Consider the following 461,373-nt stretch of genomic DNA (forward strand, 5'->3'; position numbering starts at 1 on the left):
CGTCACGCTGGAACTCAACTCCGGTGGCCCCGACATCCCGGCGTCGGCGGTTGCGGTGGTGGCCTCCCGGTCGGCGATCGGTGAGCAGTTCGTCGATCTGCAGCCCACGTCGACGGGTGCGCCGTACCTCGCGGACGGCTCGCGGATCACCAAGTCACAGTTGCCGCCGCCGCTGCAGGATGTGGTTGCCTCGGCGATCGACTTCACCTCGTCGATCCCCGTCGACGACCTGCACACCGTGATCACCGAACTCGGCAAGGCCTTCAACGGGCAGGGCGAGAACCTGACCCGGCTGGTCGACTCGCTGGGCAAACTGTCCCGGGCCGGGGTGGACAACATCGGCGCCACCGTGGATCTGATCGACAACTCGAACGTGGTCCTGCAGACGCAGGCCGAGCAGTCCGACGAGATCCTGGCGTGGTCGCGCAGCATCAACCTGATCACCGCGACCCTGCAGTCCTCCGATCCGGACCTGCGCCGGTTGCTGACCACCGGCACGCTCTCGGCGACGCAGATCTCCAACCTGATCCAGCGCAACGGCGGGGACCTGTCCAAGGTGGTGAAGGATCTCGGTGAGGTCGCACGCACCGTCCAGCCGGCGGGCTATGCGACGTCGACGACGTTCGCGATGCTGTCGGCGCTGTCGGCGGGCAGCCACACCCCGGCTCCCGGCGACGGGCAGATCCACTTCGGCGTGGTGCTCGAGACCAACAATCCCGCGGCCTGTACACGCGGCTACGAGTCGACCCAGGCGATGATCGACCGGATGAAGCGCCAAGACCCTACCTTCGACATCCGCTACGACGAGTTCCCGTTCAACACGGATGCAAAATGTACTGTGCCGCTTGGTAATCCGACGGGTGTGCGCGGTGCGGCCCGGGCGCCGTACGCCAATCCGGCATACCCGCAGCCGTGGGATTCCACCCCGAAGAAGGATCCGGACAAGCTCAATCTGAACCCGCTGGCGACCCAGCTGGCAGCGCTGATGGGAGTACACGCGAAGTAGCGTCGCGCCTCGTCGTCCGTATCAATGCGGATTGGCGGGTTCTCAGGTGCGATCGTTACAGTGACGGCCGATGACGACTGACAAGACTCCACCCAAGGGTGCCAACCGGGCCCGCGGCGGCACGAAGACCAAGCCCGTCGCGCGGTCGGCGGCACCGACGCAAACCCCGGCAAGTGCGGGCAACGGGCGCGCCCTCAACATCGTCGGCGTCATCGCGGTGATCGCGGTGGTGATCGCCACGGCCGCCGCGATCTTCTTCGGGTACCGGGCCTATGAGGCACGGTTCGTCGACCGTCCGGTTGCCGAGGCCCGCGACGACGCGGTGGTGGCCGCGGAGCAGGCGATGATCAACGTCACCACCATCGACCCCCAGGATCTCGATGGCTGGCAGAGCAACCTGCGGGCATCGTTCGCGGGGGAGGCGCTCAAACAGGTCGAGGACCAGTTCAAGACCGCGCTCGTCGAACCACTCCAGCGTGCGGGCGATCGCGCCCGCCGCACCACCGGAACGCTCTCGCGCAGTGCGCCCAGCGAGGTCAACGCCGACGACGGGACCGCCAAGGTCCTCGTCTACGTCCGCGTCATCGGCGAGGGCGGCGGTCAGCAGACCCAGCCGGCGACGATGGGTTTCCTGCTGGGTATGAAGAAGCAGGGCGACGGGGTGTGGAAGGCCGAGACCGTCGCGCCGCTGGACGGCATGGCACTCGAGGACACGGGCGGTCAGCAGCAGACTCCGAGTGGTGGTAACTGATGGCACGCACACCCAAACGCAAACCGGGCTACCGGCCGCGCGTCGCCGGTACCACGCGACGCCCGAACACCGAGCAGTGGAAACCTGCGTCGTCGGTGCCGACGCCGGAGGTGGCGCCCGAGCCGGACGTGGAAGCGACATCCTCGTCGCCAGAGGTGGCCGACACCACCGAGGGTGACGCCGCCGCGATCGACCCCGGCACGGCCGACACAGCCAAGACGGACACAGCCGAGACAGACACAGTCGAGACGGACGCCGCCGAGACGGACACCGCCGCGTCCGAGACCGTCGTGATCGACACCGGCAAGACGGACATCGGCAAGGCAGACACCGGCAAGGCAGACACAGCCACGACGGACACAGCCAAGACCGCTGCCGGTTCGAGCGACACGACCGTCAGCCTGACCAAACCGACAACCGATCGCGACGCAACCTCCGAGCGCCCCCGCGGCAAGTCACGTCCGGTGGCGCGGGTCTCGACGATCCGCCCGAGTGACACCCCGACCACACCGCGGTCGCCAAGCCGTGAGAAGGCCGGTCCCGGCCGCCGGCGCCCGACGGCGGCGACCGCCCGCAGATCGGTCACCGCGCGCGGCTGGTTCACCAGGTCGACCGTCACCGTGCTGGGCGCGGTCACCGTCGTGCTCGCCGTCGTCGCACTCCTCCTGGCCTGGTACGCCCACCACGCCGAGAGCGACAACCGCGCCTTCGTGGACGAGTCGGCCACCGCGGAACTGCTCTCGCAGACCTCGACGAAGATCTGCGTGACGAACGCCGCGAACGGCCTGAAGTTCGACGAGTGGTCCAAGAACGCCCTGGCGAATCTCACCGGTGAGGCCCGCTCGGATTTCGAGAAGGTGCTGGCCGGGCAGCGTAAGACGCTGATCGAGACCCAGTCGGTCACCGACTGTCACGTCGACGCCGTCGGGGTCCGCGACCTCACCGGCAACGGTGACGGCGCCAGCGCCACGGTGGTGGTGAACATGACGATCAGCGGCACCCGGATGGGTGTGATGACGCAGAGTCTGTCGCCGCGCTATCAGGTGACGATGACCAAGCACGGCGAGCAGTGGCTCATCGCCAAGGTCGACGACATCGACCCCGCCGCCTGAGGGCCGAGGGCCGCCGACCACCGTCGTCGGCACTCGGTGCAGGTGAGAACCGACTTTTCTTCGTAAAAATTGCGCGTAGCGCTTGACGTGGGGGCGATGTCGGTCCACGCTGTGACCAGCGATTGACCGCAGGCAGCCACCAGCGCAAGATCGCTTCTCAGACGGGCTTGACAAAGTGCGTCTATTTTCTGCTACAGTTGGACGTTGCGCTGGCTGCCTCCTGTCCATCTATCGATTCTTCTTCCGGCCACTACGGGTTCTTCCACGAGCCGAGTTGTGTGTGCTGGGCGTGATCGCCGATCCAGGTGCCACCAGCGAACGGCCCATCAAGCCACTCACCACATAGCTAGGTAGTGAAACGTCGTGTTGGAAGGACGCATCTTGGCAGTCAACCGCCAGTCCACCTCAACAATCCCAGGCGCGCCGCATCGCGCGTCTTTTGCAAAGATCAGTGAGCCGCTGGAGGTGCCTGACCTCCTCGACCTCCAACTCGATTCCTTCGAATGGCTCGTCGGTTCCCCGGAATGGCGCGCCAAGGCCATCGCGCGCGGCGAGGAGAATCCGACCGGAGGCCTCGAAGACATCCTGCATGAGCTGTCCCCGATCGAGGACTTCTCCGGTTCGATGTCGCTGTCCTTCTCCGATCCGCACTTCGACGAGGTCAAGGCCTCCGTCGAGGAGTGCAAGGACAAGGACATGACCTACGCGGCGCCGTTGTTCGTCACCGCGGAGTTCATCAACAACAACACCGGTGAGATCAAGTCGCAGACCGTGTTCATGGGCGACTTCCCGATCATGACCGACAAGGGCAGCTTCATCATCAACGGCACCGAGCGTGTCGTGGTGAGCCAGCTGGTGCGCAGCCCGGGCGTCTACTTCGACGCCGCGATCGACAAGGCCACCGAGAAGACCCTGCACACCGTCAAGGTCATCCCGGGCCGTGGCGCGTGGCTCGAGTTCGACGTCGACAAGCGCGACACCGTCGGCGTGCGCATCGACCGCAAGCGCCGTCAGCCGGTCACCGTGCTGCTCAAGGCGCTGGGTCTGACCACCGAGGAGATCACCGAGCGATTCGGTTTCTCCGAGATCATGATGTCCACCCTGGAGAAGGACAACACCGCCAACCAGGACGAGGCGCTGCTCGAGGTCTACCGCAAGCTGCGTCCGGGTGAGCCGCCGACCAAGGAGTCCGCGGAGAACCTGCTGGAGAATCTGTTCTTCAAGGACAAGCGCTACGACCTCGCCCGCGTCGGCCGCTACAAGGTCAACAAGAAGCTCGGTCTGACCGACAACCCGATGGTCGGTGAGTCCACGCTGACCCGCGAGGACATCGTCGCAACCGTCGAGTACCTGGTGCGTCTGCACGAGGCCGATCCGCACACCACCACCTACATGACCGTCCCCGGCGGCGTGGAGGTCCCGGTGGAGGTCGACGACATCGACCACTTCGGCAACCGTCGCCTGCGTACCGTCGGCGAGCTGATCCAGAACCAGATCCGCGTGGGCCTCTCGCGTATGGAGCGTGTCGTGCGTGAGCGCATGACCACCCAGGACGTCGAGGCGATCACCCCGCAGACCCTGATCAACATCCGTCCCGTCGTGGCGGCGATCAAGGAGTTCTTCGGCACCAGCCAGCTGTCGCAGTTCATGGACCAGAACAACCCGCTGTCGGGTCTGACCCACAAGCGTCGCCTGTCGGCGCTGGGCCCGGGCGGTCTGAGCCGTGAGCGTGCCGGCCTCGAGGTGCGCGACGTGCACCCCAGCCACTACGGCCGCATGTGCCCGATCGAGACCCCGGAGGGACCGAACATCGGTCTCATCGGTTCGCTGTCGGTCTACGCGCGGGTCAATCCGTTCGGCTTCATCGAGACCCCGTACCGCAAGGTTGTCGACGGTGTGGTCACCGACCAGATCGAGTACATGACCGCCGACGAGGAAGATCGTTACCTCATCGGTCAGGCCAACACGACCTATGACACCGACGGCAACATCACCGACGAGCGCGTCCTGGTCCGCAAGAAGGGCTCCGAGGTGGAGTTCGTCGACGCGGCACAGGTCGAGTACCTCGACGTCAGCCCGCGCCAGATGGTGTCGGTCGCGACCGCGATGATCCCGTTCCTCGAGCACGACGACGCGAACCGCGCGCTGATGGGCGCCAACATGCAGCGTCAGGCCGTGCCGCTGGTGCGCAACGAGTCGCCGCTGGTCGGTACCGGCATGGAACTGCGTGCCGCCGTCGACGCCGGTGACGTGGTGGTCTCGGACAAGACCGGTGTGGTCGAGGAGGTCTCCGCCGACTACATCACCGTGATGGCCGACGACGGCACCCGCGACACCTACCGGATGCGCAAGTTCGCGCGTTCCAACCACGGCACCTGCGCCAACCAGCGTCCCATCGTGGACGAGGGTCAGCGGGTGGAGTCCGGCCAGGTCCTCGCCGACGGCCCCTGCACCGAGAACGGTGAGATGGCGCTCGGCAAGAACCTGCTCGTGGCGATCATGCCGTGGGACGGTCACAACTACGAGGACGCCATCATCCTGAGCCAGCGGCTCGTGGAGGAGGACGTGCTCACCTCGATCCACATCGAGGAGCACGAGATCGACGCCCGCGACACCAAGCTCGGTGCCGAGGAGATCACCCGGGACATCCCGAACGTCTCCGACGAGGTCCTCGCCGACCTCGACGAGCGCGGCATCGTGCGCATCGGTGCGGAGGTCCGCGACGGCGACATCCTGGTCGGCAAGGTCACCCCGAAGGGCGAGACCGAGCTGACCCCGGAAGAGCGTCTGCTGCGTGCCATCTTCGGTGAGAAGGCCCGCGAGGTGCGCGACACCTCGCTCAAGGTCCCGCACGGTGAGACCGGCAAGGTCATCGGCGTCCGCGTCTTCAGCCGCGACGACGACGACGATCTCGCGCCCGGCGTCAACGAGCTCGTGCGCGTGTACGTCGCTCAGAAGCGCAAGATCCAGGACGGCGACAAGCTCGCCGGCCGCCACGGCAACAAGGGCGTCATCGGCAAGATCCTGCCCGCCGAGGACATGCCGTTCCTGCCGGACGGCACCCCGGTCGACATCATCCTCAACACCCACGGTGTGCCGCGTCGTATGAACATCGGCCAGATCCTGGAGACCCACCTCGGTTGGGTCGCCAAGGCCGGCTGGAACATCAACGTGGCAAATGGTGTGCCGGATTGGGCGTCGAAGCTGCCCGAGGACATGTACTCGGCCGAGCCCGACACCAACACCGCCACCCCGGTGTTCGACGGTGCGCGTGAGGAGGAGCTGACCGGACTGCTGTCCTCGACGCTGCCCAACCGCGACGGCGAGGTGATGGTCAACGGCGACGGCAAGGCAACACTGTTCGACGGACGTTCCGGCGAGCCGTTCCCGTACCCGGTGTCGGTGGGCTACATGTACATCATCAAGCTTCACCACCTGGTGGACGACAAGATCCACGCGCGTTCCACCGGTCCGTACTCGATGATCACCCAGCAGCCGCTCGGTGGTAAGGCGCAGTTCGGTGGTCAGCGTTTCGGTGAGATGGAGTGCTGGGCCATGCAGGCCTACGGCGCCGCCTACACCCTGCAGGAGCTGCTGACCATCAAGTCGGACGACGTGGTCGGCCGCGTGAAGGTGTACGAGGCGATCGTCAAGGGCGAGAACATCCCGGAACCGGGTATCCCCGAGTCGTTCAAGGTGCTCCTCAAGGAACTGCAGTCGCTGTGCTTGAACGTCGAGGTGCTCAGCTCTGACGGTGCGGCCATCCAGATGCACGACACCGACGACGAAGACCTGGAGCGTGCTGCGGCCAACCTCGGAATCAACTTGTCGCGCAACGAATCCGCCACGGTCGACGATCTCGCCAACTGATTCTCACCGGACACCCCGACGAATAAGAGCTCTGGAAAGGTAACAATTGCTCGACGTCAACTTTTTCGACGAACTGAAAATCGGCCTCGCCACGGCCGACGACATCCACAACTGGTCATACGGTGAGGTCAAGAAGCCCGAGACCATCAACTACCGCACGCTCAAGCCCGAGAAGGACGGCCTGTTCTGCGAGAAGATCTTCGGACCGACTCGCGACTGGGAGTGCTACTGCGGCAAGTACAAGCGCGTGCGCTTCAAGGGCATCATCTGCGAACGCTGCGGCGTGGAGGTGACCAAGGCCAAGGTGCGCCGTGAGCGCATGGGTCACATCGAGCTGGCCGCACCGGTCACCCACATCTGGTACTTCAAGGGTGTGCCGAGCCGGTTGGGCTACCTGCTCGACCTGGCGCCGAAGGATCTCGAGAAGATCATCTACTTCGCCGCCTACGTGATCACCGCGGTCGACGACGAGCTCCGGCACAACGAGCTCTCCACTCTCGAGGCCGAGATGGAGGTCGAGAAGAAGGCCGTCGCCGATCAGCGCGACGTCGATCTCAACGAGCGTCAGCAGAAGCTCGAGCAGGATCTCGCCGAGCTCGAGGCCGAGGGTGCCAAGGCCGACGTCCGCCGCAAGGTCAAGGACGGCGCCGAGCGCGAGATGCGCCGGATGCGCGACTCCGCCCAGCGTGAGCTGGACGCGCTCGACGAGCTGTGGGACAAGTTCACCAAGCTCGCCCCGCGCGACCTGATCATCGACGAGAAGCTGTATCACCAGCTCGTCGAGCGGTACGGGGAGTACTTCACCGGGTCGATGGGTGCCGAGGCCATCAAGAAGCTCCTCGAGACCTTCGACATCGATGCCGAGGCCGATTCGCTGCGCGACACCATCCGCAACGGCAAGGGCCAGAAGAAGCTGCGTGCGCTCAAGCGACTCAAGGTCGTGGCCGCGTTCCAGCAGTCCGGCAATTCGCCGCTGGGCATGGTGCTCGACGCCGTGCCGGTGATTCCGCCGGAGCTTCGTCCGATGGTGCAGCTCGACGGTGGCCGCTTCGCGACCTCCGACCTCAACGACTTGTACCGCCGCGTCATCAACCGCAACAACCGCCTCAAGCGACTGATCGATCTCGGTGCTCCCGAGATCATCGTGAACAACGAGAAGCGGATGCTGCAGGAGTCGGTGGATGCCCTGTTCGACAACGGTCGTCGCGGCCGTCCGGTCACCGGACCGGGTAACCGCCCGCTGAAGTCGCTGAGCGATCTGCTCAAGGGCAAGCAGGGTCGTTTCCGTCAGAACCTGCTCGGCAAGCGCGTCGACTACTCGGGCCGTTCGGTCATCGTCGTCGGCCCGCAGCTCAAGCTGCACCAGTGCGGTCTGCCGAAGCTGATGGCGCTCGAGCTGTTCAAGCCGTTCGTGATGAAGCGTCTCGTCGATCTCAACCAGGCGCAGAACATCAAGTCCGCCAAGCGGATGGTGGAGCGTCAGCGTCCGGCCGTGTGGGACGTCCTCGAAGAGGTCATCGCCGAGCACCCGGTGCTGCTGAACCGTGCTCCTACCCTGCACCGTCTGGGCATCCAGGCCTTCGAACCGCAGCTGGTGGAGGGCAAGGCCATTCAGCTGCACCCGCTGGTGTGTGAGGCGTTCAACGCCGACTTCGACGGTGACCAGATGGCCGTGCACCTCCCGCTGAGTGCGGAGGCGCAGGCCGAGGCGCGCATCCTGATGCTGTCGAGCAACAACATCCTGTCGCCGGCGTCGGGCCGTCCGCTGGCCATGCCGCGTCTGGACATGGTGACCGGCCTGTACTACCTGACCACCCTCACCGAGGGTGCCGTCGGCGAGTACACCCCGGCCACCGCCGACGACGTCGAGCGCGGTGTGTACTCGAGCCCGGCCGAGGCCATCATGGCCGTCGATCGTGGTGCGCTCACCGTGCAGTCGCGCATCAAGGTGCGGCTGACCGATCAGCGTCCGCCGGCCGAGATCGAGGCCGAGCTCTTCCCGGAAGGCTGGTCCTTCGGGCAGCCGTGGGACGCCGACACCACGCTGGGTCGCGTGCTCTTCAACGAGCTGCTGCCGGTGGAGTACCCGTACGTCAACGAGCAGATGCCGAAGAAGCGTCAGGCCGTGATCATCAACGATCTGGCCGAGCGGTACCCGATGATCGTGGTGGCGCAGACCGTCGACAAGCTCAAGGACGTCGGTTTCTACTGGGCGACCCGCTCGGGTGTGACCGTCTCGATGGCCGACGTGCTGGTGCCGCCGCAGAAGGCGGAGATCCTCGACAAGTACGAGGAGCGGGCCGACGGCCTGGAGCGCAAGTTCCAGCGTGGTGCCCTCACCCCGGACGAGCGTCGCGACGCTCTGGTGGAGATCTGGAAGCAGGCCACCGAAGAGGTGGGCGCGGCCATGGAGGCGCACTACCCGGATGACAACCCGATCCCGATGATCGTGAAGTCGGGTGCGGCGGGCAACATGACCCAGATCCGCTCGCTGGCGGGCATGAAGGGTCTGGTGACCAACCCGAAGGGTGAGTTCATCCCGCGTCCCATCAAGTCCTCGTTCCGCGAGGGCCTGACCGTGGCGGAGTACTTCATCAACACGCACGGCGCCCGCAAGGGTCTGGCCGACACCGCGCTGCGTACCGCCGACTCGGGTTACCTGACCCGTCGTCTGGTGGACGTCAGCCAGGACGTCATCGTGCGTGAGGTGGATTGCGGCACCGAGCGTGGCATCACCACGACCATCGCCGAGCGCCAGCCGGACGGCACGCTCATCCGCGATGCGCATGTGGAGACCTCCACCTACGCGCGGACCCTGGCGACCGACGCCCTCGACGCCGACGGCAACGTCATCGTCGAGCGCGGTCACGATCTCGGCGACCCCGCGATAGAGGCGCTGCTGGCCGCCGGCATCACCCAGGTCAAGGTCCGCTCGGTGCTCACCTGTGCCACCGGCACCGGTGTGTGCGCGCATTGCTACGGCCGTTCGATGGCCACCGGCAAGCTCGTCGACATCGGCGAGGCCGTCGGTATCATCGCGGCCCAGTCGATCGGTGAGCCCGGTACCCAGCTGACGATGCGTACGTTCCACCAGGGTGGCGTCGGTGACGACATCACCGGTGGTCTGCCGCGTGTCCAGGAGCTCTTCGAGGCTCGCGTGCCCAAGGGTGTCGCGCCGATCGCGGAGGTCTCCGGCCGGGTGCGCCTGGAGGACGACGACCGCTTCTACAAGATCACCATCGTCCCCGACGACGGTTCCGAAGAAGTGGTCATCGACAAGATCTCCAAGCGTCAGCGTCTGCGTGTCTTCAAGCACGACGACGGCTCGGAGCGTCTGCTCTCCGACGGCGACCACGTGGAGGTCGGTCAGCAGCTCATGGAGGGCTCGGCCAACCCGCACGAGGTGCTGCGCGTGATGGGTCCCCGTCAGGTGCAGGTCCACCTGGTCAACGAGGTCCAGGAGGTCTACCGCAGCCAGGGTGTGTCGATCCACGACAAGCACATCGAGACCATCGTGCGGCAGATGCTGCGTCGCGTGACGATCATCGATCACGGTTCGACGGAGTTCCTGCCCGGTTCGCTGGTCGAGCGTGCCGAGTTCGAGGCGGCCAACCGTCAGGTCGTCGCCGAGGGCGGCGAGCCGGCAGCCGGACGTCCGGTGCTGATGGGTATCACCAAGGCATCGCTGGCGACCGAGTCGTGGCTGAGTGCGGCGTCGTTCCAGGAGACCACGCGTGTCCTGACCGACGCGGCCATCAACAGCCGCAGCGACAAGCTGATCGGTCTGAAGGAGAACGTGATCATCGGTAAGTTGATCCCGGCCGGTACCGGCATCAACCGGTACCGCAACATCCAGGTCCAGCCGACCGAGGAGGCGCGTGCCGCGGCGTACGCGGTGCCGTCCTACGACGACACCTACTACAGCCCGGACGGCACCTTCGGTGCTCCGGCAGGGGCTGCGGTGCCGCTGGACGACTACGGTTTCTCCAACGACTACCGGTAGGCACCCGAGTCATCACTGACATCGACCCCCGCACCTCATGGGTGCGGGGGTCGAGTCGTATCGCTGGGTGCCCCTCAGCGATGGTGTTCGAGGAGCCGGGTGAGTAGGGCCGTCAGGTCGCGTCGTTCTTGTTTCGACAGGGGTTCGAGGAGCGTGTCCTGGGCGGCGTCGAGCTCACGGTCAAGGCGGCTCAGCTGACGGATACCCGCGCGGGTGATGCTGACGAGATTGCGCCGGCGGTCATCGGGATCGGGGGAGCGCTCGATGAAACCGTGGTCGGCGAGTTCGTTGAGTGCGGCCACCACGTCGCTGCGATCCATGTCGGTCCGGCGGCCGATGTCGGCTTGACTGGCCTGCCCGAACTCGTCGAGCGCGGCCAGGATTCGAAAGTGATAGCCACGAGCGCCCGCCTGCGCGAACGCGTCGGTGGACAACCGGTGCGCGTGCGTGGACAGCCGGGTGATCAACCAGCTCGGCTTGCCGGTCAGACGGGACGGGATGTTCTCCACGCCGTCAGCCTACATCGTTGGCCGAGCCAACGAGTTGTGGTTATAGTTGGTTCAACCAACGTTGGCACTACCAATCAAAATCAATCGGGAGTCCACCATGATCACCCCTTTTCGCATCGACATCCCGCAGGCCGACCTCGACGACCTCGGCGACCGCCTCTCCCGGACGCGATGGCCCGATGAACTCCCCGGCGTCGGCTGGGACTACGGATTCCCGCGCAAGCGGCTCCAAGAACTCGCCGAGCGCTGGCGCGACTCGTATGACTGGCGTGCATACGAGGACCGGCTCAACGAGTTCGACCATTTCACCACCGAGATCGATGGCCAGACAATCCATTTCATGCATGTCCGGTCGTCGAATCCGGATGCGTTGCCGCTCATTCTCACCCACGGCTGGCCTGGCTCGTTCCTGGAGTTCCTCGATGTCATCGAACCGCTGTCGCGCGAACACCACCTGGTCATCCCGTCGATCCCGGGCTACGGATTCTCCGGTCCCACCACCGAACCCGGCTGGGGCACGACGCGGATCGCACGCGCCTGGGCCGAGTTGATGGACCGTCTCGGTTATCGGCGCTACGGGGCGCAGGGCGGGGACTTCGGGGCGGGAATCTCACTGGCGCTCGGCGCGGTCGCGGCCGAGTCGGTGGTCGGCGTCCACGTCAACTACCTGCCGACGCGGCCCGACCCAGACGCCGACGTCGCGCTCACCGAGTCCGACGAGGCACGCCTGGTCACCGTGCGCCACATGATGGCCAACCGTCCGCCCTATCAAGCGCTGCAGGCCGCCACCCCGCAGACCATCGGCTATGCACTCACCGACTCGCCGGTCGCCCAACTCGCCTGGATCGCGGAGCGTTTCGCACACTGGACCGATCCGGCCACACCCGTCGACGACGACCGCATCCTCACCGACGTGTCGCTGTATTGGCTGACCGCCACCGCGGCCTCGTCGGCGCGACTGCACCACGACACCGAACGCGGCTCGGTGCGGTGTCCGGTCCCCGTGGGGGTGGCCGTATTCGGCCACGACATCACGCTGTCGATCCGTCCACTGGCGCAACGACTCTACGACATCCGGCACTGGTCGGAATTCGACCGCGGCGGGCACTTCGCCGCGATGGAGGTCCCGGACCTGTTCGCCGCGGACGTGGGCGAGTTCTTCGGATCGCTGGGCGCCGATCGTTGCCTTGCCGGATGACGACCCACCGCTAAGCGCTCCAGACCTCAACCCACGCACGGTCCGCCGGCACCAGCGATTCACGCAACCCGGCATCGAATGTCGCCAGCTTCCGGCCATTGCGCGCAGCCAGATTCACCAGGTGAAGGTCGGTCACCTGACGTCGTCCCATGAGGACGCGCAGGTCGATCACCGAGTCTGCGAGCGATGCATCGTCGTGGAGGAAACCCCATCCAGTGACGGTACGCAGCGCTGCGAGCTGACCGAGCGCCTCGGCCCCGGTGACCACTCGGCCGACGGCCGACTCGGTCATGAGAACCCGCACCAGGCCCGCCTCCGTGACCGGACAGGTACTCCATTCGGTCAGCTGAGCGAATCGCTCGTGCGCGACGCCGTGATGGACGTGCTGATCCCAGGACAGCGCCACCAGAACATTGATGTCAAGAAGCATCGGTGACGTCATCATCGCGATACTCGGCGACCGCATCATCGGTCACCGGATGCCCCGGGACGCCGGTCAGCACAGGAAAGCCGGATGGGGCCGAAGTGGCTGCCGCGGATCGCGGTGCGCTGAGGCCGGCGCGGGCCAACTCCGAGACCGCCTTGCCCAACGAAATGCCGTCTGCCTTGGCCTTCGCCCTGGCAGCACTCAAGACCACGGGGTCGAGGTCAAGGGTGGTTCGCACCTGCGCATCATAGCATCACAGCATCACGACATGACTATCGTTCAACGGAGAACCGCACCGCCGCTCGTGCCTGGGCGGCGACCGCGGCACCGGCGCCGAGCGGCCAGCGATGCATGATGTAGTCGGCGGCCTGGTCGACGGAGAGTTGGCGGCTGGAATTGCCGGTGCGCACCCAGAACTCGGGCGGGCTGTTCTTGCCGGGCCGCAGGTACACGGGCTGGGGTGAGGGGACGCACCGGACGCGGCACACCGGCTTCGCACCGTCGTCGGTGGCACGTCCTCGATGCTGACCCCGACCGCGACCGCCGAGTTCTGGCCGAGTGCCGTGGTGAACAGATCCCGCAGCCACAGCTCGAATCTGTCGGCGTCGGGAACCTTGAGGGTGGCGTAGTCGGCGTCGAGGCCCAGTGGGGTGCCGTCGTCGTCGACGCCGATGAGCAGGGTGCCGCCGTCGGCGTTGACGAAGGCCGACACCGTCTTGACGATGACGTGCTCCATCCGCGGATCCTTTTGTTCCGTACGCAGATTGATGCGGGCGGTCGATTTGAACTCGACGTGGTCTGACTCCCCGCCGGCGATCAGCTCGGTGATCGGAATGTGGTGTTGGCGCTGAAAGTGGGTGGCCACCGCGCCGTACAGCGCGACCGCGACGATCGAACAGGCGAGCCCCAGCAGAATGGTGATCGGACTCCACAGCCGAAGGTGGGGCAGCACAGCGCCGGCGATCAGCAGTCCGATCGCGGTCCCGAGCATCGACAGGACGATCGACGTCGTCAGATCAAGGTGGGCGCGGCGCCGCAGCACGAAGCGCGGGACGCTACCGAAGACGAGTGCCACCGCCAGGACCACGAGGATGCCGATCGCCGTGGTCCATACCGGCTCGGCGATCTCGACGACGGCCAGATCACTCGTGATTCGTCAGACGCGCGTACACCTCGTCAGTATGTCGAACGCGCCCGACCGACCGCCTCGCGGGCTGTCACGCGCAGACTTCTCGGCCCCCGCTCATTTCTGAGCGGGGGCCGAGAAGTGTTGTCGGTCAGAGGGCTTCGAAGTCGCCGTCGCCGTCGGTGTCGGTGACCTGGGTGTCGTACTCGCCGTCACCGTTGGTGTCGAAGGTGCCGATGTCGGCCACGCCGTCGCCGTCGGTGTCGAAGGCGATGCCGTCGTCGAACTCGCCGTCACCGTCGAGGTCGTAGGAGACCTCCGCGAGTCCGTCGCCGTCCACGTCGGTGACCAGACCGTCGATGGTGCCGTCGCCGTCGTAGTCCTCGCCGATGGCGTCGATGGTGCCGTTGCCGTCGATGTCGATCTGTGTTCCGGCCATGATGTTCTCTCCTTGTTTCGGGGGTTTTGTGGTGATCGGCTGTGTTGCCGTTCTGTGGATAGGAGAGCGCTGGAGGCCGGATAGTTCCCGGCGCGGCCGAAGTCGTTCGATTGATCGACGGTGGCGGCCTCAACCCGGCTGGGAATCACGCCAGCGGGGAATCAGCTCTGATAGCGATACGGCAGGTACTGCACGTTCCAGTGATTGCCGTCGGGGTCGTCGAAGTAGACGAAGTGACCCCAGGCCTGTTCGTCCACCTCACTGACGTCCACGCCGGCGTCGACGAGCTGCTTGCGGGCCTGGTGAATGTCGGAGACGCAGACCATGAGGGTGCCGACGCTGGGCGGTGCGCCGTCGACGATGCCCTTGCCGAAGGCGATCGAGCATGCGGAGCCGGGCGGCGTCATCTGCACGAAGCGGATGTCGTCGGTGGGGGACTGATCGTGGTCGGGATGGAACCCGATGCGGGTGTAGAAGTCCTTGGCGCGGTCGACGTCGGTCACCGGGAGAAATGCGACTTCGAGTGTCCAGTCCATGATGTTCGCCCTTCGCTGTGGTTGTGTTGACCTCTTCACGATGACGGACATCGCGGACAGTTTCGGTCCTCGATGGCAAACGCGCCCGCCGGCGTGTCACACCGGAGATTCCGGTGGCGACACGCCCGCGGGCGCGTACGGGTCGAGCGGACTGGTCTCCTCAGACGTCCACGCTCGGGTCGGACACCTCGAGGTCGGCGACACCGTCCCCGTCCCCGTCGACGTCGACGACGAACTCGTCGAAGGTCCCGTCGTGATCGATGTCGGTGGCGAGTGCGTCGACGTCCGTGTCACCGTCGAGGTCGAGTCCGATCTGATCGATCTCGTCGTCGCAGTCGGTGGCACTGTCGGCGTAATACTCCACCAGTCCGTCGCCGTTGACGTCGGCGATCAGGACGTTGTTGCCCTCGGCGTCGGTCGTGCTGATCGCGTCGTCGACACCGTCACCGTCGAGGTCGACGGCGGTGCCGTCGGCGACGCCGTCGCCGGTGAGGTCCACCGACTGTCCGCTCATGTCCTACTACCTTTCGTTGTCGAAGAATCGGAAACGCTAGACATCCACATCGGTGTCGACGTCGGTGTCGGTGTTCTCGATCTCGTTGCCTTCGCTGTCGATCGCGGTGTCGAAGACGCCGTCGCCGTCGGTGTCGACCGCGTAGACGTCGGCCACGGCGTCGCCGTCGGTGTCGAACCCGACGGCGTCGATCACGCCGTCCTCGTCGGTGTCGAGGGAGACCTCCACCAGGCCGTCGCCGTCCACGTCGGTGACGACGGCATCGTTCACGCCGTTGCCGTCGGTATCGACGACGTAGGCATCTGTTGTTCCGTCGCCGTCATAGTCCACAGGGGACCTCGGGCGCGTCGGCGCAGAACACGATTCTGGTGCTCTCGCAGGCCGATCTGATCGCGTCCGAGGCGCCCATGCTCAAGGCACAGGAGATCGCGCGACGCATCTGGCGCCGCTTCGCTGCGACGGCGGGCGCGGTGGTCGCCGTCTCCGGACTCATGGCCGAGGCCGGGGTCTGCGGGATCACCGAACGCGAGACCGCGCAGATCGCCCGCCGTGGACAGCTCGAGACGTGGGAGTTGCTGTCGATTCTCGATGGGAGCGCACCGCCACCACCGGGGATCTCGGTCGACGAACTGGGGCATGTGGAGGAACTCGTCGGCGGGTATGCGATGGACGCCGGCGCCGAGGTCGCCACCTCGGGTGCGCAGGCCTACTGTGACTGGCTGCATCACGCCTCGGGTATCGCCGACCTGCGTCAGGCGATCGGCCGGCGGTTCGTCGCCGTGGGTGATGTCCTCAAGGCGCGCACCACGATCGCCGAGCTCAAGACCGCTGCCTACCGCAGTCCCAACCGGGCCGCGATCCTCGGGGCCATCGAGGACACCGAGAGCACCCCGGAGGCCCACCGGCTTCGGGAAGTGGCCGCGGTGGAGTCGCTCGCGCGCTGGCAGCCGGACAGCGATCTCATCGGCGAACTGACCTACGTGACCGCGATGCGCAGTGTGCATCAATTACTCTCGCTGCCGCCGGGCGCGCCGCCCGCTGCGATCGAGGATGCGGCCCGGCGCCGCGCCGCCGACGCCCGGAGCCGTCGCTCGCTGGCGGCGTCGTCGGCCGAGCGGGAGGCACTGCTCGTGCTCGAACAGACCTACCAGCTCGTCCGGCGCGGGCTGTGGGCCGGATAGGACGGGGAACACGTTGGCAGAGAAGGTGAATGCGGTCAAACCCGCGGTGACCGCCGACGGGGTGCTGCAGGCCGCCGTCGATCGCCTGCGCAAGCACGGCGAGGGCGAGATCGCCGACCGCGCACTCCGGGTCCGCGAACGCCCCGCACCCGAGGGCAGCGTGGTGGTGGTGGGAGAGGTGAGCCGCGGCAAGAGCTCACTCGTGAACGCCCTTGGCGGAGCGCCAGGTCTGGCGCCGGTCGACACCGAGATCACCACGTCGGTCTATGTGCGCTTCACCCCGGCCACCGCCGAGCTCCCGCTCGGAACCGCGCTCATCGAATTCCCGGGTACCACACGGCGTATCGACGCCACCGAGGTGCGCGACTGGGTCACCGTCGACGGACGTCATGCCGACGGCACCGCTCCGGCCACCACCGACGACCCCGACGACGGGCCGGTCGGGCTCCCGGTGACCGGCGCCCGGGTGGCAATCGCGTCGACCCTGTTGCCCGACGTCGTCATCGTCGACACCCCCGGCGTGGGATCGCTTGTCGCCGAACACGTGCAGGCCGCGGTGAGTGCCGCACGCGGTGCGGGTGTGCTGCTGATGGTGTGTGACGCGACCGCGCCGATCAGTGCGCCAGAACTGGCCTTCCTGGGCAGCATCAGCGAGGAGATCTCCTCGGTGGTCCTCGCGGTCACCAAGATCGACCTGGTGATGCGGCAGTGGCGCACCATCGTCGCCGAGAACCGCAAGCTGATCACCACGCACGCACCGAGATTCGCCCACCTCCCGATCATCGGGGTGTCCAATCGGATTGCCGAGCAGGCCGCCGCGATCACCGACCCCGAGCGGGCGCGCAGCGCACTCGACGCCTCCGGCCTCACCGAACTGGCCCCGACCCTGGCGCCGATGGTCGGGGGGGTCGCCGGCTCGTCGACACGAAATGCGTTGCAGGTGGCCTTCATCGGCCTCGACGTCGTGCGGGCGAGACTGATGCTCGAGATCACCGCCACCGCTGCTGCCCCGCAGGTCAAGGCCGAGGTCGAGGCAGAACGGGAACGGCTGCAGCAACTCCGCGCCCGCAAACAGGAATGGGCACACCGGCTCGCGCAGGAGACCACCGAGCTCGGTGTCGCCGCCGACGATCTGCTCCGCGACGAGTTCGAGACATTGGTGGCCCAATGGTCCACCCGCATCGACAAGCTGAAGTTCTACGAGCCGCACCGCGCGTCCAAAGAGCTGGTCGGTCAGATGACCGTCGACCTCGAGGCCGCCGCCCGCCGCGTCAGCGAGATGTTTGTGGCCGGTGTGGAGAAGATCGCCGACGGACTCTTCGCCGACACCGAGATCCGCTCCGACGTGCTGGCACGTCTCGCCCCGGCCGACGAACTCTCGCTCCGTGAACAGCAGAAGGTGTCGCCGTGGAAGAACATGGTCGACCCGATCCTGCTCAGCGCCATGGTCGCCGGCGGGCCGTTGGCGCTCATCCCCGGCGTCAACCTGGTGGCGGTCCCCGTCTGGTCGGGCATCGTGGTCGGCTTCCGCGCGTCGCGGGTCGGCAAGGAGAACCACCGCAAATGGCTGACCAAGGCGGCCAACGACATGAAGACAGACCTGCGATCCCAGCTCAAGGCGATGAACGGTCGGGCCGTCGGCGAACTCCGTATCGCCTACGGCGCCCTGCTGGAGAAGCGGATCGCGGAGTCGACCGCGATCATCAACGAGGCCGCCGCCGAGTCCAAACGGAACACCGCCCAACGCCAGCAGGTGGTCAACGACCTGCGCACCCAGGTCACCGCCATCGACAATGTGCGCAAGTCCATCGTGGCGGTCACCCGGCCCCGCTGACCTTTGCTCCCTGAGTCGAACCGTGGTGTGGAACCATGAGCAGACATGCGTGTGTGAGGAGGTGCCCGGCCGTGGAGGACGTCAAGCGTCGGCTGTGCATCGACTTCGGCACCAGCAACACCGCGGCGGCCTATCGGGTGGGTGCGGGCGAACCGGTGGTGGTGCCGCTGTCCCCCGCGGCGGTCGCGATGCCCTCGGCGGTGTTCGCCGACGGCGCCACGGTGCAGGTCGGTGCGGCCGCCGTGGCCCGGCGGCTGCAGCGACCCGACGCCTTCGAGGCCACGCCGAAGGCGCGCATCGCCGAGGGGGAGGTGGAACTCGGCGACCGGTTCTGGCCGGTGGAGGATCTCATCGCGGCCGTGCTGCGCTATGTCACCCGCGCCGCGCTTGCGCACAGTGGTCTACCCGCCTTCGACTCGGTGATCCTGACCCATCCGGACAAGTGGAGTGAACGTCGCAAACGCGTTCTGCGCCACGCCGCGCAGCGCGCGGGCGTCCGACCCGACCAGATCCGTACCGCATCCGAATCACTCGCCGCCGCTTGGTATTACGTTTATCGCGGTCACGACGTGGCGGCGGGGGAGCGGATGTGCGTCTTCGACTTCGGTGCGGGCACGTGTGACGTGGCGGTGCTGCGGCGCGAACGAGACGGCAACTTCACCGTGATCGGTTCCGGCGGTGACAATCACCTCGGCGGCCGCGACTTCGACGCCCGGCTGATGCGCTGGGTTCTCGACGAGGCCGCCGAGCTCGACCCGGCACTGGCCGAGCGCTTGCGCAATCCGTCCGCACAGCTGGTGCTGGCGGAGAATGTCCGGGTCGCCAAGGAAGCGTTGTCGGAGTCCGCGCAGGCCGCGATCGAGCTGCCAGACGCCGGACGGTCGTTGTTGCTCACTCGCCGCGAGTTCGAGTCGATGATCACGCCGTTCGTCGACCGCGCGACCGAACTCACCCGGGAGGCCATCACGGGGGCCGACGCGGTGCAGGCGAGTGCCGGTGAGTCGTCGGACGCCCGGCTCGCCGTCTACGTCACCGGTGGGACCAGCAGCATTCCGCTGGTCCAGTCGGCGCTGTCCGTCCTCGGTCGGGTCGCCCGGATCGGAGACCCGAAAGTCGTTGTGGCGCAGGGTGGCCTGCTGCGCTCGAACAAATATCGAGGTGCCACAGTCGGCGGCGATACCGGTCCTCGGTGCGCCCGCGGGCAACCCCGGTCCCCGTCCGGAACCCGGTCATCGGATCACCTTTCCCGTCGTCGGACCCGGGGCTGTGGTGGCCGCGGTGTCGGCACACGACGGCCGATATGTGCGGGTCGGTGAGGTGCTCGCGGTCGTCGAATCGCCGGGCGGACGCTTCCGGCTGGAATCGCCTTTCGACGGCGTCGTCCACGGTGTGGATCTGCGACCCGGCGCCGCGATCGCCCCGGGAGCGGTGTTCGCGGTCATCGGTGCGCCCGACCTGCAGCGGAGTATCTGGGGATCGCTGCACCGGCTGGCGGCGAGGCTGAGTCCGATGGCGCCACGAGCCGACCGCAACGCACAGTTGCGCTGATCACATTCCGGGCTGGACACGAGGCGTTCCGTACTCTAGCGTAGGGCTACGCGGCAGTAACCTACTCGCGGGTAGCGGAAGCCGTAGGGGCCGACCAGGTCCCAGGGGGTCATCACCGGGGGGTGTGGCCGGGGCGGGCGAGGCGTCATGTGTCCGGTGCCGGCATGCGCTTTCCGGCAATAGTTCTGACTTGTCGTCGATCCTGGGGTCGGGGTTGAAGGGGAGGGCTGGGCATGACCGACTTACTCGAGACTTTACTGCCGCCGAAGACCACGAGGGGGGTTCCTGAGTCCGGCTGCGTTGCTGGAGGGCATCGAGATCGAACAGCTGATCATGGTGCCCGGGCTCAATGCGCTGCTGGCGCAGCCCGGGCGTTTCTCGCTGACGCCCGAGAGCAGTTCGGCGCTGTCCGCTGCGGTCCGCCGACACGTCGGTGTCCTTGCGCAGTTGAAGCGGATGGCACTCGAGGTTCTCGGTGAGAACCGTTGCAGCGCAGCAAGTGTGGGCAGGATGCCGACATCGCTACCGGTGCGTGCGCTGGGCACGATCCTGGCCCATCCGCGCCGCGCGGAGGACCCGGATGTGCGTGCCGTCGTTGCTGTCGCGTTCGCGCTCGTGGCTGCTCACGCGCTCACCGATCCCACCAATTGCACCACGGCCTCGCCCGCGCTGAACCTGGTGCCACCGCCGTTGCACCGGGATCGTGCCCTGCTGGGCCGCGTTCTGGCGCAAGCGCTTCCGGGTCTCGACCAGGAGACCGCGATGTCGCTGACCTTGTATGTGACCAAGGTGAGTGCATTCTTCGCCACGGCCGCCCGCCGTCACGATGCGCTCGTCGCGGACTCGGCGCCGGGGGACCGAGCCACCTCCCTCGTCCGATACAACCCGCTCGCCTTGCGCACGGCGTGCCGACACATCGGGCTGGGCGGCCATCAACTGCGCATCGCGCACCCGTGATCGGTAGTCGGACTTGTGGTTTTGCCGGCTGTGCCGTGCGTCGAAAGCCCCTCTGACATTCACGCGAGGCGCCACCGGACTCCCTCATGTCACGCCGGGGAGGGCGGCATGAGGGGCGCGGCCGGGCCGATCGACATCTCGATCGGCCCGGTTCGGGCGTCCCCGGCAGTACGCTGCGACATGTGAGCACCGCCGAACCACAGCGCTATCGGTGGCTCCTGCACGTCGATCTCGACCAGTTCCAGGTGTCCGTCGAGCGGTTGCGCAGTCCCGAGCTGGTGGACGTGCCCGTGATCGTGGGCGGCAACGGCGATCCGACCGAGGCGCGCAAGGTGGTGACCTGCGCCTCCTATGAGGCCCGCGACGTCGGCGTGCACGCCGGGATGCCGCTGCGGGCCGCCTACCGCAAACTCCCCGACGCGGTCTACCTGCCACTCGACATGGGGGCTTACGACGCGGCGTCGGCCGAGGTGATGGATGTGCTGCGCGCACACGGACATCCGGTGGAGGTGTGGGGTTGGGACGAGGCGTATCTCGGGGTGGGGCCGGCCGGATCGGAGATCGCCGCCCCCGACGATGCAGCCATCACCGATCTCGCCATCCGGCTACGCGAGGACATCCGGGCACGCTGTGGCCTGACGAGTTGTGTGGGCATCAGCGACAACAAGCAGCGCGCGAAGATGGCGACCGGCTTCGCCAAACGCCCACCCGAGCCGGACCCGACCGGCGGGTCCAAGGTCTTCCTGCTCGACGGCCGCAACTGGCTCGACCTCATGGGCGATCGGCCGACCCGCGATCTGTGGAGTGTGGGACCCAAGACCGCGGCCAAACTGAGCGGCGCCGGGATCGAGACCGTCCGTGACCTCATCGCCGCGCCCCGCGACGACCTGATCGCGATCTTCGGTCCCCACCAGGGCAATTGGCTCTACGTGCTGTGCCGCGGCGGTGGCGACGCCACCATCACGGCCGAACCGTGGCTGGCCCGATCACATTCCAAGTCGCGGACTTTCCCGCAGGATCTCGTCGACTTCGACGAGAAACGCAGTGCCGTCGGGTCCCTGTTGCGCGAGCTCCTCGATCAGGTGATCGTCGAGGAACGTCTGCCGTTCCGGGTGGCCGTCACCGTGCGAACCGCCACGTTCTACACGCGCACCAAATCGCGAAAGCTGCGCGAGCCCACCACTTCCTTCGATGTTCTCGAACCAGAGGTGACCGGGCTCCTGGCGAAGTTCGACGCCGACCGGCCGGTCCGACTGCTGGGTGTCCGGCTCGACCTGGTCACCGAGGAGGAACAGTGAGGCGCGACCACAGCGGACGGTGGCTCGCCGCCCTGGTGATCGGGGCTGTGCTGAGTGTTCTGTCGGTGTCGGGTGCCGGGTCGGCGCTCGGCGCACCCAGACCGGACCGGCCACTACCGGTGGCCTACGACGTGCGGGTCGGCATCCTCGCCGAACTGGCGCATCCGGGCGGGAACCTGCCCGGTACCAACGACTTCGGCTGCCGGCCGAACGCCGTCCATCCTCGTCCGGTGATCCTGGTGCACGGTAGTGGCGGTGGCCGCCAGACCAATTGGGGCGCACTGGCGCCGGTGCTCCACGATGCGGGCTACTGTGTCTTCGCGCCCACCTACGGTGCGATCAGCGACATCTGGCCGGCGTCGGCGATCGGCGGCATAGGGCCCAAGGTCGACAGTGCCTGGCAGATCAAACTGTTCGCCGAGAAGGTGCTGGCCGCCACCGGCGCCCGCCAGGTCGACATCGTCGGCCATTCGCTCGGTACCGAGATCCCCACCTACTGGCTGCGGTACCTCGGTGGCGCGGACGAAGTGGACCACTACGTGTCGCTGGCACCGTACTGGCGTCAGGGCCCCGACTCCGACGACACCCGCGCGAGACCATCGCGCAGTTCCGGCGTCTGCTGGGGATCCCCGGCCCGCAGTGGCCCCCGTGTCCGGAATGCGCTGCACCACCGCGGGATCTGGACTTCAACGCGGCGGTGCGGTCCGGCACGCCATATCTGCCGGGCATCCGGTACACCAACATCGTCACCCGCGACGACGAGATCGTGACCCCCTACACCGCCGGACTGCTGCCGGGTCCGCGTGGCACCCATGTCACAGACATCGTCCTCCAGCAGGGCTGCCCGGTGGACCGTTCCGGACACCTCGCCCTCACCGCGAGCCCTCGCGCGGCGGCCCTGGTCCTCGGCGCCCTCGACCCCGCACACGCCCCACCGGTCCCGTGTGCCCCTGTCGCGCAACCGTTCTGAGCCCGACCGCCCGCTGGTTGAGCCGGCACGGCGAGCGTCAGCGAGCCGAGCCGTGTCGAAACCATCCGCACCCACCGCGCTGGTTGAGCCGCGTCGGGCGAGCGTAGCGAGACCGCCGTGTGTCGAAACCACCCGTGAGGCAGCAGTTTTCGAGACCAAGGAGTGCGTGTGGTGGTCGCGGACATGGTTGTCTCACGGGTGGTTTCGACGCGGCTCGGTCTCGCTGACGCTCGCCCGTGCCGGCTCAACCAGCAGTGGGGGCGGCTCAACCAGCAGTAGGGGCGGCTCAACCAGCAGTGGGGGCCGGCTCAACCAGCAGTAGGGGGCGACGCAGTCAGCAGTAGGGGGGCGGCTCAACCAGCAGTGGGGCGCCCAGATGTCGCCATCAGTAGCGGAACCAACTGCTCCGCGGCGGTCCACGCACCGTGGTGGCCGAGCAGCCGGGACTCGAGGGGTTCGTGACGGGTGCGGATCAGGGTGGTGTCGTCACGGGCCACCGCGACGACGTCCCCGAGGCGGGCGGCGATCCGCGCGCTCACCCGTGGACCGAACCATCCCTCGTCGACGGCCTGCTCACGGGTTGCGATCACCGCGCGGTCGCCCAGAAACGACGACCAGGCGTCGGTCACGTCCGCTGCCGCCCCGTCGACGGCGTAGACATGACGTACCCGGGCTTCGCCGGCCACCGCGTCGGTGCCGTCGAGAAGCGTTGGGGTGGTGTCGATGTCGACAGGTATGCGGGCGGTGATCATCCCGTGGTCGCCGGTGACGAGCAGCGTCGTGTCTGGTGGGAGGCCCTCGACGAGGTCGGCGACCAAGCGGTCGACGATGCGCAACTTCGCCAGCCACTGATCGGAGCCGGGACCATGTAGATGTCCGGCGGTGTCGAGTTCGCTGTAGTAGGCGTAGATCAGCCGACGCTGCCGCGACTGCCGCGCGAGTACCGAGGTGACCGCGGAGCGGATGCCGTCGGGAGTCACCGCGGGCAGATAGCGGCCGGGGGTGCCGAAGGCGACCTGGGTCAGTCCGGTGCCGCGGAACTCGCCGGGCATGACGTAGGTGATCCGTACGCCTGCTTCGTCGAAGCCGTCGAGGATGCTCTCGTGCGGACTGATCAGCGCGGGCGGGTAGGTGACCAGCGCCGACGGTCCGTCGGCCTGATCGAGCGACCACCGTAGGGCATTGAGGACCCGGCGCGACCCGCGCGTGCGGGCGTCGTCCTCCGGACGGAAGCTGTAACCGACGATCCCGTGGATGCCACAGGATGTCCCGCTGGTGAGGCTGGTGATCGAGGTGGCGGTGGTGGCCGGGAACCCGGCGCGCAGGGTGGTGTTCGGCAGTGCCGCCAGGTGCGGTGCGTTTGCCGCATGCTCGTCGAGGAGTAGTGAGCCGAGCCCGTCGACGAGCAACAGCACCACATCCCGTGCGGGTGGGACGACAAGCTTCGTCGGCGCCCAGATATCCAGCGCCGCACCGACTGCGGGTAGCACCGACGCGAGGGTGTGCGGGTGATCGGACCAGCGACCCGGGGGCAGTTCGTCGAGCATCAGGCGGCGGCCGGGATCCACTCGTGCCACGTGGTGGCCGTCGTCAGGGCGTCGGGGTCGGGGGTCACACCGATGCCGGGGCCGGTGGGTACCCGCATCGTCGAATCTTCCACGACGAAGGGCTCGGTGATGTCGGTGGCAAAATAGCGCGCCGACGCCGAGATATCGCCGGGCAGAGTGAATCCGGGCATCGCGGCCAGGGCGAGATTGGCGGCGCGTCCCACACCGGTCTCCACCATGCCGCCACACCACACCGGAATGCCATGTGCCACACAGACATCGTGGACGCGTGCCGCTTCCAGATAGCCGCCGACACGGCCGGGTTTGATGTTCACGATGTCGCAGGCATCCCACGAGATGGCGTCGGCCGCCGCGCGTGCGGAGACCACCGACTCGTCCAGACACACCGGTGTCGACGAGATCGCCCGCAGTCGAACGTGACTGCGCAGATCCTCCTCGTCGAATGGCTGCTCGATCAGCAGCAGATCGAAGGCGTCGAGCTTCGCGAGGTGACGCAGATCGGCCGGGCCGTAGGCGGTGTTGGCGTCCACCTGCAACACGACGTCGCGACCGAAGTGGTCCCGCACCGCTGCGACCGGCACCAGGTCCCACCCGGGTGCGATCTTCAGTTTGATTCTGCGATAGCCATCTTCGAGATAGCCGGAAACCTCGTCGAGCAACTCGGGCAGCGTGTCGCGGATTCCGACCGACACCCCCACGGGAACCGTCGCCGCGGTCCCGCCCAGACGGTTGGCCAGCGACATCCCGCCGGCCCTCAGCTCGGCGTCGAGGATCGCGGTCTCCAACGCCGCCTTGGCCATTCGATGCCCCTTGATTGCCGACAGGGCAGGGCCAACACCGATCGCGGTCACCGAGTCGGCACTCAGGAGCGGCGGGATGAGGAATCTGCGCAGCACGTCGACGGCGCCATCGGTGTACTCCGACGAGTAGGTCGGCTCATCGATGCTGACGCACTCACCCCAGCCCTCGCCGGTATCGGTAACCGCCCGGACCAGCAGTGCATCTCGCGTGTACTCGATGCCGAAGGAGGTCCGGAACGGGGTCACCAGCGGCAGTTCCACCCGTCGGAGCTCGACGCCGGTCAGCTTCACGCGACCCCGGACCCGGTCGGGCCCAGTACATAGTGACCGGACCGCAGGAATCGAACCGATCTCGCCGAATGTCCCTCCACCAGAAGCGGACTCAGAGCTTCACGCAGGACGATGCGCCACCGCGCGGCATCCACCGGATGGGTGTGCCGCATCGCCTCGATGTCGCGGGGCACCGCAACGACGACGGTGGCATCCGGCGTGATCGCCCCGACGTGTGCCTCCGGCCGGCCGGCCGTGACGGTCTCGATGGCCGACACCGCGCCCGCCGCCACCAACTCCTCGGCGGTCTCGGTGTTGTCGGTGCGGGCCGGATCCGGATCGTCGGGGACCGGACCGAGCGGCCAGGCGACCAGTACCCGATCGGAGTCGGCGTCGCCTTCCATCTCGTCGCCGAGATCGCCGTAGAAGTCCTCGTAGTAGTGGCTGGGGTGTGCACCGAGTTTGGTGATGTTGAAGTAGGCGTTACGTGCGACCAGCGGATCGAACGTCCACGTGATGGTGCGCAACCCACGGTGCAGCGCCCATGTCCGCTGATGCATCTTCAGCGCGTAGCCGACGTTGTGACCGCGTCCGCGTTTGGACACCCCGGTGATGTGGCTGTGCAGGGTGTGTCCGACCGGCGCCCCGAAGAATCCGACGCTGCCGCCGGCGAGGTGATCGCCGATGAATGCGCCCGCCACGTAATTGCCGGCATGCGACAGTGCGCGCAGCATGTCGGTGCTCACCGGGCGGTTGCTGGGGTCGGGACGCCAGACATCGTCGAACACCCGGGCCAGGTCGCCGAGTTCGTCAGGCGAGGACAGTTCGCGGATCTCGACGCCGGGGGATTCGTGCGGCATGGGGTTCATTGTTCCATTGCCGGACCGGGCCGGTGACGCAGTTGGCCGACCGGTCCGAATAGGATCGCCTCATGCATCCGGCGCCTCCGTACGCGTCCGACGCGTTGACGCGTGTCGGCGTGAGCTTGGTGGTGCCCGCGGTCGCCGTTGCGGCGCACGGTATCGCCGCCGGCGGTGCCCCGCACGCCGAAGGTGTGCTGATCAGCGCGGGGATCGGTGGCCTGTTCGCGCTGATGTCGGGTGTGCGTCGCCGCTCGCGCGTGGTGGCGATCGCCTCGACGACACTGCTGCTGACCATCGCGCAGGTGGCCTGCCACTGGGCGATGGCGATCGGTGATGCCGGGCACGGCGTCCACGCCACGGGGGCCGCGCCGATGCTGCTGACACATGCGGTCGCCATCCCGCTCAGCGCGGTGCTCCTCATCCTCGCGGCAACTTTGGCCGACCTGCTGACCTCGAGCATTCGTGCGTTGTCCCCGCGGCCCGCGCCACGGATCCCGGGTCGTCCGCAGCCGGCCGTCGACGCGCCTGTTCTCGTTTCCGGACCGGTGTTCGGTGGCCCGGGGGTACGCGGTCCGCCCGTCGCGGCCTGACTCCTGCTTCCTTCACGCCACTGTGCCGATCGGCCGGTGGCAACCACTGTGTGTCCAAAAGAAAGCTCAATCATCATGCTCAACAACAATTCTCGGGGCAGCGTCGCGATGCGGCGGCTGATCGGCCCGGCCGCTGCGGCCGCCGTGGTGGGTGTCGCATCCCTGACCGGTGCCGGTGTGGCGTCGGCGCACGTCACCGCCAACACGACGACCGTCACCCAGGGCGGCTACGGCATCGTCAACTTCGTGGTGCCCAACGAGGAGGACGTCCCCACCGTGTCGGTGCGTGTCAGCCTGCCGAACCTCGCCGGCGCCCGTACCGAACCGATGGCCGGCTGGAAGTCGCAGGTCATCGAGGACCCGGCCACCAAGCAGGTCACCGCAGTCGTATGGACCGCCGACCCCGGTCAGGGCATCCCGGTGGGGCAGTTCGCCGAGTTCCGGGTGCAGGGCGGACCGTTCCCTGACGAGGAGACTGTCTCCCTGCCCGCGGTGCAGACCTACGCCAACGGCACGACGGTCGACTGGTCACAGCCGGAGAACGCCGACGGCAGCGAACCCGACCATCCCGCCCCGACGGTCAGCCTGCCCGAGGGGTCGGGCGACGGTCATCACGGGGCGCCCAACGCGTCGAACTCCGACTCGTCGTCGACGTCGGACACCGCGGCTCGTTGGCTCGGCGGGGCGGGCCTGCTGGTCGGAGCGCTCGGCGCACTGTTCGGTGTCGCCGCGCTGACCCGACGCGGCAGGTCCGGCGGGGGCTCCGGCGATGCGTGACCGACGCGTTGTCGGGGTGCTGGCCGGGCTCCTGCTCTGCCTCGGCGTGCTGGGCACCTGGGCGGCGCCGGCGGCGTCGGCGCACTCGAGGTTCGAGTCGATGGACCCGGCGGTGGGCGCGAAGGTCGAGCACGGCCCGGCGCGGGTGACGCTGACATTCAACGAGGGTCTGCAGCAGTCCTTCGCGGTGCTCAACGTGGTGGGGCCCGATGGTCACTATTGGCAGCAGGGTGAGCCGGTGGTGCGCGGCGCCCAGATCGGCGTCGCCGTCGGCGAACTCGGTCCGGTCGGCACCTACACGGTGAACTATCGGGTGACCTCGGCCGACGGTCATCCGGTGGAAGGCGCCAAGAGCTTCGAGCTCACCGTCGCCGGTAGCGGCACCCCCGGCCCGCTCGTCGAGGGCGGATCGGCCGATGACGGTGGTGGTTTCCCGGTGGTGGCTCTGGTCGTCGGGCTCGGCGTCGTCCTCATCGTCGGGCTCGGCGCCGTGTTCTGGCTGAGCCGGCGGTCCTCGGGTTCCGGGTCGGCCTGACACCGCGCGATGGCATCCGGTTGGGGTCTCGGGGGAGCCCGGTCACGTGACCTGATGGTCGTGGCCGGGCTCCCCGCGGTGCTCGCCGGCCTCGGACTCTGCTGGCTGCTCACCCGGCCGGCGGGACCGGGTGCGGCGGCCGTGGCCGGTGCCGTCGCGCTCGGCGCTGCGGTGGTGCTCGTCGGTCTCGGTGCGCTGCCGACCATCGGTTCCCGACCGTCGTCGCGCGTCATCGGTGTCGTTGCCGCGCTGTGGCTGATGGCGGTGGTGTCGGGAGCGTGGCTGCGCACCTCTGACGTGTCGGGCGTCGCGCCCCTCGACGTCGACCTCGGTGACCTCGCCGAGGTGCTCGGCGACGGCGCGCCCGAGGTGATCGCCGGTGCCGCGGCCGTCGCGGTTCTGGCGTGGGCCGTGCTCGATCTGCTCACCGGGATCGAGATTCCCGTGCCGGTGGTGGCCGTTCTCGCGGCGATCGGGGTACTCACGGTGGCGATCTCCGGTCACGCGTCGGTGCATGCGTGGGGTCCGGTGGTGGTGGGCGCACACGCTCTCGCCGCCGCCTGGTGGTGCGGCACGCTGGCCGCCATGGTGCTCTCGCTGCGCGGTCGATCAGGCTGGGCGACCACGCTTCCCGCATTCTCGCAGCGAGCCGCGTGGGCGGTGGGGGTGGTCGCCGTCACCGGGGTGATCGCCGGTCTCGCCGAGGTCGGCGGTCTCGGTGAATTCGGGTCGACGGGCTACGGACGGGTCCTGCTGGCCAAACTCGCGGGACTCCTCGTGCTGGTCGGTTTCGGTTGGTGGCACCGGCGCCGCTGGGTTCCCGCCGCCGGGCGGCACCGGATCTCCGAGGTCGCCTCGATTCGCGCGGGAGTCGTCGAAATCCTGCTCATGGCAGTGGTTCTCGGCCTCGCCGCCGGGTTGTCGGCGACGTCACCGGGGTGACGTCGCCGCCCGCCTCGCGCGAATGACCCGGCGCGGACCACTCAGCGGATCGAGCGCGGCTGATCCCAGATCGCGAGCAATTCCTCGAGGATGTCGGTGGCCATGTTCAAGGTGCTGAGATGACTGTCGCCGGGGAGTGAGAACAGCTTGGCGTCGGGCAGCAGCGCCACCATGTGATCGCCGTGGCTGTAGGGGATGATGTGGTCGCGATCGCCGTGCCACCACCGGACCGGCACACTCACCTCGGGGACGCGGAATCCCCAATCCTTCGCGAACACCACGACGTCGGCGAACGGTGCGTCCATCCTGCGGCGGCCACCGAACAGGAGGTCGTCGAGGAACATGGCGCGGAACTCGGGCCGGCCGAGGAGTTCGCGGTCGGCCTGCGGCGAGAGTCGGCCGTAGACGCGGATGGCGGGTTCGGCGATGGGTCGAGCGACACCCACGAACGCGCTCAGCACGCGGCCGATCGGCGCGCCGGCAACCTGCACGGCGGGCGCCAGCAGCGAGCCGAGACGCATCGCGCCGCCGCCGATCGCGTCGGGTCCGACGGTCGGTGCGACGCCGCCGAGGATCCCCGCGGCGACCACCCGCTCGGGCATCGCGTGCGCGGCCGCCAGCGCGTACGGTCCGCCGCCGGAGAGTCCGATGACCGCGAACTCGTCGACGCCGAGGGCGTCGAGGACGGAGGTGAGGTCGGACGCGAACCCGGCGACATTGGCGTAGCGATGCGGCGTCGAGGACCCGACGCCGGGACGGTCCAGGCCGATCAGCCGTATCCCGTTGAGCGCCGCGTACTCGCGGGCCTCGGTGGGGATCTGCCGGCGGGCGCCGGGCGTGCCGTGCAGCCAGACGACCGCGCGTCCGGAGGCCGAGCCGAACTCGGCGAAGCCGATGCGGCGTTTGTTCTCACCGACTGCGATCGAACCCTCGATCTTCGGACGAGCGATGTCCATCATGCATCCAATATCGCATGAGTCAGATCACAGGCGGGACGGGTGGTCGAGTTTGTCTCGGGGATGCCCGCGTACGGCTGCGTGCACGAGTACCGTCGATGCGGTGAGCTCCGAGATCCTCGCGGGCGCCGCACGCGCCGTCAACCACGTCCTCAAGCCCTATCCGGCTCGCGATCTGCCGTCCGGACGCAAGGTCGAACTGCCCGGTCGAGGACTGACCTATGTCACCGATTCGGGTCCGCGGGAGGCGCCCACGGTCATCCTGCTGCATTCGGTGCTCACCACCGGTCTGCTCTGCTGGTATCCGACGGTGCCGGCGCTCAACGAACGCTACCGCGTGGTGACCCTGGACCATCGCTGGCATGGTCGGGGGATCAACTCCCCGGGTTTCGACCTGGAGGACTGCGCCGACGACGTGGTAGCGCTCGCCGACGTCCTGGGCATCCAACGATTCACCGCCGCGGGGTTCTCGATGGGCGGCGGCATCGCCCAACTCGCCTGGCGTCGGCACCCGCAGCGGGTCTCGGGACTCGTCTTGTGTTCCACCGGACCGTATTTCAGTACGCACGATCCCGAGCACCGGGAGCGGGCACGACGCACCGGCCAGATTCTGGGGCCCATCTACCGACGAATCCCGCGGCCGTCGGAGAAGAGTCTGGACAAGACCACCTCGCACACCTCGGTGTGGGCGATGCGGCAGTTCTTCTCCACTCCGCTCTCCCACATGGGCGACTTCGGCGACGGGCTCGGCCGCTTTGACTCCCGCGACTGGCTCGGTGAAATCGACGTACCGACTGCCGTTGTGGTCTCCACCCGCGACAAGGTGGTGGAGCCGGCGCGGCAGCAACTGCTCGTCGACGGAATCCCCGGTGCCCAGCGCTTCGAGGTCGACGGCGGACACGCGTGCTGTGTGCTCGGGGCGCAGTGGTTTGTCCCGCCGTTCGTGGATGCCGTGGACGCGGTCACGGCGGAGTCGCGGTTGCCGGCCAGTTGACTCGCCGCCGTTGCGCCACCCGGTGCAGGCTGTGGCGAGCGCGCTGCGACCGCGTCCGACTAACGTCGGCCTCGTCGTGAGCGATAAAAGGTGATATGGGCCACTTTCACCGCATCCTCCTCGCTGTGGTCGTCGGCATGGTGGTCGCTGTGCTGGGCGCCGGACCGATCGGTGCCGGGCCGGCATCGAGCTCGGCATACTGGGACAAGAGGCCCGATTTCAGCTCTCAGTACTCGACGACGCCGTGCCGGACGGTGAATCCGAACATCATCGACATGCCATTCTCTGCCTGGCTCAACGTCGATCAGCGGCTCCCTGCGCAGCGTGGCCGCATCGACGTCCGTGTGATCGTGTCCACGACTGCGTGGGGCTACGACTCACACCTCACCCTTGGGTGGCGGAACCTGTCGTCACACAAGAGTGGCGCCCGTCGATCGGTGATACACGTGCGCAACGGCGGCTCCCTGCAGCCAGATACCCATTTTCGTGACCTCACAACCCGGACCCGGCCGAGTGCGGCTCACCGTCACTGCACGCAATGCGAATGCGCTGTGGATGATCCCGATCACCTGCTCGGACGTATTCGAGGTCCGATGATCGGCGAGAGTCGGCACTGCGGCGGCGGGACGAACTCGCATCGGTCGGCCGAGGACCGCGTGCCGGGCAATGACGTCGAGTGCTGACAGTCAGTTGGTGGTGCCCCCTCTCGGGCTCGAACCGAGGACCTGCGGATTAAAAGACGGAATCCGCCCGTGTCGGACAAAGATGGGCAATGAGGGGCAGTGCCTATCTGTGCAGGTAGAGGCGAGCAAAGGCCACCGTTGACTATCGGCGGGTGTCAGTGGGTTCTGGGTGGTGCGTGACCACTGCGTGACCACGGGCGTTGTTCGCCTGCCTGCATGGAGCCAGCCGGATCAGCCTGTAGATGCCAGTCCTCGAAACGTTCTAGACCATGGCTCATGGGGTGAGTTGTTCGGGGCAGTAGATCGACGCCGAAAGGTGCATGAACTTCGCGGCCGCCGCAAGCCCGTAGCGGTCAGTCAGCACCCTCAGAAGCTCCATCTTGTTGCCCGCTCGTAGAGCCTGACAAGTGCTGTGTGCGAGTGACAGAGCTTCTGCATGAGTCAGATCGTCCATACCGTCGATAATTCGGAACTGCGACAAGAATGACTGGTCTTGTCCATCACTATCCCAGCTCGGAGTTGCGGGCGTAGAGGCCGTGGTAGTTGAGGCTTCACCCGTCCCGTTGCGACCATCAGTGAGCAGTAGAGCAGTGACAACAACAGCGAGCGCGATGGTGACCACTACCGCGAGGGTGCCGAATGCAAACCACACCCAATTCTTACGAGCACCATGCGAGTCGCGCGGGGCGTCATCGATGGGGTTCATGGGGGTATTTTATGCTTGGTAGAAGTGGGTGCCGTGTCGGCCAAGCGGATGATTTCAACCGCTGGGGCCAGTGATTTTGGCAATCGCCGTAGCCATTTGTAGTTGTCGCCTTAGTATCGCCTTCATGGGCTGGCAGCGCGATCTCGAAAAGCAAGTCAAGGCGTCAATGCAAAGCGCTGTGGACAAGGCTCAGCGGACTGGCAAGGGCAAGTCTGTTACGAGCTTGGTGCGGTTGCTGGAGAAGGAGTTTGCGGCTGTTGGTGTCACCGGCATCGACCGCAAGCAGTTGACCGAGTGGGCCGAGCAGATTCGCGAGGGAGTCCGGATCAGGGTGAAGTAGCGTAGATTTGCTCACGCCCGGAAGGGTCCTTCGCTGCTGCTGGTGTGAATCTTGCGTCCCACCGATGCGGGGTTCGGTGTGGCGGTGTCGAGCAGGACGCCGCGTACCGCCTGATTCACGGTGTCTCGAACAGTGTCGTCGTCGATGTCGAGGGCCTTCATCACGGCATCCACGATCGCGCCCGTATCCGGTTCTGGGTGTAGGTAGCGTCGTACATCTGCGGGGGTCAGATTCGCATGTGCCATCAGGGGTTCTCCTTGGGTGTTAGGCGGCGTCGTCGGGGTGGTCGACGCCGCTGTTTGGGTTCAGGTCGTGGCGGCTGGTGTGGAGCCGCAGGACGTGGGGGCGGGTGCGGGCTTGCTCTATGTCCTCGTCGGTCAGTCGCAGAAACCGGGGCTCGTCGTCGGGGTCGCGGGTGTGAAGATGCGGACGTTCATCACCGATGCCGTGCCATGTTCGCGTGCCAAGCCGCAGCCTCAGCTTTGGCCTTCTCATCGGCCTCGGCCTGTGCCTTCAACCGTGCGGTCTCCGCTGCACGCGCCTCGGCCTCTTCCCGCTCACGCTCAACCCGCTTGGCTTCCTCACGTGCAAGCGTGGCCTCTCGCACCGCAATGTTGCGGGCCTCAATCTCCGCGGCCTGAACAGAAGGAACACCCAATGGCTTCCAGGGATGACCTGACCGACACACACTTCGCCGCCGCTCTCGGACTGGTTGCGGACTACCTCGACCCAGAAACGTCACGCGCAGAGCTGTTGCTGGCCTCCGCATCTGATCGCGACGCTGTGCTGGTCGCCCTCGCCGGTCTGGCTGCGGGGTGGTACGAGCAGGCTCACGCGCTCATGGACCTCTCTGACGGTCCGGCTGTGGCGAGCCGCGCCGACCTCGCCGCGTCGCTCAGACACGCAATCAACACCTTGTGACCAGCACGTGACCAACACGTCTCTCACCACCGTCAATATCTCTTTGAGCGGACAACGAATCCGCAAGTAGCACAGGAGCACCAACGGAACCCATGAACCAGTTCGTCACACGAGACGCCACCCTCGGCACTCTGGCCGTCCTGAAAGCGGGAGGCCCCGATGCCGCAGCAATTGTTGAAGCGACGCTCACCGAACTGGGCATCGCCGACGACGCCAAAGCATCCTGGCTGGCCAGTTTGAAGAACGACACCACTGCAGAAGATCAGGAATAGGGAGATCACCACATGGCCAAGACTGTCCCCACCATCGACGAAGCCGCCCAGGAAGTACAGGCCGCCGAACACGCTGTCACCGAACTCGAAGCGAAGATCGCGGACGGCGACACCACCATCACCTCATCCGTGTTCCAGAAGGCCCGCGACGCACTCGACTTCGCCCGCCTCCGCGAGAAGGCCGCAGCGAAGAAGGCCGAGAAGGACGAGGTAGCGCAGCGTCAAGCAAAGATTGATGCTCTCGTGGCTGAGGCTGAAACCCTCACCGACATCACCGATCTACAGGGGAAGTTCGCTGCTGTGGTTGATGCTGTCGGTGCTTTCCACAGCGCCCTCACCGCACGAGCCAAGACCGCGACCGAATTGGAGTCTCGCGCATCCCGACTGGGTGTGTGGAAAAGGCCGAGGATCGACGAACGGGTGACAGTGCAGTCGTTCAAGCCTGCCGACTGGCTCAATGCCGCCATCCACGAGGGCACGACCGGAGAACCCAAGTCGATGCCTGGGTACCTGCACGGCAGCGTGATGCACGACTCGAAGGCCGGTATTCACGGTCTGCATACCGCGGAGCGGGCCGCGCGGCCGATGGGGCGTTGTCCGATTCGATCTTCACCCGCACGTCATGGCCTTCCTTGATCGCCCACAGAATGTCTTTCATGATCGGCAAGAACTGGCCGCTAATGTCCGATGCGAGACTGGACAGCATGGCTGTGTCACTGCTCGACGTGTTCAGCTCTGGTGTCAAATTCCCAAGATCAACATTGCCGGTCGCCACCATCTGCGCATACTTTTCGAGCGAGTTGTAGCCCGAGAACCCAGCTCCGGCAGCCAAATACAGCCAATCGTTCAAGCTGGTGGGCTTCATGTAGTCAGAAGTGTCCGCCGAATATCCGCCGAACCCGACCGACCCGCCAGCCGCGAACTTGCCGAGCTGCCCAGCGTTCAACTGCTTCAGGAACTTCCGAACCCCAGGCTGCTCAGCAACCTGCTTACGGATGATCTCCTCACCGGGCATCGCCCAAATCAGTTCCGAGTCCTGATTCCCGCTCCCGGCGACAGTGCCGCCGGCCGCGTGCTTCGGAATCGTCGTCGTCTTATACCCGGACGGATTGGCCTGCGCCTCCTTCAGATCGGCCTCAGCCTTGTCCCGCTTCTGCTTGGCCTTCTCCACCGCCTGCTCCGCCGACATCTTCTGCGACTCTTTAGCATCCGGTTTCAGCTCACGTTGCCGCTGCTCCGCGATCGCCAACGCAGTCTTCGCGTTCTCCAGGTCTTCGGTCGCCTCAGCAACCGTCTTCACCTTCGACCGACGAGTAGAAGTCCCATCCTTCTGCGGCGCGAAATCGCCACGCCCATTGATGTAGTCGTTCCACTCCTGCTGCTTCTTGTAGTCGTTGATGAGGCGGTCCCGATACTCCTTCTCACCCTTCCACCAGAACGGCTCCAACGGATTCTTCAATGTCAACTCAAACACGTTGGGGTCTTCCGGCTTGTCCCGGTACACGATCTGTTGCTGTGTGCCGGCACCATCAGTGCCGTCCGTGCCCGTGGGGACACCGTTGGTGCCAATGATGGTGGTTACGATCCCCGCCCGCAACGCATCCTCATCCTCACGGCCCGACATACCCGCACCCCACGGCGCGCCACCCGACTTGTCGAAGATGCGAGCCGCAACAATCGCCTGCTGCTGCGGAGTGGCCTGACCCGCCGTTGGGGCGAACTCATCACCACCATTCGACGCCCACGTGCCCTTAGCGATCTGGAACAGACCGCTGGCCTCGTTGCCACCCGAGTTGGCGTCCTGCACACCCTGCACAATGCTTGGGTTGCCGCCAGACTCACGCTTGATGAGCGCAGCCCACGCCGGATCAGTGGAAGTCCACGTCCCGTCCGGGTTTTGCACAAGAGGGATTGAATCGCCCCGGGTTTGCTGGAGGCTCGGTTAGTTGGTTCCGGCCTCTGCTGGGACCGGGTTCTCACGGTAGCTGGTGACCGTGTGGGCCGCCCAGTAGGCGGCCTCGTACTCGACCGGCGGGACGTGTCCGATCTCGCCGTGCAGACGGCGGTGGTTGAACCACTCGATGTACTCGGCGACCGCGATCTCGACGTCGCCGACACCGCCCCACCCGCTCTTCGGGCGCATGATCGGGTTGCGGATACATTCCGCCTTGAATAACGAGTTGAACGCCTCGGCCATCGCGTTGTCATACGAATCACCCTTGGAGCCAACCGAAGTCACCGCTTCAGCTTCGGCGAGACGCTCGGTGTAACGAATCGCTCGATACTGCACTCCGCGGTCCGAGTGGTGAATCAGTCCGGCCACATCCTGGCCGGCACGATCACGCGCCCACAATCCCATGTCTAAGGCGTCCAATGCGAGGTCGGTGTGCATCGTGGTCGAGACCTGCCAGCCGACGACCACGCGCGAGTACACGTCGAGGATGAACGCCGCGTACACCCACCCGGAGTGGGTGCGGATGTAGGTCAGGTCCGCCACCCACAAGGTGTTCGGCGCCTCGGCGGTGAACTGCCGGCCGACTCGGTCGGCCGGTTGCGGGGTTTCGGCGCCATCGCTGCGGGTGGTCCTGCGTGTCTTCAACCTCGGTATCCCTTGCAGTCCATCGGCTTTCATCAATCGTTCGACAGTGCAGCGCGCCACGTCGATATCCTTTCTGCGTAGTTCGGCGTGGACCTTGCGGGCACCGTAGACGCCGAGATTGTCGGCGTGCACGGTGCGGATCTCGCCGAGCATCTCCCGGTCACGCACCGTGCGTGGCGCCTCGGTCTTGTTCGCACTCAGGTGGGCTCGTACCGTGGACGGAGCGATCTGGGCGGCCGTGTCGCGTAGGGCCGCGCAGATCGGATCGACTCCGTGTTCGTCGCGAGAAGCGGCGACGAACTCCACGATCAACGCTGTGGGCGGTCGATCTCCGCGGCAAAAAAAGCCGACGCCTGCTTCAAGATCGTGTTCGCCCGCCGCAGCTCGCGGTTCTCCCGCTCGAGCTGCGCGATCCGCTCGGAATCGCTGCTCGTGGTACCCGGCCGCTGCCCGCCATCGATTTCGGCTTGCTTGACCCAGGTGCGTAGCGCCTCCGGGTGCACACCGAGTTGATCGCCGATCCGTTTGAACGCTCCCGGCCGTGTGGCCGGGTCCTTGCGGGCTTCCACCGCCATCCGCGTCGCTCGCTCCTTCAGCTCAATGCTGTACTTCCGAGGTGCTGCCATGCTCTCCATCCTTCACAGGTTCGAGAGCCTCCGACGAACCCGGGGCGGTTCAGAGTACCCTGCTGCTGCTGATCCGAGTTCACACCCTCAACCAACGCCGCTGACTGTCGCGTATGCACATGATCCGTATGGCCTGAGTAGTCGGCAGCAAAGTAGGAGCCGTCCGTGTCGGGTTTCCCACCTGCCCAACCAATCCGCTGACCAGTCTGCGGGTTCTGCCAAATGATCTGCTCCAACTGCGGCATCTGCGGTGCCACCGAAATCAGATACTCGGCGAACCGTTGCATCGCATCCACCGCACCCGACCAGTCGATACCCCGATTCAGTTGTTGTGGGTTCGGTGCGTAACCGGCCTCGCCCCGGTCCGATTCCTGATGCCCCGCATACGTGGACGCCTGAACCCCAAACTTGGAGCCCAGTTCACCCACCCAGGGTGGGAATCCGCTACCGCCGTAGGAGATTGCGGTGCCGGGTTGCAGTCCGTAGCTACCGGCGACCAAACCGCCGTCGGCGTATCCGCCGAGAGTGGGTATCTGCCCGGTCCGGTTCATGTAGTCCAGGGCACCCGGATTCTCCCGCTCAATCCTGTTCTGGGATTCCTTCTTGATGACGTACTCGTCGGCGTGCACGATGCCAGCTTCTTGATACTTGTGCCCCGGACCTGTCCAACCACCAGCAGAATGGAACTGGCGTGCCGCGCCAGGCACATTCGCCACACCGTTATTCGGGGTGTAGCCCTGCGTGTTCTGCATGACGACCGACACATACTTCGTTTCCGGTCGGGTAACTCGCTGCATTTCACGCCAAAACGCATCCGTGGAGGCCTTGATGATCACCGATCCATCCGGCAATGTCTCGGTTTGCACGCCGAGCTGCTGTAGACGCGCCATCACCTCAGGTGAGGTATCGGTGATCCTCACCTTCCCATCAGGCAATGCCTGAGTTTGAATTCCCAGCTTTTCCAACTCACGACCAACAGCGACCGCCGTAGACGAAATACGGATCGTCTTCACGCCGTTGCGGTCGATTTCCTCCAACTTGTAGCCGAGTTGTTCCAGGGCGACGCGGGTTTGGTCGGTGATGTCATCCGCGCGAACCTCGATCGTCTTCGGCTGCCCCGGCTGGATACGCTCCAACTGGGAGTACACCAACCCAAGCTGCTGTTGTGTGGTGTCTGCGCCCCGCAAGTTCATGGTCAGGTCGATCGTCGATCCGCCCAAGTTCTGGTACGCGGCACGGATACGATCAATCGACACACCATACTGCTGCGCCAACTGGGCGAACGTCTTCTCATTCTCCTGATTGACGCGACCCATGTCGCCGTTGTTCGCGGCCACATCAGCAGCAGCATCAGCCATATCCTTCAACGTGCCATGCAGATTCGCACCGTTGGCCTGGAACGTATCAATGCTGCCGTTCGCGGCGACCAGCGAATCACCAAACCCCTGCGTCCGGTCAATCGCCTGATCCAACTGCTCATTCACTTGGGCGATGGTTTCCGCGTACTGTGCGGTCGCCTCCTGCACCGTACGCGCCGGATTCATGGCGTCCATCGCAGCCTTCAAAGCATCAGCCTTATCCGCAGCCGAAGCAGTCTCATCCCCCAACTTGGCGACCGCAGTCGCAGCCTCCTCGAACCCAGGAGTTACCCGCCGCGCAGCTTCTCGCTGCTCCACAAACTTGGCCCGCATCTCCGACAACTGAGCCGCAGCCAACGAACCCGAATCGCCCGTCTGCGCGAGACGCGAAGCGAGAGAAGCGAACTGGTCATCCGAGCCATACACGCTCCGCGACAACTGTTCGGTCGACATCCCGAGGTCGTCAATGGCCTTACGTGCCTCATCAGCCTGCTTGGCCGCATCGTTCGTCGCATCCTCGGTGTGGAACGCCAGCTTGAACACGCCACCAACCGATTTGAGCGTGTCCCACGTCGACTTCTGCTTAGCCGCCGCCGTATCCAACGTTTCGAGATAGCTGTCTAACTCGCCCGTAGCCTTCGACCACACCTCGTTCGACATTTCACCACGTGTAGCCTGCAACGCCTCCCGCAACCCGATCTCGCTGTCCTCTAGACGCTCTACCGCCTCACGATGGGCCTCAGCCTTCGCGGTGTTCTCCGCGTGCTGCTGTGCCAGCATCAACGCCGCCACACTCGCCGCCGCAAACGCCGCACCCAACGGCCCACCAAACAGGCTCACAACCGAGGACCCGGCCGCACGCAACCCCGTCATCGAGGCGGCAGCCACACCCGCCGACCGGCCGAACCGGTCCGCCCCGGCCGCGCCTTGCAGAAACGACGACTGCATACGGGCAACCACCGGCGCGTGCTGCCCTAGCTGTGCGATTGAGGAACCGAAGCGTCCCATCTGCACCGCACCGACCCGACCGGCCTGCACAACAGCATTGTTCGCGGTCGCTAACCGGCCCATCGCGGCAGCACCAGACAGTGCGTTCGCAGCCAGGGGTGCCATCGTCGCCGTCACCCGCGCCATCACAGGAGGAATCAGCTTGAACGCCACGAACGCGGCAGCCAACGCCGTCACCGCCACCTGATTGTTCGACATCAGACCAGCAACCGACGACAGCAGCGGCTCCAACACTTGCAGCACGCCGGTCGCTGCCTGCATGACTGTCAACAACACATGCCACGCCCCGACACCAATCGCAGCGGCAGCCTTCCCCAACGATGCTGTGATAGTGCCCAGAGCAGGACCCAGGGCGGCAGCGGCAGACACGAGTCCTGTCAGGGCGTCCCGCGTCGACTCCACCAACTGCGACAACCGAGCCTTGTTGTTCGGGTCGTTCAATCCTGCCGAGATAGCCGCAGCCATCTCCTTCGACTTCGACACCAGGCCGTCAATCGCGGACGACGCACCATTCGCCGCAGCCGTCAACGGCCCCTTAATCGCGTCATAAATCGTCAACGACGCTTCTTCGAAGTTGTTTTTCAGGTTCTCCCACGCACCCGGCAAACCCTGCATCTTCGCCGCAGCCACCGCAGCCGCCGATCCGGACTGATCCATCGCGACACGCATCTTCGCGAAACCATCCGCGCCCTGCTGCGCCGCAATCCCACTAAGCCGCATAGCATCCGAACCAAACAAGGTGGCAGTAGCGGCCTGATACTGCTCGGCGGTCATCCGTTTCGACGCGGCCTGCAACTGCCCGAACAGCGTTTCCATGCCCGCGAACCTGCCGTTCGCGTCATACACGGTTAGCCCGAGTTCCTTGATCGCCGTCTGCGCCGGGTCACTCGTATCCGTCAACGCCAACAACGCCGACTTCAGCAGGGTGCCGGCATCCGACCCTTGGATACCCGCATTCGCCATCAACGCGATCGACGCGGCAGTGTCCGTCATCGACAACCCGAACTGGTTCGCCACCGCGCCGGACTGTTGCAGCGCCGACGCCACATCGGTGATCTCCGCAGACGAAGCGTTCGCGGCGTTCGCCAGAATATCGGATGCTTTGCCCGCATAGTCAGCCTGCAACCCGAACGCCTGCAATGCTTGCGACTGGATGGTTGCGGCCTCAGCGGCTTCGATCTGCGCGGCGGCAGCCAACTGGAGTGTGCCTTTCGCGGCCTGCATCGACTGCTCGACAGTGAAACCACCCTTAGCGAGTTCGAGCATGGCGTTCGCAGCATCCACCGACGAGGTGCCCGCCAACGAGCTGTCGGTGCCCAACTGTCGGGCAGCCGCGGACACCGCCTGCAACTGCGACGCCGACGCCCCCGACACCGCCTGCATCGTGTTCAAAGCGGTGGTGAAATCCATACCAGCCGTTACAGCAGACTTGAGGACCCCCGCCACCGACATGACACCACCGGCCACACCAACAAACTTGAGCGCCGAGGATACGCGGGTCGCCGCACCGGACAGGCCAGTCAACGATCGTTGCGCCCGCCCCGCCTGCCCCTCCGCAGCCGCCAACCCAGCCCGAAACTGGTCACCTTCAAGCCGCAGATAGGCGACAAGCTCACCAACGTTTAACGCCATCAAAGACTCCGATCAAAAATGACCTGCGGATTAGGTATCCGACAGGTTGAAGAAACGTGCTGGTAGAAGGACGGTTGGTCACGTCCTGGTCACGCGCTCCGCGTGCTGCTCGCGTTCCTCAGCAGCAATCACCGCCGCCATATCGTCCTGCAACTTGAGGATCGCAGACTTGGCCTCATCGGCATCAGCCCCAGACGGGGCCAACTCACCAAGAATCGAGTGCGAACGGATCAACCGCTCAATCGCATTCGCAATGTCAGCGAGGGCACGAGAATCTGCGGGGTCGTCCGTCGACCACAACCGCTCACGCAGATTCATCACATCCGCCAGCAGTCGCGACGCAAGCTCACGACGTTCGGCCTTGATCCGCTCATGCTGAGCACGAGCACCAACGGGCACCCCCGACCAGGCCAAACCCATACGCTTCGACCACCGTGACAACGCGGGCTGCTTGACCCCAAGCTCCTTAGCAATCGCATTCTGCGATTGACCCGCCGCGTGGGCGGCACGAATCGCCGCCTCCTGGTCCTCGGTAGGCTCCCAGCGCGCCGTCACCTTTTGATACCCCAGCACGTGCGCGCACGGATAACGACAAGCAGCGCGGCGTGCGGCTTTGAATCGCCCCGGGTTTGCTGGAGGCTCGGTTAGTTGGTTCCGGCCTCTGCTGGGACCGGGTTCTCACGGTAGCTGGTGACCGTGTGGGCCGCCCAGTAGGCGGCCTCGTACTCGACCGGCGGGACGTGTCCGATCTCGCCGTGCAGACGGCGGTGGTTGAACCACTCGATGTACTCGGCGACCGCGATCTCGACGTCGCCGACACCGCCCCACCCGCTCTTCGGGCGCATGATCGGGTTGCGGATACATTCCGCCTTGAATAACGAGTTGAACGCCTCGGCCATCGCGTTGTCATACGAATCACCCTTGGAGCCAACCGAAGTCACCGCTTCAGCTTCGGCGAGACGCTCGGTGTAACGAATCGCTCGATACTGCACTCCGCGGTCCGAGTGGTGAATCAGTCCGGCCACATCCTGGCCGGCACGATCACGCGCCCACAATCCCATGTCTAAGGCGTCCAATGCGAGGTCGGTGTGCATCGTGGTCGAGACCTGCCAGCCGACGACCACGCGCGAGTACACGTCGAGGATGAACGCCGCGTACACCCACCCGGAGTGGGTGCGGATGTAGGTCAGGTCCGCCACCCACAAGGTGTTCGGCGCCTCGGCGGTGAACTGCCGGCCGACTCGGTCGGCCGGTTGCGGGGTTTCGGCGCCATCGCTGCGGGTGGTCCTGCGTGTCTTCAACCTCGGTATCCCTTGCAGTCCATCGGCTTTCATCAATCGTTCGACAGTGCAGCGCGCCACGTCGATATCCTTTCTGCGTAGTTCGGCGTGGACCTTGCGGGCACCGTAGACGCCGAGATTGTCGGCGTGCACGGTGCGGATCTCGCCGAGCATCTCCCGGTCACGCACCGTGCGTGGCGCCTCGGTCTTGTTCGCACTCAGGTGGGCTCGTACCGTGGACGGAGCGATCTGGGCGGCCGTGTCGCGTAGGGCCGCGCAGATCGGATCGACTCCGTGTTCGTCGCGAGAAGCGGCGACGAACTCCACGATCAACGCTGTGGGCGGTCGATCTCCGCGGCAAAAAAAGCCGACGCCTGCTTCAAGATCGTGTTCGCCCGCCGCAGCTCGCGGTTCTCCCGCTCGAGCTGCGCGATCCGCTCGGAATCGCTGCTCGTGGTACCCGGCCGCTGCCCGCCATCGATTTCGGCTTGCTTGACCCAGGTGCGTAGCGCCTCCGGGTGCACACCGAGTTGATCGCCGATCCGTTTGAACGCTCCCGGCCGTGTGGCCGGGTCCTTGCGGGCTTCCACCGCCATCCGCGTCGCTCGCTCCTTCAGCTCAATGCTGTACTTCCGAGGTGCTGCCATGCTCTCCATCCTTCACAGGTTCGAGAGCCTCCGACGAACCCGGGGCGGTTCACGGCGTTCGCGCAGAACTTTCCCGAGGGCAGATGCGCCAATGCGGAGGCTTTGAGGTCGGCGTGGACTTGCTCGATGATCGCATGACCGCGGTGAGTCTTGTCGGCGGTCACGGTGTCCAGGTCGCTGGTGGTGAAGAACGCATGAAACCGCCACACGTCGAACAAGCCGTCTCCCTCGGCTGCGAAGTCAGGGATACGGCGCACCACCAGCCGTCCGGATACCTGCAGGCGCTTGGCTTTGGAGGTGAACGCGGTGAACGGTACTTCGGCGACCTCGGCCCGCGAGACCCACTGGCCGCTGTCTTCGTCGAAGACGGCGTCGGTGTACTCGATCGGCGTCCATGCATCTGCCGGTATCTCGCTGATCGCTGCTCGGACGTGGGAATCCTGACGCACGGTGACCGACACCTGCGCACCGGCCCGGAGCGCGGTGGTGATCGCGCGATGGCCGTAGAACGCTGAATCCGCTCGCAGCAGTATCGGTCCCGACGCATCGGACGACCGTAGCCGCCGCACGGTGGCCAGGGTGTCGGCGATCAACCGATGCGCCCCGCGCGCGGAGTTACACGCCCCTTTGCGCAGGCGTTGAGCGGCGATCACCGGCGCACCGTCACCACAGGTGAGGGTGGTGATCGCCGAGTTCAGCCCACGCACTCGGGTGTAGCCGAATCCGACGCCCTGCTTGGCCGGGCCGTGGACCTCGATGATCGAGTCGTCGATATCGATCATCACCGGCCCGTCGATCCCCGCCAGCACCGGAGTATGGCGAGCCAGTCCCGCCAACAGCCGGGTGGCGATCGCATCGGCTTGGCGGACATGCCCGAACCGGAACTCGCGAAGAAACGATCCCAACGTCGACGGGGCGTAAGGATGGTCGAACACCTTGCCCATCGCGCCGTGTCGCAACACGGCCATGTCGTCGATGCTGTCGGCGCCCGCCACCATCCCCGCCACCAGGGAAAACATTTTCCGATCCGGATGGGCGCCCTTGTCGGTGGGCACGCTCAGATGCTCGCGGGCCAACTCCGACAGGCTGGCGCGTTCGGCCAGCGCCATCACCGGCACCACCCCCGCAGCGGCGAGGAGATTCGGATCGTCACAGGATGCAGACCGGACCGGGTGAGTGTGAGACAATCGCATCTACGACATGCCCTCCTGTGTGTGTGGATGGAACCCTAGAGAAGTCCCATTCTGTCACTCAGACAGGGCATTTCGTTTATCCCTCACCGACCGATCACAAGCAAATCGGTGGATCGAGGCTAAGGCGTCCAATGCGAGGTCGGTGTGCATCGTGGTCGAGACCTGCCAGCCGACGACCACGCGCGAGTACACGTCGAGGATGAACGCCGCGTACACCCACCCGGAGTGGGTGCGGATGTAGGTCAGGTCCGCCACCCACAAGGTGTTCGGCGCCTCGGCGGTGAACTGCCGGCCGACTCGGTCGGCCGGTTGCGGGGTTTCGGCGCCATCGCTGCGGGTGGTCCTGCGTGTCTTCAACCTCGGTATCCCTTGCAGTCCATCGGCTTTCATCAATCGTTCGACAGTGCAGCGCGCCACGTCGATATCCTTTCTGCGTAGTTCGGCGTGGACCTTGCGGGCACCGTAGACGCCGAGATTGTCGGCGTGCACGGTGCGGATCTCGCCGAGCATCTCCCGGTCACGCACCGTGCGTGGCGCCTCGGTCTTGTTCGCACTCAGGTGGGCTCGTACCGTGGACGGAGCGATCTGGGCGGCCGTGTCGCGTAGGGCCGCGCAGATCGGATCGACTCCGTGTTCGTCGCGAGAAGCGGCGACGAACTCCACGATCAACGCTGTGGGCGGTCGATCTCCGCGGAACGCTGGCTGAAACCTGACTTAGCTCATTTTCGTCTGTTTCGCGGTTTGCGGGGCTGTGACCTGGGGTGTTGGGTTCGGAGGTGGACACTAACCGGCGGTGCTTAGGCTGGTCATGTGGCGTTCGTGCGGACGGTGAAGACGAAGTCGGGGGCAACGGCTGTCCAGATTGTGTACTCGAATCGTGGTGGGGCGCGCAGGATCGAGCACATCGGATCTGGTCATGACGAACAGGAGGTCGCCGCGTTGAAAGCGGCGGCTGCTGCGCGGCTGTCGCAGGGGCAGCAGCAACTGGACCTGGGGATCGCCGCCGTCGATGGGGCTGGGCCACTACCGATCACCAGTTCGCGGATGGCGGTGCTGGTCGATGCGTTGCTGAGAATCTATGACGAACTCGGATTCACCGAGAAGACGTACGGCGACAACGTGTTTCGTGATCTCGTACTGGCCAGGATCATCGAGCCGACGAGCAAACTCGATTCGCTGCGGGTCCTGGATGAAGCGGGAGTGAATGCACCGTCGTATGCGACGGTCACCCGCCACCTGCGCATGTTTGCCGAGCCGCGGTGGCAGCGTGAGCTGTCGCGGGCGTGCGCCGAGCACGCCCGCCTCGGGCCGGCGACGCTGTGTTTGTATGACGTGACGACCCTGTACTTCGAGACCGACAAGGCCGACGGGTTTCGCGAACCGGGGTTCTCCAAGGAACGGCGCCTGGAACCGCAGATCACGGTCGGGTTGTTGACCGACGTGTCGGGGTTTCCGTTGATGATGGAAGCGTTCGAAGGAAACCGGGCCGAGACATTGACGATGATGCCGACGCTGACCGCCTTCATGACCGCCCACAAGCTCACCGATGTGACCGTGGTGGCCGATGCCGGCATGATCTCGACGGACAATATGAAAGCCATCGAGGATGCCGATCTGACGTTCATTCTGGGGGAGAAGATCCCGACGGTCCCCTATCTGATCAGCAAGTGGCACAAAGACAATCCCGGATCGACACCGCCGGACGGGTTGACCTTGACCCAACGCAAACCGGCGAACTCGAAGACCAGCTACCGCAGGGACCGGGTGGTGTACTACCGCTACAGTGCTGATCGTGCCCGACGCAGCCTGCGGGGCATCACCGAGCAGTTGGAGAGGGCGGAAAAGGCTGTGGCAGGCAAGATCCCGGTCAAACGTAACCGGTTCGTCACCCTGACCGGCGCGGACAAGAGTGTCAACACTGCGTTGGCTAAGAAGGCCAAGACCCTCGCGGGATGGAAGGCGTATGCGACGAACATCGACTCTCCAACACCGGATTTCGTGATCGGCTCGTACCACCAGCTGTGGCGCATCGAGAAGAGCTTCCGCATGTCGAAATCTGATCTGGCCGCCCGCCCGATCTTCCACCACCTCGAGGGATCGATCCGGGCGCACCTGACGATCGTGTTCGCCGCACTCGCGATCACCCGGATCGTCGAAGCCCGCACCGGATGGTCGATCAAGAAGTTCGTCACCACCGCACGCCGCTACCGCACCATCGAGATCCAAGCCGCCGGTCAGACCGTCACCGCCGCAGATCCGCTCCCCGACGACCTGGCTCAGGCTCTGCGCGACCTCGCCCCAGACGTGGACACTAATTTGAGCTAAGTCAGGTCCAATGCGAGGTCGGTGTGCATCGTGGTCGAGACCTGCCAGCCGACGACCACGCGCGAGTACACGTCGAGGATGAACGCCGCGTACACCCACCCGGAGTGGGTGCGGATGTAGGTCAGGTCCGCCACCCACAAGGTGTTCGGCGCCTCGGCGGTGAACTGCCGGCCGACTCGGTCGGCCGGTTGCGGGGTTTCGGCGCCATCGCTGCGGGTGGTCCTGCGTGTCTTCAACCTCGGTATCCCTTGCAGTCCATCGGCTTTCATCAATCGTTCGACAGTGCAGCGCGCCACGTCGATATCCTTTCTGCGTAGTTCGGCGTGGACCTTGCGGGCACCGTAGACGCCGAGATTGTCGGCGTGCACGGTGCGGATCTCGCCGAGCATCTCCCGGTCACGCACCGTGCGTGGCGCCTCGGTCTTGTTCGCACTCAGGTGGGCTCGTACCGTGGACGGAGCGATCTGGGCGGCCGTGTCGCGTAGGGCCGCGCAGATCGGATCGACTCCGTGTTCGTCGCGAGAAGCGGCGACGAACTCCACGATCAACGCTGTGGGCGGTCGATCTCCGCGGAACGCTGGCTGAAATGCGTCTACGAGATACCCGCGAGCCCGGTCGCCGCCTGGCCTTCGCGATGAGTGAATGTTGTAGTTGCGCGAAAGTAGGCGTCCCAACCCTTGCGGGGTGAGCGCCTTCTCGAACTTGGATGCTGTTCCCCACATGTGGGAGTACTTTGCGGAGAGACGCGCTAGAAGGTCGTCGGTGGGTATGAACGTTTCGTCGTCGCACCACACTTCGGCGATGTTGCGTAGGAGGGTGACGTGCCGTCTTTCGGCGGTGATGCCTTCTTCGCGCTCGGCCTCGATTCGTTTCACATCGTTGATGGCTAGGTCGTCGACGACGGTGGGCCAGCGTCCGCCGATGGCTTCGGCTACTCGTTTGAGTGGTAGCCATCGTTCGCGTGCACGGCCTTTCACTCCTTCTGGGAGTGGTGGTCGGTTGGTGCGGATGCTGTCGGAGACGTTGTTGGCCCAGGTGCCGAGTCGGGCACCGAGGTTGCGGGCGTCGTCGTCGATGAGTTCCCAGTCTGATTCTTCTACTCGTCCTTCGATATCGGGGAGTAGGAGGACTCTGATGCAGCGGGATCGTGTGTCGTCGGGGAGGTTGGGGTTGTTGCCGGCCATGGCTACTGGCGCGAAGGTGGTCATTTCGTCGACGCCCCATTCACCGTTTTTTCCTGGGGTGAGGACTGGGCGTGTGCCGCCGCGCTTGTAGCCAGAGTTGAGGATGGCTAGGAGGTCTTCGATACCGGGTTTGTTGGGGTCGAGTGAGCGGTCCGCTTCGTCGATGAGCATTGTTCGTACGCCGTTGGCGAGGACTCGGGCGAGCATGGCTGAGGATGAGACTGCGGCCATTTGGATGGGGTGGACGCAGAGTCGTTCGAGGTGTTCGAGGACTGTGGTTTTGCCGCTTCCGGGTACGGGACTGTCGATGACAAGCCTTGGAGTTGTGTAGGTTTCGTTCACGAGGTGGGTGTGTGCGGCCCAGAGTGTGAGTAGGTCGAGGTCTGATCCTTCGACGGTGCACACGTATCGGTCGAGCCATGCGCGAACCTCGTCGAGGATGCTTGGTCCGGTTTCGGGTAGGGGGGTCCTTATGTAACCGGACGGACTGGACGAGCCGGTCGAACCGGACGAGTATCGCTCTATGATTTCGAGTGCGGTTGCGGAGTGATGGGGTTTCATTCAGCGGAGCCCCCCGTTCTCGGCGATGGTCTCGAGGTTTCTGCGTGAGTCGTTGTTGTGCTGCCAGAGGTTGCGGGCGTCATTGGTGGATACGACGGGGGTCATTCCTGCGTGGAGAATGTGGTCGACTGCTTGTGCGAGTGCGTCGAGGTCTCTCTGTGTTGGTTCTCGGCGGTTGTGGTGGCAGGTCCAGTGGTCGCGGCATCCGCATTGTGCGGGTTGGCTGCGTCGACTGGCGTTTCTGCGGCGTCGATCTATGTCGGTGTTTGACAATCCTGTCGGGTATACTAGTGTCACGATGGTGTTCTTCCTTTAGGAGAGGGTGAACGACAAGAGCCTCGGCCGGTCAGGGTCGAGGCTCTTTTTTGCTTGCAGGGTTTAGGCGACGGCGTGCGTGATCGCCTCGTTGACTTCTTCGGGGTCCAAGCGAATGAGCTTGGGGCCGAGGCGTGTTGCGGGTATCCGACCGCTCCAAATCCATCGTCGGACGGTCATTGCGCAGACGCCATACTGGTCGGCTATTTCTTGGACCGAGGCTGTGGCTGCCATGGTCGTTCCTTTCGGGGGATGGTGCTGAAATGCGGAAAGCCCCGGCGAGTGTGGGCCAGCCGGGGCTTTCTGCAAGTAACGGAAAGTGCCAAATGTAAACATCTCCGCTAGCGCTAGCGTATCACAAAATGATTTGGGATACACCGTAAGAGAATTACGCGTGACTGCTACTTGGGCTCTTTCTTCTCCGGGGCAATGAATTATGCGCTTTCAATACATCAGCGAGAAGATAGCGGCCAGGTGAATGTGGCGCTATGTAACCGGCCTCACGGAGTGTGTGGAGCCGGCGACGTGTGAGACCACGGCCTGGATCGCCCAGCTTCCTGGCCTGCCGTTCGATCTCGGCGGGCGTCATCGGTTCATTCTGTGACTGGGGGGACTCGTTCGAGATGGCTGCAAGTGCCTCGGCCACACCGGCACAAACCCTTTCGTAGGCGGTGTAGGCATCGGGACGGGCCGAGACCATGTGCAGGTTGCGGGCTGTCCAGGTGGCCATGGCGACGACATCGCCTTTGGGTGCTATCTCGGCGAGTGCGGACCGTAGGCGTCTGCGGGCGTTGCTTGCGGCAGGGGTGTAGGGGAGCGGTGTTGCGACTCGTTTTGTGCGGCAAAGCTTGTCGGGTGGTCCTGGCCTACTTGTTTGGCGCGTGAATGCGTCTTCGAGTTCCGTCCAGAGTTGGAAGTCGCCGGTGATGAGTTCGAGTCGGTCGCGGAGGTATCGCAGCTCGGCAGGTGTCAGTCCAGTCATGAGTCGACCCCAACGGGGACGAGGTGGAGACGGCGCGGCGTGGGACGGTAGGGGGATGCCGCGCCTTTGGTGTGGTGGTTCTGGCCTTCGAGGACGACTGAGATGATCGCTAGTAGTAGGCCCATGTCCCTCACGGTCATGCGGATATCACCGAGGGCATAGAGTGCGTCTCCTACCTCATTGTCGAGTTGCTCCCACGTCATTACGGCGCGGGCGTTGCCTTCGCTGCGGTACACCTCCGCGAATGTGGCGCTGCGGTCAGCGGTGCGACCAAGTACGAGATCGCAGACAGCCAGGAGCATTGCCATTTCGGGGACGGTCATGCGGATGTCATCGAGGGCGTAAAAGGCGTCGGCCAGTTCCTCATCCAGCCGCTCCCACAGTGCGCCTTGCGTAACACTGGCGGTGGTATACTTCTCTGCGTTCAATTTGATTGCCTTCCTTCCGGTTTGGTGGTCTTAGCGCCCTCGGTGACCTGGTTCTTGGAGGAGTCGGTCATCGGGGGTGTTGCATTTCGGTACTCGTCCGCTCGGGCCTGTGCGGCTTCTGCGAGCGCGCAGATCATTCCGTACTGGCCGTGATCGGTTGGGGTTTGCTGTCTTCGTGTTCGTGCCCGTTCGGCAGTGGCATCCAGCCTCCACGCCGTTGCGGTGGTTGCGTCAGTGGTCACGCCGCACCATCGATGCCGAGGGCATCGAGGAGACCGGCGACGGGGACCACGTACTTGCGGCCCACGCGAAGCACGCGGACTGGATATGTGCCGTTCTTCGCGTGTTCGTACCCGTTCTGACGACCGAGTCCGAGAACGCTGTTGGCGGTTTCAAGATCAGTCCGTACACCGAGTGCGCGAACATCTGCGGGGGTCCAAGTGGTGGTTGCCATGCCCGATCTCCTTGCTTGGGATGTAGCAATAGGTTTGTATTCTGCTACGTAAGGAACTGTAGCGGACAGCTTGGCATGTAGCAACACTAGGCGTACATTGCTCTGTATGGAGCAAGGCGATAGTTGGGCACGAGAGCTGACGCGACGCGTTGGACAGGGCGTGCGGCAAAAGCGCGAGTCGTCGGGAATGTCGGCACAGCAAGTCTCCGACCGCACAGCCGACGTTGGAATGCGAGTGTCGCGGGCGCGCATTGCTGCTTTGGAGAGCGGAGAGCGCGGCGGGGAAGTGAAAGTCGCGGAGCTGATCGTCCTCGCGAGAGCGTTGATGATTCCACCGCTGGCATTGCTGTACCCAGGCGTCCCAGGAGAACGAGTCGTTGCGTTTCCTGCTGCCGAAGGTGAGACGACATCAATCGACGCGGCGATGTGGTTCGCGGGAGAAAGTCCGCACGGGGTGCTGCTTCCGTTGCCGGGCGGTGGTGAGGTCTACACGTACTGGGGAGACGACTGGTCAGACTTCGAGGATGGGGCGGCCCTACTTCGGCTAGGCCGGCGCGAAAGCGAAAAGCTCGCAACGCTGAGCCGGAAGAAGGGGGAGCGTCACAAAGCGGAAGAACGCGGCGCTAGTGATGCAGAGATGGCGCTACTTGCAACGGACATAAGCGCGCTCGAAAAGGACATTCGCGAGATCAGAGAGACCGTGCGGCGCTTGGGTGGCGAGCCTGGGCACTTAGGTCCCGCACACAGCTATCTCGACGGGCGAGAGGTGTAGGCGATGCGCGGCAGCGTTAAGAAGGACGCCGGAAGCTGGTACTACGTCGTCGACCTCGGGCGAGACCCAGCCACCAACAAACGCCGGCAAGAGCGCAAACGAGGATTCCGCACCAAGCGGGAGGCGGTAGACGCGCTCGATGAGCGTTTGAGTGAGGTGCGCACCGGGATCGTCGCAGTCGACCAACGCCTCACACTCGCCCAGTACCTCGCATCATGGCTGACCGCGAAGGAGCAGGCCGGGATTCGCGCAACCACACTGCGCTCCTACCGTCAGCACGTCGACAGTTACATCGTGCCGACGATCGGCAACGTCCGGCTACGAGACCTTCGCGCGACCCACGTCGAGCACATGCTTTCCGAGATCGCGAAGCCCCCGAAGAAGCCGGCAAAGGGTGTAGCCATCGGGAAAGGGAAGCGACGCAACCCAAAGGCATTGAGTCCAGCCACCCAGCGGCGCGTCCACGCCACGCTGAGATCGGCGCTCACCTCGGCCAAACGCAAACACCTCGTCAGCTTCAATGCCGCGGCCGACATGGAACTCCCACGCGCCAGCCGACCAAAGGTCAAGCCTTGGGAAGCATCAGACCTCGGTGCGTTCCTCGACCACGCCACCAAAGACCGCCTCGGCGCGTTCTTCGAAACCATCGCCATGACAGGTCTACGCCGGGGCGAAGCGCTCGGCATCCGCTGGCCCGATGTCGACTTCGAGAAGGCGCGAGTGACCGTCAACCAACAGCTTGTCGAGGTCGACGGCACCGGGATTGACTGCCCGTTCTGCGGTGGCGAGCACAAGCAGTTCCGTTTCGGTCCATGCAAGACCGCCAGCGGCGAAGCACGCATCGTCGACCTCGACAGCGGCACGCTCGGCGTACTGATGGCGCAGCGCCTACGGCAGGAGCAAGAACGTGAGCAGTGGGGTGACGCCTACAACGACCACCAACTGGTATTCGCCCGCGAGGACGGTTCGCCGATCCCGCCCGCCGACGTGACTGCCAAGTTCCATGCCCTCACCGACGAGGCAGGATTGCGGCGTATCCGACTACACGATCTGCGGCACGGTCAGGCATCGTTGATGCTCGCGGCGGGTGTCCCGATCGCTGTGGTGTCGAAGCGCCTCGGGCACTCGTCGATCTCGATCACCAGCGACACCTACAGCCATCTTCTCGACGGCGTTGGCGCGGCGGCAGCAGAGGCGGCAGCCGGTCTGGTGCCACGTGCGGGACGTGACCAGAAGCGTGACCACGAAAGTACTTCGCACAGCGAACGTGACCAATCGGTGACCACCGAGGACCAAAAACACCAAACAGGCGACCCGCTCGAAAGCGAATCGCCTGGTCAAGATGGTGCCCCCTCTCGGGCTCGAACCGAGGACCTGCGGATTAAAAGTCCGTAGCTCTACCAACTGAGCTAAAGGGGCGTGCCCCTCGCGGGGCGGTGACGAGTTTACCCATGGCCGACGACGCCATCGCCCACACCCCCGGTTCGTATGGTGGGGCGATGGGGGACGGGACGCGGGCGCCGCGGTGGTGGTACGTCGCAATGGGTGTGGTGGCTGCGGGTGCACTGGGAATGGCCGTGCTGCTGGTCGTCGTCGAGCTCGAGTGGGACTCGGCTTTCCTTGTCGCGGTGGCAGTGTGGCCGCTTCTGGTGCTGCTGATCGCGTGGATGGTGCTGGCCGTCGTCGGTTTGGTTCGCCATCGGGTCTGGCGGTTGTCGACGGTTCCGGTGATCCTCGCGATGATCACGGTTGCGCTGCTCGGCGCGGCGGTGCCGTCACGGATCGCCTTCGCGACCTCACGCGGCGAGCTCGAGTCCGTCGCCAGGGAGTGCGAGAGCCGGTTCGACGATCGCTGGATCGGCCTGGTTCGGGTCTCGTCGTCGACGCCGATCGCCGGTGGCTGTCTTCTGTACACGCCGGGCGGCGGCATCGATCCGGTCGGCTGGGCCTATTCGCCCGGCGGTGCGCCGATACTCGACGGCGTCACCTTCACCCACCACAGTGGTGACTGGTACCGCTTTCGGATGCGGTTCTGACGGTTCGGCGACGGGCTTCGCGTCAAGGTGACCCCAACTGTCGATATGCCCGCTGACCATACGATTTGTGCATTCCCGACGCGGTGTCCTAAGCTGAGTCGGCTCCCAACGGAGAACCGGCCCCCTTCGTCTAGCGGCCTAGGACGCCGCCCTTTCAAGGCGGTAGCGCGGGTTCGAATCCCGTAGGGGGTACGCTTGCCCGGCCCCTTGCGGTCCGGGGGGCACAACTGAAGAAGCAATACAAGCAAGGCCCTGTGGCGCAGTTGGTTAGCGCGCCGCCCTGTCACGGCGGAGGTCGCGGGTTCGAGTCCCGTCAGGGTCGCAATGGTTTCGGTTCTACCGGCACCGTCCGGCCAGGTAGCTCAGTTGGTACGAGCGTCCGCCTGAAAAGCGGAAGGTCGCCGGTTCGATCCCGGCCCTGGCCACCTCGAAAGCCACCCGATATTGGGTGGTTTTTTCTTTTCCGGACCTTGTGGGCCCATCTCGGCAATGTGTGTGCTGCAGCACCCACATTCTCAGGATCGGCTCGATCCGTCGGTCCGCTTCTGAACCAGACCACCCGCATGTGGATAGATTTCCGACGCCACTCCCGCACCGCCCTAATGTCATCGTCGCACCGCACACGACGCTGACAGGGGGAGATGATGGGAGAGAAGGTGTTTGCCGAGCCGGCGTGGATCGGCGGGCTCGGCAATTTTGTTCTGGGGCTCGAACTCAATGCCCAGGGCGCAACGAATCTCGTGTCGGGCCACGCCGGCTCGACAGGTGAGTTCAACGGGTTGATGGGTGTGCTGAGGGGTCCCATCGACCAGTTGCACGGCGGAACCAAGGTGCGGCAGAAGACGATCGGACCGGCGTTGTTCGATTCCGGTATCCATCTGAAGCAGGCCGCCTGGGGTTACACCAGCACCGATCACGAGGCCGGGGTGGGGATTCGACACACCGTGCTTGGGATGCCGTGGGCCTTGTCGGTGGCGGGTCCCGTGCCCTCCCAGCCGCGGGCCACCGTCGCTGATGTTCCGGGGGTCGAGTCCATCGGCACCGTCAGCTCTGTCGATGTGAGTCCACCACCGGCGCAGGAGGTCGACTGGCAGGCGGTCATCGAGGACACGGCGGGATGGCTCGGCGATGCCGACGAGGCGATCAAGACGCTGACCGGCGGATGGAGCCCGCTCGAGCACGCGCTACAGCCGGTGTCCGGCAACTGGATGGAACTGCGGCGGATCGGACTGGTGTACGGCAAATCGGGAACGGCCTTCGACTCCGTTGCCGGTGACCTCGCAGTCGGCGACCGGCAGATCGACGCACATTGGAACGGTCGCGCGGCGGTCAGTTACACGCACTACAGCACCGCCATGCGTCGCGGCCTCGAATGGGAGGGGGCCGCCGGCGGACTGCTGTCCCGGGGATTGCAGCTCGCCGCAGACAAACTCCAGGATGCCGCCAAATCGGTACTGCGCCTTCTCAAGGACGGGCTGTCCCGATTCATCAAGGTCGACAGTTGGCAGGGGATTCTCAAGCTGGCCGCGAAGGCGGTGCCCGGGCTCGGGCAGGCCACCGCAGTCGCCGAGGTCGCGTTGTTGCTCAACGAGATCAGAGAGACGGTTGTGCCGCTCGTCACCGAGATCGAACAGGGGGTACAGGCGTTGCAGAAGTTCATCGAGTTCAGCAAGGACCCGGTGGCGTGGGCCAAGGGAAAGGCGCAGGCCGAGGTGGACAAGCAGTTGCAGCCACTCGGGGAGTTCTTGAAGAAGGTGGATCTCGCCGACGACCTGGTGGTGGCCGGGCAGGCCGGTCGGGTGGCCGACCGCCCGATGACGCCCTACGTGCCGGGCACGGGCCCCCAGGTATGGGAGGACGCGTCGTGAGAACACGCGTACTCGCGATCGTCGCACTGATGGGGGTGGTGCTGACAGTCAGCACTGGGTGTGGTGGGTCGGGCGTGAACGGATCCGACTCGTCGGGGGCGAATCCGTCCAGCCCGGCTGCCACATCGTTGCCGGACGAAACGGTGTCGTTGACGGCCGCGGAGATCTGCGCGGTGCTCACACCTCGGGACATGGCTCCGCTGACCGATGGTGCGGTGACTGAACCACCTGTCCCGGTGAACTCACCTGACGGTCTTCCCGGCTGCAAATGGCCGGTGCAGGACGGCTGGGGTTGGCTGGAATTGTCGGTGTTCCGGCCGGTCAGCGTCGAGGTGTTGCAATCGATTGCGGTGTGGACTTACACCGTCGATGGCGACGCGGTCGGGTGGAGCAGCGACCGGAATGACGGACTGCACCAATGCCTGAGTGTCGTGCGCAGTCCGCGCATGCCGACCGGGTACACCCTCCGTGCGATGGTCAATGCGCCGGTGAGTGGTGCCGAGGCGAACCTGTGCCGCAAGGCAATCCCGCAAACCCGCAAAGTCCTTCGAGCGCTGGGATGGTGAGCTGATGATCGAGGCGTTCGAAGAGGCGTTTCGGGAACTGGAGCGCGCGATGGACGACGTCGCGACCGCGACGATCCGCGCCAACAACGTCGAGTTCCCGCCGGTGGAGATCACCACGTCGGCGGCCCCCGAACCCGATCCCGGCCGCACCGGCGACGATCTCGCCGACCTCCGGCGCTGGGCCGTTGACCCGGCCGCCCGGGATGCCGAGTTGTGGTGGCGGGTGGACGAGGCCGTCGACGCGGAACTGGAGGCGATGGGCGCGATGGTGTCACAGACACGGCTCGACGAGATCGTCGTCGACGTGCGGGTGCACTTCACCGAACAGCTGAGGCAGTTCGGCGGCGACCGGTGATCGCGATCCGTCACCGAAATGCTTGTCGGGCAGTGCTTGTCGCGGTAATGGCGATGGTCGCCGCGGCATGCGCCGCCCCGGTCGAGCAGCCCGGTCCGTCGCACCTACCGGCGATGACCACCGCGGCGGTCGATCCCGTGGCCCTAGGGAGGTCCGAACAACTCTGCGGCGCAATGACTTCCACTGATTTGGAGGCGTTGAGTGATGGCGGTCGATACGGACCGGGGCAACCCGACGTGGGGCGCCACGGGCTGCCCGCGTGTCGCTGGCGGATCGCCCGCGGATCGGAGTTCTTGCGAATCGGGGTGATCGAGGGTGACGTCGCATCGGTGGGTCGCGCTCCCGGATACCGCGTCGGCGACGGGACGGGCTACCAGCTGTCGTCCGCCAACACCGGCCCGTGTGATGCGGTGGTGTCGGTGCCCCGGACGCCGCCGGGGTTCCTCATGGCCGTGCACGTGGACACCGCGGGCGACACCACCACGAATCGCTGCCGAAAAGCCTTGCCGCAGAAACTCAAAGCGCTGCAGCGACTGCAGTGGATCACCGACGAGACGATGGCCGGCGCGCTCCGCGAACTGGCGAACGCCATGCAGTCCCTCGAGGACGCGACCGAACGCGCCAACCGACACACCTTCCCGGATGTCACCATCACCCCGTCACGATGATCGGCCGCTCCACCCCGGGTTTCGGAGCCCACGAGGTGGTCAAGGACGTAGAGTCGGGCGCACCGGTCGAGGAGGCCTCCATGGGCAAGAAGCATCACAAGCACCACAACCGTGACGCGACCAGCGGCCTCGAGCCCACCAACCCCAAGCCCATGAAGAAGAAGGAATACAACGCCGAGCTCAAGAAGCTGCACGCCGAACTCGTCGCGATGCAGGAGTGGGTGAAATCGACCGGCGCCAAGGTGCGTTGTCTTCGAGGGCCGCGACACCGCCGGGAAAGGCGGTGTCATCAAGGCGATCACCGAGCGCGTCAGCCCCCGCGTGTTCCGGGTGGTCGCCTTGCCGGCGCCGACCGACCGCGAGAAGTCGCAGATGTACATGCAGCGCTACGTGGAGCATCTCCCGTCCGGCGGCGAGGTCGTCATCTTCGATCGCAGCTGGTACAACCGCGCCGGCGTGGAGAAGGTGATGGGATTCTGTACGCCGCAGCAGACCCAACAGTTCCTCGAAGACGTCCCCGCCTTCGAACGCGCGGTGGTGGCCTCCGGCGTCATCCTGCTCAAGTACTGGCTCGAGGTCGGTGAGGAACAGCAGACCCTGCGTCTGCAAGGCCGGATCGACGACCCGCGCAAGTACTGGAAGCTCTCGCCGATGGACCTCAAGTCCTACACCCGCTGGGACGACTACTCGCAGGCGCGCGACGACATGTTCCGCTACTCCGACACCGGCTGGGCACCTTGGTATGTGGCCAACACCGACGACAAGAAGCGGGGCCGCCTCAACGTCATCAGCCACCTGCTCGACCAGGTGCCCTACACCCCGCTGCCCAGACCTGCGATCGAACTGCCGAAGCGCAAGACCGGTCGCTATCGCAGCCCCGATCTCGAATTGCGGCGCATTCCCACCCCGTTCTGAGTGTCGCCGGGAATACTTCTGAGCCATGAACGCGCGCAGAACCACGGTGGTGGTGCGGTCGGCCTACGGCACCGTCGCGGTCGAGTGGTTCATCATCGTCGCGATCATCACCATCCTGATCACCCGCGTTTATCTGGCCGCGACGGGTTACCCCCTGGTGGGCGGGGCCCATCTGCATATCGCGCACGCACTCTGGGGTGGTGCCCTGATGATGCTCGCGCTGGTCACCGGCTGGCTGTTCCTCGGTGCGACGCCGCGCGTCGTCGCAATCGTCATGGGCGGCATCGGTTTCGGTCTGTTCCTCGACGAGGTCGGCAAGTTCGTCACGCGTGACAACGACTACTTCTACGGTCCGGCCGCCGAGATCATGTACATCCTCGTCGTGCTCATCCTGTTGATCAGCCGGATCGTGCGTGATGTGCGCAAGCCGACGACGGCCGAGGCGCTCGCCAACGCCGCGTCGATCGCGGCCGAAGGTGTCTCGCACGGACTTCAGTCCCGGCGGCGCCGGCAGGCCGACGAACTGCTGACGTTCGCGGCCGAGGCCGGTGGCGACGAGGCCGTGGTGGCCCACGTCCGCGGGCTGCTCGCCGCGAGTGCCGACTCCCCGGATCGGTTGATGCAGTGGCGGTCGCGGGCGGTTGCGCTGGTGCCTGGCTTCCTGCGCAGCCCGCGCTGGGTGTCGATCGTCGGGTGGGGGGATGGCGGCGCTGTCGGCGGTCACCATCGTGGCCGGCACCCTGAGCTTCTGTTTCCACGAAGGTCGACGCGGCGACGTGGACGTCTATCTCGAACTCAGCCGCAGCCATGTGGCCACCTGGATTCTGTTGATCAGCGGTGTCCTCACCTTCCTGCTGACCTTCCCGGCCATGATCGCCCGACGGCGTTCGACGTCGCTGTGGCCGTTGCGTTCACTACGGCTCGGGGCGCTGGTGTTCACCCTGTCCAACGCGCTCGTCGACTTCGCGCTGGAAGGCTTCGGTGCGCTGACCAATCTCGCCCTGGGTCTGTTCGCGCTCAGTGTCATCGGCTATCACCTCGGCCGAGCGGCGGCCTCGCCCGCACAGGAGCAGGCGCCGCCGCATCTGTGAGACTGAGGGAATGGAGCATCTCGACCGCGCGCAGGTGGCCGACCGGGTCGCCGGTCTGCAGCGTCGTCCCGTCACCGATCCCGACGCGCGTGCCGCGGCGGTCACCCTGGTCATCGCCGAGCGCGACGGGGTGCAGGGCATCTGGCTGATGAAACGCCCGGCGACGATGCGTCGGCATGCTGCGCAGTACGCGCTGCCGGGTGGTCGGCTCGACCCGGGAGAGGACGAGATCACCGCCGGACTGCGGGAACTGCACGAGGAACTCGGTATCGAGCTGGGCCCGTCGTCGGTGATCGGGTTGCTCGACGACTACCGCACGCGCTCGGGATTCGTGATGACGCCGGTCGTGTGCTGGGGTGGCGAGCCCGACGTGGAACCGGTCCCCAATCCCGACGAGGTGGCGCAGCTGTTCTTCGTGTCCTTCGAAGAACTCCTCGTCGAACCGCGATTCCTGACGATTCCGCAGTCACCGCGCCCGGTCATCCAGCTGCCCATCGTCGGTGCACTGGTCCATGCACCCACCGCGGCGGTCATCTATCAGTTCGCGGAGGTGGTCCTGCGCGGTCGGCACACCCGGGTCGACGGCTTCGAGCAACCGGTATTTGCCTGGCGATAACGACAAGTGACACGGATCACACCATGATCTGATCCGGGAGGGAATCTAATCGGACCACGGTCCGTTTAGAGTGGTGATGGGTCGAACGGGCCCACAAGCAACCGAGACCCGCATCAACGTCTTCGAGGAGAACCACATGACCACCGCTACCGTCACCGCACCGATCGCCGCAGGCACCTGGACCATCGATCCGGTCCACTCGACCGTCGGCTTCTCCGTCAAGCACCTCATGGTCAGCAAGGTGCGCGGCAAGTTCGACACCTTCTCCGGCACCATCACCGTCGCCGAGGACGGCACCCCGTCGGTACAGGCCGAGATCGACGTCCGCTCGATCACCACCGGCAACGATCAGCGCGACGACCACATCCGCTCCGCCGACTTCTTCGACGCCGAGAAGTTCCCCACCGCGACCTTCGTGTCCACCGCGGTGCGCGCCGACGGTGACGACTACGTCCTCGACGGTGACTTCACCCTCAAGGGCGTCACCAAGCCGGTCTCGCTCGCACTCGAGTTCAACGGCGTCAACCCCGGCATGGGCCAGGGACCGGTTGCGGGCTTCGAGGCCAGCACCGTGATCAGCCGCAAGGAGTTCGGCATCGACATCGAGATGCCGCTCGAGGGCGGCGGCGTGGTCGTGGGCGACAAGATCACCATCACCCTGGAGATCGAGGCCGGTCAGCCCGCCTGATCCCGCCTCCACGACGACGAGACCGGCATCGCGCACACCCCGGTGCCGGTCTCGTCGTCGTGGGACTTCTGACTGTGTCCGCCCCCGGCGCGGCTTGGGTACGCTGCGACTATCCGGGGAAAGGCAGGCCAGCCGATGGTGCGGACGCGCCGGCAACGCGCTCGTGGGCTGTTCGCGCGCCTGCGGCGTCGGCGCGACTCGCTGGCGTGGAGCCTGGAGAAGGTGTCGACGCCCCGGGGCTGGGCGCGCATCGGCCCGGTCATGCGGGCGCGAATCGCCCGCTACGCGATGGTCGTGGCGGTCCTCGCGATCGTCGGCAGCAACGCCCTGATCGGGCTCGAGACCTTCCTGCTCGTTCAGGTCGCCTACAACGGTGGTCAGCTGACCTTTGCCACCACGCTGGGTGCGCCGAACTTCCCGGCGGTCATCTTCGCGGTCATCGTCGGCATCGTGATCAACGTGCTGCTCGGCGTCCTGGTGCTGCGGCCGCATCTACGGTGGTTCGTCAGTTGTGCGCCCGCCGATCACGAACGACGCCGGGCGGTTCAGCGGATTCCGCGTCATCAGGTCTTCGGGACGATGATCGCGTGGAGCGCCGCGGTCATCGGTTATGTCCTGGCCGCCGACGACCTCACCGGCAACACGGTCGTCGGCGTGGCGGTGGCCTTCACCCTGGCCGGACTGTCCAGCGGCTGCCTCACCTACCTGTTCGCCGAACGCGCGGCGCGTCCGATGGCAGTGGCCGCACTCCACGACGTCCCGACGACGCGCGTCATGCACGGAGTGCGCGGGCGCATGATCGCCGTGTGGGCGGTGAGCTCGGCGGTCCCGATGATCGGGTTGCTCATCGTCAACGGCGGGCGCTGGGCCGACATGCTGCCGCCCGTCGAGGGGCAGGTCGATTGGGCGACCGTCGTGCTCGCCTTCGTCGGCCTCGCGGCCGGCGCCCGTGTCATCTTTCTTGTCGGACAAGCGATCACCGATCCGCTCACCGAACTGCGCAGGGCCGTCGAACGCGTCGACGACGGGCAACTCGAAGCCCGGGTGCCGGTCTACGATTCGTCGGAACTCGGTGTGCTCCAACACGGTTTCAACGAGATGGTGGAAGGGCTCGCCGAGCGCGAGCGGATGCGGGAGATCTTCGCCCGCCACGTCGGTGACACCGTCGCCGACCTCGCGATGGAGCGCGGCGCCGGTCTGCACGGCACCAACGCCCACGTCGGGGTCCTGTTCGTCGACATCGTCGGTTCGACGGCGCTCGCCCAGGAGCAAGGGCCGGATCGGACTGCGGCGCTGCTGAATTCGTTCTTCGAGATCGTCGCCGACGTGGTCGATCACCACTCCGGGTTCGTGAACAAGTTCGAGGGCGATGCCGCGCTGGCCGTCTTCGGCGCACCGGTGAACCTCGCGAATCCGGCGGCATCGGCACTCGCTGCGGCCCGTGACCTCGCCGACCGGCTCACCGAAGGACTCGACATCGGGTGGGGGATCGGGGTGTCCTACGGTGAGGCCTTCGCCGGCAACATCGGTGCCGAACGCCGCTACGAGTACACCGTGATCGGCGATCCGGTCAATGAGTGTGCTCGCCTGTCCGACATGGCCAAGACCGGGCGGATCACCGTGCTCGCCAGCGGTTCGGCGGTGCATGCCGCGGGCAGCGAAGCGCATGAGTGGCAGCTGCTGGGGACGCGGATCGTGCGCGGCCGGACCGAGCCCACCCAGCTCTTCGCACCCGTCGATGTGGTGGCGCGAGCGCCGTCGGAGGGTCTCCTGTCCGGGTTGTTCAAACCCGCGCGGCGGATGGTCGGCAACCCGTTGCGCCTGCCGCTCAACATGATCGGGTGGTGATCGGCGAGCGTGAGCGGAACGGTCCGGACCGTGGGGCGTTGACGGGGCCGGGCCCTCGTCAATAGCGTGGGGGCCGCATCGACCTCGACGACCTGAACTGGGAGAAGCGGCGCTATCGGCGCTGGCGTGCCTACGGCGACTCCAAGATGGCCAACCTCATGTTCGGCAAGGAGCTGGCCGACCGGCTCACCGCCGCGGGCTCCGGCGTCCGGTCGCTGATCGCACACCCCGGGTACGCCGCAACCGAATTGCAGGGTCGCACAGAGACTCTGGGTGACGGCTTGATGAAACTCGGGAACAAGCTGCCGATTTTCCAATCCGCCGCCGTCCCTGCCCACCCTCTTCGCCGCGACCGTCCCCGACGTCGTCACCGGAACCTTCTTCGGACCCAAGAAGCTCTTCGGAATGCAAGGGCCCCCGGCACATTCGCGTTACACCAAGCAGGCCGACGACGAGGCATTCCGGGACCGGCTGTGGAGCCTGTCCGAGGAACTGACCGGGGTGAGCTTCGGGCTGTGAGCGCACCTGCGCACTGAGCCGGCGACCCGATCAACGCTCACCCCGATGCTCGGCGGATTGAGACGCAGGCGCCTACTGCAGGCTGAAGGTGATCGAGTTCGACGCGCCCGAGATGCCGTCGGTCACGCTGATCTTGTAGTCACCGGCGGTCCGCAGCTGATACGACTTCACTGCCGAGCAGTCGGCGGTGTTGGTGACGGCGGCCTTCTTCGGGATCTTCGGGCCGGTCAGCCGGATCGTCATCTTGCACTCGTTGCCGTCGACGACCGGCCCGGCGTCGATCGTGGAGTTCCAGCGCACCCCGATGCGGGTATTGCGGGGGTACACGCCGGGGCTGATCGCGGCGGTCTTGTTGGGGGTGTAGACCCACACATTGATCGATTTGACGCCGTTGGCGGCGTCGGGGCGACCGAGCTTCCCGTAGTGCTGGGGCTTGTCGCCGCCGGATGAGCCGGCGCTACCCGAGTCGGAGCTGCCGGCGCTACCGAAAAGCTGAGACAGCGGGTCGGCGCCTGCAGGCGACGCAGCCACGGTGATCGCGGTGGTGGTGATCGCGGTGGTGGCGAGCAGTGCGGCGGTCATCGGAGCCAGGTACGTGCGCTTCATCGAACTCTCTCGGTCGGTTTATAACGATTCGATTAAAGCACGCCTGGCCCCGGGCGCCGAACGGTCGGTCGTCACCACACGCCGGGTGGGCGGAACTGGACGCTGATGCGTGGCCCGACGCCCGCCGCTTTGGGGATGGCATGCTCCCAGGTGCGCTGACAACTGCCACCCATGACGAGCAGATCCCCGGAGGACAGGGTGAAGCGCAGCGACTGCCCACCTGACCGCGGGCGCAGCAACAGTCCGCGCGGGGCGCCCAGGGAGAGGATGGCCACCATGGTGTCGTGGGTGGCTCCGCGCCCGAACCGATCCCCGTGCCAGGCCACCGAATCCGAGCCGTCGCGGTAGAGGCAGAGTCCGGCGGTGGCGAATCCCTCGGGCAGTTCGGCGCGGTAATGCTCGGTCAGTGCTTGCCGGGCGTCGACGAGCAGTGGGTCGGGGAGCGGTGCGGTCGCCTGGTAGGTGGCGACGAGCCGCGGGACGTCGACGACGCGGTCGTACATGCGGCGACGTTCGGCTCGCCAGGGCACATGCTCGGACAATGAGTCGAAGAGCCGGGTCGACGACCCGAGCCAGCCGGGACGCAAGTCAACCCACGCACCGTCGGTGAGCCGACGGCGTCGGATCGCGGTCAACCCACCCAGCGTCGGCGCGGCGTCGTCGAGGTCGAACAACGAGGGCTGGATGCCGATGGACATACCGGCAGCCTACGCGCAGTCGAACGAATGTTCTACCTTCCGTCGGACCGGCGTCAGCGGTAGTCGTAGTGCGCCGGGCGCATGGGCGGGCACCGCGGGACGGGCCGGCTCCACGGGATCGACCGGGACGTAGCCGGCGTCGAGGGCCGGTCGGGGATCACGCTCACCGGCGTTGGGCCACATCGCCATTGCGCGCTCGGCCTGCGCGGTGATGGTCAGCGACGGATTGACGCCCAGATTCGCCGACACCGTCGCACCGTCGACAACGTGTAGGCCCGGGTGGCCGAAGACGCGATGGTAGGCGTCCACCACACCGTCGCGTGCCGACGCGCCGATCGCACAGCCGCCGAGGAAGTGGGCGGTCATCGGGATGTTCAGCAGGTCGACGACGGATCCGCCCGAATCGCCGTCGATCTCGCGGGCAACGGCCCGAACGGCCTCGTGTCCCTCGGGAATCCAGCGCGGCGGGGGATCACCGTCGCCGGCACGGCTGCGCAGGATCGGCCCCAAACGTCCGCGGCGAGCAGTCAATTCGATCGAGTTGTCCCGGGTCTGCATGACCAGCGCGATGATCGTGCGCTGCGACCATCGTCGTACCGACAGTCCGCGCAGGGCGACCAGCGGGTGCCGGAGCATCGCCGCGAGCGCTTTGAGGATGCGCGGAGTCCGGCCTCCGCCGTCGACCAGGACCGCCTGCAGAAGCCCGATCAGATTGCTGCCCTTGCCATATCGGACCGGCTCGATGTGGGTGTGATCGTTCGGGTGGAATGACGAGGTGATCGCGACTCCCCGGGTGAAGTCGGTGTCGGTGGTCCGCGCGGTGGCCGCGAGAACGGCCTCGGAGTTGGTGCGCACCACCCGGCCGAGCCGCGCGGACAGTCTTGGTAGGTCGCCGGAGCGCTGCATGGCCAGAAGGAGTTTGTTGGTGCCGTAGGTGCCTGCGGCGAAGACCACCTGATCGGCGGTGAAGGTCCGCGCGCCACGCCGGGAGCGGCGCCGACCGGTGCGGTGCGCGCGAATGACGTACCCGCCGTTGCCGTCCGGGGTGACACCGTGCACGGTGGTCAGCGGGATGATCTCGGCGCCGGCGCGTTCGGCGAGGTGGAGATAGTTCTTCACCAGGGTGTTCTTTGCCCCCACCCGGCACCCGGTCATGCACGCCCCGCATTCGGTGCAGCCGGTGCGATCGGGTCCCGCGCCGCCGAAGAACGGATCGGCGACCCGTCGTCCCGGCTCGCCGAAGTACACGCCGACCGGCGTGTGAACAAAGGTGTCGGCCGCGCCCATCTCGCCCGCGACCCGCCGCATCACCTCGTCGGCGGCTGTCACGCCGGGATAAGTTGTGACACCCAGCATTCGGGACGCCTGGTCGTAATACGGGTCGAGTTCGGCCGCCCAGTCGGTGATCGCGCCCCAATGCGGGTCGTCGAAGAATGCGGGAAGCGGACGGTACAGGGTGTTGGCGTAGTTGAGCGATCCACCGCCGACGCCGGCGCCGGCCATCACCAGCACGTCGCGCAGCAGATGCATCCGCTGTACCCCGAAAAGCCCCAGCGCGGGTGCCCAGACGTAGTCGCGCAGGCGCCAACTCGTCTTCGGCAGTTCATGATCGGCAAAGCGACGGCCGGATTCGATCACCGCGACGCAGTAACCCTTCTCCACCGCCCGGAGCGCGGCTACCGAACCGCCGAAGCCGGACCCGATGACGATGACGTCGAAGTGGTCACGCGGGGTGGAGGCGGGCGTTGCGGTCACTGCACGACCTTCAGTTCGTCGGGATGCGGCACCGCGGTTCGGTGCGTGGAACCGAGCACGTGATCGGCGGGATCGAATGTCGCCATCAGCCTGCGGTATTCGCTGGTGTAGTTCGGCCACATCACCGAATTGCGGCCGGTGGCATCGATATACCAGCTCGAGCAGCCCCCCCGATTCCACACCGTGCCGTCGAGTTCGTTGTCGAGTTCGGCGTTGTAGTGATCCTGCGCGGCCTGCGTCACCTCGACGGTCACCTTGTCGAGCCGGCGCAGGGCGGCCAGGGCGGTTGCGACATAGTCGGCCTGCGGTTCCAGCATCAATACGATCGAGCTGTGGCCCAGATTGGTGTTGGGGCCGTACAGGAAGAAGAGATTCGGGAAACCATGAACGGACACACCGCGATAGGCGCTCGGTGAACCCGCCCAGGTCTCGGCGAGTGTCTTTCCATCGCGTCCGTGGATGACCGACGCGATCGGCGGCTCGGTGGGTGTGAACCCGGTCGCGAAGATGACGGTGTCCACCTCGTGTGCGGTGCCGGCCGCATCCACCGCCGCGGTGGCGGTGAGGCCGGTGATGGCGCCGGTGACCGTCACGTTGGGACGCTGCAGCGCCGGAAACCACTTGTTGGTGAGCAGCATTCGCTTACAGCCGATGGTGTAGGACGGCGTCAACTGCCGACGCAGCTCCTCGTCGCGGACCTGCACTCGCAGTTGAGTTTTCGCGATGGCCGTGGCAATCGGCAGCAGCTGCGGGCGACGCGCCATCAGCAACACGTAGAACTCGCGATAAGCCCAGACCGCCTTGCGGACGATTCGGTGTGCCACACGGATTCGGCGATACAGGGTCCGTTCGAGTCGGCCGATCGAGCGGTCCAGGCGCGGCACCACCCACGCGGGGGTGCGCGCGAAGACGGTCAGATGGGCGACCTGGTCGACGATCTCCGGCACGATCTGGATCGCCGACGCCCCGCTACCGACGACCGCGACGCGTCGTCCGGCCAGGCTTCGGCTGTGATCCCAAGCGGCGCTGTGGAAGACGGTCCCGGTGAAGTCATCGGTGCCGGGCAGCGTCGGCGCCGTTGGCTCCGACAGTGCCCCCGGCGCGGCGACCAGGTGGCGACAGCGGAGACGCCCGCGCGAGGTGAGCACGGACCACTCCTGATCGTCGTCCTCCCATCGGGCCTCGAGAAGCTCGCAGTCGTAGTAGATCTGGTCGTCGAATCCGGCTGCGACACCGCGAAGATATCGGTGGATCTCGTCGCGGCGACCGTACGTGTGCGACCAGTCCGGATTGGGGGCAAAGGACAGCGAATAGAGCGAGGTGGGAACGTCGCAGGCAGCACCCGGGTAGTCGTTGTCGCGCCACACGCCGCCGGCGCCGGCCGCCCGCTCGATGGCGACGACCGTGAGGTCGGGATGATCGCGGCGCAGGCTGTGCAACGCGGCCAGTCCGCCGAAACCCACACCGACGACGAGGACGTCGGCGCACTGGGGCAAGTGCTCAAGGGTGCTCATGACGTGAGGGTGTCCTTCCACAGCGGGATCAGGCGGTTGATGACGTCACGGTTGGCCTCGGGTGTGCGGAGAATCGCCGAGACGGCCATGCCGCGGGCGAGCTCGGCACTGAGTTCGATCTGACCGGGGGAGTAGCGGTCACCGAACAACTCGAGCGCGCCGGTGGCGATGGCATCGGACACCTTCTGCTCGAGTGGGACCATCGCGGCTCGTAAGACCGGATCGGTGCGTGCGGCGACCCAGAGTTCGAGCGCGGCGTCGAACAGCGGTCCGCTGAACGCCTCGACGAGGATCTCGATGTCCTCGTCGCCGGTGCGCGGGCGGGAGAGCAGTTCGGTCATGCGGCGCTCGACGAGATGCCCGACCGCGGCGACGACCAGCGATTCGCGGGTGGGGAACTGGTGCAGGAGTGCACCCCGGGAGACCCCGGCCCGCCGGTTGACCTCCTGCGTGGTGGTGCGGGCATAGCCCACCTCGACCAGCGATTCGATGGTCGCGTCGAGCACTCGGACGCGGGTCGCGGCACTGCGCTGCGCCTGGGTTCGACGTGGGGCTGGATCATCTGGGGTGTCGTCGGTCACGGCGCTGATGCTAGCCAGGATTCCACAAACAGTCCAGACTGCTTGTAAATCGCGTACGAAATCTGGTCGTGGTGGTGCTGCGGTCTGCGTGGTGCGTGCGTGGGGGCTCAGAGGTACAGATTTCGGCGCGGGCCGCGTCCGCGTAGGTTGGGTTCATGCGATTCGGCATGTTCATTCCACAGGGTTGGCGTTTGGATCTCACCGGCATCGAGCCGGCCGCACAGTGGGCGGCGATGTCGTCGGTCGCCGCGGCGGCCGAGTCCGGCGGGTGGGACTCGGTCTGGGTATACGACCACTTCCACACCGTCCCGCTCCCCACCGACGAGGCCACCCACGAGGCCTGGACGCTGGTGTCGGCGCTGGCGGCGACGACCAGCCGCGTGGACATCGGTCAGATGTGCACCGCCATGAGCTACCGCAACCCGATGTATCTGGCCAAGGTGGCCGCGACCGCCGACCTGATCTCCGGCGGGCGGGTGCAGATGGGCATCGGCGCCGGCTGGTACGAGCAGGAGTGGCGCGCCTACGGATACGGATTCCCTTCCGCCGGCGAACGTCTCGCCCGCCTCGACGAGGGTGTGCAGATCATGCGTCAGGCCTGGCGAGAAGGACGGGCCACCTTCGCCGGCAAGCACTACACCGTCGACGACGCCATCTGCGCCCCGCGACCCCCGGGCGGGGACATTCCGATGTGGATCGCCGGCGGCGGCGAACGCAAGACGCTACGGATCGCCGCCGAGTACGCCGACTACACCAACTTCGACGGCACGCCCGACGGCTTCACGCATAAATCCGCTGTGCTGCAACAGCACTGCGCCGATCTTGGACGCGACTTCGATGCCATCACCCGCTCGGCCAACTACAACATCATGCTCGGCGCCACCGAGGCGGAGGTCACCCGCAAGCTCGACGACCTGCAGGCGCGCTACGCCGAGTTCGTGGGACCCGACTCCGCGGCCGCGACGATGGGCGCCTTCCGCGGCATGCCCGGCGTCGGAACCCCCGAGCAGGTCGCCGAGAACCTGAGTGCCCTTGCCGCCAAGGGGCTTTCGTATATAATCTGCTACTTCCCGGATGTAGCGCGCGATCGTGGGGACTTGGAACTGTTCCAGCAGAAGGTGATTCCGGCGCTGCGGTGAGCCGAGTCTCAATACTGCTGGTTGAGCCGCGGCGGTCTCGCTTCGCTCGACCGTCGCGGCTCAACGAGCAGAAGAGGGAGCGGTCGAGCGGCAGTAGCGGGCTGCCGCCTCGCTTCGCTCGCTCCTATCTCACAATCCCCGTAGTCGCTCCGCCGCCTCGGCGATGATCTCGGGACGTTTGGCAAAGGCGAAGCGCACCATGTGTTTCCACGGGTCGCGGTCGTCGGCGAAGACGCTCACCGGTACGGCGGCCACCCCGATCCGTTCGGGGAGCGAGCGGCAGAACTCGATGCCGTCGGTGTAACCGAGGGGGCGGGGGTCGGCGCAGACGAAGTAGGTTGCCTCGCTGCGGTGGACGCTGAAGCCGGCGTTCCTCAGCGCCGCCGACAACAGGTCGCGTTGCGCTTCGAGGGCGACGGCGGAGGAAGCGACCCAGTCCATCTCATGGTCGAGGGCATGCGCGACGGCCGGCTGGAACGGGCCCGAACCCACATAGGACATGTACTGCTTGGCGGTACGCGCCGAGGCCACCAGGTCGCGCGGGCCGCTGATCCAGCCGACCTTCCAGCCGGTGCAGTTGAAGGTCTTACCCGCACTGGAAATGCGTAGGGTGCGTTCGCGCATGCCGGGCAGCGTCGCCAGCGGTGTGTGTTTGCGGCCGTCGAACAACAGGTGCTCGTACACCTCGTCGGTGACGGCGATGACGTCGTGCTCGACGCAGAGTCGGGCGATCTCGGCGAGGTCGTCGTCGTGCAGCACGGTGCCGGTGGGATTGTGTGGCGAGTTGACGATGATCATCGCCGTCTCCGGTCCGAAGGCGGCGGCCAGCCGATCGCGGTCGAGGACGAAACCGTCCCCGTCGCCGATCAACCCCACGGTGCGCCGGACGCCACCGGCCATGGCGACGGTCGCCGCGTAGACGTCGTAGTAGGGCTCGATCATGATGACCTCGCGGCCCGGTTCCACCAGCCCGACGACGGCGCCGGCGAGGGCCTCCGTCGCGCCGACCGTCACCAGCACCTCCGTGTCCGGGTCATAGTCGAGTCCGTAGTGCGCGAGCTGGTGACGGGCGACGGCCTGGCGCAGGGCTGGGATGCCGATACCGGGCGGGTACTGGTTGTGGCCGTCGGCGATGGCGGACTGCGCTGCTGCCAGCATCGATGCCGGGCCGTCCGTGTCCGGGAAGCCCTGTCCGAGGTTCACCGCGTCGTGTGCGACCGCCAGGGCCGACATCTCGGCAAAGATCGTCGTCGCGAAGGGCGCTAGGCGCTGCACGGTTGCCATACGCCCAGGCTGTCACATCGTTCGGTTGACCACTTATCGCCGGTCATCTCGCATCCGGTCACACTCGGATGACAGACTGGGACGGTCGCGTGTTGGGAAAGGGCTGAGGAGAGTGGATGCCGCGCAATCCGGGTGAGCACTTTGCCGGCTACACCATCATCCGGCTCATCGGCCGCGGCGGCATGGGCGAGATCTACCTGGCCCGCCACCCGCACCTGCCACGCAACGAGGCCCTCAAGGTGCTGCCCGCCGAACTCAGCCGCGATCCGATGTACCGGCAGCGCTTCGTCCGGGAGGCCGAACTCGCCTCCAGCGTGGTGCATCCGTCCATCGTGACGATCTTCAACTCCGGTGAGTACGACGGTCATCTGTGGATCGCGATGGAGTACATCGATGGCATCGACGGGCTCAAACTGCTCCGGCAGCATCCCGGTGGACTGCAGGTGCCGACGGTGGTCGCGGTGGTCCGCTCCATCGGGGCGGCCCTCGACCGCGCGCACGCCCACGGGCTGCTGCACCGCGACGTCAAACCGGCGAACATCCTGCTGCAGGATCCGCAGGGGCCCGAGCCGCGCGTCCTGCTCGCCGACTTCGGCATCGCGAAATCCCAGCAGGATGTCAGCAATCTGACGTCGACCAACATGTTCCTGGGCACCGTCGCCTACGCGGCACCCGAACAACTCCTCGGCGATCCGGTCGACGGCCGGGCCGATCAGTACTCGCTGGCTGCGACGGTCTACGAACTGATCACCGGCCGGCCGCCGTTTCAGGGCGCCAACTCGGCATCGATCATCGCCCATCACCTGCACACCGACGCCCCGCACGCCAGCGACCTCCGACGCGGCATCTCGCCGGCCGTCGACGACGTGCTGTCCCGCGCGCTCGCCAAGCCGCCCGCCGACCGGTACGAGTCGTGCCGGGCCTTCGCCGCCGCGCTCGAGCGGGCGCTGACCGCTCCGGCCGCGAGCACCGTCGCGCCACCACGTCTCCAGAAGCGCCCCCAGCCGCAACCTCAGCCGGTGCCACCACCCCAGCCGCCACCCCAGCATCAGCCCTACCCGTATCAGCCGCCGCCGTCGGGTCCCATCGGCCCGGCGAGTGGACCGTTCACCGGGCCTGCACCGGTGCCGGAGCGGGACCGGAGTTCCGGGGTGCTCATCGGCCTGAGTGTGGCCGCAGTGCTGCTCCTGATCGGCATCGTGGCAGGCGTCATCTATGTCGGGAAATCGATCTCCGACGCCGCGGACAAGACCGCCGCGGGTACCAGCCGAACCGTCACCGGCACCGACGACGGCAGTCCGTCGACGCCACCGGGGGCGGGGAATCCGGCCACCCGGACGGTCGATTCCTCACCCGAGCCGATCACCGGTCCGTCGCAGATCTCACCCGGGGAATGTCTCACCATCGCCGAGCAGCCGGGCAACACGGGAAGCGTGCTGGCCTCCAAGGTCGACTGCGACTCGGCCGGCCTCAACTTCTACGCGGCATCGGTCATCGCGTCGAGTTCGTCGTGTGCCAGCACCCGCAACTCGATCATCACCTTCCCGGGTTCCAACGAGAAGCTGTGTATCACACCGAACTTCGTCCAATCGCTGTGCTATCAGGTGCCCCTCGGCGGGGGCTCGCTCACCGACTATCAGGAGGTGTCGTGTTCTGGGCCGCCGGCGCGGAACACGGTGCTGGCCAAGGTGACCCGACGCTCCGACGAGTCGATCAGCTGCGCCGCGGGGGAGACCCGCTGGACCTTCTCCGAACCGCAGTCCATCGGGTACTGCCTCGACGAGGTGTGAACCTGCCTCCGGTTTGGCTCTAGGGTTGTGGAATGTGTTGGTGCGCTGACATTGTCGGGTTGCGGGTGGTTTCGACGCGCTCCACCAGTACGGTCGGGTCGATCTCGATCTGAGCCGCCCCTTCCTGCTGGCTGAGCCGCCACGAGCCGCTAGGCGAGAGGCGTGTCGAAGCCACTGGTGAGTCGAGAATGTCAGGGCCCCAGTGCAGTCCACCCCGCCGGACCGGTGCTTGCGGACATTGTTGTCTCACCGGTGGTTTCGACGCGCGGCGCTCGTTCCTCGCCGTCGCGGCTCAACCAGCATATGGGCGGCTCGACGGCCAGGTGCGGGCGGCGCCTCACGAATGGGCGGCTGCGCTCAGCCCGTCGCCTCGTCGCCGATCGCCGGTCCGAGCAGATCGTCGGCGTCGGTGATGCGGTAGGCATAGCCCTGCTCGGCGAGGAAGCGTTGCCGGTGCGCGGCGTAATCGGCGTCGAGCGTGTCGCGGGAGACGACCGAGTAGAAGTGTGCCTGACCGCCATCGGATTTGGGCCGCAACAGTCGGCCGAGGCGTTGCGCCTCTTCCTGTCGTGAACCGAAGGTGCCCGACACCTGGACGGCCACCGACGCCTCGGGGAGATCGATGGAGAAGTTGGCGACCTTGGAGACCACCAGCGTCTGCAGTTCGCCGGACCGGAACCGGTCGAAGAGGGCCTCGCGCTCCTTGTTCTTGGTGGAACCCTGGATCACCGGTGCGTCGAGCTCACGTCCGAGTTCCTCGAGCTGATCGATGTACGCGCCGATCACCAGCGTCTGAGAATCGCTGTGCCGCGCCAGGATCGACTTCACCACGTTGACCTTGGTGTGTGCGGTGGAGCAGAGCTTGTACTTCTCCTCCGGCTCGGCGACGGCGTACTGCAGGCGCTCGTTGTCGGTGAGGGTGACGCGGACCTCGATGCATTCGGCCGGCGCGATCCAGCCCTGCGCCTCGATGTCCTTCCACGGCGCATCATAGCGTTTGGGGCCGATGAGGCTGAACACGTCACCCTCGCGGCCGTCCTCACGGACCAGTGTCGCGGTGAGACCGAGGCGGCGGCGGGATTGCAGGTCGGCGGTCATGCGGAACACCGGTGCGGGTAGCAGGTGCACCTCGTCGTAGATGATCAGGCCCCAGTCGCGGGAATCGAACAGGTCGAGATTGCGGTACTCGCCCTTCGACTTTCGCGTCATCACCTGATATGTCGCGATGGTGACCGGCCGGATCTCCTTGCGCTCGCCCGAGTATTCGCCGATCTCCTCCTCGGTCAGCGTGGTGCGGGCGATCAGCTCACGCTTCCACTGCCGTCCGGCGACGGTGTTGGTCACCAGGATGAGGGTGGTGGCACCGGCCTTGGCCATCGCGGCCGCACCGACCATCGTCTTGCCCGCGCCGCAGGGGAGTACCACCACGCCGGAACCACCGGCCCAGAACGAGTCGGCGGCCATCTCCTGATAGTCCCGAAGATGCCAGTCACCCTGATCGAGGCCGATCGGGTGCGCCTCACCGTCGACGTACCCGGCCAGGTCCTCGGCCGGCCAGCCGACCTTCAGCAGCACCTGCTTGAGGCGGCCGCGCTCGGAAGGATGGACCACGACTGTGTCGTCGTCGATGCGCGCTCCCAGCATCGGGGCGATCTTCTTGTTGCGCATCACCTCCTCGAGAACCGCGCGGTCGAGGCTGACCAGGGTGAGCCCCTGGGCGGGATGCTTGACCAGTTGCAGCCGGCCGAACCGGCCCATGGTGTCGACGACGTCCATGAGCAGCGGTTGCGGCACCGCGTAGCGGGAGTAGGTGACCAGCGCGTCGACCACCTGCTCGGCGTCGTGCCCGGCGGCCCGGGCATTCCACAGCGCCAGCGGGGTCACCCGGTAGGTGTGCACGTGTTCGGGCGCGCGTTCCAACTCGGCGAATGGCGCGATCGCTGCGCGGGCGGCCGGCGCGTCGGGGTGGTCGACCTCGAGCAGCAGCGTTTTGTCGGATTGCACGATCAGTGGTCCATCGGTCACCTGTCCATTGTCCAGATCAGACCGGCACCCAGCCACCCCGGCATCGACGACGCTTCGCGCGAACGCCACAGCAGCCTCACGCGTCCCGCCGACGGTCGCTCAGAAGACCCGAAGCCCCAGGCGTCGCCGAACACGCAGATCGAGCAGGTTGAGATGCAGCATCCCCTTGACGACCGGGCGCATCACCGGGTCGATGAGCCGGAAGCCGGCGAGCGTCGCGCGGTAGCGGCGCGCATGCCGCTCCGACCACCGCCATCCCATCAGCTCGCGGATGTCGTCGGGCAGGCCGGCGCTGATGACGTAGGCCATGCTCGGACCCAGCGTGCGGTGCGCGAGGGTGCCCAGTCGGCCGGCGCGGTACTCCAGGAACGACAGGTCGGACAGGCTCTGGAGTTCCGCGCGCACCGGCGGGTCGATGCGGAGCTTGGTGACCTCCGAACTCCAGTACGCGACCAGTGCGTCGTAGCTGCGCGGCCACTTCGACAGCGGCACGTTGAGGGCGGTGCCCAGTGGATGGGCTTGCTGGACAACGAGTTCCCGCTCCCGCGCGGTGAGCGGTCCGTAGAGCAGTTCGTACTGGTCGATGAAGTACTTGAGCAGGCACACCGCCACCCACAGCTGCAGCCGCGCGTCGCTGGCGCTGTAGCGGACCGGCGATTGCGGCGTCGAGTAGACCTGCTGGTGGATCTTGCCGACTTCGCGATGAACGAAGGCCTGGTCGTCGGCGTTGCCGAGCAGCGCGACCGCGAGGAACGTACCGGTGGTGCGGCCCCGCTTGATCGGCCGCTTGATGGCGTTGCCGGAATCCACCCGGCTCTCGTTGACGCCGTAACCGACCTTCGGGTTCGCCAGTTGCATGATGACGTTGGACCCGGCGATCGTCGGGCCGAGCGAGGTGATCAGGTCGGCGGGCTGACGGATCGGACGACGACGTCGCGCGCGCGGCATGTCCGCGACGAGGTCGTGCTGAAAGGGCGCGACCGGCTCGGGCAGATCGGTGTATTCCGGTGCGGCGCTCATGACCGTCCCTCCTGCCGGGTGATGAAGAAGTCGGGAAGCTTGGGATTGGGTGTGATCCGCCGGAATGGGTATCGCGCCGAGTCTGGCAAGAACCGGTCGATCACCCGGACGGTGTGCACGAGTGCGTCGAATCGCTTCTGGCGGCGGCTGTTCCACTCGATGCCGAGCAGTTCTCGGGTCTGCGGCGGCAGCAGGCCGGCGCCGGACAGCACGATGAGCCGCTGAAACGGCCGGGCACCGAGATTCCAGATGAACGTGGGGCCGCGGAAGGACGGATGCCGGGGCAGGGGCCGGCTGTCGACGTCGAGTACCCGGCCGGTGCTCAGATTGCGTTCGAGCACATCGTCGACGACGTGCCAGTAGTACTCCCAGAAATCCTCGCGGGTCTTCGGGATCACACGCTCGGGAACACCGAGGGCGCGCGCGGTGCGCTTCCAGTCGTCGTAGAGGGCGTCCTCGAGCTCGACGTCGACCTCACCGTCGAACACCCGACGGATGTCGGCCTGCGTGGAGTATCCGGTCGCGGCGACCCACAGGTAGGCATCCGCGTTGAGTGCGTGATATGAACGGCCATGCACGTCAACGCCTTTGACGTTGCTATGGACAGCGCGCAGGTGTTCGGCCGCGGCGTGGGCGCCCGCGTCGCAGTGGCCTCCATAGATGGCGAACATCGTCTGGAACCGGCGGGTGAGTGTTCCCCAGCGGTCGGTGTCGAACCTGGAGTGCTGGCCCGCACCCGCCCCGACCACGGGGTGGGCCACCTCCAACCAGATGGTCGACCGCGCACCCAGCAGGGCGCGCCAATCGTTGCCGTGGCGCCAACTGGCCGAGTCCGGTCCGAGCGGTGCTCGCGAGATGTCCTGTGCCGCAGGCACAGTGACCGTCGGAGTATCGGTATCGATCAACTCATCTGTCCGCATCGTCGCGGTCCCGCCTTCACGTCGTGATAGATGGAGTACCCTGACTCTATCAAAATGAGACGCAGAGCACATCACATCTCAGCGGGTGTCGGTGCGGGCCGGCGTAACCGCAGGTCAGCGCGCTGTCGCTGTCAGCAGTCCCACCAGGTAGGTCGTGGCAAAACGGCGTGCCTCGGCGGCGTCGCCGATCGGGATGACACTTCCACCGGGAGCCTCGATCAACGAATTCATGAGACGCGAGATGATCTCGCCGACCACCTCGATGTCGAGATCGGCGGGCAGCCGGCCCGTCTGCTGCCACGGCCGGAGGCTGGCGGCGATCGTGGTCCGGCCGAGGCGGACGATGGTCGCGTCGGTGAGAAACGCCGACAGTTCCGACGATTCACCCGCGTCGCGCAGGCTACGCGTGAGGAGTTTGGGTTGGGACGCCTCGCGGACAAAGGCCGTGAAGGTCTCCACGATCAGCTCCTCCGGGCCGGTGGCCGATGCGCCCGCGGCCGAGAGTGTGTTCGCCAGGCGGATCGCCTCGTCGATGATCGCGTACCGCACCAGGCGCCGCCGGTGGCGAAAGCGGCGGTACACCGTGGCCACCCCCACGCCGGCCTGTGCGGCGATGTCCTCCATGGTGGTCTCGGAGAACCCGTTCTCGGAGAAGCGGATTCGTGCCGCGGTCACGATCTTGCGCGCGGTCGCGTCGAGGTCACCGGGCAGTTCCCACGGGCCCTCGCTGGTCGGGACTGCGGTATCGGGATCGTCGTCAGACATCGTCGGCCGATCGGGAGGTCTCGCGCACGACGATCAGCCTACGGCGTCGCGCGGGCCGAGCGGGTCGATGACGACGAGGCCGCGAACCGCGCCGCTCCGATGACTCGAACCGCAATTCAAAGCATATGTTGCATACTTCACATTTCTTATACGAAAGCAGATTGCCTCCCTGCAATCGGCCGGATCAGCCTCCACACTGGTGCCGGTGGTGCCGACGGCGCTGGCACTGCTGGGCCGGGTGCAGGCGAGCTTCCCGGACGCACAACGCAACGGACTGCAGATCGCCACCCTGCTCGAGCGTATCCGCCGCGCCCTGCCCGACGGGCCGAACGGACCGGTCTTCACCGTCGACGTCGTCCTGCGGGCAGTGCCGTCGGTGGCGGCCGCGCTCGGCACCCGGGGAGCGCCCCGATGACCAGATTCTCGCGCGCCATCGTCTATCTGCTCGTGTTCGCGGCCTTCGCGGTCGCCGGCGGCGTGTTCATCGCGTGCGATCACCCGGCCCGTCTCCGGTGCGAGCGACGAGTTCACCGCGGAGTTCACCGACGTCGCGGGTCTGCGACCGGGCAACGACGTCCGATCGCTGGGCGTCCGGGTCGGTAAGGTCACCGGCATCGAGCTGTACCGGCCGGCCGGCGCCGACGTGACACTGGCCAGGGTGGACTTCACCCTGACCGACTCCCAACGAATCTTCGGCGACTCGCGGCTGGCCATCCGCTACCTCAACCTCACCGGAATCCGCTACCTCGACCTGCAGCAGCAGGCGCGGGCCGGTGCTCCCCGCCCACCCGGTAGCGTGATCGGAACCGACTCCACCACACCGTCATTCGACATCACCCGGGTGTTCCGTGGTCTCGCACCGGTGTTCGCGGTGATGAGTCCCGACGACATCAACCACTTCTCGGAGAGCATGCTGGCCCTCGTACAGGGCGACGGGACCGGACTCGATCGCTTCATCGCATCGCTGTCCAAGGTCGTGCAGTTCACCGACGACCGCTCCGCGCTGATCGACACCCTGGTGCGCAACCTGACCGAACTGTCCTCGTCGATCACCGGCGGGGCACAGTATCTGACCCCGATCGTCAACTACCTCGGCCGCTTCGGCTCGGTACTGGCGCGCGTGACACCGGAACTGCGCACCTTTGCCGACGTCTCCGGCGCCTTCATCGTCGAAGTGGACAAGCTGCTCGCCACCCTCGGGTTGCGGGAGAACGGCACCCCCGATCTCAATTACTTCGTGGGACAGGCGCTTCCGTTCGCCCGGGCGACGATCGGTCTGCTCGGCCTCACCCCGGGAATCCTCAACGCCATCAACACCGTGATGCCCGCGCCCGGTTCACCGGCCACCATGACGTGTTCCCGCGGCCGGGCCGATCTTCCGCCGGCGGTGGCGATCTTCATCAAGGGAACGCAGGTGACGCTGTGCAAGCGGTGAGATCACAACTGGTGAGAACACAAGCGCTGAGGTCGATTCCGCGTCTGGTGACCTCGAGGGCCACGGCCGCCGTGCGCTCCGTCGTCGACCCGCCGGCGCGCACCGCCCGTCAACGCTCGCGCCACGAATTGTTCTGGGGCGTCGGTGCCGTGGTCGTCTCCCTGGTGGTGGCGCTCATCGCGATTGGCATCTATGTGTTCACACCGGGACAGGTGCGTGTGGTCGCCCAGTTCGCCGAAGCCGGGCAGTTGCGCGTGGGTGACGATGTTCGGGTCGCCGGGGTCGCCGGGGTCGGCGTCGGTGCGGTCAAGAAGATCACACTGCGCGACGACCACGTGGACGTCGAGATGTTTTTGCGCAAAGGCGTGTTCATCGGTGCCGACTCACGCGTCGACGTGAAGATGCTGACCGTGGTCGGTGGCAGCTTCGTCGACATCGCCTCGATGGGACAGCAGTCCCTGGGGGACAGGTCGATCCCGGTCTCGCACACCTCCATCCCGTACAGCTTGATGTCGACCTTCCAGATCGTGACGCCCAAGGTGCGCCAGATCGACGGCGCGCCGCTGCGCGAGGTCCTCGTCCAGTTCCAGCAGGGCCTGTCGGCCAATCCGGGGCGTTGCGCCGCAATGTGGAGGTGCTCTCATCGATGCTGGCCAACCTCAATCGCAATCAGGACGAGTTCGGCTCGATGCTGAAACTCGCCGCCGACTACACCCAAACCCTCAACGCCAGTGGTGATCTCATCACCGCCATGGGACGCAACCTGAGTACCTTCGTCTCGGAGTACGCGATGTTCGGTGCACGGCTCAACGCCGTCCTCGCCCGGCTCGGATCGCTGCTGGAACGAGTCCGCGGACTGGCCTTGCTCTATGACGCCGACATCGATCCGCTGGTCCGCCAGATCGACTCCATCGGACGGCAATTCGGTCCGGCGCTGGCGCGATACACACCGCTCATCACGCAGGGACGGGACCTGATCAAACGGCTCGAGGGCATGGTCAAACCCGACGGGACCATCACCGTCGACAGCAGTCCCATCATCCTGTCGTCGGATATCTGTGTACCGATCCCGGGCGCGGGGTGCTGATGTTCGCCAGAATCCTGGGCTCCAAATGGCTCGTCACCGCAGCGGTTCTCGTGGTCGGCGTCGGCGCCGTGGTCGTCGCTGTCGGCACGCGTGAATCGGCTCCCACCGCCCGGCAATACTGTGCGGTGATGGCCGACGGCATCGGCGTCTTCACCGGCAACCCCGTCACCCGGCGCGGGGTCACGATCGGCACGGTCACCGGTGTCGAATCCCAGCGGGACCACGCGGTGATCCGGTTCGACGTCGACGGACAGTACCGGCTGCCGGTGGACGTGAAGGCGGCCACGGTGGCGCCGTCGATCATCGCGGTACGCCAGGTCGCGTTGATCGGTGACTATCACGGCGGACCGGAACTACCTGCCGGACAGTGCATCGACCGGGACTCGACCAGCACACCGGTGTCGCTGTCGCAGTCGCTGGAGGCCGTGTCGCAGGTGTCGCGGCAACTGATCTCCGACGGTGGGCCTCAACAACTGCGCAGCGTGTTGGCGGCCACCGGAACCCTCGACCGCGAATTGGCCGGCACCGGACCGATGCTCTACGCCCTGATCCGGCAACTGGCGATGCCGGGCCGCACCCCGATGGTCGGCGCCGTCGGCGACATGGCCCGGCTGATCGACAACGTGAGCGCCCTGTCCACCGGCCTCGCCTCGAACTGGGGGCTGCTGCGGCAGTTCGTGACCACCACGACCCCCCTCATCGAGCCGCTGGCCATCGACACCGTCGACGAGCTGACCCGCAGTGTCGTCGCCCTACCGGAGACACTGAACGTCACCGCCCGCCTGATCAGTCACTGTCAGCACTTCATCTGGCCGGCAACCGATGTGGTGGTCCCCATCGCACGGCTCGTCGGGGCCGGGATGCGCAACTTCGGCGACCTGCTGGGCATCGTGCCGCCGCTGATCCGCGCCTTCGACGTCAACTTCGACCAGCAGTCCCTGGGGGTGCGTATCACCTACCACCCGCCTTCCACCCGTATTCCGGCGAAGAACCCCGATCTCACCTGCGCCAACATCAACCGGATCGTGCCCGGTCAATGCCACGTCCTCGACCCGCACACCATGCAGGTCGACGCCATCAGCCTGGCCCTGCTCCTGACCGGAGCGGCCCGATGATCCGTTCCCGCACCATCTTCGGCGCGCTACTGCTCAGCGTGGTGACGCTGCTGCTCGTCACCGGATGCACGGAGGAGTTCTCGCCGGAACGGCTGCCGACCCCACAGTCGGTCCGCTCGGGACGCGCCCTCACCGTGGAACTCGACACGGTGGTCAACCTGCCGGCCGACGCCCGGGTCACCGTCAACGGGATGGACGCCGGCGTTGTCCGCTCCCTGCGTCTCGACGGCAACCGCGCCTTGATCGGGCTCGTCGTCGACGACGATGTGGCGGTGTCCACGGCGGCGTCGGTGGAACTCAAGCAGGATACCCTGCTCGGCGACACGTACGTCGCGATCACCAATCCGCCGAACTTCGGGCAGGCCGTACCGACGGGCGGCACGATCGGCCGGCAGAACGTGAAAAAGCCTGTCCAGGTGGAGGACCTGTTCATCAGCCTGGCCAACTTCCTGGGCAGCGGGAGTCTCCCGCAGCTCGGCGGGACCTTCGCCGCGGTCAACAACCAGTTCCCCGACGATCCGGCCGAGGTCCGACGGATTCTCGCGGTCCTCGTCGACACCCTGAACACCTGGGCCGAGGAGACCGATGACCTCAACGGAATGCTGCGCAACATCACCGTTCTGACGTCGCGACTGGCCGACGCGCGCGGATCGCTGCAGCACATACTCAGTCCCGCTGGTGTGCACTACGCCGAGGTGGTCAGTGAGATCCTGTGGCTCGCCGACATTCTCGCCCGACTGCAGCGCAGCATCCTGCCGTTGATGCCGTCGGTCCCGGTGATCACCTCACTCCGCCAGGTCATCGACAAGGTGCTGATCCCGTTTCTCATCCCGGGCTGGCCCGCCTATCACAGGCAGGCGTCGAATGCCGAGACGATGGTGCGGTTGTTACAGGACAAACTCATCCCGTACTTCAAACAGTCACCCGCACTGAATATTCGCCGACTGTCCATCGACAACGGGGTATCGGATCAACAGCTCGCCGATCGCATGGTGCGGGTGTTCCGGATGCTGGGGATGACGCAATGAGCACTTCGACGCGGCGCGAGATCGTGATCAACGCGGTGGTCTTCGTGACCGTCATCGCGCTCGCGGGATGGTATCTGGCGACGTCGGTGTATGACTGGACTCCCTGGGAGAAGTCGAAGACGGTGACCATGCGGGTGCACAACACCAACCTGGTGCTCACCGAGACCGGAGTGTGCGTCAACGGGGTCCCCGTCGGCGCAGTGCACGGGGTGACGCTGACCCCGGACGGAGCCGAGTTGTCCCTGCGATATCCGGCGGCGCAGAACATCCCGTCGAATGCGACGGTGGCGATCGGCCTGCAATCGGCGCTCGGGGAGCCCTACATCAACTTCGTACCCGGTCCGTCGGAGTCCCCGCCGCTACCCGACGGAGCGGTGGTCGACGCGAATCAGATCTCGGAGCCGGAGTCGATTCCCGGCATCTTCCGGCAGATTTCCCTGCTGTCGCAGGTCGTGTCCGTCGATCCCGTTGCGGGGGTGCTTAACTCGGTGTGGCAGTCCCTCGACGGCACCGACGCCGCTCTCGATCAGATCAGCCTCGGCAGTCGTCTGGTGGCCTCGGTGCTGCTGTCGCGCTCGGCGCAGATGCGCACCATGTTCACCAACACGCAGGTGTACACCAGTGATCTGGGCTGGCTGGTGAACACCCTGCCGGAGTTCTCGACCGGGCTGCGCGCGGTGCTGATCCACATCAAGTCCGCGCTGGTCGGTTTGGAGAAGCTAGTCTACACAACGGATTTCGACAACACGGTGCGCAACCTGGTCCATCCGTTCCTGGCCCGGTTGAACCCGTACATGAGTGACATCCTGCCCAATACCCTGGACGCGGTGGGTCCGCTGCTGCCGATAGCCAACGCGCTCAACGAGACCCTGCCGCAGATCGACATGAGCGACCTGCTGTCCCGTGCCCTCGCGATCTTCGGTGCGGGGGATGCGGCACGGCTGGTGATCACCCCCGCGCCGTCGGGCCCACCGTGAACCCGGCATCCGACACGACACCCGCACCTGAAGACAAACTGATGGGAGATGACCCGATGACGACAGACGACGACAAGCCGGAAATCGAAGAACAGACGGCGGTTTCACCGACGCAGGACGGTGACCGGGTGGCCGAGTCGGTGCCGCCGGACGGGGACTCTCCGTCCGACAAGGATTCCGACTCACCACCGGACGCCGAAAACGACCGCGCAGGTGATGCGGTTACCGGGCGTCGATTCAGGCGCAGCGACCGGGCCACCGGCACGACGACGGCGCGCCGCGAGGTGACCTTGTCCGTGCGGTCGCTGGCCACCGGGACGGCGGCCGTGGTGCTGGCGGGGGGCGCTCGTCGCGGCGCTGGTGGTCTTCGTCTTCCGTGACGTGAGTGCCCGCGACGACCTCGAGCAGCTGCGGGCCGAGCAGCAGGACCGGAACCGGGCCGAGCAGATCGCCGGTGACTATGCCGTGCATGCCGCGACACTGGACTACAATGACCTCACCCCGTGGATCAGTGCGATGAAGACCGGAGTGAGTCCGGAACTGCAGCGGCAGTACGACGTCGTGGGGTCCGCCATGGAGCAGGTGCTCACCCCGCTGCGGATGCAGACCACTGCCGCCCTGGTCTCGGCGAAGACGATTGATGTGGCCGGCAACAACTTCCGCGTTCAGGCCGCCGTCAACATGGACATGAAGACCGCACAGCTGCCGGGTGGGTCCAACACCGTGGCGGTGTACAGCCTCACGATCGACAAGGGCAACGGCTGGACGATCACCTCGGTCGGCGACCCGACCTCGGCCATCATCCCGTTGGGGATCATCGTCACCGTCCAGATCGGCAACATCATCAATCAGCTGGGCGCCCAATCACTCCTGGGCGCCGGCAGCGGTTTCGCCGTCATCCAGCAGGCGGCACCGCTGGCGGCGGGAATGCTGCTCGGCGGGGCCGGGGCGTCGGCCATCGCCGCCGATCTGGGAGCGCGGACAGTCCGCGAGGAGATCGACGCGATGCGCACGATGGGCATCGATCCGGTTGCCCGGCTGGTGGTTCCGCGTGTCCTCGCCGCCGTCGTGGTGGCACCGCTCATCGCATTGTTCATCGTGCTGGTGGGCGTGCTGTCGGCGTATTACCTCGCGATCACCTTCCAGGACGTCGGCCCCGGCAGCTACTGGCAGTCCTTCGGGTCGTTCTCGTCGGTGCGGGACATCTTCCTCGCGTTGTTCAAGGCGGTCGTCTTCGGCTTCATCATCGCCGTCGTCGGCTGCCAGCGTGGACTCGAGGCGCGCGGCGGTCCGCGCGGCGTCGCCGACGGAGTGAACGCGACCGTCGTCGTGTCCACGGTCGGGATCATTGGCGTGAATCTCGTTCTGACCCTTGTCTACACCGTGTTCTTCCCGATCCAGTTGGGGTGACCCCGACCCGTACGCTCCCCGAGCTCAGCGGGCGATCGGACGGCGCCGATCACGCGTCGAGGAGTTCGACACTGGTGATCCGGTGCAGCGAGAAGTGTTGATCATCGTCGCTGCCCTCTTCGGCGGCCACGAGCTGGCCGGCACCAAGGGTTCGGGGCGTGACGACGTGCCGGCTCGCCGATCCCTGCGCGTTGACGTAACCGACGCGGAGGCGACGGTTGGCGCGCAGGGCGAGTTGGATGAGGGCAGTTGCCGATTCGCCGCCGCCGGTGGCTCGGACGGGTGTCGACCGTGTCGTCGGGGCGGGGGTGGCGGCGTCGGCTCGATCGTGCGAACGCATGCGGCTCACCACGATGGTCAACTGTTCGCGGGACGGAGCGGTTCGCCGGGGTGCGGGGTGGCGGCGCTGACGCGCCACATCCACCCGGCTGCCGCGTTGCCGGAGATCGACAAGGGTTCCGGAGGAATCCTCACCGGACGGTGCGAAGCCCGCCGCCCGCAACTGATCGATCACGTCGCGCACCTCCGACGGCGACACGGCCACCGTGGGTGCCAGCGCCCGCAAGGCGAGGTGTTCGGCTGCGGGGGAACGCAATACCGCCGTCATCGTCGCCGCGTCCTCGCAGCGGATGAACGACGCCGCGATACCCACGCGCAGCTGTCCGTGTTTGCGCCCGACGTCCTCGATCAGGTAGGTGAGCGACTGGGGAACCGGTGTGCGCGAATGTGTGGTGAACATCGCGATGAGTTCACTGCTGCTGCGACCGGCATCGAGTGCGCGGCGCACACTGTCCTCGGAGATGCGGTACACCGATGCGGCGCCGCCTGATTCGAGGTCGGCGACCAACTCGACCTGCTCGGCGAGTTCGGGGGTCATCGGTCCCGGTACGGTCAGCGTGAGGTCGGCCTGGGTGAGGAAATGATCGACGGGCTCGGGGAGCGCGGCGTGCATGGCCTTGAGTGTGGTCGCCTCTACCTCGTCGGGATCACCCTCGGTGGACGCCGCGCGACCCACCGAGGTGAGTGCGCCGTGCGCCACCACGCCGAGTTGACGTGCCTCGTCCAGGGTTTCGCGCACCAGCCGCAGACCGAACCGACGCAGTTGTCGGGGCCGATGCCAGTGCAGGGCAGCGGTCACGGACTCCGGGGTGAGATTGACCGCGGGTTGGGCGTCGGCGAGGACGCCGAGGATGAGGTGGCGCTGGGTGGGGGCATACGAGTCGTGGAGTTCGCTGCTGAGGGCGGCCATCGCCGAGCCGTCACGATCGGGTTCGCCAACCTGCCACGCTCGGCGCGGCATCCGCAACCAGGTGTCGAGCAGTGCGGCCCACTGCCTTTCGCGTGGCTGATGCAGCCACGTGTCCGCGGCGGGAGTCGGCGCGAAGACCTGTTCGCCGGTGTCGTTGGCCGGTGGGGGATCGGGGAATCCGGCGTCGACGAGCCGAAGGTAGCCGGCCAGTTCCACGAGCAGGGCGAGGCGCTTCTGGTCGAGTCCGGTGACCTTGGCCAGCCGGCGCAGCTCCCGGACTCCCAGTGCACCCGAGCGCAGTACCGCCGCCGGGGTGTTGCCCAGCGCGGTGAGCAGTGACGTCATGTGCCGGATGAGTTCCAGTGCCTCGCCGCCGGCGGCGTCGTCCACCGCGCGTGCGGCGAATCGCGGCTTGGCCCCGGGGTCGTGGAGTTGCGGTGGACGCAGATCATTGGTTCGCAACGGCGGCTCACTACGCAGCAACGCTCCGACGGTGGGTGGCAATTCGACTGTCTGGTCGTCGATTCGGTCGAGCAGGCCGGCCGCGATCAGTCGGGGGATCGGGGCGGCCGGGTCGGCGTCGGGTGCGGCGTCACGGCTGCGGCCCAGGGCCGGCCCGCGCGAAAGCGTTTGCAGCAGTTCACGTTGCCGGTCATCGAGCTCGTCCACGAGGGCGGCCACCTCGTCGGTGGTCCGGTGCGATGCCGGCCCGGTGAGGTGATACGCCTTCCACGGCAACGCCGCGTCGGCCTGCCCGCCACTACGCAGCCATTCGTCGTCGAGCCAGAGGATTGCGCGGCGCAGGAGCAGATCGATGCGGGCGCGGATCTCGTCGGGGTCGGCACGATCGGCGATGGCGGCGACGATGTCGTCGGCGGTGACGTGGCTGTTGTGCGGGCTGCGCCGGACGCCCAGCGCGAGTGCCTGTTCGAGGACCGCGACGCTCAGCACGTCGAGGTTCTCGCCGGCAAGGGTCAACGACGCCGGTGCCAGCGCCCGCTGGGCCAGAACGCCGGTGCCCTGCGGGGGCGGCGAGGCGAGGTCGGGACGTTCGGCGAGGAGGTCGGCCAGCGCGTCGTCGGTCAGTCCGGCCAGGTACTGCGCCAGGCTTCGCCGCTGGTCATCCGAACTCATTCGATCGAGTCTACCGGTGCGGACCGCGCGGCTTCGGTGCCCGCGGACGGTCCGTTCAGATGGTGATCTTGTGCGGCGTCGACTGATTGGTGGTCGTGCCGTCGCCGACCTGTCCCTGATCGTTCTGTCCCCAGCAGTACGCGCCGTCGGTGACGAGTGCGCACGACGTTCCGGTGCCGGTGGTCACCGCAGTGACGTCCGACGGTCCGTCGACCTTGCGTGGCACCGAGACATCGCCGGTGCCGGAGAATCCGAGTTGACTGCGCTTGTTGTCGCCCCAGCAGTAGGCGGCACCGTCGGAGGCGAGGCAGGTGGTGCCCCACGCGGTTGCGATTGAGGTGGCGGTCTCTACGTTCTTGATCGTAGTGGGGGCACTTCGGCTGTCCGTGGTTCCGTCGCCGATCTGACCGTAGGTGTTGTCGCCCCAGCAGTAACCTTTGTCGTCGGCGATCGCGCAACTGGTGCGGCGGTAGACGCCTGGCTCGTCGTCGTTGGTGTCGTCGTCGTAGTAGTAGCCGCCGACGGTGACCGCGGTGACCTTGTTGAGAGAGACCTTGGTGGGTGTGGCTGGATTGGTGGTGGTGCTGCCGTTGCCGACCTGACCGTTGCTGTTGTCGCCCCAACAGGACAGCGTGGCATCGGCGACTGCACAGGTGGTGCCGTACCCGGTGGAGATCATCGTGACGTCGGAGAGATTCGCGATCTTGATCGGGGTGGCCGAACGTTCCGGGGTTGCGGTGCCGAGTTGGCCGCGGTCGTTGTCGCCGCAGCAGTATGCCTCGCCGGCGGCCACCGCACACGTGGTGCCGTAGCTGGTCGAGATCGAGGTGACGTCGGTGAGGCCGGGTACCTTGACCGGTGCGTGCGCTTCGCCCTGTGTTTGACCGTTGCCGACCTGACCGAACTGATTGTTGCCCCAGCAGTAGGCCTCGGCGTTCGCGACGGCGCAGGTGGTGACATTCCAGGTGTCGTTGTTGGTCTGGTAGGAGCCCGTTGCGACAGCGGTGACGTTGTCGAGTGTGGCGAGCTGAACCGGTGTCGTGCTGTCCGTCGTCGTATCGTTGCCCAGCTGGCCGCCGGAGTTGTCGCCCCAGCAGCTGACCTTCCCCTTCGACACCGCGCAGGTGGTGCCCAGGTCGGTTGCGATCAGGGGCTGGGCGGTCGTGGTGATCGAATCGTCGGAGCCCGAGCGTGATTGATTCCAGAAGAACACACCGACACCGGCGGCGACGAGGAGTGCGATCACCGCGAGTACCGATCCAACGATCAGGCCGGTCCGGCGCTTCGTGGGCCCGGCGGGGGTCGGTGGTGGTCCGTAGAAACCGGCAACCGGTTGCGGCCCGGACGGGCCCTGCGGTGGAAAGGACTGCGAGAACGGCTGATTCACGACCGGAGGGGGCGGTGGTGTGACCGGACGTTGACCGTGATGAACGGGAGCGCTGATGGCGGCACGGAGCGCGGCCGCGAAGGCCCGGCAATTGGGGAAGCGCTCGGTGGGATTCCTTGCGAAGGCGCGGGCGAAGACGTGGTCGAGGCCGGGAAGGTCGGGGCGGAGCCGCGATACCGGCACGATTGCGTTGCGGACCTGGCCCATCAGAATCGCCGACGGCGTGTCGCCGGGGAACGGTGCCTGCCCGGTGATCAGTGTGTAAGCGGTACAGGCCAGCGCGTACTGGTCCGACGCCGGCGACGCGTCGGCTCCGTCGATGACCTCGGGTGCCGAGTAGGCGAGCGTCCCGATGAACGCATGGGTGCCGGTCAGTGATGCCGAGTTCACCAGTTTCGCGATACCGAAGTCGAGGACCACGATGCGTTCGATCCGCCCGGTCCCGGGCTCACGCGTGACCATGATGTTGGCGGGCTTGATGTCTCGATGAATGACCTGATGGCGATGTGCGTAGTCGAGGGCGTCGGCGACATCGGTGATCACCGTGGCGGTCTCCGCCGGGGTCAGGCGCTCGGTCGCGAGGTCCTTACCTTCGACGAAACTCATCGAGAACCACGGGCGCCCCGTTGGCGATGCCGTACCGATGGATCGTGATGATGTTCGGATGGTTCAGCTTGGCCGCGGTCCGCGCCTCATTGGTGAACCGCTGCTGGAAACTGGAATCCCCGCCCCCGGCCACCGAGATGACCTTGAGTGCTTCCCGACGTTCGAGCTGGGGATTCTCGACCAGATAGACCTCACCCATTCCACCCTGGCCGAGTTGTGAATAACGCGGTAGTCGGCGATCTGGGTACCCGGACTCAACGCCACCGTGGCCTCCCTCGTTTCTGGTCATGGCGGTCCATGAACGAATCGGACACTACCGAATGAAGGGGCCATCAGGGGTTTTACTCATCCAGTCGTTCGACGGCGTGGCCCTTGAGGTGGGTGTGGTGATTCGTGTGACTGCTGAGGCGTGAGATCACTCAGAACGCACACGCGATTTAGGTCGCTGACCAGCGTCAATGGTTGTTGTCGCGCAACCAGATCACTGATCCGGCTGCGCGGCAACAACTTCCCGTGGGATTAGCTGCCGGCTGCCTGATTGACCGCGGCGATCAGGGCGTCGGGGGTGCTGAGTTCGTGGTCAGTGCCGTTGATCTTTACGGTCGGTGTGCCCTCGATCTCGCGGAGGCCCGCCTGCGTGGCCTCGGCGATCCAGGCGGCGTAGCGACGCTCCGAGATACACGCGGACACATCGGTAGCGCCGGCCTGCACGGCAAAGGCGTTGAGTGCGTTGTCGTCATGTCCTGCACCACCTTCGGCCGGCTGACGATCGAACAGAAGCGTGTGGAAGGCAAGCCATTTCGACCAGTCGCCACCGGTCGCCGTCGACTCAGCGACGCAGGCCGACGCGTTGGCCGCACGCGACGAGTACTCGTTCTCCGAAGCACGGTCGAGGAATGAGATGATCCGATAGTCGACGGCCACTCGCGGATTGGCCTGCATACCGCGCAACGCTGCCCCGAACTGGGCTTCGAACTGCTTGCAGAACGGGCATTGCAGATCCTCGAACACCGTTACGACCGCAGGTGGCTGGCTGCCGCGCGGCGCGGTACTGACCCGGAACGCGTAACCGGTCGCGACACTCGGCCGCACCGCGGCCGGTGTGCCTGATGGTGATGACGCCGAGGGTGATGTCGCCGCGGGTGATGTCGCCGACGCCGACGCCGCCGCTCCGTCCCCGCGCGAGGTGGAGTCCGAGTCGGAGTTTCGCACGAGGGCCCAGACGCCGACGCTGACCGCGGCTACGACGACCACCGCCGCGATGACGATCCCGGCAATCAGTGGCCCTCGATTCGACGGCTTTGCCGGCGGTCCCGGCTGACCGGGGAACTGCTGGCCCGGGAACGGCGCACCCGGGAACGGCGCACCCGGAAATGGTGCTCCCTGATTCGGTGCTCCCGAATATGGCGGCCCGGCCGGCGGGGCGCCGAATGCCGGACCGTTCGGATACGGCGCCGTCGGTGGGAATTGTCCCGGTGGGAATTCTCCCGGCGGGAACTGGCCGGGCGGGACTTGTCCGGGTGGGACTTGTCCCGTGGGGATCTGATCATGCGGAACCTGCCCCGGGTCGGGCCACCCCACGGGCGTGGTCTGGTCCGGATGCTGTTCGGTGGGCTGGACGTCCATCGGCTGCGCCTGCGTCGGCGCAGAGTCGGAGCTCACGTCGTCGTCGTGCCCCTTACCGTCGTTCTCCGAGACCACCGGCCAACCTCTTCTCGTCGTATTCCGTCCGGCGCCACAGTACGCAAGGTCCGCGGCCATCAACTGTGGCGCGACGCGTCATGGCAGAATGCTGGCTGTGACCGAGAAAGCAGTGACCGACAACGCAGTGTCCGACGACGCAGTGACCAAGCAGGTTGCGACGGCCAAGCACAGCAAGAAGCGCTACGTCGACAACGGCTGGCCCTTCGACGACGGTGAGCACGCCGTCTCGGAGTTCGCGACCAACATCTCCGGCGCGTTGTCGCCCTACGGCGATGTCGAGTTCCCGCTGCCGCTGGACGAGCTGCCGTTCGTGCAGTCCAAGACGGTCATCAACCGCTGATTTCATGCCACCGCCGGCGAGCGACCCGTCCGGCCGCGACCCCGGCCTGACGCACATCGACGCGTCGGGGACCGCGCGCATGGTCGACGTCGGTGGTAAGGCCACCACCAGCCGCCGCGCCATCGCGGGCGGAACCTTCCGGACGACGACCGAGGTCATCGACCTGCTCAGCGAAGCCCGCCTCCCCAAGGGAGACGTGCTGGCCACTGCCCGTATCGCCGGCATCATGGCCGCCAAACGCACCGACGAGCTGATCCCGCTCTGTCACCAGCTCGCACTGTCGTCGGTGGAGATCGATTTCGACATCGGTGCCGACCACATCGACGTCACCGCCACGGTTGCCACATCCGGCCAGACCGGCGTCGAGATGGAAGCCCTCACCGCGGTCGCCGTCACCGGACTCACCCTGCACGACATGGTCAAGGCCGTCGACCGCCGCGCATCGATGGGGGATATCCGCTTGCTGGAGAAGACCGGCGGCAAGTCGGGCACCTGGCGTCGGGACCACAGTGAGTGACGAGACGGTAAGTGACGGGACAGGGCGTGAGCTGCACGCCTGGATCGTGGTCGCGTCGACGCGGGCGAGCCGCGGCCAATACCTCGACCGTTCCGGGCCGATCATCAGCGACTGGCTCGGCGCGCAGGGTTTCACCGTCGACGAGCACGTCGTCGTCGCCGACGGCCCGCCCGTCGGCGAAGCGATCCGCGCCGCGATCTACGCCGAGGCGCACCTCGTGATCACCACCGGCGGAACCGGTCTGACGCCCACCGATCGGACCCCGGAGCAGACCCGTGCGCTGCTCGACGTCGAGATCCCCGGTCTCGCCGACGCCATCCGCACCGCCGGACTGCCGGCCGTGCCGACCGCTGTGCTCTCGCGCGCCACCGCCGGGGTCGCCGTGACAACACTGATCGTCAACCTCCCGGGCTCGACCGGCGGCGTGCGCGACGGACTCGGCGTCCTCGACGGCGTCGTCCACCACGCCATCGACCAGATCCGCGGCGGAGATCACTGATGGGGCACAGTCATCCGATCCGGGCCGAGGTCGCCGATACCGCGATCGACCTGATGGAGCACGAGCGCTGGGTTGCCGAGGCAGCGGCGGGGCACGCGGGCGCGATCGTCGGCTTCGTCGGCGCGGTGCGCGATCACGACCACGGGCGAGGGGTTCGCGCACTGTCCTACTCGTCGCACCCGACGGCACCTCGGGTGCTCGCCGAGGTCGTTGCGGAGGTGACACTCGACGCGGAGATCCGCGCGGTGGCGGTGTCACACCGGGTGGGTGACCTGGTGGTCGGTGACGCCGCGTTCATCGTGGCGGTCGCCGCCGACCATCGTCGGGCCGCCTTCGAGACGTGCGCGCGGCTCGTGGACGAGGTCAAGGCACGTCTGCCGGTGTGGAAACACCAGTTCTTCGACGACGGCTCCGACGAGTGGGTCGGATCGGCCTGACGCCGTCGTCCCGTGCGTCCGGGGGAGAGCAGAAGAATGGAAAAGGGCCCCGCACGGATCATTCATCGTGCGGGGCCCTTCGACAAGGGGCCCATCCGGGCCACTGCGCGGGTCCGGGCGACTCAGGGCTGATTCAGGTCAGCTCAGGGCAGCGGCAGCAGGTGCTTGTTCTGGTTGAACAGCTTGATCTGCTCCGGGCTCAGCTTGACGCCACTGTCCTTGGCGGCCTTCCACATCTGCTTGACCTCGGGGGTCACGTTCGATGAGTCCAGGGCGCTGTCGACCTGGTTGGCGACGTCATCGGTGGACTTGGCGTTGGGAGCCTTGGCCAGGTTGAAGTCCTTGTGCTCCGGGGCCTGCGGCTGGTTGCGGATCGGGTTCACGTCGTTGGGCGCGGTGCGCGGGGTCGGGCCGGAGAGCGGTCCGCCGCAGCTCGGCCATGCGCCCTTGCCCTGGCCGGCGAGAACACGCTCGGCGACGACGATTTGCTCCTCGCGAGTCGCCTGGTCGGCGCTCGGGGCGAACTGGGTGCCGCCGTGGCCGGCCCAGGTGCTCGGGCTGAACTGGAGGCCGCCATGGTAGCCGTTTCCGGTGTTGATGGCCCAGTTGCCGCCCGACTCGCACTGGGCAACCTGGTTCCACTCGGAATCGGTGGCGGCGTTGGCCGAGCCGGTGCCCAGCAGGGCTGCGCCACCGCCGAGGACTGCTCCGGTGAGCGCGACCTTGGCGAGGGTCTTGGTGGTCGTGTTGGTCGTCTGCTTGCGATGACGTCCGGACATGAATCGAATTCCTCTCTCCACGCGCCTACGAAGTCAGCTGTCGGGTTCGAGCGAGAGGTTGCTCGGTCCCGGGGCCTTGTGAGCCCTGGGACTTAACCCCAAGGACATCGGTGTGATGCCCGGTCTCAGGGGATGAGGGTGGGTCCCCCGTCCTCGCTCCTAGAAATCTGTTCTCGGTGTCGGTCTCGTCGGCGGAGCGAGGCTCGGCGCGGCCGGCGAGACGTTATCTTTCTGTCTGCTTTTCTGTGACCCCCGCGGGGTCGTCTCGTACAGTACGACGTTCATTCGGTCGAATCACAGGTCTCGCACAACCTGAATTCGGTGTCGAATTCGGGACTTTCGGCGCCGATGGGCCGTCATCGCAGTTCACGGCACCAGTGGTCGTCTCGTGTCCTACTTGTTACCTCACCGTTATGTGAGCAAGGTCACAGCGCGATTGTGGTCTCAGCCACCCGCGAATGGCGGCAACACGTCGAGGGTCGTGCAGTGGCCCAGCGGCCGGTTCCGGTCGCGGACGGCGATCTCGTCGCGCAGATACGAGCAGCGGGGCAGAACCGCGGCGAGAGCGGGGTTTCCGGCTGCGAGCAGAGCTTCCAGTTCGCCTACGGTCGTGGCCGGTTCCACGTCGACGACGACGCTCTCGGCACCTGCAGCCGCGCGCGCGGCAGCGAAATAGCGGACGGTCAGCTGCATGGGGCTCTCAGCCGCCGATCGCAGACATCGGCCGGGCAGGCTGCCGGAAGTCGGGGGTGTTGACCGCGTGCCCGGCCGCCTTGGCCCACGCGTTGGCGCGCCAGCGGGCCGCGATCGCATCGTCGATTCGGTCGTCGGGCAGGGTGCGGAGAACAGAGCGCAGATCCGTCTCGGTCGTCGCGAACAGACAGTTGCGCAGCGAGCCGTCGGCGGTGAGCCGGGTGCGGTCGCAGTCCCCGCAGAACGGCCGTGTCACCGATGCGATCACGCCGACCCGCGCCGGACGCCCGGCCCGCTGATGGCCGTCGACGATCCACGTCGCTGCGGGTGCGCTGCCGCGCGGCGCGTCGTCGGGCCGAAGGTCGAAGGCCGCCGACAACGCGCCGAGGATCTCGTCGGCAGTCACCATGCGCGCACGCGCCCACGCATGATCGGCGTCGAGCGGCATCTGTTCGATGATCCGCAGTTCGTAACCCTCCCGCAGGCAGAACGCGAGGAGGTCGGGCAACCGGGCGAGGTCGGAGTGGTCGGCGAGGACCGCGTTCACCTTCACCGGGTCGAGCCCGGCGTCGCGGGCCGCGGCCAGCCCGGCGAGGACGTCGTGCAGCCGGTCGCGCCGGGTGATCTCGGCGAACCGTTGCGCATCGACGGTGTCGAGCGAGACGTTTATGCGGTCGAGGCCGGCGTCGACCAGTCCGCGGGCCCGCCTGGTCAGGCCCAGACCGTTTGTGGTCATGGCCAGCTCGGGTCGCTGCGGGAGCGCCGCCATGCGCGCGATGATCTCCTCCAGATCGCGCCGCAGCAGCGGTTCGCCGCCGGTGAAGCGGATGCGGTGCACGCCGAGGTCCCGCACCGCGACGGTCAGCACCCGCACCAGTTCATCGGTGCTGAGCAGTTCCGCGGAATCCATCCAGTCCAGCCCCTCGGCGGGCATGCAGTAGGTGCAGCGCAGATTGCAGCGGTCGGTGACCGAGACCCGCAGATCGCGCGCTACCCGGCCGAAGGTGTCGATCAGCGCGCCGCCGGCTGCCTCCGGACGTCCCGGGGCCGACGCCGCGGCGTCGGGCACGCGGCGTGTCGGCAACCCGAGCGCGACGGTCGTCACTACCGTCTGGCTTCCAGAGCGCGGAAAGTGCTGGCGTGGAACACAAGTGGTTCGACGGTGGGGTCGGCGCGCAGGGTCTCGATCGCCAGGAGGACCACGGTGTGGTCGCCGGCCTGGATCTCGTTGTGGATGGTGCACGACAGGTGGGCGGCGGCGTCCGGGATGAACACCGCGCCGTCGTCGCCCAGCAGCGGCGTGATCCCGTCGAAGCGGTGCTCGGCGGTACCGGCCATCTGCCGGCACAGCTGCGACTGTTCACCGGCGAACACGCTCACGCCGATCGCCGGGGCGGTGCGCAGACGCGGCCAGGTGGTCGAGGCGTTCTGTACGCACACCGACACCAGGGGCGGATCGAGGGAGACAGTGGTGAACGAACTGGCCGCCATTCCGATCAGTGCGCGCGAATCCGGTTCGGCGGGGTCCTGGGAACAGACAGCGACGACGCCGGACGGGAAACAACTGTAGGCCTGACGCAATGCGGACGCGTCGGAGGCGGGAGCGAGCTCGAAGGCGATGCGGTCGGTGGTGGTCATCTGTTATCGCACCCGCCGCCCGGATCGAAGGGCCGCGACCAGACCGAGGGCGAAACCGAGGGGCGCGCACATCGTCAGCAGGTAGACCGCGGTCGGGGCGGTGTCGCCGTGGCTGACGAGCGGCGTGACGAACAGGGCGATCACGGCGAGGATTCCGATGGCGAAAACCACGCCGGCGACCGCGACCAGGCTCACCGATCGGCGCGCGGTTCCAGTGCGTTGCATACCTCCACGGTAGATCACTTCCCGGCCCCGGCCGGCCCAACCGGTGTGGGCTCACTCGCATGACGGGTAATGCCCGTGACTCGTCTGGCGGCGGTTGGCTACCATTGACCGACCAGGCGCCTTGCTCATCTTGTCCGAGCTTGTTCATGTAAGGCTCACTCGCGATGGGTGACGGTGCCTTTTGTTGTGACCGATCCGAACAGATGAGGGTGAGCACAGTGCCGACCGGCAAGGTGAAGTGGTACGACGCGGAGAAGGGCTTCGGCTTCCTGGCACAGGAGGACGGCGAGGACGTCTACGTCCGTTCTTCGGCGTTGCCCGACGGTGTCGAGGGGCTCAAGCCCGGACAGCGCGTCGAGTTCGGCATGGCCGCGGGACGACGCGGCCCGCAGGCCCTGAGCGTGACCGTTCTGGAGCCGGCGCCCAGCGTCGCCAAGAACACGCGCGAGGCCGCGCGTAAGGAAGTCAAGCGGCACAGCCCTGACGAGCTGCACGGCATGGTCGCCGATCTCATCACCCTGCTCGAAGGCAAGGTGCAGCCGGATCTGCGCAAGGGACGCTATCCCGATCGCAAGACCGCTCAGCGGATCTCCGAGGTGGTCCGGGCGGTCGCCCGAGAGCTCGACCACTGAGTTCGCCGGCCGGATGGCCGGCGTGTGCGTCCCCGGGCCGTCAGGCCTCGGGGACCATGTAATCGGCCGGTTTGGTGTCGACGGCCAGTACCCCTCGGGCCGGTCCGAGCGTCCCGTCCTGGTTGATGATCGCCGAGGGCAGGTTGACGGTGATCCCGAGCAGCACCGAATCGGGTCGTGACCGGAGGATGACGGTGTAGCGGCTGCCGGAGGCGTAGGTTTTTTCGTCCTCGTAGGGCCCGCGTGGCGTGGAGTACAGCGCAATCAGCGTCCACGGTCCCTCGCCGATGCTCGTCGACACCGAAAGGACCGCCGTCGTACCGATCGGGACCGGGACGTGCGGGGTGTCGCGCTGCGGCCGATCCAGCGGCGGATCGCAGCCCCGCAGGAACAAGTCGCACCACCGGACAGGGTCGATCTGGTGGAGTCCGTCATCGGTCGCCACGTGCAGGTAGGGCTGGTGTTCGCGGGGTGCGTCGCGCACCAGCAGGAACACCGCCGTCCCCACGACGGCGACAAAGAGCACGGCGACCGCCGTGATGATGGCGAGCGCCTTCTTCTCGCCGCTGCGCAAGTACATGTCAGTGCTTCCCGGAGTGGTCGGGCCGGTGGCCGGGGTGTGAGGTGTGCCCGCCGCGGTCCCGCGGCGAATAAGTCTGTGGCTGTGCGCGAGTGGGCGCACCGGACGGGCCGGCGGCGCGTTCGGTGCGCGGATGGGCGCGCAGCCGATCGGTGGTCGGGGCGGCGAAGGCCATCGTCGGCATCGCGTGGTCGGGACGCCGGCCACCGAGTCCGGGTACCAGCGACGACCCGCGCCACGTCATGATCGTCTGCAGCAGGCCGATGCCGAGCAGTACCGAGACCACGGTGAACCCGAGCCACAGATACGGCGGCAGCAGCACGCCCAGCGACGCCCCGAACACCCAGGACAACTGCAGGACGGTCTCCGACCGGCCGAACGCCGATGCCCGTGATTCGTCGGGCAGATCGTCCTGGATCGACGAGTCGAGGCAGACCTTGCCGATGGCACTCGTCCCGGAGGCGACGAGCGCGGCGATGCAGGCGGCGAGCACGTTGCCGAAGATGGCGGCGAGCACGGCGACGACGAAGCAGGCGGCCGTCGACCCGACGACGATGGTGGGCGGATTCTTCAGTTCCAGGCGGGTTCCGATGCCGTTGCCCAGGGCGTTCCCGACGCCCGCGGCCGCGCCGACCGCACCGATCAGCAGGAGCTGGGTGAACCCGCCCTCGTCGGGGTTCGCCGTCTGCTGCGCCTTGGCGTAGAACGCGATGAACAGGGTGAGGAACCCGGTGAGGATGCGGATGGTGCCGTTGCCCCACAGGCCCGCAACCACCTTGCGGCCCAGCGGCTGACGCATCTTGGCCGCGAGTCCCTTGGCGCCGTCCTTGGCGCTGCCCAGGACGCCCTCGTGTTCGGGGACGCTCGAGCGGGCGGGTTCGCCGTGGTAGGTGAACGTGGTCGGGATCTCGCCCTCGGTGACCTCCACCCAGGACGGGATTCGCATGCACAGGTAGGCGCCGGCCGCCGCGACGATCGCCAGCCACAGCATGGCGCCGGGCAGGTGGAACGGCAGCGCCTTGGCGAGGAGGATCTCGATCAACCCGGCGATCGCGCCGCCGATGATCGTCCCGCCGACCAGGCCGAACATGGTGAGCCGCGAATTCACCCGCGGCAGGTCGATGGTCGGTGGCACCACGCGCGGGGTGACCGCCGACTTGAGCACACCGAACGACTTGGACAGCACGAGCAGTCCCAGCGCGCACGGATAGAGGACCCAGGGGTCGTAGTTCAGTTGCTTGGCTGCCTCATCCCAGGAGACGTTCGCCATGATCAGCAGTGCCAGTACGACGCGCAGTCCGAAGGTGGTCGCCATCGCGATGCGCCGACCGCGCTGCAAGCGGTCCAGAAGCGGGCCGATGAGTGGGGCGATCAGGGCGAAGGGGGCGATGGTCAGTGCGAGGTAGAGCCCGACGCTGACCTTGGATTCGCCGGACGCGGCAGCGAAGAACAAGGTGTTGGCCAGTGCGACGGCCATGGCGGCGTCGACGGCGAAGTTGGCGATCACCGGCAGGGTCAGCGCGGTGAGCCCGGACTGGTCGGCGCCGTCGGCGGTTGCGGCGCGGTGGATCTTGCCGATGCCGCGGCCGGTGAGTTCACGGCTGCGCAAGGCGGCGACGCGCATCACGGTGAGCTTCTTGGGCATCCGCGGTCCGGTGGCCTCGGTCGGCATCGCACGGGTGCCGGTGCGGGCATCGGTGGGCTGGTCGGCGTCGTCCAGCGGCGGCAGGTGCGGATTGTGGGTCGGCGGCGGCAGATATGCCTTGCGGCCGGGTCCGGGGGCCGCGGCGGGACCCCAACCGGGTGCGGGCCGTCGCGGTCGCGGGGCAGGGTCCTCGGCAGGGTAGTTGGCCGTACCGGGATGGGCGGCACCCCGATGATCGGACCCACGGCGTCGCCGGGGATCATCGGCCGGGTGGCCAGGGTGCGGGTTCGCCGGACCTCCGGGGGCCCCGCGCCCCTCGTCGTGTTGTCGGGAACTCGGTCGGTGCACACAACGATTGTTCCCTATCGGGACCGCCACCCGCTTGAAGTGGGTCGTTGTGTATGCCACGTGCGCGGTGTTGCACACTGGAAACGTGACAGAACCCAGTGGTCCCGATGTGAACCCCGCCGCCGAGACGCCCGCCGAGCCGTCCGGCGACAGCAGTCAGCCGGGTGGGACCGACCGTCTTCTCGCCGCCGTCGACATCGCGCGTGACGCGTTGATCGACGACGGTCAGGTGCCCGGTACCCACCGTCGTGGCGTCGCCGAGGGCGACTGGGCTGCCGCACATTACTTCGACGCCGACCTCGCCGGTTACCGCGGCTGGCAGTGGTGTGTGGTGCTGGCCACCTCGCCCGGCTCGGAAGAGATCACCGTCAGCGAGGTCGTCCTGCTGCCCGGAGAGGGTTCGTTGCTCGCGCCCGAGTGGGTGCCGTGGGTCGATCGCATCGCCACCGGCGACCTAACCCCGGGTGATCTGCTCGCCGCCGAACCCGACGACCCGCGGCTGGTGCCGAATCAGGTCGACACCGGCGACGAGTTCCGGTTCTCCTCCGACGAGATCGATCCCGACGAGTTCGGTCAACTCAGCGGTGAGATCGGGCTCGGGCGTCGTCGGCTGTTGAGCCCGCAGGGCCGTGACGACGCCGCTCAGCGGTGGTACGACGGCGATTTCGGTCCCGGCTCGGCGATGGCGCAGGCCGCGCAGTTCTCGTGCTGCACGTGCGGTTTCTACATTCCGCTGTCGGGTGCGCTGCATGCCGCCTTCGGCGCGTGCGCCAACGAGTTCGCCGCCGACGGTCGCGTGGTGTCGGCCGAATACGGTTGCGGCGCACACTCCGACGTCCCGCCGCCCAAGGGTGGTGATGGCTCCCCGGCCTATGACGCCTACGACGACGGTGCGCTCGAGGTGGTCCGGGCCGAGATCGGTTCTGTCGCCGAACCGTCCGTTTCCTGACCGGCCCGGTGGTCCCCAGCCCGTCCGACGCTGACTCGTCCGACGCAGATCCGGTCAACCCAGATCCGTTCGGCACGGCGCGCGTGCGGGCGGCGACGCTGCAGGCGTGGCGGTCGTCGCCGACGCGGCTGGCCGAGGACATCGCGGCCGAGACCGATCTGGTCACCGTCGGCTATCGCGACCGGCTCCTGACCGAACTCGCCGCCAATGCCGCCGATGCCGCGGCCGTTGCCGAACAACCTGGGGCACTGACGATCTGGCTGTCGGGTTCGGAACTGCACGTGGCCAACACCGGCGCTCCGCTGAGCGTCGAAGGGGTGCGTTCGCTGTCGGCGCTGCGGGTGTCGGCCAAATCGTCGGACCGCGATCACCGCGATCAGGTGGGTCGCTTCGGTGTCGGGTTCACCGCCACCGCCACGGTCGCCGACCGGGTGGAGCTGCGATCCACCACGGGTTCGGTGGTCTTCGACCGTGCGGCCACCGCGCAGGCGATTGTCGATGCGGGCGTTGACCTTTCGTCGTCGATGTCGTCGAGTGCGTTCCCGTTGCTGCGGCTGCCGTGGGCGTCGGGGCAGCCACCCGCCGACGGCTTCGACACCGAGGTGGTCTTGCATCTGCGGGATCGGCCGGGCGAGGAGCTGTTGGATTCGATGCTCGCCCAGGCGCCCGATCTCCTCCTCGAACTGTCGGGGTTGAGTCGGATCACGGTGGCCGACAACGTCGTCGATGCCGAGTGGGTCGAGCGCCCGGAGTTGTCGGGGGCGGGTGCCACCATCAGCGAGATCGCCGTGCGGATCACGTCCGCGGGCGGTGTGCAGGTGCGGCGCTGGTTGCAGGCGCGGCGCGGCGCGACGCGATGGCTGGTGCGTCTCGACGGCCCGGCGGAGGACCCCGACCGCAACGTGTTGCGGGCTCCCACGCCGACCGGCGTCGAACTGTCCCTGCCGTGTCGTCTGATCGCCGGCCTGCCGCTGACCCCGGACCGTCGTCATCTGCATCCGGACGCCGACATCGCCTCGGCTGCACCGGGTTACGTCGCCCTGATGCGGTCGGTCGACCTCCGCCGACGGTTGGGTCTGGTGCCCGAGCCGCATCGGGCCCGTAATCGTGACGACGCCCGCCTCGTCGACGCCGTCCTTGCGGACCTGCGTGCGCAGGCCTGGTTGCCCGGCGTCGACGGGGATGATCTGGCACCCGCGAGATCTGTGGTGCTGCCCGGACTTTCCGACGATCTGGCCGCGGTGCTGGGTGAGTTGTTCGGTGACCTCGTCCATCCCGCGGTCTCCGACCCGGGACAATTGCCGATACTGCGGCGACTCGGGGTGGACGAACTCGGTCTCGCCGCGGTCGCCGAGCGGCTGGCCGGTGTGGAGCGCGCGCCGGACTGGTGGCATCGGCTCTACGCTGCGCTGGCGCCGCTGGTCGCCAGCTCGCGGGAGGTCGAAGAGCTTGCCGCACTGCCGGTTCCCCGGTCGGATGGCCGCATGGCCATCGGTGTGCGCGGACTCTACGTCTCCGAGTCGATCACGTCTGGAATGCGCTGGCTGCCGACCGTCGACCCGGTCGCCCGTCATCCGTTGCTGGAACGGCTCGGTGCGCAGGAGCTGACCGTGGCACAGGCGTTGGCCGATCCGGGCTTGGAACAGCTCGTCGACGCCGCGGCCGACGAGCCGGATGGCGAGCTCGCCGCCGGTCTCGCCGATGAGGTGCTGACCCTCCTGCATGCCGACGAGGATGCGAAGGTGCCGGCCGGGCTCGCCGGGCTCCCGCTACCCGATGATGCCGGCGACTGGCGCCCAGCAGACGAATTGTTGCTGCCGGAGAGCCCACTCGGCTCGGTGCTCGTCGACGATCATCCCTTCGGCATCGTCGACAGCTCGATGCTGGACGCCTACGGCGCGGACGTGCTGCGCCGGCTCGGCGTGGGATGGGGATTCATGGTGATCTCCGACGATCTGCCCACGGCGCCCGACCACGAGCTGCCCGACGAGGAATTGTGGTGGGACGGTCATGATGAGCCGCCCGCCGAACTCCACGCGGTCCGCGATCTCGATCTGGTGGACCCGGATCGCTGGCCGCGAGCGCTGGAATTGCTTGTCGCCGACGAGCGTATCGCTCCGCTGCTGCGTGACCGGGATGGGTACACCGCGTGGTGGCTGCGGGGCAACGCCGAGGTCGACGGTCTGTTGCTGGGTGACTACCGGGCCCCATCCGACCGAGCCCTGCAGGGGGTGCTCGATCCCTTGCCGCACCCGCACGCCGACGAGTTGGCGGGCACGCTGGCCACCCGGGACCCCGCTGACGCGGCGGCGGCCTCGCTGCTGTTGACCCGCCTGGCCGATCCGGACCGCCGCGTCAGTGCCGGCGTCGCGGCCGGAGTTCATGCCGCGGTGATCGACGCCTGCCGGCACGGACGGTTCAGCGTCGACGACGTCGAAATCCCCTCCGGGGCGCGCACTCTGGCGGAAACCGTGAGCGATGACGCGATGGTCGTGGACCAGCCGTGGCTGCTGGCGGTGCTCGCCGATGAGGAGGCGGTTCTGGCCGGACGCGTGATCGACTCCTCGGCCGCTGAGATTCTTGCCGACCTACTCGAACTGCCCTGTGCGAGCGACGAACTGACGACCGTTGTTCGTGACGAGGGGCAGGCCGTGACCTGGGACGAGGCGGTGGCGGTCCGGTTCGGTGCGCTCCGCGGGGATGTGCCACCGTCGGGTCAGGTGCGCCTGCACGATGCACTCTGGGTCACGGTCCGCCGCCGCGACGGCGAGCGCGAGCGCCGGGTGTCCTGGTGGGTCGACGACCGCGGAGTCACTCACCTCCAGCGTTGACCGTGCGTCCAATTCCGTTGACCGTGCGTCGAATTGTGTTGACCGTGGTCGGATTGCGTTCAGTGGGCATGAATTCCGACGGTCAGGATGGCGGCCAGTTGTCGGTAGGCGGTGGCGTCGTCGAGCCCGGTGACCTCGGCCACCTCACCACGTTGGATGCGGCTCATCATCGACGCCGCCAGATCGGCCGCGAAGGCGGCGTCGACGTCGCGGAAGGCCCCGGCCGCCGCACCGTCGGAGATCAATGTCTGGACCCGACGCGCGGCTGCCGCGGTGTTGAGCTCGTAGAGCGCGCGAGTGGGGGAGAAGGCGTTGACGTCGCGGATGAACGCCGCCGACGCCGGTGCCAATGCCTCGCCGACGGCGAGCAGATAGGTGCTCACCCGCTCGGCCGGATCGTCGACGGCGGCGACGCGGTCCTCGACCTGATCGGTGGCGGTGCGGAAGAAGTGGGTGACCGCGAGGGTCGCGAGTTGCTCCTTGCTTTCGGCGAGTGTGTAGAGCGTCGACTTCGAGCAGCGGAGTCGGGCGGCGATATCGGCGATGGCGAGATGGGCGAATCCCTCGTCGAGGAACAGCGTGAGCAGCGCGTCGAAGAGGGCGGCACGTCGCCGGGTGGGGAACCGGTGCGGTGCGGACATGTCCGATCCTTTCGTGGCGTCAGCCGATATAGTACTGTAGAACGTACCTGAGTACTGTTTCTGTTCCCATCGGAGGTCTGATGCCCGTCGAACGTCTTCTTCCCAGCGACGAGGCTCGCGACCTAATCGCCCTTGTCCGTGACATCGCCGACAAGCGGATGGCGCCGATCGTCGACGAGCACGAGAAGGCGCAGACCTACCCCGAGGGGTTGTTCGCGGAACTGGGGGAGGCGGGACTGCTCGGACTGCCGTACCCCACCGAATGGGACGGGGGTGGACAGCCCTACGAGGTGTATCTGCAGGTGCTCGAGGAGCTCGGGGCCCGCTGGGCGGCCGTCGCTGTCGCAGTGAGCGTGCACGGGCTCGCGTGCCATCCGTTGATGAACTTCGGCACCGACGAACAGAAGCAGCGTTGGCTACCGGATCTGTTGAACGGCAAGCTCATCGGCGCTTACAGCCTGTCCGAGCCGCAAGCCGGTTCGGATGCGGCCGCGTTGAACTGCCGCGCCGTCGTCGCCGACGGCGGGTACCGGATCAACGGCGCCAAGGCGTGGATCACGCACGGGGGGATCGCCGACGTGTACAACGTGTTCGCGCGAACGGGCGAAGGGTCCAAAGGGATCTCGTGCTTCCTCGTCGCCCGCGATACCGACGGACTGCGCTTCGGCAAGCCGGAGGACAAGATGGGATTGCATGCGGTGCCGACCACCGCGGCCAACTACGATGACGCGCTTGTCGACGCCGACCGCCTGATCGGTACCGAAGGTCAGGGACTCCCGATTGCCTTCTCCGCGTTGGACTCCGGCCGACTCGGTATCGCCGCGGTCGCCACCGGACTCGCGCAGGCAGCACTCGACGCCGCCGTGGAGTACGCCCAGGAGCGAACCACCTTCGGCCGCAAGATCATCGACCACCAGGGCCTGTCCTTTGTGCTCGCCGACATGGCTGCCGCGGTCGATTCGGCCCGGGCCACCTATCTGGACGCGGCCCGACGACGCGACGCCGGGATGACCTACTCGCGTGCCGCGGCAACCGCCAAACTCGTCGCCACCGACGCGGCGATGAAGGTCACCACCGATGCAGTGCAGGTGTTCGGCGGTTACGGATACACCCGCGACTTCCCGGTCGAGCGCTATATGCGCGAGGCCAAGATCACCCAGATCTTCGAGGGCACCAACCAGATTCAGCGGCTCGTGATCGGTCGGGCGCTGGCCGGCTGACGCGCCGCGCCGAAATCTGTACCTACGACCGGCGAGTGGACTATCCACGTGCCCTGCCCCACTGATACAGATTTCAGCGGGGATCGTAGAAGAACGTCCGCCGGTGTGCGCGCCAAAAACGCCGCCCGCCCAGCCAGGCAATGACCCGAAGCGCCGTCGGAACCCGGGTGAGGACGGCGGCGCGGTCGGCGTCGTCGAGTCCGGCGAGCATGGCCGGCGCCAGCGTGAGTGCCTCGCGCAAAGTGGAGCCGTCGCCCATCTTCTTTTCGAAGTCCGTCCATTCACCGGGCGTCATGTGTCGCTGCACGATCGCGATGGCCTCACCCTCTTCGTGCGCCAAATGATTGCCGAGGACGACGCGGGTACGCTCCACGGCGCTCGCCAGGTCGGTGCGAATCCTCTCGCAGCCCCCGAAGTCGGGATCCGGAGTGGCCATCCGCAGGAATCCGGCCGTGCACAATGCCATCAGCGGGTCGATGACCTCGTGCTCGGCTTCCATGGCATAGATCACCACCTGTTCGGCGGGGTTGCTGCGCTCGAGCAGCAGCGGCCACAAGACCTCGTCTTCGCCGGTGTGGTGGTGGTGCAGCGTTTCGCAGAACAGCGACCATCGTTCGGCCAGCGCGCCCCAGGTGGCGATGTCGTCGACGGGGGGGTGTGGGACACACGCCGCGAAATCGGCCAGCTCGCGACGGAAGAAGTGGTGGATCACGTACATCATGAACGGGTCCACCGGTCCCTCCGGTGCGCCCGCCTGTCCGGGGAGTCGTAGCTGAACGGGATAGGCGAGGTCGGCGGCGGGTACGGTGGTTGTATGTGCCGCGGAGTAAGCAGCGGTGGTGGTCGGGGTCGTGGTGATCATGGGGATCGGCCTTCTGCTGGTGTGTGAGCGGGGGTGCTGGGACAACCATGCGCGCGCACGCTTGTGAGCTACTTGAGAGTGACTTGTCCGGGAAACCCCGACCGCGACCCAGGTGGTGAGCCGCGGCCGGGTTCGACGACGCGTCGGGCGGTCAGGCCGGCTGCAACTGCGCGTCGGGATCCGGGTCGGAGCTTCGACGCTGTGGTGCCGGCGCGTCATCGAAGACGCTGCCCTCGACGTCGAAGTCGGGGAGCAACCGGTCCAGCCAGCCGGGCAGCCACCAGTTGAACCGTCCGAGCAGCGTCATCGTCGCCGGGACGAGCACCATCCGGATGAGTGTCGCGTCGAGCAGCACCGCGGTGGCCATCCCGAGACCCAGCATCTTGAGCACCACGTCGGCCTCGGTGGCGAAACTCAGGAACACGGCCACCATGATCGCCGCCGCACTGGTGATGACCCGGCCGGTGCGGGCGAGTCCGGTCACGACGCTGCCTTTGGCGTCACCCGTAGCCAGCCAGTTCTCCCGGATGCGGGAGAGCAGGAACACCTCGTAGTCCATCGACAGCCCGAACAGGATCGCGAAGATCAGGATCGGGACCCAGCTGGACACCGCCACCGTGTGATCGATACCGAAAAGCGAGAGACCCCAACCCCATTGGAATACCGTGGTGATGACGCCGTAGGCAGCGGCCACCGACAGCAGGTTCATCAACGCCGCCTTGATGGGTACGGCGATGGAGCGGAACATGATGGTGAGCAGCAGCACCGACGCCGCGACGACGAACCCGATGACAACCCACAAACGTTCCTGCAGTTTATCCGAGATGTCGCTGAAATACGTTGTCGCCCCGGTCAGTATCGCCCCATCGGGCAGGACGCCGCGAATGGCGGCGAGCATCTGCGGGGTGCCGTCGGCGGCGGGATCATAGGCCGAGTTCACCGTGATGACGGCCAGCTTCCCGTCGGGGGAGACCATCGTCGACGATAATCCGGCAACTCCGGGGATGGACGCGACCTTGGTTCTCGCATCGGCGATTTCGCCGCTGCTCACCTTTTCGGTGGGAGCGACGATGGTGATCTGGGCGTTGGCGCCGGGACCGTATGCGTCGACGATGAGGTCGTGGGCGCGACGGGTGGTCAATTCGGTGGACTGCGCCCCGGAATCTGTGGCCACGTACGCATCCCGAGTGCGGGTATGGCCAGCGTGATCATCACGATCACCGCCACCAGACCGAACGCGACGGGTCGTCGGCCGACCGCCGCCGCCCACCGCGCGGTGAGCGCCGGCCGGTGAATCCGTTGTGCTGCATCGTCGACAATCGGTCGGCGGGCCTTGCGGGACAGGAGCCGATGCCCGCACAGTCGGCACACGGCGGGCACGACGACCAGTGTCGCCCCGAGCATGGCGACCACGGCGATGGCGGTGGCGAACCCGAAGGATGAGTAGGTGGCCAGTCCGGCCAGCCGCAGACCCATCAGCGAGATCAGGACGGTGAGCGCGGCGAAGGTGGCCGATCGGCCCGCGGTGGCCACCGCGCGTGCCGCCGATTCGACGGGATCTACTCCGGCACGCAGGAATTCGATGTTTCGCGACACCACCAGCAGGGCGTAGTCGATGCCGACGCCGAGGCCCACCATGGTCGCCACCAGCGGTGCCGACGGGCTAACCTCAATCGCCGCGGACAACAGGCCGATGGCGGCGCTCGCGATGGCCAGACCGCCGATCGCGGTGAGGATCGGCAGACCCGCGGCGACCACCGACCCGAGCGCGATGACCAGGATCACCAGCGCTAGCGTGATACCGATGATCTCCGCGTGTCCCTTGAGTGGCGCGGCCGCGGTCTCCGGGACGCCGCCGTTCATCTCGACCTGAACGCCCGCCGCGCGGGTCGGCGCCACCGCCTTCTCCAGCGGCTCGATGTTGCCCATCAGGGCGTGATCGGTGACGGGGACGTCGTAACCGACGACGATGATCGCGGTGTCGCGGTCCGCGCTGAACCGTGCATCGTCGACGGTGGCGACGTGATCGAGCGTGGCGAGGCGGGTGCGCAGATCGTCGACGGTCTGTTGCTGCAGTGGTCCGTGGTCGTTGTGCACGACGATGCGGGCGTCGGCGTTGCCGGCGCCGGGGACATGTTCGCGCAGTAGGTCGATTCCGGACTGTGATTCGGTGCCGGGGACGTCCCAGTTCTCCTGGGTGACGCCACCGAAGGCCATGTTGAGCGACATGACGATGGCCACGGCGGCGACGAAGCCGGCCAGCGCGCGGAACGGATGCGCTGCGCTCGCGCGGCCGATCCGGTAGAGCAGGGGGGTCTTCATCTTCGGGGTTCCTTTCGGGGTGTGATGTCCCCGTTAGGGTGGGTGTCGGTACTTGCGGCGTACTTGTGCTCGGCTTGTCCGGCGAGCAGCCGACCGACCGGAAGGGGCCTTGATCGTGTTGGTGTCACCCACCGAGCTCGACGAGAGGGTCCTGGACTGGGTGATGGATCACCGCACCGAGCCGTGGCTCACCCTGGCGCGCATCATCACGATCACGGGGAACACCCTGCCGATGGCGCTCGCGACGCTCGTGGTGGTGATCGTTCTCGCGACACGTGGATACCGCGTCGATGCGGTGTTCGTGGGTGCCGGTGCCGCGCTGGGCAATGTGGCAATGGTGGGTCTCAAACATCTGTTCAAGCGGGAACGCCCTCCCGAGGTGCACCGGCTGGTCGACATCGACACCTTCTCGTTCCCGTCGGGGCACGCGATGATGAGCATGATCATCTTCGGGCTGTTCGCCGTCGTCGCCTACCGCCGCCTCGAGTGGGTGCGACGTCATCGTCTGATCCTGCTCATCGCACCGATCTGGTCGATCGCCATCGGCATCACCCGGGTGTATCTGGGGGTGCACTGGACCACCGATGTGCTCGTCGGGTGGGTCCTCGGCGTGGTCTGGGTGGGGCTCTGCGTTGTGGTCATGAACCGGTATGAGGTACGTCGGGCCGTCGATCCGGTGCGAGGTTGAGTCCCTGGACGATCCGACGATGTTGGTTCGGCCGGACGATAGGCGAATCGCGGTCACTGCCGGTTTACTGGAACGATGCCGAACCCTGGGCGTGGCTCGTCCGACGACCCCGCCGACGATCCGCAGGAATCCCCGACGGTCATCGAACCGGTCGCTGACCCGACGGTGATCCCCGGACACCCACCGGCCGACGAGTCGCCCACGGTCTACGAACCCATCGACCGGCTGTCGTTGCGCAAGTCGATGCAGAACCCCACCGAGCAGGTGGCGCCGCCCACGTCGGCGGGACCCACGTCGGTTGGACCTCCAGCTGTGGAACACACCTCGCTGGGCCCGGCTGCGCCTTATCGGGCCACCCAGGTGAACCCGTCGACACCGATCCCGGCCCTCGGCCCCTTGCCGGCCGGACCCCAACCGGCCGGACCCCCACCGGCCGGACCCCCGTACGGTCCGCCGCCGGGGATGCCACCCGGATACCAGGGCGGCCCGCCGATGCCGCCCGCCCCACCGCGCCGGAAGCGTTCGCGGGCCCCATGGATCGTGTCCGGTGTGGTCCTGGTTCTCGTCGCCGCACTCGTCGCCGGGGGCGTGGTGTGGTGGCAGCATCGCTCATCCGACGACGATCAGCCGGCGCTGCTCGCGGGGCAGCTCACGGGGTCGTATCCGACGGCGCCGAGCGCACCGCAGTGGACGGTGAAGCCCAGCGACTTCGGCGGCGACCGGTTCGTGTCACCCCTGCCGTGGGACAAGCAGTACCAGAGGCCCGGTGCTATCCACGACGACACCACGCTTGTGACGCTGGTCGGCGACAGTTCGACGGGGTATGCCGACCTGAACCCGCTCGTGGGCGTCAACACACACACCGGTCGGCACTGGACATTCGGCAAGCGTGTCGCACAGTGCGCCGACACGGTGGCCGACAACGCGGTCGCATGTGCCGACACCAGCACCGTTTACGTCATCGACGTGCGCACCGGCGAGAGTACGACGACGATGCCGCTTCCGTCCGGCGGATTTGGATTGGCGTTCAACGGGTCTGCGGTGTTCACGCGATCCTTCCTCGAAGGCCACAACTCGGTGGTCATCTCGAAGCTCTCGCCGACCGGTACACAGTGGCAGCGTGAGGTGGCCGTTCCCGAACCCCTGCCGTCGGGCGACTCGTCGGGGTTCACCGCCACCAAGCACCTCGTGGCGACCGGCAGCGGCACTGTCGTTGTCGTTTCCGCCGACGACGGTCGCACGATTCTCGCGAAACCCGGCCGGGCCGACATAGGGAAGCTGCCCGACGGTTCGATGACCGTCATCACCGGGAACACCGACGGTGGAAACCCGACCGACGGACCGGTTGTGCATGTTCGACCCGACGGCACCACCCAAAGCCTTGGTGGCAAGACGTTTTCCGTTCCCGGAGTGGTGACCACCGGACAGCGCGATCGCATCATGGTCGGCCGGTCCTACACGTCCGTGAATGACGGTACGGCCGTGTGGTCGGTCCAGAGCGACAACGAGTACGCCTCGCCCGAGGTCTATGTCGCCGACGATCGTGAGGTCGTGGTCTCCGGCCTCGGCAACGGGTCCCTGGGTGCCGTCGACACCGCCAACGGCCGGGTCATCTGGACCGCGTCGGACGTCGGCGAGGTCGTGACGGACGGCGAACACCTCATCGGCGCGTCGACCGACGGGGGACTCACCGCCATCGATCTCGAGACCGGTTCACGGCTGTGGTCGGTGGACGCCGCCACTCTGGGGAACCGGGCCATCGGCGGGCAGTCCACGCCGTCGGCGCCGCAGGTCCTGGTCGGCGGCGGAACCCTGGCGACGTTTACTGCCGCCACTATCACCGCCTTCGCCCCCACCGGCCCCCGCGCCATCGTCCCGGGCACCACCCGCAAGCAGTCCACGGACAACGGAAACGGTTCCGGCGGAACCGAATACGTGACGCCGTGCGGCAGCCCACCGAAGTTCACCCCACAGTCGTTCCGCACCAGCTCGGGGGGACTCGGCGTGACCATGAAGGTGTCGGCCACCTGCCCGGGCGGCGACATCCTGTGGGGTCCGCAGACCCGCATCACCATCAAGGACGGCAACGACCTGGTGGCGTCGGGCAACTTCGACTTCTCGCAGACCCCGGTCGCGGTTCCGTCGCTCGACGACGCGGGGACCGGCCTGACGATGGAACTGACCTATCCGCCGGGATCGTTCTACCGGCTGCCCGACACGCTGTCGACGCAGGCGAGCACCGACCGCTTCCTGGTGGATTGCGACAAGGGACCCACCACCGGCCAGCCACCCAGGCTGACGGTCCCCGACGAGGGTTCGGCCGCGACCACGGCGACGGCCACCGGCCCGTCGCTGCCGCCGGGCACCGATCTCACCGCCGCCAGCGTCGACGCCCTACGGGTGCAGGCGAATTCGGATCGCGCCTTCATCTTGACGAACCTGAACAACCGGTGGGTGGCCCAGCTGAGTTCCAAACGTCCCGGTCTCAACGCGGAGGGTCGGATCTGGGACAACCAGGCCATCCTCGACGAATTCCTGGCCTTGCGGCTGCGGTTCAGCGACGTCCGCCTGCTCTACAGCGACGAGTGGCCGGTGTTCAACTATCGCGGCTGGTGGGTGACCGTCGCCGCGGCCACCTTCCCCGGGCCCGATGCTGCCAACAATTGGTGTCGGGCACAGGGATTCACCAAGGACCACTGTTTTGCGAAACTGATCAGCAGCACTCGGGGACCCGAAGGATCGACCAGGTACTGGTCGTGACCGACGCGACATTCCCGGGCGCCCAAGTGGCTGCGCCGTCGACGTGCGGCACGTACGGTCATCGTCATGGATTTCTCTCCGTCACCGCGGTCGGCTGAGCTGACCGAGCGGGTTCGCGCCTTCATCACCGCCGAGATCGACCCCGTGGAGCCGGTCATCCACCGCGACATCGCGAGCCGCCGCGACGGCGGGGGAGACCCGTGGGAGCCGTCGCCGCTGATCGCGGAGCTGCAGGCCAAGGCACGCAAGGAAGGCCTGTGGAACCTCTTCCTGCCCGCGGCGCACGCCGGGAGCTACGCCGCGGACTTCGGGACCGACGGCGGTGCGGGCCTGTCCAACGTCGACTACGCGCCGCTGGCCGAGGCGATGGGTGTCTCGCAACTTGCGCCGGTCATCTTCAATTGCAGCGCCCCCGACACCGGCAACATGGAGGTCCTGCTGCGCTACGGCACCCCCGAGCAGCGCCAGCAGTGGCTCGAGCCGCTGCTGCGCGCCGACATCCGCAGCGCCTTCTGCATGACCGAGCCGGCGGTCGCGTCGTCGGATGCCACCAACATGGCAGCCAGCGCCGTCCTCGACGGCGACGACGTCATCATCAACGGCACCAAATGGTTCTCCACCGGCGTCGGCCACCCCGACTGCAAGATCCTCATCTTCATGGGCGTCACCGACCCCGACGCCGACCGGCACGGCCGGCACACGATGGTGCTCGTTCCGATCGACGCCCCCGGGGTGCGGGTGGACCGCATGCTGTCCACGATGGGCTACTTCGACGAACCCTTCGGCCACGGTGAGGTGTCGTTCACCGATGTGCGCGTCCCGGCGTCGAATATCCTGCTCGGACCCGGACGCGCCTTCGAGATCGCGCAGGGCCGACTGGGTCCCGGACGTGTCCACCACTGCATGCGTGCCATCGGGCTCGCCGAGCGGGCGCTGGAACTCGGTGTGCGACGGGCACTTTCACGCGAGGCGTTCGGCCGGCCGCTGGCCAAGCTCGGCGGTAACTCGGAACGGATCGCCGACGGCCGGATCGCGATCAACCGGTCGCGGCTGCTGGTGCTGCACGCTGCCTGGCTGCTGGATCAGGGGATGTCGCGCGAGGCGGTGTCGGCGGTGAGCGAGATCAAGGTCGAGGTACCGAACATGGCGCTCGACGTCATCGACCTCGCCATCCAGTTGCACGGCGGTGCCGGGCTGACCGATGACTTCCCGCTCGCCGCGGCATGGGTGGGTGCCCGATCGCTGCGTCTGGCCGACGGCCCCGACGAGGTGCACCGCAGCGTCGTCGCCCGGATCGAACTCGGCAAGTACAAGTGACCGCGGGGCTTCACGGTCAGCGGATGCGAGAGGGACACTAGGTTGGGAGACAACGACACCGGCGCCACCGCGGTCCGCGCCGAAGACGAGTTCGACGTCGGGCGGGTGGCCGACTGGCTGAGCCGGAACGCGGGGGTCGACGGCGTCCCGGAGGTGGCCCAGTTCTCCGGCGGGGCGTCGAACCTCACCTATCTGCTGCGCTATCCCGACCGCGATCTGATTCTGCGTCGCGCGCCCCGGGGCACCAAAGCCCGTGGCGCACACGACATGCGACGCGAGTACCGGATCCAGGAGCAGCTGGGCAAGGTACTGGACTACATCGCGCCGCTGGTCGCCTTCTGCGACGACGAGGACATCCTGGGCGCCGACTTCTACGTGATGGGGCGTATCGACGGTGTCATCCCGCGGCGTGAATGGCCGGCCGAGGTGCCCCTCGACGCCGAGCAGGCCCGTCGACTGTGCCTCAACTTCATCGACACGCTCGTCGAGCTCCATTCGGTGGATCCCGAACAGGCCGGACTGTCTGACCTGGGTAAGGGATTCGGTTACGTGCGCCGGCAGGTCGACGGGTGGACGACGCGGTTCCGTAACGCCCACACCGACGATGTCCCCGAGTTCGGCGCGGAGATCGCCTGGATCGCCGACAATCAGCCCGACGACGTAGCGAACTGCGTCATCCACAACGACTACAAGCTCGACAACGTGGTCCTCGACCGGGACGACCCGACGCGCGTGATCGGCATCCTCGACTGGGAGATGGCCACCCTCGGGGACCCGCTGATGGACGTCGCGGGCTCCCTGGCCTACTGGGTGCAGGCCGACGACGGTGAGGTGATGGCGGCGATCCGTCGCGTCCCGACTCATCTGCCCGGCATGATCACCCGCGCCGAGTTCGTCGAACGGTATTGCGACCGTATGGGTTTCGACATGACCCCGGAACAGTGGCGCTGGTATGAGGCCTTCGGCCTGTTCCGCTCGGTGGTCATTGCCCAGCAGATCTACTACCGCTACTACCACGGTCAGACCACCAATCCGGCCTATGAGCGTCTCGGCCAGGCGGTGGTCGCTCTCGGCGCTCGGCTGACCGAGATCATCGCCGCCGGCTGACGCGGGCCGAAGCCGCGGCGAAGAAATTCGCGATCCCTCTCCTCTGAGACGAATTCGCTCGATATGCTTCATATATGAAACTTGATGTGAGCGCGTTGTGAGCGGGACGGTCATCGTGCTCGGGGTGGTGGCCGTCCTGGCGGTGCTCGGCGTGGTCTGGCTGGTGGCGTTGTTCGTTCTGTTCGGATTGGCGTCCCGGCCGGACCGCTTCCGGGTACGGGATATGACGCTCGACGAGGTAGACGACTACATCGAGCGCCGCGCGGCTTTCGCGATCACGATTCGGGAGACGACGCCGCTGTCCCGCCGCGAGGTATGGGAACGCCTCACCGGTGCGCCCTATCTGAGCTCCCTGTCCATGCTGGCGGGGCCGGAGTGGTCGGTGTCCGGAACGGGACGCGTCGCGGTCGGGGCGACGCGCACCATGTCCGGCACCTTCCTCTCCGTGGCCCAGCGCCTCGCCGCCGTCGACGAACGTGAGCGGATCGTGCTGATCGGCACCGGCGTCTCGGTACCGCTGGCCATCAAGGACTTCGCCGAACGCTTCACCCTCACCGACGGCGAACGACTGAACACGATCACGGTGACCTGGGAGATCGCGGGATCACCCCGCTGGGTGGGATTCCTGCCATGGCGCTGGGGTGCGCCACTGATCCGCCCGGTGCTCGCATTCGTGTTGCGACATATACTGCGGCTCAAACCATTTCGACGGCCCGGGACTGGCAGGCCGGAGGTCGACGACGCCACCCGGCGCCACGATCAGTCCAGTCCCTCCTGAGCGCCGCGATCACCGCGTCGCACACCGGCACGCTGGACGGTGACGATCGTCGTACCGAGTAGTCCGACGCCCAGTCCGACCAGGCAGACCTGCAGGGCACGGTCACCGCCGACGTCGGCCAGCCACACCACCAGCGTGGCGACCGCCCAGGCGAGCATGCCGATCACGATCACGGGTTCCGGCGCCCGCAGGAGGCGGGGGAGTTCGGGGATCTGCGCTGCGTCGGTCATGACCCCAGGGTAACTTTCTCGGGGTGCCCACCGATTCGTCGAGCGAGCCCACCAACCCGAGTGACCCCACCGAGCCGTCGCGGGAACCCACCGAGCCGGTGAACCCACCGGGCAAGGACAAGCGGGGCGAGGACGTGCCGGCTTCGTCGGAGTCCGACGGCCCGGCCGCAGCGACCGGTGTGCTCGATCGCTACTTCAAGATCTCCGAGCGGGGTTCGACGCTCAACCGCGAATTCCGGGGCGGCCTGGTCAGCTTCTTCACGATGGCCTACATCGTGGTGCTCAACCCGATCATCATCGGTGGCGTCCCGTCGACCGACGGTGCGCCCGCCAAGAACGCCGACGTCCTCGGGCACGTGCTGCCGTTGGCGCAGGTCGCCGCGGTCACCGCGCTGGTCGCCGGTGTCATGACCATCCTGTTCGGTCTGATCGCCAACTACCCGTTCGCCATCGCCACCGGGCTGGGCATCAACAGCCTGCTGGCGGTCTCCATCGCGCCCGAGGTGACGTGGCCCGAAGCCATGGGGCTGGTGGTGATCGACGGCATCATCATCGTCCTGCTGGCGGTCACCGGCTTCCGAACCGCGGTCTTCAATGCGGTACCGGCCGAACTCAAGGCCGCCATCGCGGCCGGCATCGGATGCTTCATCGCCTTCATCGGTTTCGTCGACGCCGGGTTCGTGCGGAAGCCCGAGGCCGGCACCACGCCGGTGCAACTCGGCTTCGACAACTCCATCACCACCGTCCCGACCCTGATCTTCGCGATCGGCGTCCTCGTGATGGGCGTACTGGTGGTGCGCCGGGTACCCGGCGGACTGCTGATCGGGATCGCGATCACCGCGGTGGTGTCGATCATCCTCGAGGCGATCTTCGATTTCGGTTCCTCGATGGACAATCCGGACGGCTGGAGTCTGTCGATCCCGGAACTGCCCAAGGCACTCGGCGGGTGGCCCGACCTCAGTCTCGTCGGCGACGTGGACCTGTTCGGCGCGTTCACCCGGATCGGGGTGCTCGCCGCATCCGTCTTCGTGTTCGCCCTGGTGCTGTCGAACTTCTTCGACGCCATGGGCACCATGACCGGCCTGGGCAAAGAGGCCGGACTCACCGACGAGAAGGGAAACCTCCCCGGCATCGGTCGCGCACTGGTTGTCGAGGGCACCGGCGCGATCGTCGGCGGTGCGGCCTCGTCGTCGTCGAACACGGTGTTCGTCGAATCGGCGTCCGGTATCGCCGAGGGCGCGCGCACCGGGCTGGCCAACGTGGTGACCGGCCTGCTGTTCCTGGTGGCCATGTTCCTCACCCCGCTCTACGAGGTGATCCCGCTCGAGGCGGTGGCTCCGGCTCTCGTGGTGGTCGGTGCGCTCATGATCGGGCAATTGCGTTCCATCGATTTCACCCGGTTCGACTATGCGCTGCCGGCGTTCCTGACCGTCGTCGTCATGCCGTTCACCTACTCGATCGCCAACGGCATCGGTGTCGGATTCATCAGCTGGGTGGTGATGGCGACCGCGGCCGGAAAGGTCCGGAGCGTGCATCCGTTACTCTGGGTGGTGGCCGCCGTCTTCGTGGCCTACTTCGCCCGGGCGCCGATCTCCGACCTGATCAACTGACGATCGGACAATCCGGAAACCGCTGTCGTCTGAATGGTTCAATTGACCCGGTGTGCGCTGCGCAAACGCCGTTGTGATCTACGCTGATCGGGTGCATCAACCGTACGGGGACGGGAGCCTGGCGGGCGATCTCTCGCTTGCTGTGGTCCGATTTGCGCGACGCCTTCGAGGGCGTCGCGAGAACAAGCTCGTGTCGCTGACCCAGTTGTCGGCGCTCAGTACGCTGCATCACGAGGGACCGATGACCCCGGGCGCACTTGCCGCCGCCGAGCGTGTCCGCCCGCCGTCGATGACGCGGGTCATCGCCTCGCTCTCCGATCTCGGCATGATCAAACGCGAACCCCACCCCACCGACGGTCGGCAGGCCATCGTGACCCTCGCCCCGGCCGGCCGCGACGTCGTCACCGACGAACTCGCCGCGCGCAAGGCGTGGCTCGACGACCGGCTCTCCGAACTCACCTCCGACGAGCGCGACACCCTGCGCCAGGTGGTCGCGATCATGAACAAGATGATCAACTCCACCGACAACTGACGCCCTGCTTCGAGCCGGCGCACCACTGCTGGTCGAGCCGCCGCCCCACCACAGCTGGTTGAGCCAGCGGCCCACTACTGCTGGTTGAGCCGCCGGCCCACTACTGCTGGTTGAGCCGTCGGCCCACTACTGCTGGTTGAGCCGTCGGCCCACTACTGCTGGTTGAGCCGGCACGGGCGAGCGCAGCGAGACCGAGCCGAGTCGAAACCACAAGCGAGGCAACGCCTGTCAGCCACCACCACGTGCACCCCGCGGTTGCGAACATCTCCGTCTCGCGATTTGGTTTCGACGCGCGGCGGTCTCGCTACGCTCGCCCGTCGCGGCTCAACCAGCAGTGGTGGGCGGCTCAACCAGCAGGGGTCGCGGGCGTTCGGCGGCGCAACCAGCCAAGCGGGTCGGCTCAGAAGAACGTGCCCGCGAACGGGGCCCGCGTCGTCGCGAAGGCGTGATCGAGGTCGTGCAACAGATCCGGGGTTGCCGTCCACAACCGCCCGGCGGCGGCAAAGGTCGACGGCCGGGTGCCGCCGAGGTAGATCGCGGCCAGCACGGAGGCATCCATCCGCACGGTCGGAGTCGCCGACGACGGTGCGACGATGGCGCCGCCGTGCCGGACCGTCACGTCGAAGACGCCACCGTGATCGCGAAACCCGTCGACGACCTCGATCACCGCATCCAGGTCGGCGGCATACTGCCGGGCGCCGAGGGCGGCCGGCACGTCGAGGATGCGCAGCCACATGTCGTCGGAGCGACCGGTCACGATGGGGGCCCGCAGATCGGTCAGCTTGACCGGCAGGGGATCGTCGACGGGGATCGACGCGGTCACCGAGGGGATGAGATCGAGGCTGGTCAGAACCCGCCACAGCTCGGTGTGAGCGTCGTCGGTGGCGGCGAAGACCTCGTTGACCTCGGCGTGCACCGGACCCGAATCCGGTTTGATGATGCGATAGGAGGCATAACCGTCGTCGTGCAGCAGGTAGTGCAGACCGCTGCCGGCCAGCGGGCGTTCGGAGGGGCGGTCGGCCAGGATGGGCCGCCACCAGGCCGGGGTTCGGCCCAACGCCCCGGGTGTGGTGCGAGTCCAGCGGGCATGCAGGTCGGGCACCGCGGCGGCCACCTCGTCGGCACCGGCGTAGCGCACCGTGGCGGCGGCCGGCGCCTCGGCGCGCATCCGGGCGCTGCCGGGAATGATCCGCACCTGCTGCGAGAAACACGCCGGGCCGAAGCCGAACCGCTCGTAGATGGTGCCCTCGCTCGCGGTGAGGATGGCGAAGACCTGTCCCTCCGATTCCCACTGCCCGAACAGCTCGGTCAGCATGCGGCGCAGGATGCCGCGCCTGCGGTGTGTGGAGGCCACCGACACCCACGACAGTCCGGCGGCGTTGCGCACCGACCCGCCCGGCACGGTCAGCGACATCCGGTAGAACATCGACACCCCGACAAGTGGTGCAGGACTGCGGGAATCGTCGCGGATCAGGACGATGTCGGAGTCGTCGACCTTGCCGCGCAGATCGGCACGTTCGTCGTCGGGCAGCGGGTTACGCATGGCGAAGGCGCGGGCGTCGGTGGTGATGATGTCGTCCCAGTCGGCATCGGTCGCGCGGCGCAAGGACAGGCCGGAGGCATTGGTCACAGGGGTGCTGGTCACGCCTACCACCGTTGCACATCGACGACTGTCGGGCACTCACCCGGGGGCATGTGCCGACGGGTTCGGCGACGGGTGATGACAGACTGTTGCGGTGCCGGAACCCGCCATCGACGTCATCGACATCGACGATCCCGATGATCCTCGCGTCGACGACTTCCGCGACCTGAATTCGGTGGACCGCAGGCCCGACCTGCCCGCCCTGCCCGGTGGGCGTCCCGGCAAGGGACTCGTCATCGCCGAAGGTGTGCTGGTCGCGCAGCGCATGATCGCCTCGCGGTTCACCCCGCACGCCTTCCTCGGTGTCGACAAGCGGCTCGCCGAACTCGACGCCGACCTGCGGACACCGTCGGTGTCCGGGGTGCCGTTCTACCGGGCGAGCGCGGAGGTGATGGCCGCGGTGGTCGGCTTCCACCTCAACCGGGGCGTGCTCGCGGTGGCGCGTCGGCCCCCGGTCCGGACGGTCGACGAGATCCTCGCGAACGCGCGTAGCGTCGCGATTCTCGAAGGGGTCAACGACCATGAGAACATCGGCAGCATCTTCCGCAACGCCGCCGGTCTCGGCATCGACGCCGTGCTGTTCGGGGCGGGGTGCGCCGACCCGCTCTACCGGCGGTGCGTGCGGGTGTCGATGGGGCACGCGCTGCTGGTTCCGTTCGCCCGGTTCGACGAGTGGCCGCGCGGCCTCGACGCCTTGCGTGCCGGCGGCTTCCGGCTGATCTCGCTGACCCCGGATCCCGCGGCGATGCCGCTCGCGCAGGCCGTCGAGGCGACGAAGGTCGGCTTCCTCGTCGGCGCCGAAGGCCCCGGACTGAGCGCACACGCCATGGCCGCCACCGATGTCCGTGCCCGCATCCCGATGAGTCGCGGCACCGATTCGCTCAACGTCGCGACGGCCGCGGCGATCGCGTTCTACGAACGTGCCCGATCGGGCACCATGGAGGCGTGAGCGTCGATCCGACTCCTCGTCCGCGCCCAGCGCCGCGGCGCTACGTCCGGGCCGAACCCACGCCCTGGGGATACGGCGCCATCGTCACCGTGATCTGTGCGGTGTTCGCGACGCTGGTGTTGCTGGGGCTCTACGAACTCATCGCCGGTGCCCAGCGCTGGCTCGGGGTGTTGGCCGTCGTCGTGGTGGCCGGTGGACTCGGCTGGACGCTGTGGGAGTTGCGGGTTCGGCCGGTCTGGCGGTGGATCGTGTGGGGACTGCTGCTCGGGATGCTCGCCGGATTCGCGTCGTCGGTGGCGTTGTTCGCAATGGGACGCTGAGCCGGAATCCGCGGACGCAGCCCCCAGCTCAGAACCCCGGCTCAGAACCCGAAATACCGCCTGACCCGGCCCTTGCGCGGCGTGGGCTCGGCTGCGGGCGCCGGCGTCGAGGGGATGACCCGACTCGCCTGATAGGCGGCCACGTCGGCCTCGTTGGGCTGATAGTCGGCAGGGTGAATTGCGAAGCCGGTCACCGGGATTCGCGTCGGATCGAGATCGTTCTCGCCCGTCGGCGGGGTGAACCGGAAGCCGAGCCACTCGCGGTTGGCCTCCTCGGCGAGTTCGGCGGGATGGAACGGCAACGCCATCGGTTCGGCCGGCACGCCCTCGATGTACTGCAACGGTTTCTCGCCCGCCCAGAACGGTTTCTCGAAGATGCATGGGAGGCCTTCGTTCTCGTGGATGGTCACCGGGTCGGCCGCGAAGGAACGCCGCAGTTCGCCGGACTCCCAGCGGGCGAAGACACCGAGCGCCTCATCGGGTTCGGTCCACAGCAGGGTGGCCGCTGCGCTCGGCCGGATCGAGGCGATGGTGCGGGTAAGCGTGGAGGGTCGTCGCGTCGCGAACAGCGAGCAGGAGACGACGGCGAGATAGCCGTACTGCCCGGCGTACACGTGTGAGTCGTCGGCCGCCGCGGCGGTCGCGAGGTCGGTGTCGACGAGTGGGACCAGGACGCTGTCGCCGAAGATTCGGGCCGCCAGTTCGTGCGCGTGGCCCACGTCATTGGCGAAGCCGGGGTCAGCGGACTGCTCCGCCAGCGCGTCCGCGGGTCTGTCGGTGTCGATGAACCAGAGCGTGACGGCACGCGCGGACACCGGTCAGCTGCTCCCGTTGCTGCGGACGCCGAGCAGCACGTCTTCCCAGGCCGGGACCGCGGGTTTGCGCGACTTCCGACGACGCGGACGTTGCTCGGCGGGTTCGTCGCCGGCGGGTTCGGGCTGCGACGACGCCGCGGCCGGCGCCTCGGGCGTCTCCCGCGGCTCGGTGTGCGTCTCGACGGTGTCGTCGGCCGGCGTGTGCTCGATCTCCGGTGCGGGCGCTACGGGCTCGGCAGGCGCCACGGCGACGGGTGCGATACGCGGCGGCTCGGGCTCGACGACCTCGTCGAAGTCGAGAGGAACCGTGCCGTGGGCGTCGGAGTCGGGGAGGACGCGGTCGTGCCGGGCTCGCTGGGCGCCGATGACGGTGTTGGCGTCCACCGTGACCTCTTCGCGGCCGTCGGGTGTGACGTCGAGTGTCGGGGACAGTTCGGGGGTCGCCACCGGGGTCAGTCGCCGGCGGGGCGCGATCCACTCGGGATGGCTCAGTTCGTCGGCCAGATCGTCGAGCGGGTCCACGGTTCCGCCGTGCGAACCGGGCTGGAAACGCCAGTGCGCGGCGTTGTCGGAACGACCGACCTGCCACGCCACCTGGACCACCCAGTACCCGTCGTCACCCTTCCACGCATCCCAGTGGGCGTCCTGCGGGTTCTGCCCGTAGGCGATGAGCGCTTCGGCGACCGACTCCTCGAGCGTCGACACCGACGGACCGTCCTGCCGGATGGGATGTGCGTGACCGGCCAGTTCGGCTGCCCGGCTGCGTTCGAGCAGCACCGGGTGGGCGAACCGCTCGATCTTGTCGACCGGGACCCCGGCGACCGCCGCGACTTCGACGACCGTGGCTCCCGCCCGGATGCGTTGTTGGATCTCGCGGGGTCGGAGCGCACTTTCCATCTCTATCTCGATCTGTCCCAGTCGTGAGATGTCACCGCGGGCCGCGGCGCGTAGACGTTCGTCGGAGGCAATCCGGTACTTCTCGCCCGATTCGGGGTCCTGGCAGATGACATGGGTGCCATCGGATTCGACTCCGATGACGCGGAGCTCACGCATCTGCTCCTCCCTCCGATGGGTGCGAGGCTGCTTGGCTGGATCTCGGCTCGCTGCGCTGCGTGGGCGGCAGGGGCGTCGATTCCACTCGGGCCGCTCGCTGTGCTCCCGGTGCCGCTGTCATGCGGTCCGCTCGCTGCGCTCCCGGCGCCGATGGGCCCACACTAAACCAGTCCACCAATGAACCCGTGGTGGACACGCGGCAAAACCGCAGTTCAGAACTGCTGTGGCCGATGCGTTCCGAGTGTCACGCGGGGACGATGGGGTCATTGGTGTCCACGGTACCCGCGCCTCCCGCACCCCCGTTGACCGTGCGTCGGAGCGCGTTGACCGTGCGTCGGATCGCGTTGATCGGGTACGACGAGGCGCCGCGACTACCCGGTCAACGTGTCGGAACGCACGATGAACGTGTTCGCCGGCACGATCGATGCGGCTCCGGGTCAGAGACGTTCGACGATGTAGTCGATGCAGCGGGTCAGTTTGGTGACGTCCTCGGGCTCGATCGCCGGGAACATCCCGATGCGCAGCTGGTTGCGGCCGAGCTTGCGGTACGGCTCGGTGTCCACCACGCCGTTGGCGCGCAGGGTCTTGGCGACGGCAGCCGCGTCGACATCATCATTGAAGTCGATGGTGCCGACGACCTGGCTGCGCTGGGCCGGGTCGGCGACGAACGGGGTGGCGAACTCGCTCGCATCGGCCCACTCGTAGAGGCGCGAACTGGAATCGGCCGTGCGCGACACACACCAGTCGAGACCACCGTTGGTGTTCATCCACTCGACCTGGTTGTCCAGCAACAGCAGCGACGCCACGGCCGGCGTGTTGTAGGTCTGGTTCTTGCTGCTGTTGTCGACCGCGGTCGGCAGCGACAGGAACTCCGGGCACCAGCGGTCGGTCTCGGCGATGTGGGCGACGCGCTCGAGCGCCTTGGGGCTCATCAGCGCGATCCACAGCCCGCCGTCGGAGGCGAAGCACTTCTGCGGCGCGAAGTAGTAGACGTCGGCGTCGGCGACGTTGACCGGAAGTCCACCGGCACCCGACGTCGCGTCGATGGCGATCAGCGCGTCGTCGGACTCAGCGGGCCGGACCACCGGAACGGCCACGCCGGTCGAGGTCTCGTTGTGTGCCCAGCCGATGAGGTCGACGCCGCCGAAGTCGTCGGCGGTGAGTGCGGCCGGATCGGGTGCGGTGCCCGGGTCGGTGGAGATCACCGCGGGCGCGTCGAGGAACGGTGCCTTCTTGGCGACGGTGGCGAACTTGGAGCTGAACTCGCCGTAGGTCAGGTGCAGGGACCGGCGCTTGATCAGACCGAAGGCTGCGGCATCCCAGAACGCGGTGGTACCGCCGTTGGACAGCACCACCTCGTACCCGTCGGGCAGCGAGAACAGATCGGCGAGCCCGGCCCGGATGGAACCGACGACGTTCTTGACCGGCGCCTGGCGATGACTGGTCCCGAAGACCGACGCGCCGGTGTCCACCAGCGACTGCAACTGCTCGGGGCGCACCTTGGACGGACCACAACCGAAGCGGCCGTCGGTGGGCAGCAGATCGGTGGGCAGGGTGATGGGTGCGGTGGCGGTATCGCTCATGCCCGCAATTCTAGGGTTGTGTCCGCGACCACTGCGCCCCGGCCTGCCTGCTTACACGCGCTCGTCGACGTCCTCGGTGTCGCGGTCCTCGATGTCGCGGTAGGTGGTCGCCTCGTCCCGCGTTCGTCGCAACGGGGTGAACAACGCCCACGCCGCGCCGATGAGGTAGACGCTTCCCCCGGCGACCAGCAGGGCGATGGTGCGGGCGCGGTCGGCATGCGAATTCGCCGGGGCCGGCCCGGCGACCGGTGTGGTCAGGACCGTTCGTCCCGGTGTCGTGGCGACGTCAGAGGTGAGTGCGGCGAGCGGGTCGACGAGACCGTAGCCGGTGGCGAGGTCGGGCCCGCGACCGCTGGTGTGGGAGGTGCGCCGGATCAGGTCCATCACCTCGCCGGCGGACAGGTGCGGGAACCGCGACCGCACCAGCGCGACTTCACCGGAGACCACCGCGGCCGCGAAACTCGTTCCGCGGAAAGGTGATTGCTCTCCCTTGAGGACCTGACGGTTCACCAGGCCCGACCCGGTGCTGCTCAGCTGTCCTTGTCGATGTTCCCGGCCGCGGCAACCACCACCACGTTGCGCCGGAAGGCGGCTCGTACGGCGCGGCCCAGCGCACCGTCGTCCACCTTCGATGACGACGACGCGCAGGCCGCCGCGGAGATGTTGATGACGGTGGCGCCCAGGTTCACCGCCCGGGTGATCGCATACGCCAGGGTCGTGGTGTTGCCGTAGCCCTCGGAGACGTTGTCGGTGGTGTCACCCTTGTTGCCGGCCACCGAATACGATCCGCTGTTCTGCCGGATGGACAGGATCGTCGCGTCCGGGGCTATCCCGCTGAAGGAATCCTGGGGTGAGGGCCGCGCGGCGATCAGCCCGGCGACGAGGGTGCCGTGCGCGTCGCAGTCGGTCAGGCCGTCGCCGTCGGAGACGTAGTCACCGCCGCCGATCTGAACCGTCCTGGGTCTGGTGGAGACCGTGATCTCACCAGGAGAATGCTGTTATGGGAGCACCACGGAAGTTTGACCAGGAGACGCGTGAGCGTGCCGTGCGGATGTATCAGGATCGGCTCGGCGAGGTGGGCGGGTCGAAGTCGGCGGCGCGCCGGCATGTTGCCGAGATGCTCGATATCAATCAGGCGACGCTGCGTAACTGGATCGAGAAGGACACGCCGGTGGTCTCCTCGGGGGTGAGTACGACCAGTGGGGAGTTGGATGCTCAGGTGCGTGAGCTGCGTCGTGAGAATTCCGAATTGCGCAGAGCCAATGAGATCCGCCGGGATCGCGCTCTATGGAGTGAAACCCGCTCTGGTGCATGCCGGTTGGCTCGTCGTCGTCGGTGCGTTGTTCCTGGGTCCGCTCTCGGGCATGTTCGACCTTCCCGGTTGGCTGACGGACCTGTCACCGTTCACCCATACCCCGGCCGCGCCGCTCGAGCCGGTGCGCGCGCTGCCGATCGTCGTGATGCTCTGTGTCGCTGTACTGTTCACCGTCGCCGGCCTCATCTCGTTTCGGAGGCGCAGTATCGGCTGACCGCGTCAACGGGAGACGGAGCGGCTACAGACCCGGCTTGACCAGGTCGCCCCAGCCGTCGACGTCCTCGGGTCGACGGGGAGCGGGCCCCACATACAGCGCGGCCGGACGAACCAGCTTGCCCAGGCGCTTCTGCTCCAGGATGTGGGCACACCAGCCCGCGGTGCGACCACAGGTGAACATCGCCGGCATCATGTGCGTGGGTACCTCGGCGAAGTCGAGGATCACCGCGGCCCAGAACTCCACATTGGTCTCGATGGCGCGATCGGGTCGACGCTCCCGAAGTTCGGTGAGCGCGGCCTGTTCGAGCGCGGCGGCCACCTCATAGCGAGGAACGTCGAGCTCCTTGGCGGTCCGGCGCAGCACCCGGGCCCTCGGATCCTCGGCCCGGTACACCCGATGCCCGAAGCCCATCAGTTTTTCCTTGCGGTCCAGGATGCCCTTCACCAGACCGCGGGCGTCGCCGGTCTGCTCGACCTCCTCGATCATCGGCAACACCCGCGCCGGCGCACCACCATGCAGCGGGCCCGACATCGCGCCGATCGCCCCCGACAACGATGCCGCCACATCGGCGCCCGTCGAGGCGATGACGCGGGCGGTGAACGTCGACGCATTGAGGCCGTGTTCGGCCGCACTGACCCAGTAGGCGTCGATCGCGGCGATGTGCCGGGGATCGGGATCGCCCTTCCATCGGGTCATGAATCGGGCGGTGACGGTGTCACATTCGTCGATGACGTGCTGCGGCACCGCGGGCTGGTGGATACCGCGGGCCGACTGCGCCACATACGACAGCGCCATCACCGAAGCGCGTGCCAGGTTCTCGCGGGCAGTGACATCGTCGATGTCGAGCAGCGGCTGGTAGCCCCAGATGGGTGCCAGCATCGCCAGCGCGGCCTGCACGTCGACGCGCACGTCGCCGGTGTGGATGGGCAGCGGAAACGGCTCGGCCGGGGGAAGGCCGTCGCCGAAGCGCCCGTCGACGAGCAGCGCCCACACATCGGCGAAGGTCACCTTGTTCTCGACGAGGTCCTCGATGTCGACACCGCGGTAGCGTAGATTGCCGCCGTCCTTGTCCGGCTCGGCGATCTCGGTGGTGAAGGCGACCACGCCTTCGAGGCCGGGGACAAAGTCGTCGGGAACCGTGTTGGACATAGTGATCCACCCTTCGGCGACACATCATCGTGTGCTGAGTTGATACGAACTAACTGAACTGTAGGACAGCGGACCCGAGACGGCATACCGGGGAGTAGCCTTCCGAAGGGTGGCGGATCAATCGATAGACCTCCCCAACATGCGGGTCGGCTACGGAGGCGGCATCCCGCCGAACATCGGCGAGGGCGATCGGGCCGCCGGCGCCGACGGTATCCGCGAGAATCTGGACCCGAGCTGGCTGCGTGGCGATCCGCCCTGGCTCGAGCTGTTCACGGTGTGGCTGCGCGAGGCGATCGAGGCGCGGATCGCCGAACCGAACGCGATGGTCCTGGGCACCACCGACCCCGATGGACATCCCGCCACCCGCGCCGTGCTGTGCAAGGGCGTCGATGCGAGCGGCGTCGTCTTCTTCACCGGCTACGACTCCGACAAGGGCCGCGACCTCGCCGCCAACCCGTACGCGTCGGTCACCTTTCCGTGGATCGCCCTGGAACGTCAGGTGCACGTCCGCGGACCCGTCGAACACGTCAGCATGGAGGAGACCCAGGGCTACTGGTACAACCGGCCGCGCGGCTCCCAGCTGTCGGCGCTGGCGTCGGATCAGTCCCGACCCATCGCCGGCCGCACCGATCTCGAGGCCAAGGTGGCTGCGGTCGCCGCCGGTCTCGGTGGCTTCGACGACGGCGACGAGGTCCCGGTCCCGCCGACGTGGGGTGGATTCCGGATCGTGCCGCAGGTCGTCGAGTTCTGGCAGGGCCGCGCCAATCGGCTGCACAACCGGGTGCGCGTCACCCGCGTCGACGACCGGTGGCAGGCCGAGCGGCTGCAACCCTGATCCGATTGTCGCGCCGTCCAGAAAGGTCACCGCTGAGCGGGTCGACGTGCACCGGTACAGGTCGACCCGCTCAGCGGTGACCTTTCTGGACAGGCTGAGCACCGGCCCGAGGGCCTCGGCCACACGTTCCTGTGCACAGCTAAACTTCCCTGGTGCGCCGACTCCTCGCGGACACCACGCCGCTGCAGAATCCGTTCTTCCGGCGCCTCTGGACGGCGAACATCATCACTGTCATCGGCGCCCAGCTCACCATCGTCGCGGTGCCCGCGCAGATCTATGCGATGACCGGAAGCTCCGCATATGTGGGATTGACCGGTGTGTTCGGGCTGGTGCCGCTGGTGGTCTTCGGGCTGTGGGGTGGTGCGCTCGCCGACGTCGTCGACCGTCGCACTTTGCTCATCATCACCACGATCGGCTTGGTCGTGTGCAGCGGCCTGTTCTGGGGGCAGTCCGCCCTCGGTGTCCGAAATGTCTGGATCATCTTGTCGCTGTTCGCGATTCAGCAGGCGTTCTTCGCGGTCAACCAGCCGACGCGCACCGCGGTGCTGCCGCGGCTGCTCGAGGATCGTGAGCTGCCGGCGGCCCTATCGCTCAACATGACGGTGATGCAGGCCGGTGCGATCGCGGGGCCCCTCGTCGGTGGTGCGCTGATCCCGATCCTCGGGTACTCGCTGTTGTACTTCGTCGACACGATCTTCCTCATCCCGACTCTGTGGGCGGTGATCCGGCTCCCGGCGCTGCGGCCGGACAGCGAGAACGCGCCCCGGGTGGCCGGGCTGCGATCGGTGATCGACGGTCTGCGCTACCTCGGCGCCCACAAGATCCTGATGGCGTCGTTCCTGGTGGACCTCATCGCAATGATCTTCGGCATGCCGCGCGCCCTGTTCCCGCAGATGGCGCACGAGAACTTCGGCGGCCCCTCCGAAGGCGGCTGGGCGTTCGCGCTGCTGTTCACCGCGATTTCCGCGGGTGCGGTGGTCGGCGGCATCTTCTCCGGGTGGGTGACCCGGGTGCAGCGCCAGGGACTCGCCGTCATCGTGTGCATCCTTGTGTGGGGCCTGGCCATCACCGGCGCCGGAATCGCTGTCGGCTTCGCGGGCGGGTCGGCCATCCCCATGCTGCCGGTCACCCTGGTGCTGTTGATGATCGGCGGTGCGGCCGACATGGCGTCGGCGGCGTTCCGGCAGTCGATCCTGCTCGCCGCCGCCAACGACGAGGTGCGCGGCCGGCTGCAGGGTGTGTTCATCGTCGTCGTCGCCGGCGGACCCCGGATCGCCGACGTCGCGCATGGCGCGGCCGCCGCCTCCTTCGGTGTCGCCGTCACCACCACGTTCGGCGGCATCGGTGTGGTGGTCCTGACAATCGTTGCGGCACTTCTCATCCCAGCCTTCGTCCGCTACCGGGTGGGCCAGGCGCGCTGACCCGGCGCCCCCGCTGATCAGCGCGTTCACCGATTCGGTGTCACCATGGAGCGCATGAGGGCAGCCACCGGATTCCGGATCCCCGTCGTCGACATCAGCGCCTACACGACAGGTGGCGACGCCGCTGAACGTGCGGTCGTCGCTGCCCAGATCGACGACGCGGCGAGCTCGGTGGGCTTCATCCAGATCGTCGGACACCAGATCCCGTCCGCGGTGATCGAGGAATTCACCGCCGTGATGGACGACTTCTTCGCGCTGCCACTGGAGGCCAAGAAGGCCTATCGGACCCCGCCGGAGATCAACCGTGGTTACGCCCCGCCGAAGTCGGAGTCGCTGTCGCTGAGCCTGGGTCTGCAATCGGCCGCGGGGATGAACGATTTCTTCGAGGCCTTCAACGTCGGCGTCGAGGCCGGGGAGTACCCGGATCTCCAACTTCCCGAGGACCAATACGCCGCAAACACCTGGCCGCAGGTCGATCACTTCCAGGCCGCCGTCTCGGCATACTTCGTCGAGGCCCGACGCGTCGCGCACACCCTGACCCGCATCTTCGCCGACGCGCTCGACCTTCCGCCGGACTTTTTCGACGGCTACACCGATCACTCACTCGACGTGTTGCGGATGAACAACTACGCGCTTCCGCCCGGTGAGGTGGAACTCGAAGGTGAACTCACCGGCATGGGGGAGCACACCGACTACGGCATCGTCACGGTGCTCTGGGCCGATCAGGTGCGTGGCCTGCAGGTCCTCGACCCCGACGGCCGGTGGCAGGACGTCGCCCCGGCCGAGGGCGCCCTGCTGATCAATCTCGGCGACCTGATGGCCCGCTGGACCAACGAGCGCTGGATGTCCACGCTGCACCGCGTCAAACCCCCGATCGTCGACGGCACCATCGAACGCCGACGCTCCGCGGCCTACTTCCACGATGGCAACATCGACGCGACCATCTCGACGCTGCCGTCCTGCGTCGGCGCCGGAAGCCGGTACTCGCCGATCACCGTCGGCGAACACATCGGTGCCAAACTCGCGGGATCGCGTGCCGGACAGGCGAACCCGTATGCGAAGCGGGAAGCCGCGCGGGTGCAGCGAGCGATGCGGCAGGGGTTGGGGCAGCAGTAGGGACGGGCTCAGCGCTCGCTGACCCGCCCGGGATAGGTGGCTCGACGAGCCGCGCCGACCGGACAGTAGTGCATCGGGTTGTCGCGTTCGGATTCCGGCGGCAGGTTGCGCGTCGGCGTCTCCACCAGGGGCGCGTCCTTGGCCACGCGGCCCGCCACCCGGTCCCACGCATCTCGCGGACGTGGGTGGCGCAGATAGCGTTTCGGAGTGATCCGGTGCATCACCAGATTCACCACGCGACCCAGCAGGCGGAAGCGGCGCTCATCCTTCTCACTCCACGGCAGGCCCATCAGCTCGCGGATCGGCTCGTCGTAGAAACCGGTGGTCAGCCAGGTGAAGAAGCGCTGATTGGTGGGAGCCATGTACTTGTGCCAAAACCGTTCCGGGATGAACGACAGGAACGGGGGAGGCGGCAGCAGCGAGATGTCGAGAACCACCCGAACCGACTCGTGATCGCGAAGGACGTTGCGGCACATGTAGTCCCAGTACTCGAGGAAGTCCTCGTAGGTGTCGGGGACGGGCCGCATGCTCACGCCGTACTGGGCATACCAGGCCTTGGACTCCTCGAACAGCTGGCGTCCCTGGTCCTCGGTCAGCCACGGGCCGAAGTGCTCACAGAGCCGGACGTTGCCGTACCAGAAGGTGGCGTGCGCCCAGTAGAAGACGTCGGGATCCAGTGCGTGGTAACGCGATCCGTCGGGCATGGTGCCCTTGATCTCGCGGTGGTAGTCCCGCACCTCGAGACCGGTCTGCGCACCGGCCACGCTGTCGAAAACGACGCCGCTGATCGGGTAGAGCGACCGCATGAGTCGTTGCCAGCGTTCGCCGAAGAAGTCGGAGTGATCCCAGACCGCCGCACCGAGTTTGGGGTGCATGTTCTGCATCGACCCCGCCCACAGGCCCTGGAACATGCCGGTCCAGGTGCCCCAGATCTGCCAGGTGAGCGAATCCGGCCCCAGTGGTGCGTACTCGACGGTGTTCTTGGCGCCGGTGGCGTCGTGCGGGCATTCGGTGGCGGTCGTGGTGCCCTCCGATTCAACCGCATCGACCCCGGCGGGATGGATCGGGCAGGTGTCCGCAGGGTCGTTCAGCACGCCGGTCATGAGACGAAGTCTAGGTTCCGTCTCAATTGGTGTCAATGAACGATGGCGTCGACGAGCGGTCAGCGATCGCGGAACCGGACCGACATGCCGGCCACCAGCGCAGCGGCCGCATCCAGCGAAGGAGCGTCGAGCACGGCAATGACCGGATACCCCCCGGTCACCGGGTGATCGGCGAGGAAGACGACCGGCCGGCCGTTCGGTGGGATCTGGACCGAGCCGTGCGCGATCCCCTCCGAGCGGAGTTCACCGGCGTCATCTCGGTGTTCGAGCAGGCCAGAGCCGCCGGCCGGGCGATCCAACCGGACGCCGACCCGGTTGCTGTGCGCGGTCACCTCCCAGACGCCGCCGTAGAGCACCGACGCGTCGGCCACCAGATCGCGTCGGGGGCCGGGTGAACAATCCAGCACGACGATCCGCGGGTGGTCGGTGTCCGGGGGAGCCGAGGACACCTCCGGCCAATCCTGCGCGTCGTCGCCGACGTGGAGACGGTCACCCGCCGACAATGCCGCCGGCCCCAGGCCGGACAGCACGTCGGTCGACCGGGAGCCGAGGACCGGCGGCACGTCGACGCCACCCCGGACGGCGACGTAGTTGCGGCATCCCCAACTCGGGGCGTCGACGCTCAGTTCGGATCCCGCCCGCAGCGCTACCGCGGCCGCGACACCCACCGGTGTGCCGTCGACGCGCACCACCGTATCCGCGCCGGTGACCGCCATCAGTACATCGGTGTCGGTGGTCAGGGTCAGCCCGCCGAGGGTGCATTCGATGGTCGCTGCCGAAACCGTGTTGCCCACAAGGCGATTGGCGAGCATCATCGCGCCCCGATCGGCGGCCCCGGAGCCCGGCACGCCCAGATGTGCATAACCCGGCCGGCCGAGATCCTGAACGGTCGCCAGGGGGCCGGTTTCGCGGATGGTGATGGTCATGATGCGCCGTTCGCATCCACGAACCGGACGACGGTGCCCGGCGCCAACAGGGCCGGCGGGGTGGCGTCCTCGTCCCACAGGCCGATCGTGGTGTGCCCCAACAGATACCAGCCGCCCGGACTCTCGCGGGGGTAAACCGCGCTGTACCCGGCGGCGATCGCCACCGCACCGGCCGGAACCCGGGTCCGGGGCTCGTCGCGCCGGCCCACCCCGCCGAACGGATCCGAGTCCTCGTCGTCGGGCACCAGATAGCCGAAACCTGGTGCGAATCCCATGAATTGGACCCGCCACCGAGTATCACGGTGTCGTCGGCACACCTCGTCGGCGTCGACGCCGAGCAGGCCGGCGACGTCGTCGAGGTCGGCGCCGTCGTAGATCACCGGGATCTCCACCTGCGTGGTGGATTTCGCGCCTGCGGGGTCATCTGTCGACGCTTTCAGGGCGCGGTGGATACCGAGGACGTCGATACCGGTGCCGGGCGCAGACTGCACCAGAACCGTGTGCGCACTGGGGATCACGTCGGTCACCGCGGACAGGCCGCCGGCCCGGATCGACGCGCGCAACGCCGCTGCGGCGGCCAACACCGACGTCGTCGGGTCGGCATCCGCGGAGAAGTCGAGCATCACCGCATCGTGTCCGGCGGGCAACTCGCGCATAAATGGGAGCCTACCGGCCCATCCGCGATGGCAGACTGGCCATTGTGATGGTCCGATGAGAGAGATCGTCGTCTGCGGTGAGTCGCTGGTGGATGTGGTCGCCACCGCCGCCGTGACGCCCGGGTCGGGTCGTCCGCTCCCGCCGCTACGCCCGGCTGTCGGTGGCGGACCGTTCAACGTCGCGGTCACCCTCGGCCGGCTCGGCAGTGCGGTCTCGTTTCTCTCCGCGGTGTCGACCGACACCTACGGCGGCGCCATCGTCGACGCCCTGCAGGCCAGCGGAGTGGGGACCGCCCTGGTGCAGCGCCGCAGCGAACCCACCTCACTCGCGCTGGCCACCATCGGTCCCGACGGCGCGGCGGGGTACTCGTTCTACGTCGAGGGCACCGCCGACCGGGCCGTCACCGACCCCGGCCCACTGCCCTCCACCGTGGCCGCGGTCTGCTTCGGAACGCTGTCCCTGGTCCTCGAGCCCGGCGCGTCGGTGTACGAGGACCTGCTGCGCCGCGCGCACACCGACGGCCGGCTGGTGCTGCTCGATCCCAACGTCCGGCCCGCCGTCATCGCCGATCCCGATGCCTATCGGCGCAGGTACCGGGCGTGGATGCGGGATGTGGATGTGGTAAAACTGTCCGACGAGGACGCCGCCTTCCTCGCCGACGGTGACGACGGCAGCACCCCGGCCGACTGGATCGCCGACGGCGTCACCGCGGTCATCGGTACGGCGGGCGCCTCGGGCGTCACCGTGACCACCGCGTCGGACATCGTCCGGGTGCCGGCGCCGTCCGTCGAGGTGGTGGACACCATCGGCGCGGGCGACTCCATCATGGGTGGACTGCTCAACGGCCTCGACCGTCTCGGCGCACTCTCGGCCGCCGCGGTCGCCGACCTGGGCCCCGACCAGTGGCGAGGAGTCGCCGAACGTGCAGTTCAGGTGGCCGCGGTGGCCGTCACGCGGGCCGGTGCCGACCCTCCGTGGGCGGGCGAGCTCGAGAGCGACTAGGTTTGTACGTGCATGTCCCACCCGGACATCAGCCAACTCTGACCTGAGTAAAGGGGTTCGTGTGTCTGCTGAAACAGTCCCAGCCGACCAGGCGTCCGACACAGCCTCAGCAACCTTCACCTACCCCGGTGGACAGCTGGAGCTCCCGATCCTGAAGGCCACCGAGGGAAGTGACTCGGTTGCGCTCGGCAAATTCCTCGCCGAAACCGGACTGACGACCTTCGACGGTGGCTTCGTCAACACCGCGTCCACCAAGTCGGCCATCACCTACATCGACGGCGACGAGGGCATCCTGCGCTACCGGGGCATCCCGATCGAGCAGCTCGCCGAGAAGTCCACCTTCATCGAGGTGAGCTATCTGCTGATCTACGGGGAGCTCCCGACGCCGTCGCAGCTCGAGGATTTCACCGACAAGATCCGGCGGCACACGCTGCTGCACGAGGACCTCAAACGCTTCTTCGACGGTTTCCCGCGTAACGCGCACCCGATGCCGGTGCTCTCCAGCGCCGTGAACGCGCTGAGCGCCTACTACCAGGATTCGCTCGATCCCAAGGACCCCGAGCAGGTCGAGCTGTCCACCATCCGCCTGCTCGCGAAGCTGCCCACCATCGCGGCCTATGCGTACAAGAAGTCGGCCGGCCAGCCGTTCCTGTACCCGGACAACTCGCTGAGCCTGGTGGAGAACTTCCTCCGGATGACCTTCGGCTTCCCCGCCGAGCCCTACGAGGTCAATCCCGAGGTCGCCAAGGCCCTCGACATGCTGTTCATCCTGCACGCCGACCACGAGCAGAACTGTTCGACGTCCACGGTGCGCCTGGTGGGCTCCTCGCAGGCCAACCTGTTCACCTCCATCTCCGGCGGCATCAACGCGCTGTGGGGCCCGCTGCACGGCGGCGCCAACCAGGCGGTGCTGGAGATGCTCGACGAGATCAAGGCCTCCGGTGGTGACACCAAGGAGTTCATGACCAAGGTCAAGAACAAGGAAGCCGGCGTCAAGCTGATGGGCTTCGGTCACCGCGTGTACAAGAACTACGATCCGCGCGCGGCCATCGTGAAGAAGACCGCCGACACGATCCTGGAATCCCTTGGCGTGCAGGACGATCTGCTCGACATCGCGAAGGGCCTGGAAGAGGTCGCGCTGAGCGACGATTACTTCATCGAGCGCAAGCTCTACCCGAACGTCGACTTCTACACCGGCGTTATCTACCGCGCGATGGGCTTCCCGACGCGGATGTTCACCGTGCTGTTCGCGCTGGGCCGTCTGCCCGGCTGGATCGCGCACTGGCGGGAGATGCACGAGGACCCGAGCGGCAAGATCGGTCGCCCGCGTCAGCTCTACACCGGATACACCGAGCGTGACTATGTCTCGATGGGTGATCGCTGACCCCAGCGGTCCGCCTGTCTGCGGTCCGTCAGTCTGCGGTTCGCCCGTCTGCCCCTGATCGAACGACTCAAAGGAGAGTCCAATGACCAGCACCGAGAAGCCCGAAATCGAGTTCCAGGAAGGCCCGGCGCCGTCGGAACTGACGATCAAGGACCTGGTGGTCGGCGACGGCGATGAGGCCCAGCGCGGTGGCATCGTCGACGTCCACTACGTGGGTGTCGACTACGAATCCGGCGAAGAGTTCGACTCCTCCTGGGATCGTGGACAATCCGCCAATTTCCCGCTCGACCGGCTCATCCCGGGCTGGCAGGAGGGCATCCCCGGCATGAAGGTCGGCGGTCGTCGTCAGCTGACCGTCCCACCGGAGCTCGCCTACGGTCCCTCGGGTGCGGGGCACCGGCTTTCGGGCCGCACACTGGTGTTCGTCATCGACCTGCTGGGCGTGGGGTAAAACCTCATCGCCGACCCGGCGTCGATCCTCTGGCTCAGACGCGATCTGCGTCTGGGCGATCTTCCGCCGCTGTCCGCGGCGGCAGCGAACGGCCGGGTGCTGGTCTGCTTTGTCGTCGACCCCCGGTTGGAGAAATCCTCGGGCGAGCGACGTCTGGCGTTCCTGTTCGACTCGCTGCGTGAACTCGACACCAAGCTCGGCGGTCGGCTGCTGGTGGTCAGCGGGCGGCCCGACGTCGAGATCCCGCGATTGGCGTCGGCCGTCGATGCTGGTTCCGTCCATGTGAGTGAAGACTTCTCGCCGTTCGGGCGTCGTCGCGATGCGGCGGTCGCCGAGGCGCTCGGTGAGATTCCACTCGAGTCGGTGGGCTCGCCCTACCTGGTGTCGCCGGGACGGATCACCAAATCCGACGGCGATCCCTACAAGGTGTTCACGCCCTATTTCCGGCAGTGGTGCGATCACGGCTGGCGAAAGCCGGCGTCGACCGCGGCCGAGGACCTGAATGCGCTGGACCCCGGGGACATCCGTCGCTCGGGTCGCATCCGGATACCGGCCGCACCGGTGAAGCTCGACCTGCCTGCCGGTGAGGAAGCTGCGCGGGAGCGCTGGTCGGAGTTTGTCGTCGACGACCTCGACGACTACGAATCCGGGCGCAACCGGCCCGATCTGGACGTGAGTAGCCGGATGTCGGCGTACCTCAAATTCGGCAACATCCACCCGCGCACCATGGCCGCCGACCTGGACTTCCGAAACCCTTCTGCCGCGGCCTATCTGCGTGAACTGGCCTTCCGTGACTTCTACGCCGACGTCCTCTATCACTGGCCGGAGAGCGCCTGGCACAACTGGAATCGCGGCTTCGACGACATCGACCTCGACACCGACAAACAGGCATACGCACGCTTCGACGCCTGGCGTGCGGGACGCACCGGGTTCCCCATCGTCGACGCCGGTATGCGTCAACTCGCGGCAATCGGCTTCATGCACAACCGGGTGCGGATGATCACGGCGTCGTTCCTGGTGAAAGACCTGCATCTGCCATGGTGGTGGGGCGCCCGCTGGTTCCTCGACCAGCTCGTCGACGGCGACATGGCGTCGAATCAGCACGGCTGGCAGTGGGCCGCCGGCACCGGAACCGATGCGGCCCCGTACTTCCGGGTCTTCAATCCCACAACCCAGGCCGACAAGTTCGACCCGGACGGCGAGTACATCCGACGCTGGATTCCCGAATACGGCACCGACGACTATCCGCAACCCATCGTCGACCACAAGGCCGAACGGGAAGAGGCGTTGCGGCGTTATCGGGCGTTGTAGTCCCTTCTGCTCAACCAGCGGGCGTGGGGCGCGGCTCAGCGCGACCCGAGCCGCAATACTTCACCCCACTGGACCCGTGTGCCGGTGCGCAGGATGGAACGTTCGTAGATCCGTGAGGCAAACCAGGTTGCCGCGGCGCAGGCGACGATCATGAGGATCAGTGTCACGGCGATCTGCAGCGGGTCGGTGTCGCCGGTGGCCATCCGGATCGGCATGAGTACTGCGCTGAACGGTGGAATCCAGGTAAGTGTCTGCACCAGTGTGGAATCGAGCGCCTGGATGCCGAAGATGCCGGAGTACATCACGGCCAGGGACAGGATGGTCAATGGCGTGATGGTGGAGCCGATCTCTTCTTGTCGGGACACCATCGCCCCGGCCGCCGCGTACAGCGTGGCGAAGAAGACGAAGCCGAGCAGGAACCACAGCAGGACCGCGGCGAACATCCCGATCGCCGTGCCGGCGATGGTCAGCATTCCCGTGGCGAGGCCGGCGATCAACGCGGTGAGTCCGAGTAGCACCATCTGGCCGAGTGCGACCACGCCGATCCCGATGATCTTGCCCCACATCAGATGTAGCGGTTTGATGGTGGCAAGCAGTAGTTCGACGATCCGGGACGTCTTCTCCTCGACGACGCCGACGGCGATCATGTTGCCGCCCATCATGATTGCCGCGATGAGCAGCATCGATCCGACGATGGCCACCACAATCCGTTGTCCCACATCGGAGTCGGTGGGGTCGGTCTCGGTGGTGGTGATGGCCGCCTGGGGCAGTGCCGTCACGTCGACGTTGCGTGCGGCGAGACCCTTCGCGAGTTCGGTCTGCCCGATCGCACCGCGTAGCACTCCGGACAGTGTTTCTGACAGTCCGTCCTTGCTGATCAGAACGTATGTCGAATCGGGACCGGCGATGACGGCCGCGTCGAGGTCGTCGGAGTTGACCCGGTCGCGCGCCTGCTGTTGATCGGCGATCGTGACGACCGTGATCGGGGTGCCGCTCGCCTCACCGATCTGCTGCATCGTCGACGACAGGGCAGAGTCGTTGCCCACCAGCCCGACTCGTTCCTTGGAGGGCCCGCCGCCGCCGAAGATCGACCACACGATGAGGCCGACGACGATGACGACCATGAGGATCGCGGTGGTCGCGATGAATGACTTGGTGCGTACCCGTGTCACGATCTCACGCTGAGCGATGAGCCAGATCGACGGGAAGGTGCCGGCGCCCCTGTCTGTCGGGGTCATGCTGTCGGGCGGGGTGATGGTGGGGGTCATGCGGTGACCACCTCTCGGAACAGGTCGGTCAGGGACGGGGCGGACATGGCGAACCGGTGAACGGGTCCGTGATGCAGTGCAGCCGCGAGGATCTGCTGGTCGTCGACGGCCTGCGGATCGATTCGCAGCACGGTGGGATCGCCGTAGTCGACGTCGATCACGCCGGGCAGGCCGTCGGCCCACCGGGTGTCCGACGACGGTCCGGACACCTCGAGCGTCACGCCCTCGCGTCCGCGCAGGGCGTCTACGGCCCCGAGTGCGCGCATCTGCCCTTTGGCGACGATGCCGACACGGTCGCACAGCCGCTGGACCAGATCGAGCTGATGTGAGGAGAAGATGACCGGGATGCCTTCGGCGGCTTTCTCTTTGAGGACGTCGCTCATGACGTCGACGGCCACGGGATCGAGGCCGGAGAACGGCTCGTCGAGGACCAGGACATAGGGGTCGTGGACGAGGGCAGCAGCCAGCTGGACCCGCTGCTGGTTGCCGAGGCTGAGGTCGCCGACGTTGTCGTCGAGCCGCGCGCTCACCCCGAGACGATCGGTCCAGCGTCGCGCCGCATGTGCGGCCTGTGCGCTCGACATGCCGTGTAGGCGAGCGAGGAACACGAGTTGGTCGCCGACCTTCATCTTGGGGTAGAGGCCGCGCTCCTCCGGCATGTAGCCGATGCGCCTGCGCAAGGTGAGATCGATACGCCGGTCACCGAGCCGGACCTCCCCGGCATCGGCGGCCAGCACCCCGAGAATGATTCGCATGGTGGTGGACTTGCCTGCGCCGTTGCTGCCGACGAACCCGAAGATCTCACCAGCCTCGACGTGAAACGTCATGTCCGACAGTGCGATCAGGTCACCGTAGCGTTTGTGTAGTCCGTCGACGATCAGCGGGGCGCTCATACAATGGTCTCCTTGTCGTGCGGTTTACGCTCGGGAGGTTGGCTCTGGGAAGAGCGGCTCTGGGGGAGAGCGAGGTCTTCGGGGTCCGGGTCGTCCATCCACCAGGCGACGAGCATCGTCGGGACGCACATCGCGGTGAGTAGCAGCGCGACCAGTAGCACAGCGGTGCCGTACACGAGATCGCCTGCGACCTGGTCTCTTCCGGCACTGATGACGATCAGGATGAGGTAGGGGATGAACATCAGGGTGAACATCACGAACAGGCCGATTGAGCGTGCCGAATTGCGTTGTGCCAGTTGGATCTCGTCGAGCGCCGACACCGGCGAGTCGGCGATGGAGCCGGTCGCGATCCGTAGCAGATAGAGTGCCGCCATCACGCCGAGCAGTCCAGCGACGAAGGGGATGAAGAACCACCCTGGAAGGGCGAACGCCATGATGGTCGACGCCAGCAGGATCGCGAGCATCAGGGCGAGTAGCACCACCAGACGTCGATAGCCGCGGCGGTTCCGCCAGCCGATGAGCCTGTGCGCGTGCTGCTCGTTGAATCGTTGATATCGCTGTCCGCGCCACTCGTCGTAGCGTCGCCACAGTGCGGGCGTGGACTCCTCGGGAATCGCGATGTTGGGGTCCCTCATCGCACACCTCCGTTGTCGATGGTCTCTGCGATCTTCTGGTCTGCTGTGGGGGTGTTGCGTCGGTAGAGCTCGGCCGACATCGCGCCGAACTCGGTCCGGCTGAACACGGCTTCGACGGGGAGATCGAAGACCGCGCAAATGCGGAAGGCCAGGTCGAGGCTGGGGTAGTTGTCGCCGCGCTCCAGCGCGCCAACCGACTGGACGTTGATGCCCACCAGTGCGGCCAGCTCAGCTCGCGACATCCGCCGCTCTGCGCGGAGGACCGCGATGCGGTTGAAGATCGGGAGCTTCTCCCCACGTCGTACCGGACTCACATATCGAAGTGTTGTGAAAACACAACGTTCTGTCAAGTCTTCGCGAGAATATCGAGTAAGTATGGTTTGCGTCGTTAACAAACCGGCGATCCGGATCGATGAGTCGTATGTGACGCAGACCACCCGTGTGCACCCACCGCAGACGAAGGGAACGCCCGTGAAGAAGATCATCACCCGCACCGCCATCGCCGCATCGGCCGTCGGAATCGGAGCTGCCGTCCTGCCGGCGGTGGCCGCGGCCCCGGCGAACGCCGACACGACCACGCCGTTGTGTTCATTCACCTACGCCAACCCGAATCTGTTCGCGATCCAGGCGTCGGCGGCGGCATCGGCGACGCGTAACGCGGCCGGAAAGGTGACATTCACGCTCAAGACCAACTCGATGTCCATTCTCGGCTACCAGCAGGCGCTCTCGGTGACCTGGGCCAATCTCGACACCGGTCGCAGCGGCGTCGGGACGGTCAGCAAACGGGTCGTCGGCCCCGAGACCGTCCTGACCGTTCCGGAGCAGAACACCGCGAAGGGTCGCGTGAACGTCGTGATCAACGTCGACAACCGATCGAGCATCGGTCCCGGCATCACGAATGGTCAGTGCGCGAAGGAGTTCCGCGTCAGCTGACACCCACTCGTTCATCGTGCGCCCAATTCCGTTGGCCGTGCGGGCAATTCCGTTGGTCGTGCCTGCACGGTGAACGTGTTCGGTAGCACGATCAACGAGGGGCGTCGAGGAGGTCGCGGGCGACGCGCGCGGCCTCGCGTCCCGCGCGGTTGGCACCGATGGTCGACGCCGACGGCCCGTAGCCGAGGAGCTGGATACGCGGATCGGCCTCGACGACGGTGGCCAGCCGACCCGTCATGGTGATGCCGCCGCCGGGGGCGCGCAGGTGCAGCGGCGCGAGATGGTCGAGGGCGCTGCGGAATCCGGTGTTCCAGAAGATGACGTCGACGTCGAGCGGACGGTGGTGATCGTCGCAGTCCCAGCACACCCCGGTCTCGGTGATCCGGGTGAACATGGGTCGCCAGTCGAGCAGGCCGTCGTCGCGTGCGGCGGCGATCGCGGGCGTCAGCGCCAGCCCGGTCACCGACACCACTGAGGTGGGCGGCAACCCGGCCCGGACACGACGCTCCACTCGGGCCACCGCCTCGCGCCCCTGCTCCGGGGTGAACGGCTGCTCGGTGAAGACGGGCTCCGTCCGCGAACACCAAAAGGTCTGCACGCCTGGGGCATTGCGGGCGATCTCGATGAGCAGCTGAATCGCCGATATCCCGGCCCCGACCACCAGCACCCGCGCGCCGGCGAAATCGTCGGGCCCGCGGTAATCGTGGGTGTGCAACTGGCGGCCGCCGAAGTCGCCGATACCGGGGATGTGCGGGATGAAGGGGCGATCCCAGGTGCCGGTCGCGTTGATGATCAGGCGCGACGTCACCGCCGACCCGTCGCGCAGCTCGGTGCGAAAACCCGCACCGTCGCGACGGACCGACCGCACGTGCACCGGACGCCGAACACGCAGCACGAACTTGTCTTCGTACTTCCCGAAGTACTCCGGTACGGCGGTGCGTGCCGGGAACGCATCGCAGTCGACGCCGAGTGCCTCGACGAGGCCGTGGCCGGGCAGGTCGTGGACACGGTTGGCCGCGGCCAGGGTCAGCGTCGGCCACCGATGCTGCCAGGCCCCGCCGGGGTGGGCATAGTGGTCCAGGATCTGATAGCGGTCGCCGAGGCCGAATCGGTGCAGGAAGTACGCCACCGAGAGCCCAGCCTGACCTCCGCCGATCACCAGGATGTCGCTGTGGGAGTCGATCAATGGGTTCGACGAGGGTCGCGTGTGGTCCACACCGCCCACTTTTCCACGTCGGGGTCGGTAGGCTTCCGCGTGTGATTCACTCCAGTACAGAAGATGCTGTCGTCACGATCGAGTTGGACCGGGTCGACAAGCGCAATGCTCTCGATGAATCCATGGTCACGGGACTGTCGGAGGCGTTCGCGACGGCCGTCGAGCAGGGCGCTCGCGCCATCGTGCTCACCGGCCGGGGACACGTCTTCTCGGCCGGGGCAGACCTGTCCGGACCCGTCTACGACAAGTCCTTCCTCGACCTGCTCGTCGCGACCCTGCAGCAGATCGAGACGACGCCGGTGCCGGTCATCGCCGCACTCAACGGCGCGGCCCTCGGTGCCGGACTGCAGCTGGCGATGGCCGCCGACCTTCGGGTGATGGCGCCGGACGCACTCGCCGGGATCCCGGCGGCCAAGATCGGCGTGGCTGTGGACGAATGGACGATCCGACGGCTCGTGTCCCTCGTCGGGGCTGGTCAGGCGCGCGGCATGCTGATCGGTTGCGACCCGCTCACCGCCGACCGCGCGCATGCCCTCGGCTTCGCCAACCGCATCGGCGACCTCACCGACGCCCGGCACTGGGCGGCGAGTATCGCCGCGCTGGCTCCGCTCACCCTGCAGCACTACAAACTCGTGCTCAACGGCGACGGGGCGCGCGATGCGGCTCCCGAGGAACGGTTGGCCGCGATGATGCGCGCCTGGGAGAGTGCCGACCTACAGGAAGGCCGCGCGGCTCGAGCCGAGCGTCGCGCGCCGAGATTCGTGGGAGCCTGACACACGTCGGTTTTCGGTCAAAACGGACATGCTGCATCAGTTTTCATCACCGAAACATTTCGATCAACCGACCGAAACCTGGCGCTCCTAGCTTCTCCTAAGGCAATCCCGCCATTCAGCAGGGGAGAAGTATGTCGAAGGAATCCTTCCACGACGATGTCGCGGAGTTCACCGCGGACGTCGGTGAGATCGAGAACGCGGAACACAGCATCATCGGCACCGGAGCCGCGGCGGCAGCCGCGCGCGAGACGCTCGAGGATTACACGCTCCGATTCGCACCACGCAGCTACCGCAAATGGGGCCCGGGCGTGGTGGCGATCTCCGCGCTCGGCGGCATCGCCTACCTCGCGGACTTCGCGATCGGCGCCAACATCGGTATCGCCAACGGAACCGGAAACGCCCTGTGGGGCATCCTGTTCTTCGCGATCGTCATCATGCTGACCGGCTACCCGCTGGCGTACTACGCGGCCCGGTACAACATCGACCTCGACTTGATCACGCGCGGAAGCGGATTCGGCTACTACGGGTCGGTCCTGACCAACGTCATCTTCGCGTCGTTCACCTTCATCTTCTTCGCGCTCGAGGGGTCGATCATGGCCCAGGGTCTCAAACTCGGGCTCAACATCCCGTTGTGGCTGGGCTATCTCGGGTCGTCGGTGCTGATCATCCCGCTGGTGATCTACGGGATGAACACGCTGGCCAAGCTGCAGGTGTGGACGACGCCGCTCTGGCTGATCATGATGGTCGCCCCGTTCCTGTATCTGGTGTTCCGGCATCCGGGTGCCATCGGCGATTTCCTCTCGTTCAGCGGTGGAACCGATGGCCAAGCGGGACATGGTGTCTCGTTCGCCGGCACCATGCTCGCCGCCGGTGTCTGCCTGTCCCTGATCGCCCAGATCGCCGAGCAGATCGACTATCTGCGTTTCATGCCGCCCAAGACCCCGGAGAACAGCCGCCGGTGGTGGACCGCGGTGCTGACCGCCGGGCCGGGCTGGGTCATCTTCGGCGCCATCAAGCAGGTCGTCGGCCTGTTCCTGGCGGTGTACCTGATCATGAACTTCGCCGAGAGCGCAGGTGTGGCCAACGAGCCGGTGCACCAGTTCCTGGCCGTCTACGAGGAGTTCATGCCGCACTGGCTGGCACTGACGCTCGCGGTCATCCTGGTGGTCATCAGCCAGGTGAAGATCAACGTCACCAACGCCTATTCGGGCTCGCTCGCCTGGACCAACAGCTTCACCCGCGTGACCAAGACCTACCCGGGCCGCCTGGTCTTCCTGGTGTTCAACGTCGCGATCGCGGTGGTGCTGATGGAAGCCGACATGTTCAGCTTCCTCAACGAACTGCTGAACTTCTACGCCAACTGCGGTATCGCGTGGATCGTCGCGGTGGCCTCCGACATCGCGATCAACAAGTACCTGCTCAAGATCTCGCCCAAGGTGCCCGAGTTCCGCCGCGGGATGCTCTACAACGTCAACCCGGTCGGTTTCGGTTCGGTCATCGTCGCGGCCGGTGCTTCGATCCTGGTGTACTTCCACGTCTTCGGCGACGAGATCCAGCCCTACTCACCGCTGGTCGCGCTGGTGCTGGCTCTCGTGCTGCCGCCCATCATCGCGCTGGCGACCAAGGGCAAGTACTACCTGCGCCGCACCGACGACGGTATCGACATCCCGATGTTCGACGAGCACGGCAACCCGACCGACGCCCGCCTGACGTGCTGCGTCACGGGTATCGAGTTCGAGCGACCGGACATGATCGCGTCGGCGGTACCGGGCCCGAACGGTGAGAAGCAGTACATCAGTTCACTGGCCCTGTCCTGCGACAAGACCGGGGAACATGTTCTGCCGGCACAGAAACCGGTGTCGGCGTCGATGACGTCCGACATCCCGGTGGACGCGGCGGCGGTGAAGGAACCCACCGACTGATCGTCGGGATATGCCGTGGATCCGTGCCACGAGATGGCACGGATCCACGGCATTTTCGGGTCAGGGGTCAGTTGCCGAGAACGCGATCGAGGTAGGCGTTGGCGAATACCCGGTCGGGGTCGAAACGGTCACGGACAGCGCGGAATTCGTCGAATCGGGGGTAGAGGTCGCGCAGGGCGTCGGCATCGCGGGTGTGCATCTTGCCCCAGTGCGGACGGCCGCGATGCTCGGCCATGATGGCTTCGATGTCGGCGAAGTAGGCGTCCGAGTCGGCGGGGTCGTCGCGATGGTAACGATGGACGGCGATGTAGCCGCTGGTCCGCCCGGACGCGGTGGACAGCATCAGGTCGTCGGAGGCGGCTGCGCGGACCTCCACCGGGAAACTCACCCGATACCGGTGGCGATCGATCATGGAGCGGATCTCGCGCAGCACCGACGGGACGGCGTCGAGATCGACGGCATACTCCATCTCCCGGAACCGCACGGTGCGTGACGACACGAAGACCCGCGTGGAGGAATCGGTGTACGAGCGGCCGGACAGCGCCCGGCCGGACACCTGGGCGATCGCCGGCACCAGCGACGGCACTCGGGAGCCGGCCTCGCACAGCACGCCGAACACCTTGTTGCTCAACAGTTCGTCGTCGATCCAGCGCCGGAGCCGGGAGGGGCCGGACACCTCGGCGAGCGAGCCCAACCTTGTATTCGTCTTGCCCAGTGCGCAATCGGTGTGCGGGAACCAGTAGAACTCGTGGTGGTCGCAGGAGCGTACCCGGTCAAGGAATCCGCCGATGGCGTCGTCTGCGGACATGGGGGTTTCCTCGGCGTGCAGGTGAAATGCGTCCACACACGCCAATGTCACGTCGACGACGACGCCGAGCGCACCGAGCCCGAGAGCCACCGCGGCGAGGTCGGGGTCGTCGTCGCCGATGCGCACCACGTCGCCGGTGCCGGTGACCACGGTGGCCGCGGTCACCTGGGTGCTGATGCCGCCGAAGGCGACACCGGTGCCGTGGGTGCCGGTGGAGATGGCACCGGTGATCGTCTGCCGGTCGACGTCACCCAGATTGGCCATCGCAAGATGATGTGGCGCAAGGAGTTCCGGGATTTCGTAGAGGCGGGTTCCGCCTTTCAGTGTCATCCGGCGACGCTCGGCGTCCACCCCGAGGAGCCCGCGCATCGCCGACATGTCGAGTTGTACGTCGTCGGGGACGGCGATGCCGGAGAAGCTGTGGCCGGCACCCACCGGCTTGACGGTGCCACCACGCTGGCGAGTGGTGGCGATGAGCTCGGCGACCTCGCCGGCATCGTGGGGCCGCACCACCTGTCGTGGGGTGGCCGAGTGGGTGCGTCCCCAATTGCGCCACGGCACAGCGCTCGTCGGAGTCACAGAAAGCACTTCCCCTCGCCACGGTAGGTCGGGACCACATCCCGCACGCGGGGGTTGCCGCCGTCATCGCGCTCGATCAGGGCGACCGCGTCTGCCCGTTCGCAGACCTCCCCGGACTTGGTGTGCCGGAACCACACCCGGTCCCCGACGCGCAGCCGGTCGGCAGGCGGACCGCGCAGCGGTGTCTGAACCTCGCCGGCCGCCTCAGCCTTGAGGTACGACAACCCTTGCGGCCACACCGGTTTCGGCAGCCGGTCCGCGCCGGGCGGTCCCGATGCGATCCATCCGCCGCCGGCGCAGGTGACGATACCCGCGGCGGGACGGCGCACCACGTCCAGGCCGAAAGCGAGCGCCGGTGCCGGCCGGAAACGGGAGTATCCGTCGAAGAGATGGCCGCCGAAAAGTCCGCTGCCCGCCGCGATGTCGGTGATTGACGGATCGGCTGCGGTGTCCTCTATGGACCCCGTCCCACCGGCATTGACCACTTCGAGGTCGGCGAGTGACCGCAACTCGGCGATGACGCGGTCGCGGCGTCGGCGTAGTTCGGCCATCGACCGGCGCTGCATCAGCCCTACCGCACGGTTGCGTGGCGCCGAACCCGCGGCGTCGGCCATCCCGGCCACCTGGGCCTCGTAGGACATGACGCCCACGAGCCGGAATCCAGTCCGCCGCACGATGATCCGGGCGAGCGCCGTGGCATCGCGCCGGCTGTGGACGGGGGAACGCCGCACCCCGATGTGCAAGCGTCCGCGCAGCAACCGGTAGGAGGCGTCGACGTCGATGGCGACGCGGATCGGTGCGCGCCGCCCGGGTGTGCAGACGCTGTCGATCAGATCGAGCTGGTCAACCGAATCGACGAGCACGGTGACCCGCGACGCGGCTTCGTCGTCACCGGCGAGAGCGGCGATGGCCGATCGGCGCGTCGTCGGGTAACCGACGAGCACGTCGTCGATGCCGGACGTCGTAGCCAGCCAGATCGCTTCGGCCAGATCGTAGGCGAGGACTCCGCCGAAGCCGCGGCGGCGGGACAACTCGTCGATGACGTGGCGGACACGCACCGATTTGGACGCGATCCGGATGGGCACGCCGTTCGCGCGGGCGACGAGATCAGCGCTGTTGTGCGCGAGTGCGTCGACGTCGAGAGCCAGGACGGGGGCATCGAGTCCGGCGTCGCGGACCGCCGCGTCGATCCCGGCCCAATATCGAGCAGGATCGCTGGCCCACAACGGATTCGGCTGATCAGTCCTCGGCAACATAGGTCATCAGGGAGCGCACCACCGCGGTGATGACCGTGCGGATGACCTCGTCATCGGCGGTACTCAGGTAGATCAGGGTGATGGAGTTGGTGCCCGCGATGACGATCGGTCCGAGGGTCTCGACCGGGGCGAGCCAGTGCACACCGGACCGTTCCGCGGCACTCTGCAATGCGACAGAGGCGATCTCGAATTGCTTCTGGTACATACGCTTGCCGAAGCTCTGCAACTCCGGATGGTTGTGCGCATAGATTCCCAGGGAGATGGTGGCCTGGGTGCGGCCGGGATCGGCTTTCACGAGGTCGTAGAACGTCGTCAGCTGACGTTCCATGTTCTCCTGCATGCCCAGGCGCTTCTGATCGGAGTCGTCGCCACCGGAATCGTGCATGACCGACTGCAGCATCTCGGTGATGTCGGTGGGCACCGCCGTCTCCATCACCGCGCTGAGCAGCGCCGTTCGGCTCTCGAAGGCGTAGTGAAAACTTGCCAGCGGCATACCCGCGTGCGCGCAGATACGCCGCGTGGTCGCCCCCTCCACGCCGTGATCGGCGATCACGCGAAACGCTGATTCGATGAGGGCTCTGCGCCGCTCGTCGACCGACATCCGTGCCACTGAACGTCTACCCCTAGGCCCACATGCGGCCCGCGCATGCCATATGAACAAGTGCTCAGGGAGCTTATCAGTGCAAACGGGCAAATCGAGTGCTGTTGCACGACCGGCCTCGTGTTGCGAGCCGTGCTCACGATTCGACGAACGGTCAGTAGGGTTGGTGAACGTGACGTCGATGACCGGTAAGACCGGTGCGGACCTGGCGACGCGCGCATTCGGCCGGGTCAGCACCGCAGGAACAACCGCAGCCGAAGCGGTGCTCGGCCGCCTCGCCGCGAGCGGACTCGCTCCCGCCCGCGCACTCGGCGCGACGCATGCGGAGATCGCGCCGCATGTCGAGTCGTCACCGAACCGGGTCGGCGGCGCCTTCGGCAACCCCGAACCCATGGGCGCGGCCCGACCCGACGCCCAGGTCTTCGCCGACATGCTGCGCCGTCCGGGACGCCCCCGCCGCCCCGTCATGGTGACGATCCCGCGCTTCGAGGCGCCCGCAGAACTGGCCGTGACCTGGCTCGGGCACGCCTCGGCGCTCGTCGACCTCGACGGCGCCCGGGTGCTGACCGATCCGGTGTTCAGCATGCGTTGCTCCCCGAGTGAACTCGTCGGACCGGCACGCATGCACCCGTCGCCGGTGTCGGCGGCCGATCTGCCCGACGTCGACGTCGTCCTGATCAGCCACGACCACTACGACCACCTGGACATGGAGACGGTGGTCGCGATCGGTGAACGGCAACCGGACGCGGTGTTCGTCACCCCGATCGGGGTGGGGGCACACCTCATTCGGTGGGGGATCCCCACCGAGCGCATCAGGCAGGCGGACTGGGGACAGAGCATCACCGTGGACACCGCCGCGGCGACACTGCGATTCGTCTGCGGGCCGGCGCGGCACTTCTCCGGTCGATCCCTCGCCCGTAACCTCACCCAGTGGGCGAGCTGGGCGGTTCTCGGTCCGTCGCATCGGGTGTTCTTCTCCGGTGACACCGGCTACACCGAACGGTTCGAGGACCTCGGTGCCCAGCACGGTCCGTTCGATCTGAGTCTCATCGCCGTCGGCGCCTACGACCCGGTGTGGCCCGACGTGCACGTGAATCCCGAAGAGGCGGTGGCGATCCACCGCATGCTGTCGGGATCGGCCGGCGCCGACGCGGTGGTGGTCCCGATCCACTGGGGCACCTTCAATCTGGCGCGGCACCCGTGGGGAGACCCGATCGTCCGCCTGCTTTCTGACGCCGAGCGCAACGCGACGACGGTGCTGGTACCCCAGCCGGGCGGCACGATCGATCTCCTACGGCGCGACGGCACCGGTCTGCGCCACCCCGGTTGGTGGGAGGCCTCGGCGTGACGGCAGCGCGAACCGACGCGCGTGGACTGTCTGCCGACGACGTCGCCCAGCGGGTGGCTGCCGGAGCAGTCAACGCCATGCCCGATCGCTCCGGCCGGAGCGTCGCCGACATCATCCGGGCCAACGTGTTCACCCGGATCAACGCGATCCTCGGTGTGCTCTTCGCGATCGTCGCCTTCACCGGGTCGTTCATCAACGGTCTGTTCGGATTGCTCATCGTCGCCAACAGCGGCATCGGCATCATCCAGGAGGTCCGCGCCAAACGAACCCTGGACAAACTCGCCATCGTCGGACAGACACGTCCGCGGGTGCGCCGCGACGGCGAGGTCCGTGAACTCGCTCCGGATGAGGTGGTGCTCGACGACATCATCGAGATCGGCGCGGGTGATCAGATCGTGGTCGACGGCGAGGTGGTGGAGGCCGTCGCCCTCGACGTCGACGAATCACTGCTCACCGGCGAGGCCGACCCGGTGGACAAGGATCCCGGTGCGCAGGTCCTCTCCGGCAGCTTCGTGGTGGCCGGTGGTGGCGCGTATCGCGCCACCAAGGTGGGTGCCGATGCCTACGCCGCCCAGTTGGCCGCCGAAGCGTCGAAGTTCACCCTGGTGTCCTCGGAGTTGCGGTCGGGGATCGACCAGATCCTGCGGGTCATCACCTGGCTGCTCATCCCGGCCGGCGTCCTGACGATCGTCAATCAGTTGTTCATCAGCCAGAACGGTCTCCGGGCCGCCCTGCTCGGGATGGTGGCCGCGCTGGTGCCGATGGTGCCCGAAGGTCTGGTCCTGATGACCTCCATCGCCTTCGCCGTCGGCGTCGTGCGACTCGGGCAGCGTCAATGCCTGGTGAACGAACTGCCCGCCATCGAGGGGCTCGCCCGCGTCAACGTCGTGTGTGCCGACAAGACCGGGACGCTCACCGAGAACGGCATGCGGCTCGCGGAGATCCGGCCCGTCGAACAGGCTCCGCCGGTGTCGCCGGAGCTGGTGCTGGCCGCGCTGGCCGCGCACGATCCGCGGCCCAACGCCAGCATGCTCGCCATCGCCGAGGCCGCGCCGACGACGCCGCGCTGGTCGCCGACGGCGGTGGAACCGTTCACGTCGGCCAAGAAGTGGAGCGGAATGAGTTTCCGCGACGACGAGACCGGTGCCGGGAGGGGCAACTGGATCATCGGTGCCCCCGATGTGCTGCTCGACCCGGCGAGTGAGACCGCCTCGGTCGCAGGCGAACTCGGGGCGACGGGGTTGCGTATCCTGCTGCTCGGCCGCACCGACGTCGCCGTGGACACCGAGCCCGAGGGTGCTGCCGCGGTGCCCGGTCACTTCGTCGCGGTGGCGCTCGTGGTGCTCGAGCAGAAGGTTCGTCCCGACGCCCGCGACACCCTCGAGTACTTCGCCGAGCAGCGGGTGGCGGTGAAGGTGATCTCCGGTGACAACGCCCGCTCGGTGGGTGCGGTCGCCCAGTCGCTCGGTCTCGGCTCCCCGGACACCTCGGTGGACGCGCGTGAATTGCCCACCGACACCGAGGAACTCGCCGAGGTGGTGGAGAAGGGCATCACCTTCGGCCGAGTGCGCCCGGACCAGAAACGCGCGATGGTCAAAGCCCTGCAGTCCCATGACAACACGGTCGCGATGACCGGCGACGGCGTGAACGACGTCCTCGCCCTCAAGGACGCCGACATCGGTGTCGCGATGGGGTCGGGCAGTTCGGCGGCACGTTCGGTTGCCCAGATCGTGTTGCTGGACAACAAGTTCGCCACCCTGCCCTATGTGGTCGGGGAGGGACGCCGGGTGATCGGCAACATCGAGCGGGTGTCCAACCTGTTCCTCACCAAGACGGTGTATGCGGTGCTGTTGGCGCTGTTCGTCGGTATCGGCGGCGTCGTGGGACGGATCGCCGGCACCGACCCGCTCAGCTACCCGTTCCAGCCTATTCACGTGACCATCTCGGCATGGTTCACCATCGGCATCCCGGCGTTCGTGCTCTCCCTCGCACCCAACAACGAACGCGCGCGGCGTGGCTTCGTGCGTCGCGTCCTGCTGATGGCGGTGCCGAACGGCATCATCGTCGGGCTGGCCGCCTTCACCACGTATGTGCTGGTCAACCCGGGTGGTGCCGGTGTGCAGGTGGGTGGGGACGCGGTGGACCTGTCACCGGGACAGACTCAGGCGGCGACGGCCACGTTGATGACCCTGATCGCGGTGGCCGTCTATGTCCTCGCCGTGGTCGCGCGGCCGTACACGTGGTGGAAGGTGGTGCTGATCGCGGTGTCCGCGGGTGCATACGTGATCATCTTCGCCTGGCCGTTCACCCAACACCTGTTCAAACTCGATTCGTCGAATTGGCAGATGAACTCGGTCGCACTGGTTTCCGCGGCGATCGGTATCGCGGCGGTCGAGGCGGTGTCGCGCATCGTGCCCCGAGTGGTGGCGGCGCGAGACCTGCGGCGGCATTCCGCGCACGTCGACGATCTGCACGGCACGAGGTCGGACCGATAGACTCGACAGAGCCGCCGGAGATTGCCGGCTCGTCGATCAGGAGATGTGATGGACCTCAAAGGGCTCGTGGACAAGGCCAAGGCCGCGCTGAAGGGCAACCCCAGTCTCATCGACAAGGGAGGCGACGCCATCGACAAGGCCACCGGCAACAAATACGCGGACAAGGTGGACAAGGCGCAGGAGGCGGTGCGCAAGGCCGTCGGCGCGGAGAACCCGCCCGCCGATCCCCGGCCGGGTGGTGCGCCCAAGGCCGATCCGCAGAGCGAAGACCCCCAGCAGGGTGCGCCCTAGTCGTCAGATCTCAGTCGTCAGATCTCAGTCGTCAGGTTTCAGTCGGCAGGTGCCCGCCGTCGAGGCGTTGTCCCGCCTGCCCGTGGGTGGCGTCGGTAGGCCGACACCGTCGGGTCGTCGGCGATCCAGAATCGCCACGGCCGGTCGGCGGCCAGGCGAACTCCCACCCGAGGTCCGGATGCGATGGGCCCCACAGGTTTTCGGGGTGCAAGGGTGAGGTGCTCGGGTTCGTCGTCGAAAAGATCGGTGCCGAGGTCGGCCATCGTGATGCCGAGCGCGCGGGTGAGATTGCCCGGTCCCCGGGCCAGGAGATGATCCGCCGGCTCCCGGCCGGTTCGATGCCGTCGGGTGAGGGCGAGTTCGTGGCCGTCGATGATCTCACCCGCTCGGAGCAGCACCGCCGAGGCCGTACCGTCCGGGCCGGTCACCACATTTGCGCAGTGATGGCCGTGAATTCGGTAGACGTAAAGGCGTCCGGGCGGCCCGTACATGATGTCGGATCGTGCAGTGCGCGTATACGCGTGTGAAGCGGGGTCATGTGGTCCCGCATAGGCTTCGACCTCGGTGATCCGCACCGTGACGCCGTGGCCGACGAGACGCCCGCCCAGCAGGGCGCGGGCCTGGGCGCAGACGCTAGGCTCACTGACCATGGCTAAGACGAGCGACTCCATCGTGGTTGACCTGTCCCCGGAAGATACCTGGTCGGCGGCGTCGGATCTCTCCCGGTACTCCGAGTGGCTGGTCCTGCACGACGGCTGGCGGAGTCCGGTGCCCGCGAGTGACGAACTCGGTGAGGGCACCAAGGTGACGTCGGTGGTGAAGGTCAAGGGCACCCGGGTACGGTTCGACTGGGTCGTCGAGACCTATCAGCCGATCCGGCAGGTGCGGCTCAAGGGGAGCGGGAAGGGCGGGGTCAAGGCGAAGCTGGACCTGGCCATCGTTCCCGCCGAGGCGGGATCAGAAGTAACCTTCACTGTTGATCTCGGCGGTCTACCGCTCATCGGGCCGGCCGGAAAAGCTGCCGCGATGGCGGTCTCGGGGGATCTGCGGAAGTCTCTGGCGCAGTTCCGTGAGGTTTTCGCCTGAGCGTCGAACGCCGGCACTGGTAGAACAGACCCTCCCGCCTGGCTGGTGACGGGACGGGTACGAGGGGAACGAGGGGAACGATGGGGCGTCACAGTTCTGGCTCCGAACGTCCGGACAACGGACGCAACGGCGCGGACACGCCGGGCCGGGGGACACCCCGATCGGCGGCCGCGACGCCGTCGGGTCGGGTACCGGCGGCCGGCACCCCTCGGCGCGGCCCCGGGTCCGACGACGACTTCGGCTTCGACCACCGCGAGGTGCGGTCGGGCCGACGCGGCTGGTGGTGGGCACTGGCCGCGCTCAGCGTGGTCGCCGCGCTGGTCACCGGGGTCATCCTGTGGCGGGCCGGGACGTCGGGCTGCGGTGACCGGACCCAGGTCGCGGTGGCCTCGGACGCGGCGATGACCGGACCGTTGCGGGAGATCGCCGCCAAGGCCTCGCAGGATTCCTGCTACGACTTCGACGTGCAGACCGCCGCCGGTGCCGACGTGCCCGGCCTGCTCACCCAGGGTGCCTCGGCGCCGGACCTGTGGCTGGCCGATTCGCAGGTGCAGGCGCGCCGAGTGACCACCCAGGTACGCCGCGACCTCGACCTCGTCGCACCCTCGATCGCCGCGACACCGACCGTCGTCGCCGGTCGCCAGGTGCCGCCGCTGCGTAGCTGGGTCGACGTGATGAAGCTGCAGGATCTGCGGACCGGTTCGCCGCTGGACACCTCCACCGGCGACGCGCCCATCATCGGTGCGCTGGCCGAGGTCGACGCGGGAACGCTCACCGAACAGGAACTGACCGGCGCGATGTCGGTGCTGGCGATCCAGCAGAACAACGCGCGACTGGCCAATGACAACGAGGGCACGCGGCTCAATCTCGCCAACACCTCGACGGTGCCGGTGGTGACCACCGAGCAACAGTTCCTGCTGTTCACGCGCACGCATCCGGGATCGGAGCTCAAGGCGTCCATCCCGTCCGACGGCACCGTGATGCTCGACTACCCGCTGGTGAACACGGCGGCGTCGGCGCGCCACCAGCAGGCGGCCGACGCCGGAGCGGCCCTGGCGGCCGCGGCCACAAGCGACACCGGGCGCCAGGCACTGGGCGCGGCGGGGTACCGCTCGGCCGATGGAAGCGGTGCACCGCAGGGCGGGCTCGGCGATGACGTCAAGGTGCTGGCACTGCGTGACCCCTCGGCCGTCGACCGTGCACTGCGCCAGTGGCAAGTGCTCGGCGTGCCGATCCGAACGCTGGTTGTGGAGGACACCTCCGGGTCGATGGAGACCCCGGTCGGCAACACCACCCGGGCCGGCCTGCTCATCGACGCCTCGATGACCGGACTCGAGATGTTCCCGCGCAACGCGATGGTCGGTGGCTGGGCCTTCGGTATCGACAAGGGCGGGCCCGATCAGGACTGGACCGAGATGGCACCGATCCGGCGGCTCGACGCACCGTCGGGAAGCGGTGGTACACACCGGGAAGCACTGGCGCGCGCCGTGCGTGAGGGTCTTGCTCCGGCCCGCCTCGGCGGTGGTACCGGGCTCTACGACACCACTCTGGCCGCGTTCAAGAAGGTGCAGTCCACTTACGACCCGAACTACTCCAACAGCGTCATCATCATGACCGACGGGCAGAACGAGGATCCGGGCAGCATCACGCTTACCGAACTGCTCGCGGAACTGAAGGAGCTCGAGGACCCTGCACGCCCGGTGCTGATCCTCACCATCGGTATCTCCGAGGACGCCGACACCAACGCGTTGCGGCAGATCGCCCAGGCGACGGGCGGCACCACCTACGTCGCCAAGACGGCCGCCGACATCAAACAGGTGTTCACCAATGCCATCGCGGCGCGTGTGGAGGCCGCCGGACGCTGAGCAGCGCACGCTCTTTACCTGCGCATTACCTGTTGATTGCCTGCCGATGGTGCCGAATCGCGCAATCATCGGCAGAATACTTAGGCATGACTTACGTAACGGATGAACAGCGTCGTGTCGTGACCCGCTCTGCCGACCCGACGGCGGGTGCGGCGACAGCGATGAAGCGGGCAGGCGGTGTCCTCGCCGCGGTGGCCGCCGTCGGTCTCGTCGCCACCGGATGCGGTTCTGACGACGGTGACTCGGCCACCGGTTCCGCATCGGAGGAGACCACGTCGGGGACCGCAACCTCTGCTGCCGAATCCGCCGACTACCGCGACGGGACCTACTCGGCCACCGGCGAGTACACCAGGCCCGGCGGGCAGCAGGAGGTCGGGGTCACCGTCACGCTGGCCAATTCGGTGATCACCGGCGTCACCATCGACACCAGCCACGCACAGGGCACCTCGGCCGAGTTCCAGGGCAAGTTCTCCAGCGGGATCAACAACGTCGTCGTCGGGAAGAACATCAACGATCTCGACGTGCACAAGGTGTCGGGATCGTCGTTGACCTCCGGCGGGTTCAACCAGGCGATCGAGAGGATCAAGGACCAGGCCCGAGCCTGATCGGCGCGTGAGACACGATCGCCCAGAACACGATTGGGTGTTCGACGCACTGGGCACCCGCTGGACCGTCACCACGCCGGAGCCGCTGGCGCCGAGTGTGTGCACCGCGGTCGCCGACGAACTCGACCGGATCGACCGCGCATGGTCGAGGTTCCGGGACGACTCCATGGTTGCCGAGATCGCCGCGCATCCGGGCAGTTACCCCGTCGACCCGGTCGATCAGCCGCTCGTCGACTGGTATCGGCGGCTGTACGACCTGAGCGCCGGTGCGGTGTCTCCCTTTGTCGGCGCGACCCTGTCCGACGCCGGATACGACGCGCGGTACTCGCTGCGGCCGGCGGAACGGATCCGGGACACGCCCCGCTGGGACGACGTGCTGACCGGACACGACGGCACGCTCGAGGTGCGACGACCGGTCGTGATCGATGTCGGCGCTGCCGGAAAGGGTTTCGCGGTCGACAGGGTATCGGCCATCGTGGCCGCGACCGCACCGCAACACATCGTCGATGGCGGCGGCGACATGGTGATCGCCGGGTACGACACGCCAGGACGGGTGGCGCTGGAGCATCCCGACGACACGACCCGGGCGATCGGTGTGGTAGACGTTGCCGACGGGGCGATCTGTGCGTCCGCGGTCAACCGTCGGGCCTGGGCGGACTGGCATCACATCATCGACCCGCGGACCTCGTCACCCGCACGTGAAGTCGTGGCCACCTGGGTGCTCGCCCCGACCGCGATGGAAGCCGACGGACTGGCCACCGCACTGTTCTTCACCCCGGCTGCCTTGTTGCGCGGACATTTTCACCATCACGACGACGGATTCCACCACCTGACCGTCCGGCGCAGCGGCAGCGTCGAGCACACGGCGATCCCCGGATTGGAGCTCTACCTGTGACACGCTGGATACCCCGATGGCTGACCCCGCATCGCGCGGTGCTGATTGCCCTGGTGCTGTTGACGATTGCTGCTTTCGTGGTGTCGGCTTCGGATCCCGATTTCGGATTCGAGCCGTCGTCGTTGGCACAGTGGCTCCTGGTGGCCGTCGGCGTGAGCGGTGTGGTCACCTATCTGTGCGCGTTCATCGTCCGGGTGCCGCCGAACTCGGACTCGTGGTTGATCACGGCGCTCATCCTGTTCTTCGTGCTGCCCGGCGGGTCGTCGGAGAACGCGGTGGCTACCGTGGCACTCGGATCGGCGGCTGCTGCGGTGTCGAAGTAATGTGCTGGTGTGGCGGCGCCGGCTGATCGTCAATCCCGCTGTGGCAGGCGCGATCACCTGCTATGCGGTGGCCTTTGCCGGAGTGGAGGGCATCAGTTATCCGTTCTGGTGGGTCGCGGCCGAACCGTTGCTCATCCCGATGGCTGTGATCGGCGCGGTACTGGTCATCGTGATCCGCGACGCCACGGTGGTGATCGCCTACTTCGTCGGCGCGCTCGGGGTCATCGGGTGGCTGCAACTCACCGAGGGGAATCAGGATCTCGAGCTGTGGGTGACGTCGAGTCCGATGTTCTTCGTCGCCGCGATCATGCTGCCCGAACCGCTGACCTCGCCGGCCACGCGGATACCGCGCATTCTGTACGGCGTGTTGGTGGGCGCGTTGACCTACTGCCAGCAGAACGTGGAGATCACCGACTCCTATTCGCTCGAGTTCACCCCGGAGATCGCCCTCGGGTTCGGCTGCGTCTTTGCCCTGCTGGTCCGTCTGCTCACCCGTACGGCACGGCGGGTGCCGTTGGCCGAGCCCCGGGCAGAGAGTCTGGCGGAGAACACGTTCGGCGTGTATGCGCCGTCGGTGGGGCGGGCACCGGCATTCCGGCCCGGACAGTGGGCAACGCTCAGTGTGCCGCGGTGGTCGCGCCCGGTGTGGCAGAGTTCGCGCCGCGTGTTCTCCTTTGTGTCCGCGCCGTACACCGACCCGGTGGAGTTCGCCTTCACCACCTCGGGTGAGCCGTCGCCCTTCAAACGCGACCTGATTGCCGGATCCGTCCCGCGCGCCTACATCGACAACCGTGGCGGTGGGTTCGTCCTCTCCCCGCGACTGATCGCCCGCCATCGGGTCGTTCTCGTCGCCGGTGGGATCGGCATCACCCCCTTCATCTCGATGCTGCGCGCACTGCGGGCCGCGGGTAACGATCTGTCCAATCTGACGGTGGTGCACGTGATCCGCGCGGAATCGCGGGCCGTCTATGCGGAGGTCCTCGACGATGCCGCCGCGGCGGGAGCCCGCGTCGAGCGGGTGGTGTCCCCGACCGGCACCCTCCCCGACGGCACCGCGCTTCGCGCTGACGGCACCGCGCTTCGCGCCGAGGGCACCCACTACTTCGTCTCGGGCGCACCGCAATTCGTCCGGGCGACGACGTCACAGATCCGACGCGCCGACACCACGACGCGCCTGCGGCCCTGGCGCGTTCACACCGACACCTTCGCCGGATACTGAACTCGACGATGCTGTGACCGGAGCCGACCGATCGATGACGTGGCGCTGTGGCAGCCTGGAAGCGTGGATCGAGAGTACGGCTGCGAGATCGTGATGTTCGTGGTGTCGCCACGGCATGCCTACTTCGGGAGACCGAAGGACGGGCCCGCGGGTGATGTGGAGACGACCAGTCCGGATGTCGTGGAGGTGGTTGCCGACAAGGGTATTCGCGGTGACCGGTTCTTCGGGGTGCGGGCGCACACCGAAGCGGCGGTGACCTTCCTCGCACTCGAGGCGTGGGAGGCGGCGGCCGCGGGCGCCGACCCGGTCCTGGCACGACGCAACATCGTCGTTCGCGGGCTGGAACTCGACCCACTGCGCGGACGTGAGTTCGCGATCGACACCGGTGACGGTGAAGTCCTCTTCCGCGGCGGACGGCCGGCGCATCCGTGTTCGTGGATGGACTCCATGGCGGGCGACGGGGTGCGCAAGGCGTTGATCGGCCGGGGTGGCATCCGGACACAACCGTTGTCGTCGGGTGTGCTGCGCCTCGGTCAAGCGGTCGTCCGCTGCGACGTCGAGCTCGATGCGGTTCGCGCCGCCGACCAGGTCCGGCGTGCGCAGCCGCTGCGTGACACGTCCTAGTGTAAGTGTTTAACGTTTCCACAGATTTGGGCTGAGGGAGCGTCGGGGTCGGCGGGACGGTGCAGCGGGGTGTCAGCGCTGACGGCCGAGGGCACGTAGGAAGAAGGTGAGGTTGGCGGGCTTCTCTGCAAGGCGGCGAACGAGATAGCCGTACCACTGTTGGCCGTAGGGGATGTAGACCCGAACGTGGCCACGGGCGGCGAGTCGGCGCTGCTCGTCGGTCCGGATGCCGTACAGCATCTGGTGTTCCCAGTTGTCCGGTTCGCGACCGACTTCGGCGGCCAGCAGCGCCGCCGCCTCGATGATGACCGGGTCGTGCGACGCGACCATCGGATACCCGTTGCCCTTCATCAGAATTCGCAGACACCGAAGATATGCTTCGTCGATCAACCGGCGGTCCGGGAAGGCCACTGACGGTGGCTCGGCATAGGCTCCCTTGCACAATCGGATTCGCGCGCCGGCCGCGGCGAATTCGGTGCAATCGTCCTCCGTGCGCCGAAGATATGCTTGCAGCACCGTACCGACCTCGGGGAAGTCGCCGCGCAGCGATCGGACGATGTCCAGGCGTTGGTCGACGGTCGTGTGGTCTTCGGCGTCGACGGTGACCAGGACACCGGCCGCGTAGGCCGCGGTCACGATGCGTCGGGCGTTGGCCTCGGCGATCTTGGGGCCGTGTTCAGGGAGCGACTGCCCGAGCGCGGTCAACTTCACCGACACCTCCAGCTGGCCGGGCAGCGCCGCGTGAATGGCCGACATCGCCTCCAGCAAAGCCAGATACGCCTCGACGGTGCCGTCGGCCTGGGCTTCGGTGGTGGTGTCCTCGCCGAGAAAGTCGATGCTCACCGACGTTCCGTTGTCCAGTTGCCGCCAGATCGCGCGGACGACGTCGTCGAGGTCGTCACCGGGGACGAAGCGTCGCACCACGTTCCGGGTGACGGTGAGTCGCTCCGAGGTGTGCTTGATGCGGTCACTGCGGGCGGCGGCGATGATCGTCGGTCGGAGAAGGGAATCGAAGATCGTGCTCACGGGATCACCTCGCTATTCGCCAGTCATGTGCGGATAGGCGGAATCTGTTGGCGGCACAAAGGTTTCCTTGATGGTTCGCGTGGACGTCCAGCGCATCAGATTCGCCTTGGAACCGGCCTTGTCATTGGTTCCCGATGCGCGTGCACCGCCGAAGGGTTGTTGGCCGACAACGGCACCGGTGGGTTTGTCGTTGATGTAGAAGTTGCCCGCCGCGTTGCGAAGTCGCTGCGCTGCGGTGGTCACCGCCGCGCGATCAGTCGCGATGATCGAGCCGGTGAGTGCATAGCGGGCAGTCGAATCCACCAGGGCGAGTGTCTTCTCGAACTGAGGATCGTCGTAAACATGTACCGAGAGGATCGGACCGAAATACTCGGTGGAGAAGGCCTCGTCGGTGGGGTCGTCGGAGAGTAGTACGGTCGGGCGGACGAAGAATCCCTCGGAGTCGTCGCACTCACCACCGACGGCGACGGTGAGCGACGGCGTCGACTTGGCGCGGTCGATCGCGGCGACCTGCTTGTCGAAGGCGCGGCGGTCGATGAGTGCGCCACCGAAATGGGACAGGTCACGAACGTCGCCGTAGGTGAGTTGCGAAGCCTCACTGAGGAAGTCGTCACCCATCTGTTCCCAGACCGAACGGGCGATGTAGGCCCGTGACGCCGCCGAACACTTCTGACCCTGATACTCGAAGGCGCCCCTGATCAAGGCGGTGCGCGTCACGTCGGGATCGGCCGAACCGTGCGCGACGATGAAGTCCTTACCTCCTGTTTCGCCGACCAGTCGCGGGTAGTTGCGGTAGCGATCGATGTTGGTGCCGATCTCGCGCCAGAGATGCCCGAAGGTGGCGGTGGAACCGGTGAAGTGGATACCGGCCAGGTCCTCGTCGGCCAGTGCGACCTCCGACATCGCCCGGCCGTCGCCGTTCACCAGGTTGATGACGCCGGGTGGCAGACCCGCGGCTTCCAGGAGGCGCATCGTCAGGTGCGCCGAATACGCCTGCGTCGGAGAGGGTTTCCACACCACGGTGTTACCCATCAGCATGGGTGCCGTCGGCAGATTGCCGGCGATCGCGGTGAAGTTGAACGGGGTGATGGCGTAGACGAATCCGTCGAGCGGCCGGTGATCGAGCCGATTCCAGACACCCGGTGAGGAGATCGGCTGCTCGGCGAGGATCTCGCGGGCGAAGGAGACGTTGAACCGCCAGAAGTCGACGAGTTCGCAGGAGGCGTCGATCTCGGCCTGCTGCACCGACTTCGACTGTCCGAGCATCGTCGCCGCCGCGATGCGTTCGCGCCAGGGACCGGAGAGCAGATCGGCCGCACGCAGCAGGATTGCGGCCCGGTCGTCGAAGGGCGTGTATGCCCAGTCCGCGGCTGCGGCGCGGGCGGCGTCGACGGCGGCCCGCGCGTCGTCGTGGGTGGCGTTGGTGATGGTGCCGAGTACCTCCCGATGAGCGTGAGGTTGGACGACCTCGATCGGCTCTCCGTCGCCGATGTGGGCGTTGCCGCCGATGATGTGTGGCAACTCCATCGGCCCGGCCGACGCTTGCGCGCTCAGTTCGCCGACGATGCGTTCGCGCTCAGCGGTCCCGGGGGCATAGGTGTGTACCGGTTCGTTGGCCGGTCGGGGAGGAGTGGTGATGGCATCCATACCCCCAGTCCACCCGCTCCAGGCGACGCACAGTATGTCCACTCAGCCAATATTCGGCACTGAGTTTGTCCGATCGGACAGGGACGGGGGCTTGTCAGCGCAACGCGGCCTTCCCGCGGATTCTGCTCAGCAACGCCAGCGCGATCAGCGTCGCAGCCAGCAGAACCGACGTACACGCCGCAGCGGAGAACACCTGGCCGCGGTCGGAGAGGCCGAAGATGGTCACCGGCAACGTCTTCCAGGTGGCCGGGTACACCATGATGGTGGCACCGAGCTCGCCCATCGACAGTGCGACCGCGAGGCCGGCGGCAGCGCCCAGTGACGGCAGCAGCAGTGGCAGCGTGACGCGGGTCAGGACCCGGGCGGGCCCGGCCCCCAGGGATTCGGCAGCCTGGGCGTAGGCGGGGTCCAGGCGATCGAGAGCCGCCGAGACCGTGCTGAATGCGAAGGCGAGGACGAGGACCGTGTGCGCGATGATGACGATCCACTTGGTCCCACCGAGGAGCAGGGGCTTCTCGTTGAAGCTGATGAGCAGACCGAGTCCGATGGCCACCGAGGGAACCGCGATCGGCAGGTGGAAGACGGCGTCGACGACGCGCTGCAGCGGCCTCGCGGCGGTGCGTACGGCGAGTGCGGCCCAGGTGCCCAGCAGCAGGGCGAGCGCGCCGGCGATGAATGCGGTCTGCAGGCTGACCGACAGGCTCGCGACGTTCTCGTCCGACAGCGCGTCCTGAAAGTGGTTGAAACCCAGATTCGATGGCAGCGGTCCGGTCCAGGAGCCGGCGAACCCGGCGATCACGACGGTCGCGATCGGCGCCACGAAGACCACCGCGACGACCAACGCGAACAGCGTCCAGATGGCTGCTTTGCCACCGCGTGTCCAGATCAGCATGTCAATGTCCTTGTCGTCGGGTGTGCAGGCGGTGGAACGCCATCCGGTAGGCACCGTAGAGCAGCAGCGACAGCGTCACCTGGACCGTAGCGATGACGGCTGCACCGGTGACATCGAAGGTGACGATGCCGCGGGTGTAGATGAGCATCGGTAGCGTGATCACGTCCTTGGCGCCGGTGAACAGCACGATGCCGAACTCGTTGAGGGTCAACAGCAACACCAGGCTGCCGCCGGCCATCAGCGCGGGCAGCGCCTCGGGGAGAATGACCGAGCGCAGGACCCGCCACGGTGAGGCGCCCAGGCTGGCCGCGACGTTGAGCTGGTCGCCGGAGATCGTCGCGAACGAGGCGAGCAGGGGGCGCACCACGAAGGGGGTGAAGAAGGTGATCTCGGCGGCGATCACCCCGGCCGGCGTGGCGAGGAAATTCAGCGGCCGGGCACCTACGGTTTCGGCGAGCAGGGCGTTCACCGCGCCGGCCGTCCCGTAGAGAAACGTGAACGCGAGGGTGATGAGAAACGACGGCAGCGCAAGGATCGTGTCGATGAGCCGTGCCACCAACGTCGCCCCGGGGAACGGCACAAAGGCCAGCACCACCGCGACGAAGCTGCCCAGGATCAGACAGCCGACCGTCGAGCAGACCGCGATTTGGGCGGTCGTGACCAGCGCGTCGGTGAACACCTCGCTGGTCAGAACCGCACCCCAGGTGCTCTGCCCGGTGCCCGTGGTGGAATCGGTCAGAACCCGGACCAGTGGGTACACCGCGATCGCCAGCACCACCAGCAGCGGCGGGATCACCCACGCCGATGCCCGCCAGTCGCGGATCTCCCGGTTCGGTTGTGGCGCAGCGGGATCGGCCACCGCGTCGGACGGAGAGGCCAGAGTTGCATCGGTGCTCATCGTCGTACTCCGCCGGCCTCGACCAACACGCCGGCCGGCTCGCCGAACCGCACGCCCACCCGGGATTCGGCCGGATGGTCGACGCGACCGCTGACATCGGCGTCGACGAGCAGGTCGGGCAGCCCGTCGACGAGCAGGTCGGGCAGCCCGTCGACGGCGAGCGTCAGGCGGGTCGACGAGCCGCGCCACACCGAGCTCGTCACCCGCGCCGACATCGATCCGTGTGCGTGCACTGCGGTGACCTCCAGCTCATGAGGGCGAACGCAGAGGTGTGCCGTCGCACCCGGTGACCATCGTCGAAGTGGCTGCGGCGCAGTGGCGGTGAACATCTTGTCGCCCACTGAGACCAGCGCCGAGTCGCCGGTGACCCGGCCCACCGTGCACGGGATCAGATTGGCGCCGCCGAGGAAACCGGCGGTGAAGGCACTCGGCGGGCGGGTCCACAACTCCTCGGCGGTCCCGATGTCGACAAGCCGGGCGTCGCGCATGACTCCGATGCGATCGGCCAGCGCCAGCGCCTCGGATTGGTCGTGGGTGACGTAGAGCATAGTGGTGTCGGGCAACGCATCCCGAAGTCGCTGCAGCTCCACCACCATCGCCTGACGCAGCGAAGCGTCGAGGGCGGCGAGGGGTTCGTCGAGCAGGAGGACGTCGGGCCGGATGGCCAGCGCGCGGGCGATGGCGACGCGTTGCTGCTGGCCCCCGGAGAGTTCCCGCGGCAGTCGGGATGCGTAGTCGGACATGCTGACCATTGCGAGCGAATCCGAAACTCGTTGGGCTATCTGTGATCTCGGTAACCGCTGCGCCCTGAGCCCGAAGGCCACGTTGTCGGCGACCCGCATGTGCGGAAACAGGGCATACGACTGGACCACCACTCCGATACCGCGTTTGGCGGGTGGCAGGTCGGTGATGTCGCGGCCGGCGAGCCGCACCCGGCCGGCGCTGGGCCGGACGAAGCCGGCCAGTGCTTTGAGGGCGGTGGACTTCCCGGAGCCGCTGGGGCCGAGCAGGGCGACGGTCTCGCCGCGCCGGGTGCGCAGGGTGAAGTCCACCAGCGCGTCGGTGCTCTTGCGTCCGCGGCCGTAGGTGACGGTGACCCGGTCGAAGGCGATGCTCGGCTCGTCGCCCGATGCGCCAGTGGTGGTGCGCGAACCGATTCTGGAGGTCAGCGGATTCGGCATGTCAGCTCCCGGTGGCCTTCTGGTAGGCGGCGAGATCGGCATCGAGGTCCGCCAGGACCACGTTCCAGTCCGGTCGCCACACCGTGACGCCGGCCAGGGTTGCTGCGGGACTGGGGTTTCCGGCCGGTGTCGATGCGCCGAGGTCGGTCCGGAGGGTCAGGCCGAGGGCGCCGAAACCGACGGTCTCCTGCACCGGCCGTGACAGCAGGAACTCGAGCAGTTTGCGTGCGTTGTCGCTGTGCGGGGCATCCTTGGTGATGCCCGCGACGTACGGCAGTGCGACGGTGGTGCGGACACCGTCGGGCATCGCCGGGAAGAACAGTGCGAACTTCGACCCGTCGTCGCGGATGGAGGCAAGGTTCATCTGCACGTCGCCGTTGGCCACCAGCAGTTCGCCGTTGCTCACCTTCGGCTGGAGTTTGCCGGTGGAACTCGACGGCCCGACGTTGTTGGGCTGCAGCCGGGCGAGGTAGTCCAGGGCACCTTGCTTGCCCTTCAGATGTTGCAGCAGAAGCAGGACCGCGGTCCCGTCGCCGGCCTGCCCGGGTGTCGAGTACTGGATCTTGTCCTTGAACCGCGGGGCCAGCAGGTCATCCCAGGTCCTCGGTGCGGGGGTGGCACCAGGATTGGCGATGAACGACAGTGTGTTGTCCACGATGGCGACGTATCGGCCTGCCGCATCCTTGTTCTCGGGCGCCACGGCGGTGGTGTCCACGTTGCTCTCGGTGAGTAGACCGTCCGCCGCGGCGCGCTGGATGAACGGGGGCAGCGTCACCAGCAGGTCCGCCTGCGGATTGGACTGCTCCTTCTGCACACGTGAGACCACCTCGCCGGACCCGGCTTCGACGATGTTGACCGAGATGCCGGTCTGTTCGGTGAATTTCGCGAACTCGGTCTTGTACCAGCTTCCGAGTCCGTCGGCGGAGTAGACGGTCAGTGTGTTGTCGCCGGAGTTGGCGGTGCCGGTGCCGCCGCAGGCCGCGGTCAGACCGATGATGGCCGCGAGAAGCGTGATCGCGCGATACGGTGATGTCGAAAACGTGTGGTGCGCATGGTCATTCCTTCACGTGGTGGGACGGGTGATCGGAGGTCAGAGGGAGAGCAGGAGGTCGCCGAAGTCGCGAATGGAGTCGACGATGTGAGTTGCGCCCGCGGCGCGCAGGCGGGTCTCGTCGTGTGCCCCGGTCAGGGTGCCGGCCACGACGGCGGCTCCGGACCGCAGCCCGCTGATGATGTCGTTGGCGGTGTCGCCGAGGACCGCGACCTCGCGGACGTCGTCGACGCGCAGGTCCATGAGCGCGGTGAGGATCATGTCGGGATATGGCCGCCCGCGGATGGTGTCAGAGGGCGCGATCACCAGGTCGGCGAGATCGGTCCACCCGAGGGCGTCGAGGAGCCGGTCTCGGGTGGACGAACTGAAACCGGTGCTCAGGGCGACTTTGATGCCTGCACCGCGCAGCTTCTCGATCGTGCTTGCCGCACCGGTGATCTCGGCGATCCCGACCTCTCCGATGGCGGTCTCGTAGGCCTCCTCGAAGGCGCGATTGGCGTTCTGCGCACGCTCCTCGTCGCCGTCGGTCAGGGCACGGAAGACGACGATCTTGGATTGTCCCATGGTGTCGATGACGTACTGGCGGGCCCGATCGTGGTCGGGGCCGTCGGCGGGCAGCCCGGCGGCCTCGGCTGCGGCGTCGAAAGCTCTCAGCACGAGCCCGTCGTCGGCGACGGTGGTGCCGGCCATGTCCAGCACGGCCAGTCGGGGGGAGATGGTGTTCACGAAAATCCTTTGTTCGCAGGGGGGATCGGGTGGGTCAGAGGTTCATCTCGTCGGCGGTCGCCGCCCCGATGGCCGGACCGAGCGTCATCCCGCGGCCGCCGGGGCCGGTCACGAGCCAGACGCCGTCGGCCACCTCGCGCCGGTAGGCGATGAGGGAGGGATCGGTGCACTGGGAATACACGCCCGCCCAGCGCCGGACGATGGGCGGCAGGTCGCGACCGAGGAGCTCGCCGACGGTGTCGGCGAGATGCCGGTACGGGTCCTCGGTCACGTCGAAGCTGAAGGCGTCGAGGTCCGGATCGTCGTCGTACTCGTGGGTGTCGCCGATGGTCAGACCGCCGTGTTGTCTTTGTACGCAGAGCAATTGCATCCGGTGCTCACCCGCCACCGGGGCCTGGGGCTGCGTCGCGGCCAGATGGTCGAGTGTCGGTCCGGCGAACGCGGGGTAGTACCGGAAGCTGTCGCCGTCGGCGATGGCGGTGGTCAGCGGTTCGCCCAGCGGCGCGGTTTCCATCATTTGCAGACGTACCCGGCGCAGCGGCACGTCGCCCGCGAGTTCACGGGTGAGTCCGTTGTGAATTGCTCCAGGACAATGGATCACCGCGTCGGCGTGATAACTCTGACCCTGGTCGTCGCGGACACGCACACCGTTCCCGCTGGTGTCGACGGAGCGGACCTCCCGCCCCGCGGTGAAGGTGTAGCGCTCCGATCGGGCGAGGTGGGCGCGGATGGCCGGCAGGGCGACCCGCGACTCGACGGCCGCGTCGCGGGTGCACTGCAGACCGGCGAGGTAGGTGCCGCGCAGCGCCGGGTTGAGGCGGCGCACGTTGTCGGGGCCGAGGAGGTGGAACCCGCGGCCGACGGCGTCGTCGCGGCGCGAGACCTCCTCGGCGACAGCGAGTTCGGCGGCGGTCCGGATGAGCGTGACCGAACCGCAGGGCCGGAACCCGACGCCGGGTACGTCGGTGCCGATCTTCTCCCAGAGGTCCCAGGATCGCTGCGCCGCGTCGAGTTCGAACGGTGCCCGACCCGACACCCACACGAGCCCGAAGTTGCGGACCGTGGCGCCCCGCGCCGCGGTCTCGCGTTCGAGGTGGATGACCTGGTGGCCGCGTTCGATCGCGGCGATGGCGTGTGACGTGCCGAGGATGCCGGCACCGATGACGATCAACTTCATGGAGACTAGTCTGGCTATTGGTCTAGACCGATGGGCGGAGCGAAGGGAAACTCTCGGTGAACGATTGGTATAGACCAAACGCGCTATGATCGGAGCATGCGTACTGATGTGGTCTCTGAGGTGGAGACGATGCTCTGTTCCCTGCGCGACGTCTGGGATGAGGAGTCGGTGGACGAGTACGACCACGCTCTGCAATGCGGTCTGCGTGCGCGTGCGGATGGCGCCGACGACGAGTTGCTGCTGGCGGCGGTACTGCACGACATCGGGCACAGTCCACTGATCGACGATCGGCGCCATCACGAACGTGCCGCGCAGGACTGGCTGACGGCCCGGTTCGGTCGTCGCGTCGGCTGGCTTGCCGGTCGGCATGTCGCGGCGAAGAAGTACCTGGCGGCAACCGAACCGGGGTATGCCAGTGAATTGTCGGGGGTGTCCGTCGACTCCCTTGTGGCACAGGGGGGCCCGGCTGCTGCCGACGCACCGACCACGCACGCGTGGTGGCCCGACGCCGTGCGCCTGCGTCGCTACGACGATGCGGCGAAGGTTCCCGGCGCCCCGGCGCTCACCGTCGAGGAGGTTCTGGAGGTGGCCCGGCGCCTGCAGGACGGTGTCCGCTGATGCCGGCCTCCTTGCCGAAGTACTACCGCGTACGGACCGAGCTCGACGAAATGCTCGCGACGCTGGCCGTCGGTGATGCGGTGCCACCCGAGCGGTCGCTCTCCGAGCGTTTCGGGGTCGCCCGCGAGACAGTCCGCCAGGCACTGCAGGAGTTGCTCGTCGAGGGCAGGATCGAGCGCCGGGGCCGGGGGACGGTGGTGGCGGCCCCGAAACTGGTGCAGCCCTTGTCATTACAGTCCTACACCGAGGGGGCCAAGCAGCACGGCCGCGTGCCGAGCCGCGAGCTGGTCACCTTCGAGCGCATCGTCGGCGACGAGCAGTTGTGCGCCGACCTCGATATTGCCGACGGTTCGTCGGTTCTGCACCTCGAACGTGTCCTGTTGGCCGACGGGGAGAAGCTCGGGCTGGAGAGCACATACCTGCCTGCCGACCGCTTCGGCCACTTTCTCCACGACTTCGATCCGGGCACCTCGCTGTACGCGGCGATCCGGGCCGAACGGGTCTCGTTCGCGGTGGCCGAGGAGCGGATCGAGACCGTACTTGCGTCCCCGCGCGAGGCCGCGCTGATGGAGACGACCACCGCGATGCCGATGCTGCTGCTCAACCGCCGGTCGCTCGACACCGACGGACGCCCCATCGAGCGCGTGCGGTCGCTGTATCGGGGAGACCGGATGGCCTTTCGCGCCATCCTGCGTGAATGACGAGCATCGAGTAGCGATACTGGGGCTCATGACGTCGTCGAGCGGAGTGTCGTTGGGTCGGCTCCTGCTGGCACTCGACCGGACGGTGGCGACGCTGGTCACCGCGCCCCGCGGACTCGATGTCCCCATCGGAACACCCGCGATGGTCGACATCGACGACATCCGCTACGGGCTGGGCCGCACCGTCCGGTCGGCCGACCTGTTCCTCGCCGTCGGGCTCGACGACGCCACGCTGCGCGAGCTCGTCTCCGGGCTGGGCGGAGCGCATCCGGTGGCCATCATGGCCAAATCGCCGTCCGCGGAACTCGCGGCACTCACCGAGCGACTCGGAATCGCCATGATCGCCGTCGAACCCCATGCCCGATGGGAGCGCATCTACAACCTGGTGATCAGGGTCCTCGACGGTGCCCGCACCGAGTTGACCGGCGAATCGATGCGCTCGGGCAGCACCGGTGATCTCTTCGAGCTGGCGGGCGAGGTCGCCCGTCGCACAGGCGGTTTGGTCAGCATCGAAGACGAGCGATCCCACGTGCTCGCCTACAGCACCGCCGGTGACGAGGCCGACGAACTGCGCCGCTTGTCGATCTTGGGCCGCGAAGGCCCGCCGGAGATGCTGGCCTGGTTGCGGCAGTGGGGCGTCATGGACGCGCTGCGGACCTCCGCGCAGGTCGTCACCGTCGACGAGCGGTCCGATCTCGGCTTACGTCGACGGCTGGCGGTGGCCATCCGCACCCCGGCGGGGACCGGGGTGACGGGAGCGGGAACCTTCCTCGGTGTCGTCTGGCTGCAGGAGGGTCGCGGGGCGCTGTCCGACGATGCGCCCGAGGTGCTGAAGGGTGCGGCTGCGGTGGCCGCGCGGGTGATCGCACGGCGCCGCGCGGTGGGCACCGACCACGACGAACTGGTTCGGCGGCTGCTCGGCGGCCGCGGTGAAGTCGTCGACGCCGGATACCTCGGGACTCAACTCGGCATAGAAGCGTCGACGTCGGTGACGGTGGTCGCCTTCGGGGTGAATGCGGTTGGCGTGACCGCGGGGGGCGTTGACGAGGTGGCCGGTCAGGTGTCGGCATTGATGTTGCACGCCAGCGCTTTCAGCCCGTTGTCGGTGACCACGTTGATCGGGGCGCGAGCATATGTTGTGTTGCCGGGCGTCGGTGCCGACGCAGCCGTTGCGTGGGCGCGGGTGGCGGTCGCCGCGACCGACCGGCAGTTCGGGGTCCGCGTGCGCGCCGTGATCTCCGGTCCCGCAGAGGGGCTGGGCGAGGTGCCCGACCTGCGCGCACATGCCGACCAGGTGCTCGACGCCGCCGAACGCGAGGGTGATCTGATCGACGATGTGACTACCGTCGAACGGTCCCGCACCGGTGTGCTGCTGGGCGAGATCGTCGGAATGCTCTCGGCGAACCCGGATCTCGTCGATCCGCGGGTCGCCGAGCTGGTCCGCCTCGACGAGGAGACGGGGAGCGATTTCACCGAGTCACTGCGCGCCCACCTCGACCACTTCGGCGACGTCCGGGCCGCCGCCGGAGATCTGCAGGTACACCCGAACACGTTGCGCTACCGCCTTCGTCGTATCCAGACGCTCACCGGGATGGACCTCGATGACCCGGCCACCCGGCTGGTGGTGGCGTTGTCGTTGCGGGTTCGGTGACGCTGCCCCCTTTTGCTGGTTGAGCCGACTCGAGCCGCCCCTCTTGCTGGTTGAGCCGACTCGAGCCGCTAGGCGAGAGGCGTGTCGAAACCATTGGTGACACAACAGGTTTCGCAATCCCTGGCCGGACTGCTGTGGTGGCGGACATTGTTGTGTTGCGGGTGGTTTCGACGCGGCTCGGTCTCGCTTCGCTCGTCCGTGCCGGCTCAACCAGCAGGAGTGGTGTCGGGCCGTTCCCCCTTTTTGCTGGTTGAGCCGACTCGAGCCGTCCCCCTTTCTGCTGGTTGAGCCGACTCGAGCCGCTAGCGGGGTGTTGCGAAATGAGGTCGGATTTGTTCGCGTTTCCGGCTTGTCGTGTGGCCGCTAGTGGCCCGTGTTTGAAATTCGTTTACGTTTGATTTTGTCGAGTATTTCATTCGCGGGTTTGGTCCACACAAATGGTTCGCAGCGGGTGTTCCAGCTGGTGACGAATCGGCGGATGGCGGCGACGAGGTCGGGAACGCTGGTGAAGGTGCCGCGGTGGATCGCTTGGCGTTCGATGATGGCGAACCAGGCCTCGATCATGTTCATCCAGGATCCGGAAGTCGGTGTGAAATGCACTGTGATCCGGGGGTTCTGGGCGAGCCAGTCCTTTACCTCGGCTTTCTTGTGGGTGCCGTAGTTGTCCATGACCAGGTGCAGGTGGTGGTCGGGATAGGTTTTCGCGACGTGTTTGAGGAACGCGAGGAACTCTTGATGGCGGTGACGCGGTTTGCATTGGGTGGTGACCTCGCCCGGTGGCGATGTTTAGTGCGGCGAACAAGGTCGTGGTGCCGTGACGAATGTAATCATGCGTGCGTTGCTCGCAGTGCCCCGGCGCCATCGGCAACGTCGGTTGAGTGCGGTCGAGAGCCTGGATCTGGCTTTTCTCATCGATGCTGAGCACGATCGCATTCTCCGGCGGATTCATATACAGGCCAACAACATCGACCACCTTGGCGTCGAGGTCGGGGTCGTTGGAGAACTTGAACGTCTCGCTGCGCCAGGGGGTGACCTTGTACTTGCGCCACACCCGCGAGACCGTGGTGTGATCGACCCCGACCCGCGGCGCCAACAAGCGGGCCGACCAGTGGGTGACTCCCAGAGATTTCGGTGGCCGCTGCAAGGTGGCGGCGATGATCTTGGACTCGTCAATCTCGGTCGGGCGCCCCGAGCGCTGCTCATCGACCAACGCCTCCACCCCACCAACCCGGTAGCGCTGCAGCCACTTGTCGACCGTCGGCCGTGACACCCCCACCACCGCGGCAATGTCGGCCTTCGCTGTTCCATCGGCTGACATCAAACACATCCGAGCCCGCCGCGTCAGACCGGCCGGCGTCGTCGAAGCCCGCACCAACCCCTCCAACCGTGCCCGATCCCCATCAACCAACAACAGCGGAGCCGCAGCACGATTCACCATTCCCACATACTATCAAACGTAAACTATTTTATCCCCCGGACCACTAGTGGCCCGTGTTTGAAATTCGTTTACGTTTGATTTTGTCGAGTATTTCATTCGCGGGTTTGGTCCACACAAATGGTTCGCAGCGGGTGTTCCAGCTGGTGACGAATCGGCGGATGGCGGCGACGAGGTCGGGAACGCTGGTGAAGGTGCCGCGGTGGATCGCTTGGCGTTCGATGATGGCGAACCAGGCCTCGATCATGTTCATCCAGGATCCGGAAGTCGGTGTGAAATGCACTGTGATCCGGGGGTTCTGGGCGAGCCAGTCCTTTACCTCGGCTTTCTTGTGGGTGCCGTAGTTGTCCATGACCAGGTGCAGGTGGTGGTCGGGATAGGTTTTCGCGACGTGTTTGAGGAACGCGAGGAACTCTTGATGGCGGTGACGCGGTTTGCATTGGGTGGTGACCTCGCCGGTGGCGATGTTTAGTGCGGCGAACAAGGTCGTGGTGCCGTGACGAATGTAATCATGCGTGCGTTGCTCGCAGTGCCCCGGCGCCATCGGCAACGTCGGTTGAGTGCGGTCGAGAGCCTGGATCTGGCTTTTCTCATCGATGCTGAGCACGATCGCATTCTCCGGCGGATTCATATACAGGCCAACAACATCGACCACCTTGGCGTCGAGGTCGGGGTCGTTGGAGAACTTGAACGTCTCGCTGCGCCAGGGGGTGACCTTGTACTTGCGCCACACCCGCGAGACCGTGGTGTGATCGACCCCGACCCGCGGCGCCAACAAGCGGGCCGACCAGTGGGTGACTCCCAGAGATTTCGGTGGCCGCTGCAAGGTGGCGGCGATGATCTTGGACTCGTCAATCTCGGTCGGGCGCCCCGAGCGCTGCTCATCGACCAACGCCTCCACCCCACCAACCCGGTAGCGCTGCAGCCACTTGTCGACCGTCGGCCGTGACACCCCCACCACCGCGGCAATGTCGGCCTTCGCTGTTCCATCGGCTGACATCAAACACATCCGAGCCCGCCGCGTCAGACCGGCCGGCGTCGTCGAAGCCCGCACCAACCCCTCCAACCGTGCCCGATCCCCATCAACCAACAACAGCGGAGCCGCAGCACGATTCACCATTCCCACATACTATCAAACGTAAACTATTTTATCCCCCGGACCACTAGCCGCCGTGTTTGGGGGATAATGTATTGGTGGCCAAAGGATATCGTCCGGTAGATCGTGATCAGGACTATTTGCTGCCGCCGAGTATGCGTGTCGACGGTCACGTAATTCCCCAGGTGTGTCCGTCACGGATTTCCCCATGTTCGGGTGTGCTGGGTTGAGGGTAGCTGGGGTTGTGGGTTAGGTGGTTTTCGGTGTTCGTCCGGGGCGTTTGCGTGGTCGGTAGGACGGGCCGTCCATGAGGATCTGGTGGCTGGTGTTGATGAGTCGGTCGAGTAGTGATTCGGCGACGACGGGGTTGGGGAACAGGGGGTACCAGTCTTTGGGTGCGCGGTTGCTGGTGAGGATGACGGGTTTGGCTGCGATGGCGCGGTCGGAGACGAGGTCGTAGAGGTCGTCGGAGCCGGTGGTGGTGTGTTCGCGCATGGCGAAGTCGTCGATGATCAGGACGGCGGGGCGGGTGTATTCGCGCATGCGTTGCCCGATGGTGCGATCGGCGTGGCCGCCGGCGAGGTCGGCGAGCATGCGGGCGCATTTGACGAATCGGATGTCGTGTCCGCGTAACGCGACTTGGTGGCCGAGTGCTTGTGCCACATGGGTTTTGCCGACTCCGACGGGTCCGTAGAGGATGACTGATTCGCCGGCGTCGAGCCAGCGCAGGGCGGCGAGGTCACGCAGCATCGCGGCGGGCAGTTTCGGGTTGGCGGTGAAGTCGAAGTCGTCGAAGGTTGCTGATTGTTCGAAGCGGGCCCGGCGCACGCGCCGCGCCAGGGCGGCGGACTCACGGCGGGCGATCTCGTCTTCGCACAACACCTGCAGGAACTCCAGGTGACCCAGTTCGCCGGCGCGGGTTTGGGCCAGCCGGGCGTCGAGGGTGTCGAGCATGCCGGTCAACTTCAACGTTTTCAACGCGGCTCGCAGGCTGGGATCATGAATGGTCATCAGAACGTCCTTAGTGGAATAAGCTGGTAGTTAATGGGATTGGGTGTGAGGTCTACTGGCCGGCTGCCGTGTCGAGGTCGTCGGCGAAGGCGTGCGGGCCACGCAGAAATGCCGGTGGTGTCGGCGCTACCGGCGATGTGGTGATGGTGTCGTCGTATTCGGTACCGGCGATCAGGATGCCTTTGATGGTGCGTGGCCCGACATCGCCGACGGCGATCGCGCGGGCGCAGGCGGCGTTGATGCGGTCATCGGGATACTTGGTGCGCAAGCCGACGATGGACTGGATCGCGCGCAGGCGGTGGATCGCATTGACCTCGGAGAGTTCAGCGACGACTGCGACCGCGTGCTCGCCGATCTCTTCGGCCTGCTTGCGGCACCACGCCACCGGGCGGGAGTGGTAGGCGACCTTGTGCGGCGGATAGTGCTCGAGGTTGGTTGCTCGTCCGCTCAGGTGCAGTACGTGGGTTGCCACGACCTGGTCGTCGGCGAAGACCTGGACCATATCCCCGCACGTGCGGACCCGCACGTGTGAGCCGATCAGCCGCCACGGCACCGAGTACAACGCTGTGCCCGCCTTGACATGACAGTCGGGGGCGACCTTGCCCACGTGGTAGGTGACACGTTCAAATCGTCTGGGCGGCAACGGAGTCAACACATCCCGTTCGATCTGCGCGAACAGTTCGGCGGGCGGCACCCCATCGATCCCGCGGTGGGCGTGGCGGCCGTACACGTTCAGACACCAGTCGAGGGCGGCCTGTTGCATCTGCGGCAGGCTGGTGAACTCGCGGCCCGTGAAGAACGAGTCCCGAATGTAGGGCATCGGGCGCTCGATGCGCGGTTTGTCTTTCGGAGTGAACGCGCGCGCCGGATCGATCAGCACCTCGTAGAACGAGGCGAGTTCGGCGTAGGCCCGGTTGATCTGCGGATCGTAGAGATCAGGCTTGCTGACCCCGGTCTTGAGGTTGTCACAAACGATTCGCTCGGGCACGCCGCCGAAAAACTCGAACGCATCCACATGCGAAGCGCACCAAGATGTTTGGTCCATCTTGAGGACCGGCTGCACAAACAACCACCGCGAGCACGACAGGATGATCGCGAACGCCCACACCGACACCCGCTTCCCGGTCTCAGGGTTGGTCCACATCCCGAGCTTGCCGTAATCGACTTGGGCTTCCTCGCCTGCAGGTACCGGGGGTCGTGGTGGGGTTGCGCGTTTCTCGTTGATCTTGTCAGCGAAATGTGCTGTCACATAACGGCGTACCGACGATTCCGACACATCAACCCCGTGGTCGTCGCGCAGACGTTGCGCGATCGTGGCCACCGTCACCGTGGCATCGAGCTGGCCGCTGATCCACTTATGATGCTTGGCGATCGGCGGCCACGTCACCGCCCGCGTCGAGGGATCGACAACTTCGGGGAACCAGCCGCCGATCAACTCCCGCCACACCGACTCGTCGAACTTGTCCCCGGTGCCCGGGCTCATTCCCGCCGCCAGCGCCGGCGCGAGATACTTGCGGATGGTCTTGCGATCCAGGCCCAACGCCTGGGAAATCTGTACCTGCGAGCGTCCGGCATACCAATGCCGAAACAACTCCAACAGCTGGGTCATCGTCAACGTCCTCCGTGCCACCTCAGGCCCCTTCCAGGGGCCCGGGAAGGGGCCCTGCAAGGAGCGAACCTGTAGCAGCACCCCAACCCCGCCCGACACGCCCCAGGGTGGGGAATTACGTGACGGACAGGTGAGGAATTACGTGACGGACAACCCCACCAACCTGGGGAATTACATGACCGCTGACATGCGGGAGTGGTTGGCTGATGATGATCCGGTGTGGCTGGTCATTGAGGCCGTCGCGCAGCTCGATACCAGTAAACTGCACGCCCGGCGCAAGGTCGGCGGGGTCGGGCGAGCCGGATATCACCCAGATATGTTGCTGACCTTGCTGATCTGGGGATGGGCGCAAGGGCAAAGGTCCTCCCGCAAGCTGGAACGATTGTGTCACCGCGATATCGCCTATCGAGTCATCTGTGCTGGTGACGTGCCCGATCATGCGACGATTTCGCGGTTCCGCGCCGAGTGTGCCGACGCCGTCGAAGACCTGTTCACCCAGGTGCTGGCGTTGTGTGCGCGGGTCGGGATGGGCGAGTTGGGGGTGGTGGCCCTCGACGGGGTCAAGATCGCCTCGAACGCCTCCAAGAGCGCCAACCGTACCGAAGCTGGGTTGCGTGCAGCGTTGGCTGCCGAAGCAGCGCAAGCCAATCGCGAGCACGCTGCCACCGATGATGCCGAGGACCGACAGGATGACCGTGGTGATCGGCTCCCGACTCCGTTGGCCGAGCCCAGCACGCGGGCACAACGGATCTCCGAAGCCCTGGCCCAGATGCCCGAAACCGGCACGGATCCGGTCGACCAGGCCCGGGCCGAGGTCAGCAAACTGCAGGCGTCCTACGAGCGGGTCAGGACCCGCCAGCAGGAGCGGATCGACCGCTGGCATCCGGGTCGGCCGGGACGCCCGGTCAAGTCGATGGATGAGGCGGTCATGGTCATCGAAGCACGCAAGCGGCTCGACAAGGCGATCGCCCGTGCCGAGAAGGTGGCTGCCGAGCGCCCGCAGGTGGGGCCGCAACGCAATATGACCGACCCGCAGTCCCGGTTGATGCCAATGCGTGGCGGTGGATGGATTCAGGGCTACAACTGTCAGGCCGTGACCAGCGTTGATGGCCTGATCATCGCGGTTGAGGTGACCAACAATCCCTCCGACGGCGCCATGTTCACCGGCATGAGCAAACGGGCCGTGCACGCAGCGCAGATCATCGACGCCGCCCGCCCCGAGGGCGCCAAGGCCACCGGCATTGGCGTCATCCTGGCCGATACCGGCTACCTATCCGAGGAGGCGTTAACCTCTCCCGGCCCTGACCGCCTCATCGCCACCGGCAAATCCCGCGAGGTCCACCGCGCCGCCCGTAACAATCCCACCGCCGGCCCACCTCCATCCACGGCCACCCCGATCGAGCAGATGGCTCACCGACTGGCCACTTCCGAGGGAGCCGCCCTCTACCGTCAACGCAGCCACATCGCCGAAACCCCCTTCGGACACGCCAAACACAACCTCGGATTCCGAAGCTTCACCAGCCGCGGAAAACGCCGCGCCACAGCAGAAATCACCTTCCACGCACTCGTGAACAACCTGATCAAAGCCATCACGACCAAACACCTGACCCCGGCCACCGCCTAACCACCCACCAGGCGAGCACCCAGCCCGCTACTTCGCGGCGCCAATCAGCGAGCACAGTCCAGGAAGCCATTTCGCAACACCCCGCTAGGCGAGGGTCGTGTCGAAACCATTGGTGACATAACGGTATTCGCAATCACTGGCCGGACTGCTGTGGTTGCGGACATTGTTGTGTTGCGGGTGGTTTCGACGCGGCTCGGTCTCGCTTCGCTCGTCCGTGCCGGCTCAACCAGCAGGAGTGGTGTCGGGCCGTTCCCCCTTTTTGCTGGTTGAGCCGACTCGAGCCGCTAGGCGAGAGTCGTGTCGAAACCATTGGTGACATAACGGTATTCGCAATCACTGGCCGGACTGCTGTGGTGGCGGACGTTGTCGTGTTGCGGGTGGTTTCGACGCGGCTCGGTCTCGCTTCGCTCGTCCGTGCCGGCTCAACCAGCAGCAGCAGTGGTGCGGGCTCAACCAGCAGCAGTGGTGCCGGCTCAACCAGCAGCAGTGGTGTCGGCTGAACCAGCAGGCGAGACGGTCAGAGGATCGTGAGCATCTCGTTGTAGGTCGGTAGTGGCCAGAGATCGTCGGCAACAATGGCTTCCAGCTTGTCGGCCGCCTCCCGAACTTCCGCCATCGCCGGGATCAGGGTGGCCAGCGCGTACTGGGATTCCTCGTATTCGCTCTCACCGTGCATGCCGGCGATACCCTCGTCGAGCACGACCATCGCCTTCTGCATATCAGCGATGATCGCGGTGATCTCGGTGAGTAGCGGCATCTCGACCTCGATGCCAGCCATCTTCATCGACGCCGCGGTACCGGCCAGCTCACCCTGATAGCGGATGGCGGCCGGCAGGATCATCGTCTTGGCGATCTCCGCGGTTTCCTTGGCCTCCACCAGAATCGTCAGCGCGTAGTACTCGAAGATGACGTCCTCGCGCGCCTTGAGTTCGCGGGCGGAGAGCACGCCGTACCGTTCGAAGATCTCGATGGCCTCGGGGGAGGTGTACTCGGTGACGGCATCGACGGTGGTGCGCAGGTTCTTCAGGCCGCGTGCGGCGGCCTCCTCCTGCCACTCGTCGGAGTACCCGTTGCCGTTGAAGATCACCGCACCGTGCTCGTTGATGATCTCCTGCAACACTTTCTGTACGGCGTCGGGGAGGTCCGTCCCGTCGGCGAGCAGGGTCTCCAGTTCGCTGGATATGTGATCGAGGGAGTCGGCGAGGATGGTGTTGATCGCGACCATCGGGTCGGAGATGGACTGGTTGGAACCCGGTGCGCGATACTCGAATCGGTTGCCGGTGAAGGCAAAGGGGCTGGTGCGGTTGCGATCACCCGGGTCGGCCTTCAGCGGCGGTAGGGTGTCGACGCCGAGTTCGATGACGCCCGCGGCCTTGGACCCGGTGGCGCCGCCCTTGGCGATCTGCTCGAAGACGTCCATCAGCTGCTCACCGAGGAAGATCGAGATGATCGCCGGCGGAGCCTCGTTGGCGCCCAGCCGGTGGTCGTTGGAGGCCGACGCGACGGCCGCGCGGAGCAGCCCGCCGTATTTGTGCACCGACCGGATGATGGCTCCGCAGAAGGTGAGGAACTGCATGTTCTCGTGCGGGGTGTCGCCGGGGTTGAGCAGGTTGCCCTGGTTGCCGTTGCCGAGGGAGAAGTTGACGTGTTTGCCCGACCCGTTGACACCGGCGAACGGCTTCTCGTGCAGCAGGCATTTCATGCCGTAGCGCTCGGCGACGGCCTTCATGATGGTCATCATCAACTGCTGATGGTCGTGGGCGAGGACGGAGCGTTCGAAGACCGGCGCCAGCTCGAACTGGCCGGGGGCCACCTCGTTGTGCCGGGTCTTGGACGGGATGCCCTGCTTGAACAGTTCCCGATCCAGCTCGCACATGAAGGCCAGGACACGTGCGGGGATGGCGCCGAAGTAGTGGTCGTCGAACTCCTGGCCCTTGGAGGGCTTGGCGCCGAACAGGGTTCGGCTTGTCGTCATGATGTCGGGGCGTGCGTAGTAGAAGTGCTCGTCGATCAGGAAGTACTCCTGCTCGGCGCCGGCGTAGGAGACCACGGTGTCGACGTCGGTGTGCCCGAACAGCTTCAGCAGCCGCATGGCCTGCTTGCTCATGGCCTGCTGGCTGCGCAGCAGCGGTGTCTTCTTGTCCAGCGCCTCACCCGTCCAGGAGATGAAGATGGTGGGGATGCAGAGCGTGTTGCCGTTCGCGTTCTCCCAGATGTAGGCCGGGCTGGTGACGTCCCAGCCGGTGTACCCGCGGGCCTCGAAGGTGCCACGCAGTCCGCCGTTGGGGAAGCTTGACGCGTCCGGTTCGCCCTGCAGCAGCGTCTTGCCGGCGAACTCGGCGAGCGAGGCACCCGACGAATCAGGCTCAAGGAAGGAGTCGTGCTTCTCCGCGGTGAACCCGGTGAGCGGATAGAAGACGTGCGCGTAATGGGTGGCGCCCATCTCCAGCGCCCAGTCCTTCATCGCGACGGCGACGTAGTCGGCGATGGTCGGATCCATCGGTGCGCCGGTGTCGATGGTGGCGGCGACGGCCTTGAAGACGTGTTTGGGCAGTCGCTTCTTCATGACCGAGAGGCTGAAGACGTTGCGACCAAAGGTGTCTGCCAACGGTTCGGGGAAGCCGTCGGTCTGCACCTTGTAGGTGGTGACGGCCTTGATCGCCTGGCGTCGGGACATGCTGCCACTCATGGGCTCTCCTGAGAATGGGTCGCCGTTGCACACCCGGGATGGGTCTGCGTACGACGACGTCGCTGGTGGATGCCGCGAGACGCGATGCGGCTTGCGAGCGACTCGACGCTATGAGCGGGGTGTATGCGGATCGTTTCCCCTGTGTGACGCGCACGAAAACGAATTCGGGGTGCGGTGTCCTGGATTGCGGAACGTCAGTCGTGGGGGGTGATGGTGAGTGCGGCGATGACGATGCCGACCACGATCCCGATCAGTGTGTCGGCGACGCGGTCGATGGCTGCGGCGGGGGAGAGGCCGGCGCCGAGTGCGGTGAGTAACAGGGCCATCGGGGTGACGACGCTCGATGCGACGGTGTAGTTCACCGGTGCGGTGATCTCGGCGATGGTCTGGAACAGGATGATGGCGACGACGGCGCCCCAGAAACCGAGCGGAACCGCGAGCAGGGCGGCCGCGATGGCGGCGCCGGCGACGTTGCCGAGCAGGCGGGCGAGTCCTCTGGTCACGGTCACGTGGTAGGTGATGCCCTGCAGTGCGGCCACCGCACCCATGGCGGCCCACAGCGGATGGGCGAACCCGGCGGCGGCCGCGATGGCGGCACTCGCCGCAGCGGCGGCCATCGTGCGGGCCGCGTTGATCACCAGCGGGGTTTCGCGGACGCGGCCCACTGCGGTGAAGACCGATTCGTACTGCACCGTCGGCGCATCGGGGTCGGCGGAGTCGTCGTGGCGTAGGGCCCGGATGAGGTTGCGCCACAGCCACGGAGCCAGTGACGCGAGCATCCCGCAGGCCGCACCGACGGCCGTGGCGGCCACCGCACGACCCAGTCCGGCGGCGTCGTGCACGGCTCCGGCGGCAGCGGCGGCGGCGAAGGCGAAGACGACCGCGCCGGGCCCGGCGATGCGCACCGACGCGATGAACGCTGCCGCCGCCCCGGCGAGTAGCGCGATCACCACGATTTCGGTGACCAACGCTCCGCCCGAGACCCCGATCACGGCGCCCACCAACGTCGCGAGGACCATGCCGACGCCGAGAGCGGCGAGACGTCCGCTGCGCACCCGGTAGGGATCGGGGCGGCAGAACGCCGCGACCAGTGCGCCGAGAGCGGCGAACCCGGCGATGTCGGTGAGCCCGAGCAGCCCGCCGACGATGAGCACACCGCCCACCGCGACACCGACGCGAACGGGTACCGCGAACGACGCCTTGCTCAGATCGAGGGTCAGTGCGCTGCGCCAGACATGGGGGCGAACGGGATGCGCGAGGGCGGCAAGGCGTCGACGAATCGGCTGCGCGGCGTGCGCGGGCAGGGGAGTCGTCATCAACATGGAGATAGTTTATCACTATTTTACTAGTGAAATAAACCGTCGAGGCGGTGTCATGATCGAGGTCGTCGTCACACCCGGTCCCGTAGGCTCTCCGGCGTGACCGCCGATTCGCCGACCGACCTCGTCGACCGTATCCAGCGCGAATGGGCGCGGGCCTACCCCGATCTCGATGTGTCCCCGGTCGGGATCCTCGGCCGCATCCAGCGGCTCGCGACGGTGGTCAACCACCGATTCGACCGCAACCTGGACCGACACGGCATCACGCGCTCGGAGTACGACATCCTCGGGGCCCTCGCCCGCGCCGATGGCCCCATCCGGGCGAGTGAGGTGGTGTCCACGACGACGCTGTCGGGGGCGTCGATCACCAAGCTCACCGACACCCTCGCCCGGCGCGATCTGCTCGTGAGGCGCCGCTCCGAACGCGACGGCCGGGTGGTCCTCCTCGAACTCACCGACGACGGGCGTGCACTTGTCGACGCCGAGCTGCCGCGACGCCTCGCCGACGACGAGCAGGTGCTGGCCGCGTTGTCGCCGGACGAGCGCGACGAACTGGCTGAGTTGCTGCGACGGGTTCTCGCCTCGCTCGGCGAGTGATCGGCCTGCCTACCGCAATTGCCCGTTGTCACCCATCACGGCACCTTCGCGGCGGGGGTCGGCTCCGCCGATCCAGCCGGAGCCATCGCGCCGCAGGGCGCTGAGCCCGCTCGATTGATCGGCCACCGACACCTGCTCGCCGCGTTGTCGAAGTCCTTGGACGAGTGGATCATTCGCGCCGTCGTCGGCGGTATCGACCAGCGGGTGCTCACCGCCGACATTGGAGACCGGGGTGTTGGCGGAGCCGAAATCGATCATCGACACGGCCTGCTGGGGGTCGAGTCCCCAGTCCAGCATCGCGATCAGGGTCTTCACGACGAACTGGATGATGACCGAACCGCCGGGCGAACCGAGCGCGGCCTCCAACGCGGCGGGCCGACCGTCGGTCCCGGGTCGCAGCACCAGCGTCGGCGACATCGACGAGCGGGGCCGCTTACCCGGGGAGACCCGGTTGGCGACGAGGTTGCCGTCGTCGTCGCGGGGATTCGCGGAGAAGTCGGTGAGCTGGTTGTTGAGAATGAAGCCGTCGACCATGTGGAAGCTGCCGAAGGCGGATTCGACGGTTGTGGTCATGCTGGCGACGTTGCCGTACTTGTCGGCGACGGTGATGTGACTGGTGCCGTGCTCGGTACCCGGGTATGTGCCCAGCGGGACCGGGCCGAGGTCACCGGCCGTCGCCTTGCCGATCGAGCGGTCCGGCGAGATCAGCCCGGCGCGCTGCCGGAGATAGACCGGGTCGAGCATGGTGGCCACTCCCCGGCCGGGCAGCGGCACGAAGCCGGGGTCGGCGACATACTTGTCGCGGTCGGCGTAGGCCAGCCGCTCGGCCTCGTTGATGAGGTGCACGGCAGCCGGATCGGGGCGGCCGCCGTTGCGGTCGACGTCGGTCGGCCGCATCGACGGTAGGTCGAAATTCGACAGGATGCCCAGCGCGGAGGCCACCGCGATCCCGCCCGACGACGGACCGGGCATGCCGATGATCTGGTGGCCGCGGTAGGTGATGGCCACCGGCTCGCGCACCTTGGCCTGATAACCGGCGAGATCCGCGGTGGTCATCAGACTCGGCGTCATCCCGTTCGCGGTGCTGGAGGCCTTGGCGACGATGGCCTCGGCGATCGGCCCGCGGTAGAGCGCGCCCGCGCCGTCGGTCGCGAGCGCACCGAGGGTCTTGGCGTAGGCGGGGTTGGTCAGTCGGGTACCTGCGGTCTTGGGTGATCCGTCGGGATTGAGGAAGTAGGCGTGCGCGTCGGGGTCGGGTGCGAGGTCGCGAGCCGAGGCGGCGATGGCCGCGGCGAGTCGCGGAGAGACGTCGAAGCCGTTGTCGGCCAGCATGATCGCCGGATCGAAGAGTTGCCGCCAGCCCGTCCTGCCGTACTGCTGATGGATCATCTCGAGCATCCGCATGGCACCGGGCACACCGATGGAACGGCCGGAACCCCGCGCACTCGGGCGCGGCTCGGTGCGGTCGGTCGCACTGATGTAGCGCAGATAGTTCTCGGTGGCTGCCGCCGGCGCGGTCTCCCGGCCGTCGAAGGCGCGCACGGAGTTGCTCGCGGCGTCGTAGTAGAGGGCAAAGGCGCCGCCGCCGATGCCCGTCGCCTGGGGTTCGACGAGACCGAGCACGAGTTGGGCGACGACGAGCGCGTCGGCGGCCGTCCCGCCGTCACGGAGTACCTCGCAGGCAGCCTTGGTGGCCAGCGGATTGGCGGTCGCAGCGGCAAAGGTGGAGGTGGTCACCGGGCGCATCCCGGTCCGGTAGCCGGTGGCCACCTCGGGGTTGGTGGAGATGTCGGTGGGCGCCGAGGTCTGCTGGGAACTCGGCGCGATGTGCTCCCCGTTGGGGATCTCCGCGCAGGTCACCGGGGCGGCGGTGTCCGAACTATCGTCACTGCAGGCGGTCAGGGCCATCGCCGCCACAAGGCCGACGACGAGCAGGCGGACGTGAGCACGTCCAAGGGGGCGTCTCATACGCCTCAGCGTAGGTCACTTTGTCATTCTGTAGTGGCAGTCACATAGAGTCGGTCCCATCGGTTTCGGGTGGGTACTCATCGCCCCGCCCGCGACGTCTTTGATCCGGAGGGAGCCCCGCTGTGGGAGTGGTACGACATGAGTCCGTCATCGACGGACCGCGCGAACGCATCTTCGACTACATCAACGCCTACCAGAACGTGCCCGAATACATGTTCGGCGTCAAGGAGTTCTCGCCGGTCGGCGACAAGACGTCCGGGCTCGGATCGGTCTTCGAGGTGTCCATCGACGTGGGGCCCAAGACGCTGAAGTCGACGGTCGAGTGCGTGGAATGGGTCGAGAACGAGCTCATCGTTCTGAAGGCGATCGAGGGCTTCAAGGCCGACACCACCTGGCGATTCGCCGACGCCGACGGCGGAACCCGAGTGAATGCGGAGTTCGGCTACACGCTGCCCGGTGGGCTGGCCGGCCGTGCGCTCGGTGCGGTCATCGGGCCGTTCGCCAATCAGGCGGTGCGCTACACCGACGGCAAGATCGTCGAACACCTCGCCAAGTGAGTCAGTCCGACCGGTCGTCGGCGGTGTCCTCGCTGGCGATCCGGTCGGGCAGCCGCCGCGAGGCGAACAGGGAGAGCACGGTGAGGGCGAAGACGACGAACAACGCCTGCTTGAGGGCCTGAATCTGGCTGTCCGCGTACAGATCACCCACTTCGGCGGCGGCGTCGTCGGACCCTCCGGCGCGGGCGACCAGGGTCTGTGCGTCGGCCTCGGAGATGATCGGTACGCCCGTCTCGTTCAGCGAGGTGGTGATCTGCTGTTTCTGGCTCGGACTGAGCGTCTGCGCGTCCTGCACCGATGTGGTGAATCCCGATCCGAGGAGCAGGATGAACACCGATCCGACGATCGCGGTGCCGAACGACGATCCGAGATTCTGGAACGTGCCCTGCAGTCCGCCGACCTCGGAGGTGTCGCGTTCCTCGACGGCCGACATGTTCGCATTGCCCAATTGGGAAGCCAGCAAACCGAATCCGGCCCCGACGACGAACATGCCGACCGCGAACAGTGTGCCGCGCAGCGCCGGTTCCACCGCGCCGAGCGTGAGCAGGATGCCGACGGCCATCGTGAGTTGACCGACGCGGGCGATGAAACGGGTGGATCTGCGTGCGGTGAGCCAGGATCCGAGCACCGAGAACACCACCAGGCCGGCCGACAGGGGCAGGATCTTCAACCCGGTCTGCATGGCATCCTTGCCGAGCATGGTCTGCAGATAGACGGGCACGACGAAGAACAGCGCCGCGATCGCGAAGTACTGGACCAGGAAGCCGGCGAGCCCACTCCGTAGGGCACCGATGCGTAGCAATCGCACGTTCAGGAGCGGCTGTCGTCCGGTTCTGCTCAGCGCCTGCTGACGGTTGACGAAGATCCAGAGGATCACCGCGCCGATGAGGATCAGGTAGGCGACCGGCGAAACCCCCAGCGGCGCAATGGTTGTGTCGCCGATCACGGGCGGGTTCAACGGTGCGAGCCAGCCCCAGGTCTTGGACTGCAGCACCCCGAGGACCACGGAGGGCCATGCCGCCGGCCGACAGTACGACGCTGAGCGGATCGATCCGGGTCTGGCGGTCACGCGCTTCGTCGGAGATGCGGCCCGAGACCAGCAGGACCCCGATCATCACCACGGTCTCGGCGGCGAAGACGTAACGCCACGACAGGTAGGTGGTGACCAGGCCGCCGATCAGCGGGCCCACCGCGGCGGCGAGGCCGGTGACCGCGCCGAGGATGGAGAAGGCGGTGACGCGGGCCTTGCCCGTGTAGTTGACCGCGGCCAGTGCGGCGATCGCGGGGATGACGAGGACCGCACCGAGGCCCTCGATGAGCGACCAGCCCACCAGCAGGGTGGGCAGGTTGGGGCTGATCGCGGTGATCAGGGAACCGATGCCGTAGATGATGGAGCCGATCTTGAACGCGCGGGTGCGTCCCCACAGATCGCCGAACTTGCCGCCGGTCAGCATGAACGCCGCCATGGTCAGCGTGTAGAAGGTGATGGCGGCCTGCATGCCGGTGATCGTCGTGTCGAGGTCGGCGGCGACCTCGGAGATCGACACGTTCATCACGGTGCTGTCGAGGATCGTCACGAACTGCGATACCGCGAGGATGGCGATCACGAACCAGTTGCGCATGACCGGAGACACTAGAGGTGCTCGTGGCCGATGGGCCTCACGCGTGGCGGGTGATATTCGCCGGTCAGGTGCGGGTTTGTCGGTCGAGGCGGATCACGGTGGCGGCGGCTGCAGCATCGGGACGAGGAACCGACGCGCGACGGCGGCGAGCTGATCGTCGTCGTCGATGGCGACGATGCGACTGGGCACGGTGAGGAACGACGCCGAGATGCGCACCATCATCTCGGCCACCAGGTCGACGTCGAGATCGGTCGACACCGTGCCCGCGGCCTGCTCGCGGCGTAACTGGCCGGCGACGAACTGGCCGACCGTCGCCAGGAGCTGACCGTCGTCGCCGATCATCGATTCGATGAGCAGCGCCGGCTCGACGTCGGAGAGACCGCCGATCAGCGGGTTGTGCGAGATCGCGCGCAACGATCCGACGAATCCGAGGACCACCCGGTCGGCGACGGTGCTGGCGTCGGCGATGTCGGCTCGGAACCGGTCGAAGTAGTGGCGGAACTCCCGCAGGACCACGGCCTCGACGAGGGCGTCCTTGGTCGCGAACTTGCGATACAGGGTGACGCGGGTGACGCCGGCCCGCTCGGCCACCTTGGCCATCGGGGTTCGCTGGATACCGGTGCGGCAGAACAAGTCGAAGGCGGCATCGAGGAGCCGTTCGGCCGTCGAGTCGACGGCCGCCTCGTCGGAGGTCGCGTCGAGGGCCCGCAGGTAGGCGCGCTCGAGCAGTGAGTCGCCCCCGGCCGACGGACAGGGGGTGGTGGACTCGGGGTCGAGCGGCGCAGCGCGCACAAAATCCTCCTGAACGATCGTTCGACTTCACTTTACGTTCTCGACATCCGCGAAACCGCTGTGTTCGGGCTCACAGAAGTGCTAAGCATGTTACAGGGTGACAGTCATTGTCACATTGATACATGGAGGACGGGGACAAATGAATGATCTGAACAGACGAACGCTCTTGCGCACCGGCGGCACGCTCGGCGCACTCGGTGCGGTCGCGGTGGCGGCACCTGTCACACCGTGGACCTGGTCGCCGGCGGGTTCAGTGCCCGGCCGCGGTAGCGGTGCCGACCCACGGACCGTGTGGGATCCGGAGGCCGATCCGGTGGTCGCCCGACTGCTCGATCGAGGCCAGGTCCCCAAGGTCAACCAGCTGCTACGCGGCTGGACGAAGAATGGCCAGGCGCTGCCCGCGGGCCTGCCCAGCGAACTGCGCGACTTCATGGAACACGCACGTCAGCTACCCTCCTGGGCCGACCGCGGCAAACTCGAGACGGCCGTCCGCTTCAACCAGAAGCGCGGCACCTATCTCGGTGTGCTGTACGGATTCGCCAGCGGCATGATGAGCACCGTCATCCCCAAGGAGGCCCGGGCCGTCTACTACTCGCGGGGCGGCGCGGACATGAAGGACCGCATCACCAAGACCGCGAAGCTTGGCTACGACATCGGCTCGCTCAACGCCTACCGGCCCGACGGCGAGATGGTGGTGACGTGCGTCAAGACCCGCCTGGCCCACGCGGCGGTACGCCATCTGCTGCCCCAGTCGGCGTGGTGGAGCAACGTCGCGAGCGAGAAGGTGCCGATCAGCCAGGCCGACGTCATGGTCACCTGGCACAGCCTGCCCACCACTGTCATGCGCAACCTGGAGAAATGGCACGTGCCCATCGCCCGCGACGAGTAGGTGGGATTCCTGCATTCCTGGCAGATCACCGCACACATGCTCGGCGTCGACGATCAGTACATCCCGGCGTCGTGGGATCAGGCCGACGCGCAGGCCAGTCAGGTGCTCGACCCCATCCTCGCGTGGACGCCCGAGGGGCAGAAGCTCGCCGACATCCTGCTGGACCTGGGCATGAATCTCGACCTGACCCTGCTCTCGCGCGGGGTGCTGGGGGCGCTGACCCGATTCATGCTCGGCGACAAGGTCGCCGACTGGTTGCACATCCCGCGCGAACCCGTCTGGACACCGCTCCTGGAAACCGCATGGGGTCCGTATGTTCTTGTGCGCGAAGGTCTTCTGAACGTCGGGATGCCACGCGAGGCGTACTGGCTGTTCGACGAGTTCCTGCGTCAATTCGTGCTGTTCTACATGTCCGAACTACGGATGCCGATCAACATCGAGATCCCGGTGCTCAACAACCCGCACTACCGCTAGTGCTGGGTGGCCGCAGGTGTCGGGGCGAGCGCGTCGTCGACGGTGATTGAATCGACGGGTTCGCTCCGGCGCCACGGCGGCGTCGGGAGCCGGCGGGTCAGCGCGTCGAACCGCAGCGGGATACGCGGCCGCGCCACCAGCCACTTGCTGAACGGCAACCGCAGCATGATCTCCACGGCCACCAGCGACATGGCCAGCACCAGGACCACCAGCAGGATCGCCCGGCTGGCCAGCGAGTGCGGGAAGCCGTCGGCGAAAAGGAAGTCGAAGAACCCGATCCGGGCCAGGATGTCCAGGATCAACGGATGCACCACGAAGACGCCGAAGGCGCGCAGCGTGGCAAAGCTGACGAAGGCTGCCGAACGGGCCGACCGGCCGGCACTCACGCGGTCGTTCCACATCAGGGCGATCAGCCAGATCAGGGCGAAGCCGCCGATGTACCACGGCAGCGACGCCGGATTCCACGGTGTGTTGGCGTGTACGGGGAACACCCCGGGGGTCGTCGACAGCAGGTAGACGGCGACGCTGAAGGAGAAGCACAGACCCGCGGCGACCATCACGCCAACCGCGTGGTCGCGCATCCACTGATCGACGTCCTCGCGGTGATAGCCCGCCAGCATGCCGATAGCGATGAACAGGGCGTACATCGGTAGCAGTTTCCAGCCGTGGTCGTAGATGAACGTCCACGTCTCACCACCCGGGCGGGGCAGGTACTGGTAGATCACGAAGGTGGTGCCCTGGATGGCGGCGGCCACGCCGAGAATCCACCAGGGGTGGGAGCCGACCTTCTTGTAGATCCAGGCCAGCGCCGGGAACGCCAGGTAGATCTGCATCGAGATGAGCAGGAAGTACAGCTGGTACTTGCCCTCGCCGACCACCGCGTGCAGGCCGAGGGTGGAGAAGAACTCGCCGGCCGGCGGGAACGGGTTGTCGCGGATGATGATGTGGTCGGTAATCGAGTAGATCAGCGTCCACAGCAGATAGGGCGCCACCACGAGCCCGAACCGTCGACGCCAGAAGGTCAGCGGAGACATCTTCTTCCCGCGCATGCTCAGGACCAGCACGTACAGCGTGACGGCGACGAACCCGTACCGGGTCAGATGCAGCAGGGTGCCGACGAGGTTGGCCTGGCGGGTGACATCGAGGGTGGCGATCGCGTTCACGCTGTGCGTGACGACGACCATGGTGAACAGGACGACGCGGACAGCGTCGGCGGTCAGCGCCCGGGCCGGACGCGACACCGGAGTGTCGGTAGGACTCGACGGACGATCACGGCGATCGTCTTTCCGCTGCGTCTCATCAACCGTCCGCAACCGAGTCGTCCTCCTGAGTCTTCACCTACATGCGGTGGTTGAGTTTACGGACCGTTTCTGGCAAGAACCTCAACGCACGCTGTAGCCGTGACGTGGCTCACAGCAGCTTCGGCGTTGTCCCTGGTTATGGGGACAGATGATTGGGGAACGGACGGCTAGGGAGGTTGCGGACGCAACGCTCGGCTGCCGTAGACTCCACACTCGGCGGCCATAGTCACTGCGGTCGTCGACACGGGCTGGACGAAGAACATCCCAGGTAGAAGCCTCCTCGCTGGTTGGATCAGCGGAAACTTCCGCCATCACTTCACCCAGTCCCCGCTCTCGTAGCTCAGGGGATAGAGCACGGCTCTCCTAAAGCCGGTGTCGCAGGTTCGAATCCTGCCGGGAGCACGTGACTCAGCAAACCGTTCTCGTGACCGGCGCGACGAGCGGGATCGGCGCCGAGGTGGCGCGGCAGATGGTCGCTCGCGGACACCGCGTGTTCGGCACCAGCCGCAACCCCGACGCGGTGGCCGACCCCATTCCCGGCGTCACCTATGTGCGTCTCGACAACGCCGACTATGCCTCTGCCGACGCATGCGCAGCCGAGGTCGGTGCGGTCGACATCCTGATCAACAACGCGGGCGAATCGCAGGCCGGTGCCCTCGAGGACACTCCGATGTCGGCGATCGAGGACCTCTTCAGGGTCAACGTGTTCGGCCCGATCGCGTTGACCAAGGCAGTGTTGCCCGGCATGCGGGAGCGGCGGCGCGGCACGGTGATCATGGTGGGCTCGATGCTGTCGAGTTTTCCGGTGGCGTTCCGCTCCAACTACGCGGCCACCAAGTCGGCACTGAAGGCCTTCGCGCTCGCGTCACGACGGGAGTTGGCGCCCTACGGGATTCGCGTGATCAGCGTGGAACCGGGAACCATCGCGACCGGTATCGGCGATCGTCGCAGCATCTACATCGGTGACGACTCGCCCTACAAAGCCGAGTACCAGACGCTGGCCGCGGCCACTCGCCGTAACGAGGATGCCGGGATCAGCGGGGCGTCGATGGCGGAGCAGATCGTCGAAGCGGCCCTGGCAGAGCATCCGAAGCCTTTCTACGCCAGGGGAAATCGCGCACCGATCGTATTCGCGCTGCGTCGTCTGTTGCCGCGCCAGTTCATCCTGGACATGACCGCGCGCAAGCACGGACTTGCCAAGATCAAGGTCTAGCGACGTGCGGATCACGATGCGCGTCATCGGGATCGGACCGGGTGGCGCGCGGCAGATCACGCTGCAGGCCATCGACGCGATGGCCGACGTCGACGTCTTCGTCATGCTCGACAAGGGATCGGTGAAAGACGGTTTGCTGCAGGCGCGGCGCGAGATCCTCGACCGCCACGCGCCCGGCCGGCGAGTGCTCGCGCTCACCGATCCGCCCCGCGACCGGCACCCCGACGACTACGACGCCGAAGTACGTCGCTGGCACGGGGCCCGAGCCGCGCTCATCGAGACCGCGCTGCTCGCCGAACTCACCGACGGTGGGGTGGCGGCCTTCCTGGTGTGGGGTGACCCCGCCCTCTACGACAGCACGCTGCGTATCGTCGACGACCTCGCATCTCGTCGGGCACTCGACCTGAGTGTCGAGGTGATCCCCGGCGTCACCAGTGCGAGTGCCCTGACCGCGGCGCACGGGATCGTCGCGAACCGGGTGGGCGAACCCATCCACATCACCACCGGCCGGCGTCTCGCCGACACCCCGTCCGGCGCCGACACCAACCAGATCGTGATGCTCGATGCCGACCTCACCTTTCGGCACACCGCCGAGGACGACGACCACATCTGGTGGGGCGCCTACCTCGGCACCGACGACGAGATCCTCATCAGCGGACGTGTCGGGGACGTGACCGACGAGATCGTCCGTGTGCGAGCGGAGGCTCGCGAACGGATCGGGTGGATCATGGACATCTACCTGCTGCGCAAGGGATGAGCGGGGTGGGTGGGCCGCTGATTGCGAATGTTGTTGTGTTGCGAGTGGTTTCGACGCGCGTCCGACTCGCTACGCTCGCCGGTCGCGGCTCAACCAGCACACAATGGGGACGGATGGTTTCGACGCGCGTCCGACTCGCTACGCTCGCCGGTCGCGGCTCAACCAGCACACAATGGGGACGGATGGTTTCGACGCGCGTCCGACTCGCTACGCTCGCCGGTCGCGGCTCAACCAGCACAATGGGGACGGATGATTTCGACACGGCGCGGTCTCGCCTCGCTCGCCCGTGCCGGCTCTACCAGCGAAAAGAAGGGGCGCCGCTTAGCCGGCAGAGAACGGCTGCCGGTTCAACCAGAAGGGAACCCGTCACCACACCTGGTCGAGCGCCGCCATCATCTCGTCGCGAATCTCGGTGCGGCAGATGACGAAGTCGGGCATGTACGGGTGGGGATTGTTGTAGACGATCTCCGACCCGTCGAGGCGGCTGCAATGCAGGCCGGCCGCGGTCGCCACTCCCACCGGTGCGGCGTTGTCCCACTCGTACTGGCCGCCGGCGTGCACGTAGGCGTCGACGTCGCCGCGCACCACGGCCATCGCCTTGGCGCCGGCCGAGCCGATCGGCACCATCTGCAGGTGCAGCCGGCTCGACACCCAGCTGGTCTCATACGAACCGCCCCAGCGTGACGTCGCGAGCCGACCGGTCAGCGGCGTCGACGTCTTCTCGACCGTGTCGGTGCGGAACACCTCGCCGGTGGCCGGCAACGACACCGCGGCGGCGGCGACCACGCCGTGTTCGGTCAGCGCCACATGCACGGCCCAGTCCGCGGTTCCGGCGGCGAATTCCCTTGTGCCGTCCAACGGATCGATGATCCACACCCGCTCGGCGGTGGCGCGGTCGCCGACGTCAGCGGCCTCCTCGGACAACACCGCGTCCCGCGGGCGATGACGCGCCAAGACGGTGGAGATCCACGCCTGTGCCATCGTGTCACCGACATCGCCGAGCACTCGACCGTCCAGCAGATCGCTGTCTCGCACGCCGAGCAGGATCTGGCCGGCGCCCCGGGCGATCCGCGCGGCCAGCTCGGCGTCGGAAAGGCGGGAGTTCATCTCCTAACTAGAGCACACTGGGCATATGCCGGAGCTTCCCGAGGTCGCCGCGATCGCCGACTACGTCGACTCGCGCGCGGCCGGTCTGCCCATCCGCCGGGTCGACGTCGCGTCGTTGTCGGTGCTCAAGACCGCCGACCCGCCGTACACGGCACTCGTCGGACGGATCGTCGAATCGGTCGGCCGGGTGGGCAAATACCTGGTGATCCGGACCGTCCCCGGCGCCGACACCGACCCCGAACCGGTGATTCTGCTGGTCATCCACCTGTCGCGGGCGGGCTGGCTGCGGTGGAGCGAGGACCTCTCACCCCGGCCGCTACGTCCGGGCGGCAAATCGCCGATCGCGCTGCGGGTGCACTGTGGTCTTCCATCAGAAGGATTCGACGTGACCGAGGCGGGAACGCAGAAGCGGCTGGCGGTGTGGATTGTGCGTGACCTCGCCGACATCGACCGCGTCGCCACCCTGGGCCCGGACGTGTTGTCGCTGAGCGTGTCCGAGTTCGGCGCCATCCTCGCCCAGACCGCCGGACGCATCAAGAACGTGCTCGCCGATCAGCGTGTCATGGCCGGTATCGGCAACGCCTACTCCGACGAGATCCTGCACACCGCCCGACTCTCACCGTTCGCGACGGCCAAGTCGCTCACCGAGGAACAGGTGAGCACCCTCTACGACGCGATGCGCAGTGTGCTCGCCGACGCGACCGGCCGGCTCGAGGGGCAGACGGTGGCTCGGCTCAAGTCGGAGAAGCGGACCGGTCTGCGGGTCCACGCCCGCACCGGGTTGCCGTGCCCGGTCTGTGGGGACACCGTACGCGAAGTGTCTTTTGCCGACCGGTCCTTCCAGTACTGTCCGACCTGCCAGACCGGTGGCAAGGTGCTGGCCGACCGCCGTATGTCGCGGCTGCTGAAGTAGCCCGGCCGTGCACGCGCTCGTCGTCGACGACGATCCCGGGGTTGCCGAGACGGTACGTCGTGCCCTGGTCAGCGACGGCTGGGCCGTCACCGTGGCGCACGACGGCGTCGACGGTCTCTGGAAGGCCACCGAAGGCAGCCATGACGTGATCGTTCTCGACATCATGCTGCCGGGTCACAACGGCTACGTGGTGGTCCGGGAACTGCGGGCGCGCGGCATCTGGACCCCGGTGGTCATGCTCACCGCCAAGGACGGTGAGTACGACCAGGCCGAGGCGCTCGACGCGGGCGCCGATGACTATCTGGTCAAACCGTTCTCCGTGGTGGTCCTCAAGGCGCATCTGCGAGCCCTGCTGCGGCGCGGCGTGCGGGAACGGCCGGCGCGGCTGGTGGCCGGTGACCTCGTGGTGGATCCCGCCGAGCACACCGTCACCCGCGGCCAGACTCCGATCACGTTGACACCACGCGAATTCGCGGTCCTCGAATACCTCATCCGCAACGCCGACACCGTGGTCTCCAAATGCGAGATCGTGCGGTCGGTGTGGGACGAGAACTTCGACGGCGACGCCAACATCGTCGAGGTGTACGTCGGCTACCTGCGCAAACGGATCGACACCCCGTTCGGGAAGCGTTCCATCGAGACCGTGCGCGGGGCTGGATACCGGCTGCGGTCGGAGTGAGCGGCATCGCAACGCGCACAGACTCCCGTGCTCCGGGGCGGACTATTCGACCAGTGCGACCGGTGCCGGCTCACTCGTGGTGTCCGGTGCGCTGGCCAGCGGCAAGGTGATGACAAAGGTCGCGCCATGCTCGAAGTCGGGGTGCGGGTCGTCGATCGACAGGTGGCCGCCGTGCGCGCGGGCGATCTCGCGGGCGATGGACAACCCGAGCCCCGACCCGCTGGCATTGCGCCGGTCCGAACCGAGACGGGTGAACCGATCGAAGACGACGTCACGGGATTCCGACGCGATGCCCGGCCCGTCGTCGGCGACGGCGAGTCGGGCGGTGGCGGTGGTGTCGTCGACCGACATGTCCAGCCGAATCGTCGACGATGCGTACCGGGCGGCGTTGTCGGTGAGATTGCGCAGCGCCCGTGCGAGCTTGTCCGGGTCGCCGGCAACCCGGATCGGGACCACGCGAACCTCCACGGCCGCCATACCCAGCGACCGCAAACGACGCGCTTCGGCGACGACGACATCGTCGAGGTCCACCTCGACGATGCGCAGCGGCAATCCGTTCTCGTCGGCCCGAGCCAACAACAGGAGATCCTCCACCATGTGCTGCATGCGGCGCGCCTCCGGCAGCAGGATGGTGCGGACGGTCTCGGTGTCGACGGGGGTCGCCGTGCAGTCGGCCAGGTCCAGCAGCCCGACGATGGTGGTCAGCGGGCTGCGCAGCTCGTGCGATGCGTCCCCGACGAAGCGCAGATGCGAATCGTGGCTGCGTTCGAGGCGTTCGAGCATGGCGTTCATGGTGGTGGCCATGCGGGTCACCTCGTCGTCGGTGGCCGGTACCGGAACACGGCGGGACAGATCGGATGCGGTGATCGCGTTGACCTCGGCGGTGATCCGGCCGACCGGACGCAACGCGCAGCCGACGAAGTGGTAGATCGCGAAGCCGGCCAGCAGCACCAGGAACGGCAACTCCACCGCGAGCAGAATCGCGGTGTTGACCAGCCCACGCCGGTACGGTTCCGCGGACACCGCCGAGACGACCCTGAACTCGTCGGTGCCATGCACGACGGTGGTGACCGTGCCGCAGAACCTGTCGTCGTTGCCCGGCATCATGCGGCCCTCGATGTCGACCGACTGGCCGGCAGGCGGATGCGCCGAGCTGAGCGGGACGGTGGGTGCGTTGGAGGACCTCGCGACCACCTGCCCCCGGTCGTCGATCACCTGGATGACATCGGCACCGGTGCCCTCGTTGAGTTCCTCAGAAGGTACTGCGGCGATCCCGCCGTCGCGGATCAGCTTGGCGACTTCATAGGTGTGGTAGCCGGTCGTGTTGTACATCTCGCGGCTGTCCGCGCGGTTGAGCATGAACAGCATCACTGCCGCCCCGATCACGAGAGCTATTGCCACCAACAGGGTTCCGACGATCGTCGATCGGACGCGCACCCCCTGGTTGCGCCGGAACGTCGCCCGGATACCCGCTGCCAAACCGCGACATGGCTTCACCGTGACTCCTCCGGACAACCACCGGCTCCATCGTAGGGCCAGTGGGGTCTCCAGCAGAACCATCCGGCCCTCCGGCGCTTTCAGCCAGTCTTCAGGTAGTGGGGAGCATGGTGGGCCGATGACCGCGGTTGACCCGATCGGCCGGGACAGCGCGTCAGTGTCGGGGATGACACGCACCGTTGCCGACATCATCATCGAACATGCTCGCGCGCTGGGAGTTTCGACGATCTTCGGCGTCCACGGAGCGAACGTCGAGCACCTCTTCGACGCCGCCGTGCGAGCCGCCGGCATCACCCCGGTGGTCGCCAAACACGAGTTCGCGGCGGGCGCCATGGCCGACGGAACGGCGCGCATCTCAGGCGGTTACGGCACCGTACTCACCACCTCCGGGGGTGGCGCGCTGAATGTGCTGCCCGCACTCGCGGAGGCCTACGACAGTCGGGTGCCGGTGCTCGCGGTGATCGGGACCCCACCGACACCGCTGGTGGGGTCGGGTGCCTTCCAGGACATGGCGAACCCGCCGGACACCATCGATCTCGCCGCGGCACTTGCCGGCGTCGTCGGGGCCTGCGAGGTGATCTCCTCCGGGGCCGACATCGGTGACGCCCTCGGCCGCATCGACGCGGTCCTGGCCGCCCGACGACCCGCAGCGTTGCTCGTCGCCCGTGACGTCCAGGCCGAAAATGCTGTAGTGGTTGAGAATCCGGACCGTGTTCCGGCTCGCGCATCGGTGGTTCCGCGTAGCGATCTTGCTGTGCTTGCCCGGCGTCTGCTCACGATGGGTCAGTCCGGCGCGTCGGTGGTCATCTGGGTCGGGGAGGAGGCCTCGATGGCACAGGCCGGCGACGAAATCGATGCGCTGGCCGAGCTTCTCGGTGCCGTGACGGTGGCGGCCCCGGGTGGCCGGGACGCGATCGTCGACGCGGATCGATGCGCCGGGGTGACCGGCGTGATGGGTCACCCGTCGGCACGGGGTGCGGTGCGCACCGCCGATCTCGTCCTCGCGATCGGGACCCGCATGTCGATGACCGATCGGGCCGGACTGGACGCGCTCCTCCCCGAGCGTCCCGTGGTGTATCTGGGTACCCAAGAATTGCGCTGTCCAGCTGTGGAATCCACACCAGGAACCCAGTGGATACGGTGTGCGGATCTGCGTGAGACGGTGCGTTGGCTGAGCAAGGATCTGCGAAGTCTGGGCGCGCGATCCGTCGCAGCCCCGACCGTCACACGGCAGCCCCTGGTGAGTCCCGGAACCGACCGGGAACTGTCCCTGCCGGCGGTGATCGACATCGTCGGAGCGTCACTACCGTTGCGCGGCAGCGTCTTCGCTGACGCCGGGAACACCGGTGCGGCGGCCGTACACCATCTGCCGTTCGGGCGCGGCAGGTTTGTCGTGGCGCTGGGCATGGGCGGCATGGGCTATGCGATCGCGGCCGGGGTGGGCCAGGCCATCGCCTCGATGATTCAACCGCGACGTGCACGCACCACGGTGATCGCCGGGGATGGCGCATTCATGATGCACGGCATGGAGATCCACACGGCGGTGGAATACGGTGCGCCGCTCACCCTGATCGTGCTCAACAACGACGCCCACGGGATGTGCATCACCCGCGAGCACCTGTTCTTCCCCGACACGCCCCCGCCGGTCCACACGCAGCGGAGTCTGAACCGGTTCCGGCACACCGACTTCGCCGCCGGTCTGACCGCCATGTTCCCCTGCCTCGACGTCCGCGCGGTCACGACATCGGAGTCGCTGGCCGCGGCCTGTGCTGACCTCCTGGACGCCGACGCCGGACCCAACTGCATCGTCGTCGACGTCGACCCCGACGAAATCCCGCCGTTCGCACCGTTTCTGATGAGAGGCTAACCATGACCGTCGCTTTGCCCGCCCTATCCGATCTGGGGGAATCCGCGGCCACGTTGCCGGGGATCACCCGCATCGAATCCCATCCACGACCGGTGGCGACGCCGATCATCGTCGACATGCTGCGTTCGGTCTACCCGCATGATCGAATCTTCGGCGACTTCTGCACCGTCCAGGGCTATGTGGATGCCCCGCCGCGAGAACTGTACGAATGGCTTTCGGACACCAGGTCATTGGAGGAGTGGACCTACAGCCTGCGCGGTTTCACCGAGACCGCCGAAGCCGGCCTGTGGGTGGCCCAGGATCGGTTGGGCGACAACACCGAGATCTACACGCGCACCGTCACCGATCCGCATGCGATGACCGTCGACTATCACTGCGCCTGGGACCAGGGACGCCACCTCTGGATGGTCTACCTGATGCGCGTCGTCGACGCCCAGGTGGTGCTCGACAAGCCGGGATCGGTGGTGCTGTGGACCAACTGTCATCACCCGTTCTACGACGAGAACCCCTACCCGGAGACCGCTCCGCCGGAACGCCCGGTATGGGTCGGTGACTTCTGGGACATGTTCTCCGCCGGTCACCAACTCGAACTCGACAACCTGACCGCGATCGCCGAGTACCGCCACCACCACGACCTGCCGCTGACCCCGGATTGGATGAGCCGATGACCGCCGAACCCACCCTTTCGCTCCTCGATGTCGCCGGATACCTGCCCGAGAATCGGGTGCCGGCAACCTATTTCGAGCAGTTCGCCGAGGATGATCAACTGGCCGGCAACGCCATGTTCCGGATGCCCGCCCATCGGCACCACGCGGCTCACGGGGAGACCTCGGCCGACATGATGATCGCCGCCGCCCGTACGTTGACAGCGCGGCACGGGGAGGACTGGCTCGACGACGTGGATGTGGTGCTCACCCACAGCCAGCTGCCGGAGGTGCCGGTGCGCGGATGCGGTGGCGAAGTCGCCCACCGCCTCGGCTTGCGGCCTCACACGGTGCTCGACGTGCACAACGGGGGCTGCGCGGCCTTCCCGCACATGGTCGAACTCGCCGACGGTCTGCTGCGGGGACGCGGCGGGGGCAAGGCGGTCATCGCGCTGGCGCAGAACAGTGCGTCCCAGGTGTTCACCCAGGAACAGGTGCGCGGCAAGGCCCAGGCTCCCATCCCCGGTGACGGGGCGGCGATGGCGGTGGTGTCGACCGACGGTGTCGGCAGTCCGGTGCTGGGCGTGCGATGCCACTCCTACGGGCAGTACTCGGGCGACATGACCGCCGTCGCGACACCGGATCGCAAATACTGGGAGGCCGGTCCCGGTCAGATCCACATCGGATTCACCGACGCCAAGATCACCAAGGTGCTCGCCCGCGGAAACCGCATGGTTCCCGAGGTCGCCATCGAGGTGGCCGACGCCATCGGGGTGGCGCCCGCCGAACTGGACTGGCTGATCACCAACCAGCCCAACCGCATCTTCCTGCGCAATTGGGCCGAGGCGCTGGAGTTGCCGGCCGAGCGACATCCGGACACCTTCGACGAATGCGGCAACCTGTTCGGCGTCGCCATCCCACTGACCCTCGACACCGCCATCACCGACGGTCGGATCGCGGTCGGGGATGTGGTGATGACGGCGGCCTTCGCCCACGCCGGCGATTTCGCCGGTGCCCTCGCGCTGCGCTGGTGCGGACGATGACCCTGACGCGTGCGCCGGCAATGGCGGCCGCCCCATATCGGTTGAGCCTCAACGAATCTCCCTACGGGCCGCTTCCCGCTGTCGCCCGGGTGCTGGCGGCCGGTGTCGTTGAGGTGAATCGGTACCCGGACTTCTTCCCGGACCGGTTGCGCGCCACAATCGCCGCGCACCTGTCGGTCGCGGCCGACCGGATCAGCGTCGGACCCGGGGCAACCGGACTGGCCCACACCGTCCTGGCGGAGAGCTCGGTCCGTGCCCGTGGCCGGGGCGTCACCGCCCCGACGCTGGTGACCTCGACACCCACCTTCGACGGTTACCCGATCCTGGCCGGCATGCTCGGAATCGAGGTGCGCGCAACCGAACTTGACGCCCACGGCGGTACCGACCTCGACGCGCTCGCCAGCGCCGTCGACGCCGACACCTCGGCGGTGGCCATCTGCTCACCGCACAACCCGACCGGATCGGTGGTCTCCGAAGACGCGCTCGTCGCCTTCCTGCGCGAAGTGCCACCGAGTGTGACGGTCATCTTCGACGAGGCCTACGCGGAGTTCTGCGACGACCCGCCCGACATAATCGGGTTGACCCGACGATTCCCGACGCTGGTCGCGCTGCGGACCTTTTCCAAGGCGCACGGGCTCGCCGCCCTGCGTGTGGGCTATGCGCTCGTCGGTGCCGAGATGGGCGCGGCACTGCGCGCGCGGGAGATCCCGTTCGCGGTCGGTCCGGCGGCGCTGGCGGCTGTCCCGGTCGCGCTGGCGGCACGGGCCGAACTCGACGACCGGGTTAGCGCGATGCGCACCGAGCGTGCGAGGTTGTCGGCGATGCTCACCGCCATCGGGGCGTCGCCGCTGCCGAGTCAGGGCAACTTCGTGTTCCTCCCCGGCGACGACGGTCTGCAGGTGGGCACCCTCCTCAACACCGTCGGTGTGCTCGGAAAGCGTTGTGGCGACTTCGGATTCCGGCTGACCGTCGGGGATTGCGCTTCGACCGACTACCTCGTCGGGGCACTACGGCTGACTGCTCGTAAGGCCTGATCCGCATTGGCCCGACCCCTCCTGGGTACGCTGACCGCATGGGGAGACGACAGAAGATTCTGATCACGGGTGCGAGTTCGGGGCTCGGGGAGGGCATGGCCCGACGGTTCGCGGGGGAGGGACGTTCGCTCGCGCTCGCCGCACGACGACTCGACCGGCTCGAGACCCTGGCCGACGAGCTGCGGCCGGCGGCCGAGCAGGTCGCCGTGGCCCAGCTCGACGTCACCGACACCGACTCCGTGCCGATCGTCTTCGGGAAACTGCGCGAGGAACTCGGCGGACTCGATCGCGTCATCGTCAACGCGGGTCTCGGCAAGGGCGCACCGCTGGGAACGGGCAAGGCGCACGCCAACATCGAGACCATCCAGACCAACCTGGTGGGTGCTCTCGCGCAGATCGAGGCGGCGCTGGAGATCTTCCGCGAACAGAATTCGGGACATCTGGTGCTGATCAGTTCGATCAGTGGCATCCGCGGCCTGCCGAAGGCGCAGGCCGCCTACTCGGCGTCCAAGGCCGGTCTGTCCGCTCTCGGGCAAGGCCTGCAGGCCGAGTTCGCCAACTCTCCCATCGAGGTGTCGGTGTTGCTGCCCGGCTACATCGAGACCGACATCAACCGCGGCGTGAAGACCTCGCTGATGGCCGACACCGACGACGGTGTCGACGCCATGATCAACGCCATCGAGGCGGAGAAGGGCTGGGCACCGATTCCGGCGTGGCCGTGGACCCCGATCGCGGTCGCCCTGAAGTACCTGCCGGCCGCCATTTCACGTCGGCTGGTGTAACGCGGCCGAGGCCGGCGGAAAGTAGGGGAGGAATATCTTTCCCCCACTTGTGGATTCGTCCCTGGGAAACTTCTCGAGAAGGAAACCAAAACCAGGGTAGGGAAATCCTTCCCCTGGTTTCCGCAGCGGGCGGAGCGCTCAACCGGCGGTGCTCGTCGTCGGCGACCCGCTGGGCACCGCCGCGGGGTTGCGCCAGGCCACCGGCGAGGCCTTGTAGTCGAAGGCGTCGTCACCGGTGGTGTCCGCCCAGTAGATGACCTGCTGCAGCTTCTGCCCGGGGTCGGCGAGGGCGAGCAGACAGGTGGCGTAGGACTCGCCGCGTTTCATGCGCTCGGGTATGGGAGTGTCCGTGCAGGCGGGCAGCCCGCCCGTGGGAGTGAGGGTCAGTGCGGCGGTGCGGCCGTCGGGGCTACCCGCGAGGCCCACCAACCCGGGTGCCGCGGCCGGCCGAGCGGCCAGCGAGGTCACCGTCACGTAGATGAAGTACGGTGCACCACCGTGGGTCACCGTGTCGGGTACGTTCTCCGCGGGCGTGATGCCGGTGACGGTGAACAGCGCCAGCGAACCACCCGCGCTGAACGCATTCGACGGCAACGTCGCGGTCTGTCCGAAGTCGAGCGCCGTCCCCGGGTCGGTCCGAGCCGGGGCGCCGTTTGCCACACTCACCGACGCCGACATCGGAACCGACGTCGGCTTCTCGGCGGGCGAGCTCTCCGAGGAGTTCGACGAGCACGCCGCGATCGCCAGTAGCGCGCTCAGGCATCCGGCAAGGAGGGCGACGCGTCGCGCCGACGGATGAGGTCTCACGCTGCGTAAGGTAACCGATGTGGCGAGCAAGCAGGGGCAGGTCGTGGCCCATGGCGCGTTTCAGTTGTTCGGTGAGCGCAAACGGGCGCAGGTCAGTGAGCTGTTGACGGAGGTCTTCGGACGCGACGACGTCGAGGCGCTGGCCGCCGACTGGCGCGGCATCGTGTACTTCACGCTCGCCGCCGACGAGTCGGTCGCCGACGACGCGGTCCTCGGATTCGACGCCTCGAGCGGCAATTCGGGTGAACTCGCCACCGTCGACGAGGTGCTCGCCGCGGTGCGCAGCGGGGAGGTCGCCGAGGCTGTCGACGGCGCCAGCTTCGATGCCTGGCGCACCGCGACCGGCACCCGTGCACTCGACACGGGGTCGTGCGTGCCGCCCGCCTTGTACGAGTTCCTGGGCGGTGATCCGGCCGAGAGGTCAACGGAGCCAGAAGATGTCGTCACGTTCATCGCCGTGGCAGCGGCGCTGATGGGTCGGCTGGAGGAACTCGGGGTGCAGCCGGGCGACGAGATCCCCGACGAGGTGTTCGACGAGGACCGCTGGCGCTGATCAGGCCACCTCGATTCAGGCCACCTCGATTCAGGCCACGTCGATGACCGACCGTGGCACCGTCGTCGACGGCCGGTCGGTGACGATCCAAAACTCGACCCGCCCAGGCCCGGTGCGGACGGTCTCGCCCACGATCTTGGTGATGCTCGACGGGATGAGCATGCCCCGGACCTCTCCGCGCACCACCCCGGCGGTGTTGACCTTGCGCCAGAAGATGCGCACGCCGACGCGGCATTGCCCGCCGTCGTCGGAGATGCCGAGGAAGCGGCCGGTGGCCTGCAGGTAGAGGGTGCCGGGCCGGTTGGGAACGGTGCTCGCGAGACCGCTGACGTTGCCGCCGCACGCCGGGCCGTAGGCGACTGTCCAGATGACCGGGGTGATGACCGTGCGCGCGGGCGCCGCGTCGGCCCGCACGGCCGACGACATCACGATCAGTCCGACTGCGCTGACCGCGATGATCGTTCCCCGCAGGATTCGTCGGAGCATGATGGGTTCCTCATGTCGGGTGACATACCGTTCGGTTGTGACATACGTCATATCGACGACGGGGCTCGGCGCGTTAGCGGCGGTGATCAGGCGCGACGGCCCCGGTGCTTGCGGTACCAGCGCACGAGTTCGTCGGTGGAGGAGTCGTCGGCAGCGGCCGGGGCGTCGTCGGAGGTGATCACACCGAGTAGTTCCTTGGCCTGGGTCTTGCCGAGTTCCACACCCCACTGGTCGAAGGAGTTGATGCCCCAGATGACACCTTCGACGAAGACCTGGTGTTCGTAGAGGGCGATCAACTGGCCGATGACCGACGGCGTGAGCTTGGGGGCGAGGATCGAGGTGGACGGACGGTTGCCGGGCATCACCTTGTGCGCCACCACATTCGGGGCGACACCCTCGGCCGCGATCTCGTCGGCGGTCTTGCCGAAGGCGAGCACCTTGGTCTGGGCGAAGTAGTTGCTCATCAGCAGGTCGTGCATGGAACCCGCACCGTCGGGAGTCACCGGCAGATCGTCGGTGGGTTCGGCGAAGCCGATGAAATCCGACGGGATCATCCGGGTTCCCTGATGCAGCAGTTGGTAGAACGCGTGCTGTCCGTTGGTACCCGGCTCGCCCCAGAACACCTCGCCGGTCTCCGTGGTGACGTGTGCCCCCTGTGCGGTGACGGACTTGCCGTTGGACTCCATCGTCAGCTGCTGCAGATACGCGGGGAAGCGGGCCATGTCGTTGGAATACGGCAGCACCGCCCGGATCTGGGCATCCCAGAAGTTGGAGTACCACAGGCCGATGAGGCCGAGGATCACCGGCGCGTTCTGCTCGAGCGGCTGGGTACGGAAATGCTCGTCGACGACGTGGAAGCCGTCGAGGAATTCGGCAAAACGATCCTTGCCGATGGCCGCCATCACCGACAGCCCGATCGCCGAGTCGACGGAGTAGCGTCCGCCGACCCAGTCCCAGAAGCCGAACATGTTGGCGGTGTCGATGCCGAACTCCGACACCTTCTCGGCGTTGGTGCTCACGGCGACAAAGTGTTTCGCGACGGCGTCGGGGCCGGCGCCGAGTTCGGTGAGCAGCCAGCTGCGGGCCGCCGACGCGTTGGTGAGCGTCTCCAGGGTGGTGAACGTCTTGGAGGCGATGATGAACAGGGTGGTCTCGGCGTCGAGGTCGGCCAGGGTTCCGACGAGGTCGGCGGGGTCGACGTTGGAGACGAAGTGGCAGCGGATGGACGAATCGACGTAGTGCCGCAGCGCCTGATAGACCATGGCCGGCCCGAGGTCGGACCCGCCGATGCCGATGTTGACCACGTCGGTGATCGGCTTGCCCGTGTGGCCTTTCCACTCACCGCTGCGCAGTTTGTCGGTGAAGGCGCCCATCGCGTCGAGGACCTCGTGGACGTCGGCGACCACATTCTGGCCGTCGACGGTCAGGGATGCGTCGGCCGGAAGGCGCAGCGCGGTGTGCAGGACGGCGCGATCCTCGGAGGTGTTGATGTGTGCGCCGGCGAACATGTCGTCGCGGCGATCGGTGAGGCCGACCTCGCGGGCGAGACTGAAGAGCAGTTCCAGGGTCTCGCGTAGCACCCGGTGCTTGGAGTAGTCGATGTGCAGGTCGCCGACGTCGACGGTGAGTTCGCGACCACGATCGGGGTTCACCGCGAAGACCTCACGCAGATGCATCGCGAACACGTGCGGCTGATGCGCGGCCAGGGCCTGCCAGGACTGGGTGGCGGTGATGTCGCCGTGGTCGCTACCGGTGAACTCGCCGCCCGAGGAGTCGCTGCTCATGACTCACCACCCTATGCGGTGGCCGTCCGCGGTGCGACGGCATCGCCGAGGCGGGTCACCGTCCCAGCGGGCCCCGCCCGAGTCGCAGCAGCAGCATCGCCAGCGTATGGCCTTCCTGCCCAAGGTCCTTGAAGCGTTCGAGCACCTTCACCTCGCGACTGTGGACCAGGCGCGGACCACCCGACGCCATGCGCGCGGCACCGATCTTCTTCGACACCGCCGAGCGTCGTTTCACCGCGGCCAGGATCACCGCGTCGAGCCGGTCGATCTCGAGTCGCAGCGCGTCGATGTCGTCGGGCAGGGTGTCCACCTGCGACGACAGCTCGTAGCGCTCCAGGTCGATGGTCTGCTCGAACGGGATGGCGGCCTCATCGGGTGTGCTGTCGTCGGTCACCCGCCCGATTTTGCCACGCACTGCGCACGCGAGGATGGTGGGATGGTGAGCGAACAGGCGGGGACCGCGCAGCGATCGGACGAACAGGCGGCGGGTCGCGCAGCGCCCTCGATCTCTGGGGTGTCGACAGTTGTCGTTCTCGCGGTCACGTTGATCACCGCGCAGCTCGTGATCCGCGGCTGGCTGGTGGCCACCGGGAACTTCTACTGGGATGACCTGATCCTGATCGGCCGGGCGTCGTCGATGCCGATCGGTTCGTGGGAGTACCTCGGGCACAGCCACGACGGTCATTTCATGCCGGCCGCCTTCCTGGTTGCGGGCATCTCGACCGTCCTGGCACCGGTGACGTGGGCGCTACCCGCGGCCACGCTGATCGTGTTGCAGGCAGTGGCGTCGGTGGCGGTGTGGCGGATGATCCGGATCATCGCGCCCGCGGCGGGAATCGCGGCCCTGGCCGCGTTGACGTTCTATCTCTTCACCCCGATGACGGTGCCAGCCTTCACGTGGTGGGCCGCTGGACTCAACACCCTGCCGATGCAGGCGGCGATCGCCTGGATCGTCGGCGACGCGGTCCTGGCCTGCCGCACGGACACCGACGACGCGACTCGCCGTCGTATCACGGTGCGCTCCGCGCTGATCTTCCTGATCGCGCTGACCTTCTTCGAGAAGTCGCTGTTCATCCTGCCGGTCGCACTGGTGACGGCGACGTTGTCGGTGGCCGCGTCCCGACGCCGGACGGAAACGGGGGATGACGACGGAGCCGGTGACGACGCCGATCTCGCCGAGACGATGAGTCCGCTTGCGGCCGCAGTGGTCCGGGCCCGGCGGTTGTGGGCGGCGCTGGCGGTGATCTTCGTCGTGTGGGTGATCATCTTCTTCTCGGTGTCCGACGCGACCGCTGGCGTGCATTCGGCCGCCCAGACCGCTCGGCTGGTCTGGCGGTCGGTCAACCGGGCCGTCGTCCCCTCGCTGGTGGGCGGGCCGTGGGAGTGGGGCCGCTGGAATCCGAGTCCGCCCATGGGTTTTGCGTCGTGGTGGATGATCCTGGCCGGATGGCTGGTGGTCGCGGGGGTGGTGATCTGGGCGGTGCTGCGCCGGCACGGCGCGTTCGCGGTGTTGCTGGCGGCCGGCGCGTACGTCGTCGTCGCGCAGATCCCGGTGATGTGGAACCGCTCGAGCGACAACACCGCTCTGGAACTCGCGCAGACGATGCGTTACCTACCCGACAGTGCCCTCGTGCTGACCGCGGCACTCGCCCTGCTCATCGCCGCCCCCGCACGTTCGGTGCGCGCGGCCGCCACCACCGGTGCCCGGCATGCGAAAACAGCCGAAACCGCCTCACCTGCAACGGTGTTGGTGGCTGTGCTCATCGCCTTGGCTGCCGCGTCGGCGACGATCTCGCTGGCCGGTTTCGGCGATTCGTGGCGCGACAACCCCACCGGCGACTACCTGGCCACGGCCAAGCGGTCGCTCGCCGCGAACACCGAGCACCCGATGTTCGATCAGTCGCTACCGCTGGAGGTCCTCCTACCGGTCGCCTACCCGAACAACCAGATCAGCCATACCTTCGGGCGCCTGCGCGACCGGCCGCCGTTCGCCTCGTCCACCGATCGGCTCGTCGTCCTCGATACCGCCGGTGAACTGGTGCCGGGCGCGGTCACCGCGCAACGGAACATCGCCGCGGGACGCGGCGCGTGCGATCGGCCGGAGGTGACCGGCCCCACGCAACTGCCCCTCGACGGCCCACTCATCCGCTGGCGCTGGACGATTGCGCTCGGCTACTGCGCCAACCGGTCGGGCGAGGTGGAGTTCCGGCTCGACGACGGCACGGCCCACACGGTTGCGGTCCAGGCCGGACTCCACGTCGTGTACGTGCAACTCGACGGCTCCGGGCGCACCCTCACCCTTCGCCCGCTCACCGAGGGACTCGCCCTGCACACCGGACAGGGGCGAGTCGGTGAGGTCGTGGAGGCCCGATTCGTCGGGTAGCGGCCAGGGCGTGAGACACGCCCTAGGTGGTGGGCGAGTAGTAGACCTTCACCTTGCCGTCGTGTCCGCGCGCCTTGGCCAGCGCGATGAGCGCGGTGGACATGGTCTCCTCGGCTGTATAGTAGTAGAGCGTCTGATCCCCGACCGCGGCCAGCTGTTTGTCGAGTTGTTCGGCGATGGCATTGGTGCCCGCCCAGTCGGCGTCGAGAACCCCGTTGTGGATGTGCTCGGCGTAACCGGGCCCGAAGGTCATCACCAGCCCACCGTCGGTGGCGATGCCGTCGAACTGATAGTTGCCGTACTCGACGGCGTAGAAAGACGGCAGCGCGTTGATGGACGTGTCGAACTTCGCGGCGTCGGGCCGTTTGCTACCGGTGCGGACATAGTGCGCCGCCGTGGTGGTGCGCTTCTGGGTGTTGTCGATGAGCTCATTGATCTGATCGGCATTGCTGTCGGTGAAACCGAGGTAGCGGTAGTCCGGCACGATCCGCACGACCCGGCCGCCCAGTGAGATGACGCTGGTCGAACACGTCGCGCTGCCCTTCCCGTTGACGTCGGCGCGGATCACCACCTGACAGGTGCCACCGTCGGGCCGGCCGTCGCGCAGGAAGGTGGCGGTGACCCCGAAATTGAAGTGGCCCGGGGTGTAGAGCCGGAAGTTGGTGTCGCCGGACGCGGTGACCGTCCACGAGCACCGCTGTCCGCTGCCCTCGAGGGCGCAACTCGATCCGTTCGCCTGCACCGTGATCGCGTTGCTCTGGCTGGGCCTGACACCAGGCGCGGGGACGGTGGTGAGGTCGTTCGCGATGGCGCGCTGGGCACCGAACAGTGCGTTGGTCTGCTCGGTTGTCAGCGGGGTGACGGAGGTGTCCAGCGTGAAGGAATCGTTGAACCGCTGGTAGGTGCCCTTCAGATGCGTGATGGTCTTGCTCTGCGGGTCATAGGTGACCGTCCATTCGCCGACCCGGACCAGGTTGTCACCCTCGAAGGTGACGGCCGGATCGGACTCGGGCCAGAACCGGTCGTCGGGGAGTTCGACGTCGGTTTTGCGGATCGGCGCGCCGAGCTTGGGCGGTGAGGACTGTTCGGTGTTGCCGACGATGCCGGCGAGGTTGTTCGAGGACAGCTGGACACCGAGATTCGGCAGGGAGGCGTAGGTGGCCTCGGCCCACTTGCGGTCCAGCGGAGCAAGATCGAGCTTGTTCTTCTGCTCCGAGGTCAGCAGCGGCGGCCAGAAGGCCTGCGGCGCGCTGACGAAGTACCGGTTGCCGATCTGACGATATTCGCCCTGCTGGCCGCCCACCGAGATGGTGCCCTGCACGTTGTTCGACGACGTCGCGGTCAGGTCGGTGAACTCGACGGTCCCCGATACCCCCGTCCGCGAGGCCTTGTAGTCGAGCTTGCCGGTGAACTTGGCGGCCGGGCTGGTCGCCAGTTTGAACAGCACCGCGTCGAGGTCGGCCTGGGCACGGAAGGCGGCGGTCGGTGCCGACGCACCGGCCTTGCTGAACGGGATGAACGACACGACCAGCGCTGCAACCAGGGCGATGACCCCGACCGCGGCGACCAGAGCCGGTAGGACGATGGACTGCTTCTTCACGAGTGTCCCCCCTGTTGTGGTATCGACGAATACGGATGATCTCGGGTCGGCAGACGCCGTCGGGGTGTCACGTGGTCGGTTCGCGCAGCACGACGGTGACTTTGTCGCTCTTGCCCGCCTGGCTCACGATGGCGCGCAGTGCGGTGGCCGTCTGCTCCTCGGCGGCGAACCAGACGATGTCGGTGTCACCGGCTGCCTGCACCTGGCGGGTGAGCTGGTCGGCGATGATGGTGGCCCACTCCGACTTCAGCGAACCGCCGGTGATGCTCGAGGCGTACCCCGGACCGTAGGTGACCATCAGTTCGCCGGTGGTGTTGAAACCGTCGAACAGGTAGTCGCCGCGCTTGATCGCGTAATAGCTCGGCAGGCCGGTCAGCGGGGCGCTGTACCCGTCGGCCGCCGCCTTCTTGGAGCCGGTGCGCACAAAAGTGACCTGCTGATTGGATCGCTTCTGCGTGTCATCGATGAGTCCGTTGAAGGCTTCGACCGACCGCGTGGTGAACGCGAGGTACTGGAAGCTCGGCCGCGCGGACACCGTGTCGCCCGCACCGGTGATGTTGCGGGCCACGCAGGTCGCCTTGCCGGTTGAGCCGATCTCGGCGCGGATCACGGTCCGGCACGGGGCGGCTGCGGGACGGCCGCCGACGAAGAAGTTCACGGTGAGCCCGTAGTTGACGTAGCCGACGCTGCGCGCTTCGGGGATCACCGATCCCGATCCGGTGTATTCCCAGCTGCAGGCCGCTCGGGTGCAGGTGCCCACGGTGCGGCCGGTGACCGCGTTGGGTGCGGTGTAGAGACCCGGGGCGGGGACGTCGACGAGTTCGGCGACCAGGGCGCGCTGGCTGGCGAACACACGCTCGGCCTGATCGGCCGGCAGCAGCGTGACCGCCAGGTCGTAGTCCAGGGACAGATCGTCGTCGATCTTGTTCTCTCCCTTGACATGTGTGACGGCCTTGCTGTCCGGGTCGTAGGTGATGTCCCAGGAGCCGATGCGGACCACGTTGTCGCCGACGAAGGTCACCGGCGGGTCGGCCACCGGCCAGAAGCGTGCATCCGGGAACGTCGGGTCCGTCGTGTCCATCGCGACGCTGCTGAGTTCGGGCGCCGCGTCGCCGCCGACGGTGCCCAGCGTGCCGGCCAGGATGTCGGGCGCCAGGATGTTGCCCAGTGCGGGCAGCTGGCTGCCGCGAGCGTTGGTCCATTTGCGGTCGACGGGCGCGAGATCCTTGCGCGCCTTGTCGGCGTCGAGCAGCACGCTGTTCCAGAAGGCCAGGGGAGCGCTGAGGAAGCGTTCGTTGCCGATCTGGCGGTACTCGCCCTGATTGTTGTCGACCGTGACAGTTCCCTCGGTGCTGTTGGAGATGGTCGAGGTCAGGTCGGTGAAGTCGATGCGCAGCGAGTTGTTCCGGTTCTTCTGGGTGACACTGCCGGTGTACTTGGCGGCGGGGCTCGACGCGAGTTTGAACAACACCTCGTCGAGGTCGGATTGCGCACGGAAGGCCGCGGTCGGCTCGGCGGTCCCGCTGTGTGAGAACGGGATGATCGACACCACCACGGCGACCACCGCGGCAATCGCCCCGACCGCCAGCGCCACCGCCGCAAGTGCCTTCGACATTCCAATGACCTCCCCGGTCGGGTCCCACCTCGGATGCGCCGAACGAGATGGCGCCACAAGCCTGTCGATCCGGGCATATCGTAGCCGTCGCAGGCGGTGAGACGTAGTCCGTTCGGGGTGGGTCGCCTGTTCGGGTCGGCCGACCGAATGGCGTTTCGGCCCGCCGCGGGCGCTGACTCTGCCCGCGGCGCTGTCGGTGCGGACGAGTAGCCTGAGGAACCGATGACTAGCTCTTCTGTGCCTTCCGCCGTGCCCTCTGCCGGGGTCCCGCCGACCGACCCGGCGATCACCCGCCTGCTCGATGGTCTCAACCCCCAGCAGCGTGCCGCGGTGCTGCACACCGGGGCGCCGCTACTCATCGTCGCGGGCGCCGGATCGGGTAAGACCGCGGTGCTCACGCGCCGCATCGCCTACCTGCTGGCGGCGCGTGACGTGTCCCCCGGGCAGGTCCTGGCGATCACCTTCACCAACAAGGCAGCCGCGGAGATGCGCGAGCGGGTGATCGATCTCGTCGGGCCCCGGGCCACCTACATGTGGGTGTCCACCTTCCACTCGACCTGTGTGCGCATCCTGCGCGCGCAGTCGGGCTTGCTGGCCGGGATGAACTCGAACTTCTCCATCTACGACGCCGACGACTCCAAACGACTGCTCGGCATGATCATCCGGGACCTCGAACTCGACCCCAAGAAGTTCAGTCCGCGCGGGGTGGGCGTGGCGATCTCGAACTTCAAGAACGAGCTCGTCGGACCCGAGCAGGCCGTCGAGGCCGCGGCGTCGGACGAGCCGGCGGCGCAGCAGATCGCGCGGATCTACGCCGAGTACCAGCGTCGGCTACGGGCGGCCAACGCCTTCGACTTCGACGATCTGATCGGCGAGACCGTCGCGCTGCTGCACGCTCACCCCGAGGTCGCCGAGTACTACCGGCGGCGCTTCCGGCACGTGCTGGTCGACGAGTATCAGGACACCAACCACGCGCAGTACGTGCTCATCCGCGAACTCGTCGGCGAGGTCCCGACCGCTGGCGGCCTCGAGCCGTCGGAGTTGTGTGTGGTGGGTGACGCCGACCAGTCGATCTACGCCTTCCGGGGCGCCACCATCCGCAACATCGAAGAGTTCGAGCGCGACTTCCCCAACGCGGAAACCATTCTGCTGGAACAGAATTACCGATCCACCCAGACCATTCTATCGGCGGCCAACGCCGTCATCGCGCGCAACGAGAACCGCCGGGACAAGCGGTTGTGGACCGATTCCGGCGACGGCGAGCTGATCGTCGGCTACGTCGCCGATTCCGACCGCGACGAGTCGACCTTCATCGCCAAGGAGATCGAGAGCCTCACCGACTACTCGATCGGCGGGTCCTCGAGCCACAAGTACTCCGACATCGCGGTGTTCTACCGGACCAACACCGGTTCACGAGCCCTCGAAGAGGTCTTTGTGCGGCACGGCATACCGTACAAGGTGGTCGGCGGTACCAAATTCTATGAGCGCAAAGAGGTTCGGGATGTGGTGGCCTACCTGCGGGTGGTGGCCAACCCCGACGACGCGGTGAGTCTGCGCCGCATCCTCAACACGCCGCGACGCGGTATCGGGGACCGGGCCGAGGCGTGTGTCGCGGTCCATTCGGAGAACACCGGACGCAGCTTCTACGAGTCGCTGATCGACGCCGCGGCGGGTAAGGTCGCGATGCTCAACACCCGCGCGATCAAACAGATCGGCGGCTTCGTGGATCTGATCGAGGGATTGCGCACCGACTTCCTCACCGCCTTCGGTGCGGCGGGTGAGTCCGACGAGGACGTGGCGTTTATCGATGCCACCGAAGAGGGTGCCGACATCGGCGAACTGGTGGACGCCATCGTCGAGCGGACCGGTTATCGGGGCGAACTCGAGGCGTCCAACGACCCGCAGGATGGCGCACGCCTGGACAACCTGAACGAATTGATCTCGGTGGCACAGGAATTCAGCCGTGACGCCGCGGAGCTCGCCGAGGACGAAGCGGCCGACGACGACGATCCGCTCGAATCCGGCCGCGACACCGAGGGGGAACCCGACCCCGGGTCGTTGGCCGCATTCCTCGAACGTGTCTCGCTGGTCGCCGACGCTGATCAGCTTCCCGACGAGGGCGAGGGTGTGGTGACGATGATGACCCTGCACACCGCCAAGGGACTGGAGTTCCCGGTGGTCTTCGTAACCGGTTGGGAGGACGGGCATTTCCCGCACATGCGGGCCATGGGCGATCCGGCCGAACTCAGTGAGGAACGCCGGCTCGCCTACGTGGGGATCACTCGGGCCAAGGAGCGGCTGTATCTGACCCGCTCCATCACCCGGGCCTCGTGGGGGCAGCCGGTGTCGAATCCGGAATCGCGCTTCCTACAAGAGATTCCGCAGCATCTGCTGGATTGGCGGCGGACCGAGCCGCGGCGGACCCAGAGCCGGTTCGGTGGTTCGTCGGGCGGGATCTTCGGACGCGACGGCGCGACGTCGTCGGGTCTACGGGGCCGGTCGTCGTATTCGTCGGATCCGTCGCGGGGACGCAATACCTTCGTGAACTACGAGGTGGGGGACCGGCACAACCACCCCAAGTACGGACTCGGCAAGGTTGTCGCCAAGGAGGGAAGCGGCGCGACCGAGCGGATCACCATCGACTACGGCGGCGGGACCGGGCGGGTCACCCTGCTGACCGCAGGCGGGATCCCGGGCGAGAAGCTCTAGATCGGCTGAGCGCAGTTCTTCTCACGTGGTTGAGCCGCCGGTTCTTCTCACGTGGCTGAGTCGGCGTTCTTCTTCTGCTGGCTGAGCCGCCACGACCCGCTGGGCGAGAGGCGTGTCGAAGCCACTGGTGACCCGAGAAACCAGTCGTTCCAACTGCTTTGGGAAAGTCTCAGCCCCCGTAGTTGGGCAGCCGAATGCCCTTCTTGGCCAGCCAGGGGGCGGGATCGATCTTGGTGTGGCCGTCCTTCCAGACCTCCACGTGTACGTGCGGTCCGGTCGAGAAGCCCTCGTTGCCGACCAGGGCGATCACGTCGCCGGCCGTCACATGCTGACCCTTGCGGACGAGGACACCCGAGGACGACATGTGGCCGTACATCGTGACAGTGCCGTCGGCGGCACGGATCTGGACCCAGTGGCCGTAGCCGCTGGCCGGTTCCGCAGCGATGACCTCGCCGTCGGTGATGGCGTGGATCGGGGTGCCGAGCGGGCAGGCGAGGTCGATGCCGCCGTGCATGGTGCCCCAGCGCATCGCGTAGAGCGAGGTGAAGCTGCAGTTGCCTGCCGCGAAGTCGACGGGCGGCATGTACATCGGCCGGCGTGCCATCGCCTCTCGGCGGGCGTCGTCGGCGGCATGGGCGGCGCCGACCTTGAGCTGATCGCCGAAGACATTCATGTCCGGAGTGGGCGCAGACACGGCGACGCCGGGGCCCAGATCGACGGTGGCGGCGGTATCGGAGACGTTGGCGGCCGGCGATACCCCGGTGCCGGCCGGCTCGTCAGCGGTGCTCACCTGAGCGACGGCGGCGACGGTTGCCCCGGCAGCCATGGCGATGAGTGCGGCGCGACCACCACGCAGGGCGGTCGGCGGAGCGGAGATGCGATGGCGGCCGCCACGCTTGACCCGCGAACCGGCCGGGTTGCTGCGGAACGGCTTGTCCTCGGCCGGCGTGGCGGTCAGTAGTCCGCGATCGTCGGCGACATGGGTATCGGCGTAAGTGTCTGGGCGCGCGCCGTCGACGTCATAGGGCTCGTCGTGGCTGTACTCGTCGAACTCGTGCTCGGGGATCAGGATGTCCTGGGTGATCTCCGAGCGGGTCGGGCGGTAGTAGCGGTCCCAGGTGGCGGGGGTCCAGTAGTGGTCGTCGGTGTGGTCGATGCCGTCGGTGCGATCCTCGGCGGTGCCCTCGAGCTCGTCGATAGGGATGATCATCGTCATCTCCTCGGCGGCGAAATCGTCGGCGCCCGGGCGGGTGAGTGTGTTTCCTGACCGGGTGCGGGCCGATCCGTGCGGAGAGCTTGCCGCCAAATCGTCCACCTCATCTCTTCGCTGCTGCGGATGTCGGGGCCTGGTCCGCAACATTCCTACGGGGTCCGTGATCCATTTGTGACAATCAACTGAGAGCCGACGGTAACGAAATGATTGCGACAAGTCCAACGCTGCGCACCCCATACCAGCCATAATGTGAGTTGGGTCACAGAATGGAGACGAGGTGTTCACTGTGTCGGATTCGCGCTCCACTACGTCGAAAGCTGTTCGTCGGTTCGGTCAGCCGAGAATCCACTGGAGCATCCCGCCCGGCGGGCTCGACCGGCGGGCCCGATGTCCGGTCGTCGACGCCGGACCGAGCGAGTGATCTGTCGCACAAGCGCAGGGTGCGGTCTCGGCCGCCATATGCGGCAGGTTTAGAGTCCGTTATGGCCCGCGTTACACCCTGCGGTGTTCCTATCCCTCTGCGGGCAAATCTACGAGATGGTGAGCTGAATGGATCTCTTCGAATACCAGGCGAAGGAACTGTTCGCCAAGCATGGGGTTCCCACCACACCCGGGCGGGTGACCGATGATGCCGCCGATGCGCGGGCGATCGCCGAGGAAATCGGCAAGCCTGTGATGATCAAGGCGCAGGTCAAGGTCGGCGGGCGTGGCAAGGCCGGTGGCGTGAAGTACGCCGCAACCCCTGATGACGCACAGTCGCACGCCGAGAACATCCTGGGCCTTGACATCAAGGGCCACGTCGTCAAGAAGCTGCTGGTCGCCGAGGCCAGTGACATCGCGGAGGAGTACTACATCTCCTTCCTGCTCGATCGTGCGAACCGCACCTACCTGGCCATGTGCTCGGTCGAGGGCGGCATGGAGATCGAAGAGGTCGCCGCGACCAAGCCCGAGCGTCTGGCCAAGGTGCCGGTCGACGCCGTCAAGGGTGTCGACGAGGCCACCGCCCGCTCGATCGCCGAGCAGGGCCACCTGCCCGCCGAGGTGCTCGACGCCGCAGCGGTGACCATCGCCAAGCTGTGGGAAGTCTTCGTCGCCGAAGACGCGACCCTGGTGGAGGTCAACCCGCTGGTCCGCACCCCCGACGATCAGATCCTGGCCCTCGACGGCAAGGTCACCCTCGACGAGAACGCCGACTTCCGGCATCCTGACCACGATGAGTTCGCGGACAAGGATGCGACCGATCCGCTGGAGCTGAAGGCCAAGGAGAACGACCTCAACTACGTCAAGCTCGACGGACAGGTCGGCATCATCGGCAACGGCGCGGGTCTGGTCATGTCGACCCTCGACGTCGTCGCCTACGCGGGAGAAGCCCACGGCGGCGTCAAGCCGGCCAACTTCCTCGACATCGGTGGCGGCGCCTCGGCCGAGGTCATGGCCGCGGGACTCGACGTCATCCTGGGCGACGAGCAGGTCAAGAGCGTCTTCGTGAACGTCTTCGGCGGCATCACCGCCTGTGACGCGGTGGCCAACGGCATCGTCGGCGCGCTCAACAAGCTCGGCGACGAGGCCAACAAGCCGCTCGTGGTGCGCCTCGACGGCAACAAGGTCGAGGAAGGCCGCAAGATCCTGGCCGACGCGAATCACCCGCTGGTGACGCTCGCCGAAACAATGGACTCCGGCGCCGACAAGGCCGCCGAGCTGGCGAGCAAGTGAGGAACTGACCATGTCGATCTTTCTGAACAAAGACAACAAGATCATCGTGCAGGGCATCACCGGCGGTGAAGGAACCAAGCACACCGCCCTGATGCTCAAGGCCGGCTCCAACATCGTCGGCGGCGTCAACGCCCGCAAGGCCGGCACCACCGTGGCGCACACCGCCAAGGACGGCTCCGACGTCGAGCTGCCCGTCTTCGGCAGCGTGGCCGAGGCCATCAAGGAGACCGGCGCCGACACGTCGATCGCCTTCGTGCCGCCGAAGTTCGCCAAGGACGCCATCATCGAGGCCATCGACGCCGAGATCCCGCTGCTGGTGGTCATCACCGAGGGAATCCCGGTGCAGGACACCGCCTATGCGTGGGCCTACAACCTGGAAAAAGGTGGCAGTGAAGGTCCAAAAACCCGGATCATCGGCCCCAACTGCCCCGGCATCATCACCCCGGAGGAATCGCTGGTCGGCATCACCCCGGCCAACATCACCGGCAAGGGCCCGATCGGACTGGTCTCGAAGTCGGGCACGCTGACCTACCAGATGATGTACGAGCTGCGCGATCTCGGCTTCTCCACCGCCATCGGCATCGGCGGCGACCCGGTCATCGGCACCACCCACATCGACGCCATTGAGGCGTTCGAGAAGGACCCGGAGACCAAGGTCATCGTGATGATCGGCGAGATCGGCGGCGACGCCGAGGAGCGGGCAGCCGACTACGTCAAGGCCAACGTCTCCAAGCCGGTCGTCGGCTACGTTGCGGGATTCACTGCGCCCGAAGGCAAGACGATGGGCCACGCCGGTGCCATCGTGTCCGGCAGCTCGGGTACCGCGCAGGCCAAGAAGGAGGCCCTCGAGGCCGCCGGCGTCAAGGTCGGCAAGACGCCGTCGGAGACTGCCAAGCTGGCCCGGGAGCTCTACGAGTCGCTGTAACCAGCCCGCTTCGGGAATCCCACTTGCGCAGACGTTTTCGCGCAAGTGGGATTTTCGGTTTGTGGGCCGGTCAGTGACTGCCGACGAACTGACCGCAGGGTACGAGCAGCGGGAGCGATCCGTACATGGCGGGAGTGACCGGCTCGCCGATCACCGCGACCGCCTCGCCCGGCTCTACGATGCAATCGGTGTCGACCCGGAGGTCTACGACTGTGCCGGCGACCGGTGAGTACACGATCACGGTGGAATACTCCAGAACTCCGGGGGCGCGCGGTGGATGATTCGCTCCACCTGATCGGACAGATCCGGCCGACGGTGACCAAGCGGTCCCGGTTGTTCCTGCAGGGTCGCCACAATCATGCCCGGGATCGACCCGGCTCTGGAGAACGGGCCTGTGCCGGTGAGCAGTTCGAACACCGTGCACGCCAGACTGAATTGATCTGCGGCGGGTGTCAGTACCTTGTCGGCCAGGTGTTCAGGTGAGGGATTGTGCACGATCAGGGGAGGTTCGGGAGCGGTCACATCGGGGGTGGGTGTCGGCATGCGACGTGGATTGTCGAGGCCGGCAAGTGTTGTCCGTGGTGGGTTCGAGCGATGGTCCAGATAGATGCAGTGTGTCCCGATGTCGCGGTGAATGACCGAGTTCCGATGCAGCGTGTCGAGTGTGACGGCAACCGTCTGCGCGATCCGGACCACGTCTGCGATGGGCAGCGGACCGCGTTCGGCCAACACCGTTCTCGACGGCTTCCCCTGGGCGGCAGCCGAGGTCATCCACGTTCGGCCGTCGGTCCGTCCCACCAGGTGGATAGCCGCAAGACCGTCCACGAGGAGATACTCCGCGGCGCTCATCTCCTGACGGATCGCCGTAGATTCTGTCATCGGTATACACGTCCACCTCGACACTCGGCGAGTACACCCGGAGTATCTCATCCGCGGGCGCGGTGGGATGTGCGACTAGATACACTGCGTCGCTTGGTGTTACGTGCAGAACCGCGACTATGCGATACCCGGCGAAGGTATCCCCGACAGACAGCGTCACGATGGTGTCTCTCGTCGGTGGATATGCGCGCCGGCCGGGATGAGGAGGGGCAGGTCACCAAACATCGATGGTGACAGACCGACCTCGCCGATGACGGCGAGCTGATTGCCGTGAAAGGCTTCTCCGCCGTCGCCGACTCGTATGTCGAGAACCGTTCCGGCGACCGGGGAGTGCACGATGACACTCCGGGCTCCGACACAACCCCCGGTAAGGACATCTCCCCTGAACAGAGGATCACCTGCGGCCACGTGATCACCCGGGCGGACATACCACTGCATGGCCCTGAGACCGGGGTCGTCGACCTTCGCGTGGGGGTTGATGCCGACGCTGACAGGTTGCTGATAGAGCTTGGGAAGGCAGATTCGGAACCCGTTCGGCAAGTGCAGCTTTGGTGGTTTCGGTGGTTGGGGTGCTGGTCGTCGACGACCGGATAGGGCGTCGACGAAATCTCGGCACGTGGGGAAGCGCTGAGCGGGATCCTTGTGGAGGGCGCGCCGCAGGGCGTCGTCGACCCATGGTGGAACGTCAGGGCGTACGTGCGACAGGACCGGCGTCGGGCCGTTCAGCGTTCCGGTGACCTGCTCGTGCCACGTGCTTCCGAATGGTCGATGACCTGCGAGTAGCTCGAATACCGTGCACGCCAAAGCGAACTGGTCGCTGCGATGGTCGCGGGCGCCATCCTGCACGAATTCAGGCGACGGATGATCGGGCAATGTCGGTCGTGTGAGCTCAGTCGACAGCGCGAGTCCGAGGCACCACCCGTTGTCCAGTCCGGCCAACGTCACCTCCGTGTTCGTAGCCGAGTCGCTGATGTAGATACACCGAGCGCCGACGTTGCCGTGAGCGATGGACTGTCGGTGCAGGGCGTCGAGCGCATCGGCGACCATCCCCGTCCAGGTGATGACGTCGGCGACGTCGAGCCGGCCACGCTCGGCAAGCAGGGCACTCGCCGTGCGCCCCTCGGCGAACTGCGATGCGACCCACAGGCCGCGGTCGTCATCCAAACCTGTCGCGCTGAGCCTGGCCAGTCCCACGTCCGGTGTCACCGACGTGGTGATGACCTGCGGGGCGTCGAAGAACCAGTTGTTGCGCAGTGAGATTCGGTGTTCGGTCCGAACACGCGGAGCACTTCGTCGCGAAGACTCTGCGGATGGGATACGAGGTACACCTCGTCCTCCGATTCGGAGGGTAGCGGCGCCACGATGCGATATCCGGCGAAGGTGTCACCAGGTGCGAGCGACATACTGACCATCCCCTTGATCGGATGATCTCCAAGCTAGATCACCGGATGCGACGGCGTGCCGCGGAGCGCGGACAGTGGCCTGTTCGGCCGACAGGCGGAGACGTCGCAGATGAGCACCGTCATCTGCGACGTGCGTGCGATAATCCGGCGGTGAACAGCGGTGTGCCCCGGGAGGTGACGATCGCCGTCGGCGCTGCGGCCCTCGGCGCGCGAGCGGTCGTCGCCACCGCGGGGCTGGCGGCGATCGCGGCACGGGTCAGTCTCCGGCTCCCGGTCATCGGGCCGATCGGCCGCCGTGCCGTGGACCGTCTGTCGGTTGAGGGCGAATACGTCATAGCCGACGTCCTGCCGGTGGCCGTCGAGCGTGGTAAACGGCTTGTGGCCGCGGTCATCACTGCGATCGTCGCCGAACTCGATCTCACGACCCTGGTGCGCGAACACGCCGATCTCAACGCCATCGCAGCCGATCTCGACATCGAGGCCATCCTGGACCGCGTCGATCTCAATGCAGTCATCGCCGAGCGGGTGAACCTCGACGCCGCGGTCGGACTCGTCGACCTCGACGTGGTGGCCGGCGGCATCGACATCGACGCGATCGCCGCCCGGATCGACATCGACGCCATCCTTGGTCGCGTCGACCTGATCGGGCTGGCCGAAGAGGTCATCGACGGGGTCGACCTCACCGACATCATCCGTGACGCCAGCACTTCGGTCACCGCCGATGTGATGACCGACGTCCGCGGCACCTCCGAACGCGCCGATGACGCCGTCGCCAACGCGATCAACCGCATCCTGCGGCGCCGAGTAGCCGACGGTGCGGCCGACGGGCAGGTGCCCGGTGAGTGAGTCGCCCGGCACGCCACAGGGCAAGCGGCACAACACGACTCACCACCCAGTGGTGCTCGATCGCGACAAGAGCGCGGGCATCGTCAGCCGAGGTATCGCCGCGATCATCGACCTGGCGGTGGTCGGCACCATCCTGGGTGGCGGCTATCTGGCGGTGACGCTCGCCCGACTCCTGCTCAGCGTGCAGGACTTCAGCTTCCCGCACCCGCACATCGTCTTCACCGCCACCGGATTCATCGTGGTGTCCGTGCTGTACCTGACCGCGTGCTGGGCGGTGTCGGGACGCACGCTCGGCTGCGTGGTCATGGGTCTGCGCGTCGTCGGGCGCAAAGGTGGCCGGATGCGGCCCGTCGTCGCGCTGCTTCGCGCCCTGATCTGTACGTTCTTGCCGATCGGCCTGGCGTGGGCGGCAGTCCACTCCCAGCGCCGGGCGGTCGCCGACATCGTGCTGCGCACCCGCGTGGTGTACTCGCGCTGACGCTGGATACCCGCGCGTGAATTGGTGCCCCATCTCTGAGGGTGGGGCATCGCATATAGTGCGTTGCACCACCCTCACCGGCCCCCGAAAACGCATCGCCGCTCAGCGGACGGGTCCACCCTCGACCGCCGTCCCGGGCTGGGAGCGATCCGGGTGAACGACGAATGCTCGGCGGAGGTTGACCTACCGTGGGGGCGTGGCGACCAACGGGCGTGTGGGAGCGATCGGACTGCGGGATCTGATCGTCGACGACGGAACCTGGGAATCGTGGGATCACCCGCCCGACGAGCCGGTGGACGCCGACGCGGGGTATGCCGACGACCTCGAGCGTGCCCGTGAGCGATCCGGGTGCGACGAGTCGGTCATCACCGGCGTCGGACGGGTCGGCGGGCGGACGGTGGTGCTCATCGTCAGCGAGTTCGCCTTCCTCGGCGGGTCCATCGGAGCTGCCGCGGGAAACCGTGTGGTGCAAGCGCTTCGACGGGCCACTTCCGCAGGGTTGCCGGTGCTGGCGATGCCCGCCTCGGGTGGTACCCGGATGCAGGAGGGGACCCCCGCGTTTCTGCAGATGGTCGCGATCACCGGCGCGGTCACCGCGCACAAGGCGGCCGGGCTGGCCTACCTGGTGTACCTGCGGCACCCGACCACCGGTGGTGTCTTCGCCTCCTGGGGGTCGCTGGGCCACGTCACGTGGGCACAGCCGGGTGCTCTCGTCGGGTTCCTCGGGCCGCGTGTCTACGAGGGCCTGTATGGCGAGCCGTTCCCGGCCGGTGTGCAGACGGCCGAGAATCTTTCCCACATCCAGCTCGTCGACGCAGTCCTCGACGCGAAGACACTGCGCAACGTCCTCGGTTTGGTGCTCGGTCTCCTCGAGAAATCGGGAGCGGCGCACCACCCATCCGTCCGCAGAGAAACCGCGGTGCCCGACATCGACGCCTGGACGGCGGTGCAGGCGACCCGAGAGACGCGCCGCGCGGGGGTGATCGAGCTGCTGGGCGCGGGTGAGTCGGTGATCCTGAACTCCGGCCCGATGCGACTCGCGTTGAGTCGCTTCGGGAATCGCGTTGCGGTGGTGATCGGGCAGGATCGTGCCGCGCAGGCCGATGGGCAGTTGATCGCAGCTCGGCATCTTCGGGTGGCGCGTCGCGGACTCGCGATGGCCGCCGATCTGGGTCTACCGGTGATCACCGTCATCGACACGCCGGGTGCCGAGTTGTCCGCGTCGGCCGAGGAGGACGGGCTCGCCGCCGAGATAGCGCGCTGCACAGCGGAATTGATCGACGTGGCGGTGCCCACGGTGTCGGTGCTGCTGGGGCAGGGCGGCGGTGGTGCGGCGCTGGCCTTGTTCCCCGCCGATCGTCGGGTCGCCCGCCACGATGCCTGGCTGTCGCCCTTGCCGCCGGAAGGGGCGAGCCTCATCGTCCACCGCGACACCGACCACGCCGCGGATCTCGCGAGGCGTCAGGGCATCCTCGCGGCCGAGTTGGCGCGGTCCGGGGTCATCGACGAGCTGATCGGCCCGACCGGCGACATCTCTGCGCGGATCGCGGAAACGCTGATGCGACAACTTGATTCGATCGCCGGACCGGACTTCGCGGCACGTACCCGGGTGCCCGGGAGTGGGCGATGAGCAGGCGGGTGGTGGCCGTCGGCGCGGTGATCGTCGATGACGCCGGACGAATTCTGTTGGTACTGAGGAAAAACGAGCCACAGGCCGGCTATTGGAGTCTGCCCGGCGGCAAGGTCGAGCCGGGGGAGACGGCCGTCGACGCGGTGGTGCGGGAAGTCGCCGAGGAAACCGGGTTGCAGATCGACGTGCTCGAACGGGCCTGGGTCGTCGAGATCCCCTACCGAGGTGGGACGGGGACAGACGACATCGTCTTCGAGGTCCACGACTTCCGGGCCGGCGTACGGTCGGGCACCCTGCGCGCCGGTGATGACGCAGCCGACGCCGCCTGGTTCGCGCCGGCTGAACTGACCTCGATACCGGTCACAGCGCGACTGCTGGATTTCCTGACGGCAGCCGGTGTGCTCGACCGTCGGCCGCCTCCGGACTGACCTGTTCTGGTGCATGTCGCTCTGGCAGAATGTCCGAGATGCGGGCGAGACTCCTGATTGTGATCACGACATGTGCTGCGGCCCTTGTGCTCAGCGGATGTTCAGACGACGACAGCGATGCCGTGACCGCGACGACAACCACGACCGCAACCGTCGTGCACAGCGTGTCAGACGCCCCGCGCAGCAGCTCCACACCGTCCGCCACTTCCGACTCGGGTGTGTGGACTGGCACCTGGGAGTCCCTCGGCGAGTCGCGGGCTGCCGTGTTGACCGTGTCCTCGACGGATCCCCTCACCGCCCGGATCGACATCACTCCGGGCCGCTGCGGTGCCACCTGGACCGAGGAATCGCGGCGAACCGGGGCGGATGGTGTGGTGGTCGAGGTCGCCGCACGAGTGACCTACGGGGAGTGTTCGGACAACCGCTGGACGGTGCGGCTGACACCGGATCGAATCAGCGGGATCGACACCACGGACCCGTCCACCACAGTGAATTTCACGCGAGACTGAAGGAGTCTTCATGACCGAGTTGCTGCCGCTGGATCCCGACGAGCTGCTGACCACGACGCGGTCGGTGCGTAAACGTCTTGACCTGGAGCGCCCGGTCCCGATCGAGATCGTCCGCGAGGCACTCGAGGTGGCCCTGCAGGCACCGACGGGCAGCAACAGCCAGACCTGGCACTGGATCGTGCTCACCGAACCGGATCTCAAGAAGCGCGTGGGCGAGCTGTACGCGAAATCCTTTGCCACGTATTACGCCAACCAGGCACCACGGGACGAGACCGGTCAGCGGGTCGCGTCGAGTGCGCAGTATCTGGCCGACGTCATGGGAGACGTACCGGTGCTGGTCATCGGCGCCATCTACACCGGCGGGGAACTTCCGACCGGTAACCAGGCGGGTGTGTGGGGATCGTTGCTCCCGGGTGCCTGGAGTCTGTCGCTCGCGTTGCGAGCACGGGGACTGGGATCGGCCTGGACCACGCTGCACCTTGCCTACGAGTCGGAGGTCGCCGAACTCCTCGGCATCCCGCCGACCGTTCATCAGGGTGTGTTGCTGCTGGTGGCCTACACCAAGGGCACGGATTTCCGTCCGGCCGAACGCAAACCGCTCGACAAGGTCCTGCACATCAACGGGTGGTGAGCATGGCGGGCGCTTCCGATGGCGCGGCACCCGACGAACCCCGTCAGACCCGCCGGGGCCAGGCGAAGGCCGCGCGTCGTGCCGAACTGCTCGAGGCGGCGGCCCACCAGATGGCTGCGCGTGGGTTCAGTGCGGTGCGTCTCGAGGACATCGGCCGCGCGGTCGGGGTGAGCGGTCCGGCGATGTACCGCCATTTCGCGTCGAAGTCGGACCTTCTCGACGAGATGCTCGTCGACATCAGTCAACGTCTGCACGACGGGGGCGCCGAGGTGGTCGCCCGGGGTGCCGCACCCGCCGACACCCTCGCCGACCTCATCCGTTTCCACATCGACGTCCTCGTCACCAAACCCGACCTCATCGCTGTGCAGGACCGCGACCTCGCCGCCCTGAGCCCTGACGCCAATCACCGGGTGCGATCCCTGCAACGGCGTTACGTCGAGCAGTGGGTGGATGTGCTGGTGGCCTGCGGTGAGACCGGCGTCGGCGTCACGACCGACCGCGACGAGGCGCGGGTCCGGGTGCACGCGACCTTCGGGCTGCTGAACTCCTCGCCGCGGCTGCCCGAGTTCCCCGAGACCCGACTGCGGCCGCTGCTGACCACGATGGCCACCGACGCGTTGCTGGGACGTAGGTGAGGGGAGCCTCCGGGTGGCGACGAAACCTGTACTCGCCGTCGTGCCCCGAGCGGACTATCCGTCCGTGCGGGTCGAGGTGTCCAGATTTCGGTCGACGACGGGGAGTCCCCGACCGATCGGTCAGATGAAAACAGTCGCCGATACTGCATACCGGACGCGCGGCAATCTACGCTGAGGCGTCTGAGAGAGCCCAGGCCGCGGATCGCGGCACCGATAGGAGAGCAGAACGTGACTTCGCCAGATCCCAGCAAGGGCGGCAGCCAAGGACCCCAGTCGGGCGGTTTCCCGGGGAGTTCCGAGGCGACCTCCTACGTCCCGACCGGCGGCGCACCCGGCTACGGCACGCCCAACGCGCCGGCGAGCGGGCAGATCCCCGCCCAGAGCGGCCAGTGGAGTGCGCAGAATCCGGCTCCGCAGTTCGGCGGCGGTCACTACGATCCGAACGCCCAGTACGACCCGAATAATCAGTACGGCGCCTCGGGTGGGCAACCGTATGCGCCCCGCCCGCGTCCGGACCTGTCGCTGATCCTCGCGCTGGCGTCCGCGCTCCTCGGTATCGTCACCTACTTCATGGGCTTCGTCAGCTGGATCACGGTGGCCTCCGGGGTGGAGGACGAGGCCGACGACTGGGCCAACGACCTCGCGAACGGGGACACGGGCGTGCCCGGCTTCTTCTCCTACGAGATCCTCCTCAACCCGGGCAAGTTCCTCATCCTGCTCGGTGCCGTCGCCGTGGCCACGACCCTGGTTCTGGTGCCTCGCTATCGCAAGGCGCTGCCGTTCCTGGCGGTGATCGCCACCGCGGGATGGCTGGCCCTGTTCGCGGCCGCGCTGGCGTTGCCGCCCGTCGTCAACCTCGGTGCCGGCGCGATCGTGGCGCTGATCTTCGGTTTCCTGCAGGTGGCGTTGCTCCTGGGGGCGTCCTTCGTCTTCGGTCTGAAGCGTGACGAGGTGGCGCCGGACCCCGCGGTGGCTCGCTGATCGATCGGTGAACGACGACGAGCGCGGAGCAGCGGAGACCGATCCGCTGGTCCGCGCTCTTCGTCTGGGCGGCAGCGTGTTCGCCGAGGAGGAGGCGACACTGCTGCGCGCCGGCGCCGTCGATCCCGAGCAGCTCGCCGCCTGGTGTGCGCGTCGCGTCGCGGGGGAGCCGCTCGAGCACATCCTCGGCTGGGTCGGCTTCGCGGGTCTGCGTCTGGCGGTCGGCCCCGGGGTGTTCGTACCGCGTCAGCGCTCGGTGCTGGTGGCCGACGCCGCGGTCGCCCACATTCTTACGAGCGGCGCGAATCCGACGCTACTGGAGGCGTTTTGCGGTGTCGCACCCATCGCCACCGTGGTGCACCACCGCGTTCCCGGGGCTTCGATTCACCTCACCGACGCCGACCCGGTGGCGCTGCGATACGCCCGACGCAATGTCGGTGACGATGCCGGCGTGTACGTGGGACCGGGCTTTTCCGGTGTGCCCGCGCATCTTCGGGGTTACATCGACGTCGTTGCCGCGGTGCCGCCGTATGTTCCGGAGCGCGACTTCGAGCAGCTTCCGCACGAGGCCCGTGAGTACGAACCGCGCGCCGCGCTGATCGCCGGCCCCGACGGCCTCGACCATGTTCGGGAGCTGATCGACGATGCCGCCGAATGGCTTTCACCACACGGCGTGCTGGTCGTCGAGATGAATCATGCGCAGTTCGATGCGACGGCCGAGCATGCTCGCGCCCGGGGCTTGCGCGCCGAGGTGATCGTCGGCGACGACGGACAGACGGTGGTGGCGCGCCTTCGGCGTTGACCGTGTTCGCCTGCCCGGTCGACGCGAAGCGACGCACGATGAACGTGTTCGCCTGCCCGGTCAACGCGAGACGACGCCCCGTCAACGAGCGGTCAGATGCCCAACTCGGCCCGCATGCGCGCCATCTCGGCGTGGTAGCGCTCGACGTTGCGCATCTTGACACCCTCGTATCCGCGGACCATGTCGGGAAGCTGGGCGAGGGTGACGAGGGCGGGTCGTCGATCGTCGCCGACCCGGCCGGTGCGCAGTGCGTCGAGCATGGTGTCGACGAGTTCGCGGTACTCGACGATGAGCGCGCGTTCGGTGCGGCGGATCTCGTTGTGGCCGAAGGGGTCGAAGCGGGTGCCGCGCAGCTTCTTCATCTTGGCCAGGGCGGACATCGGGCGTTGCGACCAGGCGCCCAGCGACAGCTTCTCCTTCATGCCCATCGCGCGCAGCGTCGGCGGATGCAGGCGAACCGCGACCTTGGCGTCGTCGCCGAAGGATTCGGCGACCTGCTCGGCGAAGGCGGGGTCGGCGGTCAGCCGCGCCACCTCGTACTCGTCCTTGTAGGCCATCAGCTTGAACAGGTGCCGCGCCACCGCGTCGGTGAGGGCGGGATCGCCGGCCTCCTCGTGCACCCGGGTCACGACGCCGAGATACTCACGGGCGTAACGCTCGTCGGCGTAGGCGATGAGCTCGTCGTAGCGGATCGCGATGGTGCGGGCCAGATCGTCGGTGACGCCGAGGCCGTCGACGACGCGCAGTGCGGCGTCGCTCGGTGTGATCTCCGACGACGAGGACCCGTGCAACGCGGCGAGGACCGCCGTCACCGCGTCGGCATCGGCCACCACCTGCCGGCCGCGCCGGAACGCCTGCGTATTGGCCGACACCGCAACGCCGTTCAGCTCGATGGCCCGCTCGATCGATTCAGCGGAGATCGCCAGCGCGGCGGTCTGGTAGGCGGCACCGACCATCAGCATGTTGGCGTACTGCTCGTCACCGAACAGTTGCGTGGACAGCTCGCCGGAATCGAGGTACACCGCCCGTGACACCCGCGCGTCGATGGCCGAATGCACCTGCGCCGCGGCGGGGAAGCCGACGGTGGTGTCGATGACCATGAGCCCGGTGGGGATCTGGGTGGTGGACACCACCGCGACCGTCTTCTCCGCGGCGGCCACCTTGAGGTTCACCGGATCGGTGCCGACCAGCGGGTCGCACACCAGATACAGGTCGCAGTCGTCGGAGGCGACCTTGGCGGACTGCTCGGTGACCTGCGGCGAGACCTTCACGTCGCTCACCACGGCGCCGCCCTTCTGGGCCAGGCCGGTCATGTCGACGGTGCGCGAGAAGTGCCCGTCGAGCACGGCGGCGGTCGCGAGCACCTGAGACACCGTCACCACGCCGGTGCCGCCGATCCCGGTGACCCGCAACGAGAACGTGTCCCGCAGCGGCCGCAGCGCCGGGACCGGCAGCGCCGATGCGTCGATGTCCTCCGCCCGCACCGACTTGCGGCGTGTTCGCGGGGTGACGGTGACGAACGACGGGCAATCGCCCTTGAGGCAGGACATGTCGAGGTTGCAGGAACTCTGGTCGATACGGGTCTTGCGGCCGAATTCGCTGTCCACCGGGTGCACCGACAGGCAGTTGGACTTCTCGCCGCAATCGCCGCAGCCCTCGCAGATGCGCTCGTTGATCATCACTCGCGTCGTCGGGGTCTCCATGGTGCCGCGCTTGCGCTTGCGCCGCTTCTCGGCGGCACAGTGTTGGTCGTGGACGAGGACCGTCACACCCGGAACCGTGGCGAGTTCGGTTTGCACGTCCAGCATCTCGTCGCGGTGGCGTACCTCGACGCCGGACGGGAGCCGCAGATCACGGGTGCGCTGCGGGTCGTCGGAGGTCACCACGATGCGGGCCACGCCCTCGTCGAGCAACAGCGAGGTCAGGCGCGGCAAACTCATGGCGCCCACCGGATCCTGACCGCCGGTCATCGCGACGGTGCCGTTGTAGAGCAGCTTGTAGGTGATGTTCTCACCGGACGCGACAGCCGCTCGCAGCGCCAGCGACGCCGAATGCATGAACGTGCCGTCGCCGACGTTCTGCACAAAGTGATCGGCTTCCACGAACGGGGCCATGCCGATCCACTGCGCACCTTCGCCACCCATCTGGGTGACCCCGGCGACGTCGCCGACCTGCCGCGGGTCCATCAGCAACACCATGGCGTGACAACCGATTCCGGCACCCACCAGGGTGTCCGGCGAGACCTTGGTGGAGCTGTTGTGCGGGCAGCCCGAACAGAAGTACGGGGTGCGCACCGCCAGCGGGAGCTCGATGCGCGTGGGCCGCGCGGACTTGCGGTCCAACCAGGCCTGCGCGGGTTCGACGCCGTGCCGGGCGAGTCGTGCGGCCAGGCCGCGGCACACGGCGTCCACATCGAGTTCGCCGAAGCGCGAGAACAACATCGAGCCGTCCTCGTGGGATTTGCCGACGATGCGCGGCGCGCGCGGATGGCGGAACAGGATGTCGCGCATCATCGTCTCGATGAAGTCGCGCTTCTCCTCGATGACGATCACCTCGTCGAGGTCGCCGCGCGCGGTGCCGAACATGAACTCGTCGAGGATCTCTCGCTCGATGGGGTACACCATGCCGAGTTTGAGGATGCGGATACCCAGGCGGCGCAGATCGTTGTCGTCGATGCGCATGAGGCGCAGCGCTTCCCGCAGATCGAGATATGTCTTGCCGGCGGCGACGATACCGATCCGGTCGTCCGGGCTGGACACGACGATCCGGTTGATGCCGTTGAGTCGGGCGTACTCCAGGGCGCGCGGGATCCGGGTGGTCAGCTGATTCTGTTCGAGCTCCATCAGGTTGGCGCCGAGCAGCCGTCCGCTCGGCACATGCGGGCTGCGGCCGAGGTCGCCGAGGTCGGGCACGATCCGGTCGGGGGAGACCTCGGCGGTGGTGGCGCCATCGGCGACGTGCGCGGAGATCTTCATCGACGTCCACAGTCCGCTGACGCGGCTCATCACCGCCGCGTGGACGCCCAGGTCGAGGATGTCCTGCGAGTCGCCGGGGTAGAGGATCGGCATGTAGAGATCCGCCAGCGCCATCTCCGACGCGCAGGGGACCGTGGAACTCTTGGCGCCCGGATCGTCGCCGACGAGGGCCACCGCGCCGCCGTCGGGATGGGTGCCGATGAGGTTGGCGTGGCGCAGGGCATCGGTGGCGCGGTCGAGTCCGGGGGCCTTGCCGTACCAGTACCCGACGACGCCGTCGCGGTTGTCGCTCAGCGCGGCGACCTGTGCGGCGACCTGGGAACCCATCACCGACGTCGCGGCGAGCTCCTCGTTGAGGCCGGGCCGGTGAACCACGTCGTAGGGGTCGAGGTACTTGCCCCGACGCGCGATCTCGAGGTCATAGCCGGCCAGCGGCGAACCCTCGTAGCCGGAGATGAAGGAGGCGGTCCGTAGGTTCTGGCGGCGGTCGACGCGAGCGCGGTCGCGGACCATGCGCACCAGGGCCTGGATGCCGGTGAGGAAGATGGTGCCCGATTCGCGGGTGTAGCGGTCGTCGAGCGAAAAGCTGGTGTCACCTGCGCTGTCACGGGTCGCCGGGGGCTGTGCGGCGAGCCGGGGTGCGCGGTCGTCTGCGAGGGTCATGGGGTCACCTGGCCTTTGCGTGTGTAGGTCGCCGGTGGGCTGTTGATGAGGCGTCGCGGCGGCGTGGTTGTGCGAAACCCAGGGGTGGCGGGCTCATCACCACGATACGAGGTGAACGTGACCGGCGTCACGTAGCGCGGTGTGGAACGCACGAAAGTTGCGTGGGCGCACTGTTTGCCGCCAAGCGGCTGACAGTTCCTTGCGGCTCGTGTATCGTACGGTTTCAGTTAATCGTCAATAACTGAGAGGTCGATGGTGACCACAACGCTCGAGGGCTTCCGGGCCACCCATGAGCAGAATGTCGCGACGCTGCGTGAGCGTCTGTCCACCGTGGCGCAGGGCGGCGGGCAGAAGGCCCGCGACCGGCACGTCGCTCGCGGAAAACTGCTACCTCGCGACCGTGTCGACGGTGTGCTCGACGCCGGATCGCCCTTCGTGGAGATCGCGCCGCTGGCCGCCTACGGCATGTACGACGAGAAGGCGCCGTCCGCCGGGGTCATCGCCGGTGTCGGCCGCATCGCCGGCCGCGAATGCATGATCGTCGCGAACGACGCCACGGTCTCCGGCGGCACCTACTACCCGATCACCGTGAAGAAGCATCTGCGCGCCCAGGAGATCGCCGCGGCCAACCGGCTGCCGTGCATCTACCTCGTCGACTCCGGCGGCGCCATGCTTCTCGCCCAGGACGAGGTCTTCCCCGACCGCGACCACTTCGGCCGCATCTTCTACAACCAGGCGACGATGAGCGCCGCCGGCATCCCGCAGATCGCGGCCGTCCTCGGGTCGTCGACCGCCGGAGGCGCCTACGTCCCGGCGATGAGCGACGAGACCGTCATCGTGCGCAATCAGGGCACGATCTTCCTGGCCGGTCCGCCGTTGGTGAAGGCGGCCACCGGTGAGGACGTGAGCGCCGAGGATCTCGGTGGCGGGGCGATGCACTCGTCGGTCTCGGGTGTCACCGACCATCTCGTCGACAATGATCAGCAGGCGCTGGCCAAGGTGCGCGACATCGTGGCCACCCTGGGGCCGCGGGAGGCCGCGCAGTGGGAGACCGTGCCCACCCGTGACCCGATCCGCCCGCAGACCGACATCTACGACGTCGTCCCCACCGACTCCCGCACCCCCTACGATGTCCGCAAGGTCATCGAGATCATCAGCGACGCAGGACAATTCCATGAGTTCAAAGAGAACTACGGCACCACCCTGGTGACCGCATTCGCGCATGTGCACGGTCATCCGGTGGGCTTCATCGCCAACAACGGTGTCCTGTTCAGCGAATCCGCGCTCAAGGGAGCACATTTCATCGAGCTCTGCGATCAGCGTCGAATCCCGCTGGTATTTCTGCAGAACATCACCGGCTTCATGGTCGGCCGCGCCTACGAGGAAGGCGGCATCGCGAAGAACGGCGCCAAGATGGTCAACGCCGTCGCCTGTGCGCGAGTCCCCAAGCTCACCGTGATGATCGGCGGTTCCTTTGGCGCGGGCAACTATTCGATGTGCGGGCGGGCCTACTCGCCGCGCTTCCTGTGGAGTTGGCCCAACGCACGGATCTCGGTGATGGGCGGACCGCAGGCGGCCGACACGCTGGCCACGGTGCGCCGCAACCAGATCGAACGGTCCGGACAGGACTGGTCGGCCGACGACGAGGAGACGTTCAAGAAGCCGATCCGCGATCAGTTCGAACGCCAATCCGACGCCTACTATTCGACGGCGCGGCTCTGGGACGACGGCATCATCGATCCCGCCGACACCCGTGATCTCCTCGGACTGGCCCTCGAAACCTGCCGATACGCACCACTGACCGATCCGCGCTACGGCGTCTTCCGGATGTGAGGACATGACCGACATGATCAGACCCATTCGCAGTGTCCTGGTGGCCAACCGCGGCGAGATCGCCTGCCGCGTCATCGACACCCTGCGCCGCATGGGAATTCGCAGCATCGCCGTCTACTCCGACGCCGACGCGACCGCGCGCCACGTCCGCGAGGCCGACGTCGCGGTCCGCATCGGGCCGGCCGCGGCCACACAGAGTTACCTCGACATCGCCAAGGTCGTCGACGCGGCGCGGCAGACTGGTGCCGACGCGGTTCATCCCGGCTACGGATTCCTCTCCGAGAACCAGAAATTCGCGGCCGCACTCGCCGAGGCGGGCATCGCGTTCATCGGACCGCCGGCCCAGGCGATCGCAACCATGGGCGACAAGATCACCGCCCGCGCCGCGGTCACCGAACGTGACGTTCCGGTGGTGCCCGGGCTGTCCCGGCCCGGCCTCACCGACGACGAACTGATCGCGGCGGCCCCCGACATCGGCTTCCCGGTGCTCATCAAGCCGAGTGCCGGCGGTGGCGGCAAGGGTATGCACCGCGTCGAGAACGCCGACGATCTGCCCGACGCGCTGGTCCGGGCCCGACGCGAGGCGGCATCCGCCTTCGGCGACGACACCCTGTTCCTCGAGCACTTCGTCGACACACCCCGCCACATCGAGGTGCAGGTCCTCGCCGATCAGCACGGCAACGTCATCCACCTCGGTGAACGCGAATGTTCGCTGCAGCGCCGGCATCAGAAGGTCATCGAGGAGGCGCCGTCGGTCCTGCTCGATGAGACCACACGCGCCCGCATCGGGGCCGCCGCCTGCGACGCCGCCCGCAGTGTCGGCTACACCGGCGCGGGTACGGTCGAATTCATCGTCTCGGCGCACCGGCCTGACGAGTTCTTCTTCATGGAGATGAACACCCGCCTGCAGGTCGAGCACCCCGTGACGGAGATGGTCACCGGAATCGACCTGGTGGAACAGCAGATCCGGGTGGCGCGCGGGGAGAAGCTCGGCTACGCCCAGGACGACATCGTGCTGCGCGGCCACGCGATCGAGGCCCGCGTCTACGCCGAGGACCCGGCCGCGGGTTTCCTCCCGACCGGAGGTCGCATCGAGGCACTGGTGCAGCCCGAGGGGCAGGAGCACAGCGGGATTCGGGTCGACTCGGCCATGCTCGCCGGCCTCGAGGTCGGCAGCGACTACGACCCGATGCTCGCCAAGGTCATCGCCCACGGCAGCGACCGGGAGGAAGCCCTGGAACGTCTTGATCACGCGCTGGCCCACACGCGGGTGCTCGGCGTGGTCACCAACATCGACTTCTGCCGGTTCGTGCTCGCACAGCAGGCCGTCGTCGACGCCGAGCTCGACACCGAACTACTCGACCGACTCGTCGTCGATTATCAAGCACCCCAACCTGTTCCGGAGGCTCTCGCGCTTGCCGGCCTGGCCCGGATCGGTACCCGTGACCGCGGCGACGTATGGCAGTCGTCGGTCGGGTGGCGGATCGGCGGGCGCGCCTCGGTGGTGACCCGGCTGGTCAGCGGTGGCGAGCACTTCACGGTGTCGGCGCGGGTGGACGCCGCCGACGAGCAGACGCTGACGGGTGAGGTGACGGTCGAGGCAGAAGCAGAAACCCCGGGGGAGCCATGGCGGGCCGCGGTGCAGTATCGGCCGGTCAGAAGCCGCGGTGACCGCACCGGGCGCCTCGTCGTCGACGGCGTGAGCCAGTCCTGGACGTCGGCACTGGTCGGGGACACCTGGTGGGTGGCCGGGCCGCACGGAACCTGGCAGCTCGCGCTGGCCCGCCCGATCCTCGACGAGGCCGCCGCAGACAACGCCGGTGAGATCCTCAGCCCGATGCCCGGAACCGTGGTGGCCGTCGGCATCGAGGACGGCGCCGAGGTCACCGCCGGCACCGCGGTCGTGGTGGTGGAGGCCATGAAGATGGAACACGCGCTGACCGCGCCGATCGACGGAACCGTCGCGCTCACAGTCAAGGTCGGCGACAAGGTATCCGCGGGTCAGGCACTCGCTCATGTTCAAGCAGACCCCGCACAAGCAGCTCAGGAGAACTGATGGAACTCACTCAGGAGTACACCGACCTCATCGCCAGCGTGCGCGACTTCGCGCAGTCGGTGGTGGCACCGGTGTCGGCCAAACACGATGCCGAGCACAGCTTTCCGTACGAGGTCATCGCCCAGATGGGTCAGATGGGGCTCTTCGGCCTGCCGTTCCCCGAGGAGTACGGCGGCATGGGTGGCGATTACTTCGCCCTGTCGCTCGCGCTCGAGGAACTCGGCAAGGTGGATCAGTCGGTCGCCATCACCCTGGAGGCCGGCGTCAGTCTCGGGGCGATGCCGATCTTCCGGTTCGGCAGTGAGGAGCAGAAGCAGCAGTATCTGCCCGATCTCACCTCGGCGCGGGCGCTGGCCGGCTTCGGACTGACCGAACCCGGCGCCGGCTCCGATGCGGGGGCCACCGCGACCACCGCCAAGGACGACGGCGATTCGTGGATCATCAACGGCGCCAAGCAGTTCATCACCAACTCGGGCACCGACATCACCTCGCTGGTCACCGTCACCGCCGTGACGGGCACCAAAGACGATGGCCGCAAGGAGATCTCGACCATCATCGTGCCGTCGGGCACCCCCGGATTCACCGCCGAGCCGCCCTACAACAAGGTCGGCTGGAACGCGTCGGACACCCACCCGCTCTCGTTCGCCGATGTGCGTGTGCCCAAGGAGAACCTGCTCGGTACCCGGGGCCGCGGCTACGCGAACTTCCTGTCCATCCTCGACGAGGGACGTATCGCGATCGCCGCGCTGGCCACCGGTGTCGCCCAGGGCTGCGTCGACGAAAGCGTGAAGTATGCCAAGGATCGCAAGTCCTTCGGCAAGCCGATCGGCGAGTACCAGTCGGTGTCGTTTGCGATCGCCCGGATGGAGGCCCGGGCCCACGTCGCCCGTACCGCCTACTACGATGCGGCGGCAAAGATGCTGGCGGGCAAGCCGTTCAAGAAGGAGGCCTCCATCGCGAAGATGATCGCGAGTGAGGCAGCGATGGACAACGCGCGGATGGCCACCCAGATTCACGGCGGGTATGGCTTCATGAACGAGTACCCGGTGGCCCGGCACTACCGTGACTCCAAGATCCTCGAGATCGGTGAGGGCACCACCGAGGTGCAACTCATGCTGATCGCCCGGGAATTGGGGTTCGCATGAGTGAGCCGCAGCGGATCGTCCAACGCGGACTGTGGTTCGACGAGTTCGAGGAGGGCACCGTCTACGAGCACCGGCCGGGCCGGACGGTGACCGAGGCCGACAACGTGCTCTTCACGACGCTGACCATGAACACGCAGGCCCTGCATCTCGACGCGGCGTGGTCGGCGCAGCAGCCCGGCTTCGGTGGGCAGCGGCTGATCAACTCGATGTTCACCCTCTCGACCATCGTCGGGCTGTCGGTGTCGCAACTGACCCAGGGCACCCTGGTGGCCAATCTCGGGTTCTCCGAGGTCGCGTTTCCGGCGCCGCTGTTCGCCGGCGACACCCTGTACGCGGAAACCGAATGCACCGGCAAGCGTGAATCGCGGTCGCGGCCCGGTGAGGGCGTGGTGAACTTGACGCACATCGGTCGCAACCAGCACGGCGAGGTGGTCGCCCGGGCGGCCCGGGCGACGCTGGTGCGCAAGAAACAGGAGTGAGCGAATGCAATTCGACGCCCCTATCAGCGTCGCAGCACAACTGACCAGCGCATGGCTGCCTCCCGGGCCGGCGATGCTTTTCTGTCCGGCCGATCGCCCTGACCGGTACGAGAAGGCGATGGAGCGGGCCGATGTGGTGATCCTCGACCTCGAGGATGCGGTCGCACCGGAGAACCGGGTGGCCGCCCGTGAGGCGATGATCGCGCATCCGATCGATCCGGACCGGACCGTGGTGCGGATCAACCCGGCGGGCACCGGCGACTACCGCCGTGACCTCGCCGCCGTCGTCGAGACCAACTACCGCGTCGTCATGCAGGCCAAGGCGCAGGACACGGCGTCGATCCTCGACACCTCGCTGCAGACGATCGCGCTCATCGAGACCCCGCTCGGCGCGACCCGCGCCCACGAGATCGCCGAAACCGTCAACTGCATCGGGTTGATGTGGGGCGCCGAGGATCTGGTGGCCGGTCTCGGTGGGAAGTCGAGCCGCTTTGGCCCCGACGAGAAACACCCGGGGCAGTACCGCGACGTCGCCCGCTGGGTGCGTTCGATGACCCGCATCGCGGCCGCGGCCCACGGCAAATTCTCGATCGATTCGGTCCACCTCGACATCAACGACACCGCCGGCCTCATCGACGAGGTGCGTGACGCGGTGGCTCTCGGGTACACCGCGACCGCCTGCATCCATCCCTCCCAGGTGCCCTACGTCCGCGACGGGTACCGGCCGTCCGACGACGAGATCGACTGGGCCAGGCGGGTCGTCGACGGATCGGCGGCCGCCGGCGGTGGCGTGTTCAGCCTCGACGGACAGATGATCGACGGTCCGGTCCTGCGGCAGGCAGAGGTCGTCCTGACCAGAGTCAACGCGGCATCTCCCGACACCACCGAATGAGAATCGGAGCGAGAACATGACCGAATTGGCCTATGCGCGTGGCGAAGAGAACCCCGCGCTGCTGACCGAGACCATCGGGGCCACGCTGGCCTTCACCGTCGAGGCCTACCCGGACAACGTCGCACTGGTGGACGCGGCGGCCGGGCGGCAGTGGACCTATCGTGAATTCCACCGGGAGGTACGCGCGCTGGCGGCTGGGCTGCTGCGGCTCGGCGTGGGTGTCGGCGATCGCGTGGGAGTGTGGTCCCCGAACCGATACGAGTGGGTGTTCACCCAGTACGCGACCGCCGAGATCGGCGCGATCCTGGTCAACATCAACCCGGCCTACCGGCAGAACGAGGTGGAATACGCGCTGGCGCAGTCGGAGATCGGCGTCGTGATCGCCGCCGAACGGTTCAAAGACTCCGCCTATGCGCAGATGCTCGACGAGGCCCGGCCGAAGTGTCCCGAACTGCGTGAGGTGGTGCTGTTCTCCTCGTCGCAGTGGGATGAGTTGACCGCGGACCCCACCGACGCCGAGTTGGCGCAGGTGGCCGACGTCGCGGCGACGCTCTCGCCCGACGACGCGATCAACATCCAATACACTTCCGGCACAACCGGATTCCCCAAGGGTGCCACGCTGACCCACCGCAACATCGGCAACAACGGCTACCTGGTGGGGGAGTTGCTCAACTACACCGACGCCGACCGTATCTGCATCCCGGTGCCCTTCTATCACTGCTTCGGGATGGTCATGGGCAACCTCGCGGCCACCAGTCACGGTGCGGCCATGGTGATCCCGGCCCCCGCCTTCGACCCGGAGGCCACGCTACGGGCGGTCGCCGAGTACCGCTGCACCAGTCTCTACGGCGTGCCCACCATGTTCATCGCCGAACTCGCGCTGCTCGACGGTGGGGCATCGCACGACCTGTCGTCACTGCGCACCGGGATCATGGCCGGCTCACCGTGTCCCGAACACGTGATGCGTCAGGTCATCGACCGGATGAACATGGGGCAGGTGTCGATCTGCTACGGCATGACCGAGACGTCGCCGGTGTCGACGCAGACCCGCGTCGACGACCCGCTGGAACTGCGCGTCACCACCGTGGGGCGGGTGGGTCCGCATCTGGAGATCAAGGTGGTCGACCCCGTCACCGGAGAAACGTTGCCGCGCGGCGAAACCGGCGAGTTCTGCACGCGCGGGTACAGCGTCATGAAGGGCTACTGGAATCAGCCGGAGAAGACCGCGGAGGCCATCGACGGCGACGGCTGGATGCACACCGGCGACCTCGCGGTGATGGCGCCCGACGGCTACGTGGCCATCACCGGACGCATCAAGGACATGGTGATCCGCGGCGGCGAGAACATCTACCCGCGCGAGATCGAGGAGTTCCTCTACACCCATCCCGACATCCTCGACGCCCAGGTGATCGGGGTGCCCGACGAGAAGTACGGCGAGGAACTGATGGCGTGGGTGCGGTTGCGTAAACCGGCCACCGATCTGACCGCCGAAGACGTCCGCGAGTTCGCGACAGGCAAGATCGCCCACCACAAGATCCCGCGGTATGTGCACGTGGTCAAGGAGTTCCCGATGACGGTGACCGGGAAGGTGCGTAAAGTCGCGATGCGCGAAGAGGCGGCCGAGATCCTCGAGCATCTTCGATGAGCGAACCCACCGTGCAATCCTTCCTGCAACACCTGCACGACAACGGCATCGACGTCGGCGAGGGTTACGACGCGCTCTGGCAGTGGTCGGTGGACTCGCCGGCGGCCTTCTGGCGCGCGGTGTGGGATTTCTTCGATCTCGATGCCATCGCGGCGGCGCCCCTCGGTGACGGTGACGCCGCGGTACTCGCCGATGACCGGATGCCCGGCGCCCGTTGGTTTCCCGACATCCGGCTGAACTACGTCGAACAGATCCTGCGGCATGCGGATCTGCCGGGCGCGGCGATCGTCGGTGTCGACGAGACGGGTGCACGCACCGAGATCGCCTGGTCTACGTTGCCCTCGATGGTCGGTGCGCTGGCGGCCACACTGGCCGAACTCGGTGTGGGGGAGGGAGATGTGGTGGCCGCCTATCTTCCCGACATCCCCGAGGCCGTCATCGCCTTTCTGGCCACGGCCAGTCTGGGCGCCATCTGGTCGGGCTGCGGACAGGACTACGCGCCGGGAGGGGCCGCGGGCCGCCTGGCACAGCTCGAACCCAGGGTGCTGTTCTCGTGTGACGGATACCGCTACAACGGCAAGAACATCGACAAGGCGGCCGACAGCGCTGCCCTGGCCGCGCTGCTTCCCGGATTGCGGGGGCACATCGTCGTGGGCACGGGAGAGGTTGCCGCACAATCCGATCCGCAGCTCGCGGTGCTGTCGTATCGGGAGGCGGCCGAGCGTGAGGTGTCGGCTCCGGCACCGCGCGCGGTCGCCTTCGATCATCCGCTGTGGGTCCTGTTCAGCTCGGGTACCACCGGGCGCCCCAAGGGCATCGTGCACGGCCACGGCGGAGTGGTGATCGAACACCTCAAGGCGGCCGGACTGCACGGCGGTCTGGGGCCGGGCGACGTGTTCTTCTGGCAGACGGCTCTGAGCTGGATGATGTGGAACTACCAGGTGGCCGGGCTGCTCGTGGGCGCACGCATTGTCTGTTACAGCGGGTCGCCGCTGTATCCCGACGCCGATCGGCTGTGGCAGATCGTCGCCGACGAGCACGTGACCTATTTCGGCACCAGTCCCGGGCAGCTGCAGGCCTCCCGCAAGGCGGGCCTGGCACCCGGACGCGACCACGACTTGTCGGCGTTGCGCACCCTGGGCAGTACCGGGTCGTCGTTGGCGAGCGACCTGTTCACCTGGGTCGACGACAATGTCAAAGCCGGCCTGCCGATCTCGTCGATCAGCGGCGGCACCGACGTGGTGACGGCGTTCGCGGGCGGGTCGCAAGGTGAGCCGGTGGTCGCGGGTGAGCTGTCGGTTCGCTATCTCGGGGTGGCACTGGAGAGCTGGGCGCCCGATGCCACCCCGTGGATCGGTGAGGTCGGCGAGATGGTGGTGACCGCGCCGATGCCGTCGATGCCGGTCGGATTCTGGCGTGACGACGACGGATCACGCTATCGCGCAGCCTATTTCGAACACGAATGGGAGGGTGACGGACCGGACGGCCCGGTGTGGCGGCACGGTGACTGGGTGACGGTGACCGAGCGCGGATCGCTGATCATCCACGGCCGCAGCGACGCCACCCTCAATCGGCAGGGCATCCGGATGGGGTCGGCCGACATCTACGAGGTCGTCGAGGGCCTCGACGAGATCGCGGAGGGCTTTGTCCTCGGCGTCGACGGCCCCGGCGGCGCCTATTGGATGCCGTTGTTCGTCACGCTGGTGCCGGGCGCGACGCTCGACGACGATCTGCGCGCCCGCATCGCGTCGGAGATCCGACGCCGGTTGTCGCCGCGACATGTCCCGGATGAGGTGATCGAGGCGCCGGGGATTCCGCACACGCGTACCGGCAAGAAGCTCGAGGTGCCCATCACCGCCATCCTGGCCGGTCACGCCGAGGTCAACGTCGACCCGAAGGCCGTCGACGATTTCGCGCTGATCGACTGGTACGCCGCCCGGGGACGCGAACACCGCTGGTGAGCGCACTGCGGGCGGTCACGTGGTGGTGCTCTCCGGCCCGCCACGGAGGAGACGGTGTCGCCTCGCGGGACGACGACGGTAGCGTGTGCACAGACAAGTAGTCACCTGTTACTCCACCGATCCGCGAGCAGGAGAGAACACATGAGCTATCAGTCCGGGGGATACGGGCAGCAGCCCGGGTCCGGCCAGACCTACGGCCAGGGCGGTCAGGCGGGTTACCCGCAGGCCGGGTCGCAGGAGTCCGGTGCCGCACAATCCGGTTCCCAGCCCTACGGCCAGTACACCGACCCCTCTGCGCAGTCGGGCTCCGGCCAGCAGGATTCGGGGCAGCAGTCCTACGGGCAGTACGGCCAGCAGCCGTATGGCCAGCAGTACGGTGATCAGTCCTACGGTCAGCAGTCCTATGGCCAGCAGGGCTACGGCCAGCAGGGTTACGGCCAGCAAGGCTACGGGTACGGCTACGCCCAGCCCGCACCCAGCCAGGGTCTGCCCGCGATCACGCCGGTCATCGTCGCCGGTGCGCTCGGCCTGTTCGGGCTGATCGTGCTGTTCTGCGGCTTCGCCACCGCCTGGAGCTACGAGTCGTCGTACTCGTCGAGTTCGATCAAGGTCTTCGACTCGAACTACGCGGTTCCGTACGCGCTGGTCGTGGTGGCCGGTCTGCTGGCGCTCGTCACGCTGATCCCGAAGATCGCCTACCGGGCCGCACCGGTGGTCGCCGCACTCACGGTCGCTGCCGCCTTCATCGTGATCTTCCAGTTCGCCACGGACGACAGCGACACCGGTGCCGGTGCCATCATCCTGCTGATCCTGGCCATCCTGATGGCTCTGATCGCCATCTTCTGGCTGATCATCGAAGCCGGGCTCGTGAAGGTTGCACCCGGCGCGGGTGCAGCCGCGGCCGGTGTCACGGCCGCCTCGACGGGTACGGGCACCTCGGCGGCGCCGGCGGAGACCGCCGGCTACGGCGAGGGACAGACCACCGCCTATGGCACCGGTGCCGGTCAGGGTCAGGCGGCTTCGGCGTACACGTCGCAGCCGCAGGCCACCGACTCGGCGCAGGGGTCCTATGGCGAGTCCACCGCGCAGGGGAACTACGAGACGCAGTACTCGTCCGGTCAGTCGTATGCGCAGCAGCCCTATTCGCAGCCCTACGGATCGCCTTACGGGCAGGCCCAGGCTGCTCCGTCGTCGGGATACTCGGCGGGCGACGCCTCGTCGGACAGCGGTTCGGCCGGGTCCCCGCAGGCGGGTGAGTCGGCCGCCGGCGACGCGTCGTCGGGCACCGACCACGCAACCACGGTCTACAAGCGTCCGGAGCCCCCACAGGGCAACTGACGTCCACGCATGCGGCCCCGCCCGGGAACAAACATCCGGGCGGGGCCGCTCGCGTGTGGCGGGTACCGTCGCGGTGATCACACTGTCTTCTCAGGCCGTGACGCGGCGCGTCTACGAGGCACGCGAGAACGATCGTGCGAACCTCGTAATCGATGCCCACCTTCTCCACGACGCAGACCACCGAGAACCTGGCGTCGCAGCTGCGCCGGCTGCGGCGATCCCATCGTGCGCAACGGGATGCGTCGGACGGGTCGGCACGCGAACTCGTGCTGGTGGCCTTCGCGGTCCCCGCGATCGCGCTGGTGGTGCTGGCCATCGTGGTCCTGACCGTCCTGCTGATGGCGGGCAGTTCGATGACCGGGCTCGGTACCGCGGTCGCCTCCTGTTGGCTCGCCATTCACCAGGTGCCGGTGACGCTCAGCGGCGTGACGATCGGTGTGCTGCCGCTGCTGCCCACCCTCGTGGTGGTGGCTGCCACCGGACGGTTGTGCGCGCGGGCCGCGCACGGGCGTCGCGCGCCGTCGGAACTGGTGGCGGTGGCGCTGTCGGCAGTGGCCGGGCCCTTGCTGATCACGGCGATGTCGTTGGCCGTGGTGATGGACGGGGCCACGGTGCTGCCCGTCCAATCGCCGAATCCGCTGCTCGCCTTTGCCTACACGCTCGGCATTCATGTGGCCGGCGCCGTCGGGGGGATCGCCTGGAGTCGCCGACGCGACCCGGCGCTTCGTCGTCGGCTGTCCGCGGCCGACCGTCGCGGTGTCCGATGGGGGCTGGCTGCGGTACTCATGCTTTTCGTCGTCGGCGCGGTGCTGGTGACGGTGCGGCTGGTGATGCGCCACGACATGCTGGGACAGCTGCTCGAGACCGGCAACGGCTTCGACGGTTACCTCGGGCTGACGATGCTCTCGCTGCTGTATCTCCCCAACCTGATGGTCGGTGCGGTCGCGGTGCTCGTCGGGTCCGACGCCCACGTCGGGTCGGCCGGCTTCGATCTGTTCGCGGTCCACGGTGGTCCGCTCCCGCCGGTACCGGTGCTGGCCGTCCTGCCCGATGTGCCGGGGGCGGGAAGCCTGGGACTGCTCGGTTTCGTGGTCCCGCTGGCGGTCGCCGGAGTCGTCGCCTGGCGGTGCCGTGACATCGATCCGCTCGCCAACGTGCGTTCGGTGGGGGTCGCCGGTGCCGTTGCGGCATCGATCATCGCGGTCCTGAGCGCCGTCGCGGGCGGGCAACTCGGCGAGTTCGGCGACGTCGGTATCACCGTGTCATCGGCGTGTGTGTACACCCTCGGCTGGATCGTCGTGGTCGGCATGCTCACCGCGGTCATCTACGGGTTGCTGCCGGCGACCAGACTCGCGCGCGCCGACGCCGTCGACGCGTCTGACCCCCTGCCCGACTGGGACGACGAATCCTTCGACGACGACTACGTGATCGTCAGTGACGCCGAGCTCGACGGTGAGTACGGGGACGACGGCGAGTACGGCGACGAGTACGACTATGAAGATGAGGACGTCGTCGACGACCCTGATGACGCCGACGACCATGATGACGCCGACGACGAGCCATCGGAGCCCGAGCCAGCGCCGCGCCCGCGCGCGGGTGTGCGTCCCGAGGACCTGGAGATCCTCGATGACGACGAGGCCTACGATCTGTATCCGGCGAATCGTCGGGGTGACGGCTGAGCCGAGGCTTCGCGTTCTGTATGACGTTTGGTTCGGAATCCGGACCTTTTGTCATACGGAACGCAAACGCCGACGACAGGACCGCCACCAACCCCCGATCGGCGTCGCCGAGCGCTCCGACTACGCTCAATGCCGTGATCACCGCCCCCGATTCGGCTACGCCGGGCCGCCGCGTATCCGTGGTGGTGATGGCCTCGGGGACCGGGTCGCTGCTGGGATCACTGCTCGATCGCGCGGCCGCGCCCGCCACACCGTTCGACATCGCGGCCGTGGTGACCGATCGCGAATGCCGTGCGGAACAGATTGCCGCGGAGCGCGGCATCGCGCACATCCGCTGCCGGCTCGGTGATCATCCCGATCGCGCGGCCTGGGATCGCGCACTGACCGAATCCGTCGCCGCATACGCCCCCGAATGGGTGGTGACCGCCGGCTTCATGAAGATCCTCGGGCCGGAGTTCCTCGCTTGCTTCGGCGGACGGGTGGTCAACAGTCATCCCGCGTTGCTGCCGTCGTTTCCCGGTGCGCACGGTGTGGCCGAGGCGCTGGCCTACGGGGTGAAGGTGACCGGCGCGACGGTGCATCTCGTCGACGACGGCATCGATACCGGACCCATCCTGGCCCAGCAGGTCGTCGAGGTGGAGCCCGACGACGACGTGGACACCCTGCACGAACGAATCAAGACGGTGGAGCGTGTTCTGCTCGCCGACGTGGTGACGGCCCTCGTCACCCATGGAGTTGACATCGACGGACGAAAGGCCCGCATTCCGTGAACGCCACTGATCCCGCACGCCCCCAGCAATCCGCCGCCCGGCGGCCGATCCGCAGGGCACTGGTGAGTGTCTACGACAAGACGGGTCTGGTGGATCTGGCGACCGCACTGCACGCTGCGGGGGTGGAACTGGTGTCCACCGGGTCCACCGCCAAGACCATCGCGGGGGCGGGGGTGCCGGTGGTGGAGGTGTCGGAGGTGACCGGGTTCCCCGAGTGCCTCGACGGCCGGGTGAAGACGCTGCACCCCAACGTGCACGCCGGGATGCTCGCCGACACCCGCAAGGACTCCCACGTCGCCCAGCTCGACGAATTGGGCATCGCCGCTTTCGATCTGATGGTCGGCAACCTGTACCCGTTCACCGAGACGGTGGCCTCGGGCGCCGGCCCCGACGAGTGCATCGAGCAGATCGACATCGGTGGCCCGGCCATGGTGCGCAGCGCCGCCAAGAACCATCCGTCGGTGGCGGTCGTCGTCGATCCCGTCGACTACGCCGCCCTGACCGACGCCGTCGGTGCCGGCGGATTCACCCTCGCGCAGCGACAAGCACTGGCCGCCAAGGCTTTCCGTCACGTCGCCGATTACGACGTGGCGGTCGCGGAGTGGATGTCGACGGTGGTCGCGCCGGCCGCCGAGCATCCCGAGTTCCCCGAGTGGACCGGTGCGACCTGGACTCGGTCCGCGGTGTTGCGGTATGGCGAGAACCCGCATCAGGCGGCTGCGCTGTACCTCGACAACGCGTCCGGCGGCGGTCTGGCGAATGCCGAACAGTTGCACGGCAAGGAGATGAGTTACAACAACTACACCGACTCCGACGCCGCGTGGCGCAGCGCACACGACTTCGACGCCCCGGCGGTCGCGATCATCAAGCACGCCAACCCATGTGGGATCGCCGTCGGCGCCGACATCGCCGAGGCCCATCGCAAGGCGCACGCCTGCGACCCGGTCAGCGCCTACGGTGGCGTGATCGCAGCAAACCGTGAGATCACTGTCGAGATGGCCGAGCAGGTCGCGGAGATCTTCACCGAGGTCATCATCGCGCCCGGCTTCGCCGATGGCGCGCTGTCGGTGCTGACGCGCAAGAAGAACATCCGGGTGCTCGTCGCGACACCACCGACCGGCGGCGGTCTGGAGACCAAACCTGTTTCGGGCGGCCTGCTCGTCCAGCAGCGCGATGTTCTCGACGCCGACGGTGACAACCCGGCCAACTGGACGCTCGCCGCCGGCGAGGCCGCCGATGCCGCCACCCTAGCCGACCTCGAGTTCGCTTGGCGCGCGTGCCGTTCGGTGAAGTCCAATGCGATTCTGCTGGCGTCGGACGGCGCATCGGTCGGCGTGGGTATGGGGCAGGTCAATCGCGTCGACTCCGCGCATCTCGCCGTCACGCGTGCCGGTGACCGGGCCGCCGGCAGCGTCGGTGCCTCCGATGCGTTCTTCCCCTTCCCGGACGGCCTGCAGGTGCTGTTGACCGCCGGCGTGAAAGCGGTTGTGCAGCCCGGCGGTTCGATCCGCGACAACGAGGTCATCGCGGCGGCCGCGGACGCCGGTGTGACCCTGTACCTCACCGGGGCACGGCATTTCGCTCACTGACCTGGCTCTGCTGGTCGTCGCCGGATTCGGCGCCGGCCTGATCGGCTACATCACCGGCCTGGCGTCGGTGGTCAGCTACCCGGCTCTGCTCGCCGTCGGTCTGCCACCGATCGCGGCGAACGTTACCAACACCGTCGCCCTTGTCGCGGTGGGAGTGGGCAGTACGGCCCAGTCGGGTCGCGCATTACTCGACGGCGATCGTCGTCAACTCGTCGGAGGCAGCATCGCGTCGTTGATCGGCGGCGTGGCCGGGGCGGTGCTGCTGCTGGTGACACCGGCCGGGGCGTTCGAGGTGATTGTGCCCTATCTCGTCGCGATCGCCGCGATTGCCCTTCTGGTGCAACCGATGCTGCGGCGATGGGCCACCAGCCACGAGGACCGGCCCTGGGTGTTCGTGGTCGGGGTGGCGATCATCGGCATCTACGGCGGGTACTTCGGCGCCGGTGCCGGCATCATGATCCTGGCGCTGCTCCTGGTGGTCACCAGCGAACCGTTATGGCGTGCGGCACTGTCGAAGTCGCTGTTCCTCGGAATCGCCAACACCGTGGCCGCGGTCGGATTCATGATCTTCGGCCCGGTGCACTGGTGGGCGGCACTGGCGATGGCGATCGGGTGCCTGCTGGGCGGGTGGTGCGGCCCGCCGGTGGTGAAACGACTGCCCGCCGGGCCCCTGCGTATCGCGGTGGGACTCGGCGGGCTGGGTCTGGCGTTGTGGCTGGGCCTGCGCTGAGCCACGGTGGGGACCACTAAGCGCCGTGGCGTGAGTGGCTTGCCGTTCTCGTCAGTGTCCGGGCCGTGATCGCGAAGGGCAACACCCGGTAGGGGATCAGGAACGAAAGGTTCACGGTGCGTAGAAGGATTCACCCGTGCCGTGATGATGGTCAGCATGGCTGTAGCGGCCCATCGGAATCCTCCGGAGCCCCACCGAAAGGACCCTGCCCACAACATGTCTCGACAATTGCATCTGAACGCCTTCGTGATGGGCGTCGGCCACCACGAAGCAGCGTGGCGGCACCCGCGCACCGACGAGCGGCGACTGCTCGATCCGCGCCACTACATCGAGGTGGCGCGGATCGCCGAGCGTGGACTGCTGGACTCGGTGTTCTTCGCGGATGTACTCGCCGTCGGACCCAACGTCGCACGCAATTCGCAGCAGGTGTTCGAGCCGATCACCCTGTTGTCGGCGATCGCGACGGCGACCGAACGCATCGGACTGATTGCCACAGCGTCGACGAGTTACAACCATCCGTACTCGTTGGCCCGCGCCTTCGCCTCGCTGGAGCACATCAGCGGGGGCCGCGCGGGATGGAACGTGGTGACCTCCGCGACCCGTGACGAGGGACGCAACTTCGGCGTCGACGACACCGTCGCCCATGCCGACCGGTACGTGCGTGCCGAGGAATTCGTCGACGTCGTCACCGCACTGTGGGAGAGCTGGGAGCCGGATGCGCTTCGCCTCGACGCGGATGCCGCGACCTTCGCCGAGCCGGGCAAGGTCCACACCCTCGACCACCGCGGTGCACACTTCGCGGTCCGCGGGCCGTTGAATTCGCCGCGTTCACCGCAGGGCAGACCCGTTCTGGTGCAGGCGGGTTCATCGGAGGCCGGGAAGGAACTCGCGGCCCGGATCGCCGAGGTGGTGTTCACTGCGCAACGGTCGGTCGCCGACGGGGTCGCGTTCTACGACGATCTCAAAGCCCGTGCTCGGCGGTACGGACGGGGCCGCGACGACATCGCCATCCTGCCCGGCGTGGTGCCCTACCTCGCCGACACCGAGGCGCAGGCGCGCGAGCTCGAACGTGAGTTCACCGACCTCATCTCACCCGACTACGCACTCGGCCAGCTGTCCGGCTTCTTCGGATTTGACCTTACCGGAATCGATCTCGATGACCGGCTACCACCGCTGCCCGCAGAGACCGACATCGAGGGCCACAAGAGCCGCTCCAGCCTGGTGCGCGCACTTGCGCTGAGCGAGGACCTGACCGTCCGCCAACTCATCGGGCGACTCGGCGGAGGGCGCGGGCACCGCACCTTTGCCGGGACACCGGAACAACTCGCCGACGACCTGATCGGTTGGGTCGATGCCGGGGCCGCGGACGGCTTCAACATCATGCCGCCCTACCTGCCGGGCGGGCTCACCGACTTCGTCGACCGTGTGGTCCCGATCCTGCAGGACCGCGGGCGTTTTAGGACCGAGTACTCCGCGACGACACTCGCCGGGCACTACGGATTGGTCCGTGGCACAGCGGATTCGGGGAGCGCGGGCGACCGGGCGCCGGTGGGTGAGCGTGAGTCTGTGCTCGTCGAGTAGCGTCCGTCTGCAGGTCATGTCGCCTCGTCCTGCTGGGCGAGCCACGGCGACGAGTGACTGAGATCGGGCCCCTGACGGCTCACATCGGGATTATTCCCGAGGTGACCGCTCAGGGGCCCGTCGTCAGTCATTTCCGATTCGGCCCGTCGGCGTTCGGGTGTCCTGATGCTGGGAAAGCGTTGGTGACGAAAAGTGGAAGACCCGAATGCTTCTCAGAATTGGCCGGGTGTTGCGCCGTGAAACTGAACCGCCCGTGGTGGTGGGCGGCGACCCGAGAGTGTCGGCGATCGGTTGGGTTCTGGTTGCGGACATGGTTGTCTCGCTTGTGGTTTCGACACGCGGCGGACTCGCAAGCTCGTCCGACGCGGCTCAACCAGCATTGGGGGTGGGCGGCACGACCAGCATATGGGTTGGGCGGCTCAACCAGCAGGTGGGGTTGGGCGGCTCGACCAGCAGGTGGGGGGTTGGGCGGCTCGACCAGCAGGTGGGGGGCGGCTCGACCAGCAGGGGGTGGGGGCGGTGCGTCCGGCAGGTGAGCATAAGGGATGCTCGGTCGGGCAGGGATGAGGTCTCCTGCCGGGGAGGGGAAGGACGGCCCCACCATTGACGGAGCCCAACGCCAACTCGGAATCGTCTTTTGATCATCGAGAAGCAAACTCTGTCCAGGTTGCGGTGGCCAGGCTACTAATTTCCGGTGACCTTGTTTGTCGACATCACGCCGGAGGAGTCCGGCGACCAAGCGCCGGTGCGGGGCCCGTCGGGTTCCCGGTGGCGGCGAGCCGCGACGACGATCGGGCTCCCGCTCGTGTCGCTCGCGGTCTTCCTCGTGGCGTGGCAGATCGCCGCCGTCTCCGGGATCTGGACCGAGACCTTTGTGCCCCGGCTGGGCACGGTGTGGGATGCCTTCGTCGACATGTCGACGACGCACGACGGAGTCCGCGGCTACGCCGACTACTTCTGGTGGGAACACCTGTACATGACCCTGCGGCGGGTGGCCGCCGGTGTCGTCATCGGGGTGGCGATCGGGGTGACGCTGGGGTTGGCCATGGGCACCATCGGCTGGCTGCGCAGGCTGCTGGAACCGTGGCTCACGTTTCTGCGCGCCCTGCCGCCGTTGGCCTACTTCTTTCTGCTGGTGATCTGGCTCGGCATCGACGAGGCACCCAAGGTGACCCTGCTGGCGCTGGCCGCTCTGCCACCGGCCGCGGTGGCCACCACGGCCGCCGTCAGCGCCGCGCCGCTGGGGTTGATCGAGGCCGCCCGAGCGCTCGGTGCACGTCGCCGAGAGGTCATCACCGATGTGGTGATACCGTCGGCGCTGCCCGAGACCTTCACCGGCATAAGGCTTTCGGTGGGTATCGCGTACTCGTCGGTGGTCGCCGCCGAACTGTTCAACGGAATTCCCGGGATCGGCGGCGTCGTCAAGGACGCCAGCAACTACAACAACACTCCCGTCGTGCTGGTCGGCATCGCCCTCATCGGCTTGTCCGGTCTCGTCATCGACGGTGTTCTACGGGCAATCGAGCACCGAGTGGTGCCGTGGCGAGGAAAGGTCTGAGGAGACACGTGAACATCACCCGATCGAGGAGAACCCTGACTGCCGTGATCGGCGCGCTGGGCGCGCTGATTCTCGTGGTCACCGGCTGCTCCGTGGACCATTCCGGACAGGACGATTCCAAACCCACCATTCGCCTTGCCTACCAGGCGTTTCCGAGCGGAGACCTGATCGTCAAGAACAACCGCTGGCTCGAAGACGCGCTGCCGGGCTACAACATCAAGTGGACCAAGTTCGACTCCGGCGCCGACATCAACACCGCCTTCGTGGCGGGTGAGGTCGACTTCGCCGCGATCGGGTCGTCGCCGGTGGCGCGCGGACTCTCGGCACCGCTGAACATCGCCTACCAGGTCGCCTTCGTCCTCGACGTCGCCGGCGACAACGAGGCACTCGTGGCGCGAAATGGCACCGGTATCAACACGATCGCCGATCTCCGCGGCAAGAAGGTGGCGACCGCGTTCGCGTCCACCGCGCACTACAGCCTGCTCGCTGCGCTGAATCAGGCCGGGGTGGACCCCAAGGATGTGGATCTCATCGACCTGCAGCCGCAGGCCTCTCTGGCGGCATGGAAGCGCGGGGACGTGGACGCCGTCTACACCTGGCTGCCCACGCTCGACGAACTGCGCAAGGACGGAAAGACTCTCATCGCGAGCCGGGAGCTGGCCACCGCCGGCAAGCCGACCCTGGATCTCGGGGTGGTGTCGACGGCCTTCGCCAAGGATCATCCCGATGTGGTCGACACCTGGCGTCAGGTGCAGGCGCGGGCGCTGACGCTCATCAAGACCGATCCGGATGCCGCCGCGACAGCCGTCGCGGCACAACTGAACACCTCCAAGGAGGATGCGGCCAACCAGCTCAAGCAGGGCACTTATCTGACCGTTGCCGAACTGACCTCGCCGACCTGGCTCGGCGTCGACGGCCGGCCGGGCAATGTGGCCGAGAACCTGCACAGCGCAGCGGTGTTCCTCGCCGAGCAGAAGCAGATCCCGGCCGCGCCGCCGCTGTCGACCTTCCAGTCCGCCATCTACACAAGGGGATTGCCGAGTGTCGTCGACCAACAGCGCTGACGTGATCGAGGGCGCCACCTCCGGCCCGGGAGCGGTCGCCCCGGGAACGATCAGCCTGCGCAACGTTTCTCAGCGGTACGGCAAGGGTGCCGACGAGGTGACCGCGGTCGGCCCTGTCGATCTCGACATCCCGTCGGGCGAGTTCCTGGTCTTGGTCGGGGCGTCGGGCTGCGGGAAGTCGACGCTGCTGCGTCTGATCGCGGGTTTCGAGTCGGCCACCGTCGGGGAGGTGAGCGTCTCCGGCGGCAGGCCGCTGCCGGGGGTGACCTCGGGCGTGGTCTTCCAACAGCCGCGGCTGTTCCCGTGGCGATCGGTCGGCGGCAACGTGGAGCTCGCCCTCAAGTACGCGCGGGTGCCCAAGTCCGACCGTCGGGAACTGCGTGATCAGCTACTCGAACGTGTCGGACTGGAAGGGACTGCCCGACGGCGCATCTGGGAGATCTCGGGTGGTCAGCAGCAACGCGTGGCCATCGCCCGCGCACTCGCCGGCCAGACGTCGTCGTTGCTGCTCGACGAACCGTTCGCCGCGCTCGACGCCCTGACGCGAGAACGCCTGCAGGAGGACCTGCGGGCGGTCAGTTCGGACCTGGGCCGTACCAACGTGTTCGTCACGCACAGCGCCGACGAGGCAGCGTTCCTGGGCTCCCGGATCGTGGTGTTGACCAGCCGCCCCGGCCGCGTTGCGCTCGACATCACCTCGCCGTTGCCGCGGACCGGTGTGGCACCCGACGAGCTGCGCGGCTCGCCGGAGTACGCGGAATTGCGGGCCCAGGTCGGTGCGGCCGTCAAACAGGCGGCCGCGGCCTGAGCCGGACTTTCGATCGCACTGGCGCAAAGGGTGTGCGCTGATCGGATCGGCCGCTAGAAATGCCTGGTGAGAGTGATCCGGCCGAGTCGAGCCGGAGCCGAGACGGCGGGAGGTGTGAGATGAGCCGACACGATGCGTGTCACGCGATGAATTGGTCGGACGGGTCACACCATGGGTCGCCGCCCCGCGTCCGCTGATCCGACGCCCCCGCATCCTCGACACGTCCCAGCTCCGGGAGGGAACCCTCATGACCATTTCTGCTCAATCCGTAACCACCGCCCCCACCAGCGGCATCATCTCGTCCGGCATCGTCTCCTCCGGTGTCGAACTCGACGTCGACGAGTTCGGACCCAGCTTCGGTGCCGAGCTGCGCGGCATCGACGTCGCCTCGGCCTCCGACGACGAGGTCCGCGCCATTCGCCGCGCGCTCATCGAGTACAAGGTGATCGTGCTGCGCAATCAGCACCTCGACGACGCCGCCCACATCGAGTTCGGCCGCCGGCTGGGCGATCTGACCGTGGGACATCCGGTCTGGGACAGCGGGGACGTACCCGACGAGGTGTACTCGCTCGACAGTGCCGACAACGGTTTCGCCGACGTCTGGCACACCGACGTCACGTTCATGCCGCGGCCGCCGATGGGGTCGATCCTGCGTCCGGTTGTGTTGCCCCGCAACGGTGGTGACACCAACTGGGCCGACGCCGAACTGGCCTATCTGTCGCTGTCGGAGCCGGTGCGCACCCTGATCGAGGGATTGCGGGCCGTTCACGACGGCAGCCGTGAGTTCGGGTACTACCTCAAGCAGCGCCGGGGTGGCAAGGGCAACGAATGGGACGGCCGCGAGGTCACCGAACTGCCCCCCGTCACCCATCCGGTGGTGCGTGTGCATCCCGAGACCGGGCGCAAGTCACTGTTCGTCAACCCGGGTTTCACCTCCCACATCGAGGGTGTCTCCGACGCGGAGAGCCGCGGCATCCTCGATCTGCTGTACGCGCATCTGACCAAGCCGGAGCATATCGTACGGCACCGGTGGCGCCTGGGCGATCTGGTGTTGTGGGACAACCGCAACACCCTGCACTACGCCAATCGCGACTACGGCGACAACCGTCGGGTCATGCACCGCATCACGCTGCGTGGCGACGAGCCGGTGGGGCCGTCCGCCGCCTGATCACGCGCGTCAACCGTCCAGAAAGGTCACCGCTGCGGGTGCCGGTGTGCACCGGTGCAGGTCTGCCTGCTCAGCGGTGACCTTTCTGTACGTCGATCCCTTATTCAACCAAAGGGTTGACAAAGATTCGGATGCCGCGCAGACTCGTACTCAACCAAATGGTTGAATACAGACCAGATGGTGAAGGTGAGGGGCCGAGATGACCGATCAGCTGTCCAAGGTGTTCGCCGCACTGGCGGATCCCACGCGTCGCGACATGGTGGCGCGGCTGACCGACGCGGATGCGACGGTCGGGCAGCTGGCGCAACCGTATGACGTGAGGCATCCAGGCGGTGTCGAAGCATCTGAAGGTGCTCGAAGACGCCGGACTGGTGACACGCACCCGGGAGGCCCAGACCCGACCGGTGCACCTGGAAGCGGAGGTGTTCGACCTCATGACCAAGTGGATCGAGCGGTATCGCCGGCGAGCGGAGGAGCGCTATCAGCGTCTCGACGCCGTGCTGGCGGAGATGAACGACGGCCCCGCGGCAACCGGCGGCGAGGCCGAACAACCCGACACCGAAGGACAGGCATCATGAGCAGCACCCGTTACCCCGAGGCCACCATCGAAGCCGACAAGGAGGTGCCGATCATCCGGATCACCCGCGACTTCCGTGGCACCCCAGCGCAATTGATGAAGGCCCACACCGACCCGGAGCTGTTCGTCCGGTGGATCGGCCCCGACGCCATCAGCAGTCGCATCGTCGACTGGGATGTCCGCGACGGCGGCAGCTGGCGCTATGTCTCCAGTCACGACGGTCAGGAGTTCGGCTTCCGTGGCTGCTTCCACACCGTTGGTGAGGACAAGATCGTGCAGACCTTCACCTTCGAGGGCATGCCCGACCAGGTTTCGCTGGAGACCCTCTGGTTCGAGGACCTCGGCGACGGCACCACGCGACTGCACGCACAGTCACTCTGCGACAGCTTCGAAGCGCGTGACGGCTGGCTCGCGTCGGGCATGGAAGTCGGTGTCAACGAGGGCTACGCCACGCTCGACAAGCTCATCGCCGAGGGTGAAGTGTGATCGTGAATCTCACGGAACTCTCTGCGGCACAACGTCATCAGCAGGTCAGTAGGCACTTCGGTGACGTCGTGTCCGCGGTGGGCGACTGGGACGCGCCGTCGCCGGTGGACGGTTGGGCGGCACGCGATGTTGTCGGACACCTCGTCGAATGGTTCCCCGGGTTCCTCGCCGGTGGTGGCGTGTCACTGCCGGCGGGGCCGTCGGTCGTCGACGATCCGGCCGGAGCGTGGGCGGCTCGTGCGGCCGCGGTGCAGACGTTGCTCGACGGTCCCGGCGCCGACGCCGATTTCACGCACCCGATGGCCGGCACGCATCGGCTCGAAGATGCCATCGACCGCTTTTACACCGCCGATGTCTTCATGCACACCTGGGATCTCGCCGAGGCGGCCGGTGTGGCTGCCGACCTCGATCCCGGATACGCCCGGCAACTGCTCGACGGAATGACGGGGATCGAGGAGATGCTGCGCGCGTCGGGGCAACACGGACAACCGGTCGCCGTGCCCGACGACGCCGACCCCGTCACCCGCCTGGCCGGATTCATCGGGCGCGATCCGCACTGGCGATCGAGCGCCGCCGAGTGAGGTCACCAGGCACAGTTGCGGAGTACCGTGGACGGGGTGCCAGAGGATTTCACCACACACACCTCCCAGACCACCGAGACCCGCCATCCGTCGCCCCGCACCCTGGGTGAACTGCGCGCGAGTGGTCACATCCAACGCAGCATCCGCGACGAGATCCGCCACAACCTGCTGAACGCGCTCCGCGCGGGCGACGACCCGTGGCCGGGCATCGTGGGTTTCGAGGCGACGGTGCTCCCGCAGCTCGAGCGGGCGCTGATCGCCGGCCACGACGTCGTGATGCTCGGTGAGCGCGGTCAGGGAAAGACGCGCATCCTGCGCACGCTGGTCGGGCTGCTGGACGAGTGGACGCCGGTGATCGCCGGTTCCGAACTCGGCGAGCATCCGTACGAACCGATCACGCCGGCCTCGATCCGCAAGGCCGCCAACCTGCTCGACGACCTGCCCATCGAATGGCGTCACCGCAGTCAGCGTTACAGCGAGAAGCTGGCCACCCCGGACACGTCGGTGGCCGATCTCGTCGGCGACATCGATCCGATGAAGGTGGCCGAGGGTCGCAGTCTCGGTGATCCCGAGACCATCCACTTCGGGCTCATCCCGCGCGCCCACCGGGGCATCGTCGCGATCAACGAGCTGCCCGACCTCGCCGAGCGCATCCAGGTCTCGATGCTGAATGTGATGGAAGAGCGCGACATCCAGGTGCGCGGGTACACGCTGCGACTGCCGCTCGATGTCCTCGTGATGGCCAGCGCCAACCCCGAGGACTACACCAACCGCGGCCGCATCATCACCCCGCTCAAGGACCGCTTCGGTGCCGAGATCCGCACGCACTACCCGCTGGAGCTCGACGACGAGATCGCGGTGATCGAGCAGGAGGCCGACCTCACCGCATCCGTGCCGACCTTCATCACCGAGATCCTGGCCCGGTTCACCCGCTATGCCCGCGACCATCCGTCCATCGACCAACGATCCGGCGTGTCCGCACGCTTCTCCATCGCCGGTGCCGAAACCGTTGCCGCAGCGGCACTTCACCGCGCGGCGGTGGCCGGCGAGGAGCAGGCCGTCGCCCGCGTCGTCGATCTCGAGTCGGTGGTGGAGGTGTTGCGGGGCAAGATCGAGTTCGAGTCCGGCGAGGAGGGGCGCGAACTGGAGATCCTGGAGCACCTGCTGCGAAAGTCGGTGGCCGACACCGTCCGCGCACACCTGGGTGGCATCGACATGGCGCCGCTCGTCGGCGCGCTGGAGGAGGGCGAGCCCGTCGTCACCGGCGACCGGGTCACCGCCACCGACTTCCTCGGCTCCATCCCGGCGCCGGAGACGACGGCCGGCGTGCTCGACGAGATCGCCGAGCGGCTCGACGCCGATGCCGAGGGTGAGCGCGCCAGCGCCGTCGAACTTGCCTTGGAGGGCCTCTACCTGGCCCGCCGGATCGGCAAGGAGGCCGATGAGACCGGACAGACGCTGTATGGCTGAGTTGTCGGCCTTCTACTAGGAGAACTCATGGCGCGCAAGGGTTTCCACCGATCACGCTATCAGCGCTACACCGGCGGTCCCGATCCGCTGGCACCCCCGGTCGATCTCCGGGAGGCGCTCGGTGAGATCGGTGACGACGTGATGGCCGGGGTGTCGCCGCAGCGTGCGCTGCGCGAGTTCCTGCGGCGCGGTACGCAGAACATGCGTGGCCTGGACAAGCTGCGCGAGCAGGTGAACCGGCGTCGGCAGGAACTCCTCAAGCGACGCAACCTCGACGGCACCTTCGCCGAGATCCGCGAGTTGCTCGACCGCGCCGTTCTCGAGGAACGCAAACAACTCGCCCGTGACCTCGACGACGACGCCCGGTTCGCCGAGATGCAGATCGGGAGCCTCCCGGCGTCGACCGCGCAGGCCGTCGAAGAACTCGCCGACTACGAATGGCGTTCGCGGCAGGCCCGGGCGGACTACGAGAAGATCAAGGACCTGCTCGGCCGCGAACTGCTCGACCAGCGTTTTGCCGGCATGAAACAGGCCCTCGAAGGTGCCACCGAGCAAGACCGGCAACGTATCTCGGAGATGCTGGCCGACCTGAACAAGCTTCTCGACGCACACAACCGTGGTGAGGACACCACGCAGCAGTTCGAGGAGTTCATGGATGCCCACGGGGAGTACTTCCCCGAGAATCCGCGCAACACCGACGAACTCATCGATTCGCTGGCGCAGCGCGCCGCCGCGGCGCAGCAGTTCTACAATTCGCTGACACCCGACCAGCGTGCCGAACTCGACCAGCTCGCCCAACAGGCGTTCGGTTCACCGGACCTGATGAGTCAACTGGCGCAGATGGATTCGGCGTTGCGGCAGGCCCTGCCGGGGCTGGACTGGGATGACGCGCAATCCTTCTCCGGTGATCAGCCGATGGGTCTGGGGGAGGGGGCGGCTGCGCTGCGCGACATCTCCGAACTCGAAGCGCTCTCCGAGCAGTTGTCACAGCAGTACGCGGGCGCGCAGATGGACGACATCGACCTCGATGCGCTTGCCCGTCAGCTGGGCGACGAGGCCGCGGTGGATGCCCGCACGCTGCAGGAATTGGAGCGGGCGCTCAATGAGGAGGGCTTCTTCGATCGCACGTCCGACGGTCAGCTGCGGCTGAGTCCGAAGGCGATGCGGCAGTTGGGGCAGACGATCTTCCGTGATGTCGCCGAACAGCTCAGCGGGCGCCGTGGCGATCGTCAGACGCGACGCAGCGGACTACTCGGTGAGCCGTCGGGTGCCACGCGCGAGTGGGTGTTCGGTGACACCGATCCGTGGGATGTCACCCGTACCGTGTCGAATGCGGTGTTGCGCACCATCTCCGAGAGCACCGAACCGGCGTTGGCCAGCGCCGAGATGGCCCGCGACGGGGTGCGGATCACCGTGCGCGACGTCGAGGTCGCCGAGACCGAGAGCCGCACCCAGGCCGCGGTGGTCCTGCTCGTGGACACTTCCTTCTCGATGGAGATGGAAGGTCGCTGGACGCCGATGAAGCGCACCGCGATCGCGCTCAACCATCTGATCTCCACCCGATTCCGCAGCGACGAACTGCATCTCATCGCGTTCGGACGCTACGCCCGCTCGATCGACATCGCCGAACTGACCGGACTGCAACCACGGATGGAGCAGGGCACCAACCTGCACCATGCACTACTTCTCGCGCAGCGTCATCTGCGTCGATTCCCCAATGCGCAGCCGGTGGTCCTGGTCGTCACCGACGGTGAGCCGACCGCACATCTCGATCCCAGCGGCGAACCGTTCTTCTTCTACCCACCGCACCCGCAGACGATCGCTCTGACCGTGCGCGAACTCGACCACGTTGCACGACTCGGTGCGCAGGTCACCTTCTTCCGGCTCGGTGAGGACCCGGGGCTGGCCCACTTCATGGACCAGATCGCGCGGCGGATCGGCGGACGGGTGGTGGCACCCGACGTGGACGGACTCGGTGCGGCCGTCGTCGGCGACTATCTGCGCTCCCGCCGGGGTCGTCGGCGCGGCTGAGACCCTCGCTCAGCGTCGTGCGGAGCGCGCTCCCACCACCCACAGCACGATCCCGATGATCGTGAGCAGGAAACCGAAGCCTCCGCCGAGGATGGCGATCATTCCGGCGGCCGCGGCGAATACCTGACGGCCGGTCAAGGCGGGCGCGGCGAAGGTCTGCTCGTCGCAGGTGATGGTGTAGCTGCCGTCCACCGGGATCGTCACGGTGCGAAAGGTTTCGATGGACTGCCCGTCGTGGTGGATGGTCGAGGTGACGTCGGGCCCGGACTGCACCGGTGCGGGACGTCGAAGCGGCAATTGGGTCGACGGGAAGCGTCCTCGCCGGCGAACAGTTGCAGCGAGTCGCCTGCCGAGAAGGATCGCGTGGCGGTGGTGTTGATCTCGAAGACGTTGTCGGTCTGGGAAGCGACCTTGCCGAAGCCGAAGACGGCGAGCACGACCCCCGCCGCGACACAGCCGACCAGGATGATGACGCCGATCCAGGTCATCCACTTGCCCGCCCGCCGCATGCCGGATCGGTTCTTGGTCGGCGGCGGCCCGTAGGGCTGGTAGCCGGCCGGACCGTAGGGTGCGGCCGGCGGTACCGGCGGGTGATCGGGATCGGCGGGCGAATTCATGGCGAATCTCCTCGGCAGGGTGCTGCCGATTATGCCCGCAGTCCGACTGATTCGCGGGGCACCTCGGGGACGATTCAGGGTGATCTCGGGGTGGTCGGCCCGGCCGGTCGACCGTTAGGCTGGTGAACGTGTCAACTCCCGGGGAACTGCCTCCGCCCGACGACCGGCGTGCCCGACTGCGCGCCGCCGACGCCGACCGTGAGCTCGTCCACGAGATCCTCTCGGCCGCCATGGCCAACGGGAATCTCTCGCCCGACGAGTACGAGGAGCGCGCCGGTAAAGCGGTGATGGCCAAGACCTTTGGTGATCTCGACGAATTGACCGACGATCTGCCGGTGGCTCAACTCGGGGTGGTGATGCCGTCGTGGTCGGCCGTCGGCGATCGGCCGCCGGCGGTCGCGGGCACCAGAGTCAACTCCGCGTCGTCTCGTCGTCCCACCCATCACTCCTTCGCCCTGATGGCGGCCTCGGAGGTCAAGGGCAACGCCGTCGTCGACGACTCGCTGACCGCGACCGCGATCATGGGGGGCGTCGAGATCGATTTGCGGGCAGCGGAATTCACGTCCGGTCAGCTGACCATCCGATGTTTCGCGCTGATGGGCGGCATCGACATCGTGGTGCCCGACGACGTCACCGTGGAGATCAGCGGCATGGCCGTGATGGGAGGCTTCTCCAAACGCGCCGACGGTCAGGGCGCCCCGGGGGCTCCGTCGATCCGCGTCGTCGGCTTCGCTCTGATGGGTGGCGTGGACGTGAAACGCAAAGCGCGGGAAGAGGACTGACCCGCAGAGCCCCTCAGGCCAGCAGCACCGAGATGATGGCGATCGCCGGGATGGAGGCGAGCGTGGTGATCAGCGCGGTGTCGCGGGCTGGCCGCGACGGTAGCGGGTGGCGTACACCATCACGTTCTGCGCGGTCGGCAACGCGGCGATCACAACCTGCGCGAACAGCTGGTGGCCCGTCTGGCCGAAACCCCATCGGGCGATCACGTACACGAGTGTGGGCATCGCCAGCATCTTGAGGACGGTCGCGAGTGCGATGTCGCGGCGCGGGCTCTGACCCTTCTTGAAGACGGTCACGCCGGTCAGCGACAGCCCGAACGCCAGCAACGCCGCCGGCACCGACGCGTTGCCCAGCATCCTCAACGGTTCGAGGACCGGAGCGGGCGGCATCACGCCGACCATCGAGACGATCAGCCCCGCCACACCGCCGACGACGATCGGATTGGCCAGCGGAGTCACCACCACGTCACGGAGCAGCGAGCGATCGGCGCCGCGATCGAGTGCGGTGAGGTCCAGGGCGAGCAGCGCCATCGGGGAGTAGATGAGGATCTGGAACAGCAGCAGTGGGGCGATGAACGTCGCGTCGTCGAGCACGAAGATGGCGATCGGCAGACCGAGATTCACGCTGTTGACATACGACGACGACAACGCCCCGATGACCAGTTCGGGAACGGCGCGACGTAACCACAACCGGGCGACGAGCAGATAGAGCAGCCCGATGATCAGGGCGGCGCCGCCCGCGATGACCAGGGTGGACGAGAACACCACCGACAGGTCCGTGGTCACCAGTGACGCGAACAGCAGGGCCGGGGTGCAGACGAAGAAGACCAGGCGAGAGAGGACCTCGTGGGCGTGCTCACCCAGTAGGTGCGTCCGTCCGAGCACGTACCCTATGCCCACCACGATGAAGATGACGGTGAAGCCGGAGATGACGCCTGACACCGTCTGAGCGTATTCACTACCCTGAAGCACGAATCAACGGGTCGACCGCACCGAGTCCGGCCCAGGGGAGAGGACCGGACGAGTGACCAACCCGCAGGGACCGGAGTACGGGCGCGACCCAGACGACACCTGGAGTCCGGCCGCGCCGGCCGGCCAGCCCTACGCGCCGACGGAGTTGTCGCCGACCTATCAGAATCCATCCGACCCCTACGGTGCGGCGCCCGGCTACGCCCAGACGCCCGACCCGTATCTGACGAAGGATCCGTACGGCGCCAATCCGCAGCTGCCGCCGGTGGCCCCGCCCGGGTCGGACCCGTCGTACGGGCCCGGATATTCGACGCCGTATGGCGCCGGGTACACGCCGTACCCGCAATACGGGGCCGCGTCACACTACCCCTACGGAGCGTCGCCGTACGGGTATCCCCCGGTGGCGCAGTCCAACGGTCATGCCACGACGGCGCTGGTCTGCGGGATCGTCAGCCTGGTCAGTGTGTTCGTCCTGAGCTGCTTCTCGCTGCCGGTGTCCGGGCCGACCGGCATCGTCGCACTTGTGATGGGATTCAAGGCCCGCCGCGAGATCGAGGACTCGGTGGGTACCCAGACCGGGGGCGGCAACGCGCTGGCCGGACTCATCACCGGTGGCATCGGACTACTGCTCTCGGTGATCCTGACGGTGCTGATCATCGTGCTCTTCGCCGCCGAGTCGGTCTGACAGACGACACTTGGCGAGTTCACCCGGCAAACGGGGGTCGGTTGACTAGGGTTGACGGCGATGTGCCGCGCCAGCGGTGCCGAATCCTTTGCGCGCTCACAACGGGGGTTGCGCACTTCGAAAGGCAAGCCGATGACCAATCCGACCGGTGACCGGGACCCCGAGGACTCCACTCCCGGGGGCAACCCCGAATCCCACGAGCCGCCACCGTCGTCGCCGACGGGCGGGCCGACGCGCTTCATCAAGACCGGCCCGGGCGGACAGACCCCGCCGCCTTCGACCCCGCCGCCGTCCTATGGCCAGGGCACCCCGCCGCCGTCGTATGGCCAGGGCACGCCACCGCCGTCGTACGGCCAGGGGACCCAGCCGCCGTCGTATGACCCGACGCAGATCGGGACGCCGGGATCGTCGGGAACCCCGTCGTACGGTCAGGGGACCCAGCCGCCGTCGTACGACCCGACGCAGATCGGGACGCCCGGAGCGTCGGGAACCCCGTCGTACGGGACACCACCGCCGTCCTATGGCGATTCGGGGACACCGTCGTACGGTGACTCGGGCACGCCGTCGTACGGGACGCCTCCGTCCTACGGTGACTCAGGGACGCCGTCGTATGGAGCCGCGAGCACGCCGTCGTACGGAACGCCACCCGCGTCGCCGTATGGGCAGCCGGGATACGGGGCTGCCGGCTATCCGGGCGGAGTCGGTGCCACGCCACCCAAGACCAACCCGCTGGCGATCGCTTCGTTGGCGTGCTCGATCGCGGGCTTGGTATGTTGCGGCATCGTGAGTGTCGTCGGGCTGATCCTCGGCTTCGTGGCCCGCAAGCAGATCAGCGAGTCCAACGGGACACAGACCGGCGATGGGCTGGCTCTCGCCGGCATCATCGTGGGCGCCGTAGTCGTGGTCCTGTTCATCATCTATTGGGTGTTGGTGTTCGCCGGGGTCATCGGGAGCTTCGCGTTCGACGCCAGCACCAGCTGACGGTCCGTTTTGGAGGTTGCCGACCTCGCCGGGTAGTCTGGTGAGGTTGTGTGACGCGCCCTGGGGGCTGCAGGCGCACTGACCAGGGACAACAGTCGTGGCTGATGATCCCGGACGAATACCACCGTAGGAGAAGGGCTCAACCATGGCTGTACCGAAGCGCCGGATGTCGCGGGCCAACACCCGTAGCCGTCGTTCGCAGTGGAAGGCGGACAACCCCGCACTGCAGGAAGAGAAGATCAACGGCGTCTCGCAGCGCATCCCGCGTCGCCTGGTGAAGGCCGCTCGCGCCGGCCTCATCGATCTGGATCGCCGCTGAGCGCAGCCGCCTGACGGCTCGCACCGAGTCGTCTGCGACACGATTTCTCGACGACCGCCCCCGGAGACATTCACCGGGGGCGGTCGTTCGTGTCGGTGTACGCCCGCGCGGGCGGACTGACATCATGATCGGGTGCTGCTGGATGTGTTGAACTACGCGGGCATCGTGGTGTTCGCCGCATCGGGTGCCACCGTCGGCGTCCGCAAGGACTTCGACCTCTGGGGCATCGTCACGGTGGGTGTTCTCACGGGGGTGGGCGGCGGCATTCTGCGCGACGTGTTGTTGGGCCTCACCCCGCCCGCGTCGGTGCAGAACTGGACGCCGGTTCTGGTGGCGTTGCTCGCGAGCCTCCTCGCTTTCTTCTTCCATCCGGCTTTCAGTCAGCTGCGGCGCACGATCCTGGTGCTCGACGCCTTCGGGATGGGATTGTTCGCGACAACGGGTGCGGTGATCGCGCTCGATGTCCATGCCAGTCCGTTCGCGGCGACACTGGTGGGCCTGCTGACCGCGATCGGTGGCGGCATCCTGCGCGATGTGCTCGCCAACGACGTTCCCCTGCTGTTGCAGCCGGCCGATCTCTACGCGGTGCCCGCTGCGCTCGGAGCGACGGTGGTCGCTGTCGGCAGCACGAATACCGATGTCCCGCACTGGGTGTGGCTGATCGTCGGCAGTGTGCTCGCCACCGGGCTGCGGCTGGCCGGTCTTGCGTTCAAGTGGCGATTGCCGACGGCGCCGCGTCGTCGAAGCTGATTTGGGTCCATCACTCTTCTCCCAGATCCACCACCCTGGGACCCGGTGGGTTTGCCGAAAAGTGGTGGACGGAAACGGCCTACTGCGCGATCAGTTTGTTCACCGCGCGGTTGAGGACGTTGGGGATGAACTTCGCCGCGTTGCCGAGCACCAGGGTCTGGGCGCCCACCGAGTAGCTGGTGCGGTGCAGTAGTTTGTCCTGCCGGGTCGGGTGCACCGATTCCCACACCTTGTCGGCCACCTGCTCGGGGGTGATCCGCACGCCGAGCGTCTTGGTGGACTTGGCGTCGTTGGCGGCCAGCGCGGTCTTGGCCCACAGCGGCCAGATGCTGACGACTCGGATGTCGTCGTGCTCCCACTCGAGTTCCAGTGCCTCGGTGAGACCGGCGACAAAGAATTTGGTGGCTGAGTAGACGGCGATGCCGGGCTGCCCGTAGATCGCCGACGCCGAGGCGATGTTCACCAGATGTGAGCCGGGCGTCGCCTTGAGGTAGGGGTGGGCGGCCTGCGCACCGAGTGCGACGCCGAGCGCATCGATGTCGATCTGGCGCTTGATCGCGTCGGGATCGATCTCGGTGATCAGCCCCTCGTGCAGGATGCCGGCGTTGTTGTCGAGGACGTCGAGCTTCCCGCCGGTCGTCTCGGTGAACTCGCCGAGAGCGTGTGTCCACTGTGCTGAATCGCGTACGTCGAGTTCGCCGATGATCCAATCGGGGTGGTCGGCCTTGACCTGGTCGAGGGCTTCTTTGTTGACGTCGTAGACCCCGACTGTCCAGCCTTCCCGGCCGAACCGTTCTGCCGTGGCGAGTCCGATGCCCGCCGCGCCGCCGGTGATGAAAATCGATGACATATCCGTCTCCTGCTCTGACCTGCGTGGACGAGGCCCGTCCGCAAACTTACCGGTGAGTATATTCCGTGGTCTGTTTACCACGTCACACTCCAGTGCTATCGTTACAACATACGTTGTCATGACATCAAACGTTGTCACGATTTTGGGAGGCGAAGTCCATGACCGCCGCGATGGAGAACACCGATACCAGCGCCACCGTCATCAGCATGCGCGACCAGGGCACCCAGGAGGTGTCCGAGCGTCTGCTCGCCTCGGCTGCGCGTCTGTCGCGCAACGCCATGACCGAGATCGACTGGTCGCTGCCGATGGACCCCACCAAGTACGGATGCAGCCCGGAGTGGTCATCGCTGTACGGCACCGCCTACTGGGACGAGCTGACCGAGGAGCAGCGCATCTCGGTGACCCGCCACGAGTTCGCGTCGATCATGAACATCGGGATCTGGTTCGAGATGATCCTGCAGGAGATGGTGATCCGCGACCAGTACCTCGGTGCCTATCACAGCCCCGAGTTCCAGTTCGCGCTGACCGAGATCGCCGACGAATGCCGCCACTCCATCATGTTCGCCAAGGCGTCGGAGAAAATGGTCGGCACCTCCTATAAGCCCACCAAGTGGGTGGGCCGTCTGGGCAAGCTGTTCAAGCGGACCGCCAAGAACGAGGTGGCCTTCGCCGGCATCCTGGTGGCCGAGGAGGTCCTCGACGTCTTCCAGCGCGGCTGCATGCGCGATGACAGGGTCCTCGATTTCATCCGGACCGTCAACGAGATCCACGTGCTCGAAGAGTCCCGGCACATGAAGTTCGCGCGCGAAGAAGTGCGTGAGTCGATGGAGGGCGTCGGCTGGGCGCGTCGCCAGTTCAGCGGCTTGTACGTGGCCCTCGGTGCCTACTTCATCGTCACCAGCCTGGTGCAGAAACAGGCCTTCGCCGATGCCGGGCTCGACGCGGATCGTGCTGTGCGCGAGATGAATTCCAACTCGCACTTCCAGTCGATGATCCGTGGCAGCTGTGCACATCTGATGGAGTTCCTCGACGAGGTGGGTCTGCTCACCCGCCCGGCCATGCACTACTACCGGAAAGCGAACATGCTCTGATGTTCGTCATCACCCAATCATGTTGCAGCGATGCGGCATGTGTCTCGGTCTGCCCCGTCAACTGCATCCATCCGACGCCGGAGGAGCGTGGCTTCGGGTCGTCGGACATCCTGCACATCGACCCGGAGGCCTGCATCGACTGCGGCGCCTGCGCCGATGCCTGCCCGGTGGACGCCATCTATCCGGCCGATCGGCTCGGCACCCGCGACAAGGTGTTCATCGACATCAACGCCGACTTCTACAAGAACAACCCCGCTGTGAAGTCCGGATGGAGCAGCGTCGAGTACCCGGAGATCCCGAAACTCCCTGCCGGGCTGCGGGTCGCGCTGGTCGGAACCGGGCCGTCGGGCGGGTATGCGTTGCGTACTCTGCTCGATCGGACCGAGGCGCAGATCACCGTCATCGACAAGCTGCCCACGCCGGGTGGTCTCGTACGCGCCGGGGTGGCCCCCGACCATCCCGGCACCAAGGGTGTGCTGCGTGGCTTCGACCTGCTCTACCGCGACCCACGCGTCACTATGCTCACCAATGTGACGGTCGGCGAGGATGTCTCGCCCGCCGAGCTGGCCGAGCACTTCGACGCGGTGTTCTACGCCGTCGGCGCCAGTGAGTCCCGCAGGCTCGGCATCCCGGGTGAGGATCTCCCCGGCTCGACATCGGCCACCGACCTGGTTGCCTGGTACAACGCGGTGCCCGGTGCGGACGACGGACCGTCCATTCGCGGTGCCGCCGAAGGTGTTTCGGCCACCGGCCGTGCCGTGGTGGTGGGTACCGGCAACGTGGCGCTCGACGTGGCGCGGATCCTGGTGTCGCCGCCGGAGTTGTTGGCCACCACCGACATCGCCGACCGTGCCCTGCGCATACTGCGCGAGCAGAACGTGCACGAAGTGGTGCTGCTAGGTCGTCGAGACCCGGCCGCGGCAGCCTACACGGCGGCGGAATACCGTGCGCTGTCGGAGATCCCGGGTGTGCAGGTCGAGGTGATCGACGGCGCCGACGGCGTCACACCCGATTTCACCGCACCCGCCGAACCGGCCCGCCGTAGGATCGTCTTCCTGTTCCACTCGGCGCTCGAGGAGATCGTCGGGACCGAGGCCGTCGACTCGGTGCTCGTCCGCACCGGAGAGGGCATGCACAGCATCGTGACCGATCTGGTCGTCCGATCCATCGGCTACCGGTCGACGCCCATCCGCGGACTCGCCTTCGACGACGAGCGCGGCGTGTTCCCCAATGTCGACGGCCGGATGGTCGACGACGCGGGCGAGGTGATCCCCGGCGCGTACGTGCTCGGCTGGGCCAAGCGCGGCCCGAGCGGCGGGATCGGCGCCAACAAGATGTGCGCCGTGGCCACCGTCGAGGATTTCATTGATGACGCTGCTCACGGCAGGCTACGACGGACCACACATGATGCACGCGACTTCGGCGCCCTGGTGCGTCGCCGCGTCCGAACCGTCATCGGCTACCGGGGAATGCGCGCCATCGACCGCACCGAGCGGCGTCGGGGTGCGCAACAGGGACGTCCGCGGGTGAAGTTCACCAAGGTCGCCGACATGGTCGGCGCGGCGGGGTGGCGCAAGCGCTGAGTGGTCGCACCGCCGCGAGCGGGTCCGGTGAGCGCCTGACAACGCCGCCGTAACATCACGGCAAGTGGCATTTCACGCGTGCTGGGGATAGTGGCAGTTATGTCCAGTACCCCGCATTTCCTTCAGGGCGTGTTCGCGTTCACCGGCTCCGGTCTCACCAAGCCGGGCCCGATCGACCCGTCCCTCACCTACACGGTGCCGTCGGGGCTGACCGCGCAGCCGCTGTACTTCCGTGGCGGCAACAGTTCCGACGAGCTCATCTATGTGACGTTGACCCGGGACGGTTCGCCGATGCGGATCTTCCCGATGGGCGCCAAGTCCTCGGTCAACGTGCCGCTGCGGGTGGTGGAGGACGTCGACCCGGACAGCGTGCTGGAGTTGGTGATCGCCGCGCCCGAGGGGACCGCCGGTGAGGTGGTCGTCGACTTCGGGATGGTCACCTTCTGATGCGCAATCCGCAAGCGGCGGTGTATGACCCGGATGCCGCACCCAAACGTCGTCTCGTCGTGGTCGGCAACGGGATGGCCGGCGCGCGCACCGTCGAGGAGATCCTCGCCCGCGGTGGTGGCGATCAGTTCTTCATCACGATGATCGGCGACGAGCCATACGGGAACTACAACCGCATCATGCTCAGCCACGTCCTGGCCGGTGAAACCGCCACCGACGACGACGATCTCATGCTGAACCCGATGGCCTGGTACACCGAGAACGGTGTCACCCTGCACGCCGGTGACCGAGCGGAGTCCATCGACCGATTCGCCAAGACCGTCAGCTGTGCCAGCGGCCGCGTCATCGGATTCGACGTGCTGATCATCGCGACCGGGTCGCACACCTTCTTCCCCAACATGGACGGTCTGCGCGAGGCCGACGGCCGACTTGCCCGCGGCGTCTTCGGGTTTCGGACCATCGAGGACACCAACGGGATGCTGCAGATGGCACTGTCCCGCGACGACGTCAAGGCGGTGGTGATCGGCGGCGGTCTGCTCGGGCTCGAAGCCGCCTACGGGTTGAAGACGCAGGGTGTGGACGTCGATGTGGTGCATTCGCCCGGACACCTGATGAACCAGCAGCTCGACGAGCGCGGCGGGAAGGTGTTGCGCAACAAGATCGAGGAACTCGGGGTGGGGGTGTACACCGGTAAGCGGACCACCTCGGTGCTGCGCGCCGACGACGGCAGCGTCGCCGGAGTGGGATTCACCGACGGCGGGAGCCTGCCCGCCGACATGATCGTCGTGACCGCCGGCATCCGGCCCAACGTCGAGATCGCCCGCGGTGCGGGGCTGGTGGTGGAACGCGGGATCGTCGTCGACGATCAGATGCGTTGTGAGGATGAGGCATTCATCTATGCGGTGGGCGAATGTGCGCAGCACCGCAGTGAGGTCTACGGTCTGGTGGCACCGCTCTGGGAGCAGTCGGTGGTTCTCGCCGACGTGCTCACCGGTGCCAATCCGCAAGCGGAATACCATGGTTCGCGTCTGACCACCAAGCTCAAGGTCGCCGGCGTCGACGTCGCGGCGATGGGCGTAAAGGGTCCGGAGCGCGAGGACGACGAATTCGTGCAGTTCTACGAGCCGCGCAACGGCATCTACAAGAGCGTGGTGGTGCGCGACAACAAGCTGATCGGTGCGATGCTCCTCGGTGACATCTCCAAGGCGAGCTTCCTGACGCAGGCCTTCGACGAGAAGGTGCCGTTGCCCGAGGAACGGATCTCGATGCTCTTCGACCTCGGGACACCCAGTGCGGCAACAGGTGCCGCCGAACTCGCCGACGACGCACAGGTCTGCAACTGTAACGGCGTCACCAAGGGTGACATCGTGGCATGCGTCGCTTCGGGCTGTACCAGTGTGAGTGACGTGTGCGCGAAGACACGTGCCGGCAAGGGATGCGGGTCGTGTAAGGGTATGGTCGCCGACATCGTCGAACTCGCCGCCGGTGACGCGCTCACCATCGACCGCTCGGCAGACTGGTATGTGCCGTGCATCCCGTTGACGAAACCCGAACTGATCGACGCCATTCGGCGCCAGGATCTGCGTTCGGTGAGCGAGGCGTTCGAGCATCTCGCACCGTCCGGCGAGGACGCGACCGCCAAGATGCCGTTGGCGTCGTTGCTGCGGATCATCTGGGGGCCGGACTGGAAGCGTGAACCGGGTGCGCTCTTTGTCAACGATCGTGTGCACGCGAACATCCAGCGCGACGGCACCTTCTCCGTGGTTCCGCAGATGAAGGGCGGGGTGACCTCGCCGGAGCAGCTACGCAAGATCGCCGATGTGGCCGAGAAGTACGACATCCCGATGATCAAGGCCACCGGTGGGCAGCGGCTGGATCTTCTCGGTGTCAAGAAGGAGGACCTGCCCAAGGTGTGGGACGACCTCGGCATGCCGTCCGGATACGCCTACGGCAAGAGTTTCCGGACCGTGAAAACCTGTGTCGGGACCGACTATTGCCGATTCGGTCTGGGGGATTCGACGCAGCTCGGCATCGACATCGAGTCCCGCTATCAGGGGTTGGAGTCCCCGGCGAAGCTGAAGCTCGCGGTGACCGGCTGCCCGCGCAACTGCGCTGAAGCGCTGTGCAAGGACTTCGGGGTGGTGGCCATCGGCAACGGACTCTGGGAGATCTACGTCGGCGGTGCCGCGGGTGCACACATCCGCAAGGGTGATCTGCTGGCGACCGTCGACTCGGCCGATGAGGTGATCCGCCTGTGCGGCATCTTCATCCAGTACTACCGTGAAGACGCGAAGTGGCTGGAACGCACCTATGCGTGGGTGCCGCGACGCGGGATCGAGGAATTGCGCGCCATCCTCGTCGACGACCGCGACGGGCTGGTGGCCGGCCTCCAGGACCGTATCGAGGAGGCCGTCGCGGGGTACGTGGACCCCTGGCTGGATCGCGAAACCCCCAAGTCCCCGGCCCAGTTCGAGTCCGCGTTGCCGTTGCTGCCGCTGCCGCAGGTGCCGGTCCGATGACCAGCATGTCGGCGGGTGGTGTCGATTCGGCCCGCTCGTTTCGCTCCCGGCGCAGCGCTGCCGTCGCGGTGGGCGCGATGGAGGACCTGCAGCTCGGCGAGGGGCGGGCCTACGTGGTGGGCGGCAAGCAGATCGCGGTGTTCCGGATGACCGACGGAACCCTGCACGCCACCGACGCGGTGTGTCCCCATCGGGGTGGTCCCTTGGCCGACGGCCAGTTCGATCTCGGCGCTGTGGTGTGCCCACTCCACCAGTACGCGTTCTCCTTCGGCGACGGCAGCTGCCGAAACGGTGACGTCGGGGCGGTGGGGGTGTACCGGGCCGAGGATCGGGACGGGCAGATCCTGGTGTGGGTCTGAGGCCGGGCAGAACCTCCACGTATAGGGTCCGGCGCGGTCATATGTGCCACGCTGGGGCTAGCCGGTGGGGTTTGTGCCCAGGTTGGCGGGTGACTCCCACCGTTGGGGCTGTCGCAGGTGCTCTCGGCGCCGGGTGATGGCGAGAATCATCGATTCGCACTCCTCCCACTCGTAGACGACCTGTGCGTAGGTGAGTCGCAGTGGAATGTAGTTGAGCGCGTGGGCAACCAGGTCGCGGTGGTGGTCCCGCTCGTACTGGTGCGCACTGAGATGGAAGGCGGCCCCGTCCACCTCGATGATCAACCGGTGTCCCACCAGGAAGTCCACCCGTCCGATGCCGGGGATGGTCACCTGCGGGGTGAGCCCGAGGTTGCGGGCGCGCAACCGCAACCGGACCATCGTCTCGGTGCCGGACTCCGCGCGGTCGGTCTTGTCGAGGAGAGCACGCACGTCGCCCGGACAGTCCCGCAACAACTCGGTGATCTCCTCGAAGGACAGGAGGCGGAGGTTGAGGATCGAATCGAGCATGATCACAATGCTCTCCTCGTCGAGGCACCGGATCGCATGCCGCAGCGCGGTCGGTACGTCGTCGACAGAGCCGTCCTCGGCCTGCGGTCGGCCGTGCTGTCGGCAGAAGCGAGTCTTCGAGGTCCGGTGGGCGGTCTCGGTGGCACGGACGTGGGTGGTATTGCGGCATGTTTCGGGGATCCACACGCCGCGCAGGGCGAGGGCAGACACGCAGCTGAGGACTCCACCGGCGCTCACCGCCTGCACCACCAGGTGATGGGCGGAGTCGGTGGCGTACCAGCCGCGGCGCACCGGGCGCAGCGTGCCGGCACGTACGGCCTGTCGGAGTTCGGCGCGGGTCATCCCGGCGGCCTGCAGGATTCGCCAGGAGGCCACGCCGTGGCCGCGGGCGAGGGCGGATCGAACGTGCGGGTCCATACCGCCGACCGTGGCAGGTTCCCGGCCGCAGGTCCGAAGTCGATGCACATGACATGTGCCGTTGTGGATAGCCGGGACCGGTCGGTGAGTGCCGGCACTACGATCGTTGGGCACAAACCACACGGATACGCCTCGGCGCGTCGGAATTTCGCATGCCGAGGTCTATCTGTGGAGGTTGTGCCCGCAAGTGTCAGTACACGTCCCGCACGTACCGCTTGTCTGCGGCCAGCGCCTTGACGTAGGCTTCCGCGCTCTTGGGTGACAGCCGGCCATGCTGGGCCACAATGCCTTTCAGGGCCGCATCGACGTCCTTGGCCATCCGTGCCGCGTCGCCGCAGACGTAGACGTGGGCCCCGTCGTGGAGCCAGCGATAGAGTTCTTCGCCGTGTTCACGCATGCGGTCCTGTACGTAGATCTTGCGGTCCTGGTCGCGGGAGAAGGCGACGTCGAGGCGGGTGAGCAGGCCGTCGGAGAGCATGGTGGTGAGCTCATCGCGGTAGTAGAAGTCGGTGGCCGAGTACTGTTCGCCGAAGAAGAGCCAGTTGCGGCCGGCGTGACCGAGAGCTTCGCGTTCGCGGAGGAACCCGCGGAACGGGGCGATGCCGGTGCCCGGGCCGATCATGATCATCGGCGTGTCGGGGTCGGCGGGCGGCCGGAAATGCGTTGTCGAGGTGACGAAGACGCCGATGTCGGTGTTCTCGGCATGGTCGGCGAGGAAGGTGGAGCAGACACCACCGCGTGGTGTGCCGAAGTGGTTGTACCGCACCGTAGACACGGTGAGCTGCACCTCGTCGGGCCGTTCCAGCGGGCTCGACGAGATCGAATACGACCGGGGGAGCAGCGGTTTGATCACGTTCAGCCAGTCCTCGGCCGGTGCGTGCACAGGGTGGTCGGCCAGCACGTCCACCGACTGTCGGCCCCAGGCCCATTCGGTGAGTTGCTGCTTGTTGCCCGCCGCGACCAACGAGTGCAACTCCGACGACCCGGACCGCTCAGCGATGAACTTCACCAGATCTGGTGTGACGCGCGCGAATTCGAGGCGCTCGCGTAGTGCCCGGCGCAGCGGCATCTCGTCGCCGCCGACGGAGACGAGATGCGCCGCATCGAGTTCGGTGATGTCGAGGAACTCGTCGATGAGGGCCGGGTTGTTCAGCGGCCATACATTCAGCGCGTCACCGGCCTGATAGGTCACGGTGTCCGCCGGGAGCCGGAACCCGAAGTTGCGCACATCCTTCTGGGAGCCGTCGCGGTTGAGGCGGAGGTTGCGGGTGAGCGTGGTGACGAGCGGGTTCTTGCGCGAGTAGGAGGGCGCGGTGCGCACCGACGGGGCCGCCGCCGAGTCGGCGGGCTCGCTGACCACGGTGACCCGTTCGGGTGTCGTCGAGCTGCCCGGAGCTCGGGTGCCGAGTCGGGCGATGACCGCTTCGAGCCAGCCGCCCGCGGTGTCCTCGAAATCCGGTTCGCAGTCGGCGCGTTCGACGATACGCCGACCGTCGAGGGCGTCGATGCGTTCGTCCAGTTTCCGTCCGTGCCCGCAGAAGTCGTCGTAGTTGGAGTCGCCGAAGGCGAGGACCGCATACTCGACGCCGGACAGGTCGGGCGCGTCGTCGGCGTTGAGTGCGTCCCAGAAGGCTGCACCGTTGTCGGGTGGATCGCCGTCCCCGGTGGTGGACGTGACGAACAACGTTGTGCCGCGCAATGATCCGATGTCGAGTTCGTCCATGGGTGCCGCCGTGACCGCGGCCCCGGTCGATTTGACCCGCGCGACGCATTCGGTGGCGAACTCCTCGGCGTTGCCCATCTGGGAGGCCCAGGTGATGGTGATGGTGTCGGCCGGTTGCTCGATGGGAATCGGTTCGGACGGCGGAAGCTGCTGTGGCGCACGGGAGAACATGCCGGCCAGAATGCCGGCGGCCCAGACCGCGACGTCGTCGCGCAGGGGAGCGCCGGGCGGGATCGTCGGCACCCCCGGGGTCCCGGCCGCCACGCCGGCGACGATACCGGACAGGTAGCGTCGTTCGGAATCGGTGAGCGATGGCGGTGTGACGTCGGCGATTCCGAAGGCGGAGGCGAGGTCTGCCTGGAGTGTGCCGGCTGTGGTTTCGACACGCGGCTGTCTCGCTTCGCTCGCCAGTCGCGGCTCAACCAACGGTGGGGAGGCTTCGGCGTCGGCGACCTTGGTCAGCGTCACCGCACTCACCTTGAACTCGGGCTGCTGCGAGTCCGGGTCGATGGCGTCAGAGGTGACCGCGTTGATCGCCAGGTGTTCGCCGAAGACGTCGTTCCAGTGAAAGGGCACAAAGCAATTGCCGGGCTGCACCCGGTTGGACACCTTGGCCGGAAGGACGGCATGACCGCGCCGCGAGGCGACCTCCACCCGATCGCCGGTCGCGACGTCCAGGGCGGTGGCGTCGTCGGGGTGGATCTCCACGAACGGTTCTGGGTTCAGCTTGTTCAGGGTGGCGACCTTCCCGGTCTTGGTCATGGTGTGCCACTGATGTGGCAGGCGTCCGGTGTTGAGCAGGAACGGGTAGTCGTCGTCGGGCATCTCGGCGGGGTCGATGTGGGGTCGCGCGAAGAACTGGGCACGCCTGCTGGGTGTGGCGAACGCCAGGCGCGGCACCGAGCCGTCGTCGCGTCGATGCAATTCCTGACTGCGGCCGTCGTTGAGGTACCGGATCGGGTTGCGGTCGTCGGCGCCGGGCGGGCAGGGCCACTGCATCGGGGTTCGGCGCAGTTCGTCGTAGGTGACACCACGCAGGTCGTAACCTGTTCGGGGATTGGCGAATCGGCGGATCTCGTCGAAGATGTCCTCGGCGCAGGAGTAGTCGAAGGCGTCGGCGTAACCCATCTCCGACGCGATGCGGGCGATGATCTGCCAGTCCGGGATGGCCTGTCCGGGGGCGGGCACCGCAGGTTCGAATAGTGTCAGGTTCCGTTCGGAATTGACCATCACGCCGGTTGATTCGGTCCACAGTGCGGCGGGCAGGATCACATCGGCGTACGCGTTGGTCTCGGTGTCGGCGAAGGCGTCCTGGGTGATGACGAGGTCGGCACGTTCGAGGCCCTCGATGACGGTTTTCCGGTTGGCCACCGAGGCAACGGGATTGGTGCAGATGATCCAGCAGGCGCGGATCTCGCCGTCGGCCATGCGGCGGAACATGTCGATGGTGCCCCCGCCGGCGTCGGTGCGGATGGTGCCCGGCGGCACGCCCCAGATGTTCTCCACGAAGGCGCGGTCGTCGTCGGAGGTCACCGAGCGCTGGCCGGGCAGACCCGGTCCCATGTAACCCATCTCGCGTCCGCCCATCGCGTTGGGCTGGCCGGTGAGGGAGAACGGCCCGCTGCCGCGCCGGCAGATCGCGCCGGTGGCGAGGTGAAGGTTGATGAGCGCGTTGGTGTTCCAGGTTCCGTGCGTGGACTGGTTGAGTCCCATTGTCCAGCAACTCATCCAGTTGCGTGCGGTGCCGATCAGTTCGGCGGCCCGACGCAGGTCGTCCTCGGCGACGCCGGTGATCTCGGCGACCGTGCCGGGGAGATACTGCGCGGCGAAGTCGGGCATCTGCTCGAATCCGTCGGTGTACTCGGCGATGAACTCCTCGTCGAGGTGCCCGCCTTCGATCAGCAGGTGCAGCAGTCCGTTGAGCAACGCCAAATCGGTCCCCGAACGCACCTGTAGGTGGAGATCGGCCTTGTCGGCGGTCGCGGTGCGTCGTGGGTCGACAACGATGAGTGTGGCGCCGGACTTGACCCGGTCCATCATGCGCAGGAACAGGATGGGATGGCAGTCGGCCATGTTCGCGCCGATCACGAGGAAGACATCGGCGTGATCGAAGTCCTGATAGGAGCCGGGCGGCCCGTCGGAGCCCAGCGACTGTTTGTACCCGGTACCGGCGCTGGCCATGCACAGCCGCGAGTTCGATTCGATCTGATTGGTGCCGATGAAGCCCTTCGCGAGCTTGTTGGACAGGTACTGCGCTTCCAGCGACATCTGGCCGGACACATAGAGCGCGACCGCATCGGGACCGTGGTCGTCGACGATGCCGCGTAACCGGCGGGCGGTGTCGGTGATGACCTGATCGAGGTCGCCCGGCGCCAACTCGGCGCCCCGCTCGGCCCGCACCCGGGGTGCGTCGAGTCGTCCACCGGCGGCGAGCATCTCCGCCGTCGTCGATCCCTTGGTGCACAGGCGGCCGAAGTTGGTCGGATGGTCGGTGCGGCCGACGGCCTTGCTCACGATCGGCAGACCGGCGTCACCGTCGGTCTCGGGGACGGCGACCTTGAGGACCATGCCGCACCCGACGCCGCAGTAGGCGCACAACGATTCGACGGAGGTGGTGCTCACGCCTCCAAGAGTCCGGAACACATGTTTCGCGGTTCTGCGCTCGCGGTTACGCACCTGTCAACGTGATCTCACAGGGGTGCGCGGCCGCTGTGCGCAGTCGTTTCGGCGTTGCTCAGACACATCTCAGCCGATCCGGTTAAGACTGTAGGCATGCGCATCCTTGTGGTCGACGACGATCGGGCGGTTCGTGAGTCGCTCCGACGGTCGCTGACGTTCAACGGCTATGCGGTCGACACGGCGGGTGACGGTATCGAGGCGCTGGAGAAGATCGTCTCCGACCGTCCAGATGTCGCCATCATGGATGTGATGATGCCGCGCCTCGACGGGCTCGAGGTCTGCCGGCGGCTGCGGTCGGCCGGCGACGACCTGCCGATCCTGGTGCTGACCGCGCGGGACACCGTGTCCGAGCGGGTCAGCGGACTCGACGCCGGCGCCGACGACTATCTCCCCAAACCTTTCGCGCTCGAAGAACTGCTCGCCCGTCTGCGGGCGTTGCTGCGTCGCGCCGTCCCCGACGAGGAGGCCGACTCGGAGACACTGCGCTTCGCCGACCTCTCACTGGATCCGGTGACCCGAGACGTCTCCCGCGGTGATCGGCACATCAGTCTGACGCGCACCGAGTTCGCGCTGCTCGAGATGCTGATGGCCAACCCGCGCCGGGTGCTCTCGCGCAGCCGCATCCTCGAAGAGGTGTGGGGATACGACTTCCCGACCTCCGGCAATGCCCTCGAGGTGTACGTGGGGTATCTGCGCCGCAAGACCGAGGCCGACGGTGAGGACCGGCTCATCCACACGGTGCGCGGCGTCGGATACGTCCTGCGGGAGACCCCGCCGTAGTGGTGACGAGTTCGTAGTGGTTGATCAGGGCAAGCGCCTGTCCGGCTGGTCGATGCGGCGGGCGCTGCGGTCGGGGCGCGACGAGAATCGGGAGATGCGGGCCCCGATCCCGCTGACCCGCGCGGTGTCGTTGCGCACGCGCGTCACCATGCTCTCGGCGACGGTCGTGCTGGTCTCGGTCAGTCTGATGGCCGGTGCCGCGTACTTCGTGGTCTACCGTGCGATGTACAACGAGGTCGACAAGCAACTCGAGAGCCGCGCCGACGGGATGACCGCGCTGGCCAAGACGGGTCTGCTCGACGACCGTCCGGAGTCGTTGGTGGCGGGCACCGTGTTCTCGACCAACATCTCGGTGGCGTTGGTGCGGCCCAACGGGCAGACATATCTGATCGGCGACGTGCCCTTCGAGAACGTCGAACGCGACATCGCCCGATCCAAGGCTTCGCCGGGGAACAACCTGCAGAGTCTGCGGACCGTCCGCAATCAGCGGGTGCTGGCCCGCAAACTCGACGACGGCAACACCCTCATCCTGGCGCAGAGTCTGCTGCACACCGACCGGGTGCTGAAACGTCTGGCGTGGGTGTTGTTCATCGTCGGCTGCGGGGGTGTGGCGTTGGCGGCGCTGGCCGGCACCACGGTGGCCCGGGCCGGATTGCGCCCGGTGGCCCGGCTCACGCGCGCGGCCGAAAGGGTCTCGCGGACAATGGACCTCACGCCGATCCCGGTGTCGGGCAACGACGAGCTGGCGCGGCTGACGGAGAGTTTCAACACGATGCTCGGCGCGCTCGCGACGTCACGGGACCGGCAGGCCCGTCTGGTCGCCGACGCCGGCCACGAACTGCGGACCCCGCTGACCTCACTGCGCACCAACCTCGAGTTGCTCATCGCGGCCAGCGAACCGGGCGCCCCGGCGGTGCCGACCGAGGACATGGTGGAGTTGCGCTCCGACGTGATGGCCCAGATCGAGGAATTGTCCACGCTCGTCGGCGATCTGGTGGATCTGGCCCGCGAGGATGCACCCGAGGTGGTCTACGAGGAGGTGGATCTGGTGCAGATCATCGAGCATGCCCTCGAACGGGTTCGGCGCCGGCGTAGTGACGTCGATTTCCAGACGACGCTGACTCCGTGGTTCGTCTTCGGGGAGGAACACGGTCTGAGCCGGGCGGTGCTCAACGTGCTCGACAACGCCGCCAAGTGGAGCCCGCGCGGACGCTCGGTGATCGTCGAACTCAATCAGGTGGCGATCTCCACGGCCGAATTGACCGTCGCCGACGCCGGTCCGGGTATCCCCGCCGAAGACCGGGAATTGGTGTTTGAGCGGTTTTATCGGTCGACGCAGTCGCGGTCGATGCCCGGTTCGGGTCTGGGACTGGCGATCGTCCGGCAGGTGGTGATGCGCCACGGTGGCTCGGTGCGGGCCGAACAGTCGCAGCTCGGCGGGGCACTCATCCGAATGACATTGCCGGGGCGGGCGACACCGGCGGAACCATCACCACAGGTGGTTCGTCAGTAAGGTGAGCGGCCACGCGGATCCGCTCGCCGTGGATGACTCGCTGTGGCCAGGTACCTGATCACCTAGTGTTGACCGCGGGAGTCCGCCCACCAGGGTGCGACGACCACTTCGGCTGCGTTTGCTGACGTGTCCGGTCATACCGACCGGACCCGAGGAGAAAGAGACTGGCGATGACCACTGGCGGTTCGCAAGATGGCGGTCCGTTCGACGACGACCGGTCCGAGGGTGCGCGACGGCCAGACGCGCATCCGGGTGGGGCGGGCAACGGCGCCGACGCGGATTCCGCGTCGGCGAGCGCTGCCGAGACCTCCGGCTCTGATGCCGCCACCCCGGCCCACGGCCTGGACTACGGTCGGCCCGACGCCGAGCAGTCGCGGCCGGATTCCGGCGCAGCGACCCCAAGCGCGCCGGCGTCGGGCGCGGGTGATCCGGACTCGGCGACGCGCGCGCACGGGACAACCGTGTCCGGGCCGCCCCACGGCTCGCACAGCGCCGGTGGTTACGGCGCGCCGTCGGCTCCGGGTTCTGAACTGCCGGGCGCCGCCAACTACGGATCCCATTCCCGCGGAGCAGGGTTCGGTGCGCCCGGGCAGGGTGACCCGTTTGCCCAGTCGGGTCCCACCGAGGCCTATCGGCCCGGCGCGGGTGGGTTCGGCCAGGCGTCCTACGGGCCGGGGGCGTCGTATCAGCAGCCGCCGTCGAGCTCACCGTTCGGCGCGGGACCCACAGCCGCCTACGGCCAGGGGGCCGGCCAACCTGGCTCGCACCAACCCGGCTACGGACAGCCCGGTCCCACCGAGGCGTATGCCAAGGGCCCGACCGCGCAGATCCCGTCGGCATACAGCCAGCCGGGTTCGACGCACAGCTTCGGGCAGGGCACCGGCAACCAACCGCCGTCGGGGGCATTTCCCGCTGCCGGCACCGGCCAGGGGCCCGGCACGCTGCCTGAGACCCGGACCGAGCCGAAGAAGCGTTCGGGTGCCGGCAAGGCGCTCCTCGCGCTCGGGCTGGTACTGCTCGCGCTGGTGGCCGGCGGGGTCGGTGGCTTCGTCACCGCCAAAGTGACCGACGACGACGTCAAGAACACCGCCGCCAACACTCCGCTCGGTGGTGACAAGAACACCGGTGATGATCCGGTCGCCGCGCCTGCCGGATCTGTGCAGGAGGTGGCCGCCAACGTCCTGCCGTCGGTGGTGTCCATCGACGTCACCGAGGGCAGCACCTCCGGTGAGGGTTCGGGCATCGTGCTCAGCGCCGACGGCATCATCATGACCAACAATCACGTGGTCAGCGCGGGCGGCAGCCGTCCGGCCAGTCAGGTGACGGTGGACTTCTCCGACGGGTCGCGCGCCCCCGCACGTGTCCTGGGTGCCGACCCGATCTCCGATATCGCCGTCATCAAGGTGAATCGGACCGACCTCAAACCGATCAACATCGGCACGTCGGCCAACCTGGCGGTCGGTCAGAACGTGATCGCCATCGGCTCACCCCTGGGCCTGGCCGGAACGGTGACGACCGGCATCATCAGCGCGCTCAACCGGCCGGTTTCCACCTCGCGTGAATCGGGTACCACCTCGGTCATCGACGCCATCCAGACCGACGCTGCCATCAACCCCGGTAACTCCGGCGGTGCGCTGGTGAATGCGCGGGGTTCGCTGATCGGCGTCAACACAGCCATCGCCACCCTCGGCGGGAGCGAGCAGCAGCAGACCGGCAGCATCGGCCTGGGCTTCGCGATCCCCATCGATCAGGCCATCCGCGTCGCGAACCAGCTCAAAGACACCGGCAAGGCCACCCACGCGGGAATCGGCGTGACGGTCCGTCCCAACGCCGACGCCGACTCACCCGGCGCCCTGGTCAACGACGTCACCCCGGGCGGCCCGGCCGCTCAAGCCGGCATCCCCAAGGGTGCGATCATCACCAAGGTGGACAACCGGGTCATCACCTCCGGCGATGCGCTGGTGGCGGCGATCCGCTCGTACGCCCCGGGTGACCGCGTGAATGTGACCTACAGCTACCAGGGCCAGTCGAAGACCGTGCCGGTGACGCTGAGCGAGTTGTCGACGCCCAACTGATCTGCCCCGCCCATGAAGTCCAGCGAGTCTTGAGAAAGGTGCACCAATGACCTCCTCCACTTCCCGAGTTCCCGCCACCGGCGGAACCACGACCACCGCCCGTTACGGCGCTGATGTGGCCGAAGCCGGGGACGTGGATCCGGCCGACATCGTCGCCGCGGACGCGGCGGCGCGCGAGTTCGTCGCCCGCCACACCGATGACGCCGCCGACGAGGTGAACGCCGAGGTGGGCCGCGCCCTGGTGGTGGTGGTCGACGACGACGCCGCCCACGGCGAGGATCACCGGCTGTTGGGCCCGCTGGTGGGTGAACTGTTGGCCGAGGCCGGTTTCCACGTGGACGCCACCGTGGCGGTCTCCGCCGATGAGGTGGAGATCCGCAACGCGCTGAACACCGCGGTGATCGGCGGCGTCGACCTGGTCCTGTCGGTGGGCGGTGTGGGCGTGGGTGCCCGCGACGTCACTCCGGAGGCCACCGAACCCTTGCTGGATCGTCGGCTGCAGGGCATCGAGGAGGCTGTCCGGAGCTCCGGTCTGGCCGCCGGCGCCACCGACGGTGGGCTCTCCCGCGGCCTCGCCGGCATCTCCGGTCAGACCCTGGTGGTCAATATCGCGAACTCGCGGGCAGCGGTCCGCGACGGCATGGCCACGGTCGCGCCGCTGGCCAAGTTCGTGATCGAGAAGATCAGCGAGTTCTGAGGCGTCTCCCACGTTGCCTGAGGAGCTCTAGCGACGAGCCACGAAGGCCCCGGCAACCACCCGCGCACCCACTCCGTCCCGTCCTGGTCAGCCAGCGGAATATTGCGGAAAACCCATGCACGATTCAACGAGCGGGCGTAAGGGGTGAACAGTGGGTGAAGACTCGATGACCCAGAACTCCGACGACGGCCAAAAACCCGCCGTGAACTGTGACGCTGACGATAGTTTGCGGCGCGGGAAGCGTCGTCGAATGCGCGACGAGATCTTTGGAGACGAACTCCCGGAGACCACCTCGGACGAACGTGACGAAGATCACAGTGGGCGCTCACGGGGCTGGTACGAATCACAGCGTCCCCCGCATTACGAATGACGCATATATGTGCGGACATACCCGCATCAGCGTGTTTTCCTTTCGTTAACATTCTCAGGTTCGCCTATGCGGGATGTGAGATTCACGATCGCGAGTCTCAGGGTTCCAACACGCGTGATTCCTCCTGTTGCCGGTGTTGATATCGCTCCGATAACGTTCGCCCCGACAACGCTCGGTGCCCAAAGGTGGGGACCCGGGGGGAGTTCTGCGATCTGTCGCGAGTGACGACGCAGCAGTGACCAGAGTTCACGGATTCTTACTGTCTGGTAAGCCATGCGTAAGACACGGCTTAGCGCATACTGTGAGAGTCCGGGGACGACCGAGGGTCAATCTTGCGGGTACGCGTGTGCCCGCGGGAAGTACAGCCGAATCCTGTGAGAGGGAACGAATGAGCAAGTTCAGCAAGCTCGGACTGCGCCGGGTAGTCGGCGCAGCCGCCATCGCGTCGGTGGCGGCCCTGGGCCTGGCCGGCATGGGGGCGGGCGACGCCGCCGCAGCAAAATTGCCGAATGGCTACAAGAAGGCCACCGGCATCGACGGTGAGGTCGTGCAGACCTGGCGCACCAATGAGAGCGCCTATGCGATCGGCACCGTCGCGAACAACCCAGCGGCGCGCGGTTTCGTGCTCTCGGGCACGTACCAGACCAAAGCGTCAGGCGGTGTCAACGGCAACCTTGCCGTGAAGTACATCATCGGCTGCCAGGTGAACGTCGAGGGTATCCAGCTCGGTCTCGGTGGCGCACTCACGTTCGGACTGGAGAACATCGTGTCCGGATCGCTGACGATTCCGTTGTCGCCAGGGCAGGTGGCCGTGGTCGACATCACCGACAAGGACTTCAAGGCTGATAAGCCGCTGAGCATCCAGCTTTCCCAGCTCTCCTTCAACCTCAATGGCTGCGGAGGATTCGCGTCGGCCCGTTCGGCGGTTAAGGTGATTGCGGCCAAGGGCTACAACACCGACGACGGCACCGTCAACGGTGAGGGCACACTCATCCAGTCCACCCTGTACGGCAAGCCCTTCAGCATCAACTGACCGGGCGCAGATAACCAACTCTCGAGCCTTATCTGCCCTGAGCAGATCGATATTCCACGAAGGGGAATCATGAAGAAGAACATCACGCGCCGCGTGGTCGCCGGCGCGGCCATCACCGGCGCAGCCGTGATGGGTGTCGCGACCCTCAGCGACGGTGTCGCGGCAGCGGGTCCGCTGCCGGGTGGCAAGATCACCAAGACGCTTGCCGACGGCACTCCCATCACCGTCACCCTGTTCGACCAGTTTGCGAACCATCAGCGCGCAGTCACCAATGTCCAGACCTCGCGTGAGGTCTGGGTCAGCGGCAAGGTGCGCGTCAACGTGGGCGGCAAGGCTGACGGTGGATCCATCAAGGTGGGTTACGACGTCGGGTGCCAGGTCACATTTGGAGCGGAAGCCGGAGCTTATGGCGGCGTCGACTCCACGAAGGATGGACTCCGACCGAACAGCGATACCGGTATCACCGGCGCGGTCACCCTCGGCCCCGGCCAGGTGAAGACCGTGTGGGTCATCAACACCACCTCGGGTGACAGCACCGCGTACGAGGACTACGAGGTCAACGACTACACCTTCAAGGGCAACAAGGGTGGCGTCGTCTACAGCCAGGAGAAGTTCGGTGTCGATGGTTGCGCCGGTTACGCCTCGGCTCGCCCGCGTATCCAGGTGACCGTCTCGACCGACTCGGTCAAGAGCGTCACCGTGCTCAACGGCAAGCCGTTCAGCCTGGGCTGATCACTCGCTGAGTAGCACTTTCGCCGAAGGGCGGGAATCCGAAAGGGTTTCCGTCCTTCGGCTTTCTCATGCTCCGAGTAGGCGGTCGTCACGGTCGCCCACCACCTTTCGACAAACCCACCACTTGGTCAGCCGGTGGGTTTGATCCGTCCCGGTGTTTCCGGAGGGTTCGTCTCAAGGGAGAATGAAACCTATGGCAGTGGCAGGATCGAAGCGATACTCGGATGAGTTGAAGCGCGACGCGGTGGACATGGTCGAGCAGTTGGTGGCTCAGGGGTCCACCGAGTGGGCGGCGATGGGCAAGACTGCGGATTTGCTCGGAGTCGGCTCGGCGGAGACGGTTCGCCAGTGGGTGCGCAAGGCGCCGTCGGGCGCCGCCAGCGCGCCAGCCAAGGCCGATAGCGAGGAGATTCGACGACTCAAGCGCGAGGTGGCCGAGCTCAAACGAGCGAACGGGATCCTGAAGGCGGCGTCGGCTTTCTTCGCGGCCGAGATCGACCGGCCACACCGCTAATTGTGGAGTTCATCCGCACTCACCAGGGACACCAGGTGGGTGCGGATGGCCTTGTCTGGGGCGTCGATTCGATGTGCGCCGTGCTCTGCGAGCATGGTATCCACATCGCCCCGTCCACTTACTATGATCACATCAACCGCGGGCCGAGCGCCCGCATGTTCGCCGATGCGCAGGTCATCGATGCGATCTTCGCTTTGCGCCGGAAGCGACCGCTGATGCGGGTTCTGGGTTCACGCAAGACATGGATAGTATTGCGCAGCAGTGGTATTGATGTTGCTCGATGCACTGTTGAACGAGTGATGCGGGAGATGGGATGGCATGGCGCGAGTAAGAAGAAGCGAGTGCGTACGACCATCCCTGATGCGGCAGCGTCGCGGCCGGCGGATCTGGTCGACAGACAGTTCTATGCTGCGGCACCAAATCGGTTGTGGGTAGCCGATTTTACCTACTGCCGCACCAAGTCGGGGTGGGCGTACACGGCGTTCGTCATCGATGTGTTCGCCCGCAAGATTGTCGGCTGGAAAGTGGCCTCGGAAATGACAGTGAACCTGGTTACCGATGCCATCAACAACGCGATAGACAACCGAAAGCGTTGCGGTGTAGTTGATTTAACGAGACTCATACACCATTCAGACGCGGGATCGCAGTACACAGCGATTGTGTTCGGGCAGCGGTTGGCCGAGGAAGGCATCGCGGCTTCTATTGGCAGCGTTGGGGATAGCTACGACAACGCGCTCGCGGAGTCGGTGAACTCTGACTACAAGAACGAACTCGTCGACAACCAGCCGCGATTTCACGGCGCGACCGAACTGTCACTGGGCACGGCCGAATGGGTGGCGTTCTACAACCGTGAACGCCCACACAGTTACTGCGACGACCTCACCCCCGACCACGCTGAGCGACTCCATTACGATCACATGCGCACCCTCAATCCGGAGGGGGCACTCACAACCTGAGCTCTCCGGAAAAGCCGGGGTGGATCAGTTTGCCGAAAAGTGGTGGACCAGCCGGAGAACTGGGGGACCGGTGCGGAGTTGCTGTGCGGTCGCTGAATCAGGCCTTCGCGCTTGGTGTTCGGTGGCGCGTCGCGGATAGGCTGCCAGAGTCGATCTCAACAGAGAGCAGAGAGTGAGTGCATGGCCGGGTTGCGGAGGTCTCGCTGGAGTGTGACTCCGGAACCGGATGAGCTCTATGAGACGGAGACCGAGTTCGACGAGTTCGGCGTCGACTCCGATGACGTCGACGGGTACTCGGCGGAGTCGTCGCCCGCTCGGGGCCCTTCGGCCGTCGGTCCGGACGACCTCGCCGAGGACGCCGCCCAGCGTGAGGGTTCCGCGGGTATCGAGGACGACGGCATCACCGGCCGCCCCGATCCGCTCAACGTCATCACCACCATGCGCCGGTTCTCGCCGTTGCTGGTGGGGGAGCGATGGAAGCTCGTGCTGGCCATCGTGCTCTACCTCCTCGAGGTGGGCACCACGGTCATCACCGTGGCGGTCTTTGCCTACATCGTCGAGAACGTACTGGTCGACGGCGATCTCGGCGCACTCACCGAGCCGATGCTGATCTGGGTGGCCGTGTCGTTGATCGGCGCCGTGCTCTCCTATGCGGGGAACGTTCTCGGCGGCGCGGTCACCGAGAAGGTGCTGCTGCGGCTGCGGGATCAGATGTACGCCCATACCCAGCGACTGGCTCCGCACACGCGCTCCCGCTTCGACACCGGCGATCTCATCGCCCGGCACAGCTCTGACGTCGAGGCCATCGACAGCCTGCTCTCGTCGGGCCTCATCTCAGCGGTGGTCGCCATCGTCAGCTTGGTGATCTATGCGGTCGCAGCGTTCGTCACCCAGTGGGATCTGGCCCTGCTCGCGGTGGTTCTCGCTCCGCTGCTGTGGGTGATCGCCCGCTGGTTCGGCGTGGTGGTCAAACGCGCGTCGCGGCGCGAACGCTACGCCAACGGCAAGATCAGCACCCTCATCCAGGAGGGCCTCACCAACTCGCTTGCGATCCAGGCCGACAACCAGGTGGGCCGCGACCGGCTTCGCGTCCTTCGGCAGTCCCGGCGCTGGCGCAATGCCCGTATGTCGGAGATCAAGGCCAACGCCGCCTTCGCCGAAGCCGTCACCATCGCCGAAGTGTTGTGCATGATCGCCGTCCTCGCCTTCGGCGCGTGGCAGATCTCCACCGGACGAGCCACCATCGGGACGCTCATCGCGCTGACCGGTTACCTCGGATACCTGTACCCGCAGATCCAGACGCTCGGTTCGCTCGTCGTCGACGTCACCTCGGCTACCGCGAGCGCCGAACGTGTCGCCCAGGTGCTCGACGCCCCGATGGGCATCGTTGATGCCGACGACCCCGCCCTCGACGACCCGACCGTCGTCGCCGACGCCTCCGACGACGACGCCGCCCGGATGCTGACCGAACCGGTGATGGGTCCCGTCGCGGACACCGCGGCCTTCCGATTCAGTGGCGTCGGCTTCAGCTATCCGGGATCGACGCACCGCGTCCTCGACAACGCCGACCTGACCATCGCCGACGGCGACTTCGTCTCCATCCTGGGCGCCAGCGGTGCGGGCAAGAGCACCCTGACGTACCTACTGCTACGCTTCTACGATCCGGACACCGGATCGATCACGCTGAACGACAACGACATTCGATCACTGGGATTGCCGACGCTGCGAGCCCACATGTCGGTTCTGCCGCAGCAGGTCGCATTGTTCGGCGGCACCGTGGCCGAGAACATCGCCTACGGCCGGCCCGACGCCACCGACGAGCAGATCCGACGCGCGGCCGACTCCGCCGACGCCACCGAGTTCATCGAGCGACTTCCCGGCGGACTCGACGCGCGGCTCGCCGAACGCGGCGCCAACCTCTCCGGCGGGCAACGCCAGCGCATCGCGCTGGCCCGCGCCTTCCTGCGCGACACCCCGCTGCTCATCCTCGACGAACCCACCACCGGCCTCGACGCCAAGACCACCGCCCGCATCATCGAGCCGATGTGCCGTCTCGCAAGGTCCCGCACGACCCTCCTGATCACCCACGACCCACAGGTTGCCGCGCTCGCCGACTACACGGTCGAGGTGGATGACGCGCGGCTCGTGCGCCGCTGATCGGCACCGTCCTCCACACCAGCGGTTCGCCGCACATCGAGACAGACGAGTCCCCGTCGCTCCAGCGACGGGGACTCGTTGTAGGTGGGCTGACGACGCTCAGCTGCCCCACCAGAACGGCGGGCGAGGGCGACGTGGCGGAGGTCCGACAGGGCCGCGACGACGCGGCGGGGGGCCACCGTGACCGCGATGATGCGGCGGGGGTCCGCCGTGGCCGCCAGGTCCGCCGTGGCCGCCAGGTCCACCGGGGCCGTCAGGTCCACCGGGCCTACGGGGTGGGGGTGGGGGCATCTCATTCTCCTTCGTCCGGTGACCGTGTCGGATGACGCCGTCACAGCAGATCGTGCCGATGAATACCGGTACGGAAAGGAACGTAGCCCCGAGATGAGGAGTGCTCAAGGGTGTGAGAGCCGATATCGTCAGATTGGTTCGCTCGAACGGAAGCTCCGGAACATGGTGTGGGACAGCGATTCTGACTGGTCGGCGCAGTGACCTGCGGTTCTGCTGATCGCCTGTGAATGTCCTGCTAATTCAGGCGGGTTCCTGTGAATTCAACTCAGCTCGGTCGGATGACCCACATCGGAGGTGCAGACGCGTGAGCGCGGCCCTGCGTCGGGGGTGCAGGGCCGCGCTCAGTGGTGGTGACCGCCGCGTCCTGGCGATCACCGATCCGGCAGTGGGCTCGCCGGATCAGCTTCCGAAGAAGCCGAGCCACGGCCGACGACGGGGCGCCGGGCGGCGGGGCTGACGGCGACCGTCCGGACGGCCCTGCGGGCCGCCGTCGAAACGGTTACCGGGACGCTGCTGCTGTGGCATGTGACTACCTCCTGTGTTCGTTTGCGCCTTCCGTTGAGAGAAGACGCGGCCCCCTGCGGGCCGGCCGGGAGGGACTGCGTTGTGTCCCGCACCGACTCTGATGAAGGTAGGGAGCCAACCTTGGCGCCCACTGCCGGTCGCGCTGTCAACCCACTGGGAGACCGACCGGCCACATGAAGATCGGCCCCCACCTGCAATCAGGTGAGGGCCGATCTGGTCGGTGGGTCAGCGCGAGTGCCGACCGGGGCCATCCGGTGGGTAGTCGCCCGGATACTGCGTGCCACGAGCCTCGCCGGAGCCCGGAGGCGGGTAGTTGCCGGGGGGCGGGTAGTTACCCGGAGGCGGGTAATTGCCGGGCGGGGGATAGCTACCGGGGGCCGGCTGCGGAGTCGGGAAGGGCGGCTGGCCGATCGGTCCACCCTGTCCACCCTGTCCGCCCGGGCCACCCGGGCCGGACGGGGAAGCGGAGAGCGGACCCGACGGCGGTCCCTGCGGCGCCGACTGGGGCGCCGACGGGGGCTGGGTGCTGATGCGCTGGGTGGTCCCGGCCGCGCCCACGCCGGCGGCCGTTCCGGCCAGCGGGTAGGCCTCACCGCCCGAGGGCGGTCCGGCCGGTTCCGACAAATGATCGGGAAGGTTGTCCTCGGCGTGCTCTTTCGCGGCCGAGCTGCCTTCCGGGTCGAGCAGATCGCGGATCTCGGTGAGCAGCGCGACCTCGGTGACCTCGGATTTCTTGCCGAATCCACCGAGTTCGGCGAGCTTGTTGTACGGCATGATGATCAAGAAATAGACCACCGCGGCGATGATGATGAAATTGATGAATGCGGTGATCACAGCGCCGATATCGACGTAGGTCGACGCCTTGTCGGTGATCTGGAAGCCGAGACCCTTGGCGGCGTCGGTCCCGACCGGGATCGAGTTGATGATCGGTTCGACGATGCCTGTTGTGAAGGCGGTGACGATCGCTGTGAAGGCAGTACCGACGATGACCGCGGTGGCCAACTCGACGACATTGCCCTTGAGTATGAACTCCCTGAATCCCTTGAGCACGGTGCGCGGCCTCTCCTCGGTGTTTCCGCTCTATCTTGTTCTCGGCAATTCGATTGGTTTCGCGACTCTGCGAACTCGGCAATGGCACTACCGAACGCACAAACCCTATCCAGGATCGTAAACCAATCGCACTTTTTCGCCGGAAAGCGTGTTTCGTGTCCCGAGATGTCGTCACCTATTGAGGCGTCGAACTCAGTGCAGAACCACAGCGAGCGGTGCGTCGAGTCCGGCCGCGGCCACCCGATGCGCCGACGCCTCGGCCATCGCCAATAGCACGGGACGCGTCGCCGAACGTGCGGTCAGCCCGCCGCTGCCGGCGTCGCCGGCGGGCAGTGCCACCACCGCACCACGGGCAAGGACTTCGGCTTCCGGGGAGAGCACGTCGACGACGTCGCCGGATCGCAGCAGCGACGTCAGTGTCTCGTCGGCGAGGTGGACCGGGACCAGGCGAGCGTCGTCGAGGCCGGTGAGGTCGGCCGGGAGATGCGCGGTGAGCAGGCGCGCGTCGGTGACGAGCTCACCCACGCGGACGCGGCCGGCCACCGTCCGGCCGAGGCCTTCGGCGGGTGAGACGAGCGCGCCGTCGGGCATCAGCGATGACGGAACGCGCACCACCGTCACGTCCTCTGCGGTCAACGGCTGTCCGGGCCGCAGCTCGTGGACGGCTACCAGGACCGGCTGCTCACCGGTCGTCCGTTGCCCGGCGACTCCCACCGCGACGGCGGCCACCAACAGGACGATCGATGCGCCGCGGCGCACCAGAACCGTGCGGGTCCACCCGGGCCGCAGCGCATAACCGAGGCGGTCACGCCAGCGAGGGGCCAGACCGGTACGACGGGGGAGTGCGGGTGCCATACGGGCACGCTACGTCCGCGTCGACCATCATCCGCGCTGCTCAGCAGGTCTGTCCACAGGGTTGGGCGAGTTTGCGCGAAGTTGTGGTCAGCGATGTCGATTGGGCTCTGAGCGGTGAATCAGGAAGAATGGTTGACGGTGTGCCGGGAAGTCTGGTCGGCCTCCGGCACTGCTGGAGCGACGTCGAATCGACCGTAAGGACTCCGTTGTCACCCCACGATCTTTCCCCGCCGACCCCCTCGGCCCGCCTGCGGCGTTGGGCGGCGCTCGACACCACCAGTGGTGCCCTGCTGCTGGTTTCCGCCGCGATCGCGGTGACCTGGGCCAACTCGCCGTGGCGGGAGAGCTACCACCGGTTGCTCGAGGTGAAGTTCGGTCCGGCGTCGCTGCATCTGCACCTGTCCTTGGGCGAATGGGCCGCCGACGCCTTGCTGGCGATCTTCTTCTTCGTCGTCGGGGTGGAACTCAAACACGAGTTCGTCGCGGGTAGCCTGCGCGAGCCGCGGCTGGCCGGGGTACCGATTGCCGCGGCCGTCGGTGGCATGGTCACGCCTGCCCTGTTCTATGTGATCGTGGTGGCCGTCGGCGACCCCGCCGCACTGCACGGCTGGGCCATCCCGACGGCCACGGACATCGCGTTCGCGCTGGGTGTCCTGGCGATCTTCGGCCGGGGACTACCGCTCGCGCTGCGGACCTTCCTGCTGACGCTCGCCGTCGTTGACGATCTGCTCGGCATCACCGTGATCGCCACCTTCTACACCGAGCACATCGACATCCTCGCGCTAATCGGTGCGATCACCTGCGTCGTCGCCTTCGGCGTGCTGGTGCGTCTGTCGCGGCGGTGGTGGATTGCGCTGTTGCCGCTGGCCCTGGTGGCCTGGGCACTGATGCACGCCTCGGGGGTTCACTCGACCGTCGCCGGTGTACTGCTCGGCTTCACCGTGCCCGCCCTGGCCATCCGCGGTGAATCCCTGCCCCGCACAACCGTGTTCGACGAGGCGATCCGGCCCTACTCGGCGGCGCTTGCGCTGCCGCTGTTCGCGTTCGCGGCGGCCGGGGTGACGGTGATCGGTGGTTCGGGTCTGGTGCAGGCGGCGTCGATCGGCATCGTGGTGGGGCTGGTGGCCGGCAAGGTCGCCGGCGTGCTCGGCGCCACCTGGCTGATGACCCGGTTCACGCCGCTGCGGCTACCGGACTCGATCGGCATCCGCGACCTGCTACCCATCGGCATGCTGACCGGCGTCGGATTCACTGTCGCGCTGCTCATCGCGGAGCTTTCCTTCGACGCCGAGGACGACCCACACGCCGCTGCCGCGAAAGCTGCCATCCTGCTGGGATCGGTCCTATCCGCAGGGCTCGCCGCCGCGCTGCTGCGCTGGGATGCCCGCCTGGCACGCGACGACGACATGAACCGTGACGGTGTCCCCGACGCCGACCGGGATGTCATCGGTGGGTGACCTCGAGCGCGCCTGAGCACCCGTTTAGCACTCGGAATGGATGAGTGCCAAGATCGGTTACACTTGTCAGCGATTCACTGACTTTTCGGAGGTATCGGTGCCCACTTACTCGTATGCGTGCACGGAGTGCGACAACAAGTTCGACATCGTCCAGTCGTTCTCGGACGACTCCCTCACCGAGTGCCCGCAGTGCACGGGCCGGCTGCGCAAGCTCTTCAACACCGTCGGCATCGTGTTCAAGGGCAGCGGCTTCTACCGCACCGACTCCCGGCCCGGCTCGTCGTCGTCGGACACCTCGTCGAGCGACAGCTCCTCGTCCTCGTCGAGCGATTCCTCGTCGAGCACCAAGTCGAGCGATAGCAGCAGCAAGTCGGAGTCCTCGACGTCGTCGACCCCGGCCAAGGCCGCAGCACCCGCCTGAGCGGGACGGCCTTCGCGACTTCGCCCACCACTTTTCTGCACATCCACCACCCAACGGTGTGGTGGATCTGCAGAAGAGTGGTGGGCGAGTTGGTTTCCGCCGTCAGCCCAGCTCCTGGAACCCACCCTCGGGCGTGAGCACCCACCCGACCGGCACGTCCAACGGCCCGGACGGCAGCGAGTCGACGATCTCGTCGTCGTACACGACGGCCACGACGTCGGCGGTCAGACCGGTCAATGTGCGGTCGTAGTAGCCGCCACCCCGCCCGAGCCGCACACCCGACTTGTCCACGGCGAGAGCCGGCACCAGGATCAAGGACGCCGCGCGGATGGCCTCGACGCCGAGTCGTGCGCCGGTCGGTTCCCAGAGTCCCCAGCGGCCGCGCGCCAGTGATTCCTGCCCGTGATAGCGTGCCCAATCCAGTGGCCCCGGTTCACCCGGCGGCACCACCGGGATGAGGACGGTGACGCCGCGGTCGAGCAGCGCGTCGAGCACCGCCAGCGATCCGGGCTCGGAGCCCACGGGCACATAGGCGGCCACCGTGACGTCGTACTCCAGCCGGAACGGCGCCGCATAGATCCACTCGGCCAGGTTTCCCGCTGCCTGTTCGCGGGCGAACGGCGACATCGTGGACCGTCGCTCGATGCACTCGTCCCGTATCCGCTTCTTCAGTGTCCGCAACCCCGTCTACCCCTTGCGTCACAGAATCCATTGGTCTACGACCGGACTGTAGTCGATCGGCCTGCCCGCTGCGCCTGGTACCACATGGAATTCACCCGTTTGAACAGCTTGCGGTGAGATCGCCGACAGGCCGCTGACAGAGTCCTGAATTAGGGTAATGCCATGACCTCTGCTGCACATTCCGACGAGTTCACCGAGTACGAAGCCGTGCCGAACACGCCGCCGATCCCGCGGACCGCGGTGGTCCCGGCCGCCGGTCTGGGTACGCGCTTCCTGCCCGCCACGAAGACGGTGCCCAAAGAGTTGTTGCCCGTCGTCGACACTCCCGGAATCGAGCTGGTGGCCGAGGAGGCCAAGGCCGCCGGCGCCGACCGTCTGCTCATCATCACCTCGCCCGGCAAGGACGGTGTGGTCGCGCACTTCGTCGAGGACCTCGTCCTGGAGAACACCCTCGCCAAGCGCGGCAAGGCCGCGATGCTGGCCAAGGTGCGCAAGGCCCCCTCGTTGCTCGAAGTCGCGTCCGTGGTGCAGGAGAAGCCGCTGGGCCTCGGGCACGCGGTCGGGTGCGTGGAGCAGTACCTCGACGACGATGAGGACGCCATCGCCGTTCTGTTGCCCGACGACCTGGTGCTGCCCGGCGGCGTGCTCGAGGTGATGGCGCGCACCCGGCAGCGTCGCGGCGGATCGGTGCTGTGCGCGATCGAGGTGCCCGGCGACCGGATCAGCGCCTACGGCGTCTTCGACGTCGAGGAACTGCCCGACGCCAACAACCCGAACGTCAAGAAGCTCAAGGGCATGGTGGAGAAGCCCGAGCCGGCCGACGCGCCGTCGAACCTGGCCGCGGCGGGCCGATACATCCTGGACCGCAAGATCTTTGACGCGCTGCGCCGGATCAAGCCGGGCGCCGGTGGCGAATTGCAGCTCACCGACGCCATTGCGCTGCTGATCGAGGAGGGGGAGCCGGTGCACGTCGTCGTGCATCGCGGTACCCGCCACGACCTCGGCAATCCGGGCGGATATCTCAAGGCGGCCGTCGACTTCGCGCTCGACCGCGACGATTACGGCCCCGAACTGCGGGAGTGGCTGACCAAGCGTCTCGCCGAATGACCCCTATGACACCACTGCGCAACCACATGCGTAGCTGCGTGTATCGGCGTGCAGCGGTGTCATCCAGGTCAGCGGGGTGACGGTCCGATGCGCGTCTGCCGAGCGCGCCTGCCGTGAGTAATGCCGGTATCCGGTTACGGTGTCTGTCGTGGTGTATCCGGTGATGTCTGGAGAGCGGTGAGATGCGGTCTGTCGAGGATCATCTGACGCTGGTGACCGCCGCGGCCGTCGCCCCGCGCCCGGTGCGTGTGGCGATCTCGGAGTCTCAGGGACTGATGTGCGCCGAAGAGGTGATCACCGAACTCCCGATGCCCGGCTTCGATCAGGCCGCGATCGACGGTTACGCGGTGCGGGCCGTCGACGTGGCACTCGCGGGCACCATCGCACCCGAGGATGTCGAGGACTTCGACACCGGCGGAGCCGAACTCGTCGACCTCGAACCCAATGAGCCGATGATTGTGTCGCTGCCGGTGGTCGGGGAGGTGGGGCCCGGTGCCCGCACCCCCACCCGGCTGCAGCCGCGGCAGGCCGTCCGTGTCGAAACCGGTGCTCCCATGCCCACTCTCGCCGACGCGGTGGTACCGCTGCGGTGGACCGACGGCGGTGATCAGAAGGTCAAGATCGGTCACGGGGTGGACAGCGGCGACTATGTGCGACGCGTCGGCGACGACGTGCAGCCCGGTGACGTCGCGGTGCGCGCCGGCTCGATCATCGGTCCCGCCCAGGTGGGTCTGCTCGCCGCGGTCGGCCAATCACGGGTGATGGTGCATCCGCGGCCGCGGCTGTCGGTCATCTCGGTGGGCAGCGAACTCGTCGACATCGACCGCACACCCGGGCCCGGACAGATCTATGACGTCAACAGTTATGCCCTGGCCGCCGCTGCCCGCGACGCCGGTGCCGACGTCAACCGCGTCGGCATCGCCGAGCGTGACGCCTCCCGGATGCGGGAAGTGGTTGAGGCGCAACTCATCCGGTCGGAGATCGTGGTGATCTGCGGGGCCATCGGCGGTAGCGCGTCACGCGCGGTCGCCGACGCGCTGGCCGACCTCGGTGAGCTCGAGATTGTCCGGGTGGCCATGCATCCGGGTTCGGTGCAGGGTTTCGGGCGCCTCGGCCGCGACGAGGTCCCGACCTTCCTACTGCCCGCCAACCCGGTGAGCGCGCTGGTGACCTTCGAGGTGATGGTGCGTCCGCTGATCCGCATCGCGCTGGGCAAACGGCAGCCGATGCGCCGGATCATCAAGGCGCGCACCATCGGACCGATCGCGTCGGTGCAGGGCCGCAAGGGGTATCTGCGCGGGCAGTTGATGCGCGATGAACGATCCGGGGACTATCTGGTGCAGGTGCTCGGGGCGTCGCCGACCGGGTCGTCGCATCTGCTTGCCGAGCTCGCCGAGGCCAACTGTCTGATCATGGTGGACGCCGACGTCGAGGAACTCGGCACCGGCGACGAGGTCGACGTGTCGTTCCTGGCGCAACGCGGCTGAATCACCTGCACAGACGGCCCATCGGCCACGGGCACCGTACCCCAGCGAATAAGATCCCATTCTGTGTTCAGGTGGTTGAGCGGCGATCAGGCCAGTCCGGGGTGGCCGGCGACTCTCGGCCCGTTACGCCTGCCCGCGGGTGGCGTGGTCCTGCGGCCGGTCAAGCTGCGCGACGGCAAGACGTGGAGCGAGTTGCGTATCCGGAATCAGAACTCGCTGCTGCCGTGGGAACCCACCGGCGTCGGGAGCTGGGCCGACCGACATCAACCGGGCTCGTGGCCGCCCCTGTTCGCGATCCTCAAATCGGAGGCCAAGCGTGGCACCATCCTGCCGTTCGTGATCGAACTCGACGGCGTCTACGTCGGGCAACTGACCGTGGGGAACATCCAGCGCGGCGCGGTACGCACCGCGTGGATCGGGTACTGGGTGGACGAGGCGCACGCCGGTAAGGGCATCGCGACCGCGGCGGTGGCCCTCGGCGTCGATCACTGCTTCGGTGCGGTGGGCCTGCACCGGCTCGACGCGACGGTCCAGCCGTCGAACATGGCGTCACAGAAAGTGTTGGGCAAGATCGGTTTTCGACGCGAGGGTCTGCTCGAACGCTATATGGACGTCAACAAACGCTGGCGCGATCATCTGCTGTTCGCGCTCACCGTGGAGGAAGTGGTGGGCAGCGCGGTGGAAACGCTGGTGCGATCGGGGCGGGCCAGTCTGCACTGATTGCCGGTATGTTGGGCCGATGGCGCCACTGGAGATCGTCGTCCGGGGACGTGCGCGTGGCCGCTACCGGCCCGAGCGCGCGACACTGCACCTGTCCGTTCAGATCGAGGGTCCGGAGAAGCCCGAGGTCCGCACGCGTGCTGTCGTCGTGCAGTCCGAGCTGATCACCACCCTTGATGGGCTGCGCAACGACGGCGCGCTCACCACCTGGTCGTCGGACTCGATCCGTGTGTACTCCTACCGCCCGCACGATCGGGATGGCCGCCGGCTGGATCCGGTGTACACCACCACGATTGCGCTCGACGCCGAGTTCACCGATTTCGAGCTGCTCTCCGGCTTCATCGACGACTGGTCCGACCGCGACGGCGTGCAGGTGGGACAGATCGCCTGGGACGTCACCGATGACCATCGCCTCGACCACGAGCGGGACCTGCGACGGCAGGCCGTCGAGGACGCGGTCGCGAAGGCGCAGGCCTACGCCGACGCCGTCGGACGCGGGACGGTTGTCGCGACCCAGCTCGCCGATCCGAACATGCTCGCCGAGTCATCTCCCGCGCAACCGATGATGATGCGCGCGATGGTGGGCGACGACGGAGCCGGGCCGCCGTCGCTGGAACTGCGCTCCGACGACATCGAGATCGTCGTCGCGGTGGATGCGCGGTTCGTCGCCGAGTGAGCCGAGTGGTCCGGATAGCTGAGATCGGGGTGTGAACTTCGGGCTTCCCCGGCGCGTCTACGTGGGACGAGCGCTCTCGGGCCATACATTGTGCAGTGATCCCGTGTGACCAGAGTGAAAGAAAGGGAGAGTCGCCATGCCCAACTCTGTTTTGTGGGTCTGCCTCGTCGCGGTCTGGCTCTTCGTGCTGGTCCCGATGGTGATCAAGGGCCGGCCGCAGATGCTGAAGTCCACCGACATCGCCCGCGCCACCCGGCTGCTGCACCGCGGCGGCTCCAAGACCGCCACCCCGCGTCGACGCGTTCCGACCCGGCGTAGCGAGGACGGCTCGTGGTCGCGAAAGACCAAGGAAGAGCGGCTCAAAGCCAAGCTCGCCGACGACTCCGCGGACGTCGAAGACGCCGACGAGAAGACCACTCCGGTTCGCCGCGCCACCACCGAGAAGGTTGAGGCGCCGGTGGTCGAGGCGGCTGACGATGTCGCCGACGACGTCGATGACGCGGTTGTCGACGCCGATCTTGACGACGCAGATCTCGACGATGCCGACTCTGAGGGCGCCGACTCTGGCGATGCCGACTCCGAGTACGACGATGAGGATCTGACCGACGACGCCGAGTACGAGGACGCCGAATACGAAGACTCTGAGTACGAAGACGCGGACTATGAGGACGCCGAGTATGAAGACGAGGACGACGCCGACTACGAGGAAGCCGACTACGAGGAAGCCGCGTACGAGGACGAGGACGACGATCTCGACGAAGACGAGTACGACGGGTATTCGCGTTCGGCCCACGTCGACTCCGACGACGCGCAGGACGTGGAACCCGAGCCGGCGCATGCGCGTGAATCGAGCCGGTCCCGCCGGTCGTCGGGCCGGAGCAGTGCCTACTCGGTGGAGGACGCCGACCGCGATGCGCGTTATCGGGAGCGGCAGCGCGTCACACTCGGCCTGCTGGTCCTGACTCTGCTGGCCGTTGTCGCCGGTGTGGTCTTCGGACTTGGCGGCTGGGTCGCCACCGGTGTGACCGCGATCATGCTGGTCGGCTACCTGTTCTACCTGCGGCGTGCGACCAGGACCGAACAGAAAATCCGGGCCCAGCGCGCGGCCCGTGCCGCACGCACCCGGCGGCAAGAGGCCGAGCGCCGTCGTCGCGAGGCCGAGACTCCCGAATTCGCTTCCGCCCCACCGCCTCCGCGTCTTCGGCGTCCGGGCGGGGCGGTTGTGCTGGAGATCGACGACGAGGACCCCGTCTTCGAGCATCTGCCGCAGTACCAGCGTCGACGCGTCATGCGCGAGGAGCCCGAATACCGTCGCGTCGGGTGAGCATTCCCGGAACGGTCGCCCTCAGTGGTGCCCGAGGAGCGTATTGCCGTCGGAGGCCACTGAGAACGACCGCTCCGGACACCACCAGAGCTATGAGGATGGCTTGTCGTGCGGTCGCACGACGTCGGGATGCGCCACGATCCACGCCCGCCCCTGTTTGACGGCACGCGAAAGCGCAAGGCGCTCACCGACATACAGCGCCGGACCGCCGACCACGGGTATCCAGGTGAGCATCTCGAACGGTTTGCGGGGCTGCGGGCGGCGGTCGAGTTCGTCGGTGATCGCACGCAGTGTCTGAGCCGTGTCCCAGATCGCGCGGGTCATCGACTTGCGTCGCTCCTTGTTTCCGGCGGGCAATGCCGGCGCCGACTCGGCTCCCACCTCGGGGTCGACGAGGTCGCGGCCGCACAAGACGGCCGCGAGGAGCCGCACCTGGTCGGCGCGGTCGGTGACCCCGTACTCGCGGGCGACCGCCACCAACACCATGGCCTGATTGGCGAAGCCGAGAACGGAGGCGACCGGCAGCTTCTTGGTCCACGCCCCGAAGATCCCGGGGAACGCCACCGCGCTGGTGTTGATGGTCCCGATCCGGGTCACCCACCAGCTGGCACGTTTGTTCATCGGCCGCTCCGACCACCCTTTGGTGCCGGGCCAGTCGGCGGCGTCGACGACCTGCGCCAGATGGTGTTTGACCTGGTCGATGCGGGAATCGTGGTCGGCGGCGTCGTGGAAGGTGTGATCCTTCAAGCCCAGCGGATCGCGTTCGGCGAGGGCGTCGAGGACGGGGTTGATCCCGGCCACGGCGTTGTCGAGTACGGATGCGATGGTCTCGTCGGAAAGCTGGGCCACAGAGGTGACCCTATCGGCCCGGACGCGTTTGTGATCGGGCGGGGGAGGGCTGATAAAGTGACACGCGGCCGGTCGAGAGACCGCCCGGGGCTATGGCGCAGTTGGTAGCGCGACTCGTTCGCATCGAGTAGGTCAGGGGTTCGATTCCCCTTAGCTCCACCAGTAAAAGCCCAGTTCAGGGCATGTATTCGGACTCGTCGCGACTACCTCGGAGTCGTCCCGTCCCGCAGTGGTCCCGCAGTAGTTCCGCTCGTGGCCCGGATCTTGGCATCGAGCGCACCGGCCACGAGGTCGAGATCGTCATCGAAGAGATCCGCGTAGGTGTCCAGGGTCATAGACGCCTTGGCGTGGCCAAGCATCCGCTGAACCGCCTTCACGTTGGCCCCGGCCGAGATCGCCAGGGATGCCGCGGTGTGGCGCAGGTCGTGCGGACTCAGCGAGGGGAACGTGTCGTCGGCCCGCTGGCAGCCCTTCACCGCCTTGTCGAACACGCGCGGCCGCCATATCGAGTTCCGCAGCACGCCCCCGCTCTCGGCCGTGAACACCAGGTCATCGCGGCCCTTGCCCGCCATCAACGGCGCGATGGTCTCGGCCAGGACGGCAGGGAAGGGGACCGACCGGCGTTCGTGGGTCTTGGGCGTACCCCAGACCAGGTGACCCCTGACCTCGGTGACCGACCGCGAGACGTCGACCCGGCGGCGCAGCATGTCGAAGTCGGACACGCGCAGCGCTGCCATCTCACCCCATCGCAGACCGGTGTAGGCCAGGAGCTCGACGACCTCGGGACGGAACGTGATCGCCTCGGCCAGCGCCTGCACGTGCGGCACCGACAGGTACGCCCGGTCAGGGTGCGAGCGCCGGGGCAGCTTCACGTTCACGCATGGGTTGGCCGAGATCCGCCGGTCATCGACAGCCAGTTCGCACAGACCGCGGAGAACGCCGACAGCACGCTCGATGGTCGGCACGCCCACGCCCGCCTGCGCCATGTCCGCCACCCATGCCCGCACAGCGGTGACCCGGATGTCGCCGACGGTCACGCCTGCCCACCGGGGCATCACGTGGCAGCAGTAGGCAGTCTCGCGGGACGCGATCGTTTTCTGGCTCAGGTGGCCGGCCTGCGCGGTCCACTCACCCCACAAGGCCGCGACCGTGACCCGACCGGCGCGCTCATGGACGAACCGGCCGGTATTGCGCGCCGTGGTCAGCTCGGACAGGTACGCGGTCGCGTCCGACTTCTTGTCGAACGACTTCGAGTGCTCGCGCGACTCATCGACCCACCGGACAAGCCAGCGCTTGCCCCGGCCGTACTTGGCCGACCGCTCGCCGGTCGCGGTGTGCCAGGCGTCGGTGATCCCTTCCCGCCGGTTGCGGTTCACGAGATGCCGTGCGCAGCGAGGGCGGCAGTGATCCCGTTGCGCAACGCGATCAAGCGCGCCGCGTCGACGTCGATGCCGTTGCATTCGGGGTCGCCGTCGAGCACGGTGATGGTCCACCGGGGCGCGCCGTAGTCGTCGCCGTCACTCGGGTAGGTCTCGGCGATCGTCACGTCGCCGAGGTCCCGCACGCCGGTAACCGAAAACCATTGGCGCTCAATCTCATTCATATCGCTCATCGTTCGTTCCTTCTCTCGGCGGAGGTGCGGATCTCGCGCCCCCGAGGTTCTCAGGCCGGTGTGACAGCCTTGGCGTAGTTGTAGACCGACTGCCGCGAGATCCCGAACTCGCGGGCCAATGCGGCGACCGACTCCCCCGCGTTCAGGTCTAGGCCAGTGCGGCGGCATCCTGACTGGTCAGCACCGCCCGCACGGTCGACGCGTGCCACGTCGCGCCGCCCCGCACGGTCGGGATCCCGGCCGCGGTCAGCTCGGCGGCGATCGCGCGCAGGCTCTTGCCCTCGGCCTTGGCCGCGACGATCCGCGCGGTGACCTCGGCCGGAGTCTCACTCGGCCGTCCCAGACGAACGCCCTGCGCCTTACGAGCAGCCAGTGCAGCCTTGGTGCGATCGCTGATCATCGAGCGTTCGAGTTCGGCGACGCCGCCCATGATCTGGGTCGTGAAGCGCCCTGCGGCGGTCGAGGTGTCAACCGTGCCGTCGACGGCGACCACTGCGCCCGCGGCCGACTCGACCCGGTCGATGACGTCGAGCAGGGCGCGCAGGTTGCGCGCCAGGCGATCACTCTTGGCCACGACGAGAGCGGCGGCCTGGCCCGACTCGACCGCTGCCAGAGCGGCGGCGAGGCCAGGGCGCTTGTCCGCGGCCTTGCCGCCGCTCACGCCCTCGTCGGCGTACTCGGCGACGAGGGTCCATCCACGACGGGCGGCCTCGGCCGCGATGGCGGCGCGTTGGGCGTCGAGACCCGCGCCGCTGTCGGCCTGCTCGGCAGTGGACACGCGGACGTACGAAACGACCGTGTTGGCGGGGGCGGTGCGGCGCTTGCTCATGCCCTCAGTGTACATGAATCGACCGTTTTATGTACACCTACTCGGCCGACAAGGCATCGAGAGCGACGATCGCGCCCTGGAAAGCGGCGTACTCGGTCGGGGTCGCGGTCAACTCGCCCGCGTCGATGGCGGCCAGGACGCGGCGCAGGTGCTCGGCACTCTCGCGGGCCTCGGCCAGGACGTCGCGGTCAGTCATGGCGTTCATCCTCGCCGCCCTCATCCCACCGGGCAACGGTGGCCCGGACGCCCCTGGCCAGCGCGTCGAGCATCGACACGGCAGCCTCGGTGTGCCCGCTTGCGTCGTCGGCCGCGTGCGTCGCGACCCTCGTCAGCCGCTCTATCGCGTTGCTCAGGTCGGAAACCGCACGCGCAGAAGGTAACTCGGTCTCGACCGTCTCGACACCCTCCCGGGTGGCGATGTGTTCTAATCCCTTGTCCCACAACCGTTTACGTATCTCAAGCGCGTCGGTTAAGGCCGCCTCGGCGAGTTCCTGGCGCGCCAGGCGCAACCGCTCGGCCTGGACCTGACCGGCGATCGGCGCAGGCCACCACGACAGGCCCCAGCGGCGCGATGCCCTGGACAGGTCGGGCTGACTGACGCCCAGATGTGCGGCGGCCTGTGTCTGGGACAGGCCACTGTCGCGTAGTCGGCGGGCCTCGGCCTCGTCGGCGTCAGTGACCGCGCGCGCGGATCGAACGGGGTCACGGCTCTCATCTGTCATCGGCGGCACGCCCTGCATTTGTCGCGGTGCCCCGGGTGAAGAGCACCAGGGTTCCGCGCGAGCAACTCCGCACAGCGATCGCAGAATCCGGCCGACAGCGCGGCCTGGAGGTCGGCCACCTGATTCCCGACGCCGGGAATCACGCCGCCATCCTTCCGGAAGATGAGGCTGCGGAGGAGGTCGCCAAAAGCACGCGGGAATCCGAGAACAGCGCCCGGGACGTCCCGCGGCGAGGCCGGGTCGGGACGGAAATACAGGTCGGGCTCGCCGTTGCCACCGAGTACCCAGCCCATCACCGCCTCCGCTCATGCTGACGCTCGCGTAATGCCGACCGCCGAACGATCGAATCAAACTCACCAGCACACCGGAGAGCGCTCACGTAGAGCTTGCGCCGCTCCTCGGGGTCTGATGCCGCGGCGTGCCGGTTGCGCAGTTCTGTGAAGCGTTCAAGTACCTCGGCGGCCTCGTCCTTGCGAGTCACTGCCCGCCCCCGGAGATGTCCCTGAGTGCCGCGCGACGACGGCGACGGCGCTCGTTCGCGCGATCGAACGCGGCGCGACTCGCCGAAGTCTTGCGGTCACGAGCCTTCTCGACCTCGGCGGTCGTGAACCGCTGGCGAGACCGGGCCAGCTCGGCGCGCCCGCTCGGAGCAAGCCGCGAATCAATCACCTTGACGCCGGTTGTCGAGCACGCCGGGCATTCGTCCGTGCCTTCGCGGGCGGTCAGCTCCTCGCCGTCGGGTCCCTGCTCCCGCAAGTTGCCCGCCTTCTCGGCCAACTCTGACTGCGCGACGGCCTCGGCCAGGTCGCCGGCCTGCCGCGCCCTGTGCGCGCGACGCCGAAGAATTGCCTGTTCCACCCCGCTATTCACCGTGTTGGTTGCGAGTTTCGCGCGGTCGATCTGACTCTCGGGAACCTCGGAACCGCAAGCAGGGCAACGTGTTGGGCGCTCCTTGCGGATAATGCTGGATCTCGGCACGCCAGACTTGCCTTTGCGATCACCAAATACTTTGTCGGCTTTACTCATTCGCTTTCTCCTTTGTGTGTTGTTGAAACGGACCGATGAGCCTCGACAGCATCGGCAAGGCGCGAGGCCAGTTCGAGAGCCTCGGCCGCGGTGAAGGCGAACCGCATACCCGAGATCCCGAACCGGATCGGGCAGCGGCCGTCAGTGACGACGACCTCGGGCACCTCGCGACGTGTAGACATCCGGACCAGCATCACGTCGCCCCTTCGGCGATGTCGGCGTGGTGCGCCAGTTCGGTTGCCAGCGCGTATGCCTGGCGCGGCGACAGGTCGGCCACCGGGACCTCGGCGACCTCCAGGACGACGAGGTCCTGAATCGCGTATACGACCACCGCAGGACCGCCCTCGGCGCGGATCGCGACCTCGCGGTCAACCTGCGCCCGATCCCGATCGGCCAGGACGCTACCGATCACGACGCGAGCGACGAGGCAATGCCAACGGGCGGCGATCCATCGGTCGACCCGGTCCAGGCGGCGCTGAAGACGGACGAGTAACAACTCCAGCCTCATGCTGCCCTCCTTGCGTGGTAGAGATCGAGCAGTTCGTAGACGTCGATCTCGCTGAACATGTGTCGGGTGGGGTCGCCGTCGGTCGGGTCGAGGTCCGCGACGATGACCCGGATTGCCGCGGTGAGTGAGGCTCCCCAATTCGCGGACCGGCGATCCTCTCCGAGCGCTGCCGTGCCCGACTTGGCCCAATCGTCGAACGCGACGAAAACGGATTCGGCATGAACGTCGATCCCGCGAGACCACGCTGTGTGCAGCTCGGACCAGTGTGCGCGGTTCGGCGTCCACCTGTCCGGGAGCGGAAGCGGTGACCGTGTCTGTTCGAGCGACCAACCACGCTCGAACCGGGCCGTGACAGCGGACAGTTCTGCCCTCGGTTTCGTATCCGCGTGCCCTGCCGAGGTCGGCGAAGAGCTGTCGTGAGATCCGTTGGCAACGTCAGAGTTCGGCAGGGCACCAGTAGAAAAAGAACCCTGTTCTTCTTTAAGACCCCTGTTATATGTGCGCAACTTCTTGCGCCCTGTAGCGCGCAACTTCTTGCGCCCTGTCGGGGCGGAAATCTGGCGCAGATGAGCTGCCGTGAACTCGTCGTCTGGGAATCCGGGCTCGACGTACTCGCCAACTCGCAGCCGGTACAGACTTGCTCGCTGCGTCCCGTCGGTGCGGTAGCGGCGGACCTGCTGAAGGTAACCCGCGTCGGCAAGCCGCGTGAGGTATCCGTCGATGGATCGCTCGCTCGCGCCGAACTCCTCGGCCATCGTCTCGCGCCGCAAGAAGAACTGTCCCATCGGGTTCCCGATGTAATCGCTTGCCTCACTGGCTGTTTCACCACGATAGGCGTGGCAGGAGAGGTAGCTGTAGAACGCTGCGATTACGTGCGGCAACTCGGCGAAGATTCTCATATCCACGCGCCCCCACATCACCCGGGTATCCTTGGCGGTGTAGACGATCTCTGAACACTCTTCTTGGGGTGTCGCTCTACGTGTGGTGACGCGCCCCCGGTTTCCTCGCCGGGGGCGTCGTCGTGTGCGAGGCCCCTGTCTTCGATCGCGTCACGCGACGACTGGTCGCACACGGGGCGAGAAACAGGCCTGAGAGGCGATCTGACGCCCGTACCAATGCGATCGGTCACCTGATACCCGCCACGTGGTCCGAAGCCGCCAGCGGCCGATATGGCGTCCATCATGCGATCCGTCATCCCGGCGTCGGGCACGCCGTGCTCGACCCTCATGCGACGCCCTCCGCCTGAGCAGCCTCGGCCTGAGCCTCAAGGCCGGCCAGCCACCCGACGATGGCCGACCTGCGCCACAGGCGGCGGCGGCCGACGACGATCGACGGCGGTAGATCGCCCCGGCATTCCAGCGCGCGCAGGGTGCCAATCGGTATGCCGGGCACTAGGTCTCGATGGATCTCCTGATACCCCATGTACGGGTCGAGATCGTCTGACATGTCGTTCGTTCCTCACCGATGTGTCCGCCCGGCCCCCGTGTCGGGACCGGGCCATCATCGGCGGCGCGTCGTGGTCATGTAGACCACAGTACCAGCGATGACCAGCACTACCAACGCGGAAACACTCTGTGCGGCAAGTGTATCCATTATCTCACACGCTGCCCGTCGCCGGATCGTGGCCCGCCCTCAAGGCCGACAATCCGACCCAACAAGGCGTCCCGCAGTGGTCCCGCAGTGGTCCCGCAGGACGACCAACACAAGGCGATGGATCATGTCGCAACCAACGCAACCAACGAAATGCGATTAGCCTGCGCCACAGTTGTATTGGAACGAAAACATGCCCTGAACTGGTACGGGTGAAATCGGCACGAATCGCGTTCGCATCGAGTAGGTCAGGGGTTCGATTCCCCTTAGCTCCACCAAAGTGTTCTTACTCGAACCGGTGCCCGAAAGGATGTCGGCGAGGGAGAGAGCCAAATCAGAAGAAGAGTCGTCACCCGTACGCTTCGAGGCCCCCGCCAGGGGGTCTCGGTTTGCGTTTGCGGCATCGGTGGTCGCTTGTGCTCTCGTGGTGAGTGCGTGTGCAGCGTGGAAGTCTGCGAACGGCGGGTTCTGTCGGCTTCCCTGAACGCCGTGCTCGTCGATGTAGAAGTACTGGTAGAAGGTTTGGTTGAGGTTGCGTCGAACGGTGTCGTTTCCGTCTCGGTAGAAGGTGTCGGGGTGCGATACGAGGTCGAGGGCGTCGAGGAGCACTCCTGCGCCGACGGCGATCTCGGCGGCAGCGTTGGCCAGCCCGGCTTCCGCAGCCGCGCGATCCGTCTGAATCTTGCGGAGTTTGGCCCTGACCTTTGCTTGTGGGATGCCGTCATCAGCGAGGAGATCAAGCAGGCGGTCCTCCTTGCCGTCCAGTTCCTTGATCTTGCGGTTCAGGGCTGCGTGGAGCTCGGTAACGCTACGTTGCTCGTCTGCCACGGCGTCCTCAAGCAGTCTGCGCACCTCAGCGACGAAGGAGGCTGGCAACGCCAGCGTCAGGTAGTGGTCAGCGATGGCCTGTTCGACTCCATCGGCGGGCAGGTGCGGCAGGTCACAGATGCCGTCCTGCCGCCCTCGCCACATGAAGTACGCGTAGCGCCTGCCCGAACGGCCTCGGGCTTCGGTGTAGATGAGCCGTGTCATTCGTCCGTTATGTTCGCACCGAGCACAGAACAGTGCCCCCTTGAGGTAGTGCTGCAGTACACGATCGCGCTGGCCGCTCTTGCTGCGGAAATCAGCGACTTCTTGAACCCGGTCGAACAACTCCTGATCGACGATGGGCTCGTGTCGGCCTTTGAACACATCCCCTTTGTAGTTGATGTAGCCGAGGTAGTATTGGTCTCGCAGCATCCGGTGTAGCGATTTGAACGTCATGGGGCGTTCGGGATATTTCGGGGTTGCGCGTGTGGTCAGGCCGAGATCGGCCATGGTCGATTCGAGGCGTTCCAGACCGTAGTCGCCGGTGGCGTATAGCTCGAATGCCTTGCGGATGAGCGGTGCCCGTTTGGGGTCAAGTTCAACGGTGTTGATCTGCCGACCTTCGTGCTCGATGCGGACGTTGCGGTAGCCGATCGGCGCTTTGCCCGTTGTGCCGCCGTTGGTTGCTTTGTGTTGCAGCTTGATGCGGATGTCTTCGCCGTTCTGCCTGTTTTGGATATCGTTAAAGATGTCGGTGACTGCCTCCATGGCATCGGCAAAGACGCCGTCACCGAAATCCTCGCGCGCGGAAACCAGTCTTACGTGCAACTTGTCCAGTAGTCGCTTGGTGATCGCGGCGTCGATGTAGTTACGGAAGGCGCGGGATCGTGCGTACACGATGACGTAGCGCACGTCCGGGTTCTCACGAAGGAAGGTCAGCATGTCCTGAAAGACTTGCCGCTTCTCGATCGTGGAAGCCGAGACACCGGGTTCCACAAACTCACGCGCGACCGCTGCGCCGATGCCGTCCGCTTTGCGGGTTGCAACCTCGCGCTGGGTTGCGATGGAATTTCCATCGCGATCGATGTCGATGGCTGTGTCCATCTGTTTCTTGCTTGATACGCGTAGGTAGAGCACGGCCTTGTCGGGTTCGTTTGATTCCGTCGCGTAGGTCATGGCTCAGTACTCCTGTGGTGCGCAGGGGCATTGGGGGCAGTGGTTGGTGCGCTGCGGGCACGGATCAGCGATGGTTCCGGCGTGGTGACAGCCGCGGGAGTGTTGTGCTGGCGGTGTGCGGAGGCTGTCGATGTAGCGTTGGGCGTTCTCGACTACGGGTTTGGGGAGATCGGCATATTTGGTGTGGAGGTAGGTGTCGATGTCGGGGAGGTCGTCGGCGGTGAGCCAGCCGACGGTGGTGAATAGTTCCATGGGTTTGATTCCGAGCACTTTGGCGATGGCGATGAGGCTTTCGACGCGAGGTTTGGCGATCATGCCCTGCTCGATGCGCCACACGGTGCCGGTGTCGACGCCTGCGCGTCGGGCGACTTCGTTGACGCTCAAGTTCTGCTCGTTGCGCTTGGTGGTGAGCAGATTGATGAGTTTTACGGTTTGATCTGGCGTCATGGTTATTGCATCCCCTTGTATCACCCATTGTATAATGGACCATTGATCAAAATCAATGGATAAATACAATCCCACACCGCGATTATTTGCAATTTCGATATGTTCTATTGCATTTCCGCGAATATGCCCTTCTTGGCGACTAGTACTGCGTGTGTCAGCTGTTGGCATTGAATATCCAGACTCCGCCGTCGGGGTTGGTGATAGTGGCGATATCGCCTGATGCTTCGAGGTCGCAGGCGATGGCCGCATAGTCGATGTGGGTGTACTGCTGCACATACTCGGGGAGCTTGGCCAGCTCGGCGATGTAGCCGAGATCGTCGGCCATCTGCTCGGCGTAGTCGGTGACGGAGCCATAGTGGCCGAGATAGTCCTCGTTGAAGGCGTCAGCCTCGGAATCGGGATCGATGTCGTCGAGGTCACCGTCGAGGGTTTCGACCCAGGCGGCGTAGGCGTAGCCATGCTCGGCGATGCCGCGCGCGATACGGGAAATCTGTTCGATGGAGTCGTATTCGCCGACGCGCCAGTGTCCGAACTGGTCGTAGTCGTGCATAGCGAACTCTTCGGCGCCGGGCTCTGGCGAGCGTGCCAGCATGGCGGCGATATCAGCGTGGATGTCGTCAGGGTTGCGGGCGGCGTCGAGCCAGACACCGTGCAGCCGTCCGTTGACATAGTCAGCGAGGCTGGCGACATAGATCGCTGGCCTCGGTGACGGCTCAGCCTCGTGCTGCCGTTCCGTATCCGGGGTTGTTGGTCGTGGTTCGTGGTGTGAGTCATGCATTCTCACCTCCTTTCGTGTTCGTGATGGGTGTTGTTGGGCCGGGCGGGAAGCGGAGAGTCGATGTGACTCGATCCGTTTCCCCGCCCGTACCCTGGATGCACCCCGTGGTGGGGTGCTGTATCTACGGCCGTCGGTCCGGCACGGTCATGATGCGGTATCGCCTCCCTTGGTGCTCCGGCGTGTACGAGACGTGCCGGTGGTGGTGGGTTCGCCCCGGTCGGCGAACAAGGTGGCGATGGCCTGCTGGCGGGCCGCGGCTTCGCGTTCGATGTCGGCGCGCGCTTGGGCGGCTTTGCCGGCCAGTTCCGGATCGTCTTTGGCGCGGGCGATGTGCTCGGCGATGGCGATCTGGATTTCATCGGTGATGGTGCCGTCACGTAGCTGGGCGATGAAGCTCAGCTGCGCATGGACGTCATGCTTGAGTTTGATGCCAAGGGTTTTGACGCCTCGCATCGACTCGTCGGGTGTAGACATTGCGACCTCCTCGGTGCGCTGCGGCCGGTAATCACGAACTGTGGTTACGGGGACGGCCGCATGACACCGACGAGGCACGACCGGGGTCATGCGGCGGACCTTTCCGGTGGTGGCGGCAATCGGTGCCGTCGTGCCGTCGCGATCCGGTCCCGTGCCGCGGCGGCGAAGTCTGGGTTGAGTTCGATGCCGTACCAGTCACGTTTCAGGTTCTCGGCGGCAATAGCGGTGGTGCCGCTGCCCATGAACGGGTCGAGCACCAGTCCGGGCTCGTGATCGGCGTTACATTGGCAGGTTGGGGTGATAGCGGCGCGGGTGGCTGTTCCGCCGAGAGCCCGTATCACTCTGCGGGTCCACGGGCGTCGGCAGCGGGTGCAGCGGGCTTCGGGGCAACCGGCGGCGATCATGCGCTCGGCGAGCCGCAGCGGGAAGATCGCATGGTGGGCGCCTCGGTAGCCGCCCGGCGTGATCGTCCAAACATCACCGGGGTTCTTGCCTAGCGGATGCCCAGCTCTCCCTTGGGCTTTGAGTGTCTGCAATCCGGTGGCAGCCATGCCGTTCGGCCCGCGCCACGCCTCACGCGTCGTCGCTTGCCCCTCATCATTTGCGCGAGTTGAGCTTCGTGCGGTTCGCAGAGGTTCGCGGATGGCGTCGAGGTCGAAAAAGTAGTGCGGTTGTCTGGCGAGCACGTAGATGACTTCGTAGGTGCAGTTGAGCCGGTCGCGGACACTCGAGGGGACGGGATTGGGTTTGGCCCAGACAATTTTGTTGCGGATGAGCCAGCCGTCATGGTGCAGGCGCAGCGCCAGGCGTTCGGGTGCCATCAGCAGGCTTTTGCGCGCCGCGCCCTGGGAGGCGTGACCGGAGTACGTGTCGCCGACGTTGAGCCAGAACGTGCCGGTCGGCACCAAGATCCGCCCGGCCTGTTCGCTGATGGCCGCCAAGTTGTCCACACACTGGTCGACGTGGCTTTCGAGGCCGAGCTGGCCGTCAGCGTTGTAGTCTCGTAGCCGGAAGTACGGCGGACTGGCGACGACGCAGTCGATTGAGCTGTCCGGTAGTTCCTGGAGGCGCGTCAGCGCGTCACCGATGACAATCCGATTCCGCCGTATTTGTTGGCTGCTCATACCGCTCCTCCCTGCTCGATGAGCGACACCAAGTCGTCGGGCGCGATGATCCGAAACAGTGCGCTGGGAAGCCTGCGGTCGGCCGCAATGCCCTCGGCAAGAGCGTGGCGACGGCGCGCAGCCTTCTGCGGGTTTGAGTGGGTCATCGACCAGACGACGAGCGGGAACCCGCCGTGGCGGTCTTGCTCGATCCCGGTCTGCCGATAGGCCTCGTACTCACGGCACTTGGTGAGCAGCGTTGGAATATGTTCGCTGCCCAGGTCGATCTCGATGAGCCAGGCGGTCACGTGGTCGTCATCGCTGGCGGTTTCGGCGAACAGATCGGGCTTGAGTGTTCGTCGCGCCGCTCCGATGCCGGTGTAGGTGCGCCACGAGCCGGGTTCGACCGCACCGTCCGCGAGTTCAAATCGGCCTGTCCGACTGGCCACCGTGAGCGCGATATGGGCATCAGCGATGGCCAGCCGGTGGTCGACGAATCGGGTAGTCGGCTCGTACCGCAGCCGGCTACTGCCACGCCGTGCACCGGTCAGGAGTCGGTCCCCGGCTACGCCGACGTGGTAGATGAAGCCACGCGATCCGGCACGGGCACCGCCGATGCGGCGATCGAGAGTGTCGAGCACACGCAAACCTCGGAGTCGGGCGAGAATGCGGCGGGTGACACGGCCACGCGCGTCCGCCGCAACGGAAGCGACGTGCAGCGTTTCGATCTGCCGGGCGGTCATGAACCGGTGTTCGTCGACCGATCGGAGGATAGCCATGTCTCGGTCGCTGAGACGGTCACGGATACGGTCGACGGCAGCGCCAGATAGCCGGCGCAAGGTGTCCGGTGCGGGCGTTGTGGTGCCCTGTGGGGCACCACTATTCCCTGACGGTAGGGATACGGATTGCGGATCTGCCAGGGGCGATACAGGTGATACGGACGACACGATCGGACCAGCGAACGGATCACCGTTCGCCGCCCCGCCCGACCCGATTTTCGGCCCGTTCATGCGCGCCTCCGTCGACGCGGCCCACCGATATCCTCGGTGCCATCAGCGGTGGCGGCGCCGTCGAGGAGTGCGGTGAAGCTGGCCTCGATTTCGGTGACGGGACGGCCATAGCGCTCGCGGCTGCGACGGCGAATGTCGGCCGGGTCGCTGGTCGGTGCAGGTGATGGTTTGGTAGTTCCGGATGCCCAGGGCTGCACGGTGTTGTCGCGGACGAGGCTGGCGTAGACGTGATGGGCCGGCAGTGAGGTGAAGTCTTCGACGGCGAGCACACTTTGGCCGGCGGTCATGTCTTTGGCATCACCGGCCTGGAGTTGGAACGTGATCCGGGAACGTGCGTTGTTGCGGAAGGCGTCGAGCATCGCCGGTGGCAGTTGCTTCTCGAACTGATGCGCGAGGTGAAACCCGGCGCGCAGCGACCTGGCTGTGGCGAGGGCGTCGCCGAGGTCGGTGGGGATACCGCGGATGTAGTCCTGGGCTTCGTCGATGTAGACCATGACCGGATCGCGGTCGGATTCGGGAACCGTGACCCGTTCGCGGATGGCCTGCCACAGCTCGGCAATCACGATGGCTCCGAGGAGCTGCGCATTTTCCGGGCCGAGTGCTCCCTTTTGGAGCGGCACCAGCAGTACCTTTTTCTCGGTCAGCACCTGGCGAACGTTGAAGTTCGGGTGTTGCTGGCCGAGCACATTGCGAAGCGGGTGATTCAGCAGTGGCCGCAACTTGTTACTCAAGGGGGCGATGGTGGTTGCGGCGGCCTCGGGTGAGAGGCTGTCGAACCATTGCCAGAACGGGCCGGAGGCGAACGGATCGGACTGCATCACCCCATGCGTCATCCGACGACGGAAACCGGGATTGGTCAGCAGAAGCGGCAGCATCACCAAGCTGGCGTCATCACGACGGGCCAGCAGATCGAGGCAGTTACGCAGAATGTCGGCCGAGCGCGGCCCGAGCCCGTCACCCCAGATAGCTTTAAGCGTGCCGAACAGAGCGTCGGCTACCACTTCGGGCGGGCGACCGTGCCGATGTGCCGGGTCGAGCGGATTGATACCGACCGGTGCCTTGCCGAACGGATCGAGCACAGCGATGTCGCCCTGGCGCTTCTCCGGGATGCCTGTCAGCAGATCGGTGATCAGGTCTTTGGGCTCGATCACCACCAGCGGTCTGTCAGCCTCGAGGTCCTGGAGGATCAGGTTCAGCAGCAACGTTGACTTGCCGACACCGTTCGGTCCGATCACCCAGGTGTGGCGCAGCGCATCGGTCACGTTGTAACCGATCGTGCCGTCCGTGCCGGGGGCACTGGCGTCAGCAACGACCCGCTGCCCGGTTTGTAGCGCGGTGCTCGGCCGCACCGGCCGCGGATGTCGCGGTGGTTGACCGGGAAACTGTTCGTCGCGATCAGCGATCGGCCAGCCCGACAGCCGAGCGACTTCGGTCACCGTCAACCGCTGCGACGGGGTGAACATCGACCACGCGGCACGCGGCATGTTGACCCGGTCCGGCTTTTCACGGCGCAGCATCACCCGCACATCCGGCGACTCGGTCGTCCCGATGGCTGCCGCCAGGCCGGTCAGTAGCACTTTGCGACGTTCGGCGCTCGCCGCCTCGACCCCGAGCCGCACGGCAGCGGTGAACGCATGCTGGCCAAGTTTCTGCTGCAACGCCGCCTGCGCTCCGGGCCGGGTATCCGAGAGGACACCATGCAGCAGCTTGGATACGACCGGTTGGTCACCACGAGTCAGTTGACGGGGAGCGCTCGTCGGGTGGTGGCGCGGGCCGAGCACGATCTGAATCGTCAGCCGCTCACCCTTCCCCACCGCGGTGAGCGCATGCAGGATAGAACGGTGTGAGGCCACCGCGTCGACGGGCTCAAGCTGGCGCATGGTGGTGCTGAGCTGAATACGGCGTGCGGTGCTGATGCGGCCCCGATCACTCGGATCGAAGCTGGTCACGATGGCGCCATCGACCAGCTGCTCAACGGCCCGGCGAACGGCCACCCGGTGCCGGAGCTGCGAGCCGATCAGGTACTCCACACCCGTCACATCGGCACGGGCTTCCAAGATCAGCTGCGGCGCATGGGTACGCGAGGCGAAATGCCGCAGCAACCCAAACGCAGCAGCATTCGTAAACGTCTGCGGCCAAAACGGTTGCTGCCACACCAGCGATCCCGCCGACACAGGGTCCTCACTTTGACGATCCAAATCGTCAGTCATCGGCGCCAGTGTCCTTCTCCGTGTCGGGCTTACCGGTGGCCGGCGGCGCCGCGGTCTGGCCGTCGCCATGCTTCATGGCCTCGTCGATCTCGGCAGTCGCCTCGGCCTCCGTCAGCGCCATCGCAATGACCGCCCGACTGAGCTTGCGCAGATCCGGCGGATCACGACGCACACCCCGCACCACGATCTGCCGATCGCCCTTCGGGGCACCGCGAGCACCCCGCCGATAGTTTTGTCGTCCTGTTTTCGACATAGGTATCCTCCAATCTGAATTACGCGATAAAAGAATGGGACGCATTGAATTCGTGCAATCCGCAGGACATTGTGTATTGAATTAAATCAATAAACAAGAGTTGCGGGATGGTAGTCGATCCTGCTTTACCTCAACAAACAGAGGTCAAAGAACAGTATTTCGATAAATGTGAAATTGACAACGACTGCCCGTTACGGCGATTCTGGGCGCGGGACTAGCGCGACAGTAGCCACCGCTCGACGGACAGTCGATGGAAACCATCTCACCAGCCACGAAAGCGCCGATAAACCAGCGCGCCTCCGCCACCGACAATCACGACGGTGGCCAGCGTGATGCACAGCGGCACCCAGATCTCCCGCAGAATGTAGACCGCACCGTAGAGCGCCATCGCGGCGACCAGGACAGTCACGCAGATATTCAGCAGCCGGCTGGCGAGACCGCCAGGGTCGTCACTCACGACGACTCCCGGCGGATCTCGCGCAAGATGCCTTGCTCGAACCCGTAGCGCTGGCACTCCAGGTCGAACAGCTCTTGATCGGACGGAAACCGGCGCGCCACCGCGTTGATGATCACCTGGCCGAGCGTGTCGGCTTTGAGGAAGGCATATTCCAGGCTGTCTCGGGCGAACCCGGCCCGTTCGAGCTCCGACAGGTGTCGAAGCGCCAGTTCATACTCATCGGGCAACGAAAAGCTCAGCCCCAGCTCCACATGCGCTATATCGTGAACGAACTGCCAGGCGAAGTTGAACTCCGGGGACATCAGGATCACCGTGGATGAGTTCTCCGACGACACCGACAGTGGGTCGCCGGTCTCCTGGGAATTGACGTAGGCGGCACACAAGTCCGGATACGTTGACGGCGCGTCGGGCTGCGGTATCCAGGCGAAACCACATTCCTGCACTCTCGTTGCAGCGGCGGTGAAGACCCACCGCGTCAACCTCCGCCTGGCCTGATCGATCTCCTCAGTTGAGACGTAGTTGGCCTGCCGATCATCCAGCGGCATGGCGTGCTGGGAGACGACGTCTGTCATCTCGGGCCAGCCTGCCGTCGCTGTGCGATATCTGTCATCTGCTGGATCGCTGACGTCGTCAGCCGGTTGATCCGGGCCTCAGCCAGTCGGCGTTCCCGATTGATGCGGGCAACCTCCAACTGCCGATCGGACTCGTCGCAGACGCTGAGCACGAAGCCAGCGAGGAACAGCACCGCCAGAATCGCGGCTACCAGCACGAGGCCGACGAGAAGTCCGGTCATCGTCGGTTCACCGCCCGACCAGTACCCGCGACGATCTGACCGACACCCACGACGGTCATCGTCTTGATGAAGTCCAGGTCGCCGGATGCAGCTGGTGCCGCGAGGGCGAGTTGTTGCTGCACTTGCGATACCAGGGCCACCTGCTGCATGGCATAGGCGCCGGTGCGAGCAACGGCATCGACCTTAACCTGCTGAATCTCGCCAGCGGCAGCAATCCTGGCTGTCGTGATGTCGGTGCCCTGGTCGATGGCTGCGAGGTCGCGGGCGGTTTGGCGGGCCAGCCGGCCACCGGCAGATGATCGGTTTGGGAGGCTGGACGGCGTGTAGGGCTCGATGGACGACATTGGAAGACTCCTTCTGGTCGGTGCGAATGTGCTGGTCACGACGCTAGGGGTCACGTGGAGGTATAACGAGCGGCAAAGTTGGGGGCAAAGTTGGCGGCCAGATGCGCCCAAACGTGTCAGCGCGTGAATATTGGTTCTATGACCACACGTCCCGTCAGCGATTTGCACCGAGCCATCGACTCATTCGGCCGTAAGGCGCGCCAGCTTTCGGTCGCGCGCTTGCTGGAGTTCGACGGAATCATCGTCAGCTTGCGGCCTGAGCTTCGGGCCGGATCGCCTGTTGATCGACGTGCGTTCGCCGAAATGGTGGAGACGGAGATCCGGACCTGCGTTGAACGGTTTGACCCGATCGACAAAAGAATTGCCGACGCTGTGCTGGCGATCAGCCCGGAGTTTCACGACAAGACAGTGACCGAGCGCCGCCAGTACGTCGATGAGCACGACGTGGGATTCACGGGTGATCAGTTCAAGACCAGGCGCCGCCGCATCGTCGGGGATATCACCGCCCATTTGGAGTGTCACTTCGGCACGGGAGCGCTCTCGGTTGCCGATCGCCTGGACGCAGCCGGGAGGAACCATGCACGCCAGGTCTTCTGGCGGCTTCAAGACATGGAAGTCCGGCTGGAGTCGCTCGATCTGGCTGCGCGGGCAATCGGGCACCTCCCGGCCGAGAGCGAGTACCGGCATCACGCCGAGAAGTACTTGCAGCAGCGAACGGTCCACACGGACGCGGTGCTGTGGGGTCTGGCGCACGCACAACGCCATCTCAGGAAGTTACAACGAGACTCGCGAGGCCGGGATGTGCTCATGACTCTGGGCGTCGAGTGGTGGGATACCAACATCCGCATCCCGTTCGTTGACTACGAGATTGCTGAGCTTGTCGGAATCCTGTCCGACGATGACGAGGCTTCAGCTGCGGTCAGTGCCTGGATTGAGAGCACCCAACGTGGGCGCTTCGCGCACGCGCGATGGCTGGCGATGCTCGGCACCACTACCAAGCGCGGCGGAGTCGACGACGAGAACAAGTATGACCCAATACGGGAGAGAGCGCGATTGATCGGCAACATCAGGGCACTCCTCGCGCTGGTTGCGGACGCGTCTTCTAGCGACGTGATGCCCAAAAACATTCGTTCGGCGCTGGCCGATCGCGTGCTGTGGGACACACTGCTCTTCGGTCCGACGGAACAGGGCGCGACCTTCAACGACTGTACCGGTAGCCAGGTGTTTCGAGCAGTCCGCGCGGCGATGTCAGACCGACATTGACCTGTTCAACTGGGTCGCTGCGTTTGCGGCTGGCGCAACATGATCACAACCAACGCCAGACTACCTGGCCTTGGAGGGCTCTAATCCGCGTACAGCACTCGGGGTCGCGGCGAGGGCGTCCGGGTGCCGATTGAGTGATCACAGCTGCTCGCTAGTTGGCGTCCACAGTCGCTCGACCGGTAGCATACAATGCCAGGAAACCATAGGTGAGGTATTGGTGACGCGTGTGATTGGACCAACGGTCGTCCGCTGGGAGTACTCAGCAATGATGGATGCGCTTGAGATGGCTTCATCTTACTGTATGGACGTTTTGTCACTCCCAACTAAGGAAACTAGAACAGACCAAGTGGCAGATGCCGCAGGGGCGGTAGACGCGGTCCTTGCTAGCGCAAGCACAAACTTCGAGATATCCCATCGCAAGAGCGGCGAACCATTGAAGCAATGGGACGTGAACCCCATTTCGGGTCGCACAAACCTGATGGCAGGTCTATACGATTGCGGAATATCGACGGTAAGAGCAGATGAGACTGGAACAGAATTTTTTGCGGCGATCGCAATTCCAGTCATGGGTCGCATCTACGGTACCGACGGAACTACTGTCATTAAGAGAACCCGAGACTCATCGACTGGTCACATGATTGAACGGATATTTCAGAAGCCTGCCACGGATGTTGTAAGTGGCAGCAATTCGGGGATCGACGGTGTTAACCTGGCAACAGGGAGCTATGTCTACGATGCTGTTTTTGTTTTCGAAGGGCGATCAGGCGCAATAGGTAGCGCTCCTGAATCACCGGTAGATAAACGTGCAGTAGATTTTCTGATGAGAGCCATGTCGAGGAGCTAGGACTCGATCCCGCAACTGGGTATTGCCTCTTTTCCTGAGTATGGTATTATCTAAATTGGATATGAACCTCTACCTATTCGATATTGACGGTACTCTAGTCGGATCTGCCGATGGACACAAAGATGCCTTCGCGGTGGGATTTTCGAAGGTTTTTGGAATCTTTGCTAGTATTCACGAAGTTGACTTCAGAGGTTGCACGGACTTTCAGATAATCGCGATGCTCGCAGAACTGCATACGATTCGTCTGACGCAGGAGTCGATAGCGAATCTGGAGTCTGTTATGTCGGAATACTATGCTGACGTTGCTCAGAATTTGACGATTGAGCCCATTCGAGGTGCTCGTGATGCTCTTCTCAGTATCCGCGACTCGGGAAATTCTATCGAATTACTTTCGGGGAACTTGTCCAATATTGCAGAAATCAAGCTGAAAAAGGCCGGGATATTCGACCTGTTCGAGTCCGGTACGTACGGTGACTATGCGGACAGCCGAGTCGCGCTAGTTTGATCTGCCCTCGCTCGTAGCAGGAAAAGGATCGCTGACAACATATTTGTTGTGGGAGACACTCCGCAAGATGTCCTCGCTGCGACGGCCAACGAACTGAAAGCCATCGCCGTAATGACTGGTGGCTTTACGGAGCATGAACTGAAGGATGCGGGAGCATTATTAGTTCTAGATTCTGTATCTGATATTAATTATCTTGGTTCAATGTCATCGAACGAAGATGCCATAGCTGCCTAACAGTCCCTAGTCCCGGCACTAGTAACAGAGATACGAATCCGATATACCAGCCAGAGTCTTGCGAAAGGAAAATTCCATATACAGCTAGCGCAACCAGTATAAGTAAGACCTGACTGTACGCGACAACATTCCAGAAGTAGGACGGATTCAGGACAGAGAACCGATTCCTGTATGATTCCTGCAGATTGTCGGCAAGTTTATCTGCGTCTTCAAGTATTAGCGCAAGGTCGTGCACAGACAAAGTGACAAGTTTGCGAGCAGACGCAAGTTTGAGGGCCAGTAGCGCCCAGCTTGTTTCCCAAGCGTCGTGGTACCAACTTCCGTCTAGTCGCCGCCCATCGCTGAATAGATCATCGACGCACGCAGAAACTCGTGCAGAGTGAGTGGGGTGCGTGCTAGCAGACAGTCCAACTAGTGCGGAACAGTATTCCACGAAATTCGCCTTCGTGACATCTACGCTTCCTAACCATGCGCCCAGTTCGTCACACTGAAGACGAAGATCTATATTCGCCTCCGGCGCAGCCACGAGCGCAGAAGAAACCTGACCAAGGCAATAAGGAGTCGCTGGATATATCCGCTGTGTACGAAGAATTGACACCCATTCGGGGATGGAATTGGAGTCTGGGCGGCGCGCAGTAACCGTGATCAATAGCTGTGCGATATGGTGAGGCTTTAAATGAGGGTCAGGCACGAGTTGGGACAGGTAATCTGTTGCTTGATCCACCCATGTGTCGGTATAGGCCGATCCGGCTAGGGCGTTTGCGGCGACAGCCGTGTCCCATACGGTCTCTAGCTTCCCGTTGGACGAGGAAGCGATAACGTGGCGGGCAGCGCGTTCGAATCCGTCACTCTGAGACCAACCGGGTTGCCAACTTCTGATCGCCTTAACTGCGATCGCCGTATAAGCTGCGCTATTATTTCCGAATCCGCCTGAGGGTAGTTGTGACGAAATAAGCCATTCTATGGATTGCCTCAAGCGCGGGTCGGAACTCTCATCGACTGTGGTATCTACAGTGTAGCGGGATAGTTGTCTTCTGACATGATCTACAGTCATCCGAACACTACGGTCTGTCATTCCTAGATCCCCATTTGTTCGTTGACCACAGAGTCGACCCACAGGCCGTCACTATCTGCTTGTATCGCTGGGATGTTCGCCGACCGGGCCGCCTTCACGTTCAATGAGTCGTCATCGACGAAAAGTACCGAATCCACTGGCTCTTTAGCGATCTCTAGCAACTTAAAAAAGTACTCTGTGTCTGGTTTTCGGCAGTGCATTTCAGATGAGCACGCGATTGCGTTGAATGTATTGAACCATGGGAACTTCAACCTCCAAATCGCCAGCCATGGACTGTAATGATTGGTCGCAAGTATTGTCTTAACCCCAAGTTTGGATAGCGTCAAAAGTCCGGCAACTCCATGGTTTATCTCTAAGAAGCCATCCAGAAAGATTGAGCGGATCTTTTCTGGATGTGTGCCGGTGACACGCGAAAGCTCATTCCAAACTTCAAATTCCGAAGACCTGCCCGTCTCGAATGGAGTGCGGACGTGGTCAATCCATCGCTTCTTGGCTATTTCGGCTAAGTTCTCGTCGCCACCAGCAATTTCAAGCCAGAATCCGCCTCGGGTAGGATCGGTGAGTAATACTCCTCCGAGATCTACTGCTAAGGTAGAGTATCGCACTGCTGGTGAGCCTCCTGTAGGTGGCGTTCGACTATCCGAAGTGCCGTCCGGTTATTACTCGAGATAGTTCCTTGGCTGGCGAACTCTATCCAATCCACAACATGGCGGCATCCATCGATGATTTGCATCGGACTGGCAGAGAACGCGAGACGACTCACTAAATCGCGGTTGGCGGAGTCTCTGGATTCATATCTCCTGGACGGTTCCCGGAAATTTGGCTGCCCGAGAGTTCGGTCCTCTAAGTAGCAGAGTAGAGCTTCGACGACGCCGGTGAGTCTGCAACGTGCGTTGATGAACTCACCTCGTCGCAGCTGAATGGAGACGTTCATCAGGTGATAGATTAGTCCATCTAGCGTGTTATCGATCCCGGCGCGGGGGGAGGATTCCCTGTTCAAGGTATTGCGACGGATCGTCTGGTCGGGATCCTTTATTATTCCCTCAAGCTCGTAGAACAATGTCGGCCATCGACGAATGTCGTCCTGCCTGGATATATGAAGCACCGAAAAGTCCACACCGAAGCCATCGACTATTGAATGGAATTTCGATAGGCCGTTCCAATATATTAAGTGAGGATTTAGTCGGCTCGAAAGAAAGAGTTCTCGCACACGTTCTCTATCCCATCTGTCTATATCCTTGGTAAACAGGAAATAGTCAAGGTCTGATAAATTATCAGAGTTCTTCTTGGATTGAGATCCGACCAGAATGGCTGAATATATGTCAGGAGATCGGCAAATCTCGGCTCGCACTCTTTCTTCTACGTCCTCCCTGTGCGATGAGGTCACTTGACTAGACCTTTCGCGCGAGCTGACTCCCGGAGTCTCTCGGTAACTGATGCCAATACGAGTTCAGGTGTAGGCTCGGACGAACGAGGAAAGTCCAAGAAATATGGCCAGTCGTCGTCGTGCCAGAAACCTCCGCCAAATCGCACCGGAGTACTATAGCGAGGTATCCCGTGAAAGTGGACTGACGGGTCGTGCTGCATCGAAGCGACATAGTTGAAGTGCGCTGGTTGAAACGCATGAGTAATAACTGACTCGAAGGCCCACACCGCCTTCTGGAAATCCCGGATCTCTCGCTTGGTTAGGTCGGGTATCCGAGGTACGTCGCGTTTCAGTAAGAGCGCGCAGCTGCCAATTGTTATCTGTCGTCGCCGTGCTGCAACTATCCAGTGCTTGGTCTGTAGGATCTGTGTATCCTCTAGACGAAATCGTTGCCAGTGCGGTAGGTTAGTCAGCGTCGCTCCTGGTGCTCGATTCCGGACAGTCTTTGTGAATATTATACGATGTGAGCACGACTCGCGTGTCGTCTGTACGAATGAATAGCCGTGAGGGCTTTCAGCTCAGGTTCGCGATTTCCTTCCAGCCGTCAGGCTGGTCGTATCGGCGGCACTTTCAGGACTCCAGCTTTTTGGGCTGTCATCATGCGGCGTTGGACTGCAAACTAGCTTGGCGACTTATCTGCGCGCGTTCGTGCATCAAGCTCGGCGTGACCGTGATGACCAGCGCGGTTGGTCACCTCCACATCGATCTTGGTCGAGGTCGCGGGCGCGTCAGGGTGAGGGCCTGGCTATGTTGCTTTCGCGAATGTGTTCGTATGGGGGTCTGATCTGTGACGTTGGGGCCATCCGGTCCACCCGAGGCTGTCCATTGATCACAGCTTTGGCCTGCACGGCATCAGTCTGGTAGTTCTGTACTGAGAATCCAGACGGCCACAATCCCCTGTTTCGGCATCACCCATCCGTCGAACCCGATGCTGACGGTCTTCTCCGGGACGCTTGGTGGCATCGCGTGGCTGCGGACCTGTTTGCTGCTGGCGATGAACGCGATGAGGCGCATTTGGCGATGCCGCAGTCGCAGTCGTCCAGGCCGACGTCGAGGCCCGCAACTTGACAGGGCCAACGTTCATGGGTTTTGTCAGGCTGCTTCGTGTTGGCGGTCGTCGTGGGGCAGTTCAGTGTCGACTGTCCAGGTGAATGTGAAGCCGGCCTTCGGCATCAACCACCCGACCGCCTCAACTGAGATCGTCTTACCGTTGGTGTGTTCGGGACTTCGTGAAAGTTGTGTTGGCCGAGTGGTAGCAACCGATTCAATGACGCGCATGTCGACGATGTTCGTGTTCGTGTAGTCGAACGACACGGTCATGTTGCGCGCTGGCTGTGGCAACTCGAAGTAGAGCCGATGCCCCCAAACGGGCGTCACAGTGCGGAACACTTGCCGTATGCGGACCGGCTCGCCGGTTCTTGCGCCCGCGTCGAGGTGCACCGAGTACGTCTGACCCTCTTTGCGGACTGTGCGTCGGATCGGCTGCGGCCGACCATCGACAGTGAGTTCGAGTAGTTCGTAGCTCTCGCGACTGGACGCGTCCATACCCGGCCGTGGCTTCATGAACCACGGCGATGTGGCCGGTATATCGAGGAGCAGGTCGTTGTACTCGTCCCGGTCGGACACGCAGGCGAAGCGGCGGACGCTGCCCGATGGCACGGTGGTGTACTCCCACTCCACGGTAACGTCGAACAGAGCAGCACCGGAGGTGCTGCTCTCTAGTGCACTAGAGAGACGGATGCGAACTTCCACGTCGTGCCAGCGTTCGGCTGCGCGGATCGCCTGATCGCGGATCTCGCTGTAGATCTCGCGGGCGAACTGTTCGTCGCCGAGACGGAGACCCATCGCGTTGGCAGCGATGTCGTCGAGCAGTTCCGGGGTGGCGACGCGTTTCAAATCGGCGGGTTTGATCGCGAAGGCTTCGAGTACGGCGTCTCTGATCTCGGGGATTTGCTGGCGATTCACCTCGGCGTACTGTGCGACGGCATTGGCGGCCTGGGCGCGACGCGCGCTGTAGTCCATGATGCTGCCGATGACACCGGCGGCGATGAATGTACCGCCGATATCGCCCAAGGCGGCACCGTGGAGCCAGTTCCACATGCCGAGGTCGGCGCCGGTGATCGAATTGTTGAAGATGGTGAGCGCCCACCCGACAAGGGTGAACGTGACGGCGACTAAGGCAGTCCTCGTTTTGAGGAGATCAGAAGCCAGAGATCGTGAGTCTTGCTGCGCCATTGCTTATGGCTCATTGTAGCAAACATGCAGTTCAGTGCATAGATTTGTGTTCACTCGCCGTGCTGAACAAGTGCCATGATGTCGACGTCAAGATGTGAGCCACCGTGGAAGTAGCGCTGGCGGAGTGAGCCTTCGTGGACGAACCCGAGAGACTCGAACAGCTTGCGTGATGGATCGTTGCCGTCGACGATCCAGGCCTCAAGCCGGTGTAGACCAAGGTGATCGAACCCCCACCCGACCATCTCCGAGACGCCACGGTGCCCGTATCCGCGGCCACGATCGGCCGGCGCCCAAATACAGATGCCGACTTGCGCCACGCGGTTGCGCCAGTCGATGGCGTGGAGTGAGCATTCGCCGACGAGGCGGGAGGTCTCATCGACGAGCACAAAGCTGTACTCAGTGGCCGGAAGTGGACCTGAAGTGGCAGTGATCTTGCGCTGAAGTTCTGCCGAACTGCGAGGGCGCCAGTACGGCGAGCCGTGCTGGGCAAGCTCTTGCCAGTCGCTACATACTTCGAGAATCGCGGGGATGTCGGTTTCGGCGAGCGCGCGGAGCGACACCGTCGTCATGTGTTTCTCACTTCTGTCGCTGGACGCTGGGTGTCTTTGTGCGATGACTCCGAAGTGGTTTGTCAGTACGGAGGTCGTGGATGAACGAAACTGCGGTGTACGAAAAGACTTCGTACACCGCAGGTCTCGCATCTTGCATGCTGGTCGCCAATCAGGCGATCTTGAAGTCTCCTCCGCCGGTCATGGTCACCTCCCTGGTCATCTGGGTCAATCCGATCCGTCCCGTCTGGCCGTGTATCGGGCCTATCACGGTCTGGTCAATCTACGCCTATTACGCATGGGCCGCAAACGCATGCGTACATTTCTCTCTGGTCGATTAGACACGGGTCGGATGGGGTTGGACATCATGTCTGAGAACGCCAAGTCTGCCCTCAAGCCTGTCCTCGTCGAGTTTGGCCGGCGTATCCGTGCGCGCCGCGAGGAACTCGGCCTGTCGCAGGAGGCGGCCGCTGTATCTATCGGCATCCACTGGACGCAGCTCGGCAAGGTGGAGCGTGGGCAGCGGTCGGTCCGCGTCGAGAACATCGTCAAGATCGCCGCCGGGTTGAGTACGACGCCCGGTGCGTTGCTCGACGGAATCAGCGCACATGTAGGAGATAACCACGGTGGATGAGGCCGTGGCGCCTGTCCAGATGAGCAACTGCTGCTGCGTCGACGATCGACAGGAACTTGGCGATAATGACAACAGAGACGACGTCCGTGGGTTCGCCGCCACCAGAAGTCCTTGGATCGTTGACATCCTTGGAACCAAGGTTCGAGAACCCTTGGCATGGCGGTCCACCGATCACCACCTGCGCCTTCGGGATCTCGCGACTTCTCACCGACGCGATGTCGCGCTAGATCGTGTGATCCTCGCCAAAGTTGGCGGCATAGGTCGCGGCAGCGTGCAGGTCGAACTCGACGGCCAGCAGCGGTTCGAAATCCTCGGCCACAAAACCGCTGGTCATGCCCCCGCAACCGGCGAAAAGGTCGATGAGTGTGCGCAAGGGTCCAATGGTAAGGGGCTGGTACGACAATCCGGCGTGGCGCGCGGGTCGGAACCCAATATCACGCGCGGTGGACAGAATCGACGATGGTATCGACGGCGGTTGGCGTTGGCACGTGCTCCCAGACGCGGACAACGGTCCAACCCGAGCCCTCGAGTGCACGCGTCTGTTCGAGGTCTCGCTCGGCATTCCGTTCAAGCTTGCGACGCCAGAAGTCGGTGTTGGTTGCAGGTATCTGGCCGTGGAGTGGGCACAGGTGCCAGAAACAGCCGTCAACAAACACTGCAACCCGCTTCTTCGTGAAAACGATGTCGGGGCGGATCAGCCGGCCGTCGACACGGATTGGGTAGTCCTTGCGGTATCGGAAGCCGCGGCAGTGAAGCACCGATCGAATGGCTCGCTCGGGTGAAGTCTCAGAGCGTCGCACTGCGGCCATATTGCGCGAACGGGTTGCAGACGGAGCGACCAGATCACCTCGTCGTGGGGATGTGTCCACGTTTGATTACAGTGACTCGACTAAGGACAGCCCGATCTTCCGGGCCATCAATGGGGGTACTGCATTCCCTACCTGTCGCGCGCGCGAAGTTAGACTGCCTTCGAATCGAAAACGCCGCGAGAACGTCTGAATACTGGCAGCCTCGCGGAGTGAGATTGCCCGATCCTGGTCGGGGTGTCCGAACCGCCCGTTTGAGTACGAGAGACATCGGGTAGTCAGGCCCGTCGCTGGTCTGTCCCACCACATCCGTCCATACGCGTCTGTATGTCCGCCATGAACTTTGTGACATTCGCTAACCAAGGCTTCGTCCCAATCGCGTCGATCGCCACCTTCGGGGGTTGCCTGGATGCGAAGTCGATTTACATCGGACAGTCTCATCGCGGCATGGTCGTCGTCTAGAGGGTGGACATCACCGTCCGCGATAGCTGGGAGATCACCTATAACCTGTCTCACCGTGCGGGCAGGCCTACCTGCGATCGCGTGAGTCGGGCGCGGCATTCGCGGCTCGCCGATTCGGGAGGCCAGAACCACAAGCCGGCGGCGTTCTTGAGGCACACCAAACTCAAGCGCACGCAATACTCGAACGTTCACCGCATAGCCGTCACGCGAAATCGCCCTAAGGAACGAATCGAGTGGACCCTTCCTTGACTGCAGCTGCAATCCTGGAACATTTTCAATGACTACTAGATCAGGGTGAAGTGCCAGCACAAATCTCTGAAACTCGCGAAGTAAGTTTCGACGGGGGTCGTTGGCGCTGCGATTGCCATTCTGGCGCGAGAATGGTTGACACGGAGCACACCCTGCGAAGAGTGTTACTGCGCCACTCGGAACTACGTCGGACACTTGTTCAGTAGACACGTTTCGAATGTCACCCTCGATAAAAGAGGACTTCTTGAAGTTCCGCTTGAAAGTAGCCGAAGCATCAGGGTCTGAGTCCAATCCAGCTGCAATCTGCATCCCCGCGCTCCTGAACCCGGCGCTGGTGCCACCGCACCCTGAGAAGAAGTCTACGACGGCAACCTCGTCCGTTCTCATGCGTCGACTGCCTGCGCAAAAGTTTCAACAATGACGCGAATTCCGACGAGAGTTGGGTCATTGTCATCAATGGAGTTCAACGCCACTCGCTGTACAGTGAATATTTCGCCACCTGTAGGCTCCGTTCCCAGACTTTCCATCGCGAAAGTTTTCCACGCTTCTTTGTAGTCAGACTGCGGGCCACCTTGGGTGGCTAGCCAAATAAATTCCTCAGGTGTACTGCACGGCAAAAAATTTACGAAAGATCGTCGCCACCTGATTGCAGTTTCTATGGAGGACTTGCGAAGTTCGGCGGCATTCTCTTCGTTTGATCCATACGGGAGTTTGGGACTCGTTCCGTTCAGTGCAGCACGGAGTTCATTCTCCAATTCACTTTCCGCTATCTCCTTAGGGTCGCGAGGGTCGTTGCATTTCTGATCTCCGTCGAGTAGTAAAAGGAGGTTTGTCCTGCCTTCATGAGACCACATGGGCACATAGTGTGACCACAGAGTCTGAGCTCCTCCGGGAATGTAGTCGACGTTTACCAGTGGGGCGCTTGAAGTATTCGCGATAGCCTTTTTCACCAACGCCTGGGCAACCCGATCCTCAACTACTACAGTTAGCCGGTCATAGGCGGCCCCCAGTGACTCGAATGCGACGCGCGGAGACGATGATTGTGTCGGGATGTCGACCATTGAATCGTCGTCCCGGATTGTTAGCACCTTGATCGCATTTGATGGCAGCGCTCGGACCATATCTGGGGAATGCGTTGCGTAGACAATTTGATGTAGCCGTGTCTTAGCCGCAAACATCAGAAATTCAACTAGTGCGTTTTGAGCAGCTGGATGGAGTGATATTTCCGGTTCGTCAAGCAGTATTAGTGAGCTCTGCGGCGCAGAGAGCATCCGCATTACTAGCATCACGGCAGCGAACTCGCCTGACCCCGCAAATGCCTCGGAGTATGATATGTCGTTGGACTTGAGTAATACAGTCCAGCCGCCGGATAATCGAAAATAGCGGTGCTCGATCACGCGAATTGAACTATACGAGCGGCCCAGTATTACTTCTGCCCACTTCTTAGTATCACCTGACAGCTCGGTTACGGGACTGATAATCCGATTGTGTTGGTAGTATTCGTCCGAGTCGAGTTCCCGCTTGATGGCGCTAGCCAGCCGCATGGATCTTCGTCGAATCTTACGTTTCCTTTCGCGAAGTGCATGCAACGGCGGCTTCGTGTCGTTATGTAGGTCCTCAGATTGAAAGAATGCCCAATCGAACGCTGATATTTGGGATCGAAAGTCAATGTACTCGACGTTCTTGTGGATCGTGTTCCACCTAGTCTTCGAACCATCTGCAGGCGGATTATCTGGATATGGATATCTCTCCATGTTGTCCGGCGGGGTGAGAAGTGGTCGGCTGGGCTCAAAAAGATCAGGATCTATCTCATTTTTGGAGCGGGCGCTCCTTAGACGTCCGATTCGTGTCTTGATTACCTCGACTTCGGGAACGTTGGATTCGGACTTACGGCCATAGATGAATCGATGTCTGTCTTCAGATGAAATCTCATCGATCGCCGTTCCAAACCAGTAGTTTCCCAAGTCGTTACCACGCGGTGCGCCCTGAAGTGCTCGGAGAATCGCGGTCTTATTGCATCCGTTCGGACCAACAATCGCTGTTATCGGATGCGAAAATTCGATCCGGAGGTCAGTGGCCAAGTTCTTGAATCGAGGAAATCGAATGTAATGTATCGTCGGCTCAAATAGGCCTTTCGACCACATCTGACTGAGGGCCCGCTGATCGGGGTCGGACACCGCTACTCCTCTCACGTGTCGTCGGCCATGCGGCCTCAGCGTTACATCGGATCGACGATAGTCTAAGTTGGGCCTTCCTTGGTCGGAAACTCCGACGTGTCGCGAGCGGTGATTACGCCGGACGGACCGCTGATGCTGGATCTGACCGGCGGAGTCAGAGCGGCCGGGTTTCATCTCTGCTGTCGTGCGGTCGTCAATCTTCGGCTCGCCCAGTCTCGCGTTGAGAATGTGTCGTGGTCGGCTTGTCTGTATGGTCAGCGTGGGAGTCGCATCGATCTTCCGTTCGGGCCGACTCGTTGGACTGCAACGAATTCACCGAGGTGCAGCAGACCGCCTGCGGGGTGCTAGGGAGTGCCGCTACGAAGGCGTCGAGGTACCAGGCCATCCCGGGCGTGGCCGAATCCTGACGCCGCGCTTCTTGAGGACGTTGGCGATGGTGGCGTGGGAGACGCCGAAGTGGGCGCCGAGCGTGGCGAGTGACTTGCCTGCTTCATAGAGCTGTGCGGCTTCGCTCACCTGTTCGTCGGTGAGGCCTTGGCGACGGAGCGGAACGCCCTGTTCGCGGAGGATGGTGGCGACGCGAGTCTTGGACATGCCGTAGCGGCTGCCGATGTGTTGGGTGGTTTGGCCAGCCTCGTAGGCCTGCACGATCTCGGTTGTGTCTTCCGCGGTGAGGAAACGTCTGGAGCGCGGTGGCGGGGTATCAGGACCAACCCGTGGCGACCGGCGTGGCGACGACCTGATCCGTTCTCCCAGGTCACGCCACTTTATTGACATGTGCGCAAGTTTCGAGTTTCTTCGGATTGCCTCCACAGACCGGACAGGCAAAGGTCCTTACTCGAACCATCTGCACCGACGCTGTTCTCTGCGAAGCTGAACTTTCCCGGCCCCTGATCACGTGGTGCCGAGGTGGACGGTAGGTGTGGCTATAGTCGCTGGGTGACGAACACTCCAGCGAGCCCCATCGACGTCTGGTGGCCGAAGCTGAATGAGCAAATCCGATCGGTTGTCGTGAACAACCTATGGTCACCCCTCGCGCCGTACACGCTTGGTGAGATTGCTCGCCTTGGTGGCCCGTCGACTGATGGCACCTCGTACTTCGTCCTCACCGATGGCGAACGGTATTTGCCGCCAGAGGCAGTGCAGTGGCTGACAAGCAGCGGCGAGTTCGATCGGCCGGCGAGACCTGCGCAGCCGGATCCGCGCGCGGCTTACTTCAGACGCTCGTGGCCGAAGCAGTGAATCTGGAACACTGAACTCCATGACCGCCGCGATCCCTCTCGGTATCGACGACGACTGATGGCAGCGATGGTAACGGTAGTGCTCGGGATGGCCGGGTTGACGGTGGCGACCCCGCCCGCCGACGCCGCGGTGCCCGATCTGGGGCCGGATTTCCAGTTCGGCGTCGCCCAGTCCGGGTTCCAGTCGGAAGGCTACAACCGGGACTCCAACTGGTTGCGCTACAGCAATCAGGGCAAGGTGCCGCAGCGCGTGGGCCGGGCTGTCGACTTCTTTCATCAGTACGCCGGCGACATCGCCCGGGCCAAGTCGCTCGGCGTCGGGATCTATCGGACCTCGGTGGAGTGGTCACGCGTGGAACCGGCACCGGGACACGACGACCCGGCCGGCTGGGCGTTCTACGATCGGGTGATCCGGGCCGTCGTCGACGCCGGTATGCGTCCGATGATCACGCTCAACCACTGGGTCCATCCGGGTTGGGAGGTCGATCGTGGCGGTTGGAATCGGCCGGGGATGGCTGCCGATTACGTGGCCTTCGCCAAACGCGTCGTGAACCGGTATGCGTGGGCCAAGCCGACGTGGATCACTTTCAACGAGCCGACGGAATACGTTCGGCGCGAAGTGCAGTACGGCGGTGTGCGACCGGAGAACTTGGGCCGCATGGTCGACGGGATCATCGCCGCGCATCGAGCGACCTACCGCTACATCCACGCCGTGCAGCCGGGTGCGCAGGTGTCGTCGAATATGGCCTTCTTTCCGGTGCCAGGTGTGCAGGCCTGGCTGGAAAGTCTGTTCCCGCAACGGATGCTGGATTCGCTGGACTTCATCGGCGTCGACCACTACTACTCGTTCTCGGTGACCGACGCCTCGGTCGCGAACGCCGCAACCGGGCAGATGTGGAAGGCGTCGCAGGCACCGGAGAGCATGTACTACCTGCTTCGTCATCTGGCACAACGCTTCCCGGGGAAACAGATTCGAGTTATCGAGAATGGGCTGGCCACCGATCCGCATGGTCGGCGGCCCGACGGCTACCGACGCGGAGATCACCTGCGCGACACCATCTACTGGGTGCAGCGCGCTCGCCAGGACGGTGTACCGATCGTGTCGTACAACTACTGGAGCCTCACCGACAACTACGAATGGGGTGACTTCGACGCCCGGTTCGGTCTGTACACCGTTGATGCCCAAGGTGATCCGACGCTGACACGCCATGCGACCGACGGGGCGGCAGCCTTGCGTGCGATCACCAAGGCGCATGGCGTGCCGCGCGGATACCGGCCGACCCGGATGCCGGTGCCGTGCTCACTGGTGACCGTCCCGGACAGTTGCACGCACCCGGCTGTCGTACGTTGACCGGGCGTCGAATCCCGTTAACCGGGCGTTGATCGGGTTCATTGGTCGCCGGAGTGGCGCACACGCCGTCGTCTCTGTCGTGTCGGTGCAGCCGCGAACCTGTGCACGTGCCCGATGAACGTGTTCACCAGCACGGTCAACGTGGCCTCAGGCCACCCCGACAGCACGCAGACCGGCCGCGGTGGCGGCTGCCAGGATGACGACGACGGCGATCGGCGCCTTGCACAGCGCGGCGATCACCCCGACACCGACCCCGGCCCGGCGGGCCCAACCAGCGAAGTCGTGGTCGACGAACAGGGTTCCGGTCAGCGCGACGGCCACCAGCAGAACCACGGCCGCGCGGTCGAGAAGTGCCTCGGTCGACGCCGAGATGCTGATCCGGTTGCGCAGTGCGGGGCCGGCGAGCCGGATCAGGTAGGTGCCCAGCGCCAGCACGCCGACGGCGATGCCGACCTCCCAGGTGTTCATCGTCGGACCTCCGCGTCGACGTCGAAATCTGTACGTGCGGGAAGCTTGGTGTGGATGGTGGGTTCGGCGTCGCCGGTGGGTTCAGCTTTCGACGAGCGCCCTATCCGTCGGGTCGCTTCGAGTGCGGCGAAACCGGCAAGCGCGCCCAACACGGGCAGTCCGGCCGGGGTGAAGGGGGTGAGCACGACGGCGACGCCGCCGCCGACGAAGGCGGCCAACAGTGTTCGACGTTCCCGCAGTGCCGGGATCGCGAGCGCGGCCAGCAGGGCGGGGAAGGCGGCGTCGAGGCCGAGCGCCTCGGGTGACGCGATGATCCCGCCCATCACCGCCCCGAGCGCGGCGCCCAGCGGCCAGGCCACCAAAATGCCTGCGCCACAGAGCAGAAACGCGGCGCGTGCCCGTCCGGGATCGCGTTCGGCGGTGGCCATCGCGGCCGATTCGTCGTTGATCAGGTGTGCGCGCACGAGCATGCCGGGTCCGCCGCGGAGGTGCTTGCCGACGGCGAGTCCGTAGCCGAAGTTGCGGGTGTTCACCAGGATTCCCGCGAGAGCGCCGACGATGGGCGCGCCGCCGGCCGCGATGATCCCGACGAACACGAACTCCGACGACCCGGCGAGCACCACGGTCGCGATCCCCACGATCTGCCACCACGTGAACCCCGCGCTGTGGGCAGTCACCCCGTAGGAGGCCCCGATGACGAGCACCGAGAGGCACATCACGACGACGGCGCGAACCGTCGGACCGTCGAGTGTTCTCCATGTCGAACGCATGCCCACTATGATGAACACATGGACTCTGTTCGTCAAGATGGACGATCGTCCGGTGAATCGAACGATTCGGCCGGAGTGGTGAATCCCAAGGCACTCGTCGCGGCGTCGCTCAAACGGGAACGTACCCGGGCCGGTCTGTCGATCGGCGAACTCGCCCGGCGGGCCGGCATCGGCAAGTCCACGTTGTCGCAACTCGAATCGGGCGACGGGAATCCCAGCGTCGAGACGTTGTGGGCGCTCTCGACCGCGCTCGGCGTGCAGTTCTCGGCACTCCTGGACTCGCCGACGCCCACGGTCGAGGTCATCCGGTTCGGTGGCGGGCCGGTCATTCCCGCCGCCGACGCCGACTATTCGGCGACCCTGCTCGCCACCGCCGCGCCCGGATCGCGCCGGGACATGTACATCATCCGGGCCGAGCCGGGAAAGCCCCGGGTTTCGGCGCCGCACGCGCGTGGTGTCGTCGAACATGTCGTGATCAGCGCGGGACGCGCCCGGCTCGGGCCCACCGACGCCACCGAGGAACTCGGACCGGGTGACTACATCTCCTATCCCGGCGATGTGGAGCACGTCTTCGACGCGCTGGAACCGGGCACGGTGGCCGTGATGCTCAGCGAGGCGTTCTGACGCAGGCACGCGGGTGTCACCCGTCACAGAATTGGGAGTGGGGTCCCCGGCCGCGTAGGGTGGTCGACAGTGACGCGCCCGATGGCGCCGTCAACGCGTCGTAGAACGCTTTTGCGTGGCACACCGCAGTCCCATCCGGTGGCCCGCTCCGAGACTTCATACGGCGAACGGACTCGCACACCTGCGTGTTCGCCATCTGAGCACCTGTGATCGCCCGACATCGGGCTCGATCTGCGGCGTGCCTCAAGCAGAAAGCAGTACATGACCACATTCGAATCCCTCGGCGTGCCCGCAGAACTGGTGAAAGTTCTTGCCGCCGAAGGTAAAACCGAAGCATTCCCGATCCAGCAGGACACCCTCGGTGACACCCTGGAGGGCAAGGACGTCCTCGGCCGCGGCAAGACCGGCTCCGGCAAGACCCTGGCCTTCTCGATCCCGCTCGTCGCCGGGCTGGCCGAGATGGAGGTGCCCCGCAAGCCGGGCGCGCCCACCGGCCTGGTCCTCGCGCCCACGCGCGAGCTGGCCACACAGATCGCTCGCGTCGTCGAACCGCTCGCCGAGGCCGTCGGCCTGCGTGTGACCACCGTCTTCGGTGGTGTGAAGCAGACCCGGCAGGAGCAGGCCTTCCGTCGTGGCGTCGACATCGTCGTCGCCTGCCCGGGTCGCCTCGACGACCTCATGCGTCAGGGCATCGTCACGCTCGATGACGTCGAGATCACCGTGATCGACGAGGCCGACCACATGGCCGACCTCGGGTTCCTGCCCGTCGTCACCCGCATCCTGGCCGCCACCCCGGCCGACGGTCAGCGGATGCTGTTCTCGGCCACCCTCGACAACGGCGTCGACAAGCTCGCGCGCCGATTCCTGGACAACCCCACCATGCATTCGGTCGACGAGGCCAACTCGCCGGTTGCCGCGATGACCCACCACGTCTTCGAGGTCTCCCCGAGCGACAAGGCCGCACTCATCACCGAACTCGCCTCCGGCGCCGGGCGTCGAATCCTGTTCATGCGCACCAAGCATCAGGCCAAGAAGCTCGCCCGCAAGCTCACCGAGGACGGCATCCCCGCCGTCGACCTGCACGGCAATCTCAGTCAGGCGCAACGTGATCGGAACCTCGGGGCCTTCGGTGCCGGTGACGTCCGCGTGCTGGTCGCCACCGACGTCGCGGCCCGCGGGGTGCACGTCGACGACATCGAACTCGTCGTCCACGTCGACCCGCCCAACGAGCACAAGGCCTACCTGCACCGGTCGGGCCGAACGGCCCGCGCGGGCAGTGCCGGTGACGTGGTCACCGTGTGCCTGCCGGATCAGCGGCGCGACGTCGCCTCCCTGCTGCGCAAGGCCAAGATCTCGGTGGCCCCGATGCCGGTGACGCCGCGGTCGGATGCGGTGACCGCACTCGTCGGCGAGCGTGCCGAATTCGTTGCGCCGCAACCAGTCAAGCAGCAGCCCGCCCGCCAGGGCGGCGGCGGGGGACAGCGTGGTTCCGGCCGTGGCCGTGGCGCGGGACGCAGCGGTGCCCCGCGTGGCAACGGCGGCTCGGGCTCGGGCGAGCACCGTGGTGCCCGTTCCGGCGATCGTCGACGCAGCCACACTTCGGGCGCAAGCGGTTCGGGCGCAAGCCGTTCGACGCGGCAGTCGACGTCGGGACCCCGTTCGGGCAGCGTTGCCGAGGGCGGCGCGCACCGTCGCGGCAACCAGCAGCGTCGACGCGCGGTGCGCGCAGCCGGCTGAGCCAACCGTCAACGGGGACCGGGGGAGTCAGGCCGGCAGGAACTTCTTCGGTAATCCCGCGGCCAGCCATGGCTTGCCGCCCCAGGCGAAGGCCCGTCCGGTGAGTGCCGCCCACATCGGCGAGGAGCGGCCGTAGCCGGTGAGCAGCGCCGTCGTCGGGTCGACGCTGATGTGCACGTCGGGTATCCGCGGCTCATCGGGGTTGATCTCGAGCCGTCCGTCGGTGAACTCGTAGATGAAGCTCTCGTCGCAGCCGCGCAGCCGGATGTCGTAGGTGGCGCAATGGCCCGCACAAGCGTCGGCGTCCACCCAACTCGGCAGGATCTGGTGCCGGCCGCGTGCGATCATCGCCGACACCTGCGGGTCCACCGGCCACGGTGCACCCACCGCGCAGGCGATGTCGTGCCCGTGGACCACGAACTCACCGATCAGGATCCCCAGCGCGGCGTCGGCACGGATCATTCGATCGCCGTCGAAATGCATCTTCGGCACCTGGGCGCCGAAGTGGGCGACGGTGTCGAGGAGCTCCTCGAGGTCATCGAGCAGAGTCGCGCTCAGAACACGGACGTCGCGGCTGACCAGGTTCGCGATCTGTTTGGCATTGAAGTCGGCCAGGTCGGCGGCATTTCCCGACCACATGCCGTCGCCGCGCACCAATTCGAGGTAGCGGCCGGGGGCAGTGGAGACGTGGCCGAGACAGTCGGTGACCGTCCAGCCGGGCGTGGAGGGAAGCCGTGTCTCCGGGTCGACGATTCCGGTGACGAGCGCGACGAACTGCGCGCCCGCGGCACGGGCTGCGTCGATGTAATCGAACCGCGAGTACATCTGCGTCATCGGGTGGTCCCCCACATGGGGGACGAGAATACCCCGGTCGGCGACCGGTGGCGAGACCACGATCCCGGCTGTGGAGGCTTCAGTGCCGAACCGTTATCTGGACACTATGACCACTTGGTGTCAAGCGTTCTTGGCGGCTATGATGGCCGCTTTCACCTCGTCGTGGCACTGCGTGCCATCGGGTGATCCTACGCCGATATGGAAGCTTCCCGGTCCGTCGTCGAAGCCGGTCACGGTGAAACCGGTCGAGGCGAGCGCGTCGTCGGTGAGCTCGTCGTCCATCGACGCGCGCGCCAGCGGTGCGGCCAGCGCCGCGGTACCGCGACGCGCCCCGGACACCACGACGATCAGGTGCGTGGGATGCAGGACCACCAGGGTCTGATGCTCGGAATCGGGATCGACCGGATTGGCGCGCCGCGCGAACAACCTGCCGAACAGGCTGGTCGACGGCGGATTGATGCTGCGGGTCAGCCAGGCCGGCAGGTCGTCGGTGATGGCCAACTGGTGGGTGTCGGAGTACTCGCGCAACGCCGCAGCGATGCCGGGCGCGAGTGCGCTCAGATCGGCGCGGGTGGTCGTGCGCTGGTATCCCGGTGCCATGCCGTCCACCCTAGTGTCCCACACCGGACACCAGGCTTGCATCACGGGACACTGGTTGGACCTCGGCGAATTCAGCGTCGGGCCAGCAGTTTCCGACGTGTCCGGTGCGGTTCGCCCAACACTCCGGCCTCGAGATCGGCCAGCAGCGAGCCGACGGTCTCGGCCGAGTCGGTCTTGTTGGTCCCGATGAAGCCCGACGGCCCCCGTTTGATCCAGCCGGTCACGTACACGCCGGGCAGTTGCGCGGCGGCGTCGTCGGTGCCGGGGGCCGACGGGTCGATCACGCGTCCCGCCCGGTGCGGAATGGTGCCGGTTGCTTCGTCGAACGGCAGTCCGGGCACCGCGACACCCCGATAACCCACGGAGGTCAGCACCAGACCGGCGTCGACGACACTCGTCTCGCCGGACGGTTCGACGACGCCGTCGGCGGTGAGGCGGTTTCGGCCGACCCGCACCCCGGTGGCACCGGCGTCGTCGCCGACTACCTCCAGTGGTGCGGTGTAGAACGCGAGCCGGATGTACGGGGTGTCGGGGACGGGTCGTCCGGCGACCTCCCGGAGCAGTTCGAGTTTGGCCCGCGTCGTCGGATCGGTCGGCGTGGGCAGATCGTCGAGATCGGCGGGGTCGACGATCACCGGCGTGCCCGAATCGACGAGTCCGACGAGTTCGGGCAGGGTGAACGCGGCGTGCTGCGGTCCACGACGGCCGGCGACGACCACCTCACGCACCTTCGAGGCCCGCAGCACGGCCAGCGCGCGACGCGAGATGGTGGTGGTGGCCAGGGCTTCTGGGTCGCTCACCAGGATGCGGGCGACATCGAGTGCCACGTTGCCGTTCCCGATGACCAGCACCCGCGGTGACGTCAATGTGACGTCGAGGTCGGCGAAATCGGGATGATCGTTGTACCAGCCGACGAACGAGGTTGCGCTGGTGACGCCGGGCCGGTCGATGCCGGGGATGTCCAGCGGCTTGTCGGTGGGTGCGCCGCCGGCCCAGATGACGCCGTGATGCCGTTCGCGCAACTGCGCGAGGGTGACGTCGCGGCCGACATGGGTGCTGAGTCGGATCTCCAGACGCGGGTTGCCGGGCGATGTCGTCGAACAACCGCATCACCGTACGGGTGGCGAGGTGATCGGGGGCGACGCCGAAGCGCGCGAGACCGAACGGCCGGTCGAGACGCTCGTACATCGTGACCGACACCTGGGGATGCCGCAGCAACTCGTCGGCGGCGTACATGGCCGACGGCCCCGACCCGACGATCCCCACCGACATGCCGCCGTCGACGGCGAGCCGGCGCGGCTGATCGATCGGTGCCAGCGGCAGACGATGAGCCGGGTCGACGGGAAAACGCGCTGCCGAGAACACGTCGGTGGCGTCGGGCCCGTACTGCGCGGCGTTGATGTCGGTGAAGCGTTCCTGGCCGGCCGGGATGCGGTGGCCGGGCACGATGGCGCCGACCGGGCACGCGCTGACGCAGGCACCGCAGTCGACGCACGTCGACGGATCGATGTAGAGCATCTCGGCGATACCGAAATCGGGCTCTTCGGGCGTGGGATGGATGCAGTTGACTGGGCATGCGTAGACGCACGAGGCGTCACCGCAGCACGCCTGCGTTACGACGTGTGGCATGGGGCAATCTTGTTCGGCGGGAAGGGGATCGGGGCGCTCGGGTCAGGCCGCGGTGTAGGTGGGCTCGCTACGGAAGCGAGACTGCCGGCCGTCGATGCCAGATGGCCGACATCGACTATTACCTCTCGGCGCCGCTGGGGCCCAAGGAGGGGACGCTGGTGGTGTGGGCGGGAATGCGGGGCGTGGTCACCCTCGCCGCCGCGCAGACCCTGCCGCCGGACACCCACTCCCGCTCGTTGCTGGTCCTGATCGCCTTCGTGGTGGCGGCGTCGTCCCTGTTGCTGCAGGGTGGCACCCTGCCGTGGCTCATCCGCACCCTGCGGCTGGCGGACACGACCGAGGAGACCGCCGCCGAGCGCGACCGGCTGCGCACCGAGATGGCCCGGACCGCTCAGCGCGTCATGACCGAATCCGATGCGGTGAAACGGTTTCCGTGGCTGCGTGAACGCATCGAGCAGCTCGAACGGGAGTCCGACGACGATGAGCAGGTCTCGGCATCGGCGATGGACTACCGCGCCGGTTTCGAGCAGACGCGCCGGGCGATCATCGATGCGCAACGCAGAACGCTCCTCATCCTGCGCAAGCAGGGCACCTACTCCTCGGCGCTGCTGACCCGGGAACTCAAACAGCTCGACGCCGAGGAGATCAGCCTCGACATGCGGACCGAGGACTGAGGTGTTGTCAACGGCTTCCGTAGGGGAGCAGCGCCATCTCGCGTGCGTTGCGGATGGCGGTGGCGACCTGTCGTTGCTGTTGCGGGGTCAGACCGGTGACGCTGCGGCTGCGGATCTTGCCGCGGTCGGACAGAAAAGTGCGCAGCAGCGCGATGTCCTTGTAGTCCACCGGGCTTCGGCCGTCGACGCGTACGCCCTGGGCAGCGAGTTGGTTGCGGTGCTTACGGGTGGGTGCGGCCACCCGGCGGTTCGGTTTGCGCATGAGTGTTCCTTCGCTCTCGAGATCGGTTGTCACCAACTGGATTTGTGGATTCCGGGCAATTCGCCGCGATGCGCGAGTTCGCGGAACCGGATGCGGGAGACCCCTGCCTTGCCGATGTATCCGCGCGGACGGCCGTCCACAGCGTCTCGATTGCGCAACCGCGTGGGGCTGGCATCGCGGGGCAGGGCCTGCAGTTCACGTTGCGCGCGGCGTCGCTGCTCGACGGGCGCGGTGAGATCGGCGATCGTGCGTTTGAGGGCGGCCCGGCGATCGGCGTAGCGGGCGACGACCACGCGTCGCTGTCGATCACGAATCACCTTGGACTTCTTGGCCATCAGCGTTCCTCCCGGAAGTCGACGTGGCGGCGGATGATGGGGTCGTACTTGCGCAGGGTCATGCGGTCGGGGTCGTTGCGCCGGTTCTTGCGGGTGACGTAGGTGTACCCGGTCCCGGCAGTCGAACGGAGTTTGACGATCGGGCGGATCTCGTTGCGCGCCATCAGATCTTCTCTCCGCGGGCGCGGATCGTCGCGAGTACGGACTCGATTCCGTGGCGATCGATCGTCTTGAGTCCCTTGGCGCTGACGTTCAGCGTGATGTGGCGGTCCTCGGCCGGAATGTAGAAGCGGCGACGCTGAATATTCGGGTTCCAGCGGCGTCTCGTCTTGCGGTGTGAGTGCGAGACCCGGTTGCCGAATCCGGGCGTGGCGCCGGTGACCTGACAGCGTGCGGACACGGTTTCTCCTCGAGGTCGAGTGCTTATTGACAATGGTTGGCGTTTGCGTGGGGATCACGGTAGCCTGATGCCCGTGCAAATGGAAATTGTTACCAATAACAGGACGCCGGTGATCCTCGTCGCCGGACTCGATCGCGATGCCGTCATCCGGGTCGGGGAGTCGTTCGTGGTGGCGGGAACCACCTTGATCCACCACGATCTGCGATCGGTCCGCTCGGGTGCCGTCACACGCACGGTGGTGTCGGTGGACCCCGACGGCAACGAGCTCCGGACCGACGAGCTTATCCGGCTCGAACACGGATGCGCCTCGTGCACTCTGCGATTGGACCTGTTGCCGCTGTTGCGCCGACTCCACCGCCGGCGTGGCGTCGAGCAGATCGTGATCGCGCTGGACTGCTCGTTGGAACCGGAGGCACTCGCCTGGGCGATCGAGCACGTCATCGTCGCCGACATGCCCGGCTACCTCGACGGCCCGGCCGGTCTCGACGTCGCGATCTCGGCGACGGTCACGTGTGTGGCCGAGATGGACTGGCTCGAGGCGGCCACCGGTGACGTGACCCTGGCCGAGTCCGGTGAGCTCGACAAGCCCGATCATGGGACGTCCGTACCGGAATCGGAGATGATCGACGACAGCGAGGTCGACGACGACCGAACCCTGGCACAGGTTGCGGTGGGGCAGGTCGCCTTCGCGGATGCCCTGGTGGTGGCCGCGGCCGACCCGGCCCTGCGCGACAACTGGGAATCCGCGCGCCTCATGGCCGTGCTCACGCGCCTGGCGCCGGGAGCACCGATCGTCATGGAACTCCCGCAGCGCCCGGTGACCGCACTGCACGCCGCCAGGCTGCTGGCGGCGATCGGACCGGGCGCCCGCCGTGGTCGGGTCGACGATCCGCACGGCTCGTTGCTGCGCGGCGAACCGCCGCTGACGCCCGAATGCGGCGTGCAGATCGTCGAGTTCACCGCGGACCGCCCGTTCCATCCCGAGCGGCTGCACGACGCGCTCGACGTGCTTCTCGACGGCGTGGTGTGCGCACGCGGGCGCGTCTGGCTCGCGACCCGCGGCGAGGAGATGTTCTGGCTCGAATCCGCGGGTGGCGCACTTCGAGTGAGCATCGCCGGACGCTGGCTGGCTGCCACGCCGGTCGCCGAACTCGACGAGGTCGACACCGAACGCCGCGCGATGGCGGCGCTGCGCTGGGACGACGTGCACGGTGACCGACACACCTCGATCGTCGTGCTCGTCCACCGCGCCGACCCGGCGAACGTCGCGGAGGTGCTGCGTCGAGCCTGCCTCGACGATGCCGAGATGGCCGACGGTCCCACCGGCTGGGCCGGCTACCCCGATCCTTTCGGGGTGTTCCACGAGGACCCGTGTGACCCCGATACCGAACGCGCCGACTCCCATGAGGCGGCCGCAACCCGAGAGGACCCCCGATGAGATCTGACATCCACCCCGACTATCACCCCGTGGTGTTCCGCGATGCCATCACCGGCGATCAGTTCCTCACCAGGTCGACCGCCACGTCGTCGACGACGGTCCAGTGGTCCGACGGGCGCAGCTATCCACTGATCACCGTGGAGACCTCCGCGTCGTCGCATCCGTTCTGGACCGGCAAGGCAAGGGTGCTCGACAGCGAGGGCCGGGTGGAGCGCTTCCGCAGGAAGTACGCTGACCTGGCCTGACGCTTCGTGGTGGGCGTCGTCTGAATGGTTGGTTGTGATCGCCGCGGCGATCAGGACGGGTTAGAGTTGGCGCACTGCATATCCGCCGCTCACCTGGAGGACCGATGTCCGGCCCTGTCCGTCCTTTCGGTGCCATACGCCCGTCGGTGTCAGACCCGTTGGGCACCACGCGACCTGGGACAAGCTCGTGGTGAGTCCACAGCGCCCCACACGGATTGCCCCGGTGCCCGGCGGTCCTCGCGGTCCTGGCGGGCCGGGCAGTCCACCCCAGCGATTCCCGGGACGACCGGGTCCGCCACCGGGCCGGCCCGGGCCGCCGGTCCCGCCGGTCCCGCCGGTCCCGCCGGGACCGCCACCCGGACAACCGGGACCGCCACCGCGGGGTGCCGGCGGGTCGGTCCAGGGCGGTGATCTCACCCCCGAACTCGTCGACACCGACGTGTGGACCGATCAGATGGTCGAGCAGGCCGGCATCCCCGTCGTCGACGTGCCGTTCGTGACGGTCGGGTCGGGTATCGGGTCTTTCGTCACCGTCGACTATCTGCGCATCTGCGGGGTGCCGACGGACCGCATCGCCGTCCTCGGGCCGCAGGACGTGCCGTGGCACAGCTACGAGTACCTGACGCGGGTGTCGCAGATCCCGCGGACCGAGCGGCTGCGGTCGGATTCGGCGTCGACGCCGGACAACATCTGGGGGTTCCCGTCCTACGCGGTTCGTGAGGCGTGGCAGGACAAGAAGATCGGCCCGTTGTGGAATGTCCTGGTGGAACCCATCTTCGCCAATTTCTACACGCCACGCGCCGGGCACGCCTTCGAGTCGATGGAGAAGGAGTGCCACCGGATCGGTTACCTGAACTGCCTGCATCGCGGGCAGGTTCGGATGATCCGACGACGGGCCGGTGGTGGCTACTTCACGATTCTCACTCCGCCGCAGGGAACCTCGCCGACCAAGCGGGTCGCGTTCCGCAGCCAATGGGTGCACGTGGCCATCGGTTATCCGGGCATCAAGCTGCTACCCGACCTGCAGGCCTTCCGCGAGAAGTACCGCGACGCCAGCAAGGTGGTCAACGCCTACGAGCCGCATGAGCACATCTATCAGGCGCTGCAACGCAAACCCGGCACCGTCATGATCCGCGGCGCCGGGATCGTGGCCTCCCGCGTCCTGCAGCGACTGATCGACGACCGCGACCGCTACGGCCTGCAGACCCAGATCGTGCACCTCTTCCGCACCTACATCGACAAACCGCACGGACCGCATATCTTCATGCGCCGCAAGGGCAAAGACGGCTGGGCCTACCAGGGGTTCAACTATCCCAAGTCGGTGTGGGGCGGTCAGCTGAAGGCGCGGATGCGCAAACTCGAGGGCCATGAACGCGCCCAGGCGTACAAGCTGATGGGCGGCACCAACACCCCGGTGCGCGACGACTGGCAGGAACAACTCAAGCGGGGGCGTGCCGAGGGGTGGTATCGCGTCGCCGTCGGCAAGGCGGAGAGTCTCGTTCCGGCCCAGGGTGGGCAGGGCGTGCTGGCCACCGTGCGAGTGGATCCGCACGCACCGATCCAACAGCAGCACCGTCCGGACGGCACCTTCGAGCTCTACGCCGACTACGTCATCGACTGCACCGGACTCGAAGCCGACGTCCGCGAGCATCGTCTGCTCGCCGACCTCCTCGACCACACCGGCGCCGGGATCAACCCTGTGGGCCGCATGGACGTCGAACGCAACTTCGAGCTGAAGGGCACCCGCAACGGGGCGGGCAAGATCTACGCCTCCGGCAGCGCGACCCTCGGCGGGTACTTCCCGGGGGTCGATACTTTCCTCGGTCTGCAGATCGCCGGTCTGGAGATCGTCGATGACCTTGCGGCACAGGGGTTCTGCAAACGTCTTTGGCCGGGCCGATCGATCCGGCAGTGGTGGCGGTGGGTCAACAACAAGGGGGTGGACTGACTCATGCTGCCAACCCTGTGGGGCCGAATCCAGACCAGGGTGCTGGTTCTGGGGATCCTCGGCGGCCTGTGGACGGTGGTGCTCGCCCCGATCCTGCCCGACGGCGCGCCGATTGCCACCAGCTATCAGGTGGCGTTCACCGTCCTCGCGGTGGTCATCGTGCTCGGTGTCGCCTGGGAGTTCCTCTACCACTTTCTGCAGCAGTTCCGGTGGGAGAAGGACTGGCCCACCCTCTTCGGGCTGCTCACCGCCATCAACGAGGGCATCGCGGCCTGGTTCTTCCTCGAGTACGTGCCGGTGCTACCCGACGACGTCGAACTGACCCCGTTGGTCTTCTGCATCCAGTTCATCACCACCTGGCTGCTGGTGTGGGTCGCGGTGAACGGTCCGCTGCGAGCGATCTTCCCGCACTGGCGATTCCAAGGAGGCCGGTTCTTTTGAGCACGCCAACCGACACCCCGAGTCTGACCCCCACGGTCACGCTGATCCCGGGCGACGGGATCGTGATCCGCCGGCCGGCGTTCCTCTGCGTCATCGAGAGGTCCGCGCCCCGCGAGCTGATCCGAGAGGTCATGGGTCTCGAGGCGAGTGTCGCCATCCCGGACCGCATGCCGCGACGTGGCCGTCACCTGGTCCGCAAGCTCGCCGAGCTCATCGCCACCGCCGACGAACCGGTGAGCATCGCCTTCGCCGCGCCGGACAGCGCCGGCATCGCCATCTACATGACCGGGACCGTGTTCGCCGAAACCGACGGCGAGCGCCTCGAACCCGACGCCGACGAACCCTTCGACCGGGCGGTCGTCTGGCCCTACGAGGGGCTCGGTCTGTACCTGGCGGACGCAGTACCCGCCGAGCCCGGTGAGGAGTTCTTCGACCTCGTCAACGGTGCGGTGCCGTCCAGCGGCGCGCTGCTGCACACGCCACTGGGCTTGCGCGGCACCGAGATCCACGAGATCGGCGCACCGCCGCCGCGGGTGCGCCCGGAGATCCGCGCCGAGGACCCGCCCGCGACCTCGTCGACGCCGGCACCGGTCGCGGACCGGAAGCCGGAAACGCCCGCCCGCCCGCCCGTCGTCGAACCGGTTGCCGCGCAACCCGAACCGCCGGCGCCGGAGCCCGTCCCCCCGGCCCCGATGCCCGATGACGAGGAGACCGAATCCCTGACCCCGCCCGCGCCGGAACCGCCTGCGGCGCAGCCGTTCCGTTCGGCCGCTCTCGGTGGTGGGGAGCCGTTCTCGTCGGCGCCGCTCGGTCCGCACGCGCCCGAACCGCCTGCGCCGCCGGTGGACCCGCACCCCGGCCCGGCGCCGGTGCCACCACTGCATCACGATCCGCTGCATGCCGAACCACTGGAGAAGCGGGCGCCACTACCCAAACAGGAACATCAGAAGGCGGCCACCGAGGTCGTCAAGATCGAGGAGTCCCGGGCCCATGTCCATGGGATTCGGTGCTCGCGTGGTCACCTCAATCATCCGCAGTCGTGGTTGTGTGGGGTCTGCGGCATCCGGATGGACCAGCTGACCGCGATCCTCGTGGAAGGGGAGCGGCCGCCGCTGGGCTGGCTGCTGCTGGACAACGGGTCGACCTACCTGCTTGACGAAGATCTGGTGATCGGCCGCGAACCCGGTACCGCCGGCCGCGGTGGCCCCAAACCGATTCGCGTGCAGGATGAGACCGGTCAGCTGTCCCGACGGCACGTCGAGATCCGGCTGGTGGAGTGGACAGTGCAGCTCGTCGACCTCGGGTCCGCGAACGGGACCTACGTGGTGGATCCGTTGAGCGGCAACCGGGAGACGCGGTTGCCCGCCCGACGTCCGCACGTCCTGGCGCCCGGTTCGCATGTGCGCATCGGTGGCCGGCACTTCATCTTCGAGTCACCGCACGCCCGGATCTGAGGGTATCCCGATGGACAAGCACTGGATCTTCTTTCTCCTGCTCGACGTGGGGGTCATCATCGCCGCCGCTCGGATCGGTGGTGCGATCGCACGCAAGTTCCGGCAGCCCGCGGTCGTCGGTGAGATCGCCGCGGGAATCGCACTGGGGCCCAGCCTGCTCGGTCTGATTCCCGGCGGCATCGACACCTGGCTGTTCCCCTCGGATGTGCGGCCGCTGCTCGGTGCACTGGCCCAGATCGGTCTCGTGCTCTTCATGTTCATCGTCGGGCTGGAACTCGACATGCGGCTGATCCGGGGCCGCGAGCGAGCGTCGGCCTCCATCTCGCTGTCGTCGATCGCGGTGCCGTTCGCGCTCGGGGCCGCGCTCGCGGTGGTGCTGTATCCCAAGCACGACGTCGTCGACGGCAAGACGATCGAGTTCCTCGCGTTCGCGTTGTTCCTCGGAATCGCGATGTCCATCACCGCTTTTCCGGTGCTGGCCAGAATCCTCACCGACCGCGGGATGATGCGTACGCCACCCGGCGTCTTCAGCCTCGCATCCGCGGCCATCGACGACATCGTGGCGTGGACGCTGCTGGCCTTCGTGATCGCGGTCATCTCCGGCGGCAGCCCCCTCGAGGTGGCCCGGATCGTCGGCCTGTCGCTGGTGTACGCCGCGATCATGTTCCTCGTCGTCCGGCCGCTGCTGGCCAAGCTGATCACGTGGCGTGATTCCGCCGGACGGATGACCCCGGATCTACTCGCGGTGATTCTGATCGGCTTGTTCCTCTCGGCCGCGGTGACCGACATCATCGGCATCCATCAGATCTTCGGCGCCTTCCTGTTCGGTGCGATGATGCCCAAAGTCGGTGCCGAGCAACTCCATCGCGAGATCTTGGAGCGGCTCGAACAGGTCAGCGTGCTGTTGCTGTTGCCGATGTTCTTCGTGGTCACCGGGTTCAGCGTCGACTTGGCCGGCATCGGCCTCGGCGGATTGTGGCAGCTTGGCCTGGTGCTGATCGTCGCGGTCGCGGGCAAGTTCGTCGGCGCGTACTTCGGGGCGCGGGTCAGTGCCATTCCCAAACGCCAGAGTGCGGCGATCGCCGTGCTGATGAACACGCGCGGACTCACCGAACTCGTGATCCTGAACGCCGGTCTCACGCTGGGTGTCCTCACCACCGAACTGTTCTCCATGATGGTGGTGATGGCACTGGTGACCACGGTGCTCACCGAACCGCTGCTACGCCTGGTGTATCCGGATTCGGTGGTGGCCAACGACATTGCGGCGGCCGAGCGGCGTCTGCTGGGAGTGGGTACCACGAGCCGGGTGATGATCGTGCTGCCGAATCTGGATGGGACGCCCGAGGAACTCGTCGCGCGTCACCGGAGGTTGCTGGGCGTCGGGGCCGGGCACGACGTGGTGCTGGTGGCCCTGTTGCCCACGGCGCCGCCCGGCACGGTGCTCGAGGTGGGTATACCGGTGATCCCCGACTTCGCGGCGATGGCGTCGGCGGTGGAGGAACTCAACGCGGTGGGTTCATCGCTGGTCGGCCCCACCTCGGTGTCGGTGTTGTGCCGCTTCAGCGCGGACCCCGTCGCCGATCTCACCCAGATGGCCGAGAACGCCAACCCGGACTTCATATTCCTCGACGCCGCCGACATCGAGGTCGCCACACGACTTTCCATCGCCCCGGTGGCGCTCGTCAACGAGACGGCGAGCGCCGACGACGAGGACACCGCGGTCGTGTGTTCGGTCGATGACAGCCGCAGCGGCCGGACCGCGATCCTCGTCGCCGCCTCGCTGGCCGTCGCTGACGTGCGGCGGTTGGTGATCGAGACGTCGATGTCGCGGCGCCGGCTGGCGGCCGACCTGCAGGCCGTACGCGACCGCGGGGTCGAGGTCGACATCGTCGCGAACGTCAAAGGTGCGCTCGGGCAGCGTCTCCCGCTGGTCGTCTCCGCGTCGGGTACCGACCCGGCGGTTGGAATTCCGGCCCGCCCGCTGGTCGTCGTCGACAACTCCGGCACCAGCGAAGAGGCTCTTGGCGACCGAGCCGACAGATTGTTCCTGCCACGCTCTTCGGCGGACTCGACACCGAGCGCCGCATCATCGACCACAGCTTCGTCACCGGAGGGGCACTGATATGGCCACCGTCGAGATCCCGCAGCAGCTCGCGGATTTTACCGTCCTCGGCAAACTGGGCACCGGAGGAAACGGCACCTTCTACCTCGCCGTACCACCGCCACGTCTGGGGTTGACCACCGATCGAGTGGTCGTCAAGGTGTTCAGTGGCACGTGCAGCGACGACGCCTACCGTCGCGGGGTCCGCGAACTGCGTGCCTTTGCCGCGGTCCGCTCGCCGTATCTCGCGGCGCTCTACGATGCCGTGCTGCAGGGCCAGTTCATGTACGCGATGGAGTATTTCCCGCTCGGTTCGCTGGGAACGCCTGCGCGACCGTTGTCGAGGACGGAGAAGCTGACAGCCATCGCCGACGCCGCCCGTGGCGTGGATGCGTTGCACGAGGCGGGAATCGCCCATGCCAACATCACCCCGTCGAGCATCATGGTGACCGACGGCGGCGGTCGCATCTCCGATCTCGGGCTCGCGCGCGTCCTCGCCGCCGACGAACCGATCACCAGTTTCGCCCAGCCGGGGGCGGTGCAGTACATGGATCCTGCGCTGCTGGCCGGTGACGTGCCGTCACGCGCCACCGACATCTGGTCACTCGGTGCTTGTCTGCACGTGGCCCTGACCGGCCAGGGCGTCTACGGTGACATCCCGGATGCCCAGCCGCTGTTGGCAATTCGGGCCGCACTGTCGACGCCACCGGCATTGTCGGAGAACCTCAACCGCGACGAGCGCGCCCTCATCGCCAGCTGTCTGGCACTGGCCGGCACCCGCCCGGCCACCGCACTCGAGGTGGCCGACAAGATCGGGGAGCTCGTCGCGGGCTAGTGGTCCGTCTCTAGTGGACGCGACCGCCCCTTTTCGCTCCCTGAGCCTGAATTCGTGGGGTCAGTGTCGATAGCACGGCCCACCAGCTCCCTGAGGTGCTCGAGGCGCCAGCAGAGGGGCCTCGAAGGGTCAGTGAGACAACAGCTTTGGCGACCAGGCACCACCCCGCTATGTATCACGGGTAGGTGATGATGATCTGGCCGGATTCGACGTGTCGCCAGATGATCGTCCGGCCGGTGGCCATGGTGGGTGTCCAGATGCCGAGGTGTTTGAATTCGTGGCAGGGGATGCACAGGGGGTGGAGGTTCTCGGCGATGGTCCAGCCACCTGCGAGGGGGTCTTGGTGGTTGAAGGGCACGATGTGGTCGAGGTGGCATTGATCCACGGGTCGGCCGCAGTAGGGTCCGCGGCAGTGGTGGTCGGTGTGGGCGATGGTGCGCCGCAGTACCTCCGCAGGCGCATACACGAGGGCGCCGGGTGGTGGTGTGGTGAGTCCACCGTGTCCGGTGGTGTCGATGGGTTGGGGGTTGGGTGGGCGTGAGCGTACGACGATGCTGCCGGTGCCGCCGTCGGTGGTGGTGAGGTGGGTGGGCACGATGATGGTTCCGGCTGTGCGGGTCCGGCCGGGTTTCAGCAGGCCGAAGGTCTGGTCGGGTTGGGTGGGGTCGGTGTGGTGGGCGAAGCGTTGGCTTTCGCGGTACATGCCTTGCCAGGTGCCGTTGGCGGCGAGTTCGCGGGCATGGGCGGGATCGATGGCGCCGTAGCCTTTGATGTAGGGCACCATGTCGCCGGTCAGCCCGGCCAGGGTGGGGGCGTCGGTGACGACTTCGACGACGACTCGTACCGGCCTCGGCGCGATCTCGGTCGAGGGCTGGGGTTCGGGTTCGGGGTCGTCGGGCTGGTCGGGTTCCTCCGGCAGTGGTGCATCCACGTCGCTGTCGAGAGTGGTTGCGTCAGCGTCGATATCGGCATCGACGACGCATCCGTCGCTGTCGTCACCGTCACCATCGCTGTCCTCACGGTGACCGTCGTTGCCGTCGGCGTCTTCGGCGTCGCTGACGCCCTCGTTGCTGATGTCCTCGTCGCTGTGAGCGTCCTCGGCGCCGTCACCGTTGGCATCGCTGGTGGGGGTGCCGGGTTCGGGTTCGTCGTCGTTGGGTGGTTGGTTGGCGGGTGCTGTGCAGTGGGGGTCGCCGCAGCGGCAGTCGAGGGTGGTGCGGTCGTGGATGAAGGCGGCGAGCGCGTCGGCGCGTTGTTGGCCGGGTGGGCGGGTGTCGTTGCGGCACAGGAAGTGCTCGATCATCGCGGCGAGCCGGGCTTGTAGGGTGCGGGCGTCGCCGATGTCGAGGGTGGCTGAGATGTTGACGTGTCCGTAGAGGTCTTTGCGGAATCGGACGTCTTGGGTGCGGGCGGCATACGCGTGGCGGGCTTGTTCGGCGCGGTCGGGGTCGAGCGCGATGACCATCTCGTCGAGCAGTTCGGAGAGCACGCTGTTGGTGGTGGCTTCGGCGGCGTAGCCGAGGGCGGCGTCTTCGGCGGCGTCGTACTGATTCTCATCCAACGCGGTCAGGGCGTGCGCGATCAGTGAGGCGCGGGATTCGGTGAGGTCACCGGCCAGGAATGCGGCCCGCACGTTGGGGAGGTGGGAAAGCAGCTCCCCGAGGGCGAGCCAGCGTCCGGCGGTGGCGGCGGGGACGTCGAAGTGCCAGGCAACGTCGCGGACGGCGGCTTTGTCGGGCATCTTTTTGCGGTAGCGGTCGTAGTCGGCGGCGATGTGGCGGTCGAACACTTTGCGTCCGAGGTGGTAGGCGGCAAGGATTTTGCGGGCCATGGCTTGGCGTTCCAGGCGGGTGAACGCCGCGGCTGAAGCAGCCAGCTCGGACTCACCGGCGCAGGCCAGGGTGGCCTCGTCGGTGTTCCGGCCTGCTTCGAACATGTGTTCATGATGTCAGGCGGGTCTGACAATTCTGGATTGTCGGCTGTGGGGGTTGTGGAATGTGTTGGGGCGCTGACATTGTCGGGTTGCGGATGGTTTCGACACGTGGCCGCTCGTTCCTCGCGGACACGGCTCAACCAGCAAGTGGAGGGCAGTGGCCGCTCGTTCCTCCGCTCGCCAGCGCTCCGGTCACCTCAGGGGGCGTTGGATGAGTGTCAGGGAGCTGAGCGGCGTTAGGGAGCGTCGGGGCTCAGGAACCGAAAGGTGCGCTCTGCCACCAATCGTCGAGAACCTGCCGTCCGGTGTGGCCGGGCCAGGTGGTGACCACCGTGTACGGCCGGCGCTTGTCGTCGTTGAAATCGGTCACGACCCAGCCGTGCGAGACGGTGTCCGGGCTGGCGAATACGGGTCCCTCGTCCCAGCTGCGGGCCATGCCGGGGCGGTTCGGCAGGTCGTCGACGACTGCCGCATGACCCGCCTCGGTACGTGTGTGCCAGACCACGAAGGTGAGATTGTCGGGGTTGATGCAGGTGATGCCGACAACCGAGTCCTTCGTCGTCTCTTTGCATCCGGCGTCGCGCCAGCCCTGTTCGCCGGGACGGCTGGGGAGGAGGTCGGGGAACGTGTCGGCGATGGGCTGCGCCGCCGACGACCAGCCGGGCGGCGCGTTGCGGGAGCCGAGGTAGACGAGCCCGCCGACGACCACGGCGACCACGGCGAGGACGGCCAGAATCGGGACGACCGCCTTACGTAGACGCCCTCGACGGGGAGTGGCGGTTGGCCGGGCGGCGCGGTGCGGTTGTGGTTGGGGTCCGGGTCCGGCGACGTTCTTCTGGAGCGCGGCACGGCGGTCGGTGACGACCTCGGTGGGCCGGTCCGGGCTGGCGCGTGGGGTGAACAGTCGACGGGCCCGGATGGTCGGGTCGTCGAAAATCTCGGTCGCGGGCGCATCCTCCTCGGCATTCGACCCGCTCGACCCGGGGGACCGTCCTGCGGATGGTTGCCCGGCGCTCTCTGACCCGGGCCGCGACAACGTGATGGCGAGTTCGGCGGCACGGGTGAACTCGGTGCATGTCCGGTAGCGCAAATTGCGTTCACCACCCAGCGCGCGCTCGATAACCACCCGGAGTGCGGGCGAAATGCGTTCGGGCAGTGGCTGATCGGGGACGGGTGCCGATCCGGTGAGCAATTCCACCAGGGTGTACACCAAGGAGTGGATGTCGTTGGCCGGATGATAGCGGGCGTCGTCGGCGGTCCGGGACAGACCGAATCCGGTGAGGACCGCGTGGGGCGTGCCGTCGGCCTCGGCGACCACGATCGTGTCGGGGCGAACATTGCGATGGACCAGGCCCTTGCGGTGGGCGCTGTCCAGGCCGGCGCCGACATCGGCGATGATGTGTACCGCCGAGGCGTCGTCGAGCCCGTCGGGCCGGGCTCGCAGCAGTTGGCCCGCCGTGTCGCCGGGCAGACGGGTTGTCGCAATCCACAACCGTCCGTTGTCATTTCCGTGTCCGAGCACATCAGCCAGATGGGGGTGACGGAGGCGGACGGCGATATCGAGAGCACGTCCGAAACGACGGCGAAAGTCGGGGTCGGCGGACAGGTCGGCCGGTAAGACGGTCAGATCGACCGGTCCGCGCTGTCCAGTGGCGCGATAGGTGATTCCGGATGCATCGTGGCGCAGCACCGCCTCGATCCGGTGGCCCGAGACGATGGTGCCGGGTGACATGGCGGTTGATCCCGGGCCGGTCACAGCCGCAGTTGTCCGGGGTGGCGGGGGAGACGCAGGCTTCTGGACGCGGGCGCGCATCGGCGGATGCCGGTCGCCACCCGGCGGCCTGTCACCGTGGTTCACTGTCGGATCTGCTCCCCGGTCTGCGCGGCGTGTCGGATTGTTGGAGTGTACCGACCGGGTCCCTTCGAGGCTCGCAAGCTCGCACCTCAGGGAGCGGGGGTCGGCTCGCAAGCTCGCACCTCGGGGAGCGGGATCAGTTCACGAGCGCGGGCGCGCTGCCGAACAGCATGACGACGAAGAACGCGAGCAGAAACCATGATCCGCCCTGCCATAACTGCCATCTGCCCGCGCGGCGCCAGACCCGGTAGGTACGCCAGAGCATGGCGAGCGCACCGAGAAGCGCCACGATCGGCGACGCGACGAACAGCACGGTGCTCAGCGGCGTCGATGATGCCGCGCCGACGGCCGCGAGGCCGAGAGCGAAACCGACGGTGACGATTACGTGAACGATCACCGCGCGCAGGTCGTCATTGGACTCATTCATGGCTGATCACAAGCTTGTTCATGGATGTGCCCAGCCTACACAGTTGTCCGTTTCGTCCGAGTGGCGGGACTTTGGCCTCTTTGCGTCGCGGCCGGCGTCGGGCAGGATGGAGAGTGAGGGTAAGAGTGTCCGGAAGTCGAATAGAGGAGATGGACGCCAGATGAACGCGATTCTTGTCGGTGTGGACGGATCGGATGCGTCGACCGGTGCGGTGAAGTGGGCGGCGCACGCGGCTGCCGTCGAAGGTGCCGAACTCAAACTCGTAGGCGTCTATGACGCCAGCACGAGCGATTACGCCCCCGGGCTGATCATCCCGCAGGACGTCATCGACGCAATCCGTCAGGACGCCTCGGACGCTGTGCACGCAGCTGCCGACACCGCCAAGGAAGTGGCCCCGGGAGTTCCGGTCGCGACGTCGATCGTCGACGGAGACGCGGCGCGCGTGCTCCTCGAACTCGGCAAGGAAGCGTCGATGATCGTGCTCGGCACCCGTGGACTCGGCAGCATCAAAGGTCTGTTTCTCGGCTCGGTGAGCACCACCGTCGCCGCGCATGCGCACGGCCGAGTGGTCGTGGTGGCCGGTGCCGGTGGCGATGGTCCGGTCGTGGTGGGCGTCGACGATTCGCCGATCAGCGATGCCGCCGTAGCCGAGGCGTACCGGCAGGCTTCGTTGCGCAACGCCACCCTGATCGCGGTGCACACCTGGACGCCACTGGACGCGGATGCGCTGCACGGCTACGGCATCGAACCCGACGAGATCGAGCGGATGTCGCAGGACGCCGTGGAGGCCGTCGCCGAGCGACTGGCCGGATATGCGTCGGAGTATCCCGACGTCAAGGTCGAACGCAAGGTGCTGCCGGAAGAGCCCGCGAAGGCGCTGCTCGACGCGGCCGGTGAGGACGCCCAGCTGATCGTCGTCGGCAGCCGCGGCCGCGGTGGCTTCCGTGGCCTGCTGCTCGGTTCGACGAGCCAGAAGGTCATGCACCAGGCGCACAGCCCGGTGATGGTCGTCCGGAACTGAGCGCCACACATACCCGCGTCCGGTGACTGCCGGACGCCGTGAGAACGCCCGTGAACCCGTCGGGGGCAGGGGTGTTCGTCGATCACGGATTGTCGACGGTGACAATCGTGGGCGGGCCGGCCGCTGCAGGGGTTCGATCACCCCGCCATCGGCGCTCTACCATGGCGCCATGGCCCTGAAGAAGCTCGAACTCTCCGTGGGAGAGCTTGCGCAGCGGGCCGGGATCGCGCCGTCGGCGGTCCGATTCTATGAAGAGCAAGGGCTCATCTTCTCCCGCCGTACCTCCGGAAACCAGCGCCGGTATCACCGTGCGATGTTGCGTCGGGTGGCGTTCATCCGTGCATCGCAGTCCGCGGGGATTCCGCTGGCCGTCATCGGTGAGGTCCTCGCCGAACTCGGCGACCACGAGTCGCCACCGAAGGCCTTGTGGGAGGCCGCATCTCAACGCTGGATCGCCGACATCAACCACCGCATCGCACTACTGGAGAACATGCGCGACATGATCGGATCCTGCGTCGGCTGCGGGTGTCTGTCGCTGGGGGAGTGTCACCTGCTCAATCCGGGTGATGAACTCAACCAGTTGGGGCCCGGACCGCGCCGCCTCATGCGCGACTAGTGGTCCGTCTCGGAAATATGCGAGTCTGAATCCATGGCTCGACCGACGCGGGTTGCCCTCGCCCTGGGTAGTGGTGGCGCTCGCGGCTACGCACACATCGGTGTGATCTGCGAACTCGTCGCCCGCGATTTCGAGATCGTCAGCGTCGCCGGATCGTCTATGGGTGCACTCGTCGGCGGGTTGCATTGTGCCGGTCATCTCGACGACTACGTCGATTGGATCGCCGGGTTGCGCCAACTCGACGTGGTGCGTCTCGTCGACGTCTCACTGTCGAAGCCGGGCGGGGTGATCGGCGCCGAGCGGGTCTTGTCGCGGGTGCGGGAGATCTTGGGCGACACCGTGATCGAAGACCTGGAGATTCCGTTCACGGCAGTCGCCACCGACCTGAACGCGGGGCGGGCGGTGTGGTTCCAGCGTGGCAGTCTCGTCGACGCGATCCGCGCCTCCATCGCGATTCCCGGCGTCATCAGCCCCCACGAATACCAGGGGCAGCTGCTCGGCGACGGCGGCATCCTCGACCCGCTGCCCGTCGCGCCGACGTCGGCGGTCCCCAGCGATGTGACGATCGGGGTGATCCTCGGTTCCGACGGCGGCCCCGACGACGGTGCGTCGCGTGAGCCCCGGTCCAAGGGTTTGCTGCGGCGCAACGTCGCGCCGATCCTCGACAGCGAGTTCGTGCGTTCGGTCCGCGACCGGTTCGGCTTCGACGTGGGGCCGGGCCAGCGACGACTGCGCGACGATTCGGGTGCCATCGGCGACACTTCCGGTGCTGACGGCGAGGATGCCGGTGCCCTCGATGCCGACCTCGCCGAGGACCTCGATCCCGCCGAAGGTCCGCAACGGATGGGTCGCATCGAGGTGCTGAGCCGTTCCCTCGACATCATGCAGGAGGCCCTGACCCGCTATCAGGTGGCCGGCTACCCGCCGGACGTGCTGATCCGGGTGCCGCGGCACACCGTGCGCACCCTCGACTTCCACAAGGCGTCGGAGATGATCGACCTCGGGCGCGAACTGACCGCCCGCGCACTGGACGAGCTGCCCGAGCTGACATGAAGCAGATTCCCCGCGGCATCTGGGTGCTGCTGTCGGCCAATGTGGTCATCGCGCTCGGATACGGACTCATCGCGCCCGCGTTGCCGAGCTTCGCGCGCAGTTTCAACGTGTCGTTCACCGCGGCCACAGCGGTGGTGTCGGCCTTCGCGGTGATGCGACTGCTGTTCGCCCCGGCCACCGGACGGCTGGTGACGTTGTTCGGTGAGCGGCGGATCTACCTGATCGGTCTGCTGATCGTGGCGGCGAGCACGTTCGCGTGTGCGTTCGCCCAGTCGTATTGGCAGTTACTGGTGTTCCGGGCGGCCGGCGGCGTGGGGTCGACGATGTTCACCGTCTCGGCGATGGCCCTGCTGATCCGCATGTCGCCGAACGACATTCGCGGCCGCGTATCCGGGTTCTTCTCGGCCGGCTTCCTGATCGGCAACATCACCGGACCGCTCATCGGCGCGGCGCTGGTGGGGTTCGGGCTGCGGATGCCGTTCGTCGTGTACGCCGTGGCCCTGCTCATCGCGTCCGCCGTGGTCGCCACCCAACTGCGCGAGGTGAGTGCGCCGGAGAGCGCCGACGGCCCGGCGCATGGCGTGATCTCGTTCCGGCATGCTCTCGGCGACAGCGCCTATCGTGCCATCATCGCCTCGAACTTCACCCAGGGATGGGCATCGATGGGGGTCCGGGTCGCGGTGGTCCCGTTGTTCATCACCGAGGGGCTCGGCGAGGGTGCCGGGATGGCCGGTGTGGTGCTCGCCGTGTACGCGGCGGGCAACGTGGCGGCCATCCTGACCGCGGGACGCCTCTCCGACCGATTCGGCCGTCGCCCCGTCATGCTGCCCGGACTGACTCTCATGGCCGCCGCGACCGCCGCGCTCGGGTTCTCGTCGAACATCATTGTGGCGCTGGTATTGTCGCTGATCGCCGGAGCCGGTTCCGGGCTGTTCGCGCCGACGCATCAGGCAGCTCTCGCCGACGTGCTGGGCAACCGCCGGCAGGGCGGATCGGCGCTCGCCGCCTTCGGCATGTCCTCGGATGTCGGTGCCATCAGCGGGCCGGTGATCGTCGGATTCGTCGCCGACCGTGTGGGTTTCGGCCCGGCGTTCATCCTCACCGGGGTCGTCGCCGCACTGGCTCTGCTCATGTGGGTGTTCGCCCGGGAGACCGCTCCGGCGATCGTCGGTGACGGCCCGACCATCACCTCCACCGAGCCGCAGTGAGCCGACGCGGGCGGATTCGAACAGTGGGACCCGCCCCGACGCACTACCGTTGATCCATGGCCGACAGTTCTGAGACCACGTCGACGACCGACGGGGCGAACCGCTATCCGCTCGGCGCCACCTCGGAGGTCGGCCGGTTGCGGGCGGTGATGTTGCACCGGCCGGGTGACGAGCTCAAGCGACTCACCCCGCGCAACAACGATCAGCTGTTGTTCGACGGTCTGCCCTGGGTTGCCCGCGCGCAGGAGGAACACGACGCCTTCGCCGAGGTCCTGCGCGGCCGCGGCGTCGACGTGTACCTGCTCGGTGATCTGCTCACCGAAACCCTCGACCACAGCGGCGCCGCGCGTATCCAGGGCATCGCCGCGGCGGTCAGCGCACGACGCCTCGGCAGCCATCTCGCCGAGGATCTCGCCGGATACCTGCGCGGGCTGCCCGCCGCCGACCTGGCCTACGTCCTGACCGCCGGGATGACCTACGACGAACTGCCGGTGACGCCGTCGGCGGCGGTGAGTTCGCTGGTGCGGCGGATGCACCACGGCCCGGAGTTCGCGATCGACCCGCTCCCGAATCTGCTGTTCACCCGCGACAGTTCGTTCTGGATCGGTCCACGGTTCGCGATCACCTCGCTGGCACTGCCGGCCCGATCCCGCGAGACGTCGCTGACCGACCTCATCTACGCCCACCACCCGCGCTTCACCGGGACCCGACGCGCCTACGAATCGCAGGTCGCCCCCGTCGAAGGCGGCGACGTGCTGCTGCTCTCGCCGGGTGTGGTCGCCGTGGGGGTGGGTGAACGCACCACACCAGCCGGGGCAGAAGCGTTGGCGCGCAGCCTCTTCGACGACGGTCTCGCCCATACGGTGCTCGCCGTGCCGATCGAGCAGGCCCGGGCGTTCATGCACCTCGACACGGTGTGCACCATGGTCGACACCGACGCCGTGGTGATGTATCCGAACATCCGCGACACCATGTCGGCGTTCACCCTCAACCACGTCGACGGGACCGTCACGGTCACCGGTGCCCGGCCGTTCCTCGAGGCCGCGGCCGACGCCATGACCATCGACAAACTGCGCGTCATCGACACCGGACTCGATCCGGTTACCGCCGAACGCGAACAATGGGATGACGGCAACAACACCCTGGCGCTGGCCCCGGGTGTCGTCGTGTCCTACAACCGCAACACCGAAACCAATCGGCGCCTGATGGATTCGGGTGTCGAGGTGATCGAGATCGAGGGCCGCGAGCTCGGCTCGGGTCGTGGTGGTCCGCGGTGCATGTCGTGCCCACTGGCCCGGGACCCGCTGTGAGGGGTGCCCGATGACGCTGGCACAGAAGCTGAACATCGACGCGGACGGCGACCGCGCCCCCTTCGACCAGGTGCGCCTGGGCATCCTCGATCTCATCGCCAACGGCGAACTGATCGTGGGGGAACGGCTGCCCACCGTGCGCGCACTGGCCGCCGATCTGCATCTGGCCGCCAACACCGTGGCCCGCAGCTACCGCGAACTCGAGGCGGCCGACGTCATCGAGACCCGCGGACGGCTCGGGTCGTTCGTCAAGGCCGGACCCGACGACGCGCTGGCAACCGCTCAACGGGCCACCGTCGCACATGTGAATGCCCTGCGTGAGCTGGGTTTCGACGACGAGACGATTGTGTCACTTGTGCAGCGAGTGACTCGCGGAGCTTGAAGTTTCACATCGATCTTTGATTACGTAAAGCAATGGCAACTGAAAACTTCCTGGCAAAACCGTCGCGGCGAGCCCTCGACCCCGCGGTTTTCGGGATAACGGCAGTTCTCGTCATCAGCTTCGTGGTCTGGGGGCTCCTGGACCAGGAAAGCCTCAACTCCGTCAGCCAGAACATCCTCGACGCCATCACCGATAACCTCGGGTGGTTGTTCATCCTGTCGTCCACCGGTTTCGTCATCTTCGCGATCTGGCTGGCGCTGTCCAAGTACGGACGCATCCCACTGGGCCGCGACGACGACCAGCCCGAGTACCGCACGGTCAGCTGGATCGCGATGATGTTCAGCGCCGGTATGGGTATCGGCCTGATGTTCTTCGGCGCGTATGAGCCGCTGTACCACTACGTCAGTGCCCCACCGGAATTCCCCGTTCACGACGTCCGGGCGGCGATGGCCACCACGATGTTCCACTGGGGGTTCCATCCGTGGGCGATGTATGCGGTGGTGGGTCTCGCGATCGCCTACAGCACCTACCGGCTGGGTCGGACCCAGCTGCTCAGCGCCGTCTTCGAGCCGCTACTCGGCCATCGTGCGAACGGTCCGGGCGGCAAGGTCATCGACATTCTCGCCATCTTTGCGACCCTGTTCGGCACCGTCGCGTCGCTCGGCCTGGGCGCGCTGCAGATCGGGTCGGGTCTGGACACCGTCGGCTGGGTTCATGAGCCGACCACACCGCTGCTCGTTGCCGTCATCGCCATCCTGACCGCTGCCTTCGTGCTGTCGGCGGTGTCCGGGATCGCCCGGGGCATCCAGTGGCTGTCGAACATCAACATGGTGCTCGCGATCATCCTGGCGGTCTTCGTCTTCGTCGTCGGGCCGACGATCTTCATCCTCAACCTGCTGCCCACCACACTGGGCGCCTACGCCACCGACATCACCACCTTCTCGGCCCGGTCGTCGGCCACCGTCGACGCCGCCGGGGAGAAGTGGCTCGCGGACTGGACGATCTTCTACTGGGCGTGGTGGGTGAGCTGGACCCCCTTCGTCGGCATGTTCCTGGCCAAGATCAGCAAGGGCCGCACGATCCGCGAGTTCGTCGTCGGCGTGATGCTGGTGCCGACGACGGTGTCGCTGGTGTGGTTCTGCGTCTTCGGCGGCACTGCCATCCGGGAGCAGATGACCGGCGTGCTCGGGTTCACCTCGGACTCCAGCAGCGACACCGCACTCTTCGACGTCCTGGGCAACCTGCCGTTGACCGGTGTCGCGTCGGCTCTGGTGATGTTCCTGGTCGCCATCTTCTTTGTATCCGGGGCCGATTCGGCGTCGCTGGTGATGGGCACGCTGTCCGAGCGCGGGGCACACGAACCCTCGAAACTCGTGACCATCTTCTGGGGCACCCTGACCGGCGCGGTCGCGGCGTTGCTGCTGGCCATCAGTGGCGACGACGCCCTCGAGGGCATCAAGAAGATGGCCATCATCGCGGCGCTGCCGTTCGTCGTGGTCATGATCGGCATGTGTCTGTCGCTCTACCTCGATCTGCGCCGCGACCCGCTGATCGTGTCGCAGCGCATCCTGCGCACCCAGGTGGACAAGCACATCCGGGAACAGGCCGAGGCCATCACCACCGGCGAGTTCGAGGCGATCGACCCGGAGACCGCCGTCCTCATCGAAGGGCTGCAGACCGAGAACGGTTCGTCGAACGGCTCGTCGAAATCCGCCTCCGCCACAACCGATGCGACCCACACGGAATCGGCGACCGACCAGGCAGCGACGGACTGAGCCGGCTCAGCCCCAGCTGGGCAGCCAGATCTGCTGATCCCACTGGGTCGGCGAGATCGGCGATCCGGTCAGGATCGGCCACAGCCACACGAAGTTGGTCACCACCGCACCCACGTAGATGGCCACTACCAGGATGGCCAGAGCGCGGCGCTCCGGTCTGATCGGTGCGCGGTTGACCGAGCGCAGGATGTCACCGCAACACAGGGCCAGACCCATCACCAGGAACGGTGCCATCACGGTGGCGTAGAAGAAGTACATCTGGCGGTCGATCTCGGCGAACCAGGGCAAGAACCCGGCCGCATACGCGGTGACGACCGCGGCGTAGCGCCAGTCGCGGCGCATGATCCACGACCAGAGCCCCCACAGCAGCATCGGGAGTGCGAGCCACCACAGTGCGGGTGAACCGATGAGCATCTGGGCGCGGACGCATTCGCCGACACCGCAGTGATCTGGCCCGCTCTCGTAGGCGTAGAGCATCGGCCGCAGGCTCATCGGCCAGGTCCACGGCTTGGACTCCCAGGGATGATGGTTGCCCGCGGAATTGGTGAGCCCCGCGTGGAACTCGAGGATTCCGGATTCGTAGTACCAGAGCGATCGCCACGCACCGGGCACCCACGACCACGGACCACCGGTGCCGATGGCGTTGCCCACCTCGTAGCGGTAGACGGCCGTCTCGGAGTTGAACCACGGGATGAACGTCGCCAGGTAGATGGCGATCGGCATCAGCACGAGGCTGGCGCCGGACGGGATGACGTCGCGCAGCAGGGTACCCACCCACGGGCGCTGCACGTGGTAGGTGCGGCGCGCGGCCACATCGAAGCCGATTGCGAGCAGCACGAAGAAGATGACGAAGTAGATCCCCGACCATTTGGTCCCGCAGGTGAGACCGAGCATCACGCCCGCGGTGAAGCGGTACCAGCGGAACCCGAGGCGGGGGCCGTAGGGCGAGTCGGTGATCCGGCCCTCGACGTAGACGCGGTGCATGCGGGCCCGCACCTGGTCGCGGTCGGCGATCAGCGCGGCGAAGGCGGCCACCACGAACACGGCCTGGAAGATGTCCAGCATTCCCATCCGGGACTGCACGAACAGCACACCGTCGCAGACGGCGAAGATCCCGGCGATGGCGCCGATCAGTGTGGACCGCGACAGCCGGCGCACGACGCAGTAGATCATCACCACGATGGCCACCCCGGCGACCGCCGAGCCGAACCGCCAGCCCACCGGCCCGTAGCCGAACAACCCCTCGGACATCGCGAGCAGCCACTTGCCGACCGGCGGATGGACCACCAGACCGTAGCCGGGGTTGTCCTCGATCCAGTTGCCACCGGTGAGTACCTGCCACCCCTGCGGTACGTAATGCTTCTCGTCGAAGACCGGGGTGCCCTTGTCGGTGGGATTCGAGAGGTTCCAGAACCGGGTGGCGATCGCGAGCAGCGTGATCACCACCCCGACGACGAGCCCGCGAACCCGGTCGGGTGCGCCGAACAAAGGCATCGGGATCGCCGGGCCCAACTGCGGTTCGGGACGCGGGGACGCTGCCGGGGGACCGCTGCTCCAACGGGAGTCCGGCGGTCGTTCGCCGGTGGCGGTCATCGTCACCCGTCCGATCGTAGTGGGCGGGGTACTCGTAGGCTGGATCGACCATGTCTGATCCCGCCCATGTCTGATCCCGCCCATGTCTGATCCCACCCATGTCTGATCCCATCGGACCCGATCGTCCCGTCGGACGGCTGATTCTCGCCGCCACACCGATGGGACGGTCCGACGACGCCTCGCCCCGGCTGCGTGCCGCACTGCGCGACGCCGACGTGGTCGCCGCCGAGGACACCCGTCGTGCCCGCGCGCTGGCGGCATCTCTCGACGTCGAGATCGGTGGACGATTGGTCAGCTATTACGACCAGGTGGAGGCCGCGCGCACGCCGGCGCTCGTCGAGGCCATCGCCGGGGGAGCGACGGTTGTGCTCATCACCGATGCCGGGATGCCGTCGGTCAGCGACCCGGGCTACCGGATCACGGTGGCGTGTGCCGACGCCGGGCTGCCGGTCACCGCGTTGCCGGGACCGTCGGCGGTCACCACCGCGCTGGCGGTGTCGGCGATGCCGTCGGAGCGGTTCTGCTTCGAGGGTTTCGCACCCCGCAAGGCGGGCGCGCGGGCCGCCTGGTTGACTGCGCTCATCGAGGAGCCGCGGACCGCGGTGTTCTTCGATTCCCCGCACCGACTGGCCGAGACATTGTCGGCGGCGGCCGAGATCCTCGGCGCCGATCGTCGGGCGGCGGTGTGCCGAGAGCTCACCAAGACCTACGAAGAGGTGCGGCGCGGCACGCTCGACGAACTCGCGCGGTGGGCGGCCGACGGGGTCAAAGGAGAGATCACCGTCGTCATCGCCGGTGCCGTCGCCGGCGAGCCGGACCTCGACGAGCTGGCCGATCGCGCGGAAGAACTCGTGGCCGACGGCATGGGTCTGAAGGAGGCGTGTGCCCAACTCACGCGGGGAAACGGTGCCTCTCGCCGCGAGATCTACCAGCGGGTCCTCGATCGTCGTCGGGATCAGCGATGACTCGCAGTTCGACGTCGGCGGCCAGTCGATAGGGCCGGTTGGTGACCAGCGCACCCACCGCACGGCGTAGCCGGGACATCTCCGCGCGTACCGTCACAAGATGACTGCCGTCGCCGAACAGCATGTGGCTCAAGCGTTCTGCGGTGAGGCCGGAGCCCCCGGCATCGGCGAGCAGCAGGAGGATCTGGGCGTGGCGCCGGGTCAGTATCGTCTGCCAGGTCTGCGTGTCGCCGCTCACCGCGATCGACGGTTCGCCGCGGAGATCGAGCTCGGCGATGACCGGCGACGACGGGCCGGCCGGCCGGACCAGCCAGCCCCGGGGTAGGCGTTCGGCGACGCACGCCCCGAGACCGGGCACGAACTGGTGGGCGCCGTCGGCGGGCGCCGCCACGCGCGTGGGTCCGCTGCACCCGTGGCTGTCGGCCACCCACCCGTGATCGTCGACGAGTAGTCCGGGACCACGAACCGCGGCGAGTCTCGCCGCCCCGGCGTTGCGCAGGTCGGCAAGGGTCGCGATGTGCGCGGCCGAGATCTCGTGCTCGCCGAGGGAGGCAATCGCCGAGGTGAATGCCAGCGCGGCGGGCTGCAACGAGGCCGCGGGCCCGGCGAGCCCGGCGATGGCGACCATCTCACCGGTACGGCGGTCGTGAATCGGTGCGGCAGTGCAATACAGGCCGTGAAGTGCCCGGTTGTAGTGTTCGGCGCCCAGCACACGGGTGGGCCGGCCGTGCTGGATCACGAGCCCGACGGCGGTGGTGGCGGTGGACTCCTCATCCCATCGTGACCCCTCCACCAGGTGCAGACGGTCGGCGACCGACATGAGGGCCGGTGATCCGCCGCGCCACAGCAGCACCCCGTCGGCGTCGAAGATGCCCATCGCCATGGCGGTGTCGGCGTCGGACGCGGAGAACAGCGCCGTGATGCGGTCCACCGCGTCCCGAACCGGGTGGTGGGCCCGGCGCTCGTACAACTCGGACCGCTCCAGCATCACCGGGTTGTGCCGGTCGGTGGTGGGATGGACACCCGACGTCTTGGCCCGTAACCAGGATTCGACGACCTCGTGACTCGGCGCGACAGTGGGCGCCGTGCCCGACAGAATCGCGTCGTGGCTCGCGCTCAGATCCCGGACGTGCATCGTCAGATCGGTGCCCGGCGTGGTCGGCGTCCCCATGTGAGCGATGCTACCCAACCGGGGTGATCAAGCCTCCCTCTTGCTGGTTGAGTCGACGGCCCCATCGGCTGGTTGAGTCGGCGGCCCCCGTCCGCTGGTTGAGCCGCGACGGACGAGCTTGCGAGTCCGCCGCGCGTCGAAACCACAAGCAAGACAACAGTATCCGCAACAACCAGGAGCACACGGGGCGCCGACGCGGTCAGCTCACGAGTGGTTTCGACGCGGCTCGGTCTCGCTGCGCTCGCCCGTGCCGGCTCAACCAGCAAAATGGGGGGCGCTGGCTCAACCAGCAAAATGGGGGGCGCTGGCTCAACCAGCTGAATGGGGGCGCCGGCTCAACCAGCTGAATGGGGCGCAGCTCAACCGACATGCCCGACGATGCTGGCCGCCTTGTCGAGGCACTCCTGCCATTCGGCGGCCGGGTCGGAGTCGATGGTGATGCCGCCGCCGACACCGAGGGTCGCGGTGCCGTCGGGCGCTATCGACACGGTGCGGATAGCGACGTTGAGGTCCAGTCCGTGGTCGGGCCCGGCGATTCCGACTGCGCCGCAGTACACACCGCGGGCGCCGTGTTCCCAGTCGGCGAGCAGTTCCATCGCCCGGAGTTTAGGGGTGCCGGTCACCGAGGCGGGCGGGAAGGTGGCGGCGAGCAGCACGTCGGTACCGGTGCCCGGTTCGACGATCGCCTGGACCTGCGAGACCAGGTGCCACACACCGGGAGCGCTGACCACGGAGAGGAGGTCGGGAACACGGACCGACCCGGTCACCGCGAGGCGCCCGAGGTCGTTGCGGACCAGGTCGACGATCATGATGTTCTCGGCGACATCCTTGGTCGACGACGCCAGCCGGTCGGGGTCGTCGTGTGCCGGAAGCGTTCCCTTGATGGGTGCCGACGACACGATGTTGCCGGTCCGGCGCAGGAACAGTTCGGGTGAGAAACTCGCCACTGTGCCCCAATCGCCCTGCAGGAAAGCTGATTTCGCGGGAGCGGTCGCGGCGGTGACGTCGGCGAAGTAGTCGACGGTCGAGCCGGTGACCGTGCCGGTGAACCGGGTGCACACACACGCCTGGTACACCTCGCCGGCGCGAATCGCGTCGAGACAGTTCTCGATCGCGTCGAGATGCGGTTGCCGTTGCGGCGCAGTCCATTCGGCCGTCCACCCGCTACGCGGGCCGACGAGGGCGCCCAACGCCCACGCCGGCACATCCCCGATCGTCGACCACACGCCGTCCCGCAGCATCAACAGATGATCGGTGATGCCTCCGGCCACCTGGGGGAGGGTGGACTCGTCGGCGCGGACCGGAAAACCGAGGTAGCCCAACCAAAATCGGTCGGGATCGGCGGGCGGCCCGACGCCGGTCCGCAACTCGATAGACGGGGCGATCACCGCGTCGGCATCCCACCAGTCGCCGATCAGCGCGGCCGGCGGCGGCAGCCGGTGCGCGGTGGTGTGGGCGTGCAGGGCGCGCAGCACGTCCAGCGCGGTCGCGGCCATGCGCGTCGGGTCAGACCTCGTAGCGGGGGAAGATCGGCGTCGGCTTCGGGAGCGTGGTCCCGGGAGCGAGCCGGTCGGTGACGGCGCTGAACTGCCGGGCGGCACCGGAATCGTCGACGCCCAACAGGTCGAGCAGCTTCGCCGTGGAGGCCGGCATGACCGGTTGGCTGAGCAGTGCGACGATGCGGACCACCTCGGCGCAGACGTAGAGCACGGTGCCGGTGCGTCCGAGGTCGGTCTTGGCGAGCTTCCACGGTTCCTGCGCCGAGATGTAGCGGTTGGTCTCCCCGAGGACCGACCACATCGCCTCGAGCGCGAGATGGATGGCCTGGACCTCTATGTGGGCGCGCACGGTGTCGAGCAGGGCATCGGCGCGGGCGAGGAGTTCGGTATCGGCGTCGAGGTAGACCCCCGGAGCGGGCAGCGCCCCGTCGAAGTACTTGCCGATCATCGACAAGGTGCGTTGCGCGAGGTTGCCGAAGTCGTTGGCGAGGTCGGCGTTGATCCGGCTGATGATCGCGTCGGTCGAGTACGACCCGTCCTGACCGTAGGAGACCTCACGCAGGAAGAAGTACCGCACGGGGTCGAGTCCGAACTCGGCGATCAGTGCGTCGGGATCGAGGACGTTGCCCACCGACTTGCTCATCTTCTCGCCCTTGTTCAGCAAAAAGCCGTGCACGAACACACGTTTGGGCAGATCGATGCCCGCGCTCATCAGGAAAGCGGGCCAGTACACGCAGTGGAAGCGGATGATGTCCTTGCCGATGATGTGCAGATCGGCCGGCCAGTAGCGGCGCAGCGTCTGCTCGTCGTCGGGGAAGCCGGCGCCGGTCAGGTAGTTGGTGAGGGCGTCGACCCACACGTACATGACGTGATCGGGGTGAGCAGGGACCGGTACTCCCCAGTCGAAGGTGGTGCGCGAGATGGACAGGTCGTTGAGGCCGCCCTTGACGAAGCTGACCACCTCGTTGCGGCGGACGTCGGGTCCGATGAAGTCGGGGTCGGACTCGTAGAGCTCGAGGAGCTTGTCCTGGTAGTTGGACAGCCGGAAGAAGTAGGTCTCCTCCTCGGTCCAGGTGAGGACGTGTCCGGTGTCGGTGGCGACGCGTTCGCCTGCCTCGTTGACGCTGGTCTCGCTGTCGGCGTAGAAGGTCTCGTCGCGGACGTCGTACCAGCCGGAGTACTTGTCGAGGTAGATGTCGCCGTTATCGCTCATCCGCTGCCAGATGGCCTCCGACGCGCGCTTGTGGTCGTCGTCGGAGGTGCGGATGAACCGGTGATAACTCGAGCCGAGCCGGTCCTGCAGGGCCTGGAATCGGTCGGAGTTGCGGCGCGCCAGCTCGGCGGTCGGGATGCCTTCCTTTTCCGCGGTCTGCTGCATCTTCTGGCCGTGGACGTCAGTGCCGGTGAGAAACCGGACGTCGTAGCCGTCGAGGCGGTGGAACCGGGCGAGCACGTCGGCCGAGATGTACTCATAGGCGTGCCCGATGTGAGGTGCGCCGTTGGGGTAGGCGATCGCGGTGGTGATGTAGTACGGGCGTCCGTCACCGTGCGAATTGCGGCTGGTCAAGTCTGCGGCCATAGTGCGTGCCAGATTACCGAGCGGTGCGGTGGTGTAACCAACCGGAGTCGGGGTGAGCAGATCTTTACGTGCGGCGACGGTGGTGTGGACAGTGCGGATAGCGGTCCTGGTAAGTGCAGTTTTCGGCGGCTACGCGTCGCGGCGGGCCAGGATCGCCTCGGCGGTGGCGGCCACGGTCCGGTCCTCGTCGGTGCGGAGGATGTGCAGACCCTGCGCGGCCGCCGGTCCGGGAATCTCGGCCAGCGCCTGAGCCAGCCGGAGACGCGCGGGCGCATCACCGTCGGCCAGCGCAGTGGTCAGCGCGTCGACGATGGCGGTCGCGTCATCGGCCGAGTCGGCGAACGACGCGAGCATTTCGGCGGCCTCCACATCGCGGTCGCCGACGACGATCAGCGCGATCAGCGCTCCGATCGCGTCACGCTCACCCGTCGAGCCCAGTGCGCGTGTCGCCGCCCATCGGACGTCGGCGTCGGGGTCGTTGAGCAGCGGGCGCAGGAGTTCGGTGGATTCAGGGCGGCCCAGTTCGGCGATCGCCATGGCGGCCCGACGCCGCACCTGCGCGTCGTCGGCGTGCAATGCGGTTGCGAGGGAATCGATTCCGGCTGTACCGGAGCGGGCCAGGGCCCACCGCAGGGTGCCGGCCACGTTGGGGTCTTCCTCGGCGAGCACTGCCTGGGCCAGCGCGTCGGTGCCGAGCGCGAAGCCGTCCGGGGTGCCGAGCGCAGCCTGCTGGCGAGCAGCGGGGTCTGCGGACTGCACGCCACGCAGCAATGCGATGAGCGACAACACCTCCGGCCAGTCCGCCGGTCCTGCCGACTCGACCTGCTCGAGCCTCGTGAGCAACGCGGCCTGCGCCGCCATCCGCGCCCGTGTGCTGGCGATGAGTTCCGAGATCAGTTCGGCCGGAGCGAATTTCGGATCATCGAGGGCGCGGCCGACCTCGTTGAGGGACAAGCCCAACGACCGGAGGCTCTCGACGTGCCAGAGTCGACGGATGTCGGCGTCGGAGTACTCGCGATAACCGCCCGCACTGCGCCCGGTGGGTTGCACCAGTCCCAGCGAGTCGTAGTGGCGCAGCATCCGGGCACTGACACCCGAATGCCGCGCCACCTCACCGATCAGCAAGCGACGACCTTTCTCGCCAGGGCCAGGTCGGTCTCGAAGTCGCTCTCCGGATCGTCTATCAGCCGTCGAGTGGCCTTCGCGTGGGCACGCACGGGCGGATCCGGATGGCGCAGCGCGGTTGTCACGGCCGACGACGCGGCCTCGCCGAGCGTCACGAACGCGCGGCTGAGGCTGCGCTGCACCTCGGTGTCACCGCGGCCGAACTCGCGAGCCAGCGACGAGGCCAGTGCGCGATGCTCGTCTGCCGGGGCGAGGACCACCGCCGCACGCCACGCTGCCCGGGCGACCTCGGTGTCGGTGTCGTGCAGCAGGTCGTCGGTGATGGCCGGCCAGGCTGCCCGGTCACCGATCTTGGACAGCGTGTGCAGTGCCTGACTGCGTGCTTGCGCCCGCGTAGCGGACAGTTCGACGACGAGCCGCGGCACCGCCACCTCCGCGGGTAGCCGCGTCAACGCCCAGGTCAGCATGTCGCGGACAAAGAAGTCCGGTTCGACGGCGCAGCGCTGCACGAGCGGGTCGACGAAGCCGGCCTCGGGTGCGGTACCCGCGGCCAATGCCGCCCGAAGCCTTGTCGAGGCATCCGGGGCGCTGAGCGCGCGCGTGAGTGTGGTTGTCGTCTGGGTCATGGGGACCACCTCCTTCACCCGTCACTCAACAGCTTGACACCGTGTGAAGGTCAAGTGGTCGCGGACGTCCTCGGGTCACCTTGGTTTCGACGCGCGGCGGTCTCGCAAGCTCGCCCGACGCGGCTCAGCCAGCTGAGGGGCGCGGCTGGACCAGCTGCTGGGGGTACGGCCGGACCAGCTGCTGGGGGTACGGCTGAACCTGATGGTGGGCCCCCGCCCTCAGATCTCCCGGCGATAGGGCTCACAACTCGGCGGCGCCTTGGGCGGTTCGCGGTAGGTGAACTCGGGGATGTCCATCGACACCGGCGCCGATTCCAGCGTGAACTTCTCGCCGTGGTGTGCCAGATCGATCGGCGGGCCCGACAGCAGCCGGTAGGTGGCGTGGTTCTGGTCGATGGCCACCACGATCTTGGAGTCGCGCACGATCATGCGGAACGACAGATAGGTCAGCCGGCTCGGTAGGCGCGGTGCGAAGGTGATGTTGCCGCCGAAGTCGCGCATCCCGCCGAAGCCGGCCACACAGTCGGTCCAGGCGCCGGCCAGGGCCGCGATGTGTAGACCGCTGCTGACGTTGTTGTGCAGGTCGTGCAGATCGGTGAACACCGACTCGGCCAGCAGATCGTAGGCCAGATCGAGGTATCCAACCTCGGCTGCCGTCACCGCTTCGCAGCACGCCGAGAGAGACGAGTCGCGCACGGTCAGCGGGTAGTAGTAGTCGAAGTTGCGCAGTTTCTGCTCGGGCGTGAACGACGACCCGAACAGGTAGGTGGCGAACACGAGGTCGGCCTGCTTGACCACCTGCTTGCGGTAGAGGTCGTAGTAAGGATAGTTGAGCAGCAGCGGATAGCGGCCTACCGACGATTCGAAGTCCCAGGCACCCAGCAGCGTGAACGATTCGCACTGCTGATGCACGCCGAGCGCTTCGTCGTAGGGAATCGTCATGTCGTCGGCACACGATTCCCAATGTGCCGCTTCGGCATTGGTGACACCGAACTGTTCGGCCAGATCGGGTCGACGATGAACCGCGGCCACCGCGTCGCGCAGATTCTGTTGCGCGGCGAGGTTGGTGAAGGTGTTGTTGTTGACCACCGCGGTGTACTCGTCGGGTCCGGTGACACCGTCGATGCGGAACCGTCCGTTGGCGTCGTGATGGCCGAGCCCGGCGAACAGGCGCGCGGTCTCCACGAGAAGTTCGACGCCGCACTCGGTTTCGAACTGTTCGTCGTTGGTGGCGCGCAGGTAGCGGGCGGTGGCGTTGGCGATGTCGGCAGAGACGTGTACACCCGCGGTGCCCGCCGGCCAGTAGCCCGAACATTCGTCGCCGTTGATGGAGCGCCACGGGAACATGGCGCCGCGCTGGCCGAGTTCGGCGGCGCGGCTCTTGGCCTTGTCCATCGTGGCGTGGCGCCACCGCAGCTCCTCGCCGGCCGCCGCGGGCACCGTGTAGGTGAGCATCGGCAGGATGAAACTCTCGGTGTCCCAGAAGGTGTGGCCGTCGTAGCCGGGGCCGGTGAGACCCTTGGCGGGGATGGCGCGGGACTGACCGCGCGCTCCGGCCTGCAGGACGTGGAACAGTGCGAATCGGACGGCCTGCTGCAGTTCGGGGTCGCCGTCGAGTTCCACGTCGGCGTCGCGCCAGAAATCCTCGAGGTAGCGGACCTGGTCGGCCTTCAGGGAATCCCAGCCGGTTTCCATGGCCATGGCCAGTGCCGCGTCGACCTGGGCGCGCAGCGCGGGCACCGAGCGCCGGGCCGACCAACCGTAGCCGATGTACTTGGTCAGCGTGATCGACTTGCCTTGCGGCACATTGGCGGCGATGGTCAGCCGCGCGAGGTCGGAGTCGGCGCGGATGAACGTGTCGGCCTTGTCCGGGAAGTAGATCTCGTGATCCATGCCGGCGGCGATGTGCAGCCCGGACTTCTTGGTGTGGTGCACCAGCATGCCCCAGTAGTTGCGGCAGGCGGCGAGATCGGAGACCAGCGGCTGATCCAGGGCGGCAGCCAGCCGGGGGTCGTTCCCGGGTGCGGGGACCGGCTCGTTGGCGAGCAGATCCGACTGCAGCACCAGCTTCATGTCGTCGTCGATGGGTTCCACTTCGTAACGGATCGCGGCGATGGTGCGTTTGGTGAACGACACCAGCCGTTCGGATTTGATCCGCACGGTGCGCCCCGTCGGCGAGGTCCACAGCGTGTGCCTGCGCAGCGTTCCGGTCCGGAAGTCCAGCACCCGCTCGTGTTCTTCGGTGCGTCCATAGCGCAGGTCCATCGGCTCGTCCTCGACGAGGAGCCGGATGATCTTGCCGTCGGTGACGTTCACCACGGTCTGACTCGATTCCGGGTAGCCGTAACCACTTTCGGCGTACGGCAGGTCGCGCAACTCGTAGAAGCCGTTCAGGTAGGTGCCCGGATGATCGACCGGTTCACCCTCCTCGAAGGTGCCGCGTAAGCCGATGTGTCCGTTGGAGAGTGCGAAGAGTGTCTCGGTGCGGCCGAGCATGTCCAAATCGACGCCGCCGCTCCACTTCAGCTGCCACGGGTTGATCTCGAACCCGAATCCGCGGTCGTGCTCGGTGGCGCTCATGCGGGCAGCAATTCGTCGAGATCGCCGACGACGACGTCCGCGCCCGCCGCGCGCATGGCCTCGGTCTGCGCGCCGTCGTGGCGGTCGATGGCCACCACATACCCGAACTTGCCTGCGGCGGCGGCCTGCACGCCGGAGATGGCGTCCTCGACGACGGCGGCCTGTGCCGGCGCCACACCCATCAGTTCGGCGCCGAGCAGAAACGAATCCGGGGCGGGTTTGCCCGCGAGTCCTTTGGCGACGATGTCGAGACCGTCGACCCTGGCCTCCACGAACTGTGTCAGGTCGGCTGCATCCAGCACGGCTGCTCCATTCTTCGACGACGTCACCACCGCGATCCGCAGACCGGCATCGCGGGCGGCGTTGAGATAACGCACAGAACCGGGGTAGGCGCTCACCCCGCCATCGTGCAAGGCGGTCAGGAACATCTCGTTCTTACCCGTTCCGATCGCGGTGACCGTCTCGTCGGACACGTCGTCGATCCCGCGTGCGGCGAGAAAGGCACGCACCCCGGCCTCGCGCGGCCGACCGTCGACGTAGTCGAGGTAGTCCTGATCGGTGAACTCGACGAACCCCGGACCGTCCGTACCGCCGGCACGGTCGGCGAGGAAGGCGTCGAAGGCCGTCTTCCACGCCTTGCGGTGCAGCACCGCCGTCGAGGTGAGGACGCCGTCGAGGTCGAACAGCGCCACGGTGATCGCATCTGGCAAACCCAACACGAGTGGCAACGCTACCTGTCCGGAGCCGGGATGGCGCGCTACCGGTGGGCACCTGCGTCGCCGGGGCGGTGCGCGGTCAGGCCGTGGACGCCGCGGGGGCGTCGTCGTCCCAGAATCCGATGGATTCCAGCTGGGCGATCAGACGGTCGCGGGCATCGTCGAAGCGGGCGTGGATCTCGGCGCGGATCCCCTTGGCGTCACCGGCGCGCAGTTGGTCGATCAGCTTGCGGTGACTCGTGACGGCCTCGCGGCCCCAGGTCTCGTCGTTGGCGTACAGCTCGAAGGGGTTGTTCTTGCTGGCCGCGTACTGGAACCAGGCGAGCTTCTTGCTGTTGGCCATCAGATGCACCTTGCGGTGGAAGGCGAACTCGCCGGCCAGCACGAGATCGGCGCGGTGCGCGTCGACGGCGGCTTCGAGGTCGTCGACGATCGAGGCGAGTTCGGCGAGGTGCCGATCACGGTCGGGTGCGTCGATCGCGTGGGTGGCCAGCCGCGCCGACAACTCGGCCTGCATCCAGAAGATGTCCACGATGTCGCCGCGGTCGAGCGGTTCGACGATGAAACCGCGATGTGGGGAGGAGCGCACCAGGCCCTCACCGCGCAGCGTGACGAGCGCCTCGCGGACGGGGGTGACACTGCAGCCGAGCGTCGAGGCTGTCTCGTCGAGCCGCACGAAGTCTCCGGGCCGCAGTTGCCCGGTCATGATGCGGTTGCGTAGATGGTCGGCGACCTCATCGGTCAGCTGGGTCCGCCGCAATGCTGCCGAGCTCATGCGCGGCTCCGTTGGTTCAGGGGGTCGTGGTACACGGAGTTCTCTTTCACTCGCTTGGCGGCCCTGGCGGACTTTCGCTTGCTGTGATGCCGTCGCAACGGCCCGGGCCAGCACGTTTGTATCCACCGTACTGTCCGAACGGCACGGTGGTAGCGGAACTCGTGGTCGGGGGTCCATTCGATTCCGTAGATCGATCGTAGTGCGGGGCCCGCCATTCCCCAGGTGATCAGGCGGACGCGGGGGATCTGGCGTACGTATCGCCAGGGCACGGAATAGGTCGCGAAGACCTGCGTGGCCACGTCGCCGGCGGTGGCCTGTTCGGGTGGCGCCGACGGATCCGACCGCGGCCGATGCGGCGCGTATTCGCTCTCCATATAGGTGACGTAGTCGCGGAGCGCGGCCACGTCGGCCGGCCAGTCGGCGTCGGTCATCTGCAGCAGGGTGCCGACGGGCCAGAACTCTTGGTACAGCGCCTCGACGACGTCGTCGGCCAACGGTGAGATGAACAGCTGATAGGTGTCGACGATGCTGGTGAACCAGGTCGCGGCCACCCACCGCTGGTGACGCGGATCGAAGGCGGGCCGACGGCGCTGCGGTGGATGTCCGGGTGGCACACGCACATCCGCGTGGATGCGGTTGACCTCGCGGACCATGCCCCGGATGCGGTCGGCGTCGGTGGAGGTGGCGATCCGCAGATAGTTGACCGTGCCCGCCCAACGCCGGGCACCGCGGATCCCGTAGACACCGCTCTGCACCTCGGTCGGGGCGATGTCGTCGTGGGCGGGCTGCATGAGCGCCGCCCGCGGCCACATCAGGTAGATGACCGGCTCGTTGAGGACCCGCTGCAGATCCGGCCGGGACCTGGTGCTCAAGTCACATCATCGCCTTCATCAGATCATGGCCCGGTCGTGTTTCATCCGGCGACGCAGGTCGCGCATCAGCATCCGGCTCCCGCCGAACCGGATCGACTTGGGCAGGAATTTGTTGACCACGGAGACAAAGGTGAACAGGTGCTGGAACCGGCGCCGGTCGTCCTCGGTCCATTCGAGGCCGAGCTGATCGCGATACAGCGGGGGAAGGGTCCCGATGGTGAGGAAGCGCAACAGATTCACGAACGGCAGCCGGATCAGCGGATTGATCATCTTCAGGTCGACGAGGTCGTTGAGGAAGTCGCAGGTGGTGTCGTCGATGACGACGCGCTGGCAGGCGAGGTTCCAGTAGTGGTCGAACTCCTTGCGGGTGGCCGGCCACATGTCCTCGGGGACCTGCAGGGTGGTGCCCAGCGTCTTCGACGACTGGTAGAACTCCTCGGACTCCTCGTCGTTCATCACGCCGTGCAGCAGCTGATGGGTGTCCTCGATGCCGACGAACAGGCATGCGGCAACCCACATCTGGAGTTCACGGTTGAACGCGTTGTACTTGACCGGGCTGGTGGCATCGGATTTCACGTGCCGGTGCGCCGAGTTGACCGCCTCGCGGAAGGCGGCCTTCTCCTCGTCGTTGCCGAGAATCGCGACGGCCAGGTACTGGCCGGTGGTGCGCGCCCGCTTCCACGGATGTTTGGTCAGCGCACCGGATTCCACCTTGGACTCCATCACGCCGTAGGCCACCTCGGGCCAGCCGAGTTGCATCACGACGTTGGCCGCGCCACCGGCGAAAGACCAGAAATCGATGGCCTCCTGGATACGAGCCGGTTTCCGCAGACTCGTGGCGCGACGCTTGCGGGTGTCGATCTCGATGCGGGTCTTGGCGGTGGTCAGTTCAGGGACCGTCTCGTCGAGAGCGGGTAGGTAACTCGCGGCCATCGTCGTTCCTTTCGTGAGCTAGAGGGTTTGGACGTCGTCGACGAGCCAGCGCCCGTCGATGTTCTTGAGTTTCACCAGCATTCGGTAGGCCTGGGTCTTGCCGGTCGGTGCCACCGCATTGCGTGCCTGCGGGTCGACGAAGAGCATCACGGCGGCATCGCTGCCGTTGATCTGCTCGGCGGCGGCGTGTGAGACGGTGGCCGTGGCCTCCCCCTTGCCGTCGGTGACGATCTGGGTCAGGTCGGTCACCATCTGGCTGTACTTGGCGGCGAAGGCCGGCGTCGACATCGCCGCGATGGCTTCCCGGTTCTTGTTCAGATCGCGGTAGTCGAAGCTGGACAGTTTGATCGCGTAGTCCTTGGCGACGCCGATGGCCTGCGCCGAGGACTGTGCATCCGGGACGGTGGTGGCGTCGTCGGTGACGTAGTGATAGCCGAAGAACGCTGTCGCGCCGATCAATCCGGCCAGCAGCAGACCCGCGACGAACGGCGAGCAACCGCCGCGGACGAGGGATCCTGCGGGTGACGACGGTGGTGTCCTCGACCGTGTCGGGGGTGTCGTCGTCGCTGTCCGTTGCGGCTGCCGACGCCGAACCGGTGTCCTTGTCGGGCGAGGTTCGCGAGGTACGCCGTCGTGCCACCGGAGCGGTACGCGCCGGTGAACGTTTGCCGCGCGGCGCCGACGCGGACGTGTCGCCCGTCTCGGCGGTCTCGGTCGTCTTCTCGGTGAGAGAGGTGGTGTCAGTTGCCATGTCGTGCCCTTTCCAGAAGTTCTTGCCACCACTGCAGGAGTTCGACGCCGTGGGGGATGAGCAGCGGGTCGGTGACGGCGGGTGGTCCGGAGACTCCGCCGGGGGTGGTCATGTTGGTGGTTCCCAGGCCGTTGGGCCGGGGCGCGTTGATCGCGCCGCGCTGTCCGTACCCGTTGCCGGGTGGGCAGTATCGGGTCAGGTTGGGCGCGGTCGGCGTGAGATTGCCGATCTCACTGCGTGGTTCGTCGTAGAACAGGCACACCGGGCCCTGCGTCCCGATGAGTGCGAAATCGGCGCGCCCGTTCTTGACGATGGACCGCAGATCGCGCAGTCCCTGCGGGATGGTGTCCAGCCCGGTGGCCAGGGATTGCTTGCGGTCGCTGATGATCGGCTCGACGGTGACCAGGTTGGCCAGCACGCCACCGAAGGTCCCGCGGTAGCGGTCGAACAGTTCGCGGGTGTGGTTCAGACTCTGCGGTGCCTTGTCGAGTAGGTAGACGAAGGTCGGCTGGTTGGCGTCGAGCTGATCGGTGAACGTTGCGACCGAACGCATTGAACCGCCCCGGGTTTGTCGGAGGCTCTCGAACCTGTGAAGGATGGAGAGCATGGCAGCACCACGCAAGTACAGCGAGGAACTCAAGGAGCGGGCTACCCGGATGGCGGTGGAAGCACGACGGGACCCGGAGTCCTCGCGCGGCGCGGTCAAGCGGATTGCCGATCAGCTCGGGATGCATCCCGAGGCGTTACGCAACTGGGTTCGTCAGGCTGAGATCGACGGCGGTGTACGGGCGGGCACCACCACCGAGGATGCCGACCGGATCGCGCAGTTGGAGCGGGAGAACCGCGAGCTGCGGCGGGCGAACACGATCTTGAAGCAGGCGTCGGCTTTTTTCGCGGCGGAGATCGACCGCCCACAGCGTTGATCGTGGAGTTCGTCGCCGCTTATCGCGATGAACACGGAGTCGATCCGATCTGCGCGGCCCTGCGCGACACGGCCGCCCAGATCGCTCCGTCCACGGTGCGAGCCCACCTGAGCCCACAGAAGACCGAGGCGCCACGAGCAGTTCGTGACCGCGAGATGCTCGGTGAGATCCGCACCGTGCACGCCGACAATCTCGGTGTCTACGGTGCTCGCAAAGTACACGCCGAACTATGCAGAAAGGGGTTCGGTGTGGCTCGTTGCACCGTCGAACGATTGATGAAAGCCGATGGGCTGCAGGGGATACCGCGGTTGAAGGCACGTAAGACCACTCGCAGTGAGGGAGCCGAGACGCCACAGCCGGCTGATCGGGTCCAACGGCAGTTCACCGCCCAAGCGCCGAATACCTTGTGGGTCGCCGACCTGACCTACATCCGCACCCACTCCGGCTGGGTATATGCGGCATTCATCCTCGATGTGTTCTCCCGCATGGTCGTCGGCTGGCAGGTGTCCACGACCATGCATACCGGCCTCGCGCTCGATGCCCTGGACATGGGGTTGTGGGCGCGTTCGCGGGCCGGCCAGGATGTGGCCGGGCTGATCCACCACTCCGACCGCGGAGTGCAGTATCGAGCCATTCGTTACACCGAACGTCTCGCCGAGGCGGATGCGGTGACTTCTGTTGGCTCCAAAGGTGATTCGTACGATAACGCGATGGCCGAGGCATTCAACTCGCTGTTCAAAGCCGAGTGCATTCGTAACCCAGTGATGCGCCCGCGTGGTGGTTGGGGCGGTGTCGGCGAGGTCGAGATCGCGGTCGCCGAATACATCGAATGGTTCAACCACCGACGCCTGCACGGCGAGATCGGACACGTCCCGCCCGTCGAGTACGAGGCCGCCTACTGGGCGACCCACACGGTCACCAGCTACCGTGAGAACCCGGTCCCAGCAATCGCTGGAACCAACTAACCGAGCCTCCAGCAAACCCGGGGCGATTCACATCCCGGATTCGAAGGCCGCGGTGTTGTCGCTCATCGCGCCCAGGACGTCGAGTAGGTCGTCGAACAGTCCGCGCAGGATGGGTGCGTTGCGGTTGACCAGGCTCGCCAGTGCCGTGCCGTTGGAGACGAGTTTGCTCAGCGCCTGATCGTCGTGGTCGAAGGCGTTGGAGAACTCGGTCCCGAAGGTGGCGAGTTGACCGGTACCGATGCTGCGCAAGACCGACGCCGCGTCGGTGATGATGGCGTCCATCTGCTTGGGCTGGCGATCGGCCGGCGCCGCGATGGTGTCGCCGGACTGTAGGTAGGGCGGATCGTCGTTGCTCGGGATGATGTCGACGCTCTGGATGCCGGCCATCGACGCCATGGTCACCTGCATGAAGGAGTCCGCCGGGATGCGGGTGTCGCCGCGCACCACGAGTTCGATGTCGGCGGCGTCGCCGAGGGTCACCGACTTCACGGTCCCGATGTCCACTCCGCGCAGGGTCACGCCGGTGCCCTCGGTGAGGCCGAAGGCATCGGTCATGGTGGCGTGCAGGGTGAGTTTGTCGCCGAAGCCCTCCGGACCGGCGATGAAGTTGATCCCGTAGGGGATGATCACCGCGGACAGCACCAGGAAGATGACGAATTGCAGTGCGCCGGTGCGGGGTGTGGGCAGACGAAGCCGTTTGGCTGCGGGACTCATCGTGGTGCTCCTGGCTGCTGTCGTGGCCGTTCACGTTGCTGCGGGGGCGCCTTGGGCCGGCCCAGGCCGCCGGTGAGGACGTCGCGCAACTCGTTGGGGGTGAGCAGCGGTTGTCCGGCCAGCAGCAGACCGCCGGTGAGGATCTTGTCGATGCCGCCGGGAATGTCGAGCGCGCCGTCGAAGACCAGATAGTCCCCCCGGATGGACCGGTTGAAGTTCCGCATGAAGGAGTTCATGTGGGTCAGGGTGTCGCCGACGGTCCCGTTGAACGCGGCCAGCGACTTCACCAGGGTGTTGGCGTCGGTCACCATCGAGTTCAGGGTCGCCTGCCGGCCCTTCACCACGGCGTCGACGTTGACCGCGAGGGTGGTGGTCTGACGCATCAGTGCGGCGATCTGATCCCGTTGCGAGGACAGGACTCCCACCGCATCGGGCACCTGTTGCAGGAATTCGTCGACCACCTGCCGCTGACCGACGAGAAGATCGCTGACATCGGCCGCGGCGGCGATCGCCGAGTTGAAGTCCTCGGTGTAGACCGACGACCGCGACAGCAGCCGGTTGAGGGTGTCGATGAGGTCGCCGACCTTGTCCGAGCGGTTCGCGAAGGCGGTGTTGAGGCTGCTCATCACCGATTGCAGCTGGCTGACGCCGCTGCCGCCGAGGATGTTGCCCAGCGCGGCCAGCGTGCTCTCGATCTGCGGTCCCACCGAGGTCTGCTTCAGCGCGATGTGGGAGCCGTCGGTGAGTGTGCCCTCCGGGTTCTTCGGTGCGCTCAGCCGGATGAACGGGTACCCAGCGCCGACGGCAATTCCACTGTGGCGGTGGCGTTCGCGGGCAGCGTGGTGCCGTCGGAGAGGGTCATGGTGATCTCGGCGTGCTGGCCGGTCAGCCCGATGTCGGTGACACGTCCGACGATCTGCTGGCCATGCCGGACGTCGGCGCCCGACACCACGCCGTCGGCGGTGATGAGTTCGGCGGTCACCTCGAAGGAGTCACCGCTGCCTGCGCCGAGCGGAAGGTCCTGCAGGCCAACCGAACACGCGGACAGTGAGACGGCGGCAGTCGCCGCCAGCATCGTGGCCCGCAGGCGGGTACGCCGACCGGGATCGGATGGACGTCTCATCAGTTCCCGCCTCCCGGGGTGGTGGTGACGGCCGGCGGACGCTGGGGCAGCGCGCCACCGGTGATCGCGGAGACGATGCCCAGCGGATCGGAACTGCTGATCGGGAAGGCGATCGGGTTGGTCAGACCGGCACCGATGCAGATCGGCATCGGGAACTGGTCGCACAGCGGTTTGAGTGTCTTGAACTGCGTCAGGGTGGTGGAGATGTTCAGCCGGATGCGGCCACGACGATCGGGGCCGATGGTGCTCGACAGGTTCTGCAACATCAGCGGAGCGAGATCCATGAACTCGGCGAGCCCGGCCTTGTTGCGGACCAGGGTGTCGCCGAGTGCCCGCAGGTTCTCGGCGACCACGCCGACATCGTTGCCGTGTGCCATCACGAAGCCGTTGATCTGGTCGAAGACCACCTTCAGGTCGTTGATCGGTCCGGTGATGTCCTGGTCGGCGGTCGACCACTGCGCCGACAGCACGCTCATCGACCGCACCAGTCCGTCGAGCGAGACCTGCTTGGTGCGGAAGGTCGTCATGAGCTGATTGAGGCTGTCGATGAGGTCCTGCAGGTCCTCGGTCCGTGCGCCGAAGACGCCGGACGCCGACGCCAAACCGGCCATCGTCGTACCGAATTCGGTTCCGCGGCCGTCCCACGCCTTGGCGGTCGAGGCGAGCAGTGTGCCGATGCTGTTGGGGTCGTCGGGGTTTCGGGCGGAGTCGGCCGGTCCCATGATCTTGGTGAGGGTGCCGATGCTGTCGAGGAGCTGATCGAAGCTGATCGGGGAGTGGGTGCGTTCCAGCGGGATGGTGGCGCCGTCGGCGAACTTCGGTCCGCCGGTGTAGGCCGGACCCAGTTCGAGGTGACGGTCACTGATCACCGACGGATTGAGCACGTAGGCGGACACATTCGCCGGGAGGTCGATCGACGCCGGCATGCTCACGGTGACCTTGACACGGTCACCGGCGGGTTCGACGGAATCGATCCGGCCCACCGGGACACCGAGCACGGTGACCTTGGAACCCTCGTAGAGGCCGTTGACGAAGGCGAACTCGGCGTGCACGGTCCGGGTGTCGGACTCGGCGCCGAAGGCGTACCACAGGCCGGCGACGATCGCGCCGACGAGCAGCAGTGCCATGAAGATCCTGCCGCCGTAGCGCTTTCGCTTACGGACTTCGCGAACCTGACGGAAGGTCATCAGCGGCACCCCTGCATCACGCCGAGCAGGCACAGCATGTTGTCGGGGATCACCGCGCTCGGGGAGACCACGTCGGCCCAGTTGCCGTTGCCGGTGGCATCGGTGATGGTCCGCATCGCCGGTGGCAGTTGCTCGAGGATGCCGTCGATGGTGGTGACGTTCGACTTCAGCGTGGTGGTGACCGACGCGATGTTGTTCACGAGATCTCCCATCGGTATCTGCGGGAAGGTCGTCGCCATCTGGTCCAGCACGATGCGCAGGTTGTCCACGAGGCGGGTCAGGACCATCCGGCGGACAGCGAGTGTCTGGACGATGATCTGGGTGCTGGAAAACGCGCTCGAGACCGAATCGCTTTGTTGCGCCGTCACTTCGGCGAGCTTCTTGGAGACGACGAGGAGTTGGTCGAGCTGGGCGCCGGTCTCGGTGATCGCGGCGGTGGCCCCGGCCGCGCCGGCCATCGAGGCGTCGAGGGTGGTGCCGTTGGGCATGATCTGGTTCATCGTCGCGATCATGGCGCGCACCGCACCGGAGTCGATCTCCCGGGAGGTGTGCACCGCGGCGCTGGAGATGTCGTCGAGGTTGTAGGGAACCGTGGTGCGCGACAACGGAATCGTGTTGCCGGGCCCCACCTCGCCGCGGCCGGCCGGGATGATCTCCAGGTAGCGCTTGCCCAGGACGGTGCGCGGGCGCACGGTGGCCCTGGTCTGGTTGCCCAGCGGCAGGTCGTTGTCGAGGCGGAATCCCACGCGTACCCGGTCACCGGCGAGGTCGATGGCCTCGATCCGCCCGGCCGGCACACCGGCGACGAGCACCGGGTCGGCGGTGGTGAGGCCGGAGGCGTTGGCGAGTTCGGCGGTGAACGGCGAGGTGCGGGCGTGATAGTTGATCTGCGGCACGCCGATCGCGATGAGCATGAGGGTGAGCAGGGTGATGATTCCGGCGGTTCCCAGCACGGCCGCCGACGCACCCTGCGCACGCTTGTCGGCCTTGAAGACGAACTCCAAGATCCCGACGAAGACGTCGATGAGTCTGACCAGAAACACGGGCTGGGTTCCTACTTTCTTCTCGGGCGGGGACGGGCTGTCGGCATCGGTGCGCTCACCTGCAGACCGGGGAGTGCAGCGGGCCGAAGATGTTGGCCTCGAGGTTGAACGCCTTGAGCGTGAAGTTGCACAGGTAGAGCATCATGAAGCCGCCGTAGCGACCGCTCTGGTTGATCTTGCCGGCCAGGACGGGGAACTGCCGCAGGAACTCGGTGAACGCCGGTGTGTTGGGAATCCATGCGGCGGTGACACTTTCGAGTCCGGTGAGGGCTTGCTGGAAGTTCCCGCCCGCCGAGGTCATCATCTGCGCCAGCGCGGAGACGGCGCGGTCGCCACTGGAGAGCAGCGCGGCGAGTTGACCGTTGTCGCCGACCACTGCCGAGGTGAGCGAGCTCAGCCCCTTGAACAGTTCGGTCAGCTGTGGGTTGTGGGCGTCCATCGTGGACATCAGCTCGTTCAGGTTGGTGATGAGCCGGGCGAAGATCGCGCTGTTGGCGGACAGGTTGGAGCCCATCGTGCCGATCTGGCGCAGCAGCAACTGAACCGATCCGTCGCGGCCTTCGAAGGTGTCGACGAAGCCGCGGGCGAGTTCGTTGACCTGTTTGGGGTCGAGTGCCGAGAACAGTGGCTGGAAGCCGTTCATCAGGGCGGTGAGGTTCACCGGGGGCGATGTCGCGTCCACCGGGATGGTGGTGCCGTTGCGTCCGGGCTGTCCCGGCCGGCCCTCCGACAGCGCGATGTAGCGGGCACCGAGCATGTCGCCGTACCGGATGGCCGCGTGGATCTGTTGGGGGAGTTCGCGATCCCGCTGGATCTCGACCTCGACGTCGGCCAGTGAGGTGCCGTCGGCCTGCGGTGCGAACCGCACCGAGGAGACCCGTCCGATCCGGACGCCGGACATCGTCACCGGGTTGCCCTCCACGAGACCTTCGGCGTCGGTGAAGGCGATGTGATAGGTCGTCGTCGGCCCGGACACCGGAACCCGCAGGGTGTTGCTCACCAGCACGGCCGCGATGATCCCGACGATCACGAAAGATGCCGATTTGAGGACGGTCTTGAACGACAGGGTGGTCATCGCACCTGCACCTCGTTTCCGCGGAGCATCGGGCCCAGCATCAGGGTGGTGGCCGGGTTCGGGGTGTCCGAGGTGCCGGGCCGGCCGCGCAGTTGGGCTTCGAGGTTGCTCAGGGTGCCCGCCTCCGCCGCACCGTCGATGACGGTCGGGCCGGTGAAACCTGAAGGGGTGAAACCGGGTCGGGGCTGGCGGGGGGAGAGCAGACGCGGGTTGCCGGTGCCGGGTTGCCGGACCGGTCCGGTGCCGATGGGGCTACCGGTGCCGAAGCACTGGCTGCCACGTATGGTCCCGTAGGTGGGGCAGTCGGCGGCGGTGTAGTGCATCGGCTGGGAGAAGGTCGGCACCGCGGTGATGTTGAACCGGCCGCTGGCGAACAGGATGGTGCCCGCCGCACCGAATTTGCTTGCCTCGGTGAGGTGTCGGTGACCCCCGAGGGGTTGTCGGCGACGGTCGATGCGATGGTGGCGGTGGAATCGACGATGGTGATGAGGTTGCGTCGCTGCTGGGCCAGGAAGGGGGCGACGGACCCGACGAACCCGGACGCGGAGGCCAGGAAGGCATCCAGGTTCTCCTGGTGCTCGACGATTCCCCGCGAGATCGACGTGGTGGATCGCAGGGTGTCGGTGATGGCCGGCGTGGCGCGCCGCAGGCTTTCCATGACGGCACGGAATCGTGGTGTGGCGTCGATGAATCGGTTCATCGTGGACTCCAGTTCACGGGAGGTCTGCCACCAGTCGTCGATCATGATGCCCAGGTCGCCGCCGCTGGTGCCGATGGCTGCGGACACGGCGGCGAGTGCGATGTTCATCTTCTCCGGCTGGACCTCGGCGAGGACGTCGGAGAGCTTGGTGAAGATGTCGTAGAGGTTGATCGCCTCGGGTCCGTCGTCGATGCGTATCTCGTCGCCGTCGGACAACGATTGCGACCGGCTCGCGCCGGGGGTGTCGACAAGCTGAACGTAGATGTCGCCGAAGAACGTTCGGGGCAGGACCCGCATCAGCACGGTGTTCGGGATGGACGAGAGGTAGTTGTCGTCGATGGTGAGACTGACCACCGAGGACGTGGTCCCGGCGTCGATGGAGGCGATCTCACCGACCTTGACCCCGTGGTAGCGAACGGGCGCACCGGTGGTGATGAGCCCGGCTTCCACCGGTACCTCGGCGTGGATCTCGGGATTCGTCTCGAGTACCCCCGTACTGCGGGCGACCATCCAGATGGCGAAGGCGACGATCAGTGCGGTGGCGATCACCGCACGCAGGATGTAGGAGGTGCGCGACACCGGGTTGCCGTGGAGCATGACGGACATGTCAGATTCCCATTCCCGGGATCTGCGGGATCAGACCCCACAACCCGAAGGTGAAGATGACGTCGAAGATGCCGATCGCGAGGATGGACGTACGCAGCGCGCGGCCCGCCGCCTGACCGACACCTTCGGGGCCACCGGAGGCGAAATAGCCGTAGCTGCAATGCACCAGCGCGACGATGGCGGCGAAGACGATGGCCTTGGTCGCCGAGTAGAGCAGGTCGGTCGGAGTGAGGGCGAGGTGGAAGAAGTAGTCGTAGGTGCCCGACGATTCGCCGTTGTACCAGACCACCACCAGCCGGGTCGCGATGTAGCTGGCCAGCAGCCCCACCATGTAGATCGGCAGGATGCAGACCATCGCCGCGATCATGCGCGTCGTCGCGAGGAAGGGGATGGAGCGGATGGCCATCGAGTCCAGGGCCGCGATCTCGTCGGAGATCCGCATCGCGCCGACCTGTGCGGTGAATCCGGTTCCGACCTTGGCGGCCAACGCGATTCCGACAACCACCGGCGCCAGTTCGCGGCTGTTGGCGATCGCCGAGAGCATGCCGGACAACGAGGTCATGCCGACCAGTTGCAGGCCGCGGTAGGTCTCCACGCCGAGCATCATCGCCGCGGCCAGCGACATGGCGAGCACGATGCCCAGGGTGCCGCCGCCGGACAGCAGCGATTTGGAGCCGAAGGTCACCTCGGCGATCTGGTTGAGCACGTGCTTGCGATAGTGCACCACGGTGAACGGGATCGCGATGATGGCCCGGGCGATAAAGGTGACGAACTCGCCGATCCGGACGATACCGCCGGTGAGTTGTTGTGCGCGAGCCGAATAGCGGCGCTGTACGCGCACCGAGAAGTCTGCGGACACCATCAGTACGCCCCTACGGCCGGCACGATCACGGTGTAGAGCTGCGAGAGGATCGTGTTGAAGATGAAGACCAGCGCGAAGGCGATCACGACGGCCTCGTTGACCGCGTCGGCGACGCCACGCGGATCGCCGCGGGCGTGTAATCCCTTGAAGCAGGCCACGATCGTGGAGATCAGAGCAAAGATCGTCGCCTTGATCAGGGCCATCACGAAGTCCGAGAACCGGCCGTACTGACTGAAGGTCGCCATGAACGCGCCGGCCGGCAGATGCTGGACGTAGATGTGGTAGGCGTAGCAGGCCCCCACGCCGGTCACCGTGATGAGCGAGCACAGCACCAGGGAGACGACGATGGCGGCGAGGATGCGCGGGGCCACCAGACGCTCGATCACGTTGAGCCCCATGACTTCCATCGCGTCGATCTCTTCGCGGATCTTGCGGGAGCCGAGGTCGGTGCAGATGGCCGATCCGGCGACACCGGCCATCATCAGCGCGCACACCAATGCCGAGGCCTGCCCGACGATGACGAAGGCGACCACCGCGCCGGAGTAGCCACCGGCTCCGATACGTCCGGCGAGTTCACCGACGGAGACCGCGATGAACACGCCGACCGGAACATCAGCAGCAACGACCGGCCGGTGCTGACCCGCCCGATGAACACCGTCTGGTTCAGGGTCTCGGCGATCGAGAGGCGACGGCGGAGGGTGGCGACGACGAGAGCACCGATGGCCTGGAGCGCGAAACCAAGGGTGTGGCCGGCCTCGTTGGCCAGATCCCGGACCGGTCCCTTGGACGCGGGCAGCTCGAACGCCATGTGACCCCCTGTCATCTGCGACCGTGCCCTGTGCGAGCGGCGAGACGGATCGCACACATGTGTGTGGTGTGATCCGTATCGCAGGTGAAGTTATCGTGTTTCATATATGAAATCAAGTCGTTTGGGTCGGGTGACCCACTCCGGGGAACCCGGCCGTCGAAATCAGGTGGCGCGTGCGGGCCGTCATCGCCCAGGATCGGGTGTATGAGTAGACGATTCGCGCAGATCGACGTGTTCTCCCCAGACGCCACTCGAGGTAATCCGGTGGCGGTGGTCCTCGACGCCGACGGTCTCGGCGACGCCACCATGGCCGATTTCGCACGGTGGACCAATCTCTCGGAGACCACCTTTGTGCTGCCGCCGACGGCACCTGGAGCCGACTATCGGCTCCGGATCTTCACGCCCGGCAATGAACTGCCGTTCGCCGGCCACCCGACGCTGGGCTCGGCGGCCGCATGGCTGGCCGCCGGTGGCCGTCCGCAAGGTGCGCGGATCGTGCAGGAGTGTGGGATCGGGTTGGTGGAGATCCGGCGCACCGACGACCGATTGTGGTTCGCGGCGCCGCCCCTGGTGCGCAGCGGTCCCGTGGCCGCCGACGTGATCGCGGAGGTGACCGCGGCCCTCGGCGTCGACGCCGACGAGGTGCTGGCCGCGGAGTGGGTGGACAACGGACCGCCGTGGATGGCGATCCGCTTGGCCACGGCCGCCCGGGTTCTCGAGGTGCATCCGGATCTCGCTACCCTCGGTGACCACTTCGTCGGACTCGTCGGGGCGCATCCGGACGGGTCGTCGACCGCCATCGAGGTCCGGGCCTTCGCGCCCGGCGCCGGCGTCCCCGAGGACCCGGTCACCGGCAGCCTCAACGCCGGACTGGCCGTCTGGCTGCTCGGTATCGGCCAGCTACCGGCGTCCTACGTCGCCGCGCAGGGGACCGCACTCGGGCGAGCGGGCCGGGTGCACGTCGACGACGACGGCACCGCCATCTGGATCGGCGGCGACTGTGTGAGCGTGATCGAGGGGACGGTGGCGCTCTGAACCGACGTCGTCCGCCCACTCACTCCGCGGTGATGTAGCGGGACCGGTGCGCCCGAGGTGGTGTGCCACAGTTGAGATCATGCCCGCCGCGCACGAGGAGACACTGAGCAACAAGGCCGCCAAGAAGCGTCGTCGTCGGGAACCGCCCCCGGACCCGCAGCCGTTGCCCGGGCTGGTCGACGCCCACACCCACCTCGCCGCGTGCGGGGGCCGCGATGCCGAGTCGGTTCGCGCGATCCTCGATCACGCCGAGGCGGTCGGCGTCGGGCAGGTGGTGACCGTGGCCGACGACATGGTGGATGCGCGGTGGGCGGTGGCTGCGGCCGAGTGGGATTCGCGCGCGTACGCCGCGGTGGCCCTGCACCCGATGCATGCGTCGGATCTGACCGACGAGACCGCCACGGAGCTCGAGGAGATGGCGCGGCATCCGCGGGTGGTCGCGGTGGGGGAGACCGGGCTGGACTATTACTGGACGACACGCTCGGACGACTGCGCCCCGCCCGATGTGCAGGCGGCTGCCTTCCGGTGGCATATCGACCTGGCCAAGCGGGTCGGCAAGCCGCTGATGATCCACAACCGCGAGGCCGATCGTGACCTCCTGGACATCCTGGCCGCCGAAGGCGCCCCGGAGTCCGTGATCATGCACTGCTTCTCCGGTGACCGAAATGTTGCACAAGAATGTGTGGACGCCGGGTACACGTTGAGCTTCGCCGGCACTGTGAGCTTCGCCAATGCCGCCGAATTGCGAGTCGCCGCCGAGATCGTGCCCGACGAGCAGATCCTGGTGGAGACCGACGCACCGTTCCTGACCCCGGATCCCTACCGTGGCCAGCCCAATCAGTCGTATTGTCTGCCCTACACCGCCCGAGTCCTGGCGGAGGTCCGTGGCGTCGACGCCCTCGCAATGGCCCGCGTTCTCGGCGACAACGCGCGCCGGATCTACCGGTTACCTTTGCAGTAATCTGGCCTGTTCGTTATCGTATTGTGATCCCGCCAGGTTTGGCGAGGCACACCGGCGTCGAGAGGCCCGTACCCGCCGGATGTGCCCGTGCTGGTGGTGACGCCCGTGTAGTCGATCAGGATGTTTGACCTTGTCTGTGTTCTCGAAGATCAACGAGTCCAAGTCCACGCGTGCCCGCGTGGCGGTCGGAGCCGTTCTTGCCACCGTCGCTGCCGGCGGTGTCATGGGTGTCGCCCTGCACAAGAACGTGACGATCGACGTCGACGGTTCGACCCGCGACGTGTCGACGATGGCGCTCTCGGTGGATGCACTCCTCTCCTCGCAGGGCATCGAACCCGGTGACGGGGCACAGGTGACGCCCGCCCTGGACTCGAGCTTCGGCGACGGTCAGAAGATCACCATCCACCGCAAGAAGACCCTCATGCTCGAGATCGACGGTAAGCCCGAGGTCGTTACCACCAATGCGGTCACCGTCGATGAGTTGCTGGCCGAGCGCGGGCTGACCCACGCCGCCGACGTCACCAACTTCCATCCAGACGCCCCGATGCCCGTCGACGGCGGTGTCGTCGACCTCGCCCTGCCCAAGCCCGTGAGCCTGACCGACGGCACCGCGACCCTGCATCCGACGGTCGCCGCCCAGACCGTGCGTGATCTCCTCGCGGCCCTCGGCAACCCGCTGGCGCCCACCGACAAGGTAGAGCCCGCACCCGAGACGCCGGTCAGCAAGGACATGAAGATCAAGGTGACCCGGATCCGGACCGAGACCAGCACGGTCGAGGAGGCGGTGAAGCCGCCGGAGATCAAGCAGAAGGACCCGAACCTCATCCGTGACCGCCGCGTCGTGGTGAACCCCGGCAAGCCCGGTCAGGCGCGTGTGACCTACAACATCACCACCATCAACGGCAAGGTCGTCAAGCGCGATCGCATGCAGTCCGTGGTGCTCACCGCGGCACAGCCGGCCACCGTCCGGATCGGTACCAAGCCGGGCGCGCCGTTTGTCCCGGTCGGCGTGTGGGATGCCCTCGCGCAGTGCGAAGCCACCGGCAACTGGGCCATCAACTCGGGCAACGGCTTCTACGGCGGCGTTCAGTTCGACCAGAACACCTGGGAGCGCTGGGGCGGCCTCGAGTACGCACCGCGCGCCGATCTGGCCACCCGCGAGGAGCAGATCGCCGTCGCGAAGAAGACGCAGGCCGCACAGGGCTGGGGCGCGTGGCCGTCCTGCTCGTCCAAGCTGGGTCTGCGCTGAGCGCAGATTCCGACAGCAGCAGCGGCGGCGACGGATCGCCCAGGCTGCTGGGTCCCGCCCAGATCCGGCAACTGGCTGCCGAGGTGGGAGTTCGTCCCACCAAGACGCTCGGTCAGAACTTCGTCCACGATGCCAACACCGTTCGGCGCATCGTCGCCGAATCCGGTGTCGGTGCCGACGACGTGGTGCTGGAAGTGGGTCCCGGTCTGGGGTCGCTGACGCTGGCCTTGTTGGAGCAGGCCGGTCGCGTCGTCGCGGTTGAGATCGATCCTGTTCTCGCCCAGCGTCTTCCGCGTACCATCGCCGAACGCGCCGCCGCACGGCAGGGCGACTTCGAGGTGATCACCGCCGATGCGCTGCGGGTGACCCGCGACGACCTTCCGGTGGCGCCGACCGCGCTGGTCGCCAATCTTCCGTACAACGTCGCGGTTCCGGTGCTGTTGCATCTGCTCGCGGTGTTCCCGGAGATCCGCACGGCCCTGGTGATGGTGCAGGCCGAGGTCGCCGACCGCCTGGCCGCCGAACCGGGCAGCCGCACCTACGGTGTGCCCAGCGTCAAAGCCCGTTATCACGGCACGGTACGTCGGGCGGGAGCCGTCGGGCGTTCAGTGTTCTGGCCCGAACCCAAGGTCGAATCCGGACTCGTCCGTATCGAACGGACCGACACCTACCCGGTCGACGACGAGCTGCGCGGCGCGGTATTCGCCGTCGTCGACGCCGCATTCGCCCAGCGCCGCAAGACGATGCGATCGGCGTTGGCCGGCTGGGCCGGTTCACCCGCGGAGGCCGAACGGCGTCTGCGCGCCGCAGGCATCGACCCCGGTATCCGGGGCGAGCGACTCGGCGTCGCCGATTTCGTGCGCCTCGCCCAAACCCACTGACCGGGCGCCCGAATGCGTTGACCGGGCACGGAAAAGGCGTTGACTGCTTGTCGGGGGCGGACGATGATGCACAGTCAACGGAATCCGCCCACGGTCAACGGAGGAGGATAGCGGTGATCGAGACGCATGTCCCCACGCTGCGGACGGCGCGGTTGATTCTGCGTGCGCCGGCCGAACTCGACATCGACCCGATCTATCAGGCCTGTCAGGACCCGAGCATTCAGCGCTATACCCTTGTGCCGGTGCCTTATCGGCGCTCGGATGCGGACTGGTTCGTCCGCGTCAATGCTGCGGACCCGGCGTCGGCCACCTGGGTTATCGAGGCGGCAGACGGTCACCTGGCCGGCACCATCGGCGTGTCGCTGCATACCGACCCGGACCATCCGGACTCCGGATCGCTCGGCTACTGGTGTGCTCCCGCGGATCGCGGTAACGGCTACGTGCGGGAGGCGCTGCGCGCGGTGCTCGAGTGCGCGCTGACCCCGGTCGCCGACGGTGGTCTGGGTCTGGAACGTGTCACATGGCGTGCCCTGTGCGACAACGTCGCGTCCGCGCGGGCTGCAGCGTCGGTGGGATTCCGATACACCGGCCGCCGGACCGATGACATCCGCAGCGGGGCCGAGGAGATGCACACCGCCGAGATCCATGCCGAGGACGACCGGCGGCCGCAACGCTGGAGCGGCGACGTCATCGGCTCCTGAAACGCTGAGCGGCAACGGGATTCGGACGCTAACCGCCAGACGCCTCCCGCAGCCGATCCAGCAGCGGTCCGGCCGCCTCGGCGAGGAACCGCTCCTGCGACTCGCCGCCGACCTGCACGAGCGCGACATCGGTGAACCCAGCCCTCCAATACGGCGCCACGGCCTCGACGATGGCGTCGAGATCGGGTCCGCAGGGGATGGATTCGGCAACGTCCTCGGGCCGGACGTACTGGGTGGCTGCGGCGAAACCGGCGGTGGTGCGCAGGTCGGCGTTCACGTCCCATCCGCCTGCGAACCAACGGAATTGGTCGTGTGCGCGGGCGATCGCGGTGTCGCGGTCGGGGTCCCAGGATCTGGCCGATCGCCCGAGCGCCGTCCCCGGTCGACGTGGTGTCGGGATGCTCGTTCCAGCCGGTGATGAGATCAGCGTCAGGGGCCACGGCGATGAGGTGATCGCCGAGTGGTCCGAACCGGTCGATGCCCTCGGAACCGGCGATGGCGACACCGATCGGTACCGGGGTGTCGGGGAGATCCCAGATCCGCGCGGAGTCGACCTGGAAGAACTCGCCGTGGAAGTCGACCAGGTCGCCGCTGTGCAGGGCGCGGATGATCTCGATGGCCTCGGCGAGCATGTCCTGACGGTCGACGACCGACGGCCATCCCTCGCCGACGACGTGTTCGTTGAGATTCTCACCGGAACCCAGGCCGAGAGTGAAGCGACCGTCGGCGAGGATCTGCAGTGTCGCGGCCTTCTGCGCGACGATCGCCGGGTGATACCGGATCGTGGGACACGTCACGTAGGTCATCAGCTCCACGCGTTCGGTGGCCTGCGCTACCGCGCCCAGTACGGTCCAGGCGTAGGGCGCGTGACCTTGGGCCGACAACCAGGGGAAATAGTGGTCGCTGGACACCTCGAAATCGAACCCGGCGGCCTCGGCGCCGATCGCGTAGCGCACGAGTTCCTTGGGCCCGGCCTGCTCGGTCATCAGGGTGTAGCCGAATCGAATAGCCATTCTCGCTCCGTCCGAAGAGTGTAAGGCTGGAGGGGCGGGCTCGCTTCTCGGCCCGGAAAGGAGACCCGATGACACGCGACACCGCGTCCGCGGTCGACACCGTCCTCCTCGATGTCGACGGTACGCTCATCGATTCGACCTACCTGCACGCTCTGGCGTGGGTGCGCGCCTTCGCCGGGCACGACCTCACCCCGCCGTGGTGGCGGGTCCATCGTGCGATCGGCATGGGCGGGGACCGGCTGGTGGGTGAGGTCTGCGGCGCCGACGTCGAGAACTCGCTCGGCGACACACTGCGCTCGGATTGGGAGGACCGCTATCGGGAGCTGCTCGGGGAGGTGACGGTGCTGCCGGGTGCGGTGCCGTTGATCGAGAGCCTCGTCGACGCCGGGTTCAAGGTTGCGTTGGCATCTTCGGGTAAGTCTGAATTCACCGATGCCGCAATCGAATTGCTCGGAATGCAACGTTCGGACTTCGCAGCGGTGACGAGTTCGGAGGACGCCGAGGACTCCAAACCTGATCCGGACATTCTCGGTGCCGCTCTCGAGGCGGCCGGTGGGAGCTCGGCGGTCGTGGTCGGCGACACGGTGTGGGATGTGGCCTCGGCAGCCCGATTGCCCGCGCAGTGTGTGGCCGTGCGCAGCGGCGGTTTCGCCGAAGCCGAGCTCGTCGACGCCGGTGCGGTCCTGGTGGTCGACGATGTCGGTGTGCTGGTTCAGCGAGGCTGGCGGCCCCGGTGACGTCAGACGGTGTAGCGGTCACACACCGGCGGACGGTGACTGCCGACGTTCGATCCGGATGGTAACGGCCTTGGAGACCGGCGTGTTGGATTTCTCGGCGACATGGTCGAGCGGGACCAGGGGATTGGTCTCGGGGTAGTAGGCCGCCGCGTTCCCGACCGGCGTGGGGTAGGCGACGAGGCGGAAATCATGAGCGCGACGGTATTCGACGGTGCCGTCCGGGCGGGTCCATTCCGAACAGAGATCGACCCGATCGCCGTCGGCGTGACCGAGCGCGGCGATGTCCTCGGCGTTGACGAACACGACGCGCCGACCGCCCTCGATGCCGCGGTAACGGTCACTGAGTCCGTAGACGGTGGTGTTGTATTGATCGTGGCTGCGCATCGTCTGCAAGATCAGACGACCCTGCGGTACCGGTATCCAGCGCAGTGGGTTGACCACGAAATTCGCTTTGGCAGTGGATGTTTCAAATCGACGCTCATCGCGGGGCGGGTGCGGCAGCACGAATCCGTCGGGCTGTCGGACGCGCACGTTGAAGTCGTCGAAGCCCGGGATGACGCGAGAGATGGAGTCGCGGATCAGGTCGTAGTCATCGGCGAATCGCTCCCAGGGAACCGGATGCCGGGGGCCGAGCAGGGTGCGGGCGAGTTCGCAGACGATGGCGACCTCACTGCGCACGTGCTCGCTCGGGGGCGTCAGCGCGCCTCTGGACAAGTGCACGGCGGACATGGAGTCCTCGACGGTCACCATCTGCTTGCGTCCGGCGCGGACATCCTTGTCGGTGCGCCCGAGACTTGGCAGGATGAGGGCGGTTCGGCCGCCGACGAGGTGCGAGCGACTGAGTTTGGTCGAGATCTGCACGGTGAGCGAGCAGTTGCGCAGGGCGGTCTCGGTGACCGCGGTATCCGGTGTGGCGGCGACGAAGTTGCCTCCCATGGCGAGGAAGACCGACGCCTTGCCGTCGCGCATGGCGCGGATGGAATCGACGGCGTCGAAGCCATGACGACGCGGCGAGGAGATGCCGAACTCGTCGTCGAGCGCCGCGAGGAAGGATTCGGGCATCCTCTCCCAGATGCCCATCGTCCGATCGCCCTGGACGTTGGAATGTCCACGAACGGGGCAGACCCCGGCACCGGGTTTGCCGATCATGCCGCGCATCAGCAGGAGCGCGACGGCATCTTGGATGGTGGCCACCGCATGGGTCTGCTGGGTGAGTCCCATCGCCCAGCAGATGATCGTCGCATCCGAATCGATCAGGGCAGCGGCGGTCCGGTCGAGGTCACCTCGGCTCAGACCGGTCGCCTCGATGACGTCGTCGAGGTCGACGGCACGGATGTGCGCGGCGTAGTCCTCCCAGCCGGCGCAGTGCTGGCGCAGGAAGTCATGGTCGACGACGGACCCCGCAGACGCGTCATCTGCTTCGAGAAGGAGTTTGGCGAGCCCCTGGAACAGGGCTTGGTCGCCACCGATGCGGATCTGCAGGAAATCGTCGGCGATCGCGACGCCGTGACCGACCACACCATGGACCTTCTGCGGATCCTTGAAGCGCAGCAAACCGGCCTCGGGTAACGGATTCACGGCGATGACCCGAGCGCCGTTCGCTTTCGCCTTCTCCAGCGTGGAGAGCATTCGCGGGTGGTTGGTGCCGGGATTCTGGCCGGCGATGATAATCAGGTCGGCGTGTTCGATGTCGGGCACCGACACCGAACCCTTGCCGATCCCGATGGTCTCGGTGAGTGCGGCTCCCGACGACTCATGACACATGTTCGAGCAGTCGGGCATGTTGTTGGTTCCGAAGGAGCGGATCAGCAACTGGTAGAGGAAGGCGGCCTCGTTGCTGGTGCGTCCCGAGGTGTAGAAGACCGCCTCGTCGGGCGACGTCAGAGCACGCAGCTCGCGGGCGATCAGCTCATAGGCGGCATCCCAGTCGATCGGCTCGTAGTGGGTCGCACCGGGCTGCAAAACCATGGGGTGGGTCAATCGGCCCTGCTGGCCGAGCCAGTAGTCGCTGTGTTCGAGGAGGTCGGCGACAGCATGAGCGGCTAAGAACTCCGGATTCACCTGCCGGCGGGTGGCTTCTTCGGCGACAGCCTTGGCACCGTTCTCACAGAACTCCGCATGTTTGCGGTGGCCGGGGGTTTCCGGCCACGCGCACCCCGGGCAGTCGAAGCCGTTGCGTTGATTCAGCTTCGTCAGCACCTGGGTCGTGCGCACCACTCCCATCTGCTCGACCCCGCGGCGCAGTGAGACCATCACGGCCTTCATACCCGCGGCGTGGTGTTCTTCCCCGCTGACTGTGAGATCGTCTTCGACGATGTCGTGGTCACTGTGTGGCGGCCGGCGCATACCGGGACTGTATCGAGCGATCCGACACGGTATGTGAAGTAGGGCTGTCCGGCGTCTCCGCCGGTCGGTTGTCGCCGCCTGCCGTTAAGCTGACTTCTTGTGTCTCCCGCGTCGCTGTCGGTGGTTTCCGACTCCGTCACCGCGCGGGCTCCGTCGAAGGTCAATCTGCACCTGGGCGTGGGTCCGCGCCGCCCCGACGGCTACCACGACCTGGTCACCGTCTTCCAGGCTCTGTCCCTGCACGACGACGTCCGGGTGTCACCGGGCACCGACCTGACGGTGAGCGTGCGCGGTGAGGGCGCATCCGCGGTGCCCGACGACTCGTCCAACCTCGCCGCCCGGGCGGTGCAGGCGCTCGCCGAGTGGTGCGGACGCAGCCCCGTCGCCGCGATCGACATCGACAAGTCGATCCCGGTGGCCGGGGGAATGGCCGGCGGCAGCGCGGACGCCGCGGCGGCACTGGTGGCGGCGGCGGCCATGTGGAAACTCGACGTCGACCGTGACGATCTGTCGGATATCGCCGCCGGCCTGGGCAGCGATGTCCCGTTCGCGCTGCACGGCGCCACCGCACTCGGTACCGGGCGCGGTGAGCAGCTGATCTCGGTGCTCTCGCGCGGCGAGTTCCACTGGGTACTCGCCCTCGCCCGCGAGGGCTTGTCGACCCCGCAGGTCTACGCGGAGCTGGATCGATTGCGCGACAACAGATCCGACGACGCGATGACCGACGATCCGCTGCGTCGCCCCGATGACCTGATGCAGGCGCTGGCCGCCGGCGACCCGCGTGCGGTGGCCCCGCTGCTGCACAACGATCTGCAGCCGGCCGCGCTGAGTCTGCAACCGGCACTTCGGCGGACGCTGCGCGCCGGGGTCGACGCCGGCGCGCTGAACGGCATCGTCTCGGGCTCTGGACCGACCTGTGCCTTCTTGTGCCTCGACGAGGGGTCCGCTGTGAACGTCGCCGCCGAACTGTCCGGCGCGGGTGTCGCACGATCGGTACGCACGGCGTCGGGCCCGGTCCCCGGCACGCGGGTGATCAGCCCGGACTGACCGCGTCCCAGGGTAGGAAACCCGGTCAGCTCCCGAAGACGTTGATCGCGTTGCCATAGGAGCGCAGCGCCGCGATGGACCCGTTGTAGCGGTTCAGGTCGACGCGGGTGGGGATGCCGGGAAGCCGACCCGACGAGGTGTACTGCCAGAACCGCCAGGTGCGCCATCCGCCGCGCGGCATCTCCGGCGCGCTGCGGCCGTTGTAGGAGGCGATCCACAGCGGGTGATCGGCGAATTCGGTGGTTGCGCCCATCGCGGTGTTCCAGAACCGCGGATCGGTGTAGAGGATGGTCTTGCGGCCGGTGAGCGGTTCGAGGACGGCGAAGAACTCGCGCACCCAGGCGCGCAAGCCGGCGGGGGACAGTCCGCCGGAGTTCTCGAGGTCGAGGACCGGTGGCAAGTCGAGGATGCCGTTCTGGCCGAGCACGATCGTCGCGTAGAAGATGGCCTGCGCGGCCGCGGGCCGCGACGGATCGGCGTAGTGGTAGGTGCCGCGGATGAGTCCGGCAGCCCGCATGGCGAGGCGGTCGGGTACGAAGTACGGGTTGACGTACCAGGTGGACTCGGTGGCCTTGACCATGGCGATCTGCTGGCCGGCGGCACGCACCGCGAACCAGTTGATCGACGCGCCACCAGGATGCTGATGGCTCGACACATCCGGCCCGATGGTCTGCGGTGCGGCGTGTGCTGTTGCGGCAGAGGATATTCCGCCGAAGATGAGGGTGGCCGCGAGTGTGACGGCGACCACTGTGCGTCGGGGCATCACAGCTCCACGCTAGGTGACGGTGGCGACCATTACAGTGGTTTCGTGCGACCGAGACCCTTGGTGACCGCTTCGACGGTGCTCACGATGCTGCTCGCCGTGGTCTCGGGGGTTCTCGTCCCGGTGCCCTCGGCGGCCGCTGCGCCGCCCCCGGGGTTCGTCTTCGCGTCCACACCACTACCCGCGGGGGAGTTGCCGTCGGGTGCCGCACACGGCACCCGCGTCGTCTACGCGACCCTCGATCAGAACGGCCGGCCGGCGCTGGCCACCGGTGTCTTCTGGACGCCGCACGGCGCGCCGCCGGTGGGTGGTTGGCCCGTCGTCTCGTGGGCGCACGGCACCACCGGGATCGCCGATCGGTGTGCACCGAGCCGGACCCGGCACGGCAACGGGCTCGAGACACCGATCCGCAAGGCACTCGACGCCGGATATGCCGTCACCGCCACCGACTACGCGGGCCTGGGGTCGGCGGGGGAGACCGAGTACCTGGGTGGCCGCGCCGCCGCGCACTCGATTGTCGACATCATCCATGCGGCCAGGTCGCTCGATCCGACACTGTCGGCGCGTTGGGTGTCGACCGGCCACTCGCAGGGCGGTCACGCGGCGCTGTTCGCGGCCCGGTACGCCGGTGAGTACGCGCCCGACTTGTCGCTGCGGGCGGCGGTCGCCATCGCCCCGGTCTCGTCGATGGAAGATATCTTCGGTGTCTTCGGGCCGCGCACACCGGGACTCGGCCGTTTCAACGGGGTCAGCGGGTTATTCCTCTATCTCCTCGCCGGACTCGATCACGCACAGCGCGATCTCCACGTCGCCGATCACCTCACCGACACCGGACGCCGATACCTCGACGCCGCCCGTGAGCAGTGCTACGGCGACCTGAATTCGGCTCTGCAGTCGGTGTCGCCGGGATCGCTCGTGGGCAGCTCCTTTGTCGCCGACGACGCGTTCCGGCGGGCGCTGGCCGACTACGCCCAGGTGCCCACCGGGGGCTATGGAGTGCCGATCCGCATCCAGCACGGATTCCTCGACCCGGTGCTGCCGTATGTCCTCAGCCGCGATCTGCGTTCCAAGATGCGTGACGACGGCACCGACGTCACCTTGAAGACCTACCTGCGCGCTGACCACACGAGCGTCGTCGACGACTCCCGCGACGACACGATGAGCGCAATCAACGAAGGGTTCGCGCGGGACTGATCGGCCTCAGCCGATCAACTCCGACAACTCCAACCACCTCTCCTCGAGTTCGGCCGTCTCGTCTTCGACGGCGCGCAGCGACTCGGTGAGTTTCTGCAGTCCGGCATGATCGCTCTGATCGTGGTCGGCCATGCGTGCGTGCAGGGTCGTCACCTCGGCGTGCAGCTTGTCGAGCCGTCGTTCGATGGAACTCGCCTCCTTCTCGACCGCGCGACGCTCGGCACCGGACAGCGCGGTCGACTCAGTCGACTCAGTCGTAGAGGCGGCGGTGGCCGGAGCACCCGTCGAGCCGGCCTGCTGACGCCTGCGCAACGCCAGGAATTCGTCGACACCGCCGGGCAGATGCCGAAGACGCCCGTCCATCACGCCGTACTGCTGGTCGGTGACGCGTTCGAGGAAGTAGCGGTCATGGGAGACGACGATCAGCGTGCCGGGCCACGAATCGAGTAGGTCTTCGAGGGCCGCGAGCATGTCGGTGTCGAGGTCGTTGGTGGGCTCGTCGAGGATCAGCACGTTGGGGGCGTCGAGCAGGATTAGCAGCAGTTGCAGGCGCCGCTTCTGTCCGCCGGACAGGTCGCGGACCGGCGTGGAGAGCTGGGAGCTGTCGAAGCCGAGGCGTTCGAGCAACTGCGACGGGGAGAGTTCCTGCGCCTTGGACCCGGACCCGAAGGTGTAGGTGGAACGCAGTTCGGCCACCACCACCCGCACCGGGTCGTCGAGGTGACGCTCGAGGTCGTCGAGCCGCTGGGTCAGCGTCGCCACCTTGACGGTCTTGCCGCGCTTGACCCTGCCGCCCGTCGGTTCGACGGTGCCGGCGATCAGACCGAGCAGCGTCGACTTGCCGGCGCCGTTGACCCCGAGGATGCCGGTGCGTTCACCGGGCGCGAGTCGCCACTCGACGTCGTGCAGGACCTCACGCCCGTCGTAGGAGACGGACACGTCGAGGAGGTCGACGACGTCCTTGCCGAGCCGGGCGACGGCCAGCGACTGCAACGCGACGGTGTCACGCACCGGCGGGACGTCGGCGATCAGCGCGTTGGCCGCGTCGATCCGGAACTTGGGTTTGGAGGTGCGTGCGGGTGCACCGCGGCGCAACCAGGCCAGTTCCTTGCGGGCCAGGTTCTGGCGGCGTGCCTCGATGGCCGCCGCCTGCCGGTCGCGTTCCACCCGCTGCAGGATGTAAGCGGCATATCCGCCTTCGAAGGGCTCGACGATGCGGTCGTGGACCTCCCAGGTGACGGTGCACACCTCGTCGAGGAACCAACGGTCGTGGGTGACCACCAGCAGGCCGCCGGCGTTGACGGGCCACCGCTTCTTGATGTGACCGGCCAGCCAGGTGATGGCCTCCACGTCGAGATGGTTGGTCGGTTCGTCGAGTGCGAGGATGTCATGATCGCCGGCGAGCAGCCGGGCCAATGACACCCGACGACGCTGCCCGCCGGACAGCGAATCCACCGGGGCGTCCCAGTCGACGTCGCCGAGCAGTCCGGCGATGACGTCCCGGATTCGTGCGTCGGAGGCCCACTCGTGTTCGGGCCGGTCGCCGACGACGACATGTCCGACGGTGTCCCCGTCGTCGAAGACGTCGGCCTGATCGAGGACGCCCACCCGCACCCCGCCGCGCACGGTGACGCGTCCCGAATCGGGTTGCAGGCGGCCGGCGAGCATCGCGAGCAGGCTTGACTTGCCGTCGCCGTTACGGCCGACGATGCCGATCCGGTCGCCCTCGTTCACGCCGAGGGACACCGAGTCGAAGACCTTGGTTGTCGGGAACTCCAGGCTGAGCGCTTCCGCCCCGAGAAGATGTGCCACCCGACAACGCTAACGGACGCCGCACCGCGAACTCAGCGCCGGATCCTTCAGCGTCGGATCCTTCAGCGTCGGATCCTTCAGCGTCGGATGGCTCCGTTGATCATCAACGCGAAGGCCAGCGCACCCGCCTGATTGAGGTGGAAAGGATAGGCGATCGTGTTCGACAGGCCGCTCTCGTACCAGGGATTGAGGAAGTTGCACGGATCATGGCCTGCCGAAAGGCGATTCGCGTCGATGAAGGTGCCGTTGACACTCGCCGTCGCTTCGCGCAGGGCGGCGTTGGCGCGGTCGAAGACCGTGCGCATCCATCGGGTGTCGGGGTCCGAGAGCGGCACCATCGGCCAGCATCCGTGGTTGCCCATGAATCCGCCGATGCCGACCACGATGATCTGGGCGCGCGGCGCCTTGCGCCGGATGGCGGCCAGCGCCGGGGTGACCCGATTGTCCATGCGGGCGATGCGCGCCCGTACCTCGCGCTCGGCGTGCCTGCTGTAGCGGCAGCGCCGGTCCTGCAGCGGGGCGGTTGTGCACAGCGCGTAGATCCCACCCCATTTCATGTCGTTGCCGCCGATGCTGACCGTGATCAACTGGGCATCGCGCGGCACGAGGTAGAGCTGCGGCACCTTGTAACCCATGTCGGTGCGTTGTCCGGCGCTGTACAGATTCGCCGCCTTGGCGCCGGCGCACGAGGTGTCGATGAAGCGGCGCGGGAGATTCATCGCGGCGACGTACATCGGGTAGTTGAAAGCCGAACGCTTGCATCCGAGGAAGTAATCCGGCGTCGGCGTGAAGAAGGCGCCCGAGGCGCGTGAATCACCCATCGCGACGTACGGCCCGTGGGTGTATCGCTCGGGCGTGGCTGCCGGAGCGGCGTCGGCCCGCGGTGCCCATGCGGCCGCCGAAATCAGTGAGACCACGAACGCCGCGATCAGCAAGGTTGCCGGCATCCGACCCAGAAAACCGCGCTCACCAGCCCGTATGCCCTGAGGGCGTCCCGCCCGCACCACCGCGTCACTCACTTCCGCCACACCACGATCACCGCAGCACTGCGGCGCTCAGGAGATTCTAAGACACGGGTCCCACCGGCGGATCAACTGTGGTCCACACCACATTGACATCAGCGGACCCGGTACTCGCGCAGCAGTCCGCGGCTGATGATTTGTTTCTGGATTTCGCTGGTGCCCTCGCCGATGAGTAGGAAGGGGGCTTCGCGCATGAGGCGTTCGATCTCGTATTCGGTGGAGTAGCCGTAGCCGCCGTGGATGCGGAAACTGGCTTGGGTGACCTCGGCGCAGTATTCGCTGCATAGGTATTTGGCCATGCCGGCGGCGACGTCGTTGCGTTCGCCGGTGTCCTTGAGTCGGGCGGCGTTGACCATCATCAGGTGCCCGGCCTCGACCTTGGTGGCCATCTCGGCGAGGCTGAACGCGACAGCTTGGTGTTCGGCGATCGGTTTGCCGAAGGTGCGGCGTTGCTGGGCGTAGGCGACGGCGAGTTCGAAGGCGCGTTGGGCGACGCCGCAGGCGCGGGCGGAGACGTTGACCCGGCCGACTTCGACTCCGTCCATCATGTGGGCGAATCCGCGTCCGGGTGTGCCGCCGAGGATGGTGTCGGCGCGCGTGTGGTGGTCGTCGAAGATGAGTTCGGTGGTGTCGATGCCCTTGTAGCCCATTTTGGGGATCTTGCCGGGGATGGTGAGTCCGGGCAGGACCTCGCCGAAGCCGGCGGGTTTTTCGATGAGGAACGTGGTGAGGTTGTGGTGGGGTTTGTCGGCGCCTTCGTCGGTGCGGACGAGCGCGGCGACCAGGGTTGAGGACCCGCCGTTGGTCAGCCACATCTTCTGTCCGTTGATGACGTAGTCATCGCCGGCGCGGCGGGCGGTGGTTGTGATGGCGGCGACGTCGGAGCCGAGGTCGGGTTCGCTCATGGAGAAGGCGCCGCGCACCTCGCCGGTGGCCATGCGGGGCAGGAAGTGTTGTTTCTGGGTGTCGGTGCCGTGCTGGCGGATCATGTAGGCGACGATGAAGTGGGTGTTGATCACCCCGGACACGCTCATCCAGCCGCGGGCGAGTTCTTCTACGCACAGTGCGTAGGTGAGCAGTGATTCGCCGAGGCCGCCATATTCCTCGGGGATCATCAGGCCGAACAGTCCCATCGCGCGCATGTCGGCGACGATTTTGTCCGGGTAGGTGTCGGTGTGTTCGAGTTCCTGGGCGGCCGGGATGATCTCGCGGTCGACGTAGGTGCGGACCGTGGCGAGGATGTCGCGCTGAAAGTCGGTGAGATCCTGGGTCTGGGCGATGCGGGCCACGGCCGTCTCCGTTCTGCTCGACGCGCGTCGACACCGACGCCCTGCGAGTGTCACACATCGACGGAGCGCACTGTGATCCGGCCGACGTCGGGGCGTGCGCATGTAGGACAATCACGCCATGCGCGAGATCGTGATCTGTGAACCGCTCCGGACTCCCATCGGCCGTTACGGCGGGATGTTCGCATCGCTGACCGCCGTCGACCTCGGCGCGACGGTACTGACCGCCCTACTCGAGCGGACCGGACTCGCACCCGACGCGGTCGACGACGTCATCCTCGGCCAGTGCAATCCCAACAGCGAGGCACCCGCGATCGGACGGGTGGTCGCTCTCGACGCCCGTCTGCCGGTCACGGTTCCGGGTGCGCACGTCGACCGGCGGTGCGGTTCCGGTCTGCAGGCGATCATCTACGGCGGGCTGCAGGTGGCCACCGGCGCCGATGACATCGTGATCGCCGGCGGTACCGAGTCGATGAGCAACGCGTCCTTCTACTCGCTCGACATGCGTTGGGGCGGAGCGCGTTCCGGGGTGCGTGTCCACGACAGTCTGGCCCGCGCCAGGGTCACCTCCGGTGGCCGTCACCACCCGGTGGCCGGTGGCATGATCGAGACCGCGGAGAACCTGCGACGCGACTACCGCATCCCGCGGACCGAGCAGGACGAGCTGGCGATGGCATCCCACGAGCGTGCGGTGCGGGCCCAGAAAGACGGTGTGTTCGCCGCGGAGATCGTGCCGGTCACCGTCCGTGATCGCAAGGGCGAGAAGGTGATCGACACCGACGAGCACCCCCGGCCGGACATCTCGATGGCGGCTCTGGAACGGCTGACGCCGATCATGGCCGATACCGACGACGATGCGACCGTCACCGCGGGCAACGCCAGTGGGCAGAACGATGCGGCGTCGATGTGCATCGTCACCACCCCCGAGGTGGCCGAACGGCACGGACTGACGCCGGTGGTCCGGCTGGTGTCGTGGGCCACCGCCGGCGTGCCACCCGAGACGATGGGGATCGGTCCGGTACCCGCCACTGCCTGTGCACTCGGCCTCGCCGGCATCACCCTCGACGACGTCGGGCTGATCGAACTCAACGAGGCGTTTGCGGCGCAGGCTCTGGCGGTCACCCGCGAGTGGGGGTTCGGCCCGTTCGGCACCGACCCCGGATTCGACCGCATCAACGTCAACGGCTCCGGGATCTCACTGGGCCATCCGGTCGGCGCGACCGGCGGACGCATGCTGGCGACCCTGGCCCGGGAAATGCGCCGTCGCCGTGTGCGTTACGGCCTGGAGACGATGTGCATCGGCGGCGGCCAAGGGCTCGCCGCGGTGTTCGAGCTGGTGGAGTGACGGCTCACGCCGCCGGGCGGGGAAGCGCGTCGCAGGTGGCGGCGAACTCGCTGATCAGCCGCCCGGTGCGGACCGGCTGGATGAGCGGGAACAGGTGACTCGCACCCGGTAGCACCGTCAGGTGCGCGTTCTCGGAGACCGCCAGGAAGCGTCGTTCGTGGGCGCGGAACGGATCGCGGCCGCCGTTGACGAATTCGATGGGACCCGGGTAGCGGGCCAGCTCGCCCAGCGCGTCGAAGCCGCGGACATCGGCCACCACGTCGGCGATCGCCGCGAGGGCCAGACCGCCGACCTCCATGTCGTCGGACACCCGCCGGCCGACCGTCGCGCGGGTGAGGATCCGGCTGAGGACGGCCGCCTCCTTGGGGAGGAAAGCCGTTGCCGCGCCCAACATCTGGAACGGCAGCGCAAAGGTCCGGCCGGGCTGGGTGGTGGCGCACATCGGCATCACCCCGGCGACCAGGTCCGGGTGCCGTCCGGCGACCGCCATCGCTACGTACCCGCCCATCGACATACCGCAGACGATGGCCGGCCGCCCGGCCCGCTCGATCTCACCGACGATCGTGTCGACCGCGGCGGCCATGGTGAATCTCTCACCCTGCCGGGCACCGTGCCCGGGGAGGTCCGGGTGGATGGCGGGCCGGTCGGTGACGGCGTCGGCGATGCGATGCAGCGACGCACCGCTGACCCGGATCCCGTGGACGAGGACGACCGGCGTGTCGGCGTCACTGGAGTGTGTCATCTCCGGCGGTGTCATCCTGGCAGGGTGCCGGGCGCAGATGTCGGATCGGTGGCCGGAGACCGAATGTCGGTTGAACGCCCGCCGCTGCGCCGATCTCCACAACCCGCTCGATACCGAGCCGCTCGAGGAATCCGGCGTCGTGCGACACCACCAGCAGTGCCCCCGACCAACTGGTGAGCGCGTCGACGAGCTGGGCCACGGTGTCGAGATCGAGGTTGTTGGTCGGTTCGTCGAGGATCAGCAGCTTCGGCGGTGGATCACCGAGGAGCGCCGAGGCCAGCGCCACCCGCAGGCGCTCGCCGGCGGACAATTCGCCCACCACGCGATCGGCCCGCGCACCACGGAACAGGAACCGCGCCAGATGCGCCCGGACCTGCTGGGCGTCGACGTCGGGATGGGCCGACGTCACCTCGTCGACGATCGAACGGTCGGGGTCGTCGAAGGTGAACCGTTGCGGCACATAGGCATACGGAACGAGAATCGCTTCGGTGGCGATCAGCTCGTCGATGAGCGTCGACTTACCCGCGCCGTTGGGCCCGACGAGAGCGATGCGTTCGGGGCCATCGATGCGCAAGCGGTCGTCGGCGATGACCTGGGCGTGAATGGCCACTTCCGTTGTGGGCACGCTGATCCGGGTACTGCGGTCGTCACGGATCTCGTGCCGTCGGGCGTCGAGACGGGCCGCGGCCGCGCTGACGTCGTCGCGATGGGCGTTGCGCAGCTTGCCTGCCGACACCTGCGCGGCATCGCGCCGAAGATGCGCGATGATCTTCGGAACCCGCTTCTCCCGCTCGGCCTTTGCCGCTGTGCGGGCGCGCCGGTCGAGTTTGATCTGGGCGTCGACGAGTTCTCGTTTCTGCTTGCGCAGGTCGCCGGCGGCGGTGGTCGCCGCGGCCATCGCCGCATCCTGTTCGGCGTCGATCACGTCGCGATAGTGCGAGTACGGACCTCCGAACACTCGTACCGTTCCGCGATAGAGCTCGAGGGTGGCGTCGACACGTTCGAGGAGCTCGAGATCGTGACTCACCACGATGACGGTGCCGGAGAAGTCGTCGATGGCCTCGAAAAGCCTTGTTCGCGAGCGGTTGTCGAGGTTGTTGGTCGGCTCGTCGAGTAGTAGTACCGATGGGCGATCGAGCAGCCGGGCGGCGATTCCCAGCAAGGTGGCCTCACCGCCGGACAGGGTGCCTACCGTCCGGTTCACATCGGTCGGCAGCCCGAGTCTGGACAACTGCGCCACCGCGCGATCCTGCGCATCCCAGGCGTCCCCGACGACGGTGAAGTCGCGTTCGTCGACGGACCCGGCCTCGATGCGGGAGATGGCGTCGAGGATGGGCGCGATGCCGAGAGCGGCGGCCAGGGTGGTCGCCGGTTCCGCGTAGGCGTCCTGGGTCACGAGTCCCACCTCACCCTGGGCGGTGATCGACCCCTCGTGTGGGCGCAGGCGGCCCGCGATCAGCGCGAGAAGCGTGGATTTGCCTGCGCCATTGGCCCCGATGAGTGAGTACACGGCGTTGGGCACGGTGAACGAGAGGCCGTCGAATACGGGGGTGCCGTCCGGCCAGGCGTACGAGACGCCGGAAAAGGTGATTGAGGCCGACGGCTGAGTTCCGGAAAGCGGTGCGGTCATGTGCGACTCCTGAGGTGGTTGGATGCCGACCGATCGCGATGATCGGGGCAGCGAACGGACTCACCTCAGTTGTTCATGACGGGTGCATCACTCCTGTGGTCGGAAACAGCGACGCCACCACCATAACGCCGGGGCCGGACCTGCTGTCAACCGCATTTGCGCGCTACCGTGTCGACCATGTCGTTCATACGTACCGCCGTCGCCAACGGTGTCGGCGAGATCATCCTGGACCGCCCCAAAGCTCTCAACGCACTCGATCAGTCGATGATCGACGACATGTACCGCACGCTCGGGGAATGGGGGGACGACGACGCGATCGACACCGTCCTGGTCACCTCGGCGAGTGAGAAGGCGTTCTGTGCCGGTGGCGACATCCGGGCGATCCGGGACAGTGCGCTCGCCGGTGACACCGAGGCGATCACCCGCTATTTCCACAGTGAGTACCGACTCGATCAGCTCGTCGCCGACTATCCCAAACCCTACGTCGCGTTGATCGACGGGGCGGCGATGGGCGGCGGTCTGGGTATCAGTGTGCATGGCGAGATCCGGGTGGTCACCGAGAAAGCCCTGATCGCCATGCCGGAGACGGCAATCGGGTTCTTCCCCGACATCGGTTCCACCTACTTCCTGCCGCGTCTGCCCGAGGGTGTCGGCATGTGGCTGGGCCTCACCGGTGCCCGCATTCGTGGCATCGACGCCGTGGCAGTCGGTCTCGCAACACATTTCGTCGCATCGGCCGATCTGCCCGACGTCGCCGATCTGATCCGGTCCGGAGCTCCGCTCGCAGATGCGTTGTCGCGGTCGGGAACCGAGGAGACCAGCGACGTACCGCTGCGCAAGATCGGCGAATACTTCTCCGATGACAACATCGCCGCGATCGTCGGCGGTCTGCGCGGCGCCGTCGGCGACGAGTGGGCCGCCGAGATGGTCGGCCTGATCGAGAACGCCTCACCCACCAGTCTGTGGGTGACCGCGGCGATGATCACCGCGGGTGCACAGAGCACGCTCGACGAGTGTTTCGACCGCGAACTGCATGCCGCGGAACGGATCACGATGACCGGCGACTTCGCCGAAGGGGTGCGCGCGGTGCTCGTCGACAAGGATCGCAACCCCGCCTTCGAGCCGGACGCGATCGATGCCGTCGACCCGGCTGTGGTGGCGGCGATCGTCGGGGAGGCCTGATCTGCCACCACCTTGCCGAGCGAACCTCACGGCCGCAGATCGAACCAACCGGTGAGTGACACCGCGGGCGGTACTGCCGGCGCGCCGGGTGGTGGTGGAACGGTGGAGGATTCGTCGGCGTCGTAGGAGACGTCGTCGTCGGGGGCGAGCGGGTTGGCGTCGGTGAGAGCGGCGCTCGGGCAGGAGAAGGAACCGGCCGCGCGTTCGGCGGACATCGCCGTGATGGTCAGCGCGCACACCGGTGAATGGTGGTAGGTGCCCTCGGCGGAGACGCCCACCTGGGCGTTGATCGGGCCGGTCAGCGGGCCCACCCGGGGGCGGACGGTGCCGATCGGCGGGAGGACTCCGCCGGTGAGTTCGCCGACGAGGAACTCGATCTGGGCACCGTCGATGCCCGCGCCCTTGAATACGAACAGCAGTGAGTCGGGTGGCACGTCGGGGCGCACGGGTCCCCACTTGGCGAACTCGTAACAGGTGATGCCCTGTGCGGGTGTCCCGGTGGGCGCCGGTGTGGTGGTGTCGGTGGGGCCGATCGCGACCCGCAGGAATCCCTTCCCGAAGGAAAGGTTGTGTGCGCCACGGTCTATGGTGCCCTGGGGTGCCTGGGCCACGCAGTCCTCGGGGTCGAGTGTGCGTGATGTCGCGGGCGTGGTGGGTGTGATGGTCGACGACGACATGGCCGTATCGGTGTGCTGCGCGCCGCACCCGGCGACCCCGGCAAGGATGCCGAAGGCGAGCACACCGGTCAGGATCGGCCTCGGCAGATCGGTCATCGTGCTGTGTGACTCCTCGGCTGTGGGCCGATCTGGATTGCGGGCCGATCGGGATTTCAGGTCAATCTGCGGCTGCAACAAGGGGTTCCAGTGTCAGGTCGGAGTGTTCCTTCTCGATGTACTGCAGGCGCCACTTGTCGCTGAACAGGGCGAGGATCGCGCCGTCGGTTCGGGTGAACACCTCCACGCCGCGCTGACGGTCGAGTTCGGGCGCACTGTGCTCGTCGGTGCGACGCGCCAAGGTGTAGCCGAGCGGCTCGATCACCGTGTCCACGTTGAATTCCGACTTCATCCGGGCGGTCACGACCTCGAACTGCATCGGTCCGACGGCGGCCAGAACGGGGGAGGCGTCGCCGCGGGTGTCGTTGCGCAGGACCTGCACCACTCCTTCGCTGTCGAGTTGATCCATCGCCTTGCGGAACTGCTTGTACTTGTCGGCGGTGGTGGCCCGCAACGACGAAAAGTGTTCGGGCGCAAAGGACGGAATCGGCGGGAATTGGACGCGCGGATCGTCGTAGAGTGTGTCGCCCGGGGCGAGCGCGGTGGCGTTGACCAGTCCAACGACGTCGCCGGGATAGGCGGTGTCCACGGTGGAGCGATCCCGACCGAACACGGCCTGAGCGTACTTGGTGGCGAACGGTTTTCCGGTCTGGGCGTGGGTGACGACCATCCCGCGTTCGAACTCCCCGGAGACGATCCGCATGTAGGCCAACCGATCCCGGTGGCTGGCGTCCATCCCGGCCTGCACCTTGAAGACGACCGCACTGAACGGGTCGGTCACTTCGCGCAGCCGGCCGTCGACGTCCGCGCGTCCGGCGGGGGCGGGGGCGAGTTCCACCAGCGTCTCGAGCAGTTGCCGCACCCCGAAGTTGAGCATCGCCGACGCGAAGATCATCGGCGAGGTCTGCCCGGCCAGGAACATCTCCTGGTCGTGGTCCTGGCCCATCTCGGAGAGCAGTTCGCTCTCCTCGGTCGCGGCCACCCACGCGTCGCCCTCCCGCTCGGCGGCGACGTCGGCGCCCATGATCTCCTCGGGCGCGATCTTGGCGCCGCCCGCGGTCCGGGTGAAGTGCACGTACTCGCCGGTGCGTCGGTCGAGCAGTCCGCGGAAATCGCCGGCGATGCCGACGGGCACGAACAACGGGGTGGGGGTCAGGCCGATACGTTCGCTGATCTCGTCGATCAGTTCGAGCGGGGTGCGGCCCGGCCGGTCCCATTTGTTGACGACGGTGACCACGGGGATGCCGCGGTGCCGGCACACCTGGAACAGTTTGAGGGTCTGCGGCTCGAGACCCTTCGCGGCGTCGATGAGCATCACCGCGGCATCGACGGCGGTGAGGACACGGTAGGTGTCCTCGGAGAAGTCGGCGTGGCCGGGGGTGTCGACGAGGTTGATGACGTGCGGCAGCTCCGGGTCGTCGGGCCCGGTGGTGGGCGAACCCTGGGATGTGTAGTTGAACTGCAGCGCCGTCGAGCTGACCGAGATCCCGCGTGCCTTCTCCATCTCCATCCAGTCGGAGACGGTGGATTTGCGTCCGGCCTTGCCGTGGATGGCGCCGGCCTCGCTGATCATGCGCGCGTGCAACGCCAGCGCCTCGGTCATCGTCGACTTACCCGCGTCCGGGTGGGAGATGATCGCGAAGGTGCGGCGCCGTCGTACTTCGGTTGCGACGTCAGAACTCACCCGTCGAGGCTATCGGTCGAGGTGGCGGCGGCCAAAACGTTGGGGTTCAGCAGTAGGTATCGACGATCGATCCCTACTGCTGAACGAGGATCACTCGAACGGCACCGGCGGCATCTTGACGACCTGCGCCGCATACGAGAGCCCGGCACCGTAGCCGAGGAGCAGCGCGGTGTCTCCCGGCTTGGCCCGGCCGGTGGACAGCAGGTCCTCCATGGCCAGCGGGATCGACGCGGCCGACGTGTTGCCGGTGTGCTCGATGTCGTCGGCCACCACGGCACCCTCGCGGAGCTTGAGGGTCTTGGCGAGCAGGTCGTTGATGCGCGAGTTGGCTTGATGCGGCACGAACACGTCGAGTTCCTCGGCGCCGACCTTCGCGGCGTCGAGCGCCTTCTGACCGGCCTTGCCCATCTCGAAGGCGGCCCACCGGAACACCGCGGTGCCCTCGAGACGCAGGTAGGGGCGCTGCACGCGGTCGCCGTCGAGGAAGGTGACCCAGTCGATGTCCTGGGCGATGGCCTTGAACTGGGTGCCGTCGGATCCCCAGACCACCGGACCGAGCTGCTGGTCCTCGGTCGGCCCGACGACCACCGCGCCGGCGCCGTCGCCGAAGATGAAGCAATTGGTGCGGTCGGTCATGTCGAGGGTCACCGACAGCTGCTCGGCGCCGATGACCAGCACGTGGGTGGCACTGCCGCCACGGATCATGTCGGAGGCCACCGCCATCGCGTAGCCGAAGCCGGCGCAGCCGACGGTGACGTCGAAGGCGGGCACACCGTTGGCGCCGAGTTCGGTGGCGATCTTGACCGCACCCGCCGGGGTCAGGAGCAGGTGGGTGTTGGTGGCGAGGATGACCGCGTCGATGTCGGAGCCCGACAGCAGCGCGTTGGCGATCGCCTTGCGTCCGGCGTTGACGGCCATCTCCACGACCGTCTCGTCGCGCCGCGCGAAGCGTCGGGTCTTGATGCCGGTGCGGGTGTAGATCCACTCGTCGGAGGAGTCGATGTGCTCGCAGATCTCGTCATTGGTGACCACCCGTTCCGGGCGGTACGCCCCGATGCCGAGCATCCCGATGTTGTTGGTCCCCGTCGTCTCCGCGAGCACAGTCATGTCAGTCCTTCCGATATGTGACCCGACATAGAAGGTACGCAGTACCTCGGCTACTGGGAAGTAGGTGGCTCGGCGCCGATCATCTCGCGGTAGCGCCGCCGGTCGTCGGACATCTGATGGCCGGGGTCGTCGGCGGGTGGCGCCCAGCCGGTGGTGTCCAGGCTGAGCGTGCCGCGCGCGACGTCCTGCAATAGGTCGGTCAGCCAGTCGAATTCCGCCCGCGCCGTTCGGGACCAGAGCTCGAGGCTTCGCAGGGCGTGCGGCGGGGCATAGGGGTGCAGGGCCGGGTCGATGTGCTCCGGCAGGTCGGCGATGATGTCGGCGAAGCGTCGATGCCGATCGGTGAGTAATTCGACGGCCCGGTCGGCGCCGAGCATCGGCAGCAGACCGTAGGCCGCCTGGAAGTCGCGGTGATCGTAGATGTCGATGTGGTCGATCGCCTCGGCGATGAGCCGTTGCACCTCGGTTCGGCCGGCGTCGGTGAGCTGATAGACCGCGACATCCCGCGCACCCTCGGTGACGTCGTGGCGCGTGAGCAGTCCGTCGGCGCTGAGTCGGGCAAGGCCGTGATAGATCGAGCCGGGTGCGACGTTGGCCCACTGATCGGCCTGCCAGGACATGAGTTCACGACGGATCTGGTAGCCATTGACCGGCTCGAACAACCCGACCGCGCCGAGCAGGAGCAACCGCGTCGTCGACGAGCGCATCTGTCTCCTCCCGTCATGCCACCACGGCCCGGCAGATGAGGACCGCAGTTGTCCGCTATCCGATGAAAACTGTCGTCACGAACAGTCAAACACTGTGACCGCCACCGGAGGCGTCGGAAAACGCTGTTGACTTCCGATGTATCCGCTGGGACGCTGAGAGTGACTATTCAAATTTGAACATATCGTGGCCATCAACCCTGGGGAGCTCGCATGATTCACGCACGAGGTCTGGTGCAGACGTTCAGCACCGGACGCGGCAAGCAGAAGAAGGAGGTCAAGGCCGTCGACGGGGTCGACCTCGACATCGCCGAAGGCGAGGTGGTGGGCTTTCTCGGCCCCAACGGCGCCGGCAAGACCACCACGCTGCGCATGTTGACCACGCTGCTGCGTCCCACCGCAGGCACCGCCACGGTCAACGGCTTCGACGTCGTGGCCGACGCGGTGATGGTCCGGCGCAGCATTGGTTACGTGTCGCAGGCGGGCGGGGCGTTCAGCCAGGCGCAGGCCGGCGACGAGGTGGTCGATCACGGCATGCTCTATGGACTCACCCGCGCCGAAGCCACCCGACGCGGCAAGGCCTTGTTCGACGAATTGCAGCTCCACGGCCTGTGGGAACGCATGCCCAAGAACATGTCCGGCGGGCAGAAGCGGCGTCTCGACATCGTCATGGGACTCGTCCACGAGCCCACCCTGGTCTTCCTCGACGAGCCGACCACCGGCCTGGACCCGCAGGCTCGGGCCAACCTGTGGGAGCACATCCGGCGGCTGCGCACCGAGCGTGGCGCCACCGTGTTCCTCACCACCCACTACCTCGATGAGGCCGATGAACTGTCCGACCGGATCATCGTCATCGACAACGGTCGCATCGTCGCCGCCGACACCGCCGACAATCTCAAGGCCCAGGTGTCCGGCGATCTGGTGGACATCGAGGTCGCCGACGATGCGCACGTCTCGGTGGCCGCGCAGAGGCTGTCGTCGATCGCCACCGCGGTGGACAACGATGGTCGTCACGTCCGGGGTCGTGTGCAACGAGCCGGTCGCCAGGTACCGGGGCTGTTGCGCGACCTCGAATCCGCCGGTGTCGCACTGGATTCCATCGAGGTGATCCGCCCGACCCTCGACGATGTCTTCCTCACTCTGACGGGCCGATCCCTGCGCGACGCCGAATCCGAGAAGCCCGCCGACGCCACCCTGACAGGAGCACAGCAATGACTTCCTCCACCACCTCGCCGACGGTCCGGGCGCTGCACCCGGTCGCGACCCTGCCCAAGGGCAACTTCTTCCGCGAGAGCTACATCGTCTTCCACCGGCAGATCCGGATGAATCTGCGCAACCCGGCGTGGGTGCTCATCGGCGTGATGCAGCCGGTGCTCTACCTGGTGCTGTTCGGTCCACTGCTCAAACCGCTGGTGGCGTCGTTCCCCGGTGGATCGGAAAACGCCTACACCTTCCTGGTGCCCGGCTTGCTGGTGCAGCTGGGTCTGTTCGGCGCGATGTTCGCCGGCTTCAGCCTGATCGGGGAGTGGCGGGAGGGCGTCATCGAGGCCGAGCGGGTGACGCCGGCCAGCCGCACCGCACTGCTGGTCGGGCGACTGATGCGGGACGTTCTGCAACTCTTTGTGCAGGCGGTGATCCTGGTGGTCCTCGGCTACCTGATGGGGATGCGCGGATCGTTCCTGGGCGTCATTGTCGGCATCGTCATCACGCTGCTCGTCGGCGGTGCCTGCGCTGCCGCGTCCAACGCGCTGGCGCTGACCACCAAGAGCGAGGATGTGATGGCGCCGGTCATCAACATGGTGATGATGCCGGTGCTGCTGCTGTCCGGCATCCTGCTGCCGATGACGCTCGGGCCGACCTGGCTGCAGAAGCTGAGCGACTTCATGCCGTTCCGGTGGATCGTCGACGCCGTGCGCGACACCTTCGGCGGCGACATCGCGACCGCCCAGGTGGCCTACGGGCTGATCGCCGCGGTCATCTTGGCCGCGCTCGGAACCTGGTGGGGCACATCGGTGTTCCGCAAGGAGAACGCCTGACCCTAGTGGTCCCCACCGGAACCACTCAGTTGCCGATCACGCCGACGTTGCCGTCGTCGGGCCCGCCGAAGATGCGGTGCCCGGCGACGGTCGTCCGCGGGGAGTCACCTCCGATGGTGACCTGCCAGACCCGCTGTCCCGACGAGATGTCGTATCCGGTCACCGTTTTCAGACGAACAGCGATGATGTTTGCGCCGTCGGAGACGTTGGATTCGCCGATGTACTGGCGTTGCGGGATCGGCATGTGCCGCGACACGATGTGACCGGTCAGCGGGTCGAGCACGACCACGGCCTGACGGAACTCGGGATCGTCGATGAGTGCCGGACCGGTCTGGCCGTTCTCCGGACCCACATAGGCCGCGATGTTGTTGCCGACAGTGGAGGCGAGCATGCGTCGGCCGGTGAACTCCGAGCGGGTCTGCTTCCACAGCAGATGTCCGGTGGTGGGATTGGCGGTGCCGATGGTGGTCGAGTCGTACACGTCGTTCTCGGCCATCCGTCCCAGCAGTGGAAGTGGGAGTGCGGGTCCGGGGTTCTCGGACTGCAGGACCACCGGGCGCCAACCCGTCACCGAACCGAGGCGCGTGCCGTCGGACCGGTGGAAGTCGGTGCCGTCATGATCGGCGTTGAGCACGCGAGGCCGCCGCGGTACACACTCCACGCGGTTGCGTAGACGCCAGTGGTGTCCACCTCGGCGAAGCGCCGACCGTCGTCGGCGTTGAGGAACGTCACCTTGTGGTTGTCGAGATCGTCGGAGACCACCACCTTGGCGTCTTCGAACACGGACGTCGCTCGGGCAGACCAGGTGGGCTCACCGTTGAGATCGAAGGCGCGCATCGTGTCGGCATGCTCGAAACCGGTTTTGACAATGATGCGGTCGTCGGTGCCGTAGATCGCCGATGCCTCGCGCAGGTCCGGAATCCGGACGTTTCGTCATACGGAACACCGGCCGGGATCACCCCAGATCGTCGAAGCTGGTGACCTCGGGCGCCGGCGGAAGGGTCACCACCGCACCTGCGTAGGACAGCCCGGCGCCGAAGCCGAGCAGCAGCGCGGTCTGTCCGCCCTTGGCCTTGCCGGTGGCCAGCATCTCTTCCATCGCCAGCGGGATCGACGCGGCCGAGGTGTTGCCGGTGTTCTCGATGTCGTTGGCCATCGGGATGTCTTCGGGCAGACCGAGGTTCGCCCTCATCAACTCGTTGATCCGCGCGTTGGCCTGATGGGGAACAAAGACCTCGATGTCGTCGATCCCGACGCCGGAGGTCTCCAGGACCGTCGACAGTGCCTTGGGCAAAGTGATTGCCGCCCAACGGAACACCCGCGGGCCCTGCATGGTGACCACCATCCGCCCGACCGGCTCGGTCGCCGGGTCCTTGTGCTGGAACTCCTGGGCGCGGTCCATGTATTCGGGGATGTCGTAGTTCTGGCCGATGGCTTCGGCGTTCTCGCCGTCGGAACCCCACACGGTGGGGGAGATGCCGTTCTCAGTGCTCGGTCCGACGACCACCGCACCCGCACCGTCGCCGAAGATGAAAGCCGTGTTGCGGTCGGTCGGTTCCATCACCACCGACATGGTCTCCACACCGACGAGGAGTACGTATTCGGCGGACCCGGCGCGCACCGTGTCGGCGGCGATTCCCAGGCCGTAACCGAAGCCACCGCAGCCGGCCGCGACGTCAAAGGCGGGGATGCCGTTGAGTCCGATGTCGGAGGCGACGATGGGCCCGCCGTGCGGGATCTTGGTCTTCCAGCTGTTGGTGGCCAGGATCAGTGCGCCGATCTTCTCCTTGTCGATGCCCGAGTTGGCGATCGCGCGTTCGGCGGCGGTCGCTGCCATCGAGCGGGCGGTCTCGTCGCCGCTGATCCAGCGGCGGTTGCGGATGCCGCTGCGTTCGAAGATCCATTCGTCGGTCGAGTCGAGGACCTCGCAGACCTCGTCGTTGCTGACCAGCCGCTGCGGCCGGCAGGCCCCGATACCCAGCATCGCCACGTTCTGATGCCCGGTGTTGGCCGCGATGTTCGCCATTGTTCTCCGCCCCTTCGCAGATCATTACCGCGTGCGAGTCTAAGCCCCGGCCGATGCCCCCGTCAGCCCGCCTCGCCGTAGGTGAGCTGGACAAACGCCCAGGATCGCCTCCCTCAGAGCGGCCAGATCAGCGGGATCAGCACCACGGCGATGACCGCCCAGCACGCCATCAGCACCGCACCGAGACGCCAGTAGTCGCCGAAGCGGTAGCCGCCCGGGTTCATCACGATCATGTTGGCCGGAGTGGCGATCGGGGTGAGCAGCGATGCCGCGCCGGCCACACACACCAGCATCAGCACCGGTCGGCCGTCCACACTGACGTCGGCGGCCGCCGCGAGCGCGATGGGGATGACGATCAGCACCGTCGCGGCGTTGGAGATGAACTGGCCGAGCGCCGCGGTCAGGACGAACAGGGTGATCAGCAGGATGTGCGGGCTGTGGCCGGAGACCAGGTCGACGATCGGCTCGGCGATGAGGTCGGCGCCACCGCTGTCGGAGATGGCGGTCGACATCGGGATCAGCGCGGCGATGAGCACCAGCGTCGGCCAGGAGATCGCTCGATAGGCGTGTTCGGAGGTGAGCACACGGGTGACGACGATGGCCAGCGCGCCGAGGAGTCCCGCCACCACCGGCGGGACCAGTCCGGTGGCCAGCAGCACGATCATCGCGACGACGATGACCGCCGCCCGCGGGGCCGTCCGACTCAGACCCGCGGTCTGACGCCGAACCTGCTCGGCCGATTCGACCACCAGGACCCGCCGGTCGTCGGCGAGTGCGTCGATCGCCTTCCACGGACCGTGCACGAGCAGGGTGTCGCCTTCGGTCAGATCCACTGCCCGCGGTCCGATCTCCTTGTTGCGGCGGCGGATCGAGAGCACGAGCAGATCGTCGTCGGGCCGCACCATGCCGGGGAACGCGCGCTCGCCGATCCACGGCGACCGTGGCGGGATCACCACCTCGCTGATCCCCGTGTCCCGCCCGATGAGCCGGCCGTGCGTGCCGCGCCGACCGGCGACGTCCTCCATGGTGAGGCCGTGGTCGCGCGCAACGGATTCCACTGCCGCGCCCGGCCCGGACACCACCATCACGTCGTCGGCGGCCAGCGGTGCGTCGTCGTCGACGAGGCGGGTGTCACCGGTGCGTTCGATACCCACCAGCGCCACCTCGTCGCGTCCGTGTGCGGCGATGGTTTCGGCGCTGTGCCCGATGGCCGAGGAATCGGTGTCCACGTGCAGGCGGTAGATACGCCGGTCGAGTCCGTAGAGATCGACGACGGTTCCCAGGTAGTTGCTGAAATCGGTGGGCAGCGTGGGGGATTCGCGATGCGGGAGGAGGCGGTCACCGAGTGTCACGGTCACCAGGATCGTGGCTGCCAGCAGCGGCACCCCCAGCAGGGCGAACTCGAAGTAGCCGAACCCAGTGCCGGTGTTCTCCTCGGCGGCTTCGTCGATGATGACGTTGACCGGACTGCCGGAGAGCGTCAGCAACGCACCGGCGCTCGCGGAGAAGGCAAGTGGGATGAGCACCCGCGACGGAAGTATCCCGGCGTGGCGGGCGATCGCCACCGTCACCGGCACCAACGCCGCGGCGGCGCCGTTGACGGTGATCAGCGCGCTCAGAAGGGCCGCGAGCAGCATGATGGCCGCGACCGCGCGGGCCCGCGACGTCCCCGCCGCGCGGCTCATCACCCGACCGATCCAGCCGGTGATCCCGGAGGCCTCCAGACCTTCGCTGACCACGAACAGGGCGGCGATGAACACGATCACCGAGGCGCCGAGGCCCGACGTCATCGCGTCCACGTCAATCAGTCCGCAGAAGTACAGGGCGAGCGCGGAACCGACGGCGACCACCCCCACCGGCAGCCGATTCCAGATGAACAGGACCAACGTGACGCCCAGAATCACCAGACTCGTGACGGCGTCCGACATGAACCCATCGTTGCACGACCCGGGGTGCCCGCTGCGGGACGGCGTCAGCTCACCAGGCGTGCGCGGTGTTCTGCGCGTCCTCCAGCGACCGTGCGACCAGCAGTTCGACGGCGTCGCAGCCGTTGCCGATCAGGAGTTCGACCTCGGCACGCGCGGCGGTCGGGAAGGGTTTCAACACGAAGTCGGCGGGATCCTGGCGGCCCGGGGGCCGGCCGATGCCGAGGCGGACCCGCAGATAGTCGCGGGTGCCGATGACCTGACTGATGGACCGCAGACCGTTGTGCCCGCCCTCGCCGCCGCCGCGCTTGAGACGGACCGCGCCGAAGTCGATGTCGAGTTCGTCGTGGGCGACGATGAGGTCGGCGGGCCCGACCGAATAGAACTTGCAGAGTGGGCCGATCTGGCGACCCGACTCGTTCATGTACGTGCGGGGCTTGGCGACCAGCACGCTCTGACCGGCGAGGGTGATCGAAGCGACCTCGGCGCCCGAGCGCTTGTGCACCTTCCACCGCTCGCCGGCCGAGGCGACGAGGGCGTCGGCGACCATCGCGCCGACGTTGTGCCTCGTCTTCTCGTAGCGTGAACCGGGGTTACCCAGTCCCACAATTATTTTCACTACCAGGAGGGTCGTGAACCGGCTGGTGACTACTGCGAGTCGGTGGCCGACTCGTCGCTCTCGGTGGGCACCTCGGCGCCGGCCTCCACAGCCTCTTCCTCGAGGTCCGCAGCGGTCGGGGCCTCGTTGATCGCGACGATCAGGGTTTCCGGGTCCGAGACGAGGGAGACGCCCTGCGGCAGGTCGAGATCGGCGGCGTGTACGGAAACACCGGCCGCGGTGCCTTCGACGCTGACGGTGATCTGCTCGGGGATCGACAGGGCGTCGGCCTCGATCTCCACGACGCTGGCGTCCTGGACGACCAGGGTGCCCGGGGCGGCGTCGCCCTCGACCACGATGGTCACCTCCACGGTGACCTTCTCGCCGCGACGGATCACCAGCAGGTCGACGTGCTCGATGTAGTTGCGGATCGGGTGGACGTCGATCTGCTTGGTCAGCGCCAGCTGGCTGGTGCCCTCGATGTCGAGATCGATGATGGCGTTGGTGCCGTTGGCGCGCAGGATGGCGGCGAGCTCGCGGGCCGGCAGGCTGAGGTGCTGCGGGTCGGTGCGGTGGCCGTACAGGACGGCGGGCACCTTGCCCTCGCGGCGGGCGCGGCGAGCGGCGCCCTTGCCCTTCTCGGTGCGCGTGGTGACGGCGAGCTTGGTGGTCTCGGTTGCCATGATGATCTCCTCGTGATTGCTGATCGGCGGTGGTCTTCGGTCGCGGCGAGCGAACACGACCCACATCCGCCGGGCGGGCACTCGAGGGCCCGCGAGGAGAACTGCGATGGTCGCGCCGATCACGGTGACAAATCACCCTCGCCGAGACAACGTCGGCCAGGGTAGTCGATGACCTGGCCCGATGTCACATCGCGTGGCAGCCGCCGGTGGTCGCGGGCCTACAACCGGCATACTCGCTGCCATGACCTCACGCACCCCGATCGAGATCACGACGGCCTACCTCGACGCCCTCGCCCGCGACGACATCGACGCCGCGATGGCCAACCTCGACGACGACATCGTCTACACCAACGTCTCGCTGCCGACTGTGCACGGAAAACGGAAGGTTGCCAAGATCTTCGGCGGCATGGCCACCAACCCCCGCGCGGGCTTCAACTACCGCATGATCAACGTCAGCGCCGACGGTCCGGTGGTCCTGACCGAACGCGTCGACGAGATCAGCGTCGGCCGCGTTGCCGTGCAGTTCTGGGTCTGCGGCCGGTTCGAGATCGCCGACGGGCGGATCGTGGTGTGGCGCGACTACTTCGACTACTTCGATTGCACCAAGGCGCTGCTGCATGGTCTGGCCGCCGCCGTGGTGCCGCGGCTGCAGCGCCCGCTCCCGGTGCGCGTCGCGGCCTGAATCCCCAGCTCGATCAACCGACCGGATGACACCCGAGTATCGGAATCCGGTGCGGTCCCATATGCTTTCGCGTCATGAGCTATCAGCAACCCGCATACGGGGGGCCCCAGGGGGGCCAGAGCTTCTACGTCAACATCATGGGTCAGGAGCAGGGGCCGCTCGACGTCGCGCAGCTGCACCAGATGGCAATCGCCGGTCAGCTGAAGGGCGAGACCCTGGTGCGCGCCGCCGACGCCCCGAATCCCTTCCCGGCCAGCCAGGTACCCGGTCTGTTCTCCGACAAGGAGTGGATGACGACGCTGCTGATCTCGTTCTTCCTGGGCGGGCTCGGTATCGACCGCTTCTACCTGGGGCAGACCGGTCTCGGCGTCGGCAAACTGCTCACCTGCGGCGGGTGTGGAGTGTGGTCCCTGATCGACCTCATCCTCATCGCCATGCGCAAGGTGACCGACGCCGATGGGCGTCCGCTGGCCTGACACACGCCTGACGCACGCGGGCCGGATGATCTGATCGAGATCATCCGGCCCGAGTCGCGTATGTCAGAGGATCTCGTCGAGGTTCTCCATTGGCCGGGTGAGCCGAGTTCCCTTGTCCGTCACCACAAACGGGCGTTCCACCAGGATCGGGTGGGCGACCATCGCGTCGAGGATCTGCTCGTCGGACGCCGATGCGAGGTCGAGTTCCTTGTAGAGGGCCTCGCGTTTGCGCACGGCCTGCGACGGCGTCAGTCCGGCGGCGGCGAACAACTTCTCCAGCTGCGTGCGGGTGAACGGCTCGTCCAGGTATTTGACGATGGTCGGTTCCACCCCGTGCTCACGCAGCTTCTGCAGCGCCTTGCGGGAGGTCGAGCATTTCGGGTTGTGATAGATCGTCGCATCCACGTCGGTAGCCTATCGCCGCCGCGGCAGGCGAAGGGTCAGCAGGGCGGCGGCCGTGCAGCAACCCGCGCCCACGATGATCGGCGCCGACGACCCGCCGCGGTCGATCGCGAACGCCCCGAACAGTGCGCCGATCGCGATCGAGGAGTTGAACGTGGTCGCATATAGGGTCGTGGCGGCTTCCCGGGCATCGGGTGCGGCCCGGAACACCGTGGTTTGCAGGCCCACCGGGATCGCCGCGTATGCCGCCGCCCATAGCAACAACAGCGGCAGGGCGGCCGCCATGACCGGTGCGCACAGGAGTACCAGCGTCAAGGCCGCGGCCAGGAGCCCGACGAGTCCCGTCAGTGCCCAGCGCAGCGATGTCACCCGCGTCATGTAAGCACCCGCGGCGAAGTTGCCCCCGACCCCGGCCACGCCCATCGCGAGCAGGACCGCGCTGACGAGATCGTCGGAGATGCCGATGCCGTCGATGATGAACGGGGTCACGTAGGTGTAGGCGGAGTAGGCGCCGATGATGACCAGCGCGGTGACTCCCAGCGTCACCGCGAGAACACGGTTGCCCAGCTGGCCCGGCAGTTCGCGCAGCGCCACGTTGCCGACCGGGGTGGTCGGGCGCATGAAAGCGGCCAGCGCCACGAACGCCACCGCGCTGAGTCCGGCCAGTCCCCAGTAGGCGGCGCGCCAGCCCAACAGCTGACCCACCAAGGTGCCCAAGGGCATTCCGGCCACCGAGGCCAGCGACACCCCGGAGAACGCGATGGTGGTCGCGCGTACCGACGCCGCCGGTGGGACCAGCAGGATGGCGGTGGCCGCAACGATGGCCCACATCAGGCCCAGCGCGCACCCGATGACGGCGCGGATCACCACCAGCAGCACGTAGTTGCCGGCCAGTGCGGTCAGCGCGTTGCCGACCGCGAAGAGAGCGAGCACGACGAGCAGGATCGCGCGCCGGTCCATCCGGCGGGTGGCGGTGGCCAGCGTGGGGGAGGCGACGGCGGCGACTGCGGCGAAGTAGGTGACGCTGAGTCCGATCATCCCCTCCGAGACGCCGAGGTCCTCGGCCATCGGTCCGAGCAACCCGATGGGCATGATCTCGGTGGTGGTGACGGTGAAGACCCCGAGTCCAAGGGTGGCGACCGCGGCCCAGTCGCGCCGCGTGGCACGTGTCCTCATGGGTCTCCTCAGCAGTGGTGGCCGACGATCTGGGACCGTCACATTCTCACCGGTGGTGCGGTGGCCGCGCAGCACGAGCGGAGTCATTCGGACACTCGGCACGGACCCGTTGATCGCGACGAATCGGGCATGATCGGTCTCATGGGCGGCTACAGACTCGGTGCGATGGTCGCGGTGATCGTGCTCGGGGCAATCAGTGTCATCGCGTTCGCGCCGGGCCGCGCCTGCGCGTGCAGTTGTATGCCCCGACCCAAGGACGAGGTGATCGCCTCAGCGGAGGCGATCGTCGTCGGGACGGTGGTGGATCGAGCCGACGCGGAGGCCGACGGGAGTCGCTACACCATCCGCGTGGAGTCCAGCTACCGACAGCAACTGCCCGAATTCATCACCGTGGTCACGGCGTCGGCCGGGGGTGCCTGCGGCGTCAGCCTGCAGGAGGGTGCTCGGGAGGTGGTGGTCCTGGGCTGGCCGGGTGGGGGCGTCAGCAAGCGACCCGGCGAATGGGGCGCCAACCTCTGCTCCAATTTGAGTGTCACCCAGGCCGACGTCGACCGTCTGGCCGGACCCGCGCTGCAACCGGTGCCACTTCCGCCGCAGGGACACCCGGCAGACGGGCGCCCACCGGCGGGGCCCGAAGCCGACAGTTGGGTGTCGACGTGGGTCGTCGCCGGCGGCATCGCGGTCGCGGTGTCGGCGCTGGCAGTGATCGTCGTGCTGGTGGTCCGGCGCCCGGGCTGATCGCTGCCGGCTAGGCGATACCGTCGAAAAGGCTTGTCACCGAGCCGTTTTCGAAGACCTCGCGAATGGTTTGAGCCAGCAGCGGGGCAATCGAGAGCACCGTCAGCGTCTCGAAACGCTTCTCCGGCGGGATCGGCAGGGTGTCGGTGGCGATGACCTCGTCGGCGCCACAGTTGGCGAGCCGCTCGGTCGCCGGGTCGGAGAACACGGCATGGGTGGTGGCGATGACCACGTCGCCGGCCCCGGCGTCCTTGAGTTTGGCCACCGCACCCGCGATGGTGCCGCCGGTGTCGATCATGTCGTCGATGAGCACACAGGTGCGGCCCTCGACCTCGCCGACCACGCGGTGGGCGACAACCTGATTGGCCACCATCGGGTCGCGGGTCTTGTGGATGAACGCGACCGGGGCGCCGTCGAGTGCGTCGGCCCACTTCTCGGCGACACGCACACGACCGGAGTCGGGGGAGACCACCGCGATGTTGTCGGTGCCGTACTTGCCGCGCACATAGTCCGACAGCTGTCCCTGCGCGTGCATGTGGTCGACGGGGCCGTCGAAGAAGCCCTGGATCTGGTCGGTGTGCAGGTCGACGGTGATGATCCGGTCGGCGCCCGCGGCCTTGAGGAGGTCGGCGATGAGGCGGCCCGAGATGGGCTCGCGACCGCGGTGCTTCTTGTCCTGGCGGGCGTATGGGTAGAACGGCAGGATCACGCTGATCCGCTTGGCCGATCCGCGCTTGAGCGCGTCGATCATGATCAGCGCTTCCATCACCCACTGATTGAGCGGGAACGGGCAGCTCTGCAGGACGAACGCATCCGAGCCGCGCACGGACTCCTCGAACCGCACGAACAGCTCACCGTTGGCGAAGTCCCGCGCCGTCTGCGGCGTGACCTTGATGCCGAGTTCGTCCGCGACCGCTTCGGCCAGTTCGGGGTGGGCGCGCCCAGAGAACAGCATGAGGTTCTTCTGGTTATCGGTGGTCCAGGTCATGAAAACTCTTCTACTCGTCGGGTATCACTCGGGCTGGTCGTCTGGCTGCTGCTGAGCGGTCCGCGCGGCGCGTGCGGCCTCGGTGTCCGGGCGCTTGCGCACCACCCAGTTCTCGATATTGCGTTGTTCTCCCGCCGACACGGCGAGGGCTCCCGGCGGTACATCTTGCCGCACCACTGTCCCCGCGCCGGTGTACGCCCCGTCCCCGACGGTGACCGGTGCGACAAACATGTTGTCAGACCCGGTCCGGCAGTGGGACCCGATCACGGTTCGATGTTTGTTCACACCGTCGTAGTTGACGAAGACACTCGACGCGCCGACGTTGGACTGCTCGCCGATCGTGGCGTCGCCGACGTAGGTGAGGTGGGGGACCTTGCTGCCGTCACCGATGGTCGCGTTCTTGGTCTCCACGAAGGTGCCGATCTTGCCGTGGGCGCCCAACTGCGTACCGGGCCGCAGGTAGGCGAACGGACCGACGCTGGCGCCGTCGCCGATCACCGAATTGCTGCCATGGGTGCGGATGACGTGTGCGCCACGCCCGATCGTCACGTCGGTCAGCGTGGTGTCGGGACCGAGGACCGCGTCTTCGGCGATCGAGGTGCGGCCGTGCAACTGCGTGCCGGGTTCGATGCGCACATCCGCCTCGATGGTCACCTCGACGTCGATCCACGTCGACGCGGGGTCCACGACCGTCACCCCGGCAAGCTGGTGCCGGCGCACGATCCGGCGGTTGAGCTCGGCACCCAACTCGGAGAGCTGAGCCCGGTCGTTGCAGCCGGCGACGAGCCACGGATCGTCGACGGTGAAGGCGCGCACGGCTTTTCCGCTGCGACGCGCGATCGCGATCACGTCGGTCAGATAGAACTCGCCTTGGGAATTGTCGGTGGACAGCTCGGCGAGAGCGGCCCGCAACGCTGCCCCGTCGAAGGCGTACACCCCGGCGTTGACCTCGGTGATGGCGCGCTGCTTGTCGGTGGCGTCGCGTTCCTCCACGATCGCCTGCACCGAGCCGTCGTTGGTGCGGATGATGCGTCCGTAGCCGGTGGGATCATCGGCGGCAAAGCTGGTCAGCGTGGCGGCAGCCGCGACGTCACCGGCGTGGTGGGCGGCGACCAGGCCGCCGAAGACCTCGGCGTCGAGCAGCGGTACGTCGGCCGCGGTGACGATGACGGTGCCGTCGAAGTCGGCGGGCAGCGCACCCAGGCCCACCCGCGCCGCGTCGCCGGTGCCGCGCGGGGAGTCCTGCCAGGCGGTCGTGTACGGCAGATCGAGGGCGGTTGCGACCTCGTCGACCGCGCCGGCGACACGCTCTCCCTCGTGACTGACCACCGCGACCACGTGCGCCGGGTCGATTCCCGCTGCGCCGTGGAGTACGTGTCCGACGAGGCTGCGTCCGGCGATGGAGTGCAGGATCTTGGGCGTCTTGGATTTCATCCGGGTCCCGGCGCCTGCGGCGAGGACGATCACGGCCACGGGTGACGATGGTCCCGTCATGACATTCTCCGCCTCTCCGCGGTCCTCGTATCGCTGACGAGCCCCGCTGTCGCGCCGGGTGCGATCCTACGCACCGGCCACATCGTGCAGCCACGCACCGGCGCGGATCGCCGCCTGATAGAAAACAAGGTGACCCGCGACCCCCATGCGCTCGACCGATCGTGATGTTCCGACGCGATTCCTACCGCATCCGGGGTCCGGGAAACAAAACGGACCAACGGAGGTACATCGATGAGCACTCAGAAGACCGCGATCGTCACCGGCTCGGCGCGAGGGATCGGCGCCGCCGTCGCCAAGCGCCTCGCGTCGGACGGATTGGCGGTGGGCGTTCTCGACCTCGACGCCGACGCCTGCGCCGACACCGTCAAAGCCATCACCGACGCTGGTGGCAAGGCTATTGCGGTGGGTGCCGACGTGGCCGACGAGGCGTCGGTCGGTCGTGCGGTCACCCAGGTTTTCGATCAGCTGGGCGCGCCGACCGTCGTGGTCAACAACGCCGGTGTGCTGCGCGACAACCTGCTGTTCAAGATGTCGGTCGACGACTGGGACACCGTCCTCGCCGTGCACCTGCGCGGTGCGTTCAATGTGACCAAGGCCGCACAGAAGTACATGGTCGAGGCCGGCTGGGGCCGCATCGTGAACCTGTCGAGCACCTCGGCGCTCGGTAACCGCGGACAGGCCAACTACTCCGCTGCCAAGGCCGGCATGCAGGGCTTCACCAAGACCCTGGCCATCGAACTCGGCAAGTTCGGCGTCACCGCCAACGCGATCGCCCCCGGCTTCATCGCGACGGACATGACCGCGGCCACCGCAGCGCGGGTCGGCGCCGACTTCGAGGAGTTCAAGAAGGCTGCCGCCTCGCAGATCCCGGTCAACCGCGTCGGCGTGCCCGAGGACATCGCCCACACCGCGTCGTTCTTCGTCAGCGAGGGCGCCGGATTCGTGTCCGGTCAGGTGATCTACGTCGCCGGTGGTCCCAAGGACTGACTCTCGCCGCGGACCCGACGAGCCGCTGTGGCACAATCGGGTCCGCGATATTCCCCCATGGTGTAATCGGCAACACTTCTGATTTTGGTTCAGGCATTCCAGGTTCGAGTCCTGGTGGGGGAGCCGAGAGAGCCGCGGGTCACCGTCTGCGGAGGACTCGCGCCCACCCAGGTGATGAGATCGCGGCCGGGTTGGCAGTTGTCGATGACGTCTAAGGAGCGCAGGATCTCGCGGTCGTCGCGGGTGATCATGTCGGAAGCTCGTTGGCCGGTGTAGTGCAGTCCGTCGCCGCCTCATACGTCGGTGGAGCCGGTGCATCCACCGCCTGGTTGGAAGAGGGTCTCGTCGATCAGGCGGCCTTGCGGAAAGTATTGGCCCACATAGGCGTTGGTCGCGGAGTGGTCCAGCAGGAAGGACACCTTGGCGCAGAAGTTGCCTTGCTTGTCTTCGTAGGGTTGTCCGGCGCTGCTCGTGACGACGTGCGCGTTGGCCGGCAGTTCGACCTGGAGTTCTCGGGCCACGTCGGCGGTGTCGACTCCTGATTCGCCGCAGGCGGCGAGGAGTGCGAGTGCAACTGTGCAGAGCGTGACGGCGGATTTACGGGGCATGAGTTCGTGATGGGTCGAGGTGCCGACGGAGTCGATGTCTGCGCCGGTGGGGAGACTTCACGACGATAGACCAATTGCCCTACCCGATTCTCAGGTGACTGCGCCATCCTGGATCGGTGGGTCATCCTGAAGTCGTGCATGAGTCCGTCGAACCAGAACCCGACGACGAGGCCGCCATCCTCGCCGAGGTCGTCGGCTCCTGGAACCGGATCGTCGCCTGGACGCTGACCGTGGGCGGTCTGATCTCGTTCGTCGCGGCGTTCACCCTCACCATCGAGCGCTTCGAGCTGGCGGAGAACCCGAAGTACGTGCCGTCGTGCAGCTTCAACCCGGTGCTGTCGTGCGGATCGGTGATGGCCACGCCGCAGGCGGCGGTTTTCGGCTTCCCGAACCCGATGATCGGCATCGCGGCCTTCGCGGTGGCCGTGACCTTTGGATTGGGGTTGTTCGCGGGAGCCCGGTTCGCCGGCTGGTTCTGGGCGGGTTTGCAGGTCGGGGTCACGCTGGGGATGGTCTTCATCTGCTGGCTGATCTATCAGAGCCTCTACGAGATCGGTGCTCTGTGCCCGTACTGCATGGTGGTGTGGGCGATGATGATCCCGATCTTCGTCTTCGTCAGTGTCCGCAATGCGCACGCCAGTGGGCTGACGTCGCGGTCATCGTTTGTCGCGTTGCTCGCCCGCAATCACGCGCTGATCATCACGGTGTGGGTGCTGGTGATCATCGCCCTTGTCGGACAACGTTTCTGGTCGTACTGGTCTAGTCTGTACTGACCCATCTCTCGTGACATTGACACATGGTAGATTTGCGTTAGTGAACCTGCCCCGAAGTCGACGGTGAATCCGTCAGGATGGACCCATGTCACAACTGACCTACGAGGAGTTCGGCCGTCGCTTCTTCGAGGTCGCGGTGTCCGAGGAGCGGGTGGGGGCCGCGTTCTCGTCGCTCGTGGGCGAGTCCTTTGAAGTGGGGCCCATCTCATCGGGGCCAGGCGGAATCGCCAAAGTGCTTGCCCGCGTGCGGATCGACGAACCGGAGATCACGCGTGACGTGGGCGAGCTGATCACCTTCGAGGTCCAGATCCCGCTCACGATCCGCCTGCTGGTGGACCTCAAGGTCGACCGGATCAAATACGACGTCGACGGACGGGTGGCGCTGGCCCTGACGGCGCGGGCCGCCGAACCGCTCGAACTGCGCATCGAGGTGCAACCACCCAAACCCCGGGACGTGACCGTGGGGGTGGCATCGCACAACCTGCGCGGCGAGATCATCCGCGTGGTGGGCCAGATCGACGACGAGATCAAACGCGTGATCGCCAAACACGTCGCCGCCGAGATCGACAAACCGGAGATCCGCAAAGCGCGGATCATCGACGTTTCAACCGAACTCGGACGCGCCTTCGAATCCTTGTGACGCACGTCGGGGACGGTGACCCTCCGGTCACCGTCCCCGACGAAGCGTTGCGATCCGATCAGACCGTCGTGTGGGTCTTGCGCCCGGTGATCGCCAGATAGGCGGCGATCAGCACCACGGCGACGATCACCCCCACGATGAACGGGATGATCTGCCATCCGCCGTTCTCGTTGTTGTAGCCGAACAGGCTGTAGCAGATCCACGAGCCGATCAGCGAGCCCAGCACGCCGAGCACGATGGTCATGAGGACGCCGATGTTCTGCTTACCCGGCATGACCAGGCGCGCGAGCGCACCGATGATGAGTCCGACGATGATTGCACTGATGATGGTCCAAAGCATGGGAACTCCCCCTGGGGAACGGTGTACCGACTGCGTATGTACTGACCGCTCACGCACGCTGCTCGACGCGAACCGTGCCCCCGACGTTACCGGTGGGGTGCGGCTTCATCGGCGTTCGCAACCGAATCGAGACCGCTGAAACGTTGACCGTGCGCTCGAGCTCGACTGCACGATCGATGGGCGGTCGGTCAGAGCATGTGCACCTTGCGGTACACCTTCGCGGCGGCCGGGGTGAGCATCCCGACCTCGTCGAGGAATTCCATCAGATGGGCGCATCCGCTGCGCACCATCGACTGGAAGTGATGGTTGCGGCGCATCTCGGCCACCGCGCGGTGCTTGTCCAGGCCCGCATCGGCATATGCTTGCGGCCGAACGAGACTCGTGAAGATGAACGACGCCGCGACGGCCGTGTGATACGCGCTCCACCGTCGTTTCATCGGCCCGGCCTGGGCCATGGCCTCGCGCACCTGCTCGCGCGCGTAGCGCATGTGGCGGGACTCCTCGAGCACGTGGATCTCGTTGACCGTTCGGATGAACGGCAAGACCCGCTCGTCGCGCATGCATCCGCGCTGGAACACGTCGAGAATCTCCTCGGCCACGAGGATGCCCGCATACGCGACCTCGTTCTTGGTGGTGGCGCCGAAGAGCTTGCCCGCCTTGCCGATCCGCGGATGAGGCTGATACGAGGTGCCCACCATCTTCTCGGTCGCCTTGGCGAACATGAGTGAGTGTCGGCACTCGTCGGCGATCTCGGTCAACGCGAACTGGAACTCGCCACTGTGGTACTCGCCGAGATACTGGTCGCGAATGACCAACTGCTGCAAGAGCATCTCGAACCAGATGCCGATGCTCATGATCGAGGCGAACTCGTGGCGGGTGAGTCGCACGCGCTGCTCTTCGGTCAGCTCCGCCCAGTAGTCCGTCCCGTACAGGGTCGACCATTCCGGGCTGCAGCCGTAGTGCCGCGGATCCATCGGTGCGTCCCAGTCGATCTCGGTCAGGGCATTGCGCGACAGGCGTGCGGCCGAGGCGAGCAGCCGGTGGGAGACCACCTCGGTGCCGCGCTCGAGCGTGCTCGTGTCGTCGTGGATCTCGCGTTCCTGCTGAATGGTCATCGGCGTCCTCGAGTCAGGGCAACAGTTACATCGATTGATGTAACGGTAACACCATTCGATGTCATCGTCGAGGTTGAGATCAGACGATGAGTCCCTCGCTCTTGAGCCAGTCGTAGGCCACGTCGGCCGGGTCCTCGCCGTCGATGTCGACGCGGGCGTTGAGGTCGAGCATGACGTCGTTGGTGAGGCGCTGGGAGATGGCGCCGAGGAGGTCGGCCAGTTGCGGGTATTTGCGCATGATCTCGCCGCGCACCACGGCCGTGCCGCTGTAGGGGAGGAAGAACTTCTTGTCGTCGTCGAGCAGAACCAGTCCGAGGTTCTTCACGCGTCCGTCGGTGGTGTACACCTCGCCGAAATTGCAGGGGTCCGCGTTGTTGGTGGCCGAGTAGATGACCCCGGCATCCATCCGGGTGACGTTGCGCGGCGGGACGCCGTTCGGCTTGTTGTAGGGAATCCCGTACTTGGCGAGCATGGACAGGAATCCGTCGGCGCGAGAGAAGAATTCGTCGTCGACGCAGAAGGTTCGGTCCCGCTCGGGGAGTCGCGCCACGTCGGAGAGCGTTCGGACGTTGAGCCGTTTCGCGGTGGCGGGTGAGGCCGCGAAGGCATAGGTGTCGTTGAAGTTGGCCGGCGGCAACCAGACCAGGTCGTAGTCGGACTTCTCGATCGCGGCGACCTGCTTCCACAGTTCGGTCGGATCACTGATGGTCTCGGTCTTCTGGTGATAGTTCACCCATGCGGTGCCGGTGTACTCCCACAAGATGTCCGCGTCGCCGTTGAGTTGGGCCTGCCGCGACGACGCCGAGCCGGGTGCACCGGTCATGTCGGTGACGTCGGCGCCGGCCGACGCCAGGTAGCTGGCGGTGATCTTGCCCAGGATGACGCCCTCGGTGAAGCTCTTGGACGTCACCACGAGCTCGGCGCCCGCCAGCGGCTTGGCACCGTCGGGCAGCGCCCCGGTCTTGAACGTGCCCGACGAACTGACCAGCCCGCATCCGGCGATCGTGAGCAGGGCGACGACGGAGAGTACCGTCAGCAGACCACGTGATGTCCGCATCGCCTTCGCCCCGCTCATCGCAGCCCCTTCGGTGTTGCGGCGAACTCGAAGAGCCTGCCGAGCCAGTCGATGATCAACGCGAGCAGGCCCACCAGGATGGCACCGGAGACCAGTAGTTTCGGCAGGAACAGCGTGATGCCCGTGGTGATGAGCGTGCCCAGGCTCGAGGCGCCGATGAAGGTACTGAGCGTGGCCGTCCCGACCAGGATGACGAGTGCGGTCCGGACGCCGTTGAGGATGACCGGAACGGCCAGCGGCAGCTCGACCTGCACCAGCGTTCGCAGCCCGGAATAGCCGATGCCGCGGGAGGCCTCGATGGTGCGCGCGTCCACCTGTCGCAATCCGACAATCGTGTTCTGCAGGATCGGCAGCACCGCGTAGACGACGAGGCCGACGACGGCCGCCTTGAACCCGACGCCGAGCCAGAAGGTGAACAGGACGAGCAGACCGACCGCCGGTGCGGCTTGTCCGACGTTGGCGAGGTTCACCACGATGGGGCTGTAGCGGCGCAGTGCGGGCCGAGTGAGCAGGATTCCCAGCGGGATGGCCACCGCGATGACGATCACGGTGGCGGTCACCGTGAGCTTGATGTGGTCGAGGATGGTGGTCTGCAGAGTCGACCAACCGAGCGATTTTTCCTCGGTCTCGGTGAAAGTCGTTGTGGTGTACCAGGTGAAGTACCCGACGCCGATGACGAGGATGACGAGCGGCTCCAGCCACACATCGAGTGGGGTGCTGCGCAGCAGGCGTCTCATGGTGAGGCGGTGCCTCCGCCGTCGGCCGCCGGACGTTCGATGACGGCGGTCGGTTGGGCATCGGTGTCGATCACCGTCGTGTCTTCGTCGTCGGCGGCGACGACGGGTGTCTCGATGGGGCCGGTGCCCTCCTCGTGTTCGGCGTAGCCGATGTGTTCGGCTTCCCGTGCTTCGTCGAGCTGACCGCGGATGATCTCCATGACCGAGGCGATGGTGAGGTTGCCGATCACCGCGCCCCGGCCGTCGGTGACCAGCACACCGCCCTGACTCGCGGCGAGCATCGTGTCGAGGGCGTCGTTGAGGGTTGAGCTACGGGCGACCACCGGCAGCCGATGGTCGACGTAGTCGGAGACCTCGGGTTTGGAGGTGAGCTCGTCCAGCGACGGCCAGGCGCGCGGCCGGTCGTATTCGTCGACGACGACCACCCACGTGTGACCGGCGGCCCGCGCCCGGTCGATGACCCGGCCGGACGGTTCGCCGACGCGGGCGGTGATGACGTCGTTGTGTTCGACGTCGCGGACCCGGGTCAACGTCAGATGCGCGAGCGTCGCGCCGGACCCGATGAACTCCTCGACGAACGGTGTCGCCGGGCTGGCGAGGATCTCCTCGGGTGCCGCGTACTGCTCCACGTGCCCGCCCTCGGACAGGATGAGCACCTTGTCGCCGAGTTTGGTGGCCTCCTCGAAATCATGGGTGACGATCACGATCGTCTTGCCGAGTTCGTGCTGAATGGCGATCAGACTGTCCTGCAGCCGAACCCGCGTGATGGGGTCGACGGCTCCAAACGGCTCGTCCATCAGCAGCACCGGCGGATCGGCGGCCAGCGCGCGGGCCACGCCGACCCGCTGCTGCTGACCGCCGGACATGTCCTTGGGGAGCCGGTCGGCAAAGGTGTCGGCGTCGAGACCGACGAGATCGAGGAGGTAGGCGGTGCGGTCGGCGATTCGCTTCTTGTCCCAGCCGAGGACGCGCGGGATGGCGCCGATGTTCTTCGACACCGACCAGTGCGGGAACAGTCCGCCGGACTGGATGACATAGCCGATCGACTGGCGCAGTTTGTCGGGATTCTCCTTGGTGACGTCGCGGCCGCCGATGAAGATACGACCCTCGGTGGGTTCGATGAGCCGGTTGATCATCTTGAGGGTAGTGGTCTTTCCGCAGCCCGACGGCCCGACGAAGGCGACGATGTCGCCGGCGTCGATGTGCAGGTCGAGGCGCTCGACCGCGGGTTTGGTGGTCCCGCGGTAACGCTTGACGACGCCATCGAGGTCGATGTCGGTTCCGGTGACGGTGCGATCGCCCGGCGTCGTGGGCCGGCTGTTGACGTCGGTCATGAAAGTCCTTTGGAGATCGTGAGGCGTCCCAGCAGAACGAGCAAGGCGTCGAAGACGAGGGCGATGATGACGATGAGAATGGTTCCGGTCAACGCCATCTCGAGCGCGTTGGCACCGCCGAGCCGCGAAAAGCCGTTGAAGATCAGCGATCCGAGCCCCGGCCCGAGGACGTAGGCGACGATCGCGGCCACACCGACGATCATCTGCGTCGACACCCGGATGCCGGTCAGGATCACCGGCCAGGCGATCGGCAGCTCCACCGTCAGCAGGATGCGCCAGCGGGAAAGCCCGATGCCCCTGGCGGATTCGACGACGCTCGCCGGGACCGACCGCAACCCCACCACGGCGTTGCCGATCACCGGTAGTGCCGCGAAGAAGGCGAGCATGATGAACGAGGGGACCACACCCAACCCGAACGGCACGATCAACAGCGCGAGCAACGCGAGCGACGGGATCGTCAGCGCGATTCGGCTGGTGGTCAACGTCAACGACGACACCACGGGAAGTCGATACACCGTGACGGCGATCAGCAGGGCGACGACGGTGCCGACCAGCACCGTCTGGAAGGCCAGGGAGGCATGCTGATACGTGAGGAACGTGAGGTTACTCGCGTGGTCCTGCACGTATGTCCACAGCTGCACGGTCGTCCCATCGCCAAGGTCGCTTCACGTGACATTACGCATCGTGAACCGGCGTGGGGTCGGTTTACGGCACGCGCGCACCGACATTTGCCGAGACTTCCCGGCGTCGACGACCGTGAACTGCGCAAACACAGCGGCGCGACCGGCCATTGACTTTTGTTCTCGGTGATGGAAAGTCGGCGACGACGAGGTCGGCGAGGCGTGTCAGGCCACCTGGGCGTCGAAGCATCTCTCCAACGACCGCGACCTGATCCGCCACCCGTCATCGGTGAGCGTCCACTCGTCGCGATACCAGAGACCGAGCAGATGGGTGCTGGTGTCGGTCTGCATCGGGTTGAGGCACAGGGTGCGTGATCGGGCGGTGGCACCGTCGACGGTGATGTCGTGATTACCGAGCAGATGACAGTAGGCGGCAAATGCGGGCAGGACCTCACCCAGCCAAGTCTTGACCGCGGGGAGATCCCCGACGATGCCGCCCATCACGCTGTAGTCGATGCGGGCGTCGGGGACGAAGACGCGGTCGAGGTCGTCGAAACGGCCGGCGTCGACGGCGGTGGAATAGTCGGTCAGAACCTGCGTGATCTCCAGACGCGCGGAGATCTCCTCGATGCTCAGCATGCGTGAAGTCTGACAGCCGGTCGACGCCGACCACTGCGGTTTCGCCGCAGGCCGTTAGGCTGAGGCCCATGGCCATCAGTCGCTCGCCCGAAGGAGGCGAGGTGCAGCGCGCCCCCCGCGCCCGGATGACGGGTGCCCAGCGCCGCCTGCAGCTCATCGAGGTGGCCCGGGGCCTGTTCGCCGAGCGCGGCTTCGAGGGCACCTCGATCGAGGAGATCGCGCAGCGCGCGGGGGTGTCCAAGCCGATCGTGTACGAACACTTCGGCGGCAAGGAGGGACTCTACGCGGTGGTCGTCGACCGCGAGATGGAGACCCTGCTGGAGATGGTCACCCAGTCGCTGACCCGCAACCGCTCGTTGTATCGCATCCAACAGGTCGCCCTGGCGCTGCTCACCTACATGGAGGAACGCACCGACGGATTCCGCATCCTCGTGCGCGGGGACAGCGCTGCGAGCACGAGCGAAACCGCGACGTACTCAAGCCTTCTCAACGATGCCATCAGCCAGGTGGAGCACATCCTTGCCGGCGACTTCGAACGTCGGGGCTTTGATCCCAGCCTCGCCCCGCTCTACGCGCAGGCGCTGGTCGGCATGGTGTCGGTGACGGCCCAGTGGTGGCTCGACGTTCGCGAACCCTCCAAAGAGGTGGTCGCTGCGCACCTGGTCAACCTGTGCTGGAACGGACTGACCCGCCTCGACCCGAATCCGGTACTCGTCGAATCTGATTATGCGGAACCCAAGGAGTCTGGCGCCGAGGACGTTTGAACTGCGCCCACTCCCGCTGGTTGAGCCGCGACGGACGAGCGTCGCGAGTCCGCCGCGCGTCGAAACCATCAGCGAGACAAGGATGTCCGCAACCACGGCGGTTGCACGGTGGGCGCTTGTGCAGGCGGCTTACGGTGGTTTCGACGCGGCTCGGTCTCGCTACGCTCGACCGTGCCGGCTCAACCAGCGGGAAAGGTCCCGGCTCAACCAGCGGAAAAGGTCCCGGCTCAACCAGCAGGAAAAGGTGCTGGCTCGCCCAGCGGGAAAGGTGCCGCCTCCGGTCAGGCGAGCACCAGGCTGCGCTTGGCCAAGCCCATCCAGAATCCGTCGATGACCTGATCGGGTTGTTGCTCCGGGTCGGTGCTGGCGCCGAGCGCCACGAACAGCGGTGCGAAATGCTCGATCGTCGGATGCGCGTACGGCATACCCGGCGCGCGATTGCGGAAGTCGATGAGCGACTCCACATCTCCTGCGGCGAAGCGTTCGTGTGCCCAGGCGTCGAACTCGGCAGACCACGTGGGTGGCGTGGCCTCGGGGCGCCGGTCGGTGAGGTAGGGGAGGCCGTGGGTGGTGAAGCCGGAACCGATGATGAGGACGCCTGCGTCGCGCAGCGGGGCCAGCCGGCGGCCGAGTCCGAGGAGGTGTTCGGGGTCGAGCGTCGGCAGCGAGATCTGCAGGACGGGCACATCGGCGTCGGGGTACATGACGGTCAGCGGTACATAGGCGCCGTGGTCGAGACGGCGATCGGGATCGTGTGCCACCGGCTCGCCGTCGGGCATCAGTGATTCGACGGTCCGGGCGAGGTCCGGTGCGCCCGGCGACCAGTAGGTGGTCTCGTAGTAGCGGTCGGCAAAGCCCCAGAAGTCGTAGGTGAGTGGGGTGCTCGCGTCGGTGGAGCCGATGGTCAGCGGGGCCGCCTCCCAGTGTGCCGAGACGACGAGGATGGCCGACGGCCTGGGGAGTTCACGAGACAGGTCGCGCAGCTGATCCACCCACACCTCGCTGTCGACGAGTGGCGGCGCTCCGTGGCTGAGGAACAATGCGGGCACCGGCCCCGACGACGGCTCCGAAAGGCTTGCTGACATGGACATATGGTAGTCAACCGAACTCCGGTCCGGTTGATTCCGGGTGAACTGGGTCACGTCGGCTGTGTCGCGGGCCGTCCAGCTGCGAGCCGGTCATCCGCGGGCACCTACAATTGCTCGAGTGTCGACTCCGCGTGCCCTCGTCGGGCTTTCCGAGCTGGCCTGTGCAGACACCGCGATCTCGGGAATCCGCGCCCGGCGTGACGAAGTGCACGTCGACCTCACCGCCCCCGACGCCGCCCGCCCCTTTGTGGTGGCCTGCCTCGCCAAGGACGCCGATGCGCCCCTGCTCGTGGTCTCGGCCAACGGACGCGAGGCCGACGATCTGACCGCCGAACTGGCCGAACTGCTCGACGAGCCCGACGCGGTGGCCCAGTTCCCGTCATGGGAGACGCTCCCGCATGAGCGGCTCTCGCCCAGCGCGGACACGGTCGGTGCGCGATTGGCGGTGCTGCATCGGCTCGCCAACCCCGGGGATTCGCCGTTGCGCGTGGTGGTCACGACGGTGCGGTCGCTGGTGCAGCCGATGGCGCCCGGACTCGGCGACGTCGCCACCATCAGCCTCGCCGAGGGCTTCGAGATCGACTTCGACGGCCTGCTCACCGATCTCGTCGAGATGGCCTACGAGCGGGTGGACATGGTCGGCCGCCGCGGTGAGTTCGCGGTGCGCGGCGGAATCCTCGATGTCTTCCCGACGACCGCCGACTACCCGGTCCGTGTGGAGTTCTGGGGCGACGAGATCACCGAGATGCGGGCCTTCTCGGTCGCCGATCAACGTAGCCAGCCCGAGGTCGAGGCGACCCGGGTGGACATCCATCCGTGCCGTGAACTGCTGCTTACCGATGAGATCCGTACTCGCGCAGCTGAACTCGCGTCACAGTTCGAAGGTGATCCGACGCTGGCCGAGATGCTGACCAAGCTCGCCGAGGGTATCCCGGTCAACGGGATGGAGGCCCTGATCCCCGCTCTGGTCGACGGGCGGATGCAGCTGCTCACCGAGGTGGTCCCGGCCGGCACACGGGTGCTCATCCTGGATCCGGAGAAGGTCCGCACCCGGGCGGCCGACCTGTCGAAGACGGGCGCGGAGTTCCTGGAGGCGTCGTGGACGGCCGCCGCGATGGGTGCGCAGGGGCCGCTGGACGGACGGTCCTCGCAGGCGCTCGGCGTCGACCTGCAGGCCAGTGCCTACCGTCCGCTCGACGAGGTGCGCGAGACGACGCTCGCCGCCGGACGGTCCTGGTGGACGATCAGCCCGCTGGCCACCGGTGACGATCACGAGGTGGTGCTCGACCTCGCGCCGGGGCCGGCTCCGCGCGGCGACGACAACGAGATCGTTGCGGTATTCGCCCAGTTGCGTGCCCATGTCCGAGCCGGGCAGACGGCGGCAATCGTGGTGGCGGGCAAGGGAACCGCTCAGCGGGTGGGTGAGCGGCTGGCCGATGCCGAGGTTCCGCACGTCATCGCCGAACCGGGCCATCGGCCCGCCCCGGGTGAGGTGAGCGTCTTCGGCGGTACCCTGCGCCACGGGCTGGTGTGCCCGGACGCCGGCCTGGTCATCGTCACCGAGGCCGACCTGACCGGTACCCGCGTCGCGAATGTCCGTGACGGACGCAAACTTCCGGCCAAGCGTCGCAATCAGGTCGACCCGCTGGCGCTCACCGCGGGCGACCTCGTGGTCCACGACCAGCACGGCATCGGCAAGTTCGTGGAGATGATCGAGCGCACGGTGTCGGGTGCGCGACGCGAGTACCTGGTGCTCGAGTACGCGCCGTCCAAACGGGGGCAGCCCGGCGACCGCCTGTACGTGCCGATGGATGCCCTCGATCAGTTGTCGCGGTACGTCGGTGGTGAGCAGCCGTCGCTGTCCAAGCTCGGCGGCTCGGACTGGCAGAACACCAAACGCAAGGCGCGCAAGGCGGTCCGCGAGATCGCCGGTGAGCTGGTGCAGCTGTATGCGGCCCGGCACGCGGCCCCGGGACATGCCTTCGGGCCGGACACTCCGTGGCAGCAGGAGATGGAGGACGCCTTCGACTTCACCGAGACCGTCGATCAGATGACGGTGATCGGCGAGGTGAAGGCCGACATGGAGCGTCCGGTGCCGATGGATCGCGTCATCGTCGGCGACGTGGGCTACGGCAAGACCGAGATCGCGGTGCGCGCGGCCTTCAAGGCAGTACAGGACGGCAAGCAGGTCGCTGTCCTCGTTCCGACGACAATCCTTGCGCAACAGCATCTTCAGACATTCTCCGAGCGAATGTCGGGATTTCCGGTGCGGGTTCGCGGACTGTCCCGCTTCACCGACGCCCGTGAGTCCCGGGAGATCATCGACGCGATGGCGACCGGTGAGGTGGACATCGTGATCGGAACCCACCGCCTCCTGCAGACCGGTGTCACCTGGAAAGACCTCGGTCTGGTCATCGTCGACGAGGAACAGCGGTTCGGCGTCGAGCACAAGGAACACATCAAATCCCTGCGGACCCACGTCGATGTGCTGACCATGTCGGCCACGCCCATCCCGCGCACCCTGGAGATGTCGATGGCCGGCATCCGCGAGATGTCGACGATCCTCACCCCGCCGGAGGAGCGGCACCCGGTGCTGACCTATGTGGGTGCCTACGCCCCCAAACAGGTTGCCGCCGCCATCCGGCGCGAGTTGCTGCGCGACGGTCAGGTGTTCTACGTGCACAACCGGGTCTCGACAATCGACAAGACCGCCCGCGACATCGCCGCGATGGTTCCCGAGGCGAGAGTTGTTGTGGCGCACGGCCAGATGAACGAGGATCAACTGGAGAAGACGGTCTCCGGGTTCTGGAACCGCGAGTTCGACGTGCTGGTGTGTACCACCATCATCGAGACCGGCCTGGACATCTCCAACGCCAACACCCTGATCGTCGACCGTGCCGAGAACCTGGGGCTGTCGCAGCTGCATCAGCTGCGGGGCCGGGTGGGCCGCAGCCGCGAACGCGGCTACGCCTATCTGCTCTACAGCCCGGAACGTCCGCTGACCGAGACCGCCTACGACCGGCTGGCCACCATCGCGCAGAACAACGAGCTCGGTGCCGGAATGGCGGTGGCGCTCAAGGATCTCGAGTTGCGTGGTGCCGGAAACGTGCTCGGTGCCGAACAGTCCGGGCACGTCGCCGGCGTCGGGTTCGATCTGTACGTGCGGCTCGTCGGCGAGGCGGTGGAGGCCTATCGGGCCGCTGCGGACGGACAGCCGGTGACCTCGCGTGAGACCGAGGAGGTGCGCATCGACCTGCCGGTCGACGCCCACATCCCGGTCGAGTACGTCGATTCCGATCGTCTGCGCCTCGAGGCGTACCGCAAACTGGCGTCGGCCATCGACGACGCGGCCGTCGACGGCGTCATCGCCGAGCTGACCGACCGTTACGGCGAACCGCCTGTGGAGACCACCCGGTTGGCAGCGATCGCCCGGCTGCGGCTGCGCTGCCGCGAACGGGGGATCACCGAAATCGGTTTGGCCGGAACAGGTCTGAAGATCTCGCCGTTGCCGCTGCTGGACAGCGAGCAGGTGCGCCTCAAACGTCTGTACTCGGCGGCCAACTACCGGGCCACCACCTCGGTGGTGACGTTGCCGATCCCGCGGACCGGGGGAGTCGGCTCGGCCCGGCTGCGCGACGACGAACTGATCGTCTACCTGACGACCTTCCTCACCCAGCTCAAACCACTTGCCGAGACGAGGTCGTAGCGAGATGACGATTGTGCTGCTGGATCCGAGTCGCCCGGATCTGATCCCGATCCGGGCACGCGGTCTGCTGTCCGGTGCCGTGCTGGTGACCGAAGACGTACCCGCCGCGGCGCTCTGGGAGTTCGACCACGTGGAGCCGGCCGTGGAGGATTCTGCGGGGACGGATTGGGGCCACGACGACACCGTGCTGATCAGTACCGACGCGGAGCATCCGATCGTCCGGGCCAGGATCGCACGCGGCGACACCGTGATCGCCGCCCGGCGAGTGCCGGGATCGGCACTTCTGGAAGCGGTGGCGCTGATGGACACCCTGCGCGGCAACGGTCCGTGGGAGAGCCGGCAGACCCACGCGTCGCTGCGGCGCTACCTGCTCGAAGAGGTCTATGAGCTGCTCGATGCCATCGATCACGACGATCCGGCGGAACTGTGCGAGGAACTCGGCGACCTGCTACTGCAGGTGCTCTTCCATGCCCGGATCGCCGCCGACGATCCCGACGCGCCCTTCGACATCGACGATGTGGCACGCAGCTTCACCCGCAAGGTCTCCGGTCGCACCCCGGGGGTGTTGTCGGGGGCCCACGCCGATCTCGAGACACAGATCCGGGAGTGGGAGGAGCGCAAGGCCGCCGAGAAGAACCGGGGCTCGGTCCTGGACGGGATCGCGACCACCCAACCGGCTCTCGCGCTGACGCAGAAGGTCCTCGAACGCCTCACGGCGGCCGACTATCCGGTGGACACCATCGATCCGGACGTGCTGACGGTGACGGTCACCGCCGGTGACGACAGCGTCGAGGACACGGCCCGGCGTCGCACCCTGGCGCTGATCGACGCGGTGCGTGCAGCCGAGACACGCGCACGGCAGGCCGACCTGACGCTGACCACCCGGGATGCCTGGCTGACCGCACTCGCCGAGGGCACCGCAGATCTCGCCGACGGTACCGTCGAGGACACCCCACCGTTACGCCCGCACTGATTTCAATTCGCCGTCTGCGGCCATGACGATCCCGCCGCGCCCGGGCGCACACCCCTGCGGACATGCGGAAACGGTGCGTGCATCATGGGGGGATGGTTGACCGGAGTTCAGATGGCGGCAAGCACGAGGCGCATGGTGCGCCCGAGAACGTGATCCTGGTGCATTGGCATGACCTCGGCCGGCATCTGGCGTGTTACGGAGCGCAGGGCGTGGAGAGCCCTCATCTCGACGATCTGGCCGCGCGGGGAATCCGGTTCAGCGACGCACACGCGACCGCGCCGCTGTGCTCGCCAGCCCGCGGATCACTGTTCACCGGGCAGTATCCGCACCGGAACGGCCTGGTGGGGCTGGCCCACCATGGCTTCGAGTACCACCCCGGTGTGCGGACCCTGCCAGAGTTGCTCGGCAACGCGGGCTACCGCACCGTCCTCTACGGTATGCAGCACGAAAGCGCCGACCCGCGCCGCCTCGGCTTCGACGAGGTGGACGTCACCGAGTCACGCTGCGACTACGTCGTCGCACGCGCCCAGGAATGGCTGACCGACCACGTCGCGCATGGGTTGGACCGGCCGTTCTTCCTCACGGCGGGCTTCTTCGAAACCCATCGGCCCTATCCGGCCGACGAGTACGAGCCGGCCGATCCCGACCGGATCGGCGTACCCGGGTTTCTGCCGGACACACCCGAGGTCCGCGAGGATCTCGCCGGTCTGCACGGCAGTGTCACCGCGGCGGACGCGGCGGTGGGCCGGCTGCTGGCCACCGTCGACGAACTGGGCCTGCGCTCGAGCACCTGGATCGTCTTCGTCACCGATCACGGGCTTGCCTTCCCGCGGGCCAAGTCGACGCTGTATGCCGAGGGCACCGGTGTCGCGCTCATCGTCGCCCCGCCACGCTCACGCGACCTCGCCCCGCAGGTCTACGACGATCTCTTCTCCGGGGTCGACCTCACCCCTACGCTCCTCGACCTGCTCGAGATCCCGGTTCCCGACGACGTCGACGGATACTCGCATGCCGGTGAGATCCTCACGCGCAGCGGACAACCCGTCCGTGCGGAGGTGTTCACCGAGAAGACCTATCACGATGCCTTCGACCCGATCCGCGCGGTTCGGACCAAGCAGTTCAGTTATCTGGAGAATTACGCGGAGCGACCCGAACTACTTCTGCCCCTTGATATTGCGGACAGTCTGTCGGCGACGGCCATCGACGCGCAGGTGATCGCGGCCCCGCGGGCCCGCGGGGAACTCTATGACCTCCAGACGGATCCGTACGAACGCACCAACCTCGCCGACGACCCGCGATACGCCGACGTGGTGGTCGCCTTGAGCGCCCGCCTGGCCCGCTGGCGTGCCGAAACCGGTGATGACCTGCCCTCGGAGGAACAGGGAACGGCCATCGCCGAACGGTTCATGGCGGCCTACCGGGAGAAGGCGGCGCACATGGCACCGGATCAGGAGGCGCTGCCGTCGCGGCATCCCGAAGGCGAGGGCCGCGAACTTGCCGGCGGTGTCACCACCGTGGCGCGCTGACACGCTGCACACACCGGCGCAAATGTAAAGAGTTTGACGCCGGGCGCTCATAAAACCCCAGGTTGCGAAGTGTTTTCGCGTCCAGGACACTTCGTGGGGTGTCGACGACGGAAAACTATCTGGTGTGTGCGAGCCAGCGCAGCGGCAGCACCCTGCTGGTGGAATCACTGGCCCACACCGGAGTGGCCGGGCGCCCGGAGGAGTTCTTTCAGTACTTCGCGACCTCGTCGCAATCGCCACAACCGCGGGAGTGGTTTGCCGGGGTGACGGACCCGGAGATCCTGTCGCTGCTCGCGCCGCTGGACCACGGCACCGTCGACATCCGCAACACCGACGACTGGCGCAGCGACGTCCTCGCCGCCGGGCGCACCGACAACGGGGTCTGGGGCGGCAAGCTGATGTGGAATCAGACGCCGCTGCTGATCGCCCGCACCCGCGTCGCGTCGGGATCACTGCGCACCGCAATCCGTTCGTTGTTCGACGGCGCCGACCCGGTGTACGTGCACGTCTACCGGGAAGACATTGTCCCGCAGGCCGTCTCGATGTGGCGAGCGGTGCAGACGCGAGTCTGGCGCGACGACGGCGGTGACCGTTCCGACGACGGCGCGGTCTACCACGCCCGGGGAATCGCTCACCTCGCCGGCATCCTCGCCGAACAGGAACGACAGTGGCGTAAGTGGTTTGCCGCCGAGGAGATCGAACCCCTCGACATCGAGTTCGTCGAACTCATCAAGGACCCCACGAAGGCCACCGCACGGGTGCTCGAGGCGATCCGGCAGGACCCGGCACTCGCGCCGCCGCCACCGCTCAAACCCCAGTCCAATGCGCGCTCCAAGGAATGGGCGCAGCGGTACCGCAAAGACGCGACCCGGAACGGATACCCACAGTGACAGCAACCGCCGATATAGACCCGACCTCCGACGTCGACCACGTCGCGGCCATCCGTGTGCTCGAGGCCGAGGCCGTCCACATCATCCGGGAGGTGGCCGCCGAACTCGAGCATCCGGTGCTGCTGTTCTCCGGCGGCAAGGACTCGATCGTGCTACTCCGCCTGGCGGAGAAGGCTTTTCGGCCGGCACCACTGCCGTTCCCGATCCTGCACGTGGACACCGGGCACAACTTCGACGAGGTGATCGAGTTCCGCGATCGCCGGGTGGCGCCGAGCGCGGACAACCCGGACGGTATCGAGCTGATCGTGGCCTCGGTGCAGGAGTCCATCGACAGCGGACGGGTTGCCGAGTCGACCGACCCCACCGGTTCCCGCAACCGGCTGCAGACCCGCACCCTGCTCGACGCCCTCGAGGCCGGCGGATTCGACGCCGCGTTCGGCGGTGCGCGACGCGACGAGGACCGGGCTCGCGCCAAGGAACGCGTCTTCAGCTTCCGCGACGAATTCGGTCAATGGGATCCGCGGGCGCAGCGTCCCGAACCGTGGTCCATCTACAACGGGCGCATCCGCCCGCGGGAATCGGTGCGTGTGTTCCCGCTGTCCAACTGGACCGAACTGGACATCTGGCGCTACATCGAGCTCGAGGACCTCGAACTGCCGTCCATCTATTTCGCCAGTGAGCGTGCGGTTTTCGACCGTGACGGGATTCTGCTCGCGGTGTCGGACCACTCGCAGCCCGACGATCCGGCGTCGGTGCGCTCCGAATGGGTGCGCTACCGCACCGTCGGCGACCTCACCATCACCGGGGCCGTCCGCTCCCGGGCCACCACCATCCCCGAGATCATCGCCGAGATCAGCGAGGCCACCGTGTCCGAGCGCGGTGAGACCCGTGCCGACGACCGCACGTCGAGTGCCGCGATGGAAGACCGCAAACGCGAAGGATACTTCTGATGACCGTGACCTCCACCGCCCCAGTCACTTCCGCCGGCGGCCGTCGATCGCCCCGCCATCAGCTCCTGCGCATCGCCACTGCGGGCAGCGTCGACGACGGCAAGTCGACCCTCATCGGACGAATCCTGCATGACACCGGGAGCCTGCCCACCGATCACCTCGCCGCGGTCACCAGCGGCGACGGCGATGTCGACCTCGCCGCGCTCTCCGATGGTCTGCGTGCCGAACGCGAACAGGGCATCACCATCGACGTCGCCTACCGGTTCTTCGCGACCGACACCCGCAGCTACGTGCTCGCCGACACCCCGGGACACGAGCGCTACACCCGCAACATGTTCACCGGTGCGTCGAACGCCCATGTCGCGATCCTGCTGATCGACGCCCACAACGGTCTGCAGCGCCAGACCCGCCGGCATGCCCGCATCGCCACACTGGTGGGCGTGCCACACGTGGTCGCCGCGGTCAACAAGATCGATCTGGTGGACTACTCGCAGGCCCGGTTCGATCAGATCCGGGCCGATCTCGCCGACCTCGCACGCCAGCTGGGAATCGACGAGATCGAGGCGATCCCGATTGCCGCCAAACACGGCGACAATGTGGTGCACGGATCGCCCAACACGCCCTGGTATGAGGGTCCGACCCTCCTCGATTACCTGGAAAGCGTTGAGCTGGCTGCACCTTCGCCGGTCCGCGAGGAACTGCGCCTGCCCGTGCAGTGGGTGTCGCGGCCCACCGAGAAGCATCGTCGTACCTATACCGGCCGGCTTGCCGCGGGCACCCTGCGGGTGGGGGACGAGATCACCGTGCTGCCGTCGGGCAGTCGAAGCACCGTGACCGCACTCGACACGCTCGACGCGCAGCGGGAGGTGGCCGTGGCCCCGCTGTCGGTGTCGGTGCAGCTCGCCGACGACATCGACATCGGCCGGGGTGACGTCATCGTCAGCGGCGACGAGGGGGCACACCTGCCGGTGCTCGCGCAGGAGATCGACGCCCACGTCTGCTGGCTGTCCACCACCCCGCTGCGTGCCGGTGACCGGGTTGCCCTCAAGAACGGCACCTCGACGGTCCGGGCCACCGTGCAGTCCCTCGAACGTCGCCTCGATCCGGACACCCTGATCGAGCATGTGGGTCCGAGTGCGTTGACGCTCAACGACATCGGCACCATCACGCTGCGTACCTCGTCGGTGATCACGGCCGACCGGTATGCCGAGAACCGCGACACCGGCGCGTTCATCCTCATCGACGAGGCGGGTAACGACACGGTCGCCGCGGGCACCATCCTGGAGCTCCGTGCCGTGGTGCCCGGCAAGGCGACCCGCAACGACATCAAGTGGCATCCGAGTTCACTGGCCCGCGCCGAGCGGTGGGCCTACACCGGTCAGCGCGGGGCGACGGTGTGGCTCACCGGACTTCCGGCATCGGGTAAGTCGACGGTGGCGGTGGCGCTCGAACGAGCGATCGTCGCGCGCGGCCGCGTCGCCTACCTCATCGACGGCGACAACATTCGGCACGGCATCTCCGATGACCTCGGCTTCTCACCCGGCGACCGGGCCGAGAACATCAGGCGGGTGGGGCATCTCGCGCGCTTGTTCGCCGACGCCGGGGTTATCGCGATCGCCTCGATGGTCTCGCCGCTGCGTTCGGACCGGGAGATCGCCCGCGAGCTCCACCGCGCGGCCGATCTGGAGTTCATCGAGGTCCACATCTCCACACCGGTCGCCGAGTGCGAACGCCGAGATCCCAAAGGTCTCTACCAGCGGGCCCGAACCGGCCGGCTCCGTGGCCTGACCGGCGTCGACGCGCCCTATGAGAGTCCGCAGCACCCGGACCTCCGGTTCGACACGACCGGCGCCGACATCGACGGACTCGCCGCGCTGATCCTCGGGGCGCTGATGGACCGCGGAATCATCTGAACGAGTTCAACTCTCGAAGAGACGCTGGCCCCACCACTCGCCCTCGGCGAGTCCGGGCGGCACCGCGAAGATGGACGAACCGTTGGGAATGAGGTACTCGGTCATCGCATCTCGCCGGGACAGCTCGTGCTGCATCGGGATGAACTGGTTTCGCGGATCACGGTTGAACGCGATGAAGAACAAGCCGGCGTCGAGGTGACCGAACCCATCGGAGCCGTCGGTGAAGTTGTAACCGCGACGCAGGATCTGCACACCGCCCAGATTGTCCGGATGTGCCAGCCGCACATGGGCGGTGCGGGGGATGAGTGGTGCACCGTAGGAGGTGATCTGGAAATCGGGGGTGTCGAACTCGCCCTTCTGGCCGAGTGGCGCGCCGGAGGATTTGGCGCGCCCGATGATCTGCTCCTGTTCGAGTAGATTGGCGCGGTCCCACGCTTCGATGTCCATCCTGATGCGGCGGGCGACGAGGTAGGTGCCTCCGGACATCCATTGCGCCGCAGGTGGATTGTCACCCGTCTCGACCCACACCCACCGGTTCAGCAGGTCGGTGTCCTCGGCGCGCAGGTTGGCGGTGCCGTCCTTGAAGCCGAACATGTTGCGCGGGGTCTCCTGCGCCTGGGTGGTGGAGGAGGTTCGTCCGAAGCCGAGCTGCGACCAGCGCACGGCCACCACCCCCAGGCCCAGCCGCGCCAGGTTCCGGATCGCGTGCACCGCCACCTGCGGGTCGTCGGCGCAGGCCTGCACGCAGATGTCGCCGAACGACCGGTCCGGCTCGATGCGTTCGGCCGCGAACGCCGGAAGGTCCCGCAGGGCAGCGGGTTTGCGGGCGGCCAGGCCGAAGCGGTCGCCGCGGTCGGGATAGGCGGCCGACGGACCGAAGAGGCCGGGTCCGAAACCGATGGTCAGCGTCAGCTTGGATGGTGAAAGTCCCAGCGCCTCACCGGTATCCGCGGGCGGCGTGTAGTCACCGAGCCCGACGGCCCCGTCGGGCACGGCCTCCTCCCCGCGGGTCATCCGCTCGGCGGCCGACGTCCACCGCTTCAGCATCGCCACCAGGTCGTCGCGCGAGTCGGTGATCACGTCGAAGCTGGCGAAATGCAGCCGGTCCTGGGCGGCGGTGATGATGCCGGCCTGTCGTTCGCCGCGGAATTCGACGACCTGGTCGTCGGTATCGCCGGTGTCGCCCGCGGAGGCGCGGCCCACCGCCACTCCGCCCGCCGCGGCGACCACCACTCCGGAACCCGCACCGCCGAGCAGCACACGCCGCGACAAGCGTCGTGGGGATTCGGTCATTTCGGCAGGACGAGCCCTGGCACCTGCGACAGTGTTGCCGACAGGGCGTCGATCTTGTTCGACAGGTCGCGTCGCTGATCTGCGGTGACCTGCGTGTAGGACACGTAGCCCTCACCCTGCTGGAACTTGTCGATCGCCGTCCGGACATCGCCGAACTGTGCGGTGATCTTGTCCATCAGGGCTTTGTCCTTCGCGACGATGATCGGCTGCATCGTGGCGATCGCTGTCTCCGAACCGTCGACGTTGGCCGCGAAGTCCCACAGGTCGGTGTGCGAGTAGCGATCCTCCTCACCATTCACCTTGGTGGCCGCGACCTCGTCGATGAGTGCCTGCGGACCCTGGACGAAAGACCTTGTCTCAAAGGTGAAGTCGGGCTTGTTCACCTCGTCGTGCAGCCGGTTGACGTTGGCGAGCAGCTGATCGGCCACCGCGTCGATGGCGGCCTTGGTGTCGGTCGCCTTGGCGTTGGCGGCGTCGGCCGGAGCGATCTGTCCTTCGGCGTCGCCGACCTCGTTGGGTTGCGGCGGCCACAGGAAGCGTTCGATCCGGTGGAACCCGGTGAACGGCTGCGCGCCGTCTTCGGTGTCGTCCCAGCGCATGTCGATTGCCGGGTCGAGGTCGGGGAAGGACTCGGCGACCGGCTCGATCCGCTCGTAGGGGGTGCGGGTCAGGCCGAACTGCGCGCGCGCCGCGTCGAGATTGTTGGCCTTGACGTTGTCCACAAAGCTCTTGGTCTGCGCCTGCAGCGTGTTCAGCTGGTTGCGAACGTAGCTCAGATACGCGGCCTTGGCTGCGTTGACATCCGCCGGAACCTCCGTCTTCTCCTTCTTCTCGCCGGTGACGTCGATCTCTTTGCGGATGCCGACGCCGACCATGCCCGGTTTGCAGGCCACGGTGTACGTGCCGGGGTCGACGATCTCGACGGTCAGATTGCCCGAGACGCCGGGGCCGATGTTCTCCACCTCGCCGAGAACACGGTTGTTATTGCCGTACACGTAGAACTCGGTGACCTTGGAACCGTTGTTGGTCACGGTGAAATCGACGTCGCCGGTCTCGGCGCTGGTGGAATCGAGATCGCAGGCCGCATCGCTGGAGGTGACCTTGATGGCACCGTCACCGCCGGCCTTGGAGGTGCAGGCGACCAGCAGCAATGGTGTGGCCAGCGCGAGGGCACTCGCCGCCACCGTGGTGGTGAGGTGTCGTTTCACCATCTGATTCCTTTCAGAGGCCGGCGTCGGGAGTTGCCGGGGTCGTGGGTGCGGCGTCGGGCGTGCCGCTCGCAGCTGCGGGGCTTCGGCGATTCGCGCGCACGAACAGCGGCAGCACGATCGCGATGTAGAGCACCCAGGCGATCACCTGCAGCACGCTGGGTTCGGGCCGGAAGTTGAAGATTCCCGCCAACACCGTTCCGTACCAGGAGGACTGATCGTAATGGGCGGAGATGTCGAAGGCGGTGTTGTCCAGACCGGGCAGCCAGCCGACGGTCTGCAGCGCGTGCACCCCGTAGGCGAGGATGCCCGCGGCGACGACGATCAGGAAGATCCCGGTGTAGAGGAAGAATCGGTGGAAGTCGAGGCGGATGGCGCCCAGATACAGCAAGACGGTGAGCACCACCGCCACCAGGACACCGAGGAGGAGGCCGAGCAGGGGCCACCAGCCGCCGGACACACTCTCCGCGTAGCCGACCATCAACAGCGCCGTCTCGAAGCCCTCCCGGCCCACCGCGAGGAACGCGAGACCCATCACCGAGACACCGCCGGCCATCAGGGCGCTGGACATGTTGGTCTTGAGGTCCGACGAGATGTGCGCGGACGCCTTGCTCATCCACAGCACCATGAATGTGACGATGGCCACCGCCACCAGAGACGCAATGCCGGCAATCAGCTCGGCGGCCAGGGGAGTCATCGTCGACGTGCCGAAGTGGATGACCAGGAAGACGATCACCACCATGGCCAACGCGGCGGCCACTCCGGCCCAGATCCACTTGAGGGCGTCGCGCCGGTCGGCGCGGGTGACGAAGGCGATCAGGATCATGACCACAATGCCCGTTTCGAGGCCTTCGCGAAGGCCGATGAGTCCGCTACCGAACATCTGCGCGAAAACCGAGGGCGCGCCACCCGCAGCGAGAATCTCCACCGTGCTCTTTTCGCCGCGCCCGGTTGGGCGACTGTGGTGAGGCTAACCAGACGACAGTAGCGCCAGGGGTGGGGAACCGGAAGTGAGGGCCGCGAGTTGTGCAGATGATTGGGTCAGAAGTCCCGGTTGTGCCAAGGTGGACGGTCGGCGCGCGTCGTCGTAGGTCAGATGGGCGCGAATCAGGTGAGGGCGAGTCAGGAGTGACGGTAGTGGGAGTGCGTAGCCGGGGATGGCGGCGTCGTGCCGGGGTGACCGGCCTGGCGGCGGTCGCGATGTCGGTGGTCGTGAGTGGCTGCGTCGACCTGCCCTCGTTCGACCGGCCGGACATCCCCGACGGCATTCCGCCCGGCGCGGGGACCCCGCAGCCCTACATCGACATCAACGCACCGGGCCGCACCGCCGAGCTCATGCGGGGCTGGGCGACGCCGATCGCGAAGTCCACGGGCATCCCGCTGGTGGCGCTCGAGGCGTACGGCAATGCCGCGGAGATCCAGCGGCAGCAGCATCCCGAATGCGGTCTGGCCTGGACCACTCTCGCGGGTATCGCGGGGGTGGAGAGCAAACACGGAACCCACCACGGCACGCGGCTCGCCGCCAACGGCGACACCTCACCGCCGATCCGGGGGGTGTCGCTCGACGGCACCCGCGGGAACATGAGGATCCACGACACCGATGGCGGTGCGCTCGACGGCGACTCCACCCACGACCGGGCGATGGGGCCGTTTCAGTTCATCCCGGAGACATGGACGCGCTACGGCGTCGATGCCAACGGGGACGGCAAGGCCGACCCGGACAACATCGACGACGCCGCCCTCTCCGCGGCGCGCTACCTGTGTGTCTCCTCCGGCGGCGACATGACCACACCGAACGGGTGGGAGAAGGCCGTCAAGGTCTACAACAACTCGATGGCCTATGTGCTCGACGTCCGCGATCACGCGAATGCGTACTCGGTCAACGTCCGGTACTGACCGGCATCCGGCGGCCCCTGCCCTTACCGCATCCTGCGGGACGGCAACGATTAGGCTTTGACCCGTACGTCGGTCGGCCACACCGGTCGGCCCTACCACCGAGATAGGGGTGCAACCGTGGCAATCATCGAGCAGGTTGGTGCACGAGAGATTCTCGACTCGCGGGGCAACCCGACGGTCGAGGTCGAGGTCGTCCTCGATGACGGAACGTTCACGCGGGCAGCGGTGCCCTCGGGTGCGTCGACCGGTGAACACGAAGCCGTCGAATTGCGCGACGGCGGTGATCGATACGGCGGCAAGGGTGTCACCAAGGCTGTCGAGGGTGTGCTCGGGGAGCTGGGTCCGGCGGTGCTCGGAATCGAAGCCGAGGAGCAGCGACTCGTCGATCAGGCCCTGCTCGACTGTGACGGCACCCCCGACAAGGGGCGCATCGGTGCCAACGCTCTGCTCGGTGTCTCATTGGCCGTCGCGAAGGGCGCCGCGGAGTCGGCCGGGCTGCCGCTGTTCCGCTACCTCGGCGGGCCCAACGCGCACATCCTGCCGGTACCGTGCATGAACATCATCAACGGCGGCGAGCATGCCGACAACGGAATCGACTTCCAGGAGTTCATGATCGCCCCGGTCGGCGCGCCGACCTTCAAGGAGGCGGTCCGCTGCGGTGCAGAGGTGTACCACGCGCTGAAGTCGGTGCTGCACAAGCAGGGACTCAACACTGCCCTCGGTGACGAAGGCGGTTTTGCCCCTGACCTGCCGAACACCGAGGCAGCCATCGCGGTCATCGGTGAGGCGGTCGGCAAGGCCGGCTACAACTTCGGCAAGGACGTGGTGATCGCACTCGACGCCGCTGCCACCGAATTCTTCTCCGGCGGTGTCTACAAGCTGGAGGGCAAGGACTACTCCTCCGACGACATGGTGCCCTTCTACGAGAAGCTCATCGCCGATTTCCCGATCGTCTCCATCGAAGACGGTCTGGCCGAGGATGATTGGGACGGCTGGGCCAAGCTGACCGAGGCGATCGGCGACAAGGTGCAACTCGTCGGCGACGATCTGTTCGTCACCAACCCGGAACGTCTCGAGGAGGGCATCTCCAAGGGCATCGCGAACGCGCTCCTGGTGAAGGTCAACCAGATCGGCACCCTCACCGAGACTTTGGATGCCGTCGCACTGGCACACAACAACGGCTACAAGACGATGATGAGTCACCGGTCAGGTGAGACCGAGGACACCACCATCGCCGACCTGGCCGTCGCATGTGCGTGCGGGCAGATCAAGACCGGTGCGCCGGCCCGTAGCGAGCGTGTCGCCAAGTACAACCAGCTGCTGCGCATCGAAGAGGGCCTCGGTGACGCGGCACGCTACGCCGGGGACCTCGCCTTCCCGCGCTTTTCGTTTGGTTCGTGATTAGCTGGAGTCCATGGCAACCGATGGGCATCGTGCTGGGCGCCGCCGGGTCCGTGACCCGCGCGGCGACTCACGCTCGGCTGAGCGTGCCCGTCGGACCCCGCGTCGTTCGCGGACAGCTCGTACCGCCTCGCCGGCCCCGCTCATCGATACCGCCGTCGACGAGACCGGGGAGCAGTTCTTCGACGAGGTCCCTGCCGAGAAGAGCCCGACGCCTCGGCCCGTGGCCGGCGCGTCGCGCACCCGCGGTGCACGCCGGCGGCCACGCTCGGCGGCGATGCTCTCCCGGGTCGGGAAGATCGACGCCAAGCGGGCCGTCGTCCTGGCGCTCGTGATCAGCGTCGTGGCCTTGACCCTGGCGATGCCGATGCGGACCTACTTCTCGCAGCGTGCCGAGTTGCGTGCACTCACCGCGTCCAACGTGGAGAAGCAACGTGAACTCGCCGACTATCGGCAGAAGGTCAACGAGCAGGACGACCCCGCCTACATCGAGGCCAAGGCCCGATCCGAGCTGTTGTTCGTCCGGCCCGGTGAGACGCCGCTGGTGATGATGTACCCGGGTGAACAAGAGCGTCGCGAAGCAGCCGAAGCTGCCGAAAAGCGCGCTCGCGCACCGTGGTACAGCCGATTGCTGGATTCGGTGGCAACCCCGCCCGGAGTCCGGTGAGCGTTTCCGACGAGGACCTCGAGACCGTCGCGCGGCAGTTGGGCCGCACGCCGCGCGGCGTGATCGAGGTGAGTTACCGGACGCCCGACGGCGCCCCCGCGGTGGTCAAGACCGCGCCGCGGCTACCCGACGGCACACCGTTTCCGACGCTGTTCTATCTCACCGATCCACGACTGACGGCCGAGGCCAGCCGGCAGGAATCGGCCGGGGTGATGAAGACCATGACCGCACGTCTGGCCGAGGATGCCGAACTGGCCGCGGCCTACCGGCGGGCACACGAGAGCTACCTCGCCGAACGTGACGCCATCGAATCACTCGGCACGGATTTCACCGGGGGCGGCATGCCGGACCGGGTGAAGTGCCTGCATGTGCTGATGGCGCATGCACTCGCCAAGGGGCCCGGCGTCAACCCGCTGGGCGACGAGGCGGTCGCGCTGGCCGCCGACAACGGGCTGCGCGGCACGGCCATCCCCGCCGACTGGCCCGCCGCTGCGGAACCGGACGAATCATGAGCGTCGTCGCCGCCGTGGACTGCGGCACCAACTCGATCCGGTTGCTCGTCGCGCGGGCGGATGGCGCCGGTCGCCTGGTGGACCTGCACCGGGAGATGCGTGTCGTGCGGCTCGGGCAGGGCGTCGATGCGACCGGCCGGTTCGCCGACGAGGCCATCGAACGGACACGTATCGCGCTCGCCGACTACGTCGACATCATGGAGACACTGGGCACCGAGCGAGTGCGGATGGTCGCCACCTCGGCCACCCGCGACGCCACCAATCGGGACTCGTTCTTCGGTATGACCGCCGAACTCCTCGGCTGTGTGGTGCCCGGCGCCATCGCCGAGGTGATCACCGGCGACGAGGAGGCGCGGCTCTCTTTCCTGGGGGCGGTGGGTGAGTTGGATTCGGCGCGAGGGCCTTTCGTCGTCACCGACCTCGGCGGCGGTTCCACCGAGATGGTGGTCGGCGACGCGGACGGCGTGCGTGCGGCCTATTCGGCCGACATCGGCTGCGTGCGCCTGACCGAGCGCTGCCTGCCGTCGGACCCGCCGACCGCCGATGAGGTCGAGGCGGCGCGGGCCTTCGCGGCGCAGAGGCTCGACGAGGCGTTCGAGCGAGTGCCGATCGAGGGCGCGCGCACCTGGGTGGGTGTGGCCGGCACGATGACCACACTCTCCGCGGTCGGTGCCGGGCTCGCCGACTACGACCCCGAGGTGATTCACCTGTCCCGCATCTCGCTGTCCGACCTCGATGACGTGTGCCGACGTCTCGTCGGCATGACCCGGGCTGACCGCGCGGCCCTGGGCCCCATGCATCCCGGCCGCGTCGACGTCATCGGCGGCGGCGCGCTGGTGACGATGGAACTCGCACGCCGGCTCACCGAACGCACTGCGATCACCGAACTCGTGGTGAGCGAGCACGACATCCTCGACGGCATCGCGCTGGGGCTGCTGGACTCGCCCACTGCCGGGGCTCAGGCGGAGACCGACTGACGCAGGCTGATGTTGTTGCACGCCTCGCAGACGGTGTCGGGGATGACACCGCGACGTTGCAGGAATCCGAAGGCGACGCAGCCGAGGCAGAGGCCGAAAACGAACTCGAGGGTGGCGGCGGCGATCAGCAGGCCGACGACGATCTGGGCGGCCAGGCCGAAGCCGAGCAGACTCAGCACGAGCGCAGAGGCGCTGAACACGAGACCGATGGTCTGCGCGAAGCGCTTGGGTGGCCCGGGGACGAGTTTGGTCTTGCGCCAGATCTTGGGTGCGATGAGCCGCACGGACAGCTGCCCGAACGGCGAGAACCGCGGCCCGGCCATCACGCGGAGCGCGAAACCGATCGCGAGGATGCCGTACAGCCACGGCTGGTCGATGAACACCGCCACGACCGCGAGTACGACGACGAGCCCGGCTGTCGAGCGGGCCGCGTAGTCGTTGACCGGATTGGGAAAGGTGAACATTGACCGCACCGACACCATCGACCTCCTGGCAGGACTACAAACACGACCAAGCTACGGGCCGCCGGCAATCATGGCAACGGTTGCGCGCACCGGGATTTCTCGAGCTCCTGCTCAGTCGCGTGACTCGCCGGCTTCGGCGGCCTCCACGGCGGCGGGTGCGGTGAACACGCCCGCGCCGGGTAGCGCGTCGGCCTCGTCCGGTGTATCGGCCGGTGCGGACTCGTGCGCGCCGTGCTCGTCCGACTCGATCTCGTCCACGATGGCGGCGTCGATGACGTCCCGTTCCTCGTCGAGCTTGGCCTTGCGGGCGGCCTCCCTCATCTCGAAACCGTCGGTGAAGATCTCGCCGACCTCGCGGGCCACGCCGGCGACCGCCCCGGTGATGATGGTGGCGATCTGACCGACGTGGTTCGCGGTCGACTCGACGAGCTCTTGGATCAGGTCCTTGTTGCGTTCGATGCGATCGACCATGGTGAGAGGGTACCGCTCAGGCGACCGACGCGGGCTTCTCGCGCTCGACGATGACGACCAGATCGTCGTCGTCGCGGGTCATGAAGTTCGGCAGCGAGAGCTTGGCGATCTTCTTCCACGTCGATCCGAGCTGATGGCTCAGCGAACCCGTGTTGTAGGGCAGGCCGTAGCGTTCGCAGATCTCGCGGACCTCGCCGGCGATGGTGGGGTACCGGCTGGCGGGCAGATCCGGGAACAGGTGGTGCTCGATCTGGTGCGACAGGTTGCCGCTCATGATGTGGAACAGGGTGCCGCCGGTGATATTGGCCGACCCCAGCATCTGCCGCAGGTACCACTGACCGCGGGTCTCGTCGGCACATTCCTCGGCCGTGAATGTCTGTGCGCCGGTGGGGAAGTGGCCGCAGAAGATGATCGAGTAGGCCCAGACGTTGCGGACCAGGTTGGCCGAGGCGTTGCCGAGCAGCGTACTGACGAACAGGGGGCCGGTGAGTGCCGGGAACACCACGTAGTCCTTGAGTACCTGACGACCGGCCTTGCGCCACATGCCTTTCAGAAGGCCCTTGACGTCACTCCACTTGCGCTTGCCGGCGACGAGGTTCTCGGCTTCGAGGTCGTGGAGCATGACGCCCCACTCGAACAGCAACATCAGGGCGGTGGCATAGCCGAGGTTGCCCAGGTAGTAGGGATTCCACTTCTGGTCGCGGGCCATCCGCAGGATGCCGTAGCCGATGTCGCGGTCCTCACCGAGGATGTTGGTGAAGGTGTGGTGCAGGTAGTTGTGGCTGTGCTTCCACTGGTCGCCCGGACACACGTTGTCCCACTCGAACTCTCGCGAGTTGTAGGTGTCCTCGCGCATCCAGTCGTACTGGCCGTGCATGACGTTGTGGCCGATCTCCATGTTGTCGAGGATCTTGGAGACCGACAGCGCACCGACACCGGCGAGCCAGGCGGGCGGGAAGAATCCGAGATACATGAGTGCGCGACCGGCGACCTCGAAGCCGCGCTGGGCGCGGATGATCGAGTACAGGTACTCGCGGTCCTTCTCACCGAGGTCGGCGACGACGCGTGCGCGCACTTCGTCGAGGTCGCGGCCGAGGGCCTCGACCTGCTCGTAGGACAGGACGACGGTGTTGGGGTCGCGCTGGGTGGCCTTCTGCTGGGCGGCCGGTTCGAGCACGGCGGGCAGGTGGGCGGGTCGAGGATCGGTGTCACGAGTCATTTCGAGTGTCATGGTGAGACCTCATTTCGGGGTGGATGTCGGTCAGGTGGTCAGATGGCGATCTCGACGTCGCCGACCGGGGCGTTGATGCAGAGCTGGATCTGCTTGTCGCCCTCGGTGTCGACGTCGCCGGTCAGCACGTTGCGTGTGCAGCCGGAGAGTTTGGTGGCCGTGCAGGAGAAGCAGATGCCCATTCGGCAGCCCGATTCGGGACTCAGTCCGGCCGACTCGGCCTGGTCGAGGATGGTGCGGCCGTCGTTGGCCGTGGCCGTGCCCGACGAGGAGAAGCTGAGCTCACCGGTGACGGGTTCGTCGGGGTCGATCGCGATGGGTGCCGCGATGGTGAACGCCTCACTGTGCAACGGATGGGCGATGCCGGTGGCCTCGTGGAACTCGGCCACCGCGTCCATCAGGGCTGTGGGTCCGCAGACGAAGACGTCGGCGTCGGTGAGACCGTCGATGCCGTCGAGGTGTGCGGCCGTGAAGTGCTCACCGTCGGCGCCGCGCGTGTAGTGCATGCGCAACTCGAGGTTGGGGTGAACGGCGGCCAGTGCAGCAAGCTCGCGGCGGTAGGCGACGTCGCTCGGTGTCGGCGCATAGTGCACGAAGACGACGGGACCGGAGTATCCCTCAGCCAACAACGTACGCGTCATTGAGAGTACAGGTGTAACGCCGCTGCCGCCGCTGATGAACACCGCCGCGGTGGGGTCGGTCGGGCCCAGGGTGAACTCGCCCTGTGCCTGGGACAGGCCGACGACGTCGCCGGTGCGCGCGGTGGTGGCCAGATGCCGCGACACGAATCCGTCGTCGTGTGCGGTGATGGTGAGCTCGACGTGGCCGTCGGGCCCGGATGCGGCGTTGGCCGGGGAGAAGCAGCGGGTGTGGCGGACTCCGTCGACCACGACGCTGACCTGCACGAACTGTCCGGCCTGGTGGCCTTGCCACTGGCGGGTGGGCTGCAGGTGGAGGCGTACGGTTCGAGGTGTGGGGTGCTCGACCCGCACGATCTGGGCGCGTAGATCGCGCCAGGTCAGCATCGGATCGAGAAGTTCGAGATACCGGTCCACCGGATGCGGTGAGAGGGCGGCTTCGACGATGGACCCGATCCATCTGTTGAGCCGTCCGCCGGTCTGCTGCGCGGTACCGACGATCGGATCGATGAGGTTGGGGTTGATGAGGCCGGGGGTGCGGATGCTCATGGGCTGGCTCCGTTTCCTGGGTGTTTCAGTGAACAACTGTACACGGAGAAGTGTGACACAGGGCGGCCGTCGCTCGTCAAGGCTTCGTCGGTGTGGCAGCCGTCACGGCTACCGGTGGGTCATGTCCGATTGCAGGTGGGACCGCGCTTAGACTCGGGTGGTGAGCCGGACGCGACACTCGACCCAGCGCGAGACGCAGTCGCGGGCCGACAAGAAGAATCAGACCCGGCAGGCGCTGCTCGACACCACCATGACGCTGGTCGGCGACCGCAGTTTCGGCAGCATCAGCCTGCGGGAGGTCGCGCGCGGCGCGGGAATCGTGCCAACCGCCTTCTACCGGCACTTCGCCTCGATGGAAGACCTCGGCGTCACCCTCGTCGAGGACTCGATGCGGGTGCTGCGCCGGACCCTGCGTGAGGGTCGACGCGATCTCGCGTCCCGGCAGGCACTGCCGACGGCCCAGAGTTCACTGGCCATCCTGTTGCGGCATGTCCGTGAGAACGAGCCCGCCTTCCGGTTCCTCGTTCGCGAGCAGCATGGCGGGATCGCCGAGGTGCGCCGCGCCATCGACACCGAGCTGCGGCTGTTCGCCAAGGAACTCGCCATCGATCTCGCCCGGATGCCCGACCTCGCGCGATGGGACGCCGAGGATCTCGAACTCGCCGCCGAGCTCATCGTGACGATCATGCTGACCGCGGTGGCCGACCTGCTCGACGGTGAGTACCGGGGCCGCGTCGCCGAGCGTGAGGTGGTCGAACGCACCGAACGCCAACTGGTCATGGTCTTCCTCGGCATGGGGCAGTGGAAGACAGGCGAGGGGCGAACAGGCGCGGCGCGAGCAGCCGAATCCTGATTGCCGGCTGAACCGATTGCAACCACCGCGATTTCAACGGTGGGCAGCAGGTGGCGGCTCGTCGAGGATCGTGGGACGGCCCGAGCGCGGGTCGGAGGCGAAACACGCCCCGGCCGGCCCCCGTACGACGCCGCGCCATCCGAGACGATGAAAGGTGCCCGGTGTCCCTGCATTTCCACTGGTTCCTGCCCACATACGGTGATTCACGCAATCTGATCGCAGGTGGTCATGGCAGTCAGATGTCGGGCGACCGGCCGGCGGATCTGCGCTACCTCAAGCAGTTGGCGGGGGCGGCCGAGATCAACGGATTCGAGGCGGTGCTGACGCCGGCCGGATTGTGGTGTGAGGATGCCTGGTTGACCACCGCGGCCCTGATCGACGCGACCGAGTCGCTCAAGTTCCTGGTCGCGTTCCGTCCCGGATTGATCAGTCCGACGCTCGCCGCCCAGATGGCGGCTACCTTCCAGTGGCATTCCCAGGGGCGGCTGCTGGTGAACGTCGTCACCGGTGGCGAGTCGAGTGAGCAGCGCGCCTTCGGCGACTTCCTCAGCAAGACAGCACGTTACGAACGTTGCGGTGAATACCTCGACATCGTCGGGAAACTGTGGCGCTCGCCCGATCCGGTCGACGTGGTGGGCAAATACCTCCGCGTCGAGGGGGCCCAACTGGGCCGACGGCCCGACCCGGTCCCCGAGGTCTTCTTCGGTGGTTCGTCGCCGGCCGCGGGTGCGGTGGCCGCGCGCCACGCCGACGTGTACCTCACCTGGGGTGAGCGGCCGGATGCGGTGGCGGAGAAGATCTCCTGGATCAAGGGTCTCGCCGCCGAGCAGGACCGTCAGGTGCGCCACGGCATCCGATTCCATGTGATCGCGCGCGAGACCTCGGAGCAGGCGTGGGCGCAGGCGCAGCGGCTGCTCGACGCGCTGGACCCGGCGACAGTGGCGGCTGCGCAGCGCAACCTCGCTCGTTCGGAATCCGAGGGGCAACGCCGGATGTCCGAATTACACGGTCGCGGTGAGGGTTTCGACGCCGCCGACCCGCGCTCGCTGGAGATTCATCCCGGCGTGTGGTCCGGAGTGGGTCTCGTCCGGGGTGGTGCGGGCACTGCGCTCGTCGGCTCCTACGAGGAGGTGGCCGGCCTGATCGCCACCTACGCCGACCTCGGTCTCGAGCACTTCATCCTTTCGGGCTATCCGCACCTCGAGGAGGCGTACCACTTCGGTGAGGGTGTGCGTCCGGCACTGGCGCGGCTCGGCCTGATCGACGACGAGGCGGAGTCCGGCGAGGCGGTGCGCGGGGCGTTCCTGCCGACTCTGCGCGCGGCCTCATCCTGATCGCACCCTGTCCTGTTCTGCGACAAACACTTCAACAACCGGAGGTTCACCCATGTCCACCGAATCCGTGGCCGATCAGATCGAATTCGCCTACTGGGTGCCGAACGTCAGTGGCGGCCTGGTCACCAGTGACATCGAACAGCGCACCAGCTGGGACTACGACTACAACGTGCGTCTTGCCCAGACCGCGGAGAACAACGGTTTCAGCTACGCACTCTCGCAGGTGCGCTACGAGGCCAGCTACGGTGCCGAATACCAGCATGAGTCAACGAGTTTCAGCCTCGCGCTGCTGCTGGCCACCCAGCGTCTGAAGGTCATCGCGGCCGTGCATCCCGGCCTATGGCACCCGGCGGTGCTGGCCAAGCTCGGTGCCACCGCCGATCATCTGTCGGGCGGACGATTCGCCATCAACGTGGTGTCGGGATGGTTCAAGGACGAGTTCACCCACCTCGGCGAGCCGTGGCTCGAGCATGACGAACGGTACCGGCGCAGTGGCGAATTCCTCGAGGTGATCCGCAAGATCTGGACCGAGGACAACGTCGACTACCGCGGTGACTTCTATCGCATCCATGACTTCACCCTCAAGCCCAAGCCGCTCAACACCCCGCAGCGGCCCAATCCCGAACTGTTCCAGGGTGGCAACTCGACGGCCGCACGTGCCAATGGCGGACGCTACGCCGACTGGTACTTCTCCAACGGCAAGGACTTCGACGGCGTCACCGAGCAACTCGACGACCTGCGCGCCGTCGCACGGGCCCACGACCGGGAGACCAAGTTCGGGCTCAACGGCTTCATCATCGCCCGCGACACCGAGTCCGAGGCCCGCGACACCCTGCGCGAGATCATCGAGAAGGCGAATCGGCCTGCGGTGGAAGGGTTCCGCGACGCGGTGCAACAGGCCGGCAACTCGACCGGCAACAAGAAGGGCATGTGGGCCGATTCCTCCTTCGAGGATCTCGTCCAGTACAACGACGGCTTCCGCACCCAGCTCATCGGTACGCCCGAGCAGGTGGCCGAACGCATCGTGGCCTACAAGCGCCTCGGCGTCGACCTGATCCTCGGTGGCTTCCTGCACTTCCAGGAGGAGATCGAGTACTTCGGTGAGCGGGTGCTGCCGCTGGTGTGCGAACTGGAGGCGGCGCAGGAGACCGCGGGGGTAGCGTGACCCAGGTGAGTTCGGCTGCCCGCATCGCGACCGCGCGCGAGGCGATCGCGGCGGCGCGGTCCCTGGCGCCGGAGCTGGCCGCCGGCGCGGCCCACCGCGATTCGTACCGGCAACTGCCACACGCGGAGATCGAACTGCTCTCGCAGGCGGGTCTGCTGGCCGTGACGGTGCCCGAGCGGTTCGGCGGACCGGATCTGCCACCCAGCGTGGTGGCCGAGCTGACCGCCATCCTCGCGGCCGCCGATCCGAACATCGCGCAGATCCCGCACAGCCACTTCGTGTATCTGAACCTGTTGCGGCACAACGGGTCTGTCGAACTGCAACGGCGCATCTTCGGCGCCGTCCGGGACGGCGGCCGGGTGGCCAACGCGCAGTCGGAGCGTGGCGGCAAAACCATCGCGGACATCTCCACGCGGCTCACCCCCGCGGCCGACGGCTATGTGCTCGACGGGGAGAAGTTCTACGCCACCGGGTCCCTGTTCGCCGACACGCTCGCGATTCTCGCGCGGCTCGACGACGTAGGCGATGATCACGCGCCGGGTGAGTACGTCGCTTTCATTCCGGCGTCGGCACCCGGGGTGGAGATCATCGACGACTGGAACGGTATGGGCCAGCGCACCACCGGCTCGGGCACCGTTCGCCTGCGGGGCGTGCACGTGGACGCCGCCGATCTGGTGGCCCGTGCCCCGGCGGTGTCGGCGCCCACCGGGTACGGCGCCTTCGCCCAGTTGCTGCACGTCGCCATCGACACCGGCATCGCGCGCGGCGCGTTGGAGGCGGCCGCGGAGTTCGTCCGGACCACGTCGCGACCATGGTTCGAGGCGGGCGTGGAACGGGCCGTCGATGATCCGCTGCTGGTTCAGCGATTCGGTGAGCTCGGGGTCGAGGTCGCGACCGCCGAGGCCACCCTCGCCGCGGCCGGACGCCGGGTGGACGAGGCAACTGGTTTCGCCGACCCGGATGCCGTAGCCGGCGACATCCCCGTGTCCCAGGTGATCGCGGACGCCTCCATCGCGGTGGCCACGGCCAAGGTCGTCGCCGACCGCGTCGCGAACTCGGTCACCTCGGCGCTGTTCGAGGTCAGCGGTACCCGCAGCGCCGGTGCCGATCTCGGCCTCAATCGGTTCTGGCGGGACGCACGTACGCACACCCTGCACGACCCGGTCCGCTGGAAGTATCAGCACATCGGTCGACGAGTGCTGCGTGGGGAGGACCCACCGTTGCACGGGGTGATCTGACCCCGGTGGTCTGACTGGCCGATCGTTCGAGCGCCCCGATCGTTCGAGCGACAGACGTTCTCGGCGAGGGCGCATATGCTACCGCTATGTCCGAGAGTCGAGTCAACACCCGGTTCGGGCCGTATCGCCTGGACGAGTTGCTCGGTCGTGGCGGCATGGGTGAGGTCTACCGCGCCTACGACACGGCCAAAGACCGTGTGGTGGCGCTCAAACTCCTGAAAACCGGTCTCGCACACGACGAGGTCTACCAGGAGCGATTCCGGCGGGAGTCGCACGCTGCGGCGCGGCTCGGCGAACCGCACGTCATCCCGATCCACGACTGGGGTGAGATCGACGGTGTCCTGTTCATCGACATGCGTCTGGTCGAGGGGGAGGATCTGCGTGCCCTGCTGCGTCGCGAATCGGTGCTCTCGCCGGCGCGTTCGGTGTCCATCGTCGAGCAGGTCGCCGCGGCCCTCGATGCCGCGCACCGGCAGGGACTCGTCCACCGCGACATCAAACCCGAGAACATCCTGGTGTCCGAGAACGATTTCGCCTACCTGGTGGACTTCGGTATCGCGCATGCCGCCGAGGACACCCATCTGACCCAGGCGGGTACCGCAATCGGATCCATCGCCTACATGGCACCCGAGCTCTTCGACGCCTCGCCGGTGAGCGCCTCCAGCGACATCTACGGGCTGACCTGTGTGCTGTTCGAATGCCTGACCGGGCGTGTGCCACACCCGGCCGACACGGTGAGCGCGGCGATCAAGGCGGCGGTTCTCTCGCCCCCGCCGGCACCGAGCGCGGTCAACGCCGAAGTCCCGCGGGCCTTCGACACAGTCATCCGCCGCGGACTCGATCCCGATCCGGCGCAACGCTATCCGACTGCCCGGGAGATGGCCGCCGCGGCGCGTGCGGCGCTGTCCGGGGACGTCGCCGACGCCGACGAGAGCGGGCTCCCCGCCGAGGGGGAGACCAATGTGATCCGGGCCCCGCAGACCGTGATCGCCCCGGGCGTCGGTGACTATTCACCGACGCAGGTGTCGACGACCGGTCCGCAAGGCCCTGGAGGAACCTCGAATCTGGCAGGTTCACAACAGTTCTCGGGGCCGCAGCAGCTTTCGGGGCCGCAGCAGTTTTCGGGGCCGCAGCAGTTCTCGGGACCCCAGAGCTATTCCGGACCCCAGCAGTACGCGGGTGGACCGCCGGGATACCCGGCCGCCTACCCCGCTGGATACCCACCGCCCGAGCGGCGCTCCGCCGTCATACCGATCCTGGTCGGTCTCATCGCGCTGGTGCTGATCGGACTGCTGGCGCTGGGGGGCTACTGGCTGGCGACGAGGGAGAACGATTCGTCGTCGAATGATGCGGATGCGAGCCGCTCCACGGTGACCCATGTGGTGTCGGTGCCACCGACCACGCAGGTGACAACACCCACCGGACCGGCCGCACCGCCACCGGGCTCGGCGCCGTGCGATACGACGGTCGGCGTGGGAACACCCGTGACGAGCTGTCCGTTCGCGTTCGCGGTGCGGGACGCCTATCTGCGCTCCGGCCCCAAGGGCCAGGCCAGGGTGATCTTGGCAGCCAGTCCGGTGACCGGACTGACCTACACCATGTCGTGCGTACCCGAATCGGGGATCGTGGTGTGCCGGGGTGGCAACGACGCGGTGGTACACATCTACTGATGACCATGCAGATGTTCCCTCGCCGGTGGCCCGTGCTCGTCCTCCTCTGTGTGGCGGCACTGTGTGCCGGCTGTGGCAGCTCGGCGGACAACGACCAGGCCCCGGTCACCGTGACCGTGACCTCGACGGGTTCGAGCCCCAGCACGGTCAGCGTGTCGTCGTCCTCGGCACCGTCCTCGGTTCCCGCCGGCAATTATCGGACCCTCTCGACGGGTTTCGCGCGGGTGGCACAGCAGACCGGGGCGATCGTCGGGATCGCCATCGCGCCCATCGGCGGTGCGGCGGTGCCGGCCCTGACCCTCGGTGATCGCCAGCCGCGGGTGGCATGGTCGACGATCAAAGTGCCGCTGGCTGTTGCGGCGGAACGCAAGAACGGGCAGAGCTCGGCGGAGACCGCAGCGATCGTGAACTCCGACAACGCGTCGGCCGAGTCGCTCTGGGCATCACTCGGTTCGTCGTCACAGGCGGCGGCCGCGGTGACCGCGGTTCTGCGGGAGGGGGGAGACGCCACCACAGTGGTGCCGGCACAGCAGTTGCGGGCCGGGTTCACCATCTTCGGGCAGACGCAGTGGGCGTTACCCGATGCGGCCACCTTCACCGCACATCTGCCGTGCATGCCCGGCACCGAGCATGTCCTGTCGCTGATGGGTCAGGTCGCGGGTAATCAGCAGTGGGGGGTGGAGATCATGCAGGCGCCGCGCTCCACCGCGGTGAAAGGTGGTTGGGGACCGGGCGATGCCAGCGGCTACCTGGTCCGGCAGATCGGGATCATCACCCACCGCAACGGCAAGCAGACCGCGATCGCGATGAGTGCCGTCGGCGGGTCGATGTCGGGTGGGATCGCGGCATTGAACACTGTCGCCAACTGGTTGGGCCGCAACATCTCCCGGTTGCCGCAGGGGTCGTGCGCCCGGTGACCCGGGCGGCGGTCGTGGCGGCCGTGTCGATCCTTCTGCTCGTCGCGTGCAGCCCGACTGGCGAGGGGGCGAGCCCATCCGGGCGAGGCGCCACGCCACCGCCGTCGACCACGGCCATGTCCTTGGCATCCCCGGCACCGTCGGCGGCCTGTGCACCGACGACGGTCGCGATCGATCCGGGCCACAACCCCGTGCCCATCGACGACTTCGACCCGGTCACCGGCGTCGCCGAGATCGACTACCCGAACGGTGCCGAGGACCGTGGCGTCTTCGCCGTGGCCGAGCAGGTTCGCGACATGCTGGTCGGCTTCGGATACCGCGTCATCCTCCTCAAGCGGGCCGTCGGCGAGAGTGTCACCTACCGGCAGCGGGTTCAGCGTGCCGCCGGTGCGACGATCGCGGTGAGCATTCACACCAGCCCCGGGGTCAACGCCGTGTTCGCCCAGCGTGTCGGCCTGTACCGGGAGGGCATCGGAGCCGACGGCCGGCAGCTGCGCGTCACCTTCACCAACCGCGCCACCGCTGCCCGCAGTGAGCGGTACGCGCACGCGGTCGCCGAGCAGCGGACGAGGATCGAAGGACGTCCGGTGGCCGTGCGCGACAATGACTTCGGTAGGCGCGCGCCTCTGTGGTCGGGCAATATCCCGGTGATCGCGCTCATCGCCGACACCGTGCCCTGGGTGTACAACGAGTTCGGTACGCCGGATGCCGGTGGCTCGACCGGCCTGCCGCGGGCTCGGCTCGACGCGTACGCGCGCGGTCTGGTGGCCGGTGTGCGGTCCGCGGTGCCGGTGTGCGTCACGTCGCGGTGAGGTTCCGATTGCATCTCGCCCGTGGTGGAGACCGCTGAACGCAAACTAACCTCATGTGTCTGCTGTTATTTAAGGGGCTCATGTGGCAACAGTGAAACGTATATGTGTGCTGATCGGTGTCCTCGTCTGCTGTGTGCTGGCCGGGACGGGTACGGCATTCGCGGCCCCGGGCATCCCCGGCCTGCCGCCGCTGCCCGAGCCGATCGCGCGCCTGTTCACCCCGCCGGTTCCGATCGACAAGAAGCTGACCAGGGACTTCAGCGCGATGCAGAAGTCGATGCGGCGTTCGCTGCCCGGCAGTGTGGGCGTGGCGATCGTCCCGATCGGCTCGGACCGCGCGATCTCACTCGGCACCCTGAAGACCGGCCGGGCGTGGTCGACGCTGAAGGTGCCGGTGTCGCTGGCCGCGCAACGGCACAGCGGAGCCGGTGTGGCCGCGATGGAGAACAAGGCCATCGTCATCTCCGACAACGACGCCGCCGGCAAGCTGTGGGGTTCACTCGGCGGCGGGGTGGCCTCGGTACAGGCGGTGACCGCGGTACTGCGCGAAGGGCACGACGCGCGTACGCGGGTGTCGTCGGAGGCCGACAACCCGCCGTCGTATCCGGGCTACACGATGTGGGCGCTCGCCGATCAGGCGCGCTTCGGTGCCCACCTGCCGTGTATGGCGGGCAGCGAGACCATCATCCGGTTGATGAGCTCGGTCGCGCCCAATCAGCAATGGGGAGTCGCCCGGCTGGGCCGTGCCAAGGGGGCGGTGACGGCGGTGAAGGGCGGCTGGGGTCCGGCCACCGCGCGCTCACCCGGCTACCTCGTCCGCCAACTCGGCATCATCACCACCACCCGCGGACAGTTCGCCGTCGCGCTGGCGGCCGTGCCCCGCAGCGGCAAGTTCGAGGACGGGACCAAGATGCTGAATCGCGTGGGCTCCTGGCTCGAGAAGTACGTCACCACACTCCCTGTCGGGCGGTGCTGAGTCGGTCGGCTCAGTCGGGCATCGAGTGTCTGCCGGTGCGGCGCGGCGGCTTTGATTCGGCCGGTGTCGCCCCAGCGGGCGGGGACTCGGCCGAGGCGGCACCGGCCGGGCGGACGAGAGCGGCGGCGATGGCGGTGGTGAGCGGCACCGAGAGTGCGATGGCGATGCCGCCGACGAAGGAGCGGGCCAGTTCGACTGCCACCGCGTCGGTGGTGAGCAGCGATCCGAGGGGTTGCTGGGCGACCGAGAACAGCAACATGAGTGGCAGCGCGCTGCCGGCATAGGCGAAGACCAGGGTGTAGACGGTGCTTGCGATGTGGTCACGGCCCACGCGCATGGCCGCTCGGAAGGTGGCCAACCGGGTCGGCTCACCCGCGGCGGCCAGCTCGAAGGCGGCCGATGCCTGGGTGATGGTGACGTCGTTGAGCACACCGAGGGTGCCGATGATGAAACCGGCGAGCAGCAGGCCGCTGATCGAGATGCTGCCCTGATAGACCTGCAGGTTGGTGGTCTGGTCGCCGGATAGACCGGTGAGGTTCATCGTGCGGATCGCCAGCCAGCTGAGCACACCGGCGAGCACCAGCGAGGTGAGGGTGCCCAGCAACGCCGAACTGGTGCGCAGACTGATGCCGTGCGCCAGGTAGAGCACCACGAACAGGATGGCCGCCGAGGACACGACGGCCACCGCCACCGGTGACGAGCCGGCCAGGATCGCCGGCAGCGTGAACGCGCCGAGTACGAGGAAGGCGAACGCCAGCCCGATGATGGACCGGAATCCGCGCCACGCGGCCACCAGGACGACGGCGGCGACAAACAGGATCGCCCAGATCAGCGTCGAGGTTCCGCGCTTGAAGTCGAAGAAGGTGTAGCGGTCGCCGTCGGGTCCGGGGACGGTGGACAACCGGATGTGGTCGCCGTCGTGCAGGGTCGGCTGACCGGCCTGAGGGTCGTCGAGGGCGTCGGCGGGCACCGGGACCGCATCCGGCCCGGTGGTCGACTGCGCGCGGTTGGTGGGAACCTCCAGGACGGTGTATCGCCCTTGTGCCGCACCGGAATCCAGTCGCACGGTGTGCAGGATGCAGGGACCGTCGTCGACCGGGGTCACCGGGACATCGGCGGTCTCCAGGACGCTGCCGGCGACCGAGTTCAGGCATCCGGCGCGGAAATGGTCGACGACCTCACCGTCGACGGTGTGGATGGGGCCGCCGTCGGCCGACCGGAACTGGGTGGGGATCGGATGGTCGGAGTGCGACGGCCACAAGACCACGGCGCCAATTGCCACGGCCAGGCCCGCGACCGCCAACGCGCCGATGACGAACCACTTGGCGTAGGGCGACAGGACGTGCGAGATGTCGGACAGATGGCCGTGCCCGTGTCCGGTATGTGAATGTCCGGACGGATTCGGCTTGCGGACAGGGGATGAGGGCTCGTTGCCCGATGTCGACCGGCTCACGTCGACACCCTATGCGCATCGGCGCCGGAACATCAGAGCGGCAGCAGGATGTTCTTGACCGACGGGTCGGTGCGCAGGAATTCCTGGACGGCCGGATCCTTGAAGGCCGCGACGAGTTGCTTGATGTTCTCGGTGTCCTTCCACCGGGTTCCGATGGTGAGCTGTCCGGCGAACTCGTCGGGCGCCGGCGGCGCGAAGATCTGCTTGGCGATGTCGATGTCGGCGGCGAGGTAGTACTCGGTGTAGCCGACGGCCGCATCGAGGTCGGCCAGCGAGCGGGACTGCGCGGCGAAGTCGAGGAGCTTGAACTGCAGACCACGCGGATTGGTCGCGATGTCCTTCTGAGTGGCCTGCCACTTGTCGATCCCCGGCTTCAGCGTGATCAGGCCGGCACGTTCGAGGAGCCACAGTCCCTGGGCCTCGTTGGCGGGATCGGAATACAGCGAGACGGTGGCGCCGTGCGGGAGCTCGGCCGGGCTGCGGTACTTGTCCGACCAGATGCCGAAACCCCAACGGAAGACCGGTGTCGCGGCCTCCTCCTGGAAATCCGGGTTGGCGTCGAGCACCTGACCCAGCCAGAGCCGGTGCTGGTAGACGGTGCCGGCGACCTCACCGTCGCTGACCGCGCGATTAAGGGTGGTGGAATCCGACAGTCCCTTGAAGGCGACCTTGATCCCGTAGCGTGGCGCGACGTTGGTGGCGATGTAGT

At 66.7% G+C, this 461,373-nt stretch carries 426 protein-coding genes, 8 tRNA genes, 17 pseudogenes, 1 riboswitch and 3 other annotated features (2 of these 455 running past the window's edge); of the genes and pseudogenes, 231 read left to right on the forward strand and 220 right to left on the reverse strand.

Translation table 11 applies throughout. The features are described from left to right. The 5 genes from GBRO_RS05605 to GBRO_RS05625 all read left to right on the forward strand — a co-directional run. On the forward strand, positions 1-1,006 hold the 3' portion of the coding sequence (locus GBRO_RS05605) for an MCE family protein (protein WP_012833020.1). Its footprint begins 236 nt before the window's first position; 1,006 of the gene's 1,242 nt are visible here — the last part of the coding sequence; its start codon lies beyond the left edge, outside the window; it ends in the stop codon at positions 1,004-1,006. A 70-nt stretch (positions 1,007-1,076) separates the two neighbouring features. Further along, complete coding sequence (locus tag GBRO_RS05610; RefSeq protein WP_012833021.1) at positions 1,077-1,757, forward strand: hypothetical protein; 681 nt, start codon at positions 1,077-1,079, stop codon at positions 1,755-1,757. After that, a complete protein-coding gene (locus GBRO_RS05615) occupies positions 1,757-2,869 on the forward strand; it encodes a hypothetical protein (RefSeq protein WP_012833022.1) in 1,113 nt (370 codons plus the stop codon). Before GBRO_RS05610 ends, GBRO_RS05615 begins: the two co-directional genes overlap by 1 nt. A gap of 381 nt (positions 2,870-3,250) precedes the next feature. Next, positions 3,251-6,739, forward strand: a complete 3,489-nt coding sequence (gene rpoB, locus GBRO_RS05620) for a DNA-directed RNA polymerase subunit beta (protein WP_041920262.1) — start codon at positions 3,251-3,253, stop codon at positions 6,737-6,739. A 46-nt stretch (positions 6,740-6,785) separates the two neighbouring features. Beyond that, the gene (locus tag GBRO_RS05625) at positions 6,786-10,742 is read left to right on the forward strand and encodes a DNA-directed RNA polymerase subunit beta' (RefSeq protein WP_012833024.1); all 3,957 of its coding nucleotides are present in this window, start codon (positions 6,786-6,788) and stop codon (positions 10,740-10,742) included. 74 nt (positions 10,743-10,816) lie between these two features. Here the strand turns inward: GBRO_RS05625 and GBRO_RS05630 are convergent, their stop codons facing one another. Next, positions 10,817-11,251 carry a MarR family winged helix-turn-helix transcriptional regulator gene (locus GBRO_RS05630; RefSeq protein WP_012833025.1) on the reverse strand — a complete coding sequence of 145 codons (435 nt, stop codon included), beginning with the start codon at positions 11,249-11,251 and terminating at the stop codon, positions 10,817-10,819. Between the two features lie 97 nt (positions 11,252-11,348). On the opposite strand from GBRO_RS05630, the gene GBRO_RS05635 reads away from it, so the two are divergent. Then, complete coding sequence (locus tag GBRO_RS05635; RefSeq protein ID WP_012833026.1) at positions 11,349-12,449, forward strand: epoxide hydrolase family protein; 1,101 nt, start codon at positions 11,349-11,351, stop codon at positions 12,447-12,449. Positions 12,450-12,459: 10 nt separating this feature from the next. Here GBRO_RS05635 and GBRO_RS05640 read toward each other — a convergent pair whose 3' ends face one another. The 7 genes and pseudogenes from GBRO_RS05640 to GBRO_RS05665 all read right to left on the reverse strand — a co-directional run bounded on the left by GBRO_RS05640 (position 12,460) and on the right by GBRO_RS05665 (position 15,821). After that, positions 12,460-12,879 (reverse strand): TA system VapC family ribonuclease toxin, encoded by a 420-nt coding sequence (locus GBRO_RS05640; RefSeq protein ID WP_052298363.1) that lies wholly within the window; start codon positions 12,877-12,879, stop codon positions 12,460-12,462. Next, a complete protein-coding gene (locus GBRO_RS25110; RefSeq protein WP_083775533.1) occupies positions 12,869-13,114 on the reverse strand; it encodes a hypothetical protein in 246 nt (81 codons plus the stop codon). Before GBRO_RS25110 ends, GBRO_RS05640 begins: the two co-directional genes overlap by 11 nt. A 34-nt stretch (positions 13,115-13,148) precedes the next feature. Beyond that, a pseudogene (locus tag GBRO_RS05645) lies at positions 13,149-14,029 on the reverse strand (AlbA family DNA-binding domain-containing protein). A 124-nt stretch (positions 14,030-14,153) separates the two neighbouring features. After that, on the reverse strand, positions 14,154-14,441 hold the full coding sequence (locus GBRO_RS26265) for a hypothetical protein (RefSeq protein WP_012833029.1): 288 nt from the start codon (positions 14,439-14,441) through the stop codon (positions 14,154-14,156). A gap of 161 nt (positions 14,442-14,602) precedes the next feature. Continuing rightward, positions 14,603-14,977, reverse strand: coding sequence for a VOC family protein (locus GBRO_RS05655; RefSeq protein WP_012833030.1), 375 nt, complete (start codon positions 14,975-14,977; stop codon positions 14,603-14,605). 160 nt (positions 14,978-15,137) lie between these two features. Continuing rightward, positions 15,138-15,491 carry a hypothetical protein gene (locus GBRO_RS05660; protein WP_012833031.1) on the reverse strand — a complete coding sequence of 118 codons (354 nt, stop codon included), beginning with the start codon at positions 15,489-15,491 and terminating at the stop codon, positions 15,138-15,140. Positions 15,492-15,527: 36 nt separating this feature from the next. Beyond that, positions 15,528-15,821, reverse strand: a complete 294-nt coding sequence (locus tag GBRO_RS05665; protein WP_012833032.1) for a hypothetical protein — start codon at positions 15,819-15,821, stop codon at positions 15,528-15,530. 38 nt (positions 15,822-15,859) lie between these two features. Here GBRO_RS05665 and GBRO_RS05670 point away from each other — a divergent pair, with 38 nt between their 5' ends. The 7 genes and pseudogenes from GBRO_RS05670 (at position 15,860) to GBRO_RS05695 (ending at position 23,279) form a co-directional block, all read left to right on the forward strand. Continuing rightward, entirely contained in the window at positions 15,860-16,672 is an 813-nt protein-coding gene (locus GBRO_RS05670; RefSeq protein ID WP_012833033.1) for a hypothetical protein, read from the forward strand. Positions 16,673-16,685: 13 nt separating this feature from the next. Continuing rightward, positions 16,686-18,506 carry a dynamin family protein gene (locus GBRO_RS05675; protein ID WP_227892856.1) on the forward strand — a complete coding sequence of 607 codons (1,821 nt, stop codon included), beginning with the start codon at positions 16,686-16,688 and terminating at the stop codon, positions 18,504-18,506. Positions 18,507-18,577: 71 nt separating this feature from the next. After that, on the forward strand, positions 18,578-19,822 hold the full coding sequence (locus tag GBRO_RS05680) for an Hsp70 family protein (protein ID WP_012833035.1): 1,245 nt from the start codon (positions 18,578-18,580) through the stop codon (positions 19,820-19,822). Further along, entirely contained in the window at positions 19,785-20,054 is a 270-nt protein-coding gene (locus GBRO_RS26810) for a hypothetical protein (protein WP_231140532.1), read from the forward strand. Before GBRO_RS05680 ends, GBRO_RS26810 begins: the two co-directional genes overlap by 38 nt. Positions 20,055-20,354: 300 nt before the next feature. Next, complete coding sequence (locus GBRO_RS05685; protein ID WP_012833037.1) at positions 20,355-21,011, forward strand: hypothetical protein; 657 nt, start codon at positions 20,355-20,357, stop codon at positions 21,009-21,011. Between the two features lie 182 nt (positions 21,012-21,193). Then, the gene (locus tag GBRO_RS05690) at positions 21,194-22,309 is read left to right on the forward strand and encodes a DNA polymerase IV (RefSeq protein ID WP_012833038.1); all 1,116 of its coding nucleotides are present in this window, start codon (positions 21,194-21,196) and stop codon (positions 22,307-22,309) included. Between the two features lie 32 nt (positions 22,310-22,341). Further along, a pseudogene (locus tag GBRO_RS05695) lies at positions 22,342-23,279 on the forward strand (esterase/lipase family protein). Positions 23,280-23,632: 353 nt separating this feature from the next. Here GBRO_RS05695 and GBRO_RS05700 read toward each other — a convergent pair. The 3 genes from GBRO_RS05700 to GBRO_RS05710 are packed head-to-tail and all read right to left on the reverse strand — an operon-like array spanning position 23,633 to position 26,777. Next, complete coding sequence (locus GBRO_RS05700) at positions 23,633-24,826, reverse strand: alkaline phosphatase family protein (RefSeq protein ID WP_012833040.1); 1,194 nt, start codon at positions 24,824-24,826, stop codon at positions 23,633-23,635. Continuing rightward, positions 24,826-25,938: an o-succinylbenzoate synthase gene (gene menC / locus GBRO_RS05705; RefSeq protein ID WP_012833041.1), complete on the reverse strand. Its 1,113-nt coding sequence runs from the start codon at positions 25,936-25,938 to the stop codon at positions 24,826-24,828. The genes GBRO_RS05700 and menC overlap by 1 nt, the downstream gene beginning before the upstream one ends. Then, positions 25,935-26,777, reverse strand: a complete 843-nt coding sequence (locus GBRO_RS05710) for a hypothetical protein (RefSeq protein ID WP_012833042.1) — start codon at positions 26,775-26,777, stop codon at positions 25,935-25,937. The genes menC and GBRO_RS05710 overlap by 4 nt, the downstream gene beginning before the upstream one ends. A 71-nt stretch (positions 26,778-26,848) precedes the next feature. Here GBRO_RS05710 and GBRO_RS05715 point away from each other — a divergent pair, with 71 nt between their 5' ends. The 4 genes from GBRO_RS05715 to GBRO_RS05730 all read left to right on the forward strand — a co-directional run bounded on the left by GBRO_RS05715 (position 26,849) and on the right by GBRO_RS05730 (position 29,624). Further along, positions 26,849-27,370: a hypothetical protein gene (locus tag GBRO_RS05715; RefSeq protein WP_012833043.1), complete on the forward strand. Its 522-nt coding sequence runs from the start codon at positions 26,849-26,851 to the stop codon at positions 27,368-27,370. 75 nt (positions 27,371-27,445) lie between these two features. Further along, positions 27,446-28,147 carry a YcnI family protein gene (locus GBRO_RS05720; protein WP_012833044.1) on the forward strand — a complete coding sequence of 234 codons (702 nt, stop codon included), beginning with the start codon at positions 27,446-27,448 and terminating at the stop codon, positions 28,145-28,147. After that, entirely contained in the window at positions 28,140-28,682 is a 543-nt protein-coding gene (locus GBRO_RS05725; RefSeq protein ID WP_012833045.1) for a copper resistance CopC family protein, read from the forward strand. Before GBRO_RS05720 ends, GBRO_RS05725 begins: the two co-directional genes overlap by 8 nt. A 54-nt stretch (positions 28,683-28,736) precedes the next feature. Beyond that, positions 28,737-29,624, forward strand: a complete 888-nt coding sequence (locus tag GBRO_RS05730) for a copper resistance D family protein (RefSeq protein ID WP_321573989.1) — start codon at positions 28,737-28,739, stop codon at positions 29,622-29,624. A gap of 41 nt (positions 29,625-29,665) precedes the next feature. Here GBRO_RS05730 and GBRO_RS05735 read toward each other — a convergent pair whose 3' ends face one another. Then, the gene (locus GBRO_RS05735; RefSeq protein WP_041919746.1) at positions 29,666-30,583 is read right to left on the reverse strand and encodes an alpha/beta fold hydrolase; all 918 of its coding nucleotides are present in this window, start codon (positions 30,581-30,583) and stop codon (positions 29,666-29,668) included. 100 nt (positions 30,584-30,683) lie between these two features. Here GBRO_RS05735 and GBRO_RS05740 point away from each other — a divergent pair, with 100 nt between their 5' ends. Next, entirely contained in the window at positions 30,684-31,574 is an 891-nt protein-coding gene (locus tag GBRO_RS05740; RefSeq protein WP_012833048.1) for an alpha/beta fold hydrolase, read from the forward strand. 694 nt (positions 31,575-32,268) lie between these two features. Here GBRO_RS05740 and GBRO_RS25910 read toward each other — a convergent pair. Continuing rightward, a tRNA-OTHER gene (locus tag GBRO_RS25910) sits at positions 32,269-32,355 on the reverse strand. Between the two features lie 176 nt (positions 32,356-32,531). Continuing rightward, positions 32,532-32,963: a DUF732 domain-containing protein gene (locus GBRO_RS25115; RefSeq protein WP_083775535.1), complete on the reverse strand. Its 432-nt coding sequence runs from the start codon at positions 32,961-32,963 to the stop codon at positions 32,532-32,534. A gap of 124 nt (positions 32,964-33,087) precedes the next feature. Here GBRO_RS25115 and GBRO_RS05750 point away from each other — a divergent pair, with 124 nt between their 5' ends. Next, entirely contained in the window at positions 33,088-33,303 is a 216-nt protein-coding gene (locus GBRO_RS05750) for a hypothetical protein (protein WP_012833051.1), read from the forward strand. A gap of 11 nt (positions 33,304-33,314) precedes the next feature. On the opposite strand, the gene GBRO_RS25915 is transcribed toward GBRO_RS05750, so the two are convergent. After that, on the reverse strand, positions 33,315-33,548 hold the full coding sequence (locus GBRO_RS25915; protein ID WP_012833052.1) for a hypothetical protein: 234 nt from the start codon (positions 33,546-33,548) through the stop codon (positions 33,315-33,317). Between the two features lie 412 nt (positions 33,549-33,960). Between GBRO_RS25915 and GBRO_RS05760 the strand changes: the two genes are divergently transcribed. Beyond that, positions 33,961-34,224: a hypothetical protein gene (locus tag GBRO_RS05760; protein ID WP_012833054.1), complete on the forward strand. Its 264-nt coding sequence runs from the start codon at positions 33,961-33,963 to the stop codon at positions 34,222-34,224. A 92-nt stretch (positions 34,225-34,316) separates the two neighbouring features. Next, positions 34,317-34,496: a hypothetical protein gene (locus GBRO_RS05765; RefSeq protein ID WP_012833055.1), complete on the forward strand. Its 180-nt coding sequence runs from the start codon at positions 34,317-34,319 to the stop codon at positions 34,494-34,496. A gap of 454 nt (positions 34,497-34,950) precedes the next feature. Here GBRO_RS05765 and GBRO_RS24605 read toward each other — a convergent pair whose 3' ends face one another. From GBRO_RS24605 to GBRO_RS05810, 7 genes are all read right to left on the reverse strand, one after another. Beyond that, complete coding sequence (locus tag GBRO_RS24605) at positions 34,951-36,399, reverse strand: transglycosylase family protein (protein WP_052298223.1); 1,449 nt, start codon at positions 36,397-36,399, stop codon at positions 34,951-34,953. Between the two features lie 39 nt (positions 36,400-36,438). Then, a protein-coding gene (locus tag GBRO_RS05775; RefSeq protein WP_370452859.1) for an IS3 family transposase occupies positions 36,439-37,721 on the reverse strand; the annotation gives its coding sequence in 2 pieces (ribosomal slippage) (positions 36,439-37,439 and positions 37,439-37,721; 1,284 coding nt in all). Next, positions 37,315-37,443: a sequence feature (AL1L pseudoknot), on the reverse strand. It overlaps the preceding gene by 129 nt. Then, complete coding sequence (locus tag GBRO_RS25725) at positions 37,688-41,719, reverse strand: phage tail tape measure protein (protein ID WP_012833057.1); 4,032 nt, start codon at positions 41,717-41,719, stop codon at positions 37,688-37,690. The genes GBRO_RS05775 and GBRO_RS25725 overlap by 34 nt, the downstream gene beginning before the upstream one ends. Before the next feature lie 78 nt (positions 41,720-41,797). Then, positions 41,798-42,274: a hypothetical protein gene (locus GBRO_RS05790; protein ID WP_147290628.1), complete on the reverse strand. Its 477-nt coding sequence runs from the start codon at positions 42,272-42,274 to the stop codon at positions 41,798-41,800. An 89-nt stretch (positions 42,275-42,363) separates the two neighbouring features. Then, a protein-coding gene (locus GBRO_RS05795) for an IS3 family transposase (RefSeq protein WP_370452859.1) occupies positions 42,364-43,646 on the reverse strand; the annotation gives its coding sequence in 2 pieces (ribosomal slippage) (positions 42,364-43,364 and positions 43,364-43,646; 1,284 coding nt in all). After that, positions 43,240-43,368: a sequence feature (AL1L pseudoknot), on the reverse strand. (Overlaps the previous gene by 129 nt.) Continuing rightward, on the reverse strand, positions 43,613-44,839 hold the full coding sequence (locus GBRO_RS05805; RefSeq protein WP_012833059.1) for an IS1380 family transposase: 1,227 nt from the start codon (positions 44,837-44,839) through the stop codon (positions 43,613-43,615). The genes GBRO_RS05795 and GBRO_RS05805 overlap by 34 nt, the downstream gene beginning before the upstream one ends. A gap of 54 nt (positions 44,840-44,893) precedes the next feature. Beyond that, positions 44,894-45,502, reverse strand: a complete 609-nt coding sequence (locus tag GBRO_RS05810) for an IS3 family transposase (RefSeq protein WP_083775537.1) — start codon at positions 45,500-45,502, stop codon at positions 44,894-44,896. A gap of 147 nt (positions 45,503-45,649) precedes the next feature. Between GBRO_RS05810 and GBRO_RS05815 the strand changes: the two genes are divergently transcribed. Beyond that, on the forward strand, positions 45,650-47,164 hold the full coding sequence (locus tag GBRO_RS05815) for an IS1634 family transposase (RefSeq protein ID WP_012833060.1): 1,515 nt from the start codon (positions 45,650-45,652) through the stop codon (positions 47,162-47,164). Here GBRO_RS05815 and GBRO_RS25125 read toward each other — a convergent pair. The 4 genes from GBRO_RS25125 to GBRO_RS05835 all read right to left on the reverse strand — a co-directional run bounded on the left by GBRO_RS25125 (position 47,161) and on the right by GBRO_RS05835 (position 51,088). Then, positions 47,161-48,579, reverse strand: coding sequence for a DUF3631 domain-containing protein (locus tag GBRO_RS25125; RefSeq protein WP_196775867.1), 1,419 nt, complete (start codon positions 48,577-48,579; stop codon positions 47,161-47,163). The two genes, GBRO_RS05815 and GBRO_RS25125, sit on opposite strands and share 4 nt — an antisense overlap. Positions 48,580-49,287: 708 nt before the next feature. Beyond that, positions 49,288-49,560 carry a helix-turn-helix domain-containing protein gene (locus tag GBRO_RS27485; protein WP_083775539.1) on the reverse strand — a complete coding sequence of 91 codons (273 nt, stop codon included), beginning with the start codon at positions 49,558-49,560 and terminating at the stop codon, positions 49,288-49,290. Positions 49,561-50,202: 642 nt separating this feature from the next. Beyond that, the gene (locus GBRO_RS05830) at positions 50,203-50,634 is read right to left on the reverse strand and encodes a hypothetical protein (protein ID WP_012833063.1); all 432 of its coding nucleotides are present in this window, start codon (positions 50,632-50,634) and stop codon (positions 50,203-50,205) included. A 238-nt stretch (positions 50,635-50,872) separates the two neighbouring features. Next, on the reverse strand, positions 50,873-51,088 hold the full coding sequence (locus GBRO_RS05835; RefSeq protein WP_012833065.1) for a hypothetical protein: 216 nt from the start codon (positions 51,086-51,088) through the stop codon (positions 50,873-50,875). 106 nt (positions 51,089-51,194) lie between these two features. On the opposite strand from GBRO_RS05835, the gene GBRO_RS24615 reads away from it, so the two are divergent. Together GBRO_RS24615 and GBRO_RS25135 are read left to right on the forward strand one after the other, a co-directional pair. Next, positions 51,195-51,860 carry a helix-turn-helix domain-containing protein gene (locus tag GBRO_RS24615; RefSeq protein WP_012833066.1) on the forward strand — a complete coding sequence of 222 codons (666 nt, stop codon included), beginning with the start codon at positions 51,195-51,197 and terminating at the stop codon, positions 51,858-51,860. A gap of 3 nt (positions 51,861-51,863) precedes the next feature. Then, positions 51,864-52,967, forward strand: a pseudogene (locus GBRO_RS25135) (site-specific integrase); the annotation flags it as partial. Positions 52,968-53,203: 236 nt separating this feature from the next. Here GBRO_RS25135 and GBRO_RS05850 read toward each other — a convergent pair. After that, positions 53,204-53,279 (reverse strand) — tRNA-Lys (locus GBRO_RS05850). A 32-nt stretch (positions 53,280-53,311) separates the two neighbouring features. Here GBRO_RS05850 and GBRO_RS24620 point away from each other — a divergent pair. The 14 genes and pseudogenes from GBRO_RS24620 to GBRO_RS25730 all read left to right on the forward strand — a co-directional run. After that, complete coding sequence (locus tag GBRO_RS24620) at positions 53,312-53,896, forward strand: hypothetical protein (RefSeq protein WP_012833068.1); 585 nt, start codon at positions 53,312-53,314, stop codon at positions 53,894-53,896. Between the two features lie 119 nt (positions 53,897-54,015). Further along, positions 54,016-54,088, forward strand: a tRNA-Glu gene (locus tag GBRO_RS05860). 56 nt (positions 54,089-54,144) lie between these two features. Continuing rightward, a tRNA-Asp gene (locus GBRO_RS05865) sits at positions 54,145-54,218 on the forward strand. Between the two features lie 29 nt (positions 54,219-54,247). After that, positions 54,248-54,321: transfer RNA gene (locus GBRO_RS05870), tRNA-Phe, on the forward strand. A 216-nt stretch (positions 54,322-54,537) separates the two neighbouring features. Further along, on the forward strand, positions 54,538-55,764 hold the full coding sequence (locus GBRO_RS05875; protein WP_041919748.1) for a hypothetical protein: 1,227 nt from the start codon (positions 54,538-54,540) through the stop codon (positions 55,762-55,764). Between the two features lie 74 nt (positions 55,765-55,838). Beyond that, the gene (locus GBRO_RS05880; protein ID WP_115311666.1) at positions 55,839-56,330 is read left to right on the forward strand and encodes a hypothetical protein; all 492 of its coding nucleotides are present in this window, start codon (positions 55,839-55,841) and stop codon (positions 56,328-56,330) included. A 4-nt stretch (positions 56,331-56,334) separates the two neighbouring features. Then, positions 56,335-56,685: a hypothetical protein gene (locus tag GBRO_RS05885; RefSeq protein WP_012833071.1), complete on the forward strand. Its 351-nt coding sequence runs from the start codon at positions 56,335-56,337 to the stop codon at positions 56,683-56,685. A gap of 173 nt (positions 56,686-56,858) precedes the next feature. Next, entirely contained in the window at positions 56,859-57,353 is a 495-nt protein-coding gene (locus GBRO_RS05890; RefSeq protein WP_147290629.1) for a hypothetical protein, read from the forward strand. An 80-nt stretch (positions 57,354-57,433) separates the two neighbouring features. After that, a pseudogene (gene ppk2, locus GBRO_RS05895) lies at positions 57,434-58,268 on the forward strand (polyphosphate kinase 2). 46 nt (positions 58,269-58,314) lie between these two features. Next, positions 58,315-59,359 (forward strand): annotated as a pseudogene (locus tag GBRO_RS05900) (hypothetical protein). A 10-nt stretch (positions 59,360-59,369) separates the two neighbouring features. Further along, on the forward strand, positions 59,370-59,975 hold the full coding sequence (locus GBRO_RS05905; protein ID WP_012833073.1) for an NUDIX hydrolase: 606 nt from the start codon (positions 59,370-59,372) through the stop codon (positions 59,973-59,975). 136 nt (positions 59,976-60,111) lie between these two features. Beyond that, on the forward strand, positions 60,112-60,663 hold the full coding sequence (locus tag GBRO_RS05910) for a YceI family protein (protein ID WP_012833074.1): 552 nt from the start codon (positions 60,112-60,114) through the stop codon (positions 60,661-60,663). Between the two features lie 135 nt (positions 60,664-60,798). Further along, a complete protein-coding gene (locus GBRO_RS05915; RefSeq protein ID WP_012833075.1) occupies positions 60,799-62,511 on the forward strand; it encodes an adenylate/guanylate cyclase domain-containing protein in 1,713 nt (570 codons plus the stop codon). A 71-nt stretch (positions 62,512-62,582) separates the two neighbouring features. Then, a pseudogene (locus GBRO_RS25730) lies at positions 62,583-63,030 on the forward strand (short-chain dehydrogenase); the annotation flags it as partial. A gap of 72 nt (positions 63,031-63,102) precedes the next feature. Here GBRO_RS25730 and GBRO_RS05925 read toward each other — a convergent pair. From GBRO_RS05925 to GBRO_RS05945, 5 genes are all read right to left on the reverse strand, one after another. Further along, positions 63,103-63,636, reverse strand: coding sequence for a hypothetical protein (locus tag GBRO_RS05925; RefSeq protein WP_012833076.1), 534 nt, complete (start codon positions 63,634-63,636; stop codon positions 63,103-63,105). Positions 63,637-63,707: 71 nt separating this feature from the next. Next, complete coding sequence (locus GBRO_RS05930; RefSeq protein ID WP_012833077.1) at positions 63,708-64,334, reverse strand: alpha-ketoglutarate-dependent dioxygenase AlkB; 627 nt, start codon at positions 64,332-64,334, stop codon at positions 63,708-63,710. A 9-nt stretch (positions 64,335-64,343) separates the two neighbouring features. Continuing rightward, positions 64,344-66,089 carry a GMC oxidoreductase gene (locus GBRO_RS05935; RefSeq protein WP_012833078.1) on the reverse strand — a complete coding sequence of 582 codons (1,746 nt, stop codon included), beginning with the start codon at positions 66,087-66,089 and terminating at the stop codon, positions 64,344-64,346. Next, complete coding sequence (locus GBRO_RS05940) at positions 66,086-67,603, reverse strand: flavin-containing monooxygenase (protein ID WP_012833079.1); 1,518 nt, start codon at positions 67,601-67,603, stop codon at positions 66,086-66,088. Before GBRO_RS05940 ends, GBRO_RS05935 begins: the two co-directional genes overlap by 4 nt. Beyond that, positions 67,600-68,184 (reverse strand): TetR/AcrR family transcriptional regulator, encoded by a 585-nt coding sequence (locus tag GBRO_RS05945; protein WP_012833080.1) that lies wholly within the window; start codon positions 68,182-68,184, stop codon positions 67,600-67,602. Before GBRO_RS05945 ends, GBRO_RS05940 begins: the two co-directional genes overlap by 4 nt. A 155-nt stretch (positions 68,185-68,339) precedes the next feature. Here GBRO_RS05945 and GBRO_RS05950 point away from each other — a divergent pair, with 155 nt between their 5' ends. Continuing rightward, positions 68,340-69,323 carry an LLM class F420-dependent oxidoreductase gene (locus tag GBRO_RS05950; RefSeq protein WP_012833081.1) on the forward strand — a complete coding sequence of 328 codons (984 nt, stop codon included), beginning with the start codon at positions 68,340-68,342 and terminating at the stop codon, positions 69,321-69,323. A 129-nt stretch (positions 69,324-69,452) separates the two neighbouring features. On the opposite strand, the gene GBRO_RS05955 is transcribed toward GBRO_RS05950, so the two are convergent. After that, positions 69,453-70,607 carry a pyridoxal phosphate-dependent aminotransferase gene (locus GBRO_RS05955; protein WP_012833082.1) on the reverse strand — a complete coding sequence of 385 codons (1,155 nt, stop codon included), beginning with the start codon at positions 70,605-70,607 and terminating at the stop codon, positions 69,453-69,455. Between the two features lie 116 nt (positions 70,608-70,723). Here GBRO_RS05955 and GBRO_RS05960 point away from each other — a divergent pair, with 116 nt between their 5' ends. Next, positions 70,724-72,397, forward strand: coding sequence for a serine/threonine-protein kinase (locus GBRO_RS05960; RefSeq protein ID WP_012833083.1), 1,674 nt, complete (start codon positions 70,724-70,726; stop codon positions 72,395-72,397). 357 nt (positions 72,398-72,754) lie between these two features. On the opposite strand, the gene GBRO_RS05965 is transcribed toward GBRO_RS05960, so the two are convergent. The 4 genes from GBRO_RS05965 to GBRO_RS05980 form a co-directional block, all read right to left on the reverse strand. Further along, on the reverse strand, positions 72,755-74,422 hold the full coding sequence (locus tag GBRO_RS05965) for a DNA repair helicase XPB (RefSeq protein WP_012833084.1): 1,668 nt from the start codon (positions 74,420-74,422) through the stop codon (positions 72,755-72,757). A 99-nt stretch (positions 74,423-74,521) separates the two neighbouring features. Further along, positions 74,522-75,442, reverse strand: a complete 921-nt coding sequence (locus tag GBRO_RS05970) for an oxygenase MpaB family protein (protein WP_041919750.1) — start codon at positions 75,440-75,442, stop codon at positions 74,522-74,524. Continuing rightward, positions 75,439-76,362 carry an oxygenase MpaB family protein gene (locus GBRO_RS05975; protein WP_012833086.1) on the reverse strand — a complete coding sequence of 308 codons (924 nt, stop codon included), beginning with the start codon at positions 76,360-76,362 and terminating at the stop codon, positions 75,439-75,441. The genes GBRO_RS05970 and GBRO_RS05975 overlap by 4 nt, the downstream gene beginning before the upstream one ends. Before the next feature lie 114 nt (positions 76,363-76,476). Continuing rightward, positions 76,477-77,127 carry a TetR/AcrR family transcriptional regulator gene (locus GBRO_RS05980; protein WP_012833087.1) on the reverse strand — a complete coding sequence of 217 codons (651 nt, stop codon included), beginning with the start codon at positions 77,125-77,127 and terminating at the stop codon, positions 76,477-76,479. A gap of 205 nt (positions 77,128-77,332) precedes the next feature. On the opposite strand from GBRO_RS05980, the gene GBRO_RS05985 reads away from it, so the two are divergent. From GBRO_RS05985 to GBRO_RS26825, 9 genes are all read left to right on the forward strand, one after another. Further along, positions 77,333-77,542 carry a hypothetical protein gene (locus GBRO_RS05985; RefSeq protein WP_147290630.1) on the forward strand — a complete coding sequence of 70 codons (210 nt, stop codon included), beginning with the start codon at positions 77,333-77,335 and terminating at the stop codon, positions 77,540-77,542. A 168-nt stretch (positions 77,543-77,710) separates the two neighbouring features. Then, on the forward strand, positions 77,711-78,562 hold the full coding sequence (locus tag GBRO_RS05990) for an MlaD family protein (RefSeq protein WP_231140579.1): 852 nt from the start codon (positions 77,711-77,713) through the stop codon (positions 78,560-78,562). Positions 78,563-78,609: 47 nt separating this feature from the next. Next, entirely contained in the window at positions 78,610-79,257 is a 648-nt protein-coding gene (locus GBRO_RS26815) for an MlaD family protein (protein ID WP_223373448.1), read from the forward strand. Next, entirely contained in the window at positions 79,209-79,649 is a 441-nt protein-coding gene (locus GBRO_RS26820; protein WP_223373449.1) for a hypothetical protein, read from the forward strand. Before GBRO_RS26815 ends, GBRO_RS26820 begins: the two co-directional genes overlap by 49 nt. Further along, entirely contained in the window at positions 79,649-80,764 is a 1,116-nt protein-coding gene (locus tag GBRO_RS06000; RefSeq protein WP_012833088.1) for an MlaD family protein, read from the forward strand. The genes GBRO_RS26820 and GBRO_RS06000 overlap by 1 nt, the downstream gene beginning before the upstream one ends. Further along, positions 80,761-81,792: an MlaD family protein gene (locus GBRO_RS06005; protein ID WP_012833089.1), complete on the forward strand. Its 1,032-nt coding sequence runs from the start codon at positions 80,761-80,763 to the stop codon at positions 81,790-81,792. Before GBRO_RS06000 ends, GBRO_RS06005 begins: the two co-directional genes overlap by 4 nt. Next, positions 81,789-82,769: an MlaD family protein gene (locus GBRO_RS06010; protein ID WP_012833090.1), complete on the forward strand. Its 981-nt coding sequence runs from the start codon at positions 81,789-81,791 to the stop codon at positions 82,767-82,769. Before GBRO_RS06005 ends, GBRO_RS06010 begins: the two co-directional genes overlap by 4 nt. Before the next feature lie 56 nt (positions 82,770-82,825). Further along, positions 82,826-83,149, forward strand: a complete 324-nt coding sequence (locus tag GBRO_RS06015; protein WP_012833091.1) for a hypothetical protein — start codon at positions 82,826-82,828, stop codon at positions 83,147-83,149. Between the two features lies 1 nt (position 83,150). Further along, the gene (locus GBRO_RS26825) at positions 83,151-84,179 is read left to right on the forward strand and encodes an ABC transporter permease (protein WP_227892857.1); all 1,029 of its coding nucleotides are present in this window, start codon (positions 83,151-83,153) and stop codon (positions 84,177-84,179) included. Between the two features lie 49 nt (positions 84,180-84,228). Here the strand turns inward: GBRO_RS26825 and GBRO_RS06025 are convergent, their stop codons facing one another. The 4 genes from GBRO_RS06025 to GBRO_RS27350 form a co-directional block, all read right to left on the reverse strand. After that, on the reverse strand, positions 84,229-86,562 hold the full coding sequence (locus tag GBRO_RS06025; RefSeq protein ID WP_012833093.1) for a helicase-associated domain-containing protein: 2,334 nt from the start codon (positions 86,560-86,562) through the stop codon (positions 84,229-84,231). 55 nt (positions 86,563-86,617) lie between these two features. Then, the gene (locus tag GBRO_RS06030) at positions 86,618-88,555 is read right to left on the reverse strand and encodes a protein kinase domain-containing protein (protein WP_321573975.1); all 1,938 of its coding nucleotides are present in this window, start codon (positions 88,553-88,555) and stop codon (positions 86,618-86,620) included. Beyond that, positions 88,536-88,754, reverse strand: a complete 219-nt coding sequence (locus GBRO_RS27490; protein WP_321573976.1) for a protein kinase family protein — start codon at positions 88,752-88,754, stop codon at positions 88,536-88,538. Before GBRO_RS27490 ends, GBRO_RS06030 begins: the two co-directional genes overlap by 20 nt. A gap of 320 nt (positions 88,755-89,074) precedes the next feature. Beyond that, positions 89,075-90,256 carry a DsbA family protein gene (locus GBRO_RS27350; RefSeq protein WP_265338552.1) on the reverse strand — a complete coding sequence of 394 codons (1,182 nt, stop codon included), beginning with the start codon at positions 90,254-90,256 and terminating at the stop codon, positions 89,075-89,077. Positions 90,257-90,398: 142 nt separating this feature from the next. On the opposite strand from GBRO_RS27350, the gene GBRO_RS06040 reads away from it, so the two are divergent. From GBRO_RS06040 to GBRO_RS06055, 4 genes are read left to right on the forward strand one after another with little or no spacing between them, the layout of a single operon-like run. Further along, a complete protein-coding gene (locus GBRO_RS06040; RefSeq protein WP_041920279.1) occupies positions 90,399-90,599 on the forward strand; it encodes a hypothetical protein in 201 nt (66 codons plus the stop codon). A 4-nt stretch (positions 90,600-90,603) separates the two neighbouring features. Further along, positions 90,604-91,116, forward strand: coding sequence for a cyclic pyranopterin monophosphate synthase MoaC (moaC, locus tag GBRO_RS06045; RefSeq protein ID WP_012833096.1), 513 nt, complete (start codon positions 90,604-90,606; stop codon positions 91,114-91,116). Continuing rightward, positions 91,109-91,615: a MogA/MoaB family molybdenum cofactor biosynthesis protein gene (locus tag GBRO_RS06050; RefSeq protein WP_012833097.1), complete on the forward strand. Its 507-nt coding sequence runs from the start codon at positions 91,109-91,111 to the stop codon at positions 91,613-91,615. The genes moaC and GBRO_RS06050 overlap by 8 nt, the downstream gene beginning before the upstream one ends. Continuing rightward, a complete protein-coding gene (locus GBRO_RS06055) occupies positions 91,615-92,052 on the forward strand; it encodes a molybdenum cofactor biosynthesis protein MoaE (RefSeq protein WP_012833098.1) in 438 nt (145 codons plus the stop codon). The genes GBRO_RS06050 and GBRO_RS06055 overlap by 1 nt, the downstream gene beginning before the upstream one ends. Positions 92,053-92,195: 143 nt before the next feature. On the opposite strand, the gene GBRO_RS06060 is transcribed toward GBRO_RS06055, so the two are convergent. The 5 genes from GBRO_RS06060 to GBRO_RS06080 form a co-directional block, all read right to left on the reverse strand. Beyond that, positions 92,196-92,831, reverse strand: a complete 636-nt coding sequence (locus tag GBRO_RS06060) for a transglycosylase family protein (RefSeq protein ID WP_012833100.1) — start codon at positions 92,829-92,831, stop codon at positions 92,196-92,198. Between the two features lie 6 nt (positions 92,832-92,837). After that, positions 92,838-93,020, reverse strand: a riboswitch (cyclic di-AMP (ydaO/yuaA leader). Between the two features lie 255 nt (positions 93,021-93,275). Beyond that, complete coding sequence (locus tag GBRO_RS06065; RefSeq protein ID WP_012833101.1) at positions 93,276-93,524, reverse strand: MoaD/ThiS family protein; 249 nt, start codon at positions 93,522-93,524, stop codon at positions 93,276-93,278. A gap of 7 nt (positions 93,525-93,531) precedes the next feature. Further along, positions 93,532-94,629, reverse strand: coding sequence for a GTP 3',8-cyclase MoaA (gene moaA / locus GBRO_RS06070; RefSeq protein ID WP_012833102.1), 1,098 nt, complete (start codon positions 94,627-94,629; stop codon positions 93,532-93,534). Continuing rightward, positions 94,629-95,162 (reverse strand): flavin reductase family protein, encoded by a 534-nt coding sequence (locus GBRO_RS06075; RefSeq protein ID WP_012833103.1) that lies wholly within the window; start codon positions 95,160-95,162, stop codon positions 94,629-94,631. Before GBRO_RS06075 ends, moaA begins: the two co-directional genes overlap by 1 nt. 3 nt (positions 95,163-95,165) lie before the next feature. Further along, the gene (locus GBRO_RS06080; RefSeq protein WP_012833104.1) at positions 95,166-95,387 is read right to left on the reverse strand and encodes a hypothetical protein; all 222 of its coding nucleotides are present in this window, start codon (positions 95,385-95,387) and stop codon (positions 95,166-95,168) included. Positions 95,388-95,605: 218 nt separating this feature from the next. Here GBRO_RS06080 and GBRO_RS27495 point away from each other — a divergent pair, with 218 nt between their 5' ends. Beyond that, a complete protein-coding gene (locus GBRO_RS27495; RefSeq protein WP_041919753.1) occupies positions 95,606-96,019 on the forward strand; it encodes a cold-shock protein in 414 nt (137 codons plus the stop codon). Positions 96,020-96,059: 40 nt separating this feature from the next. Here GBRO_RS27495 and GBRO_RS06090 read toward each other — a convergent pair whose 3' ends face one another. Both GBRO_RS06090 and GBRO_RS06095 read right to left on the reverse strand, forming a co-directional pair. Then, positions 96,060-96,599, reverse strand: coding sequence for a DUF2771 family protein (locus GBRO_RS06090; protein ID WP_012833106.1), 540 nt, complete (start codon positions 96,597-96,599; stop codon positions 96,060-96,062). Position 96,600: 1 nt separating this feature from the next. Further along, positions 96,601-98,592 carry an MFS transporter gene (locus GBRO_RS06095; protein ID WP_012833107.1) on the reverse strand — a complete coding sequence of 664 codons (1,992 nt, stop codon included), beginning with the start codon at positions 98,590-98,592 and terminating at the stop codon, positions 96,601-96,603. 196 nt (positions 98,593-98,788) lie between these two features. On the opposite strand from GBRO_RS06095, the gene GBRO_RS06100 reads away from it, so the two are divergent. Beyond that, positions 98,789-99,541, forward strand: a complete 753-nt coding sequence (locus GBRO_RS06100; RefSeq protein WP_370452946.1) for a DUF3027 domain-containing protein — start codon at positions 98,789-98,791, stop codon at positions 99,539-99,541. An 8-nt stretch (positions 99,542-99,549) separates the two neighbouring features. Further along, positions 99,550-102,372 (forward strand): sacsin N-terminal ATP-binding-like domain-containing protein, encoded by a 2,823-nt coding sequence (locus tag GBRO_RS06105; RefSeq protein ID WP_012833109.1) that lies wholly within the window; start codon positions 99,550-99,552, stop codon positions 102,370-102,372. Positions 102,373-102,431: 59 nt separating this feature from the next. On the opposite strand, the gene GBRO_RS06110 is transcribed toward GBRO_RS06105, so the two are convergent. Further along, entirely contained in the window at positions 102,432-103,013 is a 582-nt protein-coding gene (locus tag GBRO_RS06110; RefSeq protein ID WP_012833110.1) for a TetR/AcrR family transcriptional regulator, read from the reverse strand. 80 nt (positions 103,014-103,093) lie between these two features. Here GBRO_RS06110 and GBRO_RS06115 point away from each other — a divergent pair, with 80 nt between their 5' ends. After that, a complete protein-coding gene (locus GBRO_RS06115) occupies positions 103,094-104,233 on the forward strand; it encodes an acyl-CoA dehydrogenase family protein (protein ID WP_012833111.1) in 1,140 nt (379 codons plus the stop codon). A gap of 73 nt (positions 104,234-104,306) precedes the next feature. Here GBRO_RS06115 and GBRO_RS06120 read toward each other — a convergent pair whose 3' ends face one another. The 3 genes from GBRO_RS06120 to GBRO_RS26840 form a co-directional block, all read right to left on the reverse strand. Continuing rightward, entirely contained in the window at positions 104,307-105,095 is a 789-nt protein-coding gene (locus GBRO_RS06120; RefSeq protein ID WP_012833112.1) for a hemerythrin domain-containing protein, read from the reverse strand. A gap of 151 nt (positions 105,096-105,246) precedes the next feature. After that, the gene (locus tag GBRO_RS26835) at positions 105,247-106,269 is read right to left on the reverse strand and encodes an MMPL family transporter (RefSeq protein ID WP_052298225.1); all 1,023 of its coding nucleotides are present in this window, start codon (positions 106,267-106,269) and stop codon (positions 105,247-105,249) included. Beyond that, entirely contained in the window at positions 106,233-107,417 is a 1,185-nt protein-coding gene (locus GBRO_RS26840; protein WP_052298226.1) for an MMPL family transporter, read from the reverse strand. The genes GBRO_RS26835 and GBRO_RS26840 overlap by 37 nt, the downstream gene beginning before the upstream one ends. Positions 107,418-107,532: 115 nt before the next feature. Here GBRO_RS26840 and GBRO_RS06130 point away from each other — a divergent pair, with 115 nt between their 5' ends. From GBRO_RS06130 to GBRO_RS06150, 5 genes are all read left to right on the forward strand, one after another. After that, positions 107,533-108,105, forward strand: a complete 573-nt coding sequence (locus GBRO_RS06130; protein WP_012833113.1) for a phosphatase PAP2 family protein — start codon at positions 107,533-107,535, stop codon at positions 108,103-108,105. A gap of 75 nt (positions 108,106-108,180) precedes the next feature. Next, complete coding sequence (locus tag GBRO_RS06135; protein WP_115311667.1) at positions 108,181-110,865, forward strand: outer membrane protein assembly factor BamB family protein; 2,685 nt, start codon at positions 108,181-108,183, stop codon at positions 110,863-110,865. Between the two features lie 66 nt (positions 110,866-110,931). Next, complete coding sequence (locus GBRO_RS06140; RefSeq protein ID WP_012833115.1) at positions 110,932-112,182, forward strand: acyl-CoA dehydrogenase family protein; 1,251 nt, start codon at positions 110,932-110,934, stop codon at positions 112,180-112,182. A 42-nt stretch (positions 112,183-112,224) separates the two neighbouring features. Next, positions 112,225-113,289 (forward strand): phosphotransferase family protein, encoded by a 1,065-nt coding sequence (locus tag GBRO_RS06145; protein WP_012833116.1) that lies wholly within the window; start codon positions 112,225-112,227, stop codon positions 113,287-113,289. Between the two features lie 97 nt (positions 113,290-113,386). Continuing rightward, positions 113,387-114,067, forward strand: coding sequence for a hypothetical protein (locus GBRO_RS06150; protein ID WP_012833117.1), 681 nt, complete (start codon positions 113,387-113,389; stop codon positions 114,065-114,067). Here the strand turns inward: GBRO_RS06150 and GBRO_RS06155 are convergent. Beyond that, on the reverse strand, positions 114,049-114,297 hold the full coding sequence (locus GBRO_RS06155; protein WP_012833118.1) for a DUF2530 domain-containing protein: 249 nt from the start codon (positions 114,295-114,297) through the stop codon (positions 114,049-114,051). The genes GBRO_RS06150 and GBRO_RS06155 overlap by 19 nt on opposite strands. Before the next feature lie 134 nt (positions 114,298-114,431). On the opposite strand from GBRO_RS06155, the gene GBRO_RS06160 reads away from it, so the two are divergent. Both GBRO_RS06160 and GBRO_RS06165 read left to right on the forward strand, forming a co-directional pair. Beyond that, positions 114,432-115,907: an NCS2 family permease gene (locus GBRO_RS06160; RefSeq protein WP_012833119.1), complete on the forward strand. Its 1,476-nt coding sequence runs from the start codon at positions 114,432-114,434 to the stop codon at positions 115,905-115,907. Between the two features lie 91 nt (positions 115,908-115,998). Continuing rightward, a complete protein-coding gene (locus GBRO_RS06165) occupies positions 115,999-116,439 on the forward strand; it encodes a MarR family winged helix-turn-helix transcriptional regulator (protein WP_012833120.1) in 441 nt (146 codons plus the stop codon). A gap of 400 nt (positions 116,440-116,839) precedes the next feature. Here GBRO_RS06165 and GBRO_RS06170 read toward each other — a convergent pair whose 3' ends face one another. After that, on the reverse strand, positions 116,840-118,084 hold the full coding sequence (locus tag GBRO_RS06170) for a GNAT family N-acetyltransferase (RefSeq protein ID WP_012833121.1): 1,245 nt from the start codon (positions 118,082-118,084) through the stop codon (positions 116,840-116,842). Positions 118,085-118,175: 91 nt separating this feature from the next. Between GBRO_RS06170 and GBRO_RS06175 the strand changes: the two genes are divergently transcribed. After that, positions 118,176-119,030 (forward strand): TrmH family RNA methyltransferase, encoded by an 855-nt coding sequence (locus tag GBRO_RS06175; protein ID WP_012833122.1) that lies wholly within the window; start codon positions 118,176-118,178, stop codon positions 119,028-119,030. After that, positions 119,027-119,350, forward strand: a complete 324-nt coding sequence (locus GBRO_RS06180; RefSeq protein WP_012833123.1) for a DUF2537 domain-containing protein — start codon at positions 119,027-119,029, stop codon at positions 119,348-119,350. The genes GBRO_RS06175 and GBRO_RS06180 overlap by 4 nt, the downstream gene beginning before the upstream one ends. Before the next feature lie 41 nt (positions 119,351-119,391). Here the strand turns inward: GBRO_RS06180 and GBRO_RS06185 are convergent, their stop codons facing one another. The 4 genes and pseudogenes from GBRO_RS06185 to GBRO_RS27675 all read right to left on the reverse strand — a co-directional run. Continuing rightward, positions 119,392-120,165 carry a DUF6928 family protein gene (locus GBRO_RS06185; RefSeq protein WP_012833124.1) on the reverse strand — a complete coding sequence of 258 codons (774 nt, stop codon included), beginning with the start codon at positions 120,163-120,165 and terminating at the stop codon, positions 119,392-119,394. 3 nt (positions 120,166-120,168) lie between these two features. Continuing rightward, on the reverse strand, positions 120,169-121,218 hold the full coding sequence (gene sepH, locus GBRO_RS06190) for a septation protein SepH (protein WP_012833125.1): 1,050 nt from the start codon (positions 121,216-121,218) through the stop codon (positions 120,169-120,171). A 437-nt stretch (positions 121,219-121,655) separates the two neighbouring features. Further along, positions 121,656-122,801, reverse strand: coding sequence for a phosphoserine transaminase (gene serC / locus GBRO_RS06195; RefSeq protein WP_012833126.1), 1,146 nt, complete (start codon positions 122,799-122,801; stop codon positions 121,656-121,658). A 51-nt stretch (positions 122,802-122,852) separates the two neighbouring features. After that, a pseudogene (locus GBRO_RS27675) lies at positions 122,853-123,748 on the reverse strand (S8 family serine peptidase); the annotation flags it as partial. A 53-nt stretch (positions 123,749-123,801) separates the two neighbouring features. On the opposite strand from GBRO_RS27675, the gene GBRO_RS27680 reads away from it, so the two are divergent. Then, positions 123,802-124,371: a transposase gene (locus GBRO_RS27680; RefSeq protein ID WP_083775541.1), complete on the forward strand. Its 570-nt coding sequence runs from the start codon at positions 123,802-123,804 to the stop codon at positions 124,369-124,371. Here GBRO_RS27680 and GBRO_RS06210 read toward each other — a convergent pair. Beyond that, positions 124,355-125,482, reverse strand: coding sequence for a citrate synthase 2 (locus GBRO_RS06210; protein ID WP_012833127.1), 1,128 nt, complete (start codon positions 125,480-125,482; stop codon positions 124,355-124,357). The two genes, GBRO_RS27680 and GBRO_RS06210, sit on opposite strands and share 17 nt — an antisense overlap. 139 nt (positions 125,483-125,621) lie before the next feature. Between GBRO_RS06210 and pdxH the strand changes: the two genes are divergently transcribed. The 3 genes from pdxH (at position 125,622) to GBRO_RS06225 (ending at position 128,854) form a co-directional block, all read left to right on the forward strand. Then, positions 125,622-126,317 carry a pyridoxamine 5'-phosphate oxidase gene (gene pdxH / locus GBRO_RS06215; RefSeq protein WP_012833128.1) on the forward strand — a complete coding sequence of 232 codons (696 nt, stop codon included), beginning with the start codon at positions 125,622-125,624 and terminating at the stop codon, positions 126,315-126,317. A 152-nt stretch (positions 126,318-126,469) separates the two neighbouring features. Beyond that, a complete protein-coding gene (locus GBRO_RS06220; RefSeq protein ID WP_012833129.1) occupies positions 126,470-127,738 on the forward strand; it encodes an MFS transporter in 1,269 nt (422 codons plus the stop codon). A gap of 45 nt (positions 127,739-127,783) precedes the next feature. Continuing rightward, the gene (locus GBRO_RS06225; RefSeq protein WP_012833130.1) at positions 127,784-128,854 is read left to right on the forward strand and encodes an isopenicillin N synthase family dioxygenase; all 1,071 of its coding nucleotides are present in this window, start codon (positions 127,784-127,786) and stop codon (positions 128,852-128,854) included. An 8-nt stretch (positions 128,855-128,862) separates the two neighbouring features. Here the strand turns inward: GBRO_RS06225 and GBRO_RS06230 are convergent, their stop codons facing one another. The 3 genes from GBRO_RS06230 to GBRO_RS06240 are packed head-to-tail and all read right to left on the reverse strand — an operon-like array spanning position 128,863 to position 131,539. Continuing rightward, positions 128,863-129,957, reverse strand: a complete 1,095-nt coding sequence (locus tag GBRO_RS06230; protein WP_012833131.1) for an oxygenase MpaB family protein — start codon at positions 129,955-129,957, stop codon at positions 128,863-128,865. Between the two features lie 59 nt (positions 129,958-130,016). Beyond that, a complete protein-coding gene (locus tag GBRO_RS06235) occupies positions 130,017-130,883 on the reverse strand; it encodes a 5-oxoprolinase subunit C family protein (RefSeq protein ID WP_012833132.1) in 867 nt (288 codons plus the stop codon). Continuing rightward, positions 130,880-131,539 (reverse strand): 5-oxoprolinase subunit B family protein, encoded by a 660-nt coding sequence (locus GBRO_RS06240; protein WP_012833133.1) that lies wholly within the window; start codon positions 131,537-131,539, stop codon positions 130,880-130,882. The genes GBRO_RS06235 and GBRO_RS06240 overlap by 4 nt, the downstream gene beginning before the upstream one ends. Before the next feature lie 55 nt (positions 131,540-131,594). Here GBRO_RS06240 and GBRO_RS06245 point away from each other — a divergent pair, with 55 nt between their 5' ends. The 4 genes from GBRO_RS06245 (at position 131,595) to GBRO_RS06260 (ending at position 135,688) form a co-directional block, all read left to right on the forward strand. Then, on the forward strand, positions 131,595-132,542 hold the full coding sequence (locus GBRO_RS06245; RefSeq protein ID WP_012833134.1) for a carbohydrate kinase family protein: 948 nt from the start codon (positions 131,595-131,597) through the stop codon (positions 132,540-132,542). A gap of 61 nt (positions 132,543-132,603) precedes the next feature. Next, entirely contained in the window at positions 132,604-133,926 is a 1,323-nt protein-coding gene (locus GBRO_RS06250; protein ID WP_012833135.1) for a citrate synthase, read from the forward strand. A gap of 82 nt (positions 133,927-134,008) precedes the next feature. Beyond that, entirely contained in the window at positions 134,009-134,377 is a 369-nt protein-coding gene (locus GBRO_RS06255; RefSeq protein WP_012833136.1) for an FKBP-type peptidyl-prolyl cis-trans isomerase, read from the forward strand. 6 nt (positions 134,378-134,383) lie between these two features. Continuing rightward, positions 134,384-135,688 (forward strand): cryptochrome/photolyase family protein, encoded by a 1,305-nt coding sequence (locus GBRO_RS06260; RefSeq protein WP_012833137.1) that lies wholly within the window; start codon positions 134,384-134,386, stop codon positions 135,686-135,688. 35 nt (positions 135,689-135,723) lie between these two features. Here the strand turns inward: GBRO_RS06260 and GBRO_RS06265 are convergent, their stop codons facing one another. The 4 genes from GBRO_RS06265 to GBRO_RS06280 are packed head-to-tail and all read right to left on the reverse strand — an operon-like array spanning position 135,724 to position 138,798. Further along, on the reverse strand, positions 135,724-136,956 hold the full coding sequence (locus GBRO_RS06265; protein ID WP_012833138.1) for an ABC transporter permease: 1,233 nt from the start codon (positions 136,954-136,956) through the stop codon (positions 135,724-135,726). Next, positions 136,953-137,849, reverse strand: a complete 897-nt coding sequence (locus GBRO_RS06270; RefSeq protein WP_012833139.1) for an ABC transporter ATP-binding protein — start codon at positions 137,847-137,849, stop codon at positions 136,953-136,955. Before GBRO_RS06270 ends, GBRO_RS06265 begins: the two co-directional genes overlap by 4 nt. Next, positions 137,846-138,484 (reverse strand): hypothetical protein, encoded by a 639-nt coding sequence (locus GBRO_RS06275; RefSeq protein WP_012833140.1) that lies wholly within the window; start codon positions 138,482-138,484, stop codon positions 137,846-137,848. The genes GBRO_RS06270 and GBRO_RS06275 overlap by 4 nt, the downstream gene beginning before the upstream one ends. Next, entirely contained in the window at positions 138,481-138,798 is a 318-nt protein-coding gene (locus GBRO_RS06280) for a helix-turn-helix transcriptional regulator (RefSeq protein ID WP_012833141.1), read from the reverse strand. Before GBRO_RS06280 ends, GBRO_RS06275 begins: the two co-directional genes overlap by 4 nt. Before the next feature lie 157 nt (positions 138,799-138,955). On the opposite strand from GBRO_RS06280, the gene GBRO_RS06285 reads away from it, so the two are divergent. Continuing rightward, positions 138,956-139,417, forward strand: coding sequence for a hypothetical protein (locus GBRO_RS06285; protein WP_148223273.1), 462 nt, complete (start codon positions 138,956-138,958; stop codon positions 139,415-139,417). A gap of 91 nt (positions 139,418-139,508) precedes the next feature. Here GBRO_RS06285 and GBRO_RS06290 read toward each other — a convergent pair whose 3' ends face one another. Continuing rightward, the gene (locus GBRO_RS06290; RefSeq protein WP_370452886.1) at positions 139,509-140,603 is read right to left on the reverse strand and encodes an NAD(P)-binding domain-containing protein; all 1,095 of its coding nucleotides are present in this window, start codon (positions 140,601-140,603) and stop codon (positions 139,509-139,511) included. A 71-nt stretch (positions 140,604-140,674) separates the two neighbouring features. Between GBRO_RS06290 and GBRO_RS06295 the strand changes: the two genes are divergently transcribed. Next, the gene (locus GBRO_RS06295; RefSeq protein ID WP_012833144.1) at positions 140,675-141,406 is read left to right on the forward strand and encodes an enoyl-CoA hydratase; all 732 of its coding nucleotides are present in this window, start codon (positions 140,675-140,677) and stop codon (positions 141,404-141,406) included. A gap of 131 nt (positions 141,407-141,537) precedes the next feature. Further along, entirely contained in the window at positions 141,538-143,328 is a 1,791-nt protein-coding gene (locus GBRO_RS06300; RefSeq protein ID WP_012833145.1) for a purine-cytosine permease family protein, read from the forward strand. Between the two features lie 67 nt (positions 143,329-143,395). On the opposite strand, the gene GBRO_RS06305 is transcribed toward GBRO_RS06300, so the two are convergent. Genes GBRO_RS06305 through GBRO_RS06315 form a run of 3 tightly spaced genes read right to left on the reverse strand, consistent with a single transcriptional unit; the run spans position 143,396 to position 146,572 of the window. Continuing rightward, a complete protein-coding gene (locus tag GBRO_RS06305; protein ID WP_012833146.1) occupies positions 143,396-144,715 on the reverse strand; it encodes a D-arabinono-1,4-lactone oxidase in 1,320 nt (439 codons plus the stop codon). Beyond that, positions 144,712-145,971, reverse strand: a complete 1,260-nt coding sequence (locus GBRO_RS06310) for an alanine racemase (protein WP_012833147.1) — start codon at positions 145,969-145,971, stop codon at positions 144,712-144,714. Before GBRO_RS06310 ends, GBRO_RS06305 begins: the two co-directional genes overlap by 4 nt. Then, positions 145,955-146,572, reverse strand: coding sequence for a TetR/AcrR family transcriptional regulator (locus GBRO_RS06315; protein ID WP_012833148.1), 618 nt, complete (start codon positions 146,570-146,572; stop codon positions 145,955-145,957). Before GBRO_RS06315 ends, GBRO_RS06310 begins: the two co-directional genes overlap by 17 nt. 166 nt (positions 146,573-146,738) lie before the next feature. On the opposite strand from GBRO_RS06315, the gene GBRO_RS06320 reads away from it, so the two are divergent. Genes GBRO_RS06320 through GBRO_RS06330 form a run of 3 tightly spaced genes read left to right on the forward strand, consistent with a single transcriptional unit; the run spans position 146,739 to position 150,706 of the window. Next, positions 146,739-147,920 (forward strand): MBL fold metallo-hydrolase, encoded by a 1,182-nt coding sequence (locus GBRO_RS06320; RefSeq protein WP_012833149.1) that lies wholly within the window; start codon positions 146,739-146,741, stop codon positions 147,918-147,920. Further along, a complete protein-coding gene (locus GBRO_RS06325) occupies positions 147,917-150,415 on the forward strand; it encodes an HAD-IC family P-type ATPase (RefSeq protein WP_012833150.1) in 2,499 nt (832 codons plus the stop codon). Before GBRO_RS06320 ends, GBRO_RS06325 begins: the two co-directional genes overlap by 4 nt. A 48-nt stretch (positions 150,416-150,463) precedes the next feature. After that, positions 150,464-150,706 carry an antitoxin gene (locus tag GBRO_RS06330; RefSeq protein WP_012833151.1) on the forward strand — a complete coding sequence of 81 codons (243 nt, stop codon included), beginning with the start codon at positions 150,464-150,466 and terminating at the stop codon, positions 150,704-150,706. 38 nt (positions 150,707-150,744) lie between these two features. Here the strand turns inward: GBRO_RS06330 and GBRO_RS06335 are convergent, their stop codons facing one another. Next, positions 150,745-151,377: a DNA-3-methyladenine glycosylase gene (locus GBRO_RS06335; protein WP_012833152.1), complete on the reverse strand. Its 633-nt coding sequence runs from the start codon at positions 151,375-151,377 to the stop codon at positions 150,745-150,747. On the opposite strand from GBRO_RS06335, the gene GBRO_RS06340 reads away from it, so the two are divergent. The 7 genes from GBRO_RS06340 (at position 151,355) to GBRO_RS06365 (ending at position 157,323) form a co-directional block, all read left to right on the forward strand. Further along, complete coding sequence (locus tag GBRO_RS06340) at positions 151,355-151,792, forward strand: type II toxin-antitoxin system Rv0910 family toxin (protein WP_041919760.1); 438 nt, start codon at positions 151,355-151,357, stop codon at positions 151,790-151,792. The two genes, GBRO_RS06335 and GBRO_RS06340, sit on opposite strands and share 23 nt — an antisense overlap. 80 nt (positions 151,793-151,872) lie before the next feature. After that, positions 151,873-153,657, forward strand: coding sequence for a substrate-binding domain-containing protein (locus GBRO_RS06345; RefSeq protein WP_012833154.1), 1,785 nt, complete (start codon positions 151,873-151,875; stop codon positions 153,655-153,657). Between the two features lie 161 nt (positions 153,658-153,818). Beyond that, positions 153,819-154,262 carry an FMN-binding protein gene (locus GBRO_RS06350; RefSeq protein WP_012833155.1) on the forward strand — a complete coding sequence of 148 codons (444 nt, stop codon included), beginning with the start codon at positions 153,819-153,821 and terminating at the stop codon, positions 154,260-154,262. Between the two features lie 37 nt (positions 154,263-154,299). Beyond that, complete coding sequence (locus GBRO_RS06355) at positions 154,300-155,157, forward strand: FAD:protein FMN transferase (RefSeq protein WP_012833156.1); 858 nt, start codon at positions 154,300-154,302, stop codon at positions 155,155-155,157. Continuing rightward, positions 155,154-155,480, forward strand: coding sequence for a hypothetical protein (locus GBRO_RS27500; protein ID WP_012833157.1), 327 nt, complete (start codon positions 155,154-155,156; stop codon positions 155,478-155,480). The genes GBRO_RS06355 and GBRO_RS27500 overlap by 4 nt, the downstream gene beginning before the upstream one ends. 40 nt (positions 155,481-155,520) lie before the next feature. Beyond that, positions 155,521-156,699, forward strand: a complete 1,179-nt coding sequence (locus GBRO_RS06360; protein ID WP_321573977.1) for an oxidoreductase — start codon at positions 155,521-155,523, stop codon at positions 156,697-156,699. A gap of 63 nt (positions 156,700-156,762) precedes the next feature. Further along, positions 156,763-157,323, forward strand: a complete 561-nt coding sequence (locus GBRO_RS06365; RefSeq protein WP_085950361.1) for a molybdenum cofactor biosysynthesis protein — start codon at positions 156,763-156,765, stop codon at positions 157,321-157,323. 72 nt (positions 157,324-157,395) lie between these two features. On the opposite strand, the gene GBRO_RS06370 is transcribed toward GBRO_RS06365, so the two are convergent. From GBRO_RS06370 to GBRO_RS06405, 8 genes are all read right to left on the reverse strand, one after another. Beyond that, on the reverse strand, positions 157,396-158,349 hold the full coding sequence (locus tag GBRO_RS06370) for a proline dehydrogenase family protein (protein WP_012833160.1): 954 nt from the start codon (positions 158,347-158,349) through the stop codon (positions 157,396-157,398). A gap of 12 nt (positions 158,350-158,361) precedes the next feature. Further along, positions 158,362-159,996 (reverse strand): L-glutamate gamma-semialdehyde dehydrogenase, encoded by a 1,635-nt coding sequence (pruA, locus tag GBRO_RS06375; protein WP_012833161.1) that lies wholly within the window; start codon positions 159,994-159,996, stop codon positions 158,362-158,364. A 94-nt stretch (positions 159,997-160,090) separates the two neighbouring features. Continuing rightward, entirely contained in the window at positions 160,091-160,888 is a 798-nt protein-coding gene (locus tag GBRO_RS06380; protein ID WP_012833162.1) for an ABC transporter permease, read from the reverse strand. 1 nt (position 160,889) lies between these two features. Beyond that, a complete protein-coding gene (locus GBRO_RS06385) occupies positions 160,890-161,786 on the reverse strand; it encodes a 2-aminoethylphosphonate ABC transporter permease subunit (RefSeq protein WP_012833163.1) in 897 nt (298 codons plus the stop codon). Further along, complete coding sequence (locus GBRO_RS06390) at positions 161,783-162,967, reverse strand: ABC transporter ATP-binding protein (protein WP_012833164.1); 1,185 nt, start codon at positions 162,965-162,967, stop codon at positions 161,783-161,785. Before GBRO_RS06390 ends, GBRO_RS06385 begins: the two co-directional genes overlap by 4 nt. A gap of 1 nt (position 162,968) precedes the next feature. Beyond that, positions 162,969-163,961: a 2-aminoethylphosphonate ABC transporter substrate-binding protein gene (locus tag GBRO_RS06395; RefSeq protein WP_083775543.1), complete on the reverse strand. Its 993-nt coding sequence runs from the start codon at positions 163,959-163,961 to the stop codon at positions 162,969-162,971. A 96-nt stretch (positions 163,962-164,057) separates the two neighbouring features. Next, positions 164,058-164,744, reverse strand: coding sequence for a phosphonatase-like hydrolase (locus tag GBRO_RS06400; protein ID WP_012833165.1), 687 nt, complete (start codon positions 164,742-164,744; stop codon positions 164,058-164,060). Positions 164,745-164,778: 34 nt separating this feature from the next. Further along, positions 164,779-165,921: a TIGR03364 family FAD-dependent oxidoreductase gene (locus GBRO_RS06405; protein WP_012833166.1), complete on the reverse strand. Its 1,143-nt coding sequence runs from the start codon at positions 165,919-165,921 to the stop codon at positions 164,779-164,781. A 96-nt stretch (positions 165,922-166,017) separates the two neighbouring features. Between GBRO_RS06405 and GBRO_RS06410 the strand changes: the two genes are divergently transcribed. From GBRO_RS06410 to GBRO_RS06420, 3 genes are read left to right on the forward strand one after another with little or no spacing between them, the layout of a single operon-like run. After that, entirely contained in the window at positions 166,018-166,539 is a 522-nt protein-coding gene (locus GBRO_RS06410; protein ID WP_041919763.1) for an HD domain-containing protein, read from the forward strand. Then, a complete protein-coding gene (locus GBRO_RS06415; RefSeq protein ID WP_012833168.1) occupies positions 166,539-167,240 on the forward strand; it encodes a GntR family transcriptional regulator in 702 nt (233 codons plus the stop codon). Before GBRO_RS06410 ends, GBRO_RS06415 begins: the two co-directional genes overlap by 1 nt. 28 nt (positions 167,241-167,268) lie before the next feature. Then, positions 167,269-168,891 carry a PucR family transcriptional regulator gene (locus GBRO_RS06420; protein ID WP_012833169.1) on the forward strand — a complete coding sequence of 541 codons (1,623 nt, stop codon included), beginning with the start codon at positions 167,269-167,271 and terminating at the stop codon, positions 168,889-168,891. A gap of 363 nt (positions 168,892-169,254) precedes the next feature. Here the strand turns inward: GBRO_RS06420 and GBRO_RS06425 are convergent. From GBRO_RS06425 to istA, 4 genes and pseudogenes are all read right to left on the reverse strand, one after another. Beyond that, a pseudogene (locus GBRO_RS06425) lies at positions 169,255-170,329 on the reverse strand (IS630 family transposase). A gap of 43 nt (positions 170,330-170,372) precedes the next feature. Next, entirely contained in the window at positions 170,373-171,446 is a 1,074-nt protein-coding gene (locus tag GBRO_RS06430; RefSeq protein WP_012832538.1) for an IS630 family transposase, read from the reverse strand. Positions 171,447-171,671: 225 nt separating this feature from the next. Beyond that, a complete protein-coding gene (gene istB, locus GBRO_RS06435) occupies positions 171,672-172,433 on the reverse strand; it encodes an IS21-like element helper ATPase IstB (RefSeq protein WP_012832286.1) in 762 nt (253 codons plus the stop codon). Positions 172,434-172,485: 52 nt separating this feature from the next. Then, entirely contained in the window at positions 172,486-174,042 is a 1,557-nt protein-coding gene (gene istA / locus GBRO_RS06440; RefSeq protein ID WP_012832285.1) for an IS21 family transposase, read from the reverse strand. A gap of 175 nt (positions 174,043-174,217) precedes the next feature. On the opposite strand from istA, the gene GBRO_RS06445 reads away from it, so the two are divergent. Next, positions 174,218-175,666, forward strand: a complete 1,449-nt coding sequence (locus tag GBRO_RS06445) for a transposase (RefSeq protein WP_052298370.1) — start codon at positions 174,218-174,220, stop codon at positions 175,664-175,666. Between the two features lie 517 nt (positions 175,667-176,183). Here the strand turns inward: GBRO_RS06445 and GBRO_RS06450 are convergent. Together GBRO_RS06450 and GBRO_RS06455 are read right to left on the reverse strand one after the other, a co-directional pair. Continuing rightward, complete coding sequence (locus GBRO_RS06450; RefSeq protein WP_012833170.1) at positions 176,184-178,355, reverse strand: glutamine synthetase III family protein; 2,172 nt, start codon at positions 178,353-178,355, stop codon at positions 176,184-176,186. A gap of 194 nt (positions 178,356-178,549) precedes the next feature. Next, the gene (locus tag GBRO_RS06455) at positions 178,550-179,677 is read right to left on the reverse strand and encodes an FUSC family protein (protein ID WP_012833171.1); all 1,128 of its coding nucleotides are present in this window, start codon (positions 179,675-179,677) and stop codon (positions 178,550-178,552) included. A 96-nt stretch (positions 179,678-179,773) separates the two neighbouring features. Here GBRO_RS06455 and GBRO_RS06460 point away from each other — a divergent pair, with 96 nt between their 5' ends. Continuing rightward, positions 179,774-180,271: a MarR family winged helix-turn-helix transcriptional regulator gene (locus tag GBRO_RS06460; RefSeq protein WP_012833172.1), complete on the forward strand. Its 498-nt coding sequence runs from the start codon at positions 179,774-179,776 to the stop codon at positions 180,269-180,271. A 9-nt stretch (positions 180,272-180,280) separates the two neighbouring features. Here GBRO_RS06460 and GBRO_RS06465 read toward each other — a convergent pair whose 3' ends face one another. Further along, positions 180,281-182,239, reverse strand: a complete 1,959-nt coding sequence (locus tag GBRO_RS06465; protein WP_012833173.1) for a gamma-glutamyltransferase family protein — start codon at positions 182,237-182,239, stop codon at positions 180,281-180,283. Positions 182,240-182,361: 122 nt separating this feature from the next. Here GBRO_RS06465 and GBRO_RS06470 point away from each other — a divergent pair, with 122 nt between their 5' ends. After that, the gene (locus tag GBRO_RS06470) at positions 182,362-182,796 is read left to right on the forward strand and encodes an SRPBCC family protein (RefSeq protein WP_012833174.1); all 435 of its coding nucleotides are present in this window, start codon (positions 182,362-182,364) and stop codon (positions 182,794-182,796) included. A gap of 1 nt (position 182,797) precedes the next feature. Here GBRO_RS06470 and GBRO_RS27505 read toward each other — a convergent pair whose 3' ends face one another. From GBRO_RS27505 to GBRO_RS06480, 3 genes and pseudogenes are all read right to left on the reverse strand, one after another. After that, positions 182,798-183,790, reverse strand: a complete 993-nt coding sequence (locus GBRO_RS27505) for an MFS transporter (RefSeq protein ID WP_321573978.1) — start codon at positions 183,788-183,790, stop codon at positions 182,798-182,800. Between the two features lie 160 nt (positions 183,791-183,950). Next, a pseudogene (locus GBRO_RS27510) lies at positions 183,951-184,418 on the reverse strand (MFS transporter); the annotation flags it as partial. Between the two features lie 93 nt (positions 184,419-184,511). Continuing rightward, the gene (locus tag GBRO_RS06480) at positions 184,512-185,210 is read right to left on the reverse strand and encodes a TetR/AcrR family transcriptional regulator (RefSeq protein WP_012833175.1); all 699 of its coding nucleotides are present in this window, start codon (positions 185,208-185,210) and stop codon (positions 184,512-184,514) included. Positions 185,211-185,349: 139 nt separating this feature from the next. Here GBRO_RS06480 and GBRO_RS06485 point away from each other — a divergent pair. Beyond that, positions 185,350-186,573, forward strand: a pseudogene (locus GBRO_RS06485) (oxygenase MpaB family protein). On the opposite strand, the gene GBRO_RS06490 reads toward GBRO_RS06485, so the two are convergent. Continuing rightward, positions 186,570-187,886 carry an acyltransferase gene (locus GBRO_RS06490; RefSeq protein WP_012833176.1) on the reverse strand — a complete coding sequence of 439 codons (1,317 nt, stop codon included), beginning with the start codon at positions 187,884-187,886 and terminating at the stop codon, positions 186,570-186,572. The pseudogene GBRO_RS06485 and the gene GBRO_RS06490 overlap by 4 nt on opposite strands. Positions 187,887-188,203: 317 nt before the next feature. Here GBRO_RS06490 and GBRO_RS06495 point away from each other — a divergent pair. From GBRO_RS06495 to cobF, 3 genes are all read left to right on the forward strand, one after another. Beyond that, positions 188,204-188,276 (forward strand) — tRNA-Arg (locus tag GBRO_RS06495). 1 nt (position 188,277) lies between these two features. Continuing rightward, the gene (locus GBRO_RS06500; RefSeq protein WP_012833177.1) at positions 188,278-189,087 is read left to right on the forward strand and encodes an SDR family oxidoreductase; all 810 of its coding nucleotides are present in this window, start codon (positions 188,278-188,280) and stop codon (positions 189,085-189,087) included. Positions 189,088-189,091: 4 nt separating this feature from the next. After that, on the forward strand, positions 189,092-189,844 hold the full coding sequence (gene cobF / locus GBRO_RS06505) for a precorrin-6A synthase (deacetylating) (RefSeq protein WP_041919764.1): 753 nt from the start codon (positions 189,092-189,094) through the stop codon (positions 189,842-189,844). Positions 189,845-190,210: 366 nt separating this feature from the next. On the opposite strand, the gene GBRO_RS06510 is transcribed toward cobF, so the two are convergent. Then, positions 190,211-190,951 (reverse strand): 3'(2'),5'-bisphosphate nucleotidase CysQ, encoded by a 741-nt coding sequence (locus tag GBRO_RS06510; RefSeq protein ID WP_012833179.1) that lies wholly within the window; start codon positions 190,949-190,951, stop codon positions 190,211-190,213. A gap of 25 nt (positions 190,952-190,976) precedes the next feature. Between GBRO_RS06510 and GBRO_RS06515 the strand changes: the two genes are divergently transcribed. Then, a complete protein-coding gene (locus GBRO_RS06515; RefSeq protein ID WP_012833180.1) occupies positions 190,977-191,864 on the forward strand; it encodes a DNA-formamidopyrimidine glycosylase family protein in 888 nt (295 codons plus the stop codon). A 7-nt stretch (positions 191,865-191,871) separates the two neighbouring features. Further along, a complete protein-coding gene (locus tag GBRO_RS06520) occupies positions 191,872-192,543 on the forward strand; it encodes a response regulator transcription factor (RefSeq protein WP_012833181.1) in 672 nt (223 codons plus the stop codon). A gap of 42 nt (positions 192,544-192,585) precedes the next feature. On the opposite strand, the gene GBRO_RS06525 is transcribed toward GBRO_RS06520, so the two are convergent. Further along, entirely contained in the window at positions 192,586-194,040 is a 1,455-nt protein-coding gene (locus tag GBRO_RS06525) for a HAMP domain-containing sensor histidine kinase (protein WP_227892859.1), read from the reverse strand. A 118-nt stretch (positions 194,041-194,158) separates the two neighbouring features. Here GBRO_RS06525 and GBRO_RS06530 point away from each other — a divergent pair, with 118 nt between their 5' ends. From GBRO_RS06530 to GBRO_RS06550, 5 genes are read left to right on the forward strand one after another with little or no spacing between them, the layout of a single operon-like run. After that, the gene (locus tag GBRO_RS06530) at positions 194,159-195,907 is read left to right on the forward strand and encodes a thiamine pyrophosphate-binding protein (protein ID WP_012833183.1); all 1,749 of its coding nucleotides are present in this window, start codon (positions 194,159-194,161) and stop codon (positions 195,905-195,907) included. A gap of 2 nt (positions 195,908-195,909) precedes the next feature. Further along, the gene (locus GBRO_RS06535) at positions 195,910-196,575 is read left to right on the forward strand and encodes a hypothetical protein (RefSeq protein ID WP_012833184.1); all 666 of its coding nucleotides are present in this window, start codon (positions 195,910-195,912) and stop codon (positions 196,573-196,575) included. Beyond that, positions 196,572-197,594: a 3-oxoacyl-ACP synthase III family protein gene (locus tag GBRO_RS06540; protein WP_012833185.1), complete on the forward strand. Its 1,023-nt coding sequence runs from the start codon at positions 196,572-196,574 to the stop codon at positions 197,592-197,594. Before GBRO_RS06535 ends, GBRO_RS06540 begins: the two co-directional genes overlap by 4 nt. Then, the gene (locus GBRO_RS06545; RefSeq protein WP_012833186.1) at positions 197,591-198,628 is read left to right on the forward strand and encodes a pyridoxal phosphate-dependent aminotransferase; all 1,038 of its coding nucleotides are present in this window, start codon (positions 197,591-197,593) and stop codon (positions 198,626-198,628) included. The genes GBRO_RS06540 and GBRO_RS06545 overlap by 4 nt, the downstream gene beginning before the upstream one ends. A 38-nt stretch (positions 198,629-198,666) precedes the next feature. After that, positions 198,667-199,410, forward strand: a complete 744-nt coding sequence (locus GBRO_RS06550; RefSeq protein ID WP_012833187.1) for an SDR family oxidoreductase — start codon at positions 198,667-198,669, stop codon at positions 199,408-199,410. Positions 199,411-199,548: 138 nt separating this feature from the next. Here the strand turns inward: GBRO_RS06550 and GBRO_RS06555 are convergent, their stop codons facing one another. Continuing rightward, a complete protein-coding gene (locus GBRO_RS06555; protein ID WP_172491653.1) occupies positions 199,549-200,217 on the reverse strand; it encodes a hypothetical protein in 669 nt (222 codons plus the stop codon). Positions 200,218-200,236: 19 nt separating this feature from the next. Between GBRO_RS06555 and GBRO_RS06560 the strand changes: the two genes are divergently transcribed. Beyond that, positions 200,237-200,770 carry a hypothetical protein gene (locus tag GBRO_RS06560; RefSeq protein ID WP_012833189.1) on the forward strand — a complete coding sequence of 178 codons (534 nt, stop codon included), beginning with the start codon at positions 200,237-200,239 and terminating at the stop codon, positions 200,768-200,770. Between the two features lie 30 nt (positions 200,771-200,800). Here GBRO_RS06560 and GBRO_RS06565 read toward each other — a convergent pair whose 3' ends face one another. From GBRO_RS06565 to GBRO_RS06575, 3 genes are all read right to left on the reverse strand, one after another. Next, positions 200,801-201,256, reverse strand: coding sequence for a hypothetical protein (locus GBRO_RS06565; protein WP_147290632.1), 456 nt, complete (start codon positions 201,254-201,256; stop codon positions 200,801-200,803). 86 nt (positions 201,257-201,342) lie between these two features. Next, positions 201,343-203,040 carry a glucose-6-phosphate isomerase gene (gene pgi / locus GBRO_RS06570; RefSeq protein ID WP_012833191.1) on the reverse strand — a complete coding sequence of 566 codons (1,698 nt, stop codon included), beginning with the start codon at positions 203,038-203,040 and terminating at the stop codon, positions 201,343-201,345. Positions 203,041-203,095: 55 nt separating this feature from the next. After that, complete coding sequence (locus tag GBRO_RS06575) at positions 203,096-203,434, reverse strand: chorismate mutase (RefSeq protein WP_370452888.1); 339 nt, start codon at positions 203,432-203,434, stop codon at positions 203,096-203,098. 42 nt (positions 203,435-203,476) lie between these two features. Here GBRO_RS06575 and GBRO_RS06580 point away from each other — a divergent pair, with 42 nt between their 5' ends. Beyond that, positions 203,477-205,423 carry a hypothetical protein gene (locus GBRO_RS06580; RefSeq protein WP_012833193.1) on the forward strand — a complete coding sequence of 649 codons (1,947 nt, stop codon included), beginning with the start codon at positions 203,477-203,479 and terminating at the stop codon, positions 205,421-205,423. A gap of 22 nt (positions 205,424-205,445) precedes the next feature. Here the strand turns inward: GBRO_RS06580 and GBRO_RS06585 are convergent, their stop codons facing one another. Further along, on the reverse strand, positions 205,446-207,023 hold the full coding sequence (locus GBRO_RS06585) for a hypothetical protein (protein WP_012833194.1): 1,578 nt from the start codon (positions 207,021-207,023) through the stop codon (positions 205,446-205,448). 67 nt (positions 207,024-207,090) lie between these two features. Continuing rightward, complete coding sequence (locus GBRO_RS06590) at positions 207,091-208,638, reverse strand: hypothetical protein (RefSeq protein ID WP_012833195.1); 1,548 nt, start codon at positions 208,636-208,638, stop codon at positions 207,091-207,093. Between the two features lie 222 nt (positions 208,639-208,860). Between GBRO_RS06590 and GBRO_RS06595 the strand changes: the two genes are divergently transcribed. Beyond that, complete coding sequence (locus tag GBRO_RS06595) at positions 208,861-211,347, forward strand: UvrD-helicase domain-containing protein (protein ID WP_012833196.1); 2,487 nt, start codon at positions 208,861-208,863, stop codon at positions 211,345-211,347. A gap of 169 nt (positions 211,348-211,516) precedes the next feature. Here the strand turns inward: GBRO_RS06595 and GBRO_RS06600 are convergent, their stop codons facing one another. Then, positions 211,517-212,662 carry a M23 family metallopeptidase gene (locus tag GBRO_RS06600; protein WP_041919768.1) on the reverse strand — a complete coding sequence of 382 codons (1,146 nt, stop codon included), beginning with the start codon at positions 212,660-212,662 and terminating at the stop codon, positions 211,517-211,519. A gap of 447 nt (positions 212,663-213,109) precedes the next feature. Between GBRO_RS06600 and sucC the strand changes: the two genes are divergently transcribed. The 3 genes from sucC (at position 213,110) to GBRO_RS26270 (ending at position 215,427) form a co-directional block, all read left to right on the forward strand. Continuing rightward, on the forward strand, positions 213,110-214,273 hold the full coding sequence (gene sucC / locus GBRO_RS06605; protein ID WP_012833198.1) for an ADP-forming succinate--CoA ligase subunit beta: 1,164 nt from the start codon (positions 213,110-213,112) through the stop codon (positions 214,271-214,273). 10 nt (positions 214,274-214,283) lie between these two features. Further along, a complete protein-coding gene (sucD, locus tag GBRO_RS06610) occupies positions 214,284-215,198 on the forward strand; it encodes a succinate--CoA ligase subunit alpha (RefSeq protein WP_012833199.1) in 915 nt (304 codons plus the stop codon). A 73-nt stretch (positions 215,199-215,271) separates the two neighbouring features. Continuing rightward, positions 215,272-215,427, forward strand: a complete 156-nt coding sequence (locus GBRO_RS26270; RefSeq protein WP_155825208.1) for a hypothetical protein — start codon at positions 215,272-215,274, stop codon at positions 215,425-215,427. An 8-nt stretch (positions 215,428-215,435) separates the two neighbouring features. Here the strand turns inward: GBRO_RS26270 and GBRO_RS06615 are convergent, their stop codons facing one another. Further along, complete coding sequence (locus GBRO_RS06615; RefSeq protein ID WP_169309864.1) at positions 215,436-216,077, reverse strand: protein kinase domain-containing protein; 642 nt, start codon at positions 216,075-216,077, stop codon at positions 215,436-215,438. A 156-nt stretch (positions 216,078-216,233) separates the two neighbouring features. Next, entirely contained in the window at positions 216,234-217,283 is a 1,050-nt protein-coding gene (locus GBRO_RS06620; protein ID WP_041919770.1) for a protein kinase domain-containing protein, read from the reverse strand. A 347-nt stretch (positions 217,284-217,630) separates the two neighbouring features. On the opposite strand from GBRO_RS06620, the gene GBRO_RS06625 reads away from it, so the two are divergent. From GBRO_RS06625 to GBRO_RS06665, 9 genes are all read left to right on the forward strand, one after another. After that, positions 217,631-218,326: a hypothetical protein gene (locus GBRO_RS06625; protein WP_012833201.1), complete on the forward strand. Its 696-nt coding sequence runs from the start codon at positions 217,631-217,633 to the stop codon at positions 218,324-218,326. Next, positions 218,319-218,804 (forward strand): RDD family protein, encoded by a 486-nt coding sequence (locus tag GBRO_RS06630; RefSeq protein ID WP_012833202.1) that lies wholly within the window; start codon positions 218,319-218,321, stop codon positions 218,802-218,804. Before GBRO_RS06625 ends, GBRO_RS06630 begins: the two co-directional genes overlap by 8 nt. 196 nt (positions 218,805-219,000) lie before the next feature. Then, positions 219,001-220,434 (forward strand): carboxyl transferase domain-containing protein, encoded by a 1,434-nt coding sequence (locus GBRO_RS06635; RefSeq protein WP_012833203.1) that lies wholly within the window; start codon positions 219,001-219,003, stop codon positions 220,432-220,434. Then, on the forward strand, positions 220,431-220,862 hold the full coding sequence (locus tag GBRO_RS06640) for an NUDIX domain-containing protein (RefSeq protein WP_012833204.1): 432 nt from the start codon (positions 220,431-220,433) through the stop codon (positions 220,860-220,862). Before GBRO_RS06635 ends, GBRO_RS06640 begins: the two co-directional genes overlap by 4 nt. 122 nt (positions 220,863-220,984) lie before the next feature. Further along, positions 220,985-221,371 carry a hypothetical protein gene (locus tag GBRO_RS06645; protein WP_147290633.1) on the forward strand — a complete coding sequence of 129 codons (387 nt, stop codon included), beginning with the start codon at positions 220,985-220,987 and terminating at the stop codon, positions 221,369-221,371. A 10-nt stretch (positions 221,372-221,381) separates the two neighbouring features. Further along, on the forward strand, positions 221,382-222,002 hold the full coding sequence (locus GBRO_RS06650) for a nitroreductase family protein (RefSeq protein WP_012833206.1): 621 nt from the start codon (positions 221,382-221,384) through the stop codon (positions 222,000-222,002). A gap of 2 nt (positions 222,003-222,004) precedes the next feature. After that, complete coding sequence (locus tag GBRO_RS06655) at positions 222,005-222,637, forward strand: TetR/AcrR family transcriptional regulator (protein WP_012833207.1); 633 nt, start codon at positions 222,005-222,007, stop codon at positions 222,635-222,637. A gap of 228 nt (positions 222,638-222,865) precedes the next feature. Next, positions 222,866-223,618, forward strand: a complete 753-nt coding sequence (locus tag GBRO_RS26275; RefSeq protein WP_012833208.1) for a DUF5336 domain-containing protein — start codon at positions 222,866-222,868, stop codon at positions 223,616-223,618. Between the two features lie 7 nt (positions 223,619-223,625). Then, the gene (locus GBRO_RS06665; RefSeq protein ID WP_012833209.1) at positions 223,626-224,420 is read left to right on the forward strand and encodes a N5-glutamine methyltransferase family protein; all 795 of its coding nucleotides are present in this window, start codon (positions 223,626-223,628) and stop codon (positions 224,418-224,420) included. Positions 224,421-224,512: 92 nt separating this feature from the next. Here GBRO_RS06665 and GBRO_RS06670 read toward each other — a convergent pair whose 3' ends face one another. Next, a complete protein-coding gene (locus GBRO_RS06670) occupies positions 224,513-228,058 on the reverse strand; it encodes an indolepyruvate ferredoxin oxidoreductase family protein (RefSeq protein ID WP_012833210.1) in 3,546 nt (1,181 codons plus the stop codon). A 252-nt stretch (positions 228,059-228,310) separates the two neighbouring features. On the opposite strand from GBRO_RS06670, the gene GBRO_RS06675 reads away from it, so the two are divergent. From GBRO_RS06675 to GBRO_RS06780, 22 genes and pseudogenes are all read left to right on the forward strand, one after another. Next, a complete protein-coding gene (locus GBRO_RS06675; RefSeq protein WP_012833211.1) occupies positions 228,311-229,891 on the forward strand; it encodes a carboxyl transferase domain-containing protein in 1,581 nt (526 codons plus the stop codon). A gap of 13 nt (positions 229,892-229,904) precedes the next feature. Continuing rightward, entirely contained in the window at positions 229,905-231,947 is a 2,043-nt protein-coding gene (locus GBRO_RS06680) for an acetyl/propionyl/methylcrotonyl-CoA carboxylase subunit alpha (protein ID WP_012833212.1), read from the forward strand. Continuing rightward, positions 231,947-233,092, forward strand: coding sequence for an acyl-CoA dehydrogenase family protein (locus tag GBRO_RS06685; protein WP_012833213.1), 1,146 nt, complete (start codon positions 231,947-231,949; stop codon positions 233,090-233,092). Before GBRO_RS06680 ends, GBRO_RS06685 begins: the two co-directional genes overlap by 1 nt. After that, positions 233,089-233,571, forward strand: coding sequence for a MaoC family dehydratase (locus GBRO_RS06690; protein WP_012833214.1), 483 nt, complete (start codon positions 233,089-233,091; stop codon positions 233,569-233,571). Before GBRO_RS06685 ends, GBRO_RS06690 begins: the two co-directional genes overlap by 4 nt. A gap of 4 nt (positions 233,572-233,575) precedes the next feature. Then, positions 233,576-234,463 carry an HpcH/HpaI aldolase/citrate lyase family protein gene (locus tag GBRO_RS06695; RefSeq protein WP_012833215.1) on the forward strand — a complete coding sequence of 296 codons (888 nt, stop codon included), beginning with the start codon at positions 233,576-233,578 and terminating at the stop codon, positions 234,461-234,463. A gap of 16 nt (positions 234,464-234,479) precedes the next feature. Continuing rightward, positions 234,480-236,108 (forward strand): AMP-binding protein, encoded by a 1,629-nt coding sequence (locus tag GBRO_RS06700; protein ID WP_012833216.1) that lies wholly within the window; start codon positions 234,480-234,482, stop codon positions 236,106-236,108. Next, positions 236,105-238,069 (forward strand): acetoacetate--CoA ligase, encoded by a 1,965-nt coding sequence (locus GBRO_RS06705; RefSeq protein WP_012833217.1) that lies wholly within the window; start codon positions 236,105-236,107, stop codon positions 238,067-238,069. The genes GBRO_RS06700 and GBRO_RS06705 overlap by 4 nt, the downstream gene beginning before the upstream one ends. 141 nt (positions 238,070-238,210) lie before the next feature. Beyond that, positions 238,211-239,407: a DUF5336 domain-containing protein gene (locus GBRO_RS06710; protein WP_012833218.1), complete on the forward strand. Its 1,197-nt coding sequence runs from the start codon at positions 238,211-238,213 to the stop codon at positions 239,405-239,407. Between the two features lie 152 nt (positions 239,408-239,559). Continuing rightward, the gene (locus GBRO_RS06715; RefSeq protein ID WP_012833219.1) at positions 239,560-241,086 is read left to right on the forward strand and encodes a cell division protein PerM; all 1,527 of its coding nucleotides are present in this window, start codon (positions 239,560-239,562) and stop codon (positions 241,084-241,086) included. A 188-nt stretch (positions 241,087-241,274) separates the two neighbouring features. Beyond that, on the forward strand, positions 241,275-241,856 hold the full coding sequence (gene purN, locus GBRO_RS06720) for a phosphoribosylglycinamide formyltransferase (RefSeq protein ID WP_218565800.1): 582 nt from the start codon (positions 241,275-241,277) through the stop codon (positions 241,854-241,856). Then, on the forward strand, positions 241,853-243,445 hold the full coding sequence (gene purH, locus GBRO_RS06725; protein ID WP_012833221.1) for a bifunctional phosphoribosylaminoimidazolecarboxamide formyltransferase/IMP cyclohydrolase: 1,593 nt from the start codon (positions 241,853-241,855) through the stop codon (positions 243,443-243,445). Before purN ends, purH begins: the two co-directional genes overlap by 4 nt. After that, the gene (locus GBRO_RS06730) at positions 243,432-244,175 is read left to right on the forward strand and encodes a sulfite exporter TauE/SafE family protein (RefSeq protein WP_012833222.1); all 744 of its coding nucleotides are present in this window, start codon (positions 243,432-243,434) and stop codon (positions 244,173-244,175) included. Before purH ends, GBRO_RS06730 begins: the two co-directional genes overlap by 14 nt. 216 nt (positions 244,176-244,391) lie before the next feature. After that, positions 244,392-245,756 carry an LLM class flavin-dependent oxidoreductase gene (locus tag GBRO_RS06735; RefSeq protein WP_012833223.1) on the forward strand — a complete coding sequence of 455 codons (1,365 nt, stop codon included), beginning with the start codon at positions 244,392-244,394 and terminating at the stop codon, positions 245,754-245,756. Positions 245,757-246,450: 694 nt separating this feature from the next. Further along, positions 246,451-247,314 (forward strand): ABC transporter permease, encoded by an 864-nt coding sequence (locus GBRO_RS06740; RefSeq protein WP_012833225.1) that lies wholly within the window; start codon positions 246,451-246,453, stop codon positions 247,312-247,314. An 8-nt stretch (positions 247,315-247,322) separates the two neighbouring features. After that, the gene (locus tag GBRO_RS06745; RefSeq protein ID WP_012833226.1) at positions 247,323-248,378 is read left to right on the forward strand and encodes a taurine ABC transporter substrate-binding protein; all 1,056 of its coding nucleotides are present in this window, start codon (positions 247,323-247,325) and stop codon (positions 248,376-248,378) included. Beyond that, a complete protein-coding gene (locus GBRO_RS06750) occupies positions 248,356-249,186 on the forward strand; it encodes an ABC transporter ATP-binding protein (RefSeq protein ID WP_012833227.1) in 831 nt (276 codons plus the stop codon). The genes GBRO_RS06745 and GBRO_RS06750 overlap by 23 nt, the downstream gene beginning before the upstream one ends. Before the next feature lie 247 nt (positions 249,187-249,433). Then, entirely contained in the window at positions 249,434-250,354 is a 921-nt protein-coding gene (locus tag GBRO_RS06755; protein ID WP_012833228.1) for a TauD/TfdA dioxygenase family protein, read from the forward strand. A gap of 199 nt (positions 250,355-250,553) precedes the next feature. Beyond that, a pseudogene (locus GBRO_RS06760) lies at positions 250,554-250,932 on the forward strand (ArsR/SmtB family transcription factor). Next, a complete protein-coding gene (locus tag GBRO_RS06765; RefSeq protein ID WP_012833229.1) occupies positions 250,929-251,417 on the forward strand; it encodes an SRPBCC family protein in 489 nt (162 codons plus the stop codon). Before GBRO_RS06760 ends, GBRO_RS06765 begins: the two are co-directional and overlap by 4 nt. Continuing rightward, positions 251,414-251,998, forward strand: coding sequence for a maleylpyruvate isomerase family mycothiol-dependent enzyme (locus GBRO_RS06770; RefSeq protein ID WP_012833230.1), 585 nt, complete (start codon positions 251,414-251,416; stop codon positions 251,996-251,998). Before GBRO_RS06765 ends, GBRO_RS06770 begins: the two co-directional genes overlap by 4 nt. A 27-nt stretch (positions 251,999-252,025) precedes the next feature. Continuing rightward, entirely contained in the window at positions 252,026-253,468 is a 1,443-nt protein-coding gene (locus GBRO_RS06775) for a sigma 54-interacting transcriptional regulator (RefSeq protein WP_012833231.1), read from the forward strand. A 27-nt stretch (positions 253,469-253,495) separates the two neighbouring features. Then, on the forward strand, positions 253,496-255,499 hold the full coding sequence (locus tag GBRO_RS06780) for a vWA domain-containing protein (protein ID WP_012833232.1): 2,004 nt from the start codon (positions 253,496-253,498) through the stop codon (positions 255,497-255,499). Positions 255,500-255,508: 9 nt separating this feature from the next. On the opposite strand, the gene GBRO_RS24645 is transcribed toward GBRO_RS06780, so the two are convergent. Together GBRO_RS24645 and GBRO_RS24650 are read right to left on the reverse strand one after the other, a co-directional pair. Beyond that, entirely contained in the window at positions 255,509-255,703 is a 195-nt protein-coding gene (locus GBRO_RS24645) for a hypothetical protein (RefSeq protein WP_012833233.1), read from the reverse strand. Next, on the reverse strand, positions 255,700-256,116 hold the full coding sequence (locus GBRO_RS24650; RefSeq protein ID WP_012833234.1) for a hypothetical protein: 417 nt from the start codon (positions 256,114-256,116) through the stop codon (positions 255,700-255,702). The genes GBRO_RS24645 and GBRO_RS24650 overlap by 4 nt, the downstream gene beginning before the upstream one ends. A gap of 128 nt (positions 256,117-256,244) precedes the next feature. Here GBRO_RS24650 and GBRO_RS06790 point away from each other — a divergent pair, with 128 nt between their 5' ends. Next, the gene (locus GBRO_RS06790; protein WP_012833235.1) at positions 256,245-256,898 is read left to right on the forward strand and encodes a DUF1707 SHOCT-like domain-containing protein; all 654 of its coding nucleotides are present in this window, start codon (positions 256,245-256,247) and stop codon (positions 256,896-256,898) included. A 13-nt stretch (positions 256,899-256,911) separates the two neighbouring features. Here GBRO_RS06790 and GBRO_RS06795 read toward each other — a convergent pair. Next, positions 256,912-257,840, reverse strand: a pseudogene (locus GBRO_RS06795) (AEC family transporter). Between the two features lie 82 nt (positions 257,841-257,922). On the opposite strand from GBRO_RS06795, the gene GBRO_RS06800 reads away from it, so the two are divergent. The 4 genes from GBRO_RS06800 to GBRO_RS06815 all read left to right on the forward strand — a co-directional run bounded on the left by GBRO_RS06800 (position 257,923) and on the right by GBRO_RS06815 (position 260,602). Continuing rightward, a complete protein-coding gene (locus GBRO_RS06800; protein ID WP_012833237.1) occupies positions 257,923-258,552 on the forward strand; it encodes a DUF4190 domain-containing protein in 630 nt (209 codons plus the stop codon). A 132-nt stretch (positions 258,553-258,684) separates the two neighbouring features. After that, on the forward strand, positions 258,685-259,533 hold the full coding sequence (locus tag GBRO_RS06805) for a DUF4190 domain-containing protein (protein ID WP_012833238.1): 849 nt from the start codon (positions 258,685-258,687) through the stop codon (positions 259,531-259,533). A gap of 145 nt (positions 259,534-259,678) precedes the next feature. Further along, on the forward strand, positions 259,679-259,852 hold the full coding sequence (rpmF, locus tag GBRO_RS06810) for a 50S ribosomal protein L32 (protein WP_012833239.1): 174 nt from the start codon (positions 259,679-259,681) through the stop codon (positions 259,850-259,852). A gap of 132 nt (positions 259,853-259,984) precedes the next feature. Continuing rightward, positions 259,985-260,602, forward strand: coding sequence for a trimeric intracellular cation channel family protein (locus tag GBRO_RS06815; protein ID WP_012833240.1), 618 nt, complete (start codon positions 259,985-259,987; stop codon positions 260,600-260,602). 79 nt (positions 260,603-260,681) lie between these two features. Here the strand turns inward: GBRO_RS06815 and GBRO_RS06820 are convergent, their stop codons facing one another. Next, the gene (locus GBRO_RS06820; protein WP_012833241.1) at positions 260,682-261,452 is read right to left on the reverse strand and encodes an SDR family oxidoreductase; all 771 of its coding nucleotides are present in this window, start codon (positions 261,450-261,452) and stop codon (positions 260,682-260,684) included. A 158-nt stretch (positions 261,453-261,610) separates the two neighbouring features. Here GBRO_RS06820 and GBRO_RS06825 point away from each other — a divergent pair, with 158 nt between their 5' ends. The 5 genes from GBRO_RS06825 to GBRO_RS06845 all read left to right on the forward strand — a co-directional run bounded on the left by GBRO_RS06825 (position 261,611) and on the right by GBRO_RS06845 (position 267,451). Next, positions 261,611-262,543 (forward strand): AurF N-oxygenase family protein, encoded by a 933-nt coding sequence (locus GBRO_RS06825; RefSeq protein ID WP_012833242.1) that lies wholly within the window; start codon positions 261,611-261,613, stop codon positions 262,541-262,543. Further along, on the forward strand, positions 262,543-264,126 hold the full coding sequence (locus GBRO_RS06830; RefSeq protein ID WP_012833243.1) for a 4Fe-4S binding protein: 1,584 nt from the start codon (positions 262,543-262,545) through the stop codon (positions 264,124-264,126). Before GBRO_RS06825 ends, GBRO_RS06830 begins: the two co-directional genes overlap by 1 nt. Positions 264,127-264,225: 99 nt before the next feature. Beyond that, complete coding sequence (locus GBRO_RS06835) at positions 264,226-264,573, forward strand: hypothetical protein (RefSeq protein ID WP_012833244.1); 348 nt, start codon at positions 264,226-264,228, stop codon at positions 264,571-264,573. After that, positions 264,573-267,092, forward strand: a complete 2,520-nt coding sequence (nirB, locus tag GBRO_RS06840; protein ID WP_012833245.1) for a nitrite reductase large subunit NirB — start codon at positions 264,573-264,575, stop codon at positions 267,090-267,092. The genes GBRO_RS06835 and nirB overlap by 1 nt, the downstream gene beginning before the upstream one ends. Positions 267,093-267,097: 5 nt before the next feature. Then, on the forward strand, positions 267,098-267,451 hold the full coding sequence (locus tag GBRO_RS06845) for a Rieske (2Fe-2S) protein (RefSeq protein WP_012833246.1): 354 nt from the start codon (positions 267,098-267,100) through the stop codon (positions 267,449-267,451). 57 nt (positions 267,452-267,508) lie between these two features. On the opposite strand, the gene GBRO_RS06850 is transcribed toward GBRO_RS06845, so the two are convergent. Then, positions 267,509-268,396 (reverse strand): type IV toxin-antitoxin system AbiEi family antitoxin domain-containing protein, encoded by an 888-nt coding sequence (locus GBRO_RS06850; protein ID WP_012833247.1) that lies wholly within the window; start codon positions 268,394-268,396, stop codon positions 267,509-267,511. A 190-nt stretch (positions 268,397-268,586) separates the two neighbouring features. Continuing rightward, a complete protein-coding gene (locus GBRO_RS06855) occupies positions 268,587-272,741 on the reverse strand; it encodes a bifunctional nitrate reductase/sulfite reductase flavoprotein subunit alpha (RefSeq protein WP_012833248.1) in 4,155 nt (1,384 codons plus the stop codon). Between the two features lie 150 nt (positions 272,742-272,891). Between GBRO_RS06855 and GBRO_RS06860 the strand changes: the two genes are divergently transcribed. The 8 genes from GBRO_RS06860 to GBRO_RS06905 all read left to right on the forward strand — a co-directional run bounded on the left by GBRO_RS06860 (position 272,892) and on the right by GBRO_RS06905 (position 283,625). Next, positions 272,892-273,578 (forward strand): response regulator transcription factor, encoded by a 687-nt coding sequence (locus tag GBRO_RS06860; RefSeq protein WP_012833249.1) that lies wholly within the window; start codon positions 272,892-272,894, stop codon positions 273,576-273,578. A 52-nt stretch (positions 273,579-273,630) separates the two neighbouring features. Further along, positions 273,631-275,091: a sensor histidine kinase gene (locus tag GBRO_RS06865; RefSeq protein ID WP_041920303.1), complete on the forward strand. Its 1,461-nt coding sequence runs from the start codon at positions 273,631-273,633 to the stop codon at positions 275,089-275,091. Positions 275,092-275,621: 530 nt separating this feature from the next. Beyond that, positions 275,622-277,166, forward strand: a complete 1,545-nt coding sequence (locus GBRO_RS25160) for a S1C family serine protease (protein WP_370452947.1) — start codon at positions 275,622-275,624, stop codon at positions 277,164-277,166. Between the two features lie 46 nt (positions 277,167-277,212). Beyond that, positions 277,213-277,863, forward strand: coding sequence for a MogA/MoaB family molybdenum cofactor biosynthesis protein (locus tag GBRO_RS06875; RefSeq protein ID WP_012833252.1), 651 nt, complete (start codon positions 277,213-277,215; stop codon positions 277,861-277,863). Positions 277,864-278,621: 758 nt separating this feature from the next. Beyond that, on the forward strand, positions 278,622-279,266 hold the full coding sequence (locus tag GBRO_RS06885) for an MspA family porin (RefSeq protein ID WP_012833253.1): 645 nt from the start codon (positions 278,622-278,624) through the stop codon (positions 279,264-279,266). Positions 279,267-279,335: 69 nt separating this feature from the next. After that, the gene (locus tag GBRO_RS06890; protein WP_012833254.1) at positions 279,336-279,998 is read left to right on the forward strand and encodes an MspA family porin; all 663 of its coding nucleotides are present in this window, start codon (positions 279,336-279,338) and stop codon (positions 279,996-279,998) included. A gap of 199 nt (positions 279,999-280,197) precedes the next feature. Next, a protein-coding gene (locus GBRO_RS06900; RefSeq protein WP_085950389.1) for an IS3 family transposase occupies positions 280,198-281,468 on the forward strand; the annotation gives its coding sequence in 2 pieces (ribosomal slippage) (positions 280,198-280,474 and positions 280,474-281,468; 1,272 coding nt in all). 210 nt (positions 281,469-281,678) lie between these two features. Beyond that, complete coding sequence (locus GBRO_RS06905) at positions 281,679-283,625, forward strand: ABC transporter ATP-binding protein (protein ID WP_012833255.1); 1,947 nt, start codon at positions 281,679-281,681, stop codon at positions 283,623-283,625. On the opposite strand, the gene GBRO_RS26280 is transcribed toward GBRO_RS06905, so the two are convergent. From GBRO_RS26280 to GBRO_RS06920, 4 genes are all read right to left on the reverse strand, one after another. Beyond that, positions 283,583-283,888, reverse strand: coding sequence for a hypothetical protein (locus tag GBRO_RS26280; RefSeq protein WP_041919772.1), 306 nt, complete (start codon positions 283,886-283,888; stop codon positions 283,583-283,585). The two genes, GBRO_RS06905 and GBRO_RS26280, sit on opposite strands and share 43 nt — an antisense overlap. Before the next feature lie 427 nt (positions 283,889-284,315). After that, the gene (locus GBRO_RS27355; RefSeq protein ID WP_012833257.1) at positions 284,316-284,441 is read right to left on the reverse strand and encodes a hypothetical protein; all 126 of its coding nucleotides are present in this window, start codon (positions 284,439-284,441) and stop codon (positions 284,316-284,318) included. Positions 284,442-284,666: 225 nt separating this feature from the next. Next, the gene (gene mscL / locus GBRO_RS06915) at positions 284,667-285,491 is read right to left on the reverse strand and encodes a large conductance mechanosensitive channel protein MscL (protein WP_012833258.1); all 825 of its coding nucleotides are present in this window, start codon (positions 285,489-285,491) and stop codon (positions 284,667-284,669) included. A gap of 192 nt (positions 285,492-285,683) precedes the next feature. Continuing rightward, positions 285,684-286,346 (reverse strand): SAF domain-containing protein, encoded by a 663-nt coding sequence (locus GBRO_RS06920; protein ID WP_012833259.1) that lies wholly within the window; start codon positions 286,344-286,346, stop codon positions 285,684-285,686. A gap of 128 nt (positions 286,347-286,474) precedes the next feature. Between GBRO_RS06920 and nhaA the strand changes: the two genes are divergently transcribed. Together nhaA and GBRO_RS25170 are read left to right on the forward strand one after the other, a co-directional pair. Then, positions 286,475-287,803: a Na+/H+ antiporter NhaA gene (gene nhaA, locus GBRO_RS06925; RefSeq protein ID WP_012833260.1), complete on the forward strand. Its 1,329-nt coding sequence runs from the start codon at positions 286,475-286,477 to the stop codon at positions 287,801-287,803. Between the two features lie 97 nt (positions 287,804-287,900). Beyond that, positions 287,901-288,224: an FmdB family zinc ribbon protein gene (locus GBRO_RS25170; protein WP_083775675.1), complete on the forward strand. Its 324-nt coding sequence runs from the start codon at positions 287,901-287,903 to the stop codon at positions 288,222-288,224. A gap of 102 nt (positions 288,225-288,326) precedes the next feature. On the opposite strand, the gene GBRO_RS06930 is transcribed toward GBRO_RS25170, so the two are convergent. After that, positions 288,327-288,905 (reverse strand): 5-formyltetrahydrofolate cyclo-ligase, encoded by a 579-nt coding sequence (locus tag GBRO_RS06930; RefSeq protein WP_041919773.1) that lies wholly within the window; start codon positions 288,903-288,905, stop codon positions 288,327-288,329. A gap of 162 nt (positions 288,906-289,067) precedes the next feature. On the opposite strand from GBRO_RS06930, the gene GBRO_RS06935 reads away from it, so the two are divergent. The 5 genes from GBRO_RS06935 (at position 289,068) to sepX (ending at position 294,219) form a co-directional block, all read left to right on the forward strand. After that, entirely contained in the window at positions 289,068-290,012 is a 945-nt protein-coding gene (locus GBRO_RS06935; protein ID WP_012833263.1) for a UTP--glucose-1-phosphate uridylyltransferase, read from the forward strand. A 182-nt stretch (positions 290,013-290,194) separates the two neighbouring features. Beyond that, entirely contained in the window at positions 290,195-291,499 is a 1,305-nt protein-coding gene (gene glp, locus GBRO_RS06940) for a molybdotransferase-like divisome protein Glp (protein WP_012833264.1), read from the forward strand. Between the two features lie 63 nt (positions 291,500-291,562). After that, entirely contained in the window at positions 291,563-292,219 is a 657-nt protein-coding gene (locus GBRO_RS06945; RefSeq protein ID WP_012833265.1) for a GNAT family N-acetyltransferase, read from the forward strand. Between the two features lie 19 nt (positions 292,220-292,238). Then, positions 292,239-292,895, forward strand: coding sequence for an SIMPL domain-containing protein (locus GBRO_RS06950; protein WP_012833266.1), 657 nt, complete (start codon positions 292,239-292,241; stop codon positions 292,893-292,895). A gap of 136 nt (positions 292,896-293,031) precedes the next feature. Continuing rightward, positions 293,032-294,219, forward strand: a complete 1,188-nt coding sequence (gene sepX, locus GBRO_RS06955) for a divisome protein SepX/GlpR (protein ID WP_012833267.1) — start codon at positions 293,032-293,034, stop codon at positions 294,217-294,219. A 90-nt stretch (positions 294,220-294,309) separates the two neighbouring features. Here the strand turns inward: sepX and GBRO_RS06960 are convergent, their stop codons facing one another. After that, complete coding sequence (locus GBRO_RS06960) at positions 294,310-295,068, reverse strand: hypothetical protein (protein ID WP_012833268.1); 759 nt, start codon at positions 295,066-295,068, stop codon at positions 294,310-294,312. Between the two features lie 86 nt (positions 295,069-295,154). On the opposite strand from GBRO_RS06960, the gene GBRO_RS06965 reads away from it, so the two are divergent. Continuing rightward, a tRNA-Ala gene (locus GBRO_RS06965) sits at positions 295,155-295,230 on the forward strand. 41 nt (positions 295,231-295,271) lie between these two features. On the opposite strand, the gene GBRO_RS06970 is transcribed toward GBRO_RS06965, so the two are convergent. The 23 genes from GBRO_RS06970 to GBRO_RS07075 form a co-directional block, all read right to left on the reverse strand. Continuing rightward, positions 295,272-296,444 carry a tyrosine-type recombinase/integrase gene (locus tag GBRO_RS06970; protein WP_012833269.1) on the reverse strand — a complete coding sequence of 391 codons (1,173 nt, stop codon included), beginning with the start codon at positions 296,442-296,444 and terminating at the stop codon, positions 295,272-295,274. Next, positions 296,441-296,680 carry a hypothetical protein gene (locus GBRO_RS06975; RefSeq protein WP_012833270.1) on the reverse strand — a complete coding sequence of 80 codons (240 nt, stop codon included), beginning with the start codon at positions 296,678-296,680 and terminating at the stop codon, positions 296,441-296,443. The genes GBRO_RS06970 and GBRO_RS06975 overlap by 4 nt, the downstream gene beginning before the upstream one ends. Positions 296,681-296,730: 50 nt before the next feature. Further along, positions 296,731-296,889, reverse strand: a complete 159-nt coding sequence (locus GBRO_RS27685; RefSeq protein ID WP_115311672.1) for a helix-turn-helix domain-containing protein — start codon at positions 296,887-296,889, stop codon at positions 296,731-296,733. Beyond that, the gene (locus GBRO_RS06980) at positions 296,829-297,509 is read right to left on the reverse strand and encodes a recombinase family protein (protein WP_227892860.1); all 681 of its coding nucleotides are present in this window, start codon (positions 297,507-297,509) and stop codon (positions 296,829-296,831) included. Before GBRO_RS06980 ends, GBRO_RS27685 begins: the two co-directional genes overlap by 61 nt. 37 nt (positions 297,510-297,546) lie before the next feature. After that, positions 297,547-297,705: a hypothetical protein gene (locus tag GBRO_RS26285; protein ID WP_169309865.1), complete on the reverse strand. Its 159-nt coding sequence runs from the start codon at positions 297,703-297,705 to the stop codon at positions 297,547-297,549. Next, the gene (locus GBRO_RS24655; protein ID WP_012833273.1) at positions 297,698-298,231 is read right to left on the reverse strand and encodes a helix-turn-helix domain-containing protein; all 534 of its coding nucleotides are present in this window, start codon (positions 298,229-298,231) and stop codon (positions 297,698-297,700) included. Before GBRO_RS24655 ends, GBRO_RS26285 begins: the two co-directional genes overlap by 8 nt. Positions 298,232-298,708: 477 nt before the next feature. Then, complete coding sequence (locus tag GBRO_RS26290; RefSeq protein ID WP_012833275.1) at positions 298,709-299,257, reverse strand: hypothetical protein; 549 nt, start codon at positions 299,255-299,257, stop codon at positions 298,709-298,711. After that, on the reverse strand, positions 299,254-299,439 hold the full coding sequence (locus GBRO_RS07000; protein ID WP_147290634.1) for a hypothetical protein: 186 nt from the start codon (positions 299,437-299,439) through the stop codon (positions 299,254-299,256). The genes GBRO_RS26290 and GBRO_RS07000 overlap by 4 nt, the downstream gene beginning before the upstream one ends. An 11-nt stretch (positions 299,440-299,450) precedes the next feature. Further along, entirely contained in the window at positions 299,451-299,765 is a 315-nt protein-coding gene (locus tag GBRO_RS25740) for a hypothetical protein (protein ID WP_012833277.1), read from the reverse strand. Continuing rightward, positions 299,762-300,682, reverse strand: coding sequence for a hypothetical protein (locus GBRO_RS25745; RefSeq protein ID WP_012833278.1), 921 nt, complete (start codon positions 300,680-300,682; stop codon positions 299,762-299,764). Before GBRO_RS25745 ends, GBRO_RS25740 begins: the two co-directional genes overlap by 4 nt. A gap of 307 nt (positions 300,683-300,989) precedes the next feature. Next, on the reverse strand, positions 300,990-301,211 hold the full coding sequence (locus GBRO_RS07015; protein WP_012833279.1) for a helix-turn-helix transcriptional regulator: 222 nt from the start codon (positions 301,209-301,211) through the stop codon (positions 300,990-300,992). Between the two features lie 303 nt (positions 301,212-301,514). After that, the gene (locus GBRO_RS07020; RefSeq protein ID WP_012833280.1) at positions 301,515-303,338 is read right to left on the reverse strand and encodes a recombinase family protein; all 1,824 of its coding nucleotides are present in this window, start codon (positions 303,336-303,338) and stop codon (positions 301,515-301,517) included. Between the two features lie 3 nt (positions 303,339-303,341). After that, the gene (locus tag GBRO_RS07025) at positions 303,342-303,953 is read right to left on the reverse strand and encodes a helix-turn-helix domain-containing protein (RefSeq protein ID WP_227892861.1); all 612 of its coding nucleotides are present in this window, start codon (positions 303,951-303,953) and stop codon (positions 303,342-303,344) included. Next, positions 303,940-304,563, reverse strand: coding sequence for an antirestriction protein ArdA (locus GBRO_RS07030; RefSeq protein ID WP_012833282.1), 624 nt, complete (start codon positions 304,561-304,563; stop codon positions 303,940-303,942). The genes GBRO_RS07025 and GBRO_RS07030 overlap by 14 nt, the downstream gene beginning before the upstream one ends. Before the next feature lie 144 nt (positions 304,564-304,707). Next, positions 304,708-305,037 carry a hypothetical protein gene (locus tag GBRO_RS07035; RefSeq protein WP_012833283.1) on the reverse strand — a complete coding sequence of 110 codons (330 nt, stop codon included), beginning with the start codon at positions 305,035-305,037 and terminating at the stop codon, positions 304,708-304,710. A gap of 86 nt (positions 305,038-305,123) precedes the next feature. Next, positions 305,124-306,161 (reverse strand): DNA-methyltransferase, encoded by a 1,038-nt coding sequence (locus GBRO_RS07040; protein WP_012833284.1) that lies wholly within the window; start codon positions 306,159-306,161, stop codon positions 305,124-305,126. Beyond that, a complete protein-coding gene (locus GBRO_RS07045) occupies positions 306,158-307,150 on the reverse strand; it encodes a replication-relaxation family protein (protein ID WP_012833285.1) in 993 nt (330 codons plus the stop codon). The genes GBRO_RS07040 and GBRO_RS07045 overlap by 4 nt, the downstream gene beginning before the upstream one ends. Continuing rightward, positions 307,147-309,360, reverse strand: coding sequence for a type IV secretory system conjugative DNA transfer family protein (locus GBRO_RS07050; protein ID WP_012833286.1), 2,214 nt, complete (start codon positions 309,358-309,360; stop codon positions 307,147-307,149). Before GBRO_RS07050 ends, GBRO_RS07045 begins: the two co-directional genes overlap by 4 nt. Next, positions 309,353-309,613 carry a hypothetical protein gene (locus GBRO_RS07055; protein WP_012833287.1) on the reverse strand — a complete coding sequence of 87 codons (261 nt, stop codon included), beginning with the start codon at positions 309,611-309,613 and terminating at the stop codon, positions 309,353-309,355. Before GBRO_RS07055 ends, GBRO_RS07050 begins: the two co-directional genes overlap by 8 nt. Positions 309,614-309,875: 262 nt before the next feature. After that, positions 309,876-310,070: a hypothetical protein gene (locus GBRO_RS07060; RefSeq protein WP_012833288.1), complete on the reverse strand. Its 195-nt coding sequence runs from the start codon at positions 310,068-310,070 to the stop codon at positions 309,876-309,878. Further along, the gene (locus GBRO_RS07065) at positions 310,067-310,642 is read right to left on the reverse strand and encodes a hypothetical protein (protein WP_012833289.1); all 576 of its coding nucleotides are present in this window, start codon (positions 310,640-310,642) and stop codon (positions 310,067-310,069) included. The genes GBRO_RS07060 and GBRO_RS07065 overlap by 4 nt, the downstream gene beginning before the upstream one ends. Continuing rightward, positions 310,639-310,863, reverse strand: coding sequence for a hypothetical protein (locus GBRO_RS07070; protein WP_012833290.1), 225 nt, complete (start codon positions 310,861-310,863; stop codon positions 310,639-310,641). The genes GBRO_RS07065 and GBRO_RS07070 overlap by 4 nt, the downstream gene beginning before the upstream one ends. Then, the gene (locus tag GBRO_RS07075; RefSeq protein ID WP_012833291.1) at positions 310,860-311,207 is read right to left on the reverse strand and encodes a hypothetical protein; all 348 of its coding nucleotides are present in this window, start codon (positions 311,205-311,207) and stop codon (positions 310,860-310,862) included. The genes GBRO_RS07070 and GBRO_RS07075 overlap by 4 nt, the downstream gene beginning before the upstream one ends. A gap of 138 nt (positions 311,208-311,345) precedes the next feature. On the opposite strand from GBRO_RS07075, the gene GBRO_RS07080 reads away from it, so the two are divergent. The 4 genes from GBRO_RS07080 (at position 311,346) to GBRO_RS25180 (ending at position 314,053) form a co-directional block, all read left to right on the forward strand. Then, positions 311,346-312,470: a hypothetical protein gene (locus tag GBRO_RS07080; RefSeq protein ID WP_012833292.1), complete on the forward strand. Its 1,125-nt coding sequence runs from the start codon at positions 311,346-311,348 to the stop codon at positions 312,468-312,470. Between the two features lie 217 nt (positions 312,471-312,687). Then, positions 312,688-313,314, forward strand: coding sequence for a hypothetical protein (locus GBRO_RS25950; protein ID WP_147290635.1), 627 nt, complete (start codon positions 312,688-312,690; stop codon positions 313,312-313,314). A 61-nt stretch (positions 313,315-313,375) separates the two neighbouring features. Beyond that, positions 313,376-313,819 (forward strand): HAD family hydrolase, encoded by a 444-nt coding sequence (locus tag GBRO_RS07085; RefSeq protein WP_218565790.1) that lies wholly within the window; start codon positions 313,376-313,378, stop codon positions 313,817-313,819. A 39-nt stretch (positions 313,820-313,858) separates the two neighbouring features. Next, complete coding sequence (locus tag GBRO_RS25180) at positions 313,859-314,053, forward strand: HAD family hydrolase (protein ID WP_227892932.1); 195 nt, start codon at positions 313,859-313,861, stop codon at positions 314,051-314,053. A 1,077-nt stretch (positions 314,054-315,130) separates the two neighbouring features. On the opposite strand, the gene GBRO_RS25190 is transcribed toward GBRO_RS25180, so the two are convergent. From GBRO_RS25190 to GBRO_RS07095, 3 genes are all read right to left on the reverse strand, one after another. After that, positions 315,131-315,733, reverse strand: coding sequence for an HAD family hydrolase (locus tag GBRO_RS25190; RefSeq protein ID WP_083775551.1), 603 nt, complete (start codon positions 315,731-315,733; stop codon positions 315,131-315,133). Positions 315,734-317,646: 1,913 nt separating this feature from the next. Next, complete coding sequence (locus tag GBRO_RS07090) at positions 317,647-318,789, reverse strand: hypothetical protein (RefSeq protein ID WP_012833296.1); 1,143 nt, start codon at positions 318,787-318,789, stop codon at positions 317,647-317,649. A 50-nt stretch (positions 318,790-318,839) separates the two neighbouring features. Beyond that, complete coding sequence (locus GBRO_RS07095) at positions 318,840-319,358, reverse strand: GNAT family N-acetyltransferase (protein ID WP_012833297.1); 519 nt, start codon at positions 319,356-319,358, stop codon at positions 318,840-318,842. Between the two features lie 346 nt (positions 319,359-319,704). Between GBRO_RS07095 and GBRO_RS07105 the strand changes: the two genes are divergently transcribed. Beyond that, positions 319,705-319,971, forward strand: coding sequence for a helix-turn-helix domain-containing protein (locus GBRO_RS07105; protein ID WP_041920310.1), 267 nt, complete (start codon positions 319,705-319,707; stop codon positions 319,969-319,971). On the opposite strand, the pseudogene GBRO_RS27360 reads toward GBRO_RS07105, so the two are convergent. The 5 genes and pseudogenes from GBRO_RS27360 to GBRO_RS07120 all read right to left on the reverse strand — a co-directional run bounded on the left by GBRO_RS27360 (position 319,937) and on the right by GBRO_RS07120 (position 324,313). After that, a pseudogene (locus tag GBRO_RS27360) lies at positions 319,937-320,506 on the reverse strand (DNA cytosine methyltransferase). The gene GBRO_RS07105 and the pseudogene GBRO_RS27360 overlap by 35 nt on opposite strands. Continuing rightward, positions 320,406-320,780, reverse strand: a complete 375-nt coding sequence (locus GBRO_RS26875) for a very short patch repair endonuclease (RefSeq protein WP_041919780.1) — start codon at positions 320,778-320,780, stop codon at positions 320,406-320,408. Before GBRO_RS26875 ends, GBRO_RS27360 begins: the two are co-directional and overlap by 101 nt. 66 nt (positions 320,781-320,846) lie before the next feature. After that, positions 320,847-321,875 carry a DNA cytosine methyltransferase gene (locus tag GBRO_RS27690; protein ID WP_012833301.1) on the reverse strand — a complete coding sequence of 343 codons (1,029 nt, stop codon included), beginning with the start codon at positions 321,873-321,875 and terminating at the stop codon, positions 320,847-320,849. Then, positions 321,872-323,665, reverse strand: coding sequence for an ATP-dependent nuclease (locus GBRO_RS25205; protein ID WP_012833302.1), 1,794 nt, complete (start codon positions 323,663-323,665; stop codon positions 321,872-321,874). Before GBRO_RS25205 ends, GBRO_RS27690 begins: the two co-directional genes overlap by 4 nt. A 357-nt stretch (positions 323,666-324,022) precedes the next feature. After that, positions 324,023-324,313: a helix-turn-helix domain-containing protein gene (locus tag GBRO_RS07120; protein WP_012833303.1), complete on the reverse strand. Its 291-nt coding sequence runs from the start codon at positions 324,311-324,313 to the stop codon at positions 324,023-324,025. Positions 324,314-324,973: 660 nt separating this feature from the next. Here GBRO_RS07120 and GBRO_RS07125 point away from each other — a divergent pair. After that, positions 324,974-326,257: a family 1 glycosylhydrolase gene (locus GBRO_RS07125; protein ID WP_227892933.1), complete on the forward strand. Its 1,284-nt coding sequence runs from the start codon at positions 324,974-324,976 to the stop codon at positions 326,255-326,257. A 147-nt stretch (positions 326,258-326,404) separates the two neighbouring features. On the opposite strand, the gene GBRO_RS07130 is transcribed toward GBRO_RS07125, so the two are convergent. Both GBRO_RS07130 and GBRO_RS07135 read right to left on the reverse strand, forming a co-directional pair. Beyond that, a complete protein-coding gene (locus GBRO_RS07130) occupies positions 326,405-326,725 on the reverse strand; it encodes an AzlD domain-containing protein (protein WP_012833305.1) in 321 nt (106 codons plus the stop codon). Beyond that, positions 326,722-327,495 carry an AzlC family ABC transporter permease gene (locus tag GBRO_RS07135; protein WP_041920311.1) on the reverse strand — a complete coding sequence of 258 codons (774 nt, stop codon included), beginning with the start codon at positions 327,493-327,495 and terminating at the stop codon, positions 326,722-326,724. The genes GBRO_RS07130 and GBRO_RS07135 overlap by 4 nt, the downstream gene beginning before the upstream one ends. An 18-nt stretch (positions 327,496-327,513) precedes the next feature. Between GBRO_RS07135 and GBRO_RS07140 the strand changes: the two genes are divergently transcribed. Together GBRO_RS07140 and GBRO_RS07145 are read left to right on the forward strand one after the other, a co-directional pair. Next, positions 327,514-328,119 carry a helix-turn-helix domain-containing protein gene (locus GBRO_RS07140; RefSeq protein WP_041919781.1) on the forward strand — a complete coding sequence of 202 codons (606 nt, stop codon included), beginning with the start codon at positions 327,514-327,516 and terminating at the stop codon, positions 328,117-328,119. 261 nt (positions 328,120-328,380) lie between these two features. Beyond that, on the forward strand, positions 328,381-329,856 hold the full coding sequence (locus GBRO_RS07145; RefSeq protein ID WP_012833308.1) for a DEAD/DEAH box helicase: 1,476 nt from the start codon (positions 328,381-328,383) through the stop codon (positions 329,854-329,856). Positions 329,857-329,883: 27 nt separating this feature from the next. Here the strand turns inward: GBRO_RS07145 and GBRO_RS07150 are convergent, their stop codons facing one another. The 3 genes and pseudogenes from GBRO_RS07150 to GBRO_RS07160 all read right to left on the reverse strand — a co-directional run bounded on the left by GBRO_RS07150 (position 329,884) and on the right by GBRO_RS07160 (position 332,919). Next, complete coding sequence (locus tag GBRO_RS07150) at positions 329,884-330,690, reverse strand: maleylpyruvate isomerase N-terminal domain-containing protein (RefSeq protein WP_012833309.1); 807 nt, start codon at positions 330,688-330,690, stop codon at positions 329,884-329,886. A 120-nt stretch (positions 330,691-330,810) separates the two neighbouring features. Next, entirely contained in the window at positions 330,811-331,290 is a 480-nt protein-coding gene (locus GBRO_RS07155; RefSeq protein ID WP_041920312.1) for a hypothetical protein, read from the reverse strand. Between the two features lie 71 nt (positions 331,291-331,361). Beyond that, positions 331,362-332,919, reverse strand: a pseudogene (locus GBRO_RS07160) (4Fe-4S binding protein). A 101-nt stretch (positions 332,920-333,020) separates the two neighbouring features. Here GBRO_RS07160 and GBRO_RS07165 point away from each other — a divergent pair. Further along, positions 333,021-333,593 carry a cation:proton antiporter gene (locus GBRO_RS07165; protein ID WP_041919782.1) on the forward strand — a complete coding sequence of 191 codons (573 nt, stop codon included), beginning with the start codon at positions 333,021-333,023 and terminating at the stop codon, positions 333,591-333,593. A 7-nt stretch (positions 333,594-333,600) separates the two neighbouring features. On the opposite strand, the gene rpsR is transcribed toward GBRO_RS07165, so the two are convergent. The 4 genes from rpsR to rpmB are packed head-to-tail and all read right to left on the reverse strand — an operon-like array spanning position 333,601 to position 334,590. Next, positions 333,601-333,855 (reverse strand): 30S ribosomal protein S18, encoded by a 255-nt coding sequence (gene rpsR, locus GBRO_RS07170; RefSeq protein WP_012833311.1) that lies wholly within the window; start codon positions 333,853-333,855, stop codon positions 333,601-333,603. Between the two features lie 29 nt (positions 333,856-333,884). Next, positions 333,885-334,190 carry a 30S ribosomal protein S14 gene (rpsN, locus tag GBRO_RS07175; protein WP_012833312.1) on the reverse strand — a complete coding sequence of 102 codons (306 nt, stop codon included), beginning with the start codon at positions 334,188-334,190 and terminating at the stop codon, positions 333,885-333,887. Further along, positions 334,190-334,354 (reverse strand): 50S ribosomal protein L33, encoded by a 165-nt coding sequence (gene rpmG, locus GBRO_RS07180; RefSeq protein ID WP_012833313.1) that lies wholly within the window; start codon positions 334,352-334,354, stop codon positions 334,190-334,192. The genes rpsN and rpmG overlap by 1 nt, the downstream gene beginning before the upstream one ends. Continuing rightward, positions 334,354-334,590, reverse strand: coding sequence for a 50S ribosomal protein L28 (gene rpmB / locus GBRO_RS07185; RefSeq protein ID WP_012833314.1), 237 nt, complete (start codon positions 334,588-334,590; stop codon positions 334,354-334,356). The genes rpmG and rpmB overlap by 1 nt, the downstream gene beginning before the upstream one ends. A gap of 67 nt (positions 334,591-334,657) precedes the next feature. Here rpmB and mrf point away from each other — a divergent pair, with 67 nt between their 5' ends. The 7 genes from mrf (at position 334,658) to GBRO_RS07220 (ending at position 343,052) form a co-directional block, all read left to right on the forward strand. Beyond that, positions 334,658-336,028 carry a ribosome hibernation factor-recruiting GTPase MRF gene (gene mrf, locus GBRO_RS07190; RefSeq protein ID WP_052298234.1) on the forward strand — a complete coding sequence of 457 codons (1,371 nt, stop codon included), beginning with the start codon at positions 334,658-334,660 and terminating at the stop codon, positions 336,026-336,028. After that, the gene (locus GBRO_RS07195; protein ID WP_012833316.1) at positions 336,025-336,273 is read left to right on the forward strand and encodes a type B 50S ribosomal protein L31; all 249 of its coding nucleotides are present in this window, start codon (positions 336,025-336,027) and stop codon (positions 336,271-336,273) included. Before mrf ends, GBRO_RS07195 begins: the two co-directional genes overlap by 4 nt. Positions 336,274-336,496: 223 nt before the next feature. After that, the gene (locus GBRO_RS07200; protein ID WP_012833317.1) at positions 336,497-338,221 is read left to right on the forward strand and encodes an FAD/NAD(P)-binding protein; all 1,725 of its coding nucleotides are present in this window, start codon (positions 336,497-336,499) and stop codon (positions 338,219-338,221) included. Positions 338,222-338,224: 3 nt separating this feature from the next. Next, a complete protein-coding gene (locus GBRO_RS07205; RefSeq protein WP_012833318.1) occupies positions 338,225-338,662 on the forward strand; it encodes a hypothetical protein in 438 nt (145 codons plus the stop codon). Then, positions 338,659-340,116 (forward strand): FHA domain-containing protein, encoded by a 1,458-nt coding sequence (locus GBRO_RS07210; RefSeq protein ID WP_012833319.1) that lies wholly within the window; start codon positions 338,659-338,661, stop codon positions 340,114-340,116. The genes GBRO_RS07205 and GBRO_RS07210 overlap by 4 nt, the downstream gene beginning before the upstream one ends. Before the next feature lie 10 nt (positions 340,117-340,126). Next, positions 340,127-342,238 (forward strand): cation:proton antiporter, encoded by a 2,112-nt coding sequence (locus GBRO_RS07215; RefSeq protein ID WP_012833320.1) that lies wholly within the window; start codon positions 340,127-340,129, stop codon positions 342,236-342,238. Position 342,239: 1 nt separating this feature from the next. Further along, on the forward strand, positions 342,240-343,052 hold the full coding sequence (locus GBRO_RS07220) for a protein kinase domain-containing protein (RefSeq protein ID WP_012833321.1): 813 nt from the start codon (positions 342,240-342,242) through the stop codon (positions 343,050-343,052). 175 nt (positions 343,053-343,227) lie between these two features. Here GBRO_RS07220 and GBRO_RS07225 read toward each other — a convergent pair whose 3' ends face one another. From GBRO_RS07225 to GBRO_RS07235, 3 genes are all read right to left on the reverse strand, one after another. Further along, entirely contained in the window at positions 343,228-344,988 is a 1,761-nt protein-coding gene (locus tag GBRO_RS07225) for an HNH endonuclease (RefSeq protein WP_012833322.1), read from the reverse strand. Between the two features lie 250 nt (positions 344,989-345,238). Then, the gene (locus GBRO_RS07230) at positions 345,239-346,717 is read right to left on the reverse strand and encodes a serine/threonine protein kinase (RefSeq protein ID WP_012833323.1); all 1,479 of its coding nucleotides are present in this window, start codon (positions 346,715-346,717) and stop codon (positions 345,239-345,241) included. Between the two features lie 259 nt (positions 346,718-346,976). Next, complete coding sequence (locus GBRO_RS07235) at positions 346,977-347,267, reverse strand: hypothetical protein (protein ID WP_012833324.1); 291 nt, start codon at positions 347,265-347,267, stop codon at positions 346,977-346,979. Between the two features lie 160 nt (positions 347,268-347,427). On the opposite strand from GBRO_RS07235, the gene GBRO_RS07240 reads away from it, so the two are divergent. The 7 genes from GBRO_RS07240 (at position 347,428) to GBRO_RS07270 (ending at position 354,632) form a co-directional block, all read left to right on the forward strand. Further along, on the forward strand, positions 347,428-348,288 hold the full coding sequence (locus tag GBRO_RS07240; RefSeq protein ID WP_012833325.1) for a universal stress protein: 861 nt from the start codon (positions 347,428-347,430) through the stop codon (positions 348,286-348,288). A gap of 169 nt (positions 348,289-348,457) precedes the next feature. Continuing rightward, positions 348,458-348,904, forward strand: a complete 447-nt coding sequence (soxR, locus tag GBRO_RS07245; protein WP_012833326.1) for a redox-sensitive transcriptional activator SoxR — start codon at positions 348,458-348,460, stop codon at positions 348,902-348,904. A gap of 33 nt (positions 348,905-348,937) precedes the next feature. Continuing rightward, on the forward strand, positions 348,938-349,957 hold the full coding sequence (locus GBRO_RS07250) for a patatin-like phospholipase family protein (protein WP_012833327.1): 1,020 nt from the start codon (positions 348,938-348,940) through the stop codon (positions 349,955-349,957). Continuing rightward, complete coding sequence (locus GBRO_RS07255; protein WP_012833328.1) at positions 349,954-351,165, forward strand: MFS transporter; 1,212 nt, start codon at positions 349,954-349,956, stop codon at positions 351,163-351,165. Before GBRO_RS07250 ends, GBRO_RS07255 begins: the two co-directional genes overlap by 4 nt. 56 nt (positions 351,166-351,221) lie before the next feature. Then, complete coding sequence (locus tag GBRO_RS07260; protein WP_012833329.1) at positions 351,222-352,475, forward strand: arginine deiminase; 1,254 nt, start codon at positions 351,222-351,224, stop codon at positions 352,473-352,475. 10 nt (positions 352,476-352,485) lie between these two features. Beyond that, entirely contained in the window at positions 352,486-352,857 is a 372-nt protein-coding gene (locus GBRO_RS07265; RefSeq protein ID WP_012833330.1) for a GntR family transcriptional regulator, read from the forward strand. A 32-nt stretch (positions 352,858-352,889) separates the two neighbouring features. Then, positions 352,890-354,632, forward strand: coding sequence for a BCCT family transporter (locus GBRO_RS07270; protein ID WP_012833331.1), 1,743 nt, complete (start codon positions 352,890-352,892; stop codon positions 354,630-354,632). A 6-nt stretch (positions 354,633-354,638) separates the two neighbouring features. On the opposite strand, the gene GBRO_RS07275 is transcribed toward GBRO_RS07270, so the two are convergent. After that, positions 354,639-356,225 (reverse strand): dolichyl-phosphate-mannose--protein mannosyltransferase, encoded by a 1,587-nt coding sequence (locus GBRO_RS07275; RefSeq protein WP_012833332.1) that lies wholly within the window; start codon positions 356,223-356,225, stop codon positions 354,639-354,641. 98 nt (positions 356,226-356,323) lie between these two features. Here GBRO_RS07275 and rsmI point away from each other — a divergent pair, with 98 nt between their 5' ends. After that, complete coding sequence (rsmI, locus tag GBRO_RS07280) at positions 356,324-357,190, forward strand: 16S rRNA (cytidine(1402)-2'-O)-methyltransferase (protein WP_012833333.1); 867 nt, start codon at positions 356,324-356,326, stop codon at positions 357,188-357,190. Here rsmI and GBRO_RS07285 read toward each other — a convergent pair. The 12 genes from GBRO_RS07285 to GBRO_RS07340 form a co-directional block, all read right to left on the reverse strand. Next, positions 357,117-358,361, reverse strand: a complete 1,245-nt coding sequence (locus GBRO_RS07285) for a helix-turn-helix domain-containing protein (protein WP_012833334.1) — start codon at positions 358,359-358,361, stop codon at positions 357,117-357,119. The genes rsmI and GBRO_RS07285 overlap by 74 nt on opposite strands. A gap of 359 nt (positions 358,362-358,720) precedes the next feature. Continuing rightward, positions 358,721-359,857, reverse strand: a complete 1,137-nt coding sequence (locus tag GBRO_RS07290) for an aminodeoxychorismate synthase component I (protein WP_012833335.1) — start codon at positions 359,855-359,857, stop codon at positions 358,721-358,723. 10 nt (positions 359,858-359,867) lie between these two features. Further along, positions 359,868-361,439: a methionine--tRNA ligase gene (metG, locus tag GBRO_RS07295; protein ID WP_012833336.1), complete on the reverse strand. Its 1,572-nt coding sequence runs from the start codon at positions 361,437-361,439 to the stop codon at positions 359,868-359,870. 129 nt (positions 361,440-361,568) lie between these two features. Next, positions 361,569-362,564, reverse strand: a complete 996-nt coding sequence (locus GBRO_RS07300; protein ID WP_041919785.1) for a HEAT repeat domain-containing protein — start codon at positions 362,562-362,564, stop codon at positions 361,569-361,571. Further along, entirely contained in the window at positions 362,558-363,190 is a 633-nt protein-coding gene (locus GBRO_RS07305; protein WP_012833338.1) for a HEAT repeat domain-containing protein, read from the reverse strand. The genes GBRO_RS07300 and GBRO_RS07305 overlap by 7 nt, the downstream gene beginning before the upstream one ends. Positions 363,191-363,409: 219 nt before the next feature. After that, a complete protein-coding gene (locus GBRO_RS07310) occupies positions 363,410-365,770 on the reverse strand; it encodes a glycoside hydrolase family 65 protein (protein WP_012833339.1) in 2,361 nt (786 codons plus the stop codon). Continuing rightward, positions 365,767-366,489, reverse strand: a complete 723-nt coding sequence (locus GBRO_RS07315) for an HAD family hydrolase (RefSeq protein ID WP_012833340.1) — start codon at positions 366,487-366,489, stop codon at positions 365,767-365,769. The genes GBRO_RS07310 and GBRO_RS07315 overlap by 4 nt, the downstream gene beginning before the upstream one ends. Before the next feature lie 76 nt (positions 366,490-366,565). Further along, entirely contained in the window at positions 366,566-367,261 is a 696-nt protein-coding gene (locus tag GBRO_RS07320; RefSeq protein ID WP_012833341.1) for a GntR family transcriptional regulator, read from the reverse strand. Then, the gene (locus GBRO_RS07325; protein WP_012833342.1) at positions 367,258-368,133 is read right to left on the reverse strand and encodes an oxygenase MpaB family protein; all 876 of its coding nucleotides are present in this window, start codon (positions 368,131-368,133) and stop codon (positions 367,258-367,260) included. The genes GBRO_RS07320 and GBRO_RS07325 overlap by 4 nt, the downstream gene beginning before the upstream one ends. An 18-nt stretch (positions 368,134-368,151) precedes the next feature. Further along, positions 368,152-369,066 carry an oxygenase MpaB family protein gene (locus GBRO_RS07330; protein WP_012833343.1) on the reverse strand — a complete coding sequence of 305 codons (915 nt, stop codon included), beginning with the start codon at positions 369,064-369,066 and terminating at the stop codon, positions 368,152-368,154. An 18-nt stretch (positions 369,067-369,084) separates the two neighbouring features. Next, complete coding sequence (locus GBRO_RS24660; protein ID WP_012833344.1) at positions 369,085-369,525, reverse strand: hypothetical protein; 441 nt, start codon at positions 369,523-369,525, stop codon at positions 369,085-369,087. Between the two features lie 281 nt (positions 369,526-369,806). Further along, positions 369,807-370,370: an Mce/MlaD family protein gene (locus GBRO_RS07340; protein WP_012833345.1), complete on the reverse strand. Its 564-nt coding sequence runs from the start codon at positions 370,368-370,370 to the stop codon at positions 369,807-369,809. Positions 370,371-370,422: 52 nt separating this feature from the next. Between GBRO_RS07340 and GBRO_RS07350 the strand changes: the two genes are divergently transcribed. Further along, positions 370,423-371,705, forward strand: a protein-coding gene (locus GBRO_RS07350; RefSeq protein WP_115311797.1) for an IS3 family transposase whose coding sequence is annotated in 2 segments (ribosomal slippage) — positions 370,423-370,708 and positions 370,708-371,705 — 1,284 coding nt in all. Because the reading frame shifts where the segments join, the coding sequence is not laid out codon by codon here. Then, positions 370,701-370,829, forward strand: a sequence feature (AL1L pseudoknot). It overlaps the preceding gene by 129 nt. Positions 371,706-371,732: 27 nt before the next feature. Here GBRO_RS07350 and GBRO_RS07355 read toward each other — a convergent pair. The 9 genes and pseudogenes from GBRO_RS07355 to GBRO_RS07390 form a co-directional block, all read right to left on the reverse strand. After that, the gene (locus GBRO_RS07355) at positions 371,733-372,419 is read right to left on the reverse strand and encodes an MlaD family protein (protein WP_012833348.1); all 687 of its coding nucleotides are present in this window, start codon (positions 372,417-372,419) and stop codon (positions 371,733-371,735) included. Further along, entirely contained in the window at positions 372,416-373,126 is a 711-nt protein-coding gene (locus tag GBRO_RS07360) for an MCE family protein (RefSeq protein ID WP_321573979.1), read from the reverse strand. Before GBRO_RS07360 ends, GBRO_RS07355 begins: the two co-directional genes overlap by 4 nt. 65 nt (positions 373,127-373,191) lie before the next feature. After that, positions 373,192-373,542 carry an MlaD family protein gene (locus tag GBRO_RS27515; protein WP_321573980.1) on the reverse strand — a complete coding sequence of 117 codons (351 nt, stop codon included), beginning with the start codon at positions 373,540-373,542 and terminating at the stop codon, positions 373,192-373,194. Next, positions 373,542-374,729: an MCE family protein gene (locus tag GBRO_RS07365; protein ID WP_012833349.1), complete on the reverse strand. Its 1,188-nt coding sequence runs from the start codon at positions 374,727-374,729 to the stop codon at positions 373,542-373,544. Before GBRO_RS07365 ends, GBRO_RS27515 begins: the two co-directional genes overlap by 1 nt. Beyond that, the gene (locus GBRO_RS07370; RefSeq protein ID WP_012833350.1) at positions 374,729-375,772 is read right to left on the reverse strand and encodes an MlaD family protein; all 1,044 of its coding nucleotides are present in this window, start codon (positions 375,770-375,772) and stop codon (positions 374,729-374,731) included. The genes GBRO_RS07365 and GBRO_RS07370 overlap by 1 nt, the downstream gene beginning before the upstream one ends. Before the next feature lie 55 nt (positions 375,773-375,827). Beyond that, on the reverse strand, positions 375,828-376,847 hold the full coding sequence (locus tag GBRO_RS07375) for an MlaD family protein (RefSeq protein WP_012833351.1): 1,020 nt from the start codon (positions 376,845-376,847) through the stop codon (positions 375,828-375,830). Between the two features lie 109 nt (positions 376,848-376,956). Then, entirely contained in the window at positions 376,957-378,153 is a 1,197-nt protein-coding gene (locus GBRO_RS07380) for an MCE family protein (protein ID WP_012833352.1), read from the reverse strand. 1 nt (position 378,154) lies between these two features. Continuing rightward, positions 378,155-379,015 carry an MlaE family ABC transporter permease gene (locus tag GBRO_RS07385; RefSeq protein WP_012833353.1) on the reverse strand — a complete coding sequence of 287 codons (861 nt, stop codon included), beginning with the start codon at positions 379,013-379,015 and terminating at the stop codon, positions 378,155-378,157. Beyond that, positions 379,015-379,823, reverse strand: a pseudogene (locus tag GBRO_RS07390) (MlaE family ABC transporter permease). Before GBRO_RS07390 ends, GBRO_RS07385 begins: the two are co-directional and overlap by 1 nt. 204 nt (positions 379,824-380,027) lie before the next feature. Between GBRO_RS07390 and GBRO_RS07395 the strand changes: the two are divergent. From GBRO_RS07395 to GBRO_RS07415, 5 genes are all read left to right on the forward strand, one after another. Next, the gene (locus GBRO_RS07395) at positions 380,028-380,858 is read left to right on the forward strand and encodes a PhzF family phenazine biosynthesis protein (protein ID WP_012833354.1); all 831 of its coding nucleotides are present in this window, start codon (positions 380,028-380,030) and stop codon (positions 380,856-380,858) included. Positions 380,859-380,937: 79 nt separating this feature from the next. Then, on the forward strand, positions 380,938-381,819 hold the full coding sequence (locus GBRO_RS07400; protein WP_012833355.1) for a TatD family hydrolase: 882 nt from the start codon (positions 380,938-380,940) through the stop codon (positions 381,817-381,819). A gap of 130 nt (positions 381,820-381,949) precedes the next feature. Next, the gene (locus tag GBRO_RS07405; RefSeq protein ID WP_012833356.1) at positions 381,950-383,068 is read left to right on the forward strand and encodes a resuscitation-promoting factor; all 1,119 of its coding nucleotides are present in this window, start codon (positions 381,950-381,952) and stop codon (positions 383,066-383,068) included. Continuing rightward, entirely contained in the window at positions 383,032-383,949 is a 918-nt protein-coding gene (rsmA, locus tag GBRO_RS07410) for a 16S rRNA (adenine(1518)-N(6)/adenine(1519)-N(6))-dimethyltransferase RsmA (RefSeq protein WP_012833357.1), read from the forward strand. Before GBRO_RS07405 ends, rsmA begins: the two co-directional genes overlap by 37 nt. Before the next feature lie 113 nt (positions 383,950-384,062). Beyond that, complete coding sequence (locus GBRO_RS07415) at positions 384,063-384,650, forward strand: GNAT family N-acetyltransferase (protein WP_012833358.1); 588 nt, start codon at positions 384,063-384,065, stop codon at positions 384,648-384,650. 28 nt (positions 384,651-384,678) lie between these two features. Here the strand turns inward: GBRO_RS07415 and GBRO_RS07420 are convergent. Then, positions 384,679-385,663: pseudogene (locus GBRO_RS07420) on the reverse strand (TIGR03557 family F420-dependent LLM class oxidoreductase). A 68-nt stretch (positions 385,664-385,731) separates the two neighbouring features. Here GBRO_RS07420 and GBRO_RS07425 point away from each other — a divergent pair. After that, on the forward strand, positions 385,732-386,400 hold the full coding sequence (locus tag GBRO_RS07425; protein WP_012833359.1) for an HAD family hydrolase: 669 nt from the start codon (positions 385,732-385,734) through the stop codon (positions 386,398-386,400). Between the two features lie 18 nt (positions 386,401-386,418). On the opposite strand, the gene GBRO_RS07430 is transcribed toward GBRO_RS07425, so the two are convergent. Next, entirely contained in the window at positions 386,419-388,746 is a 2,328-nt protein-coding gene (locus GBRO_RS07430; protein WP_012833360.1) for an FdhF/YdeP family oxidoreductase, read from the reverse strand. A gap of 99 nt (positions 388,747-388,845) precedes the next feature. Between GBRO_RS07430 and GBRO_RS07435 the strand changes: the two genes are divergently transcribed. Then, positions 388,846-389,793, forward strand: coding sequence for a 4-(cytidine 5'-diphospho)-2-C-methyl-D-erythritol kinase (locus GBRO_RS07435; protein WP_012833361.1), 948 nt, complete (start codon positions 388,846-388,848; stop codon positions 389,791-389,793). Between the two features lie 25 nt (positions 389,794-389,818). Here the strand turns inward: GBRO_RS07435 and GBRO_RS07440 are convergent, their stop codons facing one another. Further along, positions 389,819-390,556 (reverse strand): glycoside hydrolase family 25 protein, encoded by a 738-nt coding sequence (locus tag GBRO_RS07440; RefSeq protein WP_012833362.1) that lies wholly within the window; start codon positions 390,554-390,556, stop codon positions 389,819-389,821. Positions 390,557-390,643: 87 nt separating this feature from the next. Here GBRO_RS07440 and GBRO_RS07445 point away from each other — a divergent pair, with 87 nt between their 5' ends. Then, positions 390,644-391,750, forward strand: coding sequence for a lipase family protein (locus GBRO_RS07445; RefSeq protein WP_083775677.1), 1,107 nt, complete (start codon positions 390,644-390,646; stop codon positions 391,748-391,750). A 6-nt stretch (positions 391,751-391,756) separates the two neighbouring features. Here the strand turns inward: GBRO_RS07445 and GBRO_RS07450 are convergent, their stop codons facing one another. The 3 genes from GBRO_RS07450 to GBRO_RS07460 all read right to left on the reverse strand — a co-directional run bounded on the left by GBRO_RS07450 (position 391,757) and on the right by GBRO_RS07460 (position 395,873). After that, positions 391,757-393,562, reverse strand: coding sequence for an ABC-F family ATP-binding cassette domain-containing protein (locus GBRO_RS07450; RefSeq protein WP_012833364.1), 1,806 nt, complete (start codon positions 393,560-393,562; stop codon positions 391,757-391,759). A 77-nt stretch (positions 393,563-393,639) separates the two neighbouring features. Next, entirely contained in the window at positions 393,640-394,509 is an 870-nt protein-coding gene (locus GBRO_RS07455) for an SGNH/GDSL hydrolase family protein (RefSeq protein ID WP_012833365.1), read from the reverse strand. 170 nt (positions 394,510-394,679) lie between these two features. After that, positions 394,680-395,873: an acyl-CoA dehydrogenase family protein gene (locus tag GBRO_RS07460; protein WP_012833366.1), complete on the reverse strand. Its 1,194-nt coding sequence runs from the start codon at positions 395,871-395,873 to the stop codon at positions 394,680-394,682. 118 nt (positions 395,874-395,991) lie between these two features. Here GBRO_RS07460 and GBRO_RS07465 point away from each other — a divergent pair, with 118 nt between their 5' ends. Next, positions 395,992-397,215 carry an acetyl-CoA C-acetyltransferase gene (locus GBRO_RS07465; protein WP_012833367.1) on the forward strand — a complete coding sequence of 408 codons (1,224 nt, stop codon included), beginning with the start codon at positions 395,992-395,994 and terminating at the stop codon, positions 397,213-397,215. Between the two features lie 4 nt (positions 397,216-397,219). On the opposite strand, the gene GBRO_RS07470 is transcribed toward GBRO_RS07465, so the two are convergent. Next, positions 397,220-397,957: an alpha/beta fold hydrolase gene (locus GBRO_RS07470; protein ID WP_012833368.1), complete on the reverse strand. Its 738-nt coding sequence runs from the start codon at positions 397,955-397,957 to the stop codon at positions 397,220-397,222. Further along, positions 397,941-399,587: an ABC-F family ATP-binding cassette domain-containing protein gene (locus GBRO_RS07475; protein WP_012833369.1), complete on the reverse strand. Its 1,647-nt coding sequence runs from the start codon at positions 399,585-399,587 to the stop codon at positions 397,941-397,943. The genes GBRO_RS07470 and GBRO_RS07475 overlap by 17 nt, the downstream gene beginning before the upstream one ends. A gap of 177 nt (positions 399,588-399,764) precedes the next feature. Here GBRO_RS07475 and GBRO_RS07480 point away from each other — a divergent pair, with 177 nt between their 5' ends. Further along, positions 399,765-400,769 (forward strand): enoyl-CoA hydratase/isomerase family protein, encoded by a 1,005-nt coding sequence (locus tag GBRO_RS07480; RefSeq protein ID WP_012833370.1) that lies wholly within the window; start codon positions 399,765-399,767, stop codon positions 400,767-400,769. Positions 400,770-400,795: 26 nt separating this feature from the next. On the opposite strand, the gene GBRO_RS07485 is transcribed toward GBRO_RS07480, so the two are convergent. The 4 genes from GBRO_RS07485 to GBRO_RS07500 form a co-directional block, all read right to left on the reverse strand. Beyond that, the gene (locus GBRO_RS07485; RefSeq protein ID WP_012833371.1) at positions 400,796-401,542 is read right to left on the reverse strand and encodes a hypothetical protein; all 747 of its coding nucleotides are present in this window, start codon (positions 401,540-401,542) and stop codon (positions 400,796-400,798) included. 61 nt (positions 401,543-401,603) lie between these two features. Then, positions 401,604-403,226, reverse strand: a complete 1,623-nt coding sequence (locus tag GBRO_RS07490) for a peptide chain release factor 3 (protein WP_012833372.1) — start codon at positions 403,224-403,226, stop codon at positions 401,604-401,606. A 90-nt stretch (positions 403,227-403,316) separates the two neighbouring features. Beyond that, complete coding sequence (locus tag GBRO_RS07495) at positions 403,317-404,333, reverse strand: beta-ketoacyl-ACP synthase III (protein WP_012833373.1); 1,017 nt, start codon at positions 404,331-404,333, stop codon at positions 403,317-403,319. 50 nt (positions 404,334-404,383) lie between these two features. Further along, positions 404,384-405,040 (reverse strand): PadR family transcriptional regulator, encoded by a 657-nt coding sequence (locus tag GBRO_RS07500; protein ID WP_012833374.1) that lies wholly within the window; start codon positions 405,038-405,040, stop codon positions 404,384-404,386. 210 nt (positions 405,041-405,250) lie between these two features. Here GBRO_RS07500 and GBRO_RS07505 point away from each other — a divergent pair, with 210 nt between their 5' ends. Together GBRO_RS07505 and GBRO_RS07510 are read left to right on the forward strand one after the other, a co-directional pair. Then, complete coding sequence (locus tag GBRO_RS07505) at positions 405,251-406,252, forward strand: daunorubicin resistance protein DrrA family ABC transporter ATP-binding protein (protein ID WP_012833375.1); 1,002 nt, start codon at positions 405,251-405,253, stop codon at positions 406,250-406,252. Further along, a complete protein-coding gene (locus GBRO_RS07510; protein WP_012833376.1) occupies positions 406,249-407,073 on the forward strand; it encodes an ABC transporter permease in 825 nt (274 codons plus the stop codon). Before GBRO_RS07505 ends, GBRO_RS07510 begins: the two co-directional genes overlap by 4 nt. A 25-nt stretch (positions 407,074-407,098) precedes the next feature. Here GBRO_RS07510 and GBRO_RS07515 read toward each other — a convergent pair whose 3' ends face one another. From GBRO_RS07515 to GBRO_RS07540, 6 genes are all read right to left on the reverse strand, one after another. Continuing rightward, positions 407,099-407,626, reverse strand: a complete 528-nt coding sequence (locus GBRO_RS07515) for a hypothetical protein (RefSeq protein ID WP_147290638.1) — start codon at positions 407,624-407,626, stop codon at positions 407,099-407,101. A 14-nt stretch (positions 407,627-407,640) separates the two neighbouring features. After that, entirely contained in the window at positions 407,641-407,910 is a 270-nt protein-coding gene (locus tag GBRO_RS07520) for a hypothetical protein (protein ID WP_012833378.1), read from the reverse strand. A 118-nt stretch (positions 407,911-408,028) separates the two neighbouring features. Further along, the gene (locus tag GBRO_RS07525) at positions 408,029-409,099 is read right to left on the reverse strand and encodes a beta-ketoacyl-ACP synthase 3 (RefSeq protein WP_012833379.1); all 1,071 of its coding nucleotides are present in this window, start codon (positions 409,097-409,099) and stop codon (positions 408,029-408,031) included. Between the two features lie 113 nt (positions 409,100-409,212). Then, positions 409,213-411,027 (reverse strand): SLC13 family permease, encoded by a 1,815-nt coding sequence (locus GBRO_RS07530; RefSeq protein ID WP_012833380.1) that lies wholly within the window; start codon positions 411,025-411,027, stop codon positions 409,213-409,215. Between the two features lie 49 nt (positions 411,028-411,076). Next, complete coding sequence (gene pth / locus GBRO_RS07535; protein ID WP_012833381.1) at positions 411,077-411,643, reverse strand: aminoacyl-tRNA hydrolase; 567 nt, start codon at positions 411,641-411,643, stop codon at positions 411,077-411,079. A gap of 29 nt (positions 411,644-411,672) precedes the next feature. After that, complete coding sequence (locus tag GBRO_RS07540) at positions 411,673-412,305, reverse strand: 50S ribosomal protein L25/general stress protein Ctc (RefSeq protein ID WP_012833382.1); 633 nt, start codon at positions 412,303-412,305, stop codon at positions 411,673-411,675. Between the two features lie 241 nt (positions 412,306-412,546). Here GBRO_RS07540 and GBRO_RS07545 point away from each other — a divergent pair, with 241 nt between their 5' ends. Next, a complete protein-coding gene (locus tag GBRO_RS07545; protein ID WP_012833383.1) occupies positions 412,547-412,987 on the forward strand; it encodes a limonene-1,2-epoxide hydrolase family protein in 441 nt (146 codons plus the stop codon). A 74-nt stretch (positions 412,988-413,061) separates the two neighbouring features. Next, a complete protein-coding gene (locus GBRO_RS07550; protein ID WP_012833384.1) occupies positions 413,062-413,463 on the forward strand; it encodes an NINE protein in 402 nt (133 codons plus the stop codon). A 63-nt stretch (positions 413,464-413,526) separates the two neighbouring features. Here the strand turns inward: GBRO_RS07550 and arsC are convergent, their stop codons facing one another. Both arsC and GBRO_RS07560 read right to left on the reverse strand, forming a co-directional pair. Then, the gene (gene arsC / locus GBRO_RS07555) at positions 413,527-413,868 is read right to left on the reverse strand and encodes an arsenate reductase (glutaredoxin) (RefSeq protein WP_012833385.1); all 342 of its coding nucleotides are present in this window, start codon (positions 413,866-413,868) and stop codon (positions 413,527-413,529) included. A gap of 9 nt (positions 413,869-413,877) precedes the next feature. Continuing rightward, positions 413,878-415,041 carry an MFS transporter gene (locus tag GBRO_RS07560; protein ID WP_012833386.1) on the reverse strand — a complete coding sequence of 388 codons (1,164 nt, stop codon included), beginning with the start codon at positions 415,039-415,041 and terminating at the stop codon, positions 413,878-413,880. Positions 415,042-415,182: 141 nt separating this feature from the next. Between GBRO_RS07560 and GBRO_RS07565 the strand changes: the two genes are divergently transcribed. Next, positions 415,183-415,779, forward strand: a complete 597-nt coding sequence (locus GBRO_RS07565) for a hypothetical protein (RefSeq protein WP_147290639.1) — start codon at positions 415,183-415,185, stop codon at positions 415,777-415,779. Positions 415,780-415,789: 10 nt separating this feature from the next. Here the strand turns inward: GBRO_RS07565 and GBRO_RS07570 are convergent, their stop codons facing one another. Further along, the gene (locus tag GBRO_RS07570; protein ID WP_012833388.1) at positions 415,790-416,767 is read right to left on the reverse strand and encodes a ribose-phosphate diphosphokinase; all 978 of its coding nucleotides are present in this window, start codon (positions 416,765-416,767) and stop codon (positions 415,790-415,792) included. A 24-nt stretch (positions 416,768-416,791) separates the two neighbouring features. Then, positions 416,792-418,261, reverse strand: a complete 1,470-nt coding sequence (glmU, locus tag GBRO_RS07575) for a bifunctional UDP-N-acetylglucosamine diphosphorylase/glucosamine-1-phosphate N-acetyltransferase GlmU (protein ID WP_012833389.1) — start codon at positions 418,259-418,261, stop codon at positions 416,792-416,794. A 231-nt stretch (positions 418,262-418,492) separates the two neighbouring features. Between glmU and GBRO_RS07580 the strand changes: the two genes are divergently transcribed. Both GBRO_RS07580 and GBRO_RS07585 read left to right on the forward strand, forming a co-directional pair. Further along, positions 418,493-419,248 carry an SDR family oxidoreductase gene (locus GBRO_RS07580; RefSeq protein ID WP_012833390.1) on the forward strand — a complete coding sequence of 252 codons (756 nt, stop codon included), beginning with the start codon at positions 418,493-418,495 and terminating at the stop codon, positions 419,246-419,248. Positions 419,249-419,299: 51 nt separating this feature from the next. Beyond that, a tRNA-Gln gene (locus tag GBRO_RS07585) sits at positions 419,300-419,371 on the forward strand. On the opposite strand, the gene GBRO_RS26295 is transcribed toward GBRO_RS07585, so the two are convergent. After that, positions 419,338-419,499, reverse strand: coding sequence for a hypothetical protein (locus tag GBRO_RS26295; RefSeq protein ID WP_155825206.1), 162 nt, complete (start codon positions 419,497-419,499; stop codon positions 419,338-419,340). The two genes, GBRO_RS07585 and GBRO_RS26295, sit on opposite strands and share 34 nt — an antisense overlap. Before the next feature lie 42 nt (positions 419,500-419,541). Further along, positions 419,542-419,856, reverse strand: coding sequence for a hypothetical protein (locus tag GBRO_RS07590; protein WP_012833391.1), 315 nt, complete (start codon positions 419,854-419,856; stop codon positions 419,542-419,544). A gap of 134 nt (positions 419,857-419,990) precedes the next feature. Here GBRO_RS07590 and GBRO_RS07595 point away from each other — a divergent pair, with 134 nt between their 5' ends. Further along, complete coding sequence (locus GBRO_RS07595; RefSeq protein ID WP_012833392.1) at positions 419,991-420,629, forward strand: vitamin K epoxide reductase family protein; 639 nt, start codon at positions 419,991-419,993, stop codon at positions 420,627-420,629. Between the two features lie 85 nt (positions 420,630-420,714). Then, the gene (locus GBRO_RS07600) at positions 420,715-421,269 is read left to right on the forward strand and encodes a hypothetical protein (protein WP_012833393.1); all 555 of its coding nucleotides are present in this window, start codon (positions 420,715-420,717) and stop codon (positions 421,267-421,269) included. A gap of 58 nt (positions 421,270-421,327) precedes the next feature. Here GBRO_RS07600 and GBRO_RS07605 read toward each other — a convergent pair whose 3' ends face one another. The 7 genes from GBRO_RS07605 to GBRO_RS07635 form a co-directional block, all read right to left on the reverse strand. Then, positions 421,328-421,609 (reverse strand): GlsB/YeaQ/YmgE family stress response membrane protein, encoded by a 282-nt coding sequence (locus GBRO_RS07605; RefSeq protein ID WP_012833394.1) that lies wholly within the window; start codon positions 421,607-421,609, stop codon positions 421,328-421,330. A 188-nt stretch (positions 421,610-421,797) separates the two neighbouring features. After that, a complete protein-coding gene (locus GBRO_RS07610; protein ID WP_012833395.1) occupies positions 421,798-422,724 on the reverse strand; it encodes an AurF N-oxygenase family protein in 927 nt (308 codons plus the stop codon). Between the two features lie 79 nt (positions 422,725-422,803). Beyond that, positions 422,804-423,799: a glycine betaine ABC transporter substrate-binding protein gene (locus tag GBRO_RS07615; RefSeq protein WP_012833396.1), complete on the reverse strand. Its 996-nt coding sequence runs from the start codon at positions 423,797-423,799 to the stop codon at positions 422,804-422,806. Continuing rightward, complete coding sequence (locus tag GBRO_RS07620; RefSeq protein WP_012833397.1) at positions 423,796-424,536, reverse strand: ABC transporter permease; 741 nt, start codon at positions 424,534-424,536, stop codon at positions 423,796-423,798. The genes GBRO_RS07615 and GBRO_RS07620 overlap by 4 nt, the downstream gene beginning before the upstream one ends. Next, the gene (locus tag GBRO_RS07625; RefSeq protein WP_012833398.1) at positions 424,533-425,870 is read right to left on the reverse strand and encodes an ABC transporter ATP-binding protein; all 1,338 of its coding nucleotides are present in this window, start codon (positions 425,868-425,870) and stop codon (positions 424,533-424,535) included. Before GBRO_RS07625 ends, GBRO_RS07620 begins: the two co-directional genes overlap by 4 nt. Further along, positions 425,867-426,511: an ABC transporter permease gene (locus tag GBRO_RS07630; protein ID WP_012833399.1), complete on the reverse strand. Its 645-nt coding sequence runs from the start codon at positions 426,509-426,511 to the stop codon at positions 425,867-425,869. The genes GBRO_RS07625 and GBRO_RS07630 overlap by 4 nt, the downstream gene beginning before the upstream one ends. Positions 426,512-426,715: 204 nt before the next feature. Further along, positions 426,716-427,129, reverse strand: coding sequence for a nuclear transport factor 2 family protein (locus GBRO_RS07635; RefSeq protein WP_012833400.1), 414 nt, complete (start codon positions 427,127-427,129; stop codon positions 426,716-426,718). Between the two features lie 68 nt (positions 427,130-427,197). Between GBRO_RS07635 and GBRO_RS07640 the strand changes: the two genes are divergently transcribed. Further along, the gene (locus GBRO_RS07640) at positions 427,198-427,893 is read left to right on the forward strand and encodes a TetR/AcrR family transcriptional regulator (protein WP_041919789.1); all 696 of its coding nucleotides are present in this window, start codon (positions 427,198-427,200) and stop codon (positions 427,891-427,893) included. Positions 427,894-428,174: 281 nt separating this feature from the next. On the opposite strand, the gene GBRO_RS07645 is transcribed toward GBRO_RS07640, so the two are convergent. After that, the gene (locus tag GBRO_RS07645; protein WP_012833402.1) at positions 428,175-428,984 is read right to left on the reverse strand and encodes a dioxygenase family protein; all 810 of its coding nucleotides are present in this window, start codon (positions 428,982-428,984) and stop codon (positions 428,175-428,177) included. 115 nt (positions 428,985-429,099) lie between these two features. Here GBRO_RS07645 and mfd point away from each other — a divergent pair, with 115 nt between their 5' ends. From mfd to cysC, 6 genes are all read left to right on the forward strand, one after another. Continuing rightward, positions 429,100-432,687: a transcription-repair coupling factor gene (gene mfd / locus GBRO_RS07650; RefSeq protein ID WP_012833403.1), complete on the forward strand. Its 3,588-nt coding sequence runs from the start codon at positions 429,100-429,102 to the stop codon at positions 432,685-432,687. A 4-nt stretch (positions 432,688-432,691) separates the two neighbouring features. Then, the gene (locus tag GBRO_RS07655; RefSeq protein ID WP_012833404.1) at positions 432,692-433,660 is read left to right on the forward strand and encodes a MazG family protein; all 969 of its coding nucleotides are present in this window, start codon (positions 432,692-432,694) and stop codon (positions 433,658-433,660) included. Between the two features lie 92 nt (positions 433,661-433,752). Continuing rightward, complete coding sequence (locus tag GBRO_RS07660; RefSeq protein ID WP_012833405.1) at positions 433,753-435,186, forward strand: sulfatase family protein; 1,434 nt, start codon at positions 433,753-433,755, stop codon at positions 435,184-435,186. Positions 435,187-435,284: 98 nt separating this feature from the next. After that, the gene (gene stf0, locus GBRO_RS07665; protein ID WP_012833406.1) at positions 435,285-436,076 is read left to right on the forward strand and encodes a trehalose 2-sulfotransferase; all 792 of its coding nucleotides are present in this window, start codon (positions 435,285-435,287) and stop codon (positions 436,074-436,076) included. After that, on the forward strand, positions 436,025-437,026 hold the full coding sequence (gene cysD / locus GBRO_RS07670) for a sulfate adenylyltransferase subunit CysD (protein ID WP_370452891.1): 1,002 nt from the start codon (positions 436,025-436,027) through the stop codon (positions 437,024-437,026). The genes stf0 and cysD overlap by 52 nt, the downstream gene beginning before the upstream one ends. Then, positions 437,026-438,939 carry an adenylyl-sulfate kinase gene (gene cysC, locus GBRO_RS07675; protein ID WP_012833408.1) on the forward strand — a complete coding sequence of 638 codons (1,914 nt, stop codon included), beginning with the start codon at positions 437,026-437,028 and terminating at the stop codon, positions 438,937-438,939. Before cysD ends, cysC begins: the two co-directional genes overlap by 1 nt. A gap of 6 nt (positions 438,940-438,945) precedes the next feature. Here the strand turns inward: cysC and efeB are convergent, their stop codons facing one another. Genes efeB through efeU form a run of 3 tightly spaced genes read right to left on the reverse strand, consistent with a single transcriptional unit; the run spans position 438,946 to position 442,368 of the window. After that, the gene (gene efeB, locus GBRO_RS07680) at positions 438,946-440,232 is read right to left on the reverse strand and encodes an iron uptake transporter deferrochelatase/peroxidase subunit (protein ID WP_012833409.1); all 1,287 of its coding nucleotides are present in this window, start codon (positions 440,230-440,232) and stop codon (positions 438,946-438,948) included. Then, positions 440,229-441,443, reverse strand: coding sequence for an iron uptake system protein EfeO (gene efeO, locus GBRO_RS07685; RefSeq protein WP_012833410.1), 1,215 nt, complete (start codon positions 441,441-441,443; stop codon positions 440,229-440,231). Before efeO ends, efeB begins: the two co-directional genes overlap by 4 nt. Before the next feature lie 10 nt (positions 441,444-441,453). Next, positions 441,454-442,368: an iron uptake transporter permease EfeU gene (gene efeU, locus GBRO_RS07690; RefSeq protein WP_012833411.1), complete on the reverse strand. Its 915-nt coding sequence runs from the start codon at positions 442,366-442,368 to the stop codon at positions 441,454-441,456. Between the two features lie 272 nt (positions 442,369-442,640). On the opposite strand from efeU, the gene GBRO_RS07695 reads away from it, so the two are divergent. The 5 genes from GBRO_RS07695 to GBRO_RS07715 all read left to right on the forward strand — a co-directional run bounded on the left by GBRO_RS07695 (position 442,641) and on the right by GBRO_RS07715 (position 446,893). Further along, on the forward strand, positions 442,641-443,336 hold the full coding sequence (locus GBRO_RS07695) for a lytic transglycosylase domain-containing protein (RefSeq protein ID WP_115311799.1): 696 nt from the start codon (positions 442,641-442,643) through the stop codon (positions 443,334-443,336). Between the two features lie 117 nt (positions 443,337-443,453). Then, positions 443,454-444,737: a phosphopyruvate hydratase gene (gene eno / locus GBRO_RS07700; protein WP_012833413.1), complete on the forward strand. Its 1,284-nt coding sequence runs from the start codon at positions 443,454-443,456 to the stop codon at positions 444,735-444,737. 13 nt (positions 444,738-444,750) lie between these two features. Beyond that, positions 444,751-445,404: an FtsB family cell division protein gene (locus tag GBRO_RS07705; protein ID WP_041919790.1), complete on the forward strand. Its 654-nt coding sequence runs from the start codon at positions 444,751-444,753 to the stop codon at positions 445,402-445,404. Beyond that, a complete protein-coding gene (locus GBRO_RS07710) occupies positions 445,401-445,916 on the forward strand; it encodes a DUF501 domain-containing protein (protein ID WP_012833414.1) in 516 nt (171 codons plus the stop codon). The genes GBRO_RS07705 and GBRO_RS07710 overlap by 4 nt, the downstream gene beginning before the upstream one ends. Next, positions 445,913-446,893, forward strand: coding sequence for a Ppx/GppA phosphatase family protein (locus GBRO_RS07715; protein WP_012833415.1), 981 nt, complete (start codon positions 445,913-445,915; stop codon positions 446,891-446,893). Before GBRO_RS07710 ends, GBRO_RS07715 begins: the two co-directional genes overlap by 4 nt. Here the strand turns inward: GBRO_RS07715 and GBRO_RS07720 are convergent. The 4 genes and pseudogenes from GBRO_RS07720 to GBRO_RS07735 all read right to left on the reverse strand — a co-directional run bounded on the left by GBRO_RS07720 (position 446,875) and on the right by GBRO_RS07735 (position 450,246). Next, on the reverse strand, positions 446,875-447,372 hold the full coding sequence (locus GBRO_RS07720; protein WP_041919791.1) for a DUF4395 domain-containing protein: 498 nt from the start codon (positions 447,370-447,372) through the stop codon (positions 446,875-446,877). The genes GBRO_RS07715 and GBRO_RS07720 overlap by 19 nt on opposite strands. A gap of 270 nt (positions 447,373-447,642) precedes the next feature. Next, positions 447,643-447,828: pseudogene (locus tag GBRO_RS27520) on the reverse strand (hypothetical protein); the annotation flags it as partial. Between the two features lie 16 nt (positions 447,829-447,844). After that, complete coding sequence (locus tag GBRO_RS07730; RefSeq protein ID WP_041919792.1) at positions 447,845-449,059, reverse strand: fatty acid desaturase family protein; 1,215 nt, start codon at positions 449,057-449,059, stop codon at positions 447,845-447,847. A gap of 38 nt (positions 449,060-449,097) precedes the next feature. Further along, positions 449,098-450,246 (reverse strand): ferredoxin reductase, encoded by a 1,149-nt coding sequence (locus GBRO_RS07735; protein ID WP_012833419.1) that lies wholly within the window; start codon positions 450,244-450,246, stop codon positions 449,098-449,100. Positions 450,247-450,406: 160 nt separating this feature from the next. Here GBRO_RS07735 and GBRO_RS07740 point away from each other — a divergent pair, with 160 nt between their 5' ends. From GBRO_RS07740 to GBRO_RS07775, 8 genes are all read left to right on the forward strand, one after another. Then, positions 450,407-451,099, forward strand: a complete 693-nt coding sequence (locus tag GBRO_RS07740; protein ID WP_041920325.1) for a TetR family transcriptional regulator — start codon at positions 450,407-450,409, stop codon at positions 451,097-451,099. A 161-nt stretch (positions 451,100-451,260) separates the two neighbouring features. Beyond that, positions 451,261-452,433, forward strand: coding sequence for an LLM class flavin-dependent oxidoreductase (locus GBRO_RS07745; RefSeq protein ID WP_012833421.1), 1,173 nt, complete (start codon positions 451,261-451,263; stop codon positions 452,431-452,433). 52 nt (positions 452,434-452,485) lie between these two features. Further along, entirely contained in the window at positions 452,486-453,598 is a 1,113-nt protein-coding gene (gene sfnG / locus GBRO_RS07750) for a dimethylsulfone monooxygenase SfnG (RefSeq protein ID WP_012833422.1), read from the forward strand. Further along, positions 453,595-454,836, forward strand: coding sequence for an SfnB family sulfur acquisition oxidoreductase (locus tag GBRO_RS07755; RefSeq protein ID WP_012833423.1), 1,242 nt, complete (start codon positions 453,595-453,597; stop codon positions 454,834-454,836). The genes sfnG and GBRO_RS07755 overlap by 4 nt, the downstream gene beginning before the upstream one ends. Before the next feature lie 86 nt (positions 454,837-454,922). Beyond that, complete coding sequence (locus GBRO_RS07760) at positions 454,923-456,506, forward strand: serine/threonine-protein kinase (protein WP_012833424.1); 1,584 nt, start codon at positions 454,923-454,925, stop codon at positions 456,504-456,506. Beyond that, positions 456,506-457,423 carry a serine hydrolase gene (locus tag GBRO_RS07765; RefSeq protein ID WP_012833425.1) on the forward strand — a complete coding sequence of 306 codons (918 nt, stop codon included), beginning with the start codon at positions 456,506-456,508 and terminating at the stop codon, positions 457,421-457,423. Before GBRO_RS07760 ends, GBRO_RS07765 begins: the two co-directional genes overlap by 1 nt. Positions 457,424-457,539: 116 nt before the next feature. Further along, positions 457,540-458,235: an N-acetylmuramoyl-L-alanine amidase gene (locus GBRO_RS07770; protein WP_012833426.1), complete on the forward strand. Its 696-nt coding sequence runs from the start codon at positions 457,540-457,542 to the stop codon at positions 458,233-458,235. A 106-nt stretch (positions 458,236-458,341) separates the two neighbouring features. Further along, the gene (locus tag GBRO_RS07775) at positions 458,342-459,211 is read left to right on the forward strand and encodes a serine hydrolase (protein WP_041919793.1); all 870 of its coding nucleotides are present in this window, start codon (positions 458,342-458,344) and stop codon (positions 459,209-459,211) included. A 10-nt stretch (positions 459,212-459,221) separates the two neighbouring features. Here the strand turns inward: GBRO_RS07775 and GBRO_RS07780 are convergent, their stop codons facing one another. Next, positions 459,222-460,664: a YibE/F family protein gene (locus GBRO_RS07780; RefSeq protein ID WP_012833428.1), complete on the reverse strand. Its 1,443-nt coding sequence runs from the start codon at positions 460,662-460,664 to the stop codon at positions 459,222-459,224. Positions 460,665-460,696: 32 nt separating this feature from the next. Continuing rightward, positions 460,697-461,373, reverse strand: the 3' portion of a protein-coding gene (locus GBRO_RS07785) for a MetQ/NlpA family ABC transporter substrate-binding protein (RefSeq protein ID WP_012833429.1). The gene runs 244 nt beyond the window's last position; 677 of the gene's 921 nt are visible here — the last part of the coding sequence; its start codon lies beyond the right edge, outside the window; it ends in the stop codon at positions 460,697-460,699.

Origin of the sequence: Gordonia bronchialis DSM 43247, from assembly GCF_000024785.1 — a bacterium.
In the GTDB taxonomy this organism is placed as follows: domain Bacteria; phylum Actinomycetota; class Actinomycetes; order Mycobacteriales; family Mycobacteriaceae; genus Gordonia; species Gordonia bronchialis.

What these genes read in the sequence shown, in the direction of transcription:
- GBRO_RS06005 (WP_012833089.1), top strand. Translation starts at nt 80,761, where the DNA reads ATGATCCGTTCCCGCACCATCTTCGGCGCGCTACTGCTCAGCGTGGTG.
- GBRO_RS06715 (WP_012833219.1), top strand. Translation starts at nt 239,560, where the DNA reads ATGCCCACCTTCTCCACGACGCAGACCACCGAGAACCTGGCGTCGCAG.
- GBRO_RS07470 (WP_012833368.1), bottom strand. Translation starts at nt 397,957, where the DNA reads ATGACACACTCCAGTGACGCCGACACGCCGGTCGTCCTCGTCCACGGG.
- GBRO_RS05635 (WP_012833026.1), top strand. Translation starts at nt 11,349, where the DNA reads ATGATCACCCCTTTTCGCATCGACATCCCGCAGGCCGACCTCGACGAC.
- GBRO_RS07040 (WP_012833284.1), bottom strand. Translation starts at nt 306,161, where the DNA reads ATGAGCAGCCAACAAATACGGCGGAATCGGATTGTCATCGGTGACGCG.
- GBRO_RS07605 (WP_012833394.1), bottom strand. Translation starts at nt 421,609, where the DNA reads ATGCTTTGGACCATCATCAGTGCAATCATCGTCGGACTCATCATCGGT.
- GBRO_RS06000 (WP_012833088.1), top strand. Translation starts at nt 79,649, where the DNA reads ATGTTCGCCAGAATCCTGGGCTCCAAATGGCTCGTCACCGCAGCGGTT.
- GBRO_RS07125 (WP_227892933.1), top strand. Translation starts at nt 324,974, where the DNA reads ATGGTAACGGTAGTGCTCGGGATGGCCGGGTTGACGGTGGCGACCCCG.
- GBRO_RS05765 (WP_012833055.1), top strand. Translation starts at nt 34,317, where the DNA reads ATGAACCAGTTCGTCACACGAGACGCCACCCTCGGCACTCTGGCCGTC.
- GBRO_RS07505 (WP_012833375.1), top strand. Translation starts at nt 405,251, where the DNA reads ATGATTCACGCACGAGGTCTGGTGCAGACGTTCAGCACCGGACGCGGC.
- GBRO_RS07235 (WP_012833324.1), bottom strand. Translation starts at nt 347,267, where the DNA reads ATGAATGAGTCCAATGACGACCTGCGCGCGGTGATCGTTCACGTAATC.
- GBRO_RS06550 (WP_012833187.1), top strand. Translation starts at nt 198,667, where the DNA reads ATGGGGAGACGACAGAAGATTCTGATCACGGGTGCGAGTTCGGGGCTC.
- GBRO_RS27355 (WP_012833257.1), bottom strand. Translation starts at nt 284,441, where the DNA reads ATGCCACAGCAGCAGCGTCCCGGTAACCGTTTCGACGGCGGCCCGCAG.
- GBRO_RS06885 (WP_012833253.1), top strand. Translation starts at nt 278,622, where the DNA reads ATGAGCAAGTTCAGCAAGCTCGGACTGCGCCGGGTAGTCGGCGCAGCC.
- GBRO_RS07230 (WP_012833323.1), bottom strand. Translation starts at nt 346,717, where the DNA reads ATGTCACCCGGCACCATCGTCTCGGGCCACCGGATCGAGGCGGTGCTG.
- GBRO_RS07050 (WP_012833286.1), bottom strand. Translation starts at nt 309,360, where the DNA reads ATGACTGACGATTTGGATCGTCAAAGTGAGGACCCTGTGTCGGCGGGA.
- GBRO_RS07400 (WP_012833355.1), top strand. Translation starts at nt 380,938, where the DNA reads ATGCCCGCCGCGCACGAGGAGACACTGAGCAACAAGGCCGCCAAGAAG.
- GBRO_RS07385 (WP_012833353.1), bottom strand. Translation starts at nt 379,015, where the DNA reads ATGGTGTCCGCAGACTTCTCGGTGCGCGTACAGCGCCGCTATTCGGCT.
- GBRO_RS05970 (WP_041919750.1), bottom strand. Translation starts at nt 75,442, where the DNA reads ATGAGCGCCGCACCGGAATACACCGATCTGCCCGAGCCGGTCGCGCCC.
- GBRO_RS06820 (WP_012833241.1), bottom strand. Translation starts at nt 261,452, where the DNA reads ATGTCATCGATTTTCATCACCGGCGGCGCGGCGGGCATCGGACTCGCC.
- GBRO_RS07615 (WP_012833396.1), bottom strand. Translation starts at nt 423,799, where the DNA reads ATGAGCGGGGCGAAGGCGATGCGGACATCACGTGGTCTGCTGACGGTA.
- GBRO_RS07625 (WP_012833398.1), bottom strand. Translation starts at nt 425,870, where the DNA reads ATGACCGACGTCAACAGCCGGCCCACGACGCCGGGCGATCGCACCGTC.
- GBRO_RS06650 (WP_012833206.1), top strand. Translation starts at nt 221,382, where the DNA reads ATGACCGAGTTGCTGCCGCTGGATCCCGACGAGCTGCTGACCACGACG.
- GBRO_RS07760 (WP_012833424.1), top strand. Translation starts at nt 454,923, where the DNA reads ATGTCCGAGAGTCGAGTCAACACCCGGTTCGGGCCGTATCGCCTGGAC.
- GBRO_RS06080 (WP_012833104.1), bottom strand. Translation starts at nt 95,387, where the DNA reads ATGCAACGCACTGGAACCGCGCGCCGATCGGTGAGCCTGGTCGCGGTC.
- GBRO_RS06935 (WP_012833263.1), top strand. Translation starts at nt 289,068, where the DNA reads ATGACCTCTGCTGCACATTCCGACGAGTTCACCGAGTACGAAGCCGTG.
- GBRO_RS06565 (WP_147290632.1), bottom strand. Translation starts at nt 201,256, where the DNA reads ATGCTCCGACGAATCCTGCGGGGAACGATCATCGCGGTCAGCGCAGTC.
- GBRO_RS06330 (WP_012833151.1), top strand. Translation starts at nt 150,464, where the DNA reads ATGGACCTCAAAGGGCTCGTGGACAAGGCCAAGGCCGCGCTGAAGGGC.
- GBRO_RS07520 (WP_012833378.1), bottom strand. Translation starts at nt 407,910, where the DNA reads ATGCGCGCCTTCGATCTCAACGGTGAGCCCACCTGGTCTGCCCGAGCG.
- GBRO_RS07055 (WP_012833287.1), bottom strand. Translation starts at nt 309,613, where the DNA reads ATGTCGAAAACAGGACGACAAAACTATCGGCGGGGTGCTCGCGGTGCC.
- GBRO_RS06640 (WP_012833204.1), top strand. Translation starts at nt 220,431, where the DNA reads ATGAGCAGGCGGGTGGTGGCCGTCGGCGCGGTGATCGTCGATGACGCC.
- glmU (WP_012833389.1), bottom strand. Translation starts at nt 418,261, where the DNA reads ATGACGGGACCATCGTCACCCGTGGCCGTGATCGTCCTCGCCGCAGGC.
- GBRO_RS26265 (WP_012833029.1), bottom strand. Translation starts at nt 14,441, where the DNA reads ATGGCCGGAACACAGATCGACATCGACGGCAACGGCACCATCGACGCC.
- GBRO_RS07025 (WP_227892861.1), bottom strand. Translation starts at nt 303,953, where the DNA reads ATGCCAACAGCTGACACACGCAGTACTAGTCGCCAAGAAGGGCATATT.
- GBRO_RS07365 (WP_012833349.1), bottom strand. Translation starts at nt 374,729, where the DNA reads ATGACCTTCCGTCAGGTTCGCGAAGTCCGTAAGCGAAAGCGCTACGGC.
- GBRO_RS07530 (WP_012833380.1), bottom strand. Translation starts at nt 411,027, where the DNA reads ATGTCGGACGCCGTCACGAGTCTGGTGATTCTGGGCGTCACGTTGGTC.
- GBRO_RS07215 (WP_012833320.1), top strand. Translation starts at nt 340,127, where the DNA reads ATGGACAAGCACTGGATCTTCTTTCTCCTGCTCGACGTGGGGGTCATC.
- GBRO_RS06705 (WP_012833217.1), top strand. Translation starts at nt 236,105, where the DNA reads ATGAGCGAACCCACCGTGCAATCCTTCCTGCAACACCTGCACGACAAC.
- GBRO_RS06060 (WP_012833100.1), bottom strand. Translation starts at nt 92,831, where the DNA reads ATGTCCGGACGTCATCGCAAGCAGACGACCAACACGACCACCAAGACC.
- GBRO_RS06210 (WP_012833127.1), bottom strand. Translation starts at nt 125,482, where the DNA reads ATGTCCAACACGGTTCCCGACGACTTTGTCCCCGGCCTCGAAGGCGTG.
- GBRO_RS07165 (WP_041919782.1), top strand. Translation starts at nt 333,021, where the DNA reads ATGGCCGACATCGACTATTACCTCTCGGCGCCGCTGGGGCCCAAGGAG.
- GBRO_RS06975 (WP_012833270.1), bottom strand. Translation starts at nt 296,680, where the DNA reads ATGAGCGATATGAATGAGATTGAGCGCCAATGGTTTTCGGTTACCGGC.
- GBRO_RS06825 (WP_012833242.1), top strand. Translation starts at nt 261,611, where the DNA reads ATGACCGCCGCGATGGAGAACACCGATACCAGCGCCACCGTCATCAGC.
- GBRO_RS07545 (WP_012833383.1), top strand. Translation starts at nt 412,547, where the DNA reads ATGACCTCACGCACCCCGATCGAGATCACGACGGCCTACCTCGACGCC.
- GBRO_RS07340 (WP_012833345.1), bottom strand. Translation starts at nt 370,370, where the DNA reads ATGCGTTCGGTCGCAACGTTCACCGATCAGCTCGACGCCAACCAGCCG.
- GBRO_RS07030 (WP_012833282.1), bottom strand. Translation starts at nt 304,563, where the DNA reads ATGCATGACTCACACCACGAACCACGACCAACAACCCCGGATACGGAA.
- GBRO_RS06755 (WP_012833228.1), top strand. Translation starts at nt 249,434, where the DNA reads ATGACCATTTCTGCTCAATCCGTAACCACCGCCCCCACCAGCGGCATC.
- GBRO_RS05975 (WP_012833086.1), bottom strand. Translation starts at nt 76,362, where the DNA reads ATGCGGACAGATGAGTTGATCGATACCGATACTCCGACGGTCACTGTG.
- GBRO_RS06805 (WP_012833238.1), top strand. Translation starts at nt 258,685, where the DNA reads ATGACCAATCCGACCGGTGACCGGGACCCCGAGGACTCCACTCCCGGG.
- GBRO_RS07045 (WP_012833285.1), bottom strand. Translation starts at nt 307,150, where the DNA reads ATGAACGGGCCGAAAATCGGGTCGGGCGGGGCGGCGAACGGTGATCCG.
- GBRO_RS07255 (WP_012833328.1), top strand. Translation starts at nt 349,954, where the DNA reads ATGAAGCAGATTCCCCGCGGCATCTGGGTGCTGCTGTCGGCCAATGTG.
- GBRO_RS07275 (WP_012833332.1), bottom strand. Translation starts at nt 356,225, where the DNA reads ATGACCGCCACCGGCGAACGACCGCCGGACTCCCGTTGGAGCAGCGGT.
- GBRO_RS07500 (WP_012833374.1), bottom strand. Translation starts at nt 405,040, where the DNA reads ATGCGCTCGTCGACGACGCGGTTGCTCCTGCTCGGCGCGGTCGGGTTG.
- GBRO_RS07020 (WP_012833280.1), bottom strand. Translation starts at nt 303,338, where the DNA reads ATGACCTACGCGACGGAATCAAACGAACCCGACAAGGCCGTGCTCTAC.
- GBRO_RS27515 (WP_321573980.1), bottom strand. Translation starts at nt 373,542, where the DNA reads ATGAGACGTCCATCCGATCCCGGTCGGCGTACCCGCCTGCGGGCCACG.
- GBRO_RS06860 (WP_012833249.1), top strand. Translation starts at nt 272,892, where the DNA reads ATGCGCATCCTTGTGGTCGACGACGATCGGGCGGTTCGTGAGTCGCTC.
- GBRO_RS07075 (WP_012833291.1), bottom strand. Translation starts at nt 311,207, where the DNA reads ATGTCGTCCATCGAGCCCTACACGCCGTCCAGCCTCCCAAACCGATCA.
- GBRO_RS07445 (WP_083775677.1), top strand. Translation starts at nt 390,644, where the DNA reads ATGCTGCTCGCCGTGGTCTCGGGGGTTCTCGTCCCGGTGCCCTCGGCG.
- GBRO_RS06530 (WP_012833183.1), top strand. Translation starts at nt 194,159, where the DNA reads ATGACCGCGGTTGACCCGATCGGCCGGGACAGCGCGTCAGTGTCGGGG.
- GBRO_RS07105 (WP_041920310.1), top strand. Translation starts at nt 319,705, where the DNA reads ATGTCTGAGAACGCCAAGTCTGCCCTCAAGCCTGTCCTCGTCGAGTTT.
- GBRO_RS27485 (WP_083775539.1), bottom strand. Translation starts at nt 49,560, where the DNA reads ATGTTTACATTTGGCACTTTCCGTTACTTGCAGAAAGCCCCGGCTGGC.
- GBRO_RS24620 (WP_012833068.1), top strand. Translation starts at nt 53,312, where the DNA reads ATGGCCGACGACGCCATCGCCCACACCCCCGGTTCGTATGGTGGGGCG.
- mrf (WP_052298234.1), top strand. Translation starts at nt 334,658, where the DNA reads ATGCCCGTGCAAATGGAAATTGTTACCAATAACAGGACGCCGGTGATC.
- GBRO_RS07600 (WP_012833393.1), top strand. Translation starts at nt 420,715, where the DNA reads ATGTCACAACTGACCTACGAGGAGTTCGGCCGTCGCTTCTTCGAGGTC.
- GBRO_RS07270 (WP_012833331.1), top strand. Translation starts at nt 352,890, where the DNA reads ATGGCAACTGAAAACTTCCTGGCAAAACCGTCGCGGCGAGCCCTCGAC.
- cysC (WP_012833408.1), top strand. Translation starts at nt 437,026, where the DNA reads ATGACCGTGACCTCCACCGCCCCAGTCACTTCCGCCGGCGGCCGTCGA.
- GBRO_RS07070 (WP_012833290.1), bottom strand. Translation starts at nt 310,863, where the DNA reads ATGACCGGACTTCTCGTCGGCCTCGTGCTGGTAGCCGCGATTCTGGCG.
- GBRO_RS05710 (WP_012833042.1), bottom strand. Translation starts at nt 26,777, where the DNA reads ATGCCGCACGAATCCCCCGGCGTCGAGATCCGCGAACTGTCCTCGCCT.
- pruA (WP_012833161.1), bottom strand. Translation starts at nt 159,996, where the DNA reads ATGGATGCCATCACCACTCCTCCCCGACCGGCCAACGAACCGGTACAC.
- GBRO_RS07565 (WP_147290639.1), top strand. Translation starts at nt 415,183, where the DNA reads ATGGGCGGCTACAGACTCGGTGCGATGGTCGCGGTGATCGTGCTCGGG.
- soxR (WP_012833326.1), top strand. Translation starts at nt 348,458, where the DNA reads ATGGCCCTGAAGAAGCTCGAACTCTCCGTGGGAGAGCTTGCGCAGCGG.
- GBRO_RS07480 (WP_012833370.1), top strand. Translation starts at nt 399,765, where the DNA reads ATGTCGTTCATACGTACCGCCGTCGCCAACGGTGTCGGCGAGATCATC.
- GBRO_RS05715 (WP_012833043.1), top strand. Translation starts at nt 26,849, where the DNA reads ATGCATCCGGCGCCTCCGTACGCGTCCGACGCGTTGACGCGTGTCGGC.
- rpmF (WP_012833239.1), top strand. Translation starts at nt 259,679, where the DNA reads ATGGCTGTACCGAAGCGCCGGATGTCGCGGGCCAACACCCGTAGCCGT.
- GBRO_RS06155 (WP_012833118.1), bottom strand. Translation starts at nt 114,297, where the DNA reads ATGACCGACGCAGCGCAGATCCCCGAACTCCCCCGCCTCCTGCGGGCG.
- GBRO_RS06465 (WP_012833173.1), bottom strand. Translation starts at nt 182,239, where the DNA reads ATGAGACGCCCCCTTGGACGTGCTCACGTCCGCCTGCTCGTCGTCGGC.
- GBRO_RS07765 (WP_012833425.1), top strand. Translation starts at nt 456,506, where the DNA reads ATGACCATGCAGATGTTCCCTCGCCGGTGGCCCGTGCTCGTCCTCCTC.
- GBRO_RS06245 (WP_012833134.1), top strand. Translation starts at nt 131,595, where the DNA reads ATGAGAGAGATCGTCGTCTGCGGTGAGTCGCTGGTGGATGTGGTCGCC.
- istB (WP_012832286.1), bottom strand. Translation starts at nt 172,433, where the DNA reads ATGACCATTCATGATCCCAGCCTGCGAGCCGCGTTGAAAACGTTGAAG.
- GBRO_RS05905 (WP_012833073.1), top strand. Translation starts at nt 59,370, where the DNA reads ATGGAGCATCTCGACCGCGCGCAGGTGGCCGACCGGGTCGCCGGTCTG.
- GBRO_RS07135 (WP_041920311.1), bottom strand. Translation starts at nt 327,495, where the DNA reads ATGCGTTCGACATGGAGAACACTCGACGGTCCGACGGTTCGCGCCGTC.
- GBRO_RS07705 (WP_041919790.1), top strand. Translation starts at nt 444,751, where the DNA reads ATGGCAACCGATGGGCATCGTGCTGGGCGCCGCCGGGTCCGTGACCCG.
- GBRO_RS07310 (WP_012833339.1), bottom strand. Translation starts at nt 365,770, where the DNA reads ATGAGCGCCACCGAGCACGACCGCGGATTCGGGTTCGAGATCAACCCG.
- GBRO_RS07320 (WP_012833341.1), bottom strand. Translation starts at nt 367,261, where the DNA reads ATGAGCTCGGCAGCATTGCGGCGGACCCAGCTGACCGATGAGGTCGCC.
- GBRO_RS05805 (WP_012833059.1), bottom strand. Translation starts at nt 44,839, where the DNA reads ATGCGATTGTCTCACACTCACCCGGTCCGGTCTGCATCCTGTGACGAT.
- GBRO_RS07085 (WP_218565790.1), top strand. Translation starts at nt 313,376, where the DNA reads ATGAACCTCTACCTATTCGATATTGACGGTACTCTAGTCGGATCTGCC.
- GBRO_RS06230 (WP_012833131.1), bottom strand. Translation starts at nt 129,957, where the DNA reads ATGACCGGCGTGCTGAACGACCCTGCGGACACCTGCCCGATCCATCCC.
- GBRO_RS06830 (WP_012833243.1), top strand. Translation starts at nt 262,543, where the DNA reads ATGTTCGTCATCACCCAATCATGTTGCAGCGATGCGGCATGTGTCTCG.
- GBRO_RS05910 (WP_012833074.1), top strand. Translation starts at nt 60,112, where the DNA reads ATGACCACCGCTACCGTCACCGCACCGATCGCCGCAGGCACCTGGACC.
- GBRO_RS07130 (WP_012833305.1), bottom strand. Translation starts at nt 326,725, where the DNA reads ATGAACACCTGGGAGGTCGGCATCGCCGTCGGCGTGCTGGCGCTGGGC.
- GBRO_RS07095 (WP_012833297.1), bottom strand. Translation starts at nt 319,358, where the DNA reads ATGACGACGGTGTCGCTCCGCGCGCTCGCCGAAACCGACATCCCCGCG.
- GBRO_RS06595 (WP_012833196.1), top strand. Translation starts at nt 208,861, where the DNA reads ATGACTAGCTCTTCTGTGCCTTCCGCCGTGCCCTCTGCCGGGGTCCCG.
- GBRO_RS07540 (WP_012833382.1), bottom strand. Translation starts at nt 412,305, where the DNA reads ATGGCAACCGAGACCACCAAGCTCGCCGTCACCACGCGCACCGAGAAG.
- GBRO_RS06405 (WP_012833166.1), bottom strand. Translation starts at nt 165,921, where the DNA reads ATGAAGTTGATCGTCATCGGTGCCGGCATCCTCGGCACGTCACACGCC.
- GBRO_RS06545 (WP_012833186.1), top strand. Translation starts at nt 197,591, where the DNA reads ATGACCCTGACGCGTGCGCCGGCAATGGCGGCCGCCCCATATCGGTTG.
- GBRO_RS06255 (WP_012833136.1), top strand. Translation starts at nt 134,009, where the DNA reads ATGACCAGCACCGAGAAGCCCGAAATCGAGTTCCAGGAAGGCCCGGCG.
- GBRO_RS06390 (WP_012833164.1), bottom strand. Translation starts at nt 162,967, where the DNA reads ATGCCGAATCCGCTGACCTCCAGAATCGGTTCGCGCACCACCACTGGC.
- GBRO_RS06030 (WP_321573975.1), bottom strand. Translation starts at nt 88,555, where the DNA reads ATGAGTTTCGTCGAAGGTAAGGACCTCGCGACCGAGCGCCTGACCCCG.
- GBRO_RS06875 (WP_012833252.1), top strand. Translation starts at nt 277,213, where the DNA reads ATGACCTCCTCCACTTCCCGAGTTCCCGCCACCGGCGGAACCACGACC.
- GBRO_RS07510 (WP_012833376.1), top strand. Translation starts at nt 406,249, where the DNA reads ATGACTTCCTCCACCACCTCGCCGACGGTCCGGGCGCTGCACCCGGTC.
- GBRO_RS07465 (WP_012833367.1), top strand. Translation starts at nt 395,992, where the DNA reads ATGCGCGAGATCGTGATCTGTGAACCGCTCCGGACTCCCATCGGCCGT.
- GBRO_RS07250 (WP_012833327.1), top strand. Translation starts at nt 348,938, where the DNA reads ATGGCTCGACCGACGCGGGTTGCCCTCGCCCTGGGTAGTGGTGGCGCT.
- GBRO_RS07285 (WP_012833334.1), bottom strand. Translation starts at nt 358,361, where the DNA reads ATGGGGACGCCGACCACGCCGGGCACCGATCTGACGATGCACGTCCGG.
- GBRO_RS06115 (WP_012833111.1), top strand. Translation starts at nt 103,094, where the DNA reads ATGCCCGTCGAACGTCTTCTTCCCAGCGACGAGGCTCGCGACCTAATC.
- GBRO_RS26820 (WP_223373449.1), top strand. Translation starts at nt 79,209, where the DNA reads ATGCTGGCCAACCTCAATCGCAATCAGGACGAGTTCGGCTCGATGCTG.
- GBRO_RS07145 (WP_012833308.1), top strand. Translation starts at nt 328,381, where the DNA reads ATGACCACATTCGAATCCCTCGGCGTGCCCGCAGAACTGGTGAAAGTT.
- GBRO_RS06835 (WP_012833244.1), top strand. Translation starts at nt 264,226, where the DNA reads ATGTCCAGTACCCCGCATTTCCTTCAGGGCGTGTTCGCGTTCACCGGC.
- GBRO_RS06345 (WP_012833154.1), top strand. Translation starts at nt 151,873, where the DNA reads ATGGGGCGTCACAGTTCTGGCTCCGAACGTCCGGACAACGGACGCAAC.
- GBRO_RS06685 (WP_012833213.1), top strand. Translation starts at nt 231,947, where the DNA reads ATGGAACTCACTCAGGAGTACACCGACCTCATCGCCAGCGTGCGCGAC.
- GBRO_RS24655 (WP_012833273.1), bottom strand. Translation starts at nt 298,231, where the DNA reads ATGACAGATGAGAGCCGTGACCCCGTTCGATCCGCGCGCGCGGTCACT.
- GBRO_RS05915 (WP_012833075.1), top strand. Translation starts at nt 60,799, where the DNA reads ATGGTGCGGACGCGCCGGCAACGCGCTCGTGGGCTGTTCGCGCGCCTG.
- GBRO_RS06265 (WP_012833138.1), bottom strand. Translation starts at nt 136,956, where the DNA reads ATGACCCCCACCATCACCCCGCCCGACAGCATGACCCCGACAGACAGG.
- GBRO_RS05980 (WP_012833087.1), bottom strand. Translation starts at nt 77,127, where the DNA reads ATGTCTGACGACGATCCCGATACCGCAGTCCCGACCAGCGAGGGCCCG.
- rpmG (WP_012833313.1), bottom strand. Translation starts at nt 334,354, where the DNA reads ATGGCGCGCAACGAGATCCGCCCGATCGTCAAACTCCGTTCGACTGCC.
- GBRO_RS07620 (WP_012833397.1), bottom strand. Translation starts at nt 424,536, where the DNA reads ATGAGACGCCTGCTGCGCAGCACCCCACTCGATGTGTGGCTGGAGCCG.
- purN (WP_218565800.1), top strand. Translation starts at nt 241,275, where the DNA reads ATGGCCTCGGGGACCGGGTCGCTGCTGGGATCACTGCTCGATCGCGCG.
- sepH (WP_012833125.1), bottom strand. Translation starts at nt 121,218, where the DNA reads ATGCGTGAGCTCCGCGTCATCGGAGTCGAATCCGATGGCACCCATGTC.
- GBRO_RS06690 (WP_012833214.1), top strand. Translation starts at nt 233,089, where the DNA reads ATGAGTGAGCCGCAGCGGATCGTCCAACGCGGACTGTGGTTCGACGAG.
- GBRO_RS26875 (WP_041919780.1), bottom strand. Translation starts at nt 320,780, where the DNA reads ATGGCCGCAGTGCGACGCTCTGAGACTTCACCCGAGCGAGCCATTCGA.
- GBRO_RS06540 (WP_012833185.1), top strand. Translation starts at nt 196,572, where the DNA reads ATGACCGCCGAACCCACCCTTTCGCTCCTCGATGTCGCCGGATACCTG.
- GBRO_RS07660 (WP_012833405.1), top strand. Translation starts at nt 433,753, where the DNA reads ATGGTTGACCGGAGTTCAGATGGCGGCAAGCACGAGGCGCATGGTGCG.
- GBRO_RS07305 (WP_012833338.1), bottom strand. Translation starts at nt 363,190, where the DNA reads ATGACCCAGACGACAACCACACTCACGCGCGCGCTCAGCGCCCCGGAT.
- GBRO_RS06765 (WP_012833229.1), top strand. Translation starts at nt 250,929, where the DNA reads ATGAGCAGCACCCGTTACCCCGAGGCCACCATCGAAGCCGACAAGGAG.
- GBRO_RS05875 (WP_041919748.1), top strand. Translation starts at nt 54,538, where the DNA reads ATGATGGGAGAGAAGGTGTTTGCCGAGCCGGCGTGGATCGGCGGGCTC.
- GBRO_RS06135 (WP_115311667.1), top strand. Translation starts at nt 108,181, where the DNA reads ATGCCGAACCCTGGGCGTGGCTCGTCCGACGACCCCGCCGACGATCCG.
- GBRO_RS06580 (WP_012833193.1), top strand. Translation starts at nt 203,477, where the DNA reads ATGGTGAGCGAACAGGCGGGGACCGCGCAGCGATCGGACGAACAGGCG.
- GBRO_RS26285 (WP_169309865.1), bottom strand. Translation starts at nt 297,705, where the DNA reads ATGACTGACCGCGACGTCCTGGCCGAGGCCCGCGAGAGTGCCGAGCAC.
- GBRO_RS05940 (WP_012833079.1), bottom strand. Translation starts at nt 67,603, where the DNA reads ATGAGCACCCTTGAGCACTTGCCCCAGTGCGCCGACGTCCTCGTCGTC.
- nirB (WP_012833245.1), top strand. Translation starts at nt 264,573, where the DNA reads ATGCGCAATCCGCAAGCGGCGGTGTATGACCCGGATGCCGCACCCAAA.
- GBRO_RS07140 (WP_041919781.1), top strand. Translation starts at nt 327,514, where the DNA reads ATGGACTCTGTTCGTCAAGATGGACGATCGTCCGGTGAATCGAACGAT.
- GBRO_RS27490 (WP_321573976.1), bottom strand. Translation starts at nt 88,754, where the DNA reads ATGGGTGAGGTCTATCTGGTCGAGAATCCCCAGCTCGAACGTCGGGAA.
- GBRO_RS06700 (WP_012833216.1), top strand. Translation starts at nt 234,480, where the DNA reads ATGACCGAATTGGCCTATGCGCGTGGCGAAGAGAACCCCGCGCTGCTG.
- GBRO_RS25740 (WP_012833277.1), bottom strand. Translation starts at nt 299,765, where the DNA reads ATGAGGCTGGAGTTGTTACTCGTCCGTCTTCAGCGCCGCCTGGACCGG.
- GBRO_RS07220 (WP_012833321.1), top strand. Translation starts at nt 342,240, where the DNA reads ATGGCCACCGTCGAGATCCCGCAGCAGCTCGCGGATTTTACCGTCCTC.
- GBRO_RS07260 (WP_012833329.1), top strand. Translation starts at nt 351,222, where the DNA reads ATGGCCGACAGTTCTGAGACCACGTCGACGACCGACGGGGCGAACCGC.
- GBRO_RS07425 (WP_012833359.1), top strand. Translation starts at nt 385,732, where the DNA reads ATGACACGCGACACCGCGTCCGCGGTCGACACCGTCCTCCTCGATGTC.
- moaC (WP_012833096.1), top strand. Translation starts at nt 90,604, where the DNA reads ATGCCACCGCCGGCGAGCGACCCGTCCGGCCGCGACCCCGGCCTGACG.
- GBRO_RS06845 (WP_012833246.1), top strand. Translation starts at nt 267,098, where the DNA reads ATGTCGGCGGGTGGTGTCGATTCGGCCCGCTCGTTTCGCTCCCGGCGC.
- GBRO_RS06850 (WP_012833247.1), bottom strand. Translation starts at nt 268,396, where the DNA reads ATGGACCCGCACGTTCGATCCGCCCTCGCCCGCGGCCACGGCGTGGCC.
- GBRO_RS07560 (WP_012833386.1), bottom strand. Translation starts at nt 415,041, where the DNA reads ATGAGGACACGTGCCACGCGGCGCGACTGGGCCGCGGTCGCCACCCTT.
- GBRO_RS05655 (WP_012833030.1), bottom strand. Translation starts at nt 14,977, where the DNA reads ATGGACTGGACACTCGAAGTCGCATTTCTCCCGGTGACCGACGTCGAC.
- GBRO_RS26840 (WP_052298226.1), bottom strand. Translation starts at nt 107,417, where the DNA reads ATGAAGACCCCCCTGCTCTACCGGATCGGCCGCGCGAGCGCAGCGCAT.
- GBRO_RS06920 (WP_012833259.1), bottom strand. Translation starts at nt 286,346, where the DNA reads ATGGCACCCGCACTCCCCCGTCGTACCGGTCTGGCCCCTCGCTGGCGT.
- GBRO_RS07090 (WP_012833296.1), bottom strand. Translation starts at nt 318,789, where the DNA reads ATGGCGCAGCAAGACTCACGATCTCTGGCTTCTGATCTCCTCAAAACG.
- istA (WP_012832285.1), bottom strand. Translation starts at nt 174,042, where the DNA reads ATGACCCAGCTGTTGGAGTTGTTTCGGCATTGGTATGCCGGACGCTCG.
- GBRO_RS07570 (WP_012833388.1), bottom strand. Translation starts at nt 416,767, where the DNA reads ATGACCTGGACCACCGATAACCAGAAGAACCTCATGCTGTTCTCTGGG.
- GBRO_RS07580 (WP_012833390.1), top strand. Translation starts at nt 418,493, where the DNA reads ATGAGCACTCAGAAGACCGCGATCGTCACCGGCTCGGCGCGAGGGATC.
- GBRO_RS06615 (WP_169309864.1), bottom strand. Translation starts at nt 216,077, where the DNA reads ATGACAGAATCTACGGCGATCCGTCAGGAGATGAGCGCCGCGGAGTAT.
- GBRO_RS06055 (WP_012833098.1), top strand. Translation starts at nt 91,615, where the DNA reads ATGGGGCACAGTCATCCGATCCGGGCCGAGGTCGCCGATACCGCGATC.
- GBRO_RS06950 (WP_012833266.1), top strand. Translation starts at nt 292,239, where the DNA reads ATGGCGCCACTGGAGATCGTCGTCCGGGGACGTGCGCGTGGCCGCTAC.
- GBRO_RS07655 (WP_012833404.1), top strand. Translation starts at nt 432,692, where the DNA reads ATGACGATTGTGCTGCTGGATCCGAGTCGCCCGGATCTGATCCCGATC.
- rpsN (WP_012833312.1), bottom strand. Translation starts at nt 334,190, where the DNA reads ATGGCCAAGAAGTCCAAGGTGATTCGTGATCGACAGCGACGCGTGGTC.
- GBRO_RS06380 (WP_012833162.1), bottom strand. Translation starts at nt 160,888, where the DNA reads ATGCTGATCTGGACACGCGGTGGCAAAGCAGCCATCTGGACGCTGTTC.
- rsmI (WP_012833333.1), top strand. Translation starts at nt 356,324, where the DNA reads ATGTCTGATCCCATCGGACCCGATCGTCCCGTCGGACGGCTGATTCTC.
- GBRO_RS07475 (WP_012833369.1), bottom strand. Translation starts at nt 399,587, where the DNA reads ATGACCGCACCGCTTTCCGGAACTCAGCCGTCGGCCTCAATCACCTTT.
- GBRO_RS05925 (WP_012833076.1), bottom strand. Translation starts at nt 63,636, where the DNA reads ATGAAGCGCACGTACCTGGCTCCGATGACCGCCGCACTGCTCGCCACC.
- GBRO_RS06510 (WP_012833179.1), bottom strand. Translation starts at nt 190,951, where the DNA reads ATGAACTCCCGCCTTTCCGACGCCGAGCTGGCCGCGCGGATCGCCCGG.
- GBRO_RS07240 (WP_012833325.1), top strand. Translation starts at nt 347,428, where the DNA reads ATGAACGCGATTCTTGTCGGTGTGGACGGATCGGATGCGTCGACCGGT.
- GBRO_RS05720 (WP_012833044.1), top strand. Translation starts at nt 27,446, where the DNA reads ATGCTCAACAACAATTCTCGGGGCAGCGTCGCGATGCGGCGGCTGATC.
- GBRO_RS06890 (WP_012833254.1), top strand. Translation starts at nt 279,336, where the DNA reads ATGAAGAAGAACATCACGCGCCGCGTGGTCGCCGGCGCGGCCATCACC.
- GBRO_RS06535 (WP_012833184.1), top strand. Translation starts at nt 195,910, where the DNA reads ATGACCGTCGCTTTGCCCGCCCTATCCGATCTGGGGGAATCCGCGGCC.
- GBRO_RS05960 (WP_012833083.1), top strand. Translation starts at nt 70,724, where the DNA reads ATGCCGCGCAATCCGGGTGAGCACTTTGCCGGCTACACCATCATCCGG.
- GBRO_RS07265 (WP_012833330.1), top strand. Translation starts at nt 352,486, where the DNA reads ATGACGCTGGCACAGAAGCTGAACATCGACGCGGACGGCGACCGCGCC.
- GBRO_RS06735 (WP_012833223.1), top strand. Translation starts at nt 244,392, where the DNA reads ATGTCTCGACAATTGCATCTGAACGCCTTCGTGATGGGCGTCGGCCAC.
- GBRO_RS07205 (WP_012833318.1), top strand. Translation starts at nt 338,225, where the DNA reads ATGCTGCCAACCCTGTGGGGCCGAATCCAGACCAGGGTGCTGGTTCTG.
- GBRO_RS07525 (WP_012833379.1), bottom strand. Translation starts at nt 409,099, where the DNA reads ATGGCGAACATCGCGGCCAACACCGGGCATCAGAACGTGGCGATGCTG.
- GBRO_RS06415 (WP_012833168.1), top strand. Translation starts at nt 166,539, where the DNA reads ATGCCGGCCTCCTTGCCGAAGTACTACCGCGTACGGACCGAGCTCGAC.
- serC (WP_012833126.1), bottom strand. Translation starts at nt 122,801, where the DNA reads ATGAGCGATACCGCCACCGCACCCATCACCCTGCCCACCGATCTGCTG.
- GBRO_RS06410 (WP_041919763.1), top strand. Translation starts at nt 166,018, where the DNA reads ATGCGTACTGATGTGGTCTCTGAGGTGGAGACGATGCTCTGTTCCCTG.
- GBRO_RS07195 (WP_012833316.1), top strand. Translation starts at nt 336,025, where the DNA reads ATGAGATCTGACATCCACCCCGACTATCACCCCGTGGTGTTCCGCGAT.
- GBRO_RS07150 (WP_012833309.1), bottom strand. Translation starts at nt 330,690, where the DNA reads ATGACGCAGATGTACTCGCGGTTCGATTACATCGACGCAGCCCGTGCC.
- GBRO_RS06980 (WP_227892860.1), bottom strand. Translation starts at nt 297,509, where the DNA reads ATGAGCAAGCGCCGCACCGCCCCCGCCAACACGGTCGTTTCGTACGTC.
- GBRO_RS26290 (WP_012833275.1), bottom strand. Translation starts at nt 299,257, where the DNA reads ATGAGTAAAGCCGACAAAGTATTTGGTGATCGCAAAGGCAAGTCTGGC.
- GBRO_RS06515 (WP_012833180.1), top strand. Translation starts at nt 190,977, where the DNA reads ATGCCGGAGCTTCCCGAGGTCGCCGCGATCGCCGACTACGTCGACTCG.
- GBRO_RS07735 (WP_012833419.1), bottom strand. Translation starts at nt 450,246, where the DNA reads ATGAGCATCCGCACCCCCGGCCTCATCAACCCCAACCTCATCGATCCG.
- GBRO_RS05730 (WP_321573989.1), top strand. Translation starts at nt 28,737, where the DNA reads ATGGTCGTGGCCGGGCTCCCCGCGGTGCTCGCCGGCCTCGGACTCTGC.
- sfnG (WP_012833422.1), top strand. Translation starts at nt 452,486, where the DNA reads ATGTCCACCGAATCCGTGGCCGATCAGATCGAATTCGCCTACTGGGTG.
- GBRO_RS06340 (WP_041919760.1), top strand. Translation starts at nt 151,355, where the DNA reads ATGGCTAAGACGAGCGACTCCATCGTGGTTGACCTGTCCCCGGAAGAT.
- GBRO_RS05890 (WP_147290629.1), top strand. Translation starts at nt 56,859, where the DNA reads ATGACTTCCACTGATTTGGAGGCGTTGAGTGATGGCGGTCGATACGGA.
- GBRO_RS06075 (WP_012833103.1), bottom strand. Translation starts at nt 95,162, where the DNA reads ATGACCACCACCGACCGCATCGCCTTCGAGCTCGCTCCCGCCTCCGAC.
- GBRO_RS05930 (WP_012833077.1), bottom strand. Translation starts at nt 64,334, where the DNA reads ATGTCCATCGGCATCCAGCCCTCGTTGTTCGACCTCGACGACGCCGCG.
- GBRO_RS07640 (WP_041919789.1), top strand. Translation starts at nt 427,198, where the DNA reads ATGGCCATCAGTCGCTCGCCCGAAGGAGGCGAGGTGCAGCGCGCCCCC.
- GBRO_RS06450 (WP_012833170.1), bottom strand. Translation starts at nt 178,355, where the DNA reads ATGAGTGGCAGCATGTCCCGACGCCAGGCGATCAAGGCCGTCACCACC.
- GBRO_RS07430 (WP_012833360.1), bottom strand. Translation starts at nt 388,746, where the DNA reads ATGCGCCGGCCGCCACACAGTGACCACGACATCGTCGAAGACGATCTC.
- GBRO_RS07065 (WP_012833289.1), bottom strand. Translation starts at nt 310,642, where the DNA reads ATGACAGACGTCGTCTCCCAGCACGCCATGCCGCTGGATGATCGGCAG.
- GBRO_RS06025 (WP_012833093.1), bottom strand. Translation starts at nt 86,562, where the DNA reads ATGAGTTCGGATGACCAGCGGCGAAGCCTGGCGCAGTACCTGGCCGGA.
- GBRO_RS07715 (WP_012833415.1), top strand. Translation starts at nt 445,913, where the DNA reads ATGAGCGTCGTCGCCGCCGTGGACTGCGGCACCAACTCGATCCGGTTG.
- GBRO_RS07455 (WP_012833365.1), bottom strand. Translation starts at nt 394,509, where the DNA reads ATGCCGGCAACCTTGCTGATCGCGGCGTTCGTGGTCTCACTGATTTCG.
- glp (WP_012833264.1), top strand. Translation starts at nt 290,195, where the DNA reads ATGCGGTCTGTCGAGGATCATCTGACGCTGGTGACCGCCGCGGCCGTC.
- GBRO_RS06385 (WP_012833163.1), bottom strand. Translation starts at nt 161,786, where the DNA reads ATGAGCACCGATGCAACTCTGGCCTCTCCGTCCGACGCGGTGGCCGAT.
- GBRO_RS07635 (WP_012833400.1), bottom strand. Translation starts at nt 427,129, where the DNA reads ATGCTGAGCATCGAGGAGATCTCCGCGCGTCTGGAGATCACGCAGGTT.
- sucD (WP_012833199.1), top strand. Translation starts at nt 214,284, where the DNA reads ATGTCGATCTTTCTGAACAAAGACAACAAGATCATCGTGCAGGGCATC.
- GBRO_RS05835 (WP_012833065.1), bottom strand. Translation starts at nt 51,088, where the DNA reads ATGGCAACCACCACTTGGACCCCCGCAGATGTTCGCGCACTCGGTGTA.
- GBRO_RS07375 (WP_012833351.1), bottom strand. Translation starts at nt 376,847, where the DNA reads ATGACCACCCTGTCGTTCAAGACCGTCCTCAAATCGGCATCTTTCGTG.
- GBRO_RS05660 (WP_012833031.1), bottom strand. Translation starts at nt 15,491, where the DNA reads ATGAGCGGACAGTCGGTGGACCTCACCGGCGACGGCGTCGCCGACGGC.
- GBRO_RS05950 (WP_012833081.1), top strand. Translation starts at nt 68,340, where the DNA reads ATGCGATTCGGCATGTTCATTCCACAGGGTTGGCGTTTGGATCTCACC.
- sepX (WP_012833267.1), top strand. Translation starts at nt 293,032, where the DNA reads ATGCCCAACTCTGTTTTGTGGGTCTGCCTCGTCGCGGTCTGGCTCTTC.
- GBRO_RS06455 (WP_012833171.1), bottom strand. Translation starts at nt 179,677, where the DNA reads ATGTTGATGACGACTCCCCTGCCCGCGCACGCCGCGCAGCCGATTCGT.
- GBRO_RS06420 (WP_012833169.1), top strand. Translation starts at nt 167,269, where the DNA reads ATGACGTCGTCGAGCGGAGTGTCGTTGGGTCGGCTCCTGCTGGCACTC.
- GBRO_RS06680 (WP_012833212.1), top strand. Translation starts at nt 229,905, where the DNA reads ATGATCAGACCCATTCGCAGTGTCCTGGTGGCCAACCGCGGCGAGATC.
- GBRO_RS25125 (WP_196775867.1), bottom strand. Translation starts at nt 48,579, where the DNA reads ATGGCCGCAGTCTCATCCTCAGCCATGCTCGCCCGAGTCCTCGCCAAC.
- GBRO_RS06430 (WP_012832538.1), bottom strand. Translation starts at nt 171,446, where the DNA reads ATGGTGAATCGTGCTGCGGCTCCGCTGTTGTTGGTTGATGGGGATCGG.
- GBRO_RS06675 (WP_012833211.1), top strand. Translation starts at nt 228,311, where the DNA reads ATGGTGACCACAACGCTCGAGGGCTTCCGGGCCACCCATGAGCAGAAT.
- GBRO_RS06225 (WP_012833130.1), top strand. Translation starts at nt 127,784, where the DNA reads ATGGAGCGCATGAGGGCAGCCACCGGATTCCGGATCCCCGTCGTCGAC.
- GBRO_RS06780 (WP_012833232.1), top strand. Translation starts at nt 253,496, where the DNA reads ATGGCGCGCAAGGGTTTCCACCGATCACGCTATCAGCGCTACACCGGC.
- GBRO_RS05615 (WP_012833022.1), top strand. Translation starts at nt 1,757, where the DNA reads ATGGCACGCACACCCAAACGCAAACCGGGCTACCGGCCGCGCGTCGCC.
- GBRO_RS07000 (WP_147290634.1), bottom strand. Translation starts at nt 299,439, where the DNA reads ATGTCTACACGTCGCGAGGTGCCCGAGGTCGTCGTCACTGACGGCCGC.
- GBRO_RS07440 (WP_012833362.1), bottom strand. Translation starts at nt 390,556, where the DNA reads ATGCCCCGACGCACAGTGGTCGCCGTCACACTCGCGGCCACCCTCATC.
- GBRO_RS07730 (WP_041919792.1), bottom strand. Translation starts at nt 449,059, where the DNA reads ATGACACTCGAAATGACTCGTGACACCGATCCTCGACCCGCCCACCTG.
- GBRO_RS06235 (WP_012833132.1), bottom strand. Translation starts at nt 130,883, where the DNA reads ATGACCATCACCATCCGCGAAACCGGCCCCCTGGCGACCGTTCAGGAT.
- GBRO_RS06315 (WP_012833148.1), bottom strand. Translation starts at nt 146,572, where the DNA reads ATGTCGGTCGACGAGCGGCGCAGAGCCCTCATCGAATCAGCGTTTCGC.
- sucC (WP_012833198.1), top strand. Translation starts at nt 213,110, where the DNA reads ATGGATCTCTTCGAATACCAGGCGAAGGAACTGTTCGCCAAGCATGGG.
- GBRO_RS06240 (WP_012833133.1), bottom strand. Translation starts at nt 131,539, where the DNA reads ATGCGCGAGTTGCCCGCCGGACACGATGCGGTGATGCTCGACTTCTCC.
- pgi (WP_012833191.1), bottom strand. Translation starts at nt 203,040, where the DNA reads ATGAGCAGCGACTCCTCGGGCGGCGAGTTCACCGGTAGCGACCACGGC.
- GBRO_RS07155 (WP_041920312.1), bottom strand. Translation starts at nt 331,290, where the DNA reads ATGGCACCGGGATACCAGCGCACGACCACCCGCGCCGATCTGAGCGCA.
- GBRO_RS27690 (WP_012833301.1), bottom strand. Translation starts at nt 321,875, where the DNA reads ATGAGAACGGACGAGGTTGCCGTCGTAGACTTCTTCTCAGGGTGCGGT.
- GBRO_RS07485 (WP_012833371.1), bottom strand. Translation starts at nt 401,542, where the DNA reads ATGACCGATCTGCCGAGGCCGATCCTGACCGGTGTGCTCGCCTTCGGC.
- GBRO_RS06120 (WP_012833112.1), bottom strand. Translation starts at nt 105,095, where the DNA reads ATGATCACCACGACCCCGACCACCACCGCTGCTTACTCCGCGGCACAT.
- GBRO_RS05760 (WP_012833054.1), top strand. Translation starts at nt 33,961, where the DNA reads ATGGCTTCCAGGGATGACCTGACCGACACACACTTCGCCGCCGCTCTC.
- GBRO_RS06310 (WP_012833147.1), bottom strand. Translation starts at nt 145,971, where the DNA reads ATGTTGCCGAGGACTGATCAGCCGAATCCGTTGTGGGCCAGCGATCCT.
- GBRO_RS05750 (WP_012833051.1), top strand. Translation starts at nt 33,088, where the DNA reads ATGGGCTGGCAGCGCGATCTCGAAAAGCAAGTCAAGGCGTCAATGCAA.
- GBRO_RS06300 (WP_012833145.1), top strand. Translation starts at nt 141,538, where the DNA reads ATGTCGAAGGAATCCTTCCACGACGATGTCGCGGAGTTCACCGCGGAC.
- pdxH (WP_012833128.1), top strand. Translation starts at nt 125,622, where the DNA reads ATGCGGGTCGGCTACGGAGGCGGCATCCCGCCGAACATCGGCGAGGGC.
- efeB (WP_012833409.1), bottom strand. Translation starts at nt 440,232, where the DNA reads ATGACCGAATCCCCACGACGCTTGTCGCGGCGTGTGCTGCTCGGCGGT.
- GBRO_RS06865 (WP_041920303.1), top strand. Translation starts at nt 273,631, where the DNA reads ATGCGGCGGGCGCTGCGGTCGGGGCGCGACGAGAATCGGGAGATGCGG.
- GBRO_RS06590 (WP_012833195.1), bottom strand. Translation starts at nt 208,638, where the DNA reads ATGTCGAAGGCACTTGCGGCGGTGGCGCTGGCGGTCGGGGCGATTGCC.
- GBRO_RS07590 (WP_012833391.1), bottom strand. Translation starts at nt 419,856, where the DNA reads ATGCCCCGTAAATCCGCCGTCACGCTCTGCACAGTTGCACTCGCACTC.
- GBRO_RS24615 (WP_012833066.1), top strand. Translation starts at nt 51,195, where the DNA reads ATGGAGCAAGGCGATAGTTGGGCACGAGAGCTGACGCGACGCGTTGGA.
- efeO (WP_012833410.1), bottom strand. Translation starts at nt 441,443, where the DNA reads ATGGTGAAACGACACCTCACCACCACGGTGGCGGCGAGTGCCCTCGCG.
- GBRO_RS05700 (WP_012833040.1), bottom strand. Translation starts at nt 24,826, where the DNA reads ATGCTCGACGAACTGCCCCCGGGTCGCTGGTCCGATCACCCGCACACC.
- GBRO_RS06090 (WP_012833106.1), bottom strand. Translation starts at nt 96,599, where the DNA reads ATGTACTTGCGCAGCGGCGAGAAGAAGGCGCTCGCCATCATCACGGCG.
- GBRO_RS05735 (WP_041919746.1), bottom strand. Translation starts at nt 30,583, where the DNA reads ATGATGGACATCGCTCGTCCGAAGATCGAGGGTTCGATCGCAGTCGGT.
- GBRO_RS07495 (WP_012833373.1), bottom strand. Translation starts at nt 404,333, where the DNA reads ATGACTGTGCTCGCGGAGACGACGGGGACCAACAACATCGGGATGCTC.
- GBRO_RS05640 (WP_052298363.1), bottom strand. Translation starts at nt 12,879, where the DNA reads ATGCTTCTTGACATCAATGTTCTGGTGGCGCTGTCCTGGGATCAGCAC.
- GBRO_RS05725 (WP_012833045.1), top strand. Translation starts at nt 28,140, where the DNA reads ATGCGTGACCGACGCGTTGTCGGGGTGCTGGCCGGGCTCCTGCTCTGC.
- GBRO_RS25915 (WP_012833052.1), bottom strand. Translation starts at nt 33,548, where the DNA reads ATGGCACATGCGAATCTGACCCCCGCAGATGTACGACGCTACCTACAC.
- GBRO_RS06275 (WP_012833140.1), bottom strand. Translation starts at nt 138,484, where the DNA reads ATGAGGGACCCCAACATCGCGATTCCCGAGGAGTCCACGCCCGCACTG.
- GBRO_RS05610 (WP_012833021.1), top strand. Translation starts at nt 1,077, where the DNA reads ATGACGACTGACAAGACTCCACCCAAGGGTGCCAACCGGGCCCGCGGC.
- GBRO_RS07290 (WP_012833335.1), bottom strand. Translation starts at nt 359,857, where the DNA reads ATGGCCGCGACCGCGCTGGACGTGCTGCGCGCCCTGCACGCCCACACC.
- GBRO_RS25725 (WP_012833057.1), bottom strand. Translation starts at nt 41,719, where the DNA reads ATGGCGTTAAACGTTGGTGAGCTTGTCGCCTATCTGCGGCTTGAAGGT.
- GBRO_RS06710 (WP_012833218.1), top strand. Translation starts at nt 238,211, where the DNA reads ATGAGCTATCAGTCCGGGGGATACGGGCAGCAGCCCGGGTCCGGCCAG.
- GBRO_RS06655 (WP_012833207.1), top strand. Translation starts at nt 222,005, where the DNA reads ATGGCGGGCGCTTCCGATGGCGCGGCACCCGACGAACCCCGTCAGACC.
- GBRO_RS06010 (WP_012833090.1), top strand. Translation starts at nt 81,789, where the DNA reads ATGAGCACTTCGACGCGGCGCGAGATCGTGATCAACGCGGTGGTCTTC.
- GBRO_RS26295 (WP_155825206.1), bottom strand. Translation starts at nt 419,499, where the DNA reads ATGATCACCCGCGACGACCGCGAGATCCTGCGCTCCTTAGACGTCATC.
- GBRO_RS07610 (WP_012833395.1), bottom strand. Translation starts at nt 422,724, where the DNA reads ATGACCATTCAGCAGGAACGCGAGATCCACGACGACACGAGCACGCTC.
- GBRO_RS25745 (WP_012833278.1), bottom strand. Translation starts at nt 300,682, where the DNA reads ATGTGGGGGCGCGTGGATATGAGAATCTTCGCCGAGTTGCCGCACGTA.
- GBRO_RS06695 (WP_012833215.1), top strand. Translation starts at nt 233,576, where the DNA reads ATGCAATTCGACGCCCCTATCAGCGTCGCAGCACAACTGACCAGCGCA.
- GBRO_RS07645 (WP_012833402.1), bottom strand. Translation starts at nt 428,984, where the DNA reads ATGTCCATGTCAGCAAGCCTTTCGGAGCCGTCGTCGGGGCCGGTGCCC.
- GBRO_RS27680 (WP_083775541.1), top strand. Translation starts at nt 123,802, where the DNA reads ATGGGAGCACCACGGAAGTTTGACCAGGAGACGCGTGAGCGTGCCGTG.
- GBRO_RS05955 (WP_012833082.1), bottom strand. Translation starts at nt 70,607, where the DNA reads ATGGCAACCGTGCAGCGCCTAGCGCCCTTCGCGACGACGATCTTTGCC.
- GBRO_RS06110 (WP_012833110.1), bottom strand. Translation starts at nt 103,013, where the DNA reads ATGTCCGCACCGCACCGGTTCCCCACCCGGCGACGTGCCGCCCTCTTC.
- GBRO_RS06670 (WP_012833210.1), bottom strand. Translation starts at nt 228,058, where the DNA reads ATGACCCTCGCAGACGACCGCGCACCCCGGCTCGCCGCACAGCCCCCG.
- GBRO_RS25115 (WP_083775535.1), bottom strand. Translation starts at nt 32,963, where the DNA reads ATGAACCCCATCGATGACGCCCCGCGCGACTCGCATGGTGCTCGTAAG.
- GBRO_RS06015 (WP_012833091.1), top strand. Translation starts at nt 82,826, where the DNA reads ATGACGACAGACGACGACAAGCCGGAAATCGAAGAACAGACGGCGGTT.
- GBRO_RS06270 (WP_012833139.1), bottom strand. Translation starts at nt 137,849, where the DNA reads ATGAGCGCCCCGCTGATCGTCGACGGACTACACAAACGCTACGGTGAC.
- GBRO_RS06065 (WP_012833101.1), bottom strand. Translation starts at nt 93,524, where the DNA reads ATGCAGCTGACCGTCCGCTATTTCGCTGCCGCGCGCGCGGCTGCAGGT.
- GBRO_RS07355 (WP_012833348.1), bottom strand. Translation starts at nt 372,419, where the DNA reads ATGAGTCCCGCAGCCAAACGGCTTCGTCTGCCCACACCCCGCACCGGC.
- GBRO_RS07550 (WP_012833384.1), top strand. Translation starts at nt 413,062, where the DNA reads ATGAGCTATCAGCAACCCGCATACGGGGGGCCCCAGGGGGGCCAGAGC.
- GBRO_RS07395 (WP_012833354.1), top strand. Translation starts at nt 380,028, where the DNA reads ATGAGTAGACGATTCGCGCAGATCGACGTGTTCTCCCCAGACGCCACT.
- GBRO_RS06335 (WP_012833152.1), bottom strand. Translation starts at nt 151,377, where the DNA reads ATGGAGTCGCTCGTCTTAGCCATGGTCAGTGAGCCTAGCGTCTGCGCC.
- GBRO_RS07330 (WP_012833343.1), bottom strand. Translation starts at nt 369,066, where the DNA reads ATGGCCGCGAGTTACCTACCCGCTCTCGACGAGACGGTCCCTGAACTG.
- GBRO_RS07770 (WP_012833426.1), top strand. Translation starts at nt 457,540, where the DNA reads ATGTCCTTGGCATCCCCGGCACCGTCGGCGGCCTGTGCACCGACGACG.
- GBRO_RS07695 (WP_115311799.1), top strand. Translation starts at nt 442,641, where the DNA reads ATGTCGGTGGTCGTGAGTGGCTGCGTCGACCTGCCCTCGTTCGACCGG.
- cysD (WP_370452891.1), top strand. Translation starts at nt 436,025, where the DNA reads ATGGGCGCAGCGGTACCGCAAAGACGCGACCCGGAACGGATACCCACA.
- GBRO_RS07225 (WP_012833322.1), bottom strand. Translation starts at nt 344,988, where the DNA reads ATGTTCGAAGCAGGCCGGAACACCGACGAGGCCACCCTGGCCTGCGCC.
- GBRO_RS07080 (WP_012833292.1), top strand. Translation starts at nt 311,346, where the DNA reads ATGACCACACGTCCCGTCAGCGATTTGCACCGAGCCATCGACTCATTC.
- GBRO_RS06140 (WP_012833115.1), top strand. Translation starts at nt 110,932, where the DNA reads ATGGATTTCTCTCCGTCACCGCGGTCGGCTGAGCTGACCGAGCGGGTT.
- GBRO_RS24650 (WP_012833234.1), bottom strand. Translation starts at nt 256,116, where the DNA reads ATGAATTCGCCCGCCGATCCCGATCACCCGCCGGTACCGCCGGCCGCA.
- GBRO_RS07035 (WP_012833283.1), bottom strand. Translation starts at nt 305,037, where the DNA reads ATGTCTACACCCGACGAGTCGATGCGAGGCGTCAAAACCCTTGGCATC.
- GBRO_RS05885 (WP_012833071.1), top strand. Translation starts at nt 56,335, where the DNA reads ATGATCGAGGCGTTCGAAGAGGCGTTTCGGGAACTGGAGCGCGCGATG.
- rpsR (WP_012833311.1), bottom strand. Translation starts at nt 333,855, where the DNA reads ATGCGCAAACCGAACCGCCGGGTGGCCGCACCCACCCGTAAGCACCGC.
- GBRO_RS06445 (WP_052298370.1), top strand. Translation starts at nt 174,218, where the DNA reads ATGACCGCTGACATGCGGGAGTGGTTGGCTGATGATGATCCGGTGTGG.
- metG (WP_012833336.1), bottom strand. Translation starts at nt 361,439, where the DNA reads ATGGCCGCAGACTTGACCAGCCGCAATTCGCACGGTGACGGACGCCCG.
- nhaA (WP_012833260.1), top strand. Translation starts at nt 286,475, where the DNA reads ATGGTTGACGGTGTGCCGGGAAGTCTGGTCGGCCTCCGGCACTGCTGG.
- GBRO_RS07380 (WP_012833352.1), bottom strand. Translation starts at nt 378,153, where the DNA reads ATGTCCGTCATGCTCCACGGCAACCCGGTGTCGCGCACCTCCTACATC.
- GBRO_RS06350 (WP_012833155.1), top strand. Translation starts at nt 153,819, where the DNA reads ATGAAGCGGGCAGGCGGTGTCCTCGCCGCGGTGGCCGCCGTCGGTCTC.
- GBRO_RS07015 (WP_012833279.1), bottom strand. Translation starts at nt 301,211, where the DNA reads ATGTCAGACGATCTCGACCCGTACATGGGGTATCAGGAGATCCATCGA.